The 449,937-nt window shown below is 63.6% G+C and carries 417 protein-coding genes, 2 tRNA genes, 5 pseudogenes and 1 riboswitch (2 of these 425 cut by a window edge); of the genes and pseudogenes, 223 read left to right on the top strand and 201 right to left on the bottom strand.

Features of this window, described 5'->3' with window-relative positions:
- A protein-coding gene (locus ACNJX8_RS39995) for an enoyl-CoA hydratase-related protein (RefSeq protein ID WP_439359053.1) crosses the window boundary here: on the top strand, window positions 1-52 show its final stretch. Its footprint begins 752 nt before the window's first position; only the last 52 of its 804 coding nucleotides appear in the window; its start codon lies beyond the left edge, outside the window; it ends in the stop codon at window positions 50-52.
- A gap of 3 nt (window positions 53-55) precedes the next feature.
- On the opposite strand, the gene ACNJX8_RS39990 is transcribed toward ACNJX8_RS39995, so the two are convergent.
- Both ACNJX8_RS39990 and ACNJX8_RS39985 read right to left on the bottom strand, forming a co-directional pair.
- On the bottom strand, window positions 56-328 hold the full coding sequence (locus ACNJX8_RS39990; protein WP_128936999.1) for a hypothetical protein: 273 nt from the start codon (window positions 326-328) through the stop codon (window positions 56-58).
- A 141-nt stretch (window positions 329-469) separates the two neighbouring features.
- Window positions 470-1,354 (bottom strand): LysR family transcriptional regulator, encoded by an 885-nt coding sequence (locus tag ACNJX8_RS39985; RefSeq protein ID WP_128936998.1) that lies wholly within the window; start codon window positions 1,352-1,354, stop codon window positions 470-472.
- Window positions 1,355-1,465: 111 nt separating this feature from the next.
- Here ACNJX8_RS39985 and ACNJX8_RS39980 point away from each other — a divergent pair, with 111 nt between their 5' ends.
- The 4 genes from ACNJX8_RS39980 (at window position 1,466) to ACNJX8_RS39965 (ending at window position 5,757) form a co-directional block, all read left to right on the top strand.
- Entirely contained in the window at window positions 1,466-2,833 is a 1,368-nt protein-coding gene (locus ACNJX8_RS39980; protein WP_439359052.1) for an FAD-dependent oxidoreductase, read from the top strand.
- A gap of 42 nt (window positions 2,834-2,875) precedes the next feature.
- Window positions 2,876-3,880, top strand: coding sequence for an ABC transporter substrate-binding protein (locus tag ACNJX8_RS39975; protein ID WP_091893558.1), 1,005 nt, complete (start codon window positions 2,876-2,878; stop codon window positions 3,878-3,880).
- A gap of 286 nt (window positions 3,881-4,166) precedes the next feature.
- A complete protein-coding gene (locus tag ACNJX8_RS39970) occupies window positions 4,167-4,940 on the top strand; it encodes an ABC transporter ATP-binding protein (protein ID WP_439359051.1) in 774 nt (257 codons plus the stop codon).
- Complete coding sequence (locus ACNJX8_RS39965) at window positions 4,933-5,757, top strand: ABC transporter permease (protein ID WP_439359050.1); 825 nt, start codon at window positions 4,933-4,935, stop codon at window positions 5,755-5,757. The genes ACNJX8_RS39970 and ACNJX8_RS39965 overlap by 8 nt, the downstream gene beginning before the upstream one ends.
- Before the next feature lie 276 nt (window positions 5,758-6,033).
- Here ACNJX8_RS39965 and gtdA read toward each other — a convergent pair whose 3' ends face one another.
- Window positions 6,034-7,074 (bottom strand): gentisate 1,2-dioxygenase, encoded by a 1,041-nt coding sequence (gtdA, locus tag ACNJX8_RS39960; protein ID WP_439359049.1) that lies wholly within the window; start codon window positions 7,072-7,074, stop codon window positions 6,034-6,036.
- Between the two features lie 103 nt (window positions 7,075-7,177).
- Between gtdA and maiA the strand changes: the two genes are divergently transcribed.
- Window positions 7,178-7,810 (top strand): maleylacetoacetate isomerase, encoded by a 633-nt coding sequence (maiA, locus tag ACNJX8_RS39955; RefSeq protein WP_439359048.1) that lies wholly within the window; start codon window positions 7,178-7,180, stop codon window positions 7,808-7,810.
- Window positions 7,800-8,312: a MarR family winged helix-turn-helix transcriptional regulator gene (locus ACNJX8_RS39950; protein WP_164934761.1), complete on the top strand. Its 513-nt coding sequence runs from the start codon at window positions 7,800-7,802 to the stop codon at window positions 8,310-8,312. Before maiA ends, ACNJX8_RS39950 begins: the two co-directional genes overlap by 11 nt.
- A 219-nt stretch (window positions 8,313-8,531) precedes the next feature.
- On the opposite strand, the gene ACNJX8_RS39945 is transcribed toward ACNJX8_RS39950, so the two are convergent.
- From ACNJX8_RS39945 to ACNJX8_RS39925, 5 genes are all read right to left on the bottom strand, one after another.
- Entirely contained in the window at window positions 8,532-10,145 is a 1,614-nt protein-coding gene (locus ACNJX8_RS39945; RefSeq protein WP_439359047.1) for a benzoate-CoA ligase family protein, read from the bottom strand.
- Complete coding sequence (locus tag ACNJX8_RS39940) at window positions 10,142-11,281, bottom strand: FAD-dependent monooxygenase (RefSeq protein ID WP_164934760.1); 1,140 nt, start codon at window positions 11,279-11,281, stop codon at window positions 10,142-10,144. The genes ACNJX8_RS39945 and ACNJX8_RS39940 overlap by 4 nt, the downstream gene beginning before the upstream one ends.
- A gap of 193 nt (window positions 11,282-11,474) precedes the next feature.
- Entirely contained in the window at window positions 11,475-11,690 is a 216-nt protein-coding gene (locus ACNJX8_RS39935) for a hypothetical protein (protein WP_018316432.1), read from the bottom strand.
- A 130-nt stretch (window positions 11,691-11,820) separates the two neighbouring features.
- Entirely contained in the window at window positions 11,821-12,657 is an 837-nt protein-coding gene (locus ACNJX8_RS39930; RefSeq protein ID WP_439359046.1) for a cysteine rich repeat-containing protein, read from the bottom strand.
- 231 nt (window positions 12,658-12,888) lie between these two features.
- Window positions 12,889-13,887: an NADP-dependent oxidoreductase gene (locus ACNJX8_RS39925; RefSeq protein WP_439359045.1), complete on the bottom strand. Its 999-nt coding sequence runs from the start codon at window positions 13,885-13,887 to the stop codon at window positions 12,889-12,891.
- A gap of 211 nt (window positions 13,888-14,098) precedes the next feature.
- Here ACNJX8_RS39925 and ACNJX8_RS39920 point away from each other — a divergent pair, with 211 nt between their 5' ends.
- A complete protein-coding gene (locus ACNJX8_RS39920; protein WP_439359044.1) occupies window positions 14,099-15,397 on the top strand; it encodes a dicarboxylate/amino acid:cation symporter in 1,299 nt (432 codons plus the stop codon).
- A 9-nt stretch (window positions 15,398-15,406) separates the two neighbouring features.
- Window positions 15,407-16,339: an amino acid ABC transporter substrate-binding protein gene (locus ACNJX8_RS39915; protein ID WP_439359043.1), complete on the top strand. Its 933-nt coding sequence runs from the start codon at window positions 15,407-15,409 to the stop codon at window positions 16,337-16,339.
- 187 nt (window positions 16,340-16,526) lie between these two features.
- Here the strand turns inward: ACNJX8_RS39915 and ACNJX8_RS39910 are convergent, their stop codons facing one another.
- Window positions 16,527-17,327 (bottom strand): ATP-grasp domain-containing protein, encoded by an 801-nt coding sequence (locus tag ACNJX8_RS39910; RefSeq protein WP_439359042.1) that lies wholly within the window; start codon window positions 17,325-17,327, stop codon window positions 16,527-16,529.
- Between the two features lie 375 nt (window positions 17,328-17,702).
- Between ACNJX8_RS39910 and ACNJX8_RS39905 the strand changes: the two genes are divergently transcribed.
- The 3 genes from ACNJX8_RS39905 to ACNJX8_RS39895 all read left to right on the top strand — a co-directional run bounded on the left by ACNJX8_RS39905 (window position 17,703) and on the right by ACNJX8_RS39895 (window position 20,859).
- The gene (locus ACNJX8_RS39905) at window positions 17,703-18,476 is read left to right on the top strand and encodes a ferredoxin--NADP reductase (protein WP_091896801.1); all 774 of its coding nucleotides are present in this window, start codon (window positions 17,703-17,705) and stop codon (window positions 18,474-18,476) included.
- 418 nt (window positions 18,477-18,894) lie between these two features.
- On the top strand, window positions 18,895-20,520 hold the full coding sequence (locus ACNJX8_RS39900; RefSeq protein ID WP_439359041.1) for an FMN-binding glutamate synthase family protein: 1,626 nt from the start codon (window positions 18,895-18,897) through the stop codon (window positions 20,518-20,520).
- A 99-nt stretch (window positions 20,521-20,619) separates the two neighbouring features.
- Window positions 20,620-20,859 carry a PilZ domain-containing protein gene (locus ACNJX8_RS39895; RefSeq protein ID WP_091896804.1) on the top strand — a complete coding sequence of 80 codons (240 nt, stop codon included), beginning with the start codon at window positions 20,620-20,622 and terminating at the stop codon, window positions 20,857-20,859.
- Window positions 20,860-21,125: 266 nt separating this feature from the next.
- Here ACNJX8_RS39895 and ACNJX8_RS39890 read toward each other — a convergent pair whose 3' ends face one another.
- Complete coding sequence (locus ACNJX8_RS39890) at window positions 21,126-22,421, bottom strand: hemolysin family protein (RefSeq protein WP_128936977.1); 1,296 nt, start codon at window positions 22,419-22,421, stop codon at window positions 21,126-21,128.
- A 240-nt stretch (window positions 22,422-22,661) separates the two neighbouring features.
- Between ACNJX8_RS39890 and ACNJX8_RS39885 the strand changes: the two genes are divergently transcribed.
- Window positions 22,662-24,737, top strand: coding sequence for a methyl-accepting chemotaxis protein (locus tag ACNJX8_RS39885; protein ID WP_439359040.1), 2,076 nt, complete (start codon window positions 22,662-22,664; stop codon window positions 24,735-24,737).
- A gap of 203 nt (window positions 24,738-24,940) precedes the next feature.
- On the opposite strand, the gene ACNJX8_RS39880 is transcribed toward ACNJX8_RS39885, so the two are convergent.
- The 3 genes from ACNJX8_RS39880 to ACNJX8_RS39870 all read right to left on the bottom strand — a co-directional run bounded on the left by ACNJX8_RS39880 (window position 24,941) and on the right by ACNJX8_RS39870 (window position 28,519).
- Window positions 24,941-26,911, bottom strand: a complete 1,971-nt coding sequence (locus tag ACNJX8_RS39880; protein WP_439359039.1) for a carbohydrate porin — start codon at window positions 26,909-26,911, stop codon at window positions 24,941-24,943.
- A gap of 397 nt (window positions 26,912-27,308) precedes the next feature.
- Window positions 27,309-27,572: a hypothetical protein gene (locus ACNJX8_RS39875; RefSeq protein ID WP_164934759.1), complete on the bottom strand. Its 264-nt coding sequence runs from the start codon at window positions 27,570-27,572 to the stop codon at window positions 27,309-27,311.
- Between the two features lie 140 nt (window positions 27,573-27,712).
- Complete coding sequence (locus ACNJX8_RS39870) at window positions 27,713-28,519, bottom strand: creatininase family protein (protein WP_439359038.1); 807 nt, start codon at window positions 28,517-28,519, stop codon at window positions 27,713-27,715.
- Between the two features lie 162 nt (window positions 28,520-28,681).
- Here ACNJX8_RS39870 and ACNJX8_RS39865 point away from each other — a divergent pair, with 162 nt between their 5' ends.
- The 6 genes from ACNJX8_RS39865 (at window position 28,682) to ACNJX8_RS39840 (ending at window position 33,694) form a co-directional block, all read left to right on the top strand.
- A complete protein-coding gene (locus ACNJX8_RS39865; protein WP_439359037.1) occupies window positions 28,682-29,704 on the top strand; it encodes an ABC transporter substrate-binding protein in 1,023 nt (340 codons plus the stop codon).
- Window positions 29,705-29,904: 200 nt separating this feature from the next.
- On the top strand, window positions 29,905-30,720 hold the full coding sequence (locus tag ACNJX8_RS39860) for an ABC transporter ATP-binding protein (RefSeq protein ID WP_128955892.1): 816 nt from the start codon (window positions 29,905-29,907) through the stop codon (window positions 30,718-30,720).
- Window positions 30,717-31,535, top strand: coding sequence for an ABC transporter permease (locus ACNJX8_RS39855; protein WP_128940274.1), 819 nt, complete (start codon window positions 30,717-30,719; stop codon window positions 31,533-31,535). The genes ACNJX8_RS39860 and ACNJX8_RS39855 overlap by 4 nt, the downstream gene beginning before the upstream one ends.
- Window positions 31,535-32,524 (top strand): 2-hydroxyacid dehydrogenase, encoded by a 990-nt coding sequence (locus ACNJX8_RS39850; protein ID WP_439359036.1) that lies wholly within the window; start codon window positions 31,535-31,537, stop codon window positions 32,522-32,524. Before ACNJX8_RS39855 ends, ACNJX8_RS39850 begins: the two co-directional genes overlap by 1 nt.
- Complete coding sequence (locus tag ACNJX8_RS39845; RefSeq protein WP_439359035.1) at window positions 32,524-33,216, top strand: AprI/Inh family metalloprotease inhibitor; 693 nt, start codon at window positions 32,524-32,526, stop codon at window positions 33,214-33,216. The genes ACNJX8_RS39850 and ACNJX8_RS39845 overlap by 1 nt, the downstream gene beginning before the upstream one ends.
- Before the next feature lie 103 nt (window positions 33,217-33,319).
- The gene (locus ACNJX8_RS39840; RefSeq protein ID WP_439359034.1) at window positions 33,320-33,694 is read left to right on the top strand and encodes a hypothetical protein; all 375 of its coding nucleotides are present in this window, start codon (window positions 33,320-33,322) and stop codon (window positions 33,692-33,694) included.
- A gap of 61 nt (window positions 33,695-33,755) precedes the next feature.
- Here ACNJX8_RS39840 and radC read toward each other — a convergent pair whose 3' ends face one another.
- The 4 genes from radC to ACNJX8_RS39820 form a co-directional block, all read right to left on the bottom strand.
- Entirely contained in the window at window positions 33,756-34,469 is a 714-nt protein-coding gene (gene radC / locus ACNJX8_RS39835; RefSeq protein ID WP_439359033.1) for a RadC family protein, read from the bottom strand.
- A 229-nt stretch (window positions 34,470-34,698) separates the two neighbouring features.
- A complete protein-coding gene (locus ACNJX8_RS39830) occupies window positions 34,699-35,520 on the bottom strand; it encodes an intradiol ring-cleavage dioxygenase (protein WP_439359032.1) in 822 nt (273 codons plus the stop codon).
- 81 nt (window positions 35,521-35,601) lie between these two features.
- The gene (gene map, locus ACNJX8_RS39825) at window positions 35,602-36,420 is read right to left on the bottom strand and encodes a type I methionyl aminopeptidase (protein WP_128940269.1); all 819 of its coding nucleotides are present in this window, start codon (window positions 36,418-36,420) and stop codon (window positions 35,602-35,604) included.
- A 129-nt stretch (window positions 36,421-36,549) separates the two neighbouring features.
- Entirely contained in the window at window positions 36,550-37,866 is a 1,317-nt protein-coding gene (locus ACNJX8_RS39820; RefSeq protein WP_128936964.1) for a mechanosensitive ion channel family protein, read from the bottom strand.
- A 209-nt stretch (window positions 37,867-38,075) separates the two neighbouring features.
- Between ACNJX8_RS39820 and ACNJX8_RS39815 the strand changes: the two genes are divergently transcribed.
- Window positions 38,076-39,869, top strand: a complete 1,794-nt coding sequence (locus ACNJX8_RS39815) for a potassium/proton antiporter (protein WP_439359031.1) — start codon at window positions 38,076-38,078, stop codon at window positions 39,867-39,869.
- A gap of 256 nt (window positions 39,870-40,125) precedes the next feature.
- Complete coding sequence (locus ACNJX8_RS39810; RefSeq protein ID WP_128936962.1) at window positions 40,126-40,386, top strand: PepSY domain-containing protein; 261 nt, start codon at window positions 40,126-40,128, stop codon at window positions 40,384-40,386.
- Between the two features lie 102 nt (window positions 40,387-40,488).
- Here the strand turns inward: ACNJX8_RS39810 and modC are convergent, their stop codons facing one another.
- The 4 genes from modC to mepA all read right to left on the bottom strand — a co-directional run bounded on the left by modC (window position 40,489) and on the right by mepA (window position 43,908).
- Entirely contained in the window at window positions 40,489-41,154 is a 666-nt protein-coding gene (modC, locus tag ACNJX8_RS39805) for a molybdenum ABC transporter ATP-binding protein (protein WP_128940266.1), read from the bottom strand.
- Between the two features lie 2 nt (window positions 41,155-41,156).
- Window positions 41,157-41,852 (bottom strand): molybdate ABC transporter permease subunit, encoded by a 696-nt coding sequence (gene modB, locus ACNJX8_RS39800; RefSeq protein ID WP_128936960.1) that lies wholly within the window; start codon window positions 41,850-41,852, stop codon window positions 41,157-41,159.
- A 13-nt stretch (window positions 41,853-41,865) separates the two neighbouring features.
- Window positions 41,866-42,651 (bottom strand): molybdate ABC transporter substrate-binding protein, encoded by a 786-nt coding sequence (gene modA, locus ACNJX8_RS39795; RefSeq protein ID WP_439359030.1) that lies wholly within the window; start codon window positions 42,649-42,651, stop codon window positions 41,866-41,868.
- A 312-nt stretch (window positions 42,652-42,963) separates the two neighbouring features.
- Window positions 42,964-43,908 (bottom strand): penicillin-insensitive murein endopeptidase, encoded by a 945-nt coding sequence (mepA, locus tag ACNJX8_RS39790; RefSeq protein ID WP_439359029.1) that lies wholly within the window; start codon window positions 43,906-43,908, stop codon window positions 42,964-42,966.
- 460 nt (window positions 43,909-44,368) lie between these two features.
- Here mepA and ACNJX8_RS39785 point away from each other — a divergent pair, with 460 nt between their 5' ends.
- Window positions 44,369-46,537, top strand: a complete 2,169-nt coding sequence (locus ACNJX8_RS39785) for a putative bifunctional diguanylate cyclase/phosphodiesterase (RefSeq protein WP_439359028.1) — start codon at window positions 44,369-44,371, stop codon at window positions 46,535-46,537.
- A 185-nt stretch (window positions 46,538-46,722) separates the two neighbouring features.
- On the opposite strand, the gene ACNJX8_RS39780 is transcribed toward ACNJX8_RS39785, so the two are convergent.
- From ACNJX8_RS39780 to ACNJX8_RS39760, 5 genes are all read right to left on the bottom strand, one after another.
- Entirely contained in the window at window positions 46,723-47,877 is a 1,155-nt protein-coding gene (locus ACNJX8_RS39780; protein WP_439359027.1) for an acyl-CoA dehydrogenase family protein, read from the bottom strand.
- A gap of 102 nt (window positions 47,878-47,979) precedes the next feature.
- Window positions 47,980-48,453 carry a GNAT family N-acetyltransferase gene (locus ACNJX8_RS39775; protein ID WP_439359026.1) on the bottom strand — a complete coding sequence of 158 codons (474 nt, stop codon included), beginning with the start codon at window positions 48,451-48,453 and terminating at the stop codon, window positions 47,980-47,982.
- Between the two features lie 156 nt (window positions 48,454-48,609).
- The gene (locus ACNJX8_RS39770) at window positions 48,610-49,536 is read right to left on the bottom strand and encodes a complex I NDUFA9 subunit family protein (RefSeq protein WP_439359025.1); all 927 of its coding nucleotides are present in this window, start codon (window positions 49,534-49,536) and stop codon (window positions 48,610-48,612) included.
- Window positions 49,537-49,711: 175 nt separating this feature from the next.
- Window positions 49,712-49,945: a hypothetical protein gene (locus ACNJX8_RS39765; protein WP_091896907.1), complete on the bottom strand. Its 234-nt coding sequence runs from the start codon at window positions 49,943-49,945 to the stop codon at window positions 49,712-49,714.
- A 1,213-nt stretch (window positions 49,946-51,158) separates the two neighbouring features.
- Window positions 51,159-51,590: a hypothetical protein gene (locus tag ACNJX8_RS39760; protein ID WP_128936953.1), complete on the bottom strand. Its 432-nt coding sequence runs from the start codon at window positions 51,588-51,590 to the stop codon at window positions 51,159-51,161.
- A 184-nt stretch (window positions 51,591-51,774) separates the two neighbouring features.
- On the opposite strand from ACNJX8_RS39760, the gene ACNJX8_RS39755 reads away from it, so the two are divergent.
- Window positions 51,775-51,984, top strand: coding sequence for a hypothetical protein (locus tag ACNJX8_RS39755; RefSeq protein ID WP_063707793.1), 210 nt, complete (start codon window positions 51,775-51,777; stop codon window positions 51,982-51,984).
- Between the two features lie 119 nt (window positions 51,985-52,103).
- On the opposite strand, the gene ACNJX8_RS39750 is transcribed toward ACNJX8_RS39755, so the two are convergent.
- The 7 genes from ACNJX8_RS39750 to ACNJX8_RS39720 all read right to left on the bottom strand — a co-directional run bounded on the left by ACNJX8_RS39750 (window position 52,104) and on the right by ACNJX8_RS39720 (window position 57,001).
- Window positions 52,104-52,286, bottom strand: a complete 183-nt coding sequence (locus tag ACNJX8_RS39750; RefSeq protein WP_091896915.1) for a hypothetical protein — start codon at window positions 52,284-52,286, stop codon at window positions 52,104-52,106.
- Window positions 52,287-52,298: 12 nt separating this feature from the next.
- Window positions 52,299-52,727 carry a hypothetical protein gene (locus tag ACNJX8_RS39745; protein ID WP_346016200.1) on the bottom strand — a complete coding sequence of 143 codons (429 nt, stop codon included), beginning with the start codon at window positions 52,725-52,727 and terminating at the stop codon, window positions 52,299-52,301.
- A 147-nt stretch (window positions 52,728-52,874) separates the two neighbouring features.
- Complete coding sequence (locus tag ACNJX8_RS39740; protein ID WP_439359024.1) at window positions 52,875-53,561, bottom strand: Crp/Fnr family transcriptional regulator; 687 nt, start codon at window positions 53,559-53,561, stop codon at window positions 52,875-52,877.
- Window positions 53,562-53,868: 307 nt separating this feature from the next.
- Window positions 53,869-54,552: a glycerol-3-phosphate 1-O-acyltransferase PlsY gene (plsY, locus tag ACNJX8_RS39735; RefSeq protein WP_439359023.1), complete on the bottom strand. Its 684-nt coding sequence runs from the start codon at window positions 54,550-54,552 to the stop codon at window positions 53,869-53,871.
- 272 nt (window positions 54,553-54,824) lie between these two features.
- Window positions 54,825-55,793: an ABC transporter substrate-binding protein gene (locus tag ACNJX8_RS39730; RefSeq protein WP_439359022.1), complete on the bottom strand. Its 969-nt coding sequence runs from the start codon at window positions 55,791-55,793 to the stop codon at window positions 54,825-54,827.
- A 91-nt stretch (window positions 55,794-55,884) separates the two neighbouring features.
- Window positions 55,885-56,073 (bottom strand): hypothetical protein, encoded by a 189-nt coding sequence (locus tag ACNJX8_RS39725; protein ID WP_439410305.1) that lies wholly within the window; start codon window positions 56,071-56,073, stop codon window positions 55,885-55,887.
- A gap of 679 nt (window positions 56,074-56,752) precedes the next feature.
- The gene (locus ACNJX8_RS39720; RefSeq protein WP_439359021.1) at window positions 56,753-57,001 is read right to left on the bottom strand and encodes a hypothetical protein; all 249 of its coding nucleotides are present in this window, start codon (window positions 56,999-57,001) and stop codon (window positions 56,753-56,755) included.
- A 175-nt stretch (window positions 57,002-57,176) separates the two neighbouring features.
- On the opposite strand from ACNJX8_RS39720, the gene ACNJX8_RS39715 reads away from it, so the two are divergent.
- From ACNJX8_RS39715 to ACNJX8_RS39695, 5 genes are read left to right on the top strand one after another with little or no spacing between them, the layout of a single operon-like run.
- On the top strand, window positions 57,177-57,431 hold the full coding sequence (locus tag ACNJX8_RS39715; protein ID WP_439359020.1) for a DUF2933 domain-containing protein: 255 nt from the start codon (window positions 57,177-57,179) through the stop codon (window positions 57,429-57,431).
- Window positions 57,431-58,105, top strand: a complete 675-nt coding sequence (locus ACNJX8_RS39710; RefSeq protein ID WP_439359019.1) for a methyltransferase family protein — start codon at window positions 57,431-57,433, stop codon at window positions 58,103-58,105. Before ACNJX8_RS39715 ends, ACNJX8_RS39710 begins: the two co-directional genes overlap by 1 nt.
- Window positions 58,106-58,149: 44 nt before the next feature.
- Window positions 58,150-58,857: an ABC transporter ATP-binding protein gene (locus ACNJX8_RS39705; protein ID WP_439359018.1), complete on the top strand. Its 708-nt coding sequence runs from the start codon at window positions 58,150-58,152 to the stop codon at window positions 58,855-58,857.
- A gap of 4 nt (window positions 58,858-58,861) precedes the next feature.
- Window positions 58,862-61,225, top strand: coding sequence for an FtsX-like permease family protein (locus tag ACNJX8_RS39700; RefSeq protein ID WP_439359017.1), 2,364 nt, complete (start codon window positions 58,862-58,864; stop codon window positions 61,223-61,225).
- 2 nt (window positions 61,226-61,227) lie between these two features.
- Window positions 61,228-62,466, top strand: coding sequence for an efflux RND transporter periplasmic adaptor subunit (locus ACNJX8_RS39695; RefSeq protein WP_439359016.1), 1,239 nt, complete (start codon window positions 61,228-61,230; stop codon window positions 62,464-62,466).
- A gap of 208 nt (window positions 62,467-62,674) precedes the next feature.
- Here ACNJX8_RS39695 and lepA read toward each other — a convergent pair whose 3' ends face one another.
- Window positions 62,675-64,486 (bottom strand): translation elongation factor 4, encoded by a 1,812-nt coding sequence (gene lepA / locus ACNJX8_RS39690; protein WP_439359015.1) that lies wholly within the window; start codon window positions 64,484-64,486, stop codon window positions 62,675-62,677.
- Between the two features lie 251 nt (window positions 64,487-64,737).
- Between lepA and ACNJX8_RS39685 the strand changes: the two genes are divergently transcribed.
- From ACNJX8_RS39685 to ACNJX8_RS39675, 3 genes are all read left to right on the top strand, one after another.
- A complete protein-coding gene (locus ACNJX8_RS39685; RefSeq protein ID WP_439359014.1) occupies window positions 64,738-66,096 on the top strand; it encodes a YARHG domain-containing protein in 1,359 nt (452 codons plus the stop codon).
- Window positions 66,093-66,860: a M15 family metallopeptidase gene (locus tag ACNJX8_RS39680; protein WP_439359013.1), complete on the top strand. Its 768-nt coding sequence runs from the start codon at window positions 66,093-66,095 to the stop codon at window positions 66,858-66,860. Before ACNJX8_RS39685 ends, ACNJX8_RS39680 begins: the two co-directional genes overlap by 4 nt.
- Window positions 66,861-66,944: 84 nt before the next feature.
- A complete protein-coding gene (locus tag ACNJX8_RS39675; RefSeq protein ID WP_439359012.1) occupies window positions 66,945-68,570 on the top strand; it encodes a glycosyltransferase family 39 protein in 1,626 nt (541 codons plus the stop codon).
- Between the two features lie 173 nt (window positions 68,571-68,743).
- Here the strand turns inward: ACNJX8_RS39675 and ACNJX8_RS39670 are convergent, their stop codons facing one another.
- The 5 genes from ACNJX8_RS39670 to ACNJX8_RS39650 form a co-directional block, all read right to left on the bottom strand.
- On the bottom strand, window positions 68,744-69,061 hold the full coding sequence (locus tag ACNJX8_RS39670) for an HPr family phosphocarrier protein (RefSeq protein WP_091884753.1): 318 nt from the start codon (window positions 69,059-69,061) through the stop codon (window positions 68,744-68,746).
- Window positions 69,058-69,459, bottom strand: a complete 402-nt coding sequence (locus tag ACNJX8_RS39665) for a PTS sugar transporter subunit IIA (RefSeq protein WP_007597752.1) — start codon at window positions 69,457-69,459, stop codon at window positions 69,058-69,060. The genes ACNJX8_RS39670 and ACNJX8_RS39665 overlap by 4 nt, the downstream gene beginning before the upstream one ends.
- Window positions 69,460-69,592: 133 nt before the next feature.
- Window positions 69,593-70,117, bottom strand: a complete 525-nt coding sequence (locus ACNJX8_RS39660) for an HPr kinase/phosphorylase (protein WP_439359011.1) — start codon at window positions 70,115-70,117, stop codon at window positions 69,593-69,595.
- A complete protein-coding gene (locus ACNJX8_RS39655; protein WP_439359010.1) occupies window positions 70,114-71,910 on the bottom strand; it encodes a stimulus-sensing domain-containing protein in 1,797 nt (598 codons plus the stop codon). The genes ACNJX8_RS39660 and ACNJX8_RS39655 overlap by 4 nt, the downstream gene beginning before the upstream one ends.
- A 117-nt stretch (window positions 71,911-72,027) precedes the next feature.
- On the bottom strand, window positions 72,028-72,729 hold the full coding sequence (locus tag ACNJX8_RS39650) for a response regulator transcription factor (RefSeq protein ID WP_008542552.1): 702 nt from the start codon (window positions 72,727-72,729) through the stop codon (window positions 72,028-72,030).
- Window positions 72,730-72,971: 242 nt separating this feature from the next.
- On the opposite strand from ACNJX8_RS39650, the gene ACNJX8_RS39645 reads away from it, so the two are divergent.
- The 3 genes from ACNJX8_RS39645 to ACNJX8_RS39635 all read left to right on the top strand — a co-directional run bounded on the left by ACNJX8_RS39645 (window position 72,972) and on the right by ACNJX8_RS39635 (window position 78,286).
- Window positions 72,972-73,721, top strand: a complete 750-nt coding sequence (locus ACNJX8_RS39645) for a HugZ family protein (protein ID WP_128940244.1) — start codon at window positions 72,972-72,974, stop codon at window positions 73,719-73,721.
- A 64-nt stretch (window positions 73,722-73,785) separates the two neighbouring features.
- Window positions 73,786-76,383, top strand: coding sequence for a CHAT domain-containing tetratricopeptide repeat protein (locus tag ACNJX8_RS39640; protein WP_439359009.1), 2,598 nt, complete (start codon window positions 73,786-73,788; stop codon window positions 76,381-76,383).
- A gap of 286 nt (window positions 76,384-76,669) precedes the next feature.
- Window positions 76,670-78,286 carry a phosphoenolpyruvate carboxykinase gene (locus tag ACNJX8_RS39635; RefSeq protein WP_128936933.1) on the top strand — a complete coding sequence of 539 codons (1,617 nt, stop codon included), beginning with the start codon at window positions 76,670-76,672 and terminating at the stop codon, window positions 78,284-78,286.
- Between the two features lie 167 nt (window positions 78,287-78,453).
- Here ACNJX8_RS39635 and ACNJX8_RS39630 read toward each other — a convergent pair whose 3' ends face one another.
- Entirely contained in the window at window positions 78,454-79,269 is an 816-nt protein-coding gene (locus ACNJX8_RS39630) for an acyl-CoA thioesterase (protein WP_439359008.1), read from the bottom strand.
- Window positions 79,270-79,495: 226 nt separating this feature from the next.
- On the bottom strand, window positions 79,496-82,012 hold the full coding sequence (locus ACNJX8_RS39625; RefSeq protein ID WP_439359007.1) for a glycogen/starch/alpha-glucan phosphorylase: 2,517 nt from the start codon (window positions 82,010-82,012) through the stop codon (window positions 79,496-79,498).
- A gap of 215 nt (window positions 82,013-82,227) precedes the next feature.
- On the opposite strand from ACNJX8_RS39625, the gene ACNJX8_RS39620 reads away from it, so the two are divergent.
- Entirely contained in the window at window positions 82,228-82,461 is a 234-nt protein-coding gene (locus tag ACNJX8_RS39620; RefSeq protein ID WP_439359006.1) for a hypothetical protein, read from the top strand.
- A gap of 71 nt (window positions 82,462-82,532) precedes the next feature.
- On the opposite strand, the gene ACNJX8_RS39615 is transcribed toward ACNJX8_RS39620, so the two are convergent.
- Window positions 82,533-82,823, bottom strand: a complete 291-nt coding sequence (locus ACNJX8_RS39615) for a GIY-YIG nuclease family protein (RefSeq protein ID WP_439359005.1) — start codon at window positions 82,821-82,823, stop codon at window positions 82,533-82,535.
- Window positions 82,824-83,012: 189 nt separating this feature from the next.
- Between ACNJX8_RS39615 and ACNJX8_RS39610 the strand changes: the two genes are divergently transcribed.
- On the top strand, window positions 83,013-83,444 hold the full coding sequence (locus ACNJX8_RS39610; RefSeq protein ID WP_091884794.1) for a hypothetical protein: 432 nt from the start codon (window positions 83,013-83,015) through the stop codon (window positions 83,442-83,444).
- 157 nt (window positions 83,445-83,601) lie between these two features.
- Here the strand turns inward: ACNJX8_RS39610 and ACNJX8_RS39605 are convergent, their stop codons facing one another.
- Window positions 83,602-84,375, bottom strand: coding sequence for a DUF2865 domain-containing protein (locus ACNJX8_RS39605; protein ID WP_128936927.1), 774 nt, complete (start codon window positions 84,373-84,375; stop codon window positions 83,602-83,604).
- Between the two features lie 248 nt (window positions 84,376-84,623).
- Window positions 84,624-85,187: an orotate phosphoribosyltransferase gene (gene pyrE, locus ACNJX8_RS39600; protein WP_091885388.1), complete on the bottom strand. Its 564-nt coding sequence runs from the start codon at window positions 85,185-85,187 to the stop codon at window positions 84,624-84,626.
- 176 nt (window positions 85,188-85,363) lie between these two features.
- Here pyrE and ACNJX8_RS39595 point away from each other — a divergent pair, with 176 nt between their 5' ends.
- Window positions 85,364-85,990 carry a glutathione S-transferase family protein gene (locus ACNJX8_RS39595; RefSeq protein ID WP_128936926.1) on the top strand — a complete coding sequence of 209 codons (627 nt, stop codon included), beginning with the start codon at window positions 85,364-85,366 and terminating at the stop codon, window positions 85,988-85,990.
- A gap of 262 nt (window positions 85,991-86,252) precedes the next feature.
- Here ACNJX8_RS39595 and ACNJX8_RS39590 read toward each other — a convergent pair whose 3' ends face one another.
- Window positions 86,253-86,759, bottom strand: a complete 507-nt coding sequence (locus ACNJX8_RS39590; protein WP_128936925.1) for a MarR family winged helix-turn-helix transcriptional regulator — start codon at window positions 86,757-86,759, stop codon at window positions 86,253-86,255.
- A gap of 83 nt (window positions 86,760-86,842) precedes the next feature.
- Here ACNJX8_RS39590 and ACNJX8_RS39585 point away from each other — a divergent pair, with 83 nt between their 5' ends.
- Genes ACNJX8_RS39585 through ACNJX8_RS39575 form a run of 3 tightly spaced genes read left to right on the top strand, consistent with a single transcriptional unit; the run spans window position 86,843 to window position 89,669 of the window.
- Window positions 86,843-88,063, top strand: a complete 1,221-nt coding sequence (locus tag ACNJX8_RS39585) for a cytochrome P450 (RefSeq protein ID WP_439359004.1) — start codon at window positions 86,843-86,845, stop codon at window positions 88,061-88,063.
- An 11-nt stretch (window positions 88,064-88,074) separates the two neighbouring features.
- On the top strand, window positions 88,075-88,398 hold the full coding sequence (locus ACNJX8_RS39580; RefSeq protein WP_128955858.1) for a 2Fe-2S iron-sulfur cluster-binding protein: 324 nt from the start codon (window positions 88,075-88,077) through the stop codon (window positions 88,396-88,398).
- A 59-nt stretch (window positions 88,399-88,457) separates the two neighbouring features.
- The gene (locus tag ACNJX8_RS39575) at window positions 88,458-89,669 is read left to right on the top strand and encodes an ABC transporter substrate-binding protein (protein ID WP_439359003.1); all 1,212 of its coding nucleotides are present in this window, start codon (window positions 88,458-88,460) and stop codon (window positions 89,667-89,669) included.
- 296 nt (window positions 89,670-89,965) lie between these two features.
- Here ACNJX8_RS39575 and ACNJX8_RS39570 read toward each other — a convergent pair whose 3' ends face one another.
- Window positions 89,966-91,231 (bottom strand): NAD(P)/FAD-dependent oxidoreductase, encoded by a 1,266-nt coding sequence (locus tag ACNJX8_RS39570; RefSeq protein WP_128936921.1) that lies wholly within the window; start codon window positions 91,229-91,231, stop codon window positions 89,966-89,968.
- Window positions 91,232-91,543: 312 nt separating this feature from the next.
- On the opposite strand from ACNJX8_RS39570, the gene ACNJX8_RS39565 reads away from it, so the two are divergent.
- Entirely contained in the window at window positions 91,544-92,716 is a 1,173-nt protein-coding gene (locus tag ACNJX8_RS39565) for an ABC transporter substrate-binding protein (protein WP_128936920.1), read from the top strand.
- A gap of 303 nt (window positions 92,717-93,019) precedes the next feature.
- Here the strand turns inward: ACNJX8_RS39565 and ACNJX8_RS39560 are convergent, their stop codons facing one another.
- From ACNJX8_RS39560 to ACNJX8_RS39515, 10 genes and pseudogenes are all read right to left on the bottom strand, one after another.
- Window positions 93,020-94,891, bottom strand: a complete 1,872-nt coding sequence (locus ACNJX8_RS39560) for a bifunctional sugar phosphate isomerase/epimerase/4-hydroxyphenylpyruvate dioxygenase family protein (protein WP_439359002.1) — start codon at window positions 94,889-94,891, stop codon at window positions 93,020-93,022.
- Window positions 94,888-95,946: a Gfo/Idh/MocA family protein gene (locus ACNJX8_RS39555; protein ID WP_439359001.1), complete on the bottom strand. Its 1,059-nt coding sequence runs from the start codon at window positions 95,944-95,946 to the stop codon at window positions 94,888-94,890. Before ACNJX8_RS39555 ends, ACNJX8_RS39560 begins: the two co-directional genes overlap by 4 nt.
- Complete coding sequence (locus tag ACNJX8_RS39550; protein WP_439359000.1) at window positions 95,943-96,680, bottom strand: ABC transporter ATP-binding protein; 738 nt, start codon at window positions 96,678-96,680, stop codon at window positions 95,943-95,945. Before ACNJX8_RS39550 ends, ACNJX8_RS39555 begins: the two co-directional genes overlap by 4 nt.
- Before the next feature lie 11 nt (window positions 96,681-96,691).
- Complete coding sequence (locus tag ACNJX8_RS39545; protein WP_128955854.1) at window positions 96,692-97,435, bottom strand: ABC transporter ATP-binding protein; 744 nt, start codon at window positions 97,433-97,435, stop codon at window positions 96,692-96,694.
- Window positions 97,432-98,430 carry a branched-chain amino acid ABC transporter permease gene (locus tag ACNJX8_RS39540; protein WP_128940229.1) on the bottom strand — a complete coding sequence of 333 codons (999 nt, stop codon included), beginning with the start codon at window positions 98,428-98,430 and terminating at the stop codon, window positions 97,432-97,434. Before ACNJX8_RS39540 ends, ACNJX8_RS39545 begins: the two co-directional genes overlap by 4 nt.
- Window positions 98,427-99,301 (bottom strand): annotated as a pseudogene (locus tag ACNJX8_RS39535) (branched-chain amino acid ABC transporter permease). The gene ACNJX8_RS39540 and the pseudogene ACNJX8_RS39535 overlap by 4 nt, the downstream one beginning before the upstream one ends.
- A gap of 161 nt (window positions 99,302-99,462) precedes the next feature.
- On the bottom strand, window positions 99,463-100,593 hold the full coding sequence (locus ACNJX8_RS39530) for an ABC transporter substrate-binding protein (protein WP_128936913.1): 1,131 nt from the start codon (window positions 100,591-100,593) through the stop codon (window positions 99,463-99,465).
- A 56-nt stretch (window positions 100,594-100,649) separates the two neighbouring features.
- Window positions 100,650-101,528, bottom strand: coding sequence for a shikimate dehydrogenase (locus ACNJX8_RS39525; RefSeq protein WP_439358998.1), 879 nt, complete (start codon window positions 101,526-101,528; stop codon window positions 100,650-100,652).
- Between the two features lie 132 nt (window positions 101,529-101,660).
- Complete coding sequence (locus ACNJX8_RS39520) at window positions 101,661-102,599, bottom strand: LysR family transcriptional regulator (protein WP_091884859.1); 939 nt, start codon at window positions 102,597-102,599, stop codon at window positions 101,661-101,663.
- 279 nt (window positions 102,600-102,878) lie between these two features.
- Complete coding sequence (locus ACNJX8_RS39515) at window positions 102,879-103,055, bottom strand: hypothetical protein (RefSeq protein ID WP_439358997.1); 177 nt, start codon at window positions 103,053-103,055, stop codon at window positions 102,879-102,881.
- 168 nt (window positions 103,056-103,223) lie between these two features.
- On the opposite strand from ACNJX8_RS39515, the gene ACNJX8_RS39510 reads away from it, so the two are divergent.
- From ACNJX8_RS39510 to ACNJX8_RS39480, 7 genes are all read left to right on the top strand, one after another.
- Window positions 103,224-103,952, top strand: coding sequence for a helix-turn-helix transcriptional regulator (locus ACNJX8_RS39510; RefSeq protein WP_128940226.1), 729 nt, complete (start codon window positions 103,224-103,226; stop codon window positions 103,950-103,952).
- 86 nt (window positions 103,953-104,038) lie between these two features.
- Window positions 104,039-104,695, top strand: coding sequence for an acyl-homoserine-lactone synthase (locus tag ACNJX8_RS39505; RefSeq protein ID WP_164934754.1), 657 nt, complete (start codon window positions 104,039-104,041; stop codon window positions 104,693-104,695).
- A 1-nt stretch (window position 104,696) separates the two neighbouring features.
- On the top strand, window positions 104,697-104,915 hold the full coding sequence (locus tag ACNJX8_RS39500) for a hypothetical protein (protein WP_091884873.1): 219 nt from the start codon (window positions 104,697-104,699) through the stop codon (window positions 104,913-104,915).
- Window positions 104,916-105,217: 302 nt separating this feature from the next.
- Window positions 105,218-106,135 (top strand): branched-chain amino acid ABC transporter permease, encoded by a 918-nt coding sequence (locus ACNJX8_RS39495; RefSeq protein ID WP_091884876.1) that lies wholly within the window; start codon window positions 105,218-105,220, stop codon window positions 106,133-106,135.
- Window positions 106,132-107,076 (top strand): branched-chain amino acid ABC transporter permease, encoded by a 945-nt coding sequence (locus ACNJX8_RS39490; protein WP_091884879.1) that lies wholly within the window; start codon window positions 106,132-106,134, stop codon window positions 107,074-107,076. The genes ACNJX8_RS39495 and ACNJX8_RS39490 overlap by 4 nt, the downstream gene beginning before the upstream one ends.
- Entirely contained in the window at window positions 107,069-107,836 is a 768-nt protein-coding gene (locus ACNJX8_RS39485) for an ABC transporter ATP-binding protein (protein ID WP_128936908.1), read from the top strand. Before ACNJX8_RS39490 ends, ACNJX8_RS39485 begins: the two co-directional genes overlap by 8 nt.
- Window positions 107,829-108,542: an ABC transporter ATP-binding protein gene (locus ACNJX8_RS39480; RefSeq protein ID WP_091884882.1), complete on the top strand. Its 714-nt coding sequence runs from the start codon at window positions 107,829-107,831 to the stop codon at window positions 108,540-108,542. The genes ACNJX8_RS39485 and ACNJX8_RS39480 overlap by 8 nt, the downstream gene beginning before the upstream one ends.
- A gap of 121 nt (window positions 108,543-108,663) precedes the next feature.
- On the opposite strand, the gene ACNJX8_RS39475 is transcribed toward ACNJX8_RS39480, so the two are convergent.
- From ACNJX8_RS39475 to ACNJX8_RS39465, 3 genes are all read right to left on the bottom strand, one after another.
- Window positions 108,664-109,038, bottom strand: a complete 375-nt coding sequence (locus ACNJX8_RS39475) for a hypothetical protein (RefSeq protein WP_439358996.1) — start codon at window positions 109,036-109,038, stop codon at window positions 108,664-108,666.
- 378 nt (window positions 109,039-109,416) lie between these two features.
- Window positions 109,417-110,877, bottom strand: coding sequence for a glutamine synthetase family protein (locus ACNJX8_RS39470; RefSeq protein ID WP_439358995.1), 1,461 nt, complete (start codon window positions 110,875-110,877; stop codon window positions 109,417-109,419).
- Between the two features lie 269 nt (window positions 110,878-111,146).
- Window positions 111,147-112,505 carry an aromatic ring-hydroxylating dioxygenase subunit alpha gene (locus ACNJX8_RS39465; protein ID WP_128940222.1) on the bottom strand — a complete coding sequence of 453 codons (1,359 nt, stop codon included), beginning with the start codon at window positions 112,503-112,505 and terminating at the stop codon, window positions 111,147-111,149.
- A gap of 110 nt (window positions 112,506-112,615) precedes the next feature.
- On the opposite strand from ACNJX8_RS39465, the gene ACNJX8_RS39460 reads away from it, so the two are divergent.
- Both ACNJX8_RS39460 and ACNJX8_RS39455 read left to right on the top strand, forming a co-directional pair.
- On the top strand, window positions 112,616-113,401 hold the full coding sequence (locus ACNJX8_RS39460) for an IclR family transcriptional regulator domain-containing protein (RefSeq protein WP_439358994.1): 786 nt from the start codon (window positions 112,616-112,618) through the stop codon (window positions 113,399-113,401).
- A 100-nt stretch (window positions 113,402-113,501) separates the two neighbouring features.
- Complete coding sequence (locus ACNJX8_RS39455; protein ID WP_128936903.1) at window positions 113,502-113,834, top strand: PRC-barrel domain-containing protein; 333 nt, start codon at window positions 113,502-113,504, stop codon at window positions 113,832-113,834.
- Window positions 113,835-113,872: 38 nt separating this feature from the next.
- On the opposite strand, the gene ACNJX8_RS39450 is transcribed toward ACNJX8_RS39455, so the two are convergent.
- The gene (locus tag ACNJX8_RS39450; RefSeq protein WP_439358993.1) at window positions 113,873-114,268 is read right to left on the bottom strand and encodes a group II truncated hemoglobin; all 396 of its coding nucleotides are present in this window, start codon (window positions 114,266-114,268) and stop codon (window positions 113,873-113,875) included.
- Window positions 114,269-114,270: 2 nt separating this feature from the next.
- Window positions 114,271-115,179, bottom strand: coding sequence for a helix-turn-helix transcriptional regulator (locus ACNJX8_RS39445; RefSeq protein ID WP_128940219.1), 909 nt, complete (start codon window positions 115,177-115,179; stop codon window positions 114,271-114,273).
- A gap of 121 nt (window positions 115,180-115,300) precedes the next feature.
- On the opposite strand from ACNJX8_RS39445, the gene ACNJX8_RS39440 reads away from it, so the two are divergent.
- From ACNJX8_RS39440 to boxB, 4 genes are all read left to right on the top strand, one after another.
- Window positions 115,301-116,842 carry a benzoate-CoA ligase family protein gene (locus ACNJX8_RS39440; RefSeq protein WP_128936900.1) on the top strand — a complete coding sequence of 514 codons (1,542 nt, stop codon included), beginning with the start codon at window positions 115,301-115,303 and terminating at the stop codon, window positions 116,840-116,842.
- A 242-nt stretch (window positions 116,843-117,084) separates the two neighbouring features.
- Window positions 117,085-117,903 carry an alpha/beta fold hydrolase gene (locus ACNJX8_RS39435; protein WP_439358992.1) on the top strand — a complete coding sequence of 273 codons (819 nt, stop codon included), beginning with the start codon at window positions 117,085-117,087 and terminating at the stop codon, window positions 117,901-117,903.
- 192 nt (window positions 117,904-118,095) lie between these two features.
- Window positions 118,096-119,784, top strand: coding sequence for a 2,3-epoxybenzoyl-CoA dihydrolase (gene boxC, locus ACNJX8_RS39430; protein WP_439358991.1), 1,689 nt, complete (start codon window positions 118,096-118,098; stop codon window positions 119,782-119,784).
- Between the two features lie 125 nt (window positions 119,785-119,909).
- A complete protein-coding gene (boxB, locus tag ACNJX8_RS39425) occupies window positions 119,910-121,361 on the top strand; it encodes a benzoyl-CoA 2,3-epoxidase subunit BoxB (protein WP_249758659.1) in 1,452 nt (483 codons plus the stop codon).
- A gap of 166 nt (window positions 121,362-121,527) precedes the next feature.
- Here boxB and ACNJX8_RS39420 read toward each other — a convergent pair whose 3' ends face one another.
- Both ACNJX8_RS39420 and ACNJX8_RS39415 read right to left on the bottom strand, forming a co-directional pair.
- On the bottom strand, window positions 121,528-122,337 hold the full coding sequence (locus tag ACNJX8_RS39420) for an SDR family oxidoreductase (RefSeq protein ID WP_439358990.1): 810 nt from the start codon (window positions 122,335-122,337) through the stop codon (window positions 121,528-121,530).
- Window positions 122,338-122,465: 128 nt separating this feature from the next.
- Complete coding sequence (locus ACNJX8_RS39415; RefSeq protein WP_439358989.1) at window positions 122,466-123,524, bottom strand: polysaccharide deacetylase family protein; 1,059 nt, start codon at window positions 123,522-123,524, stop codon at window positions 122,466-122,468.
- A 166-nt stretch (window positions 123,525-123,690) separates the two neighbouring features.
- Here ACNJX8_RS39415 and ACNJX8_RS39410 point away from each other — a divergent pair, with 166 nt between their 5' ends.
- The 10 genes from ACNJX8_RS39410 to phoB all read left to right on the top strand — a co-directional run bounded on the left by ACNJX8_RS39410 (window position 123,691) and on the right by phoB (window position 133,593).
- Window positions 123,691-125,085: an OmpA family protein gene (locus ACNJX8_RS39410; RefSeq protein ID WP_439358987.1), complete on the top strand. Its 1,395-nt coding sequence runs from the start codon at window positions 123,691-123,693 to the stop codon at window positions 125,083-125,085.
- Window positions 125,086-125,087: 2 nt separating this feature from the next.
- Window positions 125,088-125,390 carry a hypothetical protein gene (locus ACNJX8_RS39405; protein ID WP_249761959.1) on the top strand — a complete coding sequence of 101 codons (303 nt, stop codon included), beginning with the start codon at window positions 125,088-125,090 and terminating at the stop codon, window positions 125,388-125,390.
- A 383-nt stretch (window positions 125,391-125,773) separates the two neighbouring features.
- Window positions 125,774-126,829 (top strand): lysylphosphatidylglycerol synthase domain-containing protein, encoded by a 1,056-nt coding sequence (locus ACNJX8_RS39400; RefSeq protein ID WP_128940209.1) that lies wholly within the window; start codon window positions 125,774-125,776, stop codon window positions 126,827-126,829.
- A 33-nt stretch (window positions 126,830-126,862) separates the two neighbouring features.
- The gene (locus ACNJX8_RS39395) at window positions 126,863-128,161 is read left to right on the top strand and encodes an ATP-binding protein (protein WP_128936891.1); all 1,299 of its coding nucleotides are present in this window, start codon (window positions 126,863-126,865) and stop codon (window positions 128,159-128,161) included.
- Between the two features lie 144 nt (window positions 128,162-128,305).
- Complete coding sequence (gene pstS / locus ACNJX8_RS39390; RefSeq protein ID WP_091885397.1) at window positions 128,306-129,319, top strand: phosphate ABC transporter substrate-binding protein PstS; 1,014 nt, start codon at window positions 128,306-128,308, stop codon at window positions 129,317-129,319.
- Between the two features lie 171 nt (window positions 129,320-129,490).
- The gene (pstC, locus tag ACNJX8_RS39385; protein ID WP_164934782.1) at window positions 129,491-130,480 is read left to right on the top strand and encodes a phosphate ABC transporter permease subunit PstC; all 990 of its coding nucleotides are present in this window, start codon (window positions 129,491-129,493) and stop codon (window positions 130,478-130,480) included.
- 1 nt (window position 130,481) lies between these two features.
- Entirely contained in the window at window positions 130,482-131,327 is an 846-nt protein-coding gene (gene pstA / locus ACNJX8_RS39380) for a phosphate ABC transporter permease PstA (RefSeq protein WP_439358985.1), read from the top strand.
- Window positions 131,324-132,142, top strand: coding sequence for a phosphate ABC transporter ATP-binding protein PstB (gene pstB / locus ACNJX8_RS39375; RefSeq protein ID WP_091884952.1), 819 nt, complete (start codon window positions 131,324-131,326; stop codon window positions 132,140-132,142). The genes pstA and pstB overlap by 4 nt, the downstream gene beginning before the upstream one ends.
- A gap of 11 nt (window positions 132,143-132,153) precedes the next feature.
- On the top strand, window positions 132,154-132,870 hold the full coding sequence (phoU, locus tag ACNJX8_RS39370) for a phosphate signaling complex protein PhoU (RefSeq protein ID WP_091884957.1): 717 nt from the start codon (window positions 132,154-132,156) through the stop codon (window positions 132,868-132,870).
- Window positions 132,871-132,885: 15 nt separating this feature from the next.
- Entirely contained in the window at window positions 132,886-133,593 is a 708-nt protein-coding gene (phoB, locus tag ACNJX8_RS39365; protein WP_008143479.1) for a phosphate regulon transcriptional regulator PhoB, read from the top strand.
- A gap of 258 nt (window positions 133,594-133,851) precedes the next feature.
- On the opposite strand, the gene ACNJX8_RS39360 is transcribed toward phoB, so the two are convergent.
- Window positions 133,852-134,364 carry a GcrA family cell cycle regulator gene (locus ACNJX8_RS39360; protein ID WP_091885401.1) on the bottom strand — a complete coding sequence of 171 codons (513 nt, stop codon included), beginning with the start codon at window positions 134,362-134,364 and terminating at the stop codon, window positions 133,852-133,854.
- Between the two features lie 468 nt (window positions 134,365-134,832).
- Here ACNJX8_RS39360 and ACNJX8_RS39355 point away from each other — a divergent pair, with 468 nt between their 5' ends.
- The 3 genes from ACNJX8_RS39355 to ACNJX8_RS39345 all read left to right on the top strand — a co-directional run bounded on the left by ACNJX8_RS39355 (window position 134,833) and on the right by ACNJX8_RS39345 (window position 138,111).
- A complete protein-coding gene (locus ACNJX8_RS39355; protein WP_439358981.1) occupies window positions 134,833-136,041 on the top strand; it encodes an aspartate aminotransferase family protein in 1,209 nt (402 codons plus the stop codon).
- Complete coding sequence (gene argF / locus ACNJX8_RS39350; protein ID WP_091884961.1) at window positions 136,041-136,964, top strand: ornithine carbamoyltransferase; 924 nt, start codon at window positions 136,041-136,043, stop codon at window positions 136,962-136,964. The genes ACNJX8_RS39355 and argF overlap by 1 nt, the downstream gene beginning before the upstream one ends.
- Before the next feature lie 139 nt (window positions 136,965-137,103).
- Window positions 137,104-138,111, top strand: coding sequence for an Hsp33 family molecular chaperone (locus ACNJX8_RS39345; protein WP_439358979.1), 1,008 nt, complete (start codon window positions 137,104-137,106; stop codon window positions 138,109-138,111).
- Between the two features lie 293 nt (window positions 138,112-138,404).
- Here ACNJX8_RS39345 and apaG read toward each other — a convergent pair whose 3' ends face one another.
- The gene (gene apaG / locus ACNJX8_RS39340; protein ID WP_128936886.1) at window positions 138,405-138,797 is read right to left on the bottom strand and encodes a Co2+/Mg2+ efflux protein ApaG; all 393 of its coding nucleotides are present in this window, start codon (window positions 138,795-138,797) and stop codon (window positions 138,405-138,407) included.
- Between the two features lie 196 nt (window positions 138,798-138,993).
- Here apaG and ACNJX8_RS39335 point away from each other — a divergent pair, with 196 nt between their 5' ends.
- The 3 genes from ACNJX8_RS39335 to ACNJX8_RS39325 are packed head-to-tail and all read left to right on the top strand — an operon-like array spanning window position 138,994 to window position 142,034.
- Window positions 138,994-140,250: an OpgC domain-containing protein gene (locus ACNJX8_RS39335; protein ID WP_128940205.1), complete on the top strand. Its 1,257-nt coding sequence runs from the start codon at window positions 138,994-138,996 to the stop codon at window positions 140,248-140,250.
- Window positions 140,250-141,029, top strand: coding sequence for an SGNH/GDSL hydrolase family protein (locus ACNJX8_RS39330; protein ID WP_128955830.1), 780 nt, complete (start codon window positions 140,250-140,252; stop codon window positions 141,027-141,029). Before ACNJX8_RS39335 ends, ACNJX8_RS39330 begins: the two co-directional genes overlap by 1 nt.
- 12 nt (window positions 141,030-141,041) lie before the next feature.
- Window positions 141,042-142,034: an SGNH/GDSL hydrolase family protein gene (locus ACNJX8_RS39325; RefSeq protein ID WP_439358977.1), complete on the top strand. Its 993-nt coding sequence runs from the start codon at window positions 141,042-141,044 to the stop codon at window positions 142,032-142,034.
- Window positions 142,035-142,162: 128 nt separating this feature from the next.
- On the opposite strand, the gene ACNJX8_RS39320 is transcribed toward ACNJX8_RS39325, so the two are convergent.
- Entirely contained in the window at window positions 142,163-143,350 is a 1,188-nt protein-coding gene (locus ACNJX8_RS39320; protein WP_439358975.1) for an O-succinylhomoserine sulfhydrylase, read from the bottom strand.
- A gap of 73 nt (window positions 143,351-143,423) precedes the next feature.
- Window positions 143,424-143,503, bottom strand: a riboswitch (SAM riboswitch).
- 109 nt (window positions 143,504-143,612) lie between these two features.
- Here ACNJX8_RS39320 and ACNJX8_RS39315 point away from each other — a divergent pair.
- From ACNJX8_RS39315 to ACNJX8_RS39300, 4 genes are all read left to right on the top strand, one after another.
- The gene (locus ACNJX8_RS39315; RefSeq protein WP_128936881.1) at window positions 143,613-144,719 is read left to right on the top strand and encodes a 2'-deoxycytidine 5'-triphosphate deaminase; all 1,107 of its coding nucleotides are present in this window, start codon (window positions 143,613-143,615) and stop codon (window positions 144,717-144,719) included.
- Window positions 144,720-144,834: 115 nt separating this feature from the next.
- Window positions 144,835-145,248 (top strand): PAS domain-containing protein, encoded by a 414-nt coding sequence (locus ACNJX8_RS39310; RefSeq protein WP_439358973.1) that lies wholly within the window; start codon window positions 144,835-144,837, stop codon window positions 145,246-145,248.
- A gap of 104 nt (window positions 145,249-145,352) precedes the next feature.
- Window positions 145,353-146,405, top strand: a complete 1,053-nt coding sequence (locus ACNJX8_RS39305) for a hypothetical protein (protein WP_439358971.1) — start codon at window positions 145,353-145,355, stop codon at window positions 146,403-146,405.
- Window positions 146,406-146,729: 324 nt separating this feature from the next.
- The gene (locus tag ACNJX8_RS39300) at window positions 146,730-148,175 is read left to right on the top strand and encodes an MATE family efflux transporter (RefSeq protein WP_439358970.1); all 1,446 of its coding nucleotides are present in this window, start codon (window positions 146,730-146,732) and stop codon (window positions 148,173-148,175) included.
- 97 nt (window positions 148,176-148,272) lie between these two features.
- Here the strand turns inward: ACNJX8_RS39300 and ACNJX8_RS39295 are convergent.
- The 6 genes and pseudogenes from ACNJX8_RS39295 to ACNJX8_RS39270 form a co-directional block, all read right to left on the bottom strand.
- Window positions 148,273-148,702 (bottom strand): annotated as a pseudogene (locus tag ACNJX8_RS39295) (hypothetical protein).
- A gap of 113 nt (window positions 148,703-148,815) precedes the next feature.
- Window positions 148,816-149,217 carry an SRPBCC family protein gene (locus tag ACNJX8_RS39290; protein WP_439358968.1) on the bottom strand — a complete coding sequence of 134 codons (402 nt, stop codon included), beginning with the start codon at window positions 149,215-149,217 and terminating at the stop codon, window positions 148,816-148,818.
- 151 nt (window positions 149,218-149,368) lie between these two features.
- Window positions 149,369-149,728 (bottom strand): VOC family protein, encoded by a 360-nt coding sequence (locus ACNJX8_RS39285; protein ID WP_164935100.1) that lies wholly within the window; start codon window positions 149,726-149,728, stop codon window positions 149,369-149,371.
- A 104-nt stretch (window positions 149,729-149,832) separates the two neighbouring features.
- A complete protein-coding gene (locus ACNJX8_RS39280; protein ID WP_128936874.1) occupies window positions 149,833-150,192 on the bottom strand; it encodes a hypothetical protein in 360 nt (119 codons plus the stop codon).
- Window positions 150,193-150,320: 128 nt separating this feature from the next.
- Entirely contained in the window at window positions 150,321-151,160 is an 840-nt protein-coding gene (locus ACNJX8_RS39275; protein ID WP_128936873.1) for a helix-turn-helix transcriptional regulator, read from the bottom strand.
- 10 nt (window positions 151,161-151,170) lie between these two features.
- On the bottom strand, window positions 151,171-151,749 hold the full coding sequence (locus tag ACNJX8_RS39270; RefSeq protein WP_128936872.1) for a methylated-DNA--[protein]-cysteine S-methyltransferase: 579 nt from the start codon (window positions 151,747-151,749) through the stop codon (window positions 151,171-151,173).
- A gap of 173 nt (window positions 151,750-151,922) precedes the next feature.
- Between ACNJX8_RS39270 and ACNJX8_RS39265 the strand changes: the two genes are divergently transcribed.
- Window positions 151,923-151,996, top strand: a tRNA-Gly gene (locus tag ACNJX8_RS39265).
- 4 nt (window positions 151,997-152,000) lie between these two features.
- Here ACNJX8_RS39265 and ACNJX8_RS39260 read toward each other — a convergent pair.
- Window positions 152,001-152,993: an alpha/beta fold hydrolase gene (locus ACNJX8_RS39260; RefSeq protein WP_439358965.1), complete on the bottom strand. Its 993-nt coding sequence runs from the start codon at window positions 152,991-152,993 to the stop codon at window positions 152,001-152,003.
- Window positions 152,994-153,174: 181 nt separating this feature from the next.
- Here ACNJX8_RS39260 and ACNJX8_RS39255 point away from each other — a divergent pair, with 181 nt between their 5' ends.
- From ACNJX8_RS39255 to ACNJX8_RS39210, 10 genes are all read left to right on the top strand, one after another.
- Window positions 153,175-153,756: a helix-turn-helix domain-containing protein gene (locus tag ACNJX8_RS39255; RefSeq protein ID WP_128942033.1), complete on the top strand. Its 582-nt coding sequence runs from the start codon at window positions 153,175-153,177 to the stop codon at window positions 153,754-153,756.
- A gap of 42 nt (window positions 153,757-153,798) precedes the next feature.
- Window positions 153,799-154,263: a GNAT family N-acetyltransferase gene (locus tag ACNJX8_RS39250; RefSeq protein ID WP_164935111.1), complete on the top strand. Its 465-nt coding sequence runs from the start codon at window positions 153,799-153,801 to the stop codon at window positions 154,261-154,263.
- 124 nt (window positions 154,264-154,387) lie between these two features.
- On the top strand, window positions 154,388-155,431 hold the full coding sequence (locus ACNJX8_RS39245; protein WP_128955817.1) for a LacI family DNA-binding transcriptional regulator: 1,044 nt from the start codon (window positions 154,388-154,390) through the stop codon (window positions 155,429-155,431).
- An 81-nt stretch (window positions 155,432-155,512) separates the two neighbouring features.
- Window positions 155,513-156,967 (top strand): xylulokinase, encoded by a 1,455-nt coding sequence (gene xylB, locus ACNJX8_RS39240; RefSeq protein WP_439358963.1) that lies wholly within the window; start codon window positions 155,513-155,515, stop codon window positions 156,965-156,967.
- Window positions 156,968-158,290, top strand: coding sequence for a xylose isomerase (gene xylA / locus ACNJX8_RS39235; RefSeq protein WP_128936866.1), 1,323 nt, complete (start codon window positions 156,968-156,970; stop codon window positions 158,288-158,290).
- Between the two features lie 12 nt (window positions 158,291-158,302).
- Entirely contained in the window at window positions 158,303-159,061 is a 759-nt protein-coding gene (locus tag ACNJX8_RS39230) for an ATP-binding cassette domain-containing protein (RefSeq protein ID WP_439358961.1), read from the top strand.
- Window positions 159,061-160,143, top strand: coding sequence for an ABC transporter permease (locus ACNJX8_RS39225; RefSeq protein WP_164935101.1), 1,083 nt, complete (start codon window positions 159,061-159,063; stop codon window positions 160,141-160,143). Before ACNJX8_RS39230 ends, ACNJX8_RS39225 begins: the two co-directional genes overlap by 1 nt.
- Before the next feature lie 96 nt (window positions 160,144-160,239).
- Window positions 160,240-161,172 (top strand): sugar-binding protein, encoded by a 933-nt coding sequence (locus ACNJX8_RS39220; RefSeq protein WP_061879645.1) that lies wholly within the window; start codon window positions 160,240-160,242, stop codon window positions 161,170-161,172.
- Between the two features lie 109 nt (window positions 161,173-161,281).
- Window positions 161,282-162,259, top strand: a complete 978-nt coding sequence (locus ACNJX8_RS39215) for an aldo/keto reductase (RefSeq protein WP_439358959.1) — start codon at window positions 161,282-161,284, stop codon at window positions 162,257-162,259.
- Between the two features lie 3 nt (window positions 162,260-162,262).
- Window positions 162,263-163,114 carry an amidohydrolase family protein gene (locus tag ACNJX8_RS39210; protein ID WP_439358957.1) on the top strand — a complete coding sequence of 284 codons (852 nt, stop codon included), beginning with the start codon at window positions 162,263-162,265 and terminating at the stop codon, window positions 163,112-163,114.
- 329 nt (window positions 163,115-163,443) lie between these two features.
- Here ACNJX8_RS39210 and ACNJX8_RS39205 read toward each other — a convergent pair whose 3' ends face one another.
- The 3 genes from ACNJX8_RS39205 to ACNJX8_RS39195 form a co-directional block, all read right to left on the bottom strand.
- Window positions 163,444-163,809, bottom strand: a complete 366-nt coding sequence (locus tag ACNJX8_RS39205; RefSeq protein WP_128936861.1) for a nuclear transport factor 2 family protein — start codon at window positions 163,807-163,809, stop codon at window positions 163,444-163,446.
- 201 nt (window positions 163,810-164,010) lie between these two features.
- The gene (locus tag ACNJX8_RS39200) at window positions 164,011-164,361 is read right to left on the bottom strand and encodes a RidA family protein (protein ID WP_027575148.1); all 351 of its coding nucleotides are present in this window, start codon (window positions 164,359-164,361) and stop codon (window positions 164,011-164,013) included.
- A gap of 132 nt (window positions 164,362-164,493) precedes the next feature.
- Window positions 164,494-165,417: an alpha/beta hydrolase family esterase gene (locus tag ACNJX8_RS39195; RefSeq protein ID WP_439362037.1), complete on the bottom strand. Its 924-nt coding sequence runs from the start codon at window positions 165,415-165,417 to the stop codon at window positions 164,494-164,496.
- 206 nt (window positions 165,418-165,623) lie between these two features.
- Between ACNJX8_RS39195 and ACNJX8_RS39190 the strand changes: the two genes are divergently transcribed.
- The 3 genes from ACNJX8_RS39190 to ACNJX8_RS39180 all read left to right on the top strand — a co-directional run bounded on the left by ACNJX8_RS39190 (window position 165,624) and on the right by ACNJX8_RS39180 (window position 169,594).
- Window positions 165,624-166,628 (top strand): PAS domain-containing protein, encoded by a 1,005-nt coding sequence (locus ACNJX8_RS39190; protein WP_439358954.1) that lies wholly within the window; start codon window positions 165,624-165,626, stop codon window positions 166,626-166,628.
- Window positions 166,629-167,141: 513 nt separating this feature from the next.
- The gene (locus ACNJX8_RS39185; RefSeq protein WP_128942040.1) at window positions 167,142-169,247 is read left to right on the top strand and encodes a methyl-accepting chemotaxis protein; all 2,106 of its coding nucleotides are present in this window, start codon (window positions 167,142-167,144) and stop codon (window positions 169,245-169,247) included.
- A gap of 44 nt (window positions 169,248-169,291) precedes the next feature.
- Window positions 169,292-169,594, top strand: coding sequence for a hypothetical protein (locus ACNJX8_RS39180; protein ID WP_128936858.1), 303 nt, complete (start codon window positions 169,292-169,294; stop codon window positions 169,592-169,594).
- Between the two features lie 37 nt (window positions 169,595-169,631).
- Here ACNJX8_RS39180 and ACNJX8_RS39175 read toward each other — a convergent pair whose 3' ends face one another.
- Window positions 169,632-171,290 carry an FAD-binding dehydrogenase gene (locus ACNJX8_RS39175; protein ID WP_249758385.1) on the bottom strand — a complete coding sequence of 553 codons (1,659 nt, stop codon included), beginning with the start codon at window positions 171,288-171,290 and terminating at the stop codon, window positions 169,632-169,634.
- A 266-nt stretch (window positions 171,291-171,556) separates the two neighbouring features.
- Here ACNJX8_RS39175 and ACNJX8_RS39170 point away from each other — a divergent pair, with 266 nt between their 5' ends.
- From ACNJX8_RS39170 to ACNJX8_RS39150, 5 genes are all read left to right on the top strand, one after another.
- The gene (locus tag ACNJX8_RS39170) at window positions 171,557-172,078 is read left to right on the top strand and encodes a hypothetical protein (RefSeq protein WP_439358951.1); all 522 of its coding nucleotides are present in this window, start codon (window positions 171,557-171,559) and stop codon (window positions 172,076-172,078) included.
- A 110-nt stretch (window positions 172,079-172,188) separates the two neighbouring features.
- Window positions 172,189-172,383: a hypothetical protein gene (locus ACNJX8_RS39165; RefSeq protein ID WP_128936856.1), complete on the top strand. Its 195-nt coding sequence runs from the start codon at window positions 172,189-172,191 to the stop codon at window positions 172,381-172,383.
- Window positions 172,384-172,406: 23 nt separating this feature from the next.
- Window positions 172,407-172,997: an SCO family protein gene (locus ACNJX8_RS39160; RefSeq protein WP_439358949.1), complete on the top strand. Its 591-nt coding sequence runs from the start codon at window positions 172,407-172,409 to the stop codon at window positions 172,995-172,997.
- A 240-nt stretch (window positions 172,998-173,237) separates the two neighbouring features.
- Window positions 173,238-174,173, top strand: coding sequence for a transporter substrate-binding domain-containing protein (locus ACNJX8_RS39155; protein ID WP_128936854.1), 936 nt, complete (start codon window positions 173,238-173,240; stop codon window positions 174,171-174,173).
- Window positions 174,174-174,387: 214 nt separating this feature from the next.
- Window positions 174,388-176,031, top strand: a complete 1,644-nt coding sequence (locus ACNJX8_RS39150) for a lysine--tRNA ligase (RefSeq protein WP_439358946.1) — start codon at window positions 174,388-174,390, stop codon at window positions 176,029-176,031.
- Between the two features lie 151 nt (window positions 176,032-176,182).
- Here the strand turns inward: ACNJX8_RS39150 and ACNJX8_RS39145 are convergent, their stop codons facing one another.
- Together ACNJX8_RS39145 and ACNJX8_RS39140 are read right to left on the bottom strand one after the other, a co-directional pair.
- Window positions 176,183-176,935, bottom strand: coding sequence for a carbonic anhydrase (locus tag ACNJX8_RS39145; RefSeq protein ID WP_164939718.1), 753 nt, complete (start codon window positions 176,933-176,935; stop codon window positions 176,183-176,185).
- Between the two features lie 138 nt (window positions 176,936-177,073).
- Complete coding sequence (locus ACNJX8_RS39140) at window positions 177,074-177,727, bottom strand: S24 family peptidase (RefSeq protein ID WP_439358944.1); 654 nt, start codon at window positions 177,725-177,727, stop codon at window positions 177,074-177,076.
- Between the two features lie 294 nt (window positions 177,728-178,021).
- On the opposite strand from ACNJX8_RS39140, the gene ACNJX8_RS39135 reads away from it, so the two are divergent.
- Together ACNJX8_RS39135 and ACNJX8_RS39130 are read left to right on the top strand one after the other, a co-directional pair.
- Window positions 178,022-178,366: a DUF952 domain-containing protein gene (locus ACNJX8_RS39135; RefSeq protein ID WP_439358942.1), complete on the top strand. Its 345-nt coding sequence runs from the start codon at window positions 178,022-178,024 to the stop codon at window positions 178,364-178,366.
- Window positions 178,363-179,460, top strand: coding sequence for a quinone-dependent dihydroorotate dehydrogenase (locus tag ACNJX8_RS39130; protein ID WP_128936848.1), 1,098 nt, complete (start codon window positions 178,363-178,365; stop codon window positions 179,458-179,460). Before ACNJX8_RS39135 ends, ACNJX8_RS39130 begins: the two co-directional genes overlap by 4 nt.
- A gap of 100 nt (window positions 179,461-179,560) precedes the next feature.
- Here the strand turns inward: ACNJX8_RS39130 and ACNJX8_RS39125 are convergent, their stop codons facing one another.
- The 5 genes from ACNJX8_RS39125 to ACNJX8_RS39105 all read right to left on the bottom strand — a co-directional run bounded on the left by ACNJX8_RS39125 (window position 179,561) and on the right by ACNJX8_RS39105 (window position 184,984).
- Entirely contained in the window at window positions 179,561-180,886 is a 1,326-nt protein-coding gene (locus tag ACNJX8_RS39125; RefSeq protein ID WP_439358940.1) for an MATE family efflux transporter, read from the bottom strand.
- 1 nt (window position 180,887) lies between these two features.
- Entirely contained in the window at window positions 180,888-181,622 is a 735-nt protein-coding gene (locus ACNJX8_RS39120) for an MBL fold metallo-hydrolase (RefSeq protein ID WP_439358938.1), read from the bottom strand.
- A 21-nt stretch (window positions 181,623-181,643) separates the two neighbouring features.
- Window positions 181,644-181,949: a DUF6460 domain-containing protein gene (locus ACNJX8_RS39115; protein WP_128936845.1), complete on the bottom strand. Its 306-nt coding sequence runs from the start codon at window positions 181,947-181,949 to the stop codon at window positions 181,644-181,646.
- A gap of 339 nt (window positions 181,950-182,288) precedes the next feature.
- The gene (locus ACNJX8_RS39110) at window positions 182,289-183,950 is read right to left on the bottom strand and encodes a cisplatin damage response ATP-dependent DNA ligase (protein WP_439358936.1); all 1,662 of its coding nucleotides are present in this window, start codon (window positions 183,948-183,950) and stop codon (window positions 182,289-182,291) included.
- On the bottom strand, window positions 183,947-184,984 hold the full coding sequence (locus tag ACNJX8_RS39105) for a ligase-associated DNA damage response exonuclease (RefSeq protein WP_439358934.1): 1,038 nt from the start codon (window positions 184,982-184,984) through the stop codon (window positions 183,947-183,949). The genes ACNJX8_RS39110 and ACNJX8_RS39105 overlap by 4 nt, the downstream gene beginning before the upstream one ends.
- A gap of 133 nt (window positions 184,985-185,117) precedes the next feature.
- Here ACNJX8_RS39105 and ACNJX8_RS39100 point away from each other — a divergent pair, with 133 nt between their 5' ends.
- The 4 genes from ACNJX8_RS39100 to pdeM all read left to right on the top strand — a co-directional run bounded on the left by ACNJX8_RS39100 (window position 185,118) and on the right by pdeM (window position 190,964).
- Window positions 185,118-186,044, top strand: a complete 927-nt coding sequence (locus ACNJX8_RS39100; protein ID WP_439358932.1) for a methyltransferase domain-containing protein — start codon at window positions 185,118-185,120, stop codon at window positions 186,042-186,044.
- 116 nt (window positions 186,045-186,160) lie between these two features.
- Complete coding sequence (locus ACNJX8_RS39095) at window positions 186,161-187,390, top strand: ABC transporter substrate-binding protein (RefSeq protein ID WP_164939716.1); 1,230 nt, start codon at window positions 186,161-186,163, stop codon at window positions 187,388-187,390.
- A 170-nt stretch (window positions 187,391-187,560) separates the two neighbouring features.
- Window positions 187,561-190,146 carry a ligase-associated DNA damage response DEXH box helicase gene (locus tag ACNJX8_RS39090; protein ID WP_439358931.1) on the top strand — a complete coding sequence of 862 codons (2,586 nt, stop codon included), beginning with the start codon at window positions 187,561-187,563 and terminating at the stop codon, window positions 190,144-190,146.
- 119 nt (window positions 190,147-190,265) lie between these two features.
- Window positions 190,266-190,964 carry a ligase-associated DNA damage response endonuclease PdeM gene (pdeM, locus tag ACNJX8_RS39085; RefSeq protein ID WP_439358929.1) on the top strand — a complete coding sequence of 233 codons (699 nt, stop codon included), beginning with the start codon at window positions 190,266-190,268 and terminating at the stop codon, window positions 190,962-190,964.
- Window positions 190,965-191,078: 114 nt separating this feature from the next.
- Here the strand turns inward: pdeM and ACNJX8_RS39080 are convergent, their stop codons facing one another.
- Complete coding sequence (locus ACNJX8_RS39080; RefSeq protein WP_128955799.1) at window positions 191,079-191,942, bottom strand: LysR substrate-binding domain-containing protein; 864 nt, start codon at window positions 191,940-191,942, stop codon at window positions 191,079-191,081.
- A gap of 99 nt (window positions 191,943-192,041) precedes the next feature.
- On the opposite strand from ACNJX8_RS39080, the gene ACNJX8_RS39075 reads away from it, so the two are divergent.
- Window positions 192,042-192,953: a DMT family transporter gene (locus ACNJX8_RS39075; RefSeq protein WP_439358927.1), complete on the top strand. Its 912-nt coding sequence runs from the start codon at window positions 192,042-192,044 to the stop codon at window positions 192,951-192,953.
- Between the two features lie 12 nt (window positions 192,954-192,965).
- Complete coding sequence (locus tag ACNJX8_RS39070; RefSeq protein WP_439358925.1) at window positions 192,966-193,739, top strand: MBL fold metallo-hydrolase; 774 nt, start codon at window positions 192,966-192,968, stop codon at window positions 193,737-193,739.
- Between the two features lie 75 nt (window positions 193,740-193,814).
- Here the strand turns inward: ACNJX8_RS39070 and ACNJX8_RS39065 are convergent.
- From ACNJX8_RS39065 to ACNJX8_RS39045, 5 genes are all read right to left on the bottom strand, one after another.
- A protein-coding gene (locus tag ACNJX8_RS39065; RefSeq protein ID WP_439357590.1) for an IS3 family transposase occupies window positions 193,815-194,989 on the bottom strand; the annotation gives its coding sequence in 2 pieces (ribosomal slippage) (window positions 193,815-194,695 and window positions 194,695-194,989; 1,176 coding nt in all).
- Between the two features lie 120 nt (window positions 194,990-195,109).
- Window positions 195,110-195,877: a TIGR02186 family protein gene (locus ACNJX8_RS39060; RefSeq protein WP_439358923.1), complete on the bottom strand. Its 768-nt coding sequence runs from the start codon at window positions 195,875-195,877 to the stop codon at window positions 195,110-195,112.
- Window positions 195,877-196,794, bottom strand: a complete 918-nt coding sequence (locus tag ACNJX8_RS39055) for a sulfite exporter TauE/SafE family protein (RefSeq protein WP_439358921.1) — start codon at window positions 196,792-196,794, stop codon at window positions 195,877-195,879. The genes ACNJX8_RS39060 and ACNJX8_RS39055 overlap by 1 nt, the downstream gene beginning before the upstream one ends.
- A gap of 557 nt (window positions 196,795-197,351) precedes the next feature.
- The gene (locus tag ACNJX8_RS39050) at window positions 197,352-200,744 is read right to left on the bottom strand and encodes a hypothetical protein (RefSeq protein ID WP_439358920.1); all 3,393 of its coding nucleotides are present in this window, start codon (window positions 200,742-200,744) and stop codon (window positions 197,352-197,354) included.
- 261 nt (window positions 200,745-201,005) lie between these two features.
- Window positions 201,006-201,935 carry an alpha/beta hydrolase gene (locus tag ACNJX8_RS39045; RefSeq protein ID WP_128936835.1) on the bottom strand — a complete coding sequence of 310 codons (930 nt, stop codon included), beginning with the start codon at window positions 201,933-201,935 and terminating at the stop codon, window positions 201,006-201,008.
- Window positions 201,936-202,015: 80 nt separating this feature from the next.
- Between ACNJX8_RS39045 and ACNJX8_RS39040 the strand changes: the two genes are divergently transcribed.
- The gene (locus ACNJX8_RS39040) at window positions 202,016-202,414 is read left to right on the top strand and encodes a MerR family transcriptional regulator (RefSeq protein WP_128936834.1); all 399 of its coding nucleotides are present in this window, start codon (window positions 202,016-202,018) and stop codon (window positions 202,412-202,414) included.
- 112 nt (window positions 202,415-202,526) lie between these two features.
- On the opposite strand, the gene ACNJX8_RS39035 is transcribed toward ACNJX8_RS39040, so the two are convergent.
- Window positions 202,527-203,117, bottom strand: coding sequence for a PadR family transcriptional regulator (locus ACNJX8_RS39035; protein WP_439358917.1), 591 nt, complete (start codon window positions 203,115-203,117; stop codon window positions 202,527-202,529).
- A gap of 195 nt (window positions 203,118-203,312) precedes the next feature.
- On the opposite strand from ACNJX8_RS39035, the gene ACNJX8_RS39030 reads away from it, so the two are divergent.
- From ACNJX8_RS39030 to ACNJX8_RS39015, 4 genes are all read left to right on the top strand, one after another.
- Complete coding sequence (locus ACNJX8_RS39030) at window positions 203,313-203,696, top strand: nuclear transport factor 2 family protein (protein ID WP_439358916.1); 384 nt, start codon at window positions 203,313-203,315, stop codon at window positions 203,694-203,696.
- Between the two features lie 99 nt (window positions 203,697-203,795).
- Window positions 203,796-205,586 (top strand): acyl-CoA dehydrogenase C-terminal domain-containing protein, encoded by a 1,791-nt coding sequence (locus ACNJX8_RS39025; RefSeq protein WP_439358915.1) that lies wholly within the window; start codon window positions 203,796-203,798, stop codon window positions 205,584-205,586.
- A gap of 55 nt (window positions 205,587-205,641) precedes the next feature.
- A complete protein-coding gene (locus ACNJX8_RS39020; RefSeq protein ID WP_439358914.1) occupies window positions 205,642-206,850 on the top strand; it encodes an acetyl-CoA C-acetyltransferase in 1,209 nt (402 codons plus the stop codon).
- A gap of 155 nt (window positions 206,851-207,005) precedes the next feature.
- On the top strand, window positions 207,006-209,219 hold the full coding sequence (locus ACNJX8_RS39015; RefSeq protein ID WP_439358913.1) for an FAD-dependent oxidoreductase: 2,214 nt from the start codon (window positions 207,006-207,008) through the stop codon (window positions 209,217-209,219).
- 428 nt (window positions 209,220-209,647) lie between these two features.
- Here ACNJX8_RS39015 and ACNJX8_RS39010 read toward each other — a convergent pair whose 3' ends face one another.
- Both ACNJX8_RS39010 and gstA read right to left on the bottom strand, forming a co-directional pair.
- Window positions 209,648-209,878: a hypothetical protein gene (locus ACNJX8_RS39010; RefSeq protein WP_439358912.1), complete on the bottom strand. Its 231-nt coding sequence runs from the start codon at window positions 209,876-209,878 to the stop codon at window positions 209,648-209,650.
- Window positions 209,879-210,197: 319 nt separating this feature from the next.
- Window positions 210,198-210,812: a glutathione transferase GstA gene (gene gstA / locus ACNJX8_RS39005; protein ID WP_128936827.1), complete on the bottom strand. Its 615-nt coding sequence runs from the start codon at window positions 210,810-210,812 to the stop codon at window positions 210,198-210,200.
- A 126-nt stretch (window positions 210,813-210,938) separates the two neighbouring features.
- Between gstA and ACNJX8_RS39000 the strand changes: the two genes are divergently transcribed.
- The 3 genes from ACNJX8_RS39000 (at window position 210,939) to ACNJX8_RS38990 (ending at window position 213,584) form a co-directional block, all read left to right on the top strand.
- Window positions 210,939-211,436, top strand: coding sequence for a MarR family winged helix-turn-helix transcriptional regulator (locus ACNJX8_RS39000; RefSeq protein ID WP_018644966.1), 498 nt, complete (start codon window positions 210,939-210,941; stop codon window positions 211,434-211,436).
- Between the two features lie 98 nt (window positions 211,437-211,534).
- On the top strand, window positions 211,535-212,905 hold the full coding sequence (locus ACNJX8_RS38995; RefSeq protein WP_439358911.1) for a glutamate--cysteine ligase: 1,371 nt from the start codon (window positions 211,535-211,537) through the stop codon (window positions 212,903-212,905).
- A 112-nt stretch (window positions 212,906-213,017) separates the two neighbouring features.
- Complete coding sequence (locus tag ACNJX8_RS38990; RefSeq protein WP_128936825.1) at window positions 213,018-213,584, top strand: PAN domain-containing protein; 567 nt, start codon at window positions 213,018-213,020, stop codon at window positions 213,582-213,584.
- 45 nt (window positions 213,585-213,629) lie between these two features.
- Here the strand turns inward: ACNJX8_RS38990 and ACNJX8_RS38985 are convergent, their stop codons facing one another.
- The 4 genes from ACNJX8_RS38985 to ACNJX8_RS38970 all read right to left on the bottom strand — a co-directional run bounded on the left by ACNJX8_RS38985 (window position 213,630) and on the right by ACNJX8_RS38970 (window position 217,061).
- On the bottom strand, window positions 213,630-214,196 hold the full coding sequence (locus ACNJX8_RS38985; protein WP_128936824.1) for a nucleotidyltransferase family protein: 567 nt from the start codon (window positions 214,194-214,196) through the stop codon (window positions 213,630-213,632).
- Window positions 214,197-214,212: 16 nt separating this feature from the next.
- Window positions 214,213-214,992: a signal peptidase I gene (gene lepB, locus ACNJX8_RS38980; protein WP_091885205.1), complete on the bottom strand. Its 780-nt coding sequence runs from the start codon at window positions 214,990-214,992 to the stop codon at window positions 214,213-214,215.
- The gene (gene tldD, locus ACNJX8_RS38975; RefSeq protein WP_439358910.1) at window positions 214,989-216,416 is read right to left on the bottom strand and encodes a metalloprotease TldD; all 1,428 of its coding nucleotides are present in this window, start codon (window positions 216,414-216,416) and stop codon (window positions 214,989-214,991) included. Before tldD ends, lepB begins: the two co-directional genes overlap by 4 nt.
- Window positions 216,417-216,530: 114 nt before the next feature.
- Window positions 216,531-217,061, bottom strand: a complete 531-nt coding sequence (locus ACNJX8_RS38970) for an invasion associated locus B family protein (RefSeq protein ID WP_439358909.1) — start codon at window positions 217,059-217,061, stop codon at window positions 216,531-216,533.
- A gap of 448 nt (window positions 217,062-217,509) precedes the next feature.
- Between ACNJX8_RS38970 and coxB the strand changes: the two genes are divergently transcribed.
- The 9 genes from coxB (at window position 217,510) to ACNJX8_RS38925 (ending at window position 224,579) form a co-directional block, all read left to right on the top strand.
- Complete coding sequence (coxB, locus tag ACNJX8_RS38965) at window positions 217,510-218,349, top strand: cytochrome c oxidase subunit II (RefSeq protein WP_128936822.1); 840 nt, start codon at window positions 217,510-217,512, stop codon at window positions 218,347-218,349.
- A gap of 87 nt (window positions 218,350-218,436) precedes the next feature.
- Window positions 218,437-220,053, top strand: a complete 1,617-nt coding sequence (gene ctaD / locus ACNJX8_RS38960) for a cytochrome c oxidase subunit I (protein ID WP_439358908.1) — start codon at window positions 218,437-218,439, stop codon at window positions 220,051-220,053.
- Between the two features lie 60 nt (window positions 220,054-220,113).
- The gene (locus tag ACNJX8_RS38955) at window positions 220,114-221,058 is read left to right on the top strand and encodes a heme o synthase (protein ID WP_128936820.1); all 945 of its coding nucleotides are present in this window, start codon (window positions 220,114-220,116) and stop codon (window positions 221,056-221,058) included.
- Window positions 221,059-221,065: 7 nt separating this feature from the next.
- Complete coding sequence (locus tag ACNJX8_RS38950; protein WP_018644977.1) at window positions 221,066-221,230, top strand: hypothetical protein; 165 nt, start codon at window positions 221,066-221,068, stop codon at window positions 221,228-221,230.
- 4 nt (window positions 221,231-221,234) lie between these two features.
- Window positions 221,235-221,873 carry a cytochrome c oxidase assembly protein gene (locus ACNJX8_RS38945; protein WP_128936819.1) on the top strand — a complete coding sequence of 213 codons (639 nt, stop codon included), beginning with the start codon at window positions 221,235-221,237 and terminating at the stop codon, window positions 221,871-221,873.
- 79 nt (window positions 221,874-221,952) lie between these two features.
- Window positions 221,953-222,849, top strand: a complete 897-nt coding sequence (locus tag ACNJX8_RS38940; protein ID WP_439358907.1) for a cytochrome c oxidase subunit 3 — start codon at window positions 221,953-221,955, stop codon at window positions 222,847-222,849.
- 99 nt (window positions 222,850-222,948) lie between these two features.
- On the top strand, window positions 222,949-223,350 hold the full coding sequence (locus tag ACNJX8_RS38935) for a DUF983 domain-containing protein (RefSeq protein ID WP_128936818.1): 402 nt from the start codon (window positions 222,949-222,951) through the stop codon (window positions 223,348-223,350).
- Window positions 223,347-224,099 carry an SURF1 family protein gene (locus tag ACNJX8_RS38930; RefSeq protein WP_128936817.1) on the top strand — a complete coding sequence of 251 codons (753 nt, stop codon included), beginning with the start codon at window positions 223,347-223,349 and terminating at the stop codon, window positions 224,097-224,099. The genes ACNJX8_RS38935 and ACNJX8_RS38930 overlap by 4 nt, the downstream gene beginning before the upstream one ends.
- A 114-nt stretch (window positions 224,100-224,213) precedes the next feature.
- Entirely contained in the window at window positions 224,214-224,579 is a 366-nt protein-coding gene (locus tag ACNJX8_RS38925) for a nuclear transport factor 2 family protein (RefSeq protein WP_091885231.1), read from the top strand.
- A gap of 12 nt (window positions 224,580-224,591) precedes the next feature.
- On the opposite strand, the gene ACNJX8_RS38920 is transcribed toward ACNJX8_RS38925, so the two are convergent.
- Entirely contained in the window at window positions 224,592-225,932 is a 1,341-nt protein-coding gene (locus tag ACNJX8_RS38920; RefSeq protein WP_439358906.1) for a histidine kinase, read from the bottom strand.
- A gap of 86 nt (window positions 225,933-226,018) precedes the next feature.
- Between ACNJX8_RS38920 and ACNJX8_RS38915 the strand changes: the two genes are divergently transcribed.
- From ACNJX8_RS38915 to ACNJX8_RS38895, 5 genes are all read left to right on the top strand, one after another.
- On the top strand, window positions 226,019-226,663 hold the full coding sequence (locus ACNJX8_RS38915) for a response regulator transcription factor (protein ID WP_091885239.1): 645 nt from the start codon (window positions 226,019-226,021) through the stop codon (window positions 226,661-226,663).
- Between the two features lie 547 nt (window positions 226,664-227,210).
- Complete coding sequence (gene thrC, locus ACNJX8_RS38910; protein WP_164935108.1) at window positions 227,211-228,629, top strand: threonine synthase; 1,419 nt, start codon at window positions 227,211-227,213, stop codon at window positions 228,627-228,629.
- Window positions 228,626-229,915 carry a M16 family metallopeptidase gene (locus ACNJX8_RS38905; protein ID WP_128936814.1) on the top strand — a complete coding sequence of 430 codons (1,290 nt, stop codon included), beginning with the start codon at window positions 228,626-228,628 and terminating at the stop codon, window positions 229,913-229,915. Before thrC ends, ACNJX8_RS38905 begins: the two co-directional genes overlap by 4 nt.
- Before the next feature lie 36 nt (window positions 229,916-229,951).
- Window positions 229,952-230,539, top strand: coding sequence for a GNAT family N-acetyltransferase (locus ACNJX8_RS38900; protein WP_091885248.1), 588 nt, complete (start codon window positions 229,952-229,954; stop codon window positions 230,537-230,539).
- A gap of 146 nt (window positions 230,540-230,685) precedes the next feature.
- Window positions 230,686-231,336: a hypothetical protein gene (locus tag ACNJX8_RS38895; protein WP_128942069.1), complete on the top strand. Its 651-nt coding sequence runs from the start codon at window positions 230,686-230,688 to the stop codon at window positions 231,334-231,336.
- A gap of 234 nt (window positions 231,337-231,570) precedes the next feature.
- Here the strand turns inward: ACNJX8_RS38895 and ACNJX8_RS38890 are convergent, their stop codons facing one another.
- The 5 genes from ACNJX8_RS38890 to ACNJX8_RS38870 all read right to left on the bottom strand — a co-directional run bounded on the left by ACNJX8_RS38890 (window position 231,571) and on the right by ACNJX8_RS38870 (window position 234,210).
- A complete protein-coding gene (locus tag ACNJX8_RS38890) occupies window positions 231,571-232,056 on the bottom strand; it encodes a F0F1 ATP synthase subunit B family protein (RefSeq protein ID WP_439358905.1) in 486 nt (161 codons plus the stop codon).
- A 5-nt stretch (window positions 232,057-232,061) separates the two neighbouring features.
- A complete protein-coding gene (locus ACNJX8_RS38885; RefSeq protein ID WP_128936812.1) occupies window positions 232,062-232,628 on the bottom strand; it encodes a F0F1 ATP synthase subunit B in 567 nt (188 codons plus the stop codon).
- Window positions 232,629-232,693: 65 nt separating this feature from the next.
- The gene (locus ACNJX8_RS38880; protein WP_007599451.1) at window positions 232,694-232,924 is read right to left on the bottom strand and encodes a F0F1 ATP synthase subunit C; all 231 of its coding nucleotides are present in this window, start codon (window positions 232,922-232,924) and stop codon (window positions 232,694-232,696) included.
- Between the two features lie 53 nt (window positions 232,925-232,977).
- Window positions 232,978-233,727: a F0F1 ATP synthase subunit A gene (locus tag ACNJX8_RS38875; protein ID WP_128936811.1), complete on the bottom strand. Its 750-nt coding sequence runs from the start codon at window positions 233,725-233,727 to the stop codon at window positions 232,978-232,980.
- A 108-nt stretch (window positions 233,728-233,835) separates the two neighbouring features.
- Window positions 233,836-234,210 carry an AtpZ/AtpI family protein gene (locus ACNJX8_RS38870; protein WP_439358904.1) on the bottom strand — a complete coding sequence of 125 codons (375 nt, stop codon included), beginning with the start codon at window positions 234,208-234,210 and terminating at the stop codon, window positions 233,836-233,838.
- A gap of 358 nt (window positions 234,211-234,568) precedes the next feature.
- Here ACNJX8_RS38870 and ACNJX8_RS38865 point away from each other — a divergent pair, with 358 nt between their 5' ends.
- Together ACNJX8_RS38865 and ACNJX8_RS38860 are read left to right on the top strand one after the other, a co-directional pair.
- A complete protein-coding gene (locus tag ACNJX8_RS38865; protein WP_128936810.1) occupies window positions 234,569-235,090 on the top strand; it encodes a hypothetical protein in 522 nt (173 codons plus the stop codon).
- Between the two features lie 153 nt (window positions 235,091-235,243).
- Window positions 235,244-235,717 (top strand): secondary thiamine-phosphate synthase enzyme YjbQ, encoded by a 474-nt coding sequence (locus ACNJX8_RS38860; RefSeq protein ID WP_164935109.1) that lies wholly within the window; start codon window positions 235,244-235,246, stop codon window positions 235,715-235,717.
- Between the two features lie 69 nt (window positions 235,718-235,786).
- On the opposite strand, the gene ACNJX8_RS38855 is transcribed toward ACNJX8_RS38860, so the two are convergent.
- Window positions 235,787-237,421, bottom strand: a complete 1,635-nt coding sequence (locus ACNJX8_RS38855; protein ID WP_245473595.1) for an MFS transporter — start codon at window positions 237,419-237,421, stop codon at window positions 235,787-235,789.
- A gap of 294 nt (window positions 237,422-237,715) precedes the next feature.
- On the opposite strand from ACNJX8_RS38855, the gene ACNJX8_RS38850 reads away from it, so the two are divergent.
- Complete coding sequence (locus tag ACNJX8_RS38850; protein WP_439358903.1) at window positions 237,716-238,387, top strand: response regulator; 672 nt, start codon at window positions 237,716-237,718, stop codon at window positions 238,385-238,387.
- 180 nt (window positions 238,388-238,567) lie between these two features.
- Here ACNJX8_RS38850 and ACNJX8_RS38845 read toward each other — a convergent pair whose 3' ends face one another.
- On the bottom strand, window positions 238,568-241,408 hold the full coding sequence (locus ACNJX8_RS38845; RefSeq protein WP_439358902.1) for an ATP-binding protein: 2,841 nt from the start codon (window positions 241,406-241,408) through the stop codon (window positions 238,568-238,570).
- Between the two features lie 200 nt (window positions 241,409-241,608).
- Between ACNJX8_RS38845 and ACNJX8_RS38840 the strand changes: the two genes are divergently transcribed.
- From ACNJX8_RS38840 to ACNJX8_RS38830, 3 genes are all read left to right on the top strand, one after another.
- Window positions 241,609-242,028 carry an organic hydroperoxide resistance protein gene (locus ACNJX8_RS38840; protein WP_128956894.1) on the top strand — a complete coding sequence of 140 codons (420 nt, stop codon included), beginning with the start codon at window positions 241,609-241,611 and terminating at the stop codon, window positions 242,026-242,028.
- A 33-nt stretch (window positions 242,029-242,061) separates the two neighbouring features.
- Complete coding sequence (locus ACNJX8_RS38835; protein WP_439358901.1) at window positions 242,062-243,090, top strand: alpha/beta fold hydrolase; 1,029 nt, start codon at window positions 242,062-242,064, stop codon at window positions 243,088-243,090.
- Window positions 243,091-243,162: 72 nt separating this feature from the next.
- Window positions 243,163-243,717 (top strand): cytochrome P460 family protein, encoded by a 555-nt coding sequence (locus ACNJX8_RS38830; RefSeq protein WP_439358900.1) that lies wholly within the window; start codon window positions 243,163-243,165, stop codon window positions 243,715-243,717.
- 36 nt (window positions 243,718-243,753) lie between these two features.
- On the opposite strand, the gene ACNJX8_RS38825 is transcribed toward ACNJX8_RS38830, so the two are convergent.
- Both ACNJX8_RS38825 and hemA read right to left on the bottom strand, forming a co-directional pair.
- The gene (locus ACNJX8_RS38825; RefSeq protein ID WP_128942076.1) at window positions 243,754-247,263 is read right to left on the bottom strand and encodes a PAS domain-containing hybrid sensor histidine kinase/response regulator; all 3,510 of its coding nucleotides are present in this window, start codon (window positions 247,261-247,263) and stop codon (window positions 243,754-243,756) included.
- A gap of 591 nt (window positions 247,264-247,854) precedes the next feature.
- On the bottom strand, window positions 247,855-249,084 hold the full coding sequence (gene hemA / locus ACNJX8_RS38820) for a 5-aminolevulinate synthase (protein WP_439358899.1): 1,230 nt from the start codon (window positions 249,082-249,084) through the stop codon (window positions 247,855-247,857).
- 337 nt (window positions 249,085-249,421) lie between these two features.
- Here hemA and aroQ point away from each other — a divergent pair, with 337 nt between their 5' ends.
- Window positions 249,422-249,853 carry a type II 3-dehydroquinate dehydratase gene (gene aroQ / locus ACNJX8_RS38815; RefSeq protein ID WP_439358898.1) on the top strand — a complete coding sequence of 144 codons (432 nt, stop codon included), beginning with the start codon at window positions 249,422-249,424 and terminating at the stop codon, window positions 249,851-249,853.
- Between the two features lie 169 nt (window positions 249,854-250,022).
- On the opposite strand, the gene ACNJX8_RS38810 is transcribed toward aroQ, so the two are convergent.
- From ACNJX8_RS38810 to ACNJX8_RS38795, 4 genes are all read right to left on the bottom strand, one after another.
- Window positions 250,023-251,084, bottom strand: a complete 1,062-nt coding sequence (locus ACNJX8_RS38810; RefSeq protein ID WP_128936801.1) for an MBL fold metallo-hydrolase — start codon at window positions 251,082-251,084, stop codon at window positions 250,023-250,025.
- Window positions 251,085-251,365: 281 nt separating this feature from the next.
- Window positions 251,366-253,507 (bottom strand): methyl-accepting chemotaxis protein, encoded by a 2,142-nt coding sequence (locus tag ACNJX8_RS38805; RefSeq protein ID WP_128942079.1) that lies wholly within the window; start codon window positions 253,505-253,507, stop codon window positions 251,366-251,368.
- A gap of 164 nt (window positions 253,508-253,671) precedes the next feature.
- Window positions 253,672-254,397, bottom strand: a complete 726-nt coding sequence (locus tag ACNJX8_RS38800) for an outer membrane protein (RefSeq protein WP_128936799.1) — start codon at window positions 254,395-254,397, stop codon at window positions 253,672-253,674.
- A 225-nt stretch (window positions 254,398-254,622) separates the two neighbouring features.
- Complete coding sequence (locus tag ACNJX8_RS38795) at window positions 254,623-254,943, bottom strand: hypothetical protein (protein WP_439358897.1); 321 nt, start codon at window positions 254,941-254,943, stop codon at window positions 254,623-254,625.
- Window positions 254,944-255,132: 189 nt separating this feature from the next.
- On the opposite strand from ACNJX8_RS38795, the gene ACNJX8_RS38790 reads away from it, so the two are divergent.
- Window positions 255,133-255,417, top strand: a complete 285-nt coding sequence (locus ACNJX8_RS38790) for a hypothetical protein (RefSeq protein WP_439358896.1) — start codon at window positions 255,133-255,135, stop codon at window positions 255,415-255,417.
- Between the two features lie 12 nt (window positions 255,418-255,429).
- Here the strand turns inward: ACNJX8_RS38790 and ACNJX8_RS38785 are convergent, their stop codons facing one another.
- From ACNJX8_RS38785 to ACNJX8_RS38755, 7 genes are all read right to left on the bottom strand, one after another.
- Complete coding sequence (locus ACNJX8_RS38785; protein WP_439358895.1) at window positions 255,430-256,368, bottom strand: AEC family transporter; 939 nt, start codon at window positions 256,366-256,368, stop codon at window positions 255,430-255,432.
- A 124-nt stretch (window positions 256,369-256,492) separates the two neighbouring features.
- Window positions 256,493-256,702 (bottom strand): hypothetical protein, encoded by a 210-nt coding sequence (locus ACNJX8_RS38780; protein WP_091885309.1) that lies wholly within the window; start codon window positions 256,700-256,702, stop codon window positions 256,493-256,495.
- On the bottom strand, window positions 256,699-256,920 hold the full coding sequence (locus tag ACNJX8_RS38775; protein ID WP_439362066.1) for a hypothetical protein: 222 nt from the start codon (window positions 256,918-256,920) through the stop codon (window positions 256,699-256,701). The genes ACNJX8_RS38780 and ACNJX8_RS38775 overlap by 4 nt, the downstream gene beginning before the upstream one ends.
- A 305-nt stretch (window positions 256,921-257,225) precedes the next feature.
- Window positions 257,226-258,845, bottom strand: coding sequence for an ABC transporter ATP-binding protein (locus ACNJX8_RS38770; RefSeq protein WP_439358894.1), 1,620 nt, complete (start codon window positions 258,843-258,845; stop codon window positions 257,226-257,228).
- A gap of 2 nt (window positions 258,846-258,847) precedes the next feature.
- Window positions 258,848-259,687 carry an ABC transporter permease gene (locus tag ACNJX8_RS38765; RefSeq protein WP_439358893.1) on the bottom strand — a complete coding sequence of 280 codons (840 nt, stop codon included), beginning with the start codon at window positions 259,685-259,687 and terminating at the stop codon, window positions 258,848-258,850.
- Window positions 259,684-260,655 (bottom strand): ABC transporter permease, encoded by a 972-nt coding sequence (locus ACNJX8_RS38760; RefSeq protein WP_128937625.1) that lies wholly within the window; start codon window positions 260,653-260,655, stop codon window positions 259,684-259,686. The genes ACNJX8_RS38765 and ACNJX8_RS38760 overlap by 4 nt, the downstream gene beginning before the upstream one ends.
- A gap of 246 nt (window positions 260,656-260,901) precedes the next feature.
- Window positions 260,902-262,452: an ABC transporter substrate-binding protein gene (locus ACNJX8_RS38755; protein WP_439358892.1), complete on the bottom strand. Its 1,551-nt coding sequence runs from the start codon at window positions 262,450-262,452 to the stop codon at window positions 260,902-260,904.
- Window positions 262,453-262,668: 216 nt separating this feature from the next.
- Here ACNJX8_RS38755 and ACNJX8_RS38750 point away from each other — a divergent pair, with 216 nt between their 5' ends.
- The 4 genes and pseudogenes from ACNJX8_RS38750 (at window position 262,669) to irr (ending at window position 264,929) form a co-directional block, all read left to right on the top strand.
- Window positions 262,669-263,307 (top strand): TetR/AcrR family transcriptional regulator, encoded by a 639-nt coding sequence (locus ACNJX8_RS38750; protein ID WP_439358891.1) that lies wholly within the window; start codon window positions 262,669-262,671, stop codon window positions 263,305-263,307.
- 201 nt (window positions 263,308-263,508) lie between these two features.
- A pseudogene (locus ACNJX8_RS38745) lies at window positions 263,509-263,718 on the top strand (DUF3313 family protein); the annotation flags it as partial.
- 39 nt (window positions 263,719-263,757) lie between these two features.
- Window positions 263,758-264,176, top strand: a pseudogene (locus ACNJX8_RS38740) (DUF2147 domain-containing protein).
- A 273-nt stretch (window positions 264,177-264,449) separates the two neighbouring features.
- Entirely contained in the window at window positions 264,450-264,929 is a 480-nt protein-coding gene (gene irr / locus ACNJX8_RS38735; protein ID WP_164939783.1) for a Fur family transcriptional regulator Irr, read from the top strand.
- 57 nt (window positions 264,930-264,986) lie between these two features.
- On the opposite strand, the gene ACNJX8_RS38730 is transcribed toward irr, so the two are convergent.
- Window positions 264,987-266,549 (bottom strand): winged helix-turn-helix domain-containing protein, encoded by a 1,563-nt coding sequence (locus tag ACNJX8_RS38730; RefSeq protein ID WP_439358890.1) that lies wholly within the window; start codon window positions 266,547-266,549, stop codon window positions 264,987-264,989.
- 133 nt (window positions 266,550-266,682) lie between these two features.
- Between ACNJX8_RS38730 and mddA the strand changes: the two genes are divergently transcribed.
- Both mddA and ACNJX8_RS38720 read left to right on the top strand, forming a co-directional pair.
- Entirely contained in the window at window positions 266,683-267,468 is a 786-nt protein-coding gene (gene mddA / locus ACNJX8_RS38725) for a methanethiol S-methyltransferase (RefSeq protein ID WP_439358889.1), read from the top strand.
- Window positions 267,469-267,553: 85 nt separating this feature from the next.
- Window positions 267,554-267,976 (top strand): GFA family protein, encoded by a 423-nt coding sequence (locus ACNJX8_RS38720; RefSeq protein WP_128956882.1) that lies wholly within the window; start codon window positions 267,554-267,556, stop codon window positions 267,974-267,976.
- Window positions 267,977-268,125: 149 nt separating this feature from the next.
- On the opposite strand, the gene ACNJX8_RS38715 is transcribed toward ACNJX8_RS38720, so the two are convergent.
- The gene (locus ACNJX8_RS38715) at window positions 268,126-269,685 is read right to left on the bottom strand and encodes a winged helix-turn-helix domain-containing tetratricopeptide repeat protein (RefSeq protein WP_439358888.1); all 1,560 of its coding nucleotides are present in this window, start codon (window positions 269,683-269,685) and stop codon (window positions 268,126-268,128) included.
- 439 nt (window positions 269,686-270,124) lie between these two features.
- Here ACNJX8_RS38715 and pcaB point away from each other — a divergent pair, with 439 nt between their 5' ends.
- The 3 genes from pcaB (at window position 270,125) to ACNJX8_RS38700 (ending at window position 274,218) form a co-directional block, all read left to right on the top strand.
- Window positions 270,125-271,486: a 3-carboxy-cis,cis-muconate cycloisomerase gene (gene pcaB, locus ACNJX8_RS38710; RefSeq protein ID WP_439358887.1), complete on the top strand. Its 1,362-nt coding sequence runs from the start codon at window positions 270,125-270,127 to the stop codon at window positions 271,484-271,486.
- A gap of 113 nt (window positions 271,487-271,599) precedes the next feature.
- Window positions 271,600-272,856 (top strand): aminopeptidase, encoded by a 1,257-nt coding sequence (locus ACNJX8_RS38705; protein ID WP_091885349.1) that lies wholly within the window; start codon window positions 271,600-271,602, stop codon window positions 272,854-272,856.
- A 906-nt stretch (window positions 272,857-273,762) separates the two neighbouring features.
- Window positions 273,763-274,218, top strand: coding sequence for a cupin domain-containing protein (locus ACNJX8_RS38700; protein WP_128942090.1), 456 nt, complete (start codon window positions 273,763-273,765; stop codon window positions 274,216-274,218).
- 80 nt (window positions 274,219-274,298) lie between these two features.
- On the opposite strand, the gene ACNJX8_RS38695 is transcribed toward ACNJX8_RS38700, so the two are convergent.
- The 7 genes from ACNJX8_RS38695 to ACNJX8_RS38665 form a co-directional block, all read right to left on the bottom strand.
- Entirely contained in the window at window positions 274,299-275,351 is a 1,053-nt protein-coding gene (locus ACNJX8_RS38695; protein WP_439358886.1) for an amidohydrolase family protein, read from the bottom strand.
- Between the two features lie 316 nt (window positions 275,352-275,667).
- A complete protein-coding gene (locus tag ACNJX8_RS38690) occupies window positions 275,668-276,189 on the bottom strand; it encodes a hypothetical protein (RefSeq protein ID WP_439358884.1) in 522 nt (173 codons plus the stop codon).
- Between the two features lie 65 nt (window positions 276,190-276,254).
- A complete protein-coding gene (locus ACNJX8_RS38685) occupies window positions 276,255-277,070 on the bottom strand; it encodes an MBL fold metallo-hydrolase (protein ID WP_439358883.1) in 816 nt (271 codons plus the stop codon).
- 71 nt (window positions 277,071-277,141) lie between these two features.
- The gene (locus ACNJX8_RS38680; protein WP_439358882.1) at window positions 277,142-277,537 is read right to left on the bottom strand and encodes a type II toxin-antitoxin system VapC family toxin; all 396 of its coding nucleotides are present in this window, start codon (window positions 277,535-277,537) and stop codon (window positions 277,142-277,144) included.
- Window positions 277,534-277,788 (bottom strand): AbrB/MazE/SpoVT family DNA-binding domain-containing protein, encoded by a 255-nt coding sequence (locus tag ACNJX8_RS38675; protein WP_439358881.1) that lies wholly within the window; start codon window positions 277,786-277,788, stop codon window positions 277,534-277,536. Before ACNJX8_RS38675 ends, ACNJX8_RS38680 begins: the two co-directional genes overlap by 4 nt.
- 79 nt (window positions 277,789-277,867) lie before the next feature.
- Window positions 277,868-279,394, bottom strand: coding sequence for a permease (locus ACNJX8_RS38670; protein WP_439358880.1), 1,527 nt, complete (start codon window positions 279,392-279,394; stop codon window positions 277,868-277,870).
- Window positions 279,391-280,140 carry an ABC transporter ATP-binding protein gene (locus ACNJX8_RS38665; RefSeq protein ID WP_128942110.1) on the bottom strand — a complete coding sequence of 250 codons (750 nt, stop codon included), beginning with the start codon at window positions 280,138-280,140 and terminating at the stop codon, window positions 279,391-279,393. The genes ACNJX8_RS38670 and ACNJX8_RS38665 overlap by 4 nt, the downstream gene beginning before the upstream one ends.
- Window positions 280,141-280,391: 251 nt before the next feature.
- On the opposite strand from ACNJX8_RS38665, the gene ACNJX8_RS38660 reads away from it, so the two are divergent.
- From ACNJX8_RS38660 to ACNJX8_RS38635, 6 genes are all read left to right on the top strand, one after another.
- Window positions 280,392-281,267, top strand: a complete 876-nt coding sequence (locus ACNJX8_RS38660) for a branched-chain amino acid ABC transporter permease (protein WP_128936774.1) — start codon at window positions 280,392-280,394, stop codon at window positions 281,265-281,267.
- Between the two features lie 5 nt (window positions 281,268-281,272).
- Entirely contained in the window at window positions 281,273-282,424 is a 1,152-nt protein-coding gene (locus ACNJX8_RS38655; protein WP_439358879.1) for a branched-chain amino acid ABC transporter permease, read from the top strand.
- Window positions 282,421-283,179: an ABC transporter ATP-binding protein gene (locus ACNJX8_RS38650; protein ID WP_060737253.1), complete on the top strand. Its 759-nt coding sequence runs from the start codon at window positions 282,421-282,423 to the stop codon at window positions 283,177-283,179. The genes ACNJX8_RS38655 and ACNJX8_RS38650 overlap by 4 nt, the downstream gene beginning before the upstream one ends.
- Before the next feature lie 4 nt (window positions 283,180-283,183).
- Complete coding sequence (locus ACNJX8_RS38645) at window positions 283,184-283,972, top strand: ABC transporter ATP-binding protein (protein WP_008541389.1); 789 nt, start codon at window positions 283,184-283,186, stop codon at window positions 283,970-283,972.
- Between the two features lie 78 nt (window positions 283,973-284,050).
- Window positions 284,051-285,889 carry an AMP-dependent synthetase/ligase gene (locus ACNJX8_RS38640; protein WP_439358878.1) on the top strand — a complete coding sequence of 613 codons (1,839 nt, stop codon included), beginning with the start codon at window positions 284,051-284,053 and terminating at the stop codon, window positions 285,887-285,889.
- Between the two features lie 100 nt (window positions 285,890-285,989).
- Entirely contained in the window at window positions 285,990-287,189 is a 1,200-nt protein-coding gene (locus tag ACNJX8_RS38635) for an ABC transporter substrate-binding protein (protein ID WP_439358877.1), read from the top strand.
- Between the two features lie 297 nt (window positions 287,190-287,486).
- Here the strand turns inward: ACNJX8_RS38635 and ACNJX8_RS38630 are convergent, their stop codons facing one another.
- Complete coding sequence (locus ACNJX8_RS38630; RefSeq protein ID WP_439358876.1) at window positions 287,487-288,602, bottom strand: lysozyme inhibitor LprI family protein; 1,116 nt, start codon at window positions 288,600-288,602, stop codon at window positions 287,487-287,489.
- Between the two features lie 291 nt (window positions 288,603-288,893).
- Window positions 288,894-289,625: a transglutaminase-like cysteine peptidase gene (locus ACNJX8_RS38625; RefSeq protein WP_439358875.1), complete on the bottom strand. Its 732-nt coding sequence runs from the start codon at window positions 289,623-289,625 to the stop codon at window positions 288,894-288,896.
- 621 nt (window positions 289,626-290,246) lie between these two features.
- On the opposite strand from ACNJX8_RS38625, the gene ACNJX8_RS38620 reads away from it, so the two are divergent.
- On the top strand, window positions 290,247-296,138 hold the full coding sequence (locus tag ACNJX8_RS38620; protein WP_439358874.1) for a VCBS domain-containing protein: 5,892 nt from the start codon (window positions 290,247-290,249) through the stop codon (window positions 296,136-296,138).
- A 146-nt stretch (window positions 296,139-296,284) separates the two neighbouring features.
- Window positions 296,285-298,516: a CHASE2 domain-containing protein gene (locus ACNJX8_RS38615; protein ID WP_439358873.1), complete on the top strand. Its 2,232-nt coding sequence runs from the start codon at window positions 296,285-296,287 to the stop codon at window positions 298,514-298,516.
- A gap of 166 nt (window positions 298,517-298,682) precedes the next feature.
- Here the strand turns inward: ACNJX8_RS38615 and ACNJX8_RS38610 are convergent, their stop codons facing one another.
- Window positions 298,683-300,278 (bottom strand): ABC transporter substrate-binding protein, encoded by a 1,596-nt coding sequence (locus tag ACNJX8_RS38610; RefSeq protein ID WP_439358872.1) that lies wholly within the window; start codon window positions 300,276-300,278, stop codon window positions 298,683-298,685.
- A 200-nt stretch (window positions 300,279-300,478) separates the two neighbouring features.
- Here ACNJX8_RS38610 and ACNJX8_RS38605 point away from each other — a divergent pair, with 200 nt between their 5' ends.
- From ACNJX8_RS38605 to ACNJX8_RS38545, 13 genes are all read left to right on the top strand, one after another.
- Complete coding sequence (locus tag ACNJX8_RS38605) at window positions 300,479-302,140, top strand: ABC transporter substrate-binding protein (RefSeq protein ID WP_128936765.1); 1,662 nt, start codon at window positions 300,479-300,481, stop codon at window positions 302,138-302,140.
- A 193-nt stretch (window positions 302,141-302,333) separates the two neighbouring features.
- Window positions 302,334-303,287 carry an ABC transporter permease gene (locus tag ACNJX8_RS38600; protein ID WP_091890674.1) on the top strand — a complete coding sequence of 318 codons (954 nt, stop codon included), beginning with the start codon at window positions 302,334-302,336 and terminating at the stop codon, window positions 303,285-303,287.
- Window positions 303,288-303,497: 210 nt separating this feature from the next.
- Window positions 303,498-304,400, top strand: a complete 903-nt coding sequence (locus ACNJX8_RS38595; protein WP_128936763.1) for an ABC transporter permease — start codon at window positions 303,498-303,500, stop codon at window positions 304,398-304,400.
- Window positions 304,401-304,587: 187 nt separating this feature from the next.
- Window positions 304,588-305,649, top strand: a complete 1,062-nt coding sequence (locus tag ACNJX8_RS38590; protein WP_249758325.1) for an ABC transporter ATP-binding protein — start codon at window positions 304,588-304,590, stop codon at window positions 305,647-305,649.
- Window positions 305,646-305,843 carry a hypothetical protein gene (locus ACNJX8_RS38585; RefSeq protein ID WP_091890669.1) on the top strand — a complete coding sequence of 66 codons (198 nt, stop codon included), beginning with the start codon at window positions 305,646-305,648 and terminating at the stop codon, window positions 305,841-305,843. Before ACNJX8_RS38590 ends, ACNJX8_RS38585 begins: the two co-directional genes overlap by 4 nt.
- Window positions 305,840-307,255, top strand: coding sequence for an amidase (locus ACNJX8_RS38580; protein ID WP_439358871.1), 1,416 nt, complete (start codon window positions 305,840-305,842; stop codon window positions 307,253-307,255). The genes ACNJX8_RS38585 and ACNJX8_RS38580 overlap by 4 nt, the downstream gene beginning before the upstream one ends.
- Entirely contained in the window at window positions 307,252-308,229 is a 978-nt protein-coding gene (locus ACNJX8_RS38575) for an ABC transporter ATP-binding protein (protein WP_439358870.1), read from the top strand. The genes ACNJX8_RS38580 and ACNJX8_RS38575 overlap by 4 nt, the downstream gene beginning before the upstream one ends.
- Before the next feature lie 159 nt (window positions 308,230-308,388).
- Window positions 308,389-308,658, top strand: coding sequence for a GlsB/YeaQ/YmgE family stress response membrane protein (locus ACNJX8_RS38570; protein ID WP_091890659.1), 270 nt, complete (start codon window positions 308,389-308,391; stop codon window positions 308,656-308,658).
- Window positions 308,659-308,912: 254 nt separating this feature from the next.
- Window positions 308,913-310,661, top strand: a complete 1,749-nt coding sequence (locus ACNJX8_RS38565; RefSeq protein ID WP_091890656.1) for a type I secretion system permease/ATPase — start codon at window positions 308,913-308,915, stop codon at window positions 310,659-310,661.
- Entirely contained in the window at window positions 310,658-311,992 is a 1,335-nt protein-coding gene (locus ACNJX8_RS38560; protein WP_128936758.1) for an HlyD family type I secretion periplasmic adaptor subunit, read from the top strand. The genes ACNJX8_RS38565 and ACNJX8_RS38560 overlap by 4 nt, the downstream gene beginning before the upstream one ends.
- Before the next feature lie 161 nt (window positions 311,993-312,153).
- Window positions 312,154-313,623, top strand: a complete 1,470-nt coding sequence (locus tag ACNJX8_RS38555; protein WP_439358869.1) for an AMP nucleosidase — start codon at window positions 312,154-312,156, stop codon at window positions 313,621-313,623.
- A 154-nt stretch (window positions 313,624-313,777) separates the two neighbouring features.
- On the top strand, window positions 313,778-314,389 hold the full coding sequence (locus ACNJX8_RS38550; protein WP_439358868.1) for a tetratricopeptide repeat protein: 612 nt from the start codon (window positions 313,778-313,780) through the stop codon (window positions 314,387-314,389).
- A gap of 180 nt (window positions 314,390-314,569) precedes the next feature.
- Window positions 314,570-314,836, top strand: coding sequence for a DUF1488 family protein (locus ACNJX8_RS38545; protein ID WP_244551202.1), 267 nt, complete (start codon window positions 314,570-314,572; stop codon window positions 314,834-314,836).
- 184 nt (window positions 314,837-315,020) lie between these two features.
- Here the strand turns inward: ACNJX8_RS38545 and ACNJX8_RS38540 are convergent, their stop codons facing one another.
- On the bottom strand, window positions 315,021-315,503 hold the full coding sequence (locus ACNJX8_RS38540; RefSeq protein ID WP_128942421.1) for a CinA family protein: 483 nt from the start codon (window positions 315,501-315,503) through the stop codon (window positions 315,021-315,023).
- A 144-nt stretch (window positions 315,504-315,647) separates the two neighbouring features.
- On the opposite strand from ACNJX8_RS38540, the gene ACNJX8_RS38535 reads away from it, so the two are divergent.
- From ACNJX8_RS38535 to ACNJX8_RS38525, 3 genes are read left to right on the top strand one after another with little or no spacing between them, the layout of a single operon-like run.
- Entirely contained in the window at window positions 315,648-316,706 is a 1,059-nt protein-coding gene (locus ACNJX8_RS38535; protein WP_128942420.1) for an amidohydrolase family protein, read from the top strand.
- Window positions 316,707-316,730: 24 nt separating this feature from the next.
- A complete protein-coding gene (locus tag ACNJX8_RS38530) occupies window positions 316,731-317,840 on the top strand; it encodes an amidohydrolase family protein (protein ID WP_128942419.1) in 1,110 nt (369 codons plus the stop codon).
- Window positions 317,840-318,253: a Rieske (2Fe-2S) protein gene (locus ACNJX8_RS38525; protein WP_439358867.1), complete on the top strand. Its 414-nt coding sequence runs from the start codon at window positions 317,840-317,842 to the stop codon at window positions 318,251-318,253. The genes ACNJX8_RS38530 and ACNJX8_RS38525 overlap by 1 nt, the downstream gene beginning before the upstream one ends.
- Before the next feature lie 233 nt (window positions 318,254-318,486).
- Here the strand turns inward: ACNJX8_RS38525 and ACNJX8_RS38520 are convergent, their stop codons facing one another.
- Window positions 318,487-319,386 carry a transcriptional regulator GcvA gene (locus tag ACNJX8_RS38520; RefSeq protein WP_439358866.1) on the bottom strand — a complete coding sequence of 300 codons (900 nt, stop codon included), beginning with the start codon at window positions 319,384-319,386 and terminating at the stop codon, window positions 318,487-318,489.
- A gap of 110 nt (window positions 319,387-319,496) precedes the next feature.
- Here ACNJX8_RS38520 and ACNJX8_RS38515 point away from each other — a divergent pair, with 110 nt between their 5' ends.
- A complete protein-coding gene (locus tag ACNJX8_RS38515; protein ID WP_439358865.1) occupies window positions 319,497-319,700 on the top strand; it encodes a DUF1127 domain-containing protein in 204 nt (67 codons plus the stop codon).
- A 66-nt stretch (window positions 319,701-319,766) separates the two neighbouring features.
- A complete protein-coding gene (locus tag ACNJX8_RS38510; protein ID WP_439358864.1) occupies window positions 319,767-320,390 on the top strand; it encodes a GNAT family N-acetyltransferase in 624 nt (207 codons plus the stop codon).
- 45 nt (window positions 320,391-320,435) lie between these two features.
- On the opposite strand, the gene ACNJX8_RS38505 is transcribed toward ACNJX8_RS38510, so the two are convergent.
- Together ACNJX8_RS38505 and ACNJX8_RS38500 are read right to left on the bottom strand one after the other, a co-directional pair.
- The gene (locus tag ACNJX8_RS38505) at window positions 320,436-321,266 is read right to left on the bottom strand and encodes an enoyl-CoA hydratase (RefSeq protein ID WP_439358863.1); all 831 of its coding nucleotides are present in this window, start codon (window positions 321,264-321,266) and stop codon (window positions 320,436-320,438) included.
- A 156-nt stretch (window positions 321,267-321,422) separates the two neighbouring features.
- Window positions 321,423-322,124 (bottom strand): SDR family oxidoreductase, encoded by a 702-nt coding sequence (locus ACNJX8_RS38500; RefSeq protein WP_128936745.1) that lies wholly within the window; start codon window positions 322,122-322,124, stop codon window positions 321,423-321,425.
- 222 nt (window positions 322,125-322,346) lie between these two features.
- Here ACNJX8_RS38500 and ACNJX8_RS38495 point away from each other — a divergent pair, with 222 nt between their 5' ends.
- Both ACNJX8_RS38495 and ACNJX8_RS38490 read left to right on the top strand, forming a co-directional pair.
- Window positions 322,347-324,131, top strand: coding sequence for an acyl-CoA dehydrogenase family protein (locus ACNJX8_RS38495; protein WP_439358861.1), 1,785 nt, complete (start codon window positions 322,347-322,349; stop codon window positions 324,129-324,131).
- A gap of 72 nt (window positions 324,132-324,203) precedes the next feature.
- Window positions 324,204-325,292 (top strand): Zn-dependent alcohol dehydrogenase, encoded by a 1,089-nt coding sequence (locus tag ACNJX8_RS38490; RefSeq protein ID WP_439358860.1) that lies wholly within the window; start codon window positions 324,204-324,206, stop codon window positions 325,290-325,292.
- A gap of 235 nt (window positions 325,293-325,527) precedes the next feature.
- Here ACNJX8_RS38490 and ACNJX8_RS38485 read toward each other — a convergent pair whose 3' ends face one another.
- The 7 genes from ACNJX8_RS38485 to ACNJX8_RS38455 form a co-directional block, all read right to left on the bottom strand.
- On the bottom strand, window positions 325,528-327,000 hold the full coding sequence (locus ACNJX8_RS38485; protein ID WP_439358859.1) for an amidase: 1,473 nt from the start codon (window positions 326,998-327,000) through the stop codon (window positions 325,528-325,530).
- A 250-nt stretch (window positions 327,001-327,250) separates the two neighbouring features.
- Window positions 327,251-328,222 carry an iron exporter MbfA gene (mbfA, locus tag ACNJX8_RS38480; protein WP_439358858.1) on the bottom strand — a complete coding sequence of 324 codons (972 nt, stop codon included), beginning with the start codon at window positions 328,220-328,222 and terminating at the stop codon, window positions 327,251-327,253.
- Window positions 328,223-328,287: 65 nt separating this feature from the next.
- Window positions 328,288-329,436, bottom strand: coding sequence for an alpha/beta fold hydrolase (locus ACNJX8_RS38475; protein WP_439358857.1), 1,149 nt, complete (start codon window positions 329,434-329,436; stop codon window positions 328,288-328,290).
- Between the two features lie 215 nt (window positions 329,437-329,651).
- Window positions 329,652-330,521: an MBL fold metallo-hydrolase gene (locus tag ACNJX8_RS38470; RefSeq protein WP_439358856.1), complete on the bottom strand. Its 870-nt coding sequence runs from the start codon at window positions 330,519-330,521 to the stop codon at window positions 329,652-329,654.
- Between the two features lie 15 nt (window positions 330,522-330,536).
- Entirely contained in the window at window positions 330,537-331,148 is a 612-nt protein-coding gene (locus ACNJX8_RS38465; protein WP_439358855.1) for a glutathione S-transferase family protein, read from the bottom strand.
- Between the two features lie 145 nt (window positions 331,149-331,293).
- Window positions 331,294-332,136, bottom strand: a complete 843-nt coding sequence (locus ACNJX8_RS38460) for a fumarylacetoacetate hydrolase family protein (protein WP_439358854.1) — start codon at window positions 332,134-332,136, stop codon at window positions 331,294-331,296.
- Window positions 332,137-332,356: 220 nt separating this feature from the next.
- The gene (locus ACNJX8_RS38455; protein WP_439362036.1) at window positions 332,357-333,208 is read right to left on the bottom strand and encodes an MBL fold metallo-hydrolase; all 852 of its coding nucleotides are present in this window, start codon (window positions 333,206-333,208) and stop codon (window positions 332,357-332,359) included.
- A 126-nt stretch (window positions 333,209-333,334) separates the two neighbouring features.
- Between ACNJX8_RS38455 and ACNJX8_RS38450 the strand changes: the two genes are divergently transcribed.
- Window positions 333,335-333,811: a DUF3775 domain-containing protein gene (locus tag ACNJX8_RS38450; protein WP_128936737.1), complete on the top strand. Its 477-nt coding sequence runs from the start codon at window positions 333,335-333,337 to the stop codon at window positions 333,809-333,811.
- A 196-nt stretch (window positions 333,812-334,007) separates the two neighbouring features.
- On the opposite strand, the gene ACNJX8_RS38445 is transcribed toward ACNJX8_RS38450, so the two are convergent.
- A complete protein-coding gene (locus tag ACNJX8_RS38445) occupies window positions 334,008-334,790 on the bottom strand; it encodes an SDR family oxidoreductase (protein ID WP_128936735.1) in 783 nt (260 codons plus the stop codon).
- Between the two features lie 128 nt (window positions 334,791-334,918).
- Entirely contained in the window at window positions 334,919-335,431 is a 513-nt protein-coding gene (locus ACNJX8_RS38440) for a CvpA family protein (RefSeq protein WP_128955613.1), read from the bottom strand.
- A gap of 137 nt (window positions 335,432-335,568) precedes the next feature.
- On the opposite strand from ACNJX8_RS38440, the gene ACNJX8_RS38435 reads away from it, so the two are divergent.
- On the top strand, window positions 335,569-336,330 hold the full coding sequence (locus ACNJX8_RS38435) for an SDR family oxidoreductase (protein ID WP_439358853.1): 762 nt from the start codon (window positions 335,569-335,571) through the stop codon (window positions 336,328-336,330).
- A gap of 248 nt (window positions 336,331-336,578) precedes the next feature.
- On the opposite strand, the gene ACNJX8_RS38430 is transcribed toward ACNJX8_RS38435, so the two are convergent.
- Window positions 336,579-338,048 carry a coniferyl aldehyde dehydrogenase gene (locus ACNJX8_RS38430; RefSeq protein ID WP_439358852.1) on the bottom strand — a complete coding sequence of 490 codons (1,470 nt, stop codon included), beginning with the start codon at window positions 338,046-338,048 and terminating at the stop codon, window positions 336,579-336,581.
- Between the two features lie 310 nt (window positions 338,049-338,358).
- Between ACNJX8_RS38430 and ACNJX8_RS38425 the strand changes: the two genes are divergently transcribed.
- The 6 genes from ACNJX8_RS38425 (at window position 338,359) to ACNJX8_RS38400 (ending at window position 347,841) form a co-directional block, all read left to right on the top strand.
- A tRNA-Met gene (locus ACNJX8_RS38425) sits at window positions 338,359-338,435 on the top strand.
- 541 nt (window positions 338,436-338,976) lie between these two features.
- Window positions 338,977-342,363: a type I restriction-modification system endonuclease gene (gene hsdR, locus ACNJX8_RS38420; RefSeq protein WP_439358851.1), complete on the top strand. Its 3,387-nt coding sequence runs from the start codon at window positions 338,977-338,979 to the stop codon at window positions 342,361-342,363.
- Window positions 342,364-342,375: 12 nt separating this feature from the next.
- Window positions 342,376-343,857, top strand: coding sequence for an N-6 DNA methylase (locus tag ACNJX8_RS38415; protein ID WP_439358850.1), 1,482 nt, complete (start codon window positions 342,376-342,378; stop codon window positions 343,855-343,857).
- Window positions 343,854-345,422, top strand: a complete 1,569-nt coding sequence (locus ACNJX8_RS38410) for a restriction endonuclease subunit S (protein WP_439358849.1) — start codon at window positions 343,854-343,856, stop codon at window positions 345,420-345,422. The genes ACNJX8_RS38415 and ACNJX8_RS38410 overlap by 4 nt, the downstream gene beginning before the upstream one ends.
- Window positions 345,422-347,005 (top strand): AAA family ATPase, encoded by a 1,584-nt coding sequence (locus ACNJX8_RS38405; protein WP_439358848.1) that lies wholly within the window; start codon window positions 345,422-345,424, stop codon window positions 347,003-347,005. The genes ACNJX8_RS38410 and ACNJX8_RS38405 overlap by 1 nt, the downstream gene beginning before the upstream one ends.
- The gene (locus ACNJX8_RS38400) at window positions 347,002-347,841 is read left to right on the top strand and encodes a hypothetical protein (RefSeq protein ID WP_439358847.1); all 840 of its coding nucleotides are present in this window, start codon (window positions 347,002-347,004) and stop codon (window positions 347,839-347,841) included. Before ACNJX8_RS38405 ends, ACNJX8_RS38400 begins: the two co-directional genes overlap by 4 nt.
- A gap of 124 nt (window positions 347,842-347,965) precedes the next feature.
- Here the strand turns inward: ACNJX8_RS38400 and ACNJX8_RS38395 are convergent, their stop codons facing one another.
- Genes ACNJX8_RS38395 through ACNJX8_RS38385 form a run of 3 tightly spaced genes read right to left on the bottom strand, consistent with a single transcriptional unit; the run spans window position 347,966 to window position 349,283 of the window.
- Window positions 347,966-348,427: a hypothetical protein gene (locus ACNJX8_RS38395; RefSeq protein WP_439358846.1), complete on the bottom strand. Its 462-nt coding sequence runs from the start codon at window positions 348,425-348,427 to the stop codon at window positions 347,966-347,968.
- Window positions 348,424-348,843 carry a hypothetical protein gene (locus ACNJX8_RS38390; protein WP_439358845.1) on the bottom strand — a complete coding sequence of 140 codons (420 nt, stop codon included), beginning with the start codon at window positions 348,841-348,843 and terminating at the stop codon, window positions 348,424-348,426. The genes ACNJX8_RS38395 and ACNJX8_RS38390 overlap by 4 nt, the downstream gene beginning before the upstream one ends.
- A gap of 32 nt (window positions 348,844-348,875) precedes the next feature.
- On the bottom strand, window positions 348,876-349,283 hold the full coding sequence (locus ACNJX8_RS38385) for a recombinase family protein (protein ID WP_439358844.1): 408 nt from the start codon (window positions 349,281-349,283) through the stop codon (window positions 348,876-348,878).
- 382 nt (window positions 349,284-349,665) lie between these two features.
- Here ACNJX8_RS38385 and ACNJX8_RS38380 point away from each other — a divergent pair, with 382 nt between their 5' ends.
- From ACNJX8_RS38380 to ACNJX8_RS38365, 4 genes are all read left to right on the top strand, one after another.
- Window positions 349,666-349,884, top strand: a complete 219-nt coding sequence (locus tag ACNJX8_RS38380; protein ID WP_439358843.1) for a helix-turn-helix domain-containing protein — start codon at window positions 349,666-349,668, stop codon at window positions 349,882-349,884.
- A complete protein-coding gene (locus tag ACNJX8_RS38375; RefSeq protein ID WP_439358842.1) occupies window positions 349,881-350,096 on the top strand; it encodes a hypothetical protein in 216 nt (71 codons plus the stop codon). Before ACNJX8_RS38380 ends, ACNJX8_RS38375 begins: the two co-directional genes overlap by 4 nt.
- Window positions 350,093-350,959: a helix-turn-helix domain-containing protein gene (locus ACNJX8_RS38370; protein ID WP_439358841.1), complete on the top strand. Its 867-nt coding sequence runs from the start codon at window positions 350,093-350,095 to the stop codon at window positions 350,957-350,959. The genes ACNJX8_RS38375 and ACNJX8_RS38370 overlap by 4 nt, the downstream gene beginning before the upstream one ends.
- Before the next feature lie 612 nt (window positions 350,960-351,571).
- Window positions 351,572-352,318: a sulfite exporter TauE/SafE family protein gene (locus tag ACNJX8_RS38365; protein ID WP_439358840.1), complete on the top strand. Its 747-nt coding sequence runs from the start codon at window positions 351,572-351,574 to the stop codon at window positions 352,316-352,318.
- 182 nt (window positions 352,319-352,500) lie between these two features.
- Here the strand turns inward: ACNJX8_RS38365 and ACNJX8_RS38360 are convergent, their stop codons facing one another.
- The gene (locus ACNJX8_RS38360; protein ID WP_439358839.1) at window positions 352,501-353,913 is read right to left on the bottom strand and encodes an enoyl-CoA hydratase/isomerase family protein; all 1,413 of its coding nucleotides are present in this window, start codon (window positions 353,911-353,913) and stop codon (window positions 352,501-352,503) included.
- 298 nt (window positions 353,914-354,211) lie between these two features.
- Here ACNJX8_RS38360 and ACNJX8_RS38355 point away from each other — a divergent pair, with 298 nt between their 5' ends.
- Window positions 354,212-355,171, top strand: a complete 960-nt coding sequence (locus ACNJX8_RS38355; RefSeq protein ID WP_439410304.1) for an ABC transporter substrate-binding protein — start codon at window positions 354,212-354,214, stop codon at window positions 355,169-355,171.
- Between the two features lie 109 nt (window positions 355,172-355,280).
- Here ACNJX8_RS38355 and ACNJX8_RS38350 read toward each other — a convergent pair whose 3' ends face one another.
- Entirely contained in the window at window positions 355,281-355,469 is a 189-nt protein-coding gene (locus ACNJX8_RS38350; protein ID WP_439358837.1) for a SemiSWEET family transporter, read from the bottom strand.
- Window positions 355,470-356,430: 961 nt separating this feature from the next.
- On the opposite strand from ACNJX8_RS38350, the gene ACNJX8_RS38345 reads away from it, so the two are divergent.
- Window positions 356,431-357,060, top strand: a complete 630-nt coding sequence (locus ACNJX8_RS38345) for a TerC family protein (RefSeq protein ID WP_249758011.1) — start codon at window positions 356,431-356,433, stop codon at window positions 357,058-357,060.
- 190 nt (window positions 357,061-357,250) lie between these two features.
- Window positions 357,251-358,756 (top strand): CHASE3 domain-containing protein, encoded by a 1,506-nt coding sequence (locus ACNJX8_RS38340; RefSeq protein ID WP_439358836.1) that lies wholly within the window; start codon window positions 357,251-357,253, stop codon window positions 358,754-358,756.
- Window positions 358,757-359,794: 1,038 nt separating this feature from the next.
- Here ACNJX8_RS38340 and ACNJX8_RS38335 read toward each other — a convergent pair.
- Window positions 359,795-360,556 (bottom strand): ThuA domain-containing protein, encoded by a 762-nt coding sequence (locus ACNJX8_RS38335; protein ID WP_439358835.1) that lies wholly within the window; start codon window positions 360,554-360,556, stop codon window positions 359,795-359,797.
- A gap of 418 nt (window positions 360,557-360,974) precedes the next feature.
- Here ACNJX8_RS38335 and ACNJX8_RS38330 point away from each other — a divergent pair, with 418 nt between their 5' ends.
- Window positions 360,975-361,967, top strand: coding sequence for an ABC transporter substrate-binding protein (locus ACNJX8_RS38330; RefSeq protein WP_439358834.1), 993 nt, complete (start codon window positions 360,975-360,977; stop codon window positions 361,965-361,967).
- A gap of 378 nt (window positions 361,968-362,345) precedes the next feature.
- On the opposite strand, the gene ACNJX8_RS38325 is transcribed toward ACNJX8_RS38330, so the two are convergent.
- Entirely contained in the window at window positions 362,346-363,497 is a 1,152-nt protein-coding gene (locus tag ACNJX8_RS38325; RefSeq protein ID WP_439358833.1) for a hypothetical protein, read from the bottom strand.
- Between the two features lie 229 nt (window positions 363,498-363,726).
- Here ACNJX8_RS38325 and ACNJX8_RS38320 point away from each other — a divergent pair, with 229 nt between their 5' ends.
- Window positions 363,727-364,113 (top strand): nuclear transport factor 2 family protein, encoded by a 387-nt coding sequence (locus ACNJX8_RS38320; RefSeq protein ID WP_439358832.1) that lies wholly within the window; start codon window positions 363,727-363,729, stop codon window positions 364,111-364,113.
- A 747-nt stretch (window positions 364,114-364,860) separates the two neighbouring features.
- A complete protein-coding gene (locus ACNJX8_RS38315; RefSeq protein ID WP_439358831.1) occupies window positions 364,861-365,085 on the top strand; it encodes a hypothetical protein in 225 nt (74 codons plus the stop codon).
- A gap of 643 nt (window positions 365,086-365,728) precedes the next feature.
- Here the strand turns inward: ACNJX8_RS38315 and ACNJX8_RS38310 are convergent.
- On the bottom strand, window positions 365,729-365,956 hold the full coding sequence (locus tag ACNJX8_RS38310) for a hypothetical protein (RefSeq protein WP_128936402.1): 228 nt from the start codon (window positions 365,954-365,956) through the stop codon (window positions 365,729-365,731).
- Between the two features lie 210 nt (window positions 365,957-366,166).
- Between ACNJX8_RS38310 and ACNJX8_RS38305 the strand changes: the two genes are divergently transcribed.
- Window positions 366,167-366,367: a hypothetical protein gene (locus ACNJX8_RS38305; RefSeq protein WP_245473719.1), complete on the top strand. Its 201-nt coding sequence runs from the start codon at window positions 366,167-366,169 to the stop codon at window positions 366,365-366,367.
- A gap of 7 nt (window positions 366,368-366,374) precedes the next feature.
- On the top strand, window positions 366,375-366,605 hold the full coding sequence (locus ACNJX8_RS38300) for a DUF6894 family protein (protein WP_439358830.1): 231 nt from the start codon (window positions 366,375-366,377) through the stop codon (window positions 366,603-366,605).
- Between the two features lie 286 nt (window positions 366,606-366,891).
- On the opposite strand, the gene ACNJX8_RS38295 is transcribed toward ACNJX8_RS38300, so the two are convergent.
- The 3 genes from ACNJX8_RS38295 to ACNJX8_RS38285 form a co-directional block, all read right to left on the bottom strand.
- Window positions 366,892-367,104, bottom strand: a complete 213-nt coding sequence (locus ACNJX8_RS38295; RefSeq protein WP_439358829.1) for a hypothetical protein — start codon at window positions 367,102-367,104, stop codon at window positions 366,892-366,894.
- Window positions 367,105-367,163: 59 nt separating this feature from the next.
- On the bottom strand, window positions 367,164-367,400 hold the full coding sequence (locus ACNJX8_RS38290) for a transcriptional regulator (RefSeq protein WP_439358828.1): 237 nt from the start codon (window positions 367,398-367,400) through the stop codon (window positions 367,164-367,166).
- 94 nt (window positions 367,401-367,494) lie between these two features.
- Complete coding sequence (locus ACNJX8_RS38285) at window positions 367,495-367,704, bottom strand: cold-shock protein (protein WP_128936398.1); 210 nt, start codon at window positions 367,702-367,704, stop codon at window positions 367,495-367,497.
- Window positions 367,705-367,769: 65 nt separating this feature from the next.
- On the opposite strand from ACNJX8_RS38285, the gene ACNJX8_RS38280 reads away from it, so the two are divergent.
- Both ACNJX8_RS38280 and rpsU read left to right on the top strand, forming a co-directional pair.
- A complete protein-coding gene (locus tag ACNJX8_RS38280) occupies window positions 367,770-368,078 on the top strand; it encodes a hypothetical protein (protein ID WP_439358827.1) in 309 nt (102 codons plus the stop codon).
- Window positions 368,079-368,143: 65 nt separating this feature from the next.
- Window positions 368,144-368,419, top strand: coding sequence for a 30S ribosomal protein S21 (rpsU, locus tag ACNJX8_RS38275; protein WP_027572522.1), 276 nt, complete (start codon window positions 368,144-368,146; stop codon window positions 368,417-368,419).
- A 32-nt stretch (window positions 368,420-368,451) separates the two neighbouring features.
- Here rpsU and ACNJX8_RS38270 read toward each other — a convergent pair whose 3' ends face one another.
- From ACNJX8_RS38270 to ACNJX8_RS38260, 3 genes and pseudogenes are all read right to left on the bottom strand, one after another.
- Window positions 368,452-368,730: a DUF1488 domain-containing protein gene (locus tag ACNJX8_RS38270; protein ID WP_128936397.1), complete on the bottom strand. Its 279-nt coding sequence runs from the start codon at window positions 368,728-368,730 to the stop codon at window positions 368,452-368,454.
- A 122-nt stretch (window positions 368,731-368,852) separates the two neighbouring features.
- A complete protein-coding gene (locus tag ACNJX8_RS38265; RefSeq protein ID WP_439358826.1) occupies window positions 368,853-369,149 on the bottom strand; it encodes a hypothetical protein in 297 nt (98 codons plus the stop codon).
- Window positions 369,142-369,409, bottom strand: a pseudogene (locus ACNJX8_RS38260) (hypothetical protein). Before ACNJX8_RS38260 ends, ACNJX8_RS38265 begins: the two are co-directional and overlap by 8 nt.
- A gap of 351 nt (window positions 369,410-369,760) precedes the next feature.
- Here ACNJX8_RS38260 and ACNJX8_RS38255 point away from each other — a divergent pair.
- Complete coding sequence (locus tag ACNJX8_RS38255; protein ID WP_208758160.1) at window positions 369,761-370,105, top strand: hypothetical protein; 345 nt, start codon at window positions 369,761-369,763, stop codon at window positions 370,103-370,105.
- A gap of 457 nt (window positions 370,106-370,562) precedes the next feature.
- Here ACNJX8_RS38255 and ACNJX8_RS38250 read toward each other — a convergent pair whose 3' ends face one another.
- Complete coding sequence (locus ACNJX8_RS38250; RefSeq protein ID WP_439358825.1) at window positions 370,563-370,754, bottom strand: CsbD family protein; 192 nt, start codon at window positions 370,752-370,754, stop codon at window positions 370,563-370,565.
- Between the two features lie 616 nt (window positions 370,755-371,370).
- Here ACNJX8_RS38250 and ACNJX8_RS38245 point away from each other — a divergent pair.
- The 5 genes from ACNJX8_RS38245 (at window position 371,371) to ACNJX8_RS38225 (ending at window position 379,150) form a co-directional block, all read left to right on the top strand.
- Complete coding sequence (locus ACNJX8_RS38245; RefSeq protein WP_439358824.1) at window positions 371,371-372,681, top strand: alpha/beta fold hydrolase; 1,311 nt, start codon at window positions 371,371-371,373, stop codon at window positions 372,679-372,681.
- A gap of 390 nt (window positions 372,682-373,071) precedes the next feature.
- Window positions 373,072-376,263 carry an ATP-binding protein gene (locus ACNJX8_RS38240; RefSeq protein WP_439358823.1) on the top strand — a complete coding sequence of 1,064 codons (3,192 nt, stop codon included), beginning with the start codon at window positions 373,072-373,074 and terminating at the stop codon, window positions 376,261-376,263.
- Window positions 376,264-376,489: 226 nt separating this feature from the next.
- Window positions 376,490-377,791: a hypothetical protein gene (locus ACNJX8_RS38235; protein ID WP_439358822.1), complete on the top strand. Its 1,302-nt coding sequence runs from the start codon at window positions 376,490-376,492 to the stop codon at window positions 377,789-377,791.
- Window positions 377,792-377,859: 68 nt separating this feature from the next.
- A complete protein-coding gene (locus ACNJX8_RS38230) occupies window positions 377,860-378,138 on the top strand; it encodes a hypothetical protein (RefSeq protein WP_439358821.1) in 279 nt (92 codons plus the stop codon).
- Between the two features lie 544 nt (window positions 378,139-378,682).
- Window positions 378,683-379,150, top strand: a complete 468-nt coding sequence (locus ACNJX8_RS38225) for a DUF2130 domain-containing protein (protein WP_439358820.1) — start codon at window positions 378,683-378,685, stop codon at window positions 379,148-379,150.
- 100 nt (window positions 379,151-379,250) lie between these two features.
- On the opposite strand, the gene ACNJX8_RS38220 is transcribed toward ACNJX8_RS38225, so the two are convergent.
- The gene (locus tag ACNJX8_RS38220) at window positions 379,251-379,631 is read right to left on the bottom strand and encodes a hypothetical protein (RefSeq protein WP_439358819.1); all 381 of its coding nucleotides are present in this window, start codon (window positions 379,629-379,631) and stop codon (window positions 379,251-379,253) included.
- Between the two features lie 78 nt (window positions 379,632-379,709).
- On the opposite strand from ACNJX8_RS38220, the gene ACNJX8_RS38215 reads away from it, so the two are divergent.
- Genes ACNJX8_RS38215 through ACNJX8_RS38205 form a run of 3 tightly spaced genes read left to right on the top strand, consistent with a single transcriptional unit; the run spans window position 379,710 to window position 383,064 of the window.
- Window positions 379,710-381,275, top strand: coding sequence for a recombinase family protein (locus ACNJX8_RS38215; RefSeq protein ID WP_439358818.1), 1,566 nt, complete (start codon window positions 379,710-379,712; stop codon window positions 381,273-381,275).
- Entirely contained in the window at window positions 381,272-382,156 is an 885-nt protein-coding gene (locus tag ACNJX8_RS38210; protein WP_439358817.1) for a plasmid partitioning protein RepB C-terminal domain-containing protein, read from the top strand. The genes ACNJX8_RS38215 and ACNJX8_RS38210 overlap by 4 nt, the downstream gene beginning before the upstream one ends.
- The gene (locus ACNJX8_RS38205; protein WP_439358816.1) at window positions 382,153-383,064 is read left to right on the top strand and encodes a plasmid partitioning protein RepB C-terminal domain-containing protein; all 912 of its coding nucleotides are present in this window, start codon (window positions 382,153-382,155) and stop codon (window positions 383,062-383,064) included. The genes ACNJX8_RS38210 and ACNJX8_RS38205 overlap by 4 nt, the downstream gene beginning before the upstream one ends.
- Window positions 383,065-383,413: 349 nt before the next feature.
- Here the strand turns inward: ACNJX8_RS38205 and ACNJX8_RS38200 are convergent, their stop codons facing one another.
- The 14 genes from ACNJX8_RS38200 to ACNJX8_RS38135 form a co-directional block, all read right to left on the bottom strand.
- Complete coding sequence (locus ACNJX8_RS38200; RefSeq protein ID WP_439358815.1) at window positions 383,414-383,788, bottom strand: hypothetical protein; 375 nt, start codon at window positions 383,786-383,788, stop codon at window positions 383,414-383,416.
- A gap of 12 nt (window positions 383,789-383,800) precedes the next feature.
- A complete protein-coding gene (locus ACNJX8_RS38195; protein WP_439358814.1) occupies window positions 383,801-384,439 on the bottom strand; it encodes a helix-turn-helix domain-containing protein in 639 nt (212 codons plus the stop codon).
- Between the two features lie 9 nt (window positions 384,440-384,448).
- Window positions 384,449-384,673: a helix-turn-helix transcriptional regulator gene (locus ACNJX8_RS38190; RefSeq protein WP_439358813.1), complete on the bottom strand. Its 225-nt coding sequence runs from the start codon at window positions 384,671-384,673 to the stop codon at window positions 384,449-384,451.
- 103 nt (window positions 384,674-384,776) lie between these two features.
- Window positions 384,777-385,469 carry a hypothetical protein gene (locus tag ACNJX8_RS38185; protein ID WP_439358812.1) on the bottom strand — a complete coding sequence of 231 codons (693 nt, stop codon included), beginning with the start codon at window positions 385,467-385,469 and terminating at the stop codon, window positions 384,777-384,779.
- A gap of 50 nt (window positions 385,470-385,519) precedes the next feature.
- Window positions 385,520-386,779: a tyrosine-type recombinase/integrase gene (locus ACNJX8_RS38180; RefSeq protein ID WP_439358811.1), complete on the bottom strand. Its 1,260-nt coding sequence runs from the start codon at window positions 386,777-386,779 to the stop codon at window positions 385,520-385,522.
- A 152-nt stretch (window positions 386,780-386,931) separates the two neighbouring features.
- A complete protein-coding gene (locus ACNJX8_RS38175) occupies window positions 386,932-387,747 on the bottom strand; it encodes a copper resistance protein CopC (protein WP_439362035.1) in 816 nt (271 codons plus the stop codon).
- A 94-nt stretch (window positions 387,748-387,841) separates the two neighbouring features.
- Window positions 387,842-388,135: a hypothetical protein gene (locus ACNJX8_RS38170; protein ID WP_128936730.1), complete on the bottom strand. Its 294-nt coding sequence runs from the start codon at window positions 388,133-388,135 to the stop codon at window positions 387,842-387,844.
- 307 nt (window positions 388,136-388,442) lie between these two features.
- The gene (locus ACNJX8_RS38165) at window positions 388,443-388,946 is read right to left on the bottom strand and encodes a cytochrome b/b6 domain-containing protein (RefSeq protein WP_128936729.1); all 504 of its coding nucleotides are present in this window, start codon (window positions 388,944-388,946) and stop codon (window positions 388,443-388,445) included.
- A gap of 3 nt (window positions 388,947-388,949) precedes the next feature.
- On the bottom strand, window positions 388,950-389,765 hold the full coding sequence (locus ACNJX8_RS38160; protein ID WP_439358810.1) for an FAD:protein FMN transferase: 816 nt from the start codon (window positions 389,763-389,765) through the stop codon (window positions 388,950-388,952).
- A 2-nt stretch (window positions 389,766-389,767) separates the two neighbouring features.
- Complete coding sequence (locus ACNJX8_RS38155; protein WP_128942397.1) at window positions 389,768-390,223, bottom strand: FMN-binding protein; 456 nt, start codon at window positions 390,221-390,223, stop codon at window positions 389,768-389,770.
- A gap of 19 nt (window positions 390,224-390,242) precedes the next feature.
- Entirely contained in the window at window positions 390,243-391,106 is an 864-nt protein-coding gene (locus tag ACNJX8_RS38150; RefSeq protein WP_128936726.1) for a DUF6662 family protein, read from the bottom strand.
- A gap of 553 nt (window positions 391,107-391,659) precedes the next feature.
- Window positions 391,660-392,415 (bottom strand): pentapeptide repeat-containing protein, encoded by a 756-nt coding sequence (locus tag ACNJX8_RS38145; protein ID WP_439358809.1) that lies wholly within the window; start codon window positions 392,413-392,415, stop codon window positions 391,660-391,662.
- A gap of 13 nt (window positions 392,416-392,428) precedes the next feature.
- Window positions 392,429-393,466, bottom strand: coding sequence for a thermonuclease family protein (locus ACNJX8_RS38140; protein ID WP_439358808.1), 1,038 nt, complete (start codon window positions 393,464-393,466; stop codon window positions 392,429-392,431).
- Between the two features lie 313 nt (window positions 393,467-393,779).
- Window positions 393,780-394,274 carry a hypothetical protein gene (locus ACNJX8_RS38135; protein ID WP_128942394.1) on the bottom strand — a complete coding sequence of 165 codons (495 nt, stop codon included), beginning with the start codon at window positions 394,272-394,274 and terminating at the stop codon, window positions 393,780-393,782.
- Between the two features lie 263 nt (window positions 394,275-394,537).
- On the opposite strand from ACNJX8_RS38135, the gene ACNJX8_RS38130 reads away from it, so the two are divergent.
- The 3 genes from ACNJX8_RS38130 (at window position 394,538) to ACNJX8_RS38120 (ending at window position 399,670) form a co-directional block, all read left to right on the top strand.
- The gene (locus ACNJX8_RS38130; protein ID WP_439358807.1) at window positions 394,538-397,594 is read left to right on the top strand and encodes an ATP-binding protein; all 3,057 of its coding nucleotides are present in this window, start codon (window positions 394,538-394,540) and stop codon (window positions 397,592-397,594) included.
- 334 nt (window positions 397,595-397,928) lie between these two features.
- On the top strand, window positions 397,929-399,146 hold the full coding sequence (locus ACNJX8_RS38125; protein WP_439358806.1) for an OpgC domain-containing protein: 1,218 nt from the start codon (window positions 397,929-397,931) through the stop codon (window positions 399,144-399,146).
- Window positions 399,147-399,181: 35 nt separating this feature from the next.
- Entirely contained in the window at window positions 399,182-399,670 is a 489-nt protein-coding gene (locus tag ACNJX8_RS38120; protein WP_439358805.1) for a DUF2059 domain-containing protein, read from the top strand.
- A 17-nt stretch (window positions 399,671-399,687) separates the two neighbouring features.
- Here ACNJX8_RS38120 and ACNJX8_RS38115 read toward each other — a convergent pair whose 3' ends face one another.
- From ACNJX8_RS38115 to ACNJX8_RS38100, 4 genes are all read right to left on the bottom strand, one after another.
- Entirely contained in the window at window positions 399,688-400,800 is a 1,113-nt protein-coding gene (locus ACNJX8_RS38115; protein WP_439358804.1) for an ABC transporter permease, read from the bottom strand.
- Window positions 400,801-400,802: 2 nt separating this feature from the next.
- Window positions 400,803-403,577 carry a ribosome-associated ATPase/putative transporter RbbA gene (rbbA, locus tag ACNJX8_RS38110; protein ID WP_439358803.1) on the bottom strand — a complete coding sequence of 925 codons (2,775 nt, stop codon included), beginning with the start codon at window positions 403,575-403,577 and terminating at the stop codon, window positions 400,803-400,805.
- On the bottom strand, window positions 403,574-404,641 hold the full coding sequence (locus ACNJX8_RS38105) for an HlyD family secretion protein (RefSeq protein WP_439358802.1): 1,068 nt from the start codon (window positions 404,639-404,641) through the stop codon (window positions 403,574-403,576). The genes rbbA and ACNJX8_RS38105 overlap by 4 nt, the downstream gene beginning before the upstream one ends.
- 248 nt (window positions 404,642-404,889) lie before the next feature.
- Entirely contained in the window at window positions 404,890-406,095 is a 1,206-nt protein-coding gene (locus tag ACNJX8_RS38100; RefSeq protein WP_439358801.1) for an ABC transporter substrate-binding protein, read from the bottom strand.
- 167 nt (window positions 406,096-406,262) lie between these two features.
- On the opposite strand from ACNJX8_RS38100, the gene ACNJX8_RS38095 reads away from it, so the two are divergent.
- Window positions 406,263-407,030 carry a FadR/GntR family transcriptional regulator gene (locus ACNJX8_RS38095; RefSeq protein ID WP_439358800.1) on the top strand — a complete coding sequence of 256 codons (768 nt, stop codon included), beginning with the start codon at window positions 406,263-406,265 and terminating at the stop codon, window positions 407,028-407,030.
- A 54-nt stretch (window positions 407,031-407,084) separates the two neighbouring features.
- The gene (locus tag ACNJX8_RS38090; RefSeq protein WP_439358799.1) at window positions 407,085-408,698 is read left to right on the top strand and encodes an acyl-CoA synthetase; all 1,614 of its coding nucleotides are present in this window, start codon (window positions 407,085-407,087) and stop codon (window positions 408,696-408,698) included.
- A 291-nt stretch (window positions 408,699-408,989) separates the two neighbouring features.
- Here the strand turns inward: ACNJX8_RS38090 and ACNJX8_RS38085 are convergent, their stop codons facing one another.
- Window positions 408,990-410,186 carry an MFS transporter gene (locus tag ACNJX8_RS38085; protein ID WP_439358798.1) on the bottom strand — a complete coding sequence of 399 codons (1,197 nt, stop codon included), beginning with the start codon at window positions 410,184-410,186 and terminating at the stop codon, window positions 408,990-408,992.
- A 186-nt stretch (window positions 410,187-410,372) separates the two neighbouring features.
- Between ACNJX8_RS38085 and ACNJX8_RS38080 the strand changes: the two genes are divergently transcribed.
- The 3 genes from ACNJX8_RS38080 (at window position 410,373) to ACNJX8_RS38070 (ending at window position 413,291) form a co-directional block, all read left to right on the top strand.
- The gene (locus ACNJX8_RS38080) at window positions 410,373-411,176 is read left to right on the top strand and encodes an MBL fold metallo-hydrolase (RefSeq protein ID WP_439358797.1); all 804 of its coding nucleotides are present in this window, start codon (window positions 410,373-410,375) and stop codon (window positions 411,174-411,176) included.
- Between the two features lie 136 nt (window positions 411,177-411,312).
- Window positions 411,313-412,329 (top strand): alpha/beta fold hydrolase, encoded by a 1,017-nt coding sequence (locus ACNJX8_RS38075; protein WP_439358796.1) that lies wholly within the window; start codon window positions 411,313-411,315, stop codon window positions 412,327-412,329.
- Between the two features lie 14 nt (window positions 412,330-412,343).
- Window positions 412,344-413,291: a fatty acid desaturase gene (locus ACNJX8_RS38070; protein WP_439358795.1), complete on the top strand. Its 948-nt coding sequence runs from the start codon at window positions 412,344-412,346 to the stop codon at window positions 413,289-413,291.
- A 56-nt stretch (window positions 413,292-413,347) separates the two neighbouring features.
- Here ACNJX8_RS38070 and ACNJX8_RS38065 read toward each other — a convergent pair whose 3' ends face one another.
- Window positions 413,348-413,596 (bottom strand): hypothetical protein, encoded by a 249-nt coding sequence (locus ACNJX8_RS38065; protein ID WP_128936708.1) that lies wholly within the window; start codon window positions 413,594-413,596, stop codon window positions 413,348-413,350.
- Window positions 413,597-413,732: 136 nt separating this feature from the next.
- The gene (locus ACNJX8_RS38060; RefSeq protein WP_439358794.1) at window positions 413,733-414,713 is read right to left on the bottom strand and encodes a helix-turn-helix transcriptional regulator; all 981 of its coding nucleotides are present in this window, start codon (window positions 414,711-414,713) and stop codon (window positions 413,733-413,735) included.
- An 87-nt stretch (window positions 414,714-414,800) separates the two neighbouring features.
- Here ACNJX8_RS38060 and ACNJX8_RS38055 point away from each other — a divergent pair, with 87 nt between their 5' ends.
- A complete protein-coding gene (locus ACNJX8_RS38055; protein ID WP_439358793.1) occupies window positions 414,801-415,445 on the top strand; it encodes a glutathione S-transferase family protein in 645 nt (214 codons plus the stop codon).
- Window positions 415,446-415,664: 219 nt separating this feature from the next.
- Here ACNJX8_RS38055 and ACNJX8_RS38050 read toward each other — a convergent pair whose 3' ends face one another.
- From ACNJX8_RS38050 to ACNJX8_RS38035, 4 genes are all read right to left on the bottom strand, one after another.
- Window positions 415,665-416,447, bottom strand: a complete 783-nt coding sequence (locus ACNJX8_RS38050) for an enoyl-CoA hydratase/isomerase family protein (RefSeq protein ID WP_439358792.1) — start codon at window positions 416,445-416,447, stop codon at window positions 415,665-415,667.
- Between the two features lie 12 nt (window positions 416,448-416,459).
- The gene (locus ACNJX8_RS38045; RefSeq protein WP_439358791.1) at window positions 416,460-417,566 is read right to left on the bottom strand and encodes a cyclic nucleotide-gated ion channel; all 1,107 of its coding nucleotides are present in this window, start codon (window positions 417,564-417,566) and stop codon (window positions 416,460-416,462) included.
- A 157-nt stretch (window positions 417,567-417,723) separates the two neighbouring features.
- A complete protein-coding gene (locus ACNJX8_RS38040) occupies window positions 417,724-417,942 on the bottom strand; it encodes a hypothetical protein (RefSeq protein ID WP_439358790.1) in 219 nt (72 codons plus the stop codon).
- 124 nt (window positions 417,943-418,066) lie between these two features.
- On the bottom strand, window positions 418,067-419,506 hold the full coding sequence (locus tag ACNJX8_RS38035; protein WP_439358789.1) for a TAXI family TRAP transporter solute-binding subunit: 1,440 nt from the start codon (window positions 419,504-419,506) through the stop codon (window positions 418,067-418,069).
- Between the two features lie 403 nt (window positions 419,507-419,909).
- Between ACNJX8_RS38035 and ACNJX8_RS38030 the strand changes: the two genes are divergently transcribed.
- Together ACNJX8_RS38030 and ACNJX8_RS38025 are read left to right on the top strand one after the other, a co-directional pair.
- Window positions 419,910-420,257, top strand: a complete 348-nt coding sequence (locus ACNJX8_RS38030; RefSeq protein WP_176945729.1) for a DUF3307 domain-containing protein — start codon at window positions 419,910-419,912, stop codon at window positions 420,255-420,257.
- A gap of 281 nt (window positions 420,258-420,538) precedes the next feature.
- Window positions 420,539-420,937 (top strand): hypothetical protein, encoded by a 399-nt coding sequence (locus tag ACNJX8_RS38025; RefSeq protein ID WP_164935148.1) that lies wholly within the window; start codon window positions 420,539-420,541, stop codon window positions 420,935-420,937.
- Here the strand turns inward: ACNJX8_RS38025 and ACNJX8_RS38020 are convergent.
- Together ACNJX8_RS38020 and ACNJX8_RS38015 are read right to left on the bottom strand one after the other, a co-directional pair.
- Window positions 420,934-421,257, bottom strand: coding sequence for a YkgJ family cysteine cluster protein (locus tag ACNJX8_RS38020; protein ID WP_164940004.1), 324 nt, complete (start codon window positions 421,255-421,257; stop codon window positions 420,934-420,936). The two genes, ACNJX8_RS38025 and ACNJX8_RS38020, sit on opposite strands and share 4 nt — an antisense overlap.
- 5 nt (window positions 421,258-421,262) lie before the next feature.
- Complete coding sequence (locus ACNJX8_RS38015; RefSeq protein WP_091890491.1) at window positions 421,263-421,961, bottom strand: helix-turn-helix transcriptional regulator; 699 nt, start codon at window positions 421,959-421,961, stop codon at window positions 421,263-421,265.
- A gap of 113 nt (window positions 421,962-422,074) precedes the next feature.
- On the opposite strand from ACNJX8_RS38015, the gene ACNJX8_RS38010 reads away from it, so the two are divergent.
- Window positions 422,075-422,335, top strand: coding sequence for a hypothetical protein (locus ACNJX8_RS38010; RefSeq protein ID WP_439358788.1), 261 nt, complete (start codon window positions 422,075-422,077; stop codon window positions 422,333-422,335).
- A gap of 36 nt (window positions 422,336-422,371) precedes the next feature.
- Entirely contained in the window at window positions 422,372-423,100 is a 729-nt protein-coding gene (locus tag ACNJX8_RS38005; protein ID WP_128936697.1) for a glutathione S-transferase family protein, read from the top strand.
- Window positions 423,101-423,366: 266 nt separating this feature from the next.
- Here ACNJX8_RS38005 and ACNJX8_RS38000 read toward each other — a convergent pair whose 3' ends face one another.
- The 9 genes from ACNJX8_RS38000 to ACNJX8_RS37960 all read right to left on the bottom strand — a co-directional run bounded on the left by ACNJX8_RS38000 (window position 423,367) and on the right by ACNJX8_RS37960 (window position 432,727).
- Entirely contained in the window at window positions 423,367-424,518 is a 1,152-nt protein-coding gene (locus ACNJX8_RS38000) for an ABC transporter substrate-binding protein (RefSeq protein WP_128955624.1), read from the bottom strand.
- 91 nt (window positions 424,519-424,609) lie between these two features.
- Window positions 424,610-425,029: an acyl-CoA thioesterase gene (locus tag ACNJX8_RS37995; RefSeq protein ID WP_439358787.1), complete on the bottom strand. Its 420-nt coding sequence runs from the start codon at window positions 425,027-425,029 to the stop codon at window positions 424,610-424,612.
- A gap of 12 nt (window positions 425,030-425,041) precedes the next feature.
- Window positions 425,042-425,803 (bottom strand): SDR family NAD(P)-dependent oxidoreductase, encoded by a 762-nt coding sequence (locus ACNJX8_RS37990; protein WP_439358786.1) that lies wholly within the window; start codon window positions 425,801-425,803, stop codon window positions 425,042-425,044.
- A 221-nt stretch (window positions 425,804-426,024) separates the two neighbouring features.
- Window positions 426,025-427,908, bottom strand: coding sequence for a feruloyl-CoA synthase (locus ACNJX8_RS37985; RefSeq protein ID WP_439358785.1), 1,884 nt, complete (start codon window positions 427,906-427,908; stop codon window positions 426,025-426,027).
- Window positions 427,905-428,714, bottom strand: coding sequence for a crotonase/enoyl-CoA hydratase family protein (locus ACNJX8_RS37980; protein ID WP_128936692.1), 810 nt, complete (start codon window positions 428,712-428,714; stop codon window positions 427,905-427,907). Before ACNJX8_RS37980 ends, ACNJX8_RS37985 begins: the two co-directional genes overlap by 4 nt.
- Before the next feature lie 244 nt (window positions 428,715-428,958).
- Window positions 428,959-429,420 carry a DUF3237 domain-containing protein gene (locus ACNJX8_RS37975; protein WP_249758282.1) on the bottom strand — a complete coding sequence of 154 codons (462 nt, stop codon included), beginning with the start codon at window positions 429,418-429,420 and terminating at the stop codon, window positions 428,959-428,961.
- Window positions 429,421-429,628: 208 nt separating this feature from the next.
- Entirely contained in the window at window positions 429,629-430,948 is a 1,320-nt protein-coding gene (locus tag ACNJX8_RS37970) for a TRAP transporter large permease (RefSeq protein ID WP_091890463.1), read from the bottom strand.
- 2 nt (window positions 430,949-430,950) lie between these two features.
- A complete protein-coding gene (locus tag ACNJX8_RS37965) occupies window positions 430,951-431,460 on the bottom strand; it encodes a TRAP transporter small permease (protein ID WP_128936689.1) in 510 nt (169 codons plus the stop codon).
- A 250-nt stretch (window positions 431,461-431,710) separates the two neighbouring features.
- Window positions 431,711-432,727 (bottom strand): TRAP transporter substrate-binding protein, encoded by a 1,017-nt coding sequence (locus ACNJX8_RS37960; protein WP_439358784.1) that lies wholly within the window; start codon window positions 432,725-432,727, stop codon window positions 431,711-431,713.
- Between the two features lie 265 nt (window positions 432,728-432,992).
- Between ACNJX8_RS37960 and pobA the strand changes: the two genes are divergently transcribed.
- Together pobA and ACNJX8_RS37950 are read left to right on the top strand one after the other, a co-directional pair.
- Window positions 432,993-434,162, top strand: coding sequence for a 4-hydroxybenzoate 3-monooxygenase (gene pobA, locus ACNJX8_RS37955; protein ID WP_439358783.1), 1,170 nt, complete (start codon window positions 432,993-432,995; stop codon window positions 434,160-434,162).
- 333 nt (window positions 434,163-434,495) lie between these two features.
- Window positions 434,496-434,912: a PaaI family thioesterase gene (locus ACNJX8_RS37950; protein WP_439358782.1), complete on the top strand. Its 417-nt coding sequence runs from the start codon at window positions 434,496-434,498 to the stop codon at window positions 434,910-434,912.
- Window positions 434,913-435,031: 119 nt separating this feature from the next.
- Here the strand turns inward: ACNJX8_RS37950 and ACNJX8_RS37945 are convergent, their stop codons facing one another.
- Window positions 435,032-435,916, bottom strand: a complete 885-nt coding sequence (locus ACNJX8_RS37945; protein WP_439358781.1) for a LysR family transcriptional regulator — start codon at window positions 435,914-435,916, stop codon at window positions 435,032-435,034.
- Between the two features lie 121 nt (window positions 435,917-436,037).
- Between ACNJX8_RS37945 and ACNJX8_RS37940 the strand changes: the two genes are divergently transcribed.
- The gene (locus tag ACNJX8_RS37940) at window positions 436,038-436,670 is read left to right on the top strand and encodes a pyridoxamine 5'-phosphate oxidase family protein (RefSeq protein ID WP_439358780.1); all 633 of its coding nucleotides are present in this window, start codon (window positions 436,038-436,040) and stop codon (window positions 436,668-436,670) included.
- A gap of 181 nt (window positions 436,671-436,851) precedes the next feature.
- On the opposite strand, the gene ACNJX8_RS37935 is transcribed toward ACNJX8_RS37940, so the two are convergent.
- The 3 genes from ACNJX8_RS37935 to ACNJX8_RS37925 are packed head-to-tail and all read right to left on the bottom strand — an operon-like array spanning window position 436,852 to window position 440,396.
- Window positions 436,852-437,583: an ABC transporter ATP-binding protein gene (locus tag ACNJX8_RS37935; RefSeq protein WP_439358779.1), complete on the bottom strand. Its 732-nt coding sequence runs from the start codon at window positions 437,581-437,583 to the stop codon at window positions 436,852-436,854.
- Window positions 437,580-439,349, bottom strand: coding sequence for a branched-chain amino acid ABC transporter ATP-binding protein/permease (locus ACNJX8_RS37930; RefSeq protein ID WP_439358778.1), 1,770 nt, complete (start codon window positions 439,347-439,349; stop codon window positions 437,580-437,582). The genes ACNJX8_RS37935 and ACNJX8_RS37930 overlap by 4 nt, the downstream gene beginning before the upstream one ends.
- Before the next feature lie 6 nt (window positions 439,350-439,355).
- On the bottom strand, window positions 439,356-440,396 hold the full coding sequence (locus tag ACNJX8_RS37925) for a branched-chain amino acid ABC transporter permease (protein WP_164934714.1): 1,041 nt from the start codon (window positions 440,394-440,396) through the stop codon (window positions 439,356-439,358).
- Between the two features lie 176 nt (window positions 440,397-440,572).
- Between ACNJX8_RS37925 and ACNJX8_RS37920 the strand changes: the two genes are divergently transcribed.
- From ACNJX8_RS37920 to ACNJX8_RS37885, 8 genes are all read left to right on the top strand, one after another.
- Complete coding sequence (locus ACNJX8_RS37920) at window positions 440,573-441,094, top strand: MarR family winged helix-turn-helix transcriptional regulator (protein WP_091890436.1); 522 nt, start codon at window positions 440,573-440,575, stop codon at window positions 441,092-441,094.
- Window positions 441,095-441,355: 261 nt separating this feature from the next.
- Window positions 441,356-441,625, top strand: a complete 270-nt coding sequence (locus ACNJX8_RS37915; protein ID WP_091890433.1) for a helix-turn-helix domain-containing protein — start codon at window positions 441,356-441,358, stop codon at window positions 441,623-441,625.
- A gap of 40 nt (window positions 441,626-441,665) precedes the next feature.
- Complete coding sequence (hyfB, locus tag ACNJX8_RS37910; protein ID WP_128955572.1) at window positions 441,666-443,666, top strand: hydrogenase 4 subunit B; 2,001 nt, start codon at window positions 441,666-441,668, stop codon at window positions 443,664-443,666.
- Complete coding sequence (locus ACNJX8_RS37905) at window positions 443,663-444,619, top strand: respiratory chain complex I subunit 1 family protein (RefSeq protein WP_439358777.1); 957 nt, start codon at window positions 443,663-443,665, stop codon at window positions 444,617-444,619. The genes hyfB and ACNJX8_RS37905 overlap by 4 nt, the downstream gene beginning before the upstream one ends.
- A 3-nt stretch (window positions 444,620-444,622) precedes the next feature.
- On the top strand, window positions 444,623-445,285 hold the full coding sequence (locus ACNJX8_RS37900; protein ID WP_091890424.1) for a hydrogenase-4 component E: 663 nt from the start codon (window positions 444,623-444,625) through the stop codon (window positions 445,283-445,285).
- Window positions 445,282-446,721 (top strand): hydrogenase 4 subunit F, encoded by a 1,440-nt coding sequence (locus ACNJX8_RS37895; RefSeq protein ID WP_128940001.1) that lies wholly within the window; start codon window positions 445,282-445,284, stop codon window positions 446,719-446,721. Before ACNJX8_RS37900 ends, ACNJX8_RS37895 begins: the two co-directional genes overlap by 4 nt.
- A gap of 3 nt (window positions 446,722-446,724) precedes the next feature.
- Window positions 446,725-448,239 carry a hydrogenase large subunit gene (locus tag ACNJX8_RS37890; protein WP_439358776.1) on the top strand — a complete coding sequence of 505 codons (1,515 nt, stop codon included), beginning with the start codon at window positions 446,725-446,727 and terminating at the stop codon, window positions 448,237-448,239.
- 3 nt (window positions 448,240-448,242) lie between these two features.
- Entirely contained in the window at window positions 448,243-448,767 is a 525-nt protein-coding gene (locus tag ACNJX8_RS37885; protein ID WP_439358775.1) for an NADH-quinone oxidoreductase subunit B family protein, read from the top strand.
- 70 nt (window positions 448,768-448,837) lie between these two features.
- Here the strand turns inward: ACNJX8_RS37885 and ACNJX8_RS37880 are convergent, their stop codons facing one another.
- Window positions 448,838-449,937, bottom strand: partial view of a glycerate kinase type-2 family protein gene (locus tag ACNJX8_RS37880; protein WP_128940004.1) — the 3' portion only. It continues 184 nt past the right edge of the window; the window shows 1,100 of its 1,284 coding nt (coding positions 185-1,284); its start codon lies off the right edge, out of view; the stop codon is at window positions 448,838-448,840.

Genomic DNA, 449,937 nt, shown 5'->3' with positions numbered 1-449,937 from the left:
GGCGTCCTTCGCGGAGAAGCGGGCGGCGAATTGGGATGGCGCGAAAACTTGAGCCTCAGCAGCCGCGGCAGATGTTGTTGATGCTGCGATAGACCGCGTCGTCGTCCTGCCGCATCTGGCGCAGCGTTTCGAGCGTCTTGCTCTCGCCGGTCGGCGCGGCCGGCTTGCGTCTTTCGGCGAGCTCTTCCTCCTGCCGCTTGTAGCAGGCTTCGCGATCGGGCTTGGCCTGGATGAAGCGGCAGTTCTGCTCCAGGGCTGCGGCGGGAGCAGCTGAGATCAACAGGGCGATCAAAGCGGGGAGGGGAAATTTCATAAGCGTCGAGTCCATGCTGGCACTTCTGTCAGGTCCGTCATTCCCGGGCAACCGTCTCGAGGCAAGCATGTAGCCCGGATGGAGCGGAAGCGAAATCCGGGGCCGGTGTCCCCGCATTCCGCTGCGCTCCATGCGGGCTACGGCGCGCCGCAAGGCTCACAGCGACGTCGCCAGTGATGTTTTCAGCAGCGTGAGCAGCGCCTGCACCGCAGCGGCGTTGCGGCGCCGTTCGGGAATCGCGGCCTTCACCCACAATTCCGGAATCGGGAAATCGCGCAGCACCGGCTTGAGCGTCCCATCGCGCAAGGCATCCGCGACGAGATAATGCGACATCAGCGCAATGCCGTTGCCGGCGATGGCGCTGCGCGCCAGCACGTGCCCCTCGTTGGAGGAGAGCAGCGGGCTGACCTGGATGCTGATGCGGCCGCGCGGTCCGTCGAAGACCCATTCCGGGCCGGTCGGCATGAAGCTGAGGCAGCGATGCTCGACCAGATCGCGCGGATGTTTTGGCGTGCCGTGCTTCTTCAAATAGGCTGGTGAGGCGCAAAGCAGCCGCTTCAACGGGCACAGCGGCTCGTCGACCACGCCGCCGAAGGAATGCGGGAAGGCGCCGATGGCGATGTCAAATCCTTCGGTGACGGGATCGACCGGGCGATCGATCAGAACGATCTCAAGCTTCAGCCGCGGGTTCTGGGTCTGGAACGCGCTGAAGGCGTCGGCGAGACGCGCCACAGTCAGCGAGGTCGGCGCCTTGATGCGGAGGTGATCGACGAGATCGTGGCCCTTCTCGCCCATGCGCGAGAGCAGGTCGGTGGCGTCAGCCACGACGCCGCGCGCGCGATGCACGTAGCGCTGTCCGGCCTCGGTCAGTCGCAACTGCCGGGTCGAACGGTGAAACAACGGCGTGCCGATGCGGGCCTCCAGTTGCGTGACGCGCTTGGCGACGACCGAGGTCGAGACATCAAGCTTTCGCGCGGCGGCCGAGAATCCGGCCGCATCCGCCGTGGCGAGGAAGGCTTGCAGGTTCACGAGGATGTCCATGGCGACCTTTCTCGATTCGCGAAAGCTGATCGCGTATTTTGGTGGATTGTAGCCCCTCGCGCGTTAATTCATAGTCGTTCCTAAGCAAAGGATTTCGGGAGCGGACGCGCCATGCGGGCCATGACGATCGAAGAACCGGCACGACAGGTGCCGCTCTATGGCGAGTATGAAGTCGTCGTGCTCGGCGGCGGCCCCGCCGGCATTGTCGCCGCGGCCTCTGCCGCGCGCGCCGGGCGGAAGACGCTGCTGATCGAGCGCTACGGCTTTCTCGGCGGCATGGGCACGGCGGCCGGCGTCACCAATTTCTGCGGCCTGCATGGGAATGTCTACGGCCAGGCGCACCGGCTGGTGCAGGGCATGGCGTCCGAGCTGCTGGCGCGGATCGATCGGCTCAACGGTCTCAATGCGCCGCACCTGATCCTCGGCAAGGTCTTTGCACAGGCCTATGACACCGCCGCCTACAAGATCGCGGCCGACGAATTGCTTGCCAGCCACAAGGTACACATCCTCTTCCATGCACTCGGCGCCGGCGTGGTGATGGGCGACGACAGCCGCATCGATGCGCTGATGGTCGAGACCAAGGCCGGCCGGCGGGCAGTGCGATCTGAGATCTTCATCGACTGCTCCGGCGACGGCGATCTCGCGGTGTGGGCCGGTGCGCCGTTCGAAATCGGCGACGAGCACGGCCATCCGATGTACCCCTCGATGATGCTGCGTCTCAACGGCATCGATCCGGAGAAGGCGGGCGATGCCTGGCGCACCATTCCGCAATTGATGGAAAAGGCCATCGCGGCTGGCACCCACACATTCCCGCGCAAGAGCGCGATCGTGCGGCCGCAAAAATCCGGCATCGAATGGCGGGTGAATTTCACCCAAGTGGCGCGCGAGGACGGCCACGCCATCAACGGCGTCGAGCCCGACGATCTCACCCGCGGCGAGATCGAGGGCCGCAAGCAGGCGCTTGCCGCGTACGAGTTCCTTCGTAGCACCGTGCCTGGCTTCGAAAAGTCCTACATCGTCGACCTGCCGCCGCAGCTCGGCATCCGCGAGACCCGCCGCATCAAGGGTGGCTACCAGCTCAGCGGTGCGGACGTGCTCGGCTGCGCATCGTTCGAGGATTCCATCGGCGTCAATGGCTGGCCGATCGAGGCCCATGTGCCCGGCGACGTCGTCTTCACCTTCCCGGCGATCCCGGAATCGCGGGGCTATAACGAGCTGCCTTATCGCATGCTGGTGCCCGAAGGCGTCGACAATCTCCTGGTCGCCGGCCGCTGTGCCTCGATGACCCATGAGGGCCAGTCGGCGGCGCGGGTCTCCGGGGCCTGCTTCGTGATGGGCGAGGCCGCCGGTTCCGCCGCCGCGCTGGCGCTATCCGGAAACCGGATCCCGCGTGACATCCCCGTTGAAAAATTGCAGGAAACGTTGAAACAACAGGGCGCCTTCATCGGGCGAGACCAGACGGTGCCCGAGGGCCTGTAGCGGACGGCAAGAACGACCAAGAGAACCACTGGAGGAAACGGGATGATCGGGATTGCGCGGCTCGCGCTAGTGGGCCTTTTGGCGATCATGGCGATGAGCACGGCCAGGGCCGAAGACGCGCTGAAGGCGAAGATCGGCGTGCTTCGTCTGTCGTCCTCCGCGCCGGTCTTCATCGCGCAGGACAAGGGCTATTTTCGTGAGGCCGGCTTAGAGGTCGAGCTGAAATTCTTCGACGCGGCGCAGCCGATCGCGGTCGCCACCACCTCCGGCGACGTCGATTTCGGCATCACCGCCTTCACCGCAGGTCTCTACAATCTCGCCGGCAAGGGCACGCTGAAGGTGATCGGCGGCATGAGCCGCGAGAAGGCCGGCTATCCCCTGATCGGCTATTTCGCCAGCAACAACGCCTATGCCGCCGGCCTGAAGACGCCGAAGGATCTTGCCGGCAAGCGCGTAGCGGTGACGCAGGTCGGATCAAGCTTTCACTATTCGCTCGGCCTGCTCGCCGACAAATACGGCTTCAAGCTTACGGACGTGAAGATCGTGCCGCTGCAATCGCTGTCGAATGCGGCGGCTGCGCTGAAGGGCGAGACCGTCGATGCGGCGCTGCTGCCGATCTCCACCGCACGCAAGCTGATGGACGAGGGCGGCGCAAAGTTTCTGGGCTGGGTCGGCGACGAGACGCCCTGGCAGCTGGGCGCGGTGTTCGCCTCGCCGAAGACGCTGACCAACAAGGTGCTGGTGACAAAACTGCTCGGCGCGCTCGCGAAGGCCGACCGCGAATATCACGACGTCATCCTCGCCGCGATGAAGGACGGCGTTGCGCCGATCAACGACAAGACGAAGCCGCTCTTGGAGATCATCGCCAAGTACACCAATTTGCCGGTCGAGCAGGTGGTCGGCAATTGCGCCTATATCGACCCCGACGGCAAGCTGGACGTGAAGAACGTCGACAACCAGATCAAATGGCTGCAGGAGCAGGGCTTTGCCGACAAAGGCTTCGATGCGAACGCGATCATCGCGAAGGACTATGTGAAGGCGGATTGATGTTGACGATGCAGACTCTTGCGGCGAGCAATCTGCCACCCTCCCCTGGAGGGGGAGGGTCGATCGCACCGGCGATGCGCAGCATCGACCGCGGCGAGCGGGGTGGGGTGAGCCACGGCGGCGGTCTGTCCGTCGTTCGCTCTGATCGTTCGCGGAAAGCGCGAGAGCAGGCATCGTCAGCATCAATGCGAATAGACCGTCACCCCACCCCGGTTTGCATTTCGCTTCGCTCAGTACGAACCGACCCTCCCCCTCCAGGGGAGGGTGAAGAAGGCGGGCTCGCCGCATGGATCTGATCGCCGACCACATCTCCCACCGCTTCGGCGATCTCGCTGTGCTCGACGACGTCTCCTTTACGGTCAGCGCCGGCGAGGTGGTGGCGATCGTCGGTCCCTCCGGTTGCGGCAAGAGCACGCTGCTGTCGATCCTGGGCGGCCTGCTGCAGCCGACCTCCGGTGCGCCCGAGCTGCGCGGGACGCCGCCAGCGGACAGCCTCAATCCGCTGACCTTCGTGTTCCAGGATTTTGCGCTGCTGCCATGGGCGACGGTCGAGGAGAACGTCGAATTCCCGCTGCTGCATACGCAGCTCTCGGCGACGCAGCGCCGCGCGCTGGTCGACGATGCGCTCCGCCGCACCAGCCTGACCGATTTTCCCAAAACCTATCCAAAGCAGCTCTCTGGCGGCATGCGCCAGCGCGTCGGCATTTCGCGCGCGCTTGCGGTCAAACCTGCGATCCTGCTGATGGATGAGCCGCTGTCGGCGCTGGATTCGCAGACGCGTGAGCTGTTGATGGAGGATTTCGTTAGCCTGCTCGCCGATGGTGGCATGGGCGCGGTCTATGTCACCCACAATCTCGAAGAGGCGGCGCGGCTCGCCGACCGCATCGTGGTGTTGTCGCGGCGGCCGGGGCGGATTCGCGAGGTCGTGACCGTGCCGATGACGCGCGCCGAACGCGGCGGGACCGCGGCGCGGGAGAAGCTGCTCGCGCTGCAAAACCAGATCTGGTCGCTCATCCGCAATGAGGCGATCGATGCCGAGCGCGAGGTCCAACATGCTTGATCGGGCCTTGGCGGAAACTTCAGCGAAGGACGCGGCGACCCGGCGCGTCCGCTTCCGCGGTGCGGGCTTCGTGCCTGCGTCGAGCCGCTTCAGTGGCTGGATCGCGCTCGCGCTCGTCATCGCGGTCTGGCAGGCGGCCGGTACCCTGGGCCTCGTCAATCCGCTGTTCCTGCCGGCGCCATCGGCGATCGCGCGCGCGATCTACCAGCTCGCAATCTCCGGCGCGCTCTGGCAGCACGTTTCGGCCTCGCTGCTGCGCATCGGCGTCGGCTGGCTGCTCGGGACTGCGGCCGGCGTTGCCGTCGGCTTCGCCATCGGCCTGTCGCGGCTCGCGCGCAGCGTCGGCATCACCTTCATCTCGGCACTGTTCCCGATCCCCAAGATCGCGCTGCTGCCGCTGTTGATTCTCTGGCTCGGCATCGGCGAAGAGCCGAAGATCGCGACCATTGCGCTCGGGGTGTTCTTCTCGACCGCGATCTCGGTCTATAGCGGCGTTGATGCGGTGCCGCGCAACCTGATCCGCATGGCGCAAAGCTTCAACGTTCCCTTCGCCACCATCGTACGCAAGGTGATCTGGCCCGGCGCGCTGCCCGCGATCCTCGCCGGCTTCCGTATCACCGCCTCAGTCGCGCTGCTGCTGGTCGTCAGCGCCGAAATGATCGGCGCGCAATACGGCATCGGCGCCTTCGTGCTCCAGGCCGGCAATCTGATGCAGACCGATCAGCTGCTCGCGGGCGTGGTGATCCTGTCGGTGTTCGGGCTTGCGGTGGGGAAAGTGATCGGCTGGCTGGAGATGCGGCTGTTGCACTGGCGGTGAGGCATTCTCCGTCATTGCGAGTGCAGCGAAGCAATCCAGGGTTTTTCCACGGTGACAGTCTGGATTGCTTCGCTGCGCTCGCAATGACGATGTGGATGGAGACGCGCGCCAAAATTTCCGTCGTCGTCCCGGCGAAGGCCGGGACCCATACCGCGTGATCTAACAAGGAACTTGTACCGACGAAGATAACTACAAATCTTCGCTAAACTACTTCCTGTGGTTATGGGTCCCGGCCTTCGCCGGGACGCCACCGAGTACTTTGGCTAGCAGCCTGCCTCACGCGTTCCCGCGATCTTCCCGGAACAGATCCAGCTTCTGCTGCACCGGCCGGTCCGAGAAGCTGAACAGCACGGCGTCCTCGTCCGCCTCGTGCGTGACCCAGTGCCAGCTCGGCACCACGAACAGATCGCGCGGGCCCCATTCGAAAACGGTGTCGCCGATCCGACTGCGCCCCTTGCCCTCGATCGGGCAAAACACCGTCGCATCGGTCGCGCGATAACGTGTGGTCTTGAAACCCTTTGGCAAGAGCTGGATGAAGGTGCCGATGGTCGGCATCGCGAAATCGCCGGTCTCGGGATTGCTGAACTTCAGCTTCAACCCGTGGCAGGCGTCCCATTCCTGGCTTACGCGGGCTTTCTCCAGGGCTTCGCGGGTGTAGGCATAGGGATAGCTGAAGATCGGCGAGGTCTTCGAGCTCCGTTTCACGTCCACGGGCAGCAGATTGTGGCCGTAGCGGGCGAAGCTGTCGCCGGCCGGCTTGGTGATCTTCTGCTGGTCTTCCTTGGAGCCTTCCGCAAAGGAGCAGTCGAAGAACTGCACCAGGGGGATGTCGAGACCGTCGAGCCAGAACATCGGCTGGTCAGTTTCGTTGGAATGATCGTGCCAGGTCATCGACGGCGTGATGATGAAGTCCCCGGGCTCCATCGCGGTGCGCTCGCCGTCGACGGCCGTGTGGGCGCCCTTGCCCTCGAGCACGAAGCGCAGCGCCGACTGGCTGTGGCGATGGGCGGGCGCGACGTCGCCGGGCACCACCATCTGCACGCCGGCATAGAGCGACGTCGTGATCTTGGACTGTCCGCGCAGGCCCGGGTTCTCCAGCACCAGCACGCGCCGCTCGGCTTCCTTGGCGGTGATCAGCTTGCCAGCTTCCGTCATGTAGTCGCGGATGACGTCGAACTTCCAGAGATGCGGCCGGCAGGCGCTCTTCGGCTCCGGCGTGATCAAATCGCTCATCACCGTCCACAGCGCGGTGAGATTTTCGCCGTCGATTTTCCGGTAGAACGCCTCGCGTTCCGGCGTCTTGGTCACGGCTTCCATGGTTGCTGCTCCCGATCGTTTTGTTGATTGACAGTATACTGACGATCTAGGTAGCGTCAACGCGGCGAACGACGTACAAGCAACAGGAAAATGGGAGGTCTCGATGAAGCTGCACGGCTATTTCCGCTCCAGCGCCGCCTATCGGGTGCGGATCGCGCTGAACCTCAAGAGCCTCGGTGCCGAGCATTTGCCGCATCATCTGCGCAAGGGCGAGCAATGCGCGCCCGCCTATCTCGCCATCAACCCGCAAGGCCTGGTGCCGGCGCTGGAGAACGATGCGGGTGTAGTGCTGACCCAATCGGTCGCGATCATTGAATGGCTCGACGAAATGCACCCCAATCCGCCGCTGCTGCCGAGGGATCCGCTGCGGCGCGCCAAGGTGAGGGCGTTCGCGCTGGCGATCGCCTGCGATACCCATCCGGTGCAGAACCTGAAGGTGCTGGCGCGGCTGCGCGAGCTCGGCCTTGCCGAGGAGAAAGTCCAGGAGTGGGCGGCCTGGGTCAACCGCGAGGGGCTGTCGGCCTGCGAGACACTGATCAGGAACGAGCCTGGGCCGTTCTGCTTCGGCGATGCGCCGACGCTCGCCGATCTCTGTCTGGTGCCGCAGCTCGCCAATGCCCGCCGCTTCGGCGTCGATGTGTCTGCCTATCCGCGCCTGCTGACGGCAGAAGCCGCCGCCAAGGCGCTAGCGGCCTTTGCCGATGCCGCTCCGGAGAAGCAGCCCGATGCCGAGTAAGCCTCTTCCTCCGATCACCATGGACGCGGTCTATGCCGCGCCGGGCTATCTGTTCCGGCGCATGCAGCAGATCGCGGTCTCGATCTTCATGGAGGAGTGCAAGGCGTTCGATCTGACGCCGGTGCAATATGCGGCGCTGATCGCGATCCACACCCATCCCGGCATCGACGCGACGCGTCTGTCGGCGGTGATCGCCTTCGACCGCTCCACGCTCGGCAGCGTGATCGAGCGGCTGCAGGCCAAGGACTATATCGAGCGCAAGCCGGCACCCGAGGACAAGCGGATCAAGCTCCTGTACCTGACGAAATCCGGCGCCGCGATCCTGCGCGAGATCATCCCCGCCGTCGAGCGCGCCCAGGCGCGCATGCTGGAGCCGCTCAAGCCCACTGAGCGCAAGGCGCTGCTGGGACTCTTGGTGCAGCTGGTCGACCTCAACAACGAGGCGTCACGGGTGCCACTGCGCGCAGAGGACGCGCTGGAGCATCTGGGGAAGGGTGGGTGACTGGCTCCAATTGTGGAGCGACGCTGTCGCCTCAATCTCAACTGTCATTCCCCGCGAAGGCGGGGAATCCAGTACGCCGCGGCGTCTAGGTTCAATCACGACCGTCTCGGCGTACTGGATCGCCCGGTCCCGGCTCCGCCAAGGCTACGCCGGGGCCACAAGGGTGCTTGGCCGCCGAAGCTTCAGCGGAGGCGGCAAGCCGGGCGATGACAGCAGTGGCTACATCCTCAGCAACGCCTGCCGGTCAATCTTCCCCGTGCCCGTCTTCGGCAGCTCGTCGATGAAGATCACCTCGCGCGGATATTTGTAGGGCAATAGCTTGCCCTTCACATAATCCTGGAGCTTGCGCGTCGTCTCGCTCTGGTCGACGCTCCGGTTGTTCATCACCACCACCGCCTTCAGCGTCATGCGCCGGTCCGGCAGTTCGGCCGCGAACACCGCGCATTCGCGGATATCCGGGTGATCGGCGAGGCACAGCTCGACCTCTAGTGGGTAGACCCACTGGCCCGAGATCTTGATGAGATCGTCGGCGCGGCCACGGAAGAAGTGGAAGCCGTCGGCATCGCGCACGAAACGGTCGCCGGTGTAGATCCAGCCGCCGTCGCGGATGGTCTCGGCGGATTTGTCCGGCCGGTTCCAGTACAGCGGTGTGTTGGAATCACCGCGCACCCACAAGATGCCTTCCTCGTCGTCGGCGACGTCGCGGCCGTCCTTGTCGCGCAGCGCGACCTCGTAGCCGGGTACGCGCAGGCCGGCGGCGCCGAGCTTCTTCTGCTGGGGACGATTGGAGAGATAGATGTGCAGCACCTCAGTCGAGCCGAGGCCCTCGACGATCTCGAGGCCCGTGAGCGTCTTCCAGCCGTTGAAGACTTCGGCGGAGAGCACCTCGGCCGCGGAGAGCGACATGCGCAACGACGAGAAGTCGGTCTTCTCAGCGCCTTCGGCCCTGGTCAGCGACGTGTAGAGCGTCGGCAGGCCGAAGAATACCGTCGGCTTGTACCGCGTGATCGCCGAGAAGATCGCCGCGGGCTTCGGCTGGCCCGGCAGCAGCAGTGTTGCCGCGCCCGCCGAGAACGGGAAGGTGACGGAATTGCCAAAGCCGTAAGCGAAGAAGATTTTCGGCACTGAGAAGCAGATGTCGTCAGGCGTCAGCTTCAATACGCTCTGCGCAAAGGCGGCCTCGCTATAGGCCATGTCGTGCTGGAGATGCACGATACCCTTGGGCCGGCCGGTGGAGCCGGAGGAGTACATCCAGAACGCCATCTCGTCGCGATTCGTGTCGGCTTCGGCGAGCTCGGCCGGGAATTGCATGAGCCAGCTTGCCGCTGCGATCGCAACAGGCGCCGCGTGGTCGCGCGCTTCGCCATTGACGACGACCAGCGTGCGCAGCTCCGTGTCCTTGCAGGCTTCCGCATTGAAGCGCGTCGCGAATTCGGCATCGGCCACCGCAACGGTCGCGCCGGAATCGGCGAGATAGAATTGCAAGAGGTCTGGCGGCGTCAACGTGTTGATCAGGAGCGGCACGAAGCCGGCACGCACCGCGCCGAAGAAGGCGGCGGGGTAGGCCGGCGTGTCGTCGAGGAACAACAGCACGCGATCGCCGCGCTTGAGGCCGAGCGATGCGAGGCCGTTGCCCCAGCGGCAGGCCTCCGCGCAGAGCTCGGCATAGGTCCGCTTGCCCGCCGGACCGATCAGCGCGAGCTTGTCGCCGCGTCCTTTGTCGAGATTGTCGAACAGCACGCGGCTGGCGTTATAGATTTGCGGAACGGCAAAGCCGATCTCGCGTACGCCCGCGCTGTCCGCGGGCACCTGGTCGGGAATCACGTTGCTCATGCCGCACCTCCGCCGTTCTTGGCGACCTCGTAACGCGCCATGAAGGCTGGGGACATCGCCCGCAGCCGGGAATCGTCGATGCGGCCGGACCGGGTGATGTAGCTGTAGGCGAAATCCATCAGATCGAGCTGCATGTGCTCGGCAAAATGCTCGTACCAGAAGGCCGAGGTGCGCGCGGCGTTGACGAGCTTCTGCACCACCGGCTTGCGCGCGGCCTGGTAGCGATGCAGCGCGGTCGCCAGATGCGCGTCCGATTCCAGCGCCTTGACCAGCGCGATGGCGTCCTCGATCGCGAGCCGCGTGCCCGAGCCGATCGAGAAATGCGCCGAGTGCAGGGCATCGCCGAGCAGCACCATGTTCTTGAACGACCAGTACTCATTCCAGACCCAGGGAAAGTTACGCCAGACCGATTTGTTGGAGATGAGGCAATGGCCGCCAAGCGTATCGGCAAACACCTCCTCGCAAATGCCCTTGGACTGCTCGACGTCCTTGTAGGCGAAGCCATAGGCCTGCCATGTCGCGTGATCGCATTCGACCAGGAAGGTGCTCATGGTGGGCGAGTAGCGGTAGTGATGGGCGTTGAAGGCGCCGCGGTCGGTCTTCACGAAAGTCTGCGACAGCGTGTCGAAGCGCTTCGAGGTGCCGTACCAGACGAACTTGTTGGAGGAGTAGGACAGCGAGGTGCCGAAATCGCCCTCATAGGCACGGCGCACCAGTGAGTTGAGGCCGTCGGCGGCGACGATGAGGTCGTGGCCGTTGAGCTGGTCGATCGCGTGGATCTGGGTATCGAAGCGCGGGGTGACGCCGGCATCGAGCGCGCGCTGCTGCAGGAACTTGAGGAGCTCGAGCCGTCCGATCGAGGAGAAGCCGACGCCGTCGATGGCGACGCTATCGCCGTGCAGGTTCAGCGTGATGTTCTCCCAGCTCTCCATATGCGGCGCGATCGCATCGACCGTTTCGGGGTCGTCGGCGCGCAGGAATTCCAGGGCCTGGTCCGAGAACACGACGCCAAAGCCCCAGGTCGCGTCGGCCGGGTTCTGTTCGAACAGGTCGACTTGATCCTCGGGGTGACGCTTCTTCCAGAGATAGGCGAAGTAGAGCCCACCGGGCCCCCCGCCAATCACGGCGATCCGCAACGTCTGCCTCCCTAATTGACAGTATACTTACTATCTAGGGGTAGACTAATGTGCTCCGGCGTCCGGCGCCAGCAGAATTATCGGCAAAGCGTGGCGCGCCGAAGCTCGCTCTCGGACCGCGCGTTTGGCGCGTGTCCGAAGCAGTTTCGCGCGCAAGCATAGCCAAACCACGCGGGCTTGGCCATCCGCACCGTCAGACGCAGCGCTTCACGTAGACCCCGTTCACCAGCACCCTGGTGCAGCGGACGGCCGGAACCGGCTTGCGGACCACGACGGCCGCGTTCGGCCCGGCGCAGCCGGCGCGATACACGCCGCGGGCGCAGACCACGGCATTGGCGTCGGTGGCCTCGAACGTCATGGTGGCCGCGAAGGCGAGGAGTGCAGAAGCGACGAGCAGCAATGAACGCATGTTGTCCTCCCGGTCTGGTCGTGATCGAAATCGGATCCTTGCAAAAGATTTGTCGTTGCAGGCGTGCGGGAATTCATTGCGCACGCCGCCAATCATTGCCCCGTGCCTTGGCGCGCGATCGTGCGCCGCCTCATCGCGCTGCGAACGGGGCGAGTACGTCCTTGCACGCCGGCGATAGCGAGGCGGCATTGCTGGAGATGCATTGAACGATGCGGCCGCCGCCGGGCGCGACGCCGGCGCAGAGCGTGCGGATATCGGCGCCGCAGGCCGACCTGACGATGAACAGCTCTTCGCGCGGCCGCAGCGGGCGTAAAACGATCGCCGCTGGTGCGGCCGCCGGCGCTGCTGCCGCGGGAGCCGCACCCGCGGGCGCTGCCGTTGCTGCCGCGCCACCGCCGGCTGCGGCGCTCACGGCCTTCTCGCAGGCCGGCGAGACCTTGACCTTGTTCTTCTCCAGGCATTCGAGCGCGGCGGCGCCGCCCGGCGGCACGCTGGCGCACACCTTGGGATAATCGGCGCGGCACGCGCTCTTGACCGCCGCAATCTGCGCGCTGCTCGGCTGCGTGGCGGCAGCAGCCTTCGGCGCCGGCGCGGCGGTCGGCTTTGCAGCGGGAGCGGAGTCAGCCTTCGGCGTGGCAGGCGCCGCTGCCGCCTTGGGTGCGGCCTCGGTCTTCGGCGCAGCGGGCGCAGCTTCGGTCTTCGGAGCCGCAGCAGGTTCGACCGCGCGAACCGCGGTCTGGCATCCCGATGACAGGCTGGACATGTTCTTCGCCAGGCATTGATACGCTTCCACCCCGCCGGGCGTCACGCTCGCGCAATGCGCCATGAAGTCCGAGCGGCATGCCGAGCGGATGGCGCCCTTCTGCGCCTCGGTCGGCGTTTGCGCGAATGCGCTTGTTGCAGTTGCGAAGAACGCTGCCGCCAGCAACGCCTTGCGCGTTGTTGCATGTTTCAACATGTTGAACATCTGAGTATTTCCTGCCCCGTCGGTCACGCCGACGATTCTGAAAATGTGATGCAATCGCAATCGTCGCGGGTAATGCCGCGCGAGCGGCATCATTGGCCGCTTTGACCTCTGCCGCAAGTCAATTATGCCGGCGCAATCGCGCCGCGACGAGAGCATGATCCGGATCCGACGGGCCGCGCGAGCGCAAAGTGTGCAGCGGCTTTTCGAAAATCATGCTCAAACGATACGTCGTCAGAGCCTGACCATGCGCTTGCCGCGGTTTTCGCCCGCGAGCAATCCGATCAGCGCCTTCGGCGTGTTCTCGAGGCCATCGATGATGTCCTCCTGCACCTTCAGCTTGCCGGATTTGACCCAGCCCTGGAGGTCGGCGAGCGCGCGCTGGCTGTCCTTCATGTAGTCCATCACGATGAAGCCCTGCATGACGAGCCGCTTCACCACGATCAGGCCGGGTACGCCGCGCGGGCCGTGCGCGGCAGGCGCGCCGTCATATTGCGAGATCGCGCCACAGCAGGCGATGCGGCCGTAATTGTTCATCTGCGGCAGGCAGGCTTCCAGAATATCGCCGCCGACATTGTCGAAATAGACGTCGATGCCTTTTGGCGCGGCTGCACGTAGCGCCTTGAACACCGCGCCGTCCTTGTAGTCCACCGCGGCATCGAAGCCGAGCTCTGAGGTCAGCCAGTTGCACTTGTCCGTGCCGCCGGCGATGCCGATCACGCGGCATCCCCTGATCTTGGCGATCTGTCCGACGATCGAGCCGACCGAGCCTGCTGCCGCGGAGACCACGACCGTCTCGCCCTCTTTGGGCTTGCCGATCTCCAGCAGGCCGAAATAGGCGGTGAGGCCGGCGATGCCGAACACGCTGAGCAGATGCGTCATCGGTTCGAGCTTCGGCACTTTGGTGAGGTGCTTCGCAGGCACCGCGGCAAACTCTTGCCAGCCGGTATCGCCGAACACGATGTCTCCGGGTGCGAGCGCCGGCGCCTTCGAACTGACGACCTCGGCGATGGCGCCGCCGGCCATCACGCTGTTGGCCTCGACGGCGGAGCGATAAGTCGCCCCGTGCATCCAGGCACGGTTGGCGGCATCGAGCGAGATGTAGCGCACGCGCAGCAGGGCCTCGCCGTCCTTCGGCTCCGGTGGTGCGCTCTCCACCATCTTGAAATGCTCGGGGCCGAGTTTGCCGCTGGGCTTTTCCACCAGGAGAATTTGACGATTGATGCCGCTCATGGCGTTCCCCTCTTCGATTGTTTGGCAATTATTGATGCAACCGCAGCCAAGAAAACGTGCAAGCCGCATTTGTTGTGCGCTGCGTGAAAGCTAGATCGCCGCGCTCCATTTCACAATGGGAACATCCGGCCAACGCGACCACACGCAAAGCGTGTTGCGTCGCCGTGATATCTGCGACATCATGAAGCGCCGGTGTACGTGGGGGTAAGCGATGTCCAACAGGTTCACGCAATACATTCTGGCGGCGATGGTGCTCGGCATCATCATAGGCTCGGCGATCTACAACTTCCTGCCCGACACGCGCGCCGATTGGGCATCCTCCATCAACCTGATCGCCATGATGTTCCTGCGCCTGATCAAGATGATCATCGCGCCTTTGGTGTTTGCGACCCTGGTCGGCGGCATCGCTCATATGGGCTCGGGCTCCAAGCTCGGCCGCATCTTCGCCAAGACCATGGGCTGGTTCGTCAGTGCCTCCTTCGTCTCGCTGCTGCTCGGCCTCGTGATGGTCAATCTGCTCCAGCCCGGCGCCAACTTCCCCGGCACGCTGCCCGCGGCAGGCCAATCGACCGGCCTGCCGGTCTCGGCCTTCTCGATCGAGAAATTCCTGACCCATCTGATCCCGACCTCGATTGCGGACGCGATGGCGCAGAACGAGATCCTCCAGATCGTGATCTTCGCCGTGTTCTTCTCGGTGGCGATGGGCGCGATGCCTGAACGCTCCAAATCGATCCTGGCGCTGATCGACGACGTCGGCCACATCATGCTGAAGGTGACAAGCTATGTGATGCTGTTCGCGCCGCTCGCAGTGTGGGCCGCGATCACCGCGACGGTCGCCAAGAACGGGCTCCTGGTGCTCTGGAAGCTTGTCGTCTTCATGGGCGGCTTCTATCTCTCGCTGGCGATCCTGTGGGGCCTTCTGGTCATCGTCGGCTTCATCGTGATCGGGCCGCGCTACAGCCATCTGCTCAAGCTGATCCGCGAGCCGCTGATGATCGCGTTCTCGACGGCGAGCTCGGAGGCGGCCTATCCGAAGACGCTGGAGGGCCTCAACCGCTTCGGCGCCTCGTCGCGGATCTCGAGCTTCGTGCTGCCGCTCGGCTATTCCTTCAACCTCGACGGCACGATGATGTACTGCACCTTCGCCAGCATCTTCATCGCGCAGAGCTACCACATCGACATGCCGCTCGGCACCCAGCTCGCGATGCTGGCGACGCTGATGATCACCTCCAAGGGCGTCGCCGGCGTGCCGCGCGCCTCCCTCGTCGTGATCGCCTCGACGCTGGCACAGTTCAACATCCCCGAGGCCGGCCTCTTGATGATCATGGGCATCGACACCTTCCTCGACATGGGTCGCAGCGCCACCAACGTGATCGGCAACACGCTGGCGACCTCGGTGGTTGCGAAATGGGAAGGCGAGCTCGGGCCCGAGCATGCGCTTGAACCGGGCGACCTCGTGCCTGAGGACATGGTGCCGGGCGAAGTGCCTGCGATGGCCGGCCATGGATAGGAGCGAACCATGGGCCAGACACTGGCGAGGTCAGTGATCGGCGGCGTCCTGTGGGTCGCAGCAGCATCGTTGCTCGCGACCTCGGCGGTCGCACAGACCGGCGGCAGCGAAGGGCTCAGCCCGACGCTGTCGGCTATCAAGACAGCGCACACCGTGCGGCTCGGCTATCGCGAGAGCTCGCCGCCGTTCTCCTTCCTCGACCAGGCGGGTCGCCCGATCGGCTACAGCCTCGAGCTCTGCGAGGCCATCGTCGAGGAGATCGGCGTCGAGGTCGACGACCCCAATCTCAGAATCGACTACGTCAAGGTCACCTCGGACGACCGCATCGAGGCCGTGCTTCAGAACAAGATCGACCTCGAATGCGGCTCGACCACGGCCAATGCCGAGCGTGGCAAGCGCGTCGCGTTCTCGCCGCTGATGTTCGTCGCCGGCACCAAGCTGATGGTGCCGAAGGGAGCGGCCGTTTCCGGTGTCGCGGATTTGAAGGGCAGGACCGTCGTCGTGACCAAGGGCACGACCAACGAGCAGGCGATGCACGCCGTCGACAAGAAGCTCTCGCTCGGCCTTAACATCGTGACCGCGCCGGATCACGAGCAGTCGTTCCGGATGGTGGCCGACGGCAAGGCGGATGCGTTCGCGACCGACGACATCCTGCTCCACGGCCTGATCGCGCGTCACAAGGCGCAGGAATATTTTCGCGTGGTCGGGGACTATCTGTCCTACGATCCCTACGGCATCATGTTCAGGAAGGGCGAACCGCAACTCGCCGCCGTGGTCGAACGCGCCTTCCGCAAGCTCGGCTCCAACCGCGACCTCGTTCCGCTCTACAACAAATGGTTCACTGCACGGCTTCCCACCGGCGAACGCCTGAACGTGCCGATCTCGCTGCAATTGGAGGAAGCCTTTAAGGCCATGGACGATTCGCCGAGCGCGAATAATTAGCGGCTTCTCTTCTTACCCTCCCCTGGAGGGGGAGGGTCGATCGCGCAAAGCGCGAGCGGGGTGGGGTGATCCCTCCACACGGGCGGTGTGTAAGGTGGAAAGACCGTCACCCCACCCCGTCTCGCATCGCTGATGCGCTGCGAGCCGACCCTACCCTCCAGGGGAGGGTGGGCCGAGCTCGCGGCCGCTAGTTCTGGCCAAACACCCGGTCCAGCGCCGCGTCATACGTCGCCTGCACCAGCTCCGGATGCAGCTTGCCCAACGCTTCCATCATCACGCCGGAATTGATCTCGAGCACGCGCCAGGTGCCATCGACGCGGACCACGTCAATTGACGCAAAGGCGATGCCGATGGCGTTTGCTGCGTGGATGGCGACTCTCACGCAAACCTCGCGAACCTCGCTGTCCACCAGCAACACCGGCTTTGCGCCGGCATCGAGATTGTGTCGCCAATCTGTGCCGCGCTGCTTGCTGTAGACGATGAGAGGTACATCATCGAGCAGCACCACACGGACCTCCTCCTCGATCGCGACATAGGGCGAGATCACGAGTCCGGCGCTCATCGAGAAAACTTCGCCAACCGCGTGGTCGAGTTCCGTCTCCGTCGTCACCTTGAACACCAAGCGCCCCGATGTCCCTTCGTTCGGCTTCACCACCACGCCTTGCGGATGGTCGCGAAGCAGCTCGAGCATTGCCTCTCGCCAGGTGGGGCCAACAACATGCTTGCCCAGCTTCGGGTTGAGGAAGAGGTGATGGGGAACGCAGGGCACGCCCGCAAGCGTCAGCGCTTCGGCGGTGGCCGATTTGTCGTTGGCGAGGCGGTGGGCGATGGCGCTGTTGAGGCCGATGTCGTAGCCGAAAGCGAAGCGGCGCTCGTCGCCCCGGCGCATCGCGATCAGCCAGCCACTGGCGCGGACATCGACCGTGATGCCGTGCTGTGCGCAATAGCGCCTAATCGCCTGGACGAAGATCCGCTCGCCGTTTGCCATGTGATTCAGTCGTTCCTGTCGCCAAAAGCCGCAAAAATGCGGAAAACGGCGCCAAACCGGGGTGAAAATCAGAGCTATTCTTAATGAAATTCTCGTTAGCGCGATGGAAATTAAGTGCTGCCGTCGAGCCTCCAAGGGAAAAGAAATTGCCCGCCGCCCGCGCTGGGCAGCAAATTCATTAATGATGCGCCCAATTCAGCCCAAATGCCGGTTTGATCGGCATCAATTGCTTCCGAAACGAGGTTGATTATTGGTCTCAATGGCGTAGATCACACACGCGAAATCCTCCGCCATGGCAGATGGTGCCCGCCCGCTGTCAGGGGCCGGGCAACGCTTTTGCCCGAAAACCGCAATATATTCGGAATATCGAAAATCATGAGCGCGTTTTACCGAGAGAAGGTTCTTTCCGTCCACCACTGGACCGATACGCTGTTCAGCTTCCGCGCCACGCGCGACACCGGCTTCCGCTTCCAGAACGGCCAGTTCGCCATGATCGGCCTCGAGGTCGACGGCCGCCCGCTGCTGCGCGCCTACAGCATGGCGAGCGCCAATCACGAGGAACAGCTCGAGTTCTTCTCGATCAAGGTTCAGGACGGTCCGCTGACCTCGCGCCTGCAGAAGATCAAGGAAGGCGACACCATCCTGGTTGGCCGCAAGGCAACCGGCACGCTGATCACCGACAATCTCCTTCCCGGCAAGCGGCTGATGCTGCTCTCGACCGGAACCGGCCTTGCGCCCTTCGCGAGCCTGATCAAGGACCCCGAGGTCTACGACCAGTTCGAGTCGATCGTGCTGGTGCATGGCTGCCGCCAGGTCTCCGAGCTCGCCTATGGCGAGAAGCTCGTCGCGAATTTGCGTGAGGACGAGGTGTTCGGCGAGCTGCTCGCGGACAAGCTGGTCTACTATCCGACCGTGACCCGCGAGCCGTTCCGCAACCGCGGCCGCATCACCGACCTCATCAACTCCGAGCAGATCTTCAACGACATCGGCCAGGGCCCGCTCGACATCGCAACCGACCGCGTCATGATGTGCGGCAGCCCGGCGATGCTCGAAGAATTGAAGCTGATGTTCGAAGGCCGCGACTTCGTCGAGGGCTCCGGCAACAAGCCAGGCCATTTCGTGATCGAGAAGGCGTTCGTCGAGCGGTAAGCCCGCTCTTTGTCGTCTCGGTGTCGTCCTGGCCTTGTGCGCAATTGCGCACGGGAGCCAAGACCCATACCCACCGAGTGAGGTTTGGCGAAGGCTGGTCGTTATCAGTCTTCGCAACAACCCCGCTTAGGGGTTATGGGTCCTGGCTTTCGCCAGGACGACGGCGGTGGGTGAAGCGTCTTGCCCGGCTGACCGTCCCTTTCTCTCCCATCTTCCTGCTGCACTGCAAAAGCCCGCCCATCGGGCTGATTGATTTGTCTCAGCCGAATTCGCTAGCCTGAAACAAGGGCCGCGTCATATCCGTATGACAGGCACAGGCGTATCGTAGCGCTCATGCTGGCGAGAGGACGTGATCGTGGCCGAGGACAACAAAACGCAAGAAGCTCCGAAACGCCTGCCACTGGCGGAAGAGGGGGTCATGGAAACCCTGCTGCTTCCGTTCTCGCCGCGCTTCATCGTGCTGACGATCTGCGCGGTCGTCACCGCGCTCCTGATCGCCATCGGTATCGCCGACCGCAAGATCTTCGACATCCTGCTGGTCCCGATTCTGATCTTCGCCGCGCTGACCCTGCTCGGCGTCCGCGATCTCCTGCAGAAGAGCCACGCGGTGCTGCGCAACTATCCGATTTCGGCGCACATCCGCTTCCTGCTGGAAGAAATCCGCCCCGAGATGCGGCAATACTTCTTCGAGAGCGAGAAGGACGGCATGCCGTTCTCGCGCGACACCCGCGCGGTGGTCTATCAGCGCGCCAAGATGGAGCTCGACAAGCGTCCGTTCGGCACCCAGGAGGACGTCTATCGCGAGGGCTACGAGTGGATGCATCACTCGGTATCGCCGAAGGCGCATGCCAGGGAAAAATTCCGTGTCGCCATCGGCGGGCCGGATTGCGCAAAACCGTATTCGGCCTCGGTGTTCAACATCTCGGCGATGAGCTTCGGCGCGCTCAGCCCGAACGCGGTGCGTGCGCTCAATGCCGGCGCGAAGAAAGGCGGTTTTGCGCATGACACCGGCGAGGGCGGCGTCAGCCCCTATCACCGCGAGATGGGCGGCGACATCATCTGGGAGATCGGCTCCGGCTATTTCGGCTGCCGTCATCGCGATGGCACCTTCGACCCCGAGGCGTTCGCGCGCGTGGCCGGCGAGGACCAGATCAAGATGGTCGAGCTCAAGATCAGTCAGGGCGCCAAGCCGGGTCATGGCGGCGTGCTGCCGGCGGCAAAAGTCTCGGAAGAGATTTCCAAGATCCGCGGCGTCGCGATGGGCGAGGATTGCATCTCGCCGGCCTCGCACCGCGCCTTCTCCACGCCGGTTGGTATGATGCAGTTCGTCGCCGAGATGCGCCGCCTGTCCGGCGGCAAGCCGGCCGGCTTCAAGCTGTGCATCGGCCATCCCTGGGAATTCCTGGCGATCTGCAAGGCGATGATGGAGACCGGCATCTATCCCGACTTCATCGTCGTCGACGGCAATGAGGGCGGCACCGGCGCGGCGCCGCTGGAGTTCATGGATCATCTGGGCATGCCGATGCGCGAGGGCGTCAATTTCGTCCACAACGCGCTGGTCGGCATCAATGCGCGCGACCGCATCAAGATCGGCGCGTCCGGCAAGATCGCCACCGCCTTCGACATGGCGCGCGCCATGGCGATCGGCGCCGACTGGTGCAATTCGGCGCGCGGCTTCATGTTTTCGCTCGGCTGCATCCAGTCGCTGAGCTGCCACACCGACCGCTGCCCGACCGGCGTTGCGACGCAGGACCCGACGCGTGCGCGCGCGCTCTACGTGCCGCTCAAGATCGACCGCGTTCAGAATTACCACCATGCGACGCTGCACTCGCTGACCGAGCTGATCGCCGCCGCCGGCCTCGAACATCCGCAGCAGCTGCGCCCGATCCATTTCAGCCAACGGACATCGACGACCCAGGTGCAATCCTTCGCACAGCTCTATCCGGCGCTGCGGCCCGGCGAGCTGCTCGAAGGCACGGAAGATCCGCGGTTCCGCGACGGCTGGCGGATGGCGCGCTCCGAGACGTTCCAGCCCGCGCTGTGAGCGTCGCCTCGGTTGCAAGACCGCCGGCTCCGGCGCATAATTCATTGGCTGAGAGGCTGCGTTAAACGCTTGGTTCAACTTTGGGTGTAGTTTGGCCCCATGGACGAACGGCGCGACAAGGCGAGACATCGCGTACTGAAAGCCGGAACCATCGAGTTCGGCGGCGGCGCGATCGACTGCACCGTCCGCAACCTGTCCGATACCGGCGCAGCGCTCGACGTCACCAGCCCGGTCGGCATCCCCGACCGTTTCACCCTGTTCGTCCACGCCGACGGAAAGCATCTGTCCTGCACCGTGGTCTGGCGCAAGGAAAAGCGGATCGGGGTGAGGTTCGGGTGAGGGTTTTGTGTTTGGCCTGAGCGCGGGCTCCAATCTCCACTGTCGTCCCGGCGCAGGCCGGGACCCATACCGCGTGATCTAACGATCGCGGTTGGTAGCAATACCGAACGCCGAGTCTCGCCAAACCACTCCCTGTGGCTATCGCCACGAGCGCAAGGGCTCGCTCGGGGGGCCCGGATCGGCGCGCGCTTGAAGGCGCGCTTGTCCGGGACGGCGAGTGGAGATTGGCGCGGCAGCATACGCTAGCCCATACAAGCGCACTCAACTCACGCCGCCGCCTGCTCGCCCAGCCGGCTCGCCAAAATCTTGTCGATCCGTCGTCCATCGAGATCGACCACCTCGATGTGCCAGCCGGCGAAGTCGAAGGCGTCGCCGACATTGGGCAGCATGCTGAACTGTTGCAGCACGAGGCCAGCCACCGTGTTGTAGCGGTGCGGCGGCAGCTCGATGCCGAGCAGCTCGCCGAACTCGTCGACCGGCATCCAGCCGGAGATCAGGAGCGAGTCGTCGTCGCGCCTGACAAAGGCCGGCTCGGGCGGCCCCTCCTCGGAATGAAAGGCGCCGACGATCGACTCGAGGATGTCTGCGGCCGTCACCATGCCTTCGAACGCGCCGTATTCGTCGTAGACGAAGCCGACGTGGACCGGCGCAGCTTTCAGGATGGTCAGCACATCGCGGGCATCCGCCGAGGCCGGAATGCCCGGCGCCTCGCGCACGAGTGCGCGCAGATCCGGCGCGCGCTCGTTCATATAAGCGATCAGCAGGTCCTTGGCCTGGAGCACGCCGATCGGCTTGTCGCGATCGCCGTCCGAGACGGGGAAGCGCGAATGCGGGCTCTTTGCGATGATCTCGTGAATGGTCTCCGGATCGTCGTTCAGGTCGATCTCATCGACCTCGGTGCGCGGCGTCATGACCGCGCCGACCGGGCGGTCGCCGAGCCGCATCACGCCGGCGATCATCTCCTTCTCACCGGGCTCGAGCACGCCTGCGCTCTCGGCCTCGCGGACAAGATGATGGATCTCGTCCTCCGAGACCTTTTCCTCGGCGCTGCCGCCGCGGCCGAGCAGTGTGAGGATCAGCTTGCCGGAGACATCGAGCAGGAACACGAGCGGCAGCGAGATCCGCGCCAGCACGTGCATCGCGGGCGCGACCCTGACCGCGATGCTCTCGGGATCGCGCAGCGCCACCTGCTTCGGCACCAGCTCGCCGACGATCAGGGTGGCGTAGGTGATGAGCGTGACGACGAGGCCGACGCCGACGATGTCGGCAATGCCTGAGGACATGCCGAGCTCGACCAGCCATTGCGTCAGCCGCTGCCCGAGCGTCGCACCCGAGAATGCGCCGGAGAGCACGCCGACGAGCGTGATGCCGATCTGCACCGTCGAAAGAAATTTGCCGGGATCGGCCGCCAGCGTCAGCGCCCGCTCGGCGCCACGGACGCCCTTGGCCGCGAGCAGCGACAGCCGCGCCGGGCGGGACGACACCACGGCCAGCTCGGACATGGACAACAGGCCGTTGATGACGATCAGGACGACGACGATGACGAGTTCGATCGAGAGCATTGACGTTCCGAGAGTAAGCCAGTGTCGCCGGATGAGGGCACGAGTATTGATATAGGTATTCCGGGAGGAAATGCCGACCATTCTGTCGCATTCGGTACCACGGGGAACCCGTGATCGACGGCGTTCCGACAGGTCCGCGACGAGATGGCACTCCGCGGAACTACGGGGCGTTACTTAACGGGCTCTTAGTGGCCGCCGGCTAGGTTTCCGACAATTTGCAGAATGTATTCGGGGACCAGGATGCGGATCGGGAAGCTTTTCGCGCTGTCGATGCTGACGGTGACGGTTTTTGCAGTCATCCTCGGCGCCGAGGTGCTCATACCCCAGACACGCATCTTCACGAACCGCTCCGACGCGATCAAGACCGTCGACGCCTTTGCGGCGACCCTGATGGTCAGCCAGCAGGTCGCCGGCCTTCGTGCCCCCTACATTGGACCGATCTTCCAGGATGCCGCAGCCACACAGGCCCAGATCGATAATGCCGCGAAGGCGGGGAAAGCCGCCGATGCCGCATTCGAGGGCGCAAGGCGAGCCATCATTGTGCTCGATGACGGTGCTGCGATGGTCGAGAACCTCGACCGCGCCACGCGACGGTTGAAGGAGATCTACGCGGCGGCCGATCGCGCGATGGGCCTTCCTCTGGCGGCGCGCGATAGCTCTGCGATCAAGGGCTTCCTGCCCGGAGTCGCCGAGGTGCTCGGCAGCATCGAGCCGATCATGAACCGGCTCGAGGCGAAGGTCATCAATGCCGATTCCTCGCTTGCGGCGCTGTTGAGCCTGGCACGGACGGCGCAGGATCTGCGGGTTGCCGCCGGCAGCCGCGCGGCCACGCTGTCCCCCGCGCTGTCCGCGCGTCGCCCGCTCACGTCGGCCGAATTCTCGCTGATGGATCGCATGCAGGGGCGTGTGGAAGCCGACCGCGAGCGCATCGAGGCCGGCATCGACCAGCTCGGGAATCCGCCGCGGATCGCCACCGCGCTGAAGGCGGCAACGGAATCTTATTTCGGAAAAGCAGCAGATGCCGTGGACAAGGAGATGGCTGCTGCGCGCAGCGATGGCAAATATGGCATCGACAGCGATGAGCTGGCAAAGGTCATCGTACCGGCCATCCAGATGTTCTACGGCGTGCGCGACGCCGCGCTGGCCGAAGCGGCCGATCGCGCTTCGTCCTCTCGTGATGGTGCGCTGGCGATGCTGGCGCTTGCGGCCGTCGCGGTGCTGGCATTGCTCGGGACGCTCGGTGGTGTGACCGTGATGCTGCGCAGCCGTGTGGTGACGCCGCTCGGCCGACTCGCCGACGTGATCGGAACGCTCGCCGTCGGACAGCACGAGGTCGAGATTCCCGCAAGCGGCCGCAACGACGAGATCGGCCAGGTCGCGGGCTCGCTCCGGCACTTCAAGGATTCGCTCGTCGCCAAGAAAGCTGCCGACGAGGCAGCCGCGGTCGAAGCCGAGGCGAAGCTTCGGCGCGGCCAGCGCATGGATCGGATCGCGCGCGAGTTCGAGGCCATGATCGGCGATGTCATCAACACCGTGTCGTCGGCATCGTCGGAGCTGGAAGTCTCGGCGGGAACGCTGACGAACACGGCCGATCAATCGGAAAAGGTCACCGCGACCGTCGCGGCCGCCTCCGAGCAGGCCTCAACCAACGTGCAGACCGTTGCCGCGGCGGCGGAGGAAATGGCCTCGTCGGTCGACGAGATCAGCCGGCAGGTCCAGGATTCCGCGCGCATCGCCGGCGAAGCGGTGCAGCAGGCGGGGCGCACCAATGATTATGTCGGCGAGCTCGCCAAGGCGGCGGGGCGGATCGGGGACGTGGTCGAGCTCATCAGCCAGATCGCAGGCCAGACCAATCTTCTGGCCCTCAACGCCACCATCGAGGCGGCCCGCGCCGGCGAGGCCGGACGCGGCTTCGCCGTGGTCGCCTCCGAGGTCAAGGCACTGGCCGAGCAGACCGCCAAGGCCACCGGCGAGATCAGCCAGCAGATCACTGGCATTCAGACCGCGACCGAGGATTCGGTCGGCGCCATCAAGGCGATCGGCGACACCATCGCCCGCATGTCCGAGATTGCTTCCGCAATCGCCGCGGCGGTCGAGGAGCAGGGCGCGGCGACGCGGGAGATTTCCCGCAACGTGCAGCAGGCGGCGCGCGGCACTCAACAGGTCTCCACCAGCATCGTCGACGTGCAGCGCGGCGCCAGTCAGACTGGTTCGGCCTCCGCCAACGTGCTCGCGTCCGCGAGATCGCTGTCCGGCGAGAGCAGCCGTCTCAAGCTCGAGGTCGGAAAATTCCTGGACGCGATCCGCGCCGCGTAGAGCGTCGCGATATCAGACTTGATTGCTGCAAACGAGGTGCACTCCCTCTCCCGCTTACGGGAGAGGGTCGGGGAGAGGGTGTTTCCACAATGGGACTATCCCCAAGAGGGGAAAGCCCTCACCCGGCGCTTCGCGCCGACCTCTCCCGCAAGCGGGAGAGGTGAAACGGCCGCAATGATCTGATTTCACCACTCTTGCCGCGTTCAGAACTCCCCGTGCAGCCGCCCTGAAAACACCGACACCGGTCCACGGTCGGCGTTGTAGGCGGGGTTGACGATGAGCTGGTAGTCGGCGGTGAGAGTGAGATTCTTGTTCACAGCGTAGGCGTAATAGGTCTCGAGGATGCGCTCGTTGCGGTAGTTGAGCGCGCCGTCGCCGATGAGCACGCCGAGGCCGCCGGCGGCGAGGAAGTCGCGATAGTCCTGCGAAATCGCGTTGACCGCGCCGCCGATGCCGATCACGTCGTCAGGCCGGCCCCATTTCGTGCCCTTGATCGACAATCCCGCGGACAGGCTGCGATGAATGTCGGTGAAGGCCAGCGTTTCGAAACGGCCGTCGTTCCAGCTCCAGCGGCCAAACAGCCCGACATCGTCCGTGATCGCCTGTTCGAGGTTGAGCACATAACCGTACTTCACACGGCCACGCCGGGTCTGCGCGATGTCGAGATTGAGCGCGGGATTGTCCAGCGTCTCGCGGAAGCTTCCCATGTTGGCGCTGTCGAGCCAGCCCATGGTCCTGAGCTTGCCGGGCTGGCCGAACAGCGAGAAGCGCGTCTCGAGCTCGAGCACGTACTGGCCGCGTTCCCCGACTTTTGTGTCGAAATGATTCGAATTGGACTCGGAGACCATCAGGAAATAGCCGCCACGCAGCGCCCAGTGCTTCTGGTTGAGCTCGGCGGTGACGCCATAGGTGAGGCCGACCTTGTCGGCGGAATAGTCGAAGGCGCCCGGCGCCCATAGCGACCAGTTCATGAAGTCCTTGCGGGTGTCCTTGGCATAGGCATTGCCGTCGAACACGTCGACCACCGCGAACTTGCCGGCCTGCAAGGTGAGCCTGGAAACGTCGACCTTCTGCCCGAGCTGCAGCTGGCTGCTCGCAAGCTCCTCCTGCTCGCCGCCGAAGCCGAAGGTCTGGCGCACGAACAGGCGCGAGGTGTTGTAATGCGGATAGGGGAAATTCGACTTCTGCGCTTCGCCGTTCGGGAATCCGGCGGCACCGACCGTGTCGTTCAGTCCAAATCCCTGGAGCAGCTCGGGATTGTAATAGACCTCGCCGCCGTCCCAGAGCCGTGCGTTCAGGAACAGGCTGTTGCTCCAGGTCGCCTTGGCCTGCGCCGAGGGTGAGAGCGAGTTCGGTCCGGTGTAGAGCGCGGGGAACGACGGATAGCCTTGCGGCAGATAGGTGCTCTGGCCGTGAATCTCCCAGCGATCGGATTCCGTGTCGATCAGCGAGCTCTTCGGGTCATAGCTCGGCATGCCCGGCCAATCGACCTTGCGGTTGAGGCCGAGCCTGACCTGCTGGAAGTCGAGCGACGAGGAGCTGTATTGGGCTCCCGTGGAGAAGGCGACATTGGCGCCGTCGAAGCGGCTGTAGAGATATTCGAGCCGTGCGCTCCAATGCGGCGCAAAGCCGTATTCGATGCCCCCGCCCGCGATCCAGCCGGGCCGCGTGTTCAGGATTTTCGGGACTTCGGCGCCGGAGGCCGGCGTGTCGAAGTAGCGCTCGCCCATCCAGGCAAAGCCGCCGGTGGCATAGACCAGCCACGGGCCGCTGGTGTAGCCGACGCGGCCGCGCAGGCTCGCGGTGTAGTCCCATTGCTGGGTGAGGGTGTTGGCGGGGGTGGCCAGGAAGGAGACGATCGAGTTCGAGACAATGTAGTTGGGAAACGAGAAATCGCCTTCGACGCCGACCAGCCAGCCGGAATTGAGCCGGTAATTGTAGCCGGCCTGCACGCCGCCGATCATGCCACTGAAGACGCCGCTGTCGCTGACTGCGGTGCCGTCGTTCAGCGCAAAGTGCGACGAACCCCGGCTATAGCCGGCATGCGCGCCGATATAGAGGCCCGTCCAATCATAGACCGCTCTCAGCGCCGGCGCCTTCAGCGGCAGATCGGCCGCGGTGCCTGTGGCGGGCAAAGCCAGCACACCCGTGGCAATCGCCGCGGCTGTCCGCAAGTACCTGTAACGGTGACCTCCCAACGTCAAAACGCACGCCCCCAAACGCGAATGCATCCACCCGCCGCGACATCCCTGCCGATTCGCGGCGACCCTGTCATCAGGTCTTAGGTGCTCACGCGATCGAACGAGATGATCTCGATCCGGCGCGATTTCGTCCCAAGCCCCTCGTCTTGCTACGGACCTTATTGCGATTAATTCGCAATAGCAACTGGCGCGCGTCGCCGCAGAGGATGGTTCGCACCCCTGTGTGACGGGACTGCAACAAAGTCGGAGTCCAAAACAGATGACCCCGCCCGGGGGGACGCCGGGCGGGGTCGGGGGCACGACACGGGGTGGATGAGGCGCCCGTGTCGGACGCAGGATCCACGTGGGAGATCGGCCTCAGATACTCAGATCAGTAGCAGGTACGAACGCGGCCGACGTACTGGCCGAAGGCGTTGTACTGGGCGACCCAGCCGCAGCGGTGATAGCCGTAGTAGTAGGGATCGTTGCTGGCGGCGATCGCGGAGCCGACGACGGCGGCGGTGGCGATGCCGGCGCCCACGCCCCAGACCCAGCCCGGCTGCTTGGCCTCGGCCGAGGAGGTGGTGGACACGATGCTGCCGGTCACGGCGAGCGTAGCGAGAGCGACTGCGGCAAGCTTGGTCTTGATCGACATGTGAAACTCCATCCGGGGTTGAGGCGGTCCGTTGTGGCCCGCGTGCCCAGTTGGACGGAGGCTCCTCGCGTCCGGTTCGAAGCCGGGAAAGGCGGTCGCCGAGCCCTGTGCTTTCCTGAACAATTCCAGGAGGATGGGAGCTAGCCGAGGGGCCCCTTGGCGAGCCTGTTCACGTCGAAGTTATCGACCTCGCTCAGTAGTTCGCAAAAGGCCGTCGCGCCCTGATCGATCAGGCGTTCGCCCTTTTCTGCAACGGCCAGCGTCGCGTTGCCGACGGCGCCGCTGGCGTTGAGATCCTGCGCCTGCCAGGCGAACGGCGCGGGACGTTGCGTCGACAGCCAGCGATACTGCTGCTCGATCGCGATGCTGCTCGCGGGAAAATCCGCGATCGCATGCGTGCGCACCTGATCGGGATAGCGCGCCAGCATGATCGAGGTCTCGACCGCGCCGCCGTGAATGCCGTGGCGCACTTCATCGGCCGGGAACAGTTTGTCGGCGCCTGATAGCCGCGACCACGACGTCGTCACCACGAACAGCTTGTGGTGCGCACGAAGATCCTGCGCGATCAGCATCATCGCCGCGCTGTTGCCGCCATGGCTGGTGATGATGACGAGCTTCTTCACGCCGCGTCGCGCGACGTCCTCGCCGATTGCGGTCCATCGCTTCAGCGCGGTTTCAGTCGGCAGCGTCTGCGTGCCCGGATAGTCGATATGCTCGGTGGAAATGCCAACCGGCTCAACGGGCAGAAAACTGGCCGGAACGGTTTCGGGCAACAGCTCGCGCACGCGCGCCAGATACGCGTTCGCGATCAGCACGTCGGTTTCGAGCGGCAGATGCGGGCCATGCTGCTCGGTCGCCGCCAGCGGCAGCACCGCAATCCAGCGCGAGGCCTCGGCCGGGGCCGCATCGGCCCAGCGGATCTTGGTCCAGTCGCGCGACGGCATCATTGAGCTTTCCTTGAAGGTTTCTTTGGAGGTTTCTTTGCCTGAATTTGTCACGTAATTTGGGGTATGAGGGGACGCGGGCCCGGCCGGCTCGCGTCCCCGAACTTCATGCGGTTTTATCGCGTTGCGTTCACATCGGCCAGCAACGATCGACGGAGTCCCTTCATGAGCCCTTCTCATCTGCGGCGAGCGTTAACGGCAGGCTTGATGGCCGCTTTGGTCGGAAGCGTCCCGGTGCGGGCCGAGATGCTCGACAAGGTCACCTTCGGCACCAATTGGGTCGCCGAAGCCGAGCATGGCGGCTTCTTCCAGGCGGTCGCCGACGGCACCTACAAGAAATACGGCCTCGACGTCACCATCGTCCCCGGCGGGCCGAATGAAAACAATCGGATGCTGCTGATCGCCGGTAAGATCGATTTCTTCATGGCCGCAAACACGCTGATGTCGTTCGATGCGGTCGCCAATAACGTTCCCGTCGTCACCATCGCCGCGATCTTCCAGAAGGATCCGCAGGTGATGCTGACGCAACCCGACGCCAAGGTCGCCAAGATCGAGGATCTCAAGCCGCTGACGCTGTTCGTCTCCAGGGAGGGCATGACCAGCTACTTCCAGTGGCTGAAGTCCGAATATGGATTCAGCGAGAAGAACGTCCGTCCCTATAATTTCAATCCGCAGCCCTTCATCGCCAACCCCAAGAGCGCCATGCAGGGCTACGTGACATCCGAGCCCTTCGCGGTCGAGAAGGCGGCCGGCTTCAAGCCCAACGTGCTGCTGCTCGCCGACTACGGCTTCAACACCTATTCGACCCTGATCGAAACCCGCCGCGAGATCGTCGAGAAGAAACCGGATCTGGTGCAGCGCTTCGTCGATGCCTCCATGATTGGCTGGTACAATTACATCTACCGCGACAATTCCGCCGGCAATGCCATGATCAAGCAGCTCAATCCGGAGATGACCGACGATCTGCTCGCCTATTCCGTCGCCAAGATGAAGGAGCACGGCATCGTCGATTCCGGCGACAGCCTGAAGAACGGCATCGGCGCCATGAGCGATGAGCGCTACACCTCCTTCTTCAACAAGATGGTGAAGGCCGGCGTGGTCAAGCCCGACCTCGATTTCCGCAAATCCTATACGCTGCGCTTCGTCAACAAGGGCGTCGGCGTCGAGCTGCGCCCGAGCAAGCCGTAACGCATGCTGAGATTTGAGCAAGGTGCGTCGGCGTCGTCCACCTCTCCCGAAGGGAGAGGTCGCATCGCATCGTCAGATGCGATGCGGGTGAGGGGTTACGCTCTCTCCTGGGACCTGAGCCCCCTCACCCGGCGCTGCGCGCCGACCTCTCCCCGTTGGGGAGAGGTGAAGTGCGCCCGAAATGCAGCAGCCCGCGATCAATGGTAGCGAGCCAAACGTCATCCACCGTCGAGGCCAGCTTGACGGCTCTCGCCGTCAGCCTGCGCGGCGTGACGAAGACGTATGACAACGGCGTCATGGCGCTCGGCCCGCTCGACCTCGCGGTGCGCAAGGGCGAGTTCATTTCGCTGCTCGGCCCGTCCGGCTGCGGCAAGTCGACCGCACTGCGGCTGATCGCGGGGCTCAGCACGCCCTCGTCCGGAATCGTGCGGGTGGCGCGCCACGAGGGCGTGCCGCAGCCGGGCCACGGCATCGGCTTCGTGTTCCAGGAGCCGACCCTGATGCCCTGGACCAGCGTGCGCGACAACGTGCGGCTACCCCTGAGGCTTGGCCGCGTCCCGAAGGCAGAGGCCTGCGCGCGCGCCGACGCGGCGCTCGCTAGTGTCGGGCTCGCCGATTTTGCCGATGCGTTTCCGCGCGAGCTCTCCGGCGGCATGAAGATGCGGGTGTCGCTGGCGCGCGCGCTCGTCACCGACCCCGATATCCTGCTGATGGACGAGCCATTCGCCGCGCTCGACGAGATCACGCGCTTCCGCCTCAACAATGATTTGCTCGCGCTGTGGCGCAGCCTCGGCAAGACCGTCATCTTCGTCACCCATTCGGTGTTCGAATCCGTCTACCTGTCGCAGCGCGTGGTGGTGATGACGGCGCGGCCCGGCCGCATTCAGGCCGACCTCCGTATCGAGACAATCGAGCCGCGGGCTGAGGAGTTTCGCACCTCGGCGGCCTATTCCGATTATTGCCGAAGAGTGTCGGCCGCGCTGGCGCCGTCCTATGCGGGGCAGTCGACGCTATGAACGCGCAACCTGCCGTCACCGTAAAACCGTCCGGCGCGCAACGCGCGATGCGCTTCGTGCTGCCCGTCATCGTGTTCGCGGCCGGCCTCCTCGCCTGGGAACTGGTGGTCCGCATCAAGGAGATTCCGCCCTACGTGCTGCCGGCGCCCTCAATCATCGTCCTGACGCTGGTCAAGGACTGGGCGGTGCTGTCACAATCGCTTGCGACCACGCTTCTGACTACGCTCGAGGGTTTTATCGCGGCCAGCATCGGCGGCATCGCGCTGGCGCTGCTGTTCAATCAGTCGAAATGGGTCGAGTATTCGCTGTTCCCCTACGCCGTTGTCCTCCAGGTGACGCCTGTCATCGCGATTGCGCCGCTGCTCCTGATCTATCTGGAGCAGCAGACCGCGGTGGTGGTCTGCGCCTTCATCGTCGCCTTTTTTCCGGTGCTGTCCAACACCACGCTTGGGCTCAATTCGGTTGACCGCAATCTCGCCGGCTTGTTCCAGCTCTATGGCGCCTCGCCGCCACAGACCCTGCGCTTTCTCAAGCTGCCCGCGGCGCTGCCCTACATTCTCGGCGGCTTGCGCATTGCCGGCGGCCTGTCGCTGATCGGTGCGGTCGTGGCCGAGATCGCGGCGGGAACGGCGGGTGCCGGCTCTGGGCTCGCCTACAGGATCGCCGAGTCAGGCTATCGATTGAACATACCCCGCATGTTCGCGGCGCTGCTTTTGTTGTCACTCGCCGGGATTGTCATCTATGGGGTGCTGGCGCTAGTTTCGCACCTCGTTTTACGGCGCTGGCATGAGAGCGCGCTTGGAAAGGAAAACTGATGTCTACCGGTTCGATTTCGTCCGAAAAGATCGACCTTCTGATCTATGGGCCGGTGCGGCCGATCCTTGAGAACGGGTTTTCCGACCATTTCGTCGTGCACAAGGCCGAGACGCGTGGTGACCTCGAGCGACTGACGCCGGCCGTGCGCGACAGGATCCGCGGCGTCGCCGTGACCTATCACACCGTGCGTGCCGACAAGGAATCGCTGTCGCAGCTGCCCAAGATCGAGATGGTGGCGAGCTTCGGCGTCGGTTACGACCACATCGACGCCAAATACGCGGCCGAGCACAACATCATCGTCACCAACACGCCCGACGTCCTGACCGAGGAGGTCGCTGACGTTGCGATGGGCCTTCTGATCTCCACCCTGCGCGAGTTCATCAAGGCCGACCGCTACGTCCGCTCCGGATTATGGCAGACGCAGAACTATCCGCTTAGCGTCGGCTCGCTGCGTGACCGCAAGGTCGGCATCGTCGGCATGGGCCGGATCGGCCAGGCCATCGCGCGCCGGCTCGATGCCTCGCTGGTGCCGGTGGTCTACCATTCTCGCAATCCGTCCAAGGACGTCTCCTACCAGCACTATCCCGATTTGATCGAGATGGCGAAGGCGGTGGACACGCTGATGGTGATCGTGCCCGGCGGCGCCAGCACGAACAAGATGATCAATGCCGAGGTGCTGAAGGCGCTCGGCCCGCGCGGCGTGCTCATCAACGTCGCGCGCGGCTCGGTGGTGGACGAGCCGGCGCTGGTGCAGGCGCTGAAATCCGGCACCATTCTCGCCGCCGGCCTCGACGTGTTCGCGGCCGAGCCGAACGTGCCGGACGAGCTCAAGTCCATGCAGAACGTCGTGCTGCTGCCGCATATCGGCTCGGCCTCGGTAGTGACACGCAACGCGATGGACCAGCTCGTGGTCGACAATCTCAAGTCCTGGTTCGCCGGCAAGGCGCCGCTGACGCCGGTTGCGGAAACGCCGTTTAGGGGGCGCTGATGAGAGCTCTTCGGGGCGTTGCATTCGCCGTCGCGGCCTGCTTGGCCGCGATCGGCATCGCGCATGCGCAGGATGCGACGACCCTGAAGAAGCAGATGCCCGGGCAGTGGGAGCTGTCGACCACCGAGCGCAGCAAGACCTGCGTCGTCACGCTCAAGGGCGACGCCGCGGGCCAGGGTTTTAAGCTGGAGCTGGAGCCGACCTGCAAGACCGCGCTGCCTTTCACCAAGGACATCGTCGCCTGGAACGTCCGGGGTCTCGACATCGTCCGCTTGCAGGATGCGACCGGTGAAGCCGTGATCGACTTCACCGAGGTCGAGGCCGGCATCTTCGAGGGCCTGCGCCAGGGCGAGGGCGTCTACATCCTGCAAGATCTCGCCGCCGCGCGCTCGATGGCCAAGTCGATGGACCAGATGATCGGCGACTGGTCGATGGTGCGTGGCAACGGTCAGCTGGTGTGCGGGCTGACGCTAACCAACACCGAGGCAGGGGGCGACAATTTTCAGGTCTTCCTCAAGCCGAAATGCGACGCGGCGATCGCACAGTTCAACCCGACGCAATGGCGGCTCGAGCGCGGCCAGATCATCCTGATGTCGAAGGCGGGCGAGGCCTGGCAGTTCGAGGCCGACGACAATGCGCAGTGGCGGCGCGTTCCCGACACCGCCGATCCCCTGATCATGCTGCGTCAGTAGGCTCGTTCAGCACCGCCGCGACGATGACGCGGCGGCCTCTCATGGGGAACCGGACCGGCAGGGAATCGGTTAGCGGAACAGGTGATTCCGTTGGGAGATCCGCATGGCCAAGCGTGTCCTCGCGATCGGCATCGAGCCCGGCAATGCGGATTATAGCGCATTCCCGCAGCTCACGCCCGAACATGTCCGCAGCTACATCGAGGCCCAGCTCCTGCGTTTGCGCGGCCTCGGCTTCGAGGTCACGAGCTGTCTGATCGATCTCGATGCGACCGCCGAGGCCGCCGTGACGGCGGCGCTGCGCGACGAGCGCTTCGACTGCATCGTGATCGGCGCCGGGCTCCGCGATTCCAAGGAGCGCCTGCTGCTGTTCGAGAAGGTGCTCAACCTCGTCCATCGCCTGGCGCCGGAAGCCGCGATCTGCTTCAACACCACGCCGGCCGACACAGTCGAAGCGGTGCAGCGCTGGGTCCAACCCTGAGATGGTCGACTGAGATCGGGCGCGTGCTCGCTGGCCTCGGTGCCGTGCAATCCCGCTGTCGCTAGATCAGCCGCATCCCGCGCAGGCTGGCGTGGCCGCTTCGACCGACGATGATGTGGTCGTGCACGGCGATGCCGAGCGGTTTTGCGATGTCGATGATCGCCTTGGTCATCTGGATGTCGGCCTGGGAGGGCGAGGGATCGCCGGAGGGGTGGTTGTGCACCAGGATCAGCGCGGTCGCGGAGAGTTCGAGCGCGCGCTTGATCACCTCGCGTGGATAGACCGGGGTGTGGTCGACGGTGCCGGTCTGCTGCACCTCGTCGGCGATGAGCTGGTTGCGCTTGTCGAGGAAGAGCAGGCGGAATTGCTCCTTGTCGGCGAACGCCATGCTGGTGCGGCAATAGTCGATCACCTCGTTCCAGGACGACAGCGCGTTGCGGCTGTTGACCTCGCCTTTGGCGACGCGGTGCGCCGCCGCTGCGATCAGCTTGAGCTGGTGGATCGCGGCCTCGCCGACGCCGTCCACCTCGCGCAGGCGCGCTGCGGGGGCATGCACGACCTCGGCGAACGAACCAAAGGTCTTGATCAGCGTCTTCGCCAGCGGTTTTGTGTCCCGCCGCGGCAGCGCGGCAAACAGCGCCATCTCCAGCAGCTCGTAGTCGCTGAGCGCATCCGCGCCCGCGCTGTAGAAGCGCTCGCGCAGCCGCTCGCGATGGCCGTGATAGTGCGGCGTGTCCTCCGGCTTGCTCTTGTCGTGGTCTGGCTTGGCGGGCATCGGCCGCCAGCATTGCCGGGGCCCAGCGTTTTTGCAACCGTCAATTGCGGCTCGGCGCCGCTCTGGCGTTGTGACCCCAACAGTCCATTCCGTCATTCCGCGGCTCGAGCGGAGCGAGAGAGCCCGGAATCCATCGGGCCACAGAGTACGCGGCTGAATGGATTCCGGGCTCACGACTTCGTCGCGCCCCGGAATGACATTGAGTGAACCAGACGTCAGAGACGCAGCTCTAGCGCCCCGGCTTCAACCCCGGCACCAGTGCGGCGAGCCTGTCCTTGATCGGGCGGCCGAACATCGATCCGCCCATGCCTGACGGCGGTGGACCCGGCGGAGGTCCGCGGCGCCCGACGGTCGCATCGGTGCGGCGGTCGACGCCGAGCGTCAGCGTCGCAACGTAGCGATCGCGCTCCTCCTTCACCGCGCAGAAAGCGCGATGCTCGGGATCGGAGCGTCCGATTACGAGGTCATTGGCGTTGATGATCGTGCGCTGCCGGGCGCGGTCCTTGTAGGCGGGAACGTTGATGTAGATGAACTCGTTCAGTGCGTCTGGCAGGAAAGTCTGCCCGGTCAGTACCGTGCGGTCGTCCAAAAATACCTTGAAATGGATGTGCGTGGCGCGGCCGTCGTACCAGCCGGGATAGATGGTATTGAACGCAACCCAGCCGGCCTCGTCGGTCATCTGCGTGCCGCGCAAAAACGTCTTGCTGGTCGCGTCGATGTTGTGGCCGTCGCCCTGGCCGGGAAACGCCGAATAGAGGCCTTTTGCATCGCAATGCCAGATGTCGACCCGGGCGTCCCTGATTGCCGTGCAGGGCCCGGCTTCGATCACGCGCAGCCGCAGTGTCAGTGGCACACCGGGCCTGCCCTCCGTGATGTCGGACCGAACGAGTTTCGGGTCGGCATAGAACGGCCCTTCCTCCGCCTGGGGCGTCAGGATGCAGGCCGGCTCAGCGTCCGTTAAAGCGGGAGCGGCCTTCGCGCCGCTCTGGAGCAATCCCGCCGCACTGGCCGATACAAACCCCAGGAATCCGCGCCGCGTCGATCCGTTCACTCATCTCTCTCCCATTAGCTCTGGCGGGAGATCGTGATCGGCCGAGAGGACGGCAAGATCGCGCTGCGATGGTGCCGGCAATCACCCGATCTGCTTCTCGCCGTGCCGCTCCGACAGCGTGAAGATCTCGACGCCCGTCGCCGTCACGCCGACCGAATGCTCGAACTGCGCCGACAGCGAGCGGTCGCGGGTGACTGCGGTCCAGCCGTCGGAGAGGATTTTGACGTGCGGCTTGCCGAGATTGATCATCGGCTCGATGGTGAAGAACATGCCGGGCTTGAGCTGCACGCCTTCGCCGGGCCGGCCGATGTGGATGATGTTCGGCTCGTCGTGGAACATGCGCCCGAGGCCGTGGCCGCAGAAATCGCGCACCACGCTCATGCCCTGCGGCTCGACGAAACTCTGGATGGCGTAGCCGATGTCGCCGGTGGTGGCGCCGGGCTTCACCGCGGCGATGCCGCGCATCATCGCTTCATAGGTGACTTCGATCAGCCGCTCGGCCTTCCGGGCGATCGGGCCGACCGCATACATCCGGCTGGAATCGCCGTACCAGCCGTCGACGATGAAGGTGACGTCGATGTTGACGATGTCGCCTTCCTTCAGCGGGCGGTCGCCGGGCATGCCGTGGCAGACCACGTGATTGAGCGAGGTGCAGGTCGAGTAACGGTAGCCGCGATACATCAGCGTCGCCGGATAGGCGTTGTTGCTGAAGGCGAAGTCGCGGACGAATTCGTCGATGCGCGAGGTCGGCACGCCGGGCCCGACGATGTCGGTGAGCTCGTCGAGGCACTTGGCCACCAGTGCGCCCGCCTTGCGCATGCCGGCAAAGGCGCTCGGCCCATGCAGCTTGATCTGTCCGGTCTTGCGCAGGGAGGTATCAGTGGCTTCGACGTAGCTCATGCGGGAACTGTCTTCCGGGCTCGGGGGCCTGATTTCGATGTTCGGCGGAAAGGCTTGATTTCAGGCCCTAATTTAATGATTGCGGGCCTTCATGCAAGCCGAGCGTGACCTTTGCACCCAAAAGCGGGCCTAATTCGGGACTTCTACGGTGGTTTCCACCGGTAGCGCGCCACCTCGAATGCGGATTTCGCGGACGGGGTAGGGAACCCGGATGCCCTCGCGCTTGAAGGCGTCCCACAGCGCCAGCATCACGTCGCTCTTGACGGTGTCCATGCCGTCGGGATCGGCGAGCCACAGGGTCAGCGAGAACTTCATGCCGGCCTCGGCGAACTCGGTCAAAATGCAATTCGGCGGCTTGCCCTTCTGCGCGCGCGGATGGGCGGCGGCGGTCTCGGCGGCGAGCTTGCAGACCAGGCGTGGGTCGGCGTCGTAATTGGTGCCGAAGGCGATCTTCACCAGCGTGTTCTTGTCGGTATAGGTCCAGTTGACGACCTTCTGCGTCACCAGATCCTCGTTCGGCACCAGGAATTCGCGGCCGTCGCCAGCGGCGACGGAAATATAGCGCGTCTTCATCGCGCTGATGCGCCCGGTGTTGTCGCCGATGGTGACGAGGTCACCGGGCTTCACCGACTTGTCGGCGAGCAGGATGATCCCCGAGATGAAATTGGCGACGATCTTCTGCAGGCCGATACCGATGCCGACGCCGACCGCGCCGGAGAATACCGCGAGCGCCGACAGATCGATCCCGACCGCGCCGAGCGCGATTACGATCGCAACCGCAAGCAGCCCGATGCGGATGATTTTCACCAGCAGCACCTGCACCGACGGCGTCAGGTCGGTGGTCGCATTGATCCGGCTCTCGGCAAAATTGCTCGCGATGTTGGTCAGCCAGAGTGCGATCAGCAGCAGCGCGCCGGCCTTGAGCGCCAACAGCGGGGTCAGCCGCAGGCCGCCGAGCACGATGGCGAAGGAATCGAGCAGCTCGACTGTCGCATCGAGTTGGCCGAGGATGGAGAGCGCGGCGACGAACCACGCCGTGATCGACACCAGCTTGACGATGAAGGCGTTGCGCAGCACCGAGGTGAGCAGCCGGATCACGAGCCATGCCAGCCCGAGCTTGGCCGCGACCATCAACAGATAGCTGCGGCTCGGCCAGGTCGCATGGTACATCACCACGCGTGAAATGATCACGAGCAGGGTGAACACCGCCGTCGAGGCGCTTGCGACCATCACCCGGACGAAGTGCCGGAGCGGCAGCGGCCAGCGCATCGCCAGCGACGTCATATCGACGCGGATGCGAATGGCGGCCTCCGCCGCATAGGCGATGCCGGCCGCGGTCAGGATGAGACCGAATTGCAGGTAGAACCAGGGTGAGGAGATTTCCGCCCCGACGCTGCGCGCGGTGGTCTGCACGAACTCCATGAAATCCTTGAGGTCCATGTCCATCGGGTCGGTCTCGTCAGGAAGCAGGCGATTGATTCGAAGGAGCCGCAGAATCCCACAAAGGGCACCGCCGGACCATCGATACACCGCGAAGTGATGCGCGTTAAGGCCGCAAAATGCGGCCAGATTGCCGCGAGCGGGAGAAAATGGGTTGGCGCGCGAGTCCGCCGACGATAAGGATGCAATTCCAGCGATTTGTACCCGGAAGGTGGATGGCCTCCCTCGACTCCGTCAGTCTCGCCATATTGCTCGGCGCTGTCCTCGTCATGGCCGGCATCCTCTCGAGCCTGCTTGCGCTGCGCTTCGGCGCGCCGCTGCTGCTCGTCTTCCTTGCGATTGGCATGCTCGCGGGCGATTCCGGCCCCGGGCAGCTCCAGTTCGACGACGTCCGCACCACCTATCTGGTCGGCTCGGTCGCGCTCGCCTTGATCCTGTTCGATGGCGGCTTGCGGACGCGCTTTGCCAGCATCCGCACCGTGCTCGCGCCTTCCGTGGTGCTCGCGACGATCGGCGTGCTGCTGACGGCGATGATCACGGCGCCATTCGCGAAATACGCGCTCGATCTCAACTGGACGGAGTCGCTGCTGGTCGGCGCCGTGGTCGCTTCGACCGACGCCGCCGCGGTTTTCCTGCTGGTGCACACCCAGGGCCTGCGCCTGCGCCCGCGCGTCGGCGCGACGCTGGAGGCGGAATCCGGCACCAACGATCCGTTTGCGATCTTCCTCACGCTCATGCTGGTCGAGTACATCTCGCTGGGATCGAGCTCGCCCGGCCATGTGCTGATCGAATTCGTCCAGGAGGCGGTGCTGGGTGCCGTGGTCGGCGTCATCGGCGGACGCCTGGTCGTGATCGCGCTCAATCAGGTGGCGCTGCCGCAGGGCCTTCATGCGCCGTTCGTGACGACAGGCGCGCTCGTCATCTTCGGCGGCTCGCAGATCATGCACGCATCAGGCTTCCTCGCGGTCTATCTCGCCGGCATCATCATCGGCAACCGGCCGACGCGGGCGCATAATTCGGTGGTGGCCTTCCTGGACGCCGCGACCTGGCTGGCGCAGATCGTGATGTTCGTGCTGCTTGGCCTCCTGGTCTCGCCGAGCCGGCTCGGTGCCAGCGTGCTGCCGGCAGTCGCCGTCGCTCTCATGCTGATGCTGGTCGCGCGGCCGCTCGCGGTGCTCGCGTGCCTTGCGCCGTTCCGCTTCAACTGGCGCGAGAAGGTCTTCATCGCCTGGACGGGCTTACGCGGTGCCGTCGCGATCTTCCTGGCGTCGATCCCGATGCTGGTCGGCCTGTCCAAGGCCTATCTCTATTTCGACGTCGCTTTCGTCGTTGTCATCATCTCGCTGCTGCTGCAAGGCTGGACGCTGGCGCCCGCCGCGCGCAAGCTGCATGTCGCACTGCCGCGCGCCGAGCGCGGTCCGCGCCGCGTCGAGTTGGATCTGCCCGGCCAGCTCGAGCAGCAGCTGGTCGGCTATCCGGTGCGGCCGAAGAGCCTGTATTTCCGCCGGGGCCTGATTCCGTCCTGGTCCAAGCCGACGCTGGTGATCCGCAACGAGAGCATATTGACGCCGACGGAGGCCGATCCGGTCGCGCCCGGCGATTACATCTATCTGCTGGCGCCGCCGGAAAAGGCCGAGGCGCTCGACCGCTTCTTCGTCGACATGCAGCCGAGCTCGGCGCCGGATCCGCATCTGCTCGGCGACTTCATGGTCTCCGGCGAGCACACGCTTGCCGAGCTCGCCGAGATCTACGGCGTGAAGCTCGGCGCGGACGACGGCAAGCTGACGCTGGCCGATTATTTCGACGTCCATCTCGACCGCGCGCCGAAGGAGGGCGCCGAGCTTGCGCTGGACACGATCGTGCTGGTCGCGCGCTCGATCTCCGGCGGCCGCGTCAACGTCGTCGGCCTACGCCTGCCGGAAGAGGACGAGACCCCCGCGCCACTGACCCGCACGCAAGCGCTGCGGCGCAAGCTCGCCGATGTGTGGGCGTCGGTGGCGGGGGTTTAACTTGGGTCCTGGCGAAAGCCAGGACCCATCACCCCAGAAACAAGTTGTTGCCGAGAGTGGCAACCACGAGTCCTCGCCAAACCGCAGTCGGTGGTTATGGGTCCTGGCTTTCGCCAGGACGACCACGAAGAGGAACCGCCACCAAATCGCCGCAACCGCCGAAGATTTGCGCGGTTTCGTGACCTTGAAACCCGGAACACTCCGCCATGCCGCTCGTTCTAAGGCGCGTAACCGCTTGGACTAACAGGAGTATGCAATGCGAAAGTTCATCCTTCCGATTCTCACAGCCCTTGCGCTCGGCGCTGCCGCACCGGCGATGGCCTATGACACCGGCGATCAGATCTCGATGCAGGCCGCCCTCGATGTCGCGACAGATCTCGGCGTCGTGACGGTCTCGCACACCAACTTCCTCGGCGACGAATGGGAGGTTGACGGACGGGATCGTGTCGGCCGCTGGATGGAAGTCTATGTCGATGCGAGGACGGGCGAGGTGCGCAACGTCGAGCGCGGCTGGTAGCTCTGAATGATGCTGCCGCGTAGCCCGGATGGAGCGAAAGCGAAATCCGGGTGCGCTCTCACCCGCGGCACCGCCCCGGATTACGCTTGCGCTCCATCCGGGCTACGATGTCAACACCTTCACCCCGCCAAAACTCGTCACGCGGCCCTGCTTCAGCATCACGATCTGCGTGGCGAGCTGGCGCAGCTCGGCGGCGTCGTGGCTGACATAGACCATCGGCACGTTGGCCTCGTCCCGCAGCCGCACCAGATAGGGCAGGATCTCGAGCTTGCGGCTCTCGTCGAGCGCCCCGAGCGGCTCGTCGAGCAGCAGGAGGCGCGGCTTCGACAGCAGCGCGCGGCCGAGCGCGACGCGCTGGCGCTCGCCGCCGGAGAGCTTTCCGGGCCGGCGGCCGAGCAGGGCGCCGATGTCGAGGAGATCAATGATGCGCTTGTGCTGGGCCGGATCGGCGGCGAGGCCGTTCATCCGCCGTCCATAGTCGAGATTCTGCGCCACGTTGAGATGCGGAAACAGCCGCGCGTCCTGGAACACATAGCCGATGCGGCGGCGCCAGGCCGGCACATGAACGCCGGCCGCGGTGTCGTCGACGGTCTCGCCGTCGATCACGATGCTGCCGCGGTCGGGCCGCAACAGGCCCGCGATCATGTTGACCAGTGAGGTCTTGCCGGCGCCCGAGGCGCCGAACAGGCCGATGACGCGGCCCTCGCTGGTGAAGGACGCGTGCAGCGAAAACTCACCCAGCTGTTTCTCGACATCGACGCGCAGCATGGTCAATTCCCGTGCAGCCGCGCCGTGGCGCGGCGGGCGAACCATTCTGCCGCAATCAGCGCGCCGAGCGCGAGCACGATCGAGACGATGACGAGCCGTCCCGCCGCGGCGTCGCCGTCGGGCGTCTGGATCAGCGAATAGATCGCGGACGAGATCGTCTGGGTCTCGCCGGGAATATTGGAGACGAAGGTGATGGTGGCGCCGAACTCGCCGATCGCCTTGGCGAAGCCCAGCACCATGCCGGCGAGCACGCCGGGCAGCGCCAGCGGCAGCGTCACCGTGAAGAACACCTTCCAGGGTGCCGCGCCAAGCGTCTCGGCGGCCTGCTCGAGCCGGCGGTCGATCGCCTCGATCGACAGCCGCATCGGCCGCACCAGCAGCGGAAACGCCATCACGCCGCAGGCGAGCGCAGCGCCGGTCCAGCGGAAAGAGAAGACGATGCCGAAATGGTCGGCGAGGAAACTGCCGACGGGGCCGCGGCGGCCGAAGCTGAGCAGCAGCAGATAGCCGGTGACCACAGGCGGCAGCACCAGCGGCAGATGCACGGTCGCGTCGAGCAGCGACTTGCCCCAGAAATCGCGCCGCGCGAGCAGCCATGCCAGGGCGATGCCGAACGGCGTCGCCACCAGCGTTGCGATGATGGCGACCCTGAGCGAAAGCAGGATCGCCGTCCATTCGGCGGGTGAAATCTCGGACATCAAGCCGGAGATATCACGTGGTGGAGCTGATCAGGAATTTGAAACCGTATTTTTCCAGAATGGTCTTGGCGGCCGCGGAGCGCAGGAAGGCGAGATAGTCGCTGCTCTCGCCCTTCGCGGTCGTGGTGGCGGCGACGGGATAGACGATGGGGGGGTGCGAATCCGCCGGGAAGGTGCCGACGATCTTCACGCCCGGCTCGACCTTGGCGTCGGTCGCATAGACGATGCCGAGCACGGCCTCGCCGCGCGCCACCAGCGTCAGCGCGCCGCGCACGCTCTCGGCCATGGCGAATTTCGGCTCGGCGGCCTGCCAGGCGCCCAGCTTCTCGAGCGCAGCCTTGGCGTATTTGCCGACCGGCACGGATTTCACGTCGCCGGTCGCGATCCTGCCGTCGCCGGCGAGCTTGGCGAGATCGAAGCCTTGCGCGATCGTGACGTTGTCGACCTTGGAGTCCTTCGGCGCGATCAGCACGATGCTGTTGCCGAGCAGGTTGACGCGGGTGGATTCGTTGATGGTCTTCCTGGCGATCGCGTAGTCCATCCAGTCGGTATCGGCCGAGACGAATATGTCGGCCGGCGCGCCCTGCTCGATCTGCCTGGCCAGCACCGAGCTTGCGGCATAGCTGACGGAGAACTTGACGCCGGTCTTGGCGGTGTAGGCCGCGTCGATCTCGTCGAGCGCGTTCTTCATCGAAGCGGCCGCGAACACGGTGATGGTCTTGTCCTCGGCGGCGGCGGGCGACGGGCTTGCGCCCGCGAGGATGACGACGGCGGTGACAAGTGCGGCAATACGAAACATGGATAGCGCTCCGTGCAAGCTCGCGCGCGGTGACGCGCGCAAATCTGGCGTTGGGTGGGTCTGATGCGACGGGCGGACGCGCTGTTCCACGGGCCTTGCGACGGCTTACGGCCGGCAGGGATATCGCTGCTCGCGAAGATAGCAGCCCTCGGCCTCAGGTCAAACCTCGTTCGTCGTCCCGGACCAGCGGAGCGCCGATCCAGGATCCATTACCCCAGGAGCAGTTTTGCGAAGACTGGAGTTATCAGCTCGTGTCAGGTCTCCTCCCTGGGGTAATGGGTCCTGGCTTTCGCCAGGACGGCGGCTGAGAGGCTACGGCTTCGCATCCGCTGCATGCAGCACGGCTTTGCATGCCGCCGGCATGTCGGCCAGCGTCATCGGCGGCTTCGGTTTCGGCGGCTCCGGCGGCGGCTTTGGGTGCAGCACTGCATCCGAGAACCAATAGGCGAGATCGGAGGCCTTGCAGCCTTCGTCCTCGGATTGCGACGGCTGGCCCTCGCATTCTCCGGCGCCCGCCGGGCAATGCATGCGGATGTGGAAGTGATAGTCGTGGCCCCACCAGGGGCGGATCTTCGACAGCCAGGCGCGGTCGCCCTTGGCCTCGCGGCACAGCGCCTTCTTGATCGCGGCATTGACGAAGATGCGCTGCACCGCCGGCTCCCGCGCCGCATCGCGCAGCACCAGCACATGGCTTGGCGTGAACACCTTCGGATCGACGTCGAGCCGGTCGGGGCGAACCATCATCACCGCCGACATCTCCTCGCGCTCCTCGCGCGAGAGCCGGCGGTCCGGCATCGGCGTCAGCCAGATGTCGGCATCGAGACCGATCTGGTGGCTGGCATGGCCTGACAGCGCCGGCCCGCCGCGGGGTTGCGCGATGTCGCCGACCAGGATGCCCGGCCAGCCGGCGTCCTTGTGCGCTTTGGCCGCGAGCCGCTTGATCAGGGCGATCATCTCGGGGTGGCCGTAGTTGCGGTTGCGCGACAGCCGCATCACCTGCCAATTGTCGCCGTTGAGCGGCATCTGCATGGCACCGCCGATGCAGCCCTTGGTATAGGAGCCGATGACATGGGCCGATCCCTTCGACGGCAGCAGCTTGCGCGCGAACAGCTCCTTGGCGGCGAGGGAGGGGTCGTTCGGATTGGCGAGCGGCGGCAGCGGTTTTGGGGTGACACTGCCCTTGTCCTGGGCCAGCGCGGTGCCGGCGGCCAGGAGTGTCACAAAAAGCAGGAGAGGAGCGAGGCGGCGGGGACTCATGCCGAATCCTTATAACCCAACGCCGCGTCAGGGTTAAGGAGAGGGCAATGCAGCGATCACACGGGCAGCCAACATCCGTCGCGTCATCCCAAAGTCGCACGCGCGATGGTCGATCCTTAATCGCGCGATAACCCTGTTCTGCATTGACCAAAATTCGTGCGCGACGTGAGGAATAACCGCGGTTCGCATGCAATCGCGCGCGATTTCGGAAATGATTCAAGCGCGCGCGCAATTTTGCGCCAGATCGGTCCTTCACCGCGGCGCCGGGATGAGGTTGGCGACGCCCGTCGACGCAGCCACGCCTCGCAAACAGGCAGCAAGCGGCCACTCGCGCGGGCCGCGGCTGGGCAAGATTACTTTTTTTTCAGACACTTGCCCCAAAGCTTGCGGTCACTGGGCGTGACTGGGACGAGTGAAGTTGAGTTTGGGGTCTCGAAAGACAGCAAAGCGAAAGCGCAACGTGCTTGCCCAAGCCGGCCGACAGCCGCGCAAGCCGCGCTTCGCGCGCACGCCTCATCCGCCAGCCGACCGCGATGAACTCTTGCGCAGCCGCGCCGAGGCGGAAGCCGCCATCGCGGAAGCGCGCAAGTCGCATGAGCGCCTGCGCCAGGCCATCGACATCCTGCCGCAGGGCATCGTGTTTCTCGATGCCGACGGCCGCTACGTGCTCTGGAACAAGAAATACGCCGAGATCTACAGCAAGACCGCCGATCTGTTCGTCGAAGGCGCGCGCCTGGAGGACACGCTGCGCATCGGCGTCGCCCGCGGCGACTATCCCGAGGCCGTCGGCCACGAAGACGAGTGGATCGCGCAGCGGCTGCAAAAGCTCTATCAGCCCGGCGCGCGTCACGAGCAGAAGCTCGCTGACGGCCGCGTCATCCTGATCGACGAGCGATTGACCGATGACGGCGGCGTCGTCGGCCTGCGCGTCGACATCACCGAATTGAAGCAGCGCGAGGCCTCGTTCCGGCTGCTGTTCGACGGCAATCCCGTGCCCATGATCGTCTGCGCGCTGGACGACGAACGCATCCTCGGCGTCAACGATGCCGCGATCGCGCATTATGGCTATAGCCGCGCCGAGTTCGAGCGGCTCAAGATTCGCTCCTTGCAGGCCTTCGACAGCGAGCCGCCCTGGACCCCCGATCCAACCGGCGCGGAGCAGGCCGGGCGCACCTGGAAGCACGTCAAGGCCGACGGTGCGCTGATCGACCTTGCGATCTACTCGCGCGAACTGACCTATGCCGAGCGGCCCGCAGTCCTGCTCGCGCTGATGGACATCACCGAGCGCAAGCGCGCCGAGGCGCGGCTCGCCTTCATGGCCCAGCATGACGGGCTGACCGGGCTGCCGAACCGCAATTTGCTGCGCCAACAGGTCGACGAGATGCTGCTGCATACGCGGCGCAGCACCGACAAGGTCGCGCTGCTGATGCTGGGGCTCGACAATTTCAAGGCGGTCAACGACACGCTGGGACACGCGGTCGGCGACAAGCTGCTCCGCGGCGTCGCCAAGCGGCTGCGCTCGACCTTGCGCGAGGAAGACGCGCTGGCGCGGTTGAACTCGGACGAGTTCGCCATCGTCCAAAGCGGCCTGGCACGTCCCGAGGACGCGGTGATCCTGGCAAAGCGCTTGCTCGAAGCCATCGCCGATCCCTATCTGCTCGACGGCCATTCCGTGGTGATCGGCGCCTCGATCGGCATCGCGATGGCGCCCGGCGACGGCGATGAGTCCGAAAAGCTGCTCAAGAGCGCCGACATGGCGCTGTCGCGTGCCAAGGCCGATTCGCGCGGCACCTTCGCCTTCTTCGAGGCGGCGCTGGATGCAAAAGCGCAGAGCCGGCGCAAGATCGAGGTCGAGCTGCGCGACGCGATCCAGAACGACGTGTTGCGCCCCTATTACCAGCCGCTGATCGACCTCCAGAGCGGCCGCATCACCGGGTTCGAGGCGCTGGTGCGCTGGCCGCATGCCGAGCGCGGCATGGTCTCGCCGGCCGAGTTCATTCCGGTCGCCGAAGACACCGGCCTCATCAACCCGCTCGGCGGCCTGATGCTGCGCCGCGCGTGCCTGGATGCCGCGGCCTGGCCGGACGACGTCCGTGTCGCCGTCAACCTGTCCCCGCTGCAATTCCGCAGCGGCAATCTGCTGTCGATGGTGACGGACGCGCTGAAACATTCCGGCCTGCCGCCGCGGCGGCTCGAACTCGAGATCACCGAGACGCTGCTTTTGGAGAAGAGCGCGCAGGTGCTGGCGACCTTGCATGCGCTGCGCGCGCTCGACGTGCGCATCTCGATGGACGATTTCGGCACCGGCTATTCCAGCCTCAGCTATTTGCGCAGCTTCCCCTTCGACAAGATCAAGATCGATCAGTCCTTCGTGCGCGATTTAGGCGCCAACCGCGAAGCCCAGGCGATCATCCGCTCCATCGTCAGCCTCGGCAAGGGCTTGGGGGTCACCATCACCGCCGAGGGCGTCGAGACTGAAGCCGAGCTCAGCTGCTTGCGCACCGAGGGCTGCGACGAGGGTCAGGGCTTTCTGTTCAGCAAGGCAAGGCCGAATGCGGAGATCATCAGCCTCTTGGCGGCGCAGCGCGGCATCGACGCCACGGACGAGGACGCCGCGCTGGTGGCGTGAGTGCGGCGCAAGAGCGTGATGCTGCCTCACCTCTCCCTGCTTGCGGGGAGAGGTCGGATTGCGCAGCAATCCGGGTGAGGGGGTACCGGTCTCACGCCGATCGCATCCGCGGAGAGAGGCCCCTCACCCCAACCCTCTCCCCGTAAGAACGGGGCGAGGGAGTGCAACGTCATCGCGGCTGCCGTTCAGCGTCCTCCCGCCAAAATCCCCTTCCCCACATCCTCATAATGCGTGTCGCGCGCCTGGATCTGCTGCGCGATGGCGTGCATGTCGCGAAACCGCCGCTCGAACGGATTGCTGCGGAACACCGCGGTCGCGCCGGCCATGTGATAGGCGGCGTCGACCACCTTTGCCGATTGATGGATGGTCCAGGTCGCCGCCAGCCGCACCGCACTGCGATGCGCGGCGCTGAACTCGCCGGTCGCGGACAGATCGCGCCACATCGCATGCGCGGTCGCATAGAGATAAGCGCGCGCGGCGCGCAAATCGCCCTCGGTGCGGCCGATCAGTCCCTGGACCGCGCCGTTGTCGCGCATGGCGCTGGCCGCGAGTGACTGATGTTTTCCACGCGCCAGCGCGATGGCCGCATCCAGTGTCGCCCGCGCCACGCCGAGCGAGACCGCGGCGAAGCCAAGGCTGAAGGTCGAGCCGGTACCGATCTTGTAGAGCGGACCCTTCTCGCGCAGCGCCGACGGCACGTCGCGAAACGCTGTAAAGCGCTCGGGAATGAAGAGGTCGTTGACCTCGTAGGAATCGGTGCCGGTGCCCGCGAGCCCGATCGCCTGCCACACATCGTGCAGCACGGCGCTCGCGACCGGAAACAGAATGGTGCGCACCTCCGGCGACCCGTCGGCATTCCTCCGTGGCGTGCCGTCGGCATTGACGATACGCACATGCGCCCCCAGCCAGCTCGCCTGCCGCGAGCCCGAGGCAAAATCCCACCGCGCCGTGACGCGATAGCCGCCCTCGACCGCGCGCGCCTCATGCGCGATCGCACCCCAGGCGAGGATGCCGGGCGGCGTGTTGAAGATCTCTTGCGCGGTGTCATGGTCGAGCGAGGCCGCGATCATCGCGCAGACGCTGCACTGGCCGAGACACCAGGCGGTCGAGGCATCCGCCTTCGCGATCTCCTCTAGCATCTGCATAAAGATCTCGATCGGGGCTTCAGCGCCGCCGAGGCTTTGCGGGAGGAGGGCGCGATAGAGCCCGTTCTCGATCAGCGCATTGACGACGACCGGCGTCAGCCGCCGCGTGAGCTCGATCTCATCGGCTTCGCGCGCAATCAGCGGCGCGATGGCGCGGGCACGTTCGACCAGGCCAACTCCGGGAGTTGCGTTCATTGCTGCGTTTCCTCGCCCATTCTGCCGTGAGCGGTCAGGAACGCGATGGTCCTCTATTTGGCAGCGAGGATCAAGATCACTTCGCTCCATCCGGGCTACGTACTATGGCGCGGACCGGCTCGGAACATCGAGGGATCGCTCCATAATGATCGTGCGTTCGTCATCGTGATAGCTGTCGCGCAGGGCCTTGAACCCGAGCCGTGCGTAGAATGCTTCAGCGGTGATCGAAGACGAAACGGTCAGCGAGGGAATGCTTCGCTCGCGCGCTGTGCGCTCGATCTCTGCCATCAGCCGCTTGCCGATACCTCGGGCCTGAATATCGGGAGCCACGAAGACCGTACGGACCACGCTTCCGTCGAGGCTTGCCGTTCCAACCACGCGGCTGCCCATCGAGGCGACGAAAACGGTGCGTTTCCCGATCAGCTGGTGCACTGCGTCTGGGCTGAAGCTGCGCTCGACCCTTTTGATGATCTCGCCCGTATAGTCCTTCGCGTTGGTTTCGCGCAGCGCGCGCAGGATGACCGCGCTGATGTCAGCAGCGTCGTCCTCACGTGCCAGTCGGATCGTGCATTCCATGATCGCTCCACTCGCTCAGCAGTAGCTCGTAGGATGGGTAGAGCAAAGCGAAACCCATCAAACCTCTTCCTCACAAATCGGATCGAGCTAGCAAAGCATTACCAGATTCTGCGTCCGCCCATCTGGGCGATGGGTTTCGCAAGAACTCAACCCATCCTACGAGCTTTCCCGTAGCATTGCCGGTACAATTTGTTCGACTGATTGCGGCGGGATTCCAAGCTCGGAAAATCCTGGCATTCCCACCGACGCGATGTTGTCGATCTGCATCAACTCCACCTGATTCCGCGTGATGGGCGGCCTTGGAAGCAGCTCCGAAATCCATCCCGCCACATGCCAAGCAGTAAACGGTACTGGAATGAGCATAGGGCTGCGGCCGGCTGCGTGCGCGACGGTTCTGAGAAGCTCTTCGTAGGTGTAGATGCGAGGACCCGCGCATTCATACGTGATTGCGTTCGATTCGGTGCTCAGAAGCGCTCTTGTGATCGCGTCGGCCACATCGTCAACATAGGCCGGCTGCAATCGCGTCGATCCGCGGCCAAACATCGGATAGATCGGATATCGGCGGAGCAGCTTGAGGATGATGGTGAGAAACGCGTCATCCGGGCCGAACATGACCGCCGGGCGAACCAGCGTAGCCTCAGGAAATGCTGCGCGGACCGCGAGTTCGCCTTCGCCACGCTTGCGAATATAGAGGGACGGCGACGTGGCATCAGAGCCGATACCGGAAACGTGGATGAGCCGCTTGACGCCAGCTCGATATGCCCGGGCAGCCAATCGCCGGGCTGATTCCACATGCACGGAATGAAAAGTCTCCTGTCCGTGTTCAACATAGAGGCTGACCGCGTTGACGGCGCCGTATGCGCCGTCAACAGCAGCGGCTATCGAACCTTCGTCGCGTAGATCGACGTTCACGGATTGGAGGCGTGGCTCGTCGTGACCAAAAAGCTGTCTGCCTCGTTCGGGATGTCTTGATGCAATCCGAACGAAAAACTCGGGCGACCGGAGCAAATGTTGAACAACGCGGCGGCCGAGAAACCCCGTTCCACCGAACACCGTAACAAGGCGATTATTTGCGGGCGCCATAGCGCAACTCGTACTGAGATCGTCTCAAGCCAGCGGAGACCGCAGGCTCGTCGGTCGTCTATTCTCGCGAAAGCGGCGCCTGGCAACGGCAGTCCGTTTCATCTCACCGTCCCCCGCGTGAGCGCCAAAATTCCCGAGGAAGCTGCGTGCAACGCCGCCGAGCCTATTCCTGGCTTTACACACGATCGCGGAGGTCGGTCACGCCTTCCTTCTGGGCGCAGTGGTCGCAGCAATAGTAGGTGCCGCTCTTTTCCAGGCCGTGTCCCACGATGCGCGTTCCGCAATGCTTGCACGTTGGCGCCAAGGCATGAATTGCGCACTCAAAGCTGTCGAACGTGTGCGCCTGGCCGTTCATCACCACCTGAAAACTCTTGTCATAGTCATTGCCGCAGGTTTCGCATGTCGACATTGTGCCTCCTTCACGCCACGCGGCGTTTGCGAGTTTGAGCTGCCTTCTTGGCTGACCTGGAACGTTCATCGGCCGGTGCGCTACGAACGGCGGAGTTCACCAATTGTTCCTATTCGACCTGACTTGCTTCAGATCGTCTAGGAGCCAGTGTGCACCGGCCGCTGAAGCACCTCAGTCGGCATCCCGAGGACAACTTTAGACACGGGATCAAATTGATTGGTCGAATCGTCAACTTGCGCCATGCCTTTCGAAAATCCGAGGATGTGCGCGATTTTTGCCAATGCAGTTTGCGGGTTGCGGCGAATGTTTAGCCGCCATTTCCCGCCAGGGGCTCGGACCTTTCGTCCTCTTGTGTAGCTGCAGAAATGCGCCGCCGCTTTGGCTCGACGCAGACCTCTGCAAACTCCGCCTTGATGTCGGCTGATTGAAGTAAGGCTGACTCGTTGTGCTGAAAGCGAGTTCTTCGGAGGCTGACCCTCAACAGACATTTCCGGTCGGTATTTGTTTGGTTCAGGAAAATGCGCGGCGGGCCAGCACCGTTCGTGTTCCGAGGCGGGCGACCTAAGTCTGAGCCGCCCGCCGTTTGGATGAATTTCGTGCAGGAACCTTGCCCTATCTGGGATGTTGGAAGGCAATTGCGAGAACTTAGGAGGAACTCGTATGAGAACTCTATTATTGGCCGGTGTAATGGCGGTTGCTGGTTTCGCTATCGCCACGCCGATCTCCATCGCGCCCGCGTCAGCTCAAGTTGCCGTTGAAACTCCGCTCGGCGGCGTGAGAGTTGGCCCGGAGCGGCGTTACTACCGCGAGTACGATCGACCCGCTTATCGCGCTTACGGATATGATCGCGGATATCGCGGTGGATGCCGCACCGTCACGATCGAGCGCGACGACGGCTCGGTCCGCAGGGTCCGCCGTTGCGATTAGCAGTACCGGACTAGAAGAGTGACCCCCGGCGCTCACAAAAGAGCGCCCGAGCCGAAGGAATTGGGAGCGATACTAAGAGCGATACTAAGGCCGCTTCAGTTGGCGGCCTCTTTCAGTTTGCGGTTCAAACAAGTCAGGAATTGAGTGAGCCGTAAACCATGCCCAGTGTTACGCTGTAGGTTAGAAACAGTGCGGGTGAAATGCCAAGTCCAACCTGGTGTGCAACCGCAGCAAATGACGCGAAGGGCCATGAGCCGACATCGCTCCAATCAAGCGGCGATACTTGTCAGGCTCCTTGGCGGCCGTAGGGGAAGCAGCGGTTGCGATCGAGTGTGAGACCGAAATGCGCTCCCAATGCAGCGATGGCCGCGTCCTGCTGAGGATAAGGATCGGCATTGGATGCGGCAACGATGATGATCCGGAACCCGCCGCGATCCTTGCCACCGGGTGGCAGCATCGCTGTCGTCAGTGCATTGCCCTCCCTGTCGCGCAGCGTGAGGAAAAGCGGCATCTCTCGCTGTATATGGGCCTCGAGGCCGATGTCGCGCTCGATCGCGTTGGGCCGCTCGGGACGCCAGGACTGGACTGCCTTCTCCCGCTCGCGGCGGAAATATTTCTCAACTGTGTGACCCATCAGGCGCGACTCATGCATCGCTTCACCTTCCGTCTCGATACGGAACCAGGTCTTGCCCTTCGGCGCGTCGCAAACATACTGCATTTCGCCCGTCCTGCGATCGCCGCAATTCTAGGACGGCGGGCCTGCAAAGCCAATATGAGACTCGCTCCCGTGTATAGCGCCGCACGATCAGAGGGGCTAAGAGTTCCTGATTGGACGTTGAAGTTCTAGTGAGCCCAAACAATACTAGGTCGACCGGAATAAATCCTCTTCAAGGAGCGTCCCGATGCCTGACGTAAGGGAAAAGCAACGCGAAGCCCGCCGGAAGATCATTCGCCAATGGGCGAAGCTTCCGAAGGATAAACGGCAGTCTATGGAGGGGATTTCTGAATTCGCCAGAACAGCCGCTCAGCAGAACGAGAACGCATTCGTCCGCAGTCGTCGCGATCCGTATCAGAAGATCATGGGATGGCTATTGCCGCGTGCTCATCTCTGAACGACTGAGTCCCCTGCACATCCTATGCCCTGTTAGCGACCGGGATCGCGCGGCAGTGCAATGTCGCGAAGGGCCAACAGGTGACGTTCGAAATGAAAAAGGCCGCCAACCGAGGCGGCTTACTTTTGCACCTCCAGCTCTGCCAGGATTTTCGTGAGCGTCTCAAGCAAGCGTAAGGCGCGGGTCGCTGGGCGACCTTCGCACAGCGCTTCGCTCACCTCTTCAATTTCGCAATCGATACGGGCCCGAACTCGCGAGATCAGCTCGGCGCGGCGCTCCGGATTGTCGATTAGAATGAGCATCGCGTTGCTTCGCTATTTAGCAGGCGGGAGCGTTGCGGCAGCACTCGGCGCTGCATCATCGGCGTCAAGGATCGCGACCTTGCGACCGAGTTGCCATATCTCGATGCCGTGGCGGTTGATGAAGCGCCGTGCGGCCTTGACAGCGGCTTCATCACTGGCCGCCTCAATCACCCGCGCATCGCAGATGTGACCATCCTCGCCGATAATAAATGCTCGGTATCCGACCATATTGAATTGCTGCTCCGCGCTTGGTTGGCGGCCGCAATTCCTTGGACGAAGCCAGTCGTTGACGCGGGAAGCGGTCTCGGCTTGGCGCGCACGACGCAAAAGTCCTTCGCGTTCGACGCCGGGCGGAGTGGCTTGGGCCCGCTGGCGCAGACGTTCTGCCTGTTCGAGCAGCCGCTGTTCGAGGGTGCTGGTTTGTTTGAAACGGCGTCGCATCGGCGCTGCTCCATTTAAGTTGGGGCGGGAGCGCAACCGGCGTTCTCTTCACCGATAACTGCCCTTAAGGACGGTGCGGTGATCGAAGAAGTAGATACCCGTTATGTCTGGTTGTCGACGTAAATATTCGCGAGCTCGAAAGAAATGCTAGGAACTATTTCGCTTGAGAAGGCCATAGCACTCGCACGATAAATCTCGCACGAGGCTGCGATCCAGGATCTGAAGTTTTCCCCGCGAATAGGCAATGGCTCCTCGTTTTTGCAGCCTGTTTGCGACATCCGTGATGTATGTGCGGTGCACGCCCAGCATCTCGGACAGTAGCTCCTGTTTCAGTACGAAGTGATCGCTTTCCGCGCGGTCCGCCGTGTGTAGCAACCACCGACAGAAGCGCTGCTCGACGCCATGCAGCGCATTACAGGCAGCTGTCATCCTGGTTTGGTCGAGCAACACGTCAGCACTCCTGACACACAGCTCCGCCATAGGCGCGCTGTGCGTCACCAAGTTCCGAAACTCCTTCACTGAAATTTTCAAGGCTTGAACCGGTAGCTGGGCGACGACGCGAACGAGGGACCTGCGCGGCGGCCCAAGGCCCGCACGGGCTCCGATCATGCCTTCCCGCCCGACGACGGACGTTTCGGCCGTCCGACCATCTTTCAGCACGACCAAAAGCGAGAACATGCCCGATAGCGGGAAGTGAACGGCCGTGATTTCCTGGCCCTCCTTTTGAACAACATCGCCTTGGGCATACCCGACGATCGACGACCTCTCCCTTACAGACTCGAGGTCCCGTAGCGGAAGAAGGGCCAAGAGCTTGTTGCGAAGAGGATCATCCACTTGCGCACCTATCGCCCCATCGGTCGGGCCGGTCCGCAGGGGGTAAATCAACGCTCCGAGGGCGTTACCACGGAAGGGGTACGTGACGACAAAGTCGGATGAGGTCGATCCGTTCCTCACGATTCTTACGTTGCCGTGCAGGGGTCCCGGCAATCGTTCGTGCGCTCTGGATACCTAAACGGGAGCTTGGTGGATGATAGTTGAGGTCCGTTTGGGGTCATTCGCGTCGATTTGGCGGCTGCTGACGTGCCCGGCGCCATCGCGATCTTCGCCCTCGGGCCACGAGCGGCCCCAAATAAGTCCTTTGCTAAACCTGCGCTTCCGCTTTCGCATCCCGGCCATTTCGACCCAGACGCGGCTCCGTTCCCGCCAAAAGCCTTTGAACGTTGGCGCGATGGCGGATGATCACGTAAAAGCCGCCTCCGATAACCAGCAACCGATACGGCAATGGGTGCTCGACCGCGCAGACGAGAACGATTGCCGTCAACGCCGCGAGCATCGAGCTCAAGGAAACGATCCGGGTCATAGCCAGCACACCGCCAAAGACGGCTGCAGCCCCCAATCCCACGGGCCACGACATCGCCAGCAACACACCGAGCCCGGTCGCAGCAGACTTGCCGCCGGTGAAGTTCAGCCAGATCGATCGGCTATGTCCCAACAGCACGGCAATTCCAGCCAGACAAACAGCCCATGGCACCCAGATTTGCAGATCAGACGCTGTCGGCGGCGGGGATAGTTCTGCATAAAGCCAAGGACAGAACCAACGCGCGGCGATGATGGCACTCACGCCCTTCAGCACATCGCCCACGAGCACGAACAAGGCAGGCCATTTACCGAGGGTCCGCAAGACATTCGTTGCCCCGGTGGACTTGGAGCCATGATCTCGAATATCGATGCCCCTGAGCAGTTTCCCCACCAGATAGCCCGTGGGGACTGACCCGAGGAGATAGGCGATCACCAACCCAACCGCGCCCGCTGTCCAAAAAGCCATTGGTTTTATGTCCAGTTTCCCGAACGCTGTTTTATCTCCGACTTCGCGTGACCGCTATGGGTCTTGGCTGCGCGAAAACGCCAAGACGCTTGAGCCCGGTAGGATGGGTAGACCGAAGCGAAAACCCATCAAGCTTCATCTAGATGCTGCGTTCGCCCATTGGGGTGATGGGTTTCGCAAGGGCTCAATCCATCCTACGAGATTTGGGTCGAGCCCACCGGTCATCGACTAGCCCATTGCATTGTCCGGTATGGCCCAAGCGGACGTTAGTCTTATTCGATCACCTCGTCCGCAAACGCCAGCAGACCGGGCGGGATTTCGAGGTTCAGCGTCTTTGCGACCTTGAGGTTGATCACGAACTCAAATCTGGTGGGCTGCCAAATCGGCAGGTCGGCCGGCTTGTCCCCCTTCAGAATGCGGCCGACATAGATCCCGCCTTGCCGAAAGGCGTCGGTCAGACTGTTGCCGTAGCTCATCAAGCCGCCGGCGTCAGCAAAATCGCGCCACGGGTACATTGTGGGTATGGCGCTAAGCGCCGCTAGATCAACGACACGACGACGTTCAAGATTGAAGAGGCGGTCGGAGGTTACAAGCAGCGCGTTTGCTCGACGTTTGACCGATGTCGCAAACACCTGTTCGAGCTCGGCGAGGTTTCGCGCCTCCAGAACAAGCAGTTGCAGTCCCGAGGAAGATGCGGCTGATCGCAGGCCTGTTACATCCGCATTTGGATTGTCCGGATTGACCAGCACCCCCACCAAAGACGCGTGGGGTAGTAGAGCATGCAGCAATTCGAACCGCTTCGGCTCCAGCGCGCTCACCTGGAACGCAACCCCAGTGGCATTACCGGCCGGGCGATTGATGGAGGCAGCCAGGCCCATAGCGACTGGATCGAGGCCCACCACGAACACGATAGGGATTTCCGAGGTCGTCGCTTTGGCGGCCAATGCCCCGCCATTGTCGGCGGTAAAGATCAGAGCGACGCGCTTACGAACCAAGTCGGCTGCGGCGTCTCGCAGTTCTTCATTGGCGTTGGGCCAACGTCCCGCGATGGAAACGTTCTGGCCTTCAACAAATCCCATTTGCTTGAGGCCGCGGCGAAACGCCTCTCCGAACGTCTCAGACCCGGGGCTCGGGCGATTGAGAGAGCCGATCACCGGCATTGCCAATTTCTGCGCCTGAGCGGGCAATGGCAAAGTCATTGCCGCAGCGCCAAAGGCCGTTATGAATTCGCGCCGTTTCATGCGTGCGACCTCGGAAAGCGCCTTGGACCAACTGAAGGCAGAGGTGGCAACGATAGAGGTCCAAGAACGGAAATCGCAGATTCGAGAATCTCTACCGCTTCACTGGTTCAGTTACTGGTTTTCCCTTCTCAACCACGAAGACGTTGAATGTTTTTGCAGGAACGCTTCCCTTGTTGTTTGCTTCGTGAACGACGCCGGGTTCATTGTGATAGGATTGTCCCGCCGTATAGGTCTTGGCCTCACTGCCCTCTTTTCGACCGATGACCTCGCCTTCGAGCACGGTCGTGTATCGTCGCCGGGATGGGTATGGAGGCCGGTGCCAGAGCCAGGCGGCCACTCGACGATCAGGGAGATAACTTCCTTGTCCGATTGCCCCGTCAGCGGCTCCTTCTGCAATGGAGTCACTTTCAGCTTTGGAGGCTCTTGTGCGAGAGCGACAGGATTCACCACGACGATTGTGACCAGCGCAATCGACGCCAAAATGTGAGCGAGCTTCATTGAGATCTCCCCCAGAATAATAAAAAGATAAACGCCTGTTTCAGTATAAGCGCGGCTAGATTATTCGTCGCGGTGCTTATTGCCAAGGCCGTTGGAGACAAGCTTTGTGACAGCCAGCTCGTAGGATGGGTAGAGCGAAGCGAAACCCATCAAGCTTCATCCTCACAAATCGGATCGAGCTCATCTCGATTCTGCGTCCGCCAAATTGAGCGATGGGTTTGGCAAGAGCTCATCCCGTCCTATCCGGCCAGCTGTTCGAACAGTGCGTGGACGAGGAATGCTACTATTGGAAGCACCACGATCCCCGTTAAAAGACGTTGCTTCAGATATTGCCGCTGTTGATCGTCTTTTGGCAGCGCTCGCCGTCATTCCGGGGCGCGCGAAGCGCGAGCCCGGAATCCGTCGTGCGGCAAGCAAGGTGGAGAAGTGGATTCGGGCTCACGCCCCCCGAAACGATGGTCTTACTTCTTGTCGCCCATGTGGTGAGGCGTCGAGGTGCTGGGTCCGCCGGTGTAATGATGACCGCCCGAAGAGGACTTCGTCGAGGCGCCGGTGGTCTCCTTCTTGCTGCCCATGTGATGCGGGACTTCGGTCTTCGGCCCGCCGCTGTAGTGATGGCCATTCTTCTCTTTGTCCGTGGTTTGAGCCACCGCAGGAACGGCCAGCAGGGACACGACGCCAATGGCGGCGAGGAGTTTCTTGGTGATCATGTTCGGTTCTCCGGATTGCGGGAGCTTTCATGGTAGGCCTCCGCGGCACATCGGCTTTGAGCAAGGTCAAGGAATGAGCTTCGTAGCTCTGTCGCCGCAGTTTGAGAGCCGTTGATCTGCGTCAACAAGGATAGCAGCGGTGCTCCTATGCTCTGTAAATCATAGGAGCGCGCCAATGTCGGTGCAGGACCATTCCGGGTATCGAGACCCCCCGCAGGAGGGCATGTCCGTCAAAGCCAAGGCCGGTCTGGTCCTGATCGGATTCCTGGCCATCGCCGGCGCGCTGCTGTTCACCGAGCACCGAGCCCACGTGCTCGGCCTCCTGGTCTGGCTGCCACTGCTCGCCTGTCCACTGATGCATTTCTTCATGCATGGCGGATACGGTCACAACCACGGCGGCGGGCGGGCGAACGATCCAAGGAGCGCGTGATGCACGACGCCGCGCCCGCCTACGGCCTCTGGAGCCTCGTCATCGTCAACTCGGCGGTGTTCATCCTGTTCGCCTACAGCTTCTTCAAGCCGCAGACCTCCCGCGACTGGCGCTCCTTCGGCGCCTTCAGCGCGTTTTTGGTGGCGCTGTTCGTGGAGATGTACGGCTTCCCGCTCACCATCTACTTTCTTTCGGGCTGGCTGCAGTCGCACTACCCGAATGTCGATTGGTTCTCGCATGATGCCGGCCACCTGCTCGAGATGATGTTCGGTTGGAAGACGAATCCGCACGCCGGACCCTTCCACATTCTCAGTTTCATCTTCATCGGCGCCGGGTTCGTCCTGATCTCCGCCGCCTGGAAAGTGCTCTACGACGCGCAGCAGACCCGCAGCTTAGCCACCACCGGCCCCTACAACTACGTCCGGCACCCGCAATATGTCGGCTTCGTGCTGGTGATGTTCGGCTTCCTGTTGCAGTGGCCAACTATCCTCACGCTGGCGATGTTTCCGGTGCTGACCGTCATGTATGTGAAGCTTGCCAGAGACGAGGAGCGCGAGGCCCGGGCCCAGTTCGGCGAGACCTATGCGCGGTACGCTGCGCAGGTGCCGGCGTTCTTTCCCCATCTCAACCGGCAATCCGGTCAGGGCTCTTCCGGCGGCTATCGTCACGGCTGACCTTCGGCAGCAATGCCCTTCGGCACTGGCTTGAAAGGACGTCGATGGGCGTGCCAGTCTTCACCGCGAAAGCGCTGACCAAGACCTACGTCTCGGGCGAGGTGGTGGTGCATGCCCTCAACGTCGTGGATCTCGAAATCGCCGAGAAGGAGGTGGTCGTGCTGCTCGGCCCCTCCGGAAGCGGCAAGACGACTTTGCTCAACATCATGGGCGGCCTCGACCGACCGACCGGCGGCAGGCTGTTCTTCCGCGACCTTGACCTGACGGATCTCGAGGATCGCGAGCTGACGAAGTATCGCCGCGACCATGTCGGCTTCGTCTTCCAGTTCTACAATCTGGTGCCGAGCCTCACTGCTTACGAAAACGTCGCACTGGTCACCGAGGTCGCCCAGGACCCGATACGGCCAGCCGACGCGCTGGCGCTCGTTGGGCTCGAGGAGCGGATGCATCACTTCCCTGCCCAGCTCTCCGGCGGCGAGCAGCAGCGCGTCGCCATTGCCCGCGCGGTCGCGAAACGACCGGCGGTCCTGCTGTGCGACGAGCCGACCGGGGCGCTGGACTCGAAGACGGGCATCCGCGTCATCGAAGCGCTGCTCGGGGTGAACCGGCAACTCGGCACCACCACGGTCATCATCACCCACAATGCCAGCATCCAGGAGGTCGCCGACCGGGTGCTGTTCTTCGCCGACGGTCGGATCTCCCGGATCCAGAAGAACGCGAGCCGGCGGCAAGCCGCCGAGCTCACCTGGTGACGACATGACAGCGCTCGACATCAAATTGTTTCGCGACGTCAGGCGGCTCTGGGCTCAGGTGCTTGCCGTCGCCTTGGTCGTTGGAGGCGGCGTTGCGACGCTGGTGCTTGCGGTCGGCTCCCATCGTTCCCTGGAAGAGACCCGGATCGCCTATTACGAGCGCTATGGCTTCGCCGACGTGTTCGCGCAAGCGAAGCGCGCGCCTAAGGCGCTCGCCGCTAGGATTGGCGAGATCCCCGGTGTCGCCGTCGTCGACACCCGCATCGCCAAGCTGGCGCTGCTGGATATTCCCGGCTTCTCCGAGCCCGCCAGCGCCCAGTTCGTCTCGCTGCCCGATAACGGCGAGCCGCACCTCAATCGACTCTACATGCGTTCCGGACGTCTTCCTGAGGCCGGACGGACCGAAGAGGTCGTCGTGAACGAGCCGTTTGCACGGGCTCACGGCTTCTCCGAGGGGGCGCGGTTCTCGGCCATCCTGAACGGCAAGAAGCGCGAGCTCGTCATCGTCGGCACCGCGCTGTCCCCCGAGTTCGTCTACACCGTCGGGCCGGGCGATCTGATGCCGGATGACCGTCGCTACGCGATCGTCTGGATGTCGGAGAAGGCGCTCGCCGGCGTCTACGATCTCGACGGCGCTTTTTCGGCGGTCTCGGTGAAGCTGCAGCCCGGCACCTCGGAGCGCGAGGTGATCTCGCGGCTCGACACCTTGCTCGACCCCTATGGCGGGCAGGCTGCTCATGGCCGCAAGGACCAGACCTCGCACGCCTGGCTCGATCATGAGCTCGACATGCTCAACAACATGAGCCGCACGCTGCCGCCGATCTTCCTGCTGGTCGCCGCATTCCTGGTCAATCTCACTCTGACCCGGCTGGTCGTGCTCGAGCGCGAGCAGATCGGTCTGCTGAAGGCGCTCGGCTATGCCGACAGCAGCATCGTGCTGCACTATTTCAAGTTCGTGGCGCTGATCGTCGTGATCGGAATCCTCCTGGGCGGCGTTGCCGGCACCTGGCTCGGCTTGCGCATCACCGCGCTGTTCGGCGACTTCTTCCACTTCCCGTTCCTGGTGTTCGCAAAGGCGCCGGACCTCCATGTCACCGCGGGCGCGCTCAGCGCGGCTGCCGCCGCGATCGGCGCGTTCCGGGCGCTACGCGGGGTGGTGAAGCTGCCTCCTGCCGTCGCCATGCAACCGCCGGCCCCGCCGGTCTATCGGCGGCTGCTGCCGGCGAGCATCCAGCTCGAGCAGATCCTGTCACAGCCGACGCTGATGATGATCCGCAACATTGCCCGGCATCCGGTGCGGGCCTTCTTCACCGCGCTCGGCATGGCGCTGGCGACTGCGATCCTTGTGGTCTCGCTGTTCACGCGGGACAGCATGGAGCACCTGATCGACGTGACCTATTTCCTCGCCGACCGGCAGGACGTAACCATCGGCTTTGCCGAGAAGCGGATCGCGAATGTCGTGGAGCAGGTGAACCGGCTACCGGGCGTTCTTGCCGCCGAGCCGTTCCGCGAGGTGCCGGTCCGGATTCGCCACGGCAACGTCGAACGCCGCATCGTCATCAGCGGCCCGCCGGCCGACGCCGACCTCCGGCGTATCATCGACGTCGAGCTTCGGCCGGTCGTGCTCCCGGAGACGGGCCTCGCCATCTCCGGCATGCTGGCCCACATCCTCGGCGTCGGGCCCGGCGATAGCGTCGAGATCGATCTGCTGGAGGGAGCCCGGCGAACCGTCACGGTGCCGGTCGTCGCGACCGTCGAGGACTATTTCGGCATCAGGGGCATGATGGAGATCGCGGCACTGCGCAAGCTGATGCGCGAGCCGCCCGTCGTGACCAGCGTCAATCTCAGCCTCGACGAGACCCGAACGGAGGACTTCTACGCCGCCGTGAAGTCCATGCCGACGGTCGGCGGCGTGGCGCTGCAGCGCGTCTCGCTGGCGAACTTCCGCAAGACCGTGGCGCTGCTCGTCACCACGATGGCGAGCATCTACACCGGCCTCGCCGCCGTGATCGCGTTCGGCGTGGTCTACAACAACGCCCGCATCTCGCTGTCCGAACGCGCGCGCGAGCTGGCCAGCCTGCGCGTGCTCGGCTTCACGCGCGTTGAGGTGCTGCGCATCCTGCTGCTGGAGCTCGCCATCCTCACCCTGATCGCCCAGCCGCCCGGCTGGCTGATGGGCTACGGGCTTGCATGGGTCATGAAGACGAACCTGGCCGGCGAACTGATGCGCGTGCGTCTCGTCGTCGAACATTCGACCTACGTCATCGCCACCTCGGTCGTGGTGTTGGCGGCCGTCGCCTCCGCAGTCGTTATCCGCGAACGCATCGACAAACTGGACCTCGTCGCGGTCCTCAAGACGCGAGACTAGCCATGCCGGCAAAGTGGACCAAACGTATCATCGGTGCTGCGGTCCTGGCAGCGGTCGCGGGAGGCCTGGCCTGGTTCGCCTGGCCCCGCCCGGTTCTGGTGGATCTTGCGACCGTCTCGAAAGGGCCGATCGAGGTCACGGCGGATGACGACGGAAAAACCCATGTCCGCCATGTTTACACGGTCTCGGCGCCCATCGCGGGAAAGGTCTTGAGGATTTCGCATCCGCTCGGCGAGCAGGGACCTTCGCTTCACGTCGGCGACGAGGTCGTCGCCAACCAGACCGTCATCGCCCTGATGCAGCCGACGCTTCCGGGTTTCATCGACGTGCGCTCGCGGGATCAGCTCCAAGCCGAAGTCTTGGCCGCGGATGCGGCGATCCAGCAGCAGGAGGCAGAAGTGAACCGGATCGAAGCCGCGCTGGATTTTTCAAGGACCGAATTCCAGCGGGCCCAGGCACTGTCGCGGACACAGACCATCTCCGCCCAGGCCTTCGACAAGGCGAAGTTCGAGGTCGCCACCAATGAGGCCGCCCTGGCCAGCGCCAAGGCCCAGGTCGACATGCGTCGCGCGGTGCGGACCAGCCTGGCGGCGCGGCTGATGGACCCGGCCAATGCCACGCCGTCGGCGGAGCCGGTCTGCTGCGTCCGGGTGCTCGCCCCGGCAAGCGGACGGGTGCTGAAGATCATCCAGGACAGCGAGGCGACGGTCCTACCCGGGACGCCGCTGGTCGATATCGGCAACCCGCTCGATCTCGAAGTCGTGGCCGACCTGCTCTCAACCGACGCGGTCCAGATCAAGGTCGGCGCGCCGGCCCGCATCGACGGCTGGGGCGGGAAGCCGATTAAGGGCAAGGTGGTCCGGGTAGACCCAGCCGGCTTCCTGAAAGTCTCGGCGCTGGGCATCGAGGAGCAGCGAGTCCGCGTGACCATCGATTTCAGCGACCCGCCTGAGGCGTGGGCCTCACTCGGACATGACTATCGGGTCATCGTCCACGTCACCACCTGGAGTGCTCAGGATGCTTTGACCGTGCCGGTGAGCGCCTTGTTCCGGAAAGGCGATCAGTGGGCCGTTTTTGCCGACGAGAACGATCGTGCAAAAACGACTCTCGTCCAGATCGGCCACCGCAACAGCCGCATGGCCGAAATTCGATTAGGTCTCACCGCCGGGGACCGCGTCGTGCTGCACCCGAGCGACCGGATCACCGATGGAGCGAGGATCGCGCAAAGAGGTCCGGAATAGATACAGGACGGCAAGCACGGGTTCGATGATGCCATCATGCCCCTGTTTTGCCCGACGGGTCAAACGAATTTCGTAAAATCGAAAAAGCGCAATCCAAACAAGACCCCGGCTACTGTGCATGGGGTTGTTTTTCGATAATTTTGTTTTCGGGCCCCAAACGTCCCCGGACCGACCAATCTCGCTACGCTTGAAACGGGCCCGCCCCGCCTCAGCTATCCACCTTCAGCGCGGCAATGAAAGCTTCCTGCGGGATGTCGACCTTGCCGAACTGCCGCATCTTCTTCTTGCCTTCCTTCTGCTTCTCCAGAAGTTTGCGCTTACGGGTGATGTCGCCGCCGTAGCACTTTGCGGTGACGTCCTTGCGCAGCGCGCGGACGGTCTCGCGCGCGATCACCTTGCCGCCGATCGCCGCCTGGATCGGGATCTGGAACATGTGCGGCGGGATCAGCTCCTTCATCTTCTCGACCATGGCGCGGCCGCGCCCTTCGGCGCGGGTACGATGCACCAGCATGGAGAGCGCATCGACCGGCTCGGCATTGACCAGGATCTGCATCTTGACGAGGTCGGCCGGCTTGTAGTCGGTCAGGTGATAGTCGAACGAGGCGTAGCCTTTGGAGACCGATTTCAGGCGGTCGTAGAAATCGAACACGACCTCGTTGAGCGGCAGGTCGTATTTCACCATGGCGCGGGAGCCGACATAAGTGAGCTCTTTCTGCGAGCCGCGGCGGTCCTGGCACAGTTTCAAGACGCTGCCGAGATATTCGTCGGGCGTGAGGATCGTGGCTTCGATCCAGGGCTCGTCGATCTCGGCGATCTTGACCACGTCGGGCATGTCGACGGGATTGTGGATCTCGATCTCCTGGCCGTCGGTGAGCTTCATCTTGTAGATGACACTCGGCGCGGTCGCGATCAGGTTGAGGTCGAATTCGCGCGACAGCCGCTCCTGGATGATCTCGAGGTGCAACAGGCCGAGGAAGCCGCAGCGGAAGCCGAAGCCGAGTGCGGCCGAGGTCTCCATCTCGAAGGAGAAGCTGGCATCGTTCAGCCGCAGCTTGCCCATGGCGGCGCGCAGCGTCTCGAAGTCGTCGGCATCGACCGGGAACAGGCCGCAGAACACCACCGGGATCGCCGGCTTGAAGCCGGGCAGCATGTCGGCGACCGGCTTCCTGTCATCGGTGATGGTGTCGCCGACGCGGGTGTCGGCGACCTCCTTGATCGCGGCGGTGATGAAGCCGATCTCGCCGGGGCCGAGCTCGTCGACCTGCTGCATCTTCGGCGTGAAGAAGCCGACGCGCTCGACGTCATAGGCCGCGCCCGTGCCCATCATGCGGACGCGCTGGCCCTTCTTCATGGTGCCGTCGACGATCCGCACCAGCACGACGACGCCGAGATAGACGTCATACCAGCTGTCGACCAGCAGCGCCTTCAATGTCGCGTCGCGATCGCCCTTTGGTGGCGGCAAGCGGGTGACGATCGCCTCCAGCACGTCGGGCACCCCTAAGCCGGTCTTGGCCGAGATCATCACCGCGTCGGAGGCGTCGATACCGATGACGTCCTCGATCTGCTGCTTGATCTTCTCGGGCTCGGCGGCGGGCAGGTCGACCTTGTTCAGGACCGGGACGATCTCGTGATTGTTGTCGAGCGCCTGGTAGACGTTGGCGAGCGTCTGCGCTTCGACGCCCTGGCTGGCGTCGACCACCAAGAGGGAACCCTCGCAGGCCGCCAGCGACCGCGAGACCTCGTAGGCGAAGTCGACATGGCCGGGCGTGTCCATCAGGTTGAAGATGTAATCCTTGCCGTCCTTGGCGCGATAGGCGAGGCGCACCGTCTGCGCCTTGATGGTGATGCCGCGCTCGCGCTCGATGTCCATGGAATCGAGCACCTGCTCCTTGCCCGCCATCTCGCGGTCGGACAGGCCGCCGGTCATCTGGATCAGGCGGTCGGCCAGCGTCGATTTGCCATGGTCGATATGGGCGACGATGGAGAAATTGCGGATGTTGGAAATGGGGACGGTCGTCATGGGCGCGGGATACCACTCACATCCCCGTGCGGCAACCATTCACTTGACCTCCGCGGCAGCAGGGGGCGACGCGCTCGGCAGCCCTGTGCTCGGCTGAACCGCTCGGATGGGGCAATATTTCGGTTTCGGCATCGGGGCGGTGTCGCAGGCCGCCCCCGTTCTAGCGGCTGCGGTCGTTCCCGAGCTCCGCGACCATCGATTTCAGGGGCGCGCTCTGTTATTCCTCCAGCTTTCTGTCATGGAAGCGGGCCATGTATTGGAAGAAGATTCTTTCTGCCTTGTTGTTTGCCGCATGTTTCGCCTTCCCGGCCGCCGCTGAAAAGCGCGTCGCCCTCGTCATCGGCAACTCCGCTTACCGGAGCGTGCCGCGGCTGGAGAACCCGGCGAACGACGCACAGCTGGTGGCCGATACGTTGCAGCGGCTCGGCTTCACTCTGGTCGGCGGGGGTGCCCAGATCGAGCTGGACAAGGCGGGCTTCGACAACGCGGTCCAGCGCTTCGGCAATCAATTGATCGGCGCCGACGTCGCCTTGTTTTACTACGCCGGGCACGGCATCCAGGTTCGCGGGGCGAACTATCTCGTGCCGATCACGGCGAATCCGACGCGCGAAACCGACGTGGATTTCCAGATGGTCGATGCCGCACTGGTGCTTCGCCAGATGGATGGAGCAGGAACCAAGCTGAACATCGTCATCCTCGATGCTTGCAGGAACAATCCGTTTGGCGGGCGTGGGCTGCGTGGCTCCGACGGCGGCCTGGCGCAGATCCGCGCTCCGGAAGGAACGCTGCTCTCCTACGCCACCCAGCCTGGAAACGTCGCGCTCGACGGCGCCGACGGGCATAGTCCCTACACGCGGGCGCTGGTCGAAACGATGCAGCGACCCGGGCTGGACGTGCTGCAGACGTTCAATCAGGTGGGGCTCATCGTCAAGCGTGCGACCGGCAGCGCCCAGCAGCCCTGGGTTTCCACCTCGCCGATCGACGGCTCATTCTACTTTTCGGGCGCAGCGGCAGGGCAGGTGGCGGCAGTCGACGTGCCGGCGACGGTCACAGCGCCCACCTCAAACCTTCCGTCTTCCGCTCCGGTGACGAGGACGCAGTCGGATTTCCTGTTTTCGGATTCCGATAGCCGGCTGCTTGCCGATGCCGATCTGAGGACGCTGAGCAAGGATGAGCTGCGCCTTGCGCGCAACGAGATCTTTGCACGGCGAGGGCGCTACTTCAGCGCGCCAGATCTGACGGCGAGGTTCAGCAAGTTCGCCTGGTACGTACCCCGGACCTGGGACCCTCAGCTCAGCGCCGTCGAGAAGGCAAATGTCGCCTTGATCGAACGCTATGAATCCGGCGGCCCGTCTCAGAGCGGCTTCATCTTTCCCGATTCCGATCGACGCCTGCTCACGTCCGCTGATCTGCGTGGGCTTTCGAACGACGAACTCCGTATCGCGCGCAACGAGATCTTTGCGCGACGCGGACGATATTTCGAAGCGGCAGATCTCAAGGCCCGCTTTGAGCGCTTCTCATGGTATTCGCCCAATACATGGAATCCCAAGCTCAATTCGATCGAGGAGGCGAATGTCGCGCTGCTCGATCAGGCCGGCAAGCGCCGATGATCGCGCTGCGGGCAGCACACGTCGTTGTCATTCTCGTGCTTGCCCCTGCCTCGGCGAAGGCCCAGACCAGAGCCGAGCTTCTCGATCGGCTGGTTCGCGCCTATCCCGAAGCTCTGTCCGGTCACGACGGCAAGCAAATTGTCTGGCGCGATGGCACCGCAATGCCGGTCGACGACGGCATCGACGACAAGTCGTTTGATCAGCGCCTGCGAGATGCCTCGATCATCGACCAGCTCCGTTTGTCCTATCCGGTTGGCGTTTCCGCAGCCCCGGGAGTGAACGCCGATCCCGGACGGTTCAGGAACGAAGCGTTCTTCAGGAAGATGTATGGCGACTGCCATGCCGGCGCAGTCCAGCGCAATCTCGTCACCATCGTCTGGCTGCCGCGATCATGGGGCAAGGCGATTAAGGTAACGCGGATCAACGGCGTCGCCGATCGGCTCAGGGAGGTGTCGGCGGAAATCGACAAGCTCGAGCCGGCGCTGAAGGCTGCCGCCTTTCCGATTGCCGGCGTGCTGTCGTGTCGGCCCGTCGCCGACACAGGCAAGATGAGCATGCATGGCTATGCCGCCGCGATCGACCTGAACCTGCGATATTCCGATTACTGGCTGTGGTCCGGCCGGGGAAAGTCGATTCCGTACAAGAACAGGATGCCGCAAGAGATCGTCGACATCTTCGAACGTCATGGCTTCATCTGGGGCGGCAAATGGTATCACTACGACACCATGCACTTTGAATATCGCCCGGAACTGCTGGCCCGGTGAACGCGACGATTTCCGGGCGGAGCGGGCGTTCGTTCACGCCAAGCTGATTTCACTCGCGCGCAAAACGCGCTACCCAAGCGCCCCATGTCAACCACATCCCTCCCGACCGCCAGGGCGCGTCAGAAAACCCGGGTGAGTTACCATCGCTTCCGGGCCTGGCTGGTCGCCTGCGCGATCCGCCCCGAGGCCCGCCTCTGGCTGGTGATCCAGCTCGCCATCCTGCATGCGGTGCTCTGGACCTTCATCCTGATCAATCTCAAGGCGGCGCAGGACGTTCACATGGACGTCGCGGAAGCTTATGGCTGGGGCCAGAAATTCCTCTGGGGTTATGGCAAGCATCCGCCGTTGTCGGGCTGGATCGCCGGTCTCTGGTTCAAGCTGTTCCCGGCGGCGGACTGGGCGACCTATGCGCTTGCGATGGCAACCGTCAGTGCCGGCATGGTGATCTGCTGGCTGGTTGCCTTGCGCGTGGTCGACGCGCGGCGTGCGTTCCTGGTCGTGGTGATGATCGCGCTCTACCCGATCTTCAATTTCAAGGGTTTCAAGTACAACCCGGATCTGCTCCAGCTCGTCACGCTGCCGCTGCTCGTGCTCGCTTATCTCAACGCCTTCGCGAAGCGGAGCTGGCCATCCGGAGTCTTGCTCGGGCTGGCCGGCGCGCTGGCGCTGATGACCAAATATTGGGTGCTGACCATGATCGGCGCCATCGGCCTTGCCGCGCTGATCCATCCCGAGCGGTTGCGCTTCCTGTCGTCGCCGGCGCCATGGGTTGCGATCGCGACGATGGTGGTGGCGATGATCCCGCATATCGTCTGGCTGGCGGATGCGCATTTCGTGCCGCTGACCTATGCCGGCGACACCTACAGCCTCCAGGACAGCAGCCAGGTGCATCAGCTCGTCGCCGGCTACTTCCTGCATAATTTCGCGTTGCTGGCCCTGCCGGTCGCGCTCGCAGCGCTCGCCATGGCGCTGGTGCCGCCGTGGCTCACGCTGCTCATGCGCGCGCCCTTGCGCATCATCACGCGAGCCTGGGCGCGCGGGACCAATCCGAGCGTCAACCTCTCGCAGGCGCTGAACGTCTGGATCATCCAGATCATCGTCGCGTTCGGCCCGCCGCTCGGCGCGCTGGTGTTCAGCATCTACATGAAGACCGATTGGGGCATCTCGCTGTTCTTCCTGGTGCCCTTGGCGCTGGTCGCGATCCCCGCATTGCGGGTGCAGAGCTCGGTGCTGTTCAACATCGCCGCGATCTGGCTCGTGCTCAGCGTCGCCACGCTCGCCGCCTCGCCCTGGATCGCCGCACGCGAGATGGCGGCCAATGCCGGCAACACGGCGACCTATGGCGCGCGCTCGGAGCTGGCGCGCGAGCTGACGCAGGCCTGGCACGCGCGCTTTGCCTCGCGCTGGGCGGTCGTCGCCGGGACGATGGAGACGATTCAGCCGATGGTGTTCTACAGCCCCGATCACCCCAGCCCGTTCACGCCGAACGAAGCCTGGGCGTCCGGGCTGACCTCGCTCGAGGACGTCAGGACCTACGGCTTCATCGGCGTGTTCGATCCGACCGACGAACGTCTGCCCAAGTTCGAGAAGTGGGTGTCAGAGGTCGCGCCGAACGCCGAGCGCATGGTGATGACCACGCGTCGCTTCACCCACGGCAAGGCCGGTCCGGCGATGAGCTGGAACATCTACATCGTGCCGCCGGGGAAGTGAGCTCTCTTTACCTCTCCCCGCTTGCGGGGAGAGGTCGGATCGCTCTTGCGATCCGGGTGAGGGGGTACAGGTCTCACCACGATCTCATGCGCGGAGGGAGGTCCCTCACCCCAACTCTCTCCCCGTAAGAACGGGGCGAGGGAGCGCAGCACGGCGCGTGGCGAGAGAAGGGCCTAAACCCCTTCCTCGTTGAACTTGCTCTCGACGAGCTCGGTGATCGCAGTGAGTGCCGCTTCGGCTTCGTCGCCGGCAGCCGCGACCGTGATGGTCGTGCCGGGACCCGCGGCCAGCATCATCAGGCCCATGATCGAGGTGCCGCCGACGGTCTCGCCGCCGCGCGTCACCCACACTTGCGCGTTGAAGCGCTCGACCGCCTGGACGAACTTCGCCGAGGCGCGGGCGTGCAGGCCGCGCTTGTTGATGATCAGAAGCTCTTTGGAGATCGCCCCCGCGGGCACGCCCGTTGCGGCTTGCGGCGCGTCGTCGCTCATTTGCCGGCGAGCACACGGCTGGCGATGGTGACGTATTTGCGGCCGGCTTCCTGCGCCATCGCGATCGCGTCGGGCAGCGGACGCTCTTCGCGCACCTTGGCGAGCTTCACCAGCATGGGCAGGTTGATGCCCGCGAGCACTTCGACCTTAGGCCGGCTCATGCAGGATATTGCGAGGTTCGACGGCGTGCCGCCGAACATGTCGGTAAGGATCGCGACGCCGTCGCCGGAATCGACGCGGTTAACCGCCTCGATGATGTCGCTTCGGCAGAGATCGGAATCATCTTCGGCACCGATCGTGATCGCTTCGATTTGCTTTTGTGGGCCCATGACATGCTCAAGCGCTGCCTTGAATTCGTCGGCAAGGCGCCCGTGGGTCACAAGTACTAGACCAATCATCGGAAAACTCCTCGCGGGCGCTTTTGGTGCGCCGCACGAACGCGCCACTTTGACCATCCAGAGCCCCTGCGCAAGAGGGGATGTTGCGTATCTCCCTGAATCTAGACGGATGGATGAGGGGAGCTGCGCCGGTCTATTCGGTCGCGATAGTGGGGTTCATATGGTTACCATTTCCCTTCAAACAATCGGCTGAGGGATTAACGGAAGATGAACTCTTGGTAGTGGTCAAGGCCGCAACAACCAATGGGAGGGGCGAATAGCCGCGGCTAACAGGGATTCGCGGTATTTCGACACCAGAAATGCTGGTTTTCAGCGATTCTGTCGCAGGCAGGCGCTCGGCGTCCGCCGCGTCCAGATCGACCACGAGGCCGACCGTCGCATGCTCCACGAAGTCGCAGCGGCGGATTCCCAAGCCCCGGATCTCGATCAGGCCAGCCAATACCGGGGCGGGGCGGACTTCAATTTCATGGCCGACTGTCGCCAGATGGACACGGTCATCTCCGACCAGAACGGCCCTTTCGACCAGGCCCGACCGGCCGGCCATGATCAAATCGAAGGCAAGGCGCGACTTGCCGGAGCCCGAGGGACCGCGGATCAGCACGGCAAAATTCCCGACCTTGACGGCGGAGGCGTGCACGCTGGGGCCGCCGTCGCTCATAGCGCCGGCAGCCTCACCACGAACCGCGCGCCCGTGACCGTCGGCGCGCCGTCGGCATCGAGCGGGCCTGCGCGGTTCTCGGCCCAGATGCGCCCGCCATGGGCATCGACGATCTGCTTGGAGATCGACAATCCGAGACCGGAGTTCTGGCCAAAGCCCTGATGCGGACGGTCGGTGTAGAAGCGCTCGAAGATGCGCTCCAGCGCGTCGTCGCGGATGCCGGGGCCCTCGTCGTCGACCACGATCTCGATCTCGCCGCGCACGCGGCGGCAGGCGAGGCGCACCTTGCTGCCGGCTTCCGAGAACGATTGCGCGTTGGACAGCAGGTTGGAGACGACCTGTCCGAGCCGCGAATCGTGGCCGGTCACGGCGAACGTGTCGGTCGGGCCGCGGCCCTCGAAGCGGGTCTCGACCGCGACGTCGTGGCCGAGCTTGGTCTCGTTGGCGACGGACGCAAGCGTCGTCAGCAGGCGGCGCAAGTCGACCGGGATCGCATCCTGGCGCTGCAATTCGGCATCGAGGCGGCTGGCGTCCGAGATGTCCGAGATCAGACGGTCGAGCCGCTTGACGTCATGCTCGATCACCTCGAGCAGACGCGCGCGGCTGGTCTCGTTGCGCGCCAGCGGCAGCGTCTCGACCGCCGAGCGCAGCGAGGTCAGCGGGTTCTTCAGTTCATGGGCGACGTCGGCGGCGAACATCTCGATCGCCTCGATGCGGCTGTAGAGCGCGCTGGTCATGTCGCGCAGCGCGCCGGAAAGGTGACCGATCTCGTCGCGGCGGCGGGTGAAATCGGGGATCTCGATGCGGGCCTTGATGCGGCGGCGGACGCGCTCGGCGCTGTCGGCGAGCCGGCGCACCGGACCTGCGATCGTGCTGGCAAGCAGCAGCGACAGCATGATCATGACCGTTGCGGCAACACCGCCGACCTTCAGGATGGCGAGGCGCTCGGCGGTGACCATCTGGTCGATGTCGTCGCCCTGGGTCGACAGCATCAAGGCGCCGTGGATGGCACGCGAGCGCAGCACGGGGACCGCGACCGAGACGATCACCTCGCCGCGGGCATTGACCCGCACCATCGAGCGCTTCTGGCCCTGGAGTGCGTCGCCCACCTCCGCGTAGCCATTGCCATTCTCGGGCCCGAGCTCGCGGTAGAGCGGCAGGTCGCCGCGGTTCAGCCAGGTCCGCACCGCGACCATGCCGCGCTCGACGATGCCGGGCTTCTCGGCCGGCGGCGGCAGGTTGTAGCGCAGCACGTTTTCGAGGTTGCGGCTGTCGACCAGCAGGCTGCCGTTCGGATCGTAGATGCGTGCGCGCGTCTTGGTCGGCGAGATCAGCGTGCGGAGCACCGGCGCCACGCGCTCCGGATTGATCGGGAAGTCCAGCGGCGAATATTCGTCCGAGCCGCCATAGGTCTCGCCCGGCTTCAGATCGAGCAGCCGGTCGGGATCGATGGTGATGGCATTGGTCTGCACGGTCGCAGAGGCCGCGATGGCGCCGGCGATGATCTCGGCCTGCACCAGGAGACTTTGCGCCCGCGCGTCGATCAGGCCGGCGCGGAATTGCGATAGATACAGGATGCTGGCGACCAGCGCCACGAGGCCGGCGAGGTTGAGCGAGACGATGCGGCGGGTCAGGCTCGAGAAGGACAGCGCGAAGAAGAACTGCCCGGCGCGCTTCAACCAGTTCAGCGGCCGCCAACCCTGCGGCTTGTCTTCGGCAATGTGCTCCGGAACGCCGTGGGATGCGACATCCTCGGCGCTCTGGTTTGGATCAGGCTGCGTTCGGTCAAGCAATGCTTACGCCCGCGTTAGGACAGCTCGTTGAGAAGGTCCCCGCATCCTAGAGCGATCCCGGTCCCGATGGAATCAGAACCGGCGATGCTCTCGTCTTTGGTGAAGCTGCCTGCCGCCTCAGGCTTCCTTGAAGCGGTAGCCGACGCCGTAGAGCGTCTCGATCATCTCAAACTCATTGTCGACCACTTTGAACTTCTTGCGGAGCCGCTTGATGTGGCTGTCGATGGTGCGGTCGTCGACATAGACCTGGTCGTCATAGGCCGCATCCATCAGCGCGTTGCGGCTCTTCACCACGCCGGGCCGGGTCGCCAGCGCCTGGAGGATCAGGAATTCGGTGACGGTCAGCGTCACCGGCTCGTTCTTCCAGGTGCAGGTATGCCGTTCCGGATCCATGCGCAAAAGGCCGCGGTCGAGCGCCTTGGCGTCGTTCTCCTTCGGCGCGACGGTCGGGTCCTTCGGCGCCGAGCGGCGCAGCACCGCCTTGACGCGCTCGACCAAAAGGCGCTGCGAGAACGGTTTGCGAATGAAGTCGTCGGCGCCCATCTTGAGGCCGAACAGCTCGTCGATCTCTTCGTCCTTGGAGGTCAGGAAGATCACCGGCAGATCGGATTTCTGCCGGAGACGACGCAGCGTCTCCATGCCGTCCATGCGCGGCATCTTGATGTCGAGGATGGCGAGATCAGGCTGGGTGGTGCGAAAACCGTCAAGCGCGGAGGCACCGTCGGTGTAGGTCATGATGCGGTAGCCTTCGGCTTCCAGCGCGATCGAGACGGATGTGAGAATGTTGCGGTCGTCGTCGACCAAAGCGATTGTGGGCATGAGCCTCTGCTTTCTGCTTTCCGTTTGGGTCGTGGCTTGAAACGGCGAGCAATCCAGTGATGCGCCGCATACAATGGGTGCCGAACTCGGCATACGAACCTTGTCACCGAGCAATGCAAGCTAGGCTGAAGTGTGACCAAGTTCCACGAAACGCGGCAGATCCGCCGCGTCTCGACCCATAACCTGGCCCCGTTTACCCGAAAAAAGGCCTCCCTTGCAACCTCCTGACCCCGAGAAAGCCGATGCAACCGACCCCGGATTTCGACCCCGCGAAACTCGCCAAATCGCTGCTGCGACGGTCGCGGCAGGGGGCGCTGGCAACCCTGATGGCCGGTAGCGGCGATCCCTATTGTTCCCTGGTCAATCTGGCGAGCCATCCCGATGGCTCGCCGATCCTGCTGATCTCGCGCCTCGCCGTGCATACCCGGAACATCCTCGCGGACAGCCGGATCTCGCTGATGCTGGACGAGCGCGTGGCCGGCGATCCCCTGGAAGGGGCCCGGATCATGCTGTCCGGCCGGGCGGAACAGGCCGGCACCGACAAGGAGTTGCTCCAGCGACGGTATCTCAATGCCCATCCGTCGGCGGAGGGCTTTGTTTCGTTTAAGGATTTCTCCTTCTTCCGGATCCGGCCCACGGGAACCCATCTGGTCGCCGGCTTCGGCCGGATCGTCGACCTCAAGCCCGAGCAGTTCCTCACGGACCTCACCGGCGCCGAGGATCTGCTGGCGGCGGAACAGGGCGCCGTCGAGCACATGAATGCCGACCATCGCGACGCCATGAACCTCTATGCCACAAGGCTCCTCGGCGCCGCCGAGGGCGACTGGCGCTGCACCGGCTGCGATCCGGAAGGCCTCGATATGCAAATGGAGCAGACCGCGCTGCGGCTGGACTTCCCGGAGCGGGTGACGGATGGCACGGCACTGCGCAAGATGCTGGTCCGCCTCGCTGGTGAGGCGCGCAAGAAGATGGACCAGGGCGCAACGCTTTGAACGTCGCCGCTCATCGCTGCGACCCAAGACCGTGATCGGTCCGACGGCGGCAGCGAGAGTGTTCATGGCAAGATGGAATCGAGTGGCGCTGATCGCAGGTCTCGCGCTCGCGGCGAGCGCATCGCTGTCCACGGCTGCCCTTGCCCAGAAGGGCAATCTCGCGGCGCAGGGCGCCAGGGTCAACGCGCTTATGAGTGCCGGCAAGTATTCGGAGGCGCTCCCGCTCGCGCAGGCGATGGTTGCGAGCCTCGAGAAGAGCGACAACGGCCGCGAGCTCGCCGCTGCGCTCAACAATCTCGGTCAGATCCATGCCGGCCAGGGGAGCGACGATCTGGCCGAGCCGCTGTACAAGCGCGCGATCGCATTGATGGAAAAATCGCTCGGCCTCGACACTCCATTGGTCGCGTCCGAACTGACAAATCTCGCCGCGCTATATCAGCGGCAGGGCCGCTTCGCCGAGGCCGAGCTGCTGTTCAAGCGTGCGCTCGCCGTGCGCGAAAAGAGCTTGTCGCGTGAGCATCCCGACGTCGGTCAGGCCCTCAACAATCTGGCCACGCTCTATGTCAAGCAGGAGCATTTTGCCGACGCCGAGCCGCTGTTCCAGCGGGCGCTTGCGATTTACCAGAAAGCCGCCGGGCCCGAGCATCCCGCGGTTGCGACAGTCCTGAACAACATCGGTCAGGTCGATCGCGACCTCAATCGCGATGCTGATGCCGAAGCGCCGATCAAGCGTTCGCTCGCGATCCGCGAGAAGGTGTTGGGGCCGGAGCATCCCGACGTCGCCCGCTCGCTGAACAATCTCGCGGGTCTCTATCAGCACCAGCAGCGCTATGCCGAGGCCGAGCGGCTGTATCGCCGCGCGCTGGCGATCCGCGAGCGCGCATTCGGCTCCGATCACCCTGACGTCGCAATCTCGACCAGCAATTTCGCCTATTTCCTCCAGATGTCCGGGCGGACTGCCGACGCCTTGCCGCTCGCAGAAAAGACGCTCGCCAACAATCGTGCGCAGTTGCGCGTCGTGTTGCCGATCCTGTTTTCCGCGCGGCAGCAGCATCTCCTGCCGGACGACAAGGCACTGGACGAGGCGCTCGCGGCGATCCAGCGCGGCACGCAATCCTCTGCCGCCTCCGCCGTGAACAAGCTCGCGGTGCGGTTGGCCGCCGGCAGCGATCGGCTCGCCGAGCTCGTGCGCAAAGATCAGGATCTCGCGGCCGAGTCCGACGCGCTCGACAAGGCGATCATCGCTGCGGTGTCGAAGCCTTCTGCTCAACGCGACCGCGCGGCCGAACAGCGCAGCCGCGCGCGGATTGCGGCAATCGCGAGCGAGCGCAGCGGATTGCAGAAGACCCTCGCCGTCGAGTTTCCCGACTATTCTTCACTCTCCAACCCGCTGCCGCTGGCGGTGAAGGACATTCAGGCATTGCTGTCGGTCGACGAGTCGATGGTGCTCTATTCTGTCGTCGACAAGCAAAGCTACGTCATCGCGATTACCCGCGAGGGCGTCGACTGGAAGGAGATCCCGCTCGGCGCTGATACGCTGGCGCAGAAAGTGTCCGCCTTCCGCCGGGGATTGGACGTCGGCAAGGCGCACGATGCCTCCGGCAAAGCCGGGTTGTTCGACCTTGCGCTCGCGAACGAGCTCTATGTCGCGCTGCTCGGTCCGGTGGAGGCGCTGACGAAAGACAAACGCAATTTGCTGGTCGTGCCGTCGGCGGCGCTGACCGCGTTGCCGTTTCATCTGCTGGTCACGGAGAAGCCGCAAGCGGCGATCCCGGACAGGCTCGAAGGCTATCGCAGCGCCGCCTGGCTGTTGCGGCGCCAGGCCGTCTCGGTGCTGCCGTCGGTGATCAGCCTGAAATCGCTGCGCGCTTTTGCGCGCAGGGATCAAGGCATCAAGCCGATGACCGGCTTCGGCGATCCCGTGTTCAACCCTGCGCTGGAGGGGCCGGCCGAGCATCGTGCCGCACGCGGCAAGGTCGCAGCGCGCAGCATCGCGACCATCGCCTATACCGATTTCTGGCGTGGTGCCGGCGTCGATCGTGCGCGGCTGGCGCAGGCGCTGCCGCAACTGCCGGATACTGCGGACGAGCTGAACGCGGTGGCGAGGGATGTCGGCGCGACCGATGCCGACATCCATCTCGGTCGCGACGCCAGCGAAACGACGCTCAAGCGTGCAGCGCTTGCTCAATATGGCATCATCTACTTTGCTACCCACGGCCTTGTCGCCGGCGACATCAATGGAGTGGGTGAGCCCTCGCTTGCACTCTCCATTCCCGATCAGCCATCGGAGCTCGACGACGGCCTGCTCACAGCGAGCGAAGTGGCCCAGCTCAAGCTCAATGCGGATTGGGTTGTGCTGTCGGCCTGCAACACCATCGCGGGCGACAAGCCGGGCGCCGAAGCTCTGTCGGGATTGGCGCGCTCGTTCTTTTATGCCGGTGCCCGCGCGCTTCTGGTCTCGCATTGGGCGGTGGATTCAGAAGCTGCCACGCGCTTGACCACCTCGACGTTCGAGCTGCTCAAGAACGAACCGAAGATCGGTCGCGCCGAAGCCTTGCGCCGCGCGATGTTAAGCTATCTCGATGACGCCTCGTCACCGCGCAACGCCTACCCTGCGATGTGGGGGCCGTTCGCACTCATCGGCGAAGGTGAGGTACGATAGGAAGCGACGTCGGGCATTGTGCGTCGCAATAACTGGGTGTAACGCGCAAATGCGCGTTTGGTTGCGCGATCATTCGAAGTTTTTGAATGCGCCTGCTCAGAGCTGACATGCGCGACGTTTGGCGCGGTCTTTGAATAAACCAAATCCTACGGGATCAGCTTGGCAACGCCAGCGTTCATCAGTATTAGGTCGCCCAACCGAGGCTAAATGGCCTATATTCACGGTGACCGCGATGGCGCCAAAGTTTGGTCGCGCTAAGTGTCGCGGGTTCTAGGAGGATTTTTTCGTGCAAGAGACGGGCGTGCGCAACGGTGCCTTCGGCGCCGACAAATTCGGCTTAAAGAATCTCAAGCAGGTTCACTGGAACCTCGGTGCGCCACAACTCTATCAATACTCGCTCTCAGCAGGCGAGGCGGTGCTGTCCGCCGACGGTGCGCTCTGCGCCGACACCGGCGAGTTCACCGGCCGCAGCCCGAAGGACAAGTTCACGGTGCGTGATGCCACCACCGACAAGAAGATGTGGTGGGCCGGCAACCAGTCGATCACCGCGGAGCAGTTCGAGACGCTCCATCAGGATTTCCTCAAGCACGCCGAAGGCAAGACGCTGTTCGCGCAGGATCTCTATGGCGGCGCCGATCCGGCCTACCGGATCAAGACGCGCGTCTTCACCGAGCTCGCCTGGCACTCGCTGTTCATCCGCACGCTGCTGATCCGCCCCGAGGCCGTCGAGCTGTCGAGCTTCACGCCGGAGCTCACCATCATCGACATGCCGAGCTTCCGCGCCGATCCGAAGCGCCATGGCGTGCGCTCGGAGAACGTCGTCGCGATTGATTTCGCCCGCAAGATCGTCCTGATCGGCGGCTCCTACTACGCCGGCGAGATGAAGAAGTCGGTGTTCACCACGCTGAACTACTATCTGCCCGAGCGCGGCGTGATGCCGATGCACTGCTCGGCCAATGTCGGCGCCAACGACGACACCGCGATCTTCTTCGGGCTATCAGGCACCGGCAAGACCACGCTGTCGGCCGATCCCAACCGCACCCTGATCGGCGACGACGAGCACGGCTGGGGCCCGAACGGCGTGTTCAATTTCGAAGGCGGCTGCTATGCCAAGTGCATCAAGCTGTCGAAGGAAGCCGAGCCCGAGATCTTTGCTGCATCGACGCGCTTCGGCGCGGTGCTCGAGAATTGCGTGCTGGACAAGGACACCCGCGTCGTCGATTTCGACGACGGCTCCAAGACCGAGAACACGCGCTCGGCGTACCCGCTCGACTTCATCCCGAACGCATCGCGCACCGGCCGCGCGCCGCAGCCGAAGAACGTGGTGATGCTTGCCGCCGACGCCTTCGGCGTGCTGCCGCCGATCGCAAAGCTCTCGCCGGCGCAGGCGATGTATCACTTCCTGTCCGGCTACACCGCCAAGGTCGCCGGCACCGAGCGCGGTCTCGGCAACGAGCCGCAACCGGAATTCTCGACCTGCTTCGGCTCGCCCTTCCTGCCGCTCGACCCTAGCGTCTACGGCAATATGCTGCGCGAGCTCATCGCCCGGCACAATGTCGACTGCTGGCTGGTCAACACCGGCTGGACCGGCGGCAAGTATGGTGTCGGCTCCCGCATGCCGATCAAGGTGACGCGCGCGCTGCTCACCGCCGCGCTCGACGGCTCGCTTCGCAACGTCGAATTCCGCACCGACAAATATTTCGGCTTCGCGGTCCCGACCGCCCTGCCGGGCGTGCCGGCTGAGATCCTCAACCCGGTCAACACTTGGAAGGACAAGGACGAGTTCGACAAGACCGCGCGTGCGCTGGTCGGCATGTTCCAGAAGAACTTCGCCAAGTTCGAAGCCCAGGTCGACGCTGAAGTGCGCGCCGCCGCGCCGGACGTGAAGCTAGCGGCGGAGTAGGATCGCAGCGCTTGGAATGCAAAAGGGCGGCCGCAAGGCCGCCCTTTTTGTTTTCCGCGATATCTCTCCACCGTCATTGCGAGCGCAGCGAAGCAATTCAGAATCCTTCCGCGGAGGCAGTCTGGATTGCTTCGCTTCGCTCGCAATGACGAGCCTGCGGGAGCAGCTCACGCCTTGAAATACGCGATCTGCGTCGTCGTCGCGAGCAGTCGTCCGTTCGGTGACCACAGCTCGCCGTTCTGGTCGCCATAGCTCTTGTGGAAGATCTTCGCGTCGGCCGTCGCCAGCACGCGCGTGATGTCTTCAGCCGCCAGCTCTTCGGCATCGGTGTGGAAATACGTCGTCAGCGACACCGTGCCGAATGGCACCAGTTCGCGCCGCGCATGGAAGATGCGGCCGAAGAAGGCGTCCGATATCGACATCAGCGACAGCATGTCGAGCTTGCGCGGCGTGCGGTCGCTGATCCAGATCTTCGAATAGGTGCTGGCGGGCTCGGCCTGCGGCGGGCCGATCCGCATCTCGCCCTCGACGAAGCGGAATTCATACTGATTGGCCCAGGACGCCGCGATCTTCGGGAATGGCAGCGTCTGTTCGAACGGCTTGGCGTCCGGGCACTTCGCCACCCCGTGCTCCCAGGACGGCCGGCGCTCGGCGAACACGGCGGTGGCGAGCGTTGCGACCTCGCCGCCGCCTTGGCTGAGTTCGACGCTCCAATGCTGGCTGGAGCGATTGGCCTTCACCAGCCGTAAATCGAGATCGAACGGCCCCTTCGCGATCGGTGCGCAGTAATTGACGGTGAGCGCGAGCGGATCGCCGGCGCGTTCGGGATGATCAATCAGCGCGCGCAAAATGGTCGCGGCGGTGGCGCCGCCGAACGGACCGACAAAGGCCCAGTAATCGTCGCTGGTGTGCCCCTGCCAGCTGGAGTCACCGGCGGTGATGCGGGTGGCGTCGTCGAAAGGATGCGGGAGCTTGGCGTGCATTGTGTTCCTCGGTGTCTCCCCGACGGTCATTGCGAGCGCAGCGAAGCAGTCCAGACTGTCCCCGCGGAAAGAATCTGGATTGCTTCGCTGCGCTCGCAATGACGGTGTTTGAAGCTAGGGTGTCCGTATCACTGACGCCAGCTTGGGGATGACGACAATCATATCATCATCCGCCTTGCAAGGTGCAATAACCTCGCAGGTAAGGCCGATTTCACGCTGCGGAAAATCAGCCTGCAACGTCGCGCAGATCTGGCAGCAGCGGCGTGGTCGGATTGACCGGCACGTTCCAGATCTCCTCGGCGTATTCGCGGATGGTGCGGTCGGACGAGAACCACGCCATGCGCGCGACGTTGAGGATGGACGCGCGCGTCCAGGCCGGCGCCACCTGCCAGCGCGCATCGATCGCGCGCTGCGCCTCGTAATAAGAATCGAAATCGGCACTGACCATGTAGTGGTCGAGATAGCGCAGCGCATGCGCGATGGATTCGAAGCGGCCGGGATCGCCGTTTGAGAATTCGCCGGTCCCGATCGCATTGATGGCACGCTGGAGCTTCGGCGAATTACGGATGACGTCGGACGCATCCAAGCCCTGCTTGCGCCGGATCATCACGTCGCCGGCCTCCAGGCCGAAGATCGCGATGTTCTCAGCTCCGACATGGTCGCGGATCTCGATATTGGCGCCGTCGAGCGTGCCGATGGTGATGGCGCCGTTCAGCGCCAGCTTCATGTTGCCGGTGCCGGAGGCTTCCATGCCGGCGGTCGAGATCTGCTCGGACAGGTCGGCTGCGGGAATGATCACTTCGGCCAGGCTGACATTGTAGTCGGGCAGGAAGGCGACCTTGAGCTTGCCGCCGATCGCAGGATCGTTGTTGACGGCCTCGGCGACGTCGTTGATCAGCTTGATGATCAGCTTGGCGTAGCGATAGCTCGCCGCCGCCTTGCCCGCGAAAATCTTCACCCGCGGCACCCAATTGCCGTTGGGATCGTCCTTGATCGCCTGGTACAGCGCGACGGTCTCGATGACGTTGAGGAGCTGGCGCTTGTACTCGTGGATGCGCTTGATCTGCACGTCGAACAGTGCGCTCGGGTCGACCTTGATGCCGAGCCGCTCGCCGATCAGCCGCGCCAGCGCCGCCTTGTTGGCGTGCTTGACGGCGCGGAATTTCTTCTGGAATTCGACGTCGCTGGCGCGGGCTTCGATCAGGCTGAGCTGGGTAGGATCGTCGAGCACGGCATCGCCGCAGGTCTCGCGCAACAGATCGGTCAGCTTCGGGTTCGCCAGCATCAGCCAGCGGCGGAAGGTGATGCCGTTGGTCTTGTTGGTGATGCGGCCGGGATAGAGATGGTTGAGATCGTGGAACACGGTCTCGCGCATCAGGTCGGAATGCATCGCCGAGACGCCGTTGATGCGGTGCGAGCCGACGAAGGCGAGCTGGCCCATGCGCACGCGGCGGCCGCTCCTCTCGTCGATCAGCGAGACCGAAGCGCGGAAGTCGATGTCGCCGGGGCAGCGCGCCTCCGCGAGCGCCAGATGCTGCACGTTGATGCGGTAGATGATCTCCAGATGCCGCGGCAACAGCCGCTCGAACAGCTCGACCGGCCAGGTCTCGAGCGCTTCGGGCAGCAGCGTGTGATTGGTGTAGGAGAGCGTGGCGACCGTGATCTTCCAGGCCTCGTCCCAGCGGAAATTGTGCAGGTCGACAAGGATGCGCATCAGTTCGGTGACGGCGAGGCTCGGATGCGTATCGTTGAGCTGCACCGCGACCTTGCCGGCGAGGCTGCGGAGCTGGCCGTCGGAGCCGAGATGCCGTTTCACCAGATCCTGGAGCGAGGCGGAGACGAAGAAATATTCCTGGCGCAGCCGCAGCTCGCGGCCCGCCGGGCTCTCGTCGTTCGGATAGAGGAATTTGCAGATCGCTTCCGCGCGCGCCTGCTCGGCACTGGCGCTGACATAGTCGCCCTTGTTGAAGGCATCGAGCCTGAGCGGATCGGGCGAGCGCGCCGACCACAGGCGGAGCGCATTGACGTGCTGGCCGCGCCAGCCGACGATCGGCGTGTCATAGGCGATCGCCTGCACGGTCTCGCCCGGGTGCCAGATGGCGCGGTCACGGCCCTTGTCGTCGACATGCTCGACGCCGCCGCCGAAATTCACGTCGTAGATGACTTCCGGCCGCTGCAATTCCCAGGGGTTGCCGAAGCTCAGCCATTCGTCCGGATATTCCTGCTGCCAGCCCTGATTGATGATCTGGCGGAACAGGCCGTAATCGTAGCGGATGCCATAGCCGATCGCAGGGATCGACAGTGTCGCCATGCTTTCCATGAAGCAGGCGGCGAGCCGCCCCAAGCCGCCATTGCCGAGCGCCGCGTCCGGCTCGCATTTGCGCAGCTCTGGCAGAGACACGCCGAGATCGCCGAGCGCGAGTTCGAAGATCTTCAGGAGTCCCATGTTGTTGAGCGCGTCGGTGAAGAGGCGGCCGATCAGGAATTCGAGCGAGAGATAATAGACGCGCTTGCGCCCGGCGTCGTAGCTGCGCTTCTCCGCCGTGAGCCAGCGATGCACGATGCGGTCGCGCAGCGCGAGCGCCGCGGCCTGGTACCAGTCGTGCCTGGTCGCCATGCCCGCGTCCTTACCGATGGCAAGGCGCAGCTTCGCCAGGATCGCACCCTTGATCTCAGCCAGCGCGAGCTCGTCGATGGGCTGGCCGGGGGCGGGATAATTTGGCTGGAACGATTGATCTTGCAAGGCCGTCACTTCCTGGTCGAACGAACACCACTCACCCTACGCGTCATGCCCCTGCACCGGAACCATCGCTGGCGCGGTCGTGCACTGCGTTGATGCAAATTTATGCAAGGAACGGGCCGATTTGGGAACCCGGACCAGCACGGAGAAGCACGGATTTGCTGCTACAATGGCGGCCAATTCAGCCATCACTGTGGAGGAGACCCATGAGACCTCTGATGAGACTGCTGATCGAAATCGCCACTGCGACCCTGCTCATTGTCTGCATCAGCGCCTCCACCGCCGCCTCCGCCGCCAGCAAAATGGGCCGCAGCGCCGACGGCCTCAGCTGCGCCGTCTCGCTCCCGCAAAACGCAACGCCAGCAGCCCGCTGTGCCGCCATCAAGCGCCAATGCGGCGGCAAGTTTTATGCGAGCGCGTGCGGGGACAGGCTGATGTCGGCGGTGAATTGAGGGCGTTGGGACGAGGCGAGACTGCTTCCGCGCGTCGTCCTGGCGAAAGCCAGGACCCATTACCCCAACTGCTAGATGAGGCCTGACCGGTCATTCCAATCCGGATTTTCCTGCTCGATCAACTTGATCTTCCAGTCGCGCTTCCAGAACTTCAGTTGCTTCTCGCGTGCGATCGCTTCTTGCGGTGTCGCAAGGGCCTCGACATGGACAAGCCGGAATACCTTGTATCTGTACACGAACTTGGAGCGTCGCCCCGAGCGATGCAAGTCAAGCCGCGCGCGTACGTCGTTGGTGACGCCGACATAAATCGTACCGTGATGACGACTTGCGAGGATATAGACGTAGTAGCTGCCTGTGCTCATGGCTCCAGCTCGCAAAGACAACGCCGACCGGGGTAATGGGTCCTGGCTTTCGCCAGGACGACGTTCTCAACCAGAACGCCTCAGCATCAGAACAAATTAAGAACACTTTAGTAAGTCTTTGATATATCATTGTGATTCGGCATCTCGCCGACACAATATCTAGCGTCCTTCAGACTTCGCGAGGACTACATGTCCACCATTGCATTCGATCAATTTGCCCTCACCCGGATCGCCGATTTCGCGCGGTCGCTGTCGCGACTGCATCGGGCGGCGCGGCGCCAGAGGATCGATGACGACCAGTTCGACCGCGAGTTCAACGCGGTGTGCCAGTCGATCTGGGGCTACACCATCGACGACATCAGCGATGAGCTGTTTTCGACCGACGATCATCTGTTCCTCGATACGCTGGACGAAGCGCAAGCGCGCATCTTCGCGGCCGAGCAGGGTTATGACCTCGTCGACGATCAGGGCATGCTGACCGATTGGTGGGGCTTTTGCTGGATGATACTGGCCGAAAAGCGCGGCCTCCTGACGCCGGAAAACCGTGCCGCTGCGCGCGCGGCGATCGAGGAGAAATATCTGGCGGCGCCGAACGTGATCGGGGTGATCATTGGACGGTAGCGCATAATCTCCGTCATTGCGAGCACAACGGGTCCGCGCGTAGCGCGGCCCGATGACAGGCTCCGCGACGCAATCCAGAATCTTTCTGCCGTGACAGACTGGATTGCTTCGTCGCAAGTGCTCCTCGCAATGACGGCTTTGTTGAAGGCGGACGCGACTAATCCAATCCCGCCCGCTTCGCCGGCTTCTGTGTCTTCGGCACCGTCACGTCGGGCAGCGCCTCGCGCACGATCTCCGCGGCTGGCGCATCCGCCGCCACGGTCTCGGCGCGCACCGGGGCCACCTTCATCTCGCCGAGCCGCGCGCGGACCTGCGCGGTGAGGCCGGGATAGGAGGCAACCGGAGTGAAGTCCGCAGCTTGGTCGTTGCCGACACGGATGCCGGTATAGGCAACGAGGCCGTCGGCGGTCGCAATCACGTCGCCGGCCTTCAGCGATGAATCCAGCGCGAGGTCGACCGGGGCGAGGCCAACCGGCTCGCGCCCGTTGCAGGTGCAGTCGGCGCGCAGCGCCTTGCGATAGGCGAACGCGTTCTCACTGTCGGCGTAGCGCTCGCCGGTCTGCGACGCGGCGCCCTCGATCGAGGAGCCGAAATAGACCTTCGTCGCGCTGGCAGGGCAGAACGCCTGACACATCTGCGCCGGCGAGACGAGCCCGCGCATCAGCGGAAAATATTTGCCGTCGCAGCTGCGCACGCAGAAGGCCGGACCGGAGCCGCCGGCCGCCGCCGAACGGGTCGGCGGCGCATATTGCGGGGTTGCGGCATTCTGCTGGCCGGTGAAGGGATCGGTGTAGGAGCTCGCCTGCTGCGGCACCTCGCGCTGCGGGCGCTGCTGCTGCAGGCCGCCGAAGAAGAAGTCGAACAGGCCTTCGGCCGAAACCGGAGCCGGGGCCGCGAGCAGCGGTGCTGCAAGGCTGGCGGCCACAAGCATCGCGCGACGCCGGCGGCGCGCATGGGACGAGATTGTACGCAACGCTCACTCCACGGACGCTACTGAACCTGGCCGAGACCAGCGAGGGCTTGGCACATGATTCACCTTAAAGCGGGATGGTAAATGAGCAGTTGAGCGGAGGCGGTTTCAAGTCGAGGCCGTGACCTCTTTGAGGCCGGGCACAGCTTCCGACAGATCGTTGCTTCCGGGCCACGCCCGAGCGTAACGGCCAGGGCTGTTTCGCGGCCTCAAGCCTTCAAGAATTCCGACGCCTTGTAGAGCGAGCGGAAAGGCAGGCCGGCCGCGCCGAAAGTGTCGGTGGCGCCTTCCTCGCGGTCGACCATGGTCAGCACCAGCACCACATTGGCGCCGGTCTCGCGCACGGATTCCACCGCCTTCATCGCCGAGCCGCCAGTGGTGGTGACGTCCTCGACGATCACGACGCGCTTGCCCGCCAAGGTCTCGCCCTTGGGCAAGCCCTCGATCGCGAGCTTGGCGCCGTGCTCCTTCGGTTTCTTGCGCACGAAGAACGCCGCGATCGGATGGCCCTTGATCCAGGAGATCTGCGCCAGCGCGCCGGCGAGCGGCACCGCGCCCATCTCGAGCCCGCCGATGAAATCGAGCTTGTCGTCTTTCAGCGCCTCGTAAGTGAGCTCGGCAAGTAGCGTCGCGCCCTCGGGGTCGAGCATGGTCGGCTTGAGGTTGAAGTAGAAATCGCTCTTGCGGCCCGACGCGAGGGTCACCTCGCCGCGGCCAAAGGAGCGCCGGCGGATGATTTCGAACAGGCGGGCGCGGGAGGCTGATTTCGACACGACGGTCCCTCGAACAGCGTTTTTGAAGGAGGCGGAATTTATCCGCGACCGCCGCGACATTCCAGAGGGGGCGTCTCCCGTCAACAGGGATCGGCCATCTCGGCCCGCCGGTTGTGGGGGTGCAACCTTCTGGAGTAGGTGAGGGCCGAACCTGTCAGGGGGAAGGGAAGCAAGGCATGACCATCGAACTGCACACCTGGAACACACCGAACGGCCGCAAGATCTCGGTCGCGCTGGAGGAGATGGGGCTGCCCTACAAGGTGATCCCGGTGAACATCACCAAGGGCGAGCAGATGGCCCCGGAGTTCCTCAAGCTTTCTCCCAATAACAAGATCCCCGCGATCGTCGATCCCGAGGGTCCCGACGGCAAGCCCGTCAGCATCTTCGAATCCGGCGCGATCCTGCTCTATCTCGGCGAAAAGACCGGAAAATTCCTGCCGAAATCGCTTGCCGCGCGCATCCCCGTCTACGAATGGCTGATGTGGCAGATGGGCGGCTTCGGCCCGATGCCCGGCCAGGTGCATCATTTCATCGCGCTCGAGAACGAACAGGACCGCGCCTATGGCCTGAAGCGCTTCATGGCGGAGACGCGCCGGCTCTATGGCGTGCTCGACCGCCGGCTGGAGGGCCGCGACTTCGTCGCCGGCGAACTCTCGGTTGCCGATTTCGCCATCCTGGGCTGGGCCTGGCGCCACCCGCGCCACAAGGTCGATCTCGCCGACTTCCCCAACGTCAAGCGCTGGTACGATGCGCTGATGGCGCGGCCCGCGGTAAAGCGGGGGATGGAGGCGAAGCTGGATTGAGGTTGCTCTTTTCCTCTCCCACGAGGGGAGATGGAATAGGAGATGCCTCGCCCAATAGGCCAACCGTCCTGCCGCATTATCCTGCCGATTATTTTGTTGCCTAAGCAACTAATTTGTGCGAACCGTTTCCCGGACAAGGACGACGGCGGAGGAACCGCCGCGTCCGATCTCGGAGGAAACAATGCGCGGCCGGACTGGTGCCGTCGGCAAGTGCCGACGCATGCCTGGACACGAGGGGAGTGGACAGCCGGCGCGCGGCCTGTCAGGGCTCGGTGCCGCCGGTCACCGCGCCGAGATTTTCGTGCAGCCGGCGGAGCAGGTCGATCAGCACCTCGCGCTCGTCCTTGCTAAGGCAGGACAACAGGCGCCGCTCGCGTTCGAGCGCGGCGACGATGACCTTGTCGTGGGTGGCGCGGCCCTTCGCCGTGAGCGAGATCGAGTGGGTGCGGCCATCGTTCGGGTCGGTGCGGATCGACACCAGCCCGCGCTTTTCGAGCCCCGCGAGCGTCCGGCTCACCGGCCCCTTGTCGAAGCCGATGACGTGGCAGATGCGCGAGGCCGGGATGCCGGGCTCGATCGCCAGCAGCGACATGATCCGCCATTCCGTGACGTTGACGCCGAACTGGCGCTGATAGAACGCGGTCGCGCTGTTCGAGAGCTTGTTGGCGATGAAGGTGACGAACGCCGGGACGTAACGATCGAGATCGAGCGTCGGTCCCGCATCATTGGGTGCAGGCTTTTGGCGGACTCTGGTCGAAGACGGCGGCATGTCGGGCTTCTGGCTCGCGGCGGGCCCGCTGACCTAAGGGCATGCGCCACCCTTTCACAAGATCAAAATGAGGGAGGTCTTCCATGACTGCATCCGGCTCCTCCGTATCAGCTGGCGTCGCCGCCGTCCCGCATCTCGACGTCGATCCCTTCGCGATGGATTTTTTCGCCGATCCCTATCCCACGCATGAATTGCTGCGGGAGGCAGGCCCGGTCGTCTATCTCGACAAATGGAACGTGTACGGCGTGGCGCGCTATGCAGAGGTCCATGCCGTGCTGAACGATCCCGCGACCTTCTGCTCCAGCCGTGGCGTCGGCCTCAGTGATTTCAAGAAGGAGACGCCGTGGCGGCCGCCGAGCCTGATCCTGGAGGCCGATCCGCCCGCGCACACCCGCACCCGCGCCGTGCTGTCGAAAGTGCTGTCGCCGACCGTGATGAAGCAGGTGCGCGACCGCTTTGTCGCGGCGGCCGAGGCGCGGGTCGATGCGCTGCTGGAGAAGCGCAGCTTCGATGCGATCGCGGATCTTGCCGAGGCCTATCCGCTCTCGATCTTTCCGGATGCGCTCGGGCTGAAGCCGGAGGGACGCGAGCATCTGATTCCCTATGCGAGCGTGGTGTTCAACGCCTTCGGCCCGCCCAACCAGTTGCGCCAGGAGGCGATCGAACGCTCGGCGCCGCACCAGGCCTATGTCGCCGAGCAGTGCCAGCGCGAGAATCTGGCGCCCGGCGGATTCGGCGCCTGCATCCACGCCCGCGTCGACGACGGCGAGATCACCGCGACCGAAGCGCCACTCTTGGTGCGCTCGCTGCTGTCGGCCGGCCTCGACACTACCGTTAACGGCATCGGCGCCGCGGTCTATTGCCTCGCGCGCTTCCCGGATCAATGGCAGCGCCTGCGAAAGGATCTCTCGCTCGCGCGCGGCGCTTTCGAGGAGGCCGTGCGCTTCGAAAGCCCGGTGCAGACCTTCTTCCGCACCACGACGCGGGAGGTCGAGCTCTCCGGCGCGAAGATCGGCGAGGGTGAGAAAGTGCTGATGTTCCTCGCCGCCGCCAACCGCGATCCGCGGCGTTGGGACAAGCCCGACAGCTACGACATCACCCGCCGCACCTCCGGCCATGTCGGCTTCGGCTCCGGCATCCATATGTGCGTCGGCCAGCTCGTCGCCCGCCTCGAAGGCGAGGTGATGCTGATGGCGCTGGCCCGACGCATCGCGAAGATCGAGATCACGGGCGATCCAAAACGCCGCTTCAACAACACGCTGCGCGGGCTCGATAGCCTGCCTGTCACCATCACCCCGGCCTGACGAGGAGTTTTATGCCCGCCATCACCTTCATCCATCCGGACGGCAAGTTCGACCGCGTCGAGACCGGCGATGGCGAGAGCGCCATGCAGGCCGCGACCCGCCACGGCCTCGTCGGCATTCTGGCCGAATGCGGCGGCAACGCCATGTGTGCGACCTGTCACGTCTATGTCGACGAGAGCTGGCTGACGCGCCTGCCTGATATGGCGGGCGACGAGGATGCGCTGCTCGACGGCACCGCGAGCGAGAGGCTGCCGAACAGCCGGCTGTCCTGTCAGATCCACGTCACGCCCGCGCTCGACGGGCTCGTCGTGAAGCTGCCGGAGCGGCAGGTCTGAAGCTTGAATTGCGCCGGCAACGATCGGCGCGGCAACACATCCAACAGGGGAGGGAAACAATGAAGCATCTGAAGTGGGCGCTCGCACTGGCTGCGAGCCTGGTGACCGGCGCGGCAAGCGCCGAGATATCCGACAATGTCGTGCGCGTCGGCGTGCTCAACGACATCTCCGGCATCTTCCAGGACACCAACGGCATGGGCTCGGTCGAGGCCGCGCGCATGGCGGCGGAAGACTTCAACGGCGGCGGCAAAGGCATCAAGGTCGAGATCGTCTATGCCGATCATCAGAACAAGGCCGATGTCGGCAGCGCCATCGCGCGCAAATGGCTCGATGTCGAAGGCGTCGACGCCATTGTCGACGTGCCGAACTCGGCCGTGGGGCTCTCCATCAACACGCTCTTGCGCGACAGCCGCATGACGTTCCTGGCGTCCTCGACCGCAAGCTCCGATCTCACCGGCAAGGCCTGCTCGCCCAACACTATCCAGTGGGTCAACGACACCTGGGCGACCGGTAACACCACGGCAGCGGCGATGGTGTCGCGCGGCGGCAAGGAGTGGTATTTCCTCACGGTCGATTTCGCGCTGGGCAAGGGCATCGAGTCGGAAGCGCAGAAATACATCGGTGCGCATGGCGGCAAGGTGATCGGCTCATCCAAGCATCCGCTCGGCACCTCCGATTTTGCGTCCTTCCTGTTGCAAGCGCAAAGCTCGAAAGCGCAGGTGATCGGCCTTGCCAATGCCGGCGGCGACACCATCAACGCAGTGAAGCAGGCCGCCGAGTTCGGCATCCAGCAGAGCGGCCAGAAGCTGGTCGCCTTCCTGCTCTTCATCAACGACGTTCACGGCATGGGCATCAAGGTCGCGCAAGGGCTCCAGCTCATGGAAGCTTTTTACTGGGACATGAACGATGACACCCGCGCGTTTGCAAAACGCTTCGCCGCGCGTCCGGGCATGAACGGCAAGATGCCGAGCGGCAACCAGGCCGGCGTCTACGCCTCCACGCTCGCTTATCTCAACGCCGTCGCCGCCACCGGCAGCGACAATGCCAAGAACGTCGTGCCCGAGATGAAGAAGTTTAGGGGCAAGGACAAGCTGTTCGGCGACACCATCATCCGCCAGGACGGCCGCGTGGTGCATCCGATGTACCTGTTCGAGGTGAAGAAGCCGGAGGAGTCGAAATATCCCTACGACTATTACAAGCTGGTCTCGACCATCCCAGCGGACCAGGCGTTCCGCCCGCTGGCCGAGGGCGGCTGCGAGCTGGTGAGGTGATTGTAGCCGCGAGCGCGGTGTCCTTCGCCTCTCCCCGCTGCGGGGAGAGGCCGACGCGCGTAGCGCGGCGGGTGAGGGGAGTCTCCGCGAGACAGGTGTCTCTGGGAACGACGATCTTTCAGCACGTCATTGCGAGCGCAGCGAAGCAATCCAGAGTCTTCCCGCGGAGGGATGCTGGATTGCTTCGCTGCGCTCGCAATGACGATGGGGGAACATCGAAGGATTCAACTCTCACCGTCCCCGCGGAGACTCCCCCTCACTCCGACCCTCTCCCGTAAGCGGGGAGAGGGAGAAGATCACCCAACCACCTTGCTGCTCCCCTGCGTGATCAGCCGCGCCGCCCGCTGGTCGCGGGAGTAGATCCAGAGCCAGCTGAGCGCGACGCTGAGGCGGTGGCGGAGGCCGATCAGGAAGTAGATGTGGGCGATGCCCCAGATCCACCACGCGATGGTGCCGCGCAGCTTGATGCGGCCGAAGTCGATCACCGCGAGCCGCTTGCCGATCTGCGCGAGGCTGCCGGCGTGCTTGTAGCGGAAGGCGCCCTTCGTCTCGCCACGCAGCCGCGCTCTGATGGTCTCGGCGACATGGCGACCTTGCTGCTTGGCCGCGGGCGCGATGCCGGGCACCGGCTTGCCCTCCCAGGCATTGATGTTGACGGTGTCGCCGATCGCAAAGATCTCGGGATGGCCCGGAATCGTCAGGTCGGACTCGACCTGCACGCGCCCGGCGCGATCGCTTGGTGCGCCCAGCCATTCGGCAGCGGGCGAAGCGCGCACGCCGGCGGCCCAGATCCTGGTCTTGGCGTTGAGCCGCGTGCCGCCGAACACCACGCCGTCGCGGTCGATCTCGGTCACGGGTTGCCCCAGCACCACCTCGACGCCGATTTTCTCCAGCGAGGCTTGCGCGTAAGCCGAGAGGTCGTCGGCAAAGCCCGCGAGCACGCGCGGGCCGGCTTCGATCAGCACGACGCGCGCCTTCGTCGTGTCGATGTTGCGGAAATCGCCGGGCAGAGTGTGGTGCGCCATCTCGGCGATGGTGCCGGCGAGCTCGACGCCGGTCGGGCCGGCGCCGACGATGACGAAGGTCAGCCGCGCCGCGCGCCTCTCCGGATCCGTCTCGCGCTCGGCGCGCTCGAATGCCACCAGGATGTGCCGGCGCAGCGTGGTCGCGTCCTCCAGCGTCTTCAGGCCGGGCGCGAACTGCTCCCATTCGTCATGGCCGAAATAGGCGTGCCGGGCGCCGGTGGCGAGCACGAGGGTGTCGTAAGGCACCTCGCTGCCGTCGTCGATCAGCACGCAGCGCCTGTCGGTGTCGACGCCGCTCACCGTCGCAAACAGCGTCGTCACCTCGCGCCGGCCCCGCATGAGATGGCGGACCGGCCAGGCGATCTCGCTGGTCGCGAGCGAAGCAGTCGCGACCTGGTAGAGCAGCGGCTGGAACAGATGATGGTTGCGACGGTCGATCAGCGTGATCTCGACCGGCGCGCCCGCGAGCCGGTAGGTCGTCTCCAGCCCGCCAAAGCCGGCTCCGACTATGACGACGCGGTGCGGTGTCGTGGTCATGATGTGCCCCTCGAATCTCGCTGCTCTACCTTCTCATTTAAGTGCGGATTGGGCGCCGCGGTCCAATAGCCGTCATCAATCGCCGCATAGGCCTGGTGTATCGATCCGCCGCGAAAAAGTGCCGCAGCCTTGACCATGCCTTGGCCGAAGTGAGTAGAATTATATTTCTTGCCATCCCCAATTCTGGCGAAATATGGTGCAGGGACGGACGCTGAGCCATTGGCGGCTCGACAGATTTTGCGTTCAATAAAGACTGGCCCGGTGCGGCGATCACCCCGTTTCCGGGATCGATAATCAAGGAGGGGAGTGGTTATGAGGACGGCATTCTGGCTGGCGGGCGCAGCGGCGCTGGTGCTGGCAAATCCGGCATTCGCCGGCGACACCATCAAGATCGGCTTCGTCTCGACCTTCAGCGGCCCGACCGCCGTAATCGGCAATGACATGCGCAATTCCTTCGAGCTCGCGCTCGACCATCTCGGCCGCAAGATGGGCGGCAAGCCGGTCGAGGTGATCTACGAGGACGACGGGCAGAAGCCGGATGTCGGCAAGCAGAAGACCGAGAAGCTGGTGCAATCCGACAAGGTCGATTTCATCGTCGGCTACATCTGGTCGAACGTGCTGCTGGCCTCGCTCAAGACCGCGGTCGATTCGCAGACCTTCCTGATCTCGGCCAATGCTGGTCCCTCGCAGCTCGCGGGCGAGCTGTGCTCGCCTTACGTGTTCTCGACCTCCTGGCAGAACGACCAGACCCCGCAGGCGGTCGGCACCTATATGAACCAGAAGGGCGTCAAGTCGGTGTTCCTGATCGGCCCGAACTACGCCGCCGGCAAGGACATGCTGGCCGGCGTCAAGAGCACCTTCAAGGGTCAGGTCGTGGGTGAGGAATACACGGTGTGGCCGAGCCAGCTCGACTTCTCCGCCGAGCTCACCAAGGCCAAGAACTCCAAGGCCGAATCGATCTTCGTGTTCTATCCGGGCGCGGCCGGCGTCCAGTTCCTCAATCAATATGCCCAGGCCGGCATCAAAGCGCAGATTCCGCTCTACACCGCCTTCACGATCGACGAATTGTCGCTGCCGCTGCAGAAGGACAACGCGCTCGGCGTGCCCGGCGCTCAGCAATGGGTCAACGATCTGCCCAACGACGAGAACAAGAAATTCGTCGCCGACTACCGCAAGAAGTATACCGGCCTGCGCCCGACCTTCTACGGCGCGCAGTCCTATGATGCCGCGAACCTGATCAACAGCGCGGTCGTCGCCGTGAAGGGCGACACCTCGAAGAAGGACGCGATGAAGGCCGAAATGGAGAAGGTCAACTTCAAATCGGTGCGCGGCCCGTTCAAATACGGCAACAACCACATCCCAATCCAGAACTTCTACCTGCAGGACGTGGTCAAGGACGCCGACGGCCAGCTCGCACTGAAGACCGTCGCCACCATCGTCGAGCACGATCAGGATCGTTTCCACGACAAGTGCAAGATGAAGTGAGGTCTCGCTTCTCCCTCTCCCCGCTTGCGGGGAGAGGGTAGGGTGAGGGGGAGCCCCCGCGGGGACGGAGACAGTCGAATTCCTCGATGCTTCCCACACCGTCATTGCGAGCCAACGGGTCCGCGCGAAGCGCGGCCCGATGACAGGCTCCGCGAAGCAATCCAGAGGATTGCTTCGCTGCGCTCGCAATGACGCGTTGGAAGAGCGTTGCCCCCGATTGTCAGGTGACTCGCTGAGAGTGCCCCTCACCCGCCGCGCTACGCGCGTCGGCTTCTCCCCGAAGGCGGGGAGAGGCGAAGACACCTACGCTCTTGGCACGCTCGATGGGCGCACTTCGCGGGCCTGCGCTGCGAGCCTGATGCCGGCATTGGCCGCGCCAAAGCCCTGATAGTTTCGCCGTTCGACGATCTCGAAGAAGAAGCGCTCGTCGAAGATGTGGGTGTAGACCTGGAAGAATTCGCCGTTACCCTCGCGGTCGTAGAGGATGTGGTTGGCGCGCAGTTGCGCCATCAGCTCGGGCGCGAGGTCGTATTTGGCTTCGATGTCGTCGTAGTAATTGTCAGGGATGTCCAGGAAATCCGCGCCCCGCTTGCGCATCTCCGCGACCGTCGCAAAGATGTCCCGGCACGAGAACGCGACGTGCTGCACGCCGGAGCCGAAGAACTCCGAGATGAAGCGCGACGGCAGTGTGCGGTTGGCGGACGAACCGTTGAGCACGAAGCGCAGGCTCTGGTCTGCGTTGATGATGGCCTGGCTCTGCACCAGCCCCCTGGGATCGGCGATCTCCATCTGCGGCAGCCGCGTCAGGTCGAGAATGCCGGTGTAGAACAACAGCCAGGACAGCATCTCGTCATAGGGCATCGATTGCGCGATGTGATCGACCGCCAGCAGTGCATCCGCGCTCGTCTCGCTCGCGACCGGTTCGAAATCGGTATCCCAGTTCTTGCCGGCCTGATCCAGGAAATAGAGCAGGCTGCCGCCGACGCCGTGGATCGCCGGGATCTCCAGCTCGCCCGGCCCGACAGGCTGATAGAAGGTGCGCGCCTTGAGCGCTTCGGCGCGCTGCATGGCAAGGCCCGCATTGTCAACGTCGAGCGCGATCGCACAGACGCCGGGACCGTGGGTGACGTAATGCGAATGCGCGAAGCCGTCGGTCTCGCAATTGATCACGAGCTCGACCTTGCCCTGCGACCAGCGCTCCACCGCCTTGCTGCGGTGCTTGCCGGTCTTGCGGAAACCGAGCTGTGCGAACAGGCGGGCAAGTTCGCCCGCCTTGGTCTCGTTGACGGCGAATTCGACGAAGCCGGTACCGTAGCTCCCGGCCTTCGGCGCCAGCGGCTCGTGGACGAGCTTTGGCCAATCTGGTGCGAGCTGGTCCTCGAGCAGGATCAGCGAGCGCAGGCCATCGATCGCGGTCTGCGCCGCCGAACCGGCGCGGAACTGATCGTTGAAGATCTCCAGCGACAGCGGCCCGGCATAGCCGGTCGCCGCGACCGCCGCCATGAACTCGCCGACCGGCAGGTCACCCTGGCCGGGGAAGGAGCGGAAGTGCCGGCTCCAGGAGAGGATGTCGAGCTCGAGCTTTGGCGCGTCCGCAAGCTGCACCAGAAAAATCCTGTCGCCGGGGATCGAGGCCATCGCGCGCGTCGGAAATCCCGGAGCCAGCGCATGAAAACTGTCGAGGATGATGCCGATCGCGGCATGATCTGCGCGGCGCACGATCTCCCACGCATCGCGGTAGTCGTTGACATGGCGTCCCCAGGCCAGCGCCTCGTAGCCGACGCGCAAGCCACGCTTCGCCGCACGCTCGCCGAGCTCGCGAAAATCGTCCGCGGCGCGGTCGATGCCGCCGAGCGAGGCGGGCGAAACGTTGGAGCAGATCAGCAGGAGATCGGTGCCGAGCTCCTGCATCAAATCGAACTTGCGCTCCGCGCGGGCAAAGTTGCGCGAACGCTGCGGCTCCGGCATGCCTTCGAAATCGCGGAACGGCTGGAACGCGCAGATCTCGAGATTGAGGTCCTTACAGAGGCGCGCGACCTCGCGCGGGCTGGCGCCGAACGACAGTAGATCGTTCTCGAAGATCTCGACCGCGTCGAACCCGGCGGCTGCGATGGCGCGGAGCTTCTCGTCCAGTGCGCCGGAGAGGGAAACCGTTGCAATCGAGCGCTTGTTCATGCTGCCTGCTCCATGATCCGGCCCGGCGATACCGTGTGTCCCGTGCGCGCGGCTTCGCTTACGGCTTCCACGACCGCGAGCGTGCCCATTGCATCTTCGACCGAGATCAGCGGCTGCTCGCGGCCCGCGATCACGGCCTGGAAATGTCTGAGCTGCTCGGCGAGCGGATCGTAAGCGGAGAGTGCGACGGGCTCGCGAACCAGGGGCGCGTGCCAGCCGGGATTGTCTGAATACGACCACAGCTCCATGGTCGGCACCGACAGCGAGCCGTTGGTGCCGGCGAAGACGTAACAGGGCTGGTCCTGTCTGGGATAGACCGCGTTCTCGCCCGCCGTCAGCTCCCAGCTCCAGGGTGCCGGCGTTGCATCGGAGATCGTCACCGTTCCGAGCGCACCATTGGCAAAGCGCAGCAGCAGCGCGGCGGTGTCTTCGACCGCAAAGCCACGCACCTTGTTTGACGTCAGCGCCTGCACCTCGGCGATCTCGCCGCAGACGAAGCGGAGATTGTCGATGTCGTGGATCAGATTGATCAGCAGCGGCCCGCCGCCCTGTTCGCGCCGCCAGGCGACCTCGAAGTAATCGTCGGGTTTCTTCAGCAGCCACAGCCCGGCCACTGCGGTGAGCTGGCCGAGCTTGCCGGTCGCGACAGCCTCGCGGGCCGACTTGATGATCGGATTGTGGCGGCGGTGGTGACCGACCAGCATCGGCACGCCGCTGCGCTTGACCGCCTCACAGAGGCGACGTGCCGCTGCGACGCTGTCGGTCACCGGCTTTTCGATCAGCGCCGGCACGCCCGCCGCGGCGCAGTCGAGCGCCATGGGCAGATGCAGCGTGTTCGGCGAGGCGATGATCAGCCCGTCCGGCTTCTCCTGCTCCAGCAATGCGCGATGATCGGCATACCAGGGTGTGTTGTGCGCCCGCGCAAAATCGCCAGCGGCCGGCGAAGGATCGGCAATGCCGGCCAGCACGCAATCCGGCGATGCCTCGATCAGCTCGATATGGCGGCGGCCGATCAGGCCCGCGCCGGCAACGGCGATGCGTATCTTGGCGCTCATGCCGCGCTCTCTTCCATGGCACCGCCCAGGAAGAGCTGGCCGATGCGGGGATCGTTCAAAATGCGCTTGGCGTCATCGACCATGCGGGTCTGGCCGAGTTCGAGCACGATGCCGATGTCGGAAATCTCCAGCGCCGAGCGTGCGTTCTGCTCGATCATCAGGATCGTGACGCCGCGGTCGCGCAAGCTTTTGAGGATATCGAAGGTCTGCTGCACCATCAGCGGCGACAGGCCGATCGAAGGCTCGTCGATCAGCACCAGCTTTGGTTCGAGCAGCAGCGAGCGGGCGATCTCGAGCTGTTTCTGCTCGCCGCCGGAGAGCGTGGAGGCCTGCTGCGTCGATTTCCGCCGCAGCGCCGGGAACAGGTCGAGTGCCGCCTCGATCCGCCTCGGCAGGTCGAGGCCCTTCCCGGCAGCGACGCCGCCGAGCTCGATATTGTGGCGCACGGACAGCTCGGGAAAGATGTTGCGGCCCTGCGGCACGTAGCAGATGCCGGCATTGAGCAGCGCGCGCTGGCTCAAGTTCGTGACGTCGCGGCCAGCAAAGCTGATCTTGCCCTCGCGCAACTTGAGCAGGCCGAAGATCGCCTTGAACACGGTCGACTTGCCGGCGCCGTTCGGGCCGATGATCGTCGTGATCGTGGCTTGAGGTACGGCGAAGGTCGTGCCGTTCAAAATCGTCATCTTGCCGTAGCCGCCGACGAGATTGTGAACCGAGAGGATCGGGTCGCTCATGGCTCGCTCCTTCAATGACCCAAATAGGCTTCGATCACGGCAGGATTTTTCCGCACCTCGTCCGGCCGTCCCATCGCCAGCACCTTGCCTTCCGCCATCACCATGACGCGGGAGCACAGCGACATCACGAATTCCATGTTGTGCTCGATCACGACGAAGGTGGCGTTCTTCTCGCGGTTGATCGCGACCAGGCGGTCCTTGAGGTCCGCCAGCATCGAGGGGTTGACGCCGCCGGCGGGCTCGTCGAGCAGCACGAGGCGCGGGCCGCCCATGAAGGCCATGGCGGCATCGAGCAGCTTCTGCTGGCCATAGGAGAGGCCGCCGGCCGGCTCGTCCGCGAGATGGTCGAGCTTGAAGAAGCCGATCATCTGGTTGGCGGCCTCAGTCAGCCCGGCATCGGAGCGGCCGACCAGTCGCGAGGCCATGTTGCCCTGGTGCTCCTGGCCCGCGAGGATCAGGTTCTCGCGCACCGAGAGCTTTGGAAAAACCTGCAGGAGCTGGAAGGTGCGGCTGACGCCTAATTTGTTGAGCTCGGCGGGCCGCAGGCCGGTGACGAGCTTGCCGTCGAGCTTGACCTCGCCGCCTGATGGCGTGAGCTGGCCGAGGATGCAATTGAACAGGGTTGACTTGCCGCAACCATTCGGGCCGATCAGGCCGAGGATCTCGCCCTCGCGCACATCGAAAGAGACGCCGTCGACGGCGCTGATGCCGCCAAAGTTCTTCTTGATATTCGTAACCTCGAGGACCGCGTTCATTGCACCGTCTCCAGGCGGGATTTTGCGACGGCACGCAGCGCGGACGCTGCCTTGGTCCGCCGTGCCGCCATGGCGCGGTCGAGAATTCCCAGGATGCCGGTTGGCGACCAGATCAGCAGCAGCATGACGGCGACTGCGTAGAGCATGAGATAATAGCCCTCCGTGAAGCGCAGCCATTCCGGCAGCAGCACGGCGATCATCGCGCCGAGGAAGGGGCCGAAATAGAAGCCGGCACCGCCGACGATCACCATCATCAGCAGATCGAGTGAGAGCGACAGGTTGAACGGCACCGGATCGATATATTGCGTCAGCGGCGCATAGAGTGCGCCGGCGACGCCGCCAAGCGCCGAGCCGATCGCAAACGCCATCAGCGTGTAGCGGCGGGTGTCGACGCCGAGCGACTGCGCGCGCAGCGGGTTTTCGCGCAGCGCCATGAAGGCGCGGCCCCAGGGCGAGCGGATCAGCCACCACACCGCAAGCGACACGATCGCGAGCGAGCCGAGGCAGACATAGTAGAACGGCAGCGGCTTGTTGGTCGCTAGCCCAAAGATGTGCGGGCGCGGGATGTTGGAGATGCCGTAAATGCCGCCGGTGAGCCAGCTCTCGTTGCGGAACACCAGGAAGGCGAGGGTGGAGAAGGCGAGCGTGACGAAGGCGAGGTAGTGATGCTGCACGCGCAACGCCGGATAGCCGAGCACCCAGCCGACCGCGAAGCTTAAGGCAATCGCGACCAGAATCGCCGCCGGCAGCGGCCAGCCATGGGTGGTCATGATCGCCGCCGCATAGGCGCCGATGCCGACGAACGCGCCCTGCGCCAGCGAGACCTGGCCGGCATAGCCGAGCGTGAGGTTGAGCCCCATCGCGGCGATGCTCATCACCGCCCATTGGCTCAGGATGAACAGGCCGTAGCGGTTGAAGTTCATGGGAACGATAATCAGCGCAGCGATGACGGCAAGGCCGAGCGCGATCTTCAGGGGTTTGGCGAAGCCGCTCATACGGTGCGCTCCTCGGCGCGGCCGAGCAAGCCCTGCGGCCGGAACAGGATGACGGCGATCAGGAAGATCATCGGCACCGCGGCGCGGTACTGCGTCGAGACATAGGCGGCCGCGAGATTGTCGAGCACGCCGATCAAGAGACCGCCGGCGATCGCGCCGCGCACCTGGTTGAAGCCGCCGACGATCGCGGCGATGAAGGCGGCCTGGCCCAGCACTTCGCCAGAGGAGAATTTGGCGAGATAGATCGGCGGATCAGCAGCGAAGCCAGCGCCACCAGGAAGGCGTTGATCAGGAAGGTCAGCAGGATCATGCGCTCGACCGGCACGCCGATGATGCGCGCCACCGTCGGGTTTTGCGCTGCCGCCTGCATCTGGTGGCCGAGCGAGGTGCGGTTGAGAAGTGCCGTCAGTCCGAAGACAGCGAGAATAGCGACGACGAGCACGCCGATGCTTTGCAGCGACACCGCATGGCCGAGAATGGAGATGTCGCCAGTCGGCACGATCGACGGGAAGGGCGAGGCCTCGGCGCTGAAGAACTGCTTGACGGATTCCTTGATGCCAATCGCCAGCGCCATGGTCGCGATCGCCAGCGGCAGCACGCCGTGGCGCATCATTGGATCCACCAGCAGCAGCTTGAAGGCGAGGCCGAGCAGGATCATCGACAAGAGAATGCCGAGGATGATCGCGAGCCAGAACGGCGCGCCGACATGCATTACCGCCAGCATCAGGAACGCCGGCAGCATCACGAACTCGCCTTGCGCGAAATTAATGGTCTGCGAGGTCTGCCACAGCAGCGTGAAGCCGACCGCAACAAGCGCGTAGATGGCGCCGGTGGCAAGTCCCGCGACCAGAAGATCGAATAGGCTCGACATGTTCCCCTCTCTCCTCTCCCTCTCCCCGCTTGCGGGGAGAGGGTCGGGGTGAGGGGGAGTCTCTGCGAATTCGGTGACAGTCGAACTCGCGGAGGTTCCCCCTCGCCCGGAATTTGCTCTGCAAATTCCGGCCTCTCCCCGCAGGCGGGGAGAGGCGAAGATCACTTCACTTTCGGCAGCACCTGCTTCACCACCTGCTTGCCTTCGACCACCTCGACCAGGAAGCTCTGGCGGTCGATGTCGCCGGTGTCGCTGAAGGTGACGTCCATCAGGATGCCCGGCTCGTCCGCGGCCTTGATGGTCAGACCGTGCAGCGTGTCGGCAAACTTCTTCGGGTCGACTTTGCCCATCTTCTCGGTGGTGGCCTTCACCATGTAGACGGCGAGATAGCCCTTCAGGCCGTTGTGGTCGGGGACGTAATTGTACTTCTTGGAAAACTTCTCGCGGAACGCCTTGATGAGGTCGACCGGCGCGTCGGTGGTGAGGCCGACATGGCCGCGCGCGCCATTGGCGGCATCGCCGGCGAGTTCGATCACCTTCTGGCCGATCAGCGTGGTCTCGCCCATCAGCGGCGCGGTGACACCCTGGCGCTTCAGTTCTTTCAGGATGCGCGCGCTCTCTTCTTCGTTCAGGTAGACGAACACGGCATCGGGATTGGCAGCCTTGATCTTGCCGACGTCGGCGGCGAAATCGGCCTGGCCCGCTTCGGTCGAGAGGTCGGCGACCACCTTGGAGCCGAGCCGGTCGAGTTCTTTCACGATGACGTCGCGGCCGCCGCGGCCGAAATCGTTGTTGACCCAGACCACCGCGACCGACTTCGCCTTCATCTCGTCGTGGATGTATTTGGCGACCTTCGGCATCGAGGATTGCTGGCCGAACGAGGTGCGGAACAGGAACTTGTTGCCTGCTTGCGTCAGCTCGGCGGCCTCGCCGCCCATGATCTGCGCGATGCCGGCTTCGGCGGCGAGCGGCGCGGTCACCTTGACCGAGCCGGAATAGCCGGGCCCGAGCAGCACATAGGGCTCGGCGTCGAGCGCCTTCTGCACCTGGGCGCGGGCGACACCCGGGTTGGACTGCGAGTCGGCGTGGGTGACCTCGAGCTTGCGGCCGAGCACGCCGCCCTTGGCGTTGATCTCCTCGATCGCGAGGTCGATGCCGTTCTTCCAATTGGTGCCGACGGTGGCGCCGCCGCCCGAGAGCTCGGCGACGTCGGCGAGCTTGATCGCCTGGGCAAAGGCACTCGTTGCCGTCATGGCGGTGAGCAGCGCGCCCACCAGTAGCGTTGATTTCATCGTCCTCTCCTCCCGTTTCAAATCTTGCAAGCGGCCTTGTGCCCGGCCGCTTCGTCTCAAGCTGCCTGATAGGCGGCGCTGCGCGCGGCCATCACGGTATCAAAAGCCTCTCCCATGATCTCGGTCGATGGGGCAAGGCCCGTGAACAGTTCGAAGGCGTCGGCGGCCTGGAAGATCGCGAGCTCGCGTCCGGTCATGATCCGAGCGCCTTTCTCTCGCGCTGCGGCAAGCAGCGGCGTGATCAGCGGCGAATAGACGGCATCGGCGACCCACAGGTCTGCCCTGAGCAGCGCCGCCGGCACTGGCGTGTCGCGGTTCGGCAGCATGCCGACCGGCGTGCCGTTGACGAGGCCGGTTGCGCCATCGAGCGCATCCTCGACGCTTCCGGCCATCCTCGCGCCGCCCTGCCTGGCAAGCAGCGAGGCGAGTTTCTCGGCGCGCGCAGGTTCGCTGTCAAAAATGCGGATGTCGGTCACGTCCAGGCTCGCCAGCGCAAACGCGATCGCCTTGCCGACGCCGCCGGCGCCGATCACGGCGACGGCATTGACGGACGGGGCCAGCAGCGGGGCCACCGCGCGCGCAAAGCCGGTGGTGTCGGTGTTGTGGCCGGTCAACCGGCCGTCCCTGACGACGACGGTGTTGACCGCACCCATGGCGGCAGCGCCCGGCGCCAGCGCGTCGAGCAGCGGGACCACGGCTTCCTTGTAAGGGTAAGTGACATTGACGCCGGCAAAGCCGAGCCGCCGCACTCCTTCGAGCATCATGCGGAGCCCGGTCGCATCGGCGCCGGCCACTTCAATGAGCTGGTAGTGGCCGCGCAGGCCGAGCGCCTCGGCGGCGCGCTCATGCATGGCGGGGGACGCGGAATGCGCGATCGGCGCGCCGATCAGGCCGGTGAGAAGCTTCTTGCTGGCGGCGTATCCGCGCTTCGACATGGTTCGCTATCGTCTCGTTGGGAGCGTCCGGTCCCGGCCATTAGCGGGGAAATCCGCGCAATTCCAGCTCTGACGATAGTCTTTCCCCGGCCTAACACAATTACCCTTTTATCCGGCAAACCTAACATAATGTTATTTCTTCCGCGCGCGTGCCGGGCCGGCCTTGCTGTTGCCGCGGGACGGCTCGACCGCGCGCATCTCAGCGCGCAGGGCGTCGATGAAGTACTCGGCATGGAGCGACAACGGCGCGCCGCGCTTCACTGCGATGTAGGTGTCGAACCGCGTCGGCTCGGTGATCTTCAACAGCTCGATTCCGGGATAACCGCCATGGGCCACCGTGAACTGGTCGATGATGGCGATGCCGAGCCCGGCCTTCACCAGCGCGCAGACCGTGGTGCCGAAGCGCGCGCGGATGGTGATGTTGTAGTCGAGCCGGTTGCGCGCGAAGATCTCGGCCATGATCCGCCCGTAGGGATCGTTGGGATCGATGCCGATCAGCGGATAGCGGGTGATCTCGGCGGCGGAGACCTGCTTGCGGCCGGCGAGCTCGTGACCCGGCGGCACGATGCAATAGAGCTCGCCCGAGGCGAGCGGCATGAAGTCGAGCCCGGAATGCTCCAACCGGTAGCTCATCGCCACGCACTCGCCGCGGCCGAGCATCAGATAGTCGATGGCTTCCTCGAGCTTGAGGATGTTGATGTCGATGCCGAGATCGGGATAGCGGCGGCGGACGCGCTCGATCGCGCGCGGCACCATCACCTGCGAGATGCTCGGCACCGAGCCGATGCGTAGCTCCGACAATCCACCGCGGCCGATCTTGGAGATGATCTCGGAGAGGTCGTCGACCTTCTTGTAGACGCCGTTGATCTGCTCGAAGATGTTCTCGGCTTCCGGCGTCGGGAAGTAGCGCCCGTTCTGGCGCTGGAAGAAACGGATGCCGAGCGAGCGCTCGGTGTATTTGACGAGGCGGCTGATCCCCGGCGCCGAGACGTTGAGCAGCTTCGCCGCGCCGCCGATGGTGCCCGTCACCATCACGGCACGGATCACTTCAACCTGGCGCAGCGTCATCATGTCCTGGGCATCCGAAGCATGATCGTGGTGGCGGGGGCCTTCTCTCTCCCCTTGTGGGAGATGGTGGCTCGCCGCGAAGCGGCGAGACGGGTGAGGGGTTCTCTCCGCCTTGCGAGCTCTCGCATTTGAACGCGCGGAGACAACCCCTCATCCGGCGCTTCGCGCCACCTTCTCCCACAAGGGGAGAAGGGAAGGCAATGGTCAGATTGTTTCGACGAAAATCGGCACGTTCAAGGGCGTCGCTCGCGCTGGACGCGTCGTTTGCTGCAACTGCGTCGGCTAGCTTGCCGGGCCCTCGGGCAAGAGGCTGTCCGCCAGCTCCGCGCGCTCGCTTTGCAGCACCTCGCGCGCGAACTCGATGATCCTCTGCTTGTTTGCCGTTTGGCGGACGGCGAAAAACACGCGGTTCAATTCCAGGCCGAGCACGCTGTTGAGGGCGATGTCCTCGTCTTGCATCGTGGTTTTCCCGCTACGGACACGTTCAGGTGTATCTTGACCTCACTTCTTCCACAAGTAGATTAAATCTTCAGTGCGGACGGAACACCGGCAAACTACGGGAGCAGCGAATTGAGGCAGCCCCCAAATACGTGCTATACGGCAGGGCGAGAGTCAGGAAATGCACTGATGTCCGCCGTAGACTATGGCCGGGAGGCGCTCGACTTCATCGAAGGCCTGGGAGCCTATACCAAGGTTCCGGACGCCATGGACGCGCTTGCAACCGCGTTCGGCCGATACGGTTTCGAACATATCATCGTAACGGGCTTGCCGAATCCCGATCAACGCTTTTCCCAGATGGTGCTGGCCAAGAAGTGGCCGGCGGAGTGGTTCGACCTCTACATCCAAAAGAGCTACGACCGTGTCGACCCCGTGATCCGCAAATGCCGGCAGACGGTGAACCCTTTCGAGTGGTCTGAGGCGCCGTATGATCCGGAGCTGGAGCCGGGTGCGGTGGAGGTGATGCGGCGCGCCGCCGATTTCCGCATGTCGCGCGGCTTCGTCGTGCCGATCCACGGCTTGACCGGCTACGAGGCCGGCGTCTCGCTCGGTGGCGTCCACCTCGATCTCAACGCGCGCAGCAAGCCGGCGCTGCACCTGATCGGGATGTACGGCTTCGATCACATTCGCCGTCTGCTCGATCCGGCGCCGCATCCTTCGATGCGCCTGACCCCGCGCGAGCGCGAGGTGCTTGCCTGGGCGTCGCAAGGCAAGTCCGCCTGGGAGATCGGCGAGATCCTGCACATCACGCAACGCACGGCGGAGGAGCATCTTGCAACTGCCGCGCGCAAGCTCGGTGCGGTCAACCGGACGCATGCGGTCGCGATCGCGATCCGCCACAGAATCATCAATCCCTGAAATCCTCGCCTACTGGGAAATTTCCCAATAGTCGACTTTGCCTTTTTCGCTGAGGCTCCCCCTCATTTCGAGCCATGGGGGAGTTCATGATTCATGTGATTTCTGCCGTCAATCGGCATCTCTACGAAGACGTTCTCGAACAGTATTTTCGGGTTCGTCACGAGATTTTTGTCGAGGAGCGGAAATGGGAGGCGCTACGCAAGCCCGACGGCCGCGAGATCGATAGCTACGACAATGAGGACGCGGTCTACCTGCTGGCTCTCGAAAACCGCCGGGTGCTCGGCGGCTCCCGCCTGTATCCCACCACCAGACCGACGATGATGAGCGAAGTCTTCCCGCATCTCGCGGCGGTGCGTGGTTGCCCGTCGGACCCGCTGGTCTGGGAGTGGTCGCGCTTCTTCGTGTCGCGCGAGCGCCGCGACGGCGCGTTCAATCTACAATTGATGGCGGCTGCGCAGGAGTTCTGTCTCGATCAGGGCATCGAGCGTCTGTGTCTCGTCATGGAGACGTGGTGGTTGCCGCGCTTCAACGACATCGGATTCATCGTGACGCCGCTGGGATTGCCGGCGCTGGTGGAAAATTCCTGGACCATGGCGGCAACGATCGAGGTCCGTCAGGAGTCGCTCGATGTCGTGCGTGACCGTATCGGAATGACGAGCGTCGTCCAGCAGGACGGTCCGCGGATCGACTGCATTGCCCGTGCCAACCTCCGCGGCCTTGCCGCGCAACGAAAGAGCGCCTGAGATGTCGAACCTGATGCGGGACAGCCAGATCATGGCGCAGACCAAGGACGAGAACCTCGGCTACATGTCCGACATGGCGCTCGAGCTGGCGCAGATGGCGGACGATTCCGGATTGGCGACGCTGGCCTACCTGTTCCGGATGGCCGCGCTCGAGGCCTCGACGGCTAACAGCGTGCTCGCCGAACCGGACGACTTTCCCCAGCAGATGACGTCGCACTAGACGCATCTCTCGCCGAATTTCGACGACATTCGCACCCTCCCTCGGCCTGCCGGGGGAGGGTGATCGTTTGGGTGCGGCAGGTTGCCCCATGCCGCGCGGCAACCTTTTTGCATTGCACAGCAAGTTTCGGCCACGTGCGCCGAGATGCAACAAAGTGCATGTTTGGTGTCAAATCGCTCTTGCCTCGGAACGATACTGCCATTACCCATTTTTCGGCCTTGAACAGGCAGGGGGAGCTCTTTCACTGATGGCGACTGTGTTCGAACATCGGCGCGACACCGCGTGCGCCTGAAAGAGTCTTGATGCTGCTCGTCGTCGAACAGTTCTTGAACGGATTGCAGTTCGGCCTGCTGCTGTTTCTGCTCGCCGCCGGCCTGACGCTGGTGTTCGGGATCATGGATCTCGTCAACCTCGCGCACGGCTCGCTCTACATGATGGGCGCCTATTTCGCCGCGACCTTCGCGGCCTGGACCGGCAGCTTCCTGCTCGGTGCACTGCTGGCGCTGGGCGCGACGCTGGTGCTCGGCATCGTGCTCGAGATGAGTGCGCTGCGCCATCTCTACGGGCGAGACCATCTCGATCACGTGCTCGCAACCTTCGGCCTGATCCTGTTCTTCAATGAAGCCGTGCGGCTGATCTGGGGCCCGGCCGGCCTCGCGCTGCCGCTGCCGGCCTGGCTCACCGTGCCGGTGCCGATCCTGCCCGGCATCCACTACCCCGCCTATCGCCTCGCCATCATCGTCGTCGCGCTACTGGTGGCGCTGTTGCTCTATCTCGGCGTGATGCGCACGCGCATCGGCATGCTGATCCGGGCCGGCGCCTCCAACCGCGAGATGATCGGCGCGCTCGGCATCAACATCAAGCTGCTCTACACGCTGGTGTTCGGCCTCGGCGCGGCACTCGCGGGCCTTGCCGGATTGATGCAGGCGCCGATCCTCACCGTGCAGATCGGCATGGGCGAGAACATCCTGATCCTCGCTTTCGTCATCATCGTGATCGGCGGCATCGGCTCGATCCGCGGCGCGTTCCTTGCCGCGATCTTCGTCGGCATGATCGACACGCTCGGCCGCGCCTTCCTGCCCAATCTGCTGCGGCAGGTGCTGAGCGGCGCTGCCGCCTCCACCGCCGCGCCCGCGCTGTCGTCCATGCTGATCTACCTCCTCATGGCGATCGTGCTGGTGGTGCGGCCGGAGGGGCTGTTTCCGGCCAGTCGTCGATGAAGGCTTTCACTGTGAGCAAGGCCGTCACGGCCCTGATGCTGGCGGGCCTCGTGCTGCTGCCGCTCTATTCGCACCTGACCGGCAACATCTTCATCCTGACGCTGTTCACCCGCATCATCATCCTGGCGCTGGCGGCCGCGAGCCTCAACCTCATCATGGGTTTCGGCGGCATGATGAGCTTCGGCCACGCCGCCTATCTCGGCATCGGCGGCTACGCAGTCGGGATGCTGGCGCAGGAAGGTGTCGGAAGCGGCTTCATCCAGTTTCCGGTCGCGCTCGCGGCCTCCGCGGCTTATGCGCTGGTGATCGGCGCGCTCTCGCTTCGCACCCGTGGCGTCTATTTCATCATGATCACGCTGGCCTTCGCGCAGATGGCTTATTACGTCGCCTCGGGCCTGGCGCGCTATGGCGGCGACGACGGCCTCACCGTCTACCAGCGCAGCGACTTCTCCGGGTTGATCAATCTCTCGAACCGTACGCAGTTCTATTATCTCTGCCTCGCCTGCCTGTTCGGCGTCATCTTCCTGATCTGGCGCATCGTCAATTCGCGCTTCGGCCTCGTCGTGCAGGGCCTGCGCTCCAACGAGCAGCGCATGCAGGCGATCGGCTTTCCCGCCAAGCGTTACCAGCTCGTCTGCTTCGTCATATCAGGCACCATGTGCGGCCTTGCCGGCGCGCTGCTCGCCAACAACACCGATTTCGTCAGCCCGGCCGTGATGTACTGGACCCGCTCCGGCGATCTTATGGTGATGGTGATCCTGGGCGGCATGGGCACGCTGTTCGGCCCGATCATGGGAGCGGTGGTGTTCCTGCTGCTGGAAGAGTTCCTGTCGCAGATCACCGAATACTGGGCGCTGATCATGGGCCCGCTCTTGCTGCTCATCGTCCTGTTCGGCCGCGGCGGCATCATGGGTGCGCTCGGGAGGGCTGGCCGTGGCTGAACCCCTGCTCCGCGTCGAAAAGCTGGTGCGCCGCTTCGGCGGCATCATCGCGACCGACAACGTCTCGCTCGACGTCGCTAGCGGCGAGCTGCACGCCATCATCGGCCCGAACGGTGCCGGCAAGACCACGCTGATCAGCCAGCTCACCGGGCATCTCGAACCGCATTCCGGTAGCGTCTCGCTGGCTGGGCGCGACATCACCTATCTGCCGGCCTATCGGCGCTGCGCGCTGGGCCTTGCCCGTTCGTTCCAGATCACCTCGCTGCTGCTCGATTTCACCGCCGCCGACAATGTCGCGCTGGCAGCCCAAGCGCATGCCGGCACGTCGTTCCGCTTCTTCGCCAACGCGCGCAAGGAGAGGGGCCTGCGCGATGCCGCGCATGCCGCGCTCGATCGCGTCGGCCTGTCGCATCGCGCCGATGTCGTGGTGTCCAGGCTGAGCCATGGCGAGCGCCGCGAGCTCGAGCTTGCGGTTGCGCTCGCGAGCAAGCCAAAGCTCCTGCTGCTCGACGAGCCGATGGCCGGCTTAGGGGTCACCGAATCCCAGCGCATGGTGAAGCTGCTCCAGGAGCTGCGCAAAGAGGTCTCGATCGTGCTGGTCGAGCACGACATGCCGGCGGTGTTCGCGCTCGCCGATCGCATTTCGGTGCTGGTCTACGGCCGTGTCATCGCCTCCGGCGATCCGGCCGCGATCCGCCAGAACGAGGACGTCAAGCGCGCCTATCTCGGCGATCAGCATGTGGTGACGCATCATGGCTGACACGCTGCTTGACGTCGACGGTATCGAAACCTGCTACGGCCTCTCCCAGGTGCTGTTCGGGCTGTCGCTGTCGATCAAGCCCGGCGAGATGGTCTCGCTGATGGGCCGCAACGGCATGGGCAAGACTACGACGATCCGCTCGATCATGGGCCTGACGCCGGCGCGATCAGGCGCGATCCGCTTTGCGGGCGCCGAGGTGCGACAGCTTCCGTCGTACAGAATTGCAAAACTCGGCGTCGGCCTCGTCCCTGAAGGACGCCAGATCTTCCCGAACCTCACCGTGCGCGAAAATCTCGTGGCGGCCGCCGCCGATCGCTTCGGCAGCCCCAATCCCTGGACGCTGGCTGCGATCTACGTGCTGTTTCCGCGCCTCGCCGAGCGTGCCTCCAACATGGGCAACCAGCTCTCCGGCGGCGAGCAGCAGATGCTCGCCATCGGCCGCGCGCTGATGACGAATCCAAAACTCCTGATTCTGGATGAAGCGACCGAAGGTCTCGCGCCGCTGATCCGCGAGGAGATCTGGAATTGCCTGTCGCTGCTCAAGAGCCGCGGACAGTCCATCCTGGTGGTCGACAAGAATGTCGATCACCTCGCTCGCATCTGCGACCGCCACTACATCATCGAGCGCGGCAAGACGGTGTGGAGCGGCACCTCCGACGAGCTGATGGCCGCGCCGGATCTCCAGCACAAATATTTGGGAATCTGAGCCCCGCTCTCTCCCCGTCATTGCGAGCGCAGCGAAGCAATCCCGACCATCTCCGAGGAGGCAGTCTGGATTGCTTCGTCGCAAGGGCTCCTCGCAATGACGGTGGAGAAAGCGGGTGCTCTCACCAATAAATCCCGTGCCGATGCAATTCGCGGATCACACGCGCTTCGACCGAGGGCTGGCGGCGCTTTGGCTTGGCCGCTTCGGTCGTGCTGGTTACCGGCGCTGCGGCTGACTGTGCAGGTGCTGTGGCAACCGGCGCAGTCGCGGCCGGCGCGGTCGTAGTCGTCGGCGTGGTGGTCGCTGTCTGGATATTTGCCGGCGGCGTTGCTGCCGGAGCCTGCGGTGCAGCCGATGTGACCGACGGCTCGGCTGCCTGCTGGTTCGGATTTGTTGCCGCCAAGCTCAGGCTCCGCGACCCGCCGGCATGCACTTGCGTCGCCAGCAGCGACATCGCGGCAATCAGGATCAGCTTGCGCATGGGAATACCCGTCATCTGGTCAGTCCGTCTTACCTGATCGCGCCGGCCAGCGCCTAACGTGCCAGACGGTGCGTGCCGATTTCGATCAGGGTGGACCGGCAGGAGAGGCGATAGATCAGACTGAACAACTGACTCAACATGATCGAACTCCATTGTTCATCATGGGCAGTAGTCTGCGCCCGCTTTCTTTCCGGGGATTTTCGCCGCTATCGTAAAATGGCTTCGTGGGGCAGGTTTGCGATGTCGTCGGAACCGGCGGGACGAAACGGCCTCACGCCGGTGTGAGCGCGACCTGCCGTCATTCAGGAGGCGGGTCCGCAGGACCGAACCCCCGGAATCTCGCTGTTCCGGGTCTGGTGCTTCGCGCTATCCCGGAACGACGGCGCCCACGGATCAGAACGCCTCGAAATATTCGCGGTGCTCCCAGTCGGTCACCTCGGCGAGGAAGCGATCGATCTCGGCGTTCTTGATGTGGGTGTAATAGTCGACGAAATCAGGCCCGAGCTTTTCGCGGAAGAACGGATCGTCCTTGAGTGCGGAAACCGCATCGCGCAGCGATTTCGGCAGGAGCGGCGCCTTGGTCTCGTAGGGGGTATCGGCGGAGGGGCCCGGATCGAGCTTGCGATCGACGCCGTCGAGGCCCGACAGGATCTGCGAGGCCATGTAGAGATAGGGATTGGCAGCGGGTTCGCCGATGCGGTTTTCCAGGCGCGTCGCCGCATCGCCGGCCGCCCCGAGCACGCGGATCATCACGCCGCGATTGTCGCGGCCCCAGATCGCGCGGTCCGGCGCCAGCGAATAGGAGCGGTAGCGCTTGTAACCGTTGATGGTCGGGGTGGTGAACACGGTGGAGGCGCGGGCGTGGTCGAGCAGGCCGGCCAGGTACGCCTTGCCGAACGCGCTAAGCGGCTCGCCGTCGTCCTTTGCCGTTTTCTTTGCCGTTTCTTTGGCCATGAACTGGTTCTCGCCAGTCGTGCGCGAGACGATCGACTGGTGCAGATGCCAGCCGCTCGCGAACACGTTCGGCAGTTTCGGCCGGCACATGAAGGTGGCGTGATAGCCATGCCGGCGCGCGATCTGCTTCACGGCGGAGCGGAACAGCACCATGTTGTCGGCCGGTTCGAGTCCTTTCTTCGGCGCGAAGGTGAACTCGCACTGGCTCGGCCCGAACTCGACCTCGACCGAGCGCAAGGGCAATCCGAGCGCGACGATGTCGCGGCGCAAAATCTCCAGCACCGGTTCCATCTGATCGAAGCGCTGCTCGGTGAGGTATTGATAGCCGTGGCTGAGCAGGCTCACCGAAGGCGGCGTGCCGGGCTGGCCTGCGTCTTCCGGGCGCATGTGCGGGTCGTCGAGTCTAAAGATGTGGAATTCGACTTCGAGGCCCGCAACGAAATCGTAGCCGCGCATGCCGAGCTCATCGAGCACCTTGCGATAGAGTCCGCGGGTTGCAAACGGCACCGGACGGCCGTCGCCAAAATAGAGATCGCACAGCACCCAGCCCGTCGCCGGCGCCCAAGGCAAAACGCGGAAGGTGGTGGGATCGGCGACCATCAGCACGTCGGCCGCGCCCTCCATCTCCTTCATGCCGAAGCCGCCGCCTGAGGTGAATACCGGAAACACCGTGCGGTGCGAGGTGTCCTTGGCGAGCATGGTGGTGGTGATGGAGCAGCCGCTCTCCAGCGAGGCGAGAGCTTCGGCGGCGATGATGGTCTTGCCGCGCAAGATGCCGTGCTGGTCGGGAAAGGCGAGGCGAATGACCTCGAGGTTCTTTTCCTCGACGATGCGGCGCATGCGCGTCGCCGCGTCCCTCTGCTCATCCGACCACAGCCCATGACGCGCGACGAAAGTCACTTCTCCACTCCTCTAGTCGTTCGACGCGAAGCTGCTGCAACATACTCCGCCATTGCGAGCGTAGCGAAGCAATCCAGAGTCTCTCTGCGGGGGCATTTCTGGATTGCTTCGCTGCGCTCGCAATGACGAGGATAGGCCATCACGTTGACTCCGCTACCGTAGGGTAGGCAAAGCGTAGCGTGCCCACCGCGTGCCTATCGTCTGAAAGAAAGCATGGTGGACACGGCGCTTTGCGCCTTTGCCCACCCTACGGCTTCGATGCACTAAGGTCACTCCGCCGCCGTCAGCCGATGCACGTTGTCGGCAATGTCCTTAGGCACCGGCGCAGTCCATGGCGCGCCGCGGCGGCGCTTGACGTCGACTTCCATCCAATAGGTCTCCCAGCCCCGCGTCGGGCCGATGCCGTCCATGGTCGCCGGGCCCTGGATGCTGCGCGCGTTGGCTTCGTTCAGGAACAGCATCGGCTTCTCGCCACCCGAAACCTTCTCGATCTCCTGCCGCAGCAGGCGGCGATATTGCACGATCGCCTTGTCGCTCTGACCGAGATGCTCCTTGGTGCGGTCCTGGATCGCGCCCATCGATTCCACCGCCCACTGGTCGTGGACGTTGATGTCGGTGCCCATGCCCGTGTAGGTCGCGGTCTGCTGTTCGTGCGGATCGAAGCCGTAATCGTTGCTGCTGTTCTTGCGCGATTTGTAGTCGGGCAGCTCATAGAGCTCGAGCCGCTGCTCGCGCATCTTCGTCTTGTCCACCGGGTTGGTGTAGCTGGTGAAGATCGCGTACCAATAGCAGTTCTCGTCGTCGACCGGCACGTGCCACTGGGTGATCGTCATCTCCGTGCTCATGGGGATGACGAAGCCATGCGGGAAGAGCTGATTGGTGACGCGCACATGGGTGCGCTCCTCGTCGATCTCGCGCAGTGCGATCAGCCTGAGACCGTATTCGGTGTGCTCGACATTGATGATCGGGCGGTCATATTCGCGCAGGATTTTGGTCATCGGCAGGTCCGAGCCGGCCGAGGCGCCGCGGAATTGCTTGCCGTAGGCGGTGGAGGTGTCTTCATCCTCGAAGAAGCGGTGCAGATAGGAGGCGTGCGCGGGATCGATGCCGACTTCGAGCGCCTGCAGCCAGTTGCAGGCCATGTGGCCCTTGAAGGCGAAGGTGTGAGAGCCCGGCGCAACGAAGCAGTCGATCTCCGGGAATGCCGGCGGCTCACCTTCGCCGAGATAAGCCCAGAGGATGCCGCTCTTCTCCACCACGGGATAGGAGCGCTGGCGGATGTTCTGGCAGAGTTTTGAGTCCTTCGGCTCGGCCGGAGTCTCGATGCACTGGCCGGTGGCGTCGAACAGCCAACCATGGAAGGCGCAGCGCAGTCCGCCATGTTCGAGCCGCCCAAAGGCGAGGTCGGCGCCGCGATGCGCGCAGTGGCGATCGATCAGGCCGTAACGCCCTTGCTCATCGCGGAACAGCACCAGGCTCTCGCCGAGCAGTTTTACGGGACGGATCGGCCGCGCACCCTCCAGCTCGTCCACCAGCGCCGCCGGCTGCCAATAACTCCGCATCAGCTTGCCGCAAGGATCCTTCGGACCGGTGCGGGTGATCAGGTCGTTCTGCTCCTGGCTCATCATGGCGCGTGCATCCTTGTGGAGGGCGTTTGTTCGCCTATTGAACGAATGGGCGAATTATGACATGCCTTGGAGCGGCAGCAAGCACTATTTTGCAGGATTGTCCCGAAGCCATGCCTAAGTTGAAGCGCAGCGAGAGCGACGAGCGCGCGACGGATTTCGTCGAGAGCCTCGATCGCGGTCTGCGGCTGCTGCAGTGCTTCGGTGCCACGGCCGGCCCGATGACGCTGAGCGATCTCGCTCGTGCGGCCGATCTGCCGCGCGCCACGGCGCGGCGCATGCTGTTCACGCTCCAGCGCGGCGGTTACGTCTCCGGCGATGGCAAGCTGTTCTCGCTGACGCCGCATGTGCTGACGTTGGCTGCATCCTATCTGCGCTCGAGTCAGATCATCGCCGTGCTTCAGCCCGTGCTCGATCGCATCGCAATCGCGGCGCAGGAAATCTCTTCGCTGGCGGTGCTCGATGGTGATGACGTCGTGTTTATCGCCCGCGGCGGTCCGACGCGGGTGTTTTCGGGCGGATTGGAGATCGGCTACCGGCTGCCGGCCTTCTGCACCTCGGTCGGCCGCGCCATGCTCGGCCAGTTCGACGATGCCGATCTCGCCGCGCGCCTGAATGCGATGAACCGCGAGGCGCTGACGCCGCAGACTGAAACCGATCCGAAGGCGCTGCTCGCGCGCATCAGCGCCGACCGCGCACAGGGCTACTCGCTGGTTGACCGCGAAGCGGAGCCGCATTTCCGCTCGATCTCGGTCCCCGTCCGCCGTTACGACGGCGTGATCGTTGCCGCCATCAACATGGGCGCCCATGTCGACCGCGTGCCCGCTCAGGAGCTGCTCGATCGCTTCCTGCCGCTGTTGCGCGACGGCGCGGAGGCGGTGCGCTCGCAACTTCTGTAGCTTTAGGTGCAACGCAAGAGCGGACTGGGCTGACGCAGAGCCGTCCTACACGCCGCCGTCTGTGCTATAATGCTGTCCGGACAAGATCAGGGAGCACGCCATGCAACACACCATGGTTCCCAGTGATCGCGTCGAGCACGTCGCCGTCTATGGGAGTGACGGCAGCAAGCTCGGCACGATCGAGCGATTGATGCTCGACAAGGTGAGCGGAACCGTCGCCTACGCCGTGATCAAGACCGGCCGGCTGCTCGGCACTCATCACCACTATCCTCTGCAGTGGAGCGCGCTGAAATATGATCCGGGACGTCAGGCCTTCCAGGCCGAGGTGACGCTGGACCAGCTCAGCAGCGGCCCATGCGAATTCGACGGCGACGCGTTCGATTGGGGCGACCGCTCGCGGCCCTATCCGCATCCGCATTACTGGTCGATCTAACCGCGTCGCAGCTCCTGTGGGCGGGCTCCACGCTCGGATCAATTCCGGTTGCGCATCCAGTCGGCGAGGCCGGACAGCGCCTTGTCGAGATCCTGCCGTGCGGCACGATCCACCACCGTCTCCTCCAGCGCGCCGCGCATGCAGGCCATCCACGCGTCGCGCTCGGCATCGCCGATGGAAAAACCGATGTGCCGCTGGCGCAGCCGCGGATGGCCTTTCTCGACAGAGTAAAGCCGCGGGCCGCCGGTCCATTCGGTGAGATAGCGCTTCAGCACGTCCCTGATCAGGCCGAGGTCAGCCGCGTGCATTGCGCGGATGACTTTCGCCTCCGGTAGCGTGTCCATGCGCTGGTAGAAGCGATCGACCAGAAGCTCGATCGTGGCGCTGCCGCCGATCCGCTCGAACATGGAGATAGTGACGGTGCTGTCAGTCATCTTTACAGCGCCACGCTGCGCAATCCAAAACTGCGCGCTTCGTTCTGCAGCACCGGGCGCACCGCGTCGATTAGCCGCGCGGCCGCCGCGTCGACGGAGAGGCCCGCGGTATCCACCACCGCCGTCGCGCGCGAATACAGCGGCTCGCGGCTCAAGAGGATGTTGCGCAGCTCGGCCATCGCTGAGCGATCGTCAGCCATTGGGCGCAGATCGCCCTGGCGGCGGACGCGGGCCATGTGCTCTTCCGGCTCGGCCTTCAGCCAGATCGTGTAGAACGACGACAGGATCTGGTCGAAGGTCAGGGGCTCGGAGACGATGCCGCCGCCGGTCGCCAGCACCATCAGCTCGTTGCGCGCGAGCAGCTGCTGCAGCGCCGCCTGCTCCATGCGCCGAAAGCCTTCCTGGCCGTAGAGCGCGATGATCTCGGCGACCGAGAGACCGTTCTGCTGCTCGACCTCCTTGTTGAGCTCGACAAAACTCCAGCCGATCTTCTTCGCCAGCATCCGGCCGAGCGTGGATTTGCCGGCGCCGCGCAAGCCGATCAGCGCAATGCCGCAGAACGGCGCGCGCCGCGGCGCAGACGCGCTGCCGCCGGCGAGCAGGTCCTTGGCCTGCGCGATCTGCGCTGGTGTCGCCTTGCGCAACAGATCGCGAAACATCTGCCAGTCCGGCGTCGGATCCGCCGAGGGAAGCAGGTCTTCGAGATGTGCGCCCATCGCGTCGGAGACGCGGCGGAGCAGCACGATGGAGACATTGCCCTTGCCGCTCTCGAGCTGCGCGATGTAGCGCTCCGAAATTCCCGATACCTTGGCGAGCACTTTGCGCGACATGCCGCGCAGCGCGCGCATGGTGCGTACGCGCTGGCCGAGCTGTTCGAGAAATCGGGATTCGGCGTCGGGACTTTCGGTCATGAGGCTTCTTTAGCGGATGTCCTGCGGCGCGTTTTAATGAAACATAGTGCCTGCTGGCATTGACAGCAAGCCGCTGTGGTGTCTTTCTATGAATTATAATTCTAAATTCGGGGAGACGTCCGTGAGCGAGGGATCCTACAACGCGGTGACCTGGCTGCTCGACCGTAACGTCGAGGAGGGCAGGGGAGGCAAGCTCGTCTTCGACGATACCGTCTCGCAGCTCACCTATGGCGAGCTTCAACGTGAGAGCCGCCGCGCCGCCAACATGCTGCGTCGGCTCGGCGTTCGCCGCGAGGAGCGCGTGGCGATGATCATGCTTGATACGGTCGATTTCCCGATTGTATTCCTCGGCGCGATCCGCGCCGGCATCGTGCCGGTGCCGCTCAACACGCTGCTGACCGCGGACCAATACGCCTACATACTCGCCGACTGCCGCGCGCGCGTGCTGTTCGTGTCCGAGGCGCTCTATCCCGTCATCAAGGACGTCGTCGGCCGCATGCCGGATCTCGAGCATGTCGTGGTCTCCGGTGCAAAGCAGAACGGCCACAAGCAGCTCGCCGAGGAGATCGCCGGCGAGAGCGATCAGTTCACCACCGCGGCGACGCATCCCGACGAGCCGGCGTTCTGGCTCTATTCCTCGGGCTCGACCGGCATGCCCAAGGGCGTGCGCCATCTGCATTCGAACTTGCAGGCGACCGCGGACACTTACGCAAAACAGGTGCTCGGCATCCGCGAGAACGACGTCTGCCTGTCCGCCGCAAAGCTGTTCTTCGCCTATGGTCTCGGCAATGCGCTGACCTTCCCGATGTCGGTCGGCGCCACGGTGATTCTGAACAGCGAGCGGCCGACACCGGCACGCATGTTCGACCTGATGAACCGTTACAACCCCTCGATCTTCTACGGCGTGCCGACATTGTTCGCGGCCATGCTCAACGACGAGACCATGAAGAATGAGCGCGGCGGCAAGGCGCTGCGCATCTGCACCTCGGCCGGCGAGGCGCTGCCGGAGTCCGTCGGCAACAGCTGGAAGGCACGCTTCGGTGTCGACATTCTCGACGGTGTCGGCTCGACCGAGCTGCTCCATATCTTCCTGTCGAACGCGCCCGGCGATATCAAGTATGGCTCCTCGGGCAAGCCGGTGCCGGGCTATGCGGTGCGGCTCGTCAACGAGGCCGGCCAGGATGTGGCTGACGGCGAGGTCGGCGAGCTCCTGGTCGATGCCCCCTCCGCCGGCGAGGGCTATTGGAATCAGCGCCACAAGAGCCGCCGCACCTTCGAGGGACCGTGGACACGGACCGGCGACAAATATGTCCGCGACACTGATGGCCGCTACACCTTCTGCGGCCGCGCAGACGACATGTTCAAGGTCTCCGGCATCTGGGTCTCGCCCTTCGAGGTCGAGAGCGCGTTGATCACGCATCCCGCCGTGCTGGAAGCCGCCGTCGTACCCGAGGCCGATCCAGAAGGCTTGTTGAAGCCAAAGGCCTTTGTCGTGCTGCGCCCCGGCGCAACGACGAACGATCTTCAGGAGATGCTGAAGGAGCACGTCAAGCAGAAGATCGGCCCGTGGAAATATCCGCGCTGGATCGACGTGGTGGACTCGCTGCCGAAGACGGCGACCGGGAAGATCCAGCGGTTCAAGCTGCGGGAAGGGGCGAATTGATGCTGGGTGCTGAGCGTACCGCACTCGCCGCGCCTTACCCTCCCCTGGAGGGGGAGGGTCGCTTCGCATGGAGCAAAGCGCAATGCGAAGCGGGGTGGGGTGATCTCTCCACGCGGGCACCGCATCCGTGGACAGACTGTCACCCCACCCCGCTTCACATCTCGCTACGCTCGCTGTGAATCGACCCTCCCCTCCAGGGGAGGGTCGGCATCTCGGCAGTGGCTAGGAATGGGAATTCGACAATGATCAACCTCACCCCCACCGGCATCCTCAGCATCGGCGACGCCCGCCTCGAATACAAATGGCTCGCGCCGCTGAACCCGGACGCGCCCACCGTCGTCATGCTGCATGAAGGCCTCGGCTCGGTCGGGCAGTGGGGCGACTTCCCGGACAAGCTTCAGCAAGCCACAGGCGCCGGCATCTTCGTCTACTCGCGGGCAGGCTACGGCCAGTCGAGCAAGGTCGTGCTGCCGCGACCACTCGACTACATGCAGCGCGAGGCGCTGGACGTGCTGCCGAAGCTGCTCGACGCGATCTCCTTCAAGCGCGGCCTCCTGCTCGGCCATTCCGACGGCGCCTCGATCGCGACGATCTATGCCGGCGCGCATCAGGATCATCGCCTGAGCGGTCTCGTGCTGATCGCGCCGCATTTCATCGTCGAGGACATCTCGGTGAAATCGATCTCTGCGATCAAGACCGCCTACGAGTCCACGGACCTCAAGGCAAAGCTCGCGCGCTGGCATCAGGATGTCGACAATGCCTTCTACGGCTGGAACGGCGCCTGGCTCGATCCGAAATTCCGCGACTGGGACATTTCCGAATACCTCGCCTACATCCGCGTTCCCGTCATGGTCCTGCAGGGCATGGACGACCAATATGGCACCCTGCGTCAGGTCGAGATTGCGCAGCAGGAGTGCTACTGCCCGGTCGATCTGAAAATCATTCCAGGCGCGGGGCATTCCCCGCATCGCGAGACGCCGGCGGCGACGCTTGAGGCGATTGGGCAATTTGCGACAGCGGCCCTGCGCGACGATCAGGGACTGCAAGGACGCGCCGCATGATGGCGGCAGCGGTGTGACGCGTCCGAGACTCGCCCAGACCGGAGCGGGCCCGCAACATCGGCGCGGCCTTGGACCAGGTATGAAACAAAGTGCATGTAATGGCTGTTAGGGGCTAGACGCATTCAAAAAGATGCACTATTGTGCATCTAACGCTACGGCGAAAATGCATAATCAAGCTCAGGGGTGTGACCCATGGCCGGGGAAGATCGGCGCCTCGCAGGCGGCGCGACATTCATCGATTTCCAGACTGATCCGTCCCGCTACCGGCATTGGAAGCTCGCGGTCGATGGCGACGTCGCGACGCTGACCATGGACGTCGACGAGAATGGCGGCCTGTTCGAGGGCTATCTGCTCAAGCTCAATTCCTACGATCTCGGTGTCGACATCGAGCTCGCGGATGCGCTCCAGCGGCTGCGCTTCGAGCATCCCGAGGTGAAAGTCGTCGTGATGCGCTCGGCCAAAAACCGCGTGTTCTGCGCCGGCGCCAACATCCGCATGCTCGCCGGCTCCACCCACGCCCACAAGGTCAATTTCTGCAAGTTCACCAACGAGACCCGCAACGGCATGGAGGACTCCTCGGAGAATTCCGGCCAGCGTTTCATCACGGTGGTGAACGGCTCGGCGGCCGGCGGCGGCTATGAGCTCGCGCTCGCGACTGATCACATCATCCTCGCCGACGACGGCTCGTCCGCTGTTGCGCTGCCCGAAGTGCCGCTGCTCGCGGTGCTGCCCGGCACCGGCGGGCTGACACGCGTCGTCGACAAGCGAAAAGTGCGCCGCGACCACGCCGATTTCTTCTGCACCATCGAGGAGGGCGTGAAGGGCAAGCGCGCCGTGCAATGGCGCCTCGTCGATGAGATCGCGCCGAACTCGAAGCTCGAGGCCAAGATCACCGAGCGCGCCAAGGAATTCGCGGCCGCCTCGAAGCGCAAGGGCAGCGGCAAGGGCATCGCGCTGGCGCCGCTCAAGCGCCTGATCGACGGGACTAGCATCCGCTACGGCTTCGTCACGGTCGATATCGATCGCACAGCGCGCATCGCCACCATTTCGATCAAGGCGCCGGAAGCGGCGCCGCCGGCCGACATCGACGGCATGATGGCGCAAGGGGCTTCGTTCTGGCCGCTTCAGCTCGCGCGCGAGCTCGACGATGCCATTTTGCATTTGCGCATCAACGAGCTCGAGATCGCCATGCTGGTGTTCAAGAGCCATGGCGACCGCGCCCATGTGCTTGCCAGCGACGCCTTCCTCGAAGCCAACAAGGCGCACTGGCTGGTCAACGAAATCAGGCACTACTGGAAGCGAGTCCTCAAGCGCATCGACGTGACCTCGCGCACGCTGGTGACGCTGGTCGAGCCCGGGTCCTGCTTTGCCGGCACGCTGGCCGAGCTCGTGTTCGCCGCCGACCGCTCCTACATGCTGATCGGCACGCTCCAGGGTGACAACCGCCCGCCGCCATCGATCGAACTGTCCGCGATGAATTTCGGCCCGTATCCGATGAGCCACGGCCTGACGCGGCTTCAATCGCGCTTCCAGGCCGATCCGTCCGACGTGGAGCGCGCGGAGGCGACGCTCGGCACCGCGCTCGACGCCGAGCAGGCGGAAGAGCTCGGTCTCGTCACCTTCGCGCTCGACGACATCGACTGGGATGATGAAGTCCGCGTCTTCCTGGAGGAGCGCGCCAGCTTCTCGCCCGACAGCCTCACCGGCATGGAAGCGAGCCTGCGCTTCGTCGGCCCCGAGACGATGGAATCAAAGATCTTTGCGCGCCTGACGGCCTGGCAGAACTGGATCTTCCAGCGCCCGAACGCGGTCGGCGAGGAAGGCGCGCTGCGCCGCTACGGCAGCGGGCAGAAGCCGAAATTCGATATGACGCGGGTGTAACGACATTCACTGCGTCATGGCCGGGCTTGTCCCGGCCATCCACGTCCCTGGCTCAAGGAAGCAAGAACGTGGATGCCCGGCACAAAGGCCGGGCATGACGGAACGAAATCGCAAGGAGCACGGCCATGAACATGAACATCATGAACGTCGACTACTCGACCAAGATTCCGAACAACGTGAATCTCGCCGAAGACCGCCAGGTGCTCAAGGCGCTGGAAGGCTGGCACCCCGGCTACATGGACTGGTGGAGCGACATGGGGCCCGAGGGCTTCCAGGAATCGCTGGTGTACTTGCGCACCGCCTACTCCGTCGATCCGCGCGGCTGGGCCAAGTTCGACTATGTCCGTATGCCCGAGTATCGCTGGGGCATCTTGCTGGCGCCGCAGGAAGAGAACCGCGTCGTGCCGTTCGGTGAGCACTATGGCGAGCCGGCCTGGCAGGAAGTCCCGGGCGAGCATCGCGCCATGCTGCGCCGCCTCATCGTGATCCAGGGTGACACCGAGCCCGCCTCGGTCGAGCAGCAGCGCCATCTCGGCAAGACCGCGCCCTCGCTCTACGACATGCGCAATCTGTTCCAGGTCAACGTCGAGGAAGGCCGTCACCTCTGGGCGATGGTCTATCTGCTTCAGAAGTACTTTGGTCGCGACGGCCGCGAGGAAGCCGATGATTTGCTGCGCCGCCGCTCCGGCGATGCCGACGCGCCGCGCATGTTGGGCGCCTTCAACGAGGCGACGCCGGACTGGCTGTCCTTCTTCATGTTCACCTACTTCACCGACCGCGACGGCAAGATGCAGCTGCACTCACTCGCGCAGTCCGGTTTCGATCCGCTGTCGCGCACCTGCCGCTTCATGCTGACGGAAGAGGCGCACCACATGTTCGTCGGCGAGACCGGCATCACTCGCGTCGTGCAGCGCACTTGCGATGCGATGCGCGAAGCCGGCATCACCGACCCGACCGACATCGCAAAAGTCCGCGCGCTCGGCGTGATCGACCTGCCGACCATCCAGAAGAAGCTGAACCTGCACTATACGCTGTCGCTCGACCTGTTCGGCTCTGAGGTCTCGACCAACGCGGCCAATGCCTTCAATGCCGGCATCAAGGGGCGCTATCACGAGACCCAGATCGAGGACGATCACCAGCTCAAGAACGCCACCTATCCGGTGCTGAAGTTCATCAACGGCGAAATCAAGCTGGTCGACGAGCCGGCACTGACCGCGCTCAATATGCGCCTGCGCGACGATTACAGCCAGGACTGCGTCAAGGGCATGCTGCGCTGGAACAAGGTGATCTCGACCGCGGGCTACGACTACAAGCTGACCCTGCCCAATGTCGCCTTCCACCGCCACATCGGCGAGTTCAAGGATATCCACGCCACGCCCGACGGCATTTTGATCGACGAGGCCACCTGGGCGAAGCGCAAGGACGAGTGGCTGCCGTCGGCGAGCGACGGCGACTTCATCACCTCCCTGATGCAGCCCGTCACCGAAACCGGCAAGTTCGCCTCCTGGATCTCGCCGCCGAAGGTCGGCATCGACAACAAGCCCGGCGATTTCGAGTATGTGAAGATCGAGTCATAAGTTTCTTCACCTCTCGCCGCTTGCGGGGAGAGGTCGGATCGCATCGCAGATGCGATCCGGGTGAGGGGGTACATGCGTCGACAATCTCGTCCGCGGAGAGGGGCCCCTCACCCCAACCCTCTCCCCGCAAGAGCGGGGCGAGGAGCGCACCGCCGGTGCCTCACCCTCAACTATCCCACCCGCTCCCCTTGATCCCCGGGTTCGCATAGACGATGCCGCCATCGACCGCGATGGTCGCGCCCACCACGTAGTCTCCCGCGCGCGAGGCGAGATAGATCGCGGCGCCCGCCATGTCTTCGTCGGTGCCGATGCGCCCCGCCGGCACGCGCGTTGCGACCTCGTCGCCATGATCGCGCGCAGCGCGATTCATGTCGGACTGGAACGGGCCCGGCGCGATCGCCGTGACCACGACATGATCCGAGATCAGCTTCACCGCCATACGCCGGGTCAGGTGGATCAGCCCGGCCTTGCTCGCGGCATAGGAATAGGTCTCCATCGGATTGACGAAGATGCCGTCGATCGAGGCGATGTTGATCACCTTCGCCGGCCGTTCGACGGAGGCTGCCGCGCGCAAGGGGCCGGCCAGCGCCTTGGTCAGGAAGAACGGCGCCTTCACATTCAGATTCATCACCTTGTCCCAGCCGCTTTCGGGGAATTCGTCGAACGCCGCGCCCCAGGCCGCGCCGGCATTGTTGACGAGGATGTCGAGCTTCGGCTCGCGCTTCCCAAATTCGCCGGCCAGCAGCTCGGCGCCGGCAACCGTGGAGATGTCGATCGGCAGCGCGATACATTCGCCGTCATATCGCGCCGTGAGCTCCTTCGCGGTCTCCTCGCACGGCCCCGCCTTGCGCGCGGTGATGTAGACCTTTGCCGCGCCGGCGCTGAGAAATCCCGCCGCGATCATCTTGCCGATGCCACGCGAGCCGCCGGTCACGAGCGCAACGCGGCCTTTGAGCGAGAACAGATCGTTGAACATGGTGCCTCCCTTGGGTTGGAGGCTGTGTGAGCCGGTGCCCGGGGAGAGTCAAGGAATGCGCCCCCGTCGTCGTCCTGGCTTTCGCCAGGACGACGCCTGAGGTTTGCCACGACGGCGGAGCTTGACGGCTACGCCGCCGCAATCCGGCGAAAACCGTTCCACATCGCGGTCGCGGCGCCCGAGGTCAGCACTGGCAGAATCCGCCTGTCCTGGTAGTTGCCGTTGAGCGAGACGCGCGGCAGCGCGGTCATGTGGCCGGCGTTCTCGGCGAACAGCATACCGGGCCGCGTCGTCACCGCGGTCTTGAATCCGGCTGCCGCAGCGAGCGCGAATTCGCGCTCACCGGCCGCTTCACGGTCGCCATAGGGATAGGCAAAATGCAGCACGGGGCGCTCCAGCGCCTGTTCGATCTGTGCCCGGCTCATCGCCATTTCCTGCGTGGCGATCTCCGCCGCCTGTTTGGCGAGATTGCTATGGCTGATGCTGTGCGCGCCGATCGTGACCAGGGGATCGGCGGCCAACGTCTTCACCTCGTCCCAGGACAGGCAGAGACTGCGGCACAGCGCTTCCATGTCGACGTCATGCTTGGTGCAGAGCGCCTCGATCTCGCGCTTGAGGTCATGTTCGTTCGGCAGCGCGCGCAGCCAGTCGTGCAGGCGGTCGAACGCCGCCTGCTTGGCCGCAAGCGTCGTCGCATCGAGCCGCAACGCGGACTTGCCGATCTGCACGTCAATGTGCTCGGCTTTGGCGATCACCGCCTCCAGCGCAATCCACCACAGACGTCCGTTGCCCTCGGCAAAATCGCTTGCGACATAGACCGCTAAAGGCGCGTCAAATTCGCGCAGCACCGGCAGTGCATAGTCCAGATTGTCGCGATAGCCGTCGTCGAGCGTGAAGGCGGCGAACCGCCGGGCGAACCGGCCCTGCGCCAGCCGCTCATGCAGCTCGTCCATGCCGACGATGTCGATGTCGCGTGAGCGCAAATGGCACAGCGTGGCGCGCAGGAAATCGGGGGCGACTTCGAGATGCCGGTTCGGCTGGAACGCAGCCTTACGGGCTGGCCGCACGTGATGCAGCATGAAAATGGCACCGACGCCCGACAAGAGCGGGCGCAGCAGGTGATGAGCGCCGCTGAAATAGAGCGCTTCCAGCCCGGCGCGGATGACGTTGTTGCGGAGTTGTTTCATTGCAGGCTGGCGGACCCCCGGGCATTCCGCCCACAACTTACGGAAGGACCCTTGAAGAAAAAGTTATTCCGGTTGTCCACGCAGGGCCTCCACAAGGGCACCATTTCCGGTTTGACAGCCCGCCAAGGGTTTGTTTTGTCTCCGGTTCCAGAGTTCGGGTCGTCGAATGCAGAAGCTTTTCAGGTGGGCCAGCAAATGGTGGCCGGGGCTGATCCCCCTGGCCGTCATGTGGGGATTTGCGGCCTGGAATAACACCTTGCCGGTCGAGGCGGACTTGGCGGCCCGCAGCTCGGCAGCGCTGAAGGATACCGTTCTGGACAAGACCCGGATCGCGGTCGACGGCCGCGACGTCAGCCTGGCCGCGGACGCCTTCTCCGAGGAGGGGCGCCGGGACGCCGTGACGGCGGTCGAAACCGTCCCCGGTGTGCGGCTGGTCGACGACCGGACCCGCCTTGTTCCCGAGGCCAAACCCTTCGTCTGGAATGCCGAACGTGACGTGGTGCGGGTGACCCTGTCGGGCTCCGCGCCGCTGCCCTCGATGCGGGCGCGGCTGACCGAGGCGGCGCGCAAGGAAGTCGCCGGCGTCGAGGTGACCGATCAGATGGGGCTGGCGCGCGGTGCGCCGCCACGGTTCGAGGCCGCCGCGACGTTGCTGCTCGACCAGATCGGCAAGCTCAAGGACGGCAAGATCACGATCACAGACACCAAGGTCAATCTGTCGGGCATGGCGCGCGAGCTCGGCGGTCGCGAGGCGATTGCGGCCGCGCTGAAGAACCTGCCCGAGGGTTTTTCGATCGCCGCCAACGACGTCAAGGCGCCGCCCTACATCTTCCAGGCCTACAAGGATCCGGTGGCCGCGACGGTGACGCTGACCGGCTACGTCCCGGACAAAACCATCCACGCCGCGATCGCAACCAGCGCCGCGCGAAAGTTCTTCAACGAGAAGGTCGTCGACAATCTCAAGGCCAGCATCGGCGCGCCCGGCGCCTTCAACACCGCCGTGGTCGCAGCGCTCGGTGCGCTGTCGCGGCTGTCCACCGGCACACTCGTGGTCTCGGATCGCGAGGTGAAGCTGTCGGGCGATGCGCTCTATGAAGGTGCTGCCAACGACATCCGCGCAGGGCTCGGCAAGGACTTTCCGAAGAATTGGCAATACAAGCCGGAGATCACGGTGAAGCCTGCGGCAGGCCCGGTCGACGGCACCGTGTGCCAGCAATTGTTCTCGGACCTCCTGGGCAAGGGCAAGATCCGCTTCGCAGCGAAGCGCGCCGACATCGATCCGGACTCCGCCGGCATTCTCGACCATCTGATCGAGACGGCGCTGCGCTGCCCCACCACCAATATCGAGGTCGTCGGGCATACCGATGCCGACGGCGAGGACTCCTTCAACCAGGCTCTCTCGGAGAAGCGCGCGCAGGCGGTGATCGATTATCTGGTCAAGGCCGGCCTGCCCGCCAGCCGCTTTACTGCGGTCGGCCACGGCAGCACGCAGCCCCTCGCCGGCAACGACACCGACGAGGGCAAGGCGCAGAACCGCCGCATCGAATTTCTGGTGAGGTGATGATGCCCTATCTCGTTTCGTTCCACATGGGTTGGCTGATCGGCTCGCTGCTGCTGGGCTTTTGCATGGGCTGGATCTCGGTGGTCCAGCGCGGCAACGGCACCTCGAAGGTGACCGCGCGGTGGCTTGCCGCCCTTGCCGCGGGTCTGGTCGCAGCTTCGTTGTCACATGTGGTCCCCGGTCGTTTCGGCTACTGGCTCGACCTCGGCCTGATCATGTTCGCGTGCTATCTCGTGGGTTGCACCATTGGTGCATGGCTACGCGACCGGGTGGTCTCGCGAAGCGCGCCGCCAGCTGCCCTGTGACATTGCCGTGCACCCTCACCCCTAGGGATGGGTGGCCGGCGCGCCCCATAGATTGACGTCGGCTTAAGCCGTGACGGAACATTGTGCGGTTGAAATCATCAAAACTTCATGGCGTCTGCGCAGGATCGCCAACGGAGATTCGCGTCAAGCCTTGCCGCCGAAAGCGCCAAACCGTGCATCAGGAGCCCGCAACCCTGCCTAAAATATTGAAGGCACGTGTTTTTGTTCGAATTGGCGAATTCCACTTCGCCCGAAAACGCGCTAGTGGAAGGGCAGGGGGCATGCGCGATGCCGAAGCCGGCGGCGAGGGGTCGTTGAGTGCCGGTGCGTCGTCCGCCTGTCTGCCGGCCAACCTGGCCGCTGAAGCGTTGTTCGAGGTCTAGATGCTGGAAGCCATACGCAGGGCGACGACGTTTCTGCGCCAGAAGCAAATCCTGCATAAGCTTGGAGTTGTGATCAGCGTCGCGGTCATCGGCATCGCTTGCTATGTGCTCTACCACATGCTCCGCGGCATCGATCGCAACGAGGTTCTGGAGGCGATCAAGAGCACCGAGCCGAGCCAGATTGCGATGGCGGCGCTGTTTGTGGCTGCGGGCTATTTCACCCTGACCTTCTACGACCTGTTCGCCACGCGCGCGATCGGGCATTCCCACGTGCCCTACCGGATCAACGCGCTCGCCGCCTTCACCAGCTATTCAATCGGCCACAATGTCGGCGCCAGCGTCTTCACCGGCGGCGCGGTGCGCTACCGCATCTATTCGGCCTATGGGCTGAACGCGATCGACGTCGCAAAAATCTGTTTTCTCGCCGGCCTGACCTTCTGGCTCGGCAATGCCGCCGTGCTCGGCCTCGGCATCTCCTACCATCCGGAGGCCGCCGCCGCGATTGACCAGCTGCCGCCCTGGCTGAACCGGACGCTGGCGATGATGATCATCGTGGGGCTGGTTGCCTATGTGGTCTGGGTCTGGACCCAGCCGCGGGTGGTCGGCCGCGGGCCCTGGACCGTGGTGCTGCCGGGCGGCCCGCTGACGCTGCTCCAGATCGCGATCGGCATCGTCGATCTCGGTTTCTGCGCGCTCGCGATGTACGTGCTGGTCCCGGACGAGCCCAATCTGGGCTTCGTGGTGGTGGCGGTGATCTTCGTCTCGGCGACGCTGCTCGGCTTTGCCAGCCATTCGCCGGGAGGTCTTGGCGTGTTCGACGCCGCCATGCTGGTCGGCCTCTGGCAGATGGACCGCGAGGAGCTCTTGGGCGGGATGCTGCTGTTCCGCGTCCTCTATTATCTGTCGCCCTTCGTTCTATCTGTAATCTTGCTGACGTTTCGCGAAGTTATCATCGGCGCACGTTCGAAGCGCTTGCAGCAGGCGGCGCTCAAGCTCGATCCCGGCCCGGCGCGTGAGGCCGCTTATGTGAGAGAGCGCAGCGATAGCGGCGCGTGACCGGCGCAAGCCTTTAAGGAGAAGCCCTCCCCGATGGCGATCGACGCCCCATCTTCTCCCAACACCCAGCCCTGGTCCGATCGGCTGCGGCACTCGACCATCATCCTGATCGCGGCGGCGCTGGCGCTGTCGGTGGTGGTCTCGCTCGGCGAATTGTCGGCGCTGCATGCCGCGATCGTGTTCCTCTGCATCGCAGCCGCGGCGCTGATCCCTTGGCGCCTGCACGATCCCACAGCCTCACGCGACGACGTCAGGCGCATCAACCCGGTCGAGAGCGCAGCGGTGGCCGCCGTCGTCGCCGGCATGCCAGATCCTGCGGTGCTGCTCGACCGCGCCGGCCGCGTCATTCATCTCAATGCCGCCGCCGCCCAGCTCGCGCCGGCGCTGCGCAGGAACGAGCTCGCCCAATTCGCGCTGCGCTCGCCGGAGATCATCACGGCGTTGCGCGAGGCGATCGCGACCACCGAGCCGCGCCGCGCGACCTATCTCGACCATGTACCGGTCGATCGCTGGATGGAGCTCATGATCACGCCGGTGCCGGTGCCGACCACCTTCGGCGGCGCCGACAAATGCATGCTGATGACCTTCCACGACCAGACGCCGCTGCGCCGGGTCGAGGAGATGCGGGCCGACTTCGTCGCCAATGCCAGCCACGAGCTGCGCACCCCGCTCGCCGCGCTGTCGGGCTTCATCGACACGCTCCAGGGCCAGGCCAAGGACGATCCAAAGGCGCGCGAGCGTTTCCTCGGCATCATGCACAATCAGGCCACCCGCATGGCGCGCCTGATCGACGATCTGCTGTCGCTGTCGCGGGTCGAACTGTCGGCCCATGTCCGCCCCGACACGCTGGTCGACCTCTTGCCTATCATCCTCCAGGTCGCCGACGGGCTCGAGCCGCTGGCGCGGGAACGCCAGGTCGATGTCGAGACCCATCTGCCGGAAGCCCCCGTGATGATCGCGGGCGACCGCGAGGAGCTGCTCCGCCTGTTCGAGAACCTGATCGAGAACGCGCTCAAATACGGCGCCTCGGGCGGACGCGTCATCGTGTCGCTGACGTCAAGCGCGGCCACTGATGGATCTCAGGAAATCCGGGCCATGGTCCGGGATTTCGGTCCGGGCATCGCACCGGAGCACCTGCCCCGGCTGACCGAGCGCTTCTACCGGGTCGACGTCGGCGACAGCCGCTCGCAGGGTGGAACCGGGCTCGGATTATCGCTGGTGAAACATATTCTTAACCGTCATCGCGGCCGGCTCCTGATCGAAAGCGTACCCAAACAGGGCGCCACCTTTACCGCTTGTTTTCCCCAGGCCAGGCCTCCGGCATCGACGTGAAAATCAAGCGATTCCAAGCGCTTGAGGGTGTCATCCAGCTGTCACGAAACCTTCGTAAAAGCACAGCCGACCGCTCCTAAAGGGGCGGCGCGGGGAGCGCGATCGGGCGCGGATGGCGCTTCGCTCCCCTGTATGGAGACCAGCATGAATTTCCTCAAAACTATCGTCGCTGCCGGCTTGGTCGCCGCATCGACGACGGCGGCGTTTGCAGCCGACATCACGGGTGCCGGTGCGACATTCCCGTTCCCGATCTATTCGAAGTGGGCTGACGCCTACAAGAAGGAGACCGGCAACGGTCTGAACTACCAGTCGATCGGCTCGGGCGGCGGCATCAAGCAGATCCAGGCCAAGACCGTGACCTTCGGCGCCAGCGACGCGCCGCTCAAGGCCGAGCAGCTCGAGAAGGACGGCCTCGTCCAGTGGCCGATGGTGATGGGCGCCATCGTTCCCGTCGTCAACCTCGAGGGCGTGAAGCCCGGCGAACTGGTGTTCGACGGCGAGACGCTGGCCAACATCTATCTCGGCAAGATCACCAAGTGGGACGACGCCGCGATCAAGAAGCTCAATCCGAACGTCAAGCTGCCCGCGGAGGCGATCACCGTGGTCCGCCGTTCGGACGGTTCGGGCACCACCTTCAACTTCACCAACTACCTCTCCAAGGCCAGCGCGGACTGGAAGAGCAAGGTCGGTGAGGGTACCGCGGTCGAGTGGCCGGTCGGCGTCGGCGCCAAGGGCAACGAAGGCGTGTCGGGCAACATCAGCCAGACCAAGAACTCGATCGGCTATGTCGAGTACGCCTATGCCAAGCAGAACAAGCTGACCTACACCGGTCTCGTCAACAAGGCCGGCAAGCCGGTGCAGCCGACCGTCGAGGCCTTCCAGGCCGCCGCCTCCAACGCCGATTGGGCCAAGGCTCCCGGCTATTACGTTATCCTGACCGACCAGCCCGGCGACAAGTCCTGGCCGATCACGGCGGCGACCTTCATCCTGATGCACAAGTCTGCGACGGACAAGGCTGCCTCCCAGGAAGCCATCAAGTTCTTCCGCTGGGCGTTCAAGAACGGCGGCAAGGCGGCTGAAGAGCTCGACTACATCCCGATGCCGGACAGCGTCGTCCAGCTGATCGAGAAGACCTGGGCTGCCGAGATCAAGAGCTGAAGCGAATGGCCCGGGCGCGCTGCAGCGTGAAACGCTGCTGCGCAGCGCCGGGACCGACAAGAACCGGGCCCCGGATCAGCGTCGCGCCGCTTCGCAGCTCGCGCCGCATCCGGGGCACAAGTCCGGCAACAAGCGTATATAGAACGGGTACAGGGGATCGGCGTGGCAGAGATGGCTGTTCAGAGCGATGTAATCGACGACGCCGGACCGTATGACCGCGCCAAGGCCTTGAGCGCGTTCAAGCTCGGCGACGTCACCTTCTACTGGATCACGCGGCTTTCCGCGATCTCGGTGCTGCTGATCCTCGGCGGCATCATCATTTCGCTGATCGTCGGCGCCTTCCCGGCGATCAAGGAATACGGCCTGTCGTTCCTGTGGACGCAGCGCTGGGCGCCCTCGGCCGATCCGCCCGTGCTCGGCGCGCTCGGGCCGATGTACGGCACGCTCGTCACCTCCTTCATCGCGATGCTGATCGCCATTCCGGTCGGTCTCGGCATTGCGATCTTCCTCACCGAGCTCTGCCCGCAATGGCTGCGCCGCCCCATCGGCATGGCGATCGAGCTACTCGCCGGCATTCCCTCGATCATCTACGGCATGTGGGGCTTCTTCGTGCTGGGCCCGTTCCTGGCCAACACCTTCCAGCCCTTCATGATCAGGGTCTTCGACGGCGTCCCGGTGCTGGGGGCGATCTTCGCAGGTCCCCCGTCCTATCTCAGCCTGTTCAATGCCGCGCTGATCCTCGCCATCATGGTGCTGCCCTTCATCACCTCGATCTCGGTCGACGTGTTCAAGACGGTGCCGCCGGTGCTGAAAGAGGCCGCCTACGGCGTCGGCTGCACCACTTGGGAAGTCGTCCGCAGCGTGGTGATCCCCTACACCCGGGTCGGCATCATCGGCGGCGTCATGCTGGCGCTAGGCCGCGCGCTCGGCGAGACCATGGCGGTGACTTTTATCATCGGCAACTCGTTCCGGATCTCCTCGTCGATCTTCGCGCCGGGCACCACGATCTCGGCGGCGATCGCCTCCGAGTTCGCCGAGAGTGACGGCCTGCACCAGTCCGGCCTGATCCTGCTCGGCCTGCTCCTGTTCGTGCTGACGTTCTTCGTGCTCGCGGCCGCGCGGCTGATGCTGCTGCGCCTGGAACAGAAGGCGGGGAAGTGACATGAACCCGATTTACGCACGCCGCCGCCGCACCGACATCGTCATCCGCGGGCTCTGCATCGCCGCCGCCGCCTTCGGCGTCACCTGGCTCGCGCTGATCCTGATCACGCTGCTCTACAACGGCCTTAGCGGCCTGAACCTCCAGGTCTTCACTGAGAACACGCCGCCGCCCGGCGCGTCCGAAGGCGGCCTGCTCAACGCCATCGTCGGCTCGCTGATCATGACCGCGCTCGGCGTCGGCATCGGCGCGCCGCTCGGCCTGTTCGCCGGCACCTATCTCGCCGAATACGGCCGTAACGACAAGCTGACTTCGGTGATCCGCTTCATCAACGACATCCTGTTGTCGGCGCCCTCGATCATCATCGGCCTGTTCATCTACGGCGCCGTGGTGGTGCCGATGCGCGGCTTCTCGGCGATCGCCGGTAGCCTCGCGCTCGCCGTGATCGTCATCCCGGTGGTGCTGCGCACCACCGAGGACATGCTGCTTCTGGTGCCGAACGCGCTGCGCGAGGCGGCCTCCGCGCTCGGCTTGCCGCGCTCACTGGTGATCAAGCGCATCGCCTACCGCGCCGCGCGCTCCGGCCTCATCACCGGCGTGCTGCTCGCCACCGCCCGCGTCGCGGGCGAGACCGCGCCGCTGCTGTTCACCGCGCTGTCGAACCAGTTCTTCAGCCTCGGCCTGAACAAGACGATGGCCAACCTGCCCGTGACCATCAACAATTTCGTGCAGAGCCCCTACGCCTATTGGAAGCAGCTCGCCTGGAGCGGCGCACTGCTGATCACGCTCACCGTGCTTGCCCTGAACATTGGCGCCCGCATCCTCGGTGCCGAGAGGACCGCAAAATGACCGACCTGTCCGTATCCGTGAGTTCCAACGGTCACCTGGCCTCGCATCCGCTGCCGGAAGCGCCCGCCAAGGTGACGGTGCGCAACCTCAACTTCTATTACGGCGAGCATCACGCGCTGAAGAACATCAACCTGACGCTCGGCACCAACCGCGTCACGGCCTTCATCGGCCCGTCGGGCTGCGGCAAGTCGACCCTGCTGCGCATCTTCAACCGGATGTACGACCTCTATCCGGGCCAGCGCGTGACCGGTCAGCTGATGCTCGACCAGACCAACATCCTCGATCCCAAGCTCGACCTCAATCTGCTGCGCGCCCGGGTCGGCATGGTGTTCCAGAAGCCGACACCGTTCCCGATGACGATCTACGAGAACATCGCCTTCGGCATCCGCCTCTACGAGAAGATCTCGAAGTCCGAGATGGACGACCGGGTCGAGAAGGCGCTGCGCGGCGGCGCGCTGTGGAACGAGGTCAAGGACAAGCTCAACGCCTCGGGCCTGTCGCTCTCCGGCGGCCAGCAGCAGCGCCTCTGCATCGCCCGCACGGTCGCGGTGCGGCCTGAAGTAATCTTGTTCGACGAGCCCTGCTCGGCGCTCGATCCGATCTCGACCGCCAAGGTCGAGGAGCTGATCCAGGAACTGTCCGAGAACTACACGATCGCGATCGTCACCCACAACATGCAGCAGGCGGCGCGCGTCTCCGACAAGACCGCCTTCATGTATCTCGGCGAACTGATCGAGTTCGACGACACCAGCAAGATCTTCACGTCGCCGAGCGACCGGCGTACGCAGGATTACATCACCGGCAGGTTCGGCTGAGGAGACGGGAAATGGGTACTGAACATACCGCAAAGGCCTTCGACACCGACCTCCAGGAGCTCACCCGCCTGGTCGCCGAGATGGGCGGCATCGCCGAGCGCATGATCGTCGATTCCGTCGACGCGCTGATCCGCCGCGACGTCGCGCTCGGCCAGCGCGTCGTCACCACCGACGCCGAGCTCGACGCGCTGCAGAAGCGCATCGAGGAGCGCGCCGTGCTCACCATCGCCCGCCGCCAGCCGATGGCGGTGGATCTGCGCGAGATCGTCGGCGCCATGCGCGTCGCCACCGATCTCGAGCGCATCGGCGACCTCGCCAAGAACATGGGCAAGCGCGTGGCGGCGCTGGAGACGGACTTCCATCCGCTAAAACTGTTTCGCGGCCTGGAGCACATGACCGACCTCGTGCAGCAGCAGGTCAAGTCGGTGCTGGACGCCTATGCCGCGCATGATCTGCCGGCGGCAATGGCGGTGTGGAAGGGCGACGAGGAAGTCGACGCCATCTGCACCTCGCTGTTCCGCGAGCTCCTCACCTACATGATGGAGGATCCGCGCAACATCTCGTTCTGCATCCATCTGATGTTCTGCGCCAAGAACATCGAGCGGATCGGTGACCACGCCACCAACATCGCCGAAACAGTGTTCTACATGATCGAAGGTCAGGCGATCACCGACAAGCGGCCGAAGGGCGATATGACGACCTTCGCCACGACGGTACCGAATACCTGAGGGAGCGACGACAACATGGGCGCACGCATCATGGTGGTTGAGGACGAGGAAGCTCTCACCGAGCTTCTCCGTTACAACCTCGAAGGCGACGGCTATGACGTGGAGACGGTGATGCGCGGCGACGACGCCGACACCCGCCTCAAGGAACACATCCCCGATCTGATCGTGCTCGACTGGATGCTGCCGGGACTATCAGGCATCGAGCTGTGCCGGCGGCTGCGCACCCGTCCCGAGACCAAGCAACTCCCGATCATCATGCTCACCGCGCGCGGCGAGGAGAGCGAGCGGGTGCGGGGTCTTGCGACCGGCGCCGACGACTACATCGTCAAGCCGTTCTCGGTGCCGGAGCTGCTCGCGCGCGTGAAGGGGCTCTTGCGACGGGCAAGCCCGGAGCGGCTCGCCACCGTGCTCGCCTATGGCGACATCGAGCTCGATCGCGACAAGCGCCGCGTGGCGCGCTCTGGCCGGCCGATCGATCTCGGCCCGACCGAATATCGCCTGCTGGAGTTCTTCCTGGAGCATCCCGGCCGCGTGTTCTCGCGCGAGCAGCTGCTCGACAGCGTCTGGGGCCGCGACATCTATATCGACGAGCGCACCGTCGACGTCCATATCGGACGCCTGCGCAAGCTGCTCAATCTCGGCCGCGAGCAGGACCCGATCCGCACCGTCCGCGGCGCCGGCTATGCGCTGGATGATCGGTTTGCGAAGGCGGAGCAGACGTAAGTTAGGCGGTGTTGCTTTAGCAGGCGGGCGGCTGCCACACTCTCACTGTCGTCCCGGACAAGTGTAAGCGCAGATCCGGGACCCATAGCACAGGGAGTGATTGTTGCGCTAAAAAGGTAACTCCGAGTCCCCGTAGCCACAGCTTGCGGTGGCTGTGGGTCCCGGATCTACGCGCGCTTGAGGCGCGCTTGTCCGGGACGACATCGGATTTGTAGAGCCGCGATCGCACGACGGCTCATTTCTGGTCTCAGAACAAACTCACCGCGTGCTCGGCTTGGCCGGCGCCCGCCGGCGATCCGCGGCCGGCTGATAGGCGACGCGCGAGTGCTGGGCACAGTAGGGCAGGCCGGACAGCGCCCTGCCGCCGCAGAAGAAGAAATCCGGGCTCGATGGATCGCCGACCGGCCAGTGGCAGGTTGCCTCGTTCAATTCCAGCAGCGACAGCCGCTGGCTCATCGGCACCACGTTGTCGTAGGTGACCGGTTCGGCCTCCACCTCGACCTCGAAGGCCTGCGCCAGCGCGGTGTTGCCGCGCGAGATCGGCCGGGTCACCCGCATCATGTGCTGTGCTGGGCGCGCCTTGCGCGGCCGCGGCGCGGCCGAAGATGGGCTCTTGGCGCGGCCCGACAGGCCGAGCCTGTGCACTTTGCCGATCACGGCATTGCGGGTCACATTGCCGAGCTCGGCCGCGATCTGGCTGGCCGAAAGTCCGGCCTCCCAGAGCTTTTTCAGCTGCTCGACGCGATCGTCGGACCAGGTCAAAACCGTCATTGCACCCTTTCCCTCGCTGCGCGCCACCATCCTGGGGCCTCACAGCGAATGCCTAAGCCTTGAAAAACCCGTGCCGCCAGAATCCCTTAAGGCTCGCCGGGCGCGCTACTGACGCCCGAACGTTTACGCCGGTACATGAGGACTTAGAGGATCAGAACCGCTGCACGAGATGTCGTATCTGACAGGCCAAACGCTACAATATGGCGTGACTCCCGCGCAAGAGTCCGCCGACTCGCTTCCACATGTTCCGTGGTGAAAACCCCGCAAAATCGGCACCGCAAGACTACGGATTCAGCGTTTCGCGAGGCTTTCCAGGCGGCATTGACACCGGTCTTGCCAGGCATAAGATAGTGGCGCGTGCCGCCCTTAAAAGGCGGCACGTTTCGTTTTCCGGACCGGTCAATGGTGCGCTGCGCAAGGCACGCCAGGCAGGTCTCAACATCCAAATGCAACATCCAAGTGATGGTCATGACCAACAGCGCCGCGCCGCATCTGCTTCCCGTTTTCGCCAGGGCCGACCTTGGTTTCGAGCGCGGCGAAGGCTGCTGGCTGATCGCGACCAATGGCGATCGCTATCTCGATTTCACGTCGGGCGTTGCGGTGAACGCGCTCGGCCATGCTCATCCCGCGCTGGTCAAGGCATTGCAGGAGCAGGCGACCAAGCTCTGGCACATGTCGAACCTGTTCCAAAGCCCGGACGGTGAGAAACTGGCGGCGCGCCTGTGCAGCGAAAGCTTCTCCGACTTCGTGTTCTTCTGCAATTCCGGCGCCGAAGCGCTGGAATGCGTGATCAAGGTCGTGCGGCGCTATCACGCCGCCAAAGGCCATCCTGATCGCTATCGCATGATCACCTTCGAGGGTGCCTTCCACGGCCGCACGCTGGCGACGCTGGCTGCGACGGGCTCGGCAAAATATCTCGAAGGTTTCGGCCCGCCGATGGACGGCTTCGACCAGGTCCCGCATGGCGATATCGAGGCCGTGAAGAAGGCGATCGGTCCGCAGACCGCCGGCATCCTGATCGAGCCGATCCAGGGCGAGGGCGGTGTGCGTTCGTCGACACCCGCCTTCCTCAAGGCGCTGCGTCAGCTCTGCGACGAGAAGGGCCTGTTGCTCGCGTTCGACGAGGTGCAGACCGGCATGGGCCGCACCGGCGATCTGTTCGCGCATCGCCGTCTCGGCGTCACGCCCGACGTGATGTCGCTGGCAAAGGCGCTCGGTGGCGGCTTTCCGATCGGTGCTTGCCTTGCGACCGCGGAAGCGGCCTCCGGCATGACACCCGGCTCGCACGGCTCGACCTTCGGCGGCAATCCGCTCGCGATCTCCGCTGCGAACGCCGTGCTCGACGTCATGCTCAAGCCCGGCTTCTTCGACCACGTGCAGAAGATGTCGCTGCTGCTCAAGCAGAAGCTCGCCTCCGTGATCGATCGTCATCCTGATGTCGTCAGCGAAGTGCGCGGCGAGGGTCTCCTGATCGGCATCAAGGCGGTCGTGCCTTCGGGTGATCTCGTTGCCGCCTTGCGCCACGAAAAACTGCTCACCGTCGGCGCCGGCGATAATGTCGTGCGCTTCCTGCCGCCTCTGATCGTCACCGAAGCCGAGATCGAGGACAGCATCGGGCGGCTCGAGCGCGCCTGCACGGCTATCTCGTCCAGTCAGACCAAGCGGGCGGCAAGCTGATGAGCAAGTCGCCAAAGCACTTCCTCGACATCAACGAGCTCCCGCTGTCGGAGCTCAAGCGCATGCTCGCCGCATCCTCCGCCATGAAGGCGAAGCAGAAGGCGCATCAGCCGGTCAGGCCGCTCGAAGGCAAGACGCTGGCGATGATCTTCGAGCGCCCCTCGACGCGGACGCGGGTGTCGTTCGACGTCGCCATGCGCCAGCTCGGCGGCGAGCCCATCATGCTCACCGGTGCCGAAATGCAGCTCGGCCGCGGCGAGACCATCGCCGACACCGCACGTGTGCTGTCGCGCTATGTCGACGCCATCATGATCCGCATCCTCAATCACGAGGCACTGCTTGAGCTTGCGGCCTATGCGACCGTGCCCGTCATCAACGGCCTGACGCGCCGTTCGCACCCTTGCCAGGTGATGGCCGACCTCATGACCTACGAGGAGCATCGCGGTCCGATCGAGGGCAAGACGGTGGCCTGGACCGGTGACGACAACAACGTGCTGGCGTCCTGGGCCCACGCCGCCGAGCGCTTCAAATTCCAGCTCAACGTCGCAACGCCGCCGGAGCTCGCCCCGAAAAAGGCGATGCGCGACTGGATCAAGACGACCAATGCGCCGATCGTGCTTGGCACCGATCCGGAGGCCGCCGTGCGCGGTGCCGATTGCGTCGTCACCGACACCTGGGTGTCGATGGGCGACAAGGAAGGCGAGCACCGCCACAACGTGCTCAAGCCCTACCAGGTCAATGCCAAGCTGATGTCGCTGGCCAAGTCCGATGCGCTGTTCATGCACTGCTTGCCCGCCCATCGCGGCGAGGAGGTCACCGATGACGTGATCGACGGCCCGCAATCGGTCGTGTTCGACGAGGCCGAAAACCGCCTGCACGCGCAGAAGGGCATTCTGGCCTGGTGCTTTGACGCGGTGAAGTAACGCGCGGATCTGGATCGTCGTCCTGGCTTTCGCCAGGACGACACCGAATTTGCAGGATCGTGTGCACTTATAACTGCATCCGGAACACGCCGCCTCGCACCCCTTCCAATCCGTCACCTCCGACCCCAGATAGAGCGCCATGGTTTTCCAATCCCCTGACATGAAAACCGGGCTAGAAGGCCCGGTTCGCGCGCCATCAGCAGTTCCGATCGATGACGCCGTGCTGCCCTACGAGATCGATGCGCTCGACGTGCGCGGCCGCCTGGTGCGGCTCGGCCCGGCGCTCGACGACATCCTCACCAAGCACGATTATCCCGCTCCCGTCGGCAAGCTGCTCGGCGAGGCCATCGTGCTGACGACGTTGCTCGGCTCGGCGCTGAAATTCGAGGGCCGCTTCATCCTTCAAGCCCAGACCGACGGTCCGGTGTCGTTCCTGGTCGTCGACTACATGGCGCCGGATCGTCTGCGCGCCTATGCGCGCTTCGATGCTGCGCGCCTCGGTGACGCCAGGGATTCAGGGACGCTGCTCGGCCGCGGCCATCTCGCCATGACCATCGACCAGGGCCCCGACATGAGCCGTTACCAGGGCCTGGTCGCGCTCGACGGCGGCGGCCTCGAAGAGGCCGCTCACGAATATTTCCTGCGCTCCGAGCAGATCCCGACGCGCGTGCGCCTCGCGGTCGGCGAGGAATGGCGCAGTAGCGACGGCGGCAAGCATCGCTGGCGCGCCGGAGGCATGCTGATGCAGTTTTTGCCGAAGGCGCCGGAGCGCGCGCGGCAGGCCGATTTGCATCCCGGCAACGCGCCCGAAGGCACCGAGGTGCACAGCGTCGCGGAAGACGACGCCTGGGTCGAGGCGCGCTCGTTGATCGAGACCGTCGAGGACGTCGAGCTGATCGATCCCGAGCTGTCCGGTGAGCGGCTGCTGTTCCGCCTGTTTCACGAGCGCGGCGTGCGCGTGTTCAATCCACAGGTCCTGAAGGCACAATGCTCCTGCTCGCGCGATGCGGTGGCGTCCATGCTGAAGAGCTTCTCGTCCGACGATCGCGCCGCGATGGTCAAGGACGACAAGGTCGTCGTGACCTGCGAGTTCTGCTCGTCGGTCTACCAGTTCACGCCGCACGAGGCGGGCGTGGAGAACGCGTAGGCCCCATTTCCCGTCATTGCGAGCGCAGCGAAGCAATCCAGACATGCATCCGCGGTGTCAGTCTGGATTGCTTCGTCGCAAGGGCTCCTCGCAATGACGAGTTTGGGGCACGCTCGCCCGTCATTCTCGCTGTCATCGCCCGGCCTGAACACCTGACCGGGCGATCCAGTACTCCGAGACGGCGCTGATTGAACCGAGAGGCCGCGGCGTACTCGCCGGAGCCTGTCATCGGGCTCGCCGAAAGCGAGACCCGGTGGCGGGGCATGACAGCGGTGGGCGTCGCCGCACCGCCCCTAATTCAACACCCGCTTGTAGTCCGGGCTGTCCAGCGAAAACGTCGGCACGTCGATCTCGAAGCGCTCGCCGCTTTCGCTGACCATCTGGTAGCGGCCGGTCATGAAGCCGGAGGCGGTCGTGAGCGGCACGCCGGAGGTATATTCGAAGCGCTCGCCGGGAGCCAGGATCGGCTGCTCGCCGACGACGCCCTCGCCCTTCACCTCCTGCTGGCGGCCGGAGGCATCGGTGATGATCCAGTGCCGCGTCTTCAGCTGCACGGTCTCGTCGCCGGAATTGGTGATGACGATGGTGTAGGACCAGAAATAGCGGGAGCGGTCGGCCGACGACTGCTCCGGAACAAAGTTCGGCTCGACGGTCACTTCGATCTGGCGGGTCACGGCGCGGTACATGATGCCATCATACCGAAATCCGCCCGGGGAACCAAACCCTGGAGGCGGCTTTGGCGACATCGTCCCGCCAGAATTCGCGGGGAAGGACTCCCCCAAGGGAAGACACCCTTATGTGATCTGGCCGCTTTGCGAGACGACGGCCGGACCGGTAAACTCAATTGAACGTCGCGATTTGCGGAAGGGTTTTTGGCCCCCGATGACCATTGCCGACCAAGTGACGGGATCGACGATCGCGGGAACCGCGGATGCCAAACCCGCAGGCATCACGCCGCGGGCCGCCGCGCCGGCCATCACGCTGCCGGCCATCGGCGAGCGCGAGCTCCGGCTCGATCTGTTCCGCGGGCTGGCGCTGTGGCTGATCTTCATCGACCATCTGCCAACCAGCCTGCTGACTTGGTTCACTATCCGCAATTACGGCTTCAGCGACGCCACCGAGATCTTCATCTTCATCTCCGGCTACACCGCCGCCTTCGTCTACGGGCGGGCGATGCTGGAGAACGGCGTCGTCATCGCCACCGCGCGCATCCTGCGGCGCGTCTGGCAGATCTACGTCGCCCACGTCTTCTTGTTCACGATCTTCCTCGCCGAGATTTCCTATGTGGCGACCAGCTTCGAAAACCCGCTCTACACCGAAGAGATGGGCATCATGGATTTCCTCAAGCAGCCCGACGTCACCATCGTGCAGGCGTTGCTGCTGCGCTTCCGGCCCGTCAACATGGACGTGCTGCCGCTCTACATCGTGCTGATGCTGGCGCTGCCGTTGATCCTGTGGTCGATGAAGTGGAAGCCCGACGTCACGCTCGGCCTCTCGGTCGTGCTCTACGCGGTGACCTGGGAATACGACCTCTACTTTTCGGCCTATCCGAACGGCTTCTGGGCGTTCAATCCGCTGGCCTGGCAATTGCTTTTCGTCTTCGGTGCATGGTGTGCGCTCGGAGGTGCGCGACGCATGTCGCGCATTCTGGCCTCACCGGTGACGATGTGGATTGCGATCGCCTATCTGGTCGCAGCGTTCTACGTGACGCTGACCTGGTACGTGCCGCAGCTCGGTCACCTCATGCCGAAGCGCATCGAACAGTGGATGTATCCGATCGACAAGACCGATCTCGACGTGCTGCGCTTCACCCATTTCCTGGCGCTGGCCGCGCTCACCGTGCGCTTCCTGCCGCGGACCTGGCCGGGTTTGAAATCGCGCTGGCTGCGGCCGCTGATCCTGTGTGGGCAGCATTCCCTCGAGATCTTCTGTCTCGGCGTCTTCCTGGCCTTCGCCGGCCATTTCATCCTGGCCGAGGTCTCCGGCGGCGCAGCCATGCATGCGTTGATTAGTCTCTCCGGAATCCTGATCATGTGGGGGGTGGCCTGGGTCATTTCGTGGTACAAGAGCGTGGCTGACAAGAGCGGTGCGAAAACCAAAAACGCCGTCGGCAACGCCGATCTGGCGGGAGGGGGCTGATGAAGGCGAAGGTTCTCCTGAGCCTGATCCTGCTATGCGGTGGTCTCGCCGCGCCCATGGCGCGCGCGGGCGATGCTGCGTCTGCTGCTCCGGCCGCGCCCGCGGCCTGCGAATTGCCGCCCTATCTGCTCACCAGCGAAAGCCGGCTTCCCAAGGTCGCCGACGCCGTCAAGGCCGGCAAGCCGCTCGAGATTCTGGTCATCGGCAGCCGCTCGACCACGATTCCTTCCTCGGAGAGCAGCTCATATCCGGCGCGCATGGAGGTGAGCCTCAAGGACAAGCTGCCGCCCTCGGAAGCGGTGCACGTCTCCGTAGAAATACAGAGCAAGAGGACGGCACAGGAGACCGCCGCCACCTTCGTTAAGCTGATGGAAGCAAAAACGCCTACTTTGGTCATCTGGCAGACCGGGACCGTGGATGCTATCCGATCCATCGATCCCGACGAATTTCGCAGCGCAGTAACCGAAGGGGTTACTGCGTTGCAAAAGACAGGGGCTGACGTCGTCTTGATGAATTTGCAGTACAGCCCGCGTACCGAAACCATGATCGCGGCGCAGCCTTTTCTCGATAACATGCGCGTGGTGGCGCAGGAGCACGACATCCCGCTGTTCGACCGTTTCGCGATCATGCGACAGTGGAATGATCAGGGCCAGTTCGACCTGTTCAACCCGTCCCGCGGGCCTGAGCTCGCGAAACAGGTTCATGATTGCCTTGGCCGGGCGTTGGCACAATTCGTGATCGACGCTGCCCATCTGGAGCCGGCCCAGCAGCAAAATTGAGGTCTAGCGTTAATGAGTTCTCTCCGCCCTTTTTGTCTGACGTCATGGCTGGCTGCGCCCGCAGCAGCAATGCTGCTGGTGCTGGCACCCGCTTCGCAGCTGCGCGCGCAGACGCAAGCCGCACAGGCGACGCCCGCGCCCGCGCAGCCGGCTGATCCCGCTTCCGCACCGCCCTCCCAGACCACCGTCGCCGCGACGTCCCCCGATCAGCGCGGCATCGCCGCGCGCGCCATCGACAAGGTGAAGGAGGTCGCAAAGTCCGCCGGCGACATCTTCAGCCGCGTGCCCTGCCTGCCGCCGAAGGGCGGCTCGAAGGCGATGGGCACGCTGCCGCATGTCGCAAGCAAGCTCGTCGCCGGCCAGCCCGTCGTCATCGTCGCGTTCGGCTCGTCGTCGACCGCAGGATTCGGTGCGAGTTCGCCGGAGTTCAATTATCCGAACCGCCTCGCCGCACAGCTGCGCCGGCATTATCCGACTGCCGACATCACCGTCGTCAATGCCGGCGTTGGTGGCGAGGATGCGCCCGAGATGATGAAGCGCCTTCAGACGCAGGTGATCGACGTGCATCCGGATATGGTGATCTGGCAGGTCGGCACCAACGCCGTGCTGCGCAACCTCGATCCCGGCGAGACCGCAAAGATGGTCGAGGACGGCATCTCCCGCATCCAGGCTGCGGGCGGCGCCGACATCGTGCTGGTCGATCCGCAATATTCGCCGGCGGTCAACCAGCGCGCCGAGAGCGCCGGCAAGATGGTGAAGCTGCTCGGCAAGGTCGCCGAGCTCCGTCACGTCGGCATCTTCCCGCGCTTCGAGGTGATGCGCGAGTGGCACGAGAAGCAGGCGATCCCGGTCGAGGGCTTCGTCATCGCCGACGGCCTGCACATGAACGATTGGGGCTATGCCTGCTTCGCCCAGCTCCTCGGCGACGACATCATCCACTCCGTCGGCCAGATCAAGCTCGGTGTGAACGTGCCGGCCGACGTGCGCGCATATCGGCCGATGTAACATCGGTGCCGTAGGGTGGGCAAAGGCGCGCTCTTCGCGCGCCGTGCCCACCATCTATCGGCAGTGTGATCGTGAATGGTGGGCACGCTTCGCTTTGCCCACCCTACGAGTCCGAGCCTTTGGCTCGCTCACGCCTTCTCCAGCGCCGCGGTGAGATCCTCGATCAGATCGTCCGCATGCTCGAGCCCGGCGGAGAAGCGGATGAAGCCCTCGCTGATGCCAAGCGCGGCGCGGTCTTCCGGCTTCAAACGCTGATGCGTCGTGGTCGCCGGATGCGTGACGAGACTCTTGGCATCGCCGAGATTGTTGGAGATCTTCGCCAGCTTCAATGCATTGAGCACGCGGAACGCGGCCTGCTTGCCGCCCTTGACCTCGAAGCCGATCAGCGTCGAGCCGCCGCGCATCTGCTTCTTCACCAGGGCTGCCTGCGGATGATCGGCGCGACCGGGATAGACCAGCCGCGAGATCTTCGGATGGCTCGCCAACGCCCCGGCAATGCGCGCCGCGGTGTCGGTCTGCGCGCGCACGCGCACGCCCAAGGTCTCAAGGCCCTTGAGCAGGACCCAGGCGTTGAACGGCGAGATCGACGGACCGGTCTGGCGCATGAAATTGTGGATGTGCTCGGCGATGAAGGCTTCCGAGGACAGGATGATGCCGCCCAGACACCGGCCCTGGCCGTCGATGTGCTTGGTCGCGGAATAGACCACGACGTCGGCCCCTAACGCGAGCGGGCTCTGCCAGATCGGCGTTGCGAACACGTTGTCGACCACGAGCCGCGCGCCGCCCTTGTGCGCGATCTCGGCAATGCCGGGGATGTCGAGCACATCCAACGTCGGGTTGGTCGGACTCTCCAGGAAGAACGTCTTGGTGTTGGGCTTGAGCGCCCGCTGCCACTGGTCGAGATCGAGCCCGTCGACCAGCGTGGTCTCGATGCCGTAGCGCGGCAGCAAATCCTGCACCACATAGAGACATGAGCCGAACAGAGCCCGCGAAGCCACCACATGGTCGCCCGCCTTCAGCGGCGCCAGGATCGCGGTCGTCACCGCGGCCATGCCGGTTGCCGCCGAGCGGGCCGCCTCGGCGCCTTCGAGCTCGATCATGCGGCGCTCGAACATCGCGATGGTCGGGTTGGAGTAGCGCGAATAGATGAAGCCGGGGTCCTCGCCCTTGAACCGCGCCTCGCACTCCTCGGCGCTGTTGTAGACGTACCCTTGCGTCAGGAACAGCGCCTCCGACGTCTCGCCATATTGCGAGCGCAGGGTCCCGGAATGGACCAGGCGGGTTTCGGGACGGTAGGTGGCAGGCGACTTCGACATAGGACCCTCCGACATGACCGTCGAGCGAGAACGGTCACAAAAAAACCGGCCTGGATATCTCCACGGGCCGGGATCACAGAGGTCCCCGGCCTGTTTAGCGACTTATTTAACGTGGCTGCAAGCCGGCCGGCTCAAATCACCACGGGATAAGTGATGCTCATATTCCGCAATGCCCTTTCCGTCAAGGCGTCCATCGGATAGCCGTAAAAGGCTAGTATTTCCCGTATATCGGGATGAGTTGCCCCTTGCTGAGGATCCCCGGTTGACGTTCACGGTCGCTGCCGACGCCAATGGTATCCTGCCCGACCGCATGATCGCGGCGATGGCGGAGGCGGGGCTCATCCTGCCCGCCTACGACTTCGTCGAAAGCCAGATCCAGCCGGCGAGCCTCGATTTGCGCCTCGGCGACATCGCCTATCGCGTCCGCGCCAGCTTCCTGCCCGGTCCCGGCGCCACCGTCGCCGAGCGCATCGACGAATTGAAGCTGCACGAGTTCAGCCTGGCTGACGGCGCGGTGCTCGAGACCAATTGCGTCTACATCGTGCCGCTGCTGGAAAGCCTCGCGCTGCCGCCGGAGATCGTCGCGGCCGCGAACCCCAAGAGCTCGACCGGCCGGCTCGACGTCTTCACCCGCGTGATCGCCGACGGTACCCGCCGCTTCGACATGATCGGCGCCGGCTATCACGGCCCGCTCTATGCCGAGATCAGCCCGAAGACGTTTCCGGTGCTGGTGCGCGAGGGCTCACGCCTGTCGCAGGTGCGCTTCCGCACCGGCGACGCCATCCTCAATGCCGACGAGCTCGATGCGCTGCATGCCACCGAGCGCCTGGTCGACATCGACGATGCCGATCTCTCCGGCGGCGTCGCCGTCTCCGTCGACCTGTCGGGTGAGAAAGCGAACGGCTTCGTCGGTTACCGCGCCAAGCGCCACACCGGCGTCGTCGACGTCGATCGCCGCTCCGGCTATGCAGTGGAAGATTTTTGGGAGCCGATCTCGGCCCGTCCCGACGGCAGCCTGATCCTCGATCCCGGCGAGTTCTACATCCTCGCCTCCAAGGAAGCTGTGCAGGTCCCGCCCGACTACGCCGCCGAGATGGTGCCATTCGATCCCCTGGTCGGCGAATTCCGCGTGCACTATGCCGGATTTTTCGATCCCGGTTTCGGCTATGCCGGTGCCGGCGGGCAAGGCGCGCGCGCCGTGCTGGAGGTGCGCTCGCGCGAAGTGCCGTTCATTCTCGAACACGGCCAGATCGTCGGCCGCCTCGTCTACGAGAAGATGCTGGCGCGCCCCGACGCCATGTACGGCCAGCGTATTGGCTCCAACTACCAGGCGCAGGGCCTCAAACTATCGAAGCATTTTCGGGTGTAGCCCGATCCTGTAGCCCGGATGGAGCGCAAGCGTAATCCGGGAGTTCTCTCGCTTGTGGCACCAATCCCGGATTACGCTGCGCTCCATCCGGGCTACATTCCGGCGAGGTGGCGAGATGACCGATCAATCCGAACTCGACGCAAACATCATCGAAGACGTCGCGGACGCGCTGATCTATTCGGATCGCTCCGGCACGATCACGCGTTGGAATCGGGCATCGACCGCCCTGTTCGGCTTCTCCGCCGGGGAAGCGCTGGGTCAAAATCTCGATCTGATCATTCCAGAGCATCTGCGCGCCGCGCATTGGAAAGGCTTCGAGGCGGCGCTTGCCAGCGGCACGATGAAGCTTGCAGGGCGTCCGACGCTGACACGCGCGCTGCACAAGAGCGGGCGCAAGCTCTACATCGAGATGACCTTCGCGCTGGTGCGCGATGCCGCTGGAGCGGTGCAGGGATCGGTGGCGATGGCGCGCGACGTGACGGAACGCGTCGAGCGCGAGCGCGCTGCCAAGGCCGCGCAAAATTCGTGATGCGGAATTGACGGGCTGCCGTGCAGGGCGGTCTGCATGCGCGTCATGTTGCCTGACACCGGGCGCAGTGACACACTCGATCGAAACAACGATCGGGAGCGAACATGACCGCCGCATCAGACACGGCGCAGGAAGCCCAATGGAAACGCTGGCGCGCGGTCGCGGATCTCTATCACGCCTACTTCACGGGCCTGATCCTCACCGTTGTCACGCGGCGCGGCACGGCGGATGCCGCAGAATTCGTCTTCCGGGTGTTCCGCCGCCAGCAGCAGGAGCGCTTCCTGCCGGGCCTGGAAAAGCTCGGCCTGCGTCATCTGCCGCCGGCGGTGGCTGCTGCGCAATATCACTATCTCTCCAACTGGATCGGCGGCGTGCATGTCGAATACATGTATGAGAGCGACCGCAAAGCCTGGATCCGCTATCCGCCGCCGCGCTGGATCTGGAAGGGCACCGCGATCTGCGGCGTGCCCGGCGAGGTCAGCCGCGCGATGCTGCGCGGCTGGCACGCCAACAACGGCGTCGCGCTCGGCGATCTCCGCTTAGGCTTCGTCTGCACCAAGCAGAGCGTCGATGGCCAGGACGGTCTCGAAGGCTATTACCATCAATACGACCACCCACTCGAGCTCGACCAGCGCCTGGCGTTCGCGCGGCATCTGGAGGCCCCTACGTTCGATGCGAAGACCGCGCCGGCTTTGCCGGTTGCGAGCTGGCCGAAACCGCGGCTGGAAAAAGCCTATCGTAACTACGCGATGGAATATGTCCGCACCGCCGCGCCGGTGATGGTGCAGCTGTTCGGTCCGGAAGATGCCGGCTATCTGCTGCACCTCACCGGCAAGCTGATCGGCATGCAGTATTTCGACGAGATCGCGGCGGCGTTGGCGATGAGCCGCGGCGGTGCGCGCGAATTCGCATCGTTCCTGAACGCGCTGTTCGCCGCGCAGGACGATGTGTCCGAAACGGTGCAATCAGAAGGCGCGTTCGAAACAAGCCAGCAGAGCTGGAAGCTGATGGATGATGTCACCGACTATCACCCCGCCTGCACCAACGTGCTGGAGGGGTTGTTCCAAGGGCTGGCCACGGGCTGCGGGCGGCACATCGGCGTGCACATGCGCACCGCGAAGAGCGGTCGCCCGCCGCTGGTGTGGACGATTGAATAGGCGAGCGGGCCGCCACCACTTCGCCTCTCCCCGCCTGTGGGGAGAGGCCGGAATTTGCGAAAGCAAATTCCGGGTGAGCGGGAGTCTCCACGAGTCCAACTGTCACTGCCTTTGCCGCAGCAGCCCCTCACCCCAGCCCTCTCCCCGTAAGAACGGGGAGAGGGAGAAGGAAAGCCGCTGCCGCAGGGCACTCCTGCACCTGACGCAGGAGGAATCGGCGCGCAGCGTGCTAACAAGCCCCTGTTGCGCTTTCCGCGCGAAGAAATCGATTGGCACACCTAGATATTGCCGCGCCGCAATTGGCGCTTGTGCCCGGGAGAGGACATGTCCGACATCGCCGAAATCCCGGTCGATGCACAGGAGCGCCCGCTGCCGCCGCCTCCGCGGCCGGTCAGAAGCGCGCTGACTGACGGCCCGATCCTGCGCACGCTGCTCGGGCTCGCCTGGCCGAACGTGATCGGGTTATCGGCCGGCATGTGCGTGGTGATCGCCGAGACCTCTTATGTCGGCCGGCTCGGTGTCGAGGCGCTGGCCGCGATGGCGCTGGTGTTTCCGACCGTGATCCTAACCATGACGATGTCGGGCGGCGCCATGGGCGGCGCGGTGGCCTCCGCCATCGCGCGCGCTCTCGGCGCCGGAGATCGCGAGCGCGCCGGAACGCTCGCCGTGCACGCGATGCTGATCGGCATCAGCTTCGGTCTCGTCTTCATGCTGGGCATGCTGATCTTCGGGCCGCGCCTGCTGGAATTGCTCGGCGGCCGCGGCAATGTGCTGACCCACGCAATCGCCTACACGCAGGTGTTTTTTGGCGGCGCGGTGCTGCCCTGGCTGCTCAACACCATGGCCGGCGTCCTGCGCGGCACCGGCAACATGAAGCTGCCGTCGCTGTTGATCCTCAACTCGGCGGCTTGGCAGGTCGTGCTCGGCGGCACGCTGGGCCTCGGGCTCGGACCGGTGCCGCAGCTCGGCATGCGGGGCGTTGCGGCCGGCGCGCTGATCGCTTACTCCATGAATATCTGTATCATGGGTTGGTACCTGTTCTCCGGCCGGGCCCGCATCGCGCCGAGGCTGCGCGGCTTGCGCGTCCAATGGGCGATGTTTTTCGACATCCTGAAGGTCGGCGCCATCGCCTGCTTCTCGCCGCTGCAATCGGTGCTGACGATCTCGATCTTCACCCACATGCTGGCGAAGTTCGGCACTGCGATCCTCGCCGGCTACGGCATCGGCGCGCGGTTGGAGTTTTTGCTGACCTCGATCGCGTTCTCGTTCGGCATTGCCTGTGTGCCAATGGTAGGGATGGCGATCGGCGCGGGTCGCATCGCGCGCGCCCGGCGCATCGCCTGGATCGCCAGTGCTGCCGCTTTCGTGGCGGTCGGCGCGCCGGCATGCTTCGTTGCGATGTTCCCCGATCTCTGGGTCAATATCTTCACCGACAGCGTCGCCGTGCGCGCAGCGAGCCATCAATATCTGTCAACGGTCGGACCGTTCTACGCTTTCTTCGGCCTTGCAACGACGATGTATTTCTCCTCGCAAGGCGCCGCGAAGGTGATCGGGCCGGTGCTGGCGCAGACCGCGCGGCTGATCTACATCGCAGCCGTCGGCTGGTGGCTGTCGACCCACGACGCCACCGCGCAGAGCTTCTTCTGGCTGGCCGCGAGCTCGATGGTCGTGCTCGGCCTGCTGTCGTGCTCCAGTGTGGTGCTGACCCGCTGGGGACCGCGCCAGACGAAATCTGCGATCAGGCCAGCTCTGTCAGGTGCTGCCGACTAAAGCGCGATGAGATTAGGATGAATCGTCATCGCGCTTTAGGTTGTTGTTTGAGCATGATCTTTTCGGAAAACCGCTGCGCACTTTTCCGGATCATGCTTTAGCGATGCCTATGGCGGCGATGGCCGCCACCGCCGCCGGTGTTGGCGAGCCGCATCAATCGCCATCATGTCGCCGCCGCCCATGCCGCCGAGCCCGGTCGGCATATAGCCGCCTCCACCCATCGGGATGTAACCGCCGTAGTTCGGCGCACCGAAGCCGCCGCCCATCATCCCGCCGACCCCGCCGCCGCCATTCTCCATCATGCGGCTCATCATCGGGCCCATGGTCTGCATCAGCATGGCAAAGCGGCGCTTGCCCATCTTTGCCTTCATCATTTCCAGCATCGGGGCCATCTGGGTCATCATGTCCTCGCCGCCGGCGCCGCCGCCGCCAAAACCTGCGAACTGCGCCTTCGCCGGCGAGCTCGCGATCGACAACAACAGCAGCACGGCGGCCGCCTGACAGATCACCTTGTCCGCACCTCTCATGGCATGCTCCTCGCGTGCGTGGCTCCGCCGGGAGAGCGGAACCAACCGGGCGCACGTCGCCATGGTTATGGCTGGCGAGGGCGGAGCTCTGTGAGAAAACTCACGGAGGATGATCAGGCCGCCGCGGGCGGAAACGCTCTGTGCAAGGCGGTCACGGCTTCGCCGGTCTGCCCCTGAATATAAGGCGCAAGCTCGTTCGGCAGCATGTCGATGATCCAGACCAGGCGACACCGTTTCTCACCATCGGCAATCACCTGCACCGAGGCGCTGTAGTGCTTCAGCCGCTCGTTGCTGATGGCGTAGACCAGCCGCTGTCGCGCGTCGTCGCAATCGACCAGTACCTCGCGTGCCACCGAGCCATTGGCGAAGGTGACGATGCGCGCGTCGCCATCGAGGGTGCAGGCGGTGACGAAGCCGGGCACCAGCCGCTGATGCAGCGCGCCGAAATCGCGCACCGCGTCCCAGACATCGTGCGCGGAGGCGGGAAGGGGAATGTCATTGTGGATGGAGGCCATGGAGATGTCCTTGATTCAATAGGTGATCGCCACAAACACCGTCATTGCAAGCGTAGCGAAGCAACCCAGAGTCTTTCCGCGGAGACAGTATTGGTAGGGTGGGCACGCTTTCGCTTTGCCCACCCTACGAAGTCTCGTAAGCGGCTAAAGCTCACACGCAAACCGCCTCGACATTGTTGCCATCAGGGTCGATCAAGAACGCCGCATAATAGGTCGGGCTGTAGTCCTTGCGCGGGCCGGCGCCGCCATTGTCGCGACCGCCGTTCTTCAGGCCTTCGCTGTGGAACGCCTTCACCGCGTCATGGTCCTTGGCACGGAACGCGATGTGGGCGCCGTCGGCCTTGCGTCCCTTGTTCAGGTGCAGCCACAGCGCCGGCTCGCCCTTCGGCCCGAAGCCGGCATAGCCGTCGCCGCTCGAGCACAGGACATGGCCGAGCGGCGCCAGCACCGCGGTGTAGAAGCGCGTGGCAGCGTCGAGGTCGGCAACGCGCAATCCGATGTGGTCGTACATATTCGTCTCCATTTGCAAAGCGCGCCGCAACTGGCGCGCGCCGGAGCCGAAGCTAGTCGAGGGGAGGTGGGACGCTCTTGGAAAATCTTGCGCTCGGTGGCCGGTTAGGTCGCCGGCGTCTCCGCCTGCCACCGGATCACCCGCTTTAGGTGATACAGCTGGACCCACATGTTGGCTCCGATCACACTAACCGTTGCGACGATCAATGCCGTGAGCTTGTGCGGTTTATGGAGGGCGAGGACGAGCAGGAACGCGGACAGGATCGCCGTGACTCCAAAGCTGGACCAGAGCCCGATGAGGCGTGGTGCAAACCAGGTTGGCTCTCCATCGGGGCCCCACTGCATCGGAATCTTGCGCGAGTTGATCTGGCGGCCGTAATAGAGGGCGCAGCCCGCGATGAAGGCGAGCCCCACGGCAAGCGCGATCAGCGTGGCCGCAATCACGTTACCCGAGGGACTGTCCATCTGCCGGCTCGCCGCATTGACGGGGCGTTGATTCGCCCTTCGGTTGTAGTACAGCGCGATGTGCCGCGGGCGCCAGCGCGTCGCGCCTGTCTGGTCAACAGACGGTTACCTGCGATGCCGGGCCTGTCTCAGTTGAGGACGAGGCGTTCCCCAAAAATGCTGCGTTCCCCCTTCGAGGCCTGACGGAACTTGGTCGGAGACACGCCCGCGGCTCGGTGGAAGGTGCGGACGAAGTTGGAGAGGTCGCCAAAGCCGACGTCATAAGCGATGTCGGTGACCGCGATGTCTTCATCAGTGAGTAGCCGCGCCGCATGTCGCAAGCGCGAGCGCACCAGATATTGATGCGGGGTGACACCGAGCACGCTCGAGAACAGTCGGAGGAAATGGAATGGGCTAAGGCCCACTTGCCGCGCGGCCTGTTCCAGGCCGACTTCGGATTGCGAATTGTCGTCGATCCACAACGCAGCTTCCACCGCGCGCCGTCGGTCGCGCGCGGTCGGTGGTGTCTGCTTGCGCGCCTTGCCCGAGGCGACATCGATAAAGCGGCCGGCCAGGATGTGACCGATTTCGTCGAGGCCAATGTCGCTGTTGCCATCTGCCGCCGTCTGGGCGAGTTCACCGAACACCATCAGCTCGGGCAGCGGGGGCGTCGCGCCGATCTGCCAGACCTCGCGACGTCCACCAAGAGCGTCGACCAGGTCCTCACTGAGGAAGAAGCCCAGACAGACGTCGCCGGACACGTGCTCATGCGTGCAGGTGTATTCCTCGCCGGGGGCGCCGACCAGCATCGAGCCTGCCACCAGTTCGAAGAAGCCGGCGCGGCAATGGCAACCAAAGCTGCCCGAACGGACATAGGCGATGGAATGGCCGGTGCGGCATTCGGCAAACGGCGTGTCGTCCGGTCCCGCATCGCAGCGAAACTCGGAGACGGTCATCGAGCGTGTCGTCAGCAGCGTGGTCGCGTCCATGCCGCCTTATCTAGGTGGGGGCACGCGGCGGGGCAACGGGCAGCAGCACTTCGAACAGCGTCTTGCTGGCGACGGGATGAGCGCCCTCGAGCGCCAGAAGCCGCCGCTTGGAGATCACGCCGCCGTAAGGCGAGAGCCGGTCGGTATAGTTGCCGGCCTCCAGCACCCGATGGCAGGGCACGATCAGCATGTAGGGATTTTTCGCGATCGCCTGCGCCACCGAATGCGCGGCACCGGAGGCACCCAGCGCCTTGGCGACCTCGTGATAGGTGCGAGTCTCCCCGCGCGGAATGGTGCAGGCGAACTCATAGACGCGCCGGTTGAAGCCGGGCACGCCGCCGGCGTCCAGGCTGACGTCGGAAAAATCGGGGTCGCTGCCTTGCAGCAGAGCTACGATGCCCTCGATCGCAAGCTCGGCGTTCTCGGACGGCCGCTGCTCGCGCGCCTCGGGATGGATCGCAAAAATCCGGCGGCGGGTGTCGATCTCCCGCGCCTCGGGCAATTGCACGGCGACCACGCCGGTGCTGCTCCAGATGATGCCGCAGCGCCCTATGGCCGTGTCGAATATCGCGTAAACACGCCCCACCATGCACACGCCCCACTCAGTGCACGTTTCTGCCCAGACCGGCGATCATAACACCGCCACAATCCGGCGCACCTGGAATCTTGCCAAAACGTTAAGAAGCGTCAGGCCGGCCGCGCCAAAGCGCTTGGCGCGCGGCGCCGTCTCGGCTAATCAGGAGGCGCGCGGCTTGCGCATCCGCGGGCGTAGTTCAATGGTAGAACGGCAGCTTCCCAAGCTGCATACGAGGGTTCGATTCCCTTCGCCCGCTCCAAGCTTCAGTTCGGCAGGCTTCGCAGGAATTCCACGAGCGCCGCGTTCACCTCCGCCGGCCGCTCCTGCTGCGTCCAATGTCCGCAGCCCGGCAGCATCTTGATCTCGCGTAGCTGCGGCACCCATTGTCTCATGTTGGCGAGATGCTCGGCGGCGCCGGGGAAGGCAAGGACCATGTCATGGTCGCCGGCGATGAAGAGCGATGGCACGACCACCTTCACGCCCTCGAAGGCGCCCATCAGCTCCCAGTTGCGATCGATGTTGCGGTAGTAATTGAGCGGCCCGCGAAATCCGCTGCGGGCAAATTCGGCGCCATAATGGTCGAGGTCGGGGCCGTTCAGCCATGAGGGCAGCGGCACCTGCACCTTCGGCAACATGTCGTCCTTGCGCGAGACCATCCCGACGCCGGCGGTCCTGCCGGCGCGCTCGGCATTGGCGCGGATCGCTGCCGCCCCTTCGCCGGAACCGCCAAACAGCATGGCGCCGAGTGTTGCGCGCGGATCCCTTTCGAATTCCGCTTCGGCGACACCCGGCTCCTGAAAGTACAGCTGATAGAACTGCGCATCCGCCGTCTGCGGCATGACGCTGGTCGGCCGCACCGGACTGCGTGGGCGATAGGGTACGCTGAGGATGGCGGCGGCACGGAAGCGATCGGGACGCAGGCGCGCCGTGTGCCAGGCGATTGTCGCGCCCCAGTCATGCCCGACGATAACGGCGTCCTTGGCCTCGAACGCGTCGAGCACGCCGACGAGATCGCCGATCATATGGAAGATCGTATATTGGTCGATCGCTTCCGGCCGGTCGCTCTTGCCGTAGCCGCGCATGTCGGGCGCGACAGCGTGGTAACCGGCCGCTGCCAGCGCCTCGAGCTGGTGGCGCCAGGAGTACCAGCCTTCCGGAAAGCCGTGGCAGAGCAGCACCATTGGCCCCTCGCCCTGCTCGGCGATGTTGAGGCTGATGCCGTTGGCCTTGATCGTCCGCTGCGTCGGCTCGCCCATGTCGTCGCCTCCCTGACATGATTGTTGGGAGCATCCTAATCGGGCCTCCAGGCTGCGCAAAGATTCTAATATATTGCACCGTCGCTCCCGGCGTTCGCCTCTCGCCCAGTTTAGGCTCTTGCCCAGGCGGCATGCAGTCGTTGCGCCGGGCAACGCTTGGATGAAGGCCAGGGCTGAAAAAATGGACCAGCAGAAACTCGATCGCGCGATCGGTCGGCGCCTGAAGACGCTGAGGACGCAGGCGGGCATGACGTTGAACGAACTTGCGGCGCGGTCCGGCGTCAGCCGGGCCATGATCGGGCGGGTGGAGCGGGCGCAGAGCAGTGCGACGGCCGCACTGCTCGGAAAACTCTGCGCGGCGCTGGATGTGTCGCTGAGCGATGTCGTCGCGCTGGCCGAGAAGCCGCCGGAGCGGCTGGTGCGGCTGGCCGACCAGCCGCATTGGCGCGATCCCGACAGCGGCTACCGGCGGCGTCACGCCTCGCCGCCGGATGCGGCAAGCGGCATCGAGATCATCGTCGTCGACCTGCCGGCCGGCGCCCGCGTTTCCTACAGTCCCTGGGGCCGCAACGCCTTCACCCAGCAACTGTTGATGCTGGAGGGCGCGATCGCCGTGCATATCGACGCCAAGGCGGTGCGGCTGCGCGAGGGCGACTGTCTGGATTTCGACGTGATGCGCGCGGTGATGTTCGAGAACGAGACCCGTCAGGATGCACGCTACGTCATCATCACGCGGCGCGGCGCCTCTTACGGAAAGATGTGATGGCACTGACGCGATCCGAGACGCTGGAGTGAAGCCTTGACGATGCAGATCCGCACCGGCGACACCTTTGATCCGCGCGTCATCGCGCTGCTCGATCATCACGTCACGGCGGCGCGGGCGCAGACTGCGCCTGGCAGCGCCCATGCGCTCGATCTCGCGGGGCTTCGCGCGCTTGATATCGCGTTCTGGACAGGTTGGGACGGCGAGACGCTGGTCGCCACCGGCGCGCTGAAGACGCTTTCGGCTGACCACGGCGAGGTGAAGTCGATGCACACGCTGCAGACCACGCGCCGGCGCGGCTTCGGCGGCCAGATGCTCCGCCACATCATCACGCAAGCCCGTGTGCGCGGCATGGCGCGGCTCAGCCTAGAGACCGGCTCCTGGGACTATTTCAAGCCCGCGCACGCCCTCTACCAGGCCCACGGCTTCGTCGCCTGCGGCCCATTCGAGTTCTATGTCGAGGACCCCAACAGCCTGTTCCTGACGCTCGACCTGACCACCGGCTGAGCCTGAGACCGGCGCGAGGCGCATCCAACCTCAACCTATTCGCGGGAGCTGTGGAGGGAGGAAAATGACCAGCATCCCTCAAAATGAGTTGCGCACCTCAAAACACCTCTGCTAGCCTTCAGCCATGGCCGAGACGCTCACCCCGACTGCGCTGACCCTGAAGGACATCGCCCGCGAAGCCGGCGTCAGTCTCGCGACGGTCGATCGCGTCCTGCACAACCGTCCGGGCGTCCGGCCGGACACGGTCCGGCGCGTCAGGGAAGCGATCGAGCGCAATGCGTTCCAGCCACACGTCGCCGCCGCCGAGCTCGCCCGCAGCCGCGTCCGGCGCTTCGCCTTCGTGATGCCGTCGGGGCCGAATCCGTTCATGCAGCAGATCGAAGCCTATCTCGGTGAAATGTCGGCCTGGCTGTCCGCCCGCCGCCTCAGCGTCGAGATGGTCGCAACCGACGTGTTCGACCCCTCCGCGCTCGCGGCCTCGCTGGAGTCGCTCTCGGGCGATTACGACGGCATCGCAGTGGTGGCTCTGGACCATCCCGGCGTCCGCGCCGCCATCAACGATCTCGTCGATGCCGGCACCAAGGTGGTGACGCTGGTCTCGGACGTGCCGTCCTCGGGCCGCCATCATTATGTGGGCATCGACAACATCGCTGCGGGTCGCACCGCCGGCGCGCTGGTCGGGCGGCTGGTCGGCCAGAGGTCCGGCAAGGTCGCGATCGTCGCGGGCTCGCAGGGCCTGCGCGACCACGCCGAGCGCATCTTCGGCTTCAACCAGGTGATGGCGACGGAATTCCCCGATCTTAGCGTGCTGCCGGTGCTGGAAGGGCGCGACGAGGACGAGCGTTCGGAGCAACTGCTGGCGCGGCTGTTCGGCAGGCATGCCGACATTGTCGGCCTTTATAACGTCGGCGCCGGCACGCAAGGCGTGGCCAAGGCTTTGACCGATGCCGGCCGCGACAAGCAGGTGGTGTTCGTCGGGCACGACGTCACCGCGTTGACACGGCGGCTGCTGTTGCAGGGCGTGATGGATGCGGCGATCTCGCAGAACCCCGGCCACGAAGCGCGTGCTGCCGTGCGCGTTCTGCTCGCGCTCGCCCGCGGCGAGCCGATCTTGCGCGAGCAGGAGAAGATCAGGATCGACATCGTGATGCGGGACAATCTGCCCTAGCGGCAGTGGATTTCGAAATGGCTCTCAGCGGTGAACGCGACATCAAGATCGCGCACCGCGATAGGCAAAAGGGAGGATGGCGTGTATCTCGGCGTGGACATCGGCACGTCCGGTGTGAAGGCGGTGCTCGTGAGCGAAGCCGGCGCGATTGTCGCGACGGCCGCGCGCGAGCTTGCGCTGTCGCATCCCGCGCCGCTGTGGTCCGAGCAGAACCCTGATGCCTGGGCCGATGCGGCGATCGGCGCGGTCGACGATCTCGCCGCCCGCCATCCGCGCGAAGTCGCCGCGGTCCGTGGCATCGGGCTATCAGGCCAGATGCACGGCGCAACTCTGCTTGGCGAGGATGGCCGGCCGCTGCGTTCCGCGATTCTCTGGAACGATGGCCGCTCGCAGGCCGAATGCGCAGCGCTGGAGCGGCGCTGTCCGTCGCTGCACGCGATCGCCGGCAATCTCGCCATGCCCGGCTTCACCGCGCCGAAGCTGCTCTGGGTCGCGCGGCATGAGCCAAAAATCTTCGACCGCGTGGCAAAGGTGCTGCTGCCCAAGGCCTATGTTCGCTATCGCCTCACCGGCGAAATGGTCGAGGATATGTCGGACGCGGCTGGCACGCTGTGGCTCGATGTCGGTCTGCGCCGCTGGTCGGCCCTGTTGCTGCATGCCACCGGGCTCGATCTGCACCACATGCCGCGCCTCGTCGAGGGCAGCGAAGTGAGCGCGATGCTCGCGCCGGAATATGCGCAGCGCTGGGGCATGACCGGGAATGTCGTGGTTGCCGGCGGCGCCGGCGACAATGCGGCGAGCGCGATCGGGCTTGGCGCGATCGCGCCGGGCAATGCCTTCCTGTCGCTGGGCACATCCGGCGTGGTCTTCCGCGTGACCGACCGGTTCGCGCCAGCGCCCGCTTCGGCCGTGCATGCCTTCTGCCACGCGCTGCCCGGCCTCTGGCACCAGATGGGGGTGATGCTGTCGGCAGCGGCTTCGCTCGCCTGGCTGTCGGGCGTGATGGAGACGCCGGCCGCAGCGCTCTTGGCGCCGCTCGGCGAGCGCGTCGACGGACCGAGCCCCGTCTCCTTCCTGCCGTACCTGGATGGCGAGCGCACCCCACACAACGATGCCGCCGCCAGCGGCGCCTTCGTCGGCTTGCGCGGCGCGACCGCGCGGGCGCAGATCGTGCAGGCCGTGCTTGAAGGCGTCGCCTTTGCCGCGCGCGACAATCTGGCGGCGCTGAGCGCAGCGAGTGGGCCGCTTGCCGAGGTCGATCTCGTCGGCGGCGGCTCGCGCTCGCCGCTGTGGGCACAGATCTGCGCCGACGTGCTCGGCATTCCCGTTCATCGCATCGAGGAAGGTGAAGTGGGCGCCGCGCTCGGCGCTGCGCGTCTCGGCCGCATCGCCGCGACCGGCGAAGCTCCGGCGGAGGTCTGCAAACCCCCGCGGCGGCTCGCGAGCTTCACACCCCGCCCGTCCGTCACTGCGGCCTATGACGAGGCCTATCGGCGGTGGCGCGCGCTTTATCCCGCATTGAAGGAGTCTCTTTAAGTGAACGTGTCAGCCAAATTCTTCGATGCAAGCGCTCCTGTCACCTTCGGCGGTGAGGATGCAGGAAACGCCCCCGCCTTCCGCTGGTACGACAAGGACCGCCTCGTGCATGGCCGCCGGCTGGAGGATCATTTGCGCTTTGCGGTCTGCTATTGGCATTCGTTCTGCTGGCCGGGCGGCGATCCCTTCGGCGGTGAGACTTTCCTGCGACCCTGGCACCACGGCAATGATGCGATGGCGCTGGCGCGGGCCAAGGCCGATACCGCCTTCGAGCTGTTTCGCCTGCTCGACGTGCCGTTCTTCACCTTCCATGACGTCGATGCGGCGCCGGAAGGTGCTTCGCTCGCCGAATCCGTCGCCAATCTCAACGCGATCGCCGATCTGTTCGAAGCGAAGATGGCCTCCGCGAAGGTCCGTCTGCTCTGGGGCACCGCCAATCTGTTCACGCATCGCCGCTACATGGCGGGTGCCGCGACCAATCCGGACCCCGAGATATTCACCTATGCCGCCGGCCAGGTCCGCGCCGCGCTGGAGGTGACGCATCGGCTCGGCGGCCAGAACTACGTATTGTGGGGCGGGCGCGAGGGCTACGAGACGCTGCTCAACACCGATCTCAAGCGCGAGCTCGACCAGCTCGGCCGCTTCGTCTCGCTGGTCGTCGAGCACAAGCACAGAATAGGCTTCAAGGGCCCAATCCTGATCGAGCCGAAGCCGAAAGAGCCGACCAAGCATCAATACGATTTCGACGTCGCCACCTGTTACGGCTTCCTCGAGCGCTACGATCTCCTGAAGGACGTCAAGCTCAACATCGAGCAGAACCACGCCATCCTCGCCGGCCACTCGTTCCATCACGAGGTCGCGCTCGCCGAGGCGCTCGGCGTGTTCGGCTCGCTCGACATCAACCGCGGCGACGATCTGCTCGGCTGGGACACCGACCAGTTCGCGATGAACGTGCCGGAACTCGCCTTGGTGTTCCACGAGATCCTGAACCGCGGCGGCTTCACCACGGGTGGGCTCAATTTCGATGCCAAGATCAGGCGGCAGTCAATCGATCCTGACGATCTGATCCATGCCCATGTCGGCTCGATGGATGCCTGCGCGCGCGCGTTCCTCGCCGCCGCCGACATGCTCGACGCCGGCGCGCTCACCACGCCGCTTGCGAAGCGTTACGAGGGATGGGCCGGCCCCGAGGGCCGGGCCATTCTTGGCGGCCAGCGTTCGCTCGCCGATCTCGCCGACCGTGCGCTCGGCCCCGGCTTCGACCCGCAGCCGCGCTCGGGGCGGCAGGAATATCTGGAATCCCTGGTCAACCGCTACGTCTGAGGAAGTCCGCTGATGGCAAATGCTGACGCGACCCCGGTCCTGGAGCTGACCGGCATCGGTAAGGAGTTCGGCGCGATCCGCGCGCTGCACGACGTCGACATGCAGGTCTTCCCGGGCGAAGTGGTCGGCCTGATGGGTGACAACGGCGCCGGCAAGTCGACGCTGGTCAAGATCATCGCCGGCAATTTCCGCCCCACGCACGGCGAGATCCGCTTTGCCGGCAGCGCGGTCCACTTCAACCGGCCGGTCGATGCCCGCGCCGTCGGCATCGAGGTCGTCTACCAGGACCTTGCGCTATCAGACAATCTGACCGCGGCTGCCAACGTCTTCCTCGGCCGCGAGCTGAAGCGCAAACTCGGACCCATTGCCTTGCTCGACCACAAGGCGATGGCGGCGCGCGCGCTGGAGCTGTTCGGCGAGCTGCGCTCGGAGACGCGGCCCGACGACCTCGTCAAGCAGATGTCCGGAGGCCAGCGCCAGGCCGTCGCGATCGCGCGGACGCGGCTCTCCAACGCGCGGCTGGTGATGATGGACGAGCCGACGGCCGCGATCTCGGTGCGCCAGGTCGAGCAGGTGCTCGGCCTGATTCACCGGCTGAAGGAGCAGGGCGTCGCTGTGATGCTGATCTCGCACCGCATGCCCGACGTATTCGCGGTGTGCGACCGCGTGGTCGTCATGCGCCGCGGCGAGAAGCGGGCCGACAAGCCGATCCACCAGACCTCCCCCGAGGAGGTCACCGCTCTCATCACCGGCGCGAAGGAGGCGGCGTGATGGCCATGCCCATGGAATCCCCGATCAGCTTCACCAATATCGGCCGGATCAGATGGTGGCAGCGCGGTATCTTCGCCTCCCAGACCGGCTATGTCCTGCTCGCGCTGGCCGTGCTGCTGGTGATCATGCACTTCGCCAGCCCATACTTCTTCACCGAAGGCAACATGCAGAACGTGGCGAAGAACTTCTCCTTCATCGCCATTGCGACGCTGGGCGTCACCTTCGTGATCATCACCGGCGGAATCGACCTGTCGGTCGGCTCGATGATGTGTTTCTCCGCCATGATCACCTCGATGGTGATGACCGAGCTGTCGGCGCCCGGCTCGCCGGCGGGCTCGCTGTTCGTGCACATGGCGGCCGACGGCAAGACCGTGCTGGCCAACGTGCCGGGCCTGATCCTGCTGGTGTCGATTCTCGCCGGCCTCGGCGTCGCGCTGATCGCCGGTCTCGTCAACGGCTTCTGCATCGCCGTGCTCGGCCTGTCGCCCTTCGTCACAACGCTCGGCATGCTCTCGATCGTGCGCGGGCTCGGCTATGTCGTCTCCAACGGCCGCGGCAGTTTTCCGGGCGGGCCGGACGCCGATTATTTTTATGCGCTCACCTCGGGTGACGTGCTCGGCGTGCCCGTGCCTTTCATCTATCTCGTGGTTCTCGCGCTGGCGATGGCCGTGGTGCTGCACCACACCTCGTTCGGCCGTCACGTCTTCGCGCTCGGCGGCAACGAGAAGGCGGCCGAGCTCACCGGCATTCCGGTGGTGCGGGTGAAGATCGAGGTCTACGTGATCTGCGCGCTCGCGGCAGGGCTCCAGGGCATTATCATCTCCGGCTGGCTCGGATCGGCGCCCGCCAACATGGCGACATCCTACGAGCTCAACGTGATCGCGGCGGCCGTCATCGGCGGCGCCAATCTGGCCGGCGGCATCGGCGGTCCGTTGGGGGCCATCGTCGGCTGCGTGCTGCTCGAGGTGATCCGCAACGGCCTCGTGCTGGCGCAAGTCAGCTCCTACTGGCAGCAGACGCTGGTGGGCGTGATCATCATCCTGGCCGTGCTGGTCGACCGGATCCGTTCGCGGATGAGCTGAGGTGACGTCGTTTCGGGAGGGCAACGAACATGCCGCCTATCCGCTTCCCGGACGCTTCTTTGAGAGGATAGGCGCAAGAGAAGGGTGGAGGAGACAATGAGGAAACTTCTTCTTGCCGGCATCGCTGTTGCAATGATGGCAACGCCGGCGTTCGCTGCGAACTACCGCTTCGTCATCGTGCCCAAGGCGATGAACAATCCGTTCTTCGACTTCGCGCGCGACGGCTGCCTGAAGCGCGCCAAGGAGCTCGGCAATATCGAGTGCATCTACAAAGGTCCGGTCGAGCATGAGCCGGCGACGCAGGCCCAGATCATCCAGGACTTCGTCACGCAGAAGGTTGACGGTCTCGCCATCTCGGTCGCCGACGTCGCGGCCATGACCAAGTCGATCGAGGCGGCGACCGCCGCCGGCATTCCCGTCATCACTTTCGATGCCGATGCGCCGGGCTCCAAGCGCATCGCCTATATCGGCACCAACAACAAGGAGTTCGGCTTAGCCCTCGGCAAGCAATTGCTGAAGATGCGGCCCGACGGCGGCAAATACGCGATGGTCTCCGGCGGTCCCGGCGCCAAGAACCTCGCCGAACGCGTCGACGGCGTTCGCGAGGCGCTGAAGGGCTCGAAATGGACCGAGGTCGCGGGCTCGCCGACCTTCTGCAACGACGATCCCGCGCTGGCGGTGCAGCAGATGACGGACATGCGCACAGCAACGCCGGACCTTGCGGCCATTGTTCCCATCGGCGGCTGGCCGATGTTCGCGCCCGAAGGCTTCAAGGCGTTCGCCTCCAGGAACAAGAAGGACATCGATTCAGGCAAGTTCACGCTGGTCGTCGCCGATACGCTCAAGATGCAGCTCGAACTGCTGCGCGACGGCTATGCCAACGCGCTGGTCGGTCAGCGCCCGTTCGAGATGGGCGAGAAGGCGATGGATACGCTGCTCGCCATCAAGAAGGGCGAGAAGGTGCCGGAGATCGTCTACACCGGCCTCGACCTCGTGACCAAGGACAACGTCGCGCAGATGTTGAAGTAGGAACGCGCCGCCAGCCCCGCGCTCCTGCGTGCCTCCCCCGCTTGCGGTTTTCGCGAGCGGGGGAGATGATTTGGACCGTTGGAAGGAAGACTCCTGGAAGGCAATGGGAATGAAACGGTCGCGCCTCGGCTCTCTCGACGTCACCTCAATCGGCCTCGGTTCCGCCCCGCTCGGCGGATTGTTCACCCCCGTCAGCGATGCCGATGCGGAAGCGACGATCGCACGTGCCTGGTCGCTCGGCGTGCGCTTCTTCGATACCGCGCCGCTTTACGGCTTTGGCCTGGCCGAGCGGCGGCTTGGCGCGTTCCTGCAGCAGCAGCCGCGCGAATCCTATGCGATCTCGACCAAAGTCGGGCGTCTCTTGCGCGCGCCGGAGGGCGGTGCCGCCGAGGACGAGCACTACAAGGGCACGCCGCGCGAGCGGCCGGTGTTCGATTTCAGCCATGACGGCGTGATGCGCTCGGTAGAGGAAAGCCTCGCCAGGCTCGGGCTCGACCGTGTCGACGTCCTGCTCGTGCATGATCCCGACGATCATTATGACGATGCCGTCGCCGGTGCCTTCCGCGCGCTGCAGCGCCTGCGCGAGGACGGCACGGTCAAGGCGATCGGCGCCGGCATGAACCAGTCGGAGATGCCAGTCCGCTTTGCCGACGCCGTGCCGGTCGACTGCTTTCTGCTCGCCGGCCGATACACGCTGCTCGATCAGGGCGCGCTGGATGCGCTGTTTCCGGCCTGCCAAGCCAGGAACATCGGCATCCTGCTCGGCGGCATCTACAACAGCGGCATCTTGGCCAATCCGCACACGAGCGCGAAGTTCAATTATCAGGACGCCGATGCCGCGCTCGTCGCGCAGGCGCTCGAACTCGACGGGCTCTGCCGCAAGCACGGCACCGAGCTGAAGGCCGCAGCACTGCAGTTCTGCATGGCCCATCCGGCCGTGACAGTCGCCGTGATGGGCGCGCGCAATGCCGCCGAGGTGGCCGACAACATCGCGATGTCGGAGGCGGCGGTGCCGCAAGCCTTCTGGCAGGAGCTGCGCGCGCGAAACCTCGTCGATGCGCGGGCGCCGCTGCCGGGCGGAGCGTGAGCCATGATCATCGACGGCCACCAGCATTTCTGGGATCCGGCGCGCGCCGATTATCCCTGGATGGAGGCGGACGAGCTCGCGCCGATCCGCCGTGCCTTCGGTCCTGGCGATCTCGCACCATTACTGAAAGCAAACGGCATCGACGCCAGCATCCTGGTGCAATGCCGCTCCGCGCTGGAGGAGACCGAGGAATACTTGCGCATCGCGGATGCGACGCCCTCTGTCATCGGTGTCGTCGGTTGGGCTGATCTGACGGACGGTGCGCTTGACGAGACGCTTCATCGCCTGCGAGCCTCCCCCGGTGGCGACAAGCTGGTCGGCATCCGCCACCAGGTGCACGACGAGTCCGATCCCGACTGGCTGCTCCGCGAAGACGTCCAGCGCGGTCTCACGGCGGTGTTCGCCCGCGATCTCGCCTACGATCTCCTCGTTCGAACCCGCGAGCTGCCCTCGGCCATCGCAACCGCCCAGGCCTTCCCGCAAGCACGCTTCGTGCTCGATCACGCCGGCAAGCCGCCGATCGCCGATGGTGGAAGCGACGAATGGGCCGATCGCATCAAAGCGCTCGCCGCCTGCGGCAATGTCTGGTGCAAGATTTCAGGGTTAGCGACGGAAGCGGCTTGGGGTGATTGGGATGCGGAGCGGCTGTTTCCGTTCGTTCAACATGTCGCGACATGCTTTGGCGAGGATCGGTTGATCTTCGGCTCGGACTGGCCGGTGTGTCTGCTTGCGGGCAGCTACGACGAGATCAAGGGTGCGTTGGAAGCGTGCTTGATGAAGCTTGGTCCGCAGGTGAGGGAGAAGGCGTTTGGTGTGAACGTGATGGCTGCGTATCGGTTGGCGGTTGCCAGTTAGAGCGAAGCAGCGGACTGTTTCTTACCCTCCCCTGGAGGGTAGGGCTATCGCATATGCCTTTTGCGGGGACCACCCGCGAGTTTGCTCCGCCTCTCCCGCTTGCGGGAGAGGCCGACGCGTCCCGGGCGATGCGAAGCATCGTCCCGAGCGCGGCGGGTGAGGGCTCTCACCGCACTGGGATCGCCTCCGCAATTCTCGACAATCCCGACGCGGAGGCACCCCCACCCCCGCCCTCCCCCGCAAGCGGGAGAGGGAGCCCACTGCCGATGCCGAAGCATTATTCACCGCCATATGCGATAGCCTTACCCTCAAGGGGAGGGTAAGAGACCTCATGCCCCCGCGGGCACTTGATCCAAGAATCCTGTCACGCTCCTAATCCGGCCGTCCTTCAGCACGGCAAAATCCGTGCCCTTGATCGGGCTGTCGACACCATCAGGGCCGAGTCCCCAGCTGAAGCGCACATGGTCGCCGTAGCCGTTGGGCTCGCCGATCAGCTTGAATCTGAAATCGGGAAAGCGCTGCTGCACGCCGGCGATCAGCGCGTCGATGCCGTCCTGGCCGTCGCCCTTCATCAGGGGATCGACATAGTTCGCATCCGCCGTCCAGTTCTCGCGGAGCAGCTCGCGGCGGCGGCCGGCGGCGCGTTCGTTCCAGAGCTCGATGTAGCGTCGGGCGATGGTGACGGGGTCGGTCATGGTACTCTCCTTCGATGGCGCCGTGTTGTCCGGCTGACCGCGACTATCGAAGGAATGCGCGCGCCGATCGATTACCTCGGAGGTCATGCGCATGATCCGGAAAAGTGTGGAGCGGTTTTCCTATCAGACCATGCGCAAAAAAACCTGAGGCGCGATGATGTTTCATCGCGCCTCAGGCGCACGCACAATCTCATGCGGGCGTCACTTCGCCGCGGTCACCATGATCTCGACGGTGTATTGCGGCGCCGCTAGCTTGGCTTCGACGGTGGCGCGGGCCGGCGTATTGCCCGGCGAGACCCAGGCGTCCCACACCGCGTTCATCTCGCCGAACGTCTTCATGTCGGTGATGTAGATCGTGGCCGAGAGCAGCTTCGATTTGTCGGTGCCGGCCTTGGCGAGGTGACCGTCGATGGTTGCCAGGATGTCCTGGGTCTGTTTCGTTACGCTTTCGCCGGCAGCCTTGTTCGCGACGACGCCGGCGAGATAGACGGTGTTGCCGTGCACGACGACCTGGCTCATGCGCGGGCCGGTTTCAAAACGCTGAATGCTCATTTGGGGTCTCCTGGTGGAAGGGCGGCCCTGTCTAGCCCAGCGACCCGCGCTCTGCCACCCCAGGCACGCATGCGTTGCCAGGCACGCATGCGTTGCCAGGCACGCATGCGTTGCCTGCGCGCGATGCGCCGCTCAGCGAAATTGGCTGAAGAAAGCCCAGATCGTCTCGGCGCCGTCGATGTCGCCGTTCTGCGGGCCAAGCAGTTTGGTCGCGACTTTCGGGAAACGCGCATCCGGTGCAAATCCGGGCATGCGGTGGCCGCCATGGTTGATGCGATAGAGCACGACGTCGTGCCCGGTCGGACAGCGCGAGCTGATCCGTGTCACGGTGGACTGGTCTGCGGGCGCCCTGTCGGGCATCTCGATCACCTCGGCGTCATCGGTCTCACAGCCATTGAGGCTGCGCCAGAATGCCAGCGTCTCGTCCGTCGACCAGAACCCGTCTGCGGCATAATAGCTCGATCCGCGCCCGCCCTCGTAGGGGACGAGCGGATCGGCGGTGCCGTTCATGAGCAGCATCGGCAACGGCCGCGACGGATGGCAGGTGACGGCGGCCTCTTCAGTGAGGTTCATGATCACGCTCGCGCCCGCCGCAAACAAATCGGCGCGGGCGCAAACCAGCGTCATCACCATGGCGCCGCCATTGGAGATGCCGGTGACATAAACGCGCTTCGCATCGGCGGTGCCGTCGGCCACCAGCTTCTCGACCAGCTTTGCGATGAACGCGACGTCATCGGTGCCATCGGGTGGGCCGCGGAGCGCGGGTCCCGCCTTGGTCCTCGCATCGGCCCAGGCGTGGTTGAGCCCGTCCGGAAAGACGACCGCAAGCCCCTCGCGCTTGGCAAGCTGCGGCCACGCCGTCCGCGCGACCATGTCGGCGCCGCGCTGGGTCTTGCCATGCAGCACGATGACGAGCGGTGCCGGCTTTTTCGCCGGCAGCTGCACGGTGTAGGAGCGCTTCACACCATTGACGTCGACAGTGTCGGCCCATGCAGGAGAGAAGCAGCAGATCACCGCCAGCCAGAACGGGGCAACGCGCAAGGCGGGTCGTATCATCCAGGCCATGATCGGTACCATCGATAGCGTTTAGCCGCTTCGACGCACGTAACCAAGTTCAAGATCTCGGCGCGACCTTCGACCGCATGTACATACCTGCCGGATGGCACAAATATTTTCAGCAATCGCAAATTGAGCTGCATCAAGGAGCGGAACTGAGATAGAGTACAATTAAGAGTTGAGACAATTTTCGCGACGGGGCTGAATTGAGCCACCTGGAAAACTACCCCGACCCTTCCGAGATACTTCGTTTTTTAGAAGAGAAATTTGGGACTGGCGTCTGGCGCTGCGATGCCGAAGGCCGGATGCAGTGGTCGCGTGGCTTCTACGGCCTGCTGGGTCTCGATCCCAATGCCGTTGCGCCCAGCTATGCGGAGATCGAGAGACGAATTCATCCGGAGGATCGCCGTCCGCAGCGCGATCCGCGCGAATTGGCCTTCGACCGATTTTTGCTCGACGGCGAGTTTCGCATCATCCGGCCGAATCGTGCACTGCGCTGGATCCGTATCCAGTCCGAGACTTTTTTGAACTCGGCCGGCGAGCCGGAATGCGTGGTCGGCGTCGCCATCGACATCACCGAACAACGCAGATCGCTGCAGCCTCTCAAGACAGATGCGGGTCGCTACGCGGCGCTGACGCAGGTCGCAGGCGGGTTGCTGTGGGTCGGCAGTCAGGACGGCCGGATTACCGCGCTCTTGAACGCGGAGGACAAGCCGGACGCGCACCGGTTCTTCGGCAAAGGCTGGCTCGATCTGCTTCCCGAAGAGGAACGCGAAACGGCTTTGCGGATCTGGGCGGCTGCCGCCGAAACGGGACAGCCCTACGATGTCGAGCATAGGCTGCGCCAGTCCGACGGCTCCTACCGCTGGTACCATTGCCGGGCTGTGCCGGTCCCGGACGCGGATGGTAGTGTTCGGGAGTGGTTGGGAATCTCCACGGACGTGCACGAGCAGCGACTCTCGACCCAACACGTGGCGACGTGGAGGTTGACGGGTGCGCAATTGCGCGCCGCCCGCGGCATGCTGAACTGGTCGGTGAAACAGCTCGCCGCGCGAACCGGGATTTCTGCTGCCGTGATTCGCCGGCTTGAGGAGCAGAACGGTCTCCTGCGCCTGCCCGACGAGACATTGACGACCCTTTGCGCCACGCTCTCGTCTGCGGGCATCGAGTTCATCTTCGGAGCCGGGAAACCTGGCGTGAGGCCGAGATAATCGTCAAGCAGCCAGTCGCGACCGCCATCGATTTTTGCGGAGATCGAGGTGAGGTCGAGCCCACTTCTCACCAGTTTTGATGTTGGCGCAGCGCTCTGTCGATTGAGAGACAACAAGATCCTGGCAAGGCCTCGCACTTTAATTCCGGCTGCAGAAGCAGCGCTCAATTTTTGTGCGTTGAGAGACCTCGCGAACAAATTTTTCTTAATGTCGCAATAAGCAATTTTGGTCACCTTGGTCACACACGTCAAAGTCAGAGTCGGAGAGGCGTAAAACTGACGGTAGTAGCGGGGTAACGGGGCGCTGCATCGTCGTCAGGATTGCTCAAGCGGCGCGCGTCGATCTGGCTGGGATCATTGCCAGCCGGGTGCGCCAACGCTGTCGCGATCGGAATGGTGGGGTATCGCCCGATCTGGTCATGTCAAACGATCGTTTCGGTCTGCGGCATCGCCACGCGGGAATTTTCATGCGACGTCTTAGGCCATAGCGGCCATAGCTGCGGAGTATTTGCCAATGTCTTATTTCAAATTTCGTATCGGTGGCCGGTTGATCGCGGGATTTGCTGCAGTCTGCGCCATCATCGCGCTTTCCGTCGGCTACACCATGTTCGAGGTCGGGCGCATTTCAACGACGGTCAATCGCATGACGAACCTGCGCACGCCGGTCGCGCTGGCGAGCACCGAGCTGATCGGCGATCTCTATTCCACGCTCGCGACCCTGCGCGGCTATTTGCTCAGCGGGAATCCGCAAGGCAAGCTCGATCGCATGTCGATGTGGAAGGAGATGGATAGAACAGTGGCTGCGTTCGACGAGCAGGCGGCGCAGTTCACCAATCCCGAGAACAGGCAAAAATGGGAGCAAGCCAAGCTGCTGCTCGTCGAGTTTCGCGCGGCGCAGGACAAGGCCGAAGCGATTGCTTTCACCCCTGACGCCTATCCCGCGACCAAGCTCATGGTCGGCGAGGCCGGCCCGCGCGCAGACGTGATTTTCTCCGAGATCACGAAGATGATCGATCAGGAGGAGGCACAGGAAGCCACGTCGGAGCGGAAGAAATTGCTCAAGGCGATGGCGGATACGCGGGGCAATTTTGCCGCTGCCACGGCCCAGCTCCGGATGTACCTGCTCTCGGGCGAAAAGACCGACAAGGAAAAATTCGTGAAGCCGTGGGAGGCGTTCGAGAAAGGCTATGCCGGAGTCAATGCGCGAAAGGACCTGCTCACCGTCTCGCAACAGGCGTCCTTCGATAAGATCGCAAAGGCGAAAAGCGAGTTCGCGCGCCTCTATGAAAGGATCTTCGCGCTTCGCGAGTCCCCGGACTGGAACGCGCCGGTTTATCTGCTGGTGACCGAAGCCGCGCCGCGCGCCGCAAGGATTCTCGACCTGCTCGACGGGCCCAAGGGCGTCGACGGCACCCGCTCGGGAGGCATCAAGTCCAATCAGAAGCGGATGCTCGTCGAGGAGACGCGCGGCGTGCAGGAGAGCATCTCGCTGCTGAAGCTGGTCCTGTGGACTCTGTTGGCCGCGGGAGTCGGCCTCGGCGGGACAATCGCATTGTTCACGTCCCGCTCGATCGCCGCTCCGATCCGGGGGATGACCCTTGCCATGGGCAAGCTCGCCGGCGGCGACACCTCCACGAACGTTCCCTGCGTGGGCCGTACCGACGAGGTCGGCGAGATGGCCATTGCGGTCCAGGTCTTCAAAGACAACATGATCGAGGCCGATCGTCTGCGCGCCGAGCAGGCACAAATGGAGGCTCGCGCGGCCGCTCAACGCAAGGCCGACATGCACAGGCTCGCGGGTCAGTTCGAGGACGCGGTCGGCGACATCGTGAGGACGCTGTCGTCCTCATCGACCGAGCTCGAAGCGGCGGCCCGGACGCTGAGCAAGACCGCGGAGAACACCCAGGAGCTCTCGAGCGTCGTCTCTGCCGCCTCCGAGGAAGCATCGACCAATGTTCAGTCGGTTGCCTCCGCCACCGAAGAGATGAGCTCATCCGTGACCGAAATCGGCCGCCAGGTGCAGGACGCCGCCAGAATTGCCGGCGCGGCGGTGGAGCAGGCGCAGAGGACCAATGATCGGGTCAACAAGCTGTCGCAGGCGGCCACCCGCATCGGCGACGTCGTCGAACTCATCAACACGATCGCGGGGCAGACCAATCTGCTTGCTCTGAACGCCACGATCGAAGCGGCGCGAGCCGGCGAAGCGGGGCGCGGCTTTGCTGTGGTTGCGTCCGAGGTCAAGGCGCTGGCCGAGCAGACAGCGAAGGCGACCGGGGAGATCGGTCATCAGATTGCCGACATTCAAGCCGCCACCCAGGAATCCGTGGTCGCGATCAAGGAGATCAGCGGAACAATCGGCAGGATCTCGGAGATTTCTTCGGCGATCGCATCGGCAGTCGAAGAGCAGGGAGCCGCGACGCAGGAGATCGCCCGCAACATCCAGCAGGCGGCGCAAGGCACCGATCAGGTCGCAGCCAACATCAGTGACGTGAAGCACGGAGCGGCGGAGACTGGTTCGGCTTCAACCCAGGTGCTTGCCTCGGCGCAAATGCTGTCGAAGGACAGCGCGCGATTGCACTCCGAGGTCGAGCAGTTCCTGACCACCGTGCGCGCCGCCTGACTCGAATAGGCGAGTGTCCTGCCATGTCCGCATGAGGGAACGCGATGGCCGATCGAATCAAGAAAGAAACGCGAGCGGGCGCGATCGATAACGTTATCGCGTTGCCGCTCAGCCCAACCAGCCTGGTCGCTAACACCAGGAGAGACTGCAAATCGCTGCAGCAAAGCATCGTGACAATGCAGCAATGTCTCAGGGCGCTCGGCGACTTTGTCCGAAATCTCGATGACGGGCCGGAGGCCGAGAGACTTCGAGCCCACATGGCCGAGCTGAACGAGCTGTTGTCTCTGCGGCTCGATCAGCTCTCGCTGACCGAACGCCTGTTGCAGGAGATGCTTCGCCGCGGCTGAGGCCGGTGCGCCGCCGCGCACCCGCCAGCCTCGTCGGTCACCCCACCGCCTTCGCCGCGGAGCGGCCGGCATTGCGCCCCGAGAACAGGCAGCCGCCGAGGAAAGTGCCCTCCAGCGAGCGGTAGCCGTGCACGCCGCCGCCGCCGAAGCCGGCGGCTTCGCCGACCGCATAGAGGCCGGGGATGACGCTGCCCTCTTCCCCGAACACGCGCGACTCGAGATCGGTCTCGAAGCCGCCCAGCGTCTTGCGGGTGAGGATGTTGAGCTTCACCGCGATCAGCGGTCCATGCGCGGGATCCAGGATTCTGTGCGGGGAGGCGGTGCGGATCAGCTTATCGCCGATATAGCGGCGCGCATTGTGGATGTTCATCACCTGCGCGTCCTTGACGTAGGGGTTGGCGATCTCGCGGTCGCGCGCTTCGATCTGCATCCTGATGTGCTCGAGCCTGAGGAGGTCGCTGCCGGCGAGCTCGTTCATGGCCGCAACGAGCTCATCGAGCTTGTCGCGCACGATGAAGTCGACACCGTGGCTTTTGAACGCCTCCACCGGCGCCGGCGCGCCCTTGTTGGTGGCGCGGCGCAAGGTCATGCGCCAGCTCTTGCCGGTGAGGTCGGGGTTCTGCTCCGAGCCCGACAGCGCAAACTCCTTCTTGATGATGCTCTGCGTCAGGATGAACCAGGAATAATCATAGCCCGTCGACATGATGTATTTGAGCTGGCCGAGCGTGTCGGAGCCCGGAAACAGCGGCGCCGGCAGCCGCGTGCCCGTGGCGTCGAACCACATCGAGGACGGGCCGGGCAGGATGCGGATGCCGTGGCGCGGCCAGATGGGATTCCAGTTCTGAATGCCCTCGACGTAATGCCACATGCGGTCGCGATTGATCAGTCGCGCGCCAGCCTTTTCCGTGATGCCGATCATGCGGCCATCGACATGCTCGGGCACGCCCGAGATCATGAATTTCGGCGGCTCGCCGAGCCGCTTCGGCCAGTTCTGCCGCACCAGCTCATGATTGCCGCCGATGCCGCCGGAGGCGACGATCACGGCTTGCGCCTTCAACGCAAACTCGCCGACGACGTTGCGTGACGAGCTTTTGCCCCGCTCGATAGTGTCGGGGGCGAGAACGGCGCCGCTGACGCCATCGACGGTGCCGTTGGTGATGGAGAGCGCATCGACGCGATGGCGGAACCTGAAGGTCAGCCGGCCGCTTCGGGCGGCTTGGCGCGCGCGGCGCGCGAATGGCTCGACGATGCCGGGGCCGGTGCCCCAGGTCACATGGAAGCGCGGCACCGAATTACCGTGGCCCATCGCGTCATAGCCGCCGCGCTCGGCCCAGCCCACCACGGGGAAGATGCGATGGCCCATCGCGCGCAGCCAGTCGCGCTTCTCGCCGGCCGCGAACGCCACATAGGCCTCGGCCCATTGCCGTGGCCAGAAATCCTCGTCGCGGTCGAAGCCGGCGGTGCCGATCCAGTCCTGGAGTGCGAGCTCGTAGGAGTCCTTGATGCCGAGCCGGCGCTGCTCGGGCGAATCGACCAGGAACAATCCGCCGAACGACCAGAACGCCTGGCCGCCGAGCGACTGCTCGCCCTCCTGGTCGACCACGATCACGCGCTTGCCCGCGTCCGCGATCTCGGTTGCGGCCACGAGGCCCGATAGTCCCGCGCCGACCACGATGACGTCAGTTTCTTCCGCCATGTATCTCCCCCTCCACGGGTTCCCCCCTGTAGTTACCCGGATTGAAGCCAGCGGTTGCAACTGAGATCAAGGGCGCGGCCCGTAAGACAACATTAACTTGTTCCACTTCGGGGATAGAGACTGGCCAAGTGCAGCGCGGACGCAACACTGTATTTGAATTTGTTTTGACAGAGCGGGCGCGCCTAGACAAAACCACAGAGTCGACAGACGCTAGCTGTGCATCACCACCTGACACGCAGATTCGAATCCGACTGGGGCGGGGGACAATGAGGTTTCTGACGGGGTTGCTTGCGGTGATTCTCCTGATCGCCGGCATGGGGGCTTCTCACGCGGTGGTTCGTATCGCGGATGACCGTGGCGGCAGGATCGGAACCTACGTCGACAGGTACCAGGACCTGCGTCAGTCAGGCGAAACCGTCATTATCGACGGCCTCTGCGCCTCCGCCTGTACCATCGTCCTCGGCGCCATCCCGCGCGATCGCATCTGCGTGACCTCGCATGCAACGCTCGGTTTCCACGCCGCCTGGGATTTCGGAAGCAATGGCCGCGCCGTCACCAATCCCGAAGCGACCCAGATGCTCTATGCGATGTATCCCTCGCAGGTGAGGCGCTGGATCGGCCAGCGGGGCGGGCTGACCCCACGCATGCTCTTCCTGAGGGGCAAGCAGCTCGAGGCCATGTACAAGCCCTGCTATCTGGACGCGCAAGCCTCGACCAACAGGCCGTCGCGCCGATCTCTCCCACAAGCGGAGCAACTCGAATCCGCTCGGGGCCAGCTGCTTCACTGATCTTCGCAGCATGATGGGATCCTTTTGGGCCGACGCGGGCGTCTTGTCCGCGGGCGGCCCAAAGCCTATCTGAGAGCCTGGGAACCGGGGCCTTCGCCCCGATCATTGCCATGGCTCAACCACTGCATCCGGCTCATCCTGTATCGGACAATTCGCCCACTGCCGGCCGGATGCCGTCCGTGCTGCTGTGGGCGGGCGCAGGTTTCGGCGCGCTCGTCGTGGTCGGCGCCCTCGCGCTCTGGTTCCACTACGGCACCCAGGTGTTCTTCGAAATGATCAGGACCGGCTTCGCCGCCTGCTTCTGATCCCGATAGGAAGTGTTCCGACAATGAGCCCCATCGCCCGTCCGCTGGTGATCGCAACCGCCTTCGCCGCAAGCCTCATTGTCGGGCTGCTGGTGATGTTCTGGGCCATGGGCGGGGTGAGCAAGGTGGCGCAACCGGCCGCGATCGGCGGCCCGTTCCAGCTCACCGACCAGAACGGCAAGGCCGTCACCGACAAGAGCCTGAAGGGCAAGCCGACCCTGATCTTCTTCGGCTACACCCATTGCCCCGACGTCTGCCCGACCTCGCTGTTCGAGATGTCGGAAGTGCTGCGCGCGATGGGCAAGGAGGCCGACAAGGTCAATGCCATCTTCATCTCGGTCGACCCCGAGCGCGACACGCCGGCGGCGATGAAGGACTATCTGACGAGCTTCGATCCGCATCTTGAGGGCCTCTCCGGCGATCCCGCCGAGGTCGCCAAGGTGATCACGTCCTACCGCGTCTACGCCAAGAAGGTCCCGACCAAGGACGGCGACTACACCATGGACCACACCGCGCTGATCTATCTGATGGACCGCGACGGCCGCTTCGTCTCGCCGTTCAATTTGAAGCGGACGCCGGAAGAAGCCGCGGCCGAGCTGAAGCGGTACCTCTGAGAGGCGATCAATCCGCCGCGAACTCCGCTGCAACCTCTCCCGCTTGCGGGAGAGGTCGCGCCGAAGGCGCGGGTGAGGGTTCTCTCCTCTTGGGGGTTCTCGCCCAGAGGAGGCACCTCTCCCCGACCCTCCCCCGCTTGCGGGGGAGGGAGCGCAACCAGCCACAATCGGCGCTCGCGTTCCGGGCCGAATGGTCTATAAGGCCCTCCGATCTCAACGCAATTCGTTCATTTCCGGCCGATGGCTCCATCGCAACAGGCGAAATCGTCAAAATCTGCCCGTGGTTTGCTGATGGGGTTGGCCATCGGTGCTTGCCTGCTCGCAGGGCTCGGCGCCACGAACGCCCAGACACCAGCCAAGCGGCCGCCCACGGCGCCCCAGGCCACGCCGCAAACCGCGCCCCAGGCCGCCCCACAGGCCGTGCCGGGCTTCTGGGACCCGCGGCGCCGGCCGGAGCGGCCGGACCTGTCCCGCCTGACCGTGATCCGCTTCCTGACCGAGACCGACTATCCGCCGTTCAACTTCACCGGCGCCGACGGCAATCCGGCCGGCTTCAACGTCGATCTCGCACGCAGCCTGTGCGACGAGATCAAGGTCACCTGCACGGTGCAGATGCGCCGCTTCGAGACGCTGGTCGACGCGCTCACCTCCAACCGCGGCGATGCCATCATCGCCTCGATGGCGGTGAGCCCGCAGCTTCGCGCCCGCGTCGACTTCACCGATCCCTATTATCGGGTGCCGGCGCGTTTCGTCTCGCGCAAGGACGCAGTGATGCCGGAGATCCGCCCCGAATATCTCGAAGGCAAGAAGGTCGGCGTCATCGCCGGCTCCGCGCATGAGGCGTATCTCAAGGCGATGTTCACCGACGCCGAGCTGCACGCCTATCCCAATGACGATGCGCTCCGCAGCGCTTTGCGCAAGGGCGAGGTTGATTTCATCTTTGGCGACGCCATCTCGCTCGCGTTCTGGATCAACGGCACCGATTCCGGCGATTGCTGCGCCTTCTCCGGCGGCCCTTTCGTCGAGAGCCGCTTCTTCGGCGAGGGCATCGGCATCGCCGTGCGCAAGGGCAACGACGTGCTGCGGCAGGCCCTGAACTGGGCCTTGTTCCGCGTCTGGGAAAAAGGCCGCTACACCGATCTGTGGCTGCGGTATTTTTCGGTGAGCCCGTTCTAACTAGCGTCGCTGCTCCCTCCGCCGTCATTGCGAGGAGCTCGCGACAAAATTGCGCAGCAATTTTGCGCTGATGCGACGAAGCAATCCAGACTGTCACCGCGGAGACAGTCTGGATTGCTTCGCTTCGCTCGCAATGACGGTGCAAGAGGCAATACCGCCTACAAAATTGCATTCTGCCCGGAAATCGCTATTTTGCGCGGCCCGGAGGCCCCTGATGTCCGTTATCGATCTTGCTGCGAACCCGAGCGACCTGCGTGCGCTCGCCGAACAATCCAACGCCTGGCCGTTCGAGCAGGCGAAGGCCATTGTCGCGCGGCTGAAGAAAAGCCCGAAGGACGAGGTGCTGTTCGAGACCGGCTACGGTCCCTCCGGCCTGCCGCATATCGGCACGTTCGGCGAGGTCGCGCGCACCTCGATGGTGCGGCATGCCTTCCGCGTGCTGACCGAGGACAAGATCAAGACGCGCCTGCTCGCCTTCTCCGACGACATGGACGGATTTCGGAAGGTGCCCGACAACGTCCCCAACAAGGACATGCTGGCCGCGCATCTTGGCAAGCCGCTGACGCGGGTGCCGGATCCGTTCTCCAACGAACACCCATCGTTCGGGCATCACAACAATGCGCGGCTTCGCGCCTTCCTCGATCATTTCGGATTCGACTACGAGTTCGCGAGCTCGACCGACTACTACACATCGGGCCGCTTCGATGCGACGCTGCTCAAGATGCTGGCCGCCTACGACAAGATCATGGCCATCATCCTGCCGACACTCGGCCCCGATCGCCGCGCCACCTATTCGCCGTTCCTGCCGATCAGCAAGACGACGGGCGTCGTGCTGCAAGTGCCGATGATCCGCCGCGACGTCGCCGCCGGCACGGTGACCTATGTCGACCCCGATACCAACCAGGAAGTCGAGACGTCCGTGACCGGCGGCAACGTCAAGTGCCAATGGAAGGCCGATTGGGCGATGCGCTGGGTCGCGCTCGGCGTCGACTACGAGATGGCCGGCAAGGATCTGATCGATTCGGTGAAGCTGTCCGGCGCGATCGCCCGGGCGCTTGGCGCCACGCCGCCGGAAGGCTTCAACTACGAGCTCTTTCTCGACGAGAAGGGCCAGAAGATCTCGAAGTCGAAGGGCAACGGCCTGACCATCGACGAATGGCTGCGCTATGCCTCGCCGGAATCGCTGTCGCTGTTCATGTATCGCGAGCCGAAGGCGGCCAAGCGGCTGTATTTCGACGTCATCCCGCGCAATGTGGACGATTACCAGCAATTCATCGACGGCTTTGCCAAGCAGGACGGCAAGCAGCAGCTCGGCAATCCGGTCTGGCACATCCACAACGGCAAGCCGCCGAAGGGCGATCTGCCCGTCACCTTCCAGCTCCTGCTCACGCTGGTGTCGTCGTCGAATGCGGAGAATGCCGAGACGCTGTGGGGTTTTATTGGCCGCTACCGCCCCGGCGTGAGCCCGCAGACGCATCCGAAGCTGGATGCGATGGTCGGTTATGCCATCAACTATTATCGCGACTTCGTCGCGCCCACGAAGCAGTTCCGCGTGCCCACGGACACAGAGCGCGCCGCGCTCCAGGACCTGCGCGATGCGCTGTCGCAACTGCCGCAGGACGCATCGGCCGAGGACATCCAGAACGTCGTCTACGAGGTCGGCCGCCGCGAGCCGTTCCTCGACCAGGTCAAGAAGGGCAAGGATGGCCGTCCCGGCGTCACGCTCGACTGGTTCAACATGCTCTACCAGGTGCTGCTCGGCCAGGAGAAGGGCCCGCGCTTCGGCTCCTTCGTCGCGGTGTACGGCATCCAGAACGCAGTCAACATGATCGACGGCGCGCTGGCGCGAAGCGCATGAGCGCACTCCCGCTGTCATCGCCCGCGAAGGCGGGCGATCCAGTATTCCAGAGGCGGTTGTGATAGAGCCGAGAGGCCGCGGTGTACTGGATTCCCCGCCTTCGCGGGGAATGACATTGAACAATGTAGGGAAGTTGCGGAGTGACGCCCGCCTAGATCGAGCGCAGCACGTAACGCCGGTTGTCCTTCTGCACCGGGCGCGCGTTCATCGGATAGAGCTTTGCGAACGCGGCGACATCGGCGGCTGACACCTGGATCGGGTCGGTCAGCAGCAGCCATTCGACCACCTCCGAGCAGGGCGGCGTCGTCAGCGAGCCGGGATAGCGGAAATAGCTGAGTCGCTGCGGCAGCATGGCGTGAGGATCGATGGTCGCATCGGCCTTCACCGCGGGACCTTCGGCCGCCGGCATAGTCTTGACGATCTTGCTGAAGGCTGCGTTCGGCCTGCCTTCGGCCATCAGCACGCCGATCACGGCGAGCCCGCCGGCATCGTTGCGATGGACGAAATGTGCCTCCATCGGAAAATTCTTGCCGCCGATCATGTGCTCGCTCGGCCGGTGGAAGTGCACCTGAAGCAGCTTGTACTTGACGTTGCCGAGCATGAGCGTGCTGCCCTCGGCGAAGTTGAGCTGGATCGTGTGCCCGTTGTTGACGATGGTGTCGGCGCTCTTGGCCCAGTTCAGCTTCAGAGCGGGCAATTGCGACTTGATCGCCCCCTCGATGTCGATCGGCGATTGCTGCAGGCCGACCGCGCAGGCCTTGTTGGCCGCGTCGAGATCGCCCCATTTGGCCGGACCGCCGGCGCCCTCATAGCTCCAATGCACGCCTTCGGCGGCGAAGGCCGGCTTGCAGAGCGGACAAAGCGCAAGACCCGCCAGGGCCTTCAATGCGTGACGGCGATTCATCGTACTCCCCCGAGATGAATTTGATCGGCAATCGGTACGCAACCTATGCGAGAGGGCCGGTGAGTCGCAAGCTCGCCCGCGGCGAAACGCGGCGCGGGTGATGTCATCGCCTGGTCACCCACGCCGGGCGCGACGCAATCACTGGCTCGCCCAGACGATCCGCGCGATCCAGGCGACATCGCTCATCGCGATCGTCCGCTCCGCCCGTGACGCATCGAGCGGCTGCAAGTCCAGCGCCTTCGCCGTGCGGCGCTTCAGCGTCGCGACCGTCACCTCGCCCGCTTTGGTCTTCACCACCACGCGATCGCCTTTGCGGGTCGGCGTGCCGCGCGAGATCAGGAGGACGTCGCCGTTGCGATAGGCAGGCTGTAGCGCATCGCCAGAAATCTCCAGCGCAAAGGCGTGACCGTCCTCGGCGGTGGGAAGCGCGATTTCGGTCCAGCCCTTGCCGGATGGAACGCCGGATTCGTCGAAAGCGCCGCTGGTACCGGCGAGTGCGAAGCTGAGCAGCGGCACCGAGCGATCGTCGCCGGCGTCCTCGTCGACCAGTCTCGCAAAGCTGTCGATCGAGGAGCCCGCCGCCGCCAGCGCCTTCGCGATCGATTCGGTCGAGGGCCAGCGCTCGCGGCCGTCGGAGGTGACGCGCTTGGACTTGTTGAAGGTGGTGGGATCGAGCCCGGCTCGTTTGGCAAGGCCGGACGGCGACAGCCCGGCGCGCGCAGCCAGCCGATCCAGCGCGCCCCAGATCTGGTCGTGAGTCAGCATCCTCTGCGCTTTGGCCTGTTTGACCATGGAAGGTCCAGCCCGTCGCAACTCAGGAAAACTGTCCTCAAATCAACCGGTTTTCCGCTTTCCGTGCAAGAGGCGGCGGACGAAAGCGTTTTCAAGCGAAGTGGGTACCGGTTCGCGTCAAGAATACGCGTCAAAACAGGAATCTAGAGCCCCATTCCGATTTCATCGGAACGGAAAGGGCTCTAGGTCTTGAGTTCGGCAGGGGCCGCCTTTACGGTCGCGCCCGGGTTTTAAGGACCCGCGAGAGACGAAAAAACCCAAAAGACTCAAAGAGCAAACAGGGCTGCGTAAGCGGTGGTCAAGATCTACAAAATCTGTCCGGCCTCGGCCTGGCGCGAGGCGGAACGGCAGGGTGTCTACCGCGGCAGCGCGGACGATGCGCGCGACGGTTTCATCCATTTCTCGACCGCGGCCCAGGTTCCCGAGACCTTGCGCAAGCACTATGCCGGGCAGCGCGCGCTGTTCCTGGTCGAGGTCGACAGCGATGCGCTCGGCAGCGAATTGCGCTGGGAGCGCTCGCGCAATGACGAGCTGTTTCCGCATCTCTATGGCGAGCTCGATCTCGGCGCGGTGATCGCGGTGATGAACCTCAACATCCGCTCCGACGGTAGCCACGATGTTCCGGAGCTGCTGCCGTGATCCGCGCTTTCGACGCCTTTTCGCTACCGGTGCTGCGCTGGCTCGATCCGGAAGACGCGCATCGCCTCGCGATCCAGGGCCTGCGCTTTTTGCCGCCGGTCAAGCCGCGCGCTGACGATCCCAAGCTCGCGGTGCGCGCCTTCGGGCTCAACTTCCCCAATCCGATCGGCATGGCCGCGGGCTTCGACAAGAGCGCCGAGGTGCCGGATGCGCTGCTGCGGCTCGGCTTTGGCTTCGTCGAGATCGGCTCGGTGACGCCGAAACCCCAGGCCGGCAATCCGCGGCCGCGGCTGTTCCGTCTGGAGCGCGACGAAGCCGTCATCAACCGCATGGGCTTCAACAATGACGGCGCGGATCTCGCCCTGCGCCGGTTAGCTGCGCGCGCGCAGCATGGCGGCATCGTCGGCGTCAATATCGGCGCCAACAAGGATTCTCCCGATCGCGTCGGCGACTACGTCAAGCTGATCGAGACCTTTGCGCCGGTCGCGAGCTATTTCACCATCAACGTCTCCTCGCCGAACACGCCGGGCCTGCGCAATTTGCAGGAAGGCGCATTGCTCGACGATCTCCTCGCCAGGGTGATCGACGCGCGCGAGCGGGTGCGGCAGAAGGCCGGCGACACGCCAGTGCTGCTCAAGATCGCGCCTGACCTCAGCCTCGCGCAGCTCGACGACGTCGTACAGGTCGCGCGCTCGCGCCGGGTCGACGGCATGATCGTGTCGAACACGACCATCGCGCGGCCGAGCACGCTGCGCGAGGAAATGCGCGCCAGGGAGCAGGGCGGTCTGTCCGGACGGCCGCTATTCCGCCTGTCGACGCGCATGGTCGCGGAGACCTATGTGCGCGTCGAGGGCGCCTTCCCGCTGATCGGTGTCGGCGGCGTCGATTCGGGCGGGGCCGCGCTGACAAAGATTCGCGCCGGTGCCAGCCTGATCCAGCTCTATTCGTCGCTGGTCTACAAGGGCCTCGGTCTCGTCGACGAGATCAAGCGCGACCTGACCTCGACGCTGCTCCGCACAGGGCGGGATTCACTCTCCGAGATCGTCGGCGCGGATGCTGCGACGCTCACCGCGGAAGACTGGCCGGGGATGTGAGCGAGCTGCGTAGCCCGGATGGAGCGAAGCGCAATCCGGGATCGGCCCACCTGCACGAAGACCCCGGATTACGCTTCGCTCCATCCGGGCTACGATTCTTCTAGCGCTTGGCGAACGTCGCCCTGAACTGCGCCGGATAGCGCGCGGCCTGCAAGCCGCCGCGCGAGACGTAGGACGCCATCAGCGCGCTCCACAGTCCGGCATTGCCGAACGATTGCAGCGCCCACCAGGTGCCGAGGAAGATTGCGAGCGAGGCCAGCATCAAATTTCGCATCTCGCGCGCCCAGGTCGCGCCGATATAGATGCCATCGAAACCGAAGGCGAAGACGCCGGGTATGGGTGCGAGCACGACGAATGGCAGGAATTCGCGCGCGGTACGCCGGACGTCGTCACTCGCCGTCATGAAAACGATCAGGGCTGGCCCGAACAGCGCGAACAGCACCGCGACGACGACTGCAAAGCCGAGACCCCACAGCAGCACCAGCCGGGTCGAATCGGCAAATCCTTTTGGATCGCGTGCGCCAAGGGTGCGGCCGCAGAGTTGCTGGGCTGCGTTGGCGAGACCGTCGAGGAAGAAGGCGCTGACCAGCAGGAAGTTGTTGAGCACGGAGTTGGCGGCGAGCGTCACGTCGCCGGCCTGTGCGCCCTTGGCGGTGAAGAACAGGAACGCGGCGATCAGTGCCGCGGTGCGGATCAGGATGTCGGAATTCACCGCCAGCATCCGCAACAGCTTCTCGCGGTCGAGCAGAGTACCGTACGGCACTGCGAAGCCGCTGTCGGCATAATGACGGCAGACGATCACGCCGAGCGCGAATCCGACCGCTTCCGACAACAGCGCGGCGATCGCCGCGCCGGCGATGCCTGTGTCGTAGATCAGCACCAGCAGGATCGTCGCCGCCATGTTGACGAGGTTGATGACGACCTGAAGCAACAGAGCTGAATTGGCGCGGGCCTGGCCGATCAGCCAGCCGAGGATCACGTAGTTGGCGAGCGCGAACGGCGACGACCAGATCCGGATCTTGAAGTAGGTCTTCGCTGCCCGTGTCACACCCTCGCTGCCGCCCATGAGGTCGAACAGCACTGCGGCCAGCGGCAGCTGCAGTGCGATCAGCGCGGCGCCGATCAGGCCAGCAACGATGAAGCCGCGCGCCAGGATCGCGGTCGGCTCGCGCGTGTCACCCGCGCCCAGCGATTGCGCGGTGAAGGCGAGCGTGCTCATGCGCAGGAAGCCGAACAGCCAGAACAGGCAGTCGAAGATCACTGACGCGATCGCGACGCCGCCGAGCAGGGCGGCATCGTCGAGCCGCCCGATCGCCGTGGTCGAGACCACGCCGATCAGCGGTGTGGTGAGGTTCGCGACCATCGCGGGACCTGCGATGGCGAACACCTGGCGGGAGCCTATCCTGGGATGAACGGGCGCGTGCATGTCAGAACACGAGCACCATGCCGTCTTCGGCGGCGAGATGCTCGATGTCATCCAGGCGCGACAGCATGTCGTCGCTCATATGGGTGAGCACGAGCCGCTTGGCGCCGATCGCGGGCAGATGCTGTTCCAAGGTCTTCAGGCTGAGATGGTTCTTGACCACCTTCTCGTACATGTAGGCTTCCGCAATGAAAAGGTCCGCGCCATGCGCCAGCGGAATGAGCGTGTCCGTCCATTCGGTATCGGCGCTGTAGGCGAGCGTGCGGCCCTCGGCCTCGACGCGATAGGCCAGGAAGGGCCCGCCCGATTCGCCGTGCACGACCGGGTAGGGTGTCACCGCCACCGCGCCAAAACTTTGGCTTTGCTGAGGCGCGAGCTCCACGACATTGAGGTCGAAGCGCTGCTTGGTTTTTGAGGAGTGCTCGAACAGAGCCTCCATCACGACACGAAGCCGCATTTCGATGCCTTGCGGGCCCGCAATCGTCAGCGGCCGCGTCCGCCGCGAGAATTGCGCGTCGAGCAGGAAGAATGGCAGCCCCGCAAAGTGGTCACCGTGGAAATGCGTGATGAGGATGAGGTCGATGTCGTTGCGGTCGATCTCGAGCCGCTTCAGCGCCGGCAGGGCCGATGCGCCGCAATCGATCAGGAAGTTGGCTTCACGCCCCGAGACGTGGAAGCAGGTATTGAGCCTGCCGCCTGAGCCGAAGGCGTCGCCGCAGCCGACAAAGCGTAATTGCATCGGCTGCGGACTCCCAAATCCTTACCTGCCGCGCGGCGCGCCGAACACGCGCGAGAGCAGCCAGATCGGAATCACGATGACCGCGCCGAGCAGGAAGTAGCGCCACAGCCAGTTCACGGCATCGAAGCCGAGATCCCAGAGACGCTGGAACAACAGGCGAATGCTGTGGATGATATTCCAGGGGTCGAAGCCGATCGCGGCCAGCACGACACCGACCAGGATCGAGAGCAGGACCAGGCGAAACGCGACCGCCAGCGGCGTGCCGCCGAGAAAGCGGTTCAGGCCATCGCCGCGGCCGGCCGGCAAATCTCTGACGTCGTGGGCCATCGCAAACTCCTTGGGCGGATTCAACCCCATTATAGGTCACGGCGGGGCACATGGGGAACCCGCAACCATGCGTCAATCAGCTTACCGCATTTTAATTCGGGTGAGCACGCCAGAGCTCCGATAGTGGCGCGCGGCTGGCCTCGGGCTCGGTGCAACCTCTCCCGCTCGCGGGAGAGGTCGCGCCCCGGGCGATGCGAGGCATCGTCCCGCGCGCGGGTGAGGGTTCTATCCTCTTGGGGAATCCCAATGCGGAGAAACCCTCACCCCAACCCTCTCCCGCAGGCGGGAGAGGGGGCGCACCTCCGCCTGGGCGCTAAGCGAGCCTCAGTCCAGCACACTTCACGCCTCAATCTCCGCTGGTTCCGCCTTCAACATCCTCTCCAACGTTTCCAGCCGGTCGGCCTCGCGCGGCGGCTTGTCCCAGCGCAGGCGGCTAATGCGGGGAAAGCGCATGGCGACGCCGGATTTGTGCCGCGGTGAGCGCTGGAGGCCCTCAAAGGCGACCTCCAGCACCAGCCCCTTGTCCGGCTCGTGCACGACATGGCGGACGGGGCCGAATTTTTCCGTGGTGTTGCGGCGGACGAAGCGGTCGATCTGCAACAGCTCCTCGTCGGTGAAGCCGAAATAGGCCTTTCCGACTGGCACCAACTCGTCGCCGCTATCGCCCTCGGTCCAGACGCCAAACGTGTAGTCGGAATAATAGGACGAGCGCTTGCCGTGACCGCGCTGCGCATACATCAGCACGGCATCGATGATGTGCGGATCGCGCTTCCACTTCCACCATTGGCCCTTCGGCCGCCCCGGAAGATAAGGCGCATCGCGCCGCTTCAGCATCACGCCCTCGACCGCGTCGGCATCCCCGCCGGCGCCGGCACTGGCAGGATCGGCGCGCGCGGCGGTCAGCGCCTCCCAGCTTGCGAACGGGACGGTGGGCGACAGATCGATGCGGGGATCGTCGAGCTTCCTGATGAAGGTCTCCAGCCGCTCGCGCCGCTCCGCGAACGGCAGCTCGCGCAAATCGTTCTCGTCGTCGCCGAGCAAATCGTAGGCGCGCAAGTGGATCGGAAATTCCTTGATCAGCTTTGGCGAGACGACCTTGCGGTTCAGTCGCTGCTGCAGCACGTTGAAGCTCTGCACGCGGCCCTCGCGCAGGATCAGCAGCTCGCCGTCGATCGCGCCAGGCAGGTGCAGCGAGGGGACGAGGTCCGGAAAACTTCCCGTGATGTCTTCACCGGTGCGCGAATAGAGCCGCGCCGTGATGTGGCCGCGATCATCACGCCCTGCGACGGCTTGCACCCGGATGCCGTCCCATTTCCATTCGGCGATGTAGTCGGCGGGATCGAGTGCAGCGAAATCCATGTCCTCGATCGCATGCGCCAACATCACCGGCCGGAACGGCGCGGGATCGCGATTGACCGGTTTTTCGCCGCGGCCTTCCAGCCACGCGAACAGGTCGAGATACGGCGGCGAAAGGCCGGGCCAGATCAGCTCGATCTCATGCGGGTCCTTGTCGCCGAGCGCGGCGGCCGCGGTCTTGGCGAGACGCGCGGAGATGCCGATGCGAAGCGCGCCGGTGACGAGCTTCAGCAGCGCCCAGCGGCCGGTCTCATCGAGCTCGTCCAGCCAGCGCTCGAGCTGCTTCGGCAGCTCGATCTTGCCGAGCGTGCGCAGTGTGGTGACGACTTCGGTCAGGGTCGGAGGCGGCGGGTTGTTGTGAGCGGTCATCGCCGCCTTCGGCCACATCAGTGCCACCGTCTCCGAGAGATCGCCGACATAATCGTACGACAATCCAAACAGAACCTCATCCGTGCGCGCCGCGATCAAATCGCGGATCAACGCGGGCTTGGCGTGCTTGAAGCTCAGAGTGCCGGTGAGTGCTGCCAGTGCATAGCCGCGATCGGGATCGCCGACTTCGCGGAAATAGCCGGTGATCAGCCGCAGTTTGTTGTTGCGGCCGGGCTCGTAGGCGAGACGGTCCAGAAGCTCGGCGAAGCGGTTCATGCTTCGGCCTCGTCTTGAATTGGCGTCTCGCTCTCCTCCTCGTCGCCATAGCCGACGAGATCGAGCGGCCGCGCTTTCAGGCCTTTGCTCTGGCACCAATGTACCAGCGCGTCTTCCTGGCCGTGGGTGACCCAGATCTCGCCGGCGCCGGTCGCGGCGATGGTGGCGGTGAGGCCATCCCAATCGGCGTGGTCGGAGATCACCAGCGGCAGTTCGATGCCGCGCTGCCGCGCGCGAGCGCGCACGCGCATCCACCCCGAGGCAAAGGCGGTGACGGGATCGGGAAAGCGCCGTGTCCAGAGATCGGATGTCGCCGACGGCGGTGCCAGCGTGATGGTGCCGGCGAGCGCCGCTTTCTTCACGCCTTTCACGGGCCGCAATTCGCCAAGTTCGATGCCGCGGCTCTGATAGTAATGCGTGATCGTCTCCATCGCGCCATGGAGGTAGATCGGCGCGTCGTAGCCGGCCTGGCGCAGCAGCGCGATCACGCGCTGCGCCTTGCCGAGCGAATAGGCGCCGACGAGATGCGCACGCTCCGGAAACAGCGCGACCGAGGCCAGCAGCTTCTTGACCTCGTCGGCCGCATCGCCGTGACGAAACACCGGCAGCCCAAAGGTGGCCTCGGTGATGAAGACGTCGCAGGGCACGAGCTCAAACGCGGTGCAGGTCGGGTCGGGCGCGTCCTTGTAGTCACCGGAAGCAACGATGCAGGTGTCGTTGCAGGTCACCGCGATCTGCGCCGAGCCCAAGACGTGGCCAGCCGGGTGAAACTTGACGGTGACGTCGCGGAGCCGGATCTCCTCGCCATAGCGGATCGCCTGGGTCGAGCCGGCAAAATTCTCGCCGTAGCGCAGCCGCATCATGTCCAGCGTTTCCTGCGTCGCCAGCACGGCGCCATGGCCCGCGCGGGCATGATCGGAATGGCCGTGGGTGATCACGGCCCGCTCGACCGGGCGCACAGGGTCGATATGGAAGCCGCCGGGCTTGCAGCACAGGCCGGCAGCAACTGGCAGCAGGATGTCTTGCGGGCGCATGGGAGGTCATATAGGGACCGGTGCCCCGATATTCATCCGTCATGCGCGGGCTTGACCCACGCATCCATCCACTTAAACAGTGCTTTTTTTGATCGATTGCCGGTGACCCGGCACGATAAGTGTTGGTTCCAAGATGCCCTTGCGCCTATTCCTGACCTCCGGCGATCTCATGGCCGACCGCCGCTTCGAGTTCGCGCGCGACCTCCAGCTCAAGGGCGATCTGCCGGAGGCCGCGGACCTGCTGGAGCAGGCGATCGAGCTCGCGCCTGATTTCACCTCGGCCTGGTTCACGCTCGGCGAAATCCGGCAGCAGCTCGGCGAACGCGACAAGGCGATCGCGGCGTTTCGAGAAGCGTGCCGATCCGATCCTGGGGATCAGCACGGCGCCGGCCTGCATCTGATGCGGCTCGGCGAGGCAGAGATCGCGGAGATGCCGAAGGCCTATGTGCAGGCGCTGTTTGACCAATATGCTCCGCGCTTCGAGCACACGCTGATCAACGATCTCGGCTATCGCGCCCCGAGCCTGATCTTCAAGGCAGTGTTGGCCTCACGCGTCGCCGCCAAGAAGCCCGCCTTCTTCAAGCGCACCATCGATCTCGGCTGCGGCACCGGGCTCGCCGCCGCCGCCTTCGCCAATCAGGTCGATCATTTCATCGGCATCGATCTGTCGCCCGGCATGATCAAGCAGGCGCGTGCGACGAACCTCTATGCCGAGCTCGAAGTCGCCGACATGATCGAAGGCCTGCGCGGCAAGAGTGATGCGAGCGCGAACCTCGTCGTCGCCGCGGATGCCTTCGTCTATCTCTCCGATCTTGCGCCGGTGCTCACCGAGATAAAGCGCGTGCTTGCAGCCGGCGGCGTGCTCGCCTTCACGCTGGAGACGCATGAAGGTAGCGGCATCGTGCTCGGCGAAGGCCTGCGCTATGCCCATTCCACGGAATATGCGCGCGGCGCCATCGCGAAGGCCGGGCTCAAACTTCTCACGCTGGAGTCGGCCTCGCCGCGCAACGAGAACAACGAGCCGGTACGCGGCCTCGTCGTCGTCGCCGAGAAAACTTGAGTCTAGGCGCTAGCCAACCTGTAATTTGAGCGTCATTGCGTCGCAAAGCCGCGACTTCCCACTTGCGAGCCGTGCTGCGATGCCAGCACAATGCGCGCACCAGGGAGAAAACAATAATGACCAAGAATCCATCGCGGCGCGATTTCAGCGCCGCCGCGCTCGCCACCATCGCCGCATCCACCTTGCCCGCGCCATATGTCTGGGCCGCGGAGAAGAAATACGATGCGGGCGCCAGCGACACCGAGATCAAGATCGGCCAGACCGTGCCGCATTCCGGCCCCGGCTCGCTCTATGGCGTGCTCGGCCGCATCGGCGAAGCCTATTTCCAGATGCTGAACGAGAAGGGCGGCATCAACGGGCGCAAGATCAAGTTCCTCACCATGGACGACGCCTACAGCGCGCCGAAATGCGTCGAGGCGACGCGGCGCCTGGTCGAGCAGGAGGAGGTGCTGGCGCTATACGGCTCGCTCGGCACCGCGCCGCAGACCGCCGTGCACAAATACCTGAACTCCAAGGGCGTGCCGCAGCTCCTGCTCAACACCGGCGCGTCGAAGTGGAATAACCCGAAAGAGTTCAAATGGACGATGGCGGGCCTGCCGCTCTATCCGACCGAGGCGCGCATTCTCGCGCGGCACGTCGTCAGCGTGAAGCCGAACGCCAAGATCGGCATCCTCTACCAGAACGACGATTTCGGCCGCGACTTCCTGGGTCCGTTCAAGAAGGTGCTGACTGACGCTGGCGGCACCGCGCAGGTGATCATGGAGCAGACCTACGATCTCACCGAGCCGACCGTCGATTCCCAGCTCATCAACCTCTCGAAGTCGGGCGCGGATGTCTTCTACAACATCTCCACCGGCAAGGCATCGTCGCAGTCGATCCGGAAAGTGGCCGAGCTCGGCTGGAAGCCGCTGCAGCTGCTGTCGGCGGGCTCGACCGGCCGCTCCATCCTCAGCGCCGCGGGCCTGGAGAACGCCACCGGCATCGTCGCCATCCGCTACAACAAGGAAGTCGGCCTGCCCAAATGGGAGAAGGATCCGGACGTGATGGCGTTCGAGGAGCTGCGCAAGAAGTATACGCCGGCGATCGATCCCGATAACACCATTGCCTTCGCCGGCTACGGCCAGGCCGTGACCATGGGCGAGATCCTGCGCCGCTGCGGCGACGATCTCACCCGCGCCAACGTGCTGAAGCAGGCATCAAACCTCAACGGTTTCCACTCGCCCTACTTCCTCGACGGCGTCACCTACAGCTACACGCCCGCGGACTACACGCCGATGAAGACGCTGTTCATCTCGACGTTCACCGGCAAGGACTGGGACATCTCCGACAAGCCGATGTCGGAGTAGGGGCTCTCTCCGCGACCACGAAGACCGTAGGGTGGGCAAAGGCGCTGTTGCGCCGTGCCCACCACCTGCTCAGGCAGCTGGGCTTGGATGGTGGGCACGCTTCGCTTTGCCCAACCTACGGCCGCTTCAACCCCTCGACGAACCCACCGCCACGGCTTACCTCTTATGCCGTGCCGCCCCGCATCCTCAAATCCCCGGCCGAGACGCCTGCGCTGCTGCCCGACCGCTTCAATGCGTGGTTCGCGGCGCGCGGCTGGTCGCCGCGCGCGCATCAATTGGCGCTGTTGGAGAAGGCGCGCGAGGACCGCTCGGCGCTCTTGATCGCGCCGACCGGCGCCGGCAAGACGCTGGCAGGATTTCTGCCGACGCTGGTGGAGCTGTCTTCTGAGGCAGCTCAGCGGGAGACTAGCGCGAAGAAAAGCCTCATCTCCACCGGCCGCAGCCTGCAGCGCACCGGCGGCCTGCACACGCTCTACATCTCACCGCTGAAAGCGCTCGCCGTCGACATCGCGCGCAACCTGGAGCGGCCGATCGCCGAGATGGCGCTGCCGGTCAAGGTCGAGACCCGCACCGGCGACACGCCGGTGTCGCGGCGGCAGCGGCAGCGGCGCTATCCGCCGGACGTCCTGCTGACCACGCCCGAGCAGCTTGCGCTGCTGCTGTCCTCCGACGACGCGCCGTTCCTGTTCTCCTCGCTCAAGCGCATCGTGCTCGACGAGCTGCATGCGCTGGTGACCTCGAAGCGCGGCGATCTGCTGTCGCTCGGGCTGGCGCGGCTGTGGTGCCTCGCGCCGCAGATGCGCGCCATCGGCTTGTCGGCGACGGTGGCCGAACCGGAGCAGCTCGCGCGCTTCCTGGTGCCGCAGCCCGAAGGCAGGGAAGCTGCCGCGGACATCGTCATCGCAGGCGGCGCCGCGCCGCCTGAGGTCGAGATGCTCGACACCCGCGAAAGCCTGCCCTGGGCCGGCCACAGCGCGCGCCACGCGCTCCCTGAAATCTACGAGCTGATCAAGGCGAACAAGACCACGCTGGTCTTCGTCAACACCCGCAGCCAGGCCGAGATGCTGTTCCAGAATCTCTGGAGCATGAACGACGATGGCCTCGCCATCGCGCTGCATCACGGATCACTCGACGTCGCCCAGCGCCGCAAAGTCGAGGACGCCATGTCGGCGGGCAGACTGCGCGGCGTGGTCTGCACCTCCTCGCTCGACCTCGGCGTCGACTGGGGCGATGTCGATCTCGTCGTCAATATCGGCGCGCCCAAGGGATCCTCGCGCCTGATGCAGCGCATCGGCCGCGCCAATCACCGTCTCGACGAGGCCTCGCGCGCGGTGCTGGTGCCGGCCAATCGCTTCGAGGTGCTGGAGTGCCGCGTCGCCATCGATGCCATCGCCGAGAATGCGCAGGACACACCGCCCTTGCGCACGGGCGCGCTCGATGTGCTGGCTCAGCACGTGCTCGGCTGCGCCTGCGGCGAGCCTTTTCTCTCGGACGAGCTCTACGAGGAGGTGCGCACCGCCGCGCCCTACGCAAACCTGTCGCGCCAGGACTTCGACGACGTCGTCGATTTCGTCGCCTCCGGCGGCTACGCGCTGAAGACGTATGAGCGCTTCGCCCGCATCAAGCAGGACAAGGAAGGGCGCTGGCGCGTCGCCAACCCAAAAGTGCGGCAGAGCTACCGGATGAATGTCGGCACCATCGTCGAGGACGACATGCTGAAGGTGCGGCTGGTGCGCTCGCGCGGCGGCCAAGGAAAAGCAGGCGGAGCGACAGGGGTGATCGCGCGCGGCGGCAGGTTGCTTGGCGAGATCGAGGAGGCCTTCATCGAGGGCTTGAGCCCCGGCGACACCTTCGTGTTCAGCGGCGAAGTGGTACGCTACGAGACCCTGGTCGAGGACCAGGTCTATGTCTCGCGCGCGCATGACAAAGACCCGAAGGTGCCATCCTATATGGGCGGCAAATTCCCGCTCTCGACCTATCTCGCCGAGCGCGTGCGCCGGCTGCTCGATGATTTCAGCGCATGGGGCGGCTTGCCGGAGCAGGTGCGCGACTGGCTGTCGCTGCAAAAGGATGTCTCGCGCGTGCCCGCGGTGCGCGAGCTCCTGGTCGAGAGCTTTCCGCGCGCCAACAAGCATTATCTCGTCTGTTATCCCTTCGAGGGCCGTCTCGCGCATCAGACGCTCGGCATGCTGCTGACGCGTCGCCTCGAGCGTGCCCGCGCCCGGCCGCTCGGCTTCGTCGCCAACGAATATGCCGTGGCGATCTGGGGGCTTGGCGATCTCTCCTTCATGATCCGCGATGGCCGGATCGATCTCGATGCGCTATTCGATCCCGACATGCTCGGCGACGATCTCGAAGCCTGGCTCGCCGAGTCCGCTCTCATGAAGCGCACCTTCCGCAATTGCGCAATCATCTCCGGCCTGATCGCGCGGCGGCATACCGGCGAAGAGAAAAGCCGCCGCCAGGTGCTGTTCTCGACCGATCTCGTCTACGACGTCCTGCGCAAGCACCAGGCCGATCACGTGCTCTTGCGCGCCGCGCGCGCCGATGCCGCCACCGGCCTGCTCGACCTGCGCCGCCTCAGCGACATGCTGATGCGCATCCAGGGCCGCATCACCCATCGGGAACTCGACCACGTCTCCCCGCTCGCCGTCCCCGTGATGCTGGAAATCGGCCGCGAGTCAGTTTATGGCGAAGCTGCAGACGAGCTGTTGGCGGAGGCCGCCGATGAGCTGGTCAAAGAGGCGATGTCGTAGACGGCAAGAATGTATTTTCGGGGCGCAACTCCATCCACAACGTCATGCCCGGGCTTGACCCGGGCATCCACGGCTTTTTTGCCGCAGCAAGAACGTGGATGGCCGGAACAGGCCCGGCCATGACGGAGCAAGTGGCACTCTCGATTTCTTCAACTCGCACTTTGGACGTCGCCGGCATCTCGCTCCACGCCGACCTCTCCGGCGCATTGTTCTGGGAAGAGCAGCGCCTGCTCGTCGTTTCCGATCTGCATCTGGAAAAAGGCTCCAGCTTCGCGACCCGCGGCGTGCTGCTGCCGCCTTACGATACGCTGGCGACGCTCAGCCGTCTCGCTGCTGTCATCTCCCGCCATAATCCAAGTATCGTCATCGCGCTCGGCGACAGTTTTCACGATCGCACCGCGCATGAGCGTCTCTCCGCAGAGGATCGCGATGCCGTCGCAGCACTCCAGGCCGGCCGCGACTGGATCTGGATCTTAGGCAATCACGATCCGATGCTGCCGCGCGATCTCGGCGGCACCGTCGCCGACGAAGTCGCGATCGGCCCGATCACCTTCCGCCACGAGCCGACCGGCGCGTGCGGTGAGATCGCCGGCCATCTGCATCCCAAGGCCCGCGTCTCTGCGCGCGGCCGCTCGATGGAGCGCCGCTGCTTCGCCAGTGATGGGATGCGCGCCGTGATGCCGGCCTTCGGCGCCTATGCCGGCGGCCTCAGCATCCGCGATGAAGCGTTCGCGAGAATCTTTCCGACCAACGGCTTTGTCGCCCATCTGCTCGGCGACCGCCGCGTCCACGCGATTGCCGCGTCGCGGTGTTATTGAAGGGCGCGCTTCGTTGGGTGGGTTAGCGAAGCGTAACCCACCTCTTTTGCATCCGTTGAGACAGACAGTGGTGGGTTACGCCTTCGGCTAACCCACCCTACGCATCCCGCAAGTTCACGCCGCCTTCGCCTGCACATCATCGCAAAACTCGGCGAGCCGATCCGCCAGCCGCAGCGTCGCGGGGCTGGCGCCCGGTGCGGCCATCAATGCCACCTCGGTGCGGTTGATCGGCGCAAAGCCGTCCTTGGCGGTCAGCACGCGGTGATCGGACTGGATGGCCATCTCCGATAGGATGCTCAGTCCCATGCCGGCGGCGACCGCGGCCTGGATGCCGGCGAGACTGGATGACGTGTAAGCGGTGTGCCAGGCGCGGCCCGCGCTTTCCAGCGCGTGGATGGCGCCGGCGCGATAGATGCAGCCGAGCGGAAAACCGATCAGCGGCACCGACGACACGTTGACGTCGACCGGATGGCTCTTGCTGGTCACCCAGTGCACCCGCTCGGGCCACACCGCGATGGCGTCCTTCGCGCCGGCCTCGCGCTTATAGAGCGCAAGATCGAGTTCGCCGCGTTCGAGATCACGGGCCAGATGCTTGCTCTGGTCGGCGCGCACATCGAGCCGCAGGCGCGGATGCGAGCGCGAGAACGCACCAAGCAGTTTCGCCAATCGGTACGCGGCAAAATCCTCGGGAATGCCGAGCCTGATCGCGCCTTCGCCGTCGGGCTGGCGCAGCACATCGCGCGCCTCCTCGGCGAGCGAGAGCAGCCGCCGCGCATAGAACAGCAGCCGCTCGCCGGCTTCGGTCGGGCGCACGTCCTTGCCGTCGCGGTGCAGCAGCACCTGGCCGACGTCCTCCTCCAGCCGCTTGATCTGCTGGCTCACGGTCGATTGCGTGCGGTGGACGCGCTCGCCGGCGCGGGTGAAGCCGCCGGCCTCGACCACCGAGACGAAGCTGCGCAGCAGCTCGAGATCGAGCATGGCCGCCTCCATTCAAAAATCCACTGAAGTGAAGTTAATCATTTAATTTCCAAATGACAAGCCCCGTTCCTAGATCGAGGGCTCCAGGAGAATGCCCTCATGTCGCTCGCCCCATCGATCGCCGTCCCCCGCAGCCGTTTCAATCCGCTGCCGCTCACTATCGGCCTGTTCTGCCTGCTCTGGAGCTACGCCTTCGTCGCCGGCAAGATCGGCGTCACCTATTGCCCGCCGTTGATCCTGCTCGCGGCACGCTTCTCGCTCGCCGGCATTCTGATCCTGGGCGCGACCTGGATTCGCGGCGACGGCTGGTCGCTGTCCTGGCGCGACGCCGCGATCTTCGCCGTGCTCGGTATCGCCAACAACGCGCTCTATCTCGGGCTTGGCTATACCGGCCTGCAATCGGTCTCCGCCGGCCTCGGCGGGCTGATCGTGTCGGCCAATCCGGTGTTCACGGCTGCGCTCGCCGCGCTGCTGCTCGGCGAAAGCATGACCTGGCGCAAGGCGGCGGGCCTGCTGCTCGGCGTCATCGGTGTCACCTTCATCGTCTGGCACCGTCTGTCGGTGGGTACCGACAGCCTGCACGGCATCCTGTTCACGCTGGCTTCGCTGGCCTCGATCGTTGCCGGCACCATCCTGTTCAAGCTGCTCGCGCCGAAGGGCTCGTTGTGGATCGGCAACGGCATCCAGAATATCGCCGCCGGTATCGTGCTGGCGCCGGTCGCGTTCACCTTCGCCGACGTTCACGCGATCGTGCTCACCCCGAGCCTGATCGGCGCCTTTGCCTTCCTCGTGCTCGGCGGCTCGATCCTCGCCTACCTGCTCTGGTTTCATCTCCTGAAAGTGTGCGGAGCGACGGCGGCAAGCAGCTATCATTTCCTAATGCCGCCGCTCGGCATGCTGTTCGCCTTCGTCGTGCTCGGCGAACACGTCGAGGCCCGCGATTTGCTCGGGATCATTCCAGTCGCGCTCGGCATTTATCTGGTGACGCGGCCGGCAAAGCCCGTGTCGTAACAGGAGTTCATCATGCCCGTTTCCATCACCCTGATCGGCGGCCCCACGGCGCTGATCGAGATCGACGGCTTTCGCCTGCTCACCGACCCGACCTTCGATGCGCCCGGTGCCTATCAACTGCCGCATGTGAAGCTGGAGAAAACGATCGGACCTGCGGTGAGGCCTGACGCGATCGGCCCGGTCGATGCGGTGCTGCTCAGCCACGACCAGCACTCCGACAATCTCGACAATTCCGGCCGCGAATACCTCTTCAAGGTCAAGCGCGTGCTGACGACCGAGGCGGGTGCAAAGCGCCTCGGCGGCCATGTCGAGGGCCTTGCGCCCTGGAGCGCCGCGCATCTGAGGGACGACGACGGCAATACGCTGACGATCACCGCGACGCCCGCGCGCCACGGCCCGGCCGGTATCGAGCCGCTGTCGGGTGATGTCATTGGATTCGTGGTGTCGTCGAGCCGGAAGGACACGCGTCCGGTCTATATCAGCGGCGACACCACCTGGTTCGACGGCGTCGCCGAAGTTGCGCGCCGCTTCAAATGCGGGGTGGTGCTGCCCTTCGCGGGCGCGGCGCAAACGCGCGGGCCGTTTCATCTCACCATGGACACCAACGACACCATCGAGACTGCGCGTGCCTTTCCCGATGCGATGATCGTGCCGGTGCACACCGAAGGCTGGGCGCATCTCCGCCAGAACAGCGAGGATCTGCGCAAGACCTTCGACGTGCTCGGCTTCGGGACGCGGCTACGCCTGCTGGAGCCGGGCGTGCCGACGGTGATCGAGGCGCCGTGATTTCGCCACGTCGTCATTGCGAGGAGCCCTTGCGACGAAGCAATCCTGATCTTCCCCCAAAAAAGTGGACAGCGTTCAAGCCGATTTTAGCTCCATCTCGACTGGGCTGATATAGCCGATGGCCGAGTGTCTGCGGTGTTGATTGTAGAAGCCCTCGACGTAGGCGAAGATGTCGCGCTCAGCTTCATCGCGGGTCGGATATTGACGGTGATGGATCAGTTCGGACTTGAGCGTGTGGAAGAAGCTTTCCATCGGGGCGTTGTCGTAGCAGTCGGCTCTGCGGCTCATCGAAGGCCGGACGCCGGCGGCTTGCAGCGCTTGGCGGTACTCGGTTGAAGCATATTGGATGCCGCGATCGGAGTGATGGATCAGGCCGGCGCCGGGCTTTTGCCCCTTGATCGCCATCCTTAATGCGGCGAGCGGCAATTCGGCGCGCAGATGGTCGTCCATCGCCCAGCCCACGATACGGCGACTGTACAGATCCATGATGGCGGCCAGGTACAACCATCCTTGGCCGGTCCAGACATAGGTGATGTCGGCGAGCCAGACCTGATTGCGCATGGCGGCCGAGAAGTTCCGGCCGAGCAAGTTGGGCGCGATCGGGAAGCCATGCCCGCTATCGGTGGTGCGGCATCGTCGCGGCCCGGCCGAGATGGCTCGAACGCCATGGCAGCGCATCTGCCGCTCGATTCGGCCACGGCTTGCATGGTGTCCCTGGGCCTTGAGTTCGACATGAATGCGCGGGCTGCCATAGCGACCATGACTGTCGCGATGAACCCGCTTGATGTCCTGCAGCAACTCTCGATTGGCAGCGGCCCGGGGGCTTTCCGGGCGCGACCGCCAAGCATAGTAGCCCGCAGGCGAGACGCCGAGGACACGGCACATGATCTTAACCGGATAGTCGGCGCGGCGATCTTCGATGAAGCGGAACTTCATGTCCTGGGTCCAGCAAAGATCGCGATCGACTTTTTTAAAATGTCGCGCTCCATACGCAACTGTTCGTTTTCCCGCTGCAACCGGGCGATCACGTCAGCTTGGGCCGCCGACGGCACCGCCGCTTGCGACGTGGGCGCCGCGGCGCTGCCGCCGGCTGCTACCGTGCTCCGCTCCTTCACCCATCGGCTGAGCACGGAGCCGTCCAGCCCGAGCTCCTTCGATACCGACTTCGCCGAACGGCCGCTCGACAAAACCAGATCAACTGCCTGCCGCTTGTACTCGTCCGAATACGAGCGTCGCTGCCGTTTCGCCATCTGACACCTCTCGCTGCCTAAGCTATAGGTGTCCACCGATTTAGGGGAGGCTCAATCCAGGATACTTCCGCGGCGGCAGTCTGGATTGCTTCGCTTCGCTCGCAATGACGGAGTATGCCGTTAGTCCTTCCGGAACACGATCGACGCCATCCATCCCGTCATCAGCGCCATCGCCGCAGTGGCCAGGCCGTAGATCAGCCCGTTCTGCCGCGCGCTGGTGGCGACGAACTGCTCGAAGCCGACTTTGACGATTTCGAACGCGGTCTCGGTCTTGCCGATGAACGCGCCGTTCGCAAACAGCTTGATCTCCACCTCATAGGTGCCGATCGGCACCTCCGCCGGCAGTGGAATGCCGGTGCGGAACAGCGTCGGCGTCAGGAACGTCACCGCGCTCGCATCCTCGCGATAAAGACCGTGCTGGGTGCGAAGGCGGATGAAGGCGGAGCGGAACGCGTCGTTCGGCACCACGTCGGCATAGTCGCCGCTGACCCGTTGGGTCAGCCGCACGTTGTTGAGCCCGATCTGCTGCCGGCGCGCGATCTCGGGCGAGGTGATGGCGTCGAAGGGACGGTTGGCGAACAGCGCCAGATAGCTCGGCACCTGCAGGAATTGCCGGTAGTCGGTGTTGATCCAGATGCCGAAGGTGCGTTCTTTCCGCCGCGTCACCATGTCGGCGCGCGGGCCCATCACGGTGACCACGAGATCGTAACTGGTGCGGTCGGCTGGCGTCGTCGCGTCCTTCTCCACCGAGCCGAACAGCACCAGCTCCTCGCCCGAATAATTCGGCGTCACAGTGACGCGGTGGTTGGAGACCGACACGATCAGCCGCTCGGCGCGCGCGGCCGAGCCGAGCAGCAGGACGAGAAGGAGGGCGAGCAGCGCGCGCATCAGGTGCTCACTCCCGGCTCGCGGATGGTGAAGAGGTCCTCGGGCCGGATCACCAGCTCGATCGCGAAGCGGACCCCGACCGAGAGGATCAACAGGCCCAGCAGCAGCCGCAACTGCTCGCCGCGGATCTTCTGGCCGGCGCGGGCGCCGAATTGCGCGCCGGTGACGCCGCCGACCATCAGGATCAGCGCCAGCACGGCGTCGACGAGGTGATTGGTCACCGCATGCAGCATGGTCGCGAACAGCATCGTGACCAGGGTGAGGACCATGGAGGTGCCGATCACCGTCGAGGTCGGCACCCGCAAGAGATAGATCATGATCGGCACCAGGATGAAGCCGCCGCCGATGCCCATGATGGCGCCGATGAAGCCGATCACGATGCCGACGACCACCACGGGAATCACCGACAGGTAGATCTTGGAGCGCTTGAACCGCATCTTCAGCGGCAGGCCGTGGATCCAATTGTGGGTGCGGCGCGGCGGCACCGCGCCGCGCCGGGTCCGCATCAGGGCGCGCAGGCCTTCGGAGAACATCAGGCTGCCGACGGTGGTGAGCAGCACAACGTAAGAGAGCGCGATCATCAGGTCGAGCTGGCCGAGCGCGCGGAGCTGGGTGAAGGTCCACACCCCCAGCGCCGTGCCGGTGACGCCGCCGCAGTGCAGGACGCTCGCCAGCGCCGGATCGATCGCACGCCGCCGCCAATAGGACAGTGCGCCCGAAAAGGACGAGGCCGCGATGTGGCTCGTGACGGAGGCAACTGCGACCGCCGGCGTGATGCCGATGAAGATCAGTAGCGGCGTCATCAGGAAGCCGCCGCCGATCCCGAACATGCCGGACACGAAGCCGACCGCGGCGCCCATGGCGAGCACCAGGAAGACGTTGACCGGAAGATCGGCGATCGGAAGGTAGAGCTGCATTGAACCACGCGCCGGGCGGGACGGATCGACTAACGCGGATTGCTCGCGGGAAGGTCGGAACGATTGCCGCCCCCCTCAATAGCGGAATTCGCCGCAGGGGTGGATCAGGAATTTTGGGCGTGGTGAATGGTTGCGGTGAGAGCGTGATGATATCCGTGATCGTCGCCGCAACGGAGGTGCGCTCCCTCCCCCGCGTGCGGGGGAGGGCGGGGGAGAGGGTGCCTCCGCAGCGGGACTCCCCAAGAGGACAAAGCCCTCACCCGGCGCGCGGGACGATGCTTCGCCTCGCCCGGCACGCGCCGATCTCTCCCGCAAGCGGGAGAGGTGCACCGAGCCCGTGGTCGATCGACTGAACCTTGAGGGTCCACCTTCTCCGCTGTCATGCCCCGGCTTGACCGGGGCATCCAGTACGCCGCGGCTTCTCCGCACCACACCGGCGTCTCTGGAATACTGGGTCGCCCGGTCCCGGCTCCGCCAAGGCCACAAGGGTGCTCGGCCGCCGAAGCTTCAGCGAAGGCGGCAAGCCGGGCGACGACAAGAGGAGAGTGCGTCCGCTCTCAATGCGCCGCCGAGGCCGAGCGCTTGGTCGCGACTTGCTTCGGTGCGGGCTTGGCGCTCGCCTGCGGCGCGCTGTCCCAGCCGCCGGCGGGCGTCGCAACATTGACCGCATCGTCGGGCTGCGGCTCGGCGCTAAAAGTCTGGATCGCGAGCTTGGCGGCGGCGAGCGATTGCGGATCGAGCCGCTTGGCGACGTCGTCGCGCTTGCCGGCCGCATCCGCATCGCCCTGGGCTGCCGCCAGGCTGAACCATTTGTAGGATTCGGCGAGGTTCTGCTCGACGCCGATGCCGCGGGCATAGAGGATGCCGAGGTTGAACTGGCTGTCGGCGACGCCGCGATCGGCGGCTTTGCGGAACCACTGCGCTGCGCTCTTGTAATTGGCGCCGCGTCCGCCGCCGTCGGCATCGAGCACCGCCAGATTGTGCATGGCCTTGGCGTTGCCGCGCTCGGCGGCCTGCGTGTAGTAGCGGCGGGCGATGTCGGCGTCCTTCTTCACGCCGAGGCCCTTCTCATAGAGCGTGCCGAGGCGGAAGGTCGCGGGGACCACGCCGGCCTGCGCCGCGCGGTCGTACCATTTGGCGGCTTCATCGTAGTTCGTAGCGACGCCCTTGCCCTCGGCAAAGCGCACGCCGATCTCGTAGGCCGCAGTCGCATCGCCCTTCATCGCGGCGGTGCGCAGGCCCGGGCCGCCGATGCCATCAGGCAGCTTCTCGCTCGGCGGCACCTGGATGAGGCCGAGCTTGACGCGGCTCGTGCCCGACAGCGCGCCGGTGACGTCGCTGGAGGCAGGTGGCGGGGCCACGGCAGGCGCGGGCGGGATTTCGACCGAGGCCGAGCTGCCCGGATTGGCGGCCGGCGTCGGCGCGGCATTGTTCTGGGATTGTCGTCCGATCGGCGTCGGCGAGGTCATCGACGGCGTGACCTGCTCGGGCGTGGCGGGCTTGCTCTCGACCGGGGGCGGGGGAGCCAGCGGGGTGGGCTGGCTCGACGTATTCTCCATGGCCTGCGGCGCTGGCGGCACGCTGCCGCCATCGAGCAGGTTCATCGCCATCTTGAAGGTGCCGAGCACGATCACGACCACGCTCGCGCCGACCAGCAGCGAGCGGATCTTCGCGGTGATGGTCGAACCGCCGTCCTTGCCCTTGTCCTTAGAGCGATCGGCCCCGGCCTTGGCGGCGCGGCCGGTCTTTTCTGGCTGCGCGGCGGCGGCCTGGGCGGCGCGGCGCGCAGCGGCGATGAAGCTCGACGACGACACCGGCTCTTTCGGAGCAGTGGGAATTCCGCTGATCGCGCTCTCGGAGGCGGCAATGCGCTCCGACGGCGTGGCGACGCGTCCACCCGGCCGTGTACCCGGCTCGAGCGGATGATCCGGCGGCAATTCCGGCGCCAGCGCAGCCCGTGCAGGCGCGGTATGCGGCTCCAGGATTTCGCTGATCGCGCGCGGCGGCAAGGGTGATGTGACTTGCGGCGCCGCCGGCACCGGCGGTGGCGCGGCGGGGGCAGCGGCATGGAATTCGCGCGGCGCGGCGACGAAAGCGGCCTGCGCTGCATGCGCGGCGGCCGGGTTCGGAAGCTCCGGCTTCGGATCGTATTTCGGCTGCTGCTGTGGCGGCCGCGGCTCGCGCGCCATCGGCGCGGGCTCCATCGGAGCGGGCATCGGCATCTGCGGCGCAGGGGCGGGCGGCGCGGTGCGCACCGCGCGCAGATCGCCCTCGATCATGGAGAGGCGGTCGACGACATGGCCGAGCGTGTTGTGAACGGCTTCGAGCGAATCCTGCGTATGCCGGTTGGTCTCGGCCTGGCTGAAGCGGATGTCGGAGAGCTCGCGCTTGACGAGATCGACCATGCCGGAATCGGCAGGCGGCGCCGAATTGCGGCTCTCGGCCAGCGCGGAATAGGTCGCCTGCTGCCGTTCCAGATGCCTGAGGATGTCGTGCAGCCCGTCCTCGACGCGGCTCAAATTGCCGCTGCGCGGATCGGAGGCGGCCTCGATCCGCTCCAGCAGATAGGAGACGCGCTGCTCGAGATGGGCGAAGGTCGAGGCCGAGTCGTTGCCGACCTGCATGCGGTCGAAGCGGTCCGATAGCGCGCGGATCGCAGCTTCCAGATGCTCGGTGCTCTCGGACGGCTGCGGCCGTTCGCGCGTCTCGAGCGCGGCGGTGAGCGCCGCGATGCGCTGCTCCAGCACCGCAAAGCTGTCACTGGGGCCGGAGGCGCGGGTGATCTGGTCGACCTTGGACGACAGCAGCTGCACGTCTTCGGACAGACGCGCGAGCGCTTCGTTGGACGCGACGTTGGAGACGATGCTGCGCAGCGCCGAGATCGCGTCTTCGAGCTGGCGCACGGTCGAGGGATCGTCATTGGCGCGCAGGATCAGATCGAGCTTGGCGCCGAGATTGCGGATCGCCTCGTCATAGCCGGTGAGTTGCTCGGCCGGCGTGAGCGTGCGCAGCACCTGCTTGATGTCGGACAGCGCGCGCTCGATGCCGGAGAGAACCTGGCCGTCGGTGCCGTTGGAGCGGGTCTCGTCGATGCGACGGTGCAGCGAGCGGATCTCGTTCTCGATCGATTCGATCGCGCGCCGCGGCATTGCCTCGGTGATGGCGTGGCGGATCTCGGCAAGCTCGCTGCGGAAGGCGGTGATCGCCTGCTCGGTATTGTCAGGGCGCTGCAGCGACTCGATCTGGCTCGTGATCTTAAGCAGATGGCGCTCGAGCGACGAGAAATCCGGCCCCGGCTGCGGGGGCGGCGGCGCGTAGGCGGCGGCGGGTGGCGCCGCCATCGGCGCAATCGACGGCGCGGCGCGTGGCGGCATCTGCCTGGGCGTAAAGCCGTCGAGCTCGCTCTGCCGCGCCGTGATCTCGGCGACCGCGACGTCGAACGACGCGGGGCTCAGGGGCGGCGAATTGCGATAGACCTGGGCTGCCGCGCGCTCGACTGCATCGGCCTGGCGCTGGCGCGTCTCGACCGGTGACGGTGCCGGCCGCTGGGCCTGAGGCTGCTGCGGCTGCGGCTTCGAGATCTGCGACAGCCGCGCATCGAGCCGCGAGATCGCATCATTGAGCTGGCGCGCGACGCCCTGCTCGCGCGACATGTCCTGCCGCGAAGTATCCTGGCGCTGGGCGGGCTTTGAAATCCGTTCGATCTGCTGGGTGATCGCATCGAGCCGCTGGTGGATGTCGGCGACTTCGCGGCTTTCCTGGCTCGGTCCTTGCGGGATGTGGTGCGGACGCTGGTCGTACGGTGCGCGAAAGTTCGGTGGCGCTGCCTCGCCGAGCGTGGAGTTCAGCCAATCGTTGAGTGACATGCCGGCTCTGCGCGCAGCAGCCTCGGCCCGCTCCCGGACGGAGGGATCGATGCCGTCAACACTCCACGATACGCGCGAATTCATGACTCTGTCCGGTTCCGACTCCGGCGCCCCACCCGGCGCCTCCAGCCTCTCCACGCGTGCCCGGTTGTAAACACAACCGAATTTGGCGCAGGTCGTCTGCCTCGAAAACCGACTTTTTCCTGTTACGGTAAATAACGAGTTAAGGAACGCCGGCGCGGGTGTCTTAAAGTTGGGCGGGGGAAACCGGGGGTGTGAGGCTGCGGTCGCTGTGCTCTTCGAGCGCAGCGGGTGGCAGCTTGCTCCACTCGGACAGTTCGAAGATCAGGAACCGAGGGCGGTCGCCAAGGCGTCGGCAGCGTCCCGCAATGCTTGCCTGCTGCCGTCGAACGGCCATCGCAGGAATTCATGGATCATTCCGTCGTACCGTCGCACGACAACGTCGACGCCAGCGCCCTGGAGCCGCCGGCCATAGTCTTCCCCCTCGTCGCGGAGGGCATCGTACTCGGCGGTGATGATGAACGTCCGAGGCAAGCCTGCCAAACTTGGCGCAAGCAAAGGCGACACCAAAGGGTCGAGCTTCTCTTCGTCTTTGTTGAGATAGTGATTCATGAACCAGTCCTGCGTTTCGCGGCTGATGTTGCCCCATTTCCCGGCAAACTCCCGTATCGACGTGTTTGATCGCCGGAAGTCGAGATCCGGATAGATCAGCAGTTGAAAGGCGATCTTGGGCGCTCCCGCATCCCTCGCCATCAGCGCGACGACCGCGGCTAAATTCCCTCCTGCGCTGTCGCCCGCGACCGCCAACCGCGAGGCGTCGCCGCCGATCTCGGCCGCATGGTCGGCGATCCATTTGGTCGCAGCGTAGGCTGCGTTGCGCGCGGCTGGATATTTGTTTTCGGGTGCGAGCGGATAGTTGACCGAAACCACGACGCTGCCCGTGGCATTGGCCAAAGCGCGTGCGAGTCCGTCATGGGTGTCGAGATCGCCAAGCACGAAGCCTCCGCCATGAAAGAAGACGATGATTGGACGGACCTGGCTGGGGGCCGGGCGATACACGCGAATGCGGCAATCGCCTGTGACGGTTTGGATCGCGCGATCCTCGACCTGCGCGACGGATTCGGGCTTGCCCAGAGCATTGGACATTCGCCGCATTCCGGCGCGCACTTGGTCCGGGGGCAGTTTGTGTAGATCGGCGAAGCCCGTTCCAGCGAGCCGCTTGAGGTGCGCTTCGACCTGCGGATCCAGCGTCATGACGATAATCTCCGAAATTCAATTGACGTGACGGCGGCGATCGTGCCACTTGAAGTACAGTTCAAGTCAAGAGGGATGTGATGCTGTTGGACATCGCCGATGTCGCCCGGCAATCGGGGCTCGCGCCCTCCGCACTCCGGTTCTACGAAAAGCGTGGCTTGATCGAGTCGAGCGGTCGCAACGGCTTGCGTCGCACTTATGACGCCAAGACGCTGGACCGGCTGGCGCTCATAAGCTGCGCGAGACTGGCGGGGTTCTCGCTCGCACAAATCGGACGGTTTCTCGTTGCGACACCGAGCGACTCCGTGTTGCGCGCGCGAATGGCCGAACGAGCCGAGGAACTGGATCAGGAAATTTCTCGCCTGACCCGCATGCGGGATAGCCTCAGGCACGCTGCGATTTGCACACATACGCCGCTGGTCGAGTGCCCCGAGTTCAAGGCCCGCATCGGCGGGATCGCTCCTCCGCAGACGCGGTGAGCCGCGCCGTCGGCGGATCGATTCGCGGTCCGGGATGCCCTCGCCTCAAACGAGGTCTGGGCCTTACAAGTCACATGTTGCCTTCAGGGGACTGCCCGAGCGGGTGCCTGACTTAACCCTTCCCCTCGCGCTTGCCGTCTTCCAGCGGCACCACCGTGGCCTTGCCGCTCATCGCCGACAGCGCCTCCAGCGCCTCCTCGCAGAAATCGGCCACCATCTGCTCGTGCCGGGCCCCTAAGCGGAGCAGGAGCAGGTTGCCGAGATCGAGCCGGCCTTCCGCAGTGCCGTCGGGAAAACGCTTCTTCAGGATGCGCTCGTAGTTGGCATGGCGATCGCGATGGTGCTCCAGGCGGGCCATCAAATCGGTTCGCATGGGCTCGATGTCGATGCTGTCGAGCGCATGGAGGCGCACCAGCAGGTCGTCCTTGATCGAGGGCGGCGTGCTTGGCCGCGCGGCCCAGTGCCGCAGCGCTGTTCGGCCTTCGGGAGTCAGCGTATAGATCAGCTTATTGGGCTTTCCGGATTGCACGACCTCGCGGCCCTGGATGTAGCCGCGGTCGCGCAGCTTGGAGAGCTCGCGGTAGATCTGCTGGTGGTCGGCCTTCCAGAAGAAGCCGATCGAGGAATCGAACGTCTTGGCGAGCTCGTAGCCCGTCATCGGACGTTCCGTCAGGCATGCGAGGATTGCGTCGCCGAGCGCCATGACCGGCCTCCCTTCTTAGGTCTGACCAACCTGCTTGACTTTATGCGCATCGGCGCATATGCGTCAATGTGCATATGAGGCAGCTTGTGGACGGGGCCAAGACCCCGACTGAAAATCCAGCGGAATCAACCTTCTCGCTACTGTGCATGGGGTTGTTTTCGCATTCATGCCCTTGCCCTAGGGAGGCACCTGAGAATGACCGGCCTCGATTCCTGGTACGCCTACATGAAGTCTCACGACCGCGCCGCGCTCTGGGACCTTCTGCACCCGGATGCCCTGTTCGAAAGCCCCGTCGTGCACACCCCGCAGCGCGGGCGCGACATCACCTTCAAATACCTCTCCAGCGCCGAGAAGGTGCTCGGCGGTCCCGGCTTCACCTATGTCGGTGAATGGCGCAGCGGCAATGGCGCCGTGCTCGAATTCAAGAACGTCATCGACGGCATCGAGATCAACGGTGTCGACATCATCAGCTTCGACAGCGAAGGACGCATCACCCACTTCAAGGTGATGGTGCGTCCGCTCAAGGCCATCAACATGCTGCATCGCCTGATGGCGGAGCAGCTTGCGGCCCAATCATGACAGTGCCCTGAGGTTGCGGAACCCGCTAAGCTCGCGGGCAAGGCTGCGCCGCAGGAATACACGACATCACCACTTCAAGCCCCACGCCGGGAGAACGCCATGCCGATCTATAAAGCCCCTGTCGAAGACGTGAACTTCCTGCTCAACGACGTCTTCCAGATCGATCGCTACGACAATCTGCCGGGCTTCTCGGACGCGTCGAGCGACGTGCGCGAGGCGATCCTCGGCGAGGCCGCCAAGCTCGCCGAGGAGGTGCTGCAGCCGCTCAACCGCGTCGGCGATCTCGAAGGCTGCAAGCGCAGTGAGGACGGCAGTGTCACCACGCCGAAGGGTTTTAAGGATGCCTTCAAGCAGGTCGTCGAGGGCGGCTGGCTCGGTCTGTCGGCGCCGACGGAATATGGCGGCCAGGGCCTGCCGGTGACGCTGAGCCAGGCGGTCAACGAATTCCAGATCTCCGCCAACATGGCGTTCTCGATGTATGGCGGCCTCACCATGGGCGCGACCGCGGCATTGCTGGTGCACGGCACGCCCGAACAGAAGCAGACCTACGTGCCGAAGATGGTCGCCGGCGAATGGACCGGCACCATGAACCTGACCGAGCCGCATTGCGGCACCGATCTCGGCATGCTGCGCACCAAGGCGGTGCGCCAGGCCGACGGCAGCTTCAAGATCACGGGCACCAAGATCTTCATCTCGGCCGGCGAGCATGACCTCGCCTCCAACATCATCCACCTCGTGCTCGCCCGCATCGAGGGCGCGCCCGCCGGCATCAAGGGCGTGTCGCTGTTCGTGGTGCCGAAATTCCTGGTCAATGCCGATGGTTCGGTCGGGCAGCGCAACGGCGTGGTCTGCGGCTCGATCGAGCACAAGATGGGCATCCACGGCAATTCCACCTGCGTGATGAACTACGACAACGCCACCGGCTGGCTGATCGGCGAAGAGAACAAGGGCATGCAGGGCATGTTCGTGATGATGAACGAGGCTCGCCTCGGCGTCGCCGTGCAGGGCCTCGCGCAGTCCGAGGTCGCCTATCAGAACGCGGTCGCCTATGCCCGCGAGCGCATCCAGGGCCGTTCCCTCACCGGCGCCAAGGCGCCGGACAAGCCGGCTGACCCGATCATCGTGCATCCCGACGTGCGCCGCACGCTGCTCTCGATCCGCGCCTTCAACGAGGCCGCGCGCGCCTTCGTGATCTGGACCGCGCTGAAGAGCGACGTCGCCCATCGCTCGGAGGATCCCAAGGACCGCCAGGCTGCCGACGACCACATGGGCCTGATGACCCCGGTGCTGAAGGGCTTCCTCACCGATTACGGCTTTGCCAATGCGGTGCAGGCGCAGCAGATGTATGGCGGCCACGGCTACATCGCCGAGCAGGGCATGGAGCAGTTCGTGCGCGATGCGCGCATTGCGATGATCTATGAAGGCGCCAACGGCATCCAGGCGCTCGACCTCGTCGGCCGCAAGCTACCACGCGACGGCGGCCGCGCCATCATGGCCTTCTTCGGCGAGGTCATGGCCTTCGCCAAGGAGAACGGCGGCGACGAGGCGCTCAAACCCTTCATCACCCCGCTCTCGACCTCGCTCGGCCATCTCCAGCAGGCCACCACCTGGCTGATGCAGAACGCGATGGCGAAGCCGGACAATGCGGGCGCTGCCGCAACCGATTACCTGCATCTCTTCGGCTTCGTCGCGCTCGGCTACATGTGGGCGAAGATGGCGAAGGTGACGCAGGCGAAGATTGCCGAGGGCGGGGCGACGCCCTATCTCTCGACCAAGCTCGTCACCGGCCGCTTCTTCATGGAGCGGATGCTGCCGGAGACCGCCGCCAATCTCGCGCGCATCCAGGCCGGCTGCGCCACCATCATGGAATTGCCGGCGGAAGCGTTCTGAGCCTGCTTCCGCTGCCCGCTCCCAATCGATCTGAACATCACACCAGGAGGGCGTCATGCCTGAGGCATTCATCTACGACCACGTTCGCACCCCGCGCGGCCGCGGCAAGGCGGACGGTGCGCTGCACGAAGTGACGGCGCTTGCGCTCGCCGCCGTGCCGCTGAAGGCGCTGAAGGATCGCAACAACCTGCCCGAGGATTCCGTCGATGACGTCGTGCTCGGCGTGGTCGATCCCGTCGGCGAAGCGGGCTCCGACATCGCGCGCTTCGCTGCGCTCAAGGCTGGTCTCGGCGACGCCGTGCCCGGCGTGCAGATCAGCCGCTTCTGTGCCTCAGGTCTCGACGCCGTGAACTTTGCCGCCGCGCAGGTGATGAGCGGCCAGCATGAGCTGGTGATCGGCGGCGGCGCCGAATCGATGAGCCGCGTCGGTATTGGCGCCTCCGGCGGCGCCTGGCCGATGGATCCCTCGATGGCGGTGCCGGCCTATTTCATGCCGCAGGGCGTTTCCGCTGATCTGATCGCCACCAAATACGGTTTCTCGCGTGACGACGTCGATGCCTACGCGCTGCAGAGCCAGCAGCGCGCGGCTCAGGCCTGGGACGAGGGCCGCTTCAACAAGTCCGTGGTGCCAGTCAAGGACATCAACGGCCTCACCATCCTCGCCAAGGACGAGCACATGCGTCCCTCGACGACGATGCAGTCGCTGGCGCAGCTGCAGCCGTCGTTCACGATGATGGCGCAGATGGGCGGCTTCGATGGCGTCGCGCTGCAGTCGCACCCGGAGATCGAGCGCGTCAACTACGTGCACCACGCCGGCAACTCCTCGGGCATCGTCGACGGCGCCGGCGCCGTGCTGCTCGGCAGCAAGGAGGCGGGTGCGAAATACGGCATGAAGCCGCGTGCGAAGATTCGCGCCTTCGCCAACATCGGCTCGGAGCCGGCGATGATGCTGACCGGTCCGGTCGACGTCACCGAGAAGCTGTTCGCGCGCTCCGGCATGAAGAAGTTCGACATCGACCTGTTCGAGCTCAACGAGGCCTTCGCCTCCGTCGTGCTGCGCTACATCCAGGCCTTCGACATCGACAACGCCAAGATCAACGTCAATGGCGGTGCGATCGCGCTCGGCCATCCGCTCGGGGCGACCGGCGCGATGATCCTCGGCACCGTGCTCGACGAGCTCGAGCGCACCAACAAGTCCACCGCGCTGGTGACGCTGTGCATCGGCGGCGGCATGGGCACCGCGACCATCATCGAGCGCGTGTAATGAGCTGCCGTAGGGTGGGCAAAGCGAAGCGTGCCCACCACCGCTGTCTCCGCAAACGAGGGTGGGCACGGCGCAAAGTCGCCTTTACCCACCCTAGGAGACCTTAAGTCAACCGCCGCGCCTGGCATCGGCTGCGGCACCGAGGAGCAACCAACATGTCGTACAAGAACTTCAGGGTTGAGACCGATTCCGACGGCATCGCGCTCGTCACCTGGGACATCCCGGGCCGTTCGATGAACGTGCTCGACGAGACTTCGACCAACGAGCTCGACGCCATCGTCAAGGCGACCACGGCAGACGCCGCGGTGAAGGGCGTCGTCATCACCTCGGCGAAAGAAGCATTCTGCGCCGGCGCCGACCTGTCGATGCTCGAAGGCATGAACCAGGCCTATGCGAAGCTCTTGAAGGAGCAGGGCGAGACCGCGGCGAACCAGATGCTGTTCGACCAGAGCCGCCGCTTCTCGCAGGTGCTGCGCTCGATCGAGACCTCCGGCAAGCCGTGGGCGGCCGCGATCAACGGCCTCGCGCTCGGCGGCGGTTTCGAGATCACGCTATGCTGCCACTATCGCGTGGCCGCGGAGAATCCCAAGACCCGCCTCGGCCTGCCCGAGGTCAAGGTCGGCCTGTTTCCCGGCGCGGGCGGCACGCAACGCGTGCCGCGCCTGGTGCCGCCGCAGGACGCGATGACGATCCTGCTCAAGGGCGATCCTGTCACGGTGGAGAAAGCGAAGGCGCTGAACCTGATCCACGCCATCGTTCCTGCCGCCGATCTCATCAAGGCGGCCAAGGACTGGATCAAGAGCGGTGGCAAAGCGGTCGCGCCCTGGGACGAGAAGGGTTTCAAGCTCCCCGGCGGCCCGGTGTTCTCCAAGGCCGGCATGATGATGTTCCCCGCCGGCAACGCGATCTATCGCCGCGAGACCTACGACAATTATCCGGCCGCGCGCGCGATCATGAGCTGCGTCTATGAAGGTCTGCAGCTGCCGATCGACGCCGCGCTTCGCGTCGAGTCGCGCTATTTCACCTCGGTGCTGCGCTCGAAGGAAGCGGCTGCAATGATCCGCAGCCTGTTCCTCTCGATGCAGGAATTGAACAAGGGCGCTCGCCGTCCGAAGAACGTGCCGCCCACCAAGGTGAAGAAGATCGCCGTGATCGGCGCCGGCTTCATGGGCGCGAGCGTCGGCTACGTCTCGGCCCGCGCCGGCCTCGACGTCGTCCTGATCGATCGCGACCAGGAGAGCGCCGACAAGGGCAAGGCGCATGCGCAGAAGGTGATCGAGGAGCAGATCAAGAAAGGCCGCGCCAAGCCTGGCGATGCCGAAGCGCTGCTCGCGCGCATCACGGCGACGGCGGACTATGCCGCGCTGAGGGACGTCGACCTCGTCATCGAGGCCGTGTTCGAGGACCGCAAGGTCAAGGCGGAGACCTTCGCCAAGGCGCAGGAATACCTGAAGCCCGACGTGATCTTCGCGTCCAACACCTCGACGCTGCCGATCACCTCGCTGGCCGAGAGCTTCAAGGACCAGGGCAAGTTCGTCGGCATCCACTTCTTCTCGCCGGTCGAGAAGATGATGCTGGTCGAGATCATCCTCGGCAAGAACACCGGCGACGTCGCGCTCGCGACCGCGCTCGATTACGTCCGGCAGATCGGCAAGACGCCGATCGTCGTCAACGACAGCCGCGGCTTCTTCGCCAACCGCTGCGTCGGCCGCTACGTCGCCGAAGGCAACGAGATGTTCCTCGAAGGCGTGCCGCCGGCGATGATCGAGAACTGCGCCAAGATGGCCGGCATGCCGGTCGGCCCGCTCTCGCTGTCGGACGAAGTCGCGCTCGACCTCGGCCTCAAGATCATGAAGGCGACGGAAGCCGATCTCGGCCCCAACGCCATTAACCCCGACCAGAAGAAGCTGATGGTCGAGATGGTCGAGAAGCAGGGCCGGCTTGGCCGCAAGAACAGCAAGGGCTTCTACGACTATCCCGAGAAGGGCAAGGGTCAGAAGAGCCTGTGGCCAGGCCTGTCCGCGTTGCAGCCGAAGCAGCTCGACCCTGATACGCTCGATGTCGAGGAGCTGAAGCAGCGCTTCCTGGTGGTACAAGCGGTGGAGGCCGCGCGCACGGTCGAGGACCACGTCATCACCGATCCGCGCGAGGCCGATGTCGGCTCGATCCTCGGCTTCGGCTTCGCGCCGTTCACCGGCGGTACGCTGTCCTACATCGACTTCATGGGCACGAAGAAGTTCGTCGAGCTCTGCCACAAGTTAGAGGCCAAATACGGCTCGCGCTTCACCCCGCCGAAGTTGCTGGAAGAGATGGCGGCGAAGGGCGAGACCTTCTATGGCCGGTTCGCGCCGAAGAAGGCGGCGGCCTAAGAGAGCCAGTAGCCCGGATGGAGCGAAAGCGAAATCCGGGACAGCATCTCCTCGGATGCTGGATTTACCCGGATTACGCTTCGCTCCATCCGGGCTACGCGGACTGCGCAGAAACAAAAGGCCGGATCATCGATCCGGCCTTTTTTTGTTTTCGTGATCGAACGGCGAGAATGCGCGGCCCGATATCGGGTCACCGGCGCCGCTTCAAATCCCAGCCACGCTCGCTCCGCACTGGCACCGCTCTTGCTAATGAATCACCGGATGACCATTAGCATTGAAGGTGTCCCGCAATGATCCCGACGGTGTCCCAAGACAGCGCAGCCGGCGTTGCGATAAGACACGCCCCGCTATTTCTGGTGGGTCGGCTGTGGCCGCGCCGCGGGCTCCTCCGGCGGCGTAGAAAAATTCCCTCGTGGGCCGGCCTGGCCCTACTCGTTCTCTTCTTCGATATGGCGATGGCTATGCTCGCCTGGTTCGCCGTCGATCTCGTCCTGCATTGAGAGCTTCCCTCTGTGCAGGTGGAACGTCGCCGCCATATAGGCAAGCTGGCCGGCAACAAGACAGCCGACGACGATCGGAATCCCGGTCCAAAATCCGAAGCCTGAGGTCTGAAGGACGGTTGCGGCAAGGATCGCGGTCGCCGGCGAGACCAGCGACAAAGCCCAGACTCGGAAGAATAACCCCGTCGCTAATCCAGTGATTGCACTCGCGAGCAAGAGGAGGAGTACGGTTGTCACGAGAGCTTCCCAGTTCGGGGGCCCGCATCGCGGGCCCTAGCTGAAGTAGAGCCAACCGGATTGCTCTCACAAGGATGGTGACCTCCGCCGAGCACGCAAGGCGGAGTTATTGTTAACTCCGACAATGCTCGTAAAATTGATATCAAGACATCTCGAACCTCCGGGTTTCCCTGAGCGGTTCAAGCAAAAGAGCCGGATCATCGATCCGGCTCTTTATCATCTCGCCTGTTGTGGTCTGGCCTTACGCTGCCTGGACCAATCCTTCCTTCTTCAGCGCTTCCTGCACCTGCGGCCGCGCCGCGACGCGGGCCTTGTAGGCGGTCAGGTTGGGCATCGCCGAGAGGTCGAACTTCATCCGGTCGCCCCAGGTCAGCATCGTGAAGAGATAGCCGTCGGCGACCGTGAACTGCTTGCCCATGAGGTAGTCGCGGCCGGCGAGCTGGCTGTCGATATATTTCAGCTTGCCCATGACGCGATCCTTGAAGAAGGCCTTGGCCTCGTCGTTGAGCGCCGGGGCGAACAGCGGGCCAAAGCTCTTGTGCACCTCCGAGGTGAGGAAGTTGAGCCATTCGAGCAGCTTGTAGCGCTCGGAACTGTCGCGGGCGGGGGCCAGCGCTTTGCTTGATGCCTGATCGGCGATCATCTGGACAATCACGGGGCCTTCGGTCACGATCTCACCGCTATCGAGGCCCAGCGCAGGAACCTGGCCCTTGGGGTTCAGCTTCAGATAATCCTCGCCATTTTCGAGCTTCTTGGCTCGGATATCGACCTTGACCAGCTCATAGGGCAGGCCGGCTTCCAGGAGCGCGATGTGGGGGGACAGGGAGCAGGCGCCGGGCGAATAGTACAGTTTCATGGAATTTCTTTCTCGTGACGCTTGGTGAGGGCGAAAGAACGACTACATGCGCTTGCATGAAATAGTCAAGATTGATGCAGCTGCATCGAATGGGGTAAAGAGCGGGCGACGAGCTTGAGCGCGACCATGAAACGCAAACCATCGACCGAGGCAACTTCGGCCTGGATCCGCCTGATGCGGGTGCAGAGCCGCGTGCTCGACTGTGTCGAGCAGGACCTGAAGAAAGCGGGGTTCCCGCCGCTCGCCTGGTATGACGCGCTGCTCGAATTGTCCCGCGCCCCCTCTGGCGAGCTGCGGCCGGTGGAGCTCGAACGCCAGATGCTGATCCCGCAATACTCGACCTCGCGGCTGATCGACCGCCTGGTCGACGAAGGTCTCGCCTCGCGGCGCGAATGCAAGATCGACAAGCGCGGCCAGTTCGTCGAGATCACGGAAGCCGGCCGCGAGTTGCAGAAGCGGATGTGGGGCGCTTATTCGGCCGCAATCGAGAAATATGTCGGTTCGAAACTATCAGATGCCGACGCCGTCAAGCTCAGTGGTCTGCTTGATCGCCTAGGCTGTTCGTGCGGCGAGATGAAATTGCCGCCCGTCGCCAACGTCAACGAAAGCACACCGTCGCGATGATCGCGCGGCAAACCAGCACGTCCGCGCGCCCGGCGGGTTCGCGGACCCTCCCCGTCACCCGCGCGTTCGGTCGAAGCGCTTCTTGATTAGAGTTTGATATGGCGCGAGACCAGATCGATATGACGCCACTACAATCGCGCGACGAGCTCGTCGCGTGGTTCGAGGCCGGCTGCAAGGATCCCTCCGAATTCCGCCTGGGGACCGAGCACGAGAAGACGCCGTTCACGCTCGAAGGCCATCGCCCCGTGCCTTACGAAGGCGCGCGCGGCATCGGCGCGCTGCTCGAGGGCATGAAGCTCCTGCTCGGCTGGGAGCCGATCATGGAGAGAGGCAACATCATCGGCCTCTACGACGTCACCGGCGGCGGTGCCATTTCGCTCGAGCCCGGCGGACAGTTCGAGCTCTCCGGCGCGCCGGTCGAGAACGTGCACCAGACCCAGAGCGAGCTGATGGCGCATCTGGCGCAAGTGCGCGAGATCGCAACGCCGCTCGGCATCGGCTTCCTCGGGCTCGGCATGACGCCGTCCTGGTCGCGCGCGGACATCCCGGTGATGCCCAAGGGCCGCTACAAGATCATGACCAATTACATGCCGAAGGTCGGCCAATACGGGCTCGACATGATGTACCGGACCTGCACGGTGCAGACCAATCTCGACTTCTCCTCGGAAGCCGACATGGTCAAGAAGCTGCGGGTCTCGCTCGCGCTCCAGCCGGTCGCGACGGCGTTGTTCGCCAACTCGCCGTTCACCGAGGGCAAGCCGAACGGCTTCCTCTCCTTCCGCTCCGAGATCTGGCGCGACACCGACAATGCGCGTTCGGGCATGATGCCCTGGGCGTTCGAAGACGGCATGGGCTTCGAGCGCTATGTGGACTACGCGCTCGACGTGCCCATGTATTTCGTCAAGCGCGGCGAGGACTACATCGACGTGTCGGGCTCCTCGTTCCGCGCCTTCTTCGACGGCCGCAACAACAATCTGCCCGGCGAGCGACCGACGCTGTCGGACTGGGCCAACCATCTCTCGACGATCTTTCCCGAGGTGCGGCTCAAGCGCTATCTCGAGATGCGCGGCTCCGACGGTGGCCCGTGGGGCCGGTTGCCGGCGCTACCGGCGTTCTGGGTCGGGCTGCTCTACGACGACGTCTCGCTCGACGCTGCCTGGGAAATCGTGAAGCACTGGAGCGCGCCTGAACGTCAGGCCTTGCGCGACGATGTGCCGCGCTTCGGCTTCAAGTCGCGGATCAGGGATCGCTATCTCTTCGAGATCGCCAAGGAGTGCCTCGTCCTGGCACATGCCGGCCTGCGCCGGCGCGGCCGGATCGATCAGCTCGGCCGCGACGAGACCCGGCATCTGGAGCCGCTCGATCGTATCATCGATTCCGGCCGCACGCCGGCCGAGGAGATGCTGGACAAGTTTAATGGTCCCTGGAAGGGTTCGGTGGAACCGGCCTACGCGGAATACGCTTTCTAGACCAATAGGCTAACGATCGGGAACTGAGCGTTCATCGCACGTACAGGTTTGCGGCGATCAAATGATCGGCTGAAAAAACCTGAGCGTCGTCAATAACTCGAAAGCTGTTCCGATGGGGAAGGGTCGCCTGTCCGGGGGCGTCATCGCAAGCGTCGTGGCATGCGCCGCGCTGCTTTCGCTCGTGTTTGCGAGCGTGCCGGCGCCCGCGCAGACGGCGTTCGACCGCCCGGGCGGCGACTATTTCAACACGCCGGTCACCTCCGGTGATCCTGAGGATTGTGCGCTGCTCTGCGAGCGTGACCGCCGCTGCCGCTCCTGGAGCTTCAACTATCCCGACGTCGAAGGCGGCTCGGCGGTGTGCTGGCTCAAGAATACGGTGCCGGCGCGCGTGCCGGGCAATTGCTGCATCTCCGGCGTCCGCGGCGCCGGCGTGATCGAGCCGCGCATCGAGGGCGTGGAAACCTCGATCGATCGTCCGGGCGGAGACCTGCGCAATTTCGAGCTCAAGGTCGGCGAAGGCGAGGAGGCCTGCAAGGCGGCCTGCACCGCCGACAACAAATGCCGCGCCTTCACCTATGCCCGTCCCGGCTACACCGGGCGCGAGGCGCGCTGCTTCCTGAAAAAGGAAATCAAGCCGCCGCGGCGAAAGGCGGGGTTCACATCGGGCGTGGTGAGATAAGCAGGATCCCGTAGCACGCTTCGCTTTGCCCACCCTACCGGCACCTCACTCCGCAGCGATCACCGTAAGCTCCGGCCACAGCGCCTTCCATCGCGCAGCCTTCGCCGCATAGTTCGTCGCAGAGAAATTCGCGCCCGGATTGGGACGCGTAATCAACGCCGCCACATCATCGAAGCCGTGCGGTGCGTAGACCTCATGGCCATCATCTGTGCGTCTCACGCCGACTTGCGTGTTCTGCGTGAGAAAGCGGTCGATGCCATCGGACGCGCGCGTCAGGGGCGGATAGGGCAGGCCGTGCTTGCCGGGATACCAAAGATGCACGCGCGCCTGGTTGCGGGTCTCGACCTTGACGCCGAGATGACCGAGCCGCGCAGATACATCCCGGATCACCGCGTCTTCCGCCTCCCATGAGGTGTCGGAGTCGAAATAGAACACGTCGTAATCGGCGATCCCGTGATCGACCGCGCGGCCGGTGAGCACGTTCCACACTGTCTGCACCAGGCATCCAGAGACCAGCCATGCATCCGGCAGCGCGAGGCGATGCAGTTCATCGATGATCGCGACGTTGACGGGATTTCTCAGCGCAAGTGCGAGGAATTCGTCACGGTTCATCGTGAGGTGAGGAGTCTCAATGCACGGCGGTGAAGAACCGCGCGAGCCTGAAGCCGGAGAGCCAGGTCCACACCGGCTGGCCGCGGATGCCGAGATCCCAGGAGCCGAGCACGGCGTCCGCGCGGCCGACCAGATTGTCGATCGGCAACAGGCCCACGCCACCAGAGCGCAGCGGCACGCGGCTGTCGGCGGAGTTGTCGCGGTTGTCGCCGAGCACGAACAGATGGCCTGCTGGCACCGTCACTTCCGGCGTGTTGTCCAGCGGGCCGTTGTCGCGCATCTTGAAGATCAGGTGCGACACGCCGTTCGGCAGCGTCTCGATATAGCGGTAGGCGGGCTCGCGGCCGCCATTGTCGTCCTCGGCAGCGCCAACGCCATCGGGCTTCAGCTCAGCGGGGCGGTCGTTGATGAAGAGCTGGCCCTGCCGCATCTGGATGCGATCGCCGGGCAAGCCGACGACGCGTTTGACCCAGGCCTGCGAGCGATCACCGGGCCAGCGGAACACGACGACGTCGCCGCGTTTCGGCGTCTCCGCGAAGACGCGGCCGGTCTCCGGCAGGTTGATCTGGATCGGCAGCGACGAAGTGCCGTAGCCATAGGGGAATTTCGAGGCGAGCAGCGCATCGCCGATCAAGAGCGTCGGCTCCATCGAGCCCGACGGCACGTAGAAAGGTTCGGCCAGCGCGCCCTTGGCAATGAACACGGCGGCGACGATGCCGGCGAGCTGCATCAGCTGCCCGCCCCAGCCGCTGCTCTTCCGTTTGGTGGTGACAGTCACCTTTTCTTCCACGCTCATGCGCCCGTTCCACCTACTGTAATGCGCTCCATCAACAGCGATGGCTGGCCGACGCCGACAGGCACGCCCTGGCCGTTCTTGCCGCAGGTGCCGATGCCGGTGTCGAGCGCGAGGTCGTTGCCGACCATGCGGATGCGGTGCAGATCGGTCGGCCCGTTGCCGATCAGCATGGCGCCCTTCAGGGGCGCCCCCAGCTTGCCGTTTTCGATCTTGTAGGCCTCGGTGCACTGGAACACGTATTTGCCCGAGGTGATGTCGACCTGGCCGCCGCCGAAATTCGCGGCGAACACCCCGTTCTTCACGGAGGCGAGGATCTCGGCGGGATCGCGGTCGCCTGCGAGCATGTAGGTGTTGGTCATGCGCGGCATCGGCACATGGGCGTAGCCCTGGCGGCGGCCGTTGCCGGTCGGCTTCATGTTCATCAGCCGCGCGTTCTGACGGTCCTGCATGTAGCCGACCAGGATGCCGTCCTCGATCAGCACGGTGCGATTGGTCGGCGTGCCCTCGTCGTCGATCGAGAGCGAGCCGCGGCGCGAGGCGATGGTGCCGTCGTCAACCACGGTGACGCCCTTGGCCGCGACCTGCTGGCCCATCAGGCCGGCGAAGGCCGAGGTCTTCTTGCGGTTGAAGTCGCCCTCGAGGCCGTGGCCGACCGCTTCATGCAGCATCACGCCGGGCCAGCCGGCGCCCAGCACGACGTCCATCTCGCCGGCTGGAGCCGGAATCGATTCCAGATTGACCAGCGCCTCGCGCAGCGCGCCGTCGGCGGCTTCGCGCCAGGACCTGCTCTCGATGAATTCGCCATAGCCGGCGCGACCGCCATAGCCCTTGCTGCCGCTCTCCTGGCGGTCGCCCTGGCCGGCGACGACAGAGATGTTGACGCGCACGAGCGGGCGGATGTCGCGATAGCTCTCGCCGTCGGGCCGCAGGATCTCGACGACCTGCCAGGTCGCGCCCAGACTGACGCTGACCTGCCGCACCCGCGGATCCTTGTCGCGCAGATAGGCGTCGATCTCGGCGAGCAGTTTTACTTTGGCCTCGAAGCCGGGGGCATCGAGCGGATTGTCGTCACTGTAAAGCCGCACGTTGGTATGCGCTGGCGGGGCGGCAAAACTGCCGGAATAGCCACCGCGCACGGCTGCGACTGCATCGGCGGCGCGAATCAGCGCCGGCAGCGAGACGTCGGAGGAATGCGCATAGCCGACCGCATCGTCCTTGACGGCGCGCAGGCCAAAGCCCTGTGAGGTGTCATAGGTCGCCTGCTTCAGCCGCCCATTGTCGAACATCAGCGCTTCGGTCTGGCTGTACTCCAGGAACAGTTCGCCATCGTCGGCGCCGGCAAGCCCGCGCGCGACCTCGTTGCGAACCTGGTCGCGGTCGAGATTGGCACGGTCGAGCAGGGAGGTTGTGGCAGGGTTGGTCATACGTCCGTCCATTATCGGGGGATGTGGGGCAAGATAATGGTTTCGGACCGGTTCCGCGAGGGCGCCAAGCCTCACATTACGGAAACAATAGAATCGCCCGGTCGTCGAGCCGTCCTACGGCAGCTTGTCGTAGCCCTCGCCGAGCCCGTTCAGGCTGAGCGGGAAGCCGATGCCTTCTTCAGGGGTCTCGAAGATGATGAAGGTCGCAGTCTTGGCGCTGCGGAGCTGGCCCAGCAACTTGTCGTCCATCACCACTTCCGCGACGCAGCCGTTAGGCAGGCATCTGACGAATCCGGCGCGGCCGACGTCCTGGTTGTCGAGCTTGAGGCCGAGGCCGGAGGGCAAGAGCACGCCGAGCGGGGCGACCACCCGCATCAGGCGGCTCTTCTGGTCGGCGGTCTTGAGCACGATCACGGTCAGGCCGGCATTGGAGCGGTCCTCCGCCACCACGCTCTGGATCAGGGCGCATTGCTCGGTCTGGGCGCCGGGCGGAGTGTCGCAGCGGATCTGCCAGTCGCCATGGACGGAGCGCACCGCGCCCTGCGCATGGGCAAGGCCGGGCAGCGCCAGGAAGGCGACCGCCAGCAGGGCGGCCACCATCGTGAGGCCGCCAGCCTGCCTTGCCATGCATCTCGAAAGCCCCATCGGGTCGGTCCCTCTGCTCGCCTGGGTCGCTCGCACCTGGCGGACTGATACGGGAATGACGGCGTCTTGAAGGCAATTCCCAAGCAAATTCCGCGCCGCCGCGCACCACCATCGCCCGCACGAATCAGGATCCTGCGCGGCTGTTTGCCAGTGCCTACCGCGGGCAATTCCGCTGTCAAGTCGCAGCGTACCGGGAAACGGTATTTTTGTCTGATGTTACTAGGAAATATCTTGCGTGTGATGCCTGGCAGATGAGGCCCAAGACTGCATTGCGATAGATCAAGAATTATGGTTTGAGAGGCTTGATTACGGCGTTCTAGCGATCTGGCCCCAATTCCTCTTAGAGGTATTCTTGCGCGGCGGTTTGTCAGACGGGCGGATCGAATAAGCGTTTCCCGGAAACAGGGGAATGCACGTGGGGTGATTTCGTAAGGGGAGCGCGAACGGCATGAGGATGTCGATGGGCCGGATGGGCCGGCAGTTGCTGGGATTGGCCGTGGCGGGTCTGACGCTGGCGACGGGCGGTGTGGCATTCGCCGAGCTCGGGCAACCGGCTCCGTGGGAGTGGACGCTCCAGCAATCCGGCTCGCCGGTGATGGACAACATCGTCTGGTTCCACAACTTCCTGTTCGTGCTGATCACCCTGATCACGCTGTTTGTCCTGGCGCTGCTCGTGGTCGTGGTCATCAAGTTCAATGCGAGGGCCAATCCGGTGCCGTCGCGGACCACCCACAACACGCTGATCGAGGTGGTGTGGACCCTGGTTCCGGTGCTGATCCTGGTCGGCATCGCGGTGCCGTCGTTCCGCCTCCTGTTCCTCGAGCTCGACGTGCCGAAGGCGGATCTGACCGTCAAGGCGACGGGCAAGCAATGGTACTGGTCCTATGCCTATCCTGATAACGGCAAGTTCGAGTTCGACTCGCTGATGGCCCAGGACAAGCAGCCGCGCCTGCTCGGCGTCGACAACGAGATGGTGGTGCCGGTCAACAAGGTGATTCGGGTCCAGACCACGGGCGCGGACGTCATCCACGCCTTCGCGCTGCCGGCTTTCGGCGTCAAGATCGACGCCATTCCGGGCCGGCTGAACGAGACCTGGTTCAAGGCCACCAAGACCGGCATGTATTACGGCCAGTGCTCGGAACTGTGCGGCAAGGATCATGCCTTCATGCCGATCGCGATCCGCGTGGTCGACGACCAGGAGTTCGCCTCCTGGGTCGAGACCGCGAAGAAGAAATTTGCGAGCGGCGGCACCAGCACCTACGCCTCCGCGGCCGGCCCGACGCAGTAAGCGCCGGGCGCAGGCTCGAGGGACTGAAAGCGACATGAAGGGCGGGACCGCATAAGGTCCGAATGGGACGCAAGGCAGGATTTGAAAATGGCAACGAGCGCAGCGGCACACGGCGATCACGCGCATCATGACGAGCACGCCCATCCGACCGGATGGCGGCGCTACGTCTATTCGACCAACCACAAGGACATCGGCACGATGTACCTGATCTTCGCGGTCATCGCCGGCATCATTGGTGCGGCGATGTCGATCGCGATCCGCGCCGAGTTGATGTATCCGGGCGTGCAGATCTTCCACGAGACGCACACCTACAACGTCTTCGTGACCAGCCACGGCCTGATCATGATCTTTTTCATGGTCATGCCCGCGATGATCGGCGGTTTCGGCAACTGGTTCGTGCCGCTGATGATCGGCGCGCCGGACATGGCGTTCCCGCGCATGAACAACATCTCGTTCTGGCTGCTACCGGCCTCCTTCGCGCTGCTCCTGTGCTCGACCTTCGTCGAGGGCGAGCCGGGCGCCAACGGCGTCGGCGCGGGCTGGACCATCTACGCGCCGCTGTCGACCTCGGGCCATCCGGGCCCGGCCGTCGACTTCGCGATCCTGTCGCTGCACCTTGCCGGTGCCTCGTCGATCCTCGGCGCCATCAACTTCATCACCACGATCTTCAACATGCGCGCGCCGGGCATGACCCTGCACAAAATGCCGCTGTTCGTCTGGTCGATCCTGGTGACGGTGTTCCTGCTGCTGTTGTCGCTGCCGGTGCTTGCCGGTGCGATCACCATGCTGCTCACCGACCGCAATTTCCACACGACGTTCTTCGCGCCCGACGGCGGCGGCGATCCCGTGCTGTTCCAGCACCTGTTCTGGTTCTTCGGTCACCCCGAGGTGTACATCCTGATCCTGCCCGGCTTCGGCATGATCAGCCAAATCGTCTCGACCTTCTCGCGCAAGCCCGTGTTCGGCTATCTCGGCATGGCCTACGCCATGGTTGCGATCGGCGGCATCGGCTTCGTGGTGTGGGCGCACCACATGTACACGGTCGGAATGTCCTCGGCGACGCAGGCCTATTTCGTCGCCGCCACGATGGTCATCGCAGTCCCGACCGGCGTGAAGATCTTCTCCTGGATCGCCACGATGTGGGGCGGCTCGATCGAATTCCGCGCGCCGATGATCTGGGCCGTGGGCTTCATCTTCCTGTTCACGGTCGGCGGCGTCACCGGCGTCGTGCTGGCGAACGCGGGCGTCGATCGCGTGCTCCAGGAGACCTACTACGTCGTCGCGCACTTCCACTACGTGCTGTCGCTCGGCGCCGTGTTCGCGATCTTCGCCGGCTGGTACTACTGGTTCCCGAAAATGTCGGGCTACATGTACAATGAGTGGCTCGCCAAGCTGCACTTCTGGGTCACCTTCATCGGCGTCAACCTGGTGTTCTTCCCGCAGCACTTCCTCGGCCTGTCGGGCATGCCGCGCCGCTACGTCGACTATCCCGATGCGTTTGCGGGCTGGAACCTGGTCTCCTCGGTCGGCTCCTACATCTCCGGCTTCGGCGTCTTGATCTTCCTCTACTGCGTGATCGACGCTTTCGCCCGCAAGGTGCCGGCTGGCGACAATCCGTGGGGTGCGGGCGCAACCACGCTGGAGTGGACGCTGTCCTCGCCGCCGCCGTTCCACCAGTTCGAAGTGCTGCCCCGCGTGCAGTAAGTCATCGTCCGCGGCGCCCGTGACGGGCGCCGCGGCTCTTCACGAAGCGAGTTGAATTAAGTGTCCGTCCTCGACCACAACGCCATCGACATCAATCCCCGCATCTCCGAAGCGGAGGTCGGCGATTACATCGCGCTGCTCAAGCCGCGGGTGATGTCGCTGGTGATCTTCACCGCGCTGGTCGGGATGGCGATGGCGCCCGGGCATTTCCACCCCGTGCTGGCGATCACCTCGCTGCTCTGCATCGCCGTCGGTGCCGGTGCCTCCGGCGCGCTCAACATGGCGCTCGAAGGCGACATCGACGCCAAGATGTCGCGCACGGCGAACCGGCCGATCCCGCGCGGCCGCATCACCCGTCCCGAGGCGATGGCGTTCGGCATGACGCTCGCCTTCTTCTCGGTGATGACGCTCGGCATCCTCGTCAACTGGATCGCGGGCGCGCTGCTGGCCTTCACCATCTTCTTCTACGTCGTGATCTACACGATGTGTCTGAAGCGCTGGACCGCGCAGAACATCGTGATCGGCGGCGCCGCCGGCGCGCTGCCGCCGGTGGTGGCCTGGGCCGCCGTGACGGGCACGGTCGACGTCGAGCCGCTGCTGCTGTTCGCCATCATCTTCTTCTGGACGCCGCCGCATTTCTGGGCGCTGGCGCTATTCCGCTCGGACGATTACGCCCGCGCCGGCATTCCGATGCTGCCCAATGTCGCCGGTCCCGACGCGACGCGCCTCCAGATCCTGCTCTACACCATCGTGCTGATCGGGGTCGCCGCCGCGCCCTGGGCGCTCGGCTATTTCGACGCCATCTACGGCATCGTCTCGCTGATCCTTGGTGCCGGCATGCTGGTGCTCGCCATCAACGTCTACATGCGCCGCGAGCGCAGCCAGTCGCTGCGCGCGACCCGCAAGCTGTTTGCCTTCTCCATCCTTTATCTGTTCGCGCTATTCGCAACCTTGCTGGCCGAGGTCGTGTTCCGGGCGCTTGCTCCGATGGCATGGGGCGCATGAGGCAGGGATGGCCGACAAACCCGAGCCAGATGGAATCGTCCTCACCGAGGCGCAGAAGAAGAGCCGTCGTCAGCGCTCGATCGCCATTGCTTTGGCGCTCGGCGTGCTCGTGGTGCTGTTCTTCGCCGTCACCATGGTCAAGGGACCGGCAGTTCTAGTGCGGCCGATGTAGGAAGATGGATCACGAGCCGACCATATCGCAGGACGTCAGCGCCAAGCCGGCCAAGCGCCGCGGGCTGGGTCGCGATGTGGTGGTCGCCTCGATCTGCGGCGGCGTGGTGGCGCTGATGGTGGGGGCATCCTACGCGGCGGTGCCGTTCTACAACTGGTTCTGCCGCGCTACCGGCTTCAACGGCACCACCCAGGTCGCGACCTCCGCGCCGGCGACCGGCCCGATCGCGCGAAAAATCTCGGTGCGTTTCGATTCCAACGTCGCGCCGGGCCTGCCCTGGAAGTTCGAGCCCGAGCAGAGCGAGATCGAGGTCAATATCGGTCAGGTCACGACCATCTACTACACCGTGACCAACCAGGCCGCGCGCACCACCGCGGGCCAGGCCGCCTATAACGTCGCGCCGCTGACGGTTGGGTCATATTTCCAGAAGATCAACTGCTTCTGCTTCACCGAGCAGACCATGGCGCCCGGCGAGAAACGGGAGATGCCGGTCGTGTTCTACGTCGATCCATCGATCGCCGACGACCACGAGAATGACGGGCTGAGCACGATCACGCTGTCCTACACGTTCTATCCGGTGAAGGATCCCGTGGTGAAGCCGCTGGCATCCGGCGAACGCGACAAACGCAAGGGAAATCTCTGATCGCTGGGCTCGTGGCTCGGGGGTTGGACACAAGGGGATAAGTGCCTGATAGGCACGGGATTGAGGAGAGAGACCGCAAATGGCAATGGCGCACACCAAGCATCACGACTATCATCTGGTCGATCCCTCTCCCTGGCCGGCCGTCGGCTCGCTGTCGGCCTTCATCATGGCGGTCGGCGCGATCGCATGGATGCACCACATGTTCTCGGCTGCGCCGATCGTGTTCGGTGTCGGTACCGTCGGCGTGCTCTACACCATGGCGAGCTGGTGGGGCGACGTGATCAAGGAAGCCCAGTACAAGGGCGATCACACCCGCGTCGTGCAGCTCCATCATCGCTACGGCATGATCCTGTTCATCGCCTCCGAGGTGATGTTCTTCGTGGCCTGGTTCTGGGCCTATTTCAACGCGGCGCTGTTCCCCGCCGACGCCGTCCATGCCACCCGCGATGCCGTGTTCGGCTGCGGCCTCGGCACCCAGGCCGGCGCCTGCTCCGTTCCCGGCACCTGGCCGCCAAAGGGCATCGAGACCTTCGATCCCTGGCATCTGCCGCTCCTGAACACGCTGATCCTGCTCACCTCCGGCACCACCGTGACCTGGGCGCACCACGCGCTGCTCGAGAACGATCGTCAGGGCCTGAAATACGGCCTGATCCTCACCGTCGTGTTGGGTGCGCTCTTCACCTGCGTGCAGGCCTATGAGTACAGCCACGCGGCGTTCTCGTTCGGCGGCAACGTCTACGGTGCGACCTTCTTCATGGCGACCGGCTTCCATGGCTTCCACGTGCTGGTCGGCACCATCTTCCTGCTGGTCTGCCTGTTCCGCGCCTATGCCGGCCACTTCACGCCGAAGCAGCATCTCGGCTTCGAGTTCGCTGCCTGGTACTGGCACTTCGTCGACGTGGTCTGGCTGTTCCTGTTCCTCTGCATCTATGTCTGGGGTCACGGCGCCGAGACCATGGCCCACGGTGCGCACTGAGCCTGCGAGGCAGATGATCAGAAGGGGCGGCCGCTGGGCCGCCCTTTCGCTTTCCGGCCGCCGCAAGCTTCGGCGGAAACTGTGATAGAGTTTGCCATCATGAACGACACCACCGGCCCATCCGAGCCCGAAACCACCGTCCTGCAAAGCGCGCTGCGCGGGCTCGCCTGCAAATGTCCGCGCTGCGGCGAGGGCAAGCTCTATGCGGGCTTCCTGACGCTCGCGCCTCGCTGCGACCGCTGCGGGCTCGACTACGCTTTCATCGATAGCGGCGACGGGCCGGCGATCTTCATCATCATGCTGGCTGGAGCGATCGTGGTCGGCTGCGCGCTCGTCGTCGAGGTCAAGTATCAGCCGCCGTTCTGGCTGCATGCGGTGCTCTGGCTGCCACTGATCCTCGCCACCACGCTGTTGCCGTTGCGCGCGATGAAGTCGCTGCTGATCGCGCTGCAATTCCACCACAAGGCAGCGCCGGGCCGGCTCATCGACCGCGCGAAATGAACGCGAGTGTGCGCAAGCCTCGCGTGGCCGGCTTTGCGCTGTTTACGCTGCTCCTGACGGCTGTCTTCGTCGCACTCGGCATCTGGCAATTACAGCGCCGGACAGCCAAGCACGAGCTGATCGCCGCTCTCACCGAACGGCTTGCGGCAGCGCCGGTCGCGCTGCCTGCGCCCGCGCAATGGGCTGCGCTCAATCCCGCGCGCGACGAATTCCGCCGCGTCAGCTTCACCGCAATCTACGCCCCGCTGCCCGATGCGATGGTCTATTCATCCGGCTCGGCCGTGCGCAAGGACGCCGCCGGCCCCGGCACCTGGGCGTTCCTGCCGGCGCGGCTTCCGAGCGGCGAGATGGTCGTGATCGATGCCGGCTTCGTCGAGAACACGATGCAGGATCGCAGTGTCGAGGATCGCGCGGTGAGGAAGCTCGTCACGGGCCAGCCGGTCGTGCTCACCGGCTACCTCCGGTTCCCGGAACCAGCAGGCTGGCTGACACCGGCGGAGAACCGCGACAAGCGACTCTGGTTCGTGCGCGATCATCGGGGAATCGCGAGCGCGCTCGGCTGGGGGACGGTCGCGCCGTTTTATGTCGATCTCGAGCAGCCGATGCCCGAGAACGGCATTCCACGTCCCGGTCCGCTCGACGTGCATTTGAAAGACGATCACCTGCAATACGCCATCACTTGGTTCACGCTCGCAGGCGCCCTGTTGATCGCTTTTGCGGTGTGGGTGAGGGGGCGGCGGCCGAGCTGAATTTGTCCGTAGATCCACGAGGGAACCCGGTATCGCCCGGGCTTTACCGTTCAGCGCATATTCACGAGTGTAGTCCTAAGCCGCCAGTGCTTGTCCCCGGCAGAGGATTGCAGCGTGAGTGATTTTGATCAGATGGGAATTGTCGTCGATTGGGTGGACGCCTGTCGGAAGGGCGATCTCACGACGCTGCTCGATCTCTATGCCGACGACGCCCAGCTCGAATGCATGTGTAACGGCATGCACCGATATTGTGGCCGGAGCGAGCTCGAAGCCTATTGGCAGCCGCGGCTCAGCGCCTTCGCGTCGGTGGGTTTCGGACTGGAGGAGATCCATCCCGCGCCTCATGGCGTCGAACTCGAATATTCCGTCGCCGGCGCGCTGCACATTCATGCTTCGTTTCGCTTCAGCCCCGAAGGCAAGATCCGCAGCACGCTGTGCGAGCCGGCGCGGCAGAGCGCGCATGCCGGTTGCGCGTGCTAGCCTGATCGCGTGCTAGCCTGATGATGACGCATCCCGCGTCGTCTCGACCGGAAGACGGCAGCGTACATAGGTTCGGTCATCCGCGCGCAGCAGTGACAGCGACCCGCTGAGCGCGCGCACGCGCTCATGCATGCCGGTCAGACCCCGGCCGAAGACGTTGCCGGCGGGAAAGCCGCCGCCGTCGTCGGAGATCTCGATGACGAGCGTCTCGCCGGCGGCAGTCGCCTGCACATGGGCATTGCCGGCTTTGGCATGGCGCAGCACGTTGGTCAGCGCCTCCTGGATCACGCGATAGACGGTCTGGGCGAGCGGTCCGTCGATCCCGTTGAGATGGGGATCGATCGTGGCCGTCAGGCCGATATGCGGTGACTGCTTGCGAAAGTTTTGCAGCAGTGTCTGCACGCTGGTCGCGAGGCCCAGCTCCTCGATATAGAGCGGTCGCAGCCGGTCGAGAATACGGCGGTTGGTCTGCTGGAGCGCCTCGACCGATTGCAGCACCTCCTGCGCCGAATTGCCGAGATTTCCTGCAGGTGAAGATGCCTCGATCAAGGCGATCGTCCCGGCGCGGATGCTGAACAACAGCGGCCCGAGTTCGTCATGCATCTCGCGGGCGAGGTCGCGCCGCTCGTCATCCTGGAGCGACACCAGGCGGTGCAGGAGGTTGCGATTGTCCGCGCTCAATTGCGCCAGCGTTGCGGCCAGCGAATTGGCCTCCTCGCAGCTCTGCCGGATCTCCGGCGGGCCGGCGACGGGAATCGGCGTTGCGTAGTCGCCGCGCCGTATCCGCGTGAGCCCGTCGCCGAGATTTCGCAGGGGCCGCAGCGCCGATCCCGCGAAGACATAGGCGATGGTGCCCGTGAGCACCATGAGCGCCAGGACGAGGCAGATCAGCGCGAGAAAGCCGATCCATTTCTCGAACAAGTCGGCCGACAGGTCCGGGAGGAAGACGAGATCTCCTACACGCCTGCCATCGATGATGACCGGGGACGCCGCGTCCATCTCCGGGATGACAAGCAGCTCGATGAACCATTGCGGCACGCCATGCAGGTTGCGCAGGCCGCCTTTCGGGGAGGGCGCGGGACCCTCCTCGGCGGCGCGGAATTGGATATCGGAGGAGGTACCCAATGAATGGACAAAGGCATCGAGTGTCTGCCGTGGATTGTCCGACGCGCGCAGGGTGTTGTTGAGCGCGGTGGCGATTGCCAGGGTCGAACGCTGGCGCGGCTCATTCTCCTCAGCGAGCTGGCCCCCTGCGAAGGTCTGAAGCAGCATGCCGCCCAGGATCAGTGCCGCGAGAAGGCTCGCGCCGAGCGGAAGAAACAATTGCGTCCGGAATGAGAGCCGTTGCCACATTAGGTCAATTCTAACGTGTTTTGGTGGGATTCTCTTTTTCCATTTGTTCCCGCCGGTCTATGAGTCGAAAAACAAGAGAGCGCGCGATGCAAGATACCGCCAGACCGGCGACCAGGGTCCTGATCGTCGACGACCATCCCGTGGTGCTGTCCGGTTGTCGCACCCTGTTCGCCTCCGACCACTCGATCCGTATCGACGAGGCGACCGACGCCAAATCCGGGCATCGCGCCTATGTCAGCAAGCGGCCCGACGTCACCGTGATCGACATCAGCCTGCCTGATGTCTCCGGCTTCGAGCTGATGCGACGCATCCGCAAGGACGATCCGGGCGCCAAGATCATCATGTTCAGCATGAACGACGATCCGGCCTTCGTGGTGCGGGCGGTCGAGCTTGGGGCGCAGGGTTATGTTTCCAAGGGCGACGATCCCAGGATCTTGCTGAAGGCGGTGCGCAAGGTGGTCGCAGGCGACAATTTCATCTCGCCGCAGCTCGCGGAAGCCGTGACGTTTTCCGGTGCGGCGATCAAGGCCAATCCAGCCTCGCAGATGACGCCGCGGGAGCTCGAGATTCTCCGCCTGCTCGGACGCGGCGACAAAATCGTCGAAGTGGCCGAGGCGCTCGGCATCTCCTACAAAACCGTCGCGAACACCACGTCCCTACTCAAGCAGAAGCTCGGGGCCAAGAACCATTCCGATCTGATCCGGATCGCCGTGGAAATCGGGATGAATTGATCTCCCGCCAACGACCGAACCGGCTGCTCCAGGATGCAGCGGTTCGGTCGACGGATCGGTGTCACCATCGGCCGGGCAATGCATGGGCGATGGCCGGCACCCTCCGCCGACCCAATGGATCGCCACGGCATTCGTTCCTCAGGCCGGCCTGGTTTCGGGAGAAAACGGCAATATGAGGCGAGTCATTGCACGTATCCGCGACAGAATGCCCTGAGCGCGGCGGGAAAAATAGGAACAGCGTTCGTCGCCTGCCGTTTTGGCTCTTGACGATTTGACGACAGCTGACGAAAGCTTGGGCGAACAGTTTTAACGGGTCGGGGGACCCGACGAGGCAAACCGGTCTGCACACAACGACAGACCTTCCAAGAGAAGGGCTGCGGCAAAGCCGCAGCCCTTTTTCATTCAGCAACGAGGGCGACCGGAAGCGGTTTCCCGATGCCGCAAAACACTTTATGGTGGCCGAAAGCCGCTGGCTGTTAACAAGTATTTTCGTAAAATCAAAGGCTTAACGAGCGGGCTCAGGCTCGGTCGGCCTTTGGAGGGCAGTTTGACTCGTTATATCTCGACCCGGGGCGAGGCCCCCGAACTCGGCTTCTGTGATGTGATGCTCACCGGGCTCGCCCGCGATGGCGGCCTGTATGTGCCGGCCATTTGGCCGCAGCTTTCGGCGCAGGCCATCGCCGGCTTCTTCGGCCGCCCCTATTGGGAGGTCGCGGTCGACGTGATTCGTCCCTTCGCCGGCGGCGAGATCACGGACGCCGAGCTTGGCCGCATGGCCAACGAGGCCTATGCCACCTTCCGACATCCTGCGGTGGTGCCGCTGCGCCAGATGTCGCCGCACCAGTTCGTGCTGGAGCTGTTCCACGGCCCGACGCTCGCCTTCAAGGACGTGGCGATGCAGCTGATCTCGCGGCTGATGGACCATGTGCTCGCCAAGCGCGGCCAGCGTACCACCATCGTGGTCGCGACCTCCGGCGATACCGGCGGCGCCGCGGTCGAAGCCTTTGCGGGTCTGGAGAATGTCGACCTCATCGTGCTGTTCCCGCATGGCCGCATCTCAGAGGTCCAGCAGCGGATGATGACGACGACGGGTGCGGCCAATGTGCACGCGCTCGCCGTCGAAGGCACCTTCGACGACTGCCAGGCGCTCGTGAAGGGGATGTTCAACAACCATCGCTTCCGCGATGCGACGTCACTGTCCGGCGTCAACTCGATCAACTGGGCGCGTATCGTTGCCCAGGTGGTCTACTATTTCACCTCGGCCGTCGCCGTCGGTGCACCGGCGCGCGCGGTGGATTTCGTCGTGCCGACCGGCAATTTCGGTGACATTTTTGCCGGCTACGTCGCCAAGCGCATGGGCCTGCCGGTGCGCACGCTGCGCATCGCCGCCAACGTCAACGACATCCTGGCCCGCACGCTCAAGACCGGGATCTACGAGGTGCGCGAGGTGCACGCCACGGCGTCGCCGTCGATGGACATCCAGATCTCCTCAAATTTCGAGCGGCTTCTGTTCGAAGCCGGCCAGCGCGATGCGGCTGGTGTGCGTCGCCTGATGGATTCTCTGAAACAGTCCGGACGCTTCGTGCTGCCCGATGCGACGCTGGCCGCGATCCGCGGGGAGTTCGACGCAGGCCGCGCTGACGAGACCGAAACCGCGGCTGCGATCCGCGCCGCCTGGCGCGAGGCGGGCGAGCTGGTCGATCCGCATACCGCAGTGGCGCTCGCGGTCGCCGACCGCGACACCACCGACACGACGGTCCCGAGCATCGTGCTCTCCACGGCCCATCCGGCCAAATTCCCCGATGCGGTCGAGGCAGCCTGCGGCCAGCGGCCGCAACTGCCTGCCTGGCTCGACGGATTGATGACCAAATCCGAGCACATGAAGGTGATGAAGAACGATCAGGCCGAGGTCGAGCGGTTCGTGCTGTCGGTCAGCCGCGCCGCAAAGCAGGGAGTTGCCGGATGAGCGTCGAGATTTCCAAGCTTGCCTCCGGCCTGACCATCGTCACCGACAAGATGCCCCATCTCGAGACTGCGGCGCTCGGCGTCTGGGCTGGCGTCGGCGGGCGCGACGAGAAGCCGAACGAGCACGGCATCTCGCATCTTCTGGAGCACATGGCGTTCAAGGGCACGACCAAGCGCTCCTCGCGCGAGATCGTCGAGGAGATCGAAGCGGTCGGCGGCGACCTCAATGCCGGCACCTCGACCGAAACCACGTCCTATTACGCGCGGGTGCTGAAAGCCGACGTGCCGCTCGCGCTCGACGTGCTCGCCGACATCCTCGCCAATCCCGTTTTCGAGTCGGACGAGCTGGAGCGCGAGAAGAACGTCATCGTGCAGGAGATCGGGGCTGCGCAGGACACCCCCGACGACGTCGTGTTCGAGCATCTGAACGAGCTCTGCTATCCCGACCAGCCGATGGGCCGTTCGTTGCTCGGCACCGCCAAGACGCTGCGCGGCTTCAACCGCGACATGCTCCGCGGCTATCTGTCGACGCATTATCGCGGGCCCGACATGGTGGTGGCCGCCGCCGGCGCGGTCGATCACAAGCAGGTCGTCGCCGAGGTCGAGAAGCGTTTCGCGGGCTTTGAGGCGACACCGGGACCGAAGCCGCAATCCGCCCAGTTCGGCCAGGGCGGCGCCAAAGTGGTCCACCGCGAGCTCGAGCAGGCGCATCTGACGCTGGCGCTCGAAGGGGTGCCGCAGACCGACCTGTCGCTGTTTTCGCTCCAGGTCTTCACCAACATTCTCGGCGGCGGGATGTCGTCGCGGCTGTTCCAGGAGGTGCGCGAGAAGCGCGGCCTCTGCTACTCCATCTACACCTTCCACGCGCCCTACACTGACACCGGCTTCTTCGGCCTTTACACCGGCACCGATCCCGCCGACGCGCCGGAGATGATGGAGGTCGTGATCGACATCATGAATGATTCGGTGGAAACCCTGACCGAGGCCGAGATCGCGCGAGCCAAGGCGCAGATGAAGGCGGGCCTGTTGATGGCGCTGGAGAGCTGCTCGTCTCGTGCCGAGCAGCTTGCCCGGCATGTGCTGGCCTATGGCCGGCCGCAGACCGTGCAGGAGCTGGTGGCCCGAATCGACGCCGTCAGCGTCGAATCGACCCGGGATGCCGCACGTGCGCTGCTTTCGCGCAGCCGCCCTGCGGTCGTCGCATTGGGCAGCGGCAGGGGGCTGGACACGGCGGTGTCTTTTGCGGAAGGATTGACCCGGGCGCGCGCCAAGGCTCGGCTGCATTAGGAGCCGCGCAGGGGCGCCGCCCCCGGAAGCATCACCATGGCCCTCTTTCGCCTGCCATCCAGTGGACCCGCCGCACTCGTGCCGCGCGGCAACGGGTTGCTGCTGCGCGCTCCGCAGATGTCGGATTTCCTGCAATGGGCTCACTTGCGCGAAAGCAGCCGCGACTACCTCACGCCCTGGGAGCCAATCTGGCCCTCGGACGACCTCACCCGGTCCGGCTTCCGCCGCCGTCTGCGCCGCTATTCCGAGGACATCGCCGCGGATCGTTCCTATCCCTTTCTGATCTTTCGCGAGCTCGACGGCGCCATGGTCGGCGGCATCACGTTGGCCAATGTACGGCGCGGCATCGTGCAGGCCGGCACCATTGGCTATTGGATTGGGCAGCCCTACGCCCATCGCGGCTACATGACCGCGGCCCTGCGGGTGCTGCTGCCGACGCTGTTCGGCGAGCTCAACCTGCACCGGGTCGAGGCCGCCTGCATCCCCACCAATGCGCCGTCGATCCGGGTGCTGGAGAAGTGCGGCTTCTCCCGCGAGGGGCTGGCGCGCCGCTATCTCTGCATCAACGGGATCTGGCAGGATCACCTGCTGTTCGGCCTGCTGCATGAGGATTTTCGCGGCTGAGCCGCCACCTCCTGCGGCCAAAGTCTTAATCGCCCCGCCTTGCTTGCTGCCGTAATTTGCCTGCCTTGGGTTCGCCGATTTTGGCGATATAACGGCGCGGGCCGGCCTGCGATCGGCCGGAATGCTGTCATGGAGTATGGGTGTCGATGGTGAAGGAGCTTCGGTCATCGCGGAATGCGTTGCGGCGGGGGACGGTGGTCGCGTTGACGTTGTCGATTGCGCTCGCGTCCGTTTCGCCGGTGGCGGCCCAGTCCTTGAGCGACCGCTTCAAGAGCCTGTTCGGCGGCAAGTCCGACGAGCCGGCGCAGCCCAAGCCGGCGCCCGCGCCCGGCCAGCCAGCCGATGACGACGTCGATTGCCCGCAGGTCACCGTGCGCGCCGGCGCCTCCACCTATGCGGTTGGCGCCAGCGGCAAGCCGGCCGTCGGCAATGAGATCCGCTTCCAGGCCACGATTACCAAGATGGCGCGCGAATGCGCCCGGAGCGGCAGCGATATTACCGCCCGGATCGGAATCCAGGGCCGTGTCATCGCCGGTCCCGCCGGCGCGCCTGCGACGGTCGAGGTCCCGTTGCGTATTGCCGTGGTGCAGGGCGGCGTCGGCGAGAAGGTGATCGCCTCGAAGGCCTACCGGACCACGGTCGAGATGTCGGAGGGCGGCAGCGTGCCTTTCACCTTCGTCGCCGAGGACCTGGCTTACCCGATGCCCTCAGCCGCGGTCGCCGATTCCTACATCTTCTATGTCGGCTTCGACCCGCAGGCACTCTCGCCCGAGCCGAAGGGGCGGAAGAGGAAGTAATTGGCTACGACCTCAGCTGTCATTGCCCGCCACCGGGTCTCGCCTTCGGCGAGCCCGATGACAGGCTCCGGCGGGCAATCCAGTAATCCGAGACAGCAAGGTTAGAACCGAGGGCCGCGGCGTACTGGATCACCCGCCTGCGCGGGTGATGACACCGTACTTGTTGACGTGGCGTCGAAAACAAAAAAGCCGGCGCTCATCGCGCCGGCTTTTTGATTGGTGAAGGCAAAATCCTCAGTTCAGCTTCTGCCGAACCTCGTTGATGCCCTTGGCGAGCAGGTCGTCGGCGACCTGGCCCTTGACCGACTGCGACAGGATCGTCGAGGCGGCCTGCACGGCGGCTTCGGCGGCTGCGGCGCGGACATCGGCCAGCGCCTGGGCCTCGGCGAGCGCGATCTTGCTCTCCGCAGTTTTGGTTCTGCGGGCGACGAAGTCTTCCATCTTCGCCTTGGCGTCGGCCGCGATGCGCTCGGCTTCGGACTTGGCATTGGCGATGATGTCGGCAGCCTCGCGCTCGGCCGCGGCACTGCGCGCCTTGTAGTCGGCGAGCACCTTGGCTGCCTCCTGCTTGAGACGTGCGGCGTCGTCGAGCTCGGCCTTGATGCGGTCGGCGCGATGATCGAGCGCGGTCATCGCCGTCTTGAAGAGCCCGAGATAGCCGAACACGACCATCAGGATCACGAAGGCGACGGCGACCCAAAATTCAGGTTCGAAGAACATCTCGACTAACCCTTCAAGGACGCATCGACCGCGGCATTGACTGACGCTGCGTCGGGAACGACGCCGGTGAGCTGCTGCACGATCTGGCCTGCCGCATCGGCCGCGATGCCGCGGACGTTGCTCATGGCGGCAGCGCGGGTCGAGGCGATGGTCTTCTCCGCCCCGGCGAGCTTGGCCGCCAATTGCTCTTCCAGCGCCTTGCGCTCGGCGTCCGCCTGCGCATTCGCCTTGTCGCGCGATTCGTTGCCGATCGCCTGTGCCCGCGTGCGCGCCGAAGCGAGCTCGCTTTCATAGGCCTTCAGCGCCGCGTCGGACTGGTCCTTCAGCTTCTGCGCTTCGGCGAGGTCGCCCTCGATTTTGTTCTGCCGCGCCTCGATCGCACCGCCGATGCGCGGCAGAGCGAGCTTGGACACGATCACGTAAAGCAGGACGAAGAAGATCGCGAGCGACACCAGCTGTGAAGCAAAGCTGCTGCTCTCGAACGGCGGAAAACCGCCACCGTGGTGACCACCGTCAGCCTCGGTGTGAGCGCCCGCCGCCGGACCTTTTGCGTCGCCATGACTCTCAGCCATGGAGTTCTCCTGTTGCTGTCACGCGCGCCGTCCCATGGGCTGGAACGGCGCGAAAAACGTCGTCCTCAGAGCGGAACGAACAGCAGCAGCAGCGCGATCAGCAGCGAGAAGATGCCGAGCGCTTCGGTCACGGCGAAGCCGAAGATCAGGTTGCCGAACTGGCCCTGAGCGGCCGACGGATTGCGAACGGCCGCGGCGAGGTAGTTGCCGAAGATCACGCCCACGCCGACGCCCGCACCGCCCATGCCGATGCACGCGATGCCCGCGCCGATAAGTTTTGCTGCTGCCGGATCCATTTTAGACTCCTTGGAAGAAAGATTGCGTTGTGGGTGGAAATTCCCCGGACCGCTCAGTGTCCCGGATGAATGGCGTCGTTGAGGTAGATGCAGGTCAGGATCGCGAACACGTAGGCCTGGAGGAACGCGACCAGGATCTCGAGCGAGGTCAGCGCGACCGTGAGCGCCAGCGGCAGCACGCCGCCGACCCAGCCGACGGCGCCGAGCGAGAAGCCGAGCATGGCGACGAAGCCCGCGAACACCTTCAGCGCGATGTGGCCGGCCAGCATGTTGGCGAAGAGACGAACACTGTGGGAGACCGGCCGCAGGAAGAACGACAGGACCTCGATGAACATGACCAGCGGCAGGATGTAGATGGGGACGCCGTGGGGAACGAAAATCTTGAAGAATTTCAGGCCGTTCTTGTAGACGCCGTAGATCAGGACGGTGAAGAACACCAGGAGCGCGAGCGCCGCGGTGACGATCAGGTGGCTCGACACCGTGAAGGTGTAGGGGATGATACCCACCAGATTCGAGACGCAGATGAACATGAACAGCGAGAAGATCAGCGGGAAGAACTTCATGCCTTCCGCGCCGGCCGTCGAACGGATGGTCGAGGCGACGAATTCGTAGGAGATTTCTGCGACGGACTGCAGACGCCCGGGAATCAGCTGCGTGCCGCTGGCGAGCATCAGGATCGAGATGATCGCCACGGCCACCAGCATGTAGAGCGACGAATTGGTGAAGGCGATCGTATGATTGCCGATATGGCCCAGGGTGAAGAGAGGCTCGATGTTGAACTGGTGGATCGGGTCGATTTTCATCAGCGCGGCATCTCTTGGTCTGCCGGGCAATGCCGGCGGGTCTCGGTCTGCCGGCCGGGCCGGCCCGTACCGGCGAGCCGGCACGATCATTCCTCTCCTGGGGATCGCTTAAGAACCACCGCGCCTGTTTTGACCCGCGCCCGCCGTTCTCACCACATTCACCACGCCGGCGACGAAGCCCAGCAGCAGGAACACGATAAATCCGAAAGGCGACGTCGACAGCAAGCGGTCGAACCCCCAGCCAATCCCCGCTCCGACAACGACGCCGGCGACCAACTCCGAGGATAACCGGAAACCAAGCGCCATCGCCGAGGCTCTGGCCGCTCCGTCTTCACCGTCACCTGCGGGTTGCTCGGTCTTGTTCCGCCGGTCCCGAAGTTCGGACAACCGCTGATCAAGACTTCCGAGCCGTTCGGAAAGCGCAGCTTCCTCGGACGATCTATCGCGATCTCCATTCTCACCGTGTCCCGTGCCCTGTGTCATGCAACGAAGACCCGAAACGCCGCGGCTGAATGGAAATTACGCCCGCCACCCTCAAAAGCCGCGCGGACCATACTGATGGCCTATAATCAAGTCAAGCCAAGTCACGATTGCGTCGCTTTCTGTTATGTATCTGATTTAGTTGATGATATTGGCGCACACAGCAGCGCTGCACACAGCGTGACGCCGCACCGCAGCAGCTCTCCGCATGATCGGCGGATGCAGCCGCCATTTCGCCGCGCTGCCGGGATCAAAGGGACCGTCGCGGTTGTTGATATCGGTGATGCGTTTTGGGCGGCGGATGGCCTCGGCGGGTGTAGAATTACGAAAGTGCCACCTGCACGTCGTGGCGGAGCGCAAGATGAGACCTGTGACGTCATCCACAACATCATGGTTTGCGGTAGCCGCGTTCGCCGTGGTGATGGTCGTCAGCGGTGGCTTCGCCGCCGCGCAATCCGCTCCCGACAGTGAAAACGGCCGCTACAGCATGACGCCGATCCCCGAGGGCGTGTTGCGGCTCGACACCCGCACCGGCGCCATGTCGACCTGCACCAAGAACGGCGCTGGCTGGGCTTGCTACGCGGTGCCCGACGAGCGGTCCGCACTCGATGCCGAGATCGGCCGGCTTCAGGCCGAAGTCGAGAAGCTGAAGGGTCAGCTCGCGGCCGGGCCGACGGTGTCGGGAAAGATCGACGAGCCGCTGCCGAAATCCGATCCGCTCAAGAAGGCGGAGCCGAAGGCGGCCGAGGGCGAGCGCAAGATCGAGATCCCGCTGCCAAGCGACCAGGATCTCGACCGTGTGATGTCGTTCCTGGAAAGAGCCTGGCGCCGGCTGATCGACATGGCCAACCGCGTGCAGAAGGACGTGTCGGGGAAGATTTGAGGACCCCTTCGCGCGGCCAAAGCATTGAGCTCTTGTAGGGTGGGCAAAGGCGCCTTGCGCCGTGCCCACCATGTTTCCACGATGACGAGAGAAGACGTGGGCACGGCGCTTTGCGCCTTTGCCCACCCTACGGCGCTTCCGGAGGGATTTTCGATGACATCAGGCAAATCGGTAACGCGTTCGGCGCCCTCGTCGGTGCAGGCCACCGCCGTCACATCGTCGCTGCTCACCGTGCAGACGCCGGGCCGCGGCTTCACCGATCTGACCAGCGAGGCAGCCAAGTTCATCGCCGAAGCTCACGCGCGCGACGGCGCGCTGACGCTGTTTATCCGTCACACCTCGGCTTCGCTGACGATCCAGGAGAATGCCGACCCCTCCGTGCTTGCCGATCTCGCCACGGCGCTGTCCCGGCTCGCGCCGGAGAACGCCGGATGGATGCATGACACCGAGGGGCCCGACGACATGCCCGCGCATATCAAGACGATGCTGACGGGAGCCTCGCTCCAGGTCCCGGTCCTGAACGGCAAGCTCGCGCTCGGCACCTGGCAGGCGATCTATCTGATCGAGCATCGCAGCCGGCCGCATCGGCGCGAGGTGGTACTGCAGTTCGTCGGCGCGACGTCATAAGCAAAACGGCCGCGGAATCCGCGGCCGTTCGTGTCTGATCGCCGGAGCCTTGGTTCCGGCTGATCTCAACTAGATCTGCTTGATGTCGACGTCCTTGGTTTCCGGCAGGAACAGGAAACCGATCACCAGACTCATCGCGGCAATGGCGACCGGGTACCACAGGCCGGAATAGATGTTCCCGGTAGCAGCCACGATCGCAAACACCGTCGCCGGCAGGAAGCCGCCGAACCAACCGTTGCCGATGTGGTAGGGCAGCGACATGCCGCTGTAGCGGATTCGGCTCGGGAACAGCTCAACCAGCCAGGCGGCGATCGGCGCGTAGACCAGCGTCACGTAAATCACGAGAATCCAGAGCAGGACCGTCGTCATGACATAGTTGATGTCGTTCGGATCGGCGGAAGCCGGATAGCCATGAGCCTTGATCGCTGCGGGCAAAGCCTTGGCGAAATCGGGCGAGGTGGACGTGAGCGTCTGCTCGCCGATCTTGACCGTCGCCGCCGTGCCCTTCGGCGCATCCTGGTTCTGGTAGTTCACCGACAAGTTCACCAGTGCGGCCTTGGCGATGTCGCAGCCGGTGGTGAACTTCTCAGTGCCCGTTGCCTTGAACTGGAACGAGCACTCGCTGGGGTCGGCGATTACTGTCACTGGCGAGGCTGCCAGCGCTGCTTCGAGCTTCGGATTGGCGAAGTGGGTGATGCCCTTGAAGATCGGGAAGTAGGTCACCATCGCAAGCAGGAAGCCGGCGAGGATGATCGGCTTGCGGCCGATCTTGTCGGACAAAATTCCGAAGATGATGAAGAAGGGCGTGCCCAGGGCGAGCGCAACCACGATCATGATCTGCGCCGGCACGGCCGGTACCTTCAAGGTCTGGGTGAGGAAGAACAGGGCATAGAACTGTCCGCCGTACCACACCACCGCTTCACCGGCCGTGGCGCCAAACAGCGCCAAGATAGCGATCTTGGCATTGCTCCATTCGCCGAAGGCTTCGGTGAGCGGGCGCTTCGAGGTCTTGCCCTCTTCCTTCATGCGCTGGAACACCGGCGACTCGTTCAGGCTCAAACGGATCCAGATCGAAACCGCCAGCAGGACGCCGGAGAGCAGGAACGGAATGCGCCAACCCCAATCGCCGAATGCCTCTTCGCCCATCGCGGTGCGGATGCCGAGGATCAGCAGCAGCGCCAGAAACAGACCGAGCGTCGCGGTGGTCTGAATCCACGAGGTGTAATAGCCACGCCGGTTCTGCGGGGCATGTTCGGCAACGTAAGTCGCCGCACCGCCATATTCACCGCCGAGTGCCAGGCCCTGGATCAGGCGCAGACCAATCAGCACGATCGGCGCGGCGAGGCCCCAGCTCGCATAGCCCGGCAGCAGACCGATGAAGAAGGTGCCGACGCCCATCAGCGTCATGGTGACGAGGAACGTGTATTTGCGGCCGATCATGTCGCCGAGCCGGCCGAAGATCAGTGCGCCGAAGGGGCGGACTGCAAAGCCGGCCGCGAAGGCGAGCAGTGCGAAGATGAAGCCGACATTCGGCGGTACGTTTGAGAAGAAGTATTTTGCCAGGAAGGCGCCGAGCGTGCCGTAGATGTAGAAATCGTACCACTCGAAGACGGTGCCAAGTGAAGAGGCGAAAATGACCTTTCGCTCTTCGCCAGTCATCCCTCGGGTGCGGACGGTCCCGTCCGCGGTCGCAGCCATGGTCATCAGTTTTCGCTCCCCAAACGGTTGTTTCGCAACCCGGCTGCTGTCGGAAAGCCGGGCGACCTGATCGTTAAGGTAACATCGCCGTGAAACCCTCCCCAATACGACTTTTGGCCTTGCGCACTGACGCGCAGCTGACGGTGCTGGTATCGGGTGCGGCGCGGCCGGACGAGGTTGCGGATTAACCCCTTTGCAGCAAAGGGATAATGTGCACTTGCATGCCACGGCCGGGCAGGGAAGAATTGACCCGCCGCCGCATCGACTCGCCGGTCGGTCGCGAACGACAGCAAGAGAACGATGAACGCTCCCACGACCCATCTCGTCATTGCCGATGATCATCCCCTGTTCCGCGATGCGCTGCGACAGGCGGTGGCGGGCGTCCTGACCTCGGCCAGGATCGACGAGGCCGGATCGTTCGAGGATCTGACCAAGCTGCTGGAACAGACCTCCGACGTGGATCTGGTCCTGCTCGACCTCTCGATGCCCGGGATCTCCGGTTTTTCCGGCCTGATCTACCTGCGCGCGCAATATCCGGCGATCCCGGTCGTGATCGTCTCGGCCTCCGACGACAGCGCCACGATCCGACGCTCGCTCGATTTCGGCGCCTCCGGCTTCATCCCGAAGCGGTTCGGCGTCGAGACGCTGCGCGACGCCATCCTCAAGGTGATGGAAGGCGAGGTCTGGGTTCCCGCCGACACCGATCTGTCGGCCGCGTCCGACCCCGACATGACCCGCCTGCGCGACCGCCTGGTGACGCTGACGCCGCAACAGGTCCGGGTCCTGATGATGCTGTCGGAGGGCCTCCTCAACAAGCAGATCGCCTACGAGCTCGGCGTCTCCGAGGCCACCATCAAGGCGCACGTCTCGGCCATCCTGCAAAAGCTCGGCGTCGAGAGCCGCACCCAGGCGGTGATCGCCGCCGCGAAAATCGCCGGCGGCCAATGGAAGCAGGGCACGCCGACGGGGTGAGGGCCGGTCATATCTGTCATCCTGAGGTGCCGGAGCGTAGCGGAGGCTTCGAAGGATGAACGGCCCGGCCGTCTCCTTGGCCGTTCATCCTTCGAGGCTCCCGGCGCGATGCTGCGCATCGTGCCACTCGCGCCTCAGGATAACGGAGCCGGATACGGCGCATTGGCAGTGCCGTTATCGTCATAATGTTCGTAGAAGCGTGCTGGCGGCGCGGATGTCCGCCGAGTCCGAGCGCTCGACAAAGCCATCGAGGGCCGATCGAAGTGATCGCTTCGCCTCCTCGCGCTGCCCGCGTTCGGCAAATAGCCCGGCAAGATCAATCGCGGCCCGCAGTTCCCAGGCTTTTGCGCCTGTGCGGCGACTCAAATCCAGGGATTGCATCAAATAGACCTCTGCTTGCTCAGACTTCGGCTGCGGTAGCGACAACAGAACTCTGCCTTTCATCCGCAAGAGCTCCGGCATGTAGAGGTGATCGCCGCTCTGCTCGACGAGGCGGATCGCATCGTCGACCAGGCGCGCACTCTGCTCGATCTGTCCGAGTGCCAACAAGCCCTGAACCATCGCGACGTTGAAGGTCGTGGTGAGCAGCTCGTAGCCGGCGTCGTGGAGCTCGCGCAGACAAGCCCTGATCGTCTCGACGCCGGCGGCGGCGTTTCCCCGCCGGATTGCCAGCTCGCCTTTGACGCCTCGGCCGACCGCGAGGTACGGGCCCATCGAGCGCGATTCGGCGTGTGCGATGAATCGGTCGATGTTCGCTTCCGCGCCGTCGAGGTCTCCGTTCCAGAGGTCGATCGAGACCGCCCAGATCAGCGCGATGCAGAGCGTGATCGGATGATCCATCTGCGCGGCTTCGGTGACCGTCTGCCGCGCCAGCCGCTGCGCCTGCGCGGGCCGGCCCTGCAGCCAAAGCTCTCGTGCGAGCGAAATGCCGGCCCGGTTGCGATGATCGAAGCCGTAGACCGTGCTGATCCGTTCCGTGCCAGGCCCCTGCCAGGCGGCCTCCAGCATCGTCAGCGCATCGCGATGCTCGCCGGCCAGATGCAGCGAGACGCCCAGAAGCGAATGGGCGAGTGCGATCGAAGCCGCGTCGCCGAGCGCCTCGGCGACGGCAAGGCTCTGCCGGGCGTAACCGAGCGCGGCGTCGAACTCTCCCATCCGCTCGTGGAAGATATGCATGCGGCCGAGCAGCTGGAGCCGGTTGATCTCGTCGCCACGCGCCTCGGCGATCGCAAGGCCCCGGCTCAGGGCGGCGCGCGCCGCTTCGCTGCCGCCCCGCGTGAACATCAAGGTGAGGCCGAGGGCAGCCTGGATGTGCATTTCCTCAGTGCTGCCGCGCGAGGAGGGATCGATCGCAAGCAGCGCCCGTTCCGACCAACGCCGGCATTCGATCAACAGCGACATTGCGAGGAAGATCGGTGCCGCCGCAGCGACGAGCGCAATGCCGATACTGGCGTTGCTGTTCGTGCCGAAGCACCAGTCCAGCGCGGCGCGCACGTTGTGAAGTGCGGAGAAGTGGATCGCCCGTTCGTCGGCGCTCGGCACCATGGCCCATGTCGAGCCGGCCTGCTCCAGCCATTGCCGGTAGTAGGTGGCATGACGTGCGGCGAGTGCCGCGTCGTTCGGCTCGATATCGAGCAAATAGGCGCGCGTGGTGTCGAGCAGGCGGTAGCGCATCATGGCGCCGATCGGTCGCGGCGCGACCATGGACTTGGCGACGAGGCTGTCGATGGCGTCGAACAGGTGGGAGCGATCGACGCGTTCGTCCGGGACGACCTCGAGTGCGGCGTCGATGGTGAAGTGCCCGGCGAACACCGCAAGCCGGCGCAGCACCAGGCGCTCGGTGTCGGACAGGAGCTCGTAGCTCCAGTCCAGGGTCGCCTGCAACGTCTTCTGCCGCGGCGGCGCGGTGCGCTGGCCCTGCCAGAGCAGATTGAGGCGTTCGTCGAGCAGCGTTGCCGTCTGCTCCAGGCCATAGGCTTCGACCCGGCCGGCGGCGAGCTCGATCGCCAGGGCCATGCCGTCGAGCTTGCGGCAGATCCTTGCGATGATCGCGTCATTGGCATCGTCGAGCGCGATCTGCGCGCCGCTGGCCGTGGCACGTTCGAGGAAGAGTTGCAGGGCGGGATAGGTCCGCGCGGCAGCGACCGTTAGCCCGGAGCCGTCCGGCGGAACGGCGAGCGGCGCCAATCGATAGACCTGCTCGCCCTCGACGCGCAGGGCTTCGCGGCTCGTGGCCAGGATATGGACGTGCGGCGCAGCGTGGAAGATCTCCGCAGCCAGCGGCGCCACGGCAGTGATGACGTGCTCGCAATTGTCGAGGATCAGCAGCATCCTCTTGTCGTGGAGATGCGCGAGCAGTGCGGGCAAGGGATCGTCGGTCTGCGCCGGCAAGCCCAGCATCAGCAGGATCGAGGTGATCACGAGATCGGGATCGCTGAGCGCGGCAAGATCGACGAAGTGAGCGGCATCGGCGAAGGTCTCGAGCAGGTCGTGCGCGATCGCGATCGCCACGGCAGTCTTGCCGACGCCGCCGGGGCCGGCGATCGTGACGAAGCGCGAGGTGATGAGCTTGTCCGAGACGGCGGCGATCGCATCGTCGCGCCCGACCATCCGTTGCAGCCGGTTGGGCAGCTTCACCGGCGACAGGCCGCCTTGCGGCGCCGGGCGCCGCTCTGGCGGAATGATCGTTTGCGAGATCGGCGCCACGAAGCAATAACCGCGGCCGGACAGCGTGGTGATGTAGCGTGCGCCGTCCTTGCCGTCGCCGAGCGCCTTGCGAAGGGCTGCGATGTGAAAGCGCAAACTGGCTTCTTCAACGGTCAGGCCGGGCCACACCAGCGCCATCAAATCCCACTTGCTGACGACCTGGTTCGGCCGCGACATCAGCGCGATCAGCATGTCGAAGGCTTTCGCGCCGAGCGGCAGCGCGACGCCGTCGCGCGTCACCAGCCGTTCATGTGGCGTCACGGTGAATGGCCCGAACGATAGGGCTCGCACCGCAGACCCGGCCGGTTCAGTCATGGCGAAATCCTGATCCTTTCCGGGGGGACCCGATAGCAGATGGTTGCGATCGGGCAAGGCGTCTCCCTGCATCGGCATCAGACCGTGGATGCAGGCCTTTGTGAGGCACGCGAACTGAGGCCTCACAACTTCTCACAACTCCAAACGGGTGTCCTGCGGCAGCCGCTGCTAGTCAGTTGCGCGACGGCAAGGAGAGCTTCATGACGCAAGCGGCAAAATTGCTTTACACGGCCAAGACACACACCAGCGGCGGTCGACACGACGGCATATCGCGCAGTTCCGACGGTCGCCTCGACGTCAAGCTGTCGCCGCCGGGCAGTGCAGGCATCGGCACCAATCCCGAGCAATTGTTCGCGGCCGGCTGGTCGGCCTGTTTCGAAGGCGCGATGGAGATCGCCGCGCGCAAGCGCAAGATGGATCTTCCCAGGAAGTGCGCGATCGATGCGGAGATCGATCTCGTGCTCGACGAGGGCGCCTACTCGCTGAGGGCGCGCCTCAATGTCAGTCTGCCGGGTCTCGATCGCGAGATCGCGCGCGGCATCATCGATGAAGCGCATCAAACCTGCCCCTATTCCAAAGCGGTCCGCGGCAACATCGACGTCACGGTCGCGCTGATCTGACGCACCATCATCTACCCCAAAGGGAGCACCATCATGAAGCAGATCATCGACCAGCATCGCCGCAAGTTCTTTGGCGTCGCTGCGGGAACCGTTGCCATTGGTCTCGGCGTGATCGACCTCGCCCGCGCCGAGACGGAAGCGCCACGATCCTCTGCATCGAATGCGTCCTTCGGCACGATCAAGCAGATCGATGCCGGCGTTCTCAGCGTCGGCTATGCGGAGGCGGGTCCCTCGAACGGTCCCGTGGCGATCCTGCTGCACGGCTGGCCCTACGACATTCACGCCTTCGTCGATGTCGCGCCGATCCTGGCAAAGGCCGGTTATCGCGTCATCATTCCTTATCTGCGCGGCTATGGCACGACGCATTTCCTCTCCAGCGAGACGCCGCGCAACGGCGAGCCAGCTGCGATGGCCGCGGACATCATCGCGCTGATGGACAAGCTCGATATCAAGAAGGCCGTTGTCGCCGGCTTCGATTGGGGCGCGCGCACCGCGGACATCATCGCCGCGCTGTGGCCGGACCGCTGCCGCGCGCTGGTGTCGGTCAGCGGTTACCTGATCTCCAGCCAGGCCGCAGGCAACGTACCGTTGCCGCCGCAGGCTGAACTGCAATGGTGGTATCAGTTCTATTTCGCGACGGAGCGCGGCCGCGACGGATACGAGAAGTACACGCACGATTTCGCCAAGCTGATCTGGAGGCTCGCCTCACCGCAGTGGAAGTTCGACGACGCCACCTTCGATCGAAGCGCTGCGGCGCTCGACAACAAGGATCATGTCGCGATCACGATCCATAATTACCGCTGGCGGCTCGGGCTTGCCCAGGGCGAGGCGAAATACGAACATCTCGAAAAGAAGCTCGCGGCAGCTCCCATCATCGACGTGCCGACGATCACGATGGAAGGCGACGCCAACGGCGCGCCGCATCCCGACCCGAGCGCCTATGCCAAGAAGTTCTCAGGTCGATACGAGTTTCGCCTGATCACCGGCGGCATCGGCCACAATTTGCCGCAGGAAGCACCACAAGCCTTTGCCAAAGCCGTCATCGACGCCGATGGCGCCTGAGCATCTGTCAGCATCTCGGTCCAGCCGGGCTGGACCGAGGATCGCCCGTTAAACCCAGCTTGATGAAACGTCATGACGCCATCCGAACCTGAAAAGAAGAAGTCTCCCTACGCCACGATGATAGCGCTCACCGTGGTCGTCCTCGTCGTGCTCCTGACCTGCGTGCCGTATCTCGTCACGATCGCTTCCGCCGAGGGGCCCGCGACGGCCGACTCCTCGCCGATCTTCGGCGTCACGATCCCGCCCGGCTACAAGCGGTGGGAGCTGATCGCGCCGGCCGAGGAGGCGGCGCCGCTCGACGAGCTTCGCGCCGTGGTCGGCAACCAGACCGCAATCGACGCCTATCAGGCCGGAAAGCTTCCATTCCCGGACGGCACCATTCTGGTCAAGCGCGCCTGGAAGCGCAAACAGTCTCCTGAATTTGCGTCCGCGACGATTCCCGGCGCTGCCACCACGGTCCAGGTGATGGTCAAGGACGCCAAAAAATACGCCGCCACCGGCGGCTGGGGGTTTGGCCGTTTCATCGACGGCAAGCCGGTCGACGCGGCCCAGCATCGCACCTGCTTCGCCTGCCATGAAGCGCGCGCCAAAGGACGCGATTACGTCTTCACGCGGCTGGCACCCTAGCAAGAGGACCCGCTGGCCTTCACCAGTAAGGCTGCTTCACTCCGCCGCCACCATCTGCTGCGTGCGCCACTGGCCGAGCAGGGCGCGGAGCGAGGCTGGCTTCACCGGCTTGTTGAGCACGGCGATCTTCTCGTCGCGCGCAGCTATTTGCACGGCGGGGCTGCGATCGGCGGTGATCAGGATGGCGGGGATGCCGTCCCCGAAGCGGCGGCGGATGTCGCGTATGGCGGCGATGCCGTTGCCGCGGTCAAGATGATAGTCGACGAGCAGGCCGGTGACGCGCCGTCCGGCGGCTTCGATCGCGGTGATCGCGCCCTCGGGGTCGGCGACCGCGATCACCTCGGCGTCCCAGGCCTTCAACAGCGTGCGCATGCCGTCGAGGATCGCCGCATCGTTCTCGATGCACACGATCAGCGCGCCTGAGATCGGCGTGCGTGCCAGCGGCGTCGCGCTGGTCACGGCCGCGGTGTGAGTGATCGCCTTCGCCGTCGGCACCGTCACGGAGAACACCGAGCCGCCGCTTGCATTGCCGTCGATGGCGATGCCGTGCTTGAGCACGCGTGCCAGCCGCTCGACGATCGAGAGCCCCAGCCCGAGGCCACGCGCGATTCGAGCGCCCTGCTCCAGGCGGTGGAATTCCTTGAAGATCTCGGCGCGCTTGACCGACGGGATGCCGACGCCGGTGTCGTAGACGCAGATCTTGAGCGAGGCGCCGCGGCGGCGGCAACCGACCAGCACGCGGCCCCGCGGGGTATACTTGATTGCGTTGGAGATCAGGTTCTGGAGCAGGCGCCGCAGCAGGAGCCGGTCCGACTCGACGGGCAGCGAGCAGGGCACGAAGGCGAGCTCAAGGCCCTTGGCGCGCGCGATCGGCGCGAACTCGATCTCCAGCGAGCGCATCAAATCGGCCATCTTGAAGCTCGAGATCGAGGTCGTCATCGCGCCGGCGTCGAGCCTGGAGATGTCGAGCAGCGCACCGAGGATTTCCTCGATGGCCTGGAGCGACTCGTCGATGTTCTCGACCAGCCGGGTCTCCTCGCCATTGTGCTGGCGCTCGACAAGGCTGGTGATGTAGAGCCGCGCCGCATTCAACGGCTGCAGAATGTCGTGGCTGGCGGCGGCGAGGAAGCGCGTCTTGGAGATGCTGGCATCCTCCGCCGCGCTCTTGGCCAGCGCCAGCTCTGAGTTCAGCCGCGTCAATTCCTCGGTGCGGTCGCGGACGCGCTTTTCCAGCGTCGCATTGGCACGCTCCAGCGCTTCTGCCGCCTCGAAGGTGGGCGTGACGTCGGTGAAGGTGATGACGAAACCGCCGCCGGGCATGCGGTTGGTGAGCACCTCGATCACCATGTGGCGCTCCGGCAGGCGTTCGAGATACGGCTCGCTGTCGGTGGTGTAGGCGACAAGCCGCTGTTCGATCATCGCCTCGCGGTCGCCCGGCTCGGGCGGATCGCTCACGCCCATGAACTCCAGGATTTCACGCAAGGGCGTACCGAACTGAATGAAATGCGGGGGGACGTTGAGCAGATCGCCGAACTGCCGGTTGGAGCAGATCAGTTGCAGATCGGCATCGAACACTGCGATGCCCTGGCGGACATGGTTGAGCGCGGTCTGGAGGATCTCGCGGTTGAAGTGCAGCGCCGCATGGGAGTCGTCGAGCAGCTTTAGCGCGGCCTTCGCCGAGACCGTCCGCTTGCGCAGGAGCAGCGACATCACGAGGCGCGAGGATGCGGCTCCGATCGAGGACGCGATCAGGTGCTCTGCGTGCTGCAACAGCTCGAAATCGGCGGGCGCCCCGGACTCCAGCCGGACATTGCGCCGCGCCGAGAAGGCCTCGAACGAATGGCGGGCGCGGTCGGGCCCGAGATATTGCGCCACCGTGGTCTGGATGTCCTGCACGGTGACGGTGGTGCGCCAGCGGCGGAAGCTCGGGGAGATCGGCGCGAGCGTGTTGGGGACAAACAGGTCGGCCTGCACCAGCTCGATCGAAGACGGTCGGCGCGCCAGCGAGAGGAGTACGTAGGTGAGAATGTTGAGCGACAGCGACCAGATGACGCCGTGCATCAGCGGCGGCAGATCGGCGCCGAACAGCGCCTGTGGCCGCAGCGCCTCGATTCCGAACGGTCCGTGCTGGAGCAGCAGGATGCCCGTCGTCGAGGTATCCATGAAGCTCGGAATGAACAGCGTGTAGAGCCACACCACGAAGCCGACCAGCATCCCGCCGATCGCGCCGCGCGCCGTCGCCCGCCGCCACAGCAGCCCGCCGAAGAAGCTTGGTGCAAGCTGGGCGATGGCGGCAAACGACAACAGGCCGATCGCTGCGAGCTGGGTGTTGCCGAGCGCGCGATAGTAGAAATAGGCCATCACCATGATGGCAAAGATCGCAAGCCGCCGCGAGCGCAGCAGGAAATCGCTGAAATCGGCGCCGCCGGTGCGCCCCTCCGGCCGTCGTTGCAGCACCAAGGGCACCACGAGGTCGTTCGAGACCATGATGGAGAGCGCGACGCATTCGACGATCACCATGGCGGTCGCCGCCGACAGTCCGCCGACGAAGACGGCGACGCTGAGCAGATTCGCGCCGCCCTCGATCGGCAGGGCCAGCACGTACATATCGGGGTCGGCCGTGCCGAACGGGAAGCTGACGAGGCCGGCCAGCGCGATCGGGATCACGAACAGATTGATGGCGACGAGATAGAGCGGGAACAGCCAGCGCGCGCGGCCGACCTCGGCGTCGGACGAATTTTCCACGACGCTGACGTGGAACTGGCGCGGCAGCATCATGATCGCGCACAGCGACAGCAGCGTCATGGTCAGGAAGTTGCCGATCGACGGCGAGTAGTTGATGGCGCGCACCGCCTCCGGCGTCTTCATGGCGCGCTCGATCAGCTCCTGCGGCGAGAACATCCAGAAGGTGACGAAGATGCCGGCGGCCAGGAAGGCGACCAGCTTGACGATGGACTCGGTCGCAACCGCCAGCATCAGGCCGTGCTGGTGCTCGGTGGCGTCGGTATGGCGGGTACCGAACAGCACCGCGAAGGCCGCCATCGCCAGCGTCACCATCAGTGCCATGTCGCCGAGGATCGGGATGTGGGAGAAGGCCTGGTCCTCGCTTAGGATCGTGCCGAGCGAGGAGGCCACCGCCTTGAGCTGGAGCGCGATATAGGGCACCGAGCCGATGATGGCGATCAGCGCCACGGTGGCTGCCACCGCCTGGCTCTTGCCATAGCGCGCGCCGATGAAATCGGCGATCGAGGTGATGTTGTGGGCTTTGGCGAGCTGGATCACGCGCCGGAGCACGCCGGCGCCGAGCCCGATCATCAGGATCGGACCGAGATAGATCGCCAGGAAGTCGGTCGAGGTGCGGGTGGCGAAGCCAACCGAGCCGAAGAAGGTCCAGGAGGTGCAGTAGATCGCCAGCGATAGCGGGTAGATCAGCCCGGAGGCGCGGCCAGGCCCGGCCGGCGAACGGCGGTCGCCGTGGCTCGCCACCAGGAACAGAAAGCCGATGTAGCCGAAGGCGGCGGCGATCACGCCCCAGTCGTGCAGCATGGCGAGCGCGCTTCTCCCTGGGCGCTGGGCAGCGCCCGATCTCATTTTCCCTGCAAATCTAGCGCGTTGAAAGGTCGCAAGCGACAGCGAAATGCCCGGTGGGGCCGGGAACTGGGGTTGTCGTTAAGCCTTAGCGCCAGCGGCCGGCCCTCACCCTCCCCTGGAGGGTAGGGCTATCGCATATGGCGTGAATAATGCTTCGGCATCGGCAGTGGGCTCCCTCTCCCGCTTGCGGGGGAGGGCTGGGGTGGGGGTGCCTCCGCGTCGGGATTGTCGAGAATTGCGGAGGCGATCCCGGTGCGGTGAGAGCCCTCACCCGCCGCGCTCGGGACGATGCTTCGCATCGCCCGGGACGCGTCGGCCTCTCCCGCAAGCGGGAGAGGCGGAGCAAACTCGCGGGTGGTCCCCGCGAAATGCATATGCGATAGCACTACCCTGGAGGGGGAGGGTCGATCGCGCGCAGCGCGAGCGGGGTGGGGTGATCTTTCCACACGGGCAGCGTTCGAGGTGGAGAGACCGTCACCCCACCCCGTCTCACATTTCGTTGCGCTCAATGTGCGCTCCCCCTCCAGGGGAGGGTGAAAGGAGCGCCTACTCCGCCGCCAGTGACTTCTGGCGCAGCGGCAGGCCGAGACGATCCCACACTTGCAGCAGAGCCTCGGCCAGCTGATCGATCAGCCCGTCATCGTGATAGGGCGAGGGCGTGATGCGCAGCCGTTCGGAGCCCTTGGCGACGGTCGGATAGTTGATCGGCTGGATGTAGATACCGTGCTGCTCAAGCAGCAGGTCCGAGGCCTGCTTGCACTTCTCGGGATCGCCGACGAACAGCGGCACGATATGGGTGTCGCTCGACATCACCGGCAGGCCGGCGGCATTGAGGATCGCCTTGACGCGGGCGGCGCGGTCCTGGTGGCGCTCACGCTCCCAGTTCGAGGTCTTCAGATGCTTGATCGCGGCGGTTGCGGCCGAGCAGATCGCCGGCGGCAGCGCGGTGGTGAAAATGAAGCCCGGCGCATAGGAGCGCACGGCGTCGATGATCTGGCCGTTGGCGGCGATGTAGCCGCCGAGGCAGCCGAAGGCTTTCGCCAGGGTGCCTTCCAGAACGTCGATGCGATGCATGACGCCGTCACGCTCGGCGATGCCGCCGCCGCGCGGGCCGTACATGCCGACCGCGTGGACCTCGTCGACATAGGTCATCGCGCCGTATTTCTCGGCGAGATCGCAGATCTTGGCGAGCGGGGCGACGTCGCCGTCCATGGAATAGAGGCTCTCGCAGACAATCAGCTTCGGCCGATTCGGGTCGCCCGCCTTCAACAGCTCCTCGAGATGCGCCAGATCGTTGTGGCGGAACACGACCCGCTCGCAGCCGGAATGGCGGATGCCCTCGATCATCGAATTGTGGTTGAGCTCGTCCGACAGAATGAGGCAGTTCGGAATGAGCTTTGCGATGGTCGGGATGCCGGTCTGGTTCGAGACATAGCCCGAGGTGAACAGCAGCGCGGCTTCCTTGCCGTGGAGATCGGCGAGCTCGGCCTCGAGCTGGACCAGCGGATGATGCGTGCCGGCGATGTTGCGGGTGCCGCCGGCACCGGTGCCGACGCGGGTTGCGGTCTCGACCATGGCGCCGACCACCTTCGGGTGCTGGCCCATGCCGAGATAATCGTTGGAGCACCAGATCACGACGTCGCGCTTGCCCTTGGGCGAGTGCCAGACCGCGTGCGGGAACCGGCCGGCCGTGCGCTCGAGATCGGCGAACACGCGGTAGCGCCGCTCGGTGTGGAGACGGTCGAGGGCGGAACTGAAGAACTCGTTGTAATCCATCGGCAAAACCTGCAGCGGAAACCTGGCCCAAGGCGGCCGTCCAATTTTTAGAGCTTTTCCAGCTCCGATGTCCATGCGCCTGCGCACATTTGCGGCAAGGCGAGCGTGCCAATTGATAGCGCCGGTCCGGCGGCGATTGTTGATTTGGATCAACCGCCTAGCACAGGCCCGCCGGCCGGGACCGGAGTTGCCGGGGGGCAGGGGCTGCCATGGACATTTTGTCCATGACGCGCGCTCCGTCCATGATTGAAGAGTCGGTCGCGCCGACGCCCATAGCCTCGTCCCGAGGCAGGGCGCGGGTCGGTCGTGCCGACAGCTCATGCGAAAGGACGCCCCGATGAAACGTGTGATGATCCTCAACGGTCCCAACCTGAACCTGCTCGGCGTGCGCGAGCCGCACATCTACGGCACGACGACGCTGGCGCAGATCAACGCGAGTTGCGAGGCAGCCGCCGCAGAGCTCGGGCTCAAGTTGACCTTTCACCAGTCCAACCATGAGGGCGTGCTCGTCGATTGGATTCAATCGGCGCGGCAGGATGCCGAGGCTATCATTATCAATCCCGCCGGCTTTTCCTTCACCTCGGTGGCGATCATGGACGCGATCAAGATATTCGAAGGCCCGGTGCTGGAAGTCCACATCTCCAACATCCACGCCCGCGATGAATATCACCGGCACTCGAAGATCTCCTTCGTGGCGACCGGCGTGATCTGCGGGTTGGGCCCGTACGGCTATATCGCGGCGCTGCAGGCGATCGCGAATATGAAGTGAGTTTGTTGCTGCGGCGACGGTCTGCTCCCTCGCCCCGTTCTTACGGGGAGAGGGTTGGGGTGAGGGGCCGCTCCGCAATCACGGTGAGAGTCGGACTCGCGGAGACTCCCCCTCACCCGCCACGCTTCGCGTGTCGGCCTCTCCCCGCAGGCGGGGAGAGGCGAAAAACTCACGTCGTCCTGAACCGCAACACGCCGTCCTGCGTCTCCGCCGTCAGCCGGCCCTCGACGATCATGTAGTTGACATGGGCGACCAGTTCGCCGGCGGCAAAGCCCATCTGGTGCTCGTCCAGCACATGCTTGTTGAACACGACCGGCACCAGGGCGCGCGAAGTCTGCGGTATCTCGCGGCAGGCCTCCGCGATCAGGCGGCAGCGCTCCTCGTGGTGATCGGCGAGCTGCTTGATGCGGGTCTTGAGCCCGTAGAACGGCACGCCGTGGCCAGGCAACACCAGCACGTCGTAGGGAAGCGTCGTGGTGAGGCTGGCGAGCGAGGCCAGATATTCGCCGAGCGAGTTCTGGTCGGGCTCGACCGCCCAGACGCTGACATTCGGCGAGATCTTGCTCAGCACCTGGTCGGCGGAGAGGAACAGCTTGTCGTCGGCACAATACAGCATCACCTGGTCGAGCGCGTGGCCGCCGCCGGTGATCACCTTGAAGCGGCGCGAACCGATCACGACATCGTCGCCGTGGGAGATGCGGCGGTAGGACGGCGGCAGCACCGAGACGCGCTTGAGATAATCCTGGCCGCGGCCGAGCAGTTTTTCGGTGAGCGACTCGTCCATGCCATGGCGGCGGAAGAACAGCCGCTGCGCCTCGCGCCGCTCCTCGGTGCCGCGGTTCTGGTGATAGACCGATTGCAGATATTCGACCTGCGACATCACCAGCGGGCAGTTGAACCGTTCGACGATCCACCCGGCGAGGCCGACATGATCGGGGTGCGAGTGGGTGACGATCAGGCGCGTGATGTTGACGCCCTTCAGCGGCCCGTCGAACAGTTTTGTCCAGGCCTCGACCGTCTCCTCGTTGCCGAAACCGGCATCGATCATCGCATAGCCGTCGCCATCGGCGAGCAGGTAGATATTCACGTGGTTGAGGCGAAACGGCAGCTTCAGCCGCGCCCACAGCACACCGGGCCGCACCTCGACCACTTCTTCGGGGCCGGGATGCTGTTCCCAGGGGTAACGCAGAGCCTCGGCCGAGGACTGCGCGATGTCGGTTTTCGAGTTCATGCTATCGGCTTAACCCCGCCGCGCGCGGGGCGCCAGCCGAAAAAGGATGCCTGGCGGCCGCCGCATGGCCGTCATACCGGCGGTGTTTTTCCGTGATGTGGGACAGTCGCGCCCCGAGCTCGGTTACCTCTCCCGCTTGCGGGGGAGGTCGGCGCGAAGCGCCGGGTGGGGCTCTCTCCTCGCGGGACATTCCCAGTGCGCTGCGAACTGTCCCATTGCGGAGGCACCCTCACCCCAACCCTCTCCCGCAAGCGGGAGAGGGAGCGCGGCGGCCGGCGTCCTTACGCCGCCCGCATGTTGTTGAGGAACGCGTCGATCTCCCCGCGCAGCATGTCGGCCTCGCGGCGCAGTGCGTCGGAGGCGCCCAGCACTTCGCTCGCCGCAGCACCTGCTTCGGCGGATGCCGTGGAGACGCCGACGATGTTGCTGGAGACCTCGCTGGTGCCGCCGGCAGCGTGCTGGATGTTGCGGGCGATCTCGCGGGTGGCGGCGCCCTGTTGCTCGACCGCTGCCGCAATCGTCGTGGTGACGTCATTGATCTCGCCGATGATCCGGCCGATGCCCTGGATGGCGCCGACTGCCGAGGTCGTGATCTCCTGCATGCTGGCGATCTGGGTGCGGATCTCCTCGGTCGCCCTGGCGGTCTGGCTCGCGAGGCTCTTCACCTCGGAGGCGACCACTGCGAAACCGCGGCCGGCCTCGCCCGCGCGTGCCGCCTCGATGGTGGCGTTGAGGGCGAGCAGGTTGGTCTGCGAGGCGATGGTCTGGATCAAATCGACGACGACGCTGATGCGGCTCGCGCTGTCGGCGAGGCTCTGCACGGTCGTGTCGGTGGCGCCGGCCTCGTCGACCGCCTTCTTGGCGATTTCCGCAGAGGTGACCACCTGGCGGCTAATCTCGGCGATCGAGGATGACAGCTGCTCGGTGCCGGCCGAGACGGTCTGCACGTTGACCGAGGTTTCCTCCGCGGCGGAGGCGACCGCGTTCACCAGCGCGTTGGACTGGTCCGCGGTGTTCGACATGCTCTGCGCGGTCGATTGCATCGAATTGGCCGATTGCGCGAGATTGTCGAGCGCGGAGCGCACCGTGCTTTCGAACTCGGCGATCTTCGCTTCCATGCGCGCCGCACGCTCGGCTTTCGCGACACGATCCTTGTCCTGCTCGCTGGCGAGCGCCCGGGCTTCGATCATGCTGTCGCGGAACACGTGAAGCGTGTCGGTCATCGCACCGATCTCGTCATTGTGCTTCGCGCGTGCGATCTCGGTGTCGAGATCGCCGGCCGACAGCAGCTGCATGGCGCGCTGCAGGTCGCTGATGCGGCGCAGGATGTTGCGGCCGACATAGAGCCAGACGAACAGCGCCGAACCGACAAGCATCATAGCGCCCAACGCCAGCATCGCGATGGTCGCGAGCGAGATGTCCTGGCGGGCCTGGAAGGTCGATGCGTTGGTCTCCTTCTGTACGCCGTCGACGAGCTGCTGCACGCTGATGCCGAGGCCGACATTGAGCTTGCGCGTCTCGTCCAGGATGGTCTGGCCGTAGTCGACGGAGTCGAGCTCCTTCTCACGCAAATTGAATACGCCGGTCTTGCCGGTGCCGAGCGCGAGCAGCTTTTCCGCCGTCTCGCGCAGCATCTTGGTGCCCTGATTGTTCGGCAACAAATCGAGGTTGGACCGCAGGCGTCCCTGCGCCGTCTTGAATTCCTTCTGGATGTCGTCGAGCTTGTCGGCCGTGTTCGCCGACAGCGCCGCGCTCATGTCGGCGGCTGCGAGATTGCCACTGGCAACGACGTTGCCGAGCTGCCCGACGGTCTGCGCGGCTTCGGTGGCATCTTCGGCGGAGAGGTTGGCCGACCCCAGAATGGCGTTGACCTGGGTCTGGGCGTTCAGCATGGCCGGACTGGCCGCGCCGACGAACGCGCTCTGCGCGCTGCGCAGGGCGTCATATTGCTTGTCATGGAGGGCGGCGATATCCAGCCGCTCGCGGGCGGCCTTGGCCAGACTCTGGGCCGCCTCGTTGATGCTCTTGATGGTCTCGCTGAGTCCGGAGACGACTGTCTTGTCAGCGCCGAGCTCGATGATCTCGTTGAGTTTCTGCTGTGTCTGCTCCTGCAATTCCTTCAGCTTCTTGGTGCGCTCGTTCAGGGCGTCCTCGGTTTGAGCCGCAAGCAGGGCAGGTCCCTGTGCCGCAAGGCTCGCGCTCAATGCCGACAATTGCAGGCTTGCAGCAAGACGCGGAATGTCCCGTCCGCTCAGTTCGGTCATGCGCCCACCGAGATTCTGCAGCACCAGGCCGGCGCCGGCCGAGATCACGAGGCCCATGCCGGCGATCACTGCGAAGGCCGCGAACAGGCTGCCGCGCACGCCCCATTTCGGCAGTTTGAAACGCGGCCTGAACCGGCCGAGACTGAGACGGATCGCCATCGAAATTCCCCCACACCCTTGCTTCTGTTTTGTGGCCGGGAGTATCGGGCACGCCGGTTAAAAAATCGCAATTTGTGCAATCAGTTACGTGCGTTCCGCAGAGCGAAAAAAGAAGGGCCGGCAACATCGCCGGCCCTTCGTGATGATAAGGTTTTGCTAACCGCTCAGTAGCGCGCGACGGCCGGGCTGGCCCAGTTGAAGCGATAGTTGACGCCCGCCTTGAAGGTGTGATCGTCGGTGGTGAAGTTGCCGGTGCCGACCAGCGGGCCCGCGGTGAAGTGCGCGTCGCCGAAGTTGTAGTACTGGTACTCGGCCTTGGCCGACCAGTTCGGTGCGAACATGTATTCGAGGCCGGCGCCGACGGTATAGCCGTTGCGGTGATCGCCATCGATGACGAAGCCGGTCGGCACGCCGCCGACCGTCACCTTCTCGTTGTTGTCCGAATAGGCATAGCCGCCCTTCACGTAGAGGAGGCCCGGACCCCAGGTGTAGCCGACACGGCCGGTGATCGAGCCAAGCCCGCGCTGGTCGTTGGTGTAGGCGATGCCGCCCGGGAATACCGCGCCGACGCTGCCGGAAAGCCAGGAATACTGGCCCTCGACGCCGACCACGAAGTTCGGGTTGAGCTGCCAGTCCGCACCGACCTGCACGCCGCCGAGGAAACGGCCGTTGCCATTGTTGCCGGTGGAGAGGCCGTTGAAATTGTTGTCGCTGGAGAACGCGCCGCCGACATGGCCACCGATGTAGAAGCCGGTCCAGTTGTAGATCGGCGCGACATAGGCAGGCGCGGGCGCCTTGTAATAGTTGCGGTTGCCGAGATCGGCACCGACGGCCGGCGCGGCCATGCCCATCACGAGCAGCGCAACGGTCGCAAACAAAATCTTCTTCATCGTCTTGAACTCCAACACGTAAGGTCCCCGGCAGGCGCGCATTCCGCGCCGTCGTTGGTTTTGCAGATAGCTTGCTTTTGACGAAAATGCTGTCACATGCGTGGCACAGCGGCGCCCAACCTAACTTATTGGGCTGCAAATGATTTTCGTGCTTAATGCCGGCTTAAGAAATGCTGAAGGAAGGCTTAACTTCGCGCCTCGCAGGTAACTTGCGCGCGGCTCTTGTTAACCAAGACGCCGCCGCGCCTCGTCGCGCATCTGCGCGCGAAAGGCTGCGCGCTTTGCCGGCCGGTCTTCCTCGCGCACGTCGTGACGATCGAAGATGTCGAACTTCTCAAGGATCGGATAGCGCTCGCTCGCCATCGCGAGCACGCGCAGCACCTCGGTCGCCGATGGTGTCGGACCGCTGACTTCCCAGCGCCGGATGGTGTCGGCGCCGCCCTTCTCCGGCAATCCGCACAGCCTGGCCATGTCGGCCGCAGTGAGCTTGCGCTCGAGCGCGTCGGAGAGGTCGTTGCGGAGTTGCTTCAGTTCGGCGCCGGTCATGCTGCTTGCGTCCAGGGAAGTCAATGAAAGCAATGAACTAACGCTGATTCGGGTCCATCCGAAGGCGGCGGGCGCACGCGCTGCGGCACCTTCAAGTGCGCACGGAGTTATGAACGGAGAACCTATGGAAATTTTCCGATGAATGAACAGTTGGCATACCGGGGCGCGTACGGGGCGAAAGGAACAGTCATGACAAGCATCAAATTCGCCATAGCCGCGCTCGTCACGACCGGACTGCTTGCCGCGCCTTTCGCGGCTGAAGCGAAGAAGGTTCGGTCGAGCCGGCATTACAGCACCGGTGTGGTGGCGCCGACCTATGGCGGTGCCGGAGCGCCGGCAGCGCAGCCGAGGGCGTCCTATGGGTCATCCGGACAGACGGTCGGCACCGTCACGGCGCCGTCGATCGGATCGTACAATTGGCCGTCGGTCGGCGTGACCAATGCGGTGCCGACGTGGAGCAACACCACCAGATAGACCGATGGCCGATCAGCGTGTGCCCGTCGCGAGGCCGGAGAGCAGGTAGAGCGCGACCAGTAACGTTGCGACCGACAGCATCGTCGTGATCGACACCGTGGCCGCAACCAGCTTCTCCTCGACCTTGTGCTCGTGCGCGAGGACGTACACGGTTTTCGCCGTCGGTACGGCCGCGCAGACGACGGCAGCGATCGTGTAGAGAGGATCGAGGCCCAAGATCACGCAGAGCCCGTAGACGATCAGAGGCATGACCACCAGCTTCACCGCCGCGAGCGCAAACGATGCCTTCAGGTTGGATCGCAGGCCCTCTACGGACAAACCAAGTCCGATGGCAAACAGCGCGCAGGGCGTGAGCGCGGCAGCAATCATGTTCAGATAGGTCGCGACCGGCGCTGGAATCGGCAAGCCCGTGATCGCCCACGCCAGCCCGATGAGCGTCGACAGCACCATCGGATTGAGCAGGATCTGCTTTGCCAGTCCCGTGGGATGCGCGGACCCGTGCGGGGCGCGTCCTTCCAGCAGGATGACCGTGATCGGAAACATCACGGCGGCCACGAACACTGTCGCCACCGCGGCGGGCAGGACGGCGGGCTGGCCGTAAATTGCGTGCAGGATCGGCAGCGCGACGAACCCGGTGTTGGTCATCGCCGCCGCCATCCCATGGATGGTACTGCTGGCCAGATCGTGTTTGCCACCCGCGCGAACCGCCAGGAACACCAGCGCGAAGCAGATCAGCGAGCCGCCGCCGAATGCGAGCAGGAACCGCCATTCCAGCAGATTGCGCGCGGGCTCCTGCGCGATCGTGACGATCAGCAGCGCCGGCATCGCCACGTTGTAGGCAAAGTGCACCAGGGCATCGGCAAGCGAGCGGGAGAGATAGCCGAGCTCGCCGGCGAGCCAGCCGGTGACGATGATCGCGAATACGGGAAGAACGAGGCTGGCGACCTCCATCCGACTTCCCCCTCATGGCCAAACGGCGACGAGGTTAGCCCGGCGATGGATTGTCGTCACTGTGTGATTTGATGGAGCCGTCCCGAGTGATCGTTCAAATCGCAAAGGACGATAATCTTCCTCGCTAGATTCCCCTGCCGCCCTGCTTCCCGATCACGCAACGCCATGCCGCCAGGCGCTCAGCCGGATGCTGATTCATCCAGTCGGCGAGCTGCGGCGCGCCCATCAGGCAGGACTGCACCGAGACCTCAGCAAAATCGGAAGTGGTCACGATCTGCTCGTGACAATTGCTCGGAGTGGCGAGGCTGCAAAGCACGGCGATGATCTTGATCACGAGAGCTTACTCCTATCGCCGCCGATCGTGCGGCCGTTGTCTCCATCCTGCCCGTCGCTGGCCGGATCGGATGGCGGGAAGATGCTGTCGTAGATTGCACGTGCCTCCTGAATGAGGCGCACGCGCTCGCGCTCAGATCTCGAGACAAATCGAACAACTTCGCCCATGTTGGCTCCGAATATCAGTGGGCAAGTAGGCCATGAGATGATGATGATCATCCAATCAGCATCTATGGCGTCGCCCTCGACTTTGAAATGGCGGGCCCGTTCACGACGGAATAAAAAGCTCGTGACCGCGCCGGCGCCCCAACGTCGGGTGTTCTTTGCCAGGTTCTTGGGCTGTTCACCGCTTCCTATCGCGCGGCTGCAACTAGCGCGCGAGCGAATGCCGGTGACAGCTTACTCTTGCCGTCACCGGCAAGGCAGTCTCGCAAAGCAAATGCTGATCGAGCGAATATGTTTCGCCCGTGTCGCGTGCAAGTTTTTGGAACAATCTTGTAGTTCGAAGAACTGGGCGACGTTGCTCACGCTGCCGGCGCGCGCTCCTTCCGCCCCGGCACCGCCGCCAGCAGTTCACGCGTATAGGCGTGCTCGGGTGCGGCGAACAGCTGCGCGGTTGGCTTGAGCTCGACGATGGCGCCGCGCTGCATCACGGCGATGCGGTCGCAGATCTGGGCGGCGACGCGCAGATCGTGAGTGATGAACAGCATCGAGAGGCCGAGGCGCGCCTTAAGGTCTTCGAGCAGCTTCAGCACCTGCGCCTGCACGGAGACGTCGAGCGCGGAGACGGCTTCGTCGGCGACGATGATCTCGGGCTCGAGTGCGAGCGCGCGCGCAATGCCGATGCGCTGGCGCTGGCCGCCGGAGAATTCATGCGGGTAGCGCTCGAGCGCGCCGGCGTCGAGGCCCACCATCTTCAGGAGATCGCGGGCCCGGTCGAATGCGACCTTCGGATCAGTGCCGGCCGCGATCGGGCCGTCGGCAATGATGTGGCCGATCTTGCGGCGCGGATTGAGCGAGGCGAACGGGTCCTGAAAGATCATCTGGATGCGATGGCGCTCGGCGCGCAGCGTCTTGCCCGTCAGAGACGTGAGGTCGGTCTCGCCGATTCGCACCGTGCCGCGGTCGGCCTCGATCAGCCGCATCACGAGCCGCGCGACAGACGATTTGCCGGAGCCGGATTCGCCGACGAGACCGAGCGTCTCGCCCTTGAGGATGTTGAAATTGACCTCGCGCGCGGCATCGACGCGGCGGTCCTGGCGAAACCAGCCGCCCGAGGTGACATAAGTCTTGTCTAGCCCGATCACCTCGACAGCCCGGGCCTGATCGTCGAGAGGTGCGCGCACCGGCGGGTCCATCGATGGCACGGCGGCGAGCAGCGCCTTGGTGTAGTCATGCTGCGGCTCGCTGAAGACGGCAGCGGAGGGGCCTTCCTCGACGACCTTGCCGTGCCTGAGCACGACGACCTGGTCGGCGATGTCGGCGACCACGCCGAAATCATGGGTGATGAACATCACCGCCATGTTGCGATTGCGCTGGAGGTTGCGGATCAGTTTCAGGATCTGCGCCTGCGTGGTGACGTCGAGCGCGGTGGTCGGCTCGTCCGCGACCAGCACGGCGGGCTCGAGCGCGAGCGCCATCGCGATCATGGCGCGCTGGCGCTGGCCGCCGGAGAGCTGGTGCGGATAGGCGCGCACGATGCGCTCGGGGTCGGGCAGGCCGACCTCGCGCGTCAATGCGAGCGCTCTCGCGCGCCGTTCCTTGGGTGTGAGCAGGCCGTGCGCCTCGAACATCTCGGCCATCTGGTCGCCGATCCGCATCAACGGATTGAGCGCGGTCATCGGCTCCTGGAAGATCATCGCGAGCCTGCGGCCGCGCAGATCGCGCCAGCCGTCGTCGTCCAGCTTGAGCAGGTCGCGGCCTTCGAACTGGACTTCGCCGGAGGCGATCGACACCGTGTCCGGCAACAGGCCCATCAGCGCATGCGCGCACATCGACTTGCCGGAGCCGGATTCGCCGACGACGCAGACGATCTTGCCGGGCTGCAAATCGAGCGACACGCCATCGACGGCGAACGGACGCTCGGCGCCCTTGGGCAGCGCGATCCTCAGGTTCTTGATGGAGACGGCGGGCGGTGCGGTCATCGTCAGCGTCCCTCCCGCGACAGGCGTGGATTGAGCGCGTCGTTGAGGCCTTCGCCGATCAAATTGAGGCCGAGCACCGAGATCAGGATGGCGACGCCGGGAAACACGGTGATCCACCAGGCTTGGCGGATCACGGTGCGGCCGGCGCCGACCATGTAGCCCCAGGAGATCAGATTGGGATCGCCGAGGCCAAGGAACGACAGCGAGGATTCCAGCAGGATCGCGGTCGCCACCATCAGCGAAGCCAGCACGATCACCGGCGACAGCGCGTTCGGCAGGATCTCGCGCAGAATGATCCAGGTGTTGCTCTGTCCCGTGACCACCGCGGCCTGAACATATTCGCGCGTGCGCAGCGACAGCACCTCGCCGCGCACGAGGCGGGCGACCGGTGGCCAGCTCACCACCGCGATCGATGCCACGATCGAATAGATCGAGGGCTGCAGGATCGCGACCAGCACGATCGCGAGCGCGAAGCTCGGAATGGTCTGAAAAAATTCGGTGAAGCGCATCAGGGCGTCGTCGACCTTGCCGCCGAAATAGCCGGCCATGGCGCCGATCGGCACGCCGACGAGCAGCGCGACCAGCGTGGAGACTAGGCCCACAAGCAGCGAGACGCGTGCGCCAAAGATCATGCCGGCGAACACGTCGCGGCCGAGCGCGTCGGTGCCGAGCGGCACGGTCGACAGCGTGAAGGGCGGCAGGAACGGCCGCTGCACCATGCGCCAGGGCGAGTTCGGGAATAGCATCGGTCCAAACACCGCGACCGAGATCGCAAGCAGCAGGATGACGAGCCCGATGACGCCGCTCGGGCTCTTCAGTATCGATTTCCAGAACTGTTTCATGAGGCGAATTCGATGCGCGGATCGACCATGCGGTAGACCAGGTCGGTGATGAGGTTGAAGATCAGCACCATGGCGGAGCAGATCACGAAGACGCCGAGCAGCAGGTTGTAGTCGCGCTGGAGCAGCGCGTCGTACATCAGCCGACCGATGCCAGGCCAGGCGAACACGGTCTCGGTGATGACGGCGCCGCCGATCAGCGTGCCGGAATGCACGCCGGCGAGCGTCACGACGGGGAGCAGCGCATTGCGCAGCACGTGGCGGCGCTGGATCACGGCGTCGGACAGCCCCTTGGCACGCGCGGTCTTGACGAAGTCGAGCCGCTTCACCTCGAGCATCGAGGCGCGCGTCATGCGGGTGTAGGTCGCCATGAAGAACAGCCCGAGCGTCATCGCCGGCATGATCAGGTGTGTTGCGACGTCGACGGCGTGGGCAAGGCCGGTGAGATTGGCGCCGACCGTCTCGTAGCCGAAGCTCGGCAGCCAATCCATGGTGACCGAGAACAGCAGGATCCCCATCAGCGCCACCCAGAAGATCGGCATGGCGTAGAAGATCAGCGCGAACACCGTGATGGCCGTGTCGAGGAAGGTTCCGGCAAAGCGCGCGGCGAAGGTGCCGAAGAGAATGCCGAGCATGAGCGAGATCGCAAATGCCGTCAGTGTCAGCAGCAGCGTCGCCGGCAGTCGTTCGCCAATCAGCTTTGCGACCGGCGCCTGCTGGCGGAAGGAGAAGCCGAGGTCGAGTGTCACGACGCCCTTGACGTAGATGAAGAGCTGCTCGGGCAGCGGCTTGTCGAGGCCGAACTTTTCCCGGAGCTGCTTGACGAAGACCTGGTCACTGGCCCCGGCTTCGCCCGCCATCACGACCGCGGGGTCGCCAGGCGCAAGCCGGATCAGGAAGAAATTGAGGACAACGATCGCGAGCAGGACGATCACGCCCTTCAGGATACGCTGAGCGACGAAGGAGAGCATCTTAGAAGGCGATCGGATCAGGTTGAACGCAGCCAGAATCACGGTGCGCTCCCTCTCCCGCTTGCGGGAGAGGGCAGGGAAGAGGGTATTTCCGCAGAGAGGACGCCAAGAGGGGAAAGCCCTCTCCCGCCGCGCTCTGCGAGCGCGTCGACCTCCCCCGCAAGCGGGGGATGTTCAGCGAGTTTGCGGCTCGATCGGAGGTCATGTGGCGAGAGCCATGGCAGAAAGATCAGACGCGAATTGTAACTATTTGTCGAGCCATGCGTCCTTGAAGCCGTCATTGACCCCGATCCCCGTGGTGATCAGGTTCTTGACCTTGCAGCGCATGATGGTCGGGAATTGCAGCTCGAGCATCCAGGCCACCGGCACGTCCTCGACCAGGATCTTCTGCGCCTTCTCGTAGATCTCCTTGCGCTTGGTGTCAGGGGTCGCGACGGCGCCATCGGCGAACAGCTTGTCGATCTCCGGGTTGGAATAGCCTTCGACATTGTTGAAGACCTGGCCCTTGGCGATGGCGCTGGAGACGTAATTGCGTCCCACCCCGAGCGCGGGATCGCCGTACTGGTACAGATAGGTGAAGGCGATGTCGTAGTCCCAGTCGCCGATCTTCTGGTTGCCGCCGGCAACGTCGGTGGCGATCGTCTCGATGTTGATGCCGACGTCCTGGAGGTTCTGCTTCACCGCTTCACCCCAGCGCTGCCAGGTTTCGCCATAGGCGAGCGGCAACAGGCGGATCTTCTCGCCCTTGTAGCCGGCTTCCTTCAGCAGTGCCTTGGCCTTGGCCGGATCGTACGGATATTTCTTCACGTCGTCGGTGTAATATTTGATGGTCGAGGCGGACGGGCCGGTCGCGACCTTGCCGAGCCCGTTCCAGATCACATCCTTGGCGAAGTCGCGGTCGATCGCATACATGATCGCCTGCCGTACCCGCTTGTCGGCGAGGGGACCCTGGCGGTTGTTGAGCCACAGCCAGGCCAGCGGCGAGAAGAACTCCCAGCCGGCGCCGGTGACGCAAGTGTCCTTCAGCTTGGACAGCCGCGGCACGTCGAAATTCTCGACCGAGCCGCCGGGCAGCACGTCGACCTTGCCCGTCTCATAAGCCACCGAGCGCGCGGCGGCATCGGGAATGATCTGCCAGTAGATCTCGTCGATGTAGGGTTTGCCCTTCTCGTAATAGTTCGGATTCTTGACCAGGCGGATGAACGAGCCCTTCTGCCACTCCTTGAACATGAAGGGGCCGGTGCCCACAGGCGCGTTGTTGTAGGGATTGGTCTTGAAGTCGGTGCCTTCATAGAGATGCTTCGGCACCATCGGCATCGAGCCAACCTCGAAGATGCCGAGGAACGGGCCGAACGGCTGCTTCAGCGTGAACACCACCGTGTAGTCGTCGGGAGCCTCGACCTTGTCGACCTGGGCGAGGTTGTTGCGGGCACGCGCGTGGGTCTGTTTCAGCATCTCGACCGAGAACAGCACGTCCGCGGCGGTGAAGGGCTTGCCGTCATGCCAGGTCACGCCCTTCCTGAGCTTGAAGGTGTAGGACTTGGCGTCCTCGCTGACGCTCCAGCTCTCGGCGAGCTCCGGCTGGGGTTCGAGCTTGGGGCTGTAGCGCAGCAGCCCCTCGAAGATGTTGCCCGACACCATCTGGGTCGGGCCGTTCTGGACCATCGCGAGCATCAGGCCGGGTGGCTCGGGCTGGATCACGGCATTGATCACACCCCCCGTTTTCGGCTCTTGCGCCAGTGCCGGGGCCGTGAGGCCGCAAGCCAGGAGGAGACCAAGCAACACTCGTTTTGGCATGTCGTATCTTTCTCAACCGAGACCAGCCGTGAACGCTTCGCAACGTCCTCGCGCGCAAAGCGACGGCCGGCCCATCCCAGTCCCCATCCAATATCGAGGCTCACATAGTCTCGTTCGGCGCCGCAAGATGAAAGTCGCGACAGTGTTCGCACAAAAAATGTACAGCGCGTCCTGTTTTCACTTGATTCATTCTCCCGTCACGGAGACAAGTCCGCCATGGACAACGCCACGCGCTCCGAACGCTCCCGCAACGCTGCGCTTGAAGCGGCCATCGCCATCATCGCGCGCGACGGGCCGGGGCGGTTGACGCTCGATGCGATCGCGCGCGAGAGCGGCCTCAGCAAGGGCGGCGTGATGCATCAATTCCGCACCAAGGAGGCGGTGCTGAAGGCGCTGCTCGAACGACAGATGGCGCGGTTCGAGGAGTTCTCGAACGATTATATGGCAAAGGTGAGCGCGACCTCCGCCAATCCCAATCTGGCGACCCAGCTCGCCACCGTGCGCGAAGCGGCGACCTCGCCGAATTCTGCCGCGCTGGCGCTGGTTGCAGCCATGGTCGAGATTCCCAACCTGATGGCGCTGCCGCGCGAGCGCGAGATGGAAAGGATGGCGGCGATCAGGGACGAGGCCGCCGACCCCGACCTTGCGATGCTGCGCTGGGCCGGAGCGATGGGCTTACTGCTGAGCTCGCTATTTGGCATGTCGCCGCTCAGCAAAGACGAGCACCAGCGATTGTTCGCGCGTCTGCTCGACGATGCGCAGTGGACTGGCCTCGAACAGCCGGCCGCAAAGCGTGCCGCTAGATCCAGTGCGGCATCGACGGCAAAGGCCGCAAGCCCGCGCAAGCGCGCCTGATTCATCGTTAACAATTCATCCGGTGGCTGCCCAAAGCCGCGCCCACTGAGACGGCCCAAGGCATCTGAAAAAGGCCCCGGACGATGCCATTGGGCTGGCAATGGTGAGCGCCGCAGCCGCGTCTGGTCCCGAAGCGCGGCTGCGGTCGCCATCGCAACTTTAAAGGTTGGCCCTCCCAATCAGCCGCAAGAGGAGTCTGGAATGGATCGCTCGATCGCCCTGCGCGGTCTGGGAACGCTGGTGCTTTGCGTGGCCGCCGCCGGCTGCGCCTCGGTCGCTCCCGTGCCCTACTCGGAGATGGCGTCCTCGGCTTACATGGCTCCGGACAAGTCGGACGCCTCCGGCCGCGTGCCCTACCGCTATTCCACGCAGGTCGACTGGCGCGATTACAATAAAGTGATCCTCGATCCCGTCGTCGTCTACCGGGGGAGGGATCACCAGCTCGGCGACATGTCCGACAAGGACAAGGCGACGTCCACCGATCCGAGCGGCACCTGGCTGGTCGAGGACGGCCGCGCCCGCATCCGGCTCGAGCGCTGCGGTCCGTCGCGCGACCGTATTTGCGGCTTCATCGTCTGGATGAAGGAGCCCGTCGACAAACGCGGCCAGCCTTATCGCGACAGCCAGAATCCAGATCCCGACAAGCGCGCCCGCATGCTGCTCGGCCACTGGCGCGAATCCCCTGACCGCCTCAAGCTCAGGGGATGCCTGATCAAGATCCTGTGCCAGACCCAAACCTGGCAACAGACCCTCGACGTGCTGCCCGGTCAACTCGTTGGCCTGACCGGCGATCTCAATGGTCCCCGCGCCGACAAGGAATGGGCGCAAGTGCGCCGGCACCGAAGCCGACCCCGGTTAAGGGAAAATAGGAGCAGCATTGTCTGCTGCCACGCTCGCGAGCGACATTGTGTCAGGCGCTGTTGCGCCAAACTCCGTCATTGCGAGCGTAGCGAAGCAATCCAGAGTCCCACCGAGGAGGCAGTCTGGATTGCTTCGTCGCAAGGGCTCCTCGCAATGACGGCGTGGAGGCAATCGAAGTCCCAAATTTGATCCGGATCAAAGCCAAGTCGTCGCTTCTGCGATCGAATAGCAACTGGGATAGCGTGCTGCGCGTCCTGGTTCTTGCAGACGTGAGACGATCGATGGACATGTACGCCACGAATATCCCTGCCGGTAACGACAGCGGGCCCGATGCCGTCGGGCCGCAGCCGGATGAGGGCGTGCAACGCTGTCTTCAACTGCTGAACGAGGCTGGCCTCCGCCCGACGCGTCAGCGCTTGGCGCTCGGCCAGCTGCTGTTCCTGAACGGCCATCGTCACGTCACTGCGGAGAAGCTCTATGACGAGGCGATGGCGGCGAACATGTATCTGTCGCTCGCGACCGTCTACAACACGCTGAACCAGTTCACCGAAGCCGGCTTGTTGCGCCGGATCGCGGCCGACGGCATCAAATCGTTCTTCGACACCGACACATCCGTGCATCCGCATTTCTACCTCGAAGGCGACGATGTGCTGGTCGACGTCGCCGAGGGCCTGACTTTCACCAGGGTGCCCGAGGCGCTTCCCGGCCACGAGATCGCGCGGCTCGACGTCATCGTGCATCTGCGCCGCAAGCGCGCGTAGCACCACTGTGCTCTTACCCTCCCCCTCCAGGGTCCCTCCAGGGGAGGGTAAGAGGAATCACCGCAACCCTGCGCGCCGAAATCCTTCCAGATAGTGCTCGCGATCGGCCTCATTGGCCCACGGCAATTGCGTCGCGATCCAGTGCAGCGAGATGCCGGGCTGGGTGCGGCGGAGCTCGCCCAGCGCGGTCTCCGCAAGCTTTCCGTCGCCGGTCATGCCGGCGGAGACCGCGAGCACGCGGTAGGCGCCGGTGAGGTCGCCGCGGTGTCGGATCGCCTCGCGCGCGAGCGCGATCGCCTCGTCATAGTGCCGCTCGGTAAAGCGCGCGTAGCCGGCGATGCCATGATAGATTGCCAGCGAGGGATCGCGCGGCGAGAGCCGGATCGCCCTCTGCGCCGCCTCGAACGACTCCTTCGAGCGTCCGGCATAGGACAGCGCCAGCGCGTAATAGCCCTGCGCCAGCGAGAAGTTCGGATTGAGCGCGAGCGCCTGCTCGAACTCGGACAGTGCGTCGGCCAGCCTGCGGGTCGAGAACAGGACGCTCCCGAGCGCGGCATGCGCCCAGGCATCCTCATGGTCGCATCGCACGGCAGCGAGTGCGGCGGCTTCCGCGACCGGCGCCACCGTGGCAAGCTCGGACCAGCCGAGATGCACGCCGAACATATGGTTTGCCGCCAGCACCGACAGCGCCTGACCATAATTCGGATCGATCCCGATCGCGCGCTCCAGCAGCGCCTTCGCGCTCTCGTGATCCCGCCGTGTCACGCGCCAGTAGTGCGACAGCGCCCGCATCAGCAGATCCCAGGCATCCAGGCTCGCCGGCGGCTTGCGGTGAGCGCGAAAACTTTCCGCCGCATGGATCTGCGGCTCGATCGCCGCCACGATCGCGTTGGTGATCTCGTCCTGCACGGCAAAGACGTCGACGAGCTCGCGGTCGTAGCGTTCGGCCCAGAGATGGCCGCCCGATGTGGCGTCGTTGAGCTGCGCGGTGATGCGCACCCGGTTGTCCGCCTTGCGCACGCTGCCTTCGACGACGTAGCGGACGCCGAGTTCCTCGGCGATCTGCCTGACGTGGACCGCGCGTCCCTTGTAGGTGAAGGACGAGTTGCGGGCGATCACCATGAACCAGCGCTGCCTCGACAGCGCGGTGAGGATGTCCTCGCTGATTCCGTCGCCGAAATAATCCTGTGCGGGATCGCCGCTCATGTTCTCGAAGGCGAGCACCGCGACCGCCGGGCGGTCCGACACGCTGTGCGGCCGCGCAGGAACGGATACAGCGGGCGCAGACGAAGCCGCCAGGTCTTTCCGGATTTCTTCCCGGACTTCGCCGACGAAACGAAAACCCTTGCGCGGAATGGTCTTGATCAGCCGCTGGGTCGCACCGTCATCACCAATCGCCTTGCGCGCAGCGTTGATTCGGCTGTTCAGGGCGGAATCGGAGACGATGCGGTCGCTCCAGATCTGGCTGATCAGGTCATCCTTGCTGACCACACGCGCGCGTTGCGCGACCAGATAGAGCAACAAATCGAATACTTGCGGCTGCAATGGCACGGCGACCCCGGCGCAGGTGAGTTCCCGCAGGTCGCCGTCGAGCACATTGTTTTCAAAGCAAAATCGCACGTTTTCGTCGTCTCAAGCAAAACTCAAAGGCGTCTCAGGCGAAAATCAATTGTCAGCGAAGGTCTCAGGCCCGTCCGAGGTGCATGGTGGGCCTACCAACAAGTGCCGATGTTTTGGCACAACGGAGCTTTCCATGTCCCAGATTGATCAGGTTCATTCGATCAGCCCGGCGGTTGCGGGCTCACGCATATTCAAGTTCGTCGCCTTTCTGTACGGAATTGCGGCATATCTCGTGTTTTTCGTCACCATCCTCTACGCCATCGGCTTTGTCATGGGGCTGGTCGTGCCGAAGACCATCGACACTGGAACCGCCACGCCGCCGGTTGAGGCAGTCATCGTCAATCTCCTCCTGATGTCGCTGTTCGCCATTCAGCACAGCGTGATGGCGCGTCAGAGCTTCAAGGCCTGGTGGACGCAGTTCGTCCCGAAACCGGTCGAGCGCAGCACCTATGTGCTGCTGGCGAGCCTGTCGTTGCTGCTCCTGTTCTGGCAGTGGCGTCCGATGCCTGCGGTCATATGGGAGGTCCAGGATCCCGATCTTGCCGTGATGCTCGTCACATTGTCCTTCGCAGGTTGGGTGCTGGTGTTCACCTCGACCTACATGATCAACCATTTCGAATTGTTCGGCCTGCATCAGGTGACGAACCATCTCATCGGCAAGGAAGCGGCGCCTGCGCGGTTCAAGACGCCGCTGCTCTACAATTTCGTCCGCCATCCGATCTATCTCGGCTTCATCATCGCGTTCTGGGCGGCGCCGGTCATGACCGCGGGCCACCTGCTGTTCGCCGCCGTGACGACGCTCTACATCTTCGTCGGCATCGCGCTGGAGGAGCGCGACCTCGTCGCTCTCTTCGGCGACGACTACCGGCAGTACAAACAACGCGTGTCGATGCTTATTCCCTGGCGCAGATCAGTATAGTCTTGGCCTCGTTCCGCGCGTCCACCGAGAGGAGGATGCGCGGGGCGCCGACGCGCGATAACGATCCTTCATCATGGAGACACCAATGAAACATGTCGGAAACTGCTTCTGTGGCGCGGTCACGGTCGAGGTCACGGGCGCGCCGGAGGCGATGGGCTACTGCCATTGCCGCTCCTGCCGGTCGTGGTCGGGCGGACCGGTGAACGCCTTCAGCCTGTGGAAGCCCGAAGCCGTGCGCATCACCGAAGGCGCCCAGAACGTCGAGACCTTCGCCAAGACGCCCCTCAGCCAGCGTAAATATTGTAAGAAGTGCGGCGGTCATCTCATGACCAACCACCCGCCGCTCGGCCTCGTCGACGTCTTCACCGCCACCATCCCGACGCTGGCGTTCACGCCCGGCGTCCACGTCAATTACGCCGAGACGGTGCTGCCGATGCGCGACGGTCTGCCCAAGCTGAAGGATTTTCCTGCCGAGTTCGGCGGCAGCGGTGAGATGATGCAGGAGTAGGTCGCTTCGCCTCTCCCCGCTTGCGGGAAGAGGCCGGATTGCATCAATCCGGGTGAGGAGGAGCCTCCGCGAGTCGAACTGTCACCGTCCTTGCGGAGACTCCCCATTACCCTGACCCTCTCCCCGCAAGCGGGGCGAGGGAGAGGTCCTCACCTCATCCCAGCGCGACGCAATCCGTCCAGATAATGCGCGCGATCCTCTTCGCGCAGCATCGGCAGCTCGCGCGTGATCCATGCGAGTGAAATGCCGGGCTGGGCGCGGCGCAGGTCTTCCAGGGCGGACGCGGCGAGAGCCGAGCTTCCCGACATGCCGGCGGCGGCGGTCAGCACACGATGCGCACCGACGAAATCGCTGCGTTGCCGTAGCGACTCGCGTGCCATCTGCACGGCGCCTTCGTAGTCGCGACCGATGAACCGGGCATAGGCCGCAACTCCGCAATAGATCGCGGCGAGCGGATCGCGCGGGCTCAGCCGCAGCGCACGGCACGCGGCGGCGTCGCCGTCCTGCCATCGTCCCGCGTAGCACAGCGTCACGCCGTAGAAGGCGTACGCCATCGCGAAATTCGGATTGAGCTTGAGAGCCAGCTCGAACTCCGCCAGTGCGTCGTCGAAGCGGCGGCGGAATAGATAAGTATAGGCGAGGCCGTGATGCGCCCAGGCGTCGTCGCGATCGGCCTCCACCGCCGCCAGCGCCGCGCGTTCGGCGACCGGCACGGTTACGGCCATGTCCGCCCAGCCCATATGCGCGCCGAAGATATGGCTGGTCGCGAGCAGGCCCAGCGCCTTGCCATAAGCGGGATCGATCGCGATCGCCTGTTCCAGCAGCCCTTGCGCGGCGGCATTGTCCTCGCGGGTGATGCGCCAGTAATGCGACAATGCGCGCATCACGAAATCCCAGGCATCCAGGCTTCCCGGCGGCTTCTGCTGAGCGCGAAAGCTTTCGGCGGCATAGAGCTGCGGCTCGATCGCCGCGACGATCGCCTCGGTGATCTCGTCCTGCACGGCGAAGACGTCGGCCAGCTCGCGGTCGTAGCGCTCGGCCCAGAGATGGCTGCCGGTCGAGACGTCGTTGAGCTGCGCCGAGATGCGCAGGCGCTCGCCGCTACGCCGCACGCTGCCTTCGACCACGTAGCGTACACCGAGTTCGCGCGTGACCTCATGGAGGTGCACGGCGCGGCCCTTGTAGACAAAGGAGGAGTTGCGCGCGACGACGAAGAACCAGCGCAGCTTCGACAGCGCGGTGATGATGTCCTCGCTGATGCCGTCCGAGAAATAGTCCTGCTCGCGGTCGCCGCTCATATTGGTGAAGGGCAGCACGGCGATCGCGGGCCGGTCGGGCAACGCAAGCGTGGGCTGCGGCGCCGGTGCCCCGCGGCCGGGTTCCGGAACGGCTGCACCACGCTTCGCCTCGACGTCGCCGACGAAGCGAAAGCCCTTGCGTGCGATGGTGCGGATCAGCGCCTGGTTCGCGCCATTGTCGCCGATTGCCTTGCGCGCCGCGTTGATCCGGCTGGTCAGGGTCGATTCGGAGACGCTGCGGCCGTGCCAGATCTTGTCGATCAGCTCGTCCTTGCTGACCACCCGGTCGCGGTTCTCCATGAGATGCACGACCAGGTCGAAAACCTGGGGTTCCACGGCAATGGGAACCTGCTCGCGGCTCAGCTCGCGCCGGTCGGTGTCGAGGAGATGATCCCGGAACAGAAACTGCACGTCGAAAACTCAGTCCTCACAACGGCATCAGGCAATAATAAAATCAAAATGGATTTCGACTTGAAGTCTGTGAGTCCGCCGAACGGTCTGTCAGGTTCACCACGATCGCGTGATGGCAGTCATGCGGTTTCGGATGGGAGTACGACCTCGATAGGATGCGGAGGTTTGGGCCAGATTGCCGCCGGCTCAATGAGCAGCGACGTCGGTAGTGCCGGACATCTCCCCAAAGTCGTCCTGGCGAAAGCCAGGACCCATACCGCGGAATCTCTCGATTGCAGACGGTAGAAGTACCGGACGGCGTGTCTTCGCCAAACGTCTCCTTGGGGTAATGGGTCCTGGCTTTCGCCAGGACGACATCGGCTGTATGGCGGGCATTGCCGAACAGCGCGGCCTGCGTAAGCTGCCTTCACAGAAAACACCCAGCCACGAAGAAACGCCCATGCCCGCTTTTCCCGCTTCGACCACCGTGCTCGACTCCATGCTGTTCCGCGACGCCTTCGGCACGCCTGAGATGCGGGAGGTGTTCTCCGATGTTGCGCTGGTGGCGCGCTATGCCGAGGTCGAGGTGGCGCTGGCGAAGGCGGAGGCCAGATGCGGCGTGATCCCGCAGGATGCCGCCGACCAGATCGCGGCCCGGACCAATGTTGCCGCGCTCGATTTCGATCTGTTGCGGCGGGAGACCGACATCGTCGGCTATCCGATCCTTCCCCTGGTGCATCAGATGGTGAAGCAATGCGGCGAGGCCGGCCGTTACGTGCATTGGGGCGCGACCACGCAGGACATCATGGACACCGCGGTAGTCCTGCAACTGCGCGCCGCGCTCGAGATCGTCGAAAAGGACATTGCCGAACTCCGTCGTATCCTCGCTGACCTCTCCAAGCGATATCGCGACACGCCGATGGCGGGCCGCACCCATCTGCAGCAGGCGCTGCCGGTGACGTTCGGCTACAAGACCGCGATCTGGCTCGCGATGTTCGACCGCCATGCCGAGCGGCTGCCGCAGTTGAAGCCGCGCGTTCTGGTCGGCCAGTTCGCCGGCGCCGCCGGCACCCTGGCCTCGCTCGGCGACAAGGGGTTCGAGGTGCAAGAGGCGCTCTGTGCCGAGCTGAAGCTCGGCGTTCCCGCCTCGACCTGGCACGTCGCTCGCGACGGCTTTGCCGAAGCCGTGAACTTCCTGGCGCTCGTCACCGGCTCGCTCGGCAAGATCGCGCTCGACATCATGATCATGGCCTCGACCGAATTCGCGGAAGTTTACGAGCCCTTCGTCAAGGGGCGCGGCGCCTCCTCCACCATGCCGCAGAAGCGCAACCCGATCTCCTCCGAGCTGATGCTGGCGGCGTCCAAGGCGGTGCGCCAGCATGCCGGCCTGATGCTCGATGCCATGGTGCAGGATTTCGAGCGCGCCACGGGTCCCTGGCACGCCGAATGGATGGCGATCCCCGAAAGCTTCGTGCTGAGCGCCGGCGCGCTGCACCAGGCGAAGTTTGCGCTTGCAGGCCTCATCGTGGACGAGGCGAAGATGAACGACAATCTCGCTATCAGCCGCGGCCTGATCGTGGCCGAAGCGGTCATGATGGGGCTCGCCCCGCAGATCGGACGGCAGGAGGCGCATGACGTGGTCTATGACGCCTGCCGGCTCGCCAATGAGAAAGGCTTGACGCTGGCGGATGCGCTCTCATCCGACTCCCGCGTTTCGAGCCGCATCGACGGCGCCACGATCGAGGTGCTCACCTCACCAAAAAATTACCTCGGGCTTGCCCCCGCCATGGTCGACCGGGTGCTGAAATCGGCAACGCGTTGAAAACCAATATGCGTGAAACTGCGTATCTTATCCGTGTCGTAAGGTGCTCGCGCACTTGCGCCTCGCGATGCTAGGCTTAGATTGAATGAGAGACTTTCGGCAGAGGGCCCCGCATGACTGATCACCGCAATTCCGCTACTCCCATCGATCCCGCGAAACTCGACCGGCTGGCCGAGGTGGCGGTGAAGGTGGGCCTGGGCTTGCGGCCGGGACAGGATCTTCTTCTGACGGCGCCTGCCATCGCGCTGCCGCTGGTGCGGCGGATTGCCGTGCACGCCTACAAGGCCGGCGCCGGCATCGTGACGCCGATCCTGTCGGACGAGGAGATGACGCTGGCGCGCTACCGCCACGGCCAGGACAACAGTTTCGATCGTGCCGCCGGCTGGCTGTACGAGGGCATGGCGAAGGCCTTCTCGGACAACACCGCGCGGCTCGCCATCGTTGGCGACAATCCGATGCTGCTGTCGGGCGAGGATCCGTCGAAGGTGGCGCGCGCCAGCAAGGCCAACTCCATGGCCTATCAGCCGGCATTGGAAAAAATCGTCAATTTCGACACCAACTGGAACATCATCGCCTATCCGAGCCCGTCCTGGGCCAAGCAGGTGTTTCCTAATGATCCCGAGGACATCGCGATCGGCAAGCTCGCGGATGCGATCTTCGCCGCGTCTCGCGTCGACCGCGAGGACGCGATCAGCAATTGGGCGAGCCACAATGCGGTGCTGCGCGAGCGCACCAACTGGCTCAACGGCCAGCGCTTTCGCGCGTTGCAATATTCGGGTCCCGGCACCGACCTCACCATCGGGCTCGCCGACGGCCATGAATGGGAGGGCGGTGCCTCACTCTCCAAGAACGGCATCAGCTGCAACGCCAACATTCCGACCGAAGAGGTTTTCACCACGCCGCATTGCCGCCGCGTCTACGGCCACGTCGTGAGCTCGAAGCCGCTGTCCTACCAGGGCACCCTGATCGACAACATCGCGGTGCGTTTCGAGGACGGCAAGATCGTCGATGCCAAGGCCTCGCGCGGCGCAGAGGTGCTGAACAAGGTGCTCGACACCGACGAGGGCGCGCGCCGCCTCGGCGAGGTGGCGCTGGTGCCGCATTCCTCGCCGATCTCGCAGAGCGGGCTGTTGTTCTACAACACCCTATTCGACGAGAATGCGGCCTCCCACATCGCGCTCGGCCAGTGCTACTCGAAATGCTTCATCAACGGCGCGCAGCTCACGCCGCAGCAGATCGCCGCGCAAGGCGGCAACCAGAGCCTGATCCATATCGACTGGATGATCGGCTCGGCCGAGACCGACATCGACGGCATTCTCGCCGACGGCAGCAAGGTGCCGGTGTTCCGCAAGGGCGAGTGGGCGAAGTAGCAAGCTAGATTTGATCCAATAGCACCCCAGGACGCGGTTTTCCTCTCCCCGACGGGGAGAGGTAAGCATCCCGGCGGCAGTCTTCCTCAGGCTCATGGTCTGGCGTGCTGTCTCACGCCGCGGCGTTGTGCAGTATCGGATTGTTGTCGATGCTGAAGCGGTTGAACAGCGTCGTGAACGGGCTGCCGTCGGTGGCCGCACGATGGCGTCGGAAGCAGCGACTGCCTCGTAGAGCGCGCCGACGGAATCGTCCGGCTCGGGCAGGTCGAGCGCGTCGCGGATTTGCTCGCGGGCCTCGTTGAGGTCGTCCTCGTTGTCGAGTGTCGCCTCCAGCGCATCCGCCGCGCGCCGCATCTCCACGAGATCACCGCCGGCGGAAAATTTGAGGATGTCGAGCCAATAGGGGCGAGCGACGACGAGCTGCATGAACGCCTCGAAATTCTCCGCGATAATGCCAGCGCGCCCCTCTGATGACACGTAGAGCACATTCTGCGACGGCAGCAGCACGAACGTGCCGCCGGAACCGTCGCTGCCGATCTGCCGCGGGCTTTCGATGTCGTCGATAGTGAACCAGGGCTCCTCGTCCGGCCCCAAGGAAACATCGAGGACGCCGAGCCAGGCGACGACCTCGCGGTTGGCTGTCAGAGCCTCGGGCGTGACGGGCATCGGCATTGGCTCCTTCCATGGTCACTTTCGCGCATTTTGTCGCACCCCGGAAAAGAGGGGTTCATGTGCGCGAATTCGCAGCGGAATCTCAACGTTAGCTGCTTCGCACCTGCAACTTAGGGCTGATTGTCGGTGCCTGCGTAAGGAAGAATTAAAAGGCGGTCACTAGCGTTGCGATCATCATTGGAAACAATCCGGGCTCCGACCCGGCCAAACTTATTTTATTCCCTGAGGAAACAGATGTCGCGCGCAATGATTGAAATCGGCAGTTGCAATGTGGATCTCGAGCTGCGGCCGATCGAGCCGTCCTGGATCATCGAGGGTAACCCGGTGTCGCGCTCGCGCGTCCTGTCCACCAGCGCCGACGGCACGGCCCAGACCATCATCTGGGCCTGCACCGAGGGGCGCTTCAACTGGTACTACGATATCGACGAGACGATCATGATCATGGAAGGATCGATCGTGCTCGAAAGCGACGGCATGCCGCCGAAGCGCTACGGCCCCGGCGACGTCATTTTCTTCCGCGACGGCGCGCATGCCAAATGGCATGTCGAAGGCCACGTCAAGAAGATCGCGTTCTGCCGCAAGACCAATCCCGTGATGATCGGGTTCCTGATCCGCGTCGTCAACAAGCTGAAGAAGATGTTCACCTCCACCGGCGAACGCCGTCCAGCCTCGTTGATGGGTGCAGGCTAGAGCTCACAAAGTTTCAAGGACGCTTCCCAGCGGCCACGACGGAAGAGGGGTCGGGATCAACATCCGGGCCCCTTTTCTTGTCACGATGGCAGTTCGAGCCGATAGAAATCAATAGCGGTCTGTGAGAACAGTGCCGTCTTCTCGGCCTCGCTCAGGGGCGCCGCGATGCGCTTGAAGGCGTTGAAGATCACCTGATAGCTGCACTGGCCTTTGTCCGGCGGGAAATTGCTCTCGAACATCGCGCGTTTGGGTCCGAACGCTTCGATGCAGGTTTCGACATAAGGCCGCCAGGCCGTGGCAAGCTCCTCGGATGACGGCGGCCTCGCGCGCAAATGGAAGTCGTAGCCGAGCAGGCACATTGCGAGCCCGCCGAGCTTAACCACCAAGTTCTCGCATTTCGCAATCTCGCGGATCGAGGCGCGCCACTGTGCAAACACCTCCTCGCGCCGTCCTGCAAAGCGTCCGATGCCGGCCGGGCCGCCGCAATGGTCGAGCACGATCCTGGTATCGGGGAAGGCGCGGGCAAGTTCGGTGAGCTCGCCGATCTGCGGATGAAACAGCCAGGCATCGAAGCTGAGATTCAGCGGCGCGAGGCAGGCGAATCCCTTGCGGAAGGTCGGATCCCGCAACAGGCCCTTCGGCCGGTTCGCATACATGCCGGCGACGACGGGGTCTTCGTCCCAGGCCGAGGAATGCCTGATGCCGCGGAAGCGGCCGTTGCCCGCCGCGATTTCCGCTTCCAGCACCGGCTTGGCCGCGTCACCCAGCAGCAGATTGGCGTGGCTGACGATGCCCGCACAGATCGCCGCCTTGCCGTAAGCACCGCTCGCGCTCATCGCGGCGACGCCATTGGCGAACTCGACCTCGCCGATGGGGCGGAACGCCTCTGGCCCATGCGCGCGATACATCGAGCGGCAATCGACATAGACGGTTGCAATGATGTTGTGGCCGGAGGCGATGTCGGCTGCCACCTCCTCGATCAGATAGCGATGCCCGCGATTCCAGAGGTGGTGGTGAGGATCGACGATCGGCCGGGCCGCATCGATGATCTCCTCCTGGTGCTGCGCGAGCCAGTCCTCGCGCGGCTCGACAAACAGCCCGCTCGTATTGGCGGGCAACCCGCTTGCGGCCATCGGCGTTCGCTCCCTTCACATTCTAGGAGGAGCCTAGCACCGCATCACGTCATGCAGCAGCGCACGTTGCGCAACCGCACCCGTCATCGCGAGCACAGCGGCGGTGTGACCGATATCGACTAGATGAAGCTCGATTGCCGCCACACGGAAGGTGCGCTCCCTCTCCCGCTTGCGGGGGAGGGCTGGGGTGGGGGTGCCGCCACAGAGAGATTCCCAGTGTGGAGAGAGCCCCCACCCGCGCCTTCGGCGCGACCTCCCCGCAAGCGGGAGAGGTTGTCGCGCGCCCGGAGCTGACTGATTCAAGAGCGATTCGATCTTAAGCCTTGCGCCGCTTCGCCTTCACGTCGACGACGAGCCGCCAATCGGTTGCCGTCGCAGGCTTGACCTCGCCGAGCCAGTGGAAGGAATCGCCGGTGATCTCCGTAAAGCTCCAGCGCGTCAGCTCGCCGGCTTCGGTCGTGCCTTCCTGCACGATGTCCGCGCCTTGCGGACGGCCGAGCTGCTGCCGGAACACGCTGCGGCCGGGATCGAACCAGGAAATCCGCCACGCGGCGATGGTTGGGTCATAGACACGTAGCGTCGTGCCGTACCAATTGCCGGCGATCGGAAAGGCCGGGCTGCCCGCGGGACGAGGAATCATCCAGACGTCCTGCACGGCCCGCCCTTCCAGGACCCAACCGAAATGGATTTCGCCGGGTGCGGCGTACTTGGTTCCATCGGGCCCATGGGCGGTGATTTCGGCGTCCCAGTCGCCGACGAAACGGCCGTAAAGCTGCAGCGCCGCCGCGTGCTCCGGGTTCGGTCCGTCCGCGTGCAACAGTCTCGCAAAATCTGTCATGTCGATCTCCTGTTGCCAGGAGATCAGCACGAACGCGCCTTAGCGGACTTGGAGAAAATTGCGCGTCAGACCCCGTCGAGGATGATCACCGTCGGCTTCGACGGCAGCGCATCCCGCGAGATCCGGAACGACCGCTCGATGCGCTGGTCGATCTCGAACTGCTGGCCGATCCGGCGTATGAAATCGTCGAGCGGTGTAGCGAAGCGGTGCATCGGCAGCACCACCGAGGAGCGCAGCCGTTTGGTGATCTCGGAGATGCCGTCCAGCGACATGGTGTAGGTGCCGTCGATCGGCACCATCACGATGTCGAGCCGCCCGATCTGGGCGAAATGGCTGTCGTCGAGCTTGTGGTGGAGATGGCCGAGATGACCGATGCAGAGGCCGGCGACCTCGAAGATGAAGATCGAGTTGCCGTCGCGGATCATGTCGGCGCCGGAATCGTCGCCGAAATAGCGGCGGATGTCGGTGGTGACATTGCGGATGAAGGTGTCGCCGATGCGCTCGGAGATCACCGCGGGCTTGCCGTCCTCGCCCCAGCCATGCAGCACATGGGGAATGCGCTTGTCCGGGAATAGCGTGTAGTGGGTGCTGTGGGCCCGGTTCATGGTGACGACATCGGGTCGCCGTCCCACCTGATAGGCGCCGCTATAGTCGGTGGCGATGCGCAGGCCCCCGGGCGTATCGATGAAATAGGTGGAGTGGCCGGCATAGGTGATCTCGACCTCCGCTGAGCCTGCGGCGTGCCGGAACGCGACCGGCAGCGCGCGGGGCGCCGCGTTCGCCATCGCCAGGCATTCGCTGCGTTGAGGTGGCTGCTGGGCGAGGGCAGGGGGCAGCAGCCAACCGAGGATCGCAAGAGCCGTCAGCAATAGTCGGGTCATCACAAGACTGTCCGTGGTTCAGCCGGCAGTCCAATCAGTGTATCGTCGAATTATCCCGACGTCATGCAGCGCTAAGGCGTCCGCGCCAATCCGCCGCTTGCCTCGATCAGTTTCACGGCCTTCTTGTCGAAAGACACGAAGGTGTCAGCTCCGAGCCAGTTGCCTTCGTGGGCGATGACGCCATCGGCGAAATCGCCGCCGGCATCGAGCAGCGCCAATCCTGCTTCCGCTACTGGACGGTTCGCCGCTACATTGGCGGCATTGATCAAGCGTCGAATTGAAATCGCGATGTCGGCAGCAGAAATCTTGTAACCACGTGAGAGAACCCAGGTCAGCTCGCACAGTGCGGTGATCGAGATAGCGATCACGTCTGCCTTCTTGAGAATGGCCTGAGCCGCCTTGCTCTGCTCGGCATCATCCTCGACGAGAACCCGTACCAATACGCTGGTGTCGGGTGTTATCTTCATCGCTTGCCAGCCCAGCCGTCAGCGATAACCTCGTTCATCTCCTCGATCGACAACGACCGCCCGTTACTCTTTGTCTTCAGAATGCCGAAAGCATCTGAGATCTTGCCGGTGGGTCGAGCTGCTTTCACTTCAACGCGCCCGCCCGGAAGCTTTTCGATCGAGATCTTGTCACCCGGATGCACACCTAGGTGCTCCAGCAAATCCTTCCGCAGCGTGACTTGTCCTTTGGCTGTGACGGTGAGCTCACCCATGGGCCGCCTGTAAGGTTTCTGACATGCAACAAATGTAAGGTAAATCAGCCTTACTTTCAAGGTGGCCCTCGCTCACACCTTATTCGCGCCTTGGGCTGAACTTCCAGGTGATGGCGATGAGGCTGGCTGTAATCAGGCCGCTGACGAGGCCGGCGATGGGGAGAGCAAGCAGCAGTGCGGCGCTGGCGGCCCAGCCGATCGAGGAGAAGGCTTCGGCAAAGGTCGCAAGCCGCGAGGAAGTCTGGCGGCGGCGGAACTGGCTGCGCCGCGCCTGCACCCGGAACCAGAGTTGGATCGCGGTGGCGGAAGCTGCGCTGATGATGATTGCGCCGGCGCTGATTGCCGCCTGGAATGGCGAGGCGAAGGCCAGTGCCGCAACCAGGGGGCAGAAGATCACGGCGGTCGCGATCAGCACCACCTCGATCTTGGCACGGATGACGCTGGATGGCGTCAGCGGCGCGGTCGCGACCAGGTCGGGCGCGTCCTCGCCCGAGATGGTCAGCCAGGCAAGCCCGCCGGCGAGCTGTCCGGCAGCCATCACCATGACAGGCGTGATCAGCGTCAGCGCCGCCGAACTGTCGGCAAAATTGCGCCAGAGCAGCAGCGCCGGTGGCACCAGGTACAGAAGCTGCATCAGGGTCTGCGAGATCAGCCAAGGATCGCGCCAGAGCAGCGAAAATTCCTTGCGCCGCAGCGCCTGCTGCCGCGATCCGCCGCGGAAGGGGCGCTCCTTGGCGCGCACGCGGCCGGCTGTGCCATACGCCGCCGCGTCGATGGCGGTGTCGGCAAAGCGGCGTGAGAAGATCGCCATAACGCTTCCGAGCAGCACCAGCCCGAGCGCGAGGAGCAACAGCAGCGCTTCGCTGTCGCCCATGGTCGCCCGCGCCGGCCACCACCAGATGCTGTCGACATCGGGCGCGTGGACGGCCACGCGACCCGAGGTCAGGATGGTGAAGCGCGATAGCGTGCCGTAGGACATGATCGCGGCGACCTGGAGCGCGATCACGAAGCCCGCGCCGATGATCGCGGCGAGGATCTGGGCGATCAGGCGCGTCCGCGCCGGGCCGATCAGCCGAAACAGGAGAATGGTGACGGCAATCGCGATCGCAGCTGCCGAAAGGCCCATCGCGATCACGACGCCGAACGCGCTCAGCCATCGCGCGCCGCCGCCGATCACCAGCACGTCGATGAAGGGCGTCGAGAACAGCAGCGCCATCATCGTGACGGTGAGCGCGATCGCGGCAATACGCACCGAGAACAGATTGGCCAGCCTCGCCGGCGAGGACATGATGAGGTCGAGATCGGCGCGGGCGTAAAACACCCGCGTCACCGATTCGATCGCCTGCGACAGCATCAAGGTCCAGGCCAGAAAGATCGTCGCCGAGATCACGATCAGCGAGGATTTGTCGAGCGGTGGTTGCAGGTCGGCGAAGCGGCCGATCACGGCCCAGGCCGGCACGTGCAGGAGTGCGGCGAAGAACAGCAGGCCGATCATGGCGGCGCGTGCCCGCTTGCGCCGTCCGCCCGTCATCATGGCGAACCATTCGCGCCAGGCGAGCCGGAGCTCGTGACGGGCGAACCAGGACAGCGCGGTCGCCGAACTCATGCGGCGTCCGGAAGCGTCACCAGCGCGATGAAGAGGTCTTCGAGGCTGGTGTCGGCGTGGCCGTTCTGCCGGCGCAGCTCGTCGAGCGTGCCTTCGGCGACCAGTTGGCCCGATGCGATCACGCCGATGCGGTCGGCCATGCGCTCGGCCACCTCCAGAATATGCGTGGTCATGATCACGGTGCAGCCGGCGCGGACGCGCTCGCTGAGGAGGCCCTTCACATGGCGGGCGGAAACGGCATCTAACCCCGTCAGCGGCTCGTCGAGGATGATGAGGTGGGGATGGTGCACCAGCGCGCCGGCCAGTGCCACCTTCTGGCGCATGCCCTTGGAAAAACCCTCGCAGCGTTCGTGCCGGTGCGGCGCGAGACCGAGCGAGCCGAGAAGCTCCTGCGCAACCGGTTCCGAGCTTGTCGGCGCGATGCCCCAGAGACCGGCGACGAACTCGAGATATTCGAGCGGTGTCAGCTTGTCGTAGATCATCGGCTCGTCGGACACCCATGCCATCACCTGTTTGGCGGCAACGGGGTTTTGGAGCGCATCGATGCCGAAGATCGAGACGCTGCCGGCGTCGGGCCGCAACAGGCCCGCGACCATGCGCAGGGTGGTGGTCTTGCCGGCGCCGTTGGGGCCGACCAGGGCATAGAACTCGCCGGCATGAATGGTGAGATCGAGGCCATCGACCGCCAAACGGTCAAAACGCTTCGTTAACCCCACGACTTCCAGCGCCGAGCTGCCCGGCTTCATGACGTCCACCATCCGGTTTTGCATCGCCCGCGACCATGACTTGAAGATGTTTCGGCACCGTGAATCTACGGCCGACAAATTCCGTCATCCTAAAGGCAAGTCACCGTTTGTTGACAGCGCTTGGCGGTTCAGGCTGAATTGTCCTCGGACAAATGGCGCTGACGCAGCGAAGCGACTGCGTAGCGACTGGACACAAGATGCGACAAGGCGGTCAGGAAGAGCTGCCGGTTGCATCGGGAGGATGCGCGGCGATGCTGGATTTCGTTCAGCAGCTGGTCAGCGGTGTTGCGCTCGGCTGCGTCTACGGCCTGATCGCGCTCGGCTTCGTGCTCGTCTACAAGGCCACCGAGGTCGTCAATTTCGCCCAGGGCGATCTGATGATGCTCGGCGGCTTCTTCGCTTTCACCTTCATCGGCATGATGGGCCTGAACTACTGGATCGGCTTTGCCGGTGCGGTGGCCGCCATGGCGCTGTTCGGTATGCTGGCCGAGCGCGTGGTGGTCCGGCCGATCCTCGGCTATCCGCAATTCTCCATCATCATGGCGACGATCGGCCTCGGCTATTTCCTGCGTTCGATCGCTGGCATGATCTGGGGCACCGACGATCTGAAGATCGAGACGCCGTTCAGCCAGGGCGTGCTGCGCATGGGCTCGCTGGTGCTCGCCTACGACAAGCTCTCGGTGATCGCGGCGACGATGATCCTGTGCACGCTGCTCTGGCTGTTCTTCAACAAGACCACGCTCGGCACCGCGATGCGCGCCAGCTCCGAGAACATGCTGGCGGCCTACTACATGGGCATTCCGGTCAAGCGCGTGGTGTCGATCGTCTGGGCCATCAGCGCGGCGGTCGCGACCTGCGCCGGTGTGCTGCTGGCGCCGATCACCTTCATCCACTCCAATGTCGGCCTCGTGCTCGGCCTGAAGGCATTTCCGGCCGCCGTGCTCGGTGGCTTCGGCTCGATCCCGGGCGCAGTCGTTGGTGGCGTGCTGATCGGCGTCATCGAGAGCATGGCCGGCTTTTATTTGCCCGAAGGCTGGAAGGACGCCGCGCCCTACATCGTGCTGCTCACCGTGCTGCTCTTGAAGCCTGAAGGCCTGTTCGGCCTCCACGTCCGCAAGAAGGTCTGAACGCCATGCGCTTTCTGTTCAAGACCGACTATGAAGACGACATCAAGCTGTTTCCGCATTCGGGCTACGTCGTCACCTATGGCATCCTGATCGCGCTGCTGCTGATCGCGCCCTACGTGCTCTCCAGCTATCTGATGAGCCAGCTCGTCTTCGTCTGCATCTATGCGACCGTCGGCGTGGCGCTGCTGATCCTCACCGGCTTCACGGGGCAGGCTTCGCTCGGCCACGCCGCGTTCCTCGCGATTGGGGCCTATACTGCGGCCTATTTGCAGAAATACAACGTGCCGTTTCCGGTCTACTTCCTCGCCGCGGGAGCCTTGACCGGCGTCATCGGTGCGTTGGTCGGCTTTCCCGCCCTGCGCCTGACAGGCATCTACCTCGTCATCGCCACCATCTCCTTTGCCTTGATCGTGGAGGAGGTCCTGGCGCGCTGGGAGACCGTCACCAACGGCAACGAGGGCATGCGGGTCAAGACGCTGTCGCTGCTCGGCGTCACGGTCCCGCGTGACAGCCCGGCCTTCTATTACCTGTGTCTTGCCGTGCTGGTGCTGACCATCGTCGGCACGCTCAACCTGTTGCGTTCGCCGACGGGGCGCGCCTTCGTCGCGATCCGCGACTCCGAGACGGCGGCGCGCAGCATGGGCGTCAATGTCGCGCTCTACAAGGTCAAGTCCTTTGCGATCTCGGCGGCGATCACCGGCCTTGCCGGCGTGCTGTTCGCGCACAAGCTCTCCTTCATCTCGCCGGAGATGTTCACGCTTCAGCTCTCGATCGAATTCATCATCGTGATCCTGATCGGCGGCGCCTTCAGCCTGCACGGCGCGGTGCTGGGCGCGATCTTCATCGTCATGATCGATCCGTTCCTAACCTATCTGAAGGATGACATGCCCGGCATCATCGCCGGCATCACCGCGACATTTGGTGCGAGCCCGGCGACTGCGGGCAACGTCCAGTCAAAAGTCGCGGCCTTCGCCTCGCTCAACGGCCTGAAAGGCGCGATCTACGGCATCATCATCGTGCTGTTCGTGCTGTTCGAGCCGCTCGGGCTCTACGGCCGCTGGCTGAAGATCAAGCTCTTCTTCCAGCTGTTCCCGCTCTACAAGCGCGCCACCTTCAAGCGGCAGAAGATCTACGTGAAGTCGGAGCGCAACCGATGAGCTATTTCCGCGCCGAGAACCTGTCGCTGCATTTTGGAGGCCTCAAGGCCGTCGATGCGGTCTCGTTCGCGGTCGAGAAGGGCGAGATCCTCTCGATCATCGGTCCTAACGGCGCCGGCAAGAGCTCGATCTTCAATCTGATCTCGCGGATCTACCGGCCGACCTCGGGCCGCATCTTCTTCGAGGACCAGGACATCACAGAGCAGCCGCCCTACGACATCGCCAAGCTCGGCATCGCCCGCACCTTCCAGAACATCGAGCTGTTCGAGAACGCGACCGTGCTCTCCAATCTGCTGGTCGGCCGCCACCGCCATTCCACCACGCAGCTCTGGCAGGAGCTGCTGTTCCTGCCGAGCGTGCGGGCCAACGAGAAGGTGCACCGCCGCCGGGTCGAGCAGGTCATCGAATTCCTCGATCTCGAACCCTATCGCGACAAGCTAATCTCGGGCCTTCCCTACGGCGTGCGCAAGGTGATCGAGCTGGCGCGTGCGCTGTGCTCGGAGCCGAAGCTGATTCTGCTCGACGAGCCGTCCTCCGGCCTCAATGTCGAGGAGACCGACGACATGTCGTTCTGGATCCGCGATTTGAAGAACGAGCTCGGCGTCACCGTGCTGATGGTCGAGCACGACATGTCGCTGGTCAATCGCGTCTCCGATCGCGTCATCGCGCTGAACTACGGCCGGGTACTCGCGATGGGCTCGCCGGCCGAGGTGCAGCAGCACCCCGACGTCGTCGCCGCGTATCTGGGAGCCTGAGGTGATGGATGCGACCGCGACACCCGAGACCATCCTGAAGCTCTCGAACATCGAGAGCTATTACGGGCCGATCATGGCGATCCGCGGCATCTCGCTGGAGGTGCCGCGCGGCCGCATCGTCACGCTGCTTGGCGCCAATGGCGCCGGCAAGACCACGGTGCTGAAGACCATCTCGGGCATCCTCGATCCGCAGAAGGGCGCGATCGAGTTCATGGGCAAGCCGATCCAGCGCATGGAAGCCGACAGGATCGTGCGGCTCGGCCTCAGCCACGTGCCGGAGGGGCGCGAAGTCTTCCCGTTCCTCTCGGTGCGCGAGAACCTGATGATGGGCGCCTATCCGCGCCGGGATCGCGACGGCGTCGCGGAAGATCTGGAGCGCGTCTACGGCTATTTTCCACGCCTGAAGGAGCGCATCAACCAGCCGGCCGGACAGCTCTCCGGCGGCGAGCAGCAGATGCTGGCGATCGGCCGCGCCCTGATGAACCGGCCGACGTTGTTGCTGCTCGACGAGCCGTCGCTCGGCCTGTCGCCGCTGCTGGTGAAGGAGATCTTCACCATCATCCGCCGCGTCAACGAGGAGCAGGGCATGTCGATCCTGCTGGTCGAGCAAAACGCCAAGGTGGCGCTGGAGACCGCGCATTACGGCTATGTCCTGGAGATCGGCCGGATCGTGATGAACGACACCTGCGACCGCTTGATGCATTCCCAGGACATCCAGGAATTTTACCTTGGCGCCAAAGAAGCGGGCGCTAGAGGCGAACGGCGCTGGAAAAAGAAGAAAACGTGGCGTTAGATGGAACAGCCCCTCCGTAAGACATAGACCGCCGGCAAGGCAGGCAGCGGAAGGGAAAGCGACAAGGAGGAGAGGCGCATGGCCCGACCGGCGGTGCTGACGGTCGCTGATACGATCGCGAAGAGCTTTCTGCGCGCCGTCGAGACGCGGGGCGACAGGCCGGCGATCCGGGAGAAGAAATTCGGTATCTGGCAGCCGACGAGCTGGCGCCAATGGCTGGAGATCTCAAAGGAAGTCGCCTACGCGCTTCGCGCGATCGGCTTCATGCCCGGCGACGTCGGCTCCATCATCGCCAATGCCGTGCCCGAATGGGTCCATGCCGACATGGGCATCCTGTGCGCCGGCGGCGTCTCCTCGGGCATCTATCCCACCGACGCATCCTCCCAGGTCGAATATCTCGTCAACGACTCCAGAACAAAGGTGATCTTCGTCGAGGACGAGGAGCAGCTCGACAAGGTCCTCGCCTGCCGGGCCCGCTGTCCTACTTTGCAGAAGATCATCGTGTTCGACATGGAGGGCCTCCGCGGCTTTTCCGACGACATGGTGATGTCGCTCGACGAGTTCCGCGCGCTCGGCTGCAACCACATGGTCGGCCGCGAGGCGCTGTGGCAGGAGATGATCGACAGCCGCAGCGCCGGCGATCTCGCGATCCTCGTCTACACGTCGGGCACGACGGGGCCGCCCAAGGGGGCGATGCATGCCAACCGCAGCGTGACGCATCAGATGCGCCACGCCAACGATTTCATCCCTGCGCAGGAAGACGAGGACCGGCTGATCTTTCTGCCACTCTGCCACGTCGCCGAGCGCATCGGCGGCTACTACATCTCGGTCGCGCTCGGCTCGGTGATGAACTTTGCCGAGAGCCCGGAGACAGTGCCGGACAATTTGCGCGAGGTGCAGCCGACGGTCTTCCTCGCAGTGCCGCGCATCTGGGAAAAATTCTATTCCGCCATCACCATCGCTCTGAAGGATGCGACGCCGCTCCAGCAATGGGTCTATCGCCGCGCCATCGGTGTCGGCCACCGCATGGTCGATTGCCGGCTCGAGGGTAAGACGCCGCCGCTATCGCTGCGCCTCGCCAACCGCCTCGCCTATCGCATCGCATTCCGCAACATTCGCCGCATGATCGGGCTCGACCGCTGCCGCATCGCCTTCACCGGCGCGGCGCCGATCGCCCCGGAGCTGATCCGCTGGTATCTCGCGCTCGGCATCGACATGCACGAGGTCTATGGCCAGACCGAGAATTGCGGGGTGGCCACCATGATGCCGGCGGAACGGATCAAGCTCGGCTCGGTCGGCACGGCCGTGCTCTGGGGCGAGGTCGCGCTGTCGCCCGACGGCGAGATCCTGATCAAGGGCGACTTCCTGTTCATGGGCTACCTGAACCAGCCGGAGAAGACCGCCGAGACCATCGATCAACGCGGCTGGCTGCACACCGGCGACGTCGGCACCATCGACAATGAAGGCTTCGTCCGCATCACCGACCGGATGAAGGACATCATCATCACCTCGGGCGGCAAGAACATCACGCCGTCCGAGATCGAGAACCAGCTCAAATTCTCGCCCTACATCTCGGACGCCGTGGTGATCGGTGACAAGCGGCCGTATCTGACCTGCCTCGTGATGATCGACCAGGAGAACGTCGAGAAGTTCGCGCAGGACCACGACATTCCGTTCACCAATTATGCCAGCCTGTGCCGGGCGACGGAGATTCAGGACCTGATCTGGCGTGAGATCGAGCAGGTCAACGGCAATTTCGCTCGCGTCGAGACCATCAAGAAGTTCTACCTGATCGAGCGCCAGCTCACCCCGGAGGACGAGGAACTGACGCCGACCATGAAGCTGAAGCGCGGCTTCGTGAACAAGCGCTACGCTGCGGAGATCGAGGCGATGTATCGCCAGCGTGCGGTGGCGTGAGGCGCATGGCAGGAACGCCGTGCGCCAGGCGACGCTGAAATCAGCGAGGGAGCGATGGCCACGCCCTTCGCGCAACACGGGCCAGGGAGAGGAGATATCAATGTCGAAGTCGTTCAGGGCGTTCGGCCTTGCGGTGAGCGCAGTGGTGCTCACGCATCTGCCGGCCGCGGCGCAGACCAAGGTCACCAATGAGGGCATCTCGGCATCCGAGATCGTCATCGGCACTCACCAGGATCTGTCGGGTCCGATCAAGGGTTGGGGCGTCCCGGTCGCAAACGGTATGAAGATGGCGACCGAGGAGATCAATGCGTCCGGCGGAATCAATGGCCGCAAGATTCGACTGGTCGTCGAGGACAGCGGCTATGATCCGAAAAAGGCTGTGCTGGCTTCGCAAAAGCTGATCGAGCGTGACAAGATCTTCGCGATGGTGGGACCGATGGGATCGCCGACAGTGCTCGCCGCGCAGGACATCCTGTTCGACGCCGGCGTCATGCAGCTCTTCCCGCTGACGGCGGCCGAGTTCACCTTCAAGTTCGATCCGGCCAAGCCGCAGGAGCGGCTGAAGTTCAACAACCTCTTGCCTTACGTCGAGAGCACGCGGGCCGCGCTGAAATACATGATGGAGTGGAAGGGTTTCAAGAAGCCCTGCATCATGCATCAGGATGACGAGTACGGCAAGAACGTGCTCGACGGCTTCAACCAGCAGCTCACCGCGATGAAGGTGCAGCCGGCGTCGATCACGAGTTACAAGCGCGGCGCCTCCGATTTCAGCGCGCAGATCGCCAAGATGAAGTCCGATGGCTGCGACCTCGTCCTGCTCGGCACTGTGCTCCGCGAGACCATAGGAGCGATGACCGAAGCCAAGAAGCTCGGCTGGGACGTCACCTTCCTCGGTGCGACACCGACCAATGTGATGGAGGTGCCGATGCTCGGCAAGGAAGCCGTCGAAGGTCTCTACGCAGCCAGCGGCTTCGAGATTCCTTACGAAGACACCGCCAAGGGCAAGGTCAAGGACTGGCTGGTCAACTACAAGAAGATGTTTGGCACCGACGCCAACACGCAGGCCATCGTCGGCTACAATGCCGTGATGACGTTTGCGTTCTACGCCAACAAGGCCGGCAAGGATCTCACGGGTCAGAAGATGCTGGACGCGCTGGAGTCGGGCGACAAATTCCTCGACATCTTCAACTCGCCCCCGACCAAGTTCTCCAAGACCGACCACCTCGCCAACACCATCACCCAGGTACAGCAGGTCAAGGGCGGCCGCTGGGTGCTGGTGAAGGACAATCTGATGTTTTGATTGAGGTGTCGCTTTCACCCTCCCCTGGAGGGGAGGGCTATCGCATATGGCGTGCACGATGCTGCGGCATCGGCGCTGGGCTCCCTCTCCCGCTTGCGGGGGAGGGCTGGGGTGGGGGTGTCTCCGCGTTGGGATTGTTGAATTGTGGAGGGCGTCTCTGCGTGGCGAGAGCCCTCACTCGCCGCGCTCTGCGAGCGCGTCGGCCTCTCCCGCAAGCGGGAGAGGCCGAGCAAGCCCGCGGACAATCTTCGTGAAATCCATATGCGATAGCCCTGCCCTTGAGGGGAGGGTAAGAGTTCACGATCCTCCAGCCGCGTTGCCCGAGTTCACCGGGGCCAGTTCGTCTTCGCGGCAGCGCCAGCCATCGGCGGCTTTCACGAAAGCAAAAGTCCGCTGGATCCTCAGCCGGCGCGTGACATTGAAAGCCTCGCCGGCGCGCTCCTTGTTGCTGGCTTTCGGTTGCGGACGACCGGTTCTGGCGTCCCAGCAGGTGCCGGTGCAGGTGGAGGCGACCTTGCTGCACATGGTGAAGGGCGCCAGCACGGCCATCTCGATCTCGCCGGTGACCTGCGCCTCCTGCTCGGTCACCTGGCTGTCGAGCGCGTAGACGCGGTTGATGCGGAGGAAATTTCCACACGAATTGGCCGCGTGAATCCGCGCGGCGCAGAAGTCGACCGCGTCGGTGTCGGGCGAGTGGGCCGCGACCTGCCGGCCGAACACCTTCTTGGGGTCGCCTCTCGCGGCGCGAATCTCATCGGTCTTGCGCTTCAAATGGTCGGCGAGACAGTCCTCCGCGGATTCCAGCTCCAGGAGCGGCACGTTCTCCTTGCCGACCAGATTGCATTTGCGGTCGCGCTCTCGCGTCCACCTTCCATATTCGGCGAAGGCAAAGCGCGCTGCGGTCGGGTCCAGCCTGCCGATCAGGCCGAGCACCTGGCTGTTCAACTCGGTTTCGGCAAGCGCCAGCGCCGGGTCCGCGCAGATCAGCGCGCCCGCCGCGGTGTTGGCCGCGAGACAGTCGAAATCCGGATCGCGCACAATTGCGGCGCGCTCCTCGGTGACCTTGAGCAGGCACGCCTTCACCCGGTCGAAATCGTCGGCGCGGATCGCGGTCTGGCCGACGATGCCGCAGCTGAGGTTGCGCTGCCGGTTCCAGATCGCATTCTCCTCGATCGCGGGCAGGCGATCGGGCAGGCGGGCGAGCCGTGCCTCGATCGCCGAGCTCAGCTTCTCGGCGGCGGCGGCAAGCTCGGCATCGCCGCAGAACAATTGGTTGCCGGGATCGCGAATCTGTTGGCAGTTGTTCTTGGCAAACAGCGGCAGCCGATCGGCAACGGGGCGGTCGGATTGCGCGGAGGCTGGTGCCGCCGGCAACGCCAGCAGCGCAAGCACAGTCGTCACGATGAACCGCATTCCAGTCGCCCCCGCATAGCCGCGGCCATGCTAGCGTCCCGGACGATGTGACGGAATGGCTTTGTGGCTGGAGGGCTTATTCCAGAAGCGAGCTACAAGGTTCTGCAGCGTCGTCCCGGCGAAGGCCGGGACCCATAACCCTGGGGAGACGTTTGGCGAAGATTGGTGGTTATTCGGTTTCCTTTGGTACATGTACCTGCGTTTACCGAAAGATCACGCGGTATGGGTCCCGGCCTTCGCCGGGACGACACCGTATTGGATTGCCTCGTCGCGCGCCTACAGGATCCGGGTTCAATGCGTCTCGGTGGCGGCCATCGAGAACCGCACGGGTTCGTCGACATACTTCATCACGGCTGACTGATAGAGCACGAACAGCGGCTGGTAGATCGGTGCCGCGTCGTCCGCGACCATTGCCATGCGGCGGTTGTCGAGCATCAGCCAGTGGCCGTCGAGCCGTGCGGCGGCCACCGCATGCGCCTCGCCGGCGTGGGTGTCGCGCACCACGACGATGCGGAGGTCTTCGGCGGCAACGCCGGCGAGCCGCAGGGCGGCGAGCTTGGCAATGGCATAGTCTTCGCAATCGCCGGCGCCGCGCTGGAAAGTCGCAAGCGGCGAGCTCCAGACGTCGTCGGTGCCGTCATTGGTGGCCCGGATGGCGAGGTTGATGGCGCGGTTGGCCTCGCCCAGCTTCGCGCGGCCGTCGCGATCACGGGCCTGGTCGACGATGGCGAGCAGTTTCAGGGCCGCAGGCGATGCGCAATGGTCCCGGTCGCCATCGCACAGCGCGAGCTGCACCATGTCGTCGTCGAGCCTGTCCTTCAGCGCGAGCCATTTCCGTTGCAGGCTGCCCGATGAGATGGCAAAGGCGAACACGCCGAACGGCTCGGCGGATTTGCGCACGAGGACGCCGGCGCCCGGCGACAGCAACGTGCCGGCGCGAAGCTCGGCGACCGATCCGAGCAGGATCAATGCGCACAAGACAAGGATTGCGCGCCAAGCGCGCGAGCGAGCAGCGGTCTCCATCTGACATCCCCTTCCGGGCATCGCGAGATCCCCCTCGATCTCGACGTGCCGGGCTTTGTTGCTTTCGCGGAGATAGTGCGAGACGGGCCGTTTTGTTCTGCTTAACGCGCCCGGCAGGGGCCCCGAAACCGGGGAACAGGCTGAAACGAGCCTGCCCAGATTGCATAAAATTTTACGAATCGGGGGCTAGGGGAAGCGCCGCGTGCCGCGAAATGGAGCCAATTGCAGGTATTGGTTGTGCGCTCGCTGATTCCGCGTCCTATGGCTAACGGCCCGATATTTCCCGGGTTCTGTTAGTTGGGTCACAGATTTGGCTCCGTATTTGCCCCAGTGTGCTGCGGGGCACCACGAACAAGAGATGACACAAGTATTCGTTACCAGATCTATACAGTGGAATACGTAGGAGTGCCGGAAATGGGCTCAAACAGGCGAAATTATACTTCAAAATATTTCTCGAGTTGCCCCGCTTCCTCCATGAAGACTTGCTCCGACCGAGCCGGCGGCGGCTCGGTGACGCGAAATCACACAAGCAATAGATGGTTTCGCTAAGGACTTGGTAATGCTATGCAAGCTTAGGCGGTCGATACTTACTTAGATTTTAACCCTTTTTACGGTGCCCGATTGAATTACGCTGGCAAATTTGACGCCGCGATGTCCTTGGACGGCCAGGATTCCCGTTCGCTCGCCGATGGCCATGTCGATTTCTCTGCTGCCAAGCCCTTTATCGCCAAGGCGCATGGTCACGTGCCCGATGGCGCGTTCGTTGTTCCCGATCCCAACCTGATCTTCAGTGGCGAATTCAAGCGCGCAGGTCTCGACCTCGTGCTGTCCCATGAGGGTCATGAGTTCGTCGTTCACGATTATTTTAGGGGCGACAAGCGCGCGGCGGTCGCCTCGCCCGATGGCGCCCACCTCAGCGGCGACGTCGTCAGCGCGCTCACGGGCCATGTGCAATATGCGCAGGCCGCGCCTGGCGCTGCCGCGGCCCAGGTCATCGGTCACGTCACAAAACTCTCCGGCAGCGCGACCGCGATCCGCAATGGCGTTTCGGTCATCCTGAACAACGGCGACAATGTCGAGAAGGGCGACGTGGTCTCGACCGGCGCCGATTCGACGCTCGGCATCACCTTCATCGACGGCACCGTGTTCGGCCTGTCCTCCAATGCGCGGATGGTGCTGAACGAGATGGTCTATGACCCCAACGGGTCGAGCAACTCCTCGCTGCTGAGCCTGGTCGCGGGCACCATCACCTTCGTCGCCGGCGAGACCGCCAAGCACGGCGACATGAAGATCGACACGCCGGTCGCCACCATGGGCATCCGCGGCACCGCGGTGCTGACCCAGATCAACTTCGTCGTTCCCGCCGGCGGCGGCGATCCGCAGCCGCAGGCGAGCTTCCAGGTGCTGGTCGAGCCGAACGGCACCACGGGCTCCTACATCCTGTTCGACAAGGTCACGCTGCTGCCGATCGCGACGGTCAACCAGGCCGGCCAGATGATCCAGATCAGCGGCGGCAACGTCTCGATCAGCAATGCGCTGATGTCGCCGGACGTGCAGAAGCTGATCACGGACGTGTTCACGCTGAAGTTCACCGACAACAACACCAACACCAAGCTGACCACGAACTTCACCGACACGATCACGCCGATCAGCCAGGACGTGGTGTTCAAATCGGGGGCGGGCCCGATCGCGATCGCGACATTCGTCAATCTCAATCCGCAGGGACAGGACGGCCCCCACGCCTCCACGCCCACGGCCACCCGTGTTCCCGGCCAGCCACTGGTGCAAAGCCTCGATTCCAGCGGCAACGTGAAGACGGCGTTCGAGTTCACCGAGCGCGCGGACACCACGGGCGACACGACGCATAACGACACGGTCTCCGGCCGGATCACCTTCGTCGATCAAAACCTCGGCGACCTGCCGACGGTGTCGGTGAGCCTCGCCGAGGCGCCGAACTACGTCTACAAGAACGCGGGCCAGCAGGACGTTACTGGCTCACTCACCGCGCTGCAGAAGCAGGACATCGCGGCGACGCAGATCCAGATCAACGTCGTTGCCGATGGCGGCAACAACAACAATGGCTCTGCGGTCTGGACCTACACGGTCCCCGACCACGTCTTCGACTTCCTCGCAGCCGGCGAAACGCTGACGCTAACCTACATGGTTCGCGTCGATACCAATTTCGCGGTGAACCCGGAGTCCAAGTTCATCCCGATCACCATCACGATCACGGGGACGAACGACAAGCCCACCGTCGCGACATCGGGTGGCACCGTCATCGAGAAGGTCGGGACCGGCAACGAGGCTCTGGACACCATCACGGGCACGGTCACGTTTGCCGACGTCGATCTGACGGACCGGCCGATCGTGAGCGCGGCGCTCTCGTCGACCCAGCCGTTCAAATATCTCGATGCTGAAGGCAACGATATCACCGCGACGCTGACGCCGGAGCAACGTGCCGCAATCGCCGCCGTCGAGGTGCCGCTGACCGTGGTGCAGGGCGCGGGAAACAGCAACAACGGCTCGGCCACCTGGACCTACAGCGTTCCCGACCACTTGTTCGATTTCCTCGCCGAAGGCGAGACGCTGACCCTCAATTATGTGGTGCAGGTCGATGACGGGCACGGCGGTGTGGTCAGCACGCCGATCAGCGTGTCCATCAACGGTGCGGACGTCAATGTCGAGGGCACCAACGACGTGCCGACGATCGTCGAAGACTCCACGATCCCGACCGGCGCGGTGACGGAGGATGCGACGCCCCTGACGGCCGAGGGTACCATCGCCTTCAACGACCCTGATCTCACGGACACGCACAGCGCGAGCTTCGCCCTGAAGTCGACGACGTCGAGCGCGCATCTGCCCGGCTTCAGCGACGGCAGCTCGCATATCGGCACTTTCGCGCTTCTGCCGGTGAGCGAGAGCCCCGGCGTCAGCACGCGAGGGTCCGTGGGCTGGACCTTCACGCTCGACGATAACGATCCGGTGCTCCAGTCGCTGGCCGAAGGCCAGACCATCACGCAGGTCTACACCGTTACCGTCGACGATCATCACGGCGGAACGGTCACCCAGGACGTCACGGTCACCATTACCGGGACCAACGATGCGCCGACCGTGACCAGCAGCGCCGCGGCGGCGACGGGCAAAGTCATCGAGGATACGGCCCTGTCGCTGTCGATCGACGGCACGCTGGCGATCCAGGATCTGGACCTGATCGACACCCATACGGCGCAGGCGGTGTTCAAGTCGTCGTCCTCGAGCGCGCATCTGCCGGGCTTTGTTGAGGGCGCTACGAATATCGGCACCTTCACGATCGATCCTTCGGTGCTCGAATCCAACACCGACACCAACGACGGCGCCACGCTGGGTTGGCACTTCACGCTCGACAACAGCAATGCGATGCTGCAGTCGCTGGCGGAAGGTCAGACCATCACCCAGGTCTACACCGTCACCTTCACTGACAATCACAATGCGACGGTCACGCAGGACGTCACCGTCACCATCACGGGCGTCAACGATGCGCCGACCGTCACCAGCGATGCCTTGGCGGCAACGGGCGAGGTCACCGAGGACACCGGTCCGACATTGTCGATTGACGGCACACTGGCGATCCAGGACCTCGACCTGATCGACACTCATACCGCGCAGGCGGTGTTCAAGTCGTCATCCGTCAGCTCGGCTCTGCCGGGGTTCGACGCCAACAGCACGAACATCGGCACGTTCACGATCGATCCGTCGGTGCTCGAATCCGGCACCGACACCAACAACGGCGCTACGCTCGGCTGGCACTTCACGCTCGGCAACAACGACGCGATGCTGCAATCGCTCGCGCAGGGCCAGACCATCACCCAAGTCTACACCGTCACGTTCGATGACCATCACGGCGGCACCGTCAGCCAGGATGTCACCGTCACGATCAGCGGCGTCAACGACGCGCCGACCATCACCAGCGATGCGGCCGCGGCGACAGGCGCGGTCACCGAGGATGAGGGTTCGTCGCTGTCGGCATGCGGCACGCTGGCGATCCAGGACGTCGACCTGACCGACACTCATACGGCGCAGTGGTCGTTCAAATCGTCGTCCGTCAGTTCGGCTCTGCCGGGCTTCGAGGACGACAGCACGAATATCGGCACCTTCACGATCGACCCGGTGTCCGAATCCAGCACCGACACCAGCAACGGCGCGACGCTGGGCTGGCACTTCACGCTGGACAATAGCGATGCCGTGCTGCAGTCGCTGGCGGAGGGGCAGACCATCACCCAGGTCTACACCGTCACCTTTACCGACGATCACGGCGCGCAAGTCTCGCAGGACGTCACCGTCACGATCACCGGCACCAACGATGCGCCGGCCGTTTCCTATGTGACGTCGAACTACATGAACTTCGACGGCCAGACCATCGCGGTCGGCGACGTGCCGACGGTCGCCACCGATGACGTGACGCTGGACGGCTGGGTGAACTGGAACGGCGCAGCAGATGCCGGCCACGGCCAGATCCTGTTCTACAACGGCAACACCTCGACCACCGGCTTCGGTCTCCTTGGCACCGTCAACGCCGATGGCACTATGGAGCTGCAGATTCTCGCGGGCGGCGTCCAGATCGCCGATACCGGCGTGGCGCTCACTGCGTCGCAGTGGCACAACGTCGCGCTGACCCGCGACAACGGCACCTTCACGCTCTATCTCGACGGAAACCTCGAATATTCGCAGTCATGGGGCTTCAATCCGATCGACGGCAGTCCGTCGAATCCGTCGGCGTCCTACATGATGATCGGCGCCGCGAGCGACCCAGGCGCGCCGGGCTTCGGAGCGGAAGGCTTCTTCGGCTCGATCGCCGATGTCAGCGTCTGGACTACTGCGCTCACGCAGACGCAGATCCAGTCGATCGATTTCACCGGCCTCAGCGGCAGCGAGGCGAATCTTGCCGCGTATTATCAGCTCGGCGACGGCAGCGGGACCACGGCCACCAATATGGTCAACTCCGCCCACAGCCTCGCAATCGAGGGCACCGCGGACTGGGCCAGCGGGACCTCCGGGCCGGGCGGCGCCGTCGCCGATCTGATGGAAACCAATGCCGGCCAGCTTTCGCATGGCGTGCTGGCGGTCTCCGATGTCGACGCGATCGATCACGTCACGGTGTCGGTCAGTCAGGTGCAGGTCTCTCTCGACGGCGTGCCGCAGACCGGCGACGTCGGCGGGCTGTCGCATGCGGACCTTTTGAACTATCTCACCGTGCCGTCCGGCGACATCCTCGACGGCACGGCCAGCTACGCCCAGTTCACCTGGAATTTCAATTCGGGCAGCCAGGCCTTCGACTTCCTCGCCGCCGGCCAGACGCTGTCGCTGCAATACACGATCGTTCCGTCGGATGCCGAGGGCGCTGGCACGGGTGGTGTCGTCACCATCAACATCGCCGGCAGCAACGATGCGCCGACACTCGCCGATCTCCACATCGGCCCGCTCACGGACACGACCGCTGCCGACACCTTCTCCGATCTTACCGGTCAACTGGCCGGCACCGACGCCGATAGCGGCGAGACGGCGACGCTGACCTATGCCGTCCTGAACGCGGATCACCATGCCACGACGACGGTTGCGGGTCTGTACGGCTCGCTGACGGTCAACCCGGACGGCAGCTACAGCTACGTTCCCAATGCAGGGGCCATCAACGCGCTGTCGGACGGGTCCTATGCGGATATTTTCACGGTCCAGACCACGGACGCGCATGGTGCCACCGGCACGGCAACGCTCACGGTGGACGTGACCGGCGCCGACGACGCCAGCGGCCCGGTCATCGACACCACGAGCTTCTACGTCTGGCACGCCAACGAGAGCAACACCGACTTCATCACCGGTCTCTCGGTCATCGACACCGATCCCGGCGCTGCGACGGATGAGTTCAAGATCACGGCCGTAACTGCACATGATCCGGACAGCAGTGTCGCCCCGGGGGCGGTGTGCGGCTCTCTCGACGACATCAACTTGGCCCTCGCGGATGGGGTCACCTATGATCCGGGCCAAACGCCGCCGGACAATGATCAGATCACGCTGACGGTGACGGACAAGACCACCGGCCTGTTCGATACCGTCCACTTCATCTTCAACGAGGCGGGGGACACCGGCCATGGCGTCACTCTGGAAGGCACCGACGGTAAGGACGTCATCTTCGCGACCGATACGGGCGACACGCTGACCGGCGGCGCCGGCAAGGATCAGTTCGTGTTCTCGCCGGGCGTGCTGTACGACCAGAACGGGCAACCCGTCACCGACCTCTCGCACACCATCACCGATTTCACGACGGGGCTGGACAAGATCGACCTGCGTCAATTCTCGGACGTCAACTCCATTAGCAATCTCATCATCGTCCAGCAGGGCTCCGGCGACACGCTGATCACTTGGCATCAGCAGGTCACACAGCCTGAGGGCGCGCCGTTCACGGAGAACGAGTCGCTGCTGCTAAAGAACGTGATCGCGGCAAATCTCAAGGCCGGCGATTTCATCTTCCACATCACCTGATGAACGCCTGGCCCCTCCACGGCCGACGGCTTTCTTGACCGCGGCAAAAAATCCATAATCCTCAGCTGCCAGGGCATAGCAAATCGCGCGCAGACGCTCCATGATCGGTGCGCACGGCAGCAGGCGGGACAGGAAGTCCAACCGGCATGAAACGTCTAAAAATCCTGCGGCGGTGGTTTGCGCGCAAGTTCGGCTTTGCGCGACTGATGTGCCTCGCGCTGCTGGTCCTGTTTGCCGGCGCCCGTCTCTGGGACCCGCCGCCGATCCAGGAATTGCGGCTGCGCACCTTCGACATGTTCCAGTTGATCGATCCGCGCCACAAGACGGCGCGGCCCGTCACCATCGTCGACATCGACGACAAGAGCCTCGGCAAGCTCGGCCAATGGCCGTGGCCGCGGACGCGAATCGCCGATTTGGTCCAGAACCTCACCAACAACGGCGCGGTGGCGATCGGCTTCGACGTGGTGTTCTCGGAAGCCGACCGGCTCAATCCGGATCTGGTCGCGAGCCAGATGCGCTATCTCGACGAGGTCACCCGCGCCAAGCTGCGCGAGCTGCCGACCAACGACCAGATCCTCGCCGAGGCGATCAAGCGCTCGCGCGTGGTGCTGGGCGAGACCGGGCTTCCAGGCGTGTTGTCCGAGCTCGACAAGTCGCTGCCCTTCACTGGAGTCGCGACGGTCGGTGAGGAGGGCGCCGAGCGCTTCCTGTTTGAATTCCCGGGCTTGTTGCGCAACGTGCCGATCATCGAGAAGGTCGCGGCCGGTCGCGGACTGTTCTCGATCAGGACCGAGCGCGACGGTCTGATCCGCCGCGTGCCGATGATCATGCGCGCCCAGGGCAACATCATGCCCTCGCTCAGCCTCGAGGTCCTGCGCGTCGTCACCGGCACGCCGACGCTGCTGGTTCGCACCGACAAGACCGGTATCAGGGCGATCCGCCTCAAGGGCGTAGAGATTCCGACCGACAAGAACGGCCAGCTTTGGGTGCATTACGCCCGCCGGGATCCTTCGATCTACGTCTCCGCGGCCGACGTGCTCGACAACAGCGTGTCGCCGAGCAAGATCGCCGGCAAGCTGGTGCTGATCGGCACCTCCGCGGGCGGGCTCAACGACATCAAGACCACGCCGGTGTCCTCGACCATGCCGGGGGTCGAGATCCATGCTCAGGTGCTGGAGAGCGTACTGAGCGGCGCGGTGATCTCCCAGCCGAACTATGCGCTCGGCGTCGAACTGATCGCCGCGCTGGTCATCGGTCTGCTCGTCATCGTCTTTACGCCAAACCTCGGCCCCGTGCGCTTGGTGCTTGCGGGCGCGATGTTCGCTGCCATTCTAGTCGGCGTGTCCTGGTTCTTCTACGCGCAGTACCGCTACCTCATCGATTTCACCTATCCGCTGCTGTCGACCACCGCGATCTATCTGACGCTGATCTTTGCCAGCTTCGTGCGCGAGCAGCGCCAGCGCGTGCAGATCCGCGGGCAATTCGCGCAATACATGTCGCCGGTGCTGGTCGAGCAGCTCGTGCAGTCGCCGGAAAAGCTCGTGCTCGGCGGCGAGGAGCGCGAGATGACGATCATGTTCTCCGACGTGCGCGGCTTCACAACGATCTCGGAGAGCTACAAGGACGATCCGCAAGGGTTGATCGAGCTCATGAACCGCTTCCTGACGCCGCTGACCGACGTCATCATCGAGCGCAAGGGCTACATCGACAAATACATGGGCGACGCCATCATGGCGTTCTGGAACGCGCCGCTCGACGATGCCGAGCACGAGGTCAATGCCTGCGAGGCCGCGATCCAGATGCTGGAGCAGATCGACGCGGTCAACAAGGAGCGCGAGCAGGAAGCCGCCGACGGCGGCCACGTCTACATTCCGCTTAATGTCGGCATCGGTCTCAACACCGGCATCGGCGTGGTCGGCAACATGGGCTCCGACCTGAAGAAGAACTACTCGGTGCTCGGCGACAGTGTGAACCTGGCTTCGCGCCTCGAGGGGCAGACCAAGGAATACGGCTTCCCGATCATCGTCGGCTCCCGGACCGCGGTCGCCGCCAAGGACAAGTTCGCGATCCTCGAGCTCGACTTCATCATGGTCAAGGGCAAGACCGAGCCGGAGGTGATCTACGCCATCGCCGGCCGCGAAGACGTGATGCATTCGGGTGCCTTCCAGCGCCTGCGCAACATCACCATCGAAATGCTGGGCTGCTACCGCAATCGCGACTGGCAGGGCGCACTGGACGCCATCGAGCGCGGCCGCCGCAGCGAAGACGCCGACACGCTGGAAAAGCTGTTCAGGCTCTATGAAGCGCGGATCAGGGATTTCCAGCTCACGCCGCCGCCGGAAGGATGGACGGGAGCGTACGCTCTGCTGACGAAGTAGTTGCCTTCGTCACCGCTCCCGTAGGGTGGGCAAAGGCGCGAAGCGCCGTGCCAACCATCACCGAGGTCGAATGGTGGGCACGCTACGCTTTGCCCACCCTACGAGACTGAGTGTCTTGCGCGAGTGTGCCTCCTAACCAAATGTCTGCCGAAGCTGAGGGCCCGCCTCACTCCACCCCGATCGTCGTCAAATCCTGGAACCAGTGCTGCGCCTGTACGAAGTGCTTGATCTTCGGCGAGAGCGCGTGCGGATTGGTGTCGTGGACCACCCAGACCAGCGCAGCATCGTTCACGATCAGCGCATGCGCCTGCGCCAGCAGTGCGTCCTGTTTGGCGGAATCGAAGGTCTGCTTGGCCTCGTCGATCAACGCATCGACCTCAGGGTTCTTGTAGCCGCCCCAGTTGACGCCAACAGGCGCGATCTGCCCGGAATGGAAGAAGCGGACAATGGCGTAGAGCGGATCCGAGGTGACATAGGCGATGTTGTTGGCCGTGATGCCGGCGTTCATCTCGTCGGCCGCGCCCTTGCGCCAGTGTGTATATAAGGTCTCGAGCTCGACGACCTTAAAGTCGATCTCGATGCCGATCTCCTTGAAACTCTGCTGCAGGAATTCGTTCATCGGCAGCGACAGCATCTGGCCCGTGCCGCCCTGCGCGATGATGAAGGTGGTCTTCAGCGGCTTCGCCTTGGAGTAGCCGGCCTCTTCGACCAGCTTCTTCGCTGCGGCGAGATCGTATTTCAGCTCGAAGCTCGGTTTGCCGAACCACGGGCTGGACGGATCGACCTGTCCCTTGGCAGGCTTTGCCAAGCCGTTCATCAGGCCGACCACCGCCTCGCGATCGATCGCGAGGTTCAGCGCCTTGCGCAGGCGGATGTCGGTCCAGGGCGAGCCAGGCAGCACGCTGAGATGATAATTCCAGACATGCGGCGTGATGTTGTCGACGAGCTTCATGCCGGCGGCTTTCAGCTGCGGCACGGCATCCGGCGCGGGCGTTTCGATCAGGTCGACTTGCCCCGCAAGCAGCGCGTTGGTGCGCGTCAGCGCCTCCGGCATTGGCACCAGCACGATCCTGTCGGCCTTGGGAATGCGCTTCTTGTTCCAGTAGTCGGGGTTCTTGGTGAGCTCCGCGAGCTCGCGCGGCACCAGCTTCGTCAGTTTGAACGGTCCGGTGCCCGACGGCTGGCTGGCGAACTTGTCCCAGTCCTTGCCGAGCTTGTCGTATTGCGCCGGGCTCGACACCAGGAACCACAGCATCTGATAGGGAAAGAAGGAATCGACCGTCTTGGTTGTGATCTCCACCGTGAAGTCGTCGATCTTGGCGTAGCTCGCGACCGAGGGCAGGCGGGTCTTCACCTGCGCGCTCTGCCGCTTGTCGAATTGCGGCGCCTTGTCGTTGAGCACCTTGTCCAGATTCCAGATCACCGCATCGGCATTGAACTCGCTGCCGTCGTGAAACTTCACGCCTTTGCGCAAAGTGAAGCGCCATTTGGTCTTGTCGGCATCGTCGACCTTCCATTCGGTGGCGAGCCCCGGCACCAGCTTGCCGGGGCGATCGGCGACGTCCATCTCCCAGGCCACCAAGGGATCGTAGATCGTGTAGGCGGTGAACTGATAAGCGCCGGCGCCGCGATCGGGCTGGCCCGTCGTCAGCGGAATGTCCGCCATCGAGATGCCGTAGCGTACGACACTTTCGGCGCGCGCCGAGATTGCGGAGGCCGCCAGCGCAAGCACGGCGAGACAGGTCGACAGTCGGATACGCATTGGCCCAAGGCTCCCAGGAGACATCGGGAGCAAACTTGCAATCTTGATGCCAGAATAGGCAGCGCGATGCGTTCGCCCGCGCGCGCCTCACAAGGACTTGTCGTCGCAGTGACAAATGGCAGAATAAGTTTCTCTTTGGCATAGCCATTGCATACGATTGCATCAAAAATAGTCATCGAAGCCGGAAAAGGATTGAGGCGATGCTTATCAAGAAAAACAAGACACATGCCGCGCTGATCGCGCTCCTGGCGCTCGGCACGGCGGCCGCATGTCCGCGCGTCGCCAGTGCCGAAACTGTGCTGCGCATCGGCATGACCGCCGCCGATATTCCGCGCACGCTGGGCCAGCCCGACCAGGGTTTTGAAGGCAACCGCTTCACCGGCCTCACCATGTATGACGGGCTTACCGGTTGGGACCTGTCCTCGGCCGACAAGGCGAGCGTCGTCATCCCGGGCCTTGCCACCGAGTGGAAGGTCGACGACGCCGACAAGACCAAGTGGGTCTTCAAGCTGCGTCCCGGCGTGACTTTCCATGACGGCTCGCCGTTCAATGCGGACGCCGTGGTATGGAATGTCGAGAAGGTCTTGAAGCAGGACGCGCCGCAATTCGACGCCAGCCAGGTCGGCGTCACGGCCTCGCGCATGCCGACGCTGGCGTCTGCGAAGAAGATCGACGACATGACGGTCGAGCTCACCACCAAGGAGCCCGACAGCTTCCTGCCGATCAACCTCACCAATTTGTTCATGGCGAGCCCGGCGAAGTGGCAGGCCTTTTACGATAAGGCCGAAGGCGCTGACGCCAAGGCGAAGTCGCAAGCCGCCTGGACCGCCTTCGCCAGGGACGCCTCGGGCACCGGCCCGTGGAAGATGGCGAGCTTCACCCCGCGCGAGCGGCTCGAGCTCGTCAAGAACGCGAACTACTGGGACAAGGCGCGTGTGCCCAAGGTCGACAAGATGGTGCTGCTGCCGATGCCGGAAGCCAACGCGCGCACCGCGGCGCTGCTCTCGGGGCAGGTCGATTGGGTCGAGGCCCCGGCGCCGGATGCGCTGCCCGAGCTCAAGCAGCGCGGCTTCAAGCTCTACGCCAACGAGCAGCCGCATGTCTGGCCGTGGCAATTCTCGCGTGTCGAAGGCTCGCCCTGGAACGACATCCGCGTGCGCAAGGCCGCGAACCTCTGTGTCGACCGCGAGGGCCTGAAGGATGGCCTGCTTGCCGGCCTGATGGTGCCGGCGACCGGCACCTTCGAGCCCGGTCATCCCTGGCGCGGCAAGCCGAGCTTCGAGATCAAGTATGATAAGGCGGCTGCACAAAAGCTGATGCAGGAGGCCGGCTTCGGTCCGAACAAGAAGCTGACGGTAAAGACCCAGACCTCCGCCTCCGGCTCGGGCCAGATGCAGCCGTTGCCGATGAACGAATATCTCCAACAGGCGCTGGCCGAATGCTATTTCGACGTGCAGCTCGACGTCATCGAATGGAACACGCTGTTCACCAACTGGCGCCGCGGCGCCAAGGATCCCTCAGCCAACGGCGCGAACGCGACCAACGTCACCTATGCGGCGATGGACCCGTTCTTCGCGCTGGTGCGCTTCCTGCAATCGGGCATGGCGCCGCCGGTGTCGAACAATTGGGGCTTCATCAACAACCCCAAATTCGACGACCTCGTGAAGAAGGCGCGCCAGACCTTCGATCCCGCTGCGCGTGACGCTGCGCTGGCCGAGCTGCACGCGGCCTCTGTCGACGACGCCGCCTTCCTCTACGTCGCCCACGACGTCGGCCCTCGCGCCATGAGCCCAAAGGTGACAGGCGTCGTGCAGCCGAAGAGCTGGTTCATCGACTTCTCGCCGGTGTCGATGAAGCAATAATTCGCGCCGCGTGCTCAGTGTACCCTCTCCCCCTGTGGGAGAGGGGGCTTCGCGTTAGCGAAGCCGGGTGAGGGGTCTCTCTCCGCGGATGCGAACCCCTCGATCGCTGCAATGTCATCCGCGGAAACAACCCCTCATCCGGCGCTTCGCGCCACCTTCTCCCACAAGGGGAGAAGGAAAGAAAAGAAACAACGTGCTTACCTATATCGCCAGACGCATCGTCTACGTCGTCCCGATCGTCATCAGCGTGGCGCTGGTGTGCTTTCTGCTCGTGCACATCACGCCGGGCGATCCGCTCGTGGCCGTGCTGCCGGCTGACGCCTCGCAGGAGCTCGCCGCGCAGCTGCGCGCCGCCTACGGCTTCGACCGGCCGCTGCCGGTGCAGTTCGGGCTCTGGTTGCTGCGCGCGCTGCATGGCGATCTCGGCAATTCCATCGCCACGGGGCGTCCCGTGCTGGCCGAGGTCATGCGCGCGGTCGGCAACACCGTCACGCTGGCGATTGCCGCGGCCATCATCGGCTTCACCATGGGCATCCTGTTCGGCCTGATCGCCGGCTATTTTCGCGAGACCTGGATCGACAAGGTCGCGACCTCCTTCGCGATCGCCGGCGTCTCGGTGCCGCATTACTGGCTCGGCATGCTGCTCGTCATCATCTTCTCGGTGCAGCTGAACTGGCTGCCCGCGGTCGGCGCCGGGCCGAGCGGCTCCAACTCCTGGGCCTGGGACTGGGCGCACCTGAAATATCTGGTGCTGCCGGCGATAACGACCTCGGTGATCCCCATGGGCATCGTCACCCGCACCGTTCGCGCGCTGACCGGCGACATCCTCAGCCAGGATTTTGTCGAAGCGTTGCGCGCCAAGGGCCTGCGCGAAACCGGCGTGTTCCGCCATGTCATCAAGAACGCCGCGCCCACTGCGCTCGCGGTGATGGGGCTTCAGCTGGGTTACATGCTCGGCGGCTCCATCCTGATCGAGACCGTGTTCTCCTGGCCGGGCTCGGGCTTCCTGCTCAACTCCGCGATCTTCCAGCGCGACCTGCCGCTGCTGCAAGGCACGATCCTGATCCTGGCGCTGTTTTTCGTGTTCCTCAATCTCTTGGTCGACATCGCGCAAGCCGCGATCGACCCGCGCATCAAGCGGGGCTAGCGGGATGAGTCTAGCTACTGCCACGCAAAAGCTGCGCTCCCTCCCCCGCCTGCGGGGGAGGGTAGGGGAGAGGGTGTCTCGGCAATCGAGAACCCCCACGAGGACAAAACCCTCACCCGCGCCTTCGGCGCGACCTCTCCCGCAAGCGGGAGAGGTTAAGCGGGCCCGTGGCCGGCATCGAACCAACCAACAGCGGTCGGGAGCCAGCCGATGAGCGAGCTTCCGTTGTCAGCCACCGCCGACGCCGCGCTACAGGCCGCACCCGCGACCAGGGCGCGCGGCTATTGGGCGACCGTCGGCCGCCGTATCATGCGCGACAAGGTCAGCATGGCCTGCGCGCTCGTGCTGCTGCTGATCTTCCTCTCCGCGATCCTCGCGCCGTGGCTCGGTCTCGAAGACCCCTACAAGGGCTCGATGATCCGCCGCCTTCGCCATATCGGCACCGCAGGCTATCCGCTCGGCACCGACGAGCTCGGCCGCGACATGCTGGCGCGGCTGATCTATGGCGGGCGGCTGTCGCTGGTCATCGGCATTTTGCCCGTGATCTTTGCCTTCTGCATCGGCACCTCGCTCGGTCTCGTTGCCGGCTATGTCGGCGGCAGGCTCAACACCGCGATCATGCGGACGGTCGACGTGTTCTACGCTTTTCCCTCCGTGCTGCTGGCGATCGCCATCTCCGGCGCGCTCGGGGCGGGTATCCTCAATTCCATTGTGTCGTTGACCGTCGTGTTCGTGCCGCAGATCACCCGCGTCGCCGAGAGCGTCACCACCGGCGTGCGCAACATGGACTTCGTCGAAGCCGCGCGCGCCTCCGGCGCCGGCGCCTTCACCATCATGCGGGTGCACATCCTCGGCAACGTGCTCGGCGCCATCTTCGTCTATGCCACCAGCCTGATCTCGGTCTCGATGATCCTGGCGGCCGGTCTCTCCTTCCTTGGTCTCGGCACCAAGCCGCCGGAGCCGGAATGGGGCCTGATGCTCAACACGCTCCGCACCGCGATCTACGTCAATCCCTGGGTTGCAGCGTTGCCGGGTGCGATGATCTTCGCGGTCTCGATCTGCTTCAACCTGCTCTCGGACGGCTTGCGCAGCGCCATGGACATCAGGAACTAATGATGATGAGAGAGACGCGGGCTTTCATGGCGGTGCTGGTGCCACACCTCTCCCGAAGGGAGAGGTCGGATTGCATCGCAAGATGCAATCCGGGTGAGGGGTTACGCTGCACCGAGTTTGCCGCGCCCCCTCACCCGGCGCTTCGCGCCGACCTCTCCCCGATGGGGAGAGGTGGAGGACCGCGGCCATGAGCGAGAGTAACACATCCGTCGAAATGCTGGAGCAAGTCGAAGACCGCGGCGGCGTCGCGCAGCCGCTGCTTCAGGTCAATGGCCTGACAAAACATTTCCCCGTACGCGGCGGGCTGTTCGCCGCGAAGCGCACCGTGCGCGCTGTCGACAACGTCTCCTTCTCTGTTGCCAAGGGCGAGACCGTCGGCATCGTCGGCGAATCCGGCTGCGGCAAGTCGACTACCGCGCGGCTCTTGATGCATCTGATGCCGCGCGATACCGGCGACGTCATCTATGACGGCATGACCGTGGGCCAGTCGCTAAGCTTGCGCGAGCTTCGCCGCGGCATGCAGATGGTGTTTCAGGATTCCTACGCCTCGCTCAATCCGCGCCTCACGATCGAGGAATCCATCGCCTTCGGCCCCAAGGTCCACGGCATGGCCGACGGCGCGGCACGCAATCTGGCGCGCGAGCTGCTCGGCAAGGTCGGCCTGCGCCCGGAAAACTTCGCCAGCCGCTATCCGCACGAGATCTCCGGCGGCCAGCGCCAGCGCGTCAACATCGCGCGAGCCCTGGCGCTGTCGCCGCGACTGGTGATCCTGGACGAAGCCGTCTCCGCGCTCGACAAATCCGTCGAGGCGCAGGTGCTCAATCTGCTCGCCGATCTCAAGCGCGAGTTCGGCCTGACCTATCTCTTCATCAGCCACGATCTCAACGTCGTGCGCTACATCAGCGACCGCGTGCTGGTGATGTATCTCGGCGAGGTGGTCGAGCTCGGCCCGGTCGACCAGGTCTGGGACCAGCCGGCGCATCCCTATACGCGCGCGCTGCTGGCGGCGATGCCATCGTCCGACCCTGATAACCGCACCGAGACGCCGCCGATCACGGGCGATCCGCCCAATCCGATCGATCCGCCCTCGGGCTGCCGCTTCCACACCCGATGTCCGTTTGCGGAGCCGCTCTGCGCAAATGCGACACCAAAGCTCACTGCGCTCGATAATATGGGCCACGAGGCCGCGTGCTACATGGCGATTCCGGGTTCAGGCCATAGCCGTGCGCCCAGGGAGAAGACCGCATGACGAGACCGACACCGAAAGAGATCAAGCCGATGGCGCAGATCGCCGGCGTCCCCGTGGATGACGAGATCGCGACCCGCATCTCCAATTCCATTGGCCCGGCCTTCGAAGGCTTTGCGGCCATTGCCGGCACGCTGCCGTTCGACCTCGAGCCTGCGCTCTATCCGATCGCGCAGACGCAGAAGGTGTCGAAATGAGCACCGAGCCTGCCTTGATGACGCTCACCGAGGTCGCGCGTGCGATCGCGATGAAGCAGCTGTCCTCGCATGAGGTGACGCGCGCGCTGTTGCATCGCATCGCGCAGTGGCAGCCGCATCTCAATGCCTTCATGTCGATTGAAGCGGAGGCCGCGCTCAAGGCGGCCGAGACCGCCGACGCCGAGCTCGCCAGGGGCAACGTCCGCGGTCCGCTGCACGGTGTGCCGCTCGCGCACAAGGACATGTATTACGACGCCGGCAAGGTCGCGACCTGCGGCTCGCTGATCCGCCGCGACTACGTGCCGACCGTGACCTCCACCGCCTTGCAGCGGCTGAAGGATGCCGGGCAGGTCCGGCTCGGCACGCTGCATCTCGCCGAGTTCGCCTATGGCCCGACCGGGCACAACGCCCATTACGGCCCGGTGCGTAATCCCTGGAACGTCGCCCACATCACCGGCGGCTCGTCGTCCGGCTCCGGCTCGGCGGTTGCTGCACGTTTGACTTATGCGGCGCTCGGCTCGGACACCGGCGGCTCGATCCGCATGCCCGCGCATTTCTGCGGCGTCACGGGTCTCAAGACCACCGTCGGCCGCGTCAGCCGCGCCGGCGCGATGCCGCTGTCGCAATCGCTCGACACGGTCGGCCCGCTCGCCCGCACCGCCGAGGACTGCGCGCTGCTGCTGGCGCTGATCGCCGGTGCGGACCCCGCAGATTCGACCTGTAGCCACGAGCCGCTGTCGGACTTTGTCGCCGCGACCAAGGGCTCGCTGAAGGGCCTGAAGGTGGGGGTGCCCGCGTCCTTCTATGTCGACGATCTCGACAGCGAGGTCGCGCGGGTGCTGGACGAAACCATCGCTGTGCTCAAGCGCGAGGGCGCCGACATCGTCACGGTCGAGCTGCCGGATCAGCGGCAATTGTCGTCGGCGAGCCAGCTCGTGCTCGCGGCCGAAGCCGCCGCGTTCCACAAGCGTTGGATGATCGAGCGTCCCCAGGATTACGGCGCGCAGGTCCTGATGCGGCTCCAGAACGGGCTCGCCGTTCCCGCCATCACTTATCTGGAGGCGATGCGCTGGCGCGGCCCGGCACTCGCCGCGCACAACGCGGCGACCGCGGGTGTCGATGCAGTGATCGCGCCGGCTTCCCCGGTGCCGGCGCCGACGATCGAGGAAAGCGATGTCGGCGGCGGTCCGAACGCGCCGGCGCTGTTGCAGCGGCTGACGCTGTTCACCCGCCCGGTGAATTTCCTCGGCCTGCCGTCGCTCACGGTGCCGTCCGGCTTCACCAGAAGCGGCCTGCCTGTAGGCATGCAGCTGATCGGCCGCTCCTTCGATGAAGCCACCTTGCTCACCATCGGCGCCGCGTTCCAGCGCGTCACCGACTACCACGATCGATTGCCGAAACTGCCGTCATGACAAAGCTCGTCGAGATCTCAGGCCTCAACATCCGCTTCACCGGCGAGCGCACGGTCTATGCCGTGAACGATCTCAGCCTCTCGCTCGGCAACAGTGAGGTGCTGGGCCTGCTCGGCGAGTCCGGCTCGGGCAAGAGCGTGACGTTGCGTGCGCTGATGCGGCTGCTGCCGAAGAAGCGCACGCAGATTTCGGGCAGGGTCAACGTGCTGGGCCGCGACGTGCTCGCCATGAACGACGAGGAGCTCTCGTCGTTCCGCGGCCAGACCGTCTCGATGATCTTCCAGGAGCCCGCGCTCGCGCTCGATCCGGTCTACACCATCGGTGCGCAGATTGCCGAGAGCGTGGTGCGCCACGAAGGCAGGAGTTTTGCGGAAGGGCGGGCGAGGGCGCTCGACATGCTCGAGGTCGTGCGCATCCCCTCGGCCAAGCGCCGGCTCGATGCCTATCCGCACGAGATGTCCGGCGGCATGCGCCAGCGCGCGATGATCGCGCTCGCACTGGCCTGCCGGCCCAAGATATTGCTCGCGGACGAGCCAACTACCGCGCTCGATGCCACCGTGCAGATCCAGATCCTCTTGCTGCTGCGGGAGTTGCAGCGTGAGTTCGGCATGTCCGTCATCTTCGTCACCCATGACATCGGCGTTGCCATCGAGATCTGCGACCGCGTCGCGGTGATGTATGCCGGCCAGATCGTGGAGCAGGGGAGCCTGCGCGACATCGTCCGTTCGCCGGTGCATCCCTATGCCAAGGGCCTGCTTGCCTCCACCATCCACGGCGCCAAGCGCGGGCAGCGGCTCGAAACCATTCCCGGCACCCCGCCCTCGCTGGCCGAAAAACCCCACAATTGCTCCTTCGCTCCCCGCTGCAAGTTCGCCGAGCCGCGCTGCCTGGAGCAGTTGCCTGCGAATGTGGAGGTGGGACCGGGCCGGGCGGCGAGGTGCGTGCTGGCGGAGCAGGTCACCGCATTGTCGTAATACTGAGCGCACCGGCCAGGGCCTGCTCTACTGTGCATGGGGTTGTTTTCGACATTTTTTGTCTGCACTGCCGCAACCGGCCAGCCACGAACGCCATTCAGACCCCATTCATCCCGATTCCGGTTCCATGCGGCCATTCACGCCAGAGGGACCTCACTTATGTACATTTCCAACGAAGGCCTGCTCGTCATCCTGTTCGTCGGCCTGGTCGCCGGCTGGCTGGCCGGAAAGATCGTGAGGGGCGCCGGGTTCGGCATCATCGGCGACATCGTGATCGGCATCGCCGGGGCCCTGGTGGCAAGCCTCTTGTTCCCAAAGCTCGGCATTCGCCTCGGCACCGGGCTCGTCTCCGAGATCGTCTATTCCGCCATTGGTGCCGTCATTCTGCTTCTGGTGGTACGGCTGGTGCGCGGCGGGGGCCGGTTCTAGCCGGCGTTCGGCAGATCGGAGCTTGCGGCCTCTCCCTTTTCCGGGGAAGAGCCTGAAAGCCTGCAAGAAAAAGCCGCAAGCCTGTGAAATTCCGGACTTGCGCGGAAGTCTATCAGGGGTAGATGTGGCCCATCAGGGCCCCGGATTAATTCGACTGCGTTGACGGCCGGAAAACAGATGTTAATCCGAGGCGAGTACCCTGAATCGCCTTTGAAATCAGGGGCATTGCCCCTCACCCGAAAGAGATCAGACTGATGGCAGCCATCCCTGGCGTCCGCCGTTCAGAGCTCGGTGACGCCTTGCGCGCTTGTCGCATGGCGTTCGTCGGCGTCGGCTTGATGAGCTGCATGATCAACCTGCTCTACCTGACCGGGTCGATCTTCATGCTGGAGGTCTACGACCGGGTGCTGCCGAGCCGCAGCATCCCGACCCTGGTCGGCCTGATCATCCTCGCCAGCTTCCTCTACATGGCGCAGGGCGTGCTCGACATGATCCGCAACCGCATTCTGGGGCGGATCGGCACTTCGCTCGACGAGGCCCTCAACAAGCGCGTGTTCGACACCATCGTGCGACTGCCGCTGCTGGTCGGCAGCCGCAACGAGGGCCTCCAGCCGCTGCGCGACCTCGACAATGTCCGTTCCTTCCTCGGCGGCATGGGCCCGAGCGCGTTCTTCGACCTGCCCTGGCTGCCGCTCTATCTCGCCATCTGCTTCGCCTTCCACGTCCTGATCGGCGTCACCGCGCTGGTCGGCGCCATCATCCTGGTCGGTCTGACGCTGGTCACCGAGTTCATGTCCCGCCAGCCGGCGAAGGAGGCGATGGGGCTTGCCGCCCAGCGCAACGATCTCGCCCAGGCCAGCCGCCGCAACGCCGAAGTCATGGTATCGATGGGCATGGCCAGCCGCATGAATCAGCGCTGGAGCGAGGCCAACGAAAAATATCTGGCCGGCAATCAGCGCGCGAGCGACGTCGCCGGCGGTCTCGGCGCGGTCGCAAAGGTGCTGCGCATGATGCTGCAATCGGCCGTGCTCGCGGTTGGTGCCTATCTCGTCATCCATCAGGAGGCGACCGCCGGCATCATCATCGCCGGCTCGATCCTCTCCGCCCGCGCGCTCGCGCCGGTCGATCTGGCGATTGCGCACTGGAAATCCTTCGTCGCGGCCCGCCAGAGCTGGCAGCGTCTCACGCGGCTCCTCGAGCAGATGCCGGCGCAGGCGATGCCGACCCAATTGCAGGCACCCACCAGCCGGCTCTCGGTCGAAGGCGTCGCCATGGTGCCGCCCGGCGACCAGCGCCTCATTGTCCAGGACATCACCTTCGCGCTGACCGCCGGCAACGGCCTTGGCGTGATCGGGCCGAGCGGCTCGGGCAAGTCGTCGCTGATCCGCGCGCTGGTCGGCGTCTGGCAGCCGGTGCGCGGCAAGGTGCGGATCGACGGCGCGGCGCTCGACCAATGGTCGTCCGACGTGCTCGGCCGTCACATCGGCTACCTGCCGCAGGACGTCGAATTGTTCGGCGGCACCATCGCGCAGAACATCAGCCGGTTCGATCCCGAGGCCACCTCCGACGCGATCATCGCCGCGGCCAAGGAGGCCGGCGTGCACGAGATGATCATCAAGATGCGCGAGGGCTACAACACGCAAGTCGGCGAGCAGGGCGCCGCGCTCTCCGCAGGCCAGGCGCAGCGCGTTGCGCTGGCGCGCGCGCTCTACGGCAATCCGTTCCTGATCGTGCTCGACGAGCCCAACTCCAATTTGGACACTGAAGGCGATGAGGCGCTGACCCGCGCCATCCGCTCGGCGCGCGAGCGCGGCGCCATCGTCGTCGTGGTGGCGCACCGGCCGATCGGGGTCGAGGCGGTCGACCAGATCCTGGTGCTGCGTGACGGCCGCATGCAGACTTTCGGTCCCAAGGAGCAGGTGCTCGCCCAGGTGCTCCAGCCGCGCGTGACGCCGCCGGCGCCGATCAAGATCGTGAGCGAAGGTGGAGTACCCAAGCCATGAGCACGTTGGCGATCGGCGGCCCGAAGCCTGCCGCAAAGAAGACCGTGCGCGATTCGATCAAGTTTCACCTGGTGCTCGGGCTTGGGATCGTGCTGGTCCTGGTCGTCGGTTTTGGCGGCTGGGCCTCGACGGTGCTGATCTCGGGCGCGCTGATCGCGCCGGGGCAGATCGTGGTCGAATCCAACGTCAAGAAAGTGCAGCATCCGACCGGCGGCGTGGTCGGCGAGGTGCGCGCCCGCGATGGCGACGTGGTCAAGGCCGGCGACATCGTGGTGCGGCTCGACGACACCGTCACAAAGGCCAACCTTGCCATCGTCACCAAGAATCTCGATGCCGCGCAGGCGCGCGCGGCTCGGCTCCAGGCCGAGCAGCGCGGTGTCGACAAGATCGAATTCCCGCAAAGCCTGCTCGAGCGCGTCGACGATCCTGACGTCAAGGTGCTGCTCTCCGCCGAAACCAAGCTGTTCGACGTTCGTGTCAACGGTCGCACCGGGCAGAAAGCGCAGCTGCGCGAGCGCATCACCCAGCTCAACGAGGAAATCGCAGGTCTCAGCGCCCAGGAGAAAGCCAAGGACCAGGAGATCGCGCTGGTGCAGAACGAGCTCACCGGCGTGCGCGACCTCTACGACAAGCGCCTGGTGCAGATCTCGCGCCTGACCCAGCTCGAACGCGACTCGGCGCGCCTCAACGGCGAGCGCGCGCAGTACATCGCCTCGCGCGCCCAGGCCAAGGGCAAGATCACCGAGACCGAGCTCCAGATCATCCAGATCGACAAGGACGTGGTCAGCGAGGTCTCCAAGGACCTGCGCGAGACCAACGACAAGATCGGCGAGCTGATCGAGCGCAAGGTCGCCGCCGAAGACCAGCTCCGCCGTGTCGACATCCGCGCGCCGCAGGACGGCATGGTGCTGCAATCGACGGTGCACACTGTCGGCGGCGTCGTCACCGCCGGTGATGCCCTGATGCTGATCGTGCCGCAGGCCGACGATCTCCAGGTCGAGGCCAAGGTCAACCCGGTCGACATCGACAAGCTCCAGATCGGCCAGAAGACGTTGTTGCGCCTGTCCGCCTTCAACCAGCGCACCACGCCCGAGCTCAACGGCGTCGTCAGCCGCGTGTCGCCCGACGTCACCACCGACCAGCGCACCGGCCAGAGCTATTACACCATCCGCGTCTCGATGCCGGCCGAAGAGGTCGCCCGCCTCGGCGACGTCAAGATGATTCCGGGCATGCCCGTGGAAGCCTTCGTCCAGACCGGCGACCGCACCATGCTGTCCTATCTGATGAAGCCGCTGCACGACCAGCTGATGCGCGCGTTCCGGGAGAAGTGACGCGCGAAAGCGCGGCATCTCCCAGCGTCATTGCGAGCGCAGCGAAGCAATCCAGTCTGCCTCAGCGGAGAGATTTCTGGATTGCTTCGCTGCGCTCGCAATGACGACTTGGCTGTCAGTTTGCTATACTGCGATTGCAAACAGCAACCCGGCGGTCGACCATGCAATCCCCACCCTCCATCGCCACCGAATCCTTCTCCGACGCCGGCCTCGCGGTCGCACGACTCGAAGAGATTTATGAGCGCAACACAAAATTCCTGCGCGATCGGTTCGAGGCTTACGTTGGCGGCGAAACGGTCACGACGCGGGTTCGCGCTTACTATCCCTTCGTCCGTCTCACCACCGCGACGCATGCGCGGCTGGACTCGCGCTTGTCCTACGGTTTCGTCCATGGCCCCGGCGTGCACGAGACCAGCGTGACGCGGCCGGATCTGTTCCGTGCCTATCTCACCGAGCAGATCGGACTCCTGATCCAGAACCACGCGGTGCCCGTCGAGATCGGCGAGTCCACTGAGCCGATCCCGATCCACTTCGCCTATCGCCGCGACATCAACGTCGAGGCCGCCATCACCACCAGCGAGAGCTCCGCCATCACGCGATCGCTGCGCGATGCGTTCGACGTGCCTGATCTCGCCACGATGGACGATTCGATCGCCGACGGCACCTTCGAGCTTCAACCCGGCGCGCCCGAGCCGCTATCCTTGTTCCGCGCGGCCCGCGTCGACTACTCGCTGCGTCGGCTTTACCACTACACCGGCACTGATCCCGAATATTTCCAGAACTTCGTGATCTTCACCAACTACCAGTTCTATGTTGACGCCTTTGCGCAGCTCTGCCAGCAGCGGCTTCAATCCGGCGAGGCTGGTCTCGATGCCTTCGTCGCGCCCGGCAATGTGATCACGTGCAATGGCGGCGCCATCAGCGGAATGGCGCCCGTGCGCGCACCGCAGATGCCGGCCTTCCACCTGGTCGCACCCGACTATCGCGGCATCACCCTGATCAATATCGGCACCGGTCCATCCAACGCGCGCAACGTCACCGACCATGTCGCCGTGCTGCGTCCGCATGCCTGGCTGATGCTCGGCCATTGCGCCGGCCTGCGCAACACGCAGCGGCTGGGCGACTACGTGCTCGCCCACGGCTACGTGCGCGAGGATCACGTGCTCGACGGCGAGCTGCCGCTGTGGGTACCGATCCCGGCGCTGGCCGAGATGCAGGTTGCGCTCGAGGAGGCGGTCGAGGACGTCACCGGCCTGGAAGGTTTTGAACTGAAGCGCCTGATGCGCACCGGCACCGTCGCGAGCGTCGATAACCGCAACTGGGAGATCTCCGGGCCGGCCGTGATCCGCCGCTTGTCGCAATCCCGAGCGGTCGCGCTCGACATGGAATCGGCCGCGATTGCCGCCAACGGCTACCGCTTCCGCGTCCCCTACGGCACGCTGCTCTGCGTCTCCGACAAGCCGCTGCATGGCGAGATCAAGCTCGCCGGCATGGCCAGCGAGTTCTATCGCCGCCGCGTCGGACAACACCTCGAGATCGGTCTGAAGGCGCTGGAGCGGCTGAAGCAGCAGGAATCGGAGCGGCTGCATTCGCGAAAGCTGAGGAGCTTTGCCGAGGTCGCGTTTCAGTAGCGTGTCCGTCCCGCTTGCCGGCAGGATCTGGCAGCAAGACTGTCGCACGCCCGAGGCCGGCGTCGCCGTGAGAACGCAATCATCCCGGAATATCGCCGCCATAGCAGGGTTATCACGTCATCCGGGGCCGCGTAGTCAGAAGCAGGAGACAGCAATGATCACAGCAATGATCAGAGTCGTCGTGCTGGGAACGTTCGCAGCGGCGCTGTTCGCTTCGCCGGTATTGGCCGCGGGCGGTGGAGGAGGCGGTGGAGGTGGTGGCACCAGCTCCACGGATCCCTATGCGGGCGCCTATTCGGATCAGAAAGTGCAGCCCACCTACCCGAAACGCTCCAACCCAAAGGCAACCCAGAAAGGCAAGAAGCCGAACAACCAGTCCAGCATCGGTGATCCCGCATTCGCGGCCGGTTACCGCACGGCCTATGGCACGATCTACGAGCGCAACGATTATGCGGTCGCGATCGAGCAATTGAAGGCGCTCGGCCACGACGATCATCCGAACGTCGCCAATCTCATCGGTTACTCATATCGCAAGCTCGGCGACTACAAGCAGTCGCAGATTTGGTACGAGCGCGCGCTGAAGGCCGATCCGAATCACGTGCTGACTTGGCAGTACTATGGTCTTTGGCAGCTCGAGCAGGGTAACCGCGAGCAGGCAATGTTTCACCTGAGCCGCATCGCCGCGATCTGCGGGACCGATTGCGAGGAGTACAAGTCTCTGGCGAACGCGCTGGAAAAACCCACAGGCGCGGCCCTCGTTTACTGAGAACGCAGGGTGGGTCAGGCCCGCGGGGCTGTACGAAGCGCAGTCCGCTCGGCGCAATCCACTATTGCGACAATAGGTGGGTTACGCCTTTGGCTAACCCACCCTAGAAATAGTGACAAGCGAAGAAATTTTCAGCATTGTCCGTCGCGGGGGCTCGACCGGGACGACTTGATGCCACTCATGCGCGACAAGATCATTGGCCATGACCTCGAACGGCTGGCCTTTCGCTTCACCATGCTGAACGACGGCGATGTGGTGCAGTGCCAGATCAGCGACGCCGCGATGGACGAGCTTGCGGGAATGCAGGGCACCGAAAGCAGCGCACGTCAGGCGCAGTTCCTGTCCCTGCGCGAGACCATCGAGCGGATCGCGTCAGACCTCTACGACGAAGCGCCGAGGTTTCAGGGCTATGTGGTGCGGATCTTTATGCGGCATTTGGGGCGGTAAGGCGCACAACGCGCCCTCAATGTCGTCCTGGCGAAGGCCAGGACCCATTGCCACCGGCTTATATTGTTTGAAGAAGCTGTGGCTCCGCCATCCGCACAACTCTCATTCGGGGTAATGGGTCCTGGCTTTCGCCAGGACGACACCGGAGATGAGGCGCGGCCGGTCCATCGACGCAAACGGCCTGCTACTCCTCCAGCTTCTTCAGCAACAATTTCAGCGCCGTCGCCGCGAACACCTGCATGTTGGCAAGCCGGTCATTGCTGCCCGTCTCCAGCGTCATCACCTCGGCCGCAGGGCCTGCCACCGCCATGCAGCTATGGCCGGCGGCGTCGCCGTAGCGGTTGCCGGTGGGGCCGGCGGCTCCGGTTTCGGACAGGCCCCAGTCGCATCCGAAGCGCGTTCGCATCCGCTCAGCAAGCAGCTTCGCATAGGGCTCCGATGAGGATCGAAAGCCCTTCATGCCGTCGTCCGAAATATCCATCAGCACACGCCTGGCGTCGCGGGTGTAGACCACGGCGCCACCTAGGAAATAGGCGGACGCGCCGGGCACGGCGAGCAGACTGGCCGAGATCAGGCCACCGGCCGAGGATTCTGCCACCGCAATGGTCTGTTTGCGCGCGATCAGCTTGGCCGCGACCTGTTCCGCAATGCCGACGAGCTCTTTCATGTCCTTCACCTCTGATCCTCGCAACTGTGCTCAGCCTTCCTAGCATATGACGGAAGCCTTGGCCGAGTTGCGGGCGGCGGGCAGGCCTGCTTGAATGGCGGGTACAAGAAGAGACATGCGTGGAAACGTGAGAAGGGAGACGTGATGGCGTCCCTGATCGCCGGCGGAGTGGATTGCGACGTGCATCCCGCCGTGCCGCATCTGACTAGCCTGCTGCCGCACCTGAACGATTATTGGCGCGATCAGGTTACGACGCGCGGCATGGTCGATCTCGTCTCGCAATCCTATCCGAAGAACTCGCCGATCGTGGCGCGGCCCGATTGGCGCCCCGAGAACGGCAAGCCCGGCGAAAGCCTGGAGGACATGCAGCGTCATGTGCTCGATCCTTTCCAGCTCAAGCTCGCGATCTGCAATCCGCTCTACGGCGTGCAGATGGTGTTCTCCGAGGACATGCAGGCGGCCTTCTGCCGCGCGCTGAACGACTGGCTCGTGAAGGAATGGCTCGATCGTGATCCGCGGCTGCGCGGCTCGATTGTGATTCCCACGCAAAGCGTCGAGAAGGCCGTCGCCGAGATCGAGCGCTGCGCGCAGGATCGCCGCTTCGTGCAGGTGCTCATGCTGGTCATGGGCGACACGCCGCTCGGCAAGCGCGCGCTGTGGCCGATCTATGCAGCCGCGGAAAGTCTGGAATTACCGATCGGCATCCATGCCGGTTCCGCCTACCACAATCCGCCCACCGCTGTGGGGTGGGGCTCTTATCACATCGAGGATTATGTCGGTCAGGCCCAGGCGTTCCAGACCCAGCTCACCAGCCTGATCGTCGAGGGCGTGTTCGCCAAATATCCGCGGCTGAAAATGGTGATGCTGGAGTCCGGCGTTTCCTGGATCGCGCCCTATCTCTGGCGCTTGCACAAGTTCTGGCGCGGGGTGCGGATGGAGACGCCCTGGGTCGATCGCGCGCCGCTGGAGATTGTGCGCAGCAACATCCGCTTCTCGTTACAGCCATTTGATGCGCCGCCGGAACCTGAGACATTAATTCGCCTGTTTGATCATATGCAGTCGGACGAATTGGTCCTATTCTCCACGGACTATCCGCACTGGCAGTTCGACGGCCAGGACGCGCTGCCCGAAGGTCTGTCCCCCGATCTCGTGCACAAGATCATGATCGACAATCCGCATGCGACCTATCCCCGCCTGACTTAGCCCGCTGCCAAAGGAGGCAAGGCGATGAATATCCAGTTCCGCGAGAGCTCCGAAGCTGCTTCCCCACTGACTGCGAAAACCGCGATCGCGGATTGCGACATCCATCCGGCCCGCGCCACCCGCACCGAGCTCTATCCCTACCTCGCCAAACGCTGGCAGCATCACCTCGATATCTACGGCGTCCATGCCTATCAGGGCATGATGGAAGGCCCGCCCTATCCGAAAGCCCAGCCCAACGCCTCGCGTCGCGACGCCTATCCGCCGGAAGGCGGCCCGCAAGGCTCCTCCCTCTCCTTCATGCAGAAGCAGCTGCTCGATCCCAACAACGTGCAGCTTGGGGTGCTCAATCCGCTCAACACCGGGCAGGGTATCCGCAATCATGAGCTCTCGGCCGCTCTGTGCTCGGCGATCAACGACTGGCAGATCGACAAATGGACCAGCAAGGACAAGCGGCTCAAGGCCTCGATCGTCGTCGGCAATGAGGACGGGCTGTCGGCCGCCGCCGAAATCCGCGAGCGTGCCGGCGACAAGAACTTCGTCCAAGTGCTGCTGCTCAGCCGCAATGTCGAGCCGCTCGGCCAGCGCCGTTATTGGCCGATCTATCAAGCCGCGGAAGAGGCCGGCCTTCCCGTCGGCGTGCACGCCTTCGGCTTCGGCGGCAATCCGATCACGCCGTCGGGCTGGCCGTCCTATTACATCGAGGAGATGGTGGGACACTCGCAGTGCCAGCAATCGGCGCTCGCGAGCCTCGTTTTGGAAGGCGTGTTCGCGCGCTTCCCGAAACTGAAGATGGTGATGATCGAGGCCGGCTTCGGCTGGGCGCCGTCGCTGGCGTGGCGGCTCGACAAGGCCTGGCAGCGGCTGCGCAGCGAGGTGCCACATGTGAAGCGGCCACCGTCGGAATATATCCGCGAGCAGGTGTGGTGGACCACGCAGCCGATGGAAGACCCGGAGCGGCGCGAGGATCTGTTCGACGTCATCAACTGGATCGGTTGGGACCGGCTCTTGTTCGCAACCGACTATCCGCATTGGGACTATGACGAGCCCTCACGCGTGCTGCCGGCCGGCGTCAGCGAGACCAATCGCGAGGCGTTCTATTTCGGCAATGCGCGCAAGCTCTACGGACTGGCTTGATGGCGCGTCATGTGATTGCCGCGGTCGACGAGCTTCCGCCGGGCACGCGAAAATTCCTCGAGATCGACGGGCGGCCGATCGCGATCTTCAACATCAAGGGCGAATATTTCGGCCTGATGAACCGCTGCCCGCATCAGGGCGCGGCGTTGTGCGAGGGCCCGCTGATCGGCCTCGCGCAATCGAAGGATCCAGGCGAGATCGAATATACGAAACTCGGCGAGATCATCCGCTGCCCCTGGCACGGCTGGGAGTTCGACATCCGCACCGGGCAGTCCTACTGCGACCCCCGCCGCTTCCGCGTGAAGGCCTATCCGGCCAATGTCGAACCGGGCGCCAGCGTGGTGAGGGGGCCGTATATCGCCGAGACGATCCCGGTCAACGTCGAGAGCGACTACGTGGTGGTCGAGCTGTAAGTCCCGCTCTTACCCTCCCCTGGAGGGGGAGGGTCGATCGCGCGCAGCGCGAGCGGGGTGGGGTGACGGTCCCTCCACATCGCACAGTGCCCGTGTTGAGAGATCACCCCACCCCGGCTCTCATTTCGCTGCGCTCAATGCGAGCCGACCCTCCCCCTCCAGGGGAGGGTGAAGGGCGGTGACGAGCGAAATGATCATCAGAGTTAACCACCTTGCGAGCAGCCTGATGACTTTCAGGCTTTATTCTGCGCCGCCGCGAGCACCCATTGCCGGAACGCGGCAAGCTTGGGCGCTTCGCGGCGGCCCTCCGGCGAGACCAGGTAGAAGCCGGCGTCCGCCGGCAGCGCGATCTTGAAGGGCACCACGAGCCGGCCCTTGGCGATGTCGTCCTGGACGTAGGAGGTCCGGCCCATCGCGACGCCGATGCCGTCGATCGCGGCCTGGATGGTCATGAAGATCATGTCGAAGGTGATGCCGGGCTGCCTGGCGATATCGGCCGGCAGGCCCGCCGCCGTCAGCCACAGCCGCCAATCGTCGCTGTTGGCGTTCGAGGTGTGCAGCAGCGGATGGTTGCGCAGGTCCTCCGGCCGGCGCAGCGGCTTGTCGCCGCGCAGCAGTGACGGGCTGCACACCGGAAACAGCTCGTCCGCCATCAGCCAGTCGGCACGCAGGCCCGGCCACTGGCCGCGGCCGTAGCGGATCGCGGCATCGACGTCGTCGCGCTGGAAGTCGACGAGGCTGGTCGAGGTGGTGATGCGAACATCGATGCCGGGATGCTGTTCCTGGAAATCGGTGAGCCGCGGCAGCAGCCATTTTGCAGCGAGCGAAGCCAGCGTCGACACCGTCAGAACCTTGTCGTCGTCCTTACGCAGCAGCCGGTCGGTGGCGAGGCGCAGGTCGTTGAAGGCAGCGCGGACGCCGGGGAGGTAATCTCGCGCTTCCGGCGTCAGCGCCAGGGCGCGGTTCTGCCGGACGAACAGGCGGATGCCGAGCTCCTCCTCGAGCCTGCGGATCTGATGGCTGATCGCGGTCTGGGTCACGTTCAGCTCGGCCGCCGCCAGCGTGAAGCTGAGATGGCGCGCGGCGGCCTCGAACGCCCGCAATCCGTTCAGGGACGGCAATCTGGCAGTCATTTGGCAGCAGGATACATGACGTTATTTCATGCGAAAAGGTACAAATTGTCGTTTGTCGCGGCGCAACAGAGCGCAGATATTAGCGGTCAAATTAGCTCCAGGAGCTGAAGATGTCTACGTTGACCCAGAATTCGATGACAAATCATCATGCGCCAGGTCTGCTCCACCAGATCGGCGACACCCTCCACCTCTGGCACGAGCGCTACCGTAACAGGCGCGAGCTCACCAACTGGACCGCGCGCGATCTACATGACGTCGGCCTGTCCTGGTCCGACATTGCCTATGAGGCCGACAAACCCTTCTGGCGGGCCTGATAGGCCGCCAGGCCGGCGCCGCCTGAGTGTGGGGGCGCCGGCGGTCCTCTTTCGCACGGTGCCGTCATGAGCACGCTTCGCCTCGAAGATCTCACGCAATATTCGGATTCGCTGCGCACCCGGCAGGGTGAGGCCGTCACCGTTCGCTTCGTCGAGCCGCGCGACACTGAGGAGTTCCAGCATTATTTTCGCTCGCTCTCGACCCGCTCCCGCTACAACCGCTTCTTCGGCGCGATCAGCGAATTGCCGAAGGGGCTGCTGCACGATTTCCTCGAGATCGGTGAGCGCGAGCGCTTCACCGTGGTCGCGACCATGATGGTCGACGGCTTCGAGACCATCGTCGCCGAAATGCGCTATGCGCTCCATCCTGAAACCGCGACGGTCGAGTTCGGCCTGTCGGTCGATGACCGCTGGCACGGCCACGGCATTGCCACCGCGCTTATGAAGAATCTCGAATGCCGCGCCGCCGCGCTCGGCGCCGAGCGCATCTTTGGCGAGACGCTGCGCTCCAACGAGACCATGATCTCGCTCGCCCGCAAATCCGGCTTCGCTTTCGTCAACCATCCCGACGATTGGAAGCTGGTGCGCTTCGACAAGGAGATCGCGGTCGCACCGAAGGACATTCCCTGTGCGAGCTGGCGCCTCGCCGCGCTTTCCCGTCAGGCCGACAGCCCCTCAGCCTCGGCCTGACACCACTCGATGCCCGGCTTGCTGCCGGGCATTTTTTTGCGCCGCCTACTTCCCCGTGAACACCGCCTTGCGCTTCTCGATGAAGGCCTGCACCGCCTCCTTGTGATCGGCGGTCGTGGTGAGGCGGATCAACCGTTCGGCCTCGTGATCCCGGGCGGTCTCGAAGTCGAACAGCACGGCCTCGTCGAGATTGTCCTTCATGTAGCGCAGCGCGAGGCGTGGGCCTTCGGCGAGCGATTTGGCCAGCGCGAAGGCCTCCGCTTGCAGCCTGTCGTCGGGCACGACGCGGTTGACGAGGCCGATGGCCTCGCACCTGACGGCATCGACACGATCGCCGGTGAACATCAATTCGCGCGCCCGTGCGGTGCCGACCAGCCGGGTCAGCAGCCAGGCGATGCCGTAATCACCGCTGAGCGCGATGCGGGCGTAGCCGGTGGCGACGAAGGCGGATTGCGCGGCGATGCGAATGTCGCAGGCCATGGCGATGGCGAGCCCGGCGCCGACCGCGGGGCCGGGCAGGGCGGCGATGGTCGGCTTGCGCACCGACACCAGCGCGCCGGTGAGCAGCCGCTGCCGCTCCTGGAGATCGGCGATGCGATCCCCGAGCGACATCTCCAGCTTCTTCGGATCGCGATGCGCGCCCATGCCCTTGACGTTGCCGCCGGCGCAGAATGCTTCGCCCGCGCCGGTGAGCAGCAGCGCGCCGACATCAGGGTTCTCACCGCAGCTCCGGATCATCGTGCGCAGCGCTGGCGTGAGCGTGTCCGATAGTGAATTGCGCGCCTCGGGCCGATTCAGCGTGATGACAGCGACGCGGTCGCGGATCACGCAGAGCAGTTCATCGGTGCCGGTATCGATGGTGGTTTCCGTGGTCATGTCGCTCCCTTATTCTTCCGTCATTGCGAGGAGCCCGCGACAAAATTGCGAAGCAATTTTGCGCTGGCGACAAAGCAATCCAGTCTGTATCCGCGGAGATATCTCTGGATTGCTTCGCTGCGCTCGCAATGACAATTGTTGTGACAAAACACCGTCTCAAAAATTCTCCACCCACGGCCGCAACTCCAGCTCCCAGCTCCAGGCGCTGCGCGGCTGCTGCAATACGTTCCAATAGCTCTGCGCGATCGCGTCGGGGTCGAGCATCGAGTCCGGCTTGTCGGCCGGCTCGGTGCGCGCCGCGCTGCGGATCGCGCCATCGATGACGAAATGCGCGACATGGATGCCCTGCGGCGACAATTCGCGCGCCATGCTCTGCGCGAGCCCGCGCAGCGCGAACTTGCCCATCGCAAAGGGCGTCGACTGCGCATAGCCCTTGACGCTGGCGGAGGCGCCGGTGAACAGGATCGCGCCGTGCTTGTTCGGCAGCATGCGTTTGGCCGCCTGCTGCGCCACCAGGAAGCCGCCATAGGCGCTGACCGCGATCGCCTGCGCGACTTCGGCAGGGACCAGGTCGAGGAACGGTCCGCGCGTGCGGCCGCTGGCGTTGTAGACGACGAGGTCGGGCGTGCCGATCTCGCGCTCGACCAGGCCGAACAGCCGCTCGACCTCCTCAGGCTCCGTGGCGTTGCAGGCATAGGCCTTGGCCCCGGTCTCGGTGCAGAGCGCGCCCAGCTTCTCGATCTTGCGCGCGGCAAGGGCGACGCGGATGTTCTGGGCGGCAAACAGCCGCGCCAGCGACGCGCTCAATCCTTCGCCGGCGCCGACGATGAGCGCGATCTTGTATTTTGGGTGTTCCATGGCGTGATCTCTCGGAGACAGGAAGCCGTTGATCTATGCATGGTCCGCGCGGACAACCAGCCGGGGCGGTCACAATTCCGCAGGGCGAATTGCTCCCCCGCGGCGATCATGCCGCCCTGACGATTTGCGGCTTTATCCGCATCCGCCTCTGGAGCATGATCGACATCATTCCAAGCGGCAAGCGCAAAGAATTGCCGTCGGGCGGAAACGAAGAGGACGATCATGCACAAGCCGGTCCCAGCGCAGCCAGCACGTGTCGCGGCCGAACCGTCCGGCCTGCTGGCGCCCGACACGTCAGGCATGAATTTCTACCGCGCCGATCCCGCACTGACGGACCTCTTGCGCATCCATCTGCCGGACACGCTGTTCCGCCATATCGAGCCGCATCTCGATCGCCTCGGCGAACTCGCCGGCGGCCCGCTCGACGAATGCGCGCGGCTTGCCGACCGGCATACGCCCATCCTGCATCAGCGCGACAAGTTCGGCCGCGACGTGCAGTGGATCGAATATCATCCAGCCTATCGCGAATTGGAGAAGGTTGCGTTCGGTGAGTTCGGCATCCACGCGCTCTCGATCCGCAAGGGCATCATGGGCTGGCCGGACAAATATCCCGTGGTCGCCAAGCACGCCTTCACTTTTCTGTTCAACCAGACCGAATTCGGCATGGGCTGCCCGATCAACGTCACCGACGGCTGCGCCAAGCTGCTGGCGAATTTCGGCAGTGAGGCGCTGAAGGCCAAATATCTCGATGGTCTCACGCAGACGGATATGAGCAAGCTGACGCAGGGCGGCCAGTTCATGACCGAGAAGGAAGGCGGCTCCGACGTCGGCACGCTGACCACGCGCGCGGTGCAGGAGGGCGACCATTGGCGCCTCTACGGCGAGAAATGGTTCTGCTCGAATGCGGACGCCAAGGTCGTGATGCTGCTGGCACGCCCTGAAGGCGCCGGCCCGGGCACCCGCGGCGTCGGCCTGTTCCTGATGCCGCGCTTCCTCGACGACGGTGCGCAGAACCACTACCGCATCGTGCGTCTCAAGGACAAGCTCGGCACGCGCTCGATGGCCTCGGGCGAGATCAAGCTCGAAGGCGCGATCGCCTATGCCGTCGGCAAGCTCGATCGCGGCTTCGTGCAGATGGCAGAGATGGTGAACTCGTCGCGGCTCTCCAACGGCGTCAAATCCACCGCGCTGATGCGCCGCGCCTATCACGATGCAATGACGGTCGCGAAGAACCGCGTGGTGTTCGGCAACCGTATCATCGACCTGCCGCTCGGTCGCCGGCAGATGCTGAAGATCATGCTGCCGGTCGAGCAGGCGCTGTCGATGAGTTTCCTCACCGCGGACGCGCTCGATCGCGCCGAGGCCGGCAGCCAGGATGCGGCGGCGCTGTTGCGCATTCTCACACCAACGCTGAAGTTCCGCGCCACGCGCGATGCGCGAAAGGTCTGCGGCGATGCGCTCGAGATGCGCGGCGGCATCGGTTATATCGAGGAGTTCGCCACCGCCCGCCTGCTGCGCGATGCCCATCTCGGCTCGGTCTGGGAAGGCACCGGAAACATCGTCGCGATCGATGCGCTGCGGCGCGCGGTCGGCCGTCATGGCGCGGAATCCGCGCTGGCCGCGGATCTGCATGCCCGGCTCGACGACAGCGCGTCCGTGCCGCAGGCCTGGCGCGATAATCTGCGCGGTCTTGTCGATCGTGCGGTCGGCTTCGCACGCGAGGTCGCGGGCAAGGCCGACAACGAGGCGGACGCGCGTCGCGCCACCAGCCTGCTCTATCATGTCACCAGCGCCGTCGCGCTGGCCTGGGAAGGTTATCGCATCCACGACATGCGCGGCGACGCGCGCCGGCTGTTGCTGTCGCGTCTCGTGATCGATCACCGGGTGTCGCCGAGCGATCCGTTCCGGCTGACGGAAAATCCAGTGCAGCAGAAGATCGCCGCGCTGCTGCTCGGCGATCGCGACGCCGGCATGAGCGAGGTTGGCGAACTGGTTCTGGCGGCGTAGGCTCTCCACCTCTCCCGTAGGGAGAGGTGGAGTCCCCGCACTCAACGAAATTATAACAAGGAGGAAACACCGATGAAGGCCGCCGTCCTCTATGAAGTCAACCAGCCGCTCGTCATCGAGGACATCAGCCTGCCGAAGCCGGGCCCGCGCGAGGTCCTGATCCGCACGGCGGTCGCCGGCCTCTGTCACTCCGATCTGCACTTCATGGAGGGGCTCTATCCGCATCCGCTGCCCGCGGTGCTTGGGCACGAGTCCGCCGGCGTGGTCGAACAGGTCGGCTCCGACGTCACTTACGTCAAGCCCGGCGATCACGTCGTCACCTGCCTCTCGGTCTTCTGCGGCACCTGCGACAATTGCACGACGGGGCGCACCGTGCTCTGCACCGACACGACGGTGAAGATGCTGCCGGGTGTCTCCAACCGGATGCAGTGGGCCAGACCAGAGAAGCTGCACCAGTTTCTCAACCTCTCGTCCTTCGCCGAGCAGATGCTGGTGCACGAGAACGCGATCGTCAAAATCCGCAAAGAAATGCCGCTAGACCTCGCCGCGCTGATCGGTTGCGGCGTCATCACTGGCTACGGCGCGGTTGTGAACACGGCAAAGGTGACGGCCGGCGAGACCGTGGCGGTGATCGGCTGCGGCGGCGTCGGCATGGCCGCGATCAACGGCGCGCAGATCGCCGGCGCCGGCCGCATCATCGCCATCGATACCAATCCGGCAAAACTCCAGCTCGCGACCAAGCTGGGAGCGACCGACATCATCAACCCCGCCGACGGCGACGTTGTGAAGCAGGTACGCGATCTCACCAATGGCGGCGTGCATCATTCCTTCGAGGTGCTCGGCCGCAAGGAGACCGCGGAGCAGGCCTTTGCCATGCTCGCCTCGGGCGGCACTGCGACGATCGTCGGCATGATCCCGTTCGGCCAGAAGATCGAGCTGCACGGCTTCGACTTCCTGCGCGAGCGCAAGATCCAGGGCTCCTCGATGGGGTCGAACCATTTCCGCGTCGACATGCCGCGCCTGGTCGATTTCTACCTGCGCGGCCGGCTGCACCTGGAGGACTGGATCTCGGCCAAGCTGAAGCTAAACGAGATCAACGAGGGCTTTGCCAACATGAAAGCCGGCAAGACGCTGCGCAGCGTGGTCGTGTTCGATAGCTGACGCTGGCGTTTGCCGGCTGTTCGGGCGTTGTCGCGCCAATTCAGGTGTCTTCGCCCGGCTCGACCGGGCGATCCAGTACGCCGCGCGACAATTGTGTGAGCGAACTGCCGCCGCGAGGAACCCTTGCGACGAAGCAATCCAGAATCGTTCCGCGGTGACAGTCTGGATTGCTTCGCGGAGCCTGTCATCGGGCCGCGCTTCGCGCGGACCCGTTGGCTCGCAATGACGGGGAGGACTAGTCATCAAACATCTTCGGCGGCAAGAACCCGCCGAACTCGCGCTCGATCAGTTCGGCGAGCTTGAGCGGCGTGCGGTCCTCGAGGAACGGCCCGATGATCTGCACGCCGACCGGCAGGCCGTCCTTCGACAGACCGAGCGGAATGGCCGTTGCCGGCAGGCCCGTCAGCGTGGCGATGCCGGGCCAGGCAAGCTGGTCCGGATAGACATGGTCCTTGCCGTCGATGTTGATCCGGCGCGTCTCCTGCTGCGGCGAATGATCATGCGGATAGGCCGGTGTCGGCATGATCGGGCAGATCACCGCATCGAATGTCCTGAACAATTGCCGCCATTGCGCGCGCAGCCCGGCGCGGGCGCCCTCGTCGAACACCCAGGCCTGATGCGTGTACGTCATGCCGCGCAGCCGCTCTGCCGTAAGGCTCTTGTCCTCAGGTGAGAGTTGCGCCGCCCCCACACGCGCGCCGGCGAGAATGTCTGGCGGAAAGAACGCGCCGAGAAAGCTCATCAGCATGCGCATGTAGAGGCGCGAGGCTTCCGTGAAATCCGGAAACAGCGGGCTCTCGCGTGCGACACGCGTGCCCATGCGCGCCAATCGGCCCGCCAGCTTCTCGATCGCGCCACGAACGTCAGCATTCGCTGGCAGCAACGGGTGGCTGTCGATCACCAGTACCCGAAAATCCTTCAGCGCGTGGTGTCGCGCTTCCGGCAGCACGAGCTTGTATCCGATGCCGAGGTCCAGCGGATCGGGGCCTGCCATCACCTCAAGGAGCAGGGACAGATCGGCCGCACTCCGCGCCATCGGGCCGATCACCGCCATGTCGCGCTCCATCGGGATCGCCGGAAATGGCGGCGGCGTATGGCCACGCGTCGGGCAGAGATTGTAGGTCGGCTTGTGCGCATAGACCCCGCAATGGAAGGCGGGCACCCGCAGCGAGCCGCCGATGTCGGAGCCGAGCGAGAGCGGTCCGTAGCCGGCCGCGAGTGCCGCAGACGAGCCGCCCGATGAGCCGCCAGGCGTGCGGTCGAGATCGAACGGATTGTTCGTGGTGCCGTAGATCTCGTTGTAGCTCTGCCAATCGCCCAAGCCGACGGGAACGTTGGTCTTGCCGAGGATGATGCCGCCGGCGTTCTTCACCCGGGTGATCGACAGTGCGTCCTCCGCCGGCTTGAAATCCTTCTGCGGCGTCCAGCCCCAGGTCGTGGGCAGGCCTGCGACGTTGAAGGACTCCTTCACGGTGACGGGGAGGCCGAGCAGCGCTTTGCTTTCGCCGCGCGCCAGCGCACCGTCCGCCTCGCGCGCGGCGCCGAGCGCGCGATCGAAATCCCGGACGCAGATCGCGTTGATCTTGCCGTCGTGACGCTCGATACGGGCGATCGCATCCTGCGTGAGCTCGATCGCCGAGACCTTCTTCGCACTCAATGCGGCCGACAGCTCGACCGCACTCTTGAAACTCCATTCCGATTTGGCCACGGCGCTTCTCCCGCTTTGGTTGTTGGACGATGATGCGCAGTTTGGCCGAATGCCGCAACGGCTGTTTGATCGCGATTGATATGTGGGCGGGACGGAGCGGACGGAGTTCAAGAACTCGCTGTCATCGCCTGGCTTGACCGGGCGATCCAGTATTCCAGAGGCCTTCGTTGGAGAGCTCGCTCTCACCATATCTGGCGCGGCGTACTGGATCGCCCGCTTTCGCGGGCGATGACAACGGAGGGTGAGGCTACTACGCCGCCCCGATCACGATCCCCACCGCCAGCACGATGGCGCCGCCGAGCACGATCTGGAATACGGCCTGGAGGAATGGTGTGTCCATGTAGCGCGCGCGGACGAAGGCGATCGCCCACAGTTCGAAGAACACGACGACGCAGGCGATTGCGGTTGCGATCCAGAATGCGTTGGCCCAGCTGTCCGGCACGAGATAGGGCGCGGTGTGGCCGAGTCCGCCGAGCGTCGTCATTGCGCCGCAGGTGAGGCCGCGCAGCCAGGGCGAGCCGCGCCCGGTCAGCGAACCGTCGTCGGACAGCGCTTCCGCAAAGCCCATGCTGATGCCGGCGCCGATTGATGCGGCAAGGCCCACCAGAAATGTCTGCCAGTTCTGGTGCGTGGCGAAGGCGGCCGCAAACAGCGGCGCCAGCGTCGAGACCGATCCGTCCATCAACCCGGCGAGGCCCGGCTGCACGTATTGCAGCACGAACATCCGTCGCCGCGTCCGGTCTTCCTCGGCGCGCACGTCGGGCTTGAGGATCTCGTCCGTCAGTCTGGCGGCAGTGTTCTCGTGGCTCTTCTCGGCCTCGGCGAGGTCGCCGAGCAGCCGGCGGACGTTGACGTCCTCGGCCTGCTCGGCGGCCTTCGCATAAAAGCGCTCGGCCTCGAGCTCCATGGTCTCGACTTCTCTGCGGATCGTATCGAGCGCCAGGTTCTTGGTCAGCCAGATCGGGCGGCGGCGCAAAAAGCCCTTGACGTCCTCGCGGCGGATCGGCGGCAGGTGCTGGCCGAAACGCTGCTCGTACATTTCCAGTAGCATGTGCCGATGGCCGCGCTCCTCCTCAGCCATCTGCTCGAACAGCTTTGCCGAATCCGGATAGCGCTCCTTCAGGTCCTCGGCGAAGGTCATGTAAATGCGACTGTCCTCCTCCTCGGAGGAGATCGCGACCGCAAGCACCTCGCGCTCGGTCAGATCGGCAAAATTCTTCACGACGGCCCTGTCACGGGTTTAGAACTATTCTAAACTATATAGGACGCCGCGGTTCCCCGGTCAAATCAGCCGGTGCCGGCCTTTGCGAGAAAGTCCAGCAGCAACCGGGTGACTTCGGCAGGCTGCTCCTGCTGCACCCAATGACCGGCGCCGTCGACGAGATGGCAGCCGAGCATCTTCGTGCAGGCGCGCGCCTGCATCGCCTCGAACACGCCGGGGCGCTGATAGGTGCCCCAATCCTGCTTGCCCGAGATGAAGCAGGAGGGCACGTCGATGCTGCGGCCAGAGAACAGTTGCAGTTCGCGATTGAAAGCGCCCGACGTACCGCAGCGATACCATTGCAGCCCACCCTGGAATCCGGTGCGGCCATATTCGGCGGCGTAATAGGCGAGCTCGCGATCGGGCAACCATTGATTGGCGGCGATCGCGGCCGGCGACGGCATCTCTTTCGCCACCGTCTCAGGCATGGTCTCATTCAGGTCCATAACGTAATAGGTCGGCAGCTTCGCCAGTTCGTTTGCCGACCACGATTCCAGCGGGTGCGGCTTGTTGCCGGTCCAGTCCGCGCTCTTGTGATGATAGTAGGCGCGTAGGAAATCGTGCACGCCCTGGGGCGCGCGGTGCATGTCGCCGTTGGCCGCGCGAGTCGAATAGTACCATTGATAGTGTTTTCGCGGGCGCGGCAGCGCGGCAAGCTCGCGATGCACTGCGTCTTCGGCCGCAGGCTTTGCCGGCGTGTCGACTGTGTTGAAGGGCAGCGGCGGCGGTCCGCCGAACGGCGCGCTCATCATCGTCACCGAACGGAATACGTCGGGCCGCACCAGCGCGCACCAGGCCGCGACCGGGCTGCCGAAATCATGCCCGACCACATCAACCTGCCGGTAGCCGAAAGCCGACACCAGGGCGAGCGCATCACGCACCAGGTTGAAGAGCGAGAAGGGCGCGAGATCGTCGTCGTACTCAGCGCTCCATCCCGTCGTGCGTCCATAGCCGCGCTGGTCCGGCGCGATCACGTGATAGCCGGCGGCGGCGAGCGCCGGCATCACCTTGCGCCAGGAGAAGGCCAGCTCGGGAAAGCCGTGCAGCAGGAGGATGCAGGGCCGGCCCTTGGTCTCGAAGCCGGCTTCCAGCACATGCACGCTCAAGCCGTTGATGCCGTCGACGTAACGCGAGCGAATGCTGGCGGGAAGCGGGATGTCGGGGAGCGTTGTCATCGTTTCCTCCGTGAGGGCGGGAGCTCTTACCCTCCCCTGGAGGGGGAGGGTCGATCGCGCGCAGCGCGAGCGGGGTGGGGTGATCTCTCCCCACGGGCAGTGTTCAACGAGGATAGACCGTCACCCCACCTCGGTTCGCATTCCGCTTCGCTCCATGCGAACCGATCCTCCCCCTCCAGAGGAGGATGGGAGTTCGCAGCGCGAGCCGTCCTAGATCAAACCGCCGCGCAGACGAATCCGCTGCCCTTGCGCTTGATCTTCCCGACCGACGGCGAGGGGAAATGCGCGGTGCAGCACAGCGTGTCGCTGTCGCAATAGCGCTCCAGGAAGCTGCGGCGCGTTTTCGCCGCCGTGGCCTGATCGACGTCGAACTTCATCGACAGCTCCGGATAGAGCGCCTGTAGCGGCGAGTGGATGAGATCGCCGGAGAACACCGCATCGTCCTTGCCGCGTCCGATGGCGAAGGCGACATGACCCGGCGTGTGGCCGGGCGTCGGCAGGATGCGGATGTGATCGCCGATCTGATGGTCGCCGCCGACGAGTTCGTGGCGCCCCGCCTCCACCACCGGCAGCACGCTGTCGGCAAAGGGCGGGACCTCCGCCTTCGCATTGTTCTCGGTCCAGTAGTCGAATTCCCGCTTGGCGAAGACATAGCGCGCCTTGGGGAAGGTCGGCACCCAGCGGCCGTTCTCGAGCCGGGTGTTCCAGCCGACGTGATCGGCATGCAGATGCGTGCACATCACGAAGTCGATGTCGCCCGCCGAAACCCCGGCGGCGGCGAGGCCGCGCAAATAGGTGTCGTCGGTCTTCAAGTGCCATTTCGGTCGCTGCGGCCGCGGCTTGTCGTTGCCGATACAGCTGTCGATCAGGATGGTGTGATGCGGCGTCTTCACCACGTAGGACTGGAAGCACAGGATCAGCGTGTCCTGCTCGTCCAGTGCCTTGGCCTGCCGCATCCAGGCCCGATTCTCGGTCAGCACCTCCGCTGTCAGCCCCGGAATGAACTCCAGCGCCGAGAAGAAGGGGACTTCCTGCTCGATGACGCGATGGATGGTGAGATCGCCGACCGAGTATTTGAGGCTCATGAGAGCTCCTGCGATTTACGCTGGAGGCGGCACCGAGATTTTCACGGAGGGCCGCTCCAGCATCTTCTGATGGAAGGCATCGAGCTTGGGATAGGCCTTGCGCCAGCCGCAATCGGCGAAGCGGAAGTCGGCATAGCCGAGCACGCAAACGAGGCCGATCTGCGAGATGTCGAACGGGCCGTTCAGCACCTCTGGCATGTTCTCGAAGCGCGCCATGCCGGTCCAGGCCCTGTTCCAATGGTCGTCCGACCAGGCCTGCCATTGCAGGCCCTGCGGCCGCACCATCTTCTCGTAGCGGCACAGCAGCATGGAATCGAGCATGCCATTGAGCAGCGAATGGTTGGTCTTGGCCTTCCAGCGCCGCGGCCCGTAGCCGGGGATCAGGCTGCCGCCGGCGATCTCGTTGAGATATTCGACGATGACGTAGGAGTCCAAAATCACGTCGCCGTCATTGGTGATCAGCACCGGCAGCTTCTTCAGCGGCGTGATGCGCGAATAATCCTCATTGGCCGTGCCCGGCGCGACGGTTGCGGGCACGAGCTCGATCTTGTCGATCAGCCCGAGCTCGATCGCCGCGATGCGCACCTTGCGGGCAAAGGGCGAGGCGGGGGAGAAGGTGAGTTTCATGTGAGTACCTTGACGAATATCCGGCAGTTGTTTTCGTCATTGCGAGCGAAGCGAAGCAATCCAGGCTGTCTCCGGGGAAATAGTCTGGATTGCTTCGTCGCTTCGCTCCTCGCAATGACGGTGTGGCAACAGCTGTCGTCGCAGCTTACGCCGCGATGATCTCCTGGCGCTGCTCGCCGAGACCTTCGATGCCGAGCGTGACGACGTCGCCGACATTGAGGAAGGTCGGCGGCTTCATGCCGAGGCCGACGCCGGGCGGGGTGCCCGTGGTGATGATGTCGCCGGGCAGGAGCGTCATGAACTGCGAGACGTAGGAGACGCACTTTGCCATGGAGAAGATCATGGTCTTGGTCGAGCCGGTCTGGCGACGTTGGCCGTTGACGTCTAGCCACATCGACAGGTCCTGCACGTCCTTGATCTCGTCCTTGGTGGCGAGCCACGGCCCGAGCGGGCCGAATGTGTCGTGCGACTTGCCCTTGGTCCACTGGCCCAGGCGCTCGGTCTGGAAGTTGCGCTCGGAGACGTCGTTGCAGACGCAATAGCCGGCGACGTAGTTCAGCGCGTCGGCTTCCGAGACATATTTGGCACGGGTGCCGATGATCGCGGCGATCTCGACCTCCCAGTCGAGCTTGGTCGAGCCGCGCGGCTTCTCGACCGCGTCGTTCGGGCCGGACAGCGAGGTGTTCGCCTTCATGAAGATGATCGGCTCGCTCGGGATCGCAGCGCCGGTCTCCTTGGCGTGGTCGCTGTAATTGAGGCCGATGGCGACGAATTTCGAGATGCCGGTGACCGGTGCGCCGAACCGCGGCTTGCCCGACACCGCGGGCAGCGAGGCAGGGTCGAGGCCTGCCAGCTTCTTCAGGGTATCAGGCGAATAGGCTTCACCGGTCAGGTCCTTCACATGCGCCGACAGGTCGCGCAACTGGCCGGATCTATCGATCAGGCCGGGCTTTTCCGCACCCTTCTCGCCGTAACGAACAAGCTTCATTCTCGTTTCTCCCTGGGAATGGACCGATCGGTTAAACAGCTTCATGGAACAGGGCGGCGGGAAATTCAACCGCCTAGAGAGGAGCGCATTGCTGCCAATCTTTGGAGGGTGGGCAAAGGCGCCGAGCGCCGTGCCCTCCAATTCGATCGGTGGCTTGCATTGGTGGGCAGGCTTCGGCCTTCGCTCTTCGAGCTACGGCGGACAAGTCGTTTTGCCCACCCTACGATTGCAACGCCACAAACCTGAACGCGTCTCCCGCCCGCTTGATATGCCCTGCCGAATAATGCCCGCCGATCACCAGCGTCGGCGTGTCGGCAAAACGCGAGAACATCTCGCGCCGGGTCGCCGCCGATTGAGCGGGATCGGAATCGACGACCGAGCACCAGTCGAGATGCGCCATCTGGCAGGGATGATGGGCAACGTCGCCGGTCAGAAGCCCCTGCTCGCCACCGGACTCGATCAGGACGCTCATGTGCCCGGGACTGTGGCCCGGGGTTGGGATCAGCTTGATTTCCTCGCAGAGCCGGTGATCGCTCGGGATGAACTCGGCCTGGTCAGCATCGACGACCGGCTTCACGGAATCGTTGAACACCGCAACCTTATCCGGTTCGGCCGTGTAATCGCGCCAGTATTCATATTCGGTTCTGCCGAAGACGTAGCGCGCCCTCGGAAAGGTCGGCACCCATTGGCCGTCGACCAGCCTCGTGTTCCAGCCGACATGGTCGACGTGAAGATGCGTGCACAGCACGGTGTCGATGCTGTCGGGCGGGAAACCCGCCGCCGTCATGGTCTCCAGAAACGGCGTGCTGCGGTTGTTCCAGGTCGGGACGCCGCGGCCCTGCTTGTCGTTGCCAAGGCCGGTGTCGACCACGATCCGGCGCGTAGGCGTCTCCACCACCAGCGAGTGGATCGACATCTTCAGCCGGCCTTCTTCGGTGGCGAAATGCGGGATCAGCCAGGGCAGCTTCCGGATTTCGTCGTTGGTCGCTGCCGGCAGGATGAAGCGGGTCGAGCCCACCGTCTCCATTTCGACGAATTTCGTGATCCTGACCTTGCCGACCTTCCACTGCATCCGGCGCATCCCCGTGTTCTTGCTCTTGCGTTGGAACATGCACACTTTCCGCCATCAAGCGCAATGGATCATCTGGGGTGATGTGGCGTTATCGCGAGGAACCGGAAAGAAGCCGGAGAGGGAGCCATGCCAGAGCTTGCGATTTCCGCGGACAAGGTCGCCTTCATCATCGAGAAGGCGCGCGAATTCGACGTCAAGGAGGCGGCTTCCGATCCGGATTCCGGCTCGAACCCGAGCGATGACGACGCGATCGACGTCCTCGAGGACAACGGCTCCGATCCGGTCGGCCACGAGCTCGGCAGCTTCATGATCGTCTTGAACGAGGACGAGCAGATCGATCTCGTCGCGCTGACCTGGCTCGGTCGCGGCGACGGCACCATCGATGATTGGGACGATTTGCGCGCCCGTGCCGTGGAGGCGCGGGGTGAATATAGCAGCCCGCGCCGTGAGACGGTGCACTATCTGCTCGGCGAGCCCATGCTGGGCGATCTGCTCGCTGCCGGACTCGACGAATTCGGTATCGACTGGGCCCGTGAGCGTCTCACCGCCGATTCCTCCGATCCCAGCGAGCGCGACGAGGACGAAGCGACGAAGCAGCGGTGAGTTTGCTTAACTAGCCAGCTTGCGGGTTTCTTCGCCTCTCCCCGCTTGCGGGGAGAGGCCGGATTGCATCGAAGATGCAATCCGGGTGAGGGGGAGTCTCCACGAATCCAACTGTCACCGTGCTTGGCGGAGAGAGCCCCTCACCCCAACCCTCTCCCCGTAAGAACGGGGCGAGCGAGTACACCTGCAATCGCGACTATAGCGTTCCCGGGAACGCGCCGCCATCGAGCAAGATGTTCTGCCCGGTGATGAAGCCGGCCTTGGCGCCGCAGAGGAAGGCGCAGGCATAGCCGAACTCGTCGGGCTGGCCGAAGCGCCCCGCAGGGTTGAGCTTGGCACGTTCAGTCAGGATCTGCTCCGGCGTGACGCCACGCTTGTCGGCTTCGGCCTTGGCGGTGCCGGTGAGACGATCGGTCTCGAACGGACCAGGCAACAGGCCGTTGATGGTGACGTTGTTGATCACGGTCTTGCGCGACAGGCCGGCGATGAAGCCGGTGAGGCCGGCGCGTGCACCGTTGGAGAGGCCGAGGATGTCGATCGGCGCCTTCACCGCGGCCGAGGTGATGTTGACGATGCGGCCGAACTTACGCGCCATCATGCCGTCCACCGTCGCCTTGATCAGCTCGATCGGCGTCAGCATATTGGCGTCGATCGCCTTGATCCAGTCGTCGCGGGTCCAGTTGCGGAAATCGCCGGGCGGCGGGCCGCCGGCATTGTTGATCAGGATATCAGGCTCGGGGCACGCCTTCAGCACGGCCTCGCGGCCCGCCGGCGTCGTGATGTCGCCGACGATCTCGGTGACGGTCACGTCAGGATAGGCTTTGCGGATATCATCGGCGGTCTTCTTCAAGGCTTCGGCACCGCGCGCGGTCAGCGTGACGTGAACGCCGGCCTCCGCCAGCGCGATGGCGCAGGCGCGCCCGAGGCCCTTGCTGGATGCGCAGACGATGGCGCGGCGACCTTTGATCCCAAGATCCACTGTTTCACTCCCGTAAATGTCAGGCAGGTTTTGGATGCGGCCACTCTAGCCAACATCAGTGCCGCTGATAAGGGACGGGCTCGCACCAAAATGCATGCGCGTCCTCGCCGCGATGCAAATGCGCTGGATCAGATCCGCCGCTCCTGCTTGAGGCGGTCGATCGCGGCGGCCGCCTCCGGCGGCAGCGATTTGAATCCCATCCGCCCCACTGTCGAGAACAACGGTCGCAGATGCGAGCCGGCGAGGAACGGCGGCTCGCGGTTGGCCGGCACGATCTGGTCGAACACCGCCACCAGCGTGATGGCGACGAGGCCGACCCTGATGGCGCCGAGCGCGGCGCCGCCGAGCCGGTCGCCGATGCCGGCCTCGCCGATGGTGTCGTTCAGCGCGACACGGCCGATATGCCCGAGCAGCATGCCGACCACCACGAAGATGGCGAAGAACCAGATCCAGTTCTGGAGCAGCGGCGAATTCGGATTGGCTGCGATCTGCGGCGCGATCAGCGGCATCAACGCCACCGCCATCGGCGCGGCGAGGAGATAGGCGAGGATGGTCATGGCGCTGCGCAGCAGCCCGGTCCTGAATCCGAGGCCGACCGCGATGGCGAGTGCCGCATAGACCGCGAGATCGAAACCGTTCATGCGTGCGAGCTCACCTCGGGGAACGCTGCCGCGCTGGAACGAATGAACGCCGAACCGATCATTCCGGTTTCAGATCGCTAAAATCGTCTGTATTGATGGGCGCCAAAAGCTCGAGCAAGTCGTCCAAGGAAATCGCCATGTCAGACCTATTCGACGTCAGTAAAGAAACCATCCTCGTAACAGGCGCGAGCCAGGGGCTGGGGCGGCAATTTGCCCGGGTGCTGGCGGCCCATGGTGCATCCGTCGCGCTCGCGGCGCGGCAGACCGACAAGCTGAAAAGCCTGGAAGAAGAAATCCGCGGCAAGGGCGGCCGCGCTGCCGCCGTCGCGCTCGACGTCACCGACAGCGCATCGATCGCCAGGGCTGTCGATGCGGCGGAAGCCGCGCTCGGGCCCGTCACCGTGCTGATCAACAATGCCGGCATCGCCATCGAGAAACTCGCGACCGAGCAGACCGAGGCCGATTGGGATGCCGTGATCGGCGCCAACCTCAAGGGCGCCTATTTCCTCGCGACGGAAGTGGCACGGCGCATGATCGCGCGCAAGCAGTCGGGCAACATCGTCAACATCGCCTCCGTGCTCGGCACCGGCGTGCTCAAGGCGGTGTCGCCCTACGCGATCTCCAAGGCCGGCATCATCCAGGCGACCAGGGCGATGGCGCTGGAGCTTGCCGGGCAGAACATCCGCATCAACGCGCTCGCGCCCGGCTACATCGACACCGAGATGAACCACGCCTTCTGGTCGACGCCCGCAGGTGAGCGCCTGGCCAAGCGCATCCCGCAGCGCCGCGTCGGCGCCGAATCCGATCTCGACGGCGCGATCCTGCTACTGGCGTCGAACGCCTCGCGCTACATGACGGGCAGTGTGGTCACCGTGGACGGCGGGTTCTTGCTGAATTGAGCGCGTCTTCGCCTCTCCCCGCGTGCGGGGAGAGGCCGGAATTTGCGCAGCAAATTCCGGGTGAGGGGGAGCCTCCGCGAGTCCGTCTCTCACCGAGTTCGCGGATAGAGGCCCCCAACCCTCTCCCCGTAAGAACGGGGAGAGGGAGAGGAGCTACCGCATATCCGCCGCCTTCTCCGCGATCATGATGGTCGGTGCATTGGTGTTGCCACCGATCAGCGCCGGCATGATCGAGGCGTTGAGACAGCCTACGACATGAACCGCATCAGCTTCTCCAGCCGCGCGATCTTGCCGCCATAGGGCGGATAGAGGTCGGCGAGGCGATTGAACTTGGAGCGATAGAACACCGGCTTCAGCTTGCTGAAGGTGCGAAAGCCCCATTCGCCGTGATAGGCGCCGGTGCCGGATGCGCCGACGCCGCCCATCGGCTGGTTGACTTGCGTGAAGTGGAACAGGCAGTCGTTGATTGTGACGCCGCCGGAGATGGTGCGCGCCAGCACCTCGTCGCGCGCGTTGCTGTCCTTGCCAAACCAGTACAGCGCCAGCGGCCGGTCGCGGGCGTTGACGAAAGCGATGGCGTCGGCCGGATCGCGATAGCCCAGCACCGGCAGCACGGGCCCAAAGATCTCCTCCTGCATCACCGCCATCGCTTCGGTCGCACTGAGGATCAGCGTCGGCGGGAATTTGCGGTGCGCTTTCCAGTTGGGATCGTCGGGCCTTGCCGGTTGCAGGATCTTGGCGCCGCGCTGGGTCGCATCCGCGACGAGGCCTTCGAGCCGGGCATAGTGCCGGTCGGAGATGACGGAGGTGTAGTCCTTGTTGGCGGGATCGGTGCCGAACATGCGCCGCATCTGTGCGCGCACCTTTTCGGCAAAGGACTGCACCGAATTCTCCGGCACCAGCACATAATCCGGCGCGATGCAGGTTTGTCCCGCATTGAGCAGCTTTCCATAGGCGATGCGCTCGGCCGCCTCATTGAGATCGGCCGAGGCGTCGATGATCGCCGGCGACTTGCCGCCGAGCTCGAGCGTGACAGGCGTCAGATTGCGTCCCGCGGCCTCCGCGACCAGCCGCCCGACCCGCGTCGAGCCGGTGAAGACGAGATGATCGAACGGCAGGCGCGCAAAGCCCTTTGCGATCTCGTCCTCGATGCCGGTGACGAGCACTTCGGTGGCATCGAACCTCTGCCCGACCGTCTCCTTCAGCAGCGCCGAGAAGTGCGGCACGAGCTCGCTCGGCTTGATGATGACCCGGTTGCCGGCGGCGATGGCGCCGATCGCGGGCGCGAGCGTGAGCTGCAGCGGATAATTCCAGGGCGCGATGATGCCGACCACGCCGAGCGGCTGCGGCATCAGCCGGTTGCGCGCGGGCAGGAATTGCAGCGCGGTGGCAACGCGCCGCGGTGTCATCCAGCTCTTCAAATGTTTGGTGGCGTGCCGGATCTCGGAGAACACCAGCATGGTCTCGGCAATCGTGGTCTCGACCGCCGCGCGGTGGCCGAAATCGGCCGAGATCGCCTGCCCGAAGCGCTCCTCGTTGTCCGCGACCACCGCGCGCAGCCGCGCCAGCCGGTCGAGCCGCTCGGCGAGGTCAGGCGCCGGCTCGGCCCGCGACCGCGCAATCATGACATGAAAGGCATCCTCCAGCGCGGCCAGCGGGGTGCTTGTCAGGGACTGATCCAAGGTAGGGTCCAAGATAGGGTCCAAAGTACGGTCCATGGCGTTCCTCCCTAAAATGGGCGTCCGGCCCTGATTTTGTTGCGGCCAAGCTGGCCCTTTGCGGAACTCCTGGCAAGTGCATGCCAAACGGACCCAAAATCGGTCCATCCGTTGTCATAAAGTCGAAAAAAACGTTCCCGCAGCCCTTTCCAAAGCCGGCCCGCCTTGATACATACGCCCCGCACCCGATGGGCGTTGCCCTGGGTTGCCTTCCAAGGAAGCCTTTGGGACGAGTGAGGCAAGCCACGCGAACAGCGCGGGCCTCAACCGACCGTCCCCGGCTTTTGGCGAAGGCAAGGCAAGTGTTTAACGCGGGGTGGAGCAGCCCGGTAGCTCGTCAGGCTCATAACCTGAAGGTCATAGGTTCAAATCCTATCCCCGCAACCAAATAAGGTCCTGTAAGGACAGCAAAAAATCAAAAAGCCGCTCCTCGGAGCGGCTTTTTATTTGTCTGAAATCGCCACCGAGTCGCCACGGCGATGCCGATGTCGTACCGTCGGTTCGAATCCTGCTCGCTCCGCCACCCCACCAAAATCATCCCGTACTTCGATCTGCAGACAGGCCAGAAATGCGGCCGTTTTCCCGCATTTTTACCGACGGAGAACTCCCATCATCCATCCAACTGGGGGCTGGATATATCTGGAGAACCGAATTTTCTCCGAATCTTAGAACCCGCAAAATTGGTCTAGTACGAGATTTTCCGTAAAACCAATGGCTTATTAGGGCATCGGTTTGGATCTCTCTCGCTCAACCAATAAGAACGAGGGACTGTCAATCGTTACCAACCGATACCTCCTGTTTTAGCGGAGCGAGTGGGCCAAATCCCGACAAATAGCCGGGGGCTTCGAAATGCCAAGCACTTAAGTAGTACCTGCCGGTCGCCTCAACTCCTTGAGTTTGAAGCGCAGATGGGTACCTTCCACTTTCGATGGGGATCTCAAGCAACTTCGATTTTCTTGCCGCACAGGACGAACGCCTTGCCCGTTTGGGCGCGCTCGCTGAGCGCTACTTCTTTGACGATGCTCCCTCGACCCTGATCAAGCTTCGTCAACTGGCCGAATTTCTTGCCAAGGAGATCGCGGCCCGGCATGGCCTGCTACCCTCGAATGCGGTTACGTTCGACGAAGTGCTGCGCACGTTGAAGATCCGCTCGATCCTGCCGACCGAGGTCGCCAATCTCTTTTTCCACCTGAAGCGCGTAGGAAATCTCGCGGTCCACGAGAACGTGGGGACGACCGCTGATGCGCTTTCCGCGCTCAAGATCGCGCGCGGCGCTGCCGTCTGGTTCCAGCAGAGCTATGGTGGGAAGCCGACCTACAAACCCGGGCCGTTTGTGCCGCCGACGCCCCCGTTCGATGCGACGAGCGGTCTAAGGGCCGAACTGGAAGAACTGCGCAAGCAAGTCCGCGTTAGCTCTGACGAAGCGGCGAAAGCGTTGCTTTCCTTCCGCGACGCTGAGGACGCCCGGCTGCGCGCGATCTCAGAAGCAGAAGTGCACCGGCAGGATAAGCAGTTCTGGGAGAGCTATGCCGCAGAAACAGAAGCGGGTCTGCGCAAAACCGAGGCCGCCCTCAAGGCGTCGCAGGTCGCCGCAGAATCTGCTCCGCCACTACAGCTCGACCTGCTCACCCAACTCGCCAATCGGCAGGCGGATCAGATCGAACTGGATGAGGCGACTACTCGCATCCTTATTGACGATCAGTTGGATGCGGCGGGTTGGCTCGTCGATAGCCGCGAGCTTCGCTACGCAAACGGGACACGGCCGCAACCGGGACAGGCCATCGCGATTGCGGAGTGGCCGACGGAAAGCGGGCCGGTCGACTATGCGCTCTTCATCGAAGGGCGTTGCGTCGGAGTGATCGAAGCCAAGCGCGCGGTCAAGGACGTGCCCGGTCGGCTCGGGCAGTCGAAGCGCTATGCTCGGGACATCAAACTGACGTCCGACGAGACTTGCCCCGGAAGCCCTTGGCTCCATGGTCTCGAAAAATTTCGCGCGCCGTTCCTGTTCGTTACTAACGGGCGACCTTACGTGAAGCAACTCGCGACCAAATCGGGTATCTGGTTTTGGGATGCCCGACCGACCGGCGGCCCGCCGCGTGCCCTGCCCGAGTGGTTCTCGCCCCTCGATCTCAGGGAAAGGCTTGATCAGGTCACCGACAATGTGAACGAGCTTGCCGAGCGCGAATTAGGCGTCAGCGGATTGCGTCCGTATCAGAGTGACGCCATTGTTGCCGTCGAAGCCGCAATTGCCAGAGGCCAGCAGCACATTCTCCTCGCTATGGCGACCGGAACGGGGAAGACCCGTCTGGCGATTGCGCTAATGTACGAGCTCCTCCGTCGCAAACGCTTTCGCCGCATTCTGTTCCTGGTCGACCGCAATGCGCTGGGACGTCAGACCCTCGATGCTTTGAGCACCACAGACACCGCCGGCTTCCTCAAGTTCGATCAGGTGTTCCCAGTTGCCGATCTCACCCGGAAATTCCCGGAGGCGACCGATCGGGTTCAGGTCGCGACCGTCCAGGCCATGATCCGGCGCATCTTTGAGGATCCTGACGCGGCGCGACCGACACCTGGCACCTACGACCTCATTATCGTCGACGAAGCGCACCGCGGCTATACGCTGGATGCCGAATTGCGCGAAGATGATCTCGGTTTCCGCAATCTCGAAGACTATCTATCAGCATACCGCCGGGTGCTCGACTATTTCGACGCGACGCGGGTCGCGCTGACCGCGACTCCGGCTCTCCACACGCGGGAAATCTTCGGACTTCCGGTCTTTCATTATGGCTACCGACAAGCGGTCATTGATGGCTACCTAATCGATCATCGTCCGCCGCGTCGGATCACCACGGCGTTGAGCCAGACTGGAATCAGCTTCGAGCAGGGCGAGGAAGTCAACATCATCAATCCGCGCACCGGTCAGATCGACCTATTCAACCTTGAGGATCAGGTTGATTTCGAAGTCGCTGAATTCAACAAGAAGGTTTACACCCGCGCCTTTAACCGCGCAGTCGCCGACGCCGTGGCACGCGAATGTCCGCCCACCGAGCGCGGCAAGACGCTTCTGTTCGCGGCGCGCGACGACCACGCGGACGTTCTCGTGGAGGAGCTTGGCGCCGCCCTCAAAGATGAATATGGGCTTCAGCCGCACGACCTCGTTGAAAAAATCACCGGTTCGGTCGACAAGCCGCTCGATCGCATCAAGGCCTTCAAGAACGACCCGCGCCCAAAATACGTGGTGACCGTCGATCTGCTGACCACCGGTATCGACGTGCCCGCGATCACCAATCTTGTCTTTGTTCGGCGGGTCAATAGCCGCATCCTCTACGACCAGATGATTGGCCGCGCCACGCGACGCTGCGACGAGATTGGCAAGGAATATTTCCGCATTTTCGACGCCGTCGATATTTATGCCAACCTGCAGGACGTCACGGACATGCGGCCAGTGGTGGTCGATCCCTCGCTGTCTTTCGCCACCCTTGTGGGCGATCTCCAGCGCGCGGGGACCGACGAGGATCGCGCCTTCGTCCGCGACCAGATCGTCGTAAAGCTTCGGCAGCGCATCAAGTACATCGCTCCTGAGCGGCGCGAAACCCTGGAAACGGTGCTCGGCCCGCTGACCGCGCTGGTGGATAGTCTGAAGGCTGCGCCGGCCCCGGACACGCTTGCTCTGTTCCAGCAACATCCTCTGCTGGCTTCCATTCTTGATGCCGCCAATCCCGCCGCCGGCAACCGCGATGGCATCTACATTTCCGACCATTCGGATGAACTGGTCTGCGTCGAGGACGATTTCGGCGGAAGGGCCAGCCCGGCCGACTATATCGAAAGCTTCGAAACCTTCGTGCGCACCAACATGAACGCCGCGCCGGCCCTAATCGCGGCCACTCAGAAGCCGCGCGAACTCACGCGGAAAGAGCTGAAGGCGCTCGCCGTGTTGCTCGACGAAAACGGGTTCTCGGAGGCCAGCCTGCGGCAGGCGTACGGCCGGGCGCGCAACGCCGACATTGCTGCCCATATCATTGGCTTCGTCCGACAGGCTGCGATTGGCGATCCGCTGGTGCCCTATGCGACGCGGGTCGAAAACGGCGTGCAGCGAATCATCGCAAGCCGGAACTGGACGGGAGCCCAGCGACAATGGCTGGTTCGCATCGGCCGTGTCCTCAAGGAGCAGCCCGTGGGCGACCCCGAAATTCTAGCCGATCCCTTGTTTGCACAGGCTGGCGGCTTCGAACGGGTGGACCGCGAGTTCGATCACGGGTTAGGTGATGTCCTGAAAGACCTCAACACCGCGATCTGGGATAGCCACGTCGCATGAACGGGAACTGACATGAATCCATCCGCTGATCTCGTGAACCGCCTGTGGCGGCTATGCGCGCTGTTGCGCAAGGACGGCGTGACCTACCAGCAATATGTCACTGAACTGACCTATCTGCTGTTCTTGAAGATGGCATCCGAGCAGAAGGACGAGAGCCGCATCCCCGAGCAGTATCGCTGGGGTGCGCTAGAGACGGCCAGCGAGACCGAGGTGCTGCAGCGCTACCGGCAGGCGCTGATCGACCTCGGCGATGGCACCAAGATCAAGGACCGCTCAGTGGTCGCGATCTTCCAAAACGCGGCCACCATCGTCCGCGAGCCGGCGAACCTGCGCAAGCTGATCGACGCCATCGACGGTCTGCACTGGTTCAGCGAAGAGCGCGATGCGTTCGGCGACACTTATGAAGGCCTGTTGCAGAAGATGGCGGAAGAAACTAAGCGCGGTGCGGGCCAGTATTTCACCCCGCGCGTGCTGATCCAGGTGATGGTCCGGTTGATGCAGCCCAAACCTGGCGAGGTGATCCAGGACCCGGCCGCCGGGACCGGCGGCTTCCTGATCGCGGCGGATCAGTTCATGCGTGCGGCGTCCGACGAATATTTCGCGCTGTCCCCGAAGCAACAGGCTTTCCAGCTCCAATCGGCCTTGCGCGGGCTGGAAAATGTCCAGGATACGTTCCGCCTGCTCCTGATGAACCTGCATCTGCACAAGATCGATCCTGATCATCTTGATCTGGCCGACACATTGTCGCCGAGCGGAATGCAGCCGAAATACAAAAGTGCTGACCTGATCTTGACCAATCCGCCATTTGGCCCGGCCGGTGGCCCGCCGACACGGGATGATTTGACCATCACCGATCGCGTCTCGGCCTATCAACTGCCGTTTGTCGAACATTGCATTCGTGCGCTCAAGCTCGGCGGTCGGGCCGCGGTGGTGGTGCCCGACAACGTGTTGTTCGATGATGGGCGCGGGAAGGAATTGCGCCGACGCCTCATGAGCTGGTGCGATCTGCACACGATCCTGCGGCTACCGACCGGGATTTTTTATGCCCAAGGCGTGAAAACCAACGTGCTGTTCTTTACGCGATCAGATGAGGAGGCGCCTGCAGAGGACGCCACTAGGGTGGTCTGGATCTACGACATGCGCTCCGGTGCGCCGGCGTATGGCAAGACCAATCCGCTGAAAGCGTCGGACTTCGAGGGCTTTATCCGCGCCTTCGGCGACGATCCTTTCGGCCGGGCGAAACGAATAGACGAAGGCGAAAGCGGCTACTTTCGCCGTTTCACCCGCGAGGAGATCGCAGCTCGCAACGACAACCTCGACATCACCTGGCTCAAGGATACCAGCGGCGACTCAGAGGACGGGCTTGAGACGCCGGAGGAGATTGCCGCCGCGATCGAGTTACATCTTTCCTCGGCACTGGAGGAAATTCGCGCTCTTGTAGAGGAGCTTGGGGTCGACGTGAGTGGGCCGGCGATCGCGGAGGCGGTGGAGTGAGTTTGCCGAAAGGATGGGTATCCGCCGAACTCGGCCAACTGTCTACAAAGATCGGAAGTGGAGCTACGCCGCGAGGTGGAAAGGCCACTTACGGCCAAACTGGTATCCCTCTTATTCGATCGATGAACGTGCATTTTGGTGAGTTTAAGAGGGAAGGACTCGCTCATCTCGATGAAGGTCAAGCTCAGGCCTTGCAAAACGTAACCGTCGGCGAGCACGATGTGCTGCTCAACATTACTGGTGCCTCGATAGGAAGGGTTTGCTTGGCGCCGAGTGATATGTCTGGCGCTCGTGTAAATCAGCATGTCTGTATTATCCGCACTGTTGGAGAGGTGCTTCCCGCCTTTGTCGAGCGATTTCTGGCCGCGCCTGAGATGCAGCGCAAAATTCTCGAAGAGAACTACGGGTTCACACGGCAAGCACTGACCAAGGAGATGATCGAGAAGTTCTTGGTGCCAGTGCCTCCCGTTGCCGAACAGCGCCGTATAGTTGCGAAGCTAGAGGTGCTGACTGCACGCCTTGCCCGAGCACAAACGGAATTGGATCGCTTGCTCGATCTCGCGAGCAAAGTCCGCCTAGGTGCCCTCCGCTCGGTGTTTCAGTTTGGTTCGGAAGAAATGCCAGCAGGCTGGTCGCGAAAAAGAATTGATCAGATTGCGGAGGTACAACTTGGTCGTCAGCGGTCCCCCAAGGACCATGAAGGTCCTCATATGCGCCCCTATCTTAGAGCCGCCAACGTTACGTGGAGCGGATGGGATCTTACTGACGTAAAGGAAATGAACTTCACGCCCGCGGAATTTGACACGTTTTGCCTGAAGGAGGGTGACATCCTTCTCAATGAAGGCTCGGGCAGCGCCAAAGAAGTTGGCAAGCCAGCCGTCTGGCGAGGTCAGATTCCAAATATTTGCTTCCAGAATACGCTACTTCGTGTGCGGCCCTTCAAATACGATCCCGACCTATTGCGTTATTGCCTACTTTATCTGGCTCTTAGTGGTCAATTCATCGCAAATACCAAGGGCGTAAATATCATCCACATCGGCAAAGCCGGGCTTGCGAAATTCGTAGTTCCCGAGCCTCCGGAGAGTGAACAAAAAGATCTCCTTGAACGCCTAAACATTGCTTTCGCCCATGCCGACCGACTTGAAGCCGAGGCCGCGCGTGCCCGCGAGCTGCTCGATCGACTGCAGTCCGCTATCCTCGCCAAGGCGTTCAAGGGCGAGTTGGTGCCGCAGGACCCGAATGACGAGCCGGCCAGCCTTCTGCTCGAGCGCATCAAAGCCGCCCGCAGTCAACAGCCTCAATCTCAACCCAAACGAAGCCGCAAGGCGTCTGTGCCGAGGGCCCCACGCGAGAAAGCCGTCATGACGAAAAGCCGACAAGACGAGGACGTGAAGAATATGCCCTACTTGGCTAACATTATCCGCGGGGCCGGTGGTTCGTCGAAAGTGGAAGACTTGTTCAGCAAAGCTGACCTGCCGGTGACAGATTTCTATAAGCAACTCGCCTGGGAAGTTGATCAGGGGCACATTCGCAACCAAGACAATCAAGTCTTGCAGGCTGCCTGATGCGCCTCGATCGAGCCTATATCGACGGGTTCAAGAATCTCAGAGAGGTCGAAGTCGATTTCGACGAAAACCGCCTCACCACCGTGATCATTGGCCAGAACGGCGCAGGCAAATCAAATCTGATCGAAGCTATCGTCGATGTGTTCCGTTTCGCCGACATGAACCGCGGTGTGCCGCGGTACACATATGAGGTCGACTATCGCATCGGCAATCATCGGGTCCGATTGAGCAATCGCTCAGGCAAACCGAGCATTGAGGTGGACGGCAAGTCCATGGCCAGATCGAAGTTCGACCGAGCGAAGGCGGAGGTGTTCCCGGATCTCGTGTTCGGTTATTACTCGGGCGGTAGCCGACGGCTTGAGAAGCTGTTTGATAGCCACCAGCGCCGGTACTACGACGCAATTAAGACGAATGACGATCTAGTTGAATGCCGGCGCGCCCTAGCCGAACGGCGGCTATTTTATTGTCGCCCTATCCACGGGATTTTTGCGCTATTTTCGTTCTTCGCCTTCCCAGATCCGAGCGTCCATCGGCTGTTGCAGGAGAAGCTCGGCCTAACGGGCTTTCACTCGGCGTTGGCCCACTTCAAGGAGCCTTGGTTTGCCAAGGGGGCGCTGTCGACAAAATTGCAGGATGCTGAGGACCTTTGGGACGCCAAGGGACCTGCCGGTACTTGTGCCCGGCAATTTGGCCAAGAAGCCTTTTTCCCTATGCGTTTGATGGGAAATGCGATCGACGATTATCGCGACAAGCAACAGAACGAGGCCCAATTAGCCTGTTTCCTCAAGGATGAGGAAGGCTTGGGGCGGTTCAAGGCGAAGTATGAGGATGATCAGGACGTGTTCGCGGCGTTGGAGGCTGTGGATATTTCAGACCTTTTCCGAGATCTACATCTCTGGGTGCGGCGCACGAACGATAATTCCGGCGATGTGAGTTTCGCCGATCTCTCCGACGGCGAGCGTCAGCTCTTGATGGTGCTTGGTCTCATCCGCGTGTCGCGCGGTAAGCGGGCCCTGTTCATGCTCGACGAGCCCGATACGCATCTCAATCCGGTCTGGCAGCATACCTACCTCGACCTGATCCGCGAGTGGACCGGGCAGACCTCCGATGCCAAGAATTGCCACATCATAATGAGCTCGCACAATCCGCTCACCATCGCAGCACTCGACCGGCGCGAGGTGCGCGTGATGTTCACGAACGCGAAAAGCAAGGTTAGTGTTACCCCACCATACACGGATCCAAAGGGCATGGGGTTCACAGCCACCCTCACGGAAATCTTTGGCCTACCCTCGAGCCTCGATCCAGATACGCAAAGGCAGGTCGACGAGCGCAATAGCCTTGCGCGTCTCGAACAACGAAGCGACGCGCAAGAGAAGCATCTAATCGAGATCAACGACAAGCTGGGTCGCCTCGGTTTCATGTTTGAAGATCGTGAGCCGCTCTATCAGGATTTCCTCCGCGCCTGGCAGGATGTGAAGTACGCAGACCGCCCTCCGATGTCGCCCGAGCAAATCGAAAAGCGTCATAATGCGATGAAGGCACTTATCAAAGGCCTCTTAGAGAAGCCGGAGGGCGCGGCGTGATCTACGTGAAGCGAGATGCGGGCATCATTCCGCAGGAGCTGCTTGATAAGGCGATCGCTGCTCAGCAACAACTAGAGCAGTTGCCGGCCAATGAGCGCGCCGAGCACATCAAGAAGAATTCCAAGATTTGGAGAGACTTCAAAGACTACTTGTCTCAGATGTCGTACGGGAAGTGCTGGTACTCAGAAAGCCCCGAAGCGCAGTCACATCTTGACGTTGATCACTTTCGTCCAAAGCTCGAGGCTCGCCGAGATGAGAAGGTTTGTGACAAGCCAGGTTATGAATGGCTGGCGTTCTCATGGGACAATTTTCGACTTTCCGCTCAATTGTCGAATAGGCCCGTCCGCAATGAAGGGACGGATCAAACAGACGGGAAGGGAGCTTGGTTTCCTCTAGCTGATGGGAGTCCAAAGGCTTGCTGGGAAAACCGCTGTATCGATGATGAGCGGCCAATGCTGCTCGACCCGATCAATGCCGCAGATGTGCGTCTGATCGAAGTACACGCGGATGGCCGTATGGGACCTAGCAAGTATTGTTACGGCACCAACAAGGCGCGTGTGCAGGAGACGATCGTTAGGCTCGGATTGGACCTTCCAAGACTGAAGGAAGCGCGCCTTCGCGTAATGAGGGACGTGAAGATGTTGTCGGATATGTTGGGCAGGATGTTAGACACCAGTTCTAGTGACGAATCGTATGCCGATAAGGCCGAAATAAATGCGGCAATCGACGCAATACAGGTTAGAACGCATCCTCGCGAACCCTATGCCGCTGCGGCTCGGTCGCAGCTTCGCATGATGGGCCTTGGCGAGTTATGCGTCATGCCTGAAGAAGCATGAACTCTAGTCGGCGCTTGTTCGCCCTAAGTACCGCAGGCTGAGAGATTGAACGGTGCGGGGACCGCAGATTATATCAGTGACCGTGCGAATCCACGCCCGCCCCGTTTCCAGCTTGGAATGAGCGTTAGCGGCTTTCGGCTTTCCTGGCGGATGAGCTGAACAGAGCCTGCTGCTCGCCCCACTCAGCTGGGATGGATTTCAGCAGCTGCGACAGCTCAAGGCCATCCGGCTGCAGCCCATTCAGGATGGCCTCGGTAATAGCGGGCGAAAGCAGGGTGAGCCGAAGCACGCGGCATAGATAGGACTCGTTGATCTTCTCGGCCTTGGCGAGTTCTCGCACCGAACCAAACAGGCTTGATTCGAGTATGTTGCGCCAGCGATGCGCCCGCACTACAGCCTTGATCAGCGTGTTGTCGACCTGTGGCTTCGGCGGTGCCCAAGTCTCGGCATTCGCAGGCGTGACGACGCGTTTGCGACCACCCTGTCGTCGGAATGAAATCGGGATGCTAACGACCATTGTTCGGCCATCACTGCTGAGCTTCGGCCGACCGATGGGGCCGAGGGTGAGGGTGGTTGGCCTGTTCATTCTGCTGCCTGCTGGAAGGGTTGCGGCTGCAATTCCGAGGAGAGCGAGGTCAGGCCCTGGATTTTCAAGGTGATATCCATCCGCTCGGCATGCATGTCGATGCGTTCGACAAGCAGCGCAACAATGCGCGCCTGTTCTGCCGGAAACAGCTCCTCCCACAGTTCGTCAAAGCCGAGCAGCGCACGTCGCACTTCCGCCTCGCTGACCTCAGCAGATTGCTTGCGGATGGCGCGCCAGGTCTGAACGATCACTTCAGGGGTTTGCAGGAGCAGGCGGACCTGGTCGATGATGATCCGCTCCAACTCCGCCGCCGGCACCAGCTTGACGGGGCAGTCTGATCTGCCCTGCTTCATCGCGGTCTGGCTGATGTAGTAGCGGTAGAGCCGGCCAGATTTGCGGGTGTGGGTTGGCGACATCGCCGCCCCGTCTGGCCCGAACAGCAGACCCTTCAGCAGTGCTGAGGTTTGAGCCCGGCTATTGTTCGCACGCTTGCGCGGGCTTTCTTTGAGGATGGCGTGGACTTGATCCCAGAGCTTCCGATCTCGCGAGCCAGCAGGGTCGCGGACTTGAGCTGCACGAAGCGCCGAAAAACGGCCCGAACCCGCTCGGCATCGGCGTCGTGAATGAGCAATTTGCGATCGCGGACTTCGTAGCCGAGTGGCGTCCAGCCGCCCATCCATTTGCCGCGCTTGCGAGAGGCCGCGACTTTGTCGCGAATCCGCTCGCCGATCAGCTCGCGTTCAAATTGGGCAAACGTCACAAGGATGTTGAGAGCCATGCGGCCCATTGCGTCCTTGGTGTTGAAGGATTGGGTGTCAGTTGCGCTGGCGGGCTGTTTTGCTTCGGCCTCCGCCATCTCACAACTCAAGCGAAAGCGGAAAGCCGTCCAAGCCGGCTCATCAAAAGAACAAATTCGAAGAAAGACACGAAAGGTGCCTCGACTTTCTCTGTCAGCTTATGAGGGCAAGCCCAGACCGTCGGCCAAAAAGAAAGGATCTGATCTTTCGCGATGCGAAGGCGATTTGCGGTGAAAATCTGGGCTGGGACATCTTTTGTGCGGCCTGGGAAGCGGCGAAGCGGGCCGTACCAAACGCAGCTGACGCCTGGAGCCGTGCGGGAGCACCCAAGAAATCGTACCCGAAATAATCGTACCAGATCCTATCTAGTTCGCTCAGTATTCTGATCGGCACGAGTCGACCACGTTCGGCTGCATCGTAGTGGATGCAGGACAAACGCAAATGAAGTCGATTCCGACCGCAGATCCAGATGCGCTGTTGACCGAGGATGTAGCGGCCGAAATTCTGAGTATCTCGATCCGCACGCTGCAATCATGGCGTCTCCGACGTGCTGGGCCGCCCTTCGTGCAAGTTGGTCGCGCTGTTCGGTACCGCCGGCGTGATCTGATCGCCTGGATCGACGCAAACACGTGCTGCCGCCCTTCGGAGTGTCATCCGTGAAGCAGGGGCGATCTGACAAAAAGCATGATTGTTACGCTGAAGAGCCGCTGAATTATTCCGTCTATTTCGGCCGTGAGCGGCTCGGACGCTTCGTCCGTTCCGGAGAGCGCGAGTTTCAGGCTTTCGACCGTGACGATCGAGCTCTCGGAACATTCCGCAAGCAGAAGCAAGCTCTTCATGCCATCTATGCCGCAGCGGATGAGAGCCGATGAGTTGGCAAGCGACAGCCTGGGCAGTGCGCCAGAAGGTTGAACCACCCGCACGTAAGCTATTGCTCCTTGTCATAGCGACCTATGCCGATGAGCACGGCATCTGCTGGCCGTCTCAGGAGACGCTATCCGAAGACACGGGTATGTCGCTCGATACAATTCAGCGTCATACAAAGAAACTTAAAGAAGAAGGATTTCTGTCTATTACACGCCCACCTAAACGTCGCGGTCAATGGCAAACGTTCGTTTATCAACTGAGCATGCCAGCTCGCGAGGCGAGATCCCAAGACGCGCTGCGCCAGCACAGCTCGTTTCGTTCACCTCATACCAAGCCGAATGCTCAGCGGGGCAATCGACGTGAAAGCCATGGCGAGGTTGCTCAACGCTTGGGAGGCGAGCGGCGATCGCCTTCAGTGAACCTGATTCAAGCGGCTGATCGACTCATTGAACAGATCAGGTCTTTCGAGGCTGTTCGGGACGGCGTTCCTACCGACTGCCAGGCCGCAGCGCGAACGATTGATGCAGATGTCGTGTCGTCGAATTGCGGCATGGCCAGGCCGAATCAAGAACGCCAGCCAGGCCGCACAGCTATGCGGCCTAAACCTTCAATAGAACCTTCAACAGAACCTTCAGGCTCATCAATGCGGACCGATGCCGGCGCGAGACTGCGGGCTTTTCAGGCTAACCAAGAACCAACTGAGGTCACTCAGAACCGCATCGCTCGTAGATTAGGGCCAGAGGGCTGGCTACTGTTGGGTGAGCTCAGCAACGCGGAGCGAGAGCGCCTCACAGCATTGGAGCGTCGTCACCAGCTTGACGATGAGACGCTGAGACAGGCGGTGCTACGCGCGCGCTCTGCGCGATGAGGCGGGAGGTTCTCATGGGGGGTGGTCAAAAGTCTGGAAGCAGACCTTCCGGACCGGTCTCCCTGGTTCACACGCAAAAGTTCAGAATTAAATACAAAAAACCCACTTGGTTCGTCGGGGTGGGGTGGTGAAAACCTCCCGAGCCTTCCCGCGCACGGACCGGCTGCACTCCAATCCATGGATTTTTTTCTCACCCAGCGATAATTCATGTTCTATCGAGGGACGCCTGATCATTTCTTGGCAAAGAAGGATTGATAGCTCGGACGTTTATGGACCGCGCCGGAAAAATAGCAGATTGCGACTAGCAAGCGACGGCAACATGTGTCGCGAAAATCAGGGGAAGGGGAGCTCTCGCTGCCTTAGCTTGGAATCAAGAGAGTCGTCGTTCGCTCGCTACTCAGTGCTGGATTCGGCTGGCTAGGGGGGCGGAGTGATCCGGGCGTGTGAGTTGGAGGGTTCGTCGGCATTGCCGGGCGAAACGGAAGTGGCTGGCATTCGATAGGACAGACGCGAATGACCCGGAACGGACATCTGCTGTCAGCCTTGCCAGGCAGTAACAGCGAACATTGATTCAAAACTGGTAGTATTGCCTTCATCGTCGGAGGTAATTCTATGGACATCTGGTGGCTTTTGTTCGCCGTGGGGTTCGTGGCACAGCTGGTCGACGGCGCGCTTGGTATGGCCTACGGCGTGCTGACGAACACCGCGCTGTTGGCTATAGGCTTGCCGCCGGCACATGCCAGCGCGCTGGTTCATACCGCTGAAGTCGTCACCACGAGCGCATCGGCGGCTTCGCACATCTATCATCGCAATGTGGATTGGCGGATGGTGGCGCGCTTGGGCGTGGCAGGAGTGTTGGGCGCGATTTTAGGCGCCTGGGTTCTATCGAACATCGAAGTCACAGCCGCGCGCCGCTTTGTCTACGCCTATTTGCTTATCATGGGACTCTATATTCTCTGGAAATCGCGCCGGATCGAGCCGATACCACGAACCCCCGCACGCTGGACTCCAGTGCTCGGATTTGGCGCAGGGTTTCTCGATGCGACTGGCGGCGGCGGGTGGGGACCGATTACAACAACAACGCTCGTGGGGTCAGGGCACGCGCCGCGCTACTCCGTAGGCTCGGTCAATACAGCTGAGTTCTTCGTTACCGTTTCGGCGGCAACCACTTTTTTCACGGAAATTGGTGCCGTGCCTCTGGAACACCTCATTCCACTCGTGCTTGGCGGCGTGCTCGCGGCTCCGTTCGGAGGCTGGTTTGTGAAGCATATACCAGCTCGGGGTCTGATGATGGCCGTAGGCGTGCTGATCGTGATGCTCTCTCTAGTGCAGCTTTTCCGCGCGCTCCGGTCCACTTAGTGCGCTTTTCGTCTGGGGAAGTAGCCGATATTATTCGGACAGGCGGCTAAGTCCGGTTTTGGCCCTTCGCGACTATTCGCGCGGCACGGGGCAACGTCCGAAGTGGAGGTGAGACCAGAAGTCATCCGCTAACGCTCAAACCGACGCTCATGACCCGAAGCGGTCATGTCGAGGCGTGAGGCTCACAGCTTTCGTTGCCGTGCGTTCCAGTGCCTTTCAAGATTGACGATCAGCTGATCGCTAAGATGCAGGAAAGCTTGCTCGAAGGCGTAGGTCGTCAGATACTTGCGCAATGCTTCTAGCGGTTCGGTTTGCTGCCGGATGGCTTTCCGATTTGCGCCAGGGCTCACCATTCCCGATCCGACTGCGCGCTCGATGCACCGTGAGACAGCCAAGTCCATTTCGTCGGCCGCCACCACTTCGTTGGCAATCAGCCGACCCTCCGGTGTGTCAGCGTAGAACATCCGATCAAATAGAATTGCCTCGCGTGCCAGCCGCTCACCGACAAAACGCGGTAAGCGCATATTCGCGGCACCGGGCAAGAACCCTTCCTTGCGCGCGGGCAAATTGAAGTAGGATCCCGCTTCGGCAATAACATAATCGACTACCAGCAGAAGCTGGCAGCCGCCGCCGATAGCGAACTTATCGACGGCTGCGATCCACAATTTCTCCCAGGTCCGTTCAGGCTCCTCGATCGGTATACCGAGGTGATCAGGTTCATCCTCGACTAGCACGCCGCGGTAAAGTTTGTTGTGCAATCCCATGCTTCTGAAAAGGAAAGACAGATAGCTCTGCTTTCCCTGGTAGATGCGTGTCAGGTTGATCCCCGATGAAAACACGCGCTGGCCTTGGTACTTCGGATGATTGACCGGGCTCCCCCGCAGCACGCCGATCTTGACGTCTGGATGCAGCAACGTCAGGTCGGTCGCGATCTCCAAGGGACCAACCACCGTATCGTCCTCGGAGTTGAGGTATCTTTCGTTGTGAATGGTCACATGGCCCGCTTCGCCTCGCACCTCGACACGAGCGGTGCCCAAATCGACGTGGCCAGTGGCGATAAACTCGGGCAGAAGCGCAAGCGATTCGGCTCGGGGACGCAACATCGAACGTATTAAGTGATGCCCCGTTTGCGCATCGGCCATGATTTGGCTAACGAACAGACCTTGGTGAATCTCGAGACCATCCTTGTCGGCCTGCATGCGCTCACTCTCGGTCGCCAGCTCAGCCTGAGAAGGCAGAATGTCGGGCCAGCGTGCAGCAGCCGCCCAAAGAAGCGCATCAACGCGAAGGGATTGTGTGCCTTCGCGTGTGAGTTCGCGATACGTCTGCACGGCATGACGACGGAAAAATCGCCACACAGCGTCGGCCGTCAGATGAACGATGGCCTCCCCAGCCTTTTTCTGCGTCTGCGTCCGCTGCGAGCGTAGCGGTAGTCGCGAGAGCAGCGCACGGCCGCTATTGATGGCAGCCCGCAATTCGGTGGCGGCGAGCGTCGCGATGCTGTGGTCGCGGGCGACCAAAAATGCTTCGCACTCGGTGCTCGGTAGCGCGGCGGAAAGAACCGGGTGCTGCTGTTCGCGAGGAAACGAAAGCATTGGAGACCCTCAAGTGACGTCTGACGGTAGCGCGAAATGGCCTCCTCCAGCAATCTGACATTGTCGGTAGGGTGCCTAAATACTGTCGACGGCGGCTGTCTGAAAACTCCCAGTGCAGGGCGCTGAGCAGTTCACTCTTGGCCCTGATGCGAAGTCCGGGCCGGTCCTGATACTGTCCGCTGAGCGGGGCTAACCGGAAGCAGCCGAGCGATCCGTAAACCGGTGACCCACGCGGACACAAGCCCCTATCCGCCTTTTCTGGAAGGCGATACCATTAGCGCAAGTCTAAGGGGAGCGCATGAGGAGGCGGGAGTTCATTCTCGGTCTTGCGGTGCTCGCCAACGTTGACCGCGCGAGCGCTCGAGGCCGTGCGCGTCGTGTCGGGGCTCTCATGGCCACGCCAACTCAAGCTAACGTTCTCGAAACAACTCTCAGAGAGAAGGGGTGGATACTCGGCCGGAATCTCCAGATCGAATATCGAATAAGTCAGGGGGATACCAATCTCTCACAGGCATATGCCCGGGAGCTGCTCGCTTTGCAGCCTGACGTTCTGTTCGCAGTGGGAAATACATCTATGGCCGCACTGCATGCCGAACATTCTAACATTCCGACCGTTTTCGCGATGGTCAGCGATCCAGTCAGAATGCATTACGTCGAGAGTTTCTCGAAGCCCGGAGGCAACGTAACAGGCTTTACGCCATTTGAACCATCCCTCGGCGGTAAATGGGTTGAGCTGATCAAGGAGATCGCGCCAAACGTCGAGCACATAGGGATCGTTTATAACCCTGAACCGGGCAACAATTCCGCGGCGTTTCGCAAGTCAATTGATGAAGTCGCGAGCAAAGTAGGGATTGCCTCGATTGAAACACCGAGCGGCGATAGTTCCGACATTGATCGTCTTATTCGGTCGCTCAAAGATGAGCCGAATAGCGCGCTCATTTTTCTGCCGGATGCGATCACTTTTGTCCGACGTGTTCAGATTGCTGCGCTGGTTGCGCAGTGCAGGTTACCGGCGATCTACGCGCTTCGCGCCTTCTGCGACGCCGGCGGCCTCATGTCGTACGGGGTGAATATCGACAAGAATACCGCAGGCGCAGCATCCTATGTTGATCGAATCTTGCGCGGTGCCAATCCTGCCGAACTGCCTGTTCAAGCGCCAACCGAATTTGAGGTGGTCGTGAACCAAAAAGCTGCACGGCAATTCGGCCTGCAACTGCCGCCCGCGTTGGTCGCTCGCGCGGACGAGGTGATCGAATAAGGCTTGTCAGTTCCGGTATTGGCCCAAAGGCAAGATGTGGGAAATCAACATTGACTTCGCTTCTTGAGGAAGGAGCGGACGCAAGTTGGACAAGATGCAGTGATGAAATTCAGGACCGGTGGAGATCCCGGAGCTTGCAGCCGAGTACAGTCCCTGCCAGCCCCGCACCGACGACGTTCGCGGCAATTATGACCCAGTCGCATCGAATGAGCCCGTACACCAACCAGAGACTCAGCCACATCGTCAACGCAATGAGCATTTTCAGCCATAGATCTCGTGTTGATCCACGAGCCGGCATGTGAATCGATGCTATCGAACGGGTCCACACTCAGCGGAACAAGCAGGCGGATCGGCCGGAGTTCACGCACGTTCCAGTAGAAAGATTGATGCGCGTGCGTGCCAAACGGATCGTGGTCATGTTGCCGCGCGGCCAAAACGCGCGCGACCATCAGTAGCATTGTGTTTCTGATTGCAACGGTCGTCTTTTAAGCGGTGAAATCTATCGGTCGTGGGTGCGCTCTCGAGAGAGGCCAGCACATGATTGAGCTTTGGAACAAGTGGTATGAGACCTTGGCCTCCGTCGAGGGGCTCGCAGCCGTTGTCATTGTTGCCGTAACGACCGCTGGCGTTCTTACGTTGATTGAGGGTCGGCGGCATAGGACAACAAAACATTGGTTGGAGAGGCGGAAAACGGCCAAGTAGACCGGGTAGTTCAACGAGTAGATGGCTCCTACATAAAGCGCTCGTATGCAGGAGAATCAAATGATCGCTTCTCATGCAAGTTGGAACAGGAATGCTCCTTGGCGGGACACATCCTGCTTATTCGCGTTGTTGAGCATCCTGGTCGCGACTCCCGCCCTCTTTATGATACTCCTGCTGGATTCCCAACTCGTCTTACCAGCGCTCAGTCTTCTATTTTTCTCAGACGCGATGATCACCGCGCTCTTGGCCTGGGCAAAGCCAGAACATGTAACGTCAGAACATGTTACGCTCTGGGATATCGCAGGTGCGTTCACCATGATGTGTTGCGCCGCAGCGGTTTTTGGCGAACCAGATCAAGTCGCAATGCTTTTCGGGGCGCCGGTCGGACAACATTCGGACGCCGTTTTGGGAGGTCGTCACCTGGCGCCCTGATTGCCGGCGACGTCGGACTAGAGTTGAATTGGCCGCTCTGTTTTGGATGGTAACGGTCAATCCATAAGAACGTAAGCGACCATCGCTCGGAGTTGCCATTTCCCTGGCATCGGGGACCATGATCCGTGTTAGATTTTCTCAATACGGATGTTCTTAGCGTACTCTTGCAGGTCGTTCTAATCGACCTTGTGCTCGCCGGCGATAATGCCATCGTCATCGGTCTTGCCGCAGCGGGACTTCCTCAGGCCCAACGAAGCAAGGCGATTTTGATCGGTATAGTCGCCGCGACGATACTGCGCCTTCTGTTAGCCGGGATAGCGACGCAGATCCTGCAGATCGTCGGCCTTCCGCTCGCTGGCGGGATCCTGTTATTGTGGGTATGCTGGAAAATGTGGCGAGAGTTGCGCACGTCCCCCACGGGCCCCACCGATAGGAAAGGGGCAATTGGAGCAATCCCAGAAAGCAAACCTCGTAAAACACTCATCCAAGCGAGTTGGCAAATTATCGTTGCCGACGCTTCCATGTCTCTCGACAATGTTCTGGCCGTCGCAGGGGCTGCGCGGGAGCATCCAGTGGTCCTGATTTTCGGCTTGGGCCTTTCCATCGCGATGATGGGAATGGCCGCTTCTTTCATTGCCCGCCTTCTGGAGACTCATCGTTGGATTGCTTACGTCGGTCTGGCCGTCATTCTCTACGTGGCACTTGAGATGATCTTTCGCGGAACATTGGATGTCATGAAGGTCGCGTCGATATGACGGCCCTGTTGTGTCCGACGGCACGCCAAAATTTCCCCGTTGCCCGACGAGACACTGACTGCGCTCCACTCCGGAGGCTGCGCCGCTTTGCCCCGTCACGGTCCCATACCAATTCTTGCGAATGCCATCGCTTGGGAGCAATCTCGACCTAGCTGTCTGGTCGGTCGCGGACTTCGGCCTTGAGGGTCAGGTGCCCCAGTTTTCGAGTTTACTGATTTTGCACAAATTGATGGCGGCATTTGCCGCCGTGGTAGCAGTCATATTCGTGAGCGGCGCAATCGTCTACGACAGACTTAGCGTGATCGAAGAGGCCAAAAACCGGCGGGTCCATACCACTGACGTGTTGGACACGCTAGAGGCGGCAGTGGCCGCAGCGCTGGATCAACAAACTAGTCTGCGCGGCTATTTGATCAGCGGCGACGAGAAATTCTTGGACCCGTACCGCAGAGGCAGCGCCAACTTCAGCGCGGCAATCCGAAAATTAAGAGAACAGACTTCGGATAACCCAGACCAGCAAAGTCGTCTAGATGAATTGAACAAGCTAGCGATGACGTGGCGCGTCGAGACCGCCGAGCGGGAGATCGCGCTGATGGCGGATCCCACGACTCGGGAGCAGGCGCGCACGTTGGAGGGGGCGACCGGCAAGGCTGCCATGGACGCAATCCGCGCCAAGGCGAGCGAAATCGAGAAGGTTGAGCGCGATCTGTTGGCAAGGCGTGACGCCGTACAGAAGTTGGCATATGCTACTGCATACACGGCAACCGTGATGGGCGCCGCAGCCTCGCTCATGATCGCAGTGTTGATGGGCATACTACTCACACGCGCGATCGCGCGGCCGATCACACGCATGACCGGGGCTATGGCGGCGCTTGCCAAGGGAGACACGAGCATCGACGTGCCCGGAATTGATCGGCGTGACGAAATCGGCGCAATGGCGGCCGCGGTCAATGTTTTCAAGAAAGGCATTGTCGAACGCCAAAAGACACAAGTCGAGCTCGCTCATGTCAGTCGCGTAGCCACAATGGGGCAGCTGACGGCCTCGATTGCCCATGAGATCAATCAGCCGATCTCGGCTGTGCTTACTAACGCCGACGCCGCCTTGAACTGGCTCGCCGCGGACCCGCCAAACCTGGACAAGGGCCGCGAGTCCCTCCACCACATTGTCACAGATTGCCAACGAGCTGGCGACATCGTCCACCGGATCCGCGCTATGGTCAGGAAAGCGCCGGTGCCCAAAAGTCGGCTCGACGTCAACGCAGCCGTTCTGGACGTCACCGCCATGGTCCGGAGCGAGGCAGTGAGGCATGGAATCTCGGTACAGATGCAACTCGCTGAGGACCTGCCGCAAATCGAAGGTGAGCGCATTCAGCTGCAGCAAGTGCTCCTTAATCTGATCCTCAATGCCGTGGAAGCCATGAACAGCCTTGAGGACGGCAAGCGCGAGTTGCAGATCAGTACCGAAAGGGATGTTGCAGGCGGCGTGCTCGTCACTGTACGGGATTCGGGCCCGGGGCTCGAGCCGACGAGTGCGGAACGTGTTTTCGACGCGTTTTACACGACCAAGCCTAACGGCCTAGGCATGGGGCTTGCCATCTGTCGGTCGATCATTGCGGCTCATGGCGGACGGTTGTGGGTCACCGTGAATAAACCGCGGGGCGCCGTCTTCCAGTTTACCCTCGCTCCCCTCCAGGACTAGATGACGCCACTAGCCCTTGCGCGGCTGCAGAGTTTTGCGGCCGATGCTCGGGATGCGCGAGATGGGCCCGAGGCCTCTATTTTGCGGACTACCGGTGCAGCAGCGTGGCGCTGCCGATCGCTGGCCCGATGACGACATGCGGCTGTGGGAACTGTTTGCGCGTCTGTGCCCCGCGCAGGGCACCGACTAGGCTGCAGTGTTAGTCAGACCGTCCATTGTTTATCCAGCGAGGAGAGTGGTGCCGATCTCGACTTAAAATCATGGCGCGAGTACCGGTCTCATATGAGTCCCGGCCCGGACCGTAGTGGGTATAAATCGTTTGAGTGTTACGCTGTCTAGCGGTCATCTGCTGGTCCCGCATTTCGTTCGCGCGACCCCGAATGGGCAGCTCACGCGACTTGTCGTCTGTCGGGCGAACAGCGAGAAGTTCTGCAAAACCCACGCGCTGGTGGGCGATTATTGGCTTGAATACTAGGCAGGCTTGGCAGAGGGGATGAGGTGCTCGACGGCAAGCTCGCTGCGTTGATCGAGTCATGGCGACGCAAGTATCGTGCCTAAAGGATGTTCGGGTCGACGACCGCTTCTGGGGCCGGAGCTGACCTTTGCCTGTGCGCGGACGGGGTCTGCTTTCGAAGCTAGAGCGAATAGTACTCAGCTGACAACGTCGGCCAATGGCCGGCTTATCCCATAACAACTGATTTGCGAACGAGGCAGCCGTCTAGTCCGGTCTGCAGGTCAGGCCTAATCGTATGTCGGCTACCGGAGGATACGCCGACCTGCGAGGCCCGCGTTGCGCACTTCCGTTTGTGACCCTAGCTGTGTAAAGACGCGAATTCTTCAGCTCGTCATCTATGTTGAAACCTCTTGCGAGCTTGAGTGCTACATCGATCTTGGACGAGTAAGTTGTTCTATCGCGATCAAGCGGCTCCGCCTTTTCACACAGCCAAGACCCTAAACGGAAGTCGCAGGGCAAGGCGGTCCGAACCTCCGGGACGGGCACCAGCCTGCAAGTTCGGGGTAGCGCAAATGCAATTTGGACTACCTTTGCATGGACCAGACGATAGCGTTCGACCAGACGATAGCGTTCGTGAGGATTCGCTGGTAGCGAGCGTCCTGCCAAACTGCCGGCTCGTGGCCTAGCGCCGTGTAGAATACTCGCCCATTGCCGTAGCGTCGGGTCCATGCGAGAGGCCAATCATAGAATCGTTGATGCACACCGGCCTTGCTAAGGTCCACCGAGCTGGGGTCGAGGCGCAGGAGGACGTGTGATCCACGGTGGTCGAATTCGCTGATTTGGTAGATCTCATCCTCGACTTGCAACGAAGTCCCGAGAAAAGCCACCAGGGGATTGCTGGGAACGATTGTCGCGGCCTGATGCCAGGGATGACCGTCGAAGTAGCCGCCGATCAGATCGAGATAATCCGGCCAAGTGTAGAATGTGTCCGTCGCCGAATGAATGCCGACGAAGTCACGGCCCCCGCGAATGAAGTCGAGAAGTGCCGTCTTTTGCGCGTCGTCCATGGGAATTTCGCCGGTTGTGTAGAATATCACCGCGGCGTACCGGTCGAGGTTTTCGGTCGAAAATTCTGACGTGTCGTCCGTTGCGATGACTTCGAAGGCGCCGGAATTCCTCCCGAGCTGCATAAGTGTCGCACTGGAAAGCGGTATCACTTCGTGCCGATAGCCGGCGGAATATGTGAAATAGAGGACTTTTTCTGCGGAGCGCTCTGCATGCGCATTAGCTCGTCGGATTGCCAACGTGCTACTGAGGAGTGCGATGAACTCTCGTCGCGTCACCATCCTCTCCCGACGCTGCTCGCCTTCGCCGCATTGAGTGCCATCACCCGGACCAAGTTCGAAACCAGATCACGCAAGGGGTATCCAGACCGACAAACTACAAATATACGAACGTCGGTGGCAAGGTCTCAACTCCTATGGGCTCCCCAAAGCGGGCATACATTACTCCGAACACGCGCAGCACTAAATGTGGATGTCTGCCTCTGGCCCGCAGGCGAAGATCGCAATGACCTCCGGCACGTCGGCAGTTGGGCCCAGACGGATCATCGCGAAGACGCGGCGATCCGGACGCGAATGACCCATTGCGGAACTTTGCCGACTTGAGGCAATCTCGTGGCGACGCGTTCTCGCGTGGGAAGGATCGTCCCAGCTTAATTCTGACACTTCATCCGGTTGTTCAGTGCAAACCCGAGGCCTTAGAATGAGACGGCGAGATGTGATTACTGGGATCGCAGGCGCCGCGACTTCATCGATATTGCCGCTGATGTCAGCGCGAGCCCAGCAATCGACCAAGCGATACCGGATTGGCTATCTCGCTTTGTTGCCAGGTGAGGATAAGAGTTATGCCAAGCTCCTTTTGCAGAGGCTTCAAGAGTTGGGCTATCGCGAGGGGCTGAATTTAGTCTGGGATTACCGATCAGCGGAAGGACACACACACGCGTTGGCGCCACTGGCTGTTGAATTGGTCAGCGCCGGCCCCGACGTATTGGTTGGTGGGTTTGGGACGCTTGCTCCAAAGGCCGCGATGGCAGCTACTCGCATTATTCCAATCGTGTTTACCTCTGTCGGCGACCCTGTTGGTGCCGGCTTGGTCAAAAGCCTACGAGAGCCCGGAGGAAACGTCACGGGCATGAGCGTGTTGGCGGCTGATATAGCGGCAAAAAAGCTTGAGATGATCAATGAGCTCGTTCCAGGCAAAAAGCCGACTGCAGTGTTGGGCAATCCGGATACGCCTTTTACTGCGCTTGCTTTGAATCAGGTCAACACGGCGGCCGCAGTTTCAGAAATACCGCTGCTGCTCTTCGAAGCGAGAACGGTGGAAGAAGCGCTGACGGCGATCGATGCTGCCAGCAACGCCGGAGCCGCGAGCATGCTTGTTTTGGAAGATCCAGTGCTGCTCGGAGGCTTGCGGCAAATCATTGACCGCCTCGCACAGGCTAGGCTGCCCGCCGTATTCGGCCCCAAAGAATGTGCTTCAGCGGGCGCTTTGATTGCCTTTGGACCCGACCAGAGGCACTTATATCGCAAGGCCGCAGATTACGTAGACAAGATTCTTAAGGGAGCCTCTCCGGCAAACCTTCCGGTCGAGCAGCCGACGCAGTTTGAGCTTATTATCAATCTGAAGGCGGCGAAAAAGATGGGTTTAGCTGTTCCACCTGCCTTGTTCGCGAGTGCGAGCGAGGTGATCGAATAGAGAGCGCTCGCCGTAGGACGAAACGACGAGGGCAGGGTCACGTCTCCTCTTGGCCCTTCGCGACCATTTGCGCGGCACGGGGAAACGTCCGAAGTCGAAGTGAGACCGGAAGTCACCCGCTAACGCTTAAACCAACGTTCATGACCCATTGCAGACTTGGACAGCGCCCACGCTTCTGCGCAGCATCAAAAGCCTCACTTCACACCAAACGAGTAAGGACAAGGGGCTGGTGCGCGAGTACAACGGCATTTGGAATGCGAGCAATGCCTAGACCAACCGAATATAGCCCCGAGGTGGTTGACGCGATCTGCGGCAAACTGCACCGCGCGAAAAACTTTTCGCGCGGTACATTCTATGCCCACGTCCCGATGCCACGGCTCAGACGTAAGCGATTGTATAATCCACGTGTACGTGAAACTTCAAAAGGTCGGCACTCGTACGCGGAAGAGCTTGGATCTTTTGGGTTGTTGAGACATTTTCTTTGAATCGACCAGTAGGAATATCCAACCAGACCGCAGTGCCATACGGCGTTTCCGCAATATCGTCAGTGTCCCAAAATGCGCTGGCGTCTTCTTCCACACATCGGAGTGCAATGCCTATTCCGTCAGTGTCTGCCGTGAGCGGCTTGGGTCCCAGCACTGTAGCCAGTCCATATGGGCTGAGGTCGATCTGATTGTTTGGCGCCTTGTCTGTAAAACTTGAGATGGTGAACTGCCAGTCCTTCACTACTGTGGGCTGAGGCTTTCCACTCTCGCGTATCTGAAAAGCAAACCTCCCCGGTCCTGCCACGCTGTTAGGATCGGAATCATCGGTGATGACGAGCTTGCTGAGAATTATCGTCGCAACCCTTTGCTTGGTGGTGAAGGTTCCGGAGACTTGTTGCCACGTGCCTGTTGAGGTTGGAGTACCGACATCGAGAATTGTGACCAGATAATTGAAACTACTAGTTGGTACCAGTGGCGCCACTTCAAATTCGTGAACCGTCAAACCCTCAGATTCAAGAGTCTGTTCCGCATTAGCCATCGTCTGAAAGCCTGACGCATCCGCAACAGGCGGAGTCTTACCAATCTGGACGACCGCAAACGAAGCTACCGTCCCGGTGGCAACCCGGAAAAAAGCATATGTTCCTCCTACGTCGGGGGTGGCGGGTTCTCTTAGCAGCGGGCCAGTACCGGCGATCGCGCGAACAGCTATCTGATCTTTAGGATCAACCCGCCGCGGATCATTGGGATAGTTCGGCCAACTCACCGGGTCCACATCTCGCGCATCGAATGCTTCTGCTTCATATTTCTGGCCGGCTTTCAAAGTGATCGGATGATTCCCGCTCCCGTCAAGACCTACTGGTCGCCAGGGCTGCCCAACAATTCGCTCCCGAATTTTGAGGAAGACATCAGTTTTGTAGGTGACAGTCGCACTGGCATAGCCTGTGGGGGCAGCTGTAATCAGAGGAGGTGCCGACAGAAAAAGGCCCATGGAATTTGCTCCCGATACTTTTAATTTGATCAAAAAGCGTGGTTCCGATGCACGCAAGCATGCTCCTCAAATTGGCTACAGGCAACTGCAGCTTTGGCCCGTCGCTGCCGCATCCCACGGCCGAGGATATGTCGGCCGTCAGGGGAAGACCGGATCAAACTTAAACCGGGCTAAAACGTCGCGATTGACCCGAAGGCGACATCGACCAGACGTCTAATCGGCCCTTCAACTCACCTGTGTGCCCTTGTGTTATTGTATCCCTTCCGAGAACTCGATGGAGGGACGGATGGACATTCGATCGAAATTGACGGCGCTGTGTGAAGCGTTCAACGCGCACGACTTGGATTCCATCATGGAGTTCTTTGCTGACGATTGTGTCTTGGAGATGCCGAGGGGAAGCAAGCCTTGGGGCTCCCGCTTCGAGGGCAAACGCCACGTACGAGACGGGCTCGCGACGCGCTTTGAAAGCTTACCGGATGTTCACTACGGCGACGCCGAGCATTTTGTCGATACGATGGCAAACACGGGCATTTCAAAATGGACGCTAACGGGCACTACAGGCGAAGGAAAAAAGATCGAGGTCCGAGGATGTGACTTTTACACTTTTCGCGCGGACGAGGTGATCCGCAAGGACTCGTATTGGAAGATTGTTGAAGGACCTTCGTCAGCCTAACGACGCACATGTCCGAATGTGGCCCCTCGCGGACTTGCGGATAGGCGGCGCTGATGTCTGTTTCTGAGGTCAATGCGGATGTCGCAAGCGCGCGGTGGACTCCCGCGGACTCGGCCTGCTCACCCAAAGGCCTAGTTCTTCCATAACAACGGATGTGCGAATCCGGCGCGCACAAACCCGTCCTATTTCGCAAGGGGGTTTTAGCGCTGTTCAGCTTTCCGAGCGTCTGAGCTGAACAGGGTCTGCTGCTGGTCCCACTTGGCTGGAATGGATCTCAACAGTTGGGCCAACTCAAGCCCGTCTGGCTGGAGGCCATTCAGGACGGCTTCAGTGATGGCCGGCGAGAGCCGCCGAAGCATCCGGCACAGATAGGACTCATTGATCTTCTCGGCCTTGGAGGTCGCGCACCGAGCGTGCGTTCGCTTGGAATCAAGGGGCGGTCATTCGCTCGCTACCCAGTGCCGGATTCTGCTACCCAGCAAGGCGGAGTGATCGGGCGTGTGAGTTGGAGGGTTCGTCGGCATTTCGGGGCGAAGCGGAAGTGGCCGGCATTTTAAGGTGCGCTTGTGGAGGCGAAGATCGGTAACCTCGAGATAAACGATCTCTGAACTGCCCGTTCGGCCGGCGTTCATATCATCCCTTTAGTATCTCCATACAGTAGTGAGCCCGAGCCGTAGTTTCCAGCCGTGGAACCGAATCCACGCGCTCGATGATTTGCGCAGGGACATACTCAATGGAGGAGACACAATGAAGAAGCTTCTCATTTCGGCTGCTGCCGCTGCAATCATGACCGGCGCTGCCTACGCCCAGACGGAATTTTATGTAGTGCAAGACACCTCCACGAAGAAGTGCACCATCGTGGACAAGAAGCCGACCACCACAACCACCGTCATTGTTGGCGACGGCAAGGCGTTCAAGACACGCACTGAAGCTGAGACCGGGATGAAGACCATCAAGGTCTGCGCGCACTAAGGGAGCGGTGGCGAGAAGCGATAACTCCCGCTCCGTCTGCTCCCATCGACAAGAGAGAGGCCGCCGAAGTGGCCTCCCTCTATTCACCGGAACATACTAACTGGAGGATCAGCCATGTTGAAAGGAATGCGCAAGTATGCATTCGGCGCCGCAGCGGCAACTGCGCTTTTTGTAATCCCGATCTCGGCCTATTCCCAATCCTTTGAAATTGGACCGGGAGGCGTCCGAGGGTACGACGGTCGGGGAGGCGGGCAATGCGAGCAATTGCGGCTTGCCTGCGAAAACAAGGACGCGCTAGGGGAACGGGGCGAAGGAAATTGCCGCAGATACCGGGAGACCTGCCAAAGACCAGTACGCAGGGATGTGTGCGCCGAATTGAGACAGGCCTGCCTCTACAAGAACGAGCTGGGCGAACAAGGCGCAGGAAATTGCCGCAGGTATCGCGAGACTTGTAGGGGGCGCCTGTAAAGGTCTCGTCAATTTTCAGGATGGCGGAGTGGTCCGGCATCGCTCGGCACTGCCTCGCGCACGCGTCATCGCGAAGGCCGCCTCAGTTGGCGGCCTCGTTCATATAGGCCACCCCTGGTCCGTGGGGAGAGCTCTGACGGCGACCGGGCCGACAAGTTGGAAGTTCAATCCTGGCCTAATTTGTTCTTGAGGTGACCTCTCGAACTTCGCCCGGTTGGAGCTTCAAGACTTCAGCCTCTTCAAGCGTGAGCTGGCTGGTTAACAGCGAGGCTGTCCACCCTTCTGGAATGGCATTCAAGACTTCAGTGACCGCTTCGTCGCGCGGAGTCGCAGCCACCCAAAGCTGATGTTCCCGATCGTCGGTGGTCACTTTAACTAGATGAATGCCTTCAGTGTTTGCCATAACTCACTATGCTCCCAGAACTAGGCAAGTTCCAGTCGCTTACGTGACCATACCTGCAGGCTGGTCGTTCTCCGGGAAATCGCGCTCGGCGTCTAATTAGGAACCGGCCTTTCTTTCGCACATTGCTCCTGCATCACCGCGCGACCTAGGCTCCTATCGGTGATGAGAACGCTGATTGCGCTCCCGCCCACTCAAACAGGGAGAAGCGCCATGATGAACCGGCGCCGTTTCGAGCAACCACAATCATTCCAAGCTCGCCTTGCCGCGTTCGCACAAGACGCACGCGACGAAGCTGAAAAGCTTCCGCCGGGCATCGAGCGCGACAACATGCTGCGCAAAGTCAGTCAGGCAGATACAGCGGCTCACCTAGAGGAGTGGGCCAATTCCTCTAAACGACTATCACCGAAGTAAGGTCATCATGGCGCGCTATTACTTCGATACGCATAATGGTAAGCTTGTTCGCGATGACGTGGGAATTGAATGCGACAGCTTTCAATCTGTGCGCGCTCAAGCAGCGGCTGGGCTCGCCGACTTTGCAAGAGATATAGTGCCGAGCGCAAAGTGGTGCGAAATGGCAATCCGGGTCCGAGACGACCAAGGCAGACCTGTGATGCAGGCAATTTTGCGCTTTGAAATTAGACAACCGTAAGAAGAGCCACCTCAGTTGGCCGCCTCGCGCCAGGAAAATGGCCGGCGATACGATCGACGACATCGGCGATACATTCGCGACATTAGATGGTTGGGCAAGCCGTAAGCGCAATTTGCTCGAGGGCCCGAAGAGTTCGACCGTTTTCGAATTGATCGGTTCAAGCCAATCCAAGTCCGAGCTGGGAGAGCAACAATTCGGTCATCCCGGATCACACGCTATAAGACAGCATTCTCAATCGCATGCAGACCCGGTCAACTGAGCCAAAAAAATACCGCGCCGTAGCTTATCAAAGCATTGAAAGCACGACAATTCCGTCTTCGAGCTCCCCCGAAGCAAGGCGCGCCCGCGCTATGCGCTCGAACTCCGTTCGATGCTTCTGGAGATAGCTGAAGGCCTGCTTTTGCGTGTTGAATGTCGTCGCGAGCCGGCACATCTGCCGATTCGCGCCGGATGCGAGAAAGAAAGTAATAGTTCCGTGGTCTGGCTTGATTCTAGGCACGACCTGCGCTCTCCGGCATGTGATCGGCCCTCCGTTAGGGGTGATGGCGTTGAAGGCGACTACCGCGCCGGCTTCCGTGAACGCTTCTTGGGCGGTGGCAACGCTATTCGAAGAGCTTCATCGGCCGCTTCCTTGGCCTCGCGCACCTCGCGGAGCCGCGCCATGTTCTTACGAACCTCGATGGCCTGCCTTTCGACGTCCGCCAATGCTCGAATTCCTTCTTCAGCGGCCAAGCGCTTCCGCTCGGAACGGTCGATACTTTCGACGGACGGTTCTGCCGGCTTCTTGGCGCTCATCGCTCCGTCTCCACAACCGACAAGACCCGCTCAATCCGAAGATCGAGCGGGCAGGGGAACCGTTTCAGTACATCCGTGAAACGGCGCCACGATATCAAGCCAGCGAGAGGTTCTCGGCGCTGACTTTGCCTCGCACCTTGTCGGTCTTGATCTCGAAATTGACCTTTTGGCCCTCAGCGAGACCCGCCAGGCCAGCACGTTCGACGGCGCTGATATGGACGAACACATCGTTGCTACCATCGCTCGGCTGAATGAAACCGAAGCCCTTTTGGCCGTTGAACCACTTTACAGTACCTGTCGTCATCTTCTTCTCCAAAGCGTGCGAACGCATTCCGCGCGACAATCACACGGTCATCTTCAACTTCGTCGATGTCTTTGGAAAAAGAGCCCGCAGGCGCATTCAACAAGGCACAGCGGCTAATCGAACGAGCTCAATATACATTGCATTCGCAAATTCGCAAGGAGGCAAGCCGATTTGTTTCTGCGAGCCGGCTCTGGTGCTCCGATCCAAGCGCTTCCCGTGTCTCTGTCGAGCTGCAAGCAAGACGTTATCGATTGACAGCACTGCACGAGAGTGGTCACGTTGATGCCACCAAGCTGTATCGCTGTGACAAGCAGATCGGCTCGTCCGAAGCCGCGACGAGTGTCGCCGCCACTATCCTCAAAAGTCGCAAATGAAGCTCCTGCGCAATTGGCTGCCAGCAGGACGTGTCGCATTCGCAGCCCTGAGCGAGGAGGATCAATTGCACGTACTTGTCAGAGACAACAACGTCGAGCAGGCACTTCGTGTTCTCAAGAAGAAGATGCAACGCGAGGGCGTCTTCCGGGAGATGAAGCAGCGGCGTTCCTACGAAAAGCCGTCCGAGAGAAAGACCCGCGAGAAATCTGAAGCCATTCGCCGGGCCCGCAAGCTCGCTCGGAAGCAGGCGATCCGAGAGGGCTTGCTGCCAGCGCCGCCGAAAAAGAAACCGTTTGAACGCAAGCCACCCTTGCCGGAGATCAAGGCGCGGGCGGAATAGAGAGCACCGTCATTGGGAAGCATGCCGTCGAGCTATGGTCTGAAATCGATGCTTCGCAGCACGATGCCCGGCGGCGTGCCTTCGAACTCTGTCGCACGATATTTGCTGGCCGCTCGAGCTTCGATGCGATCCCGCAGGCGGGTGAACTGAGCTTCCCGCTGCTCGGGTCTGACTTGCGGCCCGCGCTCGAGATAGTCCATCGCAGAAGTGGAGATCGCGCAAGGAACCTCCCTGGCACCGTCATGCATCGAGAACCGGACGATCATCCGGTCGTATTCGTGGCTGATAAAGCGGCCGCTGGTCAATGTCATGGCTTGCTCTTACCTGATTGCGGCCCGGCACGTGCTCCAATCGTCGCCCGCGACGGGCCGCCCGCTTCGAGGTCGCGCCGAGCATGGCCCCGTGTCGCGAATCCAGGCGGCCCTCGTTCGCCTCAGCCCTCCCCCGACAGCCGGGCGAAATCGTCGAACAGTGCTGCCATCAGCGCGCGATGGCGCGTATCCTCGGCAGGCAGACTCGCAGCATAGAGGTTGAGCAGATGACGCGCCTTCACTGCCGCCTCCGGCCAGGACGCGGCAGGCACCGTCATCATGCGGTTTTCGAGGTCGGCTTCGCGCTCGCGCAGCTCGCGGAGATTGGCCTCGACGTCAGCCAGCGCGCGGCGCAGGTCGGTGGCCTTCTGCGCGGCCATGCCGCGATGCTTGTCGAGATCGACCGGCTGGTCAGTCATGGGCGATGCTCGCGTCCGCGGCTTGCGCGTTCGCAAGATCGATCGAGCCGATCGACAGCATCTCCGTGGCGCCGCAAGCGCCTTCGGCGGGCATGGTGATCATTGTGGCAACGCGGCGATAGGCCGAGAAGATTCAGGCCGTCGATCGTCTCCTCGTCGGTGACGACCTCACAGGCACCCGCTAGCAAGACGCGCTCGATGCCACGGATGCGGAACGGATGCTTGAAGTTGAGGGTTTCTCGCCGCGAGCGGATGGTCATGCACGCCGGCCTTTCGCAAGTGAAGCCCAACCGATGCTGGCTCTCGCGATCATGCGCCCTTCGCGCAGCAATAGCCAGCACTATCGTGACCCGCCGGCAAACTAGGATGGCACAGCGGAGCCGTCGCCCGCGCGGCATTTAACGCTCGCTATTGGCTCGGCGCGGGCGTAGGCTCGCCGCCATCACCGCAAATCTCAACGGCTTCGACCGGTGACGGAGGGTCACGTGTGCTCCCGCCGAAGGCCTCCCAAGAGCATTCGATGCCGCGTGTTCGTATCTCGGAATGGATCGTGCCGCCGGTAATCGTTCCATTGTTTTTACTGCTTCTCGTGTGTGGAGCTGCCATCCTCAATGGCTAGGGCAACCCGCGTGCCGTATCTGGTCAGTGGGACCAACGAATACGGAAGCTCCAATCTCGGCCGCGGCAGTGCAATGGTCGCGCTGCGGCTCGCGCGAAAGCTGCTGCGCGAAGGCTACATGGACGTCAGGGTTTGCACTCCGCGCGGACGGGTGCTGCAGTCGAACGAACTCGACGAACTCAAACCACCAAAGGAGAGCGACATGGCGAAGGGCCAGCAACGCGGCAATCGCGAAGCCAAGAAGCCGAAGAAGCAAAAGGCGCAGGTGATCGCTGCGGCGCCGAGCCGCAAGGAAGCCGCTTGGCAGCCGGATTTCGGACCTGCAAAGAAGAAGTAGTAGGACCTGACACCAGCGCAGAACCGCCGGTCTTGCACGTCAAGACTTCTGAACGGCCTAAGCCGACGATTGCCGGTCGCTCCTCCGGCGTCTGCCCGTAACCGTACGGCGAGCCAACGAGTCCTACTCACTAAGGGTTCGTATTTCACGCCCTGTTCCTACACGAGGGCGGCGCCCTGGCTTGTTTCCGACCCCGGTGGCCTAATTTGAAAGTGGAGCGGCTTGTTTTCACCTATGTCCGAAGCGAGGACGGGCCGCTTTTCCGAGCCGCGCTTGTTTTCGCGATCAACAGGCCGGTGAGCTCAGCCGCCGTCTCAGCTGGCGCAGTCTTTTCCGTTGGAATGCCGCTGCACCCAAACGGGCGTAGCGGAAAGGTTGTCTAGGAGTTAAAGCATCTTGCTAACACCCAGCCAGACCGCAAAGTAGCAAGGCGCTTAGGTCTTCTTTTTTGTTGTGATCATTTTTTGAGTGCGTCAGCGGCGTCCCGCGCTGCATCCTTCACATCTCCAGCGGCGTTGTGGGCGGATCCCTTGGCCTTATCGATCTTGCCTTCGGTTTCCATGTCCTTGTCGCCACTGAGTTTACCAGCACCTTCTTTGATGGCGCGTTTGGCCTTGTCGGCAGCGCCCTTGACATGGTCGCGATCCATGATCGTGTTCCTATGCTATTCAGAAGACCAGCACCACGAAAGAGTTGTGCAGCGGTTCCTCGGAGAAGATCAACCGGTCTTGCACGCGAAGACTTCTGAAGGCTCCTAGCCGAACAACGCTGAGGACTATCGTGACGTCCGTTATCGGCGGTAACTCGCGGAACACGACCGACGACTGGTCATCTCAACAGCACGGCCTAAAGGGCTATTCGCCCTCATGGATGTCCGTTCCTGGCCCAACCAAAGCGGTCGTCGAATGTGGAGGTCCGCTGAGTGCATCGAAGCGGAAGTTTCCTGAATCATTCCATAAGAACGCATACGCGAAGGTCGCGCCGTCACTTCAAATGTGAAGCACAGCGTTGATGTCCGTCGTGCGCGGCCGGCACGCGAGCCACCGGGGAAATCGCCATCAAACTGCAGCGGCGTGTCCGCCGGTTCTTGCGTGCCGCGGCAGCGCCATTGCCCCAAGCACGCTGCGCTTTCTTGTCGGTCGCGATGGTCTTTTTAGCTTCCGCACAGCACGGCAAGCTGTTACCATTCCTAAAGACCTGCTCGCTGGAAGCATCAACTCAACTGATACCCCCCAATCACGCCATTTTACGTGCAGTGATGTGCGATGGTTCCGAAGACGCGGTACGCAAAGAGCGGTGATATTAAGATCGCCTACCAGGTTGTCGGGGATGGGCCTTTCGACCTTGTGTTTGTGCCTGGCTTCATCTCGAACTTAGACGTGGCCTGGGACGAGCCTCACCGTGCCCGGGTTTGGACGCGCCTAGCTGCCTTCTCCCGGCTGATCATGTTTGACAAGCGCGGCACTGGTCTCTCTGACCGGACTGTCGGCGTGCCGACGCTCGAGGAACGTATGGATGACGTTCGGGCCGTCATGGATTCCGTCGGCTCGCGACAGGCCGCGCTATTCGGCATCTCGGAAGGGGGCGCGATGTCCGTGTTGTTTGCGGCCACCTATCCAGAGCGCACGCGAGCTCTGGCGCTTTATGGAGCGTACGGGCACTTCCGATCGTGGGTGCTGCCACCGGATAGGATCGAAGGTGCACTCGAGCGCATGGAGAAAGCGTGGGGGACTGGTGAGAGCCTTGCTTTGTTTGCTCCAAGCGTGGCGGCCGACGAGAATTTTCGACAGTCCTGGGCACGTTTTGAGCGGCTCGGCGCAAGTCCGTCTGCTGTTGTGGCGCTTATGCGAATGAATAGCGAAATCGATGTCCGTCCCATTCTCCCGTCCATTCGAGTGCCGACGCTCATCCTTCATCGCCAAGGCGACGTTCGGGTCAACGTTGAGGCCGGGCGATTCATGGCGGAGAAAATTCCGAATGCGAAATACGTCGAACTACAGGGTAATGACCACTTGTTGTGGACCGGTGACACAGATTGCGTGCTAGATGAGGTTGAGGAGTTTTTGACTGGGTCGCGATCGGCAGTCGAAGCTGACCGCGTCCTCGCCACTGTTCTGTTTACCGATATTGTGAACTCAACCAAACGTGCGGAGACGATCGGCGACCGCGCATGGCACGACCTGCTGGATCACCACAATGCCATCGTGCGACGAGAACTGTTGCGGCATCGCGGCCGTGAAGTGAGGACATTGGGTGATGGGTTCTTAGCAACTTTCGACGGTCCGGCTCGATCGATCCGGTGCGCTCTTGCCATAAATGAAAGCGTCGAACCGCTAGGGTTGCAGGTGAGGGCAGGCCTTCACACCGGCGAGATTGAAGTTGCCGATGACGATGTCAGCGGAATCGCCGTGCACATCGCATCGCGCGTTGCGACGATGGCGAAGCCCGGACAGGTTTTGGTCTCGAATACGGTGCGTGATCTGGTGGCAGGATCAAACATTCGGTTCCATGACGAAGGTCATCATTCCCTAAAGGGCATTACTAACAGCGTCAGATTATTCGCGGTTGAACGGTAGAGAGAAGCTCAACGCGGAATGCTCAATTCGGATAGGGTGCTCGACTTGGTCTTGAGGCTATCGCATCGGCCAGCCGTTCTGTGACGAGAGGCTCGCCAAAGTACGAGATAGCTTGCGCGTCACAGCAGATCTGCTCTCTGAAGTGATCGAACTACAGAACGGCTGAGCGAAGCTGTAGAAGTCGAGAGGATCAAACGACGGCCGCCGCCGGCGGAATTGACGTGCGACTTTCTCGACTGCATTCTTGTCAAGGTTGAGTAATGGGTAAACTGGTTGTGTGGCTGCCGCTTATAGAGGCGCGGACATGGCCGGTTGCGCCTTGACTCCTAAGGGTAATCTGGGGACTAATTTACCTGAAATTGAGCTCCGCTCGGTCGCGTTTGGTCCCGAGTGAAGGGGGCAACGCCAGTGGCACGCCGGCATTACCGCTCGATTGATCCAGGCATAAGCGCTGGTGCGGCGTCCAGGCCCTCGAACGCTGGATTTATCGCGAGCACCTCGATCGTTGGGCAGAATAGCACGAACGTCCGGTGGGACAGGGTGGCCGGGCGTGCTTCGGCTAGAGATGGAAAACCAACAGCTTCGTCCCCGATAAGTCGCCGGAACCATTTGCGGAATCTAGCGACCGAGCGGAAATATGTCTCCATCTTGCGAGCCGACCTGCACGGCTCGTCGGATCTGGTGACAGGCCTTGATTTAGAAGAGTCGATCGCGCGGCTAGCCCCAGCAATGGATCAGATGCGATCGGCTGTGCATCAGTACGGTGGCATTATCCATCGAGAAATGGGTGATGGCATATTCGCGGTGTTCGGCGCGCCGGTCGCCAACGACATGCACGCGGTCATGGCTTGCCTCGCTGCGCTCGACCTTCTGCGCCGGATTGAAGCGCTTGCGGATGGTAGCATTCGCGTGCGGGTTGGCGTGCACTCAGGCTTGGTCGTGGCCGGGCCTCGGAAGCTCGACTACACCCAGATGTACGATTTTGACGGCCCTCCATTGATTATGGCTGAGCGCTTGCAAGCAGTGGCGGAGCCCGGCCAGGCGCTCGCGTCCGAAGCGTGTTGGATGCTGGCTCGAGGTTATATCCATTTCGAAGCGCCGGAAATGCACGTTTTAAAGGGCTTCGCCCGGCCGGCGATCGTTCATCCCATAGCGGGTGTTGGTGAGCTATCGAAATGGCAAGTGACACTAGGGCGAGGTACTGCAGCATTCGTCGGTCGTGAGGCAGAATTATCAGACTTGCTTGCCCTAGGCGAAGCGGCTGCGAATGGCCTCGGCCGCGTTGCGCTTGTTTCGGGAGAGCCAGGCGTGGGCAAGTCGCGCTTGGTGCGGGAGGCTGTGCACGTGCTGCGCCAGCGCGGCTGGCACTCCGTGGAGGCGGAATGTAGCCCCATAATTGGAGATTCGCCGTTTTCCCTTCTCAAGGACGTCCTGGCCAAATCTATTTCGGGGCTTAGTGAGGCTGATCAGGCAGCGGTCAAAGCTGACCTGCCAGATGTACAATCGGCTGCGCTGCGCATTCTTCTCGATGGAGTAGTTGCAGAAAACCTTCCAGTGTGGACAAAGCTAGCTCCCCGGGCGCGAACTCGTGCCATCATCGATATGGCTTGTTCGGTCGTGGCGCGTCGGGTTGGTGGGCAGCCGACATTGCTCCTCATTGAGGATGTGCAATGGGCTGATGAGGCAAGCGCCCCTGCCCTTGACGCAATAGTGTCGTTGGCCAAGCGTCTTCCGCTTTTCGTCTTAATCACTGCTCGAACAGATGAGCTGCCCTCTTGGTGTGAGCCGGATGCCAGACTGGTCTTAGCCCCACTAGCGCCTGATGAAGGCCTTGCAATGCTTCATCAGTTGCTTGGTCCATCGCCTCGCCTTCGGCTTTTAAAGGAACGAATTCTAGAGCACACGGGTGCGATGCCGTTGTTTGTAGAGGAAGTTTGTCGTGGGTTGGTAGAGGCCGGTCGATTAAGGGGAGCGTGGGGTGAATTTGAGCCAGCGTTAGAAGAGACAGATCTCGGCGTTCCTTTGACAGTTCAAGGTGTGATCGCGAGCCGTATCGATCGACTGGCGCCACGCGAGAAGCGAGTCTTGCAAGTAGCCGCCTCGATCGGTCCTCAGGTGCCAAGCCGTTTACTCCGGGTGATCGCAGGTTTGGAAGAGGCGGTCTTTCGTCAGATCCATACCGCACTACTGGCAGCGGGTATGTTGGTGTGCGTCCCGCAGACTCGAGATGGGCAAAACTCGTTCCCCCACGAATGCGTTCGCCAGGTTGCATACGATGCCACCCTGGAATCCGATAGGGTGAAACTACACAAGCGTGTTCTGACCGAGCTCGAGGCCGAGGCGGCTACTGCTCTGAACCCGCACGAGCTGGCAGCCATAATGGTGCACCATGCTGTCCAAGCCAAGGAATGGGCGCGTGCAGCCGATTTGGCGGCGACGATCGCGCGTCGCTGCTTTGGCCAATCTGCGTTTTCGGACGCGAAGAAGCATTTCGAACTGGCAATAGCCTCGGTCGACAAGCTGCCGCCGTCACCGCAACGTGAGGCAACCGCGATTGATCTCAGGATTGAGGCGCGAATGGCTTACGGAAATCTAGGAAAGGTGAGCCGTTGGCTCGACTTGGCAAGAGAGGCCGAGGCGCGCGCACTCGCCTCCGACGACAATAGACGACGAATTCCTGCCTTGGCTATGCGTGCGGCGGCATTGAACTTCTACGGTGCGCCGGCCGAAGCGCTCGACGCGGGCGAGGCTGCAGTGCGCGAAGCGGGCCAGAGCGGCGAGCCTGGATGGTTGGCCTATGCGGAATATGGGTTGGGGCAGGCGCGGTTTATCGCTGGTCACTATGTAGAGGCCGTAGAGGTTCTGGAGAGAGCTTACCAGCGTTTTTATTTTGAAGGTGCTTCACCGCCACCCGGCGGCGGAGCAGCACAAGCTGCGCTGCTTAGCTGTATGATGATCTGCGTCAGTAAAGTGGCACTTGGGGACGAAGAAGGCGCTGCCGCGGCGCAAGCACGAGCAGATGCGATTGCGGCTCAGAATGAGGGCCCCGCTGCGGCGATAGCAGGGGGATTTAGCCGCGGAGTGCTTCTACTCTCAAGAAATGAGCCCCAGGCGGCGGAAGCGGCGCTGGCACAGTCCCTCAAGCTCGCCCATCAGCATGAAGTGCATCTTTTCATTCCCGTGCTTGCCAATCAGCACGGGCTTGCGCTCCTGCGACTGGGACGCGTGACAGAAGCGCGAAAGGCGTTTGAAATGGCCCGTGACGAGGCCGAACTGCTTGGGCACCGGTCGGCTGCACTGCGCGCAGAGCTAGGACTTGCGCTCTGTAAGGCAGCATCGCCAACCCAACGCAACTTAGCAATAGAGATGGTTTGCCGTTGTGAGCAGAGTGCTCAGCAAAATGGGTACCAACCTTTAGAGTTGGAAGCGCTGCTCATCAAGAGCGCTTTGAATGGCGCACTGGGTATGGATTTTGCGGCGGACCGAAACAAAGCCGAGCAAATTGCGGCGCGTGTCGGGGCCTTCGGAACGAAACGTGAGGTTTCTCGGGTGCTGTCGCGTGTTTTGAATCAATCCAGCTAGCGAGTTGACTCGCGAAGGGAGCACGAACGCCGAGATTCCCATGATCGCGCGGCATCTGCCGAGATTGCATCTCCCAGCACAACCGCTAGGATAGATGCGATGCTAGGACCCGCTCCACGGTCGTCAACTTACAACGAGGGCGGCGAGCGGGCAGTTGCTTTTGTTGGACTTTGCCAGTGCAGAAAAGCGGTTTCGTGTTCGCAAAACATTCATAAGGGAGGCGGGTATGACAAAGACGCCGACGAAAGATTTAGGCGAAGTTGCCACAGCGACCGAGAAGGATGCAGGAAAATTTTCACCGCAGATCTTGGGTGCTCTCTACAAGGACTATCCAACCAACTTTTCATCGAAGTTTTTTTCTGCGGCCACAGTAGTTTCGAGCGTTAGGAATATCAAAGCCGCAGGTTTCACTAGAGACAGTCTGCTATGGGGATACTACCAAAAATTTGCGGCAAGCGATCCCACCGATCAGTCCAATTGGGGTAATCCGGACCTTTACCAGAACTGGGAATCGTCCGTCGCTGAGGCGCGGGAGGCACTTACTAAGCTCCCCGTCGATCCAAATCTACCAGGGCCTGATCCGGATAATCCGAGTGCGCGAGCTCGCAATATGCTGGACCACCTCGACACGGCCGTGAGAATTGCGCTGTTTGACAAACACCTGCCGGGCAACCCGATGGATTCCGGGATCGAGATTGATGTCGTGGTGGGAGTCCAAGCCCGGCCTTCGCGGCGCCACAAGGTCACGACTTTATGGCGCAACGCTCCGCACAATCCTAGCGATCCGAAATACAAATACGATAAACTCACTATCGTAATGACGTGTCCTCGGGGAGGGTGGATCGGGACAGCAGCTTGGAAGTACAATGGCCGAAGCCGCTTCACTCGCTACGCTGCAACTTACAAAGTGCCAGCCGCACCAGCTCACGATAGAGGCCAAATCCTTTTCATCTTTAACGGGCTTGAAAGCTTACCAAACCCTCAGCAGAGTTTCCCTCCTGGCATCCTGCAGCCGGTATTGCAATGGTCATCACCCGACGGCTGGGCCATTCGTAGTTGGTACGTACCATCTACATATACGCCATCTATCGACATGATGCCCGGACTAAACGACGAAAGGAGATTTACGGGCCCGGAGGCACCGGCTTGGACGAAAGCGACTAAAGTCGCTGCAAATAAAGTTCTGACGGGTGTAATTGAGTGGGACGGGATGTCTTATCGATCAAGCTTCTTGCTTGACGGCAGCACCGTTGCAACGCTGCTTGCGCCTAACATACTGCCACTGACATATCCGGTTGCCGTAGTCGAGGCTTACGAGTTCAAAAACAAAAATGATCTCGTCGACGTTGCGATGAACAATCTCGAGCTTGAACAAGAGGATTCGCCAGGCGTACCAGTCGAACCGACTTGGGATGTCGGAACTGACGCCAATCCAAGTGATCACATTCATTACGGAACTGGAAGGTTGCAGCGGTACAAGATCGTGCCAAGTAACAGCAACACAACATTGACTTTTACTAGGAAGTAAGCGCTGCGGTCTGAAACCGGAGCAATTGCCACTATTGAATCTCGCAGAAGACCGAGAGGAGCGTCGAAATGACGGCCCAGAGTATAAGATGCAATGAATTTTCCCCTATTTACACCAACAATTCAAATAGTGCGGCTACACTGCGACTGAGTGTGACCAATCAATGCGGTGGTGCGGTCGTGTTGGGGCTGTACGATATAGGCACCAATACATTGAAGGACTCCCCACAATTGCAGCCAGGCTTGAACATTCTTCAGGTTCCAGCGAAGCAATATCTGGCCGTCTACTGCAAGAGTGTGGTCCACGACGGCGCTGGCGGATGTGTTGCCGAATATACAGTAGTTTGACGAGGAGCTCGACGCGGCGTTCACGTGCACCCAGAAGCACTAGTTGGTGAGAGGAACGTTTGCCCAGCGCCGGCCAGACGATCTTTCGGGTCTTAAACGTGCCGGGACCGCGCGCCTATGAGTTTGGGATCGCGCTTGGTGTGGCTGCTGACCACTCGCTGGCGCCTTGGACCTCGATTTCCCGCTAACGGAAGAACGGTCGTCAATTTGCCATACGGGGCTCCGCGGACGCTCTTGTTTTTCTGCCGATGCACTAGGGGCTTTGGAGCCGCGATGGGAGGCTTCGGTTAACTGAGTGCGGCCCGTCGCGCGCTATTGTAAATCGTAACGCTTCAATGCTGGGGAGAGAAACCCCAATCACCCCGACGTAAACAATGGTCTGAGGTCCTTTTTGATGATGCGTATTCTGGTACCGTGCTCCCCAAGTCAAACTGAGAAAGCCGTGACAGCGGAGAAGCATGAATCCCGTTCCTGGCGCTAAGCGAGAGCATCTGAGCCGCAGCAGTCGAGCAAGTTTTTCTTCAGTTTCTCTCCCTCCACCAAAGTGCATCATACGCGCGCACGTCCATGCCTGCTTGTCGGTTTCGATCCCCAGCGACGTGAGCCGTTGCTTGGGCTCGTGAGAGCTCAGAATATCGACATCATGCAGTTTGAGAGCCAGCTCGAAACGTTCAAGACTGCCTTCTCGAAGAACTACGATCTCGCTTCTAGGCACTTCCAGACGGCGATCGCTGAGATCGATAGGTCCATCGATTACCTTCAGAAGACCAAGGATACGTTGATAGGCGCCGATCGGAACGTCCGCCTTGCGAGCGACAAGGCGCAGGACGTGACGATCAAAAAGCTGACCCGGGGCAATCCGACGATGGCGGCGAAATTTGCGGAGCTTAAGAGCCTGCCTGCTGAAGCCGCCGAGTGTGACAGCCAAAGTAGTGCCTCGGTGCACGTGAAATCGTGTAATCGCATTCACGAGTTTCAAAATTTAACGCCCGAAGAACCGAAGTCCGGCTAGCGGACTTCGTCGGTTGTGGAATCGGTCTGTTTGGGAATGTTCTGCAATATCGCGTGGCCCCCTGCAGCAGTATCGCTTTCCCGGGGTTTATAGGGCCAAACTAGCCTTGGAGTTCGCCGATAAGGTTGAGCATCTTGATCAGCGTCTGTTTGGAATCACCGAGCTTTTTGGCGAGAATTAAGTCACTCCTGCCGGACATGCGCAATACCGCTTCCAGGACTTCATCGGAGATGCGTACAAGATCAACCAGGTGTCGACCCGTTGGCCCATTCTTGGCCGAGAACCAGTTCTTTACAGCGCGCTCGTTGGCTTTTGTCAGGGCGACGACGGTCTTGATGGCAGCGTGGGTCTCACCAAACTCCTTGTGAAGAGCCTCTGCAATCTCGCGTGCGAACTCGGCGCTTCCGAGGTCTGTCGCTCCATCAGGATGAGAGTGTCCTGAAACGGACTGAATCTTTCGGTCCTTTTTCGGAAGCGACATTCCAGCTCTCCCTTGGGTACGCTGAACTATCCGAGGCTCGACCTGAATTCAGGTTGATCAATGACCGAGTAGCTTTCCGTGCGACGCGCAAGACAAGCAACTGCCGAAGAGCCAGCGAAAGGCGCGGCACGAGCGGCGCAATATGTGCGCATGTCCACCGACCACCAGAAATATTCGACGGAGAACCAGAAAGATGCGATCGCAGCCTACGCGGCGCGGCACAACCTCACGATTGTCCGCACCTATGCTGACGAGGGGCGCAGCGGACTGCGCATCGAGGGCCGCGATGCCCTGAAACAGCTCATCGACGATGTTCGAAACCGCCGGACTGACTTCAGCGTCGTGCTGGTCTATGACGTGAGCCGCTGGGGGCGGTTTCCGGACGCCGATGAGAGTGCCTACTACGAATACACCTGCAAGGAAGCAGGCATCCGGGTCCAGTATTGCGCCGAGCAGTTCGAAAACGACGGCAGCCTGTCATCTACCATAATAAAGAGCATGAAGCGGGCGATGGCCGGCGAGTATAGCCGGGAACTATCCGCAAAGGTCTTTGCCGGGCAGTGCCGGCTGATCGCTCTCGGTTTCCGGCAGGGCGGCACGCCCGGATATGGTCTCAGGCGGCAACTGATCGACGAACATCGGACGCCGAAGGCCGATCTTGGTCGCGGCGAGTACAAGAGCCTGCAAACCGACCGGGTCATCCTGAAGCCGGGACCGCCGCAGGAGGTCGAGCTGGTGCGGCGCATCTACAGATGCTTCGTCCTCCAGCTCAAATCGGAAGCCGAGATTGCCGCCATGCTAAACCTTGAGGGCATTCCGAACGAGTTTGGTCGGCCGTGGACCCGCGGGACAATCCATCAGATCCTCACCAACGAAAAATATGTCGGCAACAACGTCTACAATCGCGTTTCCTTCAAACTGAAGCAGACGCGTGTGATCAATCCGCCGGGTATGTGGATACGCGCCGATCACGCCTTCAACGCTGTCATCGACAGCGACTTCTTCCTTGCCGCCAGGCGCATTATCGAGGAACGCAGCAAGCGGCTGACGAACGCCGAAATGCTTGAGCGGCTAACAACCCTTCTGAAGCAGAAAGGACACCTTTCCGGGCTGGTCATCGACGAGATGGATGAGATGCCCTCAAGCTCTGTGTATCGAACCCGATTTGGCAGCCTTATCCGGGCATACCAACTCGTCGGATACGATCCGGGGCGCGATTACCAGTATATCGAAACCAACCGCGCACTCCGGACGATGTTTCCGGAGTTGCTTGATAAAGCGATGGCGGGGATACGCGAAGCTGGAGGAACGGTCGAGTTTGACGAGCTAACTGACATTTTGAGGATCAACGGCGAGTTTACCGCCTCGATCATCATTGCCCGCTGCCTGCACACGCCGGCTGGCTTTCTTCGCTGGAAGCTCAGACTCGACACCGGCCTGCGCCCCGATATCACGATCGCGATCCGCATGGCTGCAGAGAACAAGGAGATACTCGACTACTATCTCCTGCCCAGCATCGACATGTCGACCGACCGACTGAGACTCGCGGAAGAGAATGGTATCTACCTGGATGCCTATCGCTTCGACGATCTCGATGCATTCTTTGGACTAAGCGCGCGCAAGGGACTGGGAGTTGCCGCATGAACGACGAAACGGCACCGGAAATTGTCAAAGTTCCTGTAACGGACATCAGGGTCATCAACCCGCGCTCACGCAACAAGCGGATCTTCAACGAACTTGTAACAAGCATCGCCCATCTTGGCCTCAAGAAGCCGATTACGGTTAGCCGCCGCAATGGCCACGGATTTGATCTCGTCTGTGGTCAGGGCCGGCTGGAAGCCTTCATAGCGCTTGGTCAGGCGGAAATCCCCGCGATTGTTATTGAAGCCTCCGAAGAGGATTGCTTCGTGATGAGCCTCGTCGAGAACCTCGCGCGGCGACATCATTCTCCCCTGGAGCTGGTCGCCGAGATCGGCAGCCTCAAGAAGCGAGGCTATTCGATTGGGCAGATCGCGGCCAAAATCGACTTCAGCACCGAGTATATCTATGCAATCTGCTCGCTCCTCAATAACGGAGAGCAACGGCTATTGGCCGCGGTCGAAAGGGGGCTCATTCCGCACAGCATTGCCATGGAGATTGCGAAGGCCAGGGACGGTGATGTCCAGAGGGCGCTTGCGGAAGCCTATGAAGCCAATGCGATTCCCGGCAATCAGGTCCTCGCGATCCGCAAGATCATTGAACAACGTAACCTGCTGGGGAAGGCAAAGACCCCGACAGGGCCGCGGCAACAGTCAAAGCGCGTAACATCCGGCGCCCTTGTGCGCGCCTACAAGAAAGAGGCTGATCGGCAGAAACTACTTGTGAAAAAGGCTGGCCTCGCCCAAAGCCGCCTGCTCTTCACCGTTAACGCCCTGCGGGTGCTGATGGCGGAGGTCTCGTTCGTCAAACTGCTGCAGGCGGAGGAGTTGCATACACTGCCGAGGCCCATTGCCGAGCGACTCCACGGCGCGGGAGGACAGCAATGAACACGGCCGATGTCCGGATAGCTTTTGAGCAAAATATCATTGTCGTTCCTTTTGATTCGATCCTGCCGCTCAAACAAATATCGGACGAGACCAAAAGGCTTGTCCGGTACAAGCGTGTGGCCCAGTCGATTGCCGAAGTCGGATTGATCGAGCCGCTGGTCCTGTCGAAGCACCCTGACGAGAACGGGAAATATCTCCTGCTCGATGGTCACTGGCGCCGCGCGGCACTGCTGGATCGCGACGAAACCAGCGCGCGCTGCATTCTGTCGCATGACGATGAGACCTTCACCTATAACAAGCGCATCAATCACCTCGCAACGATCCAGGAATACTTCATGATCGTGCGGGCGCTTGCGCGAGGCGTTTCGGAAGAGAAGCTAGCGAAGGCCCTCGACGTCAACATCGGCCACATCAAACGGCGGCGGGCCATGCTGGATGGCATAGGCCCGGAAGTCATCGAGATGCTGAAGGACAAGATGGTCAGCACGGTGACGTTCGATGTAATGCGAAAGATGGGTCCAATGCGCCAGGTCGAAGTCGCGGAATTAATGTTGTCGGCCTCGAACTTCACCGTCGGCTATGCGCGGGCGCTTCTCGCGGCGACGAAGCAGGCTGATCTGGCGAAGCCCGAGAGGGCAAAACGGATCGATGGCATGACGCCTGAGCAATTGGCGCGCATGGAACGCGAGATGAGTACGCTTCAGCAGGACTTCAAGGCTGTCGAAGCATCCTATGGCGAGGATGTGCTGCATCTGGTGATTGTCTCGGGTTACATATCGAAATTGATCGCCAACCGGAAAGTCGAGCGCTACCTTGATCAAAATCACCCAGAGATACTCGAAGAGTTCAAGGCGATCGTTTCGGTCACATCCCTCGATCACACCGTGCCCGAGTCCACCGCGCGGTAATGGCAGCTCGGGCGAAACGCGTTCGGCGATGGCCGCGTACTTAGGGTCACGGGAGACTGATCAGGCTTCGCTATTGCGGCTCCAACCTGTCAACTTGTCAACCGTGTCAACCCAGTTTCGGGACTTTGCCGCTGGAGAGTTCTTGGGGCGCGTTTGGGCCGTATGGGGGAGGAGACCGGGAAGGACCCATTCATGAACGATGTCCGGGTTGCGCTGAAAGTAGACCTTGGTCAAGCGGTCCGCGGCTGTGGCTAGGAGCAGAGAGGTAAGTTAGCGGCCAAGTTTTTTGGTCTGTCTTCAGCGAATTGCGTGGGCTTCGTTCAAAACTCTGGCGCAGCACGACAGACAACTAAACGGGTACCGGCCCATCCCAGAGCTTCCCGAGCCAGACATCATGTCCGCCGACGAATATCTCAACGCATTTGTACACTGCGATCGCAAGAATGATCTCGCGCGGAACTAAGATGCGTTCGCTAAGAAAAATCCGGCACCGCAACTGGCTGATCGTGATTCCACCTCTGTCGAACTCGCCGTTCGTCAATAATCTCTCCACCCATGTCATAGCTATGCGGCAGCGCCTTTCGCGAAGTTGCGATGCGGCCGGTTCGGGCGGCCGCGCCGCGTCGACTGGCTTTGGAAAGACATAGATCTCGGCGCTCAAACGCGGATGGTAATATCTCGCCGCCTCGAGCGCTTTCGACAATATCTCGTCAAATTCCGTCATTCTTCTGTTCTCCTAATTCTGCGCCACGATCAGCTCAGCAGCGGCAATGTCGACGCGTGACAAGGTTCCATCTTTCGCACGCCTGCAAAGCTGTTCGACGCAGCGGGGGTCGATCTCGTTCAGCTTTTCGAGCAAGTCGATCATGCCCGGTCCAAACCGTCCAATGATCTCCGCTTCGAATTTGCCTTGATCGGTGAACCGCGTTCCTTGCCTTCCTCCGCCAAGCCGACTTGAGAAGGTTCTAAGGTGTTTATTTAAGTAGGATTGGCGGACAGTTTTGTCCCCTCTGGTGAGACGTTCTTGTCTCTCCACGAGGACAGTTTTGTCTGCTTCATTGCTTTCGGTCTGCCTGGGCGCCGGGGTTCGTCCTGGCGGCCAACTCAAGCGATATCGGTTAGAACGCTCCCTTCTTCGCTCCACCTCGAGCCATCCCAATCTTTCCAGCTGCCCGACTGCTCTCTGAATGGATTTGTTCGATAGGCAGACTTTTCCGGCGAGCCGGGCGAGGGATGGCCAAGCGAATCCGGCTACCGAATTCTGATGATCGGCGATGAGATAAGCGACCCGAAACGCTGTGGAGTTGACTTCGCATTCAAGACTGATGGCATTGAGCCACTGCATCTTTTCGCGGGTGAAAGCTCGTGCATCCACGGACCGGCCTCACTTGGCGGAGCCGCTGTCGGACGTTGAGCGTCGCCGACGAGAGCTCATCCAGGCGTCGAGGTCGCCCGTTTCATACCTGACGGAACGTCCTACCTTGATTGCAGGAGGTCCATCGCCCGTGACAAAGAGCTTCGCGAGTGTGCTCTCTCCAAGCCGGAGGTATGCAGCAGCTTCTTTTCTAGTAAGCCATCGCGATTGTTCGTATCGAGTCTCGACGTTCAATTGCTTTCCCCAATTGCAAACTCCGGATCAATCCCGGCATTTGCTTCCTACAGGAGGAAAGCAGAGAGCTGTTCAGACAACTGCGGACATGTCTCGCTTTGTCTTATTGTCCGTGCTTGCTGAACTCCTTGTAATGGCGTTGCAGCCCCTTCCGGACGGAATTGTCCGCAGAATTGAGTTGCCTTGTCCGTTTCAGATAATCGATGAGCAAACCGAACACGTGGTCGAAACCGACAGGCTCGGGGCTATATAGATATTTCCCGTCTTCGATCTCCTTGAGGAAGGTAGGGTATTTCTTGTCGAGCGGCGGATATTCCTTCGCTGGGGCCAGTCCCGCAGGAAAGGCGCGCCGAACGTCGCTTTCGAGAAAGACAATTTGGTCCATCACCCTGTGGAAGCCGGTTTCTTCGCCACTGATCCCGGGCACGAGCTCTTTTGTCGGCTGGCTTAGATCTTTAAGAGCTGCCGCGCGGTAAGCCTTCAGGGAGCGGACAATGAATCTGTGAATGGGGCCTCCCGCTTTTGTCTGGATTTCCCTACCGGCTCGATCCACAGCAACGAAATCAAATTCGGTCCATGTCCAGCGTTCGATTTGCTGCACCGGCGAGGCATCAATTGATCCGTAAGCTCGGAGTTCGTTGGCAAGTAGAGCGGCCTCAAGCCGGTCTTTGCTTTCAAACGTCGACCACCAGCCGTCTCTTGCGGATTCTCCGATGTGCCGAAACTCAATCCACCAAAGCGCCTCATCCAATTGGGCAAACGGTGGCTGTTCAATGTCAAAGTCGGATCCGTCCATCTCAAGCAACTCGTTGTTCCCGTTATGTGTGAACGCGCCAGCACTTATATTCATTCGCCCATCGCTGCCGCTAGTGCTTTTGCGATTTGTTCGGATGCACGACGCAATGGATCATTGTCCAGATGCGCATAACGTGCGGTGGTCGCCGGCTGAGAATGTCCAAGCAGCTTGCCGATAATGGGCAGCCCAAAGCCCGCGCCTGCGCCATAGCTGGCGTGGGTATGTCTCAGGTCGTGGATTCTTACGCCTTCCAGGCCGGATCGCCTGCTCACTAGCTTCCAAGGCTTATTCAGGTCGTGCCGAGGCTGCCCCTTGATATCGCTCGAGATCACGTAGCAATCGATCTTGGGGATCTTGCTAAGGATGTCGAGAGCCGGTGCGTTTAGAATAATGGCCTTTTGACCCGTTTTGCTATCAGGCAGCAAGAGCAGGCCGCGCTGGAGGTCAACATATTCCCATTTGAGTTCGAGAATTTCCCGAAGCCGAGCGCCGGTAAGAATCAGAAGGCGCAGGGCGGCAGCGACATGAGGCCCGAGTTTCGTGCGGCCATTTTTCGGGATGTGCTTCGCGTTGGGTTGGTCTTTATCAAGAGCCCACGGAACGCCCACCGTCTCCGCTTCACGAATGGCGTCTCCCAGGCGGCCGAGTTCCGTTGAGCTCAGGAACCGTTCGCGGCGCTGCTCGCGGAATGCTTGGACATGACTCGCGGGGTTGTGCCCTTTGGGAACGAGGCCGCAGACGGCAGCGTACCGGAAGACGGACCCGATGAACTCCACGACCCGATTTGCGGTCATCGGCGTCTCCTTGCCGATCTTCCGGTGCATCTTCGAGATGTCGGAACTATCGAGCGCATCGAGCTTGCGGGTGCCGAGGAGGGGGGCGGCGTGCTTACGGAGGTAGATGCGGTAGTTGACGACCGTCCGTGGCTTCAGTTTTGTCTCGGCCTCTTCGCGCAGATAGCGCTCGCCAAAATCTGCAAAGGTTGGCATGGCACGTTCGGTCGAGCGCTTGCGGGCGGGATCCTGTCCGAGGGCCACAGCGGCGAGGATTGATTTGGCCGTAGCGCGCGCTTGGTCGGGCGTCATGCTCGAGGCTGACCCAAGGACCATCCGCGTCTTGCCGACGCTCCGCCCGCCGGCGCCGCTACGGTATTCGACGCACCACCTCTGGACGCCGGAGGGAAGGACCTTGAGGCAAAAACCGGTCAGTTCGCTGTCGTAAAAGATGGTCTGCTTGTCGACGGGTTCGATTGCGTCGATCGTTCTCCGCGTCAGCTTCAGTACCGGCACATTGACCTCCAGAATCGCCACCGAGTCGCCACCGCAACAGGAATGGCAGGATATCTCGGGAAATCGCGATGCTAAAGTTCACTAATATTCTGAGTTGCTTAGGTAAAGTGAGAGGTCTTGGGATAAGTCCAGAAAACTGTGAAATTCATACTCATAACCTGAAGGTCATAGGTTCAAATCCTATCCCCGCAACCAAATTCGGATTGACCGGATCCGATACGAAAATGGCCCGCGCGACGCGGGCCATTTGTGTTTGGTGGAAAGATCGCGGGCCGGCTCAGGCCGCGGCCAGTGCCGTCGCGCTCATGTCGGTTAGCAGCGCGCCTGCAAACCACCGACTCGGCCGGCTCGGCGGGGTGTTGCAGCAGTTGCGACCTTCCAACCGTCAATTGAGTGCACTGCCACCCTCCGCGTAGCTTATGGACCTGATGAAGCATCCCGACGCATCGCAGAAGGCGGCGCTCTCTCAACTCCTGTGCTGCAGCAAATGTGCATTGTCTTTCGCGCCGCTGGCAAGGATGAGAACTGAAACCGACAGCGAGATTGCCAGCCCGCGGCTGCCACCGCCGCGACTTGCCGCTCGCGGATAGGCGTAGAAAGGAAACAGCACTAAGCCAAATAGGACGAGGGACGTCGCGTAATGCACGAAGCGGACGAGGACAAGCCATAGCTCCACGACTAGTTGCCGACAGTGAAGGTGTATTCGCCCTTGACGTGGTGGGTGTCCTCAGAGACCGCTGCCATATCACCCGGTACTTGCCGGCCGGCAACGGCGCATCGAGAGGCACCACAAGCTGCTTCTTGTCCTTCAGGTCGACTGCCGGGGTACCTGTAGCAATCGACTTGCCACTCTCGTCCTGCAACTCCAGGCCTGAAAATTTGGCAATAACTCCTTCCGAGAAGTTCAGGCGGATTTCCTTGGTCGTGGGCGCGGCGCGCTCTATGCCATCCGACGGTGGAGCAGAGGATGTGAGCTTAGGATGAGCCATTGCTTCGGTCGCAGCAAGGGCGAGGCCGATGCCCGCGCTGATGGCTAAAAGTCTAGCGCGCATATTTCATTCTCCTCGCCTCGAAGCTACGCGGCTACCATCCCCAACTGCGGTAATTGGGATAGTAATAATTGTAGCGCGGCCGATAATAGCTGTAGTCGCCGCGATCCTCATGATAGCCCCCGTGCAAGTCGCGGAGCGCGCGGTGATAGGCGCGATGCTCGGCACGGCTCTCAAACCCTTCCTCGTGCGCCCGTTCATGAGCTTCGCCGAGCTCGTCATGAAATGCGCGGTGCCCATTGTCCCACTCATCATGGGCGAGCGCCGGTAGCGTGGACAGTGCCGTAAAGGCAAACGCGGTGGCCAGAAGTGCACTCTTCAGTTTCATGACAACTCTCCCGACTCCAAGAGGCGATACGAGGAACCTATTCCGGGAAAAATAGGCATTCGCGCTTGAATGAATGCTGAACCAAGTTTGACGGGAAAGAGACAGGGTTCGGATTCCCTTTCGTTGCGCTTCCTGTCGATCTCATGAGGGAGTCCGCCACTCGACGAATCGTTGCGACTCGCCACACAGGATAGAGAAAGCGTGGTTATCCGCGTGGCGTTTTCATGGGACGGCGCCTAGCCTAACACCTCATGGGCGAGGCTACACAGCCGTGCAGTGCTGGCTGGGTTCCAAATCGATTGGAATTTCACTGCGAAAGCGCTTCGGTGCGTCGACCGGTGATTGCGGATGCGCCGCGACTCTCGCTCTCCGCCGCGCCATCCCGAGATGATATCGCGCTGTCAGCGCTGCGCCTGACCGTTGCCGCAAGTAGTGCGTGGATAGGAAACAACCCCATGCATGCAATCCCGATGGCGATGTGGATCCACCGGGCCGGCTCCCGCGTTTGTTCGCCCCCGTAATAGAGCACGAGACCTGTCATGGCGAGCAAGGCAAGCATGGCCAGCGTGGTGCCGCCGGTCCATCGCTTGCGGCGCCGGTGCCAGCCCGACCGCACGTGCAACGGCAGCAGCGAGCCGATTGCGATCAAAACTGCATAGGCCGAGATGCCGTGGAGCATCAATAGCAATCGTTCGGATTCACTGGGCTCGGCGTCGACGAGGTCGTGCAGAACGAACCAGGCGGCGCCGGTCAGCGCGACCACCGCGGTTGCGGTCCAGACAGCGCTCTTTTGAACAAAGCCGAGGCGCATGGATCAGGCCGCCATCGACTGGAGATCACCGCCGCTGATGAAAGCCGTCGCGCCGAAGCGACCGAAGCAGGGATGCTGCGGCTCGGCGCTCTGGACCAGAATCTTTGTCAAAGCGTCCGCGACGATGCAGCTTGGTGCGACGACCGAATAGGCTCGTCTATCGGTTGTGGAGTCCGGCGATTCCAGCGCTCCGTTCCGGCCGACAGTGGCGAAGGAGGAGGAGGTCGCGATGGCGCCGTTGCGCAACAGTCCGGCCTGCAGCAAGCCCCGGCCTGGAACGTGCACATGGATCGGCTGGTCGATCTCGCCCATGACGCGCAGATCGCCGCCGGCGTTGACAGTCGCGCATCGGACGCCCGCAGCGCGAAGCGAGGCGACGGCGCGATCCACCGCGTAGCCCTTGGCGATTCCGCCAAGGTCGATTGCCACCGGTGCCGTCAAACGCACGGACCGATCCTCCGACAGGCGGACTGCGCTGAAGTCGCCTTCACAGACATGGTCGAGGTCGCTGGACGGCAGCAACTCGCGGCGCATCAGCTCGAAGCCGACCGCGCAGTCGAACAGGCCGTTGCTTGCTGCATGAAACGCTGCCGCGTGACGCAGAACCCGCGCCGTCCAGGGATGGACTGTCACGGGCTTTCGGAACGCCGCGCGGTTGATGCGTCCGATGTCGCTACCTGCATCGTGGAAGCTCATCAGACGCTGAACCAGCAATACCGCCTCGAAGGCGCGGGCAATCGCTCGTTCAGCGTCGGCTTGCGCGACGCCGTCGACCTCGATCTCCACGATCGTGCCCAGCAGCGGTCGTGCGCGCCTCATGGCTACTGCCCCCTCAGACTCTGGTACTGCCCGACAACACGTCTCACGCCATCGGTAATGTGCTTGCACGACAACGTCGCGCCGCTGATGTTCTTGATATCGATATTGAGCTGCAGCGGCGAGCTCGCGCTCTTGCCTATGAACTGCGAGCGCCACGAGGCCTCGCGAACCTCGTAGCCATAGGATTCGTTGTATTCGAGGATTTCGATATGCTTGACCGTGCCGCCGGCGGTGATGCCGACGGCGTATTTGATATATTCGTGCTTGCCGAGCACGCGGTCGATCACGACGATCCCGCCCGAGGAGGCACGGAAGACTCCCGCCCTGCCGCCGGGGGAGAACGATGCGCCGGGAAAGATCGCCTGCATCGCCTGCTGTTCACTCATATACACGGTGGCGCCAGCCGGCGCGATCAGAACGATCGCTGCCGGCGCGGCGAGGAGTGGTGTCCACTTCATGCTGCCCCGCCTCGAAACTTCATTTCACAGCGAACGGCACGCCGAGGCGGAACATCACCTCGTCGCGCGCGTGCTCGTCGCCGTAGATGCGTCCGTGCTTCACCACTGACGCCTGATCCTCGTTGTAGGTGATGACCATCGGCAGTTGGTGACGCCAGGCCAGCGTCCACCAGAATTCCTTTTGCGCGTAGTGGATGACGGGTCCGGCAAAGAATGCGGAATGTTCAGGATTGTTGAACCAGTAGCCGGTGAATTCGTTGTGGACGCGGGTCTCGAAGCCGATCATCCAGTTCGGCATCACGAGATAGGACATGCCGAAGGTCACGTCGATCGGCGAAGCTCTTTCGATCGAGCCGTCGGCGTACACCTCGCGCTCATGCTTGCCCATGATATTAATAGCGGCAATGAGGCGATCCTCCAGGAAGTTCTTCTGCAAGATCACCCGCCATTCCAGCTCCTTCTCCCTCGGCCCGATCTCCGGTTCGATGTAGAGCGCGAGCCCGATCGGATCGGTCACGGGATTGAGAACCTGATAGATCGCCTCGAAGGAAACCGAATCGAAGCGAGTCTTCTCGTAACGCGAGTACGGGTCGAAGGAAGCATCGAGAAACTGAGTCACGCCCGGTCCGCCCGTCGTCCCGTCGAAGCCGTTGCGGAAGGCGTTGGCATAACTCCAGTTGAAATAGCCGGAAATCTGCAGCTGGTTGGTGAGACCATATTCGATCTCCTCCTTGTTCTGCATGAAAAAATACTGTCCCTGCGACTGCCCTGACTGCATGAACGATTTGTGTTCGTATTCAAACGTGCCCTGCGGATGCACATCGGCGGTGTAGATCCAGCCGAACGGCGATTCCCCTGCACGCGCCTGACAAGCGGTCAGCATCACAGCTGCCGCGCATATCGGTCCCACCAAACGCTTCACTGTCGTCCCCATCAAAGAAAAGCCTGTGGGACGCGGCCTACAGCGACACACGAAGGTGTGACAATACACCTCAGGTTGGAATTAATCTAAACTCGTCCAGCACCTTCACTCGCGGGATGCTCGGCGTCATTCCGCAAGGTTTCGGAAAAATAAGTAAGTGAGCAGCAAGAGCAGCTTACCCTCTATTCGCCTTCCGGCTGGAGCGATTCTAATTTTGACAAATTCCAATCGAGGTTCGGATCTGTTGCACTTGTCGTCAGGGAGCACGACGTGCCGACGTCTTCGCAATACGCTGAAGCTGGGCGCGACGGAACCGCCGCAGCAGCCCAAGCGGTGTTCGAAGGAGCCGAGACTCGTGATCGGCTTGCCTAGGACTGTTCGGTGCCGGTGCTCGTCGCTCCGTCGTCCCCAGGCTCAGCTTGGCGAGACGTTGCAGCAATCACGGGACTTACTCGCCGCTCAATCGAATGCCCTGCCACCGCAATTCGAAGGTGTTCACGTCCACCACCTACATCTATCGCCCGATGAACCGGATCATCCCGGCCTCGTTCGGATTGAACCCGCGGGGAAAGACAGTGCGATCATCGTATGTCGCGCCGCTCAGCCTTGCTCCCGCAAGACGAGCATTGGTCAAATCGGCGCCCCTGAACCACGTGAGACGCCAGTTAGGCAACTCACTGACGGCATTGGCGTCGGAAAGATCGGCGCCGATCAACTTCGCGCCAGTGAAATCCGCACCACCGATATTGGGCCGACGCAAGTCGGCACCTGACAGGTCAGCTCCAATGAAATCGGTCGAACCGCCCAGATTGTCGAGCCCACAATTGGCACCGCGAAGGTCGGCTCGGCGCAGATTGGCGCTATTGAAGGTCGCGCCGCGCAGGTCGCAACGCGCCAAAATGGCGCCTTCGAGCACCGCATCGTGAAACATTGCCCAGTAAAAGTCCGCTTCCGCCATGTCGACGCCGGCGAGTTGAGCGAACATCATGTCGCGGCCCTGCTGCACTGTCCCGGCCAGCGAGCAGTCGTTGGGCGGCAGGCGCACCGTACGATCCAGGGGTTCATCCGGTTCAGGCAAAGCATCGGGATCATCAGATCTAGCCATGCAACTCTGTCGCGCGATCTGACGTCTTCGTTCGATCCGGGTCGATTGCGAAAGATCAATAGCTTGGAAGATGTTCACTGCGTCCGCGGCGCAGGAGACGCCGAGATCAGATCGTAACCTTGAAGCGCTGGCCCGTGAGGCTGAGCGCCGCAAGCGGTTCGGCATGGCGCGCCTCCCCTCAAAACTCCCTAATCACCTTCCCATCCGCCCCCACCAGGCTCGACGGTGCCTCCCCAAACACCAGCCCTTCCGGCTGAAACTTGATCGTTGTCCCGCCCTCGACGAACTCCGCAAAATTCCTTGGCGTTGCCGCGTGCACGCCGTTGGCCAGGAAGTCGCTGGTCTCGTAGCAGGTGTCGGGCTTGCCGCCGGAGCCTTCGGTCAAAAACTTCTGGAAGGTCTGGCTCGTGATCTTCGCCTTCTTGCGCGCCGACCAGTTGGTGTAGCGGCGGTAGAGTTTTGGCGGGATCACCGGGCCCTTGTCGGTCGCGAGCACGGCGGTCTCGCCAGCCCTGGGCTCGCGCAGGTCGAAGTCGAAGGCGCCAATCGTTTTGGCGAGATGCTTCCAGACCGGCAGCTTCTTGCTGCGCGCGCTCTTGGCGATGGCGAGGATAGCCCTGATCTCGTCGTCGTTCATCGAGGAGTAGAACGTCGGATAGGCAAAGCCCTGTTCGACCAGCCAGTGATTGATGTCGATTGTTTCGCCTCCGACCGTCACCTCGATGTCGCCGACCAGCCTTCCATGGGTGTCGAACACCTCGTTCGGCGCATCGACATGGGTGAACACCCGGCAGGGAAGCGCGGCTTCGCCGGCACGGCTGAGGAAATCGTGCAGAGCCTTGCTCGCGGTGGCGCCGAGGAATTGCCGGTACGAATGGGTGACCTCGTGATAGGCCTGCTTCTTGGCCTCCGTCAGTCCCTTCTTCTCGGCCGTCGAGAGAGGCGACGGCTGATAGTGCAGCTCGGGCGCGTCGATGCCCTGGAGGCGAACGGTGAGCTTGCCGTTCTTGATCGGCGCGGTCGACGTGCGGCCCTTGACCTTGGCGCTCTCGAAGATACGGGTCGGCTGGAATGGCGCTGAGTCTTCCTTGCGGAAGCGGATCGCGTCCGGCGCGATGGTCACCACCACCTTGGTGGTGTCGGCGTCCGACCGCCCCTCCGGCCAGAACTGCTTGACCTCGATGGTGCCTTCGACCTCCAGCAGTCCCACGGGCATCGGCCGCTCCTGTCACCGCGCGCGACCATCGACTTCTGACAAAGCGATTCGCGCGCACAATGAGAGGCAACCGATCATCTTCGTGCGACAGTCCCATGACGGCAGCTGCGACAGCTGCGACGCGGTCGCGGCGACAGCTCTCGACTTACACGAGGCTGACAACGGGGTTCTCGCAGTGAATGCGCTCGAAGGGCCAGAGCGGCGGACGTCAGACCTTGGGCGAGTGGGATCGATCGGTCGCAACAAGACGCCCGCGCGCCTGTCGCGCGGGGGCGGCAATGGGTTCTTGAACCAAGAAGAACGCTTCTGAAGATCACGATCTGTGCGGACAGACCATCGTCAGATAGAGCAGCGTCGGCGCCTTGTCCTCGCCGTTCTTGTACTCCCACTCCAGCCGGATCTCGTGCCGGTGCGCGTAGGCATCGCTTGCCGCGTGGGTGATGATCTTCGTCTTCATTGGGATCGGCGGCTCGGAGTTGAAGCATTTCCGGACGCAGGCATCGAGCAGATCGCATCGCGTCAGAGGAATGACGCCGGGCTCATCCTTGGACAGCGGGACCGTGTTCGGCTGGGTGCTGAGATCGACGCGGGCTCGGCCCTTCTCCTTGTGCCAGTATTTGGCGCTTCCCTGCGGCCACTTCGATGGCGGGTTCAAGATCAGGTGGTATTGGCCATATTCCAAAGTTGGCAGATCGATATAGTCCGATGCCTTGAGCTTCGCGACACTCTTCTTCATGTTCGCTAAAGGATAGTAGTTGCTGTTCATCAAGTCTCGAAATGCCTTGCCGCTATATACCAGTCCGGCCATCGCCTCTTTCCTCGATATGTCTGTTTGTCAAAATCTGTAGCGGGGCAGGCCGAAAATACGCGTCACGCTGCGGCCGATCACGCAATTTTGGTGCGCAGTCACGCTACCACCCAGGAGTGTGCTTCGTCCAGAGACGCACCATTCAGTAACATCGCGTATGCCGCAGGTCCGATTGCCATGCATCCTCCTATGGGTAATGTTGGGTCGAACGCCGCGTAGGCGTTGGAGCGGGGACTGCCGGGGCAGTCGTTGAAGGCACTGGAATGCATTGTTTCGCGTGTCAGTCGGCAATTGGTCCGGGCGACAGCTGGTGCTCCAAATGCGGGGCGGCGGTCCGTCAGCGCGTCGATCCCGATAGCGAACGACGGTTTGTAACGATTCTGCGCGCCGACGTCGTCGATTCCACCGGACTCGTTGCCGAACTGGAGCCGGAGCAGGCGGTGTTGCGTCTTGAGCCGGCGCTTGCGGCGATGAGAGGCGCGGTGCGGCAGTTTGGCGGCATCGTCAGTAAAGAGTTGGGCGACGGGTTGGCCGCTGTATTCGGCGCCCCGATCGCCGACGACAACCATGCGCCCCTGGCCTGTCACGCGGCCATCGAGCTAGTCCGGCGTGTCGGCAGCCTGGGCGATCCCGGGCTTCAGGTCCGGGTCGGCCTCCACTCGGGTCATGTGGTGGCCTACATGGTCGCCAGCGAATTTTCCAAAGTCTACGAGATCGGCGGGGCCGCTCAGCATCTGGCAGCCCGGCTGGAAGCAGCGGCCGAAGCGAACCAGATCTATGTCTCGCAAGCCTGCCAGGAGCTCGCGGACGGACATGTGCGCTTTGAATTCCTGGGCCGAAAAGCGCTCCGTGGTTTTGGCGAGCCCATGCCGGTGTACCGGATCATGGGCGCGAGCGATCTATCGAGCTGGCGGGTCCGACGTGCGCGCAGCGTTTCCCGTTTCGTCGACCGCACGACGGAGAGGGCATTGCTATGGCGTGCCACGGAAAGGGTCGCCGCCAGCCGGCAGACGGTCCTGCTGACAGGTGACGCCGGCATCGGAAAGTCGCGGCTCGCGCACGAGTTTGCGCAAGATCTCCGGGCCGGCGGCTGGCGGCTGATCGATGCCGAGTGCAGCCCGAATCTCCAGGGTGCCCCGTACAGCGCCCTCAAGCGCCTGTTGCTGTCGGTCTTTGATGCAGCTGCGAGGGATCAGACCAGGACGGTCGATCCCAGAGACACGTTGCCGGTGGTGCAGCAACGAGCCATCGACGCGGTCCTGGACTTACCGATTTCCGATCCGCAATGGGACGAATTGGAGCCTCACGCCCGCGGCCGAGCGATTTCAGACGCCAGCTGCGCGATCGTCGAGAGCATCGCCCGTCGCCAGCGCACGGTCCTCCTGATCGAAGACCTGCACTGGATCGATCGGGCCAGCGACACGGTTGTGGCCACCCTTTCCGGACTGCAAAGCCCCGATTTGCTTGTGCTGCTGACGACGCGGCCCAACGGAATGCCGGTGTGGATCGCAAATTGTCACGCGGAGATCGTGGCGATGCGGCCTCTCGACGACGATTCGGGTCTGGCCATGCTCGCGGAGATGCTTGGCCCCACCACCTCGAATGCGGACCTGAAGAATCGGATCATCTCTCATACCGCCAACGTTCCGCTGTTCATCGAGGAGGTCTGCCGCAGTCTGAAGGACAGCGGCCTGCTTCTTGGCCAGTGGGGTGACCTTTCCCTTGCGCGTCCTGTGGACGAGCTCGGCATCCCCAGCAGCATTCAAGGTGTGATCGCGGCACGGCTCGATCGCGTGTCTCGACAGGAAAGGTCACTTCTTCAGATCGCCGCGGCGCTTGGACGCCGGGCCAACCAGGCCATGTTGCGGAAAGTAGCGGCCTTGCCGGAAGACGTCCTGCAGGATTGCCTCGCCGCACTCGACCGGGCCGAACTGCTGGTCAAGATCGACAGTGAGTTGGAGGATTCGCTCGAATTTCGCCACGAGATGGTCAGGCAGGTGACCTACGATTCGATGGTCGAAAAGGTGCGCGAAAGCATCCATGCCAGCATACTTGCCGCCCTTGAAGGTGACGAGGCATGGGCCGACGATCCGGATGCTCTCTGTTATCACGCGACGAGGGCGAAGGATTGGCAGAAGGCGTTTCGCCATGGCAGGAGCGCGGCCCGGAAATGTCTGGCGCGCTCGGCCTATGTCGACGCGGTCGACTATTTCGAGATCGCAATGGGGTCTCTCGACAAGACGCCGTTGACGCACGCGCGAGAGATGGACGCCATTGACCTCCGGATGGAGGCGCGTTTGGCGTTTGCCGGATCAGGGCGGGTGGCGGAGGCGTTGGACCTGGGGCGGGAAGCCGAACGACGAGCAGATGCGATCAGCGACATTGGACGCAAAGTGGCGGCCATGACCATGAGAGCGGGCGCGCAGAACTTCTACGGGACGCCGGTCGAAGCTGTCGCGATCGGCGAAGATGTTGTTCAATTGGCGGAAAGCTCGGGCAACCCCGGCTGGCGCAATCTCGCTCAATATGGTCTCGGGCAGGCCTATTTTCTTTCCGGCCGCTACCATGGCGCCGAGAAGATGCTGGCCACGGCCCGCGTCCATCTTGCGGGTCCAACAGCGAGTGCTCCTATCGGCACGACCCCACGATCTTTGCTCCTCCTGTGCTGCATGATGAACAGCATCACCCACACCGTCATGGGCGAGCACGACGTCGCCGAGCAGCTCCAACAACAAGCTTCCGCGATCGCGGACGAGACCAACCGCCCCTACGACCGCGTCGCGGCCGCCTATAGCGGCGGATGGCTGAAGCTGGGGCAGAACGATCCGGCGGCGGCCGCTTCCATCCTCGAGGACGGCTTCGTCCTCGCGCAGAAGCACGGCATCCGGCTGTTCGTGCCGGTACTCGCCTGCCATCTCGGCATGGCCTATCTGGAGCAGGGCCTGTTCGATCGGGCGCGGGGCATGCTGACCGAGGCGCGCGAGGAGGCGAAGGCGGTCGGCTATACCTCGGCGGTGCTGCGCAGCTCGATCTACCTGGCGCTGGCTACCTACCGCCTCGGCGACGCCAGGGCTGCGCAGAACATGCTGCGCGAGGCGCGCAACACGGCGCGCCAGCAGGGGTTTTCGGGCCTCGAGGCCGAGGCCCTGTTTGGCGAAGCCGTGGTGACGCCGGCGTCCAGCGCCGAAAGCAGGGCGGCCATCCTCGCAGCCCTGCGCGCCGCTATCGCGATCGCCTCCGAGAGCGGCGCGCTGCCGCTCCAGCACAAGGCCGAGGCGATGCTAGGCGAGATGCTCGCCCAAGGCGACGAGCTCACCTGAACCTTGTGCCTTCATGGGGTGGGCGTGCGATGGTACCGTCGTGCCGGTTTTTCTGCCCGACGGGTCAACTAAATATTGCAACTGATACAAAGGCTTAGCACGACGCTTCTACTGTGCATGGGGTTGTTTTTTCACTTTTTTGCAGGCGCCGTCATCGTCCAGCGCAGAGGATGGCAAGCCCGTGTCTCCCCCCGATGACAAAGTCCCTTGCGCGCGCAGCAAGGTCGGCTACCGTTGCCACTAGCCGCAGGGCCAGGTGACTTTTGGTTTTCAATTTCTAGCATCCGATTCTCCGGCGCCGCGATGGCGCGACGCCCACCGAACGAGGCGGGCCATGATTACACGGGACCAGTCGGCACTTTTGGCGCCGGTCGAGCGCGACCTGCGGCTCGATCTCTTCCGCGGCATCGGCCTGTGGATGATCTTCCTCGACCACATCCCGCACGATGTCGTGGCCTGGCTGACGCTGCGCAACTACGGCTTCAGCGACGCCGCCGAGTTCTTCGTCTTCATCTCCGGCTATCTGGTCGGCTGGATCTACGGACCGATCGTCGCGGGCGGCTGGTTTCTCGCCGCGGCCAAGCGGCTGTGGCGGCGCGCGGCCGAGCTGTATGTCGCCCACATCATGCTGTTCCTGCTGTTCACGGCGCAGATCGCGCGCACCGTACGTCGCTTCGACAATCCGATGTATGAGCACGAGTTCAACGTGTTCAACTTCCTGGCGCATCCGGACGAGCTGATCGGGCAGGCGATCCTCCTGAAATACAAGCCGGTCAATCTCGACGTGCTGCCGCTCTACATCACGCTGGTGCTCGCCTCGCCCTTCATCGTGTGGTGCCTGGTGCGCCGACCGAACCTGACGCTCGCAGGCTCCGTCGTGCTCTACGTGCTGTCGCGCTGGTTCGATTGGAATATCGCCTCCTATCCGCCCGGCACGACCTGGTACTTCAATCCGTTCTGCTGGCAGCTGATGTTCGTGTTCGCGGCCTGGTGCGGCATCGGCCAGATCGACAAGATCGCGACATGGGTGTGGTCGAAGGCGGCGATGGGGCTGGCCGCAGTCTGGCTGATCTTCGCGCTGCTGATCGTGATGACCTGGCACGTCCCTGCGCTCGAGGCGCTGATCCCGAAATCGATGATCAAGGCGATCTACCCGATCGACAAGACCGATCTCGACATGCTGCGCTTCACGCATTTCCTGGCGCTGGCGATCTGGGTGACTCATTTCCTCTCGCGCAAATGGCGGGCGCTGCATTCAACATGGCTGCGGCCTATCATCCTCTGCGGCCAGCATTCGCTGCCGATCTTCTGCCTCGGTGTGTTCCTGTCGTTCTCGGCGCACTGGATCCTGACGCAATACACCAAGGGCGTCTGGGAGCAGCTCGCCGTCTCCATCGTCGGCATCGTCATCATGGTCGGCGCGGCCTGGCTGCTCGGCCGGGCCGAGCGCGTGCCGAACCTGTTCGTGAAGGTGACGGAGGTCGAGGAGGCCGACACCGCATTGGACAACGCGCCGGCCGTGAGCGCTGCCGCCGCGCCTGCGAGCCGCTGAACGCACCGCGCCGCCTGCATTCTCACGGAGGGTCCATGTCCAGACGTTTGTCGACAATCGCCGGCATCTTCCTGCTCCTCGTCTGCGGGGCGTCGGCCCAGGCGCCGTCACCCGAGGCGATGACCGCAGCGCGCAAGCTCGTGGTCACCTTGAAGATCGCGGATCAGTATCGCACGCTGCTGCCGCAGCTCCTGCTCAAGCTGAGGCCCGTGGTCGCCCAGGACAGGCCGGAGATCGAGCGCGACTATGACGCGATGACGGCCCCTGGCTCCGAGATCTACGCCCCGTTCCTGGCATCGATCATCGACCAGGTCGCCGCGCTCTATGCCGCGAGCTTCACGGTGGACGAGCTGCGCCTGATCGAGGCGTTCTATGCCCAGCCGGCAGGGCAGAAATTCCTGGCGAAGTCGGACGCGCTGGCGCAGGCTGGCGCCCAGATCGGCCAGGACGTCAGCCTGAAGGCCGCCGACGAATTGAAGCAGCGCCTGATCGAGGCGCTGCGCCAGAAGGGCCACAAGCTCTGAAACCGCGCGACTGCGGGCTAGGCCAGAAACGCGCGGAAACGCCGCAGCGCGATCACGAACAAGATGCCGCCGATCAGCGTGAGCGCGACGAGTTGCGGCCACACCGCCTCGAGGCCGGCGCCGCGGAACAGGATCGCCTGCGCGAGCATCACGAAATGCGTGTTGGGCGCCGCCAGCATGATGTCCTGGACGAATTGCGGCATGCTTTCCCGCGGCGTCATGCTGCCTGAAAGCGTCTGTAGCGGCAGCAGGATCATGATCAGCAGCAGCCCGAACTGCGGCATCGATCCGGCGACCGTGGCCAGGAAGATGCCCATGCTGGTGGTGGCGAACAGCTGCAGCGCCGCGCCGAGCAGGAACAGCGCCAGCGAGCCGTCGATCGTGACCGCCAGCCATCCCTTCACCACGAAGCCGATCGACAGGGCGGAGGCAACCAGCACCACCGCTCCCATCGACCAGACCTTGCTCACCATGATCTCCAAGGGGGTAACCGGCATCACCAGGAGGTGCTCGATCGTGCCGTGCTCGCGCTCACGGATCAGCGCTGCGCCGGTGAGGATGATCGAGAGCATGGTGATCGAGGTGATGACCTGGTCGATGGCGCCGAACCATGACTTTTTCAGCTCGGGGTTGAAGCGCGCCCGCAGCGCCAGCTCGATCGGCGGCGTCTGCGCATCGCGGGTGTGTGCCAGAAACTCCGCGACCTCCGCGCTGACGATCTGCTCGACATAGCCGCCGCCGTTGAAGGCTTGCGAGATTCGCGTGGCGTCGACGTTGAGCTGGATGGCTGGCGACTTCCGCGCCAGTAGATCGCGCTGGAAGTCCGGCGGGATGTCCAGCGCGAAGGTGTCGAGGCCGGCATCCATCCTCCGGTCCATCTCGTATTGCGAGATCAGGCGCGGCTTGGAGAAATAGGGCGCGGTGAACGCCATCTCGATGCGGGTCGAGACTGGCGAATGATCCTCGTCGACGATGGCGATTGCGGCGCGGTTCAGGGTCTCCGGCAGCGCTCTTGCTCCGGCATAGACCGCCAGCGTGAAGGAATAGACGATGAGTACGAGCAGCATGGGGTCACGCACCAGGCCGCGCAATTCCTTGATGCCGAGCTGGAGCACGTTGTCAAAGCGCATGGTCAGCGGGCCTGTTTCTTCAGCAGCATGGCCCCGGCCGCCACCAGCAGCGGAACCGTGACGGCGAGCGCCAGGAGATCGTTGTGAAGGGTGTCGAACCCCAGGCCCTTGGAGAAGGTGCCCCGCGAGATCGTGACGAAATAGGCGGTAGGATAGAGTCGCCCGACCAGGGCGCCGAAGCCCTGGAGCGATGAAACGGGATCGATCAGCCCGGAATATTGGATGGCCGGGATCAGCGTGATCAGGACCGTGCCGAACAGGGCCGCGATCTGGCTTTTCATGAAGGCCGAGATCACGAGCCCCAGGCCTGTTGTGGCCGTGACATAGAGCAGGGCGGCGAGCGCATAGGTCGCAAAGCTGCCGGTGAAGGGCACGCCGAAAACGGCGAGCGCAAAGCCGACGAGCAGGAGGAAGTTGCCGAATGCCAGCAGCACGTAAGGCAGCTGCGTGCCGAGCAGGAATTCCAGCCGCGTCACCGGCGTCACATAGAAATTGACGATCGAGCCGAGCTCCTTCTCGCGCACGACCGCGAGCGCCGCCAGCACCGCCGGAATCATGACCAGCAGCAGCGGAATGATCCCGGGTGCCATGGCGACGACGCTTCTGACGTCTGGATTGTAGCGATAGCGCAGCTGGAGCTGGTAGGAGCCGGCGATCGTCGCCTCGCCATAGAGTTCGCGGCCCTTCTGTGCCAGCCAGGTGGCGTGAATCGCTTGGGCGTAGGAGCGCAGCGTCTCGGCGCGAGTCGGGTTGGCGCCGTCGACCCAGGCGCCGATCTCGACACGGTGGCCGCGGCTGACGTCGCGGCCGAAGCCGGGCGGCAATTCGATGGCGAGGCCAATCTCGCCGGCGCGCATGCGGCGGTCGAGGTCGGCATAGTCGCTGATCGGTGGCTTTTGGGTGAAGTAGCGCGATCCCGCGATCTGAAGGCTGTAGTCGCGGCTGATGGCGCTGTCGTCGCGGTCGAGCACGGCGAAGGTCAGGTTTTCGACGTCCAAGCTGATGCCGTAGCCGAGCACGAACAGCAGCAGCACGCTGCCGAGGATCGCGAGCGTGGCGCGGATCGGATCGCGCCGCAGCTCGAGCGCTTCGCGCCGGGAATAGGCGAGCATGCGGGTCGGATTGAATGTCGCACCGCGATTGCGCGGGAGCGCCGTGGTCGTCGCCGCCGGCACGGGCGATGTAAGTGCCGGCCGGCCGGCTGAGTCCCGGGATTCGGCGATCGCGTCCTCCAGACAGGCGATGAAAGCCTGCTCCAGCGTATCGGTGCCGCGCGCGGCCACGATCGCAGCGGGCGTGTCCGACGTCAGCACCTTGCCCGCATGCATCAGCGAGATTCGATCGCAGCGCTCGGCCTCGTTCATGAAGTGGGTCGAGACGAAAATCGTAACGTTATCCTCGCGGGAGAGCTCGGCGAGGATCTTCCAGAAGCGGTCCCGGGCAACCGGATCGACGCCAGAGGTCGGCTCGTCGAGGATGAGGATATCGGGCGCATGGATCATGGCGACCGCCAGTGACAGCCGCTGCCGCAAGCCGAGCGGCAGCGCATCGGGCAGAGTATCGGCGACATCGGCGAGATCGAACCGGACGATCATCTCGTCGATGCGCGCGGCAATAGTGTCCGCCGGCAGCTCGAACAGCCGCGCATGCAGGTCGAGGTTTTGGGTGACCGTCAGCTCCGAATAGAGCGAAAAGCCCTGCGACATGTAGCCGATGCGCCGCCGCACCGACATGTCGCGGGCATCGATCGCCTTGCCGAACAGCCGCGCGGTGCCTTCGCTGACGGGCAAGAGGCCGGTGAGCATCTTCATTGTCGTGGTCTTGCCGCACCCGTTCGAGCCGAGAAAGCCGAAGATCTCGCCCTTCCTGATGCGGAAGCTGACGTCGTCTACGGCGACGAAGTCGTTGAACCGCCGGGTCAGGTGATCGGCCTCGATCGCGATCTCGTCATGGCCCTCGTTGCGTGGAGGGATGACGACACTGGTATGATGGTCGCGATCTGCCTCCGGCAACAGACGGATGAACGCGTCGTCGAGCGTGTCGGCGCCGGTCCGCCGCTTCAGCGCGACCGGGGTTCCCGTCGCCAGCACGCGGCCGGCGTTCATCGCGACCAGGACGTCGAATTGCGCGGCTTCTTCCATATAGGCGGTCGAGACGATCACGCTCATGCCAGGCCGGCTGTCGCGGATCGAGGCGATCAGTTCCCAGAATTGACGTCGAGACAAGGGATCGACGCCCGTGGTCGGCTCGTCCAGGATCAGAAGCTCGGGATCGTGAATCAGAGCGCAGCACAGGCCCACCTTCTGCTTCATGCCGCCGGAGAGCTTTGCGGCGGGTCGGTCGGCGAAGGCGGTGAGCCCGGTATCGCGCAGCAGGCCGGCGATCCGTCTACTTCGTTCCGCCTTGTCGTGTCCGAACAGGCGGCCGAAGAAGTCGATGTTCTCGAACACCGACAGCGTTGGATAAAGATTCTTGCCGAGACCCTGCGGCATATAAGCGATGTCGGGGCAGACCGTGCGGCGATGCCGTGAGCTCGCCATGTCGCCGCCGAGCACATCGATGCGCCCTTCCTGGATCGCACGCGCGCCCGCGATCAGGGCGAGCAGGCTCGATTTGCCGACGCCGTCGGGGCCGATCAGTCCGACCATGCAGCCGGACGGCAGGTCGAGCGTAATGGCATCGAGCGCCCGGGTCTTACCGTAGTTCAGGCCCACGCCGTCCAGATGCACCACGCTGCCGACGGCAGCCAATGCATCGGCTGTGGCAATCGCGCTCATCGGGTCAGCTTGATCTTGAGATTGTCGGGCCATTGCGCGGCCGGATCGAACTGCACATAGGCCATCCCGGGCAGGCCGGTCTTCACATGCTCGATGTGCTGGCGCAGCAGCTCGGGCGCGATATGCGCCTTGATCCGGAACATCAGCTTCTGACGCTCCTCCTCGGTCTCGACCGTCTTGGGCGTGAATTGCGCGACGTCAGCGACGAAGGTGGCTCTTGCGGGGATCACATATTGCGGGATGGCATCGAGCACGAGACGAACGTCGGCGCCGATCGCGACGCGGCCGGCCTGCGCCGTAGGTAGGAAGAATGTCATGTAGACGTCGCCGAGATCGACCATGTTGAGGACGCGGCCGCCGGCCGCGAGCACCTCGCCGGGCTGCGACACGCGATACTGCACGCGGCCGTCGCGCGGTGCCTTCAGCACGCTATCATTGATATCGGCGTTGATGCTCTCGATCGCGGCCTTTGCCGCGTCGACCGCGGCTCCTGCATCGATCACCATGGCGCGGGCGGAGCTGATCGCGGCCTCGGATGCTGCGACCTGGGCCTTCGAAGCGGCAAGCGCCGCCTTCGCCGTGGCGTTGGCAGAGCGGTCGTCATCCAGCACCTGCTGCGACACTGCACTTGTCCTGATCAGCTGCTCGGAGCGATCGAGCTTGCGGCTCGTGGTGTCGAGCTGCGCGACGCGCTGGTCGACAACGGCCTCAGCAGCCTCGCGTTCGGCCTCGCGCTGGTTGACGAGGCTCTTCGCGGTCTCGACGTTGATTGACGCGCGCTGGAGCTGCGCTTCGGCCTGGCGACGCTGGGCCTGCAATTGCTCGGTGTCCATCCGCGCCAGAACCTGGCCCGCGGTCACGAAGTCGCCTTCGTTGACCAGGATCTCGCGGATTCGTCCCGGCGTCTTGGTGGCGATGTCGATCTCCACCGCCTCGATACGGCCATTGCCTCGGGCGAAACCCGCGGGAAGTGCATTGGTATCGCGGTGCTGCCAGTAGAAATAGCCGCCGCCCGCAAGGAGGATGGTGATCGCGGCAATGACGCGGCCGGAAGTGAAGTTCATCAGTCCACCACGCCGCGCAGCGGCGCCCACATGTTGAGACACGAACGCCCCACCACTGATCACGCAGAAGGGCCGGCTCAACATGCAGCGATTTTTGCATCGCAACTTGATGCAGATCAGACGGCAACGAGGTGTGCCTGTCCCTATTTTGGGCAGCTCGTCGCCGCGGCCCGCCCGCCTTGGCTGATCAGGCGGACGGCAAGCCTAGCTGAACAGATGTCGTCGGCCCACAAGTGAGCCGTGCCGCCTCACTTCACCAGCGGACAGCCACCATCTTTCAACGGCCGGAACGCCTGGTCGGCGGATACCTCGGCGAGCAGCTTGTAGTAATCCCACGGCCCCTTCGATTCCTCGGGCTTCTTCACCTGGAACAGGTACATGCTGTGCACCATGCGGCCGTCCTCACGCAGCACGCCGTTGTCGGTGAAGGCGTCACGCACCGGCAGCTCGCGCATCTTGGCCATCACCGTCTTGGTGTCCTTCGTGCCCGCGGCCTGCACGGCCTTGAGGTAATGCAGCGTGGCGCTGTAGGTCGCGGCCTGGTTCATCGTCGGCATGCGCTTGACGCGCTCCAGGAAGCGCTTGCCGAAGGCGCGGGTCTTGTCGTTGAGGTCCCAGTAATAGGCTTCGGTGACGATCAAGCCCTGCGCGAGCTTGAGGCCAAGGCTGTGCACGTCGGAGATGAACATCACGATCGCAGCGAGGTTCTGGCCGCCGGCGACGATGCCGAACTCGCCGGCCTGCTTGATCGCGTTGATGGTGTCGCCGCCGCCGTTGGCGAGCCCGATGATCTTGGCCTTGGAGGCCTGGGCCTGGAGCAGGAATGACGAGAAGTCCGCCGTGTTGAGCGGATGCTTGACGCTGCCGAGCACCTTGCCGCCGGCCGACTTGACCACGTCGCTGGTGTCGCGCTCGACCGAATGGCCGAACAGGTAGTCGGCGGTGAGGAAGAACCAGGTATCTCCGCCGTTCTTGACGATGGCGCTGCCGACGGTATGCGCGTTGGCGTAGGTGTCGTAGGTCCAGTGCGCGGTGTAGGGCGAGCAGGATTTTCCGGTGATGTCGGAGCTGGCCGCGTCCGTCACGATCATGATCTTCTCGTACTGCTTCGACAGCTCCATCACCGCGAGCGCGGTCGCCGAGGTCGGCAGGTCGATGATCATGTCGACGCCCTCGGTCTCCCACCATTTGCGGGCGATGGTGGAGGCAACGTCAGGCTTGTTGAGCACGTCGGCCGAGACCATGTCGATCGGCTTGCCGAACATCTGGCCGCCAAAATCCTCGATCGCCATCTTGGTCGCCTCGACATTCCCAATGCCGCCGATGTCGGAATAGACGGAGGAGAAGTCGGAGAGCACGCCGATCTTGAGCGGTGCTTGCTGGGCGGAGGTGGGAGAGATCAGCACAGCCGACAGCAGGCCGGCCGCAGACATGAGGGCTGTGATAGGTCTCATGGATAACGTTTCCTCTTGTATGGGGGACTATCCTGTCCCTTTGTCCGACAAAGTTAAAGGTGGGTTCCTGCGGAGTCAATTTGCTCCGTGTGCGGCTTCAATGATGTAGTTTGACGCACCCAGGGGAAGCCATATAGTTTGTCGGACAATCGACATTGGAGGCCGTCTTGCCTGTCGCGCCGCTCTTTCGTCCGATCGATGTCGCGCCGGCCTATCAGAAGGTCGCCGACGCCATCGAACGCGAGATCGTCAATGGCCGCATCAAGCCGGGCGATCCCATCGGCACCGAGCACGATCTCGTCCGCCAGTTTGGGGTCAACCGCTCGACCATTCGCGAGGGCATCCGTGTGCTGGAGGAGGGCGGGCTGATCCGGCGCGACTCCTCGCGCCGCCTGCACGCCTGTCTGCCGCGCTACAGCAAGCTGGCAAGCCGGCTCAGCCGCGCCCTGGTCCTGCATGAGGTCACCTTCCGCGAGCTCTACGAGGCGTCGATGACGCTGGAAGTCGCCAGCATCGAAGGCGCAGTGGAGCGAGCGACGGAAGACAACATCGCCGAGCTCACCGACAATCTCGCGCGCAGCGAGGCCGTGGTCGGTGATCCCGCGATGCTCGCCGAATGCGATGCCGAATTCCACGTGCTGGTTGCCAAGGCCTCGCAGAACCGGGTGCTACAGCTCGCCCGCGAGCCGGCCGCGCAATTGTTCTATCCGACCACTGAGATGATCGTGACCGGCGTGGCCGAAGGCGGGCCGCGTCTCGTCGTCGCGCATCGCCATCTGATCGACGCGATCCGCCGCCGCGACCGCGAGGCCGGCGTGCTGTGGACGCGCCGGCACTTGCAGGACTGGCGCCGCGGCTTCGAAAAAATCGCTTCGCTCGATCGCTCGGTCGAGCACATGTACATGGAGCACGCGCAGGCGGCCCGGCGCAGGTAGCGCCCGTGGAATTCAAACGGCTTCAACAAACAAAGATAATCCTTGGAGGAACACATGACCGGCGACACCGCAGCCACCATCTCGAAAGCGCGCGAGCATTCCATCGGCGATCTCCTGCGCCGCTCGGCGAGCCGGGAGCCGAACAAGCTCGCGGTGAGCTGCGGCGATGTCAGCTGGAGCTTTGCCGAGATGGACGCGATCTGCAACCGGCTCGGCCGCGGCCTGCTCGGCCTCGGCATCAAGAAAGGCGACCGTCTTGCGGTGCTCTCGCGCAATTCACACGCCTTCGCGGCGCTGCGCTTTGCAGCGGCACGGATCGGCGCGGTGCTGGTGCCGATCAACTTCATGCTCAATCCGGACGAGATCAATTTCATCCTGAAGAGCTCGGGGGCAAAGCTGCTTGCGACCGGTCCTGATTTCGTCGAGCCGGCGCGCGCGGCCAGCGGCAAGGATTGCGCCGTCGAGAAGCTGATCTGGTTGCCGGGCGAGGATCCCGCCACGGCATCTTCGGGCCTCACCACCTTCGATGATCTCTTGCATGCCGACGGCTCGTTCCCGGACGTGTCCGTCGACTGCCGTGATCTCGCACAGATCGTCTACACCAGCGGCACGGAGTCGCTGCCCAAGGGCGCGATGCTGACCCATGAAGCCGTGATGTGGCAGTATGTCAGCTGCATCATCGACGGTGGCATGAGCGTGGACGACAAGTTCCTGCACGCATTGCCGCTGTATCACTGCGCCCAGCTCGACGTCTTTCTGGGGCCGCAAATCTATCTCGGCGCTTCCGGCGTGATCACGGGCAAGCCGACCGCCGACAACATCCTGGCGTTGATCCAGGCGCACAGGATCACCTCGTTCTTCGCGCCGCCGACGATCTGGATCGCGATGCTGCGCTCGCCGAATTTTGACAAGACCGATCTGTCGACCTTGCAGAAAGGCTATTATGGCGCTTCGATCATGCCTGTGGAGGTGCTGCTCGAGCTGCAACGCCGTCTGCCCAACGTCAAATTCTGGAATTTCTACGGCCAGACCGAGATCGCTCCGCTCGCGACCGTGCTGCGCCCCGAGGACCAGCTGCGCAAGGCCGGCTCGGCCGGCAAGCCGGTGCTCAACGTCGAGACGCGCGTGGTCAACACCGCGATGGAGGACGTCAAGGTTGGTGAGGTCGGCGAGATCGTGCACCGCTCGCCGCATCTGTTGTCCGGCTATTACAACGATCCCGTGAAGACCGCGGCGGCATTTTCCGGCGGCTGGTTTCACTCGGGCGACCTCGCCACCGTCGACGACGAAGGCCACATCACCGTGGTCGATCGCGTCAAGGACATGATCAAGACCGGCGGCGAGAACGTCGCAAGTCGTGAGGTCGAGGAGATGGTCTACCGCATCCCCGCCGTCTCCGAGGTCGCCGTGGTCGGCCTGCCCGATCCGCGCTGGATCGAGGCGGTGACCGCGATCATCGTGGTCAAGAGCGGCGAGACGCTGGACGAAGAATCCGTCATCAAGCATTGCGCCGGCCAGATGGCGCATTTCAAGGTGCCCAAGCGCGTCATCTTTGTTGATAGCCTGCCGAAGAATCCGAGCGGCAAGCTGCTCAAGCGAGAATTGCGTCAGCGCTTCGTCGGCGGCGAGACGCTCGACAAGGCGATCCAGAAGAATTTTGGAACGTGAACGCGCTTTTCGCCTCTCCCGCGCCTGTCCCGCCGAAGCTTTAGCGAAGGCGGATGCGGGCGAGGTCTCCGCGAGTCCCTCCCGTAGGTTTGAAATAAGTCGGCATCCACATCGTCATTGCGAGCGCAGCGAAGCAATCCAGAGTCTTCCCGCGGTGGCAGTCTGGATTGCTTCGCTGCGCTCGCAATGACGGGAGGAGGAAACTGCGCGAGTCCCTCTAGCACCATTTCCACGGACGCGGCCCGTCACCCCGGCCCTCTCCCCGTGCAGGGCAAGGAGAGGGGGAAGAACTCAATATTTCTTCACCGCCGCCCCGAAGGCCAGCCACAGCGCCATCGAGACCAGCCCGAAACCGCCGAGCAGCAGGAAGGTCGGGCCGTAGCCGACCCATTGCGCGATCCAGCCGCCGAGCGCGGGACTGAGGCTCGCGCCGACGCCCTGCACCGTGATCACGGCGCCCTGGCCGAGATTGATGCGGCCGGTGCCGTTGAGCGAGCGCGCGACCATGCCGGGGACGGCAACCGTCTGGAGCCCGGTGCCGATGCCGTCGAGCACCTGCATCGGTACGACGCCCCACCATCCCGTGACGAAGAAGGCAAGCACGCCGCGGATGGGCAGGAACATGAAGGAGATCAGGATCACTGGCCAGTAATTGCGCTTGCTCGCGACCTTCATCGCGATCAGCGAGGTCACGATCATCACGCCCTGCGCGATCACGATAGTGGTCGCGACGAAGCTCGGGCCATTGGCCTGGGCGTCGGCCACCGCCGCAAGTCCGTAGAGTGGCACGATCGCGGCATTGCCGAGATGGAAAAGGGCGAGCGCGAGTGCCAGCACGAGCAGCGGCTTGTGCTTGAGCAACATCGTCATCGCATCCGGCGGAGCTTTGGAGTCATCCTCCTTGCTGCCGCGCGAGGCGCGATCGTCGATCGCCTTGGCGGGGATCATCAGCACGCAGGCGATCGCGATGGCGCCGAATATGGCCGCCAGCCCGAAAACGGCAAAATAGCCAAGCCTGTAGCCAAGATAGCCCGACAGCGCGGCGCCGACCATGTTGCCGGCGTGATTGTACGCCTGGTTGCGGCCATTGAGTGCGTTGAAGCCCTTCTGCTTGGCGATGCCGAGCGTGATGCCGGTCACCGCTGGCACGATCGCGGCACTCGCCAGCGATTGTGCGACCTGGGAAAAGGTGACGGCCCAGAAGTTTTGCGAGATCAGGATGATTGCAGATGCCAGCACCACGCAGATGCCGGGAATGACGACCCACATGCGCTTATTGCGGCTGGAATCGATGAAGCCGCCGATCGGCGTCGTGACCAGCATGCCCGCGACATTGCCGACCGTCATCGCGGTGCCGATCAATCCGCTCGCCCAGCCGCGCTCCTGCAGGAAGACGCCGACGAACGGCCCGATGCCCGACTGCATGTCGGCCATGAAGAAGTTGAGCGCGAACAGGGGCCATATACGAGGTGAAGGGCGCGATGTCATCGAGACGCTGAACGCAATGCTGCCGATCGACTGAGATCTCGCATGAGGCGGAGACTGCGGGCCCATAGGTGCCCGGGCGGACCAGAACCCAACCTGCACGCATCGCGTTGGTTCCGATCGTCCTTGTGATCGCAGGGCCCGCGACGTCATGTCATACTTGCGACGGTCTCAATCAGGATAACGGCCATGCCACTCTGGACCTGCGAAACCTGCGGCGCGCAATTTCCGGACAGCGGACATCCGCCCGCATCCTGTCCGATCTGCGAGGACGAACGGCAGTATGTGGGCTGGAACGGGCAGATCTTCCTGACGCGGGAGACGCTGGCAGAGCGCCACCGCGTCGCCTGGCGCGACGATCTCGGCCTGACCGGCCTCTCGCTCGAGCCGAGCTTCGCCATCGGCCAGCGCGCGCTGCTGGTGCCGCTCAGCGAGGGCTGCTTGATGTGGGACTGCGTACCGATGGCAACACCAGAGGCGATTGCGCATGTGCGTTCGCTCGGCGGACTGAAGGCGATCGCAATCTCGCATCCGCATTATTATGGTGCGCTTGCCGACTGGAGCGAGGCGTTCGGCGGCGTGCCGGTCTATCTGCACGCAGATGATCGCCAATGGGTGACGCGGCCACATGCATCGATCGTGCACTGGGCTGGCGATCACCATCGCATCTCCGACGACGTGCTTTTGCTGCGCACTGGCGGTCATTTCGCCGGCGCCACCGTGCTGCACTGGCGGCTCGGTGCGGACGGCACGGGCGCGCTGCTCACCGGCGATATCGCGCAGGTGACGATGGATCGCCGCTTCGTCAGCTTCATGTATTCCTACCCCAACTACACGCCGCTCAACGCCGCCGCAGTGCGGCGGATCGCGGCGGCGGTTGAGCCGCTCGCTTTCGATCGCATCTATGGTGCCTGGTGGGACCGCAACATCGCCGCAGGTGCCAAGGCCGCGTTTGAGGCGTCGGTCGCGCGTTATCTGGCGGCCATCTCCTGAGCCACATGTCGGTTCGGGAGCGCTTGCTACGCCTGAATAACTGTACTATAAGTACATTATTGAGCGCGGGTTTCGGCATGATCGATGCATCGCCAAACGCCGCGCGCCTTGCAGTGCCTGAGCGGGAGTTGGGTCCATGACGGCGCAACGCGACTACGAGATATTCGAGGCCGGCGACGTCACGCTCCAGTCCGGCACCGTCTTTCCCGCGCTGAAGCTCGCCTACAAGACCTGTGGAACGCTGAGCCCGGCCAGGGACAACGTCATCCTCTATCCGACCTCGTTCAGCGCGCAGCACGTCGACACCGAATGGCTAATCGGGCCCGACGGCGTGCTCGATCCCACCCGCTACTTCATCATCATCCCGAACCTGTTCGGCAACGGCCTGTCGTCATCGCCGTCGAATACGGCCGGGCCGTTCCCGAAGGTGACCTATCACGACGCGATCGCGGTCCAGCACCGGCTGCTCACCGAACATTTCGGCATCTCGACGCTCGCGCTGGTCTATGGCTGGTCGATGGGCGGCATGCAGGCCTATCATTGGGCGGCTCTGCATCCTGATATGGTCGAGCGCGCAGCGATCGTCTGCGGCAGCGCGCGCTGCGCGCCTTACAATCATGTCTTTCTCGAAGGCGTGAAGGCCGCCCTGACCGCCGATCCCGCCTTCCGCGATGGCCGCTTCGTCGAAAAGCCCGCTGCCGGCTACCGCGCGATGGGACGCGTCTATGCCGGCTGGGCGATGTCGCACGGCTTCTATCGCGACGAGATTTGGCGCGAAGCCGGTTTCACCTCGCTGGAGGATTATCTCGTCCGTGGTTGGGATGCGGCCTTTGCGCGGCGCGATGCCAATGACCTCCTGGCGCAAATCGAGATCTGGCAGAGTGGCGACGTCAGCCGCTGCGCCGCATTCGATGGCGATTTCGACCGCGCGCTCGCCGCGATCAAGGCCCACATGCTGCTGATGCCGGGTGCGACCGATCGCTATTTCGACGTCCGCGACAACGAGGACGAGCTCGGCCGGTTGGCCAGCGCAAAATCCGCGGTGTTGCATCCGATCCCGTCGCAGCACGGCCATCGCGCCGGCAACCCCGTGAGCAATCCGCGTGATCAGGCTTTCATCAAGGCCGAGATCGCAGCGCTTCTCAGCAGATAGGCAGGCATTCGGTCATGACTGACACAACCGTTTCAGAGCCCGGCCATCGCCTGAAACCGCTGACACCGGCGATGCTGCGCCAATTGTCGGTCCGCTCCAATCTCCGGGGCGCGGCGCAGAGCCTCGGCCATTACGGCGCGATCGTGCTGATGGGCACGCTGATCTGGATGACCGTCTCGCGCCATGGCGTGCTCTGGGCGCTGCCGTTGATGGCGGTGCAGGGCTATTTCGTGGCGTTCCTGTTCATGGCCGTGCACGAGACCGCGCACAAGACCGCGTTCAAAAGCCGCGGCCTCAATCTCACTGTGGGCTATCTCTCGGCCTTCATCATCGGATTGCCTTACGAATATTACTGCCTGTTTCACTGGGATCATCACCGCTATACCCAGGATCCGAACAAGGATCCTGAGCTGATCGTCGGCGTGAAGCCGACATCCGACACGCAGCTCGCGATCGCCTATAGCGGCCTGCTCCAGGTCGCCGGGCGTCTGCGGCTCATGCTCGGCCACGCCGTCAGCGGCAAGGTCACCGTGCCCTGGATCCCCGAGAGCAAGCGCGCCATCATCGTCGCCGAGGCGCGCGCCTATGTCGCGCTCTACGCGCTGTTGCTTGCGCTGTCGCTGTGGCTCTCCTCGGCGCTGCTGCTCTGGGTCTGGATCGTCCCGCTTGCGATCGGGCAGTTCTTCCTGCGGCCGTATCTCTACGCGGAGCATACCGGCTGCAACCGCACCCGCAGCGCCTTCCAGAATACCCGCACGACCTATACGGGCGCGATCGTCAAATGGTTTGCGTGGAACATGCCCTATCATGTCGAGCATCACGCCTATCCCTCGATCCCCTTTCATGCGCTGCCGAAGCTGAACGAGCTCGTCGATGGTGAGATCGTCCATCGCGGCCGCGGCTACATCAGAACGACGCGCGAGACCTGGGCCTGGTTTCGCCGGCAGCAGCAAGGCGGCTAACTAAACGCAAAGCTCCGGTCGCGGTGCGACCGGAGCTTTGTCGTGAAGGCGCGATATCAGTAGATCCCGTAGGCGCAGACATTCACGACGCGGACGCGCAGGCCGTGGCGGGTCTGGACGAGGCGCTCCTGGTAGCAGTTGCTGACGCCGGTGTTGACATAGACGCCGCCGAAGCCCCAACCCGGGCCCCAGCCATGACCCCAGTGGTGATGATGGAAGCCGCCGGCCGAGGCGGCGGTGGGGGCGAGCGCGGCAACGCCGAGCGAGCCGGCAGCAATCAGACCAAGTGCAAGCTTACGAAACATCTTCATTCTCCATGTGGCGCAGGGCCATTGTTGTGTCCCTGCATCTCGGTCGGACCGAGACGCGAATGCGTTCACCGCGTTGGCTGAGAATCGTGTTTCAGGATTGTTTCGTGGGCCACGACAAAATGTGCCGCCTTCAGGCTTTTCGCGCCACGCGATAGCGCGCGGCCATCGCCTGCGTCAGCTCGATCATCTTGTCGCGGAGATCGGCGGGCTCCAGCACTTCGGCCTCGGGGCCCAGCCGCAACAGTTCGGCCGCGGCATGCCATGACGTCTTGCCGACCGGGATCCTGGTGATGCGCCAGCCATCTGCGTCGACGGTCTCTTCAAGCTGCGTGCGTGCCTTGACGTAAGGCTGGCTCAACGCATCGAGCAGCTTGACGCCGAATGGCGACAGCCGGACGACCGCGACATTGGGATGCATCTCGGCCTCGAGACGAAGTGTCGCGGCCTGCCAGTAAGCCGCGAGATCGAAATCGGCGGGACGATCGAAGCGATCGTCGAGCGCCGTGCAGTCGAGCACCCGCGCGACGCGATAGGTGCGCACATTGCCGTCGACTTGCCCTGCGAGATACCAGCTGCCGCCCTTCAGCACGAGGCCGAGCGGGGCGACGCGGCGCTGTTTCTCTGCGCGCCAGCTCTGGTATCGGATCTTGATCAGCGTCCCGCGCAACGCCGCGCCGGCGATGGTGCGCAGATGCTTTGGGTCTTCGGCCTCGCCGAACCAGCCCGGCGCATCCAGGTGAAAACGTTCCTGCATCCGCCCGGCGTCCTCGCGCAGATTCGCAGGCAGCGCGGCCATCAGCTTGTTCTGCGCGGCGATCATCGCAGCGTCCAGCCCGAGCGCCGCGGCCGGGCCCGGCAAACCCGCCAGGAACAGTGCGCCTGCCTCGCTCTGCGACAGCCCGTTCAGCCGCACGCGATAGCCGTCGAGCAGGCGATAGCCGCCCTCCGCGCCGCGGTCGGCGTAGACAGGGACGCCGGACGCGGCGAGCGCATCGATGTCGCGATAGATCGTGCGCACCGAGACCTCGCAGGCTTCCGCGAGTTCGGGCGCCGTGACCTGTCCCCTGGCCTGGAGGGTGGTGAGGATCGACAGCATTCGGCTCGCGCGCATGATCCCTTAAACCATACCTGACACAGGATGTCAGGTATGGTCCGTTACAAGCTGCGCCATCGCCAAACGGCAGATGGGAGACCCGCCATGACCGATCCGAACCGCATCACGCTGTATTATTCGCCGCAGAGCCGCGCCACCGGCACGCGGGTGCTGCTGGAGGAGTTGGGCGCGCCCTACGATCTCCACGTCCTCAACATGAAGGCGGGCGAGCAGCGCAAGGACGCCTATCTCGCCATCAACCCGCTCGGCAAGGTACCGGCGGTCCGCCACGGCGAGGCGCTGGTGACCGAGCAGGTCGCGCTCACCATCTATCTCGCCGACCTGTTTCCGCAGGCGGGGCTGGCGCCCGCGCTGAACGATTCCTTGCGCGGTCCTTATCTGCGCTGGATCGCCTATTATGGTGCCTCGTTCGAGCCGGCCATGATCGACAAGTTCATGCAGCGCGAGCCGGCGCCGATTACGCAATCGCCCTATGCCGATTACGACACCATGCTGGGCGCGCTCGAGGCGCAGCTGTCGAAGGGGCCGTATCTGCTCGGCGAGCGCATGACGGCGGCGGATGTGTTGTGGGGCGTCGCGTTCAGCTGGACCATGATGTTCGGCATCGTGCCGAAGAGGGACGTGTTCGTCCGCTATGCCGAGCGCATCACCTCACGGCCTGCGTACCAACGCATCACTGCGGCCGACGCCGAGATGGCGGCGCAGCATGCCGCGGTTGCTGGTGGGTAGGCAGCGCGCCTCAATCTCCGCTGTCGTCCCGGGCAAGCGTCAGCGCAGACCCGGGACCCATAACCACAGGATTTGGTGTGGCGAAGACTCGGGGTTATCAGCTTGCCACCTTTACCACTCAATGTGGTTATGGGTCCCGGATCTGCGCGCGCTTGAGGCGCGCTTGTCCGGGACGACGGCTGAATGTGGAGCGCGCCCTCGTGCTCCCTCACCGGTCTCTCAAAACCGCGGTGCCCGTTTCTCCGCAAACGCCTTGATGCCTTCCTTGATCTCGTCGCCACGCATGCTGTCGCGGTGGCGCTGGTCGGCGGCGGCTTCGTCGAGCTCGCCGCGGGCGAACTCGTTGATGGCGCGCTTCATGCCGCGCATCGCCTGCGGCGCGTTGCCGGCGAGGACGCCAGCGAGCTTGTCGACCTCCTCGTCCAGGAATTCCACCGGCACCATGGCAGTGAGATAGCCGATGCGCAGCATCTCCGGCGCGCTGATCCTTGCGGCGGTGAGGAACAGCTTTTTCGCATTGTCGACGCCGAGCCGTGTCACGTAGCGTTTGATGCCGCTCGGGTAATAATGCAGCCCGAGCCGTGCCGCCGGCATGAACATCTCGGCGGTGTCGACGCCGATGCGGAAATCGCAGGCCAGCGCGAGGTCGGTCGAGCCGCCATAGACGCCGCCGTTGAGCCGGCAGATCGTTGGCACGCCCAAATCCTCGAGACGGTTGACGACCACCTCGAACGCCGAGCCCGCGCTCTGCTGCTCGTGGGTGCTGACGGCGCGCTCCGCCACCGAATTGAGATCGTAGCCCGCGGAGAAGGCGCGCCCGGTGCCGGTCAGCACCAGCACGCGAATGGCCGGATCGCTCTCGATCCGGTCGAACAGCTTGACCAGGTCGCTGAGATCCTCCGCCTGGAGCCGGTTGAGATGTTTTGGCCTGTTGAGGCGGATGGTGGCGCGTGCGCCGGTGATTTCGAGTACGGGGCTGGTCGCGTCGGCTGTGTCCGACATTCTTGTCTCCATTTAATTGTTCTCGAGCGCGCGCCGTTTTGCTTCGGCGTCGATGGTCTCGGCAAGATCGGGATGCCGCGCCATCAGCACGCGGAAATCGACGAGATCGAGCACCAGAAGCCGCGATACTTTCGTGGTCGAGACGTTGGCACCGCGCTTGTTGTTGCCGAGCAGCGCCATCTCGCCGAAAAAGGCGCCTTCACCGAGCTGCACCTTCTTGCCGGGCAGGTCGACCTCGACCTCGCCGGCGGCGATGAAATACATGCAGTCGCCCTGCGTCCCCTTGCGGATGACCAAGGTGCGCGCCGGCAGCTCCATGGTCCGCAGCATATGGGTGACGTCGGCGATGGCCGCAGGCCCCAGCGCCGCAAAGAACGGCACCTTGCTGACGGATTCCCAGGTCTTGAGGAAATTGTCGCGACGGGTCTCCGCGGCAAAGCCGGTCGCCAGGATACCGGTCCACAGCCCGAACACGCCGAGGCCGGAGATCATCACCAGCGCCGCCACCAAGCGTCCAAGCGGCGTGACCGGCACGACGTCGCCATAGCCCGTCGTCGTCAAGGTCACCACCGCCCACCACAACGCGGCGGGGACGCTGCCAAACGTCTGCGGCTGCACGTCCCGCTCCAGGAAATATTCGGCGACCGAGGCGAGGAAGATCACCATCAGGAAGATCACGAGCACGCTGACCAGCGGCCCGGATTCCAGCACCAGCACGCGGCGGAGCTGCCGCAAGCCCGGGATGCCCGGCACCACTTTCAGCACCCAGAGCACGCTGAGCAGCCACGCCGTCTTCGGCTCGACGCCGAGAACCAGCGCGAGCGGCACGGCCAGAGCCCCGATCGCGTCAACGATGCCGGCAGAGGAGGACATATAGAGCGAAAGCCGCCCCTGGCGCGCCATGTGGCGCAGCCGAATTAGCCATTCGAAGACGAAATAGACGAGGCAGACCCATAGCAGGCCGTTAACCCAGCCGCGCGCCTCATTGGCCCGGTTGTCTGTCAGCAGCACCATGCTGAGCACGCCGACGCCGACGGCCACATAGGCCGTCTTGGTCATGTTGCGGCCAGCCGTGGCGGCCGCGAACTGGGCCAGAGCGGAAATCAGCGGCTTGGACATGCGGGAAGGCGGCTCGGTTCTGGCTCGTGTGGTCCCGGCTGGGACTTCAGGGCCAAAGTGCCCGCCCAGACCGAGGCCGTCAACGACGGGCGCGGGCGGCAGCGTCGTCGAACAGGGGACGGCGGGTGAGGTCCATGGCGAAGCGGCCCGGCTGAGGCTACCTGAAATGCGGTGGCTCGTCGTAGCCGCGGCGGCTGCTGAAAAACAGCAGCACCATCAGGCCAATGCCGACGACGAGGGAAAATCCAGCCCCGAGCGCGAGGGCCCAATAGCCTTCCGCCGGGATCGGATCGCCTTCGACCGCCATGGCGGAATAGGCGAAATAGCCAACTGCCGCCAGCATTCCCAGCAGGAAGATGACGAGGAGTGTACGCATGGCGCGTTCTCCGGCTGCTATCCGTGAGCCAACGGTTGTGGATGGGGTCGGTTCCTGGGTTCCGACTGTCCATCCACCGCCGAGACGTCCGGCAGCCCCGACCTGAGGACATCAAACCGTCGGATCAGGCGCTCTGGGCGGTCTTGACCACCACGACGTTGCTGTCGTCCTGCGGCGGGCCGGTATCGCGGGCGGCCTTTTCATTCTCGCTGGCATGACGTTTCAGGTAGTCGCGGCGCATGCTGATCTCGTCGCGGACGAACTCATAGCCGAGCTTGAAGGTGTCGAGCCCGTCGGTGCTGATCGTACCGTCTCTGAGTCCAATGACGGCCCCACGCAAGATGCCTTCCAGCTCGTCCTGGAGACATTCGAGCTGATCCAGCGAGTGGGCGTGCTCGATCCGCTCGCCGATGTCGAGGATGGCGGTGGAGAGCTCGCTGGCCTTCTCCGGCGCGATCCTCGTGATCTTGGCGTAGATCGCAGCGAAGATCGAGCCGATGACGCTGAGCGCGGCGGCGCCCAGATACATCATGTCGCTGTATTTATCCATGAACGACTTGGTGTCGTCGTTGATGTAATCGGCGGCACCCCGATGCGCCATCACGAAGGCGTCCTTCTCGACGGAGGCCGGCTCTATCCTGCTGGCAAAGCCGTTGTCGAGCCCGAGCGCGGGTTTGTTCTCGTAGACGATGCGCGCGAGCTCACCAGCGGTGGTCGGGGACATCCTGGATTGTGCGACCAGGAGCCATTCGAGCCCGATCGTGTCGAGATCGTCGTCGGGAATTTGCGGGTACGTCGACAACGTGCCTGCTGTCAGCGTCTCGTCGGAAATGCCCGGGAGTTTGCGCGCCAGCGTCTTGGCGTCGTCGATCGCGTTGAGCGTGAAGCCGCCGCGCTTGGCGACCTGTTCATAGGATTTGTCCCGCACCGCCCTGGAGGCGTGGACGATGGCGATCACCGCACCGAAGCCGCTCGCCGGCGCAAACAGCTTGTCGAGGGTTGCGCCCTGCGGTGCCATCTGGATCTTGGCGGCATCGGGACCGTCGGGGACGTCGAGAATACTGCGGACGAAGGCGAGCGAGGATTCGTTCTCGGCGACAACCGCGACCTTCTTCTTCTTCAGCTCGGCGAGCGACTTGATCTTCTTGTTGCCGGGACCGAGCAGGAGCACGAGATCGTGCTCGAGGATCGCAAGCGTGCGCGCCCGCAGCGGCACTTTGGCGTCCGTGCGCAGCACGGCGAGGTCGGCCTGCCTGCGGTCGAACTGTGCGATCGCCTTGGCGTTGTCCGCATTGTTGACGATCTTGATCCGGAAACGCGAGGCGTTGTTCTTGAGGAGAGTGGCGAGCTTGGCCGCGAACAGCGCCTCGTCGCTGTTGGGGCCGCCGACGGCAAAGGTCAGCGTTTCCGAATTGTGTACCAGCGTGCGGCCGGCCCAGACGGTGGCGAGCGACAGCAGCAAGGTCAGCACGACGTAGAGGAAGACCTGCTGCTGGTTGGTCTTGATCACCTTGGGGCGCCGCGGCGGCTCGGGTTGTGATGCGGTGGGGCCTTCAGTACTCATGGCAGCACTCTGGCCTTAATCTTTGGCTGGCGGCGCATGGCAGTATGGGAAGCGCAGCGGTCGCCCTGCAATTCGTAAACGCCTGAAAAAAGAACGATATTCTCTGCCGACGATGATAGCGCGAAGGTCACGGAATGCAAATTTCGAGCCGAAGGTAACCTTACTCGACGCCGCCGCGGCGATTGGTCATCCTATCACCAGTTAGCCACAGTTGGCGATTTTCCGGTTCCCCCGGCTGCATTCCGCCGCGGGAAATGTCATAAATCAGAGGTCCCGGCGATTTGACCGGTCCAAGAAGAAGTTGCGCTGAACGCTCCAATTTTTCTTGTCACCTCAATGAGGGCGTCAGTTGTCGTTTCCACCCATGTCTTCGGCGGTTCCGGTTGAAGCGCTCATTGGCTGGATGCTGCTGCTCACCTTCAAGCACATCATCGCCGATTTCGTCCTCCAGACCGCCTGGATGGCGCATGGCAAGGACCAGAAGCACGGCTGGGCCTTGCCGCTTCTGGTGCACTGCCTCGTTCACCTTGCGGTTGCGCTGCCGCTGATCCTGATCGTGGCGCCGAAATTCTGGTTCGTGGCGTTCATCGACTTCGCGATCCACATCACGATCGACCGCGCCAAGGGATTCATCTCGGCCAATTTCGGTGTCGACCTGGCGCATCCCTGGTTCTGGACCCTGATCGGCGTCGACCAGGCGCTGCATCACCTTACCGGCTTCGGCCTGTCCATCTTCATGGCGGCGAACTGAGCCTAGCCACGTTTGACCGGCTGCTCGGCCTTGCATGGTTCGAGGCGCGCCGTGCGGCGGCGCTCCTCACCATGAGGGTCTGGGATCTCGCCGCGGGACAAGACCTCATCCTGAGGGCCCGCCAAAGGCGGGCGTCTCGAAGGAGGGCCACCGGAAACCTTCTTTCCTCTGCCTTTCGATTCTCGGCCAGAGCGCAAGCACCCCGGATCACTACCGGGCAGCGTGGTTAACCTTTCGTTAGAGAATTGCGCTGCATCTTCCCCACACGAGGGAGAACTGCAATGTTTTCAAGCCGCGATTCCTTTGAAAGCGATTTCTGTCCGGTTCGCGACGAGCTCCTTGGCGAGATGTATCGCGCCAGCGCGAGTGGCCTGCCGAGGCTGGTTGAGAGTGTTTCCCCTGACGCGCGCGCCAGGCTGGCGCTGTTCTGCTATCGCCGCAGCCATCTGCATTCGCTGGCGGTCGCGATCGCCGCCAGCTGCAGCGAGCGCGACCTGATCGAGAACGGCGGCCGCGTCGGTTCGACGCTCTACGCGCTGTCGCGCGAGGGCGCCGCGAAATCCGCGCCGTCGCTGTCGGGCGGGCGCAAGCCGATCACGCTGTCGACCAAGCCACTGTCGGTGCTGGCACCGCTGGAGGACGAACTCGACGACGAGATCAGCGAAGCCGTTCCGGCTTAAGCGGCCTCTATCACCGCAAGCCCGAACTTCCGCCGCGCCATCGCGCATTCGGCGTCACCGGGCATGCAGGTGCGGCACACCTCGGGCCGCACCGCATAGATGCCGCACGCCGTCGCCTTACCGATCTCTCCCGTTAACGCCGAGCAGCGATCGCCCTCGCAGCGCATGCCGGATTGACGCGCGTTGACCAGCGCCTCCGGGATCGCTGCAAGCTCTTCGTCGCTCTCGATCGAGAAGCGCGGCCAGTTCGCCGAATAGCCGCAGCAGGCGCCGCAACTCTGGCAACAGCTCGACAGGTCGAGGGGCGAGGTCTGTTCCATCGTTGTCACGTGTCCTTTGGTGGACCCCAGACCAGGCTCTGCCGCCATCTTGCGCGCAGCACGTCGCGCCGCTCCGGATATTTCTCGTCGAGATAGGTTGCCTCGACCACGCGGTCGGTGCGGAAGCTGCGGAAGTCGCTGCGCAGCTCGCACCAGGCCGCGAGCAGGCGCACGGCTTCGAGATAGCCGACCGAGATCGGCCAGATCATGCGCTCGCTGGCGCGGCCCTGCTCATCACGATAGCGCAGCATGATCTTCTTGCCTTCGTGGATCTGGGTGCGCGTGCGCGCCATGTCCAGGCGATCCGGCTCCCTGTTCCAGCTCGGCCGCGCCCGGCTCGCCGGCTCCAGCACGAAGGGACGCAGGCGTTCGGGGACGGTGTCGGCGATCTTGGCCATCAAATCCTCGGCGGCGCGCGCCAGCGCGGAATCGGCGTGGCCCGCGACCCATTGCGCGCCCAGCACCGCCGCCTCGATCTCGTCGGGCGTCAGCATCAGCGGCGGCAAGTCGAATCCCTTCTCCAGGATGTAACCCATGCCGGCTTCGCCGCGGATCGGCACGCGCTGGCCGATCAGCGTTGCGATGTCGCGATAGATGGTGCGCTTCGACGTCTCGAGCTCGGCCGCGATCGCGTCCGCCGTCAGCGGTTTACGCGTGCGCCTCAGCACCTGGATGATCTGAAACAGCCTGTCGGCGCGTCTCATGACGGGTCTCTTGTTCGTGGTCTTTTCAAAAGGCGGCGCGCGGCTGCTGACAGGATGTTGGCAGCAGGGGAGTTCTATACCGGGACAACACGTCGACTGAAGAGGATTTGTCCATGATCGTTCCAACCCATTTCGGCCCCGCTGGCCCGCTGTGGCGCGCCCAGATGTGGCAGGCCCGGGCGTTTAGCCGCCTCGTTTCGCTCGATCTCATGGCCGTCGATCTCCGATTTGCGTTCGCAAGCGTGGTGGCACGCTCGCTGATCCAGGCTGCGGACGCGCTCGCCCGCCACATCATGAGCCGCGCCTGGCAGGGGGCCCGTTTCGCAGAAGATATCACAGCTGCTGCCACCATGGTGGCAGCAGCCGGCAGGTAGGTTCCGTTCACGTTCGGCAGGTTCAGGAGAGGTTTCATGATCACGCTTTACGGCTTTGGCACCGGCTTCGGCCTGCCGGAAATCAGCCCCTTCGTCACCAAGACGGAGGTGCAGCTCAAGATGGCGGGGCTGCCCTACCGGAAGGAGCGCGCGATGCCGCCAGCTTCGCCCAAGGGGCAGCTGCCCTTCATCGACGACGGCGGCGAGGCGGTGGCCGATTCCACCTTCATCCGCGCCCATATCGAGCGGCGCTACGGCTTCGATTTCGATGCCGGGCTCTCGTTGCAGGAACGTGCGCAGGCCTGGGCGTTCGAGCGCATGATCGAGCATCACGTCTATTGGGCGCTGGTCGGGGCGCGCTGGGTCGATCCGGTCAATTTCGCCAAGGGGCCGTCGCATTTCTTCGACGGCGCACCCGAGCACAATCGCGAGAAGCTGCGTGAGGACGCACAATTCCGCGTCGCCGAGAACTATCTGCTCTCGGGTCTCGGCCGCCACGCGCCCGACGACGATGTCGATCTCGCCGTGCGCTCGCTGTTCGCGCTCTCGGTGCAGCTCGGCGACAAGTCGTATCTGATGGGCAACAGGCCCTGCGGCGTCGATGCCACCGCCTTCGGCGCACTCGCGGGGATCCTGACGCCCTTCTTCGAATCGGCCTTGCGCCAGCGCGCCGAGGGATTTCCGAACCTCACCGCCTATGTCGATCGCATGATGGACACGTATTATCCGGAGTTCGCCTGGACCCCGTTGCGACAGGCGGCTTGAGGCTCGCGGTGTCTCCGCCCGCTCGCTGTAACCTCTCCCGCTTGCGGGAGAGGTCGGCGCGCAGCGCCGGGTGAGGGTTCTCTCCGCTTGAGGACTTCTTCCATAAGACCGAGACAATCCCAACGCGGAGGCACCCTCTCCCCAGCCCTCTTCCGCAAGCGGGAGAGGGGGCGCAGCAACACGGTGGCTGGCAGCTCGTCTCAAAGCTCAAAAGGAAAGAGCCGGCCCATCGGGCCGGCTCTTCTCGTTGCGAACTATCGCTGCGCCTACTTCACCAGCGAATACTTGCCGTTCTTCACCGTGAGCAGGATGCGCGAGCGGTCGTCGAGGCCATAGCGGTCCTTTTCGGTGAAGTTGTAGACGCCCTGGCTTGCCGCCAATTCCTTCTCAGACAGCAGCGCCTGGCGGATCGCTTCGCGGAATTCCGGCGTGCCGGGCTTGGCCGTCTTCAATGCCGCCGGAATGATGCGCTTGAGGAGCTCGAACGCATCGTAGGAATGGCCGGCGAACTGGCTGCGGCTGTTCGGACCGTACTTGGCTTCATAGGCCGAGTTGAGTGCGAGGCCCGGCTTCTTGGTCAGCGCGGTGTCTGGCTGATCCTCGGGGTCCATCACCGGGCCCGAGGCCATCAGCACGCCCTCGGCCGCTTTGCCGGCGATGCGGATGAAGTCCATGCTGGCCGCGCCATGGGTCTGGTAGATCAGGCCCTGATAGCCGCGCTCGCGCAGCTCGGTCTGCGGCAGCGCGGCCGCGGTGCCGGAGGCGCCGATCAGGATCGCGTCGGGATTGGCGGCGACGAGCTTGAGCACCTGTCCGGTCACCGAGGTGTCGGGACGGGCGAAGCGCTCCTCGTCGACGATGGTCATGCCCATCGGCACGGCCTGCGCCTTGAGGTCGTTGAACCAGAGGTCGCCATAGGAGTCGGAATAGCCGATATAGCCGAGGGTCTTCACGCCCTTGGCCTTCATGTGGTCGTACAGCACCTTGCCCACGATCGGGATCGGCTGCGGCATCGCCACCGACCACTTCATGCGCTCCGGCGTGATCGGAAACGGCGCGAGGCCGAAATGCGGAATGCCGGCTTCGTTGGCGACGTTGGAGACCGCGATGGTCGGCGGCGTCAGCGCCGAGCCCATGATGATGTCGGCCTTGGATTCGGTCACGAAGCGGCGGGCGTTGGTGGTCGCGGTGGTAGGATCGCCGCCGTCGTCGAGCACGATCACCTTCAGCGGTACGCCGCCGATCTCCTTCGGCACGAATTCCAGCGCGTTGCGCTCGGGAATGCCGAGCGCTGCGCCCGGGCCGGTCGTGGTGGTGGTGATGCCGATGGTGATTTCGTTGGTCTGGGCCAGCGCGGGCAGGGCCGGCAGCGCCAGCGCGGCCGCGGTGATGGCGGCGGTTAGGTAAAAGCGTTTCATCTATTCCTCCCTGTACGTCTTTCTTTGAAAGCAGAAATCGGGGGGTAATTCAGCCCCCTCTTTTGGTGATGCGGCGATTTAGCTCCGGGCTCTAACTCCCCGTAAACTTGGCTACCATTTCCGCCGGGAACGGTGCCGATTTCAGCTTGTCGGGGTTAACGGGATCGCGGCCGACCAGGACGCGGGTCTCGAATCCCTCGATCGCCAGCGATTGGCCCTTGTAGACGTTGTGCTTCACCTCGAAGCTCGAGCGCTTGATGCTCTCGATTTTGGTCTCGATGGTGATCCAGTCGCCATAGGTCGAGGGGATGTAGAACTTGGCCCGCGTGTCGACCATGGGAATGCCCACCAGGCCGTATTTGCGGACCAAATCCTGCTTGGAGAATCCGGCGACCTCGAACAGGGTCGACGTCGAATCGTCGAACATCGCGAAATAGCGCGGGTAGTAGACGATATTGGCGGGGTCGCAATCACCCCACTGGATCTGGACGTCGCGCCGGTTCACGAACATGCGTCGCGCGCCTTACTTCGGCGCCATGCGCAGCGAGCCGTCGAGGCGCACCACTTCGCCGTTCAGATACGCATTCTCGATCATGTGCAGCGCGAGCGCGGCGAACTCGTCGGCATTGCCGAGCCGGCGCGGGAAGGGGATCGCGGCGGCGAGCGAGTCCTGGGCTTCCTGCGGCAGGTTGGCGAGCAGCGGCGTCAGGAACAGGCCCGGCGCGATCGTCAGCACGCGGACGCCGAATTGCGCAAGCTCGCGCGCGATCGGCAGTGTCATGCCGACGATGCCGCCCTTGGAGGCCGAATAAGCCGACTGGCCGATCTGGCCGTCATAGGCGGCAACGGAGGCGGTGTTGATGATGACGCCGCGCTCGCCGGTCGCCTGCGGCTCGAGCTTGGACATCTCGGCTGCGGCAAGGCGCAGCATGTTGAAGGTGCCGATCAGATTGACCTTGATCACCTTGTCGAAATCCGCGAGGGCCATCGGCCCGTCGCGGCCGACGACGCGTTTTGCAACGCCGATGCCGGCGCAATTGACCAGCACGCGCGCGGGGCCGTGGGCCTTGGCCGCCTGCGCGATCGCGGCCTCAGCCGAGGCGGCATCGGAGACGTCGCAGGTCACGGCGACGCCCTTGATCTCGGCGGCAACGGTTTCAGCAAGCTTGGCATTGAGATCGCAGACCGTGACCTTGGCGCCCTGCGCCGCCAGTTTTCGTGCGGTCGCCGCGCCCAGCCCCGATGCGCCCCCGGTAACGATGGCTGCCTGATCCTTCAAAAACATGGCGTTCTCCTTTGGCGATTCTAATTCAGAAGCGATCGTATCCAAGCGCTCGATGCGCTCCCTCGCCCCGCTCTTGTCCGCCGAAGCCTTTGGCGAAGGCGGATGCGGGGCCGCGACGAGAAGCCACCCTCACCCGAATTTGCGCAGTGCGCAAATTCGACCTCTCCCCGCAAGCGGGGAGAGGTGAAGGAAGAGCCGGCTGGTTCATTCCAATTGACATGTTACCCGACCGATATCACACGGTCCGACGGATTGGCAGCGTAGAGCTCCTCGATCAGGAGGTTGCGATGTTCCAGCACCGCGCGCTGGTTGATCGAGCCCTTGTCGGTGACCTCGCCCTTGTCGATCGACAGCGGCGTGTCCATCAGGATCGCGCGCGTGATCCGCGTCGAGGATCCGGTGGCCGAGCCGAGGAAATCGGTCAGGCGTTCGCGGAATGCCTCGCGCACCAGCCGGTCGCGCGTCGCGACGACGAGATCGTCGGCCGGCAGCGTCGGGTTGATCAGGCGGCAACCGTCGAGATCGAGCACCACGAGCGCGGAGATCTCGTCGCGGTTGATGCCGGCGATGACGACGTCGCGCACCAGCGGCGCGCAGGCCGCAACGAAGCGCGCGCGCAAGGGGCCGACGCTGACCCAGGTGCCGCTCGCGAGCTTGAAATCCTCACTGACGCGCCCGTCGAAATCGAAGCCGGCATTGAGATCGTCGGGATCGGCGGGCTTGAGCGCGTCGCCCATCTTGTAAAAGCCTTCCTCGTCGAAGGACTTTGCGCTGATGTCGGGCTGGCGCCAGTAGCCGGGCATCACGTTCGGCCCCTTGGCGCGGACCTCGAGCTTGCCGTTGTTCGGCACCAGCTTGGCGTCATTGCCCGATACCGGCAGACCGACATGGCCCGAGCGGCTGGTGCGCGGATTGACCGACATGAAGAACGGCGCGGTCTCGGTGGCGCCGAGGCCCGTCAGCATCGGCACGCGATAACCCTTCTCCTTTACTGCGAGCTCGTCGAGACTGTCCCAGACGAACGGCGACAGCGCCGCGCCCGAGAAGAACATCGCATGCAGCCGGTCGAAGAACTTTGCGCGCAGGCCCTGGTCGTCGCGCAAATACGGCAGCAGCGACTCATAGCCCTTCGGCACGTTGAAATAGACCGTCGGCGAAATCTCCTGGAGATTGCGCACCGTCTCCTCGATGCCGCCAGGCACCGGCTTGCCGGCGTCCAGATACATCGAGCCGCCATTGTACAGCGTCAGCCCGATATTGTGGTTGCCGCCAAAGGTGTGGTTCCACGGCAGCCAATCGATGATGACCGGCGGCTCGTCCTTGAGGAAGGCGAGCGTCTCGCGCAGCATCACCTGGTTGGCGCAGATCATGCGCTGGGTGTTGATGACGGCCTTGGGATTGCCGGTCGAGCCCGATGTCAGCAGGAACTTTGCGATGGTGTCGGGGCCGATCCTGCCGTGGACCTCGTCGAGATCGCCGCGGATCGGCGTGGCCATGAGATCGGCGAGCAGGGTGACGTCGCGGCCCGGCACGCGGCCGTAGGATGCGGCGATCTCGGTGCCGAGCGAGACATTGGCGGCGAGCGCGTCCGCGAACTTGTCGGCGTCCTCCGCGAAGACGAGACCGGGCGTCAGCAGCTTCATCAGATAGGAGAGCTTGCCGTAATCCTTCGACACCAGCGAATAGGCCGGAGACACCGGGCAGAACGGAATGCCGGCATAGAACGCGCCGAACGCGAGCAAGGCGTGGTCGATCGAATTGCCGGAGAGGATGACGACCGGCCGCTCCGCCGACAGGCCGCGCGCGATCAGGCTTGATGCGATGTGCCGGCTCGCGGTGAGCAGCTCGGCATAGGTGATCTTGCGCCAGCCGCGGCCGCCGTCGCGCTCGGCCATGAAGACGCGATCCGGTGTCGTTGTCGCCCAATGATGCAGGCGGTCGGTGATGCGGACAGGATAGTCGCCGAGAGGCTGCTTGGGCCTAAGGTAAATCGTGCCGTCGTCGCGGCGCTCGATATTGACGGCGGGATCGCCGAACGAGATGGGCCGCAGCGGAAAAGTGCTCGCGCCGCGCTCCATGCTGGAAGAGGACGGCTGCGCGCTCATGACTTCGGCTTCACCTTTGCGGTCTTGTGTTCGAGGAATTCGCGGATCCTGCGCTTTGCCTCTTTATCGCTCTGCGCGACGGTTGCCATCAGTGATTCCATGAGCAGGCCGGTCTGCGGATTGGCCTCCGCGATCATCGGCAACGCCTGGAGAACGGCAAAGTTCGTCAGCGGTGCGTTGGCGGCGACCTTGGTCGCGAGCTCCAGCGCCTTGCCGAGCCCGTTGCCGGCCTCCGTCACATATTGCGCGAAGCCGTAGGAGGCGCCTTCAGTCGCGCTATAGACTCGGCCGGTCAGCATCATGTCCATCATCCGGGCGACACCGATCAGCCGCGGCAGCCGCACCGAGCCGCCGCCGCCGACGAAAATGCCGCGCTGTCCCTCCGGCAGGGCGAAATAGGTCGAGGGCTCGGCGACGCGGATATGCGCGGCGCAGGCGAGCTCCAGTCCGCCGCCGATCACGGCGCCTCTCAGCGCGGCGATCACGGGTACACGGCTATACTGAATGCGGTCGAACACCCGGTGCCACATCTGGGAATGGAGCAGGCCGCCGGTCGCGTCATGCTCGGTCAGCTCGGACAGGTCGAGGCCGCTGGAGAAATGGTCGCCGATTCCATGGATGACGACCGCGCCGATGTCCTCGGGCAGGTTCGCAAAACACTCGCCGATTTCCAGGATAATGCCGTCATTGAGCGCATTGCGCTTGGCCGGCCGGTTCAGACCCACGGTCAGAACCCGCTCTGCCCGCTCAATCCTCAAAAGCCCGGAGGCGCCCGCGTTAGCGGTTTCGGCGTTTCCCTGTGTCATTTGCGTCCTTGTCAGAATAGTTATGTTGTATAACGAATTTTGGGGGAGTCAAGGAGGGGCGATATGAACTCTGGCGCTCATTGGGCCGGTTTGAGCCTGCTCCGGCGAGGGAGTCCGTTGTGATAGGTTGCCGCTGCCCTATCCTCGTCATTGCGAGGAGCTCTTGCGACGAAGCAATCCAGACTGCCCCCGCGGAAAGATTCTGGATTGCTTCGCTGCGCTCGCAATGACGAGGTAGCGAGGATCACAGCACCTGATGCACGTCGATCACGACGCGGTCTGCATGACGCGCCGCTGAGCCGATGAAAATGTGTTCCATCAGCCAGCGATACTGCTCGTGCCCGGTCTCAAACCTCGGCACGGTGCGGAAATAGATCAGCTTCGGATCGACCGGCTCGCCGCGCTTGAGCTTTTGCAGTAGCTCCACCGGGCCGAAGCGCATGCCCTTGTTCTCGACATAGATGGTTGCGCCGTCGTCGGTCTCGAAGGCGTATCTGGCTTCGAGATCGATCAGCTCGCTGGGGCGGATGGTCTGGAAGTCGGCGCCGAAGGGGAGCACCTGGCCTGTGATTGCGCCCGTCACCTCGCCGCCGATGATCGGAATGATTCGGCGCACGCCGATACCAGTCTCGCCGGGGGTGATGACGTCGCCGATACGAGCGGTGATGGTGAAGACGTATTTGGTTTCGAGTGTCGGTGTGGTCATTGATCACCTCTCATGTACCCATTAGCGCCGCTGCTCTTCCTTCCCTTGCGGGAGAAGGTGGCGCGAAGCGCCGGATGAGGGGTTGCCTCAGCAAACGCAAATGTGCGTGTGGAGAGAGACCCCTCACCCGTCTCGCCGCTATCGCGGCGAGCCACCCTTTCCCACAAGGGGAGAGGGGAGGACGGGCTCGCCGCTCTATCATGCAGGCCTAATGCGCCATCATACGCGTCGGCAGCCAGGTCGCCAGCAGCGGGAAGGCGATCAGGATCACGAGGCGCACCAAATCCGTTGCGACGAACGGGATCACGCCCTTGAAGATGGTGGAGAACGAGACGTCCTTCACCACGCTTTTGATGACGAAGACATTCATGCCGACCGGCGGATGGATCAGGCCGAGCTCGACGGTCATGACGATGATGACGCCGAACCAGATCGGGTCGAAGCCGAGATGCATGATCACGGGGAAGATGATCGGCACGGTCAGGATGATCATCGCCATGGCATCCATCAGGCAGCCGAGCACGAGATACATCACCATGATCAGCGCCAGCACGCCGTAGGGACCGAGGCCGAGGCCGGTGAGGAATTCCGTCACCTTCTGCGGCGTCTGCGTCACCGTCAGGAAGTAACCGAAGATCAGCGCGCCGATCAGCACGGTGAACACCGCGGCCGCGGTGCGCGTCGCCTGCAGCAGCGACGCCAGCACCTTCTCGCGGTCGAGCCGGCCCGTCAGCACGCCGATGATGAAGGCGCCGGTGGCGCCGACGCCGCCGGCCTCCGTCGGCGTGAAGCGCGGCAGGAAGGGCAGGCCGTAGAGGCCGCCGATGACGAACACGAACAGCAGCACCGGCGCCCAGATGTCCTTCAATCCGGCAAAGCGCTCGCGCCACGACAGCACCTTGCCCTTGGGCAGGAAATCGGGCCGGAAATAACCGATCAGGCCGATCGTGATCATGTACATGGTCATCGCGAGCAGGCCCGGGATGATGCCGGCAATGAACAGCTTGCCGATATCCTGCTCGGTGATGATGCCGTAGACCGCGAGCACGGTGGAGGGCGGCAGCATCGCACCTAACGTGCCGCCTGCCGCGATCACGCCGGTGGCAAAGGACTGCGGATAGCCGAAGCGCCGCATCTCGGGATAGGCGACGGCGGAGAAGGTGGCGGCGGTCGCGACCGAGGAGCCACAGATCGCGGCAAAGCCGCCGCAGGCCCCGACGGTGGCGATGCCGAGCCCGCCGCGTAAGTGTCCGACGAACCCGTTGGCGGCGCGGAACAGCTCGCGGCTCATGCCGGAATTGCTGACGAACGAGCCCATCAGCAGGAACATCGGGATGACGCCGAAGGTGTAGTCGGTGACCGTGCGCATCGAGGTCTGGCCGACCAGCTTCAGCGCCGGCGTCGCGCCGACCAGATAGGAGAAACCGGACACACCGACGAGGCCCATGGCCATGCCGACGGGCACGCGCAGCAGCATCAGCACAAACAGGGAAACGAAGCCGATTACGGCGACGGCATCGGTGCTCATGACTACTCCGTCGCCTTCAGCTTGGGGTCGTGCATCTCTTCGGGATGGAAGATCAGCCGGTAGGTGCGGATCGCGATCAGCAGCACGGCGGAGACATCGCCGATCCAGGCGATCGCGAAGAACGGCCAGGTCGGCATGTGCATGTCGAAAGTCTGGACGTTGTCGTTGTAGGTGCCGCGCACCTTGTCGAACAGCGTCCAGGTCTGCACGGTCACGACGAACAGCAGCACCAGCGTTGCGAACACGTCGATCCAGCGCTGGTAGCGCGGCCCGACATTGCCCCAGACGAGATCAACCGTGATGTGGGTGCCGCGATAAGACGTCGCCGCGATGCCCCAGAAGATGAGGATGCCGAGCAGCATGCGGCCGATGTCAAAACTGTCGGGGATCGAATAGTTCAGCGTGTTACGCAGCAGCACCGACAGGAAGATGTCGAGCGCGACGAGGCCGACGAAGCCGGCCGCGATCCATTCGATCGTGTCGATAAAGCGGTCCATCCAGGCGCGCTTCATGGGGTGGTCCTATCGCGAGATGTCATTTTTAGATCCGGTCTCGCCGCGCACTCCGCCTCTCCCCGCGTGCGGGGAGAGGCCGGAATTCGCGCGCGAGCGCGGATTCCGGGTGAAGGGGGCACTCCGCGAGTTCATCTGTCACCATCTTTGCGGAAGCAGCCCCTCACCCCAACCCTCTCAGCGCGAGCGAAGCTCGTCGCGCCCCCGTAAGAACGGGGAGAGGGGGCGGGATAGAGCGCGCCGCGCAGCACTACTCCGCCAGCGCGTTGTACTTCTTCAGCGATGCCTTCAAATCCGCGAGCGCCGCATCCGGATCGGCGCCGGCCTTCTTGGCGCCGTCACTCCATGTCTTGACCAGCGGCTCGGCGGCCTTCTTCCAGGCCGCGGTCTGCTCGGCCGTCAGCTTGTAGACCTCGTGGCTCGATTCCGCCTTCACCTTGTCGATGCCGGCGTCCTCGAACTTGCCCCAGTGCTCGCCGACCGCGCCGGCCATCTCGATCGTGCAGTTCTTGTCGATCGCGGCCTTCTGCTTGTCGGACATCGCATTGTACTTGTCCTTGTTGATCACGAACACGAAGGTCGTGGTGTAGAGCGGCGCCTCCATGTCGTATTTGGTCACCTTATCGATGCCGAACAGCACCAGGGAGCCCCAGGGGAAGGTGACGCCGTCGGCGACGCCGCGCTCGATGATGTCGCGCACTTCGGGTGCGGAGGACTGCACGTTGGTGCCGCCGAGCGAGGTGACGAAATTCGCCATCGTGGCGTGGGCGGGACGGATCTTCAGGCCCTTCACGTCCTCGGGCACCACGATCTTCTTGGTACGGGAGTGGAAGGAGGAGGGCGAGTGGACGAAGGCGAGGCAGTACTTGACGTCCTTCATCTCCTTCTCGGCATATTTGCGATACCAGGCATCCAGCCCCATCGAGCCGCCCTTGGCGTCCGAGATCAGGAACGGCAATTCGCCGGCGCCGACGATCGGGAAGCGGCCGGGCTGGTAGCCGGGATTGACATAGGTGACGTCGGCGATGCCGTCGCGGGCCATGTCGTAATGATCGAAGGCCTTGCCGAGCTGCTGGGCCGGAAACACCTTGCCCTTGATGGTGCCGCCGGAATCCTTCTCGACCGCGGCCGCCCAGTCTTCCAGCGATTTCTGCAGGGGATGCGAGGCCGGCACCCAGTGCGAGATCTTCAAATCGAAGGTCTTGTCCTGCGCGAACGCAGGCGTCACGCTTGCTGCCAGCAGCAACGCCAGACAGACTTTCCTCATCACGCGTCTCTCCCTGTTTTCGACGGCGGGCTTCGATGGCCCGTTCTCGTTAATTAACATGTTATCTAATTGGCCGGCGTGTTCAAGCCGGAACTGGCGCGCACCTTGTCGCGTCATCTACGTCAGCCATGTTGCATGGATTTGTCGCTGCTCGGGCGACTAAGCGCTCCCTTTTGCCCAACAATTATATGATATAATTATCGCCTGCGGGCCGGCGCGACAAGCAGGCCGCGACGAAAGCCTACAGCATCGGAAGGAGCAAGTATTGCGGACAAAAGTCGCAATCATCGGGGCCGGGCCGGCCGGATTGTTGCTTGGGCAACTGCTCCACACTTATGGCATCGACAATGTCATTCTGGAGCGGCAGAGCCCGGATTATGTGCTCGGCCGCATCCGCGCCGGCCTGCTGGAGGAGGGGACCGTCGCGCTGCTCGACCAGGTCGGCGCTGGCGCGCGGGCCCATGCCGAAGGCCTAGTGCATGAAGGCATCGAGCTCGCCTTCTCCGGCCAGCGTCACCGCATCGACATGAAGGGCGCGACCGGCAAGACGGTGATGATCTACGGCCAGACCGAGGTCACGCTCGACCTGATGAATGCGCGCAAGGCCGCAGGTCTCGTCTCGGTCTACGAGGCCAAGGACGTGCAGCCGCATGATTTCGACGGCAGTCACCCGCGCGTAACTTACGTCAAGGACGGCGTCACCCACACGATCGATTGCGACTTCATCGCCGGCTGCGACGGTTTCCACGGCGTCAGCCGCGCCAGCGTCCCGGCCTCGGCGATCGAGGAATTCGAGCGGGTCTATCCGTTCGGCTGGCTCGGGATCCTCTCGGACACGCCGCCGGTCAGCCACGAGCTGATCTATTCCAACCACGCTCGCGGCTTTGCGCTCTGCACCATGCGCTCGACCAAGCGCAGCCGCTACTATGTGCAGTGCGCGCTCGACGATCATGCCGACCAATGGCCCGACGACCGTTTCTGGGACGAATTGAAGCGCCGGCTCGACCAGGAGGCGGCCGCCAGCCTCGTCACGGGACCGTCGATCGAGAAGAGCATCGCACCCTTACGCAGCTTCGTCGCCGAGCCGATGCGCTTCGGCCGGATGTTCTTGTGCGGCGATGCCGCGCACATCGTGCCGCCGACCGGCGCCAAGGGGCTGAACCTCGCCGCTTCCGACGCGCATTATCTGTCGAGCGCGCTGCGCGAGTTCTACGACGAGAAATCCAGCGCCGGCATCGACGCCTATTCCGCCAAGGCGCTGGCACGGGTCTGGAAAGCCGTGCGCTTCTCGTGGTGGATGACCTCGATGCTGCACAAATTCCCGGACACCGGCACCATCGGCGCCCGCATCCAGCTCGCCGAGCTCGATTACGTCACGCACTCGCAGGCCGCGATGACCTCGCTGTCGGAGAATTACGTAGGGCTGCCGTTCTGACCACAGGTGTCATGTCCCGCGCAGTGCCGTAGGGTGGGCAAAGCGCAGCGTGCCCACCGCTCCGGCCTGAATCGTGGAGAGATGGTGGGCACGGCGCTTCGCACCTTTGCCCACTCGGCATCGCGCGCTGCGGCCACACCGTCATTGCGAGCGAAGCGAAGCAATCCAGGCTGCCTCTGCGGAAAGATTCTGGATTGCTTCGTCGCTTCGCTCCTCGCAATGACGGGAGTGCTCATTTCAAACGCCCCCGCAAATCCCGTTTAAAACTTTGTAGGTGATGCGTTCGTCGCGTCAGTCGCGTTCAATGGTAACGATCAGCAACGCGAGACAGCCATGACCGCCACCGACATCCCTGCCGGCTTCGAGCCGCATTTTCGCCAAGCCCCGCTCACCGATCCCTGGGAGCCGCTCTATTCGAAGAAGACCGAGAAGGGCGTCACGGTGGGACTGCGCCTGGCGCAGCCGCACACCAATGCACGCGGGCTGATCCACGGCGGGCTGATCGCGGCGCTGGCCGATGCCGCCATGGGCTATAGCTGCGCCCAGGCGACGAGCTGGACGACGTCGTTCGTCACGATCTCGCTGTCGGTCGACTATGTCGGCGCCGCCGAGATCGGCCAATGGCTCGCGGTCGAGGGCGAAGCGATCAAGACCGGCTCTACGATCTGTTTCGCGCAATGCCTGGTGAAGGCCGATGATGCCGTGATCGCGCGCGCCAGCGGCACGTTTCGCGTCGTGCCGAAGAAGTAGTTCTCTCATGCCCCGGACGCAGCGCAGCGCCCTCTTCGGCGATGCGCTGCTGAGCCGAAGCCCATCCATCTGCTGGGTCCCAGCTCTGCGCCGCTCCGCGGCGCGTCCGGGATACGAACCTAGCCAAACCTCCATTCCGCCGTCTCCACCACGAGATCGACGAACGCGCGCACCTTGGCCGACAGCAGGCGCGAGGTCGGGTAGACGATGTGGATCGGCAGCGCCGGCTGCTCGTATGCCGCGAGCACGATCTTCAAGCGCCCGCGCTTCAGCCCGTCGGCGGCCTGATAGGCCAGCACCCGCGTCACGCCGCCGCCGGCCTCGGCATATTGCAGCGCCGCGTCGGCGCTGTTGCTGATGAAGCGCGGCGCTGGCGTCACCTCGATGTCGCGGCCGTCGCGCAGGAAGCGCCATGCGGACCAAGGACCGAACTGGATGGTCTGGTGCGAGACGAGAGCCTCCGGCGTCTTCGGCTCGCCATGGCGCTTGAGATAGCCGGGCGCGGCCACCACGATCCGCCGCATCTCGCCGACCTGGCGCGCGACCAGGGAGGAATCGGCGAGATGGCCGATGCGGACGGCGGCGTCGACCGCGTCTTCTACGAGATTGACGAGATGGTCGGACAGCCGCAATTCGGCGGCGACTTCGGGATAGCGTTTGAGGTAAGCGGTCATGACCGGCCCGACATGGAGCCGGCCGAAACCGACCGGTGCCGACACCACGAGGCGACCGCTCGGCCGGTTGCGCTCCTGCCGCGCCGAGCCGTCGGCCTCCTCGACATCGGCGAGGATGCGCCGCGCGCGCTCGAGATAGCGCGTGCCGACATCGGTCAGCGTCACCTGTCGCGTGGTCCGCTGCAACAGCCGCGCGCCGAGATGCTCTTCCAGGGCCGCGATCAACCGCGTCACCGCCGAGGGCGACAGGCGCAGCTTGCGCGCCGCCGGCGCAAAGCCGCGCGAATCGGCGACGGTGACAAAGACGTGCATGGCTTCGAGCCGGTCCATGGCATTATTGCATATATTGCAATGATGAAGTGTCAAGCGGCCACATTGTTCTGACGGCAGGCAAGTCCATGTTAACCGACGAAAGACGCAAGCATGCGCCGGAATTCCAGGAGACGTTCCGATGACGACAGCAGCCCAGCCCTATGCCAGCGACGTCGCCTTCTCGCCGGCGGTGAAGGCGATCCAGGCGCGCAAGGGTTCGCGCGAGGCCTATGCGCGCAGCGAGCAGCGCGGCTGGCGCACCGAGGTCGACGACAACCTCGCGGCCTTCCTGGCTGATGCCAACAGCTTCTATTTCGCCACTGCTTCGGCGGACGGCCAGCCCTATATCCAACACCGCGGCGGCCCGAAGGGATTTCTCAAGGTGCTGGACAAGCAGACGCTCGCCTTCACCGACTATGCCGGCAACCAGCAGTTCATCACCCAGGGCAATCTCTCGGAGAATCCCAAGGCCTATATTTTCGTGATGGACTACGCCCATCGCCGCCGGGTGAAGATCTGGGGCGAGGCGCGCGTCGTCGAGGACGACGAGGCGCTGACCACGTCGCTGATGCCGAAGGGCTATCGCGCGCGGCCCGAGCAGGTGATCCTGTTCAAGATCGCGGCGTGGGACACCAACTGCCCGCAGCACATCCCGCAGAAGTTCGATGCGGGCGATGTTGCCGCGGCGCTCGCGGCAAGGGATGCGAGGATCGCGGAGCTGGAAGCTGAACTGGCAGCGTTGAAGGGGGAGAAGAAGGCAGGCGCTTCGTAACGCGGCGCTCGCTTACCCTCCCCTGGAGGGGGAGGGTCGATCGCGCGCAGCGCGAGCGGGGTGGGGTGATCTCTCAGCACGAGCAGTGTTCGTTGTGGAGAGACCGTCACCCCACCCCGCTTCGCATTTCGCTTCGCTGCATGCGAAGCGACCCTCCCCCTCCAGGGGAGGGTAAGAGAAATCAGATCGCACTCTCACCTTCATGCTGGAAGCCGAGATAGCTCGCCGCGACACGCTCGTTCGCGGCGATGTCGCTGGCCTTGCCGCTGAGCATGAACTCGCCGAGCTCCATGACATAGGCGTGGTCTGCGATCTTCAGCGCGGCCTGCGCGTTCTGCTCGACCAGCAGGACGGAGACGCCGCCGGCGCGGAGCTCGGTGACGATGCGGAAGATGTCGGCGACGATGATCGGCGCGAGGCCCAGGCTCGGCTCGTCCAGCATCAGCAGCTTCGGTTCGCCCATCAGCGCACGGCCCATCGCGAGCATCTGCTGCTCGCCTCCGGAGAGCGTGCCGGCGAGCTGCTTACGCCGTTCCTTCAGCCGCGGAAACAGCGCGTAGACCCGCTCCATCGAGGCTTTCGCCTTGCCTCGCTCGATGCGGAAGGCGCCCAGTTCGAGATTGTCCTCGACATTCATGGTCACGAACAATTCGCGGTGCTCTGGGACGAGCCCGAGCCCCATCGCGACGCGATCCTCGATGTCGAGGCGGGCGAGATCCTGCCCGGCAAAGGCGACGCGGCCCTTCAGCGGCAAAATGCCCATGATGGCCGAGAGCAGCGTGGTCTTGCCGGCGCCATTGGCGCCGACGATGGTGACGATCTCATTGGTGCCGACCTCGAGCGAGACCGAACGCACGGCCTCGACCTTGCCGTAAGCAACGTGCGCGTCGGTGACGGACAACAGCGTGCTCATGCCGCCACTCCGAGATAGGCCTTGATCACTTCGGGATTGGTCTTGATCGTGGCGGGGGTGCCTTCCGCGATCTTGGTGCCGAAATCGAGCACCACGATGCGGTCGGCGAGGTTCATCACGAAGCCCATGTCGTGCTCGACCAGGAGCACGCTCATGCCGCCGTCGCGCAGCTCGCGCAGCAGCGTCGCGAGCCGCTGCTTCTCCATGTGGCGCAGGCCGGCGGCCGGCTCGTCGAGCAGCAGCAGCATCGGGTCCACGCAGAGCGCGCGGGCGATCTCGACGATGCGCTGCTGGCCGAGCGACAACGAGCCTGCGAGCTGATGCATCTGCTCGGCAAGGCCGACGCGCTCGATCTGGCGCGCGGCCTCCGCGAGCAGCTTCGCCTCATCGGCGCGGTCGAGCCGCAGCATCGAGGCGATCGGTCCGGAATGGCCGCGGAGATGGGCGCCGATCGCGACGTTCTCCAGCACGGTCATGTCAGGCACCAGCTTGACGTGCTGGAAGGTCCTGCTGATGCCGAGCTTGACGATCTCCTGCGGCGGTGCCTTGTCAACCTTCTTGCCGAGCACCGAGATCGAGCCTGAGGTCGCCGACAGCACGCCGGTGATCAGGTTGAACGTCGTGCTCTTGCCGGCGCCATTCGGTCCGATCAGCGCGACGATCTCGCGGGCCTGGACGTCGAAGGAGACGTTGTTGACCGCGACCACGCCGCCGAACTGCTTTCGCGCCTTGTCGACCTGGAGCAGGATGCTGGACTCGCCGGGCGCGCGGGGGCGATGCTCCAGCTTCAGCGAGGTGTCGGGCTTTCTGCCACTGGTGCGCTCGGGCAGGAACGACATCAGCCAGGGCCAGAGGCCGCCGGGCGCCAGCTGCAGCAGCGCCACCAGCATGATGCCGAACACGATGGTCTCGACCTGGCCGGAGCCGGGCAGGATCAGCGGCAGATAGCTTTGCAGCACCTCTTTCAGCACCACGACGATCGCGGCGCCCAGCACGCCGCCCCAGACATAGCCGGCGCCGCCGACCACCGCGATGAAGAGATATTCGATGCCGGCCTGGGCGCCGAACGGCGTCGGGTTCACCGCGCGCTGGAGATGGGCGTAGAGCCAGCCGGAGAGGCCGGCGAGCACCGCGGCATGGATGAACACCAGCAGCTTGGCGCGCGGCGTGTGCACGCCGAAGGCTTCCGCCGCGACATGGCCACGCCTGAGCGCGCGGATGGCGCGGCCGGTGCGGGAGTCCAGCAGGTTCATCGTCAGCAGGGCCGAGACGATGACGGCGACCCAGATCGCGTAATATATCGAGCCGGGCGAGAGCATCTTGAACGCGCCGATCGACAGCGGCGGGATCGCCGAGATGCCGTCGTTGCGGCCCAGAAACTCCAGCTTGCTGAACAGATAGAACAGGCCCAGTCCCCAGGCGAGCGTGCCGAGCGGCAGATAATGGCCGGACAGGCGGACGGTGATCAGCCCGAGCAGCACCGCGAGCGATCCGCTGACGACGAGCGACAGCGGCAGGGTCAGCCATGGCGACAGGCCGTAGGCGGTCGACAGCACCGCGGTGGTGTAGGCGCCGAAGCCGACGAAAGCTGCCTGTCCAAAAGAGGTCAGGCCGCCGACGCCGGTGAGCAGCACGAGGCCCATCGCCACGAGCGCGGCAAGGCCGATATTATCGAGCAGCACGATCCAGAACGGCGGCATCCCGGGAACGAACGGGATAGCCGCCATGACAAGCGCGAAGACGAGGATGGGAAGCCGGCTCTGCATCGCGCGTCAGTCCTTCTCTTCCTCGACCGCGGGCGCGGCGAGCGAGCGCAGCAGCAGCACGGGGATCAGCAGCATGAAAACGATCACCTCCTTGTAGTTGGAGGCATAGAAGGACGAGAACGCCTCGACGATGCCGACGACCAGTGCCGCGACCGCTGTGAGGGGATAACTGACCAGGCCGCCGATGATCGCGGCGACAAAGCCCTTCAGGCCGATCAGGAAGCCGGAGTCGTAGTAGAGCGTCGTGATCGGCACGATCAGGATGCCCGATAGCGCGCCGATCACGGAGGCCAGCAGGAAGGCGATCTGTCCCGACAGCGTGGTGCGGATGCCGGCGAGCCGCGCCCCTAGCCGGTTCACCGCGGTCGCGCGCAGCGCCTTGCCGTAGAGCGTCAGCCCGAAGAACAGCCAGAGACCGATGATGAAGGCGATGGTGATGGCGTAGACGGTGATGCTCTGGCCGGTGAAGCGCAGCGCGCCGGCGGTGAAGGCGCCGGACAGCACGGCCGGCCCGCGCTGGCCTTCGGCGCCGAAGAACAGCAAGCCCAGCCCTTGCAGCGCGAGATGCACGCCGACTGATGCGATCAACAGCACCAGCACGGAGGTGTGCGCCAGCGGCTGGAATGCGATCCGGTAGAGGTACAGGCCGATCATCGCGACGATCACCAGCGACAGCGCGATGCAGATCGCGACCGGCGGCTTCTGGGCGGCGAAGTACAGGGTCAGCGCCAGCACGATGGCCGGCAGCACGATGTTGGTGACGATGCTGCGCAGGACCAGGCGCCCATGCAGCGCCTTGCGCGCGACGAAGAGATCGAAGGCGAAAGCGCCGATGCCCAGCGCCAGCGCGAGCTTTGCCGTGCCCGGCATCTGGCCCGCCGCCAGCGAGGCATAGGTCAGCGCGCCATAGGTGACGAATTCGCCCTGGGGAATGAGGATGACGCGGGTGACGGCGAACACCAGCACCAGCGCCAGGCCGAGCAGCGCATAGATCGCGCCATTGGTGATGCCGTCCTGCACCAGGAACAGCATGATGGTGGTATTCAAGACCGGACGCTCCCCCTAAAGATAAGGACCGGTCCTCCCGATTGTGGTGAACGGTCCGCTCACAGCCATTGAAAAACGCTGGCGATATTTGGTATGGTCCATAACAATTATCAAATATAACATCAAGGGTGGGGAACGACCCGTCCCGAACTTAGCGGGATTACGAGCACGAGGCGATGACCGTTTCCAAAACCGCTGAAAAGTCCTCCGAAAAGCCTGCCGATACGGCCAAGGGTCGCAAGGATGCGTCCGAGCCGCAGGCCGAAGCGCTCCAGCTGGGCGAGCTCTCCGAGCAGCTTGGCTATGTGCTGAAGCGGGCCCAGCTCAAGGTGTTCGAGAACTTTTTGCGCTGCATGGCCTCGCTGCAGCTCACGCCGGCGCAATTCTCGGTGCTGCTGCTGGTCGAGAAGAATCCGGGCCGGAACCAGACCGAGATCGCCTCCACGCTCGGCATCCTGCGGCCGAACTTCGTGGCGATGCTCGACAATCTCGAAAGCCGCGACCTATGCGCGCGAATCCGCTCCACCAACGACCGCCGCTCGCACATCCTGGTGCTGACCGACAAGGGCAAGGCCGTGCTGACCCGCGCCAAGAAGCTCGTCGCCACCAAGCACGAGGCCCGGCTGAACGACCTGCTCGGGCAGAGCAACCGCGAGGCCCTGATCGGGATGCTCGCGAAGATCGCCAACGAGTTTTGAGGCGGACAGTCATTCCCGGATGCGCGCGTGCGCGCCCCCAGAATCTCGCTCCGCATTTATGCGGTCGTCATGCCTGGGCCCACACGCGCCCCAGAATGACGCTGGGCGGGACGAGCCCGGCCATGATGGCGGGGTGCGGGCATGAGCTCGGAGGACATCGGGAATGATGCGTCGCATCTAGAAAATGATGCTTGAAACGTCATTTTGTGCGTCCTAAGCTTGGTAAATCAAGCGCTATAACCGCCACGGACATTCTGCCCCGTGATCACCGCCGCGCAGCTTCGAGCCGCCCGTGCCTTGCTCAGGATCGACCAGCGCGAACTCGCGCAGCGCTGTTCGCTGTCGCTGCCGACGATCCAGCGCATGGAAGCCTCCGAAGGGGTGATCCGCGGCAATGTCGATTCCCTGGTGAAGCTGGTCGACGCGCTGTCGGTTGCCGGCATCGAGCTGATCGCCGAGGGGGCAACCTCGAGCGCCGGGGGGCGCGGTGTGCGGCTGAAGTCTCCACCCCCGAGCGCAGGTGGCCAATAGCGATGATGACGCGCGCGCAAATCATGATCCAGGAGCGGCTATGATCGCCGTGGCGCTATGGTCAGTGGCGGCTCTGCTGGCGCTGGCGCCTGCGGGAGTCGTGCTGTCGACGCGCCCGCGCGGCTCGATCATCCTCTACGGCGGATGTCTGATCGCCACGTCGACGCTATGTGTCACGGCGCTGTCGGATCTGCTCTATTTCCCTCATCTGACGCCGAGCGCGACACTGCCGATCGGCCTACCCTGGCTCGGTGCCCATTTCCGGCTCGATGCGCTGTCCGCCTTCTTCCTCGTCGTCGTCAATCTCGGCGGCGCCGCCGCGAGCCTGTTCGCGCTGGGCTACGGCCGGCACGAGGACTCCCCCGGCCGCGTGCTGCCGTTCTATCCTGCCTATCTCGCAGGGATGAACGTCGTCGTGCTGGCAAACGATGCCTTCAGCTTCCTGGTCGCCTGGGAATTCATGTCGCTGACCTCCTGGGCGATGGTGGTGTCGCATCACCGGGAGGCCGAGAATGTCCGCGCTGGCTATGTCTATCTTTTGATGGCAAGTTTCGGCACGCTGGCGCTGCTGCTCGCTTTCGGCCTGCTCGCGAGCGGTGCTGGTTACGATTTCGATGCGATCCGAGCCTCGCATCCTTCCGCTGCGCTGAGCGGCGTGGTGGTGATCCTCATGCTGCTGGGCGCCGGCTCCAAGGCTGGCCTGGTGCCGCTACACGCTTGGCTGCCGCTCGCCCATCCCGCCGCACCCAGCCACGTCTCTGGCCTCATGAGCGGCGTCATGACCAAGGTCGCCGTCTACGGCTTCGTGCGCATCGTGTTTGATCTTCTGCCCGAACCGGTGTGGTGGTGGAGCATGGTGGTGCTGCTGGTCGGCGGTCCCTCGGCGACGCTGGGCGTGCTCTATGCGCTGATGCAGCGCGATATCAAGCGCGTGCTCGCCTATTCAACGATTGAGAATATCGGCATCATCTTCACCGGCCTCGGGCTGGCGCTGGCTTTCAAGGCGGAAGGGCTCGACTGGGTGGCGGCGCTCGCTTTCACCGCGGCGATGCTGCATGTATTCAATCATGCGCTGTTCAAGAGCCTGTTGTTCTTCGGCGCCGGCGCGGTGCTGGGAGCAACCGGCGAGCGCGACATGGAGAAACTCGGCGGGCTGATCCATCGCATGCCGAAGACGGCGTTCGCGGTGTTGGTCGGCTGCGTCGCGATCTCGGCATTGCCGCCATTCAACGGCTTCGTTTCGGAATGGCTGACCTTCCAGGCGATCCTGCTCTCACCCCAGCTGCCCTCATGGGGCCTCAAGCTGATCATTCCGGCGGTCGGCGGTTTGCTGGCGCTCGCGGCCGCCTTTGCCGCGGCCTGCTTCGTCAAGCTCTATGGCATCAGCTTCCTCGGCCGGCCACGTTCGGATGTCGCGGCGTCGGCACATGAGACCGACCGCTTCTCGCTGACCGCGATGCTCGTGCTTGCCGCCTTCTGCCTCGTTGCCGGCATCCTGCCCGGGTTGTTCATCGATGCGCTGGCGCCGGTGAGCAAGAATATGGTCGGCAACATTATGCCGCATCAGGTCGGATTGCAGTGGCTCACCATCGTGCCGATCGCGGAAAGCCGCAGCTCCTATAACGGCCTTCTGGTGTTCCTGTTCGCGGCACTCTGCGGCACGACGGCGGCGACAGCCATTCACCGCTTCGCCTCCGACCGCTTACGCCGCGCGCCGGCCTGGGATTGCGGCTATCCCGATCCGAACCCAGCGATCCAGTACTCAGCCTCCAGCTTCTCGCAGCCGATCCGCCGCGTATTCGGCAGCGTCATCTTTGCCGCACGCGAAATCGGCGAGATGCCGCCGCCGTCCTCGCCGGTTCCTGCGCGGCTCCGGGTCGAACTGCACGATCTGATCTGGGATGTGCTGTACGCGCCGATTGCGAAGCTCATCGGCTTTGCGACGGACCGCATCAATATCTTGCAGTTCCTCACCATCCGCCGCTACCTGACGCTGGTCTTCGTGGCGCTAATCGTGCTGCTGCTGGTGGTGGCACTATGAACGCGCTGAGCGACGTCCTCTCCCAGGGCGCCCAGATGTCGGTGGTGCTGGGGGTCGCGCCGCTACTGACGGGTTTCGTGCGGAAGGTGAAGGCTCGGCTGCTACGTCGGCGCGGGCCGCCGCTGCTCCAACCTTATCGCGACCTCATTCGCCTGATGCGCAAGGACGTCGTGCTCGCCGACAACGCATCCTGGCTGTTCCGTGTCATTCCCTATCTGATCTTCGCGGGCACCTGGGTCGCCGCCTCGCTGGTGCCGACTTTCGGCAATGGCCTGTTGTTCTCCTGGACCGCCGATCTCATCGCCATCATTGCGCTGCTCGGCAGCGCCCGTTTCTTCCAGGCGCTCGCCGGCATGGACGTCGGCACCGCCTTCGGCGGCATCGGCTCCAGCCGCGAGGTCATGATCGCCTCTCTCGCCGAGCCCGCGATGCTGATCACAGTGTTCTCGGTCGCGATGATCGCTGGCTCGACGCAGCTCCCCAACGTGGCCGAGTTCATGGGCTCGGACGCGGTCGGTCTGCGTGTGTCCCTGGGCATGGCGTTTGTGGCACTGACCATCGTAGCGCTGGCGGAGAATGCCCGTATCCCGGTCGATAACCCCGCCACCCATCTCGAGCTCACCATGGTGCACGAGGCCATGGTGTTGGAATATTCGGGGCGGCATCTCGCGCTGATCGATCTGTCGTCGCACCTCAAGCTCCTGCTCTATGTCTCGCTGATCGCCTGCGTGTTCCTGCCATGGGGCACGGCGACTGCAGACGCGGGCGTTGGGAGGCTCGTCTTTGGCGCGCTGCTCTATTTCGGCAAGCTGGCGGGACTTGGCTTCTTGCTCGCCGTGTTCGAGACGTCGATCGCCAAGATGCGCGTGTTCCGGATTCCGGAGTTCTTGGGCGCGGCGCTGATGCTGGCATTGCTTGCCACCCTGTTGCGCTTCGTGTCGGGGAGCCTCTAAGAGATGAGCAGCCTGCAATTCGACATCGCCCATCTGCTCGCCGGCTGCCTCGTGCTGGCGAGCTTCATGATGCTCTATCAGGACCGGCTCTATGCGCTGCTCAATGTCTATGCGCTGCATGCCAGCGTGCTGGCGCTATCGGTAGCCTGGCAGGCCTATGTGCAGCAAGCGCCGCATCTCTATGTCACGGCGCTGATCGCGCTGGTCTTTAAGGCCATCATCATCCCGGTGGCGCTGCACCGGATCATCAAGCGGCTCGGTATCCACCGCGAGATCGAGAATGTGATCGGCATCGGGCTGACCATGATGGCTGGCATCGGCCTCGTCGCGCTGTCGATGGTGGTGATGCTGCGGGTGACGCCGAGCGCCGATGCGCTCGCGCGCGAGGACCTGGCCTTCGCGCTGTCGGTGGTGCTGTTGGGGCTCCTGATCATGGTTACGCGACGCAACGCCGTGAGCCAGGTCGTCGGATTCATGTCGCTGGAGAACGGGCTGGTGCTGGCGGCAACCGGCGCCAAGGGCATGCCGCTGGTAGTCGAGATCAGTGTCGCCTTCTCGGTGCTGATCGCCTTCATCGTGATCGGCGTCTTCCTGTTCCGCATCCGCGAGCGTTTTGACAGCGTGGACGTGCAGGAACTTGATCGTTTTCGCGGAGAGCGGCGATGAGCATCGACGCCCTCAGCGCCATCCTCTTGATCCCGGCCCTTTCGGCGGCGGTGCTGGCAATTTTGCCCGGCTACCGACTCACGGCGAAGCTGAACGTAGTGGCAGCGCTCGCGACCTTCCTTACCTCGCTCTCGCTGTTCGTGGTCGAACCGGTATCGGGGCAGTATCTGCTGATGGACGATCTCAACAAGGTCTTCATCGTGTTGACCACCTTCGTCAGCCTCACCACATCGGTGTTCAGCGCAAGCTACATCCAGCACGAGATCGAGATCGGGCGCCTGGCGCCGGCGTTCCTGCGCTTCTATCACGCGATGTATCAGACGCTGATGTTCGCGATGAACCTCGCGCTCGTCGCCAACAATATCGGCCTGATGTGGGTCGCGGTTGAGGTGGCGACGCTGACGACCGTCCTGATGGTCGGCATCTACCGCACCCATGAGGCGCTGGAGGCAGCTTGGAAATATTTCATCCTCGGTAGCGTCGGCATCGCGCTCGCGCTGTTCGGCACGATCCTGGTCTATATGGCGGCGCGCCCCGTGGTAGGCGAGGGGCTGGACGGCATGGTGTGGACGGTGCTGGTGAAGCACGCCGCACAGTTCGACCCGGAGTTGCTCAACGTTGCCTTCGCCTTCCTCCTGCTCGGCTACGGCACCAAGGTCGGTCTCGCACCGCTGCATGCTTGGCTGCCCGATGCGCATGCCGAGGGCCCGACGCCGATCTCGGCGGTGCTGTCCGGCCTGTTGCTCAATGTCGCGCTCTATGCGCTGCTGCGCTTCAAGATGATGCTCGCGGTCAACTCCGCGGCGATCGCGCCGGGTCCGTTGATGGTGACGATGGGCCTGATCTCGGTGATCTTCGCCGCGCTGATGCTGTACCGGCGCCGCGACATCAAGCGGATGTTCGCCTACTCCTCGATCGAGCATATGGGCATCATCGTCTTCGCCTTCGGCATGGGCGGGCCGCTCGCGAATTTCGCAGGGCTGTTGCATATGACCATGCATTCGCTGACCAAGTCGGCGATCTTCTTCGCGGTCGGCCATATCGCACAGGTCAAGGGCACACAGAAGATCGCCGATATCGGCGGGCTCACGGTGACCAACCCCGCGCTCGGCTGGGGCCTGATGCTCGGCGTCATCGCCATCGTCGGGCTGCCGCCGCTCGGCATCTTCATGAGCGAGTTTCTAGTGGTGAGCTCGACTTTCGCCCGCGCGCCCTGGCTGACGGTAATCTTGGTGCTTGGCATCATCATCGCGCTCGGCGGGCTTTGGTTGCGGATCGGCGCGGTGATGTTCGGCGAGCCCAAAGGCAAGACCGCGCCCGCGGAAGCCTCCTACGTGCCGATGTTCACGCACCTCGGATTGGTGCTGATGGCCGGCATCTATCTGCCGCCGGTGCTGGTCACCGGCTTCCAGAACGTCGCGAAGCTCCTGGGGTAAGCCATGGGCATCCTCGACAGCATCTCCCATGTCCATGCGGTGTCGTCGCATCGGCCCTGGCCGCGCGCGGTCGTGACGGAGGCGGGCTGGCAGGCGGCGATCGATCGACTGGTCGAGGGAAGCCTCACGCTGCTTGGCTTCTGGGGCGAGCCGACCGCGGTGCATATGGCGATGCTCGATGGCGGCTCGACCGAGATCGCGGTCGTGACCTACGAGTGTACGGCCGGCACGTTTCCAAGCGTCGCCAGCCGTCATCGGCCGGCGCTTCGGCTGGAGCGGACTATTCATGATCTGTTCGGGCTTGTTCCAACCGTCGCTGACGATCTGCGGCCATGGCTCGATCACTATGTCTGGGGAAAATCCTATCCGCTCTCGGGCCGCAACGCATCGCGCGACGTGCGGCCATACCAGTTCCTACCGGCCGAGGGCGAGGCGTTGCACCAGGTGGCGGTCGGCCCCGTCCATGCCGGGACCATCGAGCCCGGCCATTTCCGCTTCACCGCCAATGGCGAGCATGTGGTGCGGCTGGAGCAGTGGCTCGGCTACACCCACAAGGGTATCGAGTCGCTGATGCAGGGCGCGAGCCTCGAGGCCGCGGCAAAGCTCGCCAACCGCACCTCCGGCGACAGCGCCGTCGCCTATGCCTTCGCCTTTGCGTGTGCCGTGGAAGCGGCGCTGCAGATCGAGGCGCCTCGGCAAGCGACGCTCTTGCGGGCGCTGATGGCGGAACTGGAGCGCCTCGCCAATCATTTGGGCGACATCGGGGCCATCTGCAACGACGCTTCGTTCGCGCTGATGCATGCCCAGACCGGCATTTTGCGTGAGCGCTGCTTGCGCGCTGCGAATGTCGCGTTCGGCCATCGCCTGATGATGGACGTCATCGTGCCCGGTGGTGTGACGCGTGACATCGCGCCGGACGGCGTTGCCGCGCTGCGCGCGCTGCTCGCGGAGCTACGAAAGGTCTTTCCGCGCTTGATCGAGCTCTATGACAACACGGCGTCCTTGCAGGATCGCACCGTCACCACCGGCATCGTGAAGGCGGAATATGCGCGCCAGTTTGGCGCCGGCGGTTATGTCGGCCGCGCCTCGGGCCGCGATTTCGATGCGCGGCGGGCGATGGCCTACCCGCCTTACGACGCGTTATCGTTCGAGGTGCCGGTACTACAGGCCGGTGACGTGAACGCGCGGGTCTGGATCCGAATCCGCGAGGTCGAGCAGAGCGTCGAGTTGATCGAGCAGATCCTCGACCAACTTGAGCCGGGAGGGCTCGCAACCGCGCTGCCTCCCAGGATCGGCCACGGTGCCTGTGAAGGCATGGCGCTCACCGAGGCCTTCCGCGGCGACGTTCTGGTGTGGCTGCGGCTCGATGACGAGTTGCGCGTCGAACGCTGTCACCTGCGCGACGCGTCGTGGTTTCAGTGGCCGCTGCTGGAAACCGCGATCGAGGGCAACATCATTGCCGACTTTCCGCTCTGCAATAAGTCGTTCAACTGTTCCTATTCGGGCGCGGACCTCTAAACCATGCGCAAGACCCTGCTCGAAAGTCTCACTCATGGTTCGCTGACGGAGCCCGCGCCGGCGCCGGACGAGTCGGCGCTGGCGGAGCTTGCAACGAAAGTCAACCGCGCTGCCCAGGCCAGGCTCGGCCGTTCTCTTGCCATTCGCGAGATCGATGCCGGGTCCTGCAACGGCTGCGAGCTGGAAATCCACGCGTTGTCCAACGCCTTCTACGACATCGAACGTTTCGGCCTGCGCTTCGTCGCCTCGCCGCGCCACGCCGACGTGCTGCTGGTCACGGGTCCGGTGACGAAGAACATGCGACAGGCGCTGGAGCGGACCTACAACGCGACGCCCGATCCGAAATGGGTCGTCGCGGTCGGCGGCTGCGCGACCGATGGCGGCATTTTCAGGGGCAGCTACGCCTGCGTTGGCGGCGTATCCGAGACCATTCCGGTGGATTTGCACATCAAGGGCTGCCCGCCGTCGCCGACGGACTTGTTGAAGGGCCTGCTCGCGCTGCTGGAGCACGTCAGCGGCAAGCGCTAAGCCGCACCCACACACTCCCCGAGGCGGTCATGGTCAGGCCAAGCTGCGATGGTGTCGAACAGGGCGAGCGCTAATCCACCAAGATCACTCTGATATCGTTCACGTTGGTCAGCGTCGGTCCCGGCATGAGCAGATCGCCGGTCGCCTCGAAGAAGGTGGTCGCGTCGTTGTTGTCGAGATAGGCCTGCGGCTTAAGCCCCTGCGCCTTCATCTTGGCGAAGGTGGCCGCGTCGATAAGCGCGCCGGCGGGGTCGGTGGGATGGCCGGCGCCGCCATCGGCGCCGTCGGTGTCGCCGGCCAGCGCCGAGATGCCAGCCGTGTCCTTCAAGAGGCTGGCGAGCGCCAGTGCGTATTCCTGGTTCGGTCCGCCGCGCCCATTGCCGCGCACCGTGACCGTGAGTTCGCCGCCGGACAGGATCGCGACGCGCTTGCCTTGCGCGCGCGCTTGCAGCGCGAGCTTGGCATGATCGGCAGCGACCTCGCGGGCCTCGCCTTCGAGATCGGCGCCGAGGTCGATGGTCTCGTAACCGGATTCGCGCGCGAGCTTCACCGCTGCGTCGAGCGACTGCTTGGGCCGCGCGATCAGCTCGAAATGCGCGCGCGCGAAGGCGGCGTCGGCAGGCTTGCAGCTTTCATTGGCGGGATCGTCGAGCGCGCGGCGCACGGCTTCGTCGATGGCGAGCTTGTATTTCGCCACGATCGCGCGTGCATCGGCCAGTGTGGTCGGATCCGGCACAGTGGGGCCGGAGGCAATCGCGGAAGGGTCGTCATGCGGCACGTCGGAGATCGCCAGCGTCACGATCTCGGCGGCGTTTTTGCCGGCGCGCGCCAGCCGGCCGCCCTTGATCCGCGACAGATGCTTTCTGACCGTGTTCATCTCGCCGATCGGCGCGCCGGAGCGGAGCAGCGCCTTGTTGACCGCCTGCTTCTGCGCGAAGCTGATACCGTCGACCGGCGCGATCCAGTTCGCCGAACCGCCGCCGGTGAGCAGCACCAGGAGGAGATCGTCGGGGCCGGCCTCGCCTGCGAGCGCGAGCGTGTCGGCCGCGCCCTTCAGGCCGGCCTCGTCAGGCACGGGATGGCCGGCCTCGACCACGCGAATGCGGCGCGTCGGCACGCCGTAGCCGTGGCGCGTGGTGGCGATGCCGAGCAGCCGCTCCGGCGCGAGCT

The sequence above is a fragment of the Bradyrhizobium sp. SPXBL-04 genome (assembly GCF_051853035.1).
Taxonomy (GTDB): Bacteria; Pseudomonadota; Alphaproteobacteria; order Rhizobiales; family Xanthobacteraceae; genus Bradyrhizobium; species Bradyrhizobium zhanjiangense.
This window is presented reverse-complemented; position numbering and strand designations above follow the sequence as displayed.

Excerpts from the sequence above, each read along its gene's own strand:
- ACNJX8_RS39990 (WP_128936999.1), bottom strand. The coding sequence starts at position 328 with ATGGACTCGACGCTTATGAAATTTCCCCTCCCCGCTTTGATCGCCCTG.
- ACNJX8_RS39985 (WP_128936998.1), bottom strand. The coding sequence starts at position 1,354 with ATGGACATCCTCGTGAACCTGCAAGCCTTCCTCGCCACGGCGGATGCG.
- ACNJX8_RS39980 (WP_439359052.1), top strand. The coding sequence starts at position 1,466 with ATGCGGGCCATGACGATCGAAGAACCGGCACGACAGGTGCCGCTCTAT.
- ACNJX8_RS39975 (WP_091893558.1), top strand. The coding sequence starts at position 2,876 with ATGATCGGGATTGCGCGGCTCGCGCTAGTGGGCCTTTTGGCGATCATG.
- ACNJX8_RS39970 (WP_439359051.1), top strand. The coding sequence starts at position 4,167 with ATGGATCTGATCGCCGACCACATCTCCCACCGCTTCGGCGATCTCGCT.
- ACNJX8_RS39965 (WP_439359050.1), top strand. The coding sequence starts at position 4,933 with ATGCTTGATCGGGCCTTGGCGGAAACTTCAGCGAAGGACGCGGCGACC.
- gtdA (WP_439359049.1), bottom strand. The coding sequence starts at position 7,074 with ATGGAAGCCGTGACCAAGACGCCGGAACGCGAGGCGTTCTACCGGAAA.
- maiA (WP_439359048.1), top strand. The coding sequence starts at position 7,178 with ATGAAGCTGCACGGCTATTTCCGCTCCAGCGCCGCCTATCGGGTGCGG.
- ACNJX8_RS39950 (WP_164934761.1), top strand. The coding sequence starts at position 7,800 with ATGCCGAGTAAGCCTCTTCCTCCGATCACCATGGACGCGGTCTATGCC.
- ACNJX8_RS39945 (WP_439359047.1), bottom strand. The coding sequence starts at position 10,145 with ATGAGCAACGTGATTCCCGACCAGGTGCCCGCGGACAGCGCGGGCGTA.
- ACNJX8_RS39935 (WP_018316432.1), bottom strand. The coding sequence starts at position 11,690 with ATGCGTTCATTGCTGCTCGTCGCTTCTGCACTCCTCGCCTTCGCGGCC.
- ACNJX8_RS39930 (WP_439359046.1), bottom strand. The coding sequence starts at position 12,657 with ATGTTCAACATGTTGAAACATGCAACAACGCGCAAGGCGTTGCTGGCG.
- ACNJX8_RS39925 (WP_439359045.1), bottom strand. The coding sequence starts at position 13,887 with ATGAGCGGCATCAATCGTCAAATTCTCCTGGTGGAAAAGCCCAGCGGC.
- ACNJX8_RS39920 (WP_439359044.1), top strand. The coding sequence starts at position 14,099 with ATGTCCAACAGGTTCACGCAATACATTCTGGCGGCGATGGTGCTCGGC.
- ACNJX8_RS39915 (WP_439359043.1), top strand. The coding sequence starts at position 15,407 with ATGGGCCAGACACTGGCGAGGTCAGTGATCGGCGGCGTCCTGTGGGTC.
- ACNJX8_RS39910 (WP_439359042.1), bottom strand. The coding sequence starts at position 17,327 with ATGGCAAACGGCGAGCGGATCTTCGTCCAGGCGATTAGGCGCTATTGC.
- ACNJX8_RS39905 (WP_091896801.1), top strand. The coding sequence starts at position 17,703 with ATGAGCGCGTTTTACCGAGAGAAGGTTCTTTCCGTCCACCACTGGACC.
- ACNJX8_RS39900 (WP_439359041.1), top strand. The coding sequence starts at position 18,895 with ATGGAAACCCTGCTGCTTCCGTTCTCGCCGCGCTTCATCGTGCTGACG.
- ACNJX8_RS39895 (WP_091896804.1), top strand. The coding sequence starts at position 20,620 with ATGGACGAACGGCGCGACAAGGCGAGACATCGCGTACTGAAAGCCGGA.
- ACNJX8_RS39890 (WP_128936977.1), bottom strand. The coding sequence starts at position 22,421 with ATGCTCTCGATCGAACTCGTCATCGTCGTCGTCCTGATCGTCATCAAC.
- ACNJX8_RS39885 (WP_439359040.1), top strand. The coding sequence starts at position 22,662 with ATGCGGATCGGGAAGCTTTTCGCGCTGTCGATGCTGACGGTGACGGTT.
- ACNJX8_RS39875 (WP_164934759.1), bottom strand. The coding sequence starts at position 27,572 with ATGTCGATCAAGACCAAGCTTGCCGCAGTCGCTCTCGCTACGCTCGCC.
- ACNJX8_RS39870 (WP_439359038.1), bottom strand. The coding sequence starts at position 28,519 with ATGATGCCGTCGCGCGACTGGACCAAGATCCGCTGGGCCGATGCGGCC.
- ACNJX8_RS39865 (WP_439359037.1), top strand. The coding sequence starts at position 28,682 with ATGAGCCCTTCTCATCTGCGGCGAGCGTTAACGGCAGGCTTGATGGCC.
- ACNJX8_RS39860 (WP_128955892.1), top strand. The coding sequence starts at position 29,905 with ATGGTAGCGAGCCAAACGTCATCCACCGTCGAGGCCAGCTTGACGGCT.
- ACNJX8_RS39855 (WP_128940274.1), top strand. The coding sequence starts at position 30,717 with ATGAACGCGCAACCTGCCGTCACCGTAAAACCGTCCGGCGCGCAACGC.
- ACNJX8_RS39850 (WP_439359036.1), top strand. The coding sequence starts at position 31,535 with ATGTCTACCGGTTCGATTTCGTCCGAAAAGATCGACCTTCTGATCTAT.
- ACNJX8_RS39845 (WP_439359035.1), top strand. The coding sequence starts at position 32,524 with ATGAGAGCTCTTCGGGGCGTTGCATTCGCCGTCGCGGCCTGCTTGGCC.
- ACNJX8_RS39840 (WP_439359034.1), top strand. The coding sequence starts at position 33,320 with ATGGCCAAGCGTGTCCTCGCGATCGGCATCGAGCCCGGCAATGCGGAT.
- radC (WP_439359033.1), bottom strand. The coding sequence starts at position 34,469 with ATGCCCGCCAAGCCAGACCACGACAAGAGCAAGCCGGAGGACACGCCG.
- map (WP_128940269.1), bottom strand. The coding sequence starts at position 36,420 with ATGAGCTACGTCGAAGCCACTGATACCTCCCTGCGCAAGACCGGACAG.
- ACNJX8_RS39820 (WP_128936964.1), bottom strand. The coding sequence starts at position 37,866 with ATGGACATGGACCTCAAGGATTTCATGGAGTTCGTGCAGACCACCGCG.
- ACNJX8_RS39815 (WP_439359031.1), top strand. The coding sequence starts at position 38,076 with ATGGCCTCCCTCGACTCCGTCAGTCTCGCCATATTGCTCGGCGCTGTC.
- ACNJX8_RS39810 (WP_128936962.1), top strand. The coding sequence starts at position 40,126 with ATGCGAAAGTTCATCCTTCCGATTCTCACAGCCCTTGCGCTCGGCGCT.
- modC (WP_128940266.1), bottom strand. The coding sequence starts at position 41,154 with ATGCTGCGCGTCGATGTCGAGAAACAGCTGGGTGAGTTTTCGCTGCAC.
- modB (WP_128936960.1), bottom strand. The coding sequence starts at position 41,852 with ATGTCCGAGATTTCACCCGCCGAATGGACGGCGATCCTGCTTTCGCTC.
- modA (WP_439359030.1), bottom strand. The coding sequence starts at position 42,651 with ATGTTTCGTATTGCCGCACTTGTCACCGCCGTCGTCATCCTCGCGGGC.
- mepA (WP_439359029.1), bottom strand. The coding sequence starts at position 43,908 with ATGAGTCCCCGCCGCCTCGCTCCTCTCCTGCTTTTTGTGACACTCCTG.
- ACNJX8_RS39780 (WP_439359027.1), bottom strand. The coding sequence starts at position 47,877 with ATGAACGCAACTCCCGGAGTTGGCCTGGTCGAACGTGCCCGCGCCATC.
- ACNJX8_RS39775 (WP_439359026.1), bottom strand. The coding sequence starts at position 48,453 with ATGGAATGCACGATCCGACTGGCACGTGAGGACGACGCTGCTGACATC.
- ACNJX8_RS39770 (WP_439359025.1), bottom strand. The coding sequence starts at position 49,536 with ATGGCGCCCGCAAATAATCGCCTTGTTACGGTGTTCGGTGGAACGGGG.
- ACNJX8_RS39765 (WP_091896907.1), bottom strand. The coding sequence starts at position 49,945 with ATGTCGACATGCGAAACCTGCGGCAATGACTATGACAAGAGTTTTCAG.
- ACNJX8_RS39760 (WP_128936953.1), bottom strand. The coding sequence starts at position 51,590 with ATGCAGTATGTTTGCGACGCGCCGAAGGGCAAGACCTGGTTCCGTATC.
- ACNJX8_RS39755 (WP_063707793.1), top strand. The coding sequence starts at position 51,775 with ATGCCTGACGTAAGGGAAAAGCAACGCGAAGCCCGCCGGAAGATCATT.
- ACNJX8_RS39750 (WP_091896915.1), bottom strand. The coding sequence starts at position 52,286 with ATGCTCATTCTAATCGACAATCCGGAGCGCCGCGCCGAGCTGATCTCG.
- ACNJX8_RS39745 (WP_346016200.1), bottom strand. The coding sequence starts at position 52,727 with ATGCGACGCCGTTTCAAACAAACCAGCACCCTCGAACAGCGGCTGCTC.
- plsY (WP_439359023.1), bottom strand. The coding sequence starts at position 54,552 with ATGGCTTTTTGGACAGCGGGCGCGGTTGGGTTGGTGATCGCCTATCTC.
- ACNJX8_RS39730 (WP_439359022.1), bottom strand. The coding sequence starts at position 55,793 with ATGAAACGGCGCGAATTCATAACGGCCTTTGGCGCTGCGGCAATGACT.
- ACNJX8_RS39720 (WP_439359021.1), bottom strand. The coding sequence starts at position 57,001 with ATGATCACCAAGAAACTCCTCGCCGCCATTGGCGTCGTGTCCCTGCTG.
- ACNJX8_RS39715 (WP_439359020.1), top strand. The coding sequence starts at position 57,177 with ATGTCGGTGCAGGACCATTCCGGGTATCGAGACCCCCCGCAGGAGGGC.
- ACNJX8_RS39710 (WP_439359019.1), top strand. The coding sequence starts at position 57,431 with ATGCACGACGCCGCGCCCGCCTACGGCCTCTGGAGCCTCGTCATCGTC.
- ACNJX8_RS39705 (WP_439359018.1), top strand. The coding sequence starts at position 58,150 with ATGGGCGTGCCAGTCTTCACCGCGAAAGCGCTGACCAAGACCTACGTC.
- ACNJX8_RS39700 (WP_439359017.1), top strand. The coding sequence starts at position 58,862 with ATGACAGCGCTCGACATCAAATTGTTTCGCGACGTCAGGCGGCTCTGG.
- ACNJX8_RS39695 (WP_439359016.1), top strand. The coding sequence starts at position 61,228 with ATGCCGGCAAAGTGGACCAAACGTATCATCGGTGCTGCGGTCCTGGCA.
- lepA (WP_439359015.1), bottom strand. The coding sequence starts at position 64,486 with ATGACGACCGTCCCCATTTCCAACATCCGCAATTTCTCCATCGTCGCC.
- ACNJX8_RS39685 (WP_439359014.1), top strand. The coding sequence starts at position 64,738 with ATGTATTGGAAGAAGATTCTTTCTGCCTTGTTGTTTGCCGCATGTTTC.
- ACNJX8_RS39680 (WP_439359013.1), top strand. The coding sequence starts at position 66,093 with ATGATCGCGCTGCGGGCAGCACACGTCGTTGTCATTCTCGTGCTTGCC.
- ACNJX8_RS39675 (WP_439359012.1), top strand. The coding sequence starts at position 66,945 with ATGTCAACCACATCCCTCCCGACCGCCAGGGCGCGTCAGAAAACCCGG.
- ACNJX8_RS39670 (WP_091884753.1), bottom strand. The coding sequence starts at position 69,061 with ATGAGCGACGACGCGCCGCAAGCCGCAACGGGCGTGCCCGCGGGGGCG.
- ACNJX8_RS39665 (WP_007597752.1), bottom strand. The coding sequence starts at position 69,459 with ATGATTGGTCTAGTACTTGTGACCCACGGGCGCCTTGCCGACGAATTC.
- ACNJX8_RS39660 (WP_439359011.1), bottom strand. The coding sequence starts at position 70,117 with ATGAGCGACGGCGGCCCCAGCGTGCACGCCTCCGCCGTCAAGGTCGGG.
- ACNJX8_RS39650 (WP_008542552.1), bottom strand. The coding sequence starts at position 72,729 with ATGCCCACAATCGCTTTGGTCGACGACGACCGCAACATTCTCACATCC.
- ACNJX8_RS39645 (WP_128940244.1), top strand. The coding sequence starts at position 72,972 with ATGCAACCGACCCCGGATTTCGACCCCGCGAAACTCGCCAAATCGCTG.
- ACNJX8_RS39640 (WP_439359009.1), top strand. The coding sequence starts at position 73,786 with ATGGCAAGATGGAATCGAGTGGCGCTGATCGCAGGTCTCGCGCTCGCG.
- ACNJX8_RS39630 (WP_439359008.1), bottom strand. The coding sequence starts at position 79,269 with ATGCACGCCAAGCTCCCGCATCCTTTCGACGACGCCACCCGCATCACC.
- ACNJX8_RS39620 (WP_439359006.1), top strand. The coding sequence starts at position 82,228 with ATGAGACTGCTGATCGAAATCGCCACTGCGACCCTGCTCATTGTCTGC.
- ACNJX8_RS39615 (WP_439359005.1), bottom strand. The coding sequence starts at position 82,823 with ATGAGCACAGGCAGCTACTACGTCTATATCCTCGCAAGTCGTCATCAC.
- ACNJX8_RS39610 (WP_091884794.1), top strand. The coding sequence starts at position 83,013 with ATGTCCACCATTGCATTCGATCAATTTGCCCTCACCCGGATCGCCGAT.
- ACNJX8_RS39605 (WP_128936927.1), bottom strand. The coding sequence starts at position 84,375 with ATGCTTGTGGCCGCCAGCCTTGCAGCACCGCTGCTCGCGGCCCCGGCT.
- ACNJX8_RS39595 (WP_128936926.1), top strand. The coding sequence starts at position 85,364 with ATGACCATCGAACTGCACACCTGGAACACACCGAACGGCCGCAAGATC.
- ACNJX8_RS39590 (WP_128936925.1), bottom strand. The coding sequence starts at position 86,759 with ATGCCGCCGTCTTCGACCAGAGTCCGCCAAAAGCCTGCACCCAATGAT.
- ACNJX8_RS39585 (WP_439359004.1), top strand. The coding sequence starts at position 86,843 with ATGACTGCATCCGGCTCCTCCGTATCAGCTGGCGTCGCCGCCGTCCCG.
- ACNJX8_RS39580 (WP_128955858.1), top strand. The coding sequence starts at position 88,075 with ATGCCCGCCATCACCTTCATCCATCCGGACGGCAAGTTCGACCGCGTC.
- ACNJX8_RS39575 (WP_439359003.1), top strand. The coding sequence starts at position 88,458 with ATGAAGCATCTGAAGTGGGCGCTCGCACTGGCTGCGAGCCTGGTGACC.
- ACNJX8_RS39570 (WP_128936921.1), bottom strand. The coding sequence starts at position 91,231 with ATGACCACGACACCGCACCGCGTCGTCATAGTCGGAGCCGGCTTTGGC.
- ACNJX8_RS39565 (WP_128936920.1), top strand. The coding sequence starts at position 91,544 with ATGAGGACGGCATTCTGGCTGGCGGGCGCAGCGGCGCTGGTGCTGGCA.
- ACNJX8_RS39560 (WP_439359002.1), bottom strand. The coding sequence starts at position 94,891 with ATGAACAAGCGCTCGATTGCAACGGTTTCCCTCTCCGGCGCACTGGAC.
- ACNJX8_RS39555 (WP_439359001.1), bottom strand. The coding sequence starts at position 95,946 with ATGAGCGCCAAGATACGCATCGCCGTTGCCGGCGCGGGCCTGATCGGC.
- ACNJX8_RS39550 (WP_439359000.1), bottom strand. The coding sequence starts at position 96,680 with ATGAGCGACCCGATCCTCTCGGTTCACAATCTCGTCGGCGGCTACGGC.
- ACNJX8_RS39545 (WP_128955854.1), bottom strand. The coding sequence starts at position 97,435 with ATGAACGCGGTCCTCGAGGTTACGAATATCAAGAAGAACTTTGGCGGC.
- ACNJX8_RS39540 (WP_128940229.1), bottom strand. The coding sequence starts at position 98,430 with ATGAGCGGCTTCGCCAAACCCCTGAAGATCGCGCTCGGCCTTGCCGTC.
- ACNJX8_RS39530 (WP_128936913.1), bottom strand. The coding sequence starts at position 100,593 with ATGAAATCAACGCTACTGGTGGGCGCGCTGCTCACCGCCATGACGGCA.
- ACNJX8_RS39525 (WP_439358998.1), bottom strand. The coding sequence starts at position 101,528 with ATGTCGAAGCGCGGATACGCCGCCAGCAAGAAGCTTCTCACCGGCCTG.
- ACNJX8_RS39520 (WP_091884859.1), bottom strand. The coding sequence starts at position 102,599 with ATGATGACGCTGCGCCAGGTTGAAGTGATCCGTGCCGTGATGGTGACG.
- ACNJX8_RS39515 (WP_439358997.1), bottom strand. The coding sequence starts at position 103,055 with ATGCAAGACGAGGACATCGCCCTCAACAGCGTGCTCGGCCTGGAATTG.
- ACNJX8_RS39510 (WP_128940226.1), top strand. The coding sequence starts at position 103,224 with ATGTCCGCCGTAGACTATGGCCGGGAGGCGCTCGACTTCATCGAAGGC.
- ACNJX8_RS39505 (WP_164934754.1), top strand. The coding sequence starts at position 104,039 with ATGATTCATGTGATTTCTGCCGTCAATCGGCATCTCTACGAAGACGTT.
- ACNJX8_RS39500 (WP_091884873.1), top strand. The coding sequence starts at position 104,697 with ATGTCGAACCTGATGCGGGACAGCCAGATCATGGCGCAGACCAAGGAC.
- ACNJX8_RS39495 (WP_091884876.1), top strand. The coding sequence starts at position 105,218 with ATGCTGCTCGTCGTCGAACAGTTCTTGAACGGATTGCAGTTCGGCCTG.
- ACNJX8_RS39490 (WP_091884879.1), top strand. The coding sequence starts at position 106,132 with ATGAAGGCTTTCACTGTGAGCAAGGCCGTCACGGCCCTGATGCTGGCG.
- ACNJX8_RS39480 (WP_091884882.1), top strand. The coding sequence starts at position 107,829 with ATGGCTGACACGCTGCTTGACGTCGACGGTATCGAAACCTGCTACGGC.
- ACNJX8_RS39475 (WP_439358996.1), bottom strand. The coding sequence starts at position 109,038 with ATGACGGGTATTCCCATGCGCAAGCTGATCCTGATTGCCGCGATGTCG.
- ACNJX8_RS39465 (WP_128940222.1), bottom strand. The coding sequence starts at position 112,505 with ATGATGAGCCAGGAGCAGAACGACCTGATCACCCGCACCGGTCCGAAG.
- ACNJX8_RS39460 (WP_439358994.1), top strand. The coding sequence starts at position 112,616 with ATGCCTAAGTTGAAGCGCAGCGAGAGCGACGAGCGCGCGACGGATTTC.
- ACNJX8_RS39455 (WP_128936903.1), top strand. The coding sequence starts at position 113,502 with ATGCAACACACCATGGTTCCCAGTGATCGCGTCGAGCACGTCGCCGTC.
- ACNJX8_RS39450 (WP_439358993.1), bottom strand. The coding sequence starts at position 114,268 with ATGACTGACAGCACCGTCACTATCTCCATGTTCGAGCGGATCGGCGGC.
- ACNJX8_RS39445 (WP_128940219.1), bottom strand. The coding sequence starts at position 115,179 with ATGACCGAAAGTCCCGACGCCGAATCCCGATTTCTCGAACAGCTCGGC.
- ACNJX8_RS39435 (WP_439358992.1), top strand. The coding sequence starts at position 117,085 with ATGATCAACCTCACCCCCACCGGCATCCTCAGCATCGGCGACGCCCGC.
- boxC (WP_439358991.1), top strand. The coding sequence starts at position 118,096 with ATGGCCGGGGAAGATCGGCGCCTCGCAGGCGGCGCGACATTCATCGAT.
- boxB (WP_249758659.1), top strand. The coding sequence starts at position 119,910 with ATGAACATGAACATCATGAACGTCGACTACTCGACCAAGATTCCGAAC.
- ACNJX8_RS39420 (WP_439358990.1), bottom strand. The coding sequence starts at position 122,337 with ATGTTCAACGATCTGTTCTCGCTCAAAGGCCGCGTTGCGCTCGTGACC.
- ACNJX8_RS39415 (WP_439358989.1), bottom strand. The coding sequence starts at position 123,524 with ATGAAACAACTCCGCAACAACGTCATCCGCGCCGGGCTGGAAGCGCTC.
- ACNJX8_RS39410 (WP_439358987.1), top strand. The coding sequence starts at position 123,691 with ATGCAGAAGCTTTTCAGGTGGGCCAGCAAATGGTGGCCGGGGCTGATC.
- ACNJX8_RS39405 (WP_249761959.1), top strand. The coding sequence starts at position 125,088 with ATGCCCTATCTCGTTTCGTTCCACATGGGTTGGCTGATCGGCTCGCTG.
- ACNJX8_RS39400 (WP_128940209.1), top strand. The coding sequence starts at position 125,774 with ATGCTGGAAGCCATACGCAGGGCGACGACGTTTCTGCGCCAGAAGCAA.
- ACNJX8_RS39395 (WP_128936891.1), top strand. The coding sequence starts at position 126,863 with ATGGCGATCGACGCCCCATCTTCTCCCAACACCCAGCCCTGGTCCGAT.
- pstS (WP_091885397.1), top strand. The coding sequence starts at position 128,306 with ATGAATTTCCTCAAAACTATCGTCGCTGCCGGCTTGGTCGCCGCATCG.
- pstC (WP_164934782.1), top strand. The coding sequence starts at position 129,491 with ATGGCTGTTCAGAGCGATGTAATCGACGACGCCGGACCGTATGACCGC.
- pstA (WP_439358985.1), top strand. The coding sequence starts at position 130,482 with ATGAACCCGATTTACGCACGCCGCCGCCGCACCGACATCGTCATCCGC.
- pstB (WP_091884952.1), top strand. The coding sequence starts at position 131,324 with ATGACCGACCTGTCCGTATCCGTGAGTTCCAACGGTCACCTGGCCTCG.
- phoU (WP_091884957.1), top strand. The coding sequence starts at position 132,154 with ATGGGTACTGAACATACCGCAAAGGCCTTCGACACCGACCTCCAGGAG.
- phoB (WP_008143479.1), top strand. The coding sequence starts at position 132,886 with ATGGGCGCACGCATCATGGTGGTTGAGGACGAGGAAGCTCTCACCGAG.
- ACNJX8_RS39360 (WP_091885401.1), bottom strand. The coding sequence starts at position 134,364 with ATGACGGTTTTGACCTGGTCCGACGATCGCGTCGAGCAGCTGAAAAAG.
- ACNJX8_RS39355 (WP_439358981.1), top strand. The coding sequence starts at position 134,833 with ATGACCAACAGCGCCGCGCCGCATCTGCTTCCCGTTTTCGCCAGGGCC.
- argF (WP_091884961.1), top strand. The coding sequence starts at position 136,041 with ATGAGCAAGTCGCCAAAGCACTTCCTCGACATCAACGAGCTCCCGCTG.
- ACNJX8_RS39345 (WP_439358979.1), top strand. The coding sequence starts at position 137,104 with ATGGTTTTCCAATCCCCTGACATGAAAACCGGGCTAGAAGGCCCGGTT.
- apaG (WP_128936886.1), bottom strand. The coding sequence starts at position 138,797 with ATGTACCGCGCCGTGACCCGCCAGATCGAAGTGACCGTCGAGCCGAAC.
- ACNJX8_RS39335 (WP_128940205.1), top strand. The coding sequence starts at position 138,994 with ATGACCATTGCCGACCAAGTGACGGGATCGACGATCGCGGGAACCGCG.
- ACNJX8_RS39330 (WP_128955830.1), top strand. The coding sequence starts at position 140,250 with ATGAAGGCGAAGGTTCTCCTGAGCCTGATCCTGCTATGCGGTGGTCTC.
- ACNJX8_RS39325 (WP_439358977.1), top strand. The coding sequence starts at position 141,042 with ATGAGTTCTCTCCGCCCTTTTTGTCTGACGTCATGGCTGGCTGCGCCC.
- ACNJX8_RS39320 (WP_439358975.1), bottom strand. The coding sequence starts at position 143,350 with ATGTCGAAGTCGCCTGCCACCTACCGTCCCGAAACCCGCCTGGTCCAT.
- ACNJX8_RS39310 (WP_439358973.1), top strand. The coding sequence starts at position 144,835 with ATGACCGATCAATCCGAACTCGACGCAAACATCATCGAAGACGTCGCG.
- ACNJX8_RS39305 (WP_439358971.1), top strand. The coding sequence starts at position 145,353 with ATGACCGCCGCATCAGACACGGCGCAGGAAGCCCAATGGAAACGCTGG.
- ACNJX8_RS39300 (WP_439358970.1), top strand. The coding sequence starts at position 146,730 with ATGTCCGACATCGCCGAAATCCCGGTCGATGCACAGGAGCGCCCGCTG.
- ACNJX8_RS39290 (WP_439358968.1), bottom strand. The coding sequence starts at position 149,217 with ATGGCCTCCATCCACAATGACATTCCCCTTCCCGCCTCCGCGCACGAT.
- ACNJX8_RS39285 (WP_164935100.1), bottom strand. The coding sequence starts at position 149,728 with ATGTACGACCACATCGGATTGCGCGTTGCCGACCTCGACGCTGCCACG.
- ACNJX8_RS39280 (WP_128936874.1), bottom strand. The coding sequence starts at position 150,192 with ATGGACAGTCCCTCGGGTAACGTGATTGCGGCCACGCTGATCGCGCTT.
- ACNJX8_RS39275 (WP_128936873.1), bottom strand. The coding sequence starts at position 151,160 with ATGGACGCGACCACGCTGCTGACGACACGCTCGATGACCGTCTCCGAG.
- ACNJX8_RS39270 (WP_128936872.1), bottom strand. The coding sequence starts at position 151,749 with ATGGTGGGGCGTGTTTACGCGATATTCGACACGGCCATAGGGCGCTGC.
- ACNJX8_RS39260 (WP_439358965.1), bottom strand. The coding sequence starts at position 152,993 with ATGGGCGAGCCGACGCAGCGGACGATCAAGGCCAACGGCATCAGCCTC.
- ACNJX8_RS39255 (WP_128942033.1), top strand. The coding sequence starts at position 153,175 with ATGGACCAGCAGAAACTCGATCGCGCGATCGGTCGGCGCCTGAAGACG.
- ACNJX8_RS39250 (WP_164935111.1), top strand. The coding sequence starts at position 153,799 with ATGCAGATCCGCACCGGCGACACCTTTGATCCGCGCGTCATCGCGCTG.
- ACNJX8_RS39245 (WP_128955817.1), top strand. The coding sequence starts at position 154,388 with ATGGCCGAGACGCTCACCCCGACTGCGCTGACCCTGAAGGACATCGCC.
- ACNJX8_RS39230 (WP_439358961.1), top strand. The coding sequence starts at position 158,303 with ATGGCAAATGCTGACGCGACCCCGGTCCTGGAGCTGACCGGCATCGGT.
- ACNJX8_RS39225 (WP_164935101.1), top strand. The coding sequence starts at position 159,061 with ATGGCCATGCCCATGGAATCCCCGATCAGCTTCACCAATATCGGCCGG.
- ACNJX8_RS39220 (WP_061879645.1), top strand. The coding sequence starts at position 160,240 with ATGAGGAAACTTCTTCTTGCCGGCATCGCTGTTGCAATGATGGCAACG.
- ACNJX8_RS39215 (WP_439358959.1), top strand. The coding sequence starts at position 161,282 with ATGAAACGGTCGCGCCTCGGCTCTCTCGACGTCACCTCAATCGGCCTC.
- ACNJX8_RS39210 (WP_439358957.1), top strand. The coding sequence starts at position 162,263 with ATGATCATCGACGGCCACCAGCATTTCTGGGATCCGGCGCGCGCCGAT.
- ACNJX8_RS39205 (WP_128936861.1), bottom strand. The coding sequence starts at position 163,809 with ATGACCGACCCCGTCACCATCGCCCGACGCTACATCGAGCTCTGGAAC.
- ACNJX8_RS39200 (WP_027575148.1), bottom strand. The coding sequence starts at position 164,361 with ATGAGCATTCAGCGTTTTGAAACCGGCCCGCGCATGAGCCAGGTCGTC.
- ACNJX8_RS39195 (WP_439362037.1), bottom strand. The coding sequence starts at position 165,417 with ATGATACGACCCGCCTTGCGCGTTGCCCCGTTCTGGCTGGCGGTGATC.
- ACNJX8_RS39185 (WP_128942040.1), top strand. The coding sequence starts at position 167,142 with ATGTCTTATTTCAAATTTCGTATCGGTGGCCGGTTGATCGCGGGATTT.
- ACNJX8_RS39180 (WP_128936858.1), top strand. The coding sequence starts at position 169,292 with ATGGCCGATCGAATCAAGAAAGAAACGCGAGCGGGCGCGATCGATAAC.
- ACNJX8_RS39175 (WP_249758385.1), bottom strand. The coding sequence starts at position 171,290 with ATGGCGGAAGAAACTGACGTCATCGTGGTCGGCGCGGGACTATCGGGC.
- ACNJX8_RS39170 (WP_439358951.1), top strand. The coding sequence starts at position 171,557 with ATGAGGTTTCTGACGGGGTTGCTTGCGGTGATTCTCCTGATCGCCGGC.
- ACNJX8_RS39165 (WP_128936856.1), top strand. The coding sequence starts at position 172,189 with ATGGCTCAACCACTGCATCCGGCTCATCCTGTATCGGACAATTCGCCC.
- ACNJX8_RS39160 (WP_439358949.1), top strand. The coding sequence starts at position 172,407 with ATGAGCCCCATCGCCCGTCCGCTGGTGATCGCAACCGCCTTCGCCGCA.
- ACNJX8_RS39155 (WP_128936854.1), top strand. The coding sequence starts at position 173,238 with ATGGCTCCATCGCAACAGGCGAAATCGTCAAAATCTGCCCGTGGTTTG.
- ACNJX8_RS39150 (WP_439358946.1), top strand. The coding sequence starts at position 174,388 with ATGTCCGTTATCGATCTTGCTGCGAACCCGAGCGACCTGCGTGCGCTC.
- ACNJX8_RS39145 (WP_164939718.1), bottom strand. The coding sequence starts at position 176,935 with ATGAATCGCCGTCACGCATTGAAGGCCCTGGCGGGTCTTGCGCTTTGT.
- ACNJX8_RS39140 (WP_439358944.1), bottom strand. The coding sequence starts at position 177,727 with ATGGTCAAACAGGCCAAAGCGCAGAGGATGCTGACTCACGACCAGATC.
- ACNJX8_RS39125 (WP_439358940.1), bottom strand. The coding sequence starts at position 180,886 with ATGCACGCGCCCGTTCATCCCAGGATAGGCTCCCGCCAGGTGTTCGCC.
- ACNJX8_RS39120 (WP_439358938.1), bottom strand. The coding sequence starts at position 181,622 with ATGCAATTACGCTTTGTCGGCTGCGGCGACGCCTTCGGCTCAGGCGGC.
- ACNJX8_RS39115 (WP_128936845.1), bottom strand. The coding sequence starts at position 181,949 with ATGGCCCACGACGTCAGAGATTTGCCGGCCGGCCGCGGCGATGGCCTG.
- ACNJX8_RS39110 (WP_439358936.1), bottom strand. The coding sequence starts at position 183,950 with ATGAACCGCTTCGCCGAGCTTCTGGACCGTCTCGCCTACGAGCCCGGC.
- ACNJX8_RS39105 (WP_439358934.1), bottom strand. The coding sequence starts at position 184,984 with ATGCGCCCGCAAGACATCCTGCTGCCAGTTGCTGCCGGCCTGTGCTGC.
- ACNJX8_RS39100 (WP_439358932.1), top strand. The coding sequence starts at position 185,118 with ATGCCCTTGCGCCTATTCCTGACCTCCGGCGATCTCATGGCCGACCGC.
- ACNJX8_RS39095 (WP_164939716.1), top strand. The coding sequence starts at position 186,161 with ATGACCAAGAATCCATCGCGGCGCGATTTCAGCGCCGCCGCGCTCGCC.
- pdeM (WP_439358929.1), top strand. The coding sequence starts at position 190,266 with ATGACGGAGCAAGTGGCACTCTCGATTTCTTCAACTCGCACTTTGGAC.
- ACNJX8_RS39080 (WP_128955799.1), bottom strand. The coding sequence starts at position 191,942 with ATGCTCGATCTCGAGCTGCTGCGCAGCTTCGTCTCGGTGGTCGAGGCC.
- ACNJX8_RS39075 (WP_439358927.1), top strand. The coding sequence starts at position 192,042 with ATGTCGCTCGCCCCATCGATCGCCGTCCCCCGCAGCCGTTTCAATCCG.
- ACNJX8_RS39070 (WP_439358925.1), top strand. The coding sequence starts at position 192,966 with ATGCCCGTTTCCATCACCCTGATCGGCGGCCCCACGGCGCTGATCGAG.
- ACNJX8_RS39060 (WP_439358923.1), bottom strand. The coding sequence starts at position 195,877 with ATGCGCGCGCTGCTCGCCCTCCTTCTCGTCCTGCTGCTCGGCTCGGCC.
- ACNJX8_RS39055 (WP_439358921.1), bottom strand. The coding sequence starts at position 196,794 with ATGCAGCTCTACCTTCCGATCGCCGATCTTCCGGTCAACGTCTTCCTG.
- ACNJX8_RS39050 (WP_439358920.1), bottom strand. The coding sequence starts at position 200,744 with ATGAATTCGCGCGTATCGTGGAGTGTTGACGGCATCGATCCCTCCGTC.
- ACNJX8_RS39045 (WP_128936835.1), bottom strand. The coding sequence starts at position 201,935 with ATGACGCTGGATCCGCAGGTCGAAGCGCACCTCAAGCGGCTCGCTGGA.
- ACNJX8_RS39040 (WP_128936834.1), top strand. The coding sequence starts at position 202,016 with ATGCTGTTGGACATCGCCGATGTCGCCCGGCAATCGGGGCTCGCGCCC.
- ACNJX8_RS39035 (WP_439358917.1), bottom strand. The coding sequence starts at position 203,117 with ATGGCGCTCGGCGACGCAATCCTCGCATGCCTGACGGAACGTCCGATG.
- ACNJX8_RS39030 (WP_439358916.1), top strand. The coding sequence starts at position 203,313 with ATGACCGGCCTCGATTCCTGGTACGCCTACATGAAGTCTCACGACCGC.
- ACNJX8_RS39025 (WP_439358915.1), top strand. The coding sequence starts at position 203,796 with ATGCCGATCTATAAAGCCCCTGTCGAAGACGTGAACTTCCTGCTCAAC.
- ACNJX8_RS39020 (WP_439358914.1), top strand. The coding sequence starts at position 205,642 with ATGCCTGAGGCATTCATCTACGACCACGTTCGCACCCCGCGCGGCCGC.
- ACNJX8_RS39015 (WP_439358913.1), top strand. The coding sequence starts at position 207,006 with ATGTCGTACAAGAACTTCAGGGTTGAGACCGATTCCGACGGCATCGCG.
- gstA (WP_128936827.1), bottom strand. The coding sequence starts at position 210,812 with ATGAAACTGTACTATTCGCCCGGCGCCTGCTCCCTGTCCCCCCACATC.
- ACNJX8_RS39000 (WP_018644966.1), top strand. The coding sequence starts at position 210,939 with ATGAAACGCAAACCATCGACCGAGGCAACTTCGGCCTGGATCCGCCTG.
- ACNJX8_RS38995 (WP_439358911.1), top strand. The coding sequence starts at position 211,535 with ATGGCGCGAGACCAGATCGATATGACGCCACTACAATCGCGCGACGAG.
- ACNJX8_RS38990 (WP_128936825.1), top strand. The coding sequence starts at position 213,018 with ATGGGGAAGGGTCGCCTGTCCGGGGGCGTCATCGCAAGCGTCGTGGCA.
- ACNJX8_RS38985 (WP_128936824.1), bottom strand. The coding sequence starts at position 214,196 with ATGAACCGTGACGAATTCCTCGCACTTGCGCTGAGAAATCCCGTCAAC.
- lepB (WP_091885205.1), bottom strand. The coding sequence starts at position 214,992 with ATGAGCGTGGAAGAAAAGGTGACTGTCACCACCAAACGGAAGAGCAGC.
- tldD (WP_439358910.1), bottom strand. The coding sequence starts at position 216,416 with ATGACCAACCCTGCCACAACCTCCCTGCTCGACCGTGCCAATCTCGAC.
- ACNJX8_RS38970 (WP_439358909.1), bottom strand. The coding sequence starts at position 217,061 with ATGGGGCTTTCGAGATGCATGGCAAGGCAGGCTGGCGGCCTCACGATG.
- coxB (WP_128936822.1), top strand. The coding sequence starts at position 217,510 with ATGAGGATGTCGATGGGCCGGATGGGCCGGCAGTTGCTGGGATTGGCC.
- ctaD (WP_439358908.1), top strand. The coding sequence starts at position 218,437 with ATGGCAACGAGCGCAGCGGCACACGGCGATCACGCGCATCATGACGAG.
- ACNJX8_RS38950 (WP_018644977.1), top strand. The coding sequence starts at position 221,066 with ATGGCCGACAAACCCGAGCCAGATGGAATCGTCCTCACCGAGGCGCAG.
- ACNJX8_RS38945 (WP_128936819.1), top strand. The coding sequence starts at position 221,235 with ATGGATCACGAGCCGACCATATCGCAGGACGTCAGCGCCAAGCCGGCC.
- ACNJX8_RS38940 (WP_439358907.1), top strand. The coding sequence starts at position 221,953 with ATGGCAATGGCGCACACCAAGCATCACGACTATCATCTGGTCGATCCC.
- ACNJX8_RS38935 (WP_128936818.1), top strand. The coding sequence starts at position 222,949 with ATGAACGACACCACCGGCCCATCCGAGCCCGAAACCACCGTCCTGCAA.
- ACNJX8_RS38930 (WP_128936817.1), top strand. The coding sequence starts at position 223,347 with ATGAACGCGAGTGTGCGCAAGCCTCGCGTGGCCGGCTTTGCGCTGTTT.
- ACNJX8_RS38920 (WP_439358906.1), bottom strand. The coding sequence starts at position 225,932 with ATGTGGCAACGGCTCTCATTCCGGACGCAATTGTTTCTTCCGCTCGGC.
- ACNJX8_RS38915 (WP_091885239.1), top strand. The coding sequence starts at position 226,019 with ATGCAAGATACCGCCAGACCGGCGACCAGGGTCCTGATCGTCGACGAC.
- ACNJX8_RS38905 (WP_128936814.1), top strand. The coding sequence starts at position 228,626 with ATGAGCGTCGAGATTTCCAAGCTTGCCTCCGGCCTGACCATCGTCACC.
- ACNJX8_RS38900 (WP_091885248.1), top strand. The coding sequence starts at position 229,952 with ATGGCCCTCTTTCGCCTGCCATCCAGTGGACCCGCCGCACTCGTGCCG.
- ACNJX8_RS38895 (WP_128942069.1), top strand. The coding sequence starts at position 230,686 with ATGGTGAAGGAGCTTCGGTCATCGCGGAATGCGTTGCGGCGGGGGACG.
- ACNJX8_RS38890 (WP_439358905.1), bottom strand. The coding sequence starts at position 232,056 with ATGTTCTTCGAACCTGAATTTTGGGTCGCCGTCGCCTTCGTGATCCTG.
- ACNJX8_RS38885 (WP_128936812.1), bottom strand. The coding sequence starts at position 232,628 with ATGGCTGAGAGTCATGGCGACGCAAAAGGTCCGGCGGCGGGCGCTCAC.
- ACNJX8_RS38880 (WP_007599451.1), bottom strand. The coding sequence starts at position 232,924 with ATGGATCCGGCAGCAGCAAAACTTATCGGCGCGGGCATCGCGTGCATC.
- ACNJX8_RS38875 (WP_128936811.1), bottom strand. The coding sequence starts at position 233,727 with ATGAAAATCGACCCGATCCACCAGTTCAACATCGAGCCTCTCTTCACC.
- ACNJX8_RS38870 (WP_439358904.1), bottom strand. The coding sequence starts at position 234,210 with ATGACACAGGGCACGGGACACGGTGAGAATGGAGATCGCGATAGATCG.
- ACNJX8_RS38865 (WP_128936810.1), top strand. The coding sequence starts at position 234,569 with ATGAGACCTGTGACGTCATCCACAACATCATGGTTTGCGGTAGCCGCG.
- ACNJX8_RS38860 (WP_164935109.1), top strand. The coding sequence starts at position 235,244 with ATGACATCAGGCAAATCGGTAACGCGTTCGGCGCCCTCGTCGGTGCAG.
- ACNJX8_RS38855 (WP_245473595.1), bottom strand. The coding sequence starts at position 237,421 with ATGACCATGGCTGCGACCGCGGACGGGACCGTCCGCACCCGAGGGATG.
- ACNJX8_RS38850 (WP_439358903.1), top strand. The coding sequence starts at position 237,716 with ATGAACGCTCCCACGACCCATCTCGTCATTGCCGATGATCATCCCCTG.
- ACNJX8_RS38845 (WP_439358902.1), bottom strand. The coding sequence starts at position 241,408 with ATGACTGAACCGGCCGGGTCTGCGGTGCGAGCCCTATCGTTCGGGCCA.
- ACNJX8_RS38840 (WP_128956894.1), top strand. The coding sequence starts at position 241,609 with ATGACGCAAGCGGCAAAATTGCTTTACACGGCCAAGACACACACCAGC.
- ACNJX8_RS38835 (WP_439358901.1), top strand. The coding sequence starts at position 242,062 with ATGAAGCAGATCATCGACCAGCATCGCCGCAAGTTCTTTGGCGTCGCT.
- ACNJX8_RS38830 (WP_439358900.1), top strand. The coding sequence starts at position 243,163 with ATGACGCCATCCGAACCTGAAAAGAAGAAGTCTCCCTACGCCACGATG.
- ACNJX8_RS38825 (WP_128942076.1), bottom strand. The coding sequence starts at position 247,263 with ATGCTGCACGACTGGGGCGTGATCGCCGCCGCCTTCGGCTACATCGGC.
- hemA (WP_439358899.1), bottom strand. The coding sequence starts at position 249,084 with ATGGATTACAACGAGTTCTTCAGTTCCGCCCTCGACCGTCTCCACACC.
- aroQ (WP_439358898.1), top strand. The coding sequence starts at position 249,422 with ATGAAACGTGTGATGATCCTCAACGGTCCCAACCTGAACCTGCTCGGC.
- ACNJX8_RS38810 (WP_128936801.1), bottom strand. The coding sequence starts at position 251,084 with ATGAACTCGAAAACCGACATCGCGCAGTCCTCGGCCGAGGCTCTGCGT.
- ACNJX8_RS38805 (WP_128942079.1), bottom strand. The coding sequence starts at position 253,507 with ATGGCGATCCGTCTCAGTCTCGGCCGGTTCAGGCCGCGTTTCAAACTG.
- ACNJX8_RS38800 (WP_128936799.1), bottom strand. The coding sequence starts at position 254,397 with ATGAAGAAGATTTTGTTTGCGACCGTTGCGCTGCTCGTGATGGGCATG.
- ACNJX8_RS38795 (WP_439358897.1), bottom strand. The coding sequence starts at position 254,943 with ATGACCGGCGCCGAACTGAAGCAACTCCGCAACGACCTCTCCGACGCG.
- ACNJX8_RS38790 (WP_439358896.1), top strand. The coding sequence starts at position 255,133 with ATGACAAGCATCAAATTCGCCATAGCCGCGCTCGTCACGACCGGACTG.
- ACNJX8_RS38785 (WP_439358895.1), bottom strand. The coding sequence starts at position 256,368 with ATGGAGGTCGCCAGCCTCGTTCTTCCCGTATTCGCGATCATCGTCACC.
- ACNJX8_RS38775 (WP_439362066.1), bottom strand. The coding sequence starts at position 256,920 with ATGATCATCATCATCTCATGGCCTACTTGCCCACTGATATTCGGAGCC.
- ACNJX8_RS38770 (WP_439358894.1), bottom strand. The coding sequence starts at position 258,845 with ATGACCGCACCGCCCGCCGTCTCCATCAAGAACCTGAGGATCGCGCTG.
- ACNJX8_RS38765 (WP_439358893.1), bottom strand. The coding sequence starts at position 259,687 with ATGAAACAGTTCTGGAAATCGATACTGAAGAGCCCGAGCGGCGTCATC.
- ACNJX8_RS38760 (WP_128937625.1), bottom strand. The coding sequence starts at position 260,655 with ATGCTCTCCTTCGTCGCTCAGCGTATCCTGAAGGGCGTGATCGTCCTG.
- ACNJX8_RS38755 (WP_439358892.1), bottom strand. The coding sequence starts at position 262,452 with ATGCCAAAACGAGTGTTGCTTGGTCTCCTCCTGGCTTGCGGCCTCACG.
- ACNJX8_RS38750 (WP_439358891.1), top strand. The coding sequence starts at position 262,669 with ATGGACAACGCCACGCGCTCCGAACGCTCCCGCAACGCTGCGCTTGAA.
- irr (WP_164939783.1), top strand. The coding sequence starts at position 264,450 with ATGGACATGTACGCCACGAATATCCCTGCCGGTAACGACAGCGGGCCC.
- mddA (WP_439358889.1), top strand. The coding sequence starts at position 266,683 with ATGTCCCAGATTGATCAGGTTCATTCGATCAGCCCGGCGGTTGCGGGC.
- ACNJX8_RS38720 (WP_128956882.1), top strand. The coding sequence starts at position 267,554 with ATGAAACATGTCGGAAACTGCTTCTGTGGCGCGGTCACGGTCGAGGTC.
- pcaB (WP_439358887.1), top strand. The coding sequence starts at position 270,125 with ATGCCCGCTTTTCCCGCTTCGACCACCGTGCTCGACTCCATGCTGTTC.
- ACNJX8_RS38705 (WP_091885349.1), top strand. The coding sequence starts at position 271,600 with ATGACTGATCACCGCAATTCCGCTACTCCCATCGATCCCGCGAAACTC.
- ACNJX8_RS38700 (WP_128942090.1), top strand. The coding sequence starts at position 273,763 with ATGTCGCGCGCAATGATTGAAATCGGCAGTTGCAATGTGGATCTCGAG.
- ACNJX8_RS38695 (WP_439358886.1), bottom strand. The coding sequence starts at position 275,351 with ATGGCCGCAAGCGGGTTGCCCGCCAATACGAGCGGGCTGTTTGTCGAG.
- ACNJX8_RS38690 (WP_439358884.1), bottom strand. The coding sequence starts at position 276,189 with ATGACAGATTTTGCGAGACTGTTGCACGCGGACGGACCGAACCCGGAG.
- ACNJX8_RS38685 (WP_439358883.1), bottom strand. The coding sequence starts at position 277,070 with ATGACCCGACTATTGCTGACGGCTCTTGCGATCCTCGGTTGGCTGCTG.
- ACNJX8_RS38680 (WP_439358882.1), bottom strand. The coding sequence starts at position 277,537 with ATGAAGATAACACCCGACACCAGCGTATTGGTACGGGTTCTCGTCGAG.
- ACNJX8_RS38675 (WP_439358881.1), bottom strand. The coding sequence starts at position 277,788 with ATGGGTGAGCTCACCGTCACAGCCAAAGGACAAGTCACGCTGCGGAAG.
- ACNJX8_RS38670 (WP_439358880.1), bottom strand. The coding sequence starts at position 279,394 with ATGAGTTCGGCGACCGCGCTGTCCTGGTTCGCCCGTCACGAGCTCCGG.
- ACNJX8_RS38665 (WP_128942110.1), bottom strand. The coding sequence starts at position 280,140 with ATGAAGCCGGGCAGCTCGGCGCTGGAAGTCGTGGGGTTAACGAAGCGT.
- ACNJX8_RS38660 (WP_128936774.1), top strand. The coding sequence starts at position 280,392 with ATGCTGGATTTCGTTCAGCAGCTGGTCAGCGGTGTTGCGCTCGGCTGC.
- ACNJX8_RS38655 (WP_439358879.1), top strand. The coding sequence starts at position 281,273 with ATGCGCTTTCTGTTCAAGACCGACTATGAAGACGACATCAAGCTGTTT.
- ACNJX8_RS38650 (WP_060737253.1), top strand. The coding sequence starts at position 282,421 with ATGAGCTATTTCCGCGCCGAGAACCTGTCGCTGCATTTTGGAGGCCTC.
- ACNJX8_RS38645 (WP_008541389.1), top strand. The coding sequence starts at position 283,184 with ATGGATGCGACCGCGACACCCGAGACCATCCTGAAGCTCTCGAACATC.
- ACNJX8_RS38640 (WP_439358878.1), top strand. The coding sequence starts at position 284,051 with ATGGCCCGACCGGCGGTGCTGACGGTCGCTGATACGATCGCGAAGAGC.
- ACNJX8_RS38635 (WP_439358877.1), top strand. The coding sequence starts at position 285,990 with ATGTCGAAGTCGTTCAGGGCGTTCGGCCTTGCGGTGAGCGCAGTGGTG.
- ACNJX8_RS38630 (WP_439358876.1), bottom strand. The coding sequence starts at position 288,602 with ATGCGGTTCATCGTGACGACTGTGCTTGCGCTGCTGGCGTTGCCGGCG.
- ACNJX8_RS38625 (WP_439358875.1), bottom strand. The coding sequence starts at position 289,625 with ATGGAGACCGCTGCTCGCTCGCGCGCTTGGCGCGCAATCCTTGTCTTG.
- ACNJX8_RS38615 (WP_439358873.1), top strand. The coding sequence starts at position 296,285 with ATGAAACGTCTAAAAATCCTGCGGCGGTGGTTTGCGCGCAAGTTCGGC.
- ACNJX8_RS38610 (WP_439358872.1), bottom strand. The coding sequence starts at position 300,278 with ATGCGTATCCGACTGTCGACCTGTCTCGCCGTGCTTGCGCTGGCGGCC.
- ACNJX8_RS38605 (WP_128936765.1), top strand. The coding sequence starts at position 300,479 with ATGCTTATCAAGAAAAACAAGACACATGCCGCGCTGATCGCGCTCCTG.
- ACNJX8_RS38595 (WP_128936763.1), top strand. The coding sequence starts at position 303,498 with ATGAGCGAGCTTCCGTTGTCAGCCACCGCCGACGCCGCGCTACAGGCC.
- ACNJX8_RS38590 (WP_249758325.1), top strand. The coding sequence starts at position 304,588 with ATGAGCGAGAGTAACACATCCGTCGAAATGCTGGAGCAAGTCGAAGAC.
- ACNJX8_RS38585 (WP_091890669.1), top strand. The coding sequence starts at position 305,646 with ATGACGAGACCGACACCGAAAGAGATCAAGCCGATGGCGCAGATCGCC.
- ACNJX8_RS38580 (WP_439358871.1), top strand. The coding sequence starts at position 305,840 with ATGAGCACCGAGCCTGCCTTGATGACGCTCACCGAGGTCGCGCGTGCG.
- ACNJX8_RS38575 (WP_439358870.1), top strand. The coding sequence starts at position 307,252 with ATGACAAAGCTCGTCGAGATCTCAGGCCTCAACATCCGCTTCACCGGC.
- ACNJX8_RS38570 (WP_091890659.1), top strand. The coding sequence starts at position 308,389 with ATGTACATTTCCAACGAAGGCCTGCTCGTCATCCTGTTCGTCGGCCTG.
- ACNJX8_RS38565 (WP_091890656.1), top strand. The coding sequence starts at position 308,913 with ATGGCAGCCATCCCTGGCGTCCGCCGTTCAGAGCTCGGTGACGCCTTG.
- ACNJX8_RS38560 (WP_128936758.1), top strand. The coding sequence starts at position 310,658 with ATGAGCACGTTGGCGATCGGCGGCCCGAAGCCTGCCGCAAAGAAGACC.
- ACNJX8_RS38555 (WP_439358869.1), top strand. The coding sequence starts at position 312,154 with ATGCAATCCCCACCCTCCATCGCCACCGAATCCTTCTCCGACGCCGGC.
- ACNJX8_RS38550 (WP_439358868.1), top strand. The coding sequence starts at position 313,778 with ATGATCACAGCAATGATCAGAGTCGTCGTGCTGGGAACGTTCGCAGCG.
- ACNJX8_RS38545 (WP_244551202.1), top strand. The coding sequence starts at position 314,570 with ATGCGCGACAAGATCATTGGCCATGACCTCGAACGGCTGGCCTTTCGC.
- ACNJX8_RS38540 (WP_128942421.1), bottom strand. The coding sequence starts at position 315,503 with ATGAAAGAGCTCGTCGGCATTGCGGAACAGGTCGCGGCCAAGCTGATC.
- ACNJX8_RS38535 (WP_128942420.1), top strand. The coding sequence starts at position 315,648 with ATGGCGTCCCTGATCGCCGGCGGAGTGGATTGCGACGTGCATCCCGCC.
- ACNJX8_RS38530 (WP_128942419.1), top strand. The coding sequence starts at position 316,731 with ATGAATATCCAGTTCCGCGAGAGCTCCGAAGCTGCTTCCCCACTGACT.
- ACNJX8_RS38525 (WP_439358867.1), top strand. The coding sequence starts at position 317,840 with ATGGCGCGTCATGTGATTGCCGCGGTCGACGAGCTTCCGCCGGGCACG.
- ACNJX8_RS38520 (WP_439358866.1), bottom strand. The coding sequence starts at position 319,386 with ATGACTGCCAGATTGCCGTCCCTGAACGGATTGCGGGCGTTCGAGGCC.
- ACNJX8_RS38515 (WP_439358865.1), top strand. The coding sequence starts at position 319,497 with ATGTCTACGTTGACCCAGAATTCGATGACAAATCATCATGCGCCAGGT.
- ACNJX8_RS38510 (WP_439358864.1), top strand. The coding sequence starts at position 319,767 with ATGAGCACGCTTCGCCTCGAAGATCTCACGCAATATTCGGATTCGCTG.
- ACNJX8_RS38505 (WP_439358863.1), bottom strand. The coding sequence starts at position 321,266 with ATGACCACGGAAACCACCATCGATACCGGCACCGATGAACTGCTCTGC.
- ACNJX8_RS38500 (WP_128936745.1), bottom strand. The coding sequence starts at position 322,124 with ATGGAACACCCAAAATACAAGATCGCGCTCATCGTCGGCGCCGGCGAA.
- ACNJX8_RS38495 (WP_439358861.1), top strand. The coding sequence starts at position 322,347 with ATGCACAAGCCGGTCCCAGCGCAGCCAGCACGTGTCGCGGCCGAACCG.
- ACNJX8_RS38490 (WP_439358860.1), top strand. The coding sequence starts at position 324,204 with ATGAAGGCCGCCGTCCTCTATGAAGTCAACCAGCCGCTCGTCATCGAG.
- ACNJX8_RS38475 (WP_439358857.1), bottom strand. The coding sequence starts at position 329,436 with ATGACAACGCTCCCCGACATCCCGCTTCCCGCCAGCATTCGCTCGCGT.
- ACNJX8_RS38470 (WP_439358856.1), bottom strand. The coding sequence starts at position 330,521 with ATGAGCCTCAAATACTCGGTCGGCGATCTCACCATCCATCGCGTCATC.
- ACNJX8_RS38465 (WP_439358855.1), bottom strand. The coding sequence starts at position 331,148 with ATGAAACTCACCTTCTCCCCCGCCTCGCCCTTTGCCCGCAAGGTGCGC.
- ACNJX8_RS38460 (WP_439358854.1), bottom strand. The coding sequence starts at position 332,136 with ATGAAGCTTGTTCGTTACGGCGAGAAGGGTGCGGAAAAGCCCGGCCTG.
- ACNJX8_RS38455 (WP_439362036.1), bottom strand. The coding sequence starts at position 333,208 with ATGCAGTGGAAGGTCGGCAAGGTCAGGATCACGAAATTCGTCGAAATG.
- ACNJX8_RS38450 (WP_128936737.1), top strand. The coding sequence starts at position 333,335 with ATGCCAGAGCTTGCGATTTCCGCGGACAAGGTCGCCTTCATCATCGAG.
- ACNJX8_RS38440 (WP_128955613.1), bottom strand. The coding sequence starts at position 335,431 with ATGAACGGTTTCGATCTCGCGGTCTATGCGGCACTCGCCATCGCGGTC.
- ACNJX8_RS38435 (WP_439358853.1), top strand. The coding sequence starts at position 335,569 with ATGTCAGACCTATTCGACGTCAGTAAAGAAACCATCCTCGTAACAGGC.
- ACNJX8_RS38430 (WP_439358852.1), bottom strand. The coding sequence starts at position 338,048 with ATGGACCGTACTTTGGACCCTATCTTGGACCCTACCTTGGATCAGTCC.
- hsdR (WP_439358851.1), top strand. The coding sequence starts at position 338,977 with ATGGGGATCTCAAGCAACTTCGATTTTCTTGCCGCACAGGACGAACGC.
- ACNJX8_RS38415 (WP_439358850.1), top strand. The coding sequence starts at position 342,376 with ATGAATCCATCCGCTGATCTCGTGAACCGCCTGTGGCGGCTATGCGCG.
- ACNJX8_RS38405 (WP_439358848.1), top strand. The coding sequence starts at position 345,422 with ATGCGCCTCGATCGAGCCTATATCGACGGGTTCAAGAATCTCAGAGAG.
- ACNJX8_RS38395 (WP_439358846.1), bottom strand. The coding sequence starts at position 348,427 with ATGAACAGGCCAACCACCCTCACCCTCGGCCCCATCGGTCGGCCGAAG.
- ACNJX8_RS38390 (WP_439358845.1), bottom strand. The coding sequence starts at position 348,843 with ATGTCGCCAACCCACACCCGCAAATCTGGCCGGCTCTACCGCTACTAC.
- ACNJX8_RS38385 (WP_439358844.1), bottom strand. The coding sequence starts at position 349,283 with ATGGCGGAGGCCGAAGCAAAACAGCCCGCCAGCGCAACTGACACCCAA.
- ACNJX8_RS38380 (WP_439358843.1), top strand. The coding sequence starts at position 349,666 with ATGAAGTCGATTCCGACCGCAGATCCAGATGCGCTGTTGACCGAGGAT.
- ACNJX8_RS38370 (WP_439358841.1), top strand. The coding sequence starts at position 350,093 with ATGAGTTGGCAAGCGACAGCCTGGGCAGTGCGCCAGAAGGTTGAACCA.
- ACNJX8_RS38365 (WP_439358840.1), top strand. The coding sequence starts at position 351,572 with ATGGACATCTGGTGGCTTTTGTTCGCCGTGGGGTTCGTGGCACAGCTG.
- ACNJX8_RS38360 (WP_439358839.1), bottom strand. The coding sequence starts at position 353,913 with ATGCTTTCGTTTCCTCGCGAACAGCAGCACCCGGTTCTTTCCGCCGCG.
- ACNJX8_RS38355 (WP_439410304.1), top strand. The coding sequence starts at position 354,212 with ATGAGGAGGCGGGAGTTCATTCTCGGTCTTGCGGTGCTCGCCAACGTT.
- ACNJX8_RS38350 (WP_439358837.1), bottom strand. The coding sequence starts at position 355,469 with ATGCCGGCTCGTGGATCAACACGAGATCTATGGCTGAAAATGCTCATT.
- ACNJX8_RS38335 (WP_439358835.1), bottom strand. The coding sequence starts at position 360,556 with ATGGTGACGCGACGAGAGTTCATCGCACTCCTCAGTAGCACGTTGGCA.
- ACNJX8_RS38330 (WP_439358834.1), top strand. The coding sequence starts at position 360,975 with ATGAGACGGCGAGATGTGATTACTGGGATCGCAGGCGCCGCGACTTCA.
- ACNJX8_RS38320 (WP_439358832.1), top strand. The coding sequence starts at position 363,727 with ATGGACATTCGATCGAAATTGACGGCGCTGTGTGAAGCGTTCAACGCG.
- ACNJX8_RS38315 (WP_439358831.1), top strand. The coding sequence starts at position 364,861 with ATGAAGAAGCTTCTCATTTCGGCTGCTGCCGCTGCAATCATGACCGGC.
- ACNJX8_RS38310 (WP_128936402.1), bottom strand. The coding sequence starts at position 365,956 with ATGGCAAACACTGAAGGCATTCATCTAGTTAAAGTGACCACCGACGAT.
- ACNJX8_RS38305 (WP_245473719.1), top strand. The coding sequence starts at position 366,167 with ATGATGAACCGGCGCCGTTTCGAGCAACCACAATCATTCCAAGCTCGC.
- ACNJX8_RS38300 (WP_439358830.1), top strand. The coding sequence starts at position 366,375 with ATGGCGCGCTATTACTTCGATACGCATAATGGTAAGCTTGTTCGCGAT.
- ACNJX8_RS38290 (WP_439358828.1), bottom strand. The coding sequence starts at position 367,400 with ATGAGCGCCAAGAAGCCGGCAGAACCGTCCGTCGAAAGTATCGACCGT.
- ACNJX8_RS38285 (WP_128936398.1), bottom strand. The coding sequence starts at position 367,704 with ATGACGACAGGTACTGTAAAGTGGTTCAACGGCCAAAAGGGCTTCGGT.
- ACNJX8_RS38280 (WP_439358827.1), top strand. The coding sequence starts at position 367,770 with ATGTCTTTGGAAAAAGAGCCCGCAGGCGCATTCAACAAGGCACAGCGG.
- ACNJX8_RS38270 (WP_128936397.1), bottom strand. The coding sequence starts at position 368,730 with ATGACATTGACCAGCGGCCGCTTTATCAGCCACGAATACGACCGGATG.
- ACNJX8_RS38265 (WP_439358826.1), bottom strand. The coding sequence starts at position 369,149 with ATGACTGACCAGCCGGTCGATCTCGACAAGCATCGCGGCATGGCCGCG.
- ACNJX8_RS38255 (WP_208758160.1), top strand. The coding sequence starts at position 369,761 with ATGGCTAGGGCAACCCGCGTGCCGTATCTGGTCAGTGGGACCAACGAA.
- ACNJX8_RS38250 (WP_439358825.1), bottom strand. The coding sequence starts at position 370,754 with ATGGATCGCGACCATGTCAAGGGCGCTGCCGACAAGGCCAAACGCGCC.
- ACNJX8_RS38245 (WP_439358824.1), top strand. The coding sequence starts at position 371,371 with ATGGTTCCGAAGACGCGGTACGCAAAGAGCGGTGATATTAAGATCGCC.
- ACNJX8_RS38235 (WP_439358822.1), top strand. The coding sequence starts at position 376,490 with ATGACAAAGACGCCGACGAAAGATTTAGGCGAAGTTGCCACAGCGACC.
- ACNJX8_RS38230 (WP_439358821.1), top strand. The coding sequence starts at position 377,860 with ATGACGGCCCAGAGTATAAGATGCAATGAATTTTCCCCTATTTACACC.
- ACNJX8_RS38220 (WP_439358819.1), bottom strand. The coding sequence starts at position 379,631 with ATGTCGCTTCCGAAAAAGGACCGAAAGATTCAGTCCGTTTCAGGACAC.
- ACNJX8_RS38210 (WP_439358817.1), top strand. The coding sequence starts at position 381,272 with ATGAACGACGAAACGGCACCGGAAATTGTCAAAGTTCCTGTAACGGAC.
- ACNJX8_RS38205 (WP_439358816.1), top strand. The coding sequence starts at position 382,153 with ATGAACACGGCCGATGTCCGGATAGCTTTTGAGCAAAATATCATTGTC.
- ACNJX8_RS38200 (WP_439358815.1), bottom strand. The coding sequence starts at position 383,788 with ATGACGGAATTTGACGAGATATTGTCGAAAGCGCTCGAGGCGGCGAGA.
- ACNJX8_RS38185 (WP_439358812.1), bottom strand. The coding sequence starts at position 385,469 with ATGGACGGATCCGACTTTGACATTGAACAGCCACCGTTTGCCCAATTG.
- ACNJX8_RS38175 (WP_439362035.1), bottom strand. The coding sequence starts at position 387,747 with ATGGCTCATCCTAAGCTCACATCCTCTGCTCCACCGTCGGATGGCATA.
- ACNJX8_RS38170 (WP_128936730.1), bottom strand. The coding sequence starts at position 388,135 with ATGAAACTGAAGAGTGCACTTCTGGCCACCGCGTTTGCCTTTACGGCA.
- ACNJX8_RS38165 (WP_128936729.1), bottom strand. The coding sequence starts at position 388,946 with ATGCGCCTCGGCTTTGTTCAAAAGAGCGCTGTCTGGACCGCAACCGCG.
- ACNJX8_RS38160 (WP_439358810.1), bottom strand. The coding sequence starts at position 389,765 with ATGAGGCGCGCACGACCGCTGCTGGGCACGATCGTGGAGATCGAGGTC.
- ACNJX8_RS38155 (WP_128942397.1), bottom strand. The coding sequence starts at position 390,223 with ATGAAGTGGACACCACTCCTCGCCGCGCCGGCAGCGATCGTTCTGATC.
- ACNJX8_RS38150 (WP_128936726.1), bottom strand. The coding sequence starts at position 391,106 with ATGCTGACCGCTTGTCAGGCGCGTGCAGGGGAATCGCCGTTCGGCTGG.
- ACNJX8_RS38145 (WP_439358809.1), bottom strand. The coding sequence starts at position 392,415 with ATGCCGAACCGCTTGCGGCGCTCAGCCTCACGGGCCAGCGCTTCAAGG.
- ACNJX8_RS38140 (WP_439358808.1), bottom strand. The coding sequence starts at position 393,466 with ATGCCCGTGGGACTGCTGGAGGTCGAAGGCACCATCGAGGTCAAGCAG.
- ACNJX8_RS38135 (WP_128942394.1), bottom strand. The coding sequence starts at position 394,274 with ATGGCCGGACTGGTATATAGCGGCAAGGCATTTCGAGACTTGATGAAC.
- ACNJX8_RS38130 (WP_439358807.1), top strand. The coding sequence starts at position 394,538 with ATGCATTGTTTCGCGTGTCAGTCGGCAATTGGTCCGGGCGACAGCTGG.
- ACNJX8_RS38125 (WP_439358806.1), top strand. The coding sequence starts at position 397,929 with ATGATTACACGGGACCAGTCGGCACTTTTGGCGCCGGTCGAGCGCGAC.
- ACNJX8_RS38120 (WP_439358805.1), top strand. The coding sequence starts at position 399,182 with ATGTCCAGACGTTTGTCGACAATCGCCGGCATCTTCCTGCTCCTCGTC.
- ACNJX8_RS38115 (WP_439358804.1), bottom strand. The coding sequence starts at position 400,800 with ATGCGCTTTGACAACGTGCTCCAGCTCGGCATCAAGGAATTGCGCGGC.
- rbbA (WP_439358803.1), bottom strand. The coding sequence starts at position 403,577 with ATGAGCGCGATTGCCACAGCCGATGCATTGGCTGCCGTCGGCAGCGTG.
- ACNJX8_RS38105 (WP_439358802.1), bottom strand. The coding sequence starts at position 404,641 with ATGAACTTCACTTCCGGCCGCGTCATTGCCGCGATCACCATCCTCCTT.
- ACNJX8_RS38100 (WP_439358801.1), bottom strand. The coding sequence starts at position 406,095 with ATGAGACCTATCACAGCCCTCATGTCTGCGGCCGGCCTGCTGTCGGCT.
- ACNJX8_RS38090 (WP_439358799.1), top strand. The coding sequence starts at position 407,085 with ATGACCGGCGACACCGCAGCCACCATCTCGAAAGCGCGCGAGCATTCC.
- ACNJX8_RS38085 (WP_439358798.1), bottom strand. The coding sequence starts at position 410,186 with ATGACATCGCGCCCTTCACCTCGTATATGGCCCCTGTTCGCGCTCAAC.
- ACNJX8_RS38080 (WP_439358797.1), top strand. The coding sequence starts at position 410,373 with ATGCCACTCTGGACCTGCGAAACCTGCGGCGCGCAATTTCCGGACAGC.
- ACNJX8_RS38075 (WP_439358796.1), top strand. The coding sequence starts at position 411,313 with ATGACGGCGCAACGCGACTACGAGATATTCGAGGCCGGCGACGTCACG.
- ACNJX8_RS38070 (WP_439358795.1), top strand. The coding sequence starts at position 412,344 with ATGACTGACACAACCGTTTCAGAGCCCGGCCATCGCCTGAAACCGCTG.
- ACNJX8_RS38065 (WP_128936708.1), bottom strand. The coding sequence starts at position 413,596 with ATGTTTCGTAAGCTTGCACTTGGTCTGATTGCTGCCGGCTCGCTCGGC.
- ACNJX8_RS38060 (WP_439358794.1), bottom strand. The coding sequence starts at position 414,713 with ATGCGCGCGAGCCGAATGCTGTCGATCCTCACCACCCTCCAGGCCAGG.
- ACNJX8_RS38055 (WP_439358793.1), top strand. The coding sequence starts at position 414,801 with ATGACCGATCCGAACCGCATCACGCTGTATTATTCGCCGCAGAGCCGC.
- ACNJX8_RS38050 (WP_439358792.1), bottom strand. The coding sequence starts at position 416,447 with ATGTCGGACACAGCCGACGCGACCAGCCCCGTACTCGAAATCACCGGC.
- ACNJX8_RS38045 (WP_439358791.1), bottom strand. The coding sequence starts at position 417,566 with ATGTCCAAGCCGCTGATTTCCGCTCTGGCCCAGTTCGCGGCCGCCACG.
- ACNJX8_RS38040 (WP_439358790.1), bottom strand. The coding sequence starts at position 417,942 with ATGCGTACACTCCTCGTCATCTTCCTGCTGGGAATGCTGGCGGCAGTT.
- ACNJX8_RS38035 (WP_439358789.1), bottom strand. The coding sequence starts at position 419,506 with ATGAGTACTGAAGGCCCCACCGCATCACAACCCGAGCCGCCGCGGCGC.
- ACNJX8_RS38030 (WP_176945729.1), top strand. The coding sequence starts at position 419,910 with ATGCTGCTGCTCACCTTCAAGCACATCATCGCCGATTTCGTCCTCCAG.
- ACNJX8_RS38025 (WP_164935148.1), top strand. The coding sequence starts at position 420,539 with ATGTTTTCAAGCCGCGATTCCTTTGAAAGCGATTTCTGTCCGGTTCGC.
- ACNJX8_RS38020 (WP_164940004.1), bottom strand. The coding sequence starts at position 421,257 with ATGGAACAGACCTCGCCCCTCGACCTGTCGAGCTGTTGCCAGAGTTGC.
- ACNJX8_RS38015 (WP_091890491.1), bottom strand. The coding sequence starts at position 421,961 with ATGAGACGCGCCGACAGGCTGTTTCAGATCATCCAGGTGCTGAGGCGC.
- ACNJX8_RS38010 (WP_439358788.1), top strand. The coding sequence starts at position 422,075 with ATGATCGTTCCAACCCATTTCGGCCCCGCTGGCCCGCTGTGGCGCGCC.
- ACNJX8_RS38005 (WP_128936697.1), top strand. The coding sequence starts at position 422,372 with ATGATCACGCTTTACGGCTTTGGCACCGGCTTCGGCCTGCCGGAAATC.
- ACNJX8_RS38000 (WP_128955624.1), bottom strand. The coding sequence starts at position 424,518 with ATGAAACGCTTTTACCTAACCGCCGCCATCACCGCGGCCGCGCTGGCG.
- ACNJX8_RS37995 (WP_439358787.1), bottom strand. The coding sequence starts at position 425,029 with ATGTTCGTGAACCGGCGCGACGTCCAGATCCAGTGGGGTGATTGCGAC.
- ACNJX8_RS37990 (WP_439358786.1), bottom strand. The coding sequence starts at position 425,803 with ATGTTTTTGAAGGATCAGGCAGCCATCGTTACCGGGGGCGCATCGGGG.
- ACNJX8_RS37985 (WP_439358785.1), bottom strand. The coding sequence starts at position 427,908 with ATGAGCGCGCAGCCGTCCTCTTCCAGCATGGAGCGCGGCGCGAGCACT.
- ACNJX8_RS37980 (WP_128936692.1), bottom strand. The coding sequence starts at position 428,714 with ATGACACAGGGAAACGCCGAAACCGCTAACGCGGGCGCCTCCGGGCTT.
- ACNJX8_RS37975 (WP_249758282.1), bottom strand. The coding sequence starts at position 429,420 with ATGACCACACCGACACTCGAAACCAAATACGTCTTCACCATCACCGCT.
- ACNJX8_RS37970 (WP_091890463.1), bottom strand. The coding sequence starts at position 430,948 with ATGAGCACCGATGCCGTCGCCGTAATCGGCTTCGTTTCCCTGTTTGTG.
- ACNJX8_RS37965 (WP_128936689.1), bottom strand. The coding sequence starts at position 431,460 with ATGAAGCGCGCCTGGATGGACCGCTTTATCGACACGATCGAATGGATC.
- ACNJX8_RS37960 (WP_439358784.1), bottom strand. The coding sequence starts at position 432,727 with ATGAGGAAAGTCTGTCTGGCGTTGCTGCTGGCAGCAAGCGTGACGCCT.
- ACNJX8_RS37950 (WP_439358782.1), top strand. The coding sequence starts at position 434,496 with ATGACCGCCACCGACATCCCTGCCGGCTTCGAGCCGCATTTTCGCCAA.
- ACNJX8_RS37945 (WP_439358781.1), bottom strand. The coding sequence starts at position 435,916 with ATGGACCGGCTCGAAGCCATGCACGTCTTTGTCACCGTCGCCGATTCG.
- ACNJX8_RS37940 (WP_439358780.1), top strand. The coding sequence starts at position 436,038 with ATGACGACAGCAGCCCAGCCCTATGCCAGCGACGTCGCCTTCTCGCCG.
- ACNJX8_RS37935 (WP_439358779.1), bottom strand. The coding sequence starts at position 437,583 with ATGAGCACGCTGTTGTCCGTCACCGACGCGCACGTTGCTTACGGCAAG.
- ACNJX8_RS37930 (WP_439358778.1), bottom strand. The coding sequence starts at position 439,349 with ATGCAGAGCCGGCTTCCCATCCTCGTCTTCGCGCTTGTCATGGCGGCT.
- ACNJX8_RS37920 (WP_091890436.1), top strand. The coding sequence starts at position 440,573 with ATGACCGTTTCCAAAACCGCTGAAAAGTCCTCCGAAAAGCCTGCCGAT.
- hyfB (WP_128955572.1), top strand. The coding sequence starts at position 441,666 with ATGATCGCCGTGGCGCTATGGTCAGTGGCGGCTCTGCTGGCGCTGGCG.
- ACNJX8_RS37905 (WP_439358777.1), top strand. The coding sequence starts at position 443,663 with ATGAACGCGCTGAGCGACGTCCTCTCCCAGGGCGCCCAGATGTCGGTG.
- ACNJX8_RS37900 (WP_091890424.1), top strand. The coding sequence starts at position 444,623 with ATGAGCAGCCTGCAATTCGACATCGCCCATCTGCTCGCCGGCTGCCTC.
- ACNJX8_RS37895 (WP_128940001.1), top strand. The coding sequence starts at position 445,282 with ATGAGCATCGACGCCCTCAGCGCCATCCTCTTGATCCCGGCCCTTTCG.
- ACNJX8_RS37890 (WP_439358776.1), top strand. The coding sequence starts at position 446,725 with ATGGGCATCCTCGACAGCATCTCCCATGTCCATGCGGTGTCGTCGCAT.
- ACNJX8_RS37885 (WP_439358775.1), top strand. The coding sequence starts at position 448,243 with ATGCGCAAGACCCTGCTCGAAAGTCTCACTCATGGTTCGCTGACGGAG.